Source organism: Rhizobium sp. IY2 (assembly GCF_047532935.1).
In the GTDB taxonomy this organism is placed as follows: domain Bacteria; phylum Pseudomonadota; class Alphaproteobacteria; order Rhizobiales; family Rhizobiaceae; genus Rhizobium; species Rhizobium anhuiense.
Window position 1 is genome coordinate 511,315 of the sequence record NZ_JBLKNU010000001.1, and the last position, 443,050, is coordinate 954,364.

Sequence of the window (443,050 nt, forward strand, 5' to 3'; positions counted from 1 at the left end):
GGCTTTTCCCGATGCCGCGGCAGCGCGAGCGAGATTGCGCAGCCGGATCTGGATCCAGACGACCGGCAGCCAGAACAGGCCGGTGACGACGTAGAGCAGCAGCGACAGCGCAATCCAGCCCTCCGACAGGTCCCAGCCGATCGATCGCGCCAGCAGAGTGCCGGTCACCGGCTGGAGGATGGCCGCGGTGGCGGTGAAGACCGTATCGGCGATGACGACGGTTGCTGAGACATGGGCGACCAGTGCGGGATCGCGCGTGCGATGCGCCATCACCATGAAGAAGGCGATACCGGCGCCGGTACCGAAGAGCACGGTCGCGCCAATGACATGGGCGAGCAGCAGCCATTCTTCAAACATCAGCGTTCATCCAGGATGGCAAGGGCTACCAGCGTCAACAGGATCGACGGCAGCACCTTGACGAGAACCCCGAGCGGATCGAGCCAGAGCGCGGGTTCGAGCAGGCTGGCGCCGGCGAGATAGGCGAGCGACACACCAAGCATGCCGAGAAGGGCGCGTTTTGCCAGCGGGCGGACAAGGACGGCGGCACCGAGTGCCACGTCGATCAGGCAGGTTGCAAGCGTCAGCGCTACGGCGGCGCCTGCGGGCATGAAGGGCAGGAAGTGGGCGCTTGCCTGCGTCGGCGCCAGAAGCGGGATGAGACCGGACAACAGCCAGAAGAGCGACAAGCCGGCGATGACGGGCGCCTTTAAGAGATAGAGGCGGGCAAACCACAGGTCCTGAACGCCGGAGGGATTGGCCGAGAGCGTCGCAGCCGCTGATGTCGCGACGAGGCCGCTTCCTGCTTTCGAGCTTTGCACGCCTTCCGTCATGACGGTCATCGCTGTCGAACGCAGCGGCGAACGCCAACCGAGCAGGCCCGACAGATCGGCGAGCCACGTCACCGGCCGGGCAAGCCAGGGGGCAAGAGAAAACACCCGGGCGGGCCGCAGGCCGAGCCATTGCCGGTGCAGGCGGACGAGATCGGCGAGCGTCAGGGTCTCGGCCGCGGCAAGATCGACATCGCCGGAGATGACGCCGGAAACCGCCCGCGACACGGCTTCCGCCACATCGTCGACAGAGAGTGTTTCGACGAGGCTTTCGGCATGGACCAGGGGCAGCACCAATGGAAAGGCTGCGAGTGCGCGCAGCAGCGCCGAACCGCCATGGGCATTGCGGCCGAGAACCAGGGCAGGGCGCAGGATGAAATATGGCAGGCCGCTGGCAGCAAGCGCCTCGTCGGCCCGCCGTTTGGTGGCGAGGAAGGGAAGATCGCCGGCCGCTCCCGCCGTCCTTGCCGATATCTGCACGATCAGCGGGCACGACCAGGCTTTTGCGGCGGAATAGAGCGCCAGCATCGCCTCTGCCTGGGTGGCCGACAGATCGTCCGAAAGGCCGTCCTGCAGGGCGCCGGCGCAATTGATGACGGCATGCTGGTCCTTGAGGATGTCGTCCCAATCCGCCGGTTTCGTCATGCGCGAGAGATCGGCGCGCCGCCAGTCGACCTTCGACTGTTTCAGGCGGGCACGCGCGGGATTGCGGCCAAGCCCGGTCACGGCGTGGCCATCGGCAACGAGCCGGGCCGCGACCACGGAGCCTATGAAGCCGGTTGCGCCGAGAATCAGAATGTTCATGGCGGGAGATTAGCGGAAAAGCTGAGGGCGCATAGAAGGGCTTGGCGGACCTGCGGCATATGGTAAAAATAGGAGAAAGTTTCGGGAGGACAGTGTCTTGCACGACGATCATGACGCGCATAGCCATGACCACGATCATGCCCACGGGCATGATCACGACAATCACTATTCCGACATGCAGGCACGTGTGAAGGCGCTGGAAACGTTGCTGACGGAGAAGGGGCTTATCGATCCGGCGGCGATCGATGCGATCGTCGAGACCTATGAGACGAAGGTGGGGCCGAGAAACGGCGCCCATGTCGTCGCCAAAGCCTGGAGCGATGCCGATTTCGCCGACTGGCTGAAGCGTGATGCGACGGCGGCGATCGCCAGTCTCGGCTACACTGGCCGGCAGGGCGAGCACATGCGTGCCGTCTTCAACACGACGGAGACTCATAACCTTGTCGTCTGCACGCTCTGCTCCTGTTATCCTTGGTCGGTGCTCGGCCTGCCGCCGGTCTGGTACAAGGCGCCGGCCTATCGCTCGCGCGCCGTCATCGATCCGCGCGGCGTGCTTGCGGAATTCGGGCTGACGCTGCCGGAGGACAAGAAGATCCGCGTCTGGGATTCGACGGCAGAGCTGCGTTACCTCGTCATTCCCGAGCGGCCGGAAGGCACGGAAGGAATGGACGAACAGGCGCTTGCCGGTCTCGTCAGCCGCGATGCGATGATCGGCACCGCGGTTGCCGCCAGCCCGGAGAGCACACCATGAACGGACCGCACGATCTCGGCGGGCAGATGGGCTTCGGGCCGGTCGCGCCCGAAAAGAATGAGCCCTATTTTCATGCAGCATGGGAAAAGCGGGCGCTCGGCATCACCATCTCCTGCGGCGCTTTCGGCGCGTGGACGATCGATGAAAGCCGGCATGCGCGCGAGAATATTCCGCCGGCCGATTACCTCGCCGTCAGCTACTACGAGATCTGGATCCGCGGCATCGACAAGCTGCTGGAGCGGCACGGCTTTGCGACGCGCGAGGAGTTGCTGTCCGGCCATGCATTGCAGGACGGCGCGGTGCCGAAGCGCGTGCTGAAAGCGGACATCGTGCCCGCCGTTTTGGCAAAGGGTGGGCCTTGCGATCGTCCTGTTAAGACCGCGCCGCTCTTTGTGGTCGGCGCGACGGTGAGGACGAAGAACTTCAACCCGCCGACGCATACGCGCCTTCCGCGTTACGCGCGCGCCAGGACCGGTGTGGTCGAAGCAGTACAAGGTTCGTTCGTCTTCCCTGACGACAATGCGCATGGCAAGGGCGAAAACCCGCAATGGCTCTATACGGTCGTTTTCGACGGTGCGGAGATCTGGGGCGCGGATGCCGATCCCACGCTGACCGTGTCGATCGATGCCTGGGAGAGCTATCTTGAGCCGGCATGAGACATCGCCGTTGAGGCAATCGCCCAGCCTGCCGAGATCGCCGGAGGGAGAGCCGGTCTTTCCCGAGCCATGGGCGGCCGAAGCCTTTGCCATGACCGTGCACCTGCACGCAAAAGGCCTGTTCAGCTGGAGCCAATGGGCTGAAACGCTGTCCGCGCAATTGCACAAGCCTGGGCGGGCCGAAGATGGCAGCGACTATTTCGACTGCTGGGTGGCGGCTCTCTCGGATCTGATCGTCGGCAACGGCATCGCCGATGCGAAAACGATCCTGGCACTTCAGCAGAGTTGGCAGCGGGCGGCGGAAGCGACGCCGCACGGACGGCCGATCGAGCTCAGCAACGATCCCTCGCGCTGATCCTCACGACGGAAACTGCTTATAGCATTCCTCAGCCACCTTCCGTAGCGTCTCGCGGGAGATTTCGCCGGTGACGGCATAGCCGAGTTCGCCGTCGATCCAGTAAAAGGTCTCGACATTGCCCGACGAGGCGAAGCGGAAGCTCGTCGTGCGATTGTCCGTGTTGCGGCCGACCAGGACAGTCAGGCGCTCGCCGGCCTGATTCTCGTACATGAACATGGCGCCCGGCCTTCCGTCGACCGGCAGCAGGCGGCCGCCGACCAGCTTGAAGCCGAGCGGCTGCAGGTTCGGGATCTTGAGATTCTGGATTGCCAGGCGCTTGCCAAGCCAGGTGGCGAGATGGGTTTCCTCGTTAGCGAAGACCTCGACGGGGTGACGAACCTCGGCGGCATAGACCGCGAAGGCGGTTTCAGCCTGTTTCGGCAGAGTTTCGGCGCCGGCAAGCTGCAACTCCGGCTTTTCCAGAAGCGCCGGGCCATAGTGGCCGCTGACGGCGCCGAGCGCGAAGACGACGAGGGCGGCCGCAGCGATCGCCAAGCGTTTCGAGCCTGATGGCGCGGCGCGCGGGGGGACGACCAGCAGGGGGTCGGTATCCTTCGCCTGCTCATAACCTGCAAACATCGAGCGGATCGCCCCATTTTGCGCCTGCCATGCGGCGACCATCGCCGCCTCGTCCGGATTGTCGGCCAGGAAGGCCTCGATGCGGGCACGTGTCGTTTCCGGCAACTGGCCGTCGGCATAGGCGTGGAGATCGGCTTCGGTGACGCTCGGATTGGTGTCGTTCATTTCGGTCTCCGAAGCGTAATGATGTTGTCGGCCTTCAGCCGCTCGCCAATGCGCCGGCGGGCGCGCGACAGGCGGGACATGACGGTGCCGATCGGGATGTCGAGCGCGGCGGCGACCTCGCTATAGGTATATCCCTCGATGACCACGAGCATCAGCACGGCGCGGTGTTCTTCCGAAAGGCTGTTCAGCGCATCGTCGAGCCGGGCGCGCTCCAGCGGATCGGTCGGTGGTTCGGAAGAGGCCATATCCTCAGCCGCGTCGAGTTCGATCAGGCCGTCGCGCGCCTTGCCGCGCCGGCCGTTGCGATAGAGATTGGTCATGATGGTCAGGACCCAGCCGCGCAGGTTGAGGCCGCGCCATTGGCCGCGGCGCGTGAGAACCTTCTCGACGCAATCCTGGAGCAGATCCTCGCCATCGGCATCCGAGCGCGTCAGGCTGCGCGAATAGCGTCTGAGCGAGGGCAGGAGGGCCAGGATCTGGCCCTCGAAGGTTTCGGGTGCGGGTATCTTCACGCCGGCTCTCTGGTGATTTGGGTCTGGGCGATCAGGGCCCCTACAATCAGGGCCCCTACAATCAGGGTTTGGCGAGATCCCAGTTGCCGCCGACGCCATCGCCGGTGATGTCGCCTGCCTTCGTGTCCTTGACCCAGAAATAGAGCGGCATGCCGTCCTTGGCCCATTGTTTCGTGCCATCCTTGCGATCGATGATCGAATATGCACCATCGGCCTTGGCGTCGCCAGCGGCCATCAGCGGCGGCCAGTTCTTGGCACAGTCGTCGTTGCAGTTGGAAACGCCCTTGACGTCCTTCTTGAAGGTGTAGAGCGTCATGCCGTTTTCGCCGGCGAGTACCTTGCCCTTGGCGGAATCGACGGTCTTGACGGGAGCGGCGGCGAAAGCAGCGGTCGCGGCAAGGGCGGCGGCCGCCACGACGGACAGAAATTTCACGGACTTCATGATGTCTCTCCTCAAATTGGGCACGCAATCTTGCGATGCCTGAGATGAGACACGGCACGAGGCAGTTTTATTCCAGGCGCAGGAAAAGTTTTCATGGCGGGCGAGGCGAGCCGAAACCCGCTTCGCCCGCGCAGATCGCATCGGAGCGCCTTGTCGGCTATTGCCCCGTGGCGGACGCCGCCGCCATATCGACCCATACCGCTTCGAATATATGGCCGTCGGGATCTTCGAAGGCGCGGTTATAGAGCCAGCCCATGTCTGTCGGGGCGCGCGGATCGGTCTTGCCGCCGGCGGTTGAGGCCGCCTCGACGATGGCGTCGACGTCTTCGCGACTGTCCATCGTCAGTGCGATCAGCATTTCGCTCGCCTTCTCCGCTTCGGCAACGGGTTTCGGCGTGAAACTCGCGAAGAAATCGCGCGTCAGCAAGTGGAAGATAATCGCCTCGGACCAGACCATATTCGAGGCCTGGTGATCGCTGAACTGTTCGTTCTTGCTGCATCCGATCGCTTCGTAGAAGCGGGTCGCAGCAGCAATGTCTTTTACCGGCAGGTTCACGAAGATCATCTTGGGCATTGCGGTTTCCTCCTCTTTGGGTGTTTTTCGGGGGGACAGTCTCGCCTCACACAAACTCCTGCACGATCGTGTCGCTGGCATGAATGCAGACGATTTCGAGCCGTCCCGTGCCGACATTTTCGAAGCGGTGGGGAATGTTGGCGGCCACGACGACGATATCACCGGGAAAGGCCCGGGTTTTGGCGTCACCAACGGTGAACTCGGCCTCGCCTTTCCGGACGGCCCATGTCTCGGAATAGGGATGGACATGCAGATCGGGGCCTTGGCCGGGCTCGTTGTCGACGAGGAAGAGCGATATCTCGCCGCCGTAATCGTGGCCTTCGAAGCGGACCGTCCTGCTCTGATCCGGCCGTGGTTCCTGGTGTCGAAGAATCCTGAACATCACGTGCCTCCTGCTCGTGCCGTCTGCGAACGCAAACTATCTTTGCGAGAAGATATATTTCTGAAAATTATCTTCCCGTCAAGATATCTTCCGTGAATCGAGTGAAAGGTGTATGTCTCGCCCGTGGTGATATGAGGCAGAGAATGATGGATGGAACTGAAGGGAACGGTGACCGCCCCGAGGATAAGGGCCGCCCGAGCGAGGACCATGTCGACCGGCTGCGCCGGCAATGGACGCTGGAACTGCCCGACCTCGACACGGAGCCGATGGCGATCCTGGGGCGGGCCTTTCGGCTGTCCAACCTGGTGCGCCCCAGCATCGAGGCGACCTTTGCCGATTTTGGCCTCGACCGCGGCGAATTCGACGTGATCGCAACGCTTCGCCGTTCCGGGCCGCCTTACCGGCTGACCCCAACGGACATGTATTCGGCGCTGATGATCTCGTCGGGAGGCCTGACCCACAGGCTAGACCGTCTGGAGAAAGCGGGCTTGATCTGCCGGGAGAAATCGCCACGGGACGGGCGCAGTGTGCTGGTGGCATTGACAGAAGCCGGCGCCGCACTCGCCGAAAAGGCCTTCCGCACCGATATGGCGAGCGAATCCTCGTTTCTGCAGGCTCTTGATGGACAGGAGCGCGAGGCGCTCGCGGCGCTGCTGCGCAAGCTGATTGCCGGGATTGAGAATGATCAGCCGAGGGGAGAGAGCGAGGCCGGCTGAGGTTCACGGCTCAGGCGGCAACACGCTGCTTATGCAGGTCGTTTACATCATACCGGTTTTCGGATATGATATATCCTTAATTCCAATGGCCGAGCCATCCATCACAAGAGTTGCCGAATGATCCTGAAAAGCCAGGTCGAGTGGGCGTTGCATTGCTGCGCCATTCTCGCGGGCCTGCCTGAGGGCAGGTACCTTTCCACCAAGGCGCTCGCCGAGCTTCATGGTCTGCCGAAAGAATATCTCTCCAAGGCGCTGCAGAGCCTTTCGCAGGCATCGCTGGTCAACACCACGCTCGGCCCGAGCGGCGGCTACCGGCTTGCGAGAGCCTCGTCCGAGATCAATTTCCTCGATATCGTCGAGGCGGTCGAGGGAAGTGCGCGCAGTTTCACCTGCACGAATATCCGGGAAAACAATCCATGCCGGGCGGAAGGTTATTGTGACAGCAAGCCTTGCGCGGTCGCCCGCATCATGTGGGAAGCCGACGAGGCCTGGCGCAATACGCTGAGGCGCGTCCGGCTCTCCGATCTCGTCAGCATCCTGTCCGAGGAGGTTCCGGCCGAACTCTGGCAGAGTACCTTCGCTTGGGTGCTGAAGCGCGCAGGCTGAGAGGAAAGGCTCTAAGCCCTGAAGATGGTCCTGATGGTTTTCAGAATGGCGCGCGCGCTGTGGGCCTGTTCCGGGGGCAGGGCGGCGCCGTCGCGAAAGCGCTCGGCGCGGCTGGCAAGGTCTTCGGCGATCTCTTCCGCCAGTGCGGGACGTTCGTTCAGCAGCGGTGCAAAGGCCCCCTGATCGATTTCATAGGCGATCACCGGGGTCAGAGCTTCCAGGGTGCAGACTTCCTGCATACCCGCAAGCAGTCCGGTCTCTCCGAAGAAATCACCTGGTGCCAGCCGCCCGCGCTCCTGATCTCCGTGGCGCGCCGCGATGATGCCCGCCCGCACCATCATCAGCGACGGCAGCATTTCGCCCTCCCGCACGATGACATCGCCCTTGCGGAATTCGCGCACGGCCGTGGTCTCGGCGAGTTTCTGCTTTTCATCACGCGTCAGCGTCGCAAAGATCGGAATGGCCTCGATCAATTCGAGCGGCGTCACGCGGGGCGGCCGTGCGCTCTCTTCGGTCGGCAGTTCGCCGGTCAGGACTGAGGCGGCGGCAGGAACGGCCAAAAGCAGGCCGGCCGATTTGCAATGGCGATAGACGAGATCGAGCACCTCGTTTCGCGCCGGCACACGCTGGCTGGGGCTCGTCACCCGAAACTGCAGCTCGACCTCCAGCGCCGTGGCATCCAGCCCCTTCAGCGCCACGACCGGCGGCGGCTCGCGGACGATCGAATTGCAGCTCGCCAGCGCCGTTGCCATCACGTGCCGGACCGAGGCCGGCATCCGCGTCGGGGCGATACGGATGGTGAGGATCAAGAGATGGGTCTCGTCCGGCCGGCTTACATTCGTCAGGCCGAGCTTTGCCAGAAAACTGTTCGGCAGAACGACGATATTGTTTGCGCTGGTCAGGATATGCGTCGCGCGCCAGTTGCTTTCGACGACACGCCCCTCCGTGCCGTCGCTGAGGAGGATCCAGTCGCCGATGATGTAGGGCCGGCCGAGCGTCAGCGCGATGCCGGAGAAGACGTCGGCGAGGGTGTTCTGGAGCGCCAGGCCGAGAATGATGGCGACGACGCCCGAGGTCGCGACGAGCGTGCCGATCGGCACGCCGAAGACGAAGGCCAGGACCGACAGGGCCATGCCGATATAGACGACGCCGATGACGAGATCCTGGAGCAGGCGGGCCTCTCGCGGGCTGCCCTCCAGCACCAGATACAACCTGATGAAACCGATGACGGCCCATGCCAGATGGATCCACCAGAGCGATTTCGCGACGATGACGAGCAAGGCCTGTGGATCCTCGGACTCATATCCTTGAAACCGGTGAGGTTCGATCCCGCTGCCGACGAGGATCAATGTCATCGCCGCAAAGAAGAGAATCTGCACCACCAGTCGCGTCGTCGGCCGATGGCTGGAGAGCAGATGCCAGACGACGATACCGGCGAAACCTATCGCAATGAGGGATATCAGAGGCTTGCCGAAGAGCACGTCGTAGATCATCTCTCTGTCTCCGGGATAGGGCGGGCCGCACATGATTCAGCATCTCGGCCGCCCGCGCAAGCATCGGGCTTGCACGGGCGGTATCGGCGGATGTCACTTCTTGAGCGGGTAGGTGAGTTCTTTCTGATTGGTGTCGACGACGAAAACGGCGAGCAGACGAGCGGGTTTGGTCTCGCTGTCGTTGGCGCTGACGCCGTGACGATCGCCCGGCATTTCGGAGAAACTCTCTCCGGCATGATAGACCTTGACCGGGCCGTCATTCACCTGGCTGCGGATCGCTCCTTCGAGCACGGTGGCATAGATGAACGCGGTGTCGGGATGGGTGTGGCCTTCGGAGAAGCCGCCCGGACCGTATTCGACCAGCACGCCCTTGATGCTCTTGCCCGGCACGTTGGGTAGCTCGTGCTCATAGACGAGAGTGACCTTCGAGGCCTTGTTTGCATCGTGGCTGCCGGCGCCAGCGCTGGTGGCTGCGATGCAGGCGAGGGCGGCGGCGAGGAATGATGTTCTGATCATCGGAATCTCCATGGGATCGTGGTGCGCAGGGCGCGCATGGCCCCTGGCAAGATCACTTCGGCTGCGCGGTCTTTGCGAACCATTGCTCGAAGGTGATCGAGCCGAGCCGCGGGTTGTTGTCGGAAACGAGCGACTGGTCGTTGAGCCTGGCGCCGAAATATTTTGCTTCGGCATCAGCCTCGACGGTGCGCGGATCCTTCATGGCCTTCAGATATCTGGCGACGAGCTCGCTCAGGCGCGCCCGTTCCGGACCTGATATCTCGATCGTCGCGTTGGCGGGCGGTGAGAGCGCCACATCCGCCATGACATCGGCGACGTCGTCCGATACGATCGGCTGCACATAGGCCGGCGACAGGCGAACCGTCTGGCCGACAGTGCCCGATTGGGCGATGCCGCCGAGGAATTCCATGAACTGCGTCGAATGCACGATGGTGTAGGGAATCCCTGACGCCTTGATCAGCTTTTCCTGGGCGAGCTTGCCGCGGAAATAGCCGCTTTCCTGCAGACGCTCGGTGCCGACGACGGACAGCGCGATATGGTGCTTCACGCCGGCCACCTTTTCGGCGGCGAGAAGTTTGCGGCCAGAGGTCTCGAAAAATTCGAGCACGGCCTTGTCTTCGAAGGATGGCGAATTGGCGAGATCGAGCACGACTTCGGCGCCTACGAGCGCGTCGGCCAGTCCTTCTCCCGTGATCGTGTTGACGCCTGAGTTCGGCGATGCGGCTATCACGTCATGTCCCTGCTTGCGCAGGCGTTCGACAGTCTTCGAACCGATGAGGCCGGTTCCGCCGATGACAACGATTTTCATAACAGATCTCCGTTCACTGCCGAGATGCGGCAGCGTTAAAATTGAATCTTCTCAACGAATTGCGAAGCTTAGTTCAGTCCTGCCTTGTCGAGGCCGTAAGCCTTGTCGGCCGAGCCGGGCACGGTCTTGAAGCCGACATTGACCCGGTTCCAGGCATTGATGGCCATGACGACGAAGGTCAGGTCCGAGATTTCCTTCTCCGAAAGCTGGCCGCGAACCCGTTCGTAGATCTCCTCGGGAACGCCGCCTTCCGGCAGCTTGGTCAGGGCTTCGGTCCAGGCAAGGGCGGCGCGCTCGCGGGGAAGGAACAGGTTCGATTCCCGCCAGATGGCAACGTGGTGGATCCGTAATTCGCTCTCGCCATAGATCTTCGCCTGCTTCACATGCATGTCGAGGCAAAAGCCGCATCCATTGATCTGCGAAGCGCGGATCTCGATGAGAGCCTGCAGCTTTTCGTCGATCACGCTGTTCTTCAGCGCCATGCTGAATTCCATGAATTTCTTGAAAAGCTCGGGGGACTGCTGGGCGTAGTTCAATCGCTGGGTCATTTCGTTTCTCCTCTAATTAAGGATACAAAATATCCTTATAGATATAAGATATCCTTAATTGCTGGACTGTAAAGCCATTCTCGCTTAGTCTGGCTGCATAAAGCCTATGCGCAAAAGTATGAGGGGGCGGGGATGGATATCGTATCGGCATTGCGGACCTTTCTGCGCGTCGTGGAGACGGGCTCGTTCTCGGCGGCGGCGCATGATCTTGACGTGACGCAGCCGGCGGTCTCGCGGCAGGTCGCGGCCCTTGAGGGGCATTTCAACACCCGCCTGCTGCATCGCACGACGAGTGGCCTCTCGCTGACGGCGGAGGGTGAACGGATGCTGCCGATGGCGATGAGGATTCTCGAGGCGGTGGAGGAGCTTGGCGATGCCGCCGGACCGGACGGAGCCATGGCCTCCGGAAAGGTCAGGCTCAGCGTTCCAGCGCCACTCGGCCTCTCTCTCAGCGATCGGCTGGGCGATCTTCTTGCAGCCCATCCGAAACTCTCGGTGGAACTGATGTTCCGGGAACAAAGCTCCGACATGATCGAGGAGCGCCTCGACCTCGAGGTGCGTCTGGGCTTCGTCGCAGACAGCAGCCTCGTTTGCCGGCGGATCGGCTGGACGACGGCCTTCCTCGTCGCCTCGCCCGCCTATCTCGCCCGCAAGGCGCCGCCGCGGACGCCGAAGGACATCAAGGACCATGAATGCCTCTGCTACAGCAGGGCCGGCGATGCCTGTTCATGGTCGTTTTCGAACGGCTCGGAAGACATATCCGTCAGGATCTCGCCGCGGCTGACGGCGTGCAGCGCCGTCGCCATTCACAGGGCGGCCCTTGCCGGCGCGGGCTTGGCGGTGCTCTCCCACATCATCGCCGTGCCGGATATCGCCGCGGGTCGGCTGATCCCCGTCATGAACGACTTTCAACCGACCCGGCTGCCCATTTATGTCGTCTATCCCTCCCGCAGAAACATACCGCTGCGGGTCAAGACGGTTCTGGACTTTCTGACTGATGCCATCGGGCAGGATCCGTCGATGTCAGCAAGCGGAGCGGATCGGCGGTGGGAGGGATGATTGTCGGCCGGGCGGATTTGGCGTCATCGGCCTTGCCGCGTCAGTTTCCGCCTTGCCTAACGCCCGCGAATCCTGCCAAGTCGTGCAATCATGCAATTTGCGCCGCAACAAGACGAAGCCCTCAAGGCTGTTTCGAAATGGCTGAATGAAGGGCGCTCGCCGCTCTTTCGCCTGTTCGGCTATGCCGGAACGGGAAAGACGACGCTTGCCAAGCACTTCGCCGAGAATGTCGACGGCGACGTGTTGTTTGCCGCTTTCACCGGCAAGGCCGCGCAGGTGCTGCGCTCGCGCGGCGCCTCCAACGCCCGGACGATCCATTCGCTGATCTACCGGCCGCGCGGCGAGGAGGCGGTGGAGGACGAGGAAACCGGCAAGACGTCGATCGCGCCGATGTTTTCGATCAACCGGCAAAGCCCGGTCGCCAAGGCTGCACTGATCATCGTTGATGAATGCTCGATGGTCGACGAGGCGCTCGGCAAGGATCTGATGAGCTTCGGCACACCGATCCTGGTGCTCGGCGATCCCGGCCAGCTGCCGCCGGTCAGCGGCGGCGGTTACTTCACCAATCAGGACCCGGATTACCTGCTCACCGACATTCACCGCCAGGCGCGCGACAATCCGATCATCAAGCTTGCCATGCAGGTGCGTGAAGGCAATGAGGTGATGTATGGCGATTACGGCACGGCCAAGGTGATCTCGAAGAACGAGGTGACGCAGGATCTGGTGATGCAGGCCGACCAAGTACTCGTCGGCACCAACCGGACGCGCCGCCGCTACAATCAGCGCCTGCGCGAGCTGAAAGGCTTCAATGCCGATTATCCGCAGACCGGCGACAAGCTTGTCTGCCTGCGGAACGATCCGGCCAAGGGCCTGCTCAACGGCTCGCTCTGGCAGGTGATGACCTCGTCGAAGGAAACGATGAAGCCCGGCATCAATCTGCTGGTCCGCCCCGAGGACGACGACATGGACCGCGGCGCTGCCAAGATCAAGCTGCTGAAGCAGGCCTTCGAAGATGTCGAGGGCGAGATCCCCTGGAACACCCGCAAGCGCTACGACGAGTTCGACTATGGCTATGCGCTCACCGTGCACAAGGCGCAGGGTTCGCAATGGAACGATGTCGTGCTGTTCGATGAGAGCTGGGCGTTTCGCGACACGCGGGAGCGCTGGCTCTATACCGCGATTACGCGCGCGGCGGAGACGCTGACGATCGTCCGTTGACGGTTGGCGGGCAGGAGACGGTGGCGGCCGTCGGGTGTGTTCAGGCCTGCACGATGCCGAGCAGAACCGCCTTGGCGATGGCCTGAAAGCGGTTGTTGGCGCGGAATTTCAGGATGATCCCGGCCTCGAGATCCTTGGTCTCGTCATGTTTCAGGTCGAGCGCCCGGGCGATGCGCTGGGTGGAATAGCCTTCCGCCATCAGTTCCAGGCAACGCCGCTCCTGTGGACTCAGGCTGGCGCTGTCCTGATTGTCGTTCAACGGCGGCTCCTCGATGCTGCCGTCGTAATCCAGGAGGTCGCCGACCTGTTGGAGCTGGCGGTGCAGCGTCGACATCTCGGCGGTCAGCTCGCGCTTGCGTACCTGCAGGGCCTCGCGGAACATTGCCTCGGCCGATTCCTGCGAATCGGCGCTGCGAAGCTCGTCCATCAATTCCTGGATGACGGCGATCGCCATGCCCGTCTCACGGCAAACGGTGATGACGGCCATGCGCATCACGTCGTCCTGCCCGTAGACCCGCATCAGGCCGATGCGATTGGCCGAAATCAAGCCCTTCTCTTCGTAGAAATGCAGTGTCCTGTGTGTCACCCCGAATGCATTGGCCATATCGGCGATGGGCACGGGACCATCAGGTAGATCCGGCGGCAGCGCGGCTGAAGGCAGGAACCGATATTTCGATCGGGCCTCCGAAGCGATACCGGCGGTGGCAAACAGGCGTTTGGAACCGTCTGGCATGAACCCTCCTAGGGCATGTTGTTGCACCTCATGCGGATTTGCCAGTTGCTTCCCATGCGCGGCGAGTGGGGTTTCCTCTAAGCGTTCTTCTCAGTGGGAAAGAAGCAGTACGCGGCGTACTCTACGCGATACGATGTCCACGTTATGCGTGAACGATCTTTTTTATAAGTGCTAAAAATAATCTCTTTTAAATGGGATAGCAACTTTACCGGCATATTTTGCCGGGTTCTTGGGTGTGTCGCACAAAAACATGTGCTGCACTGCGGAATCTCGCGGTCCTCTTCAAGGGTGACGGGATTTACTATCTGCGGTACGCGTGCGGCAAATGCTCAGCGCAATTTCGGTGTCCATCAGCGATTGGCATCGCATCCATTTGTGAATCTCGTTGGCCATCACGGAGCACATGGCTTAAAAGCAGGGCCTCCCATTTTCATGACCGATGGATTTCGCCATGCCCGCCAAGCTCTCCGTGAACCTCAACGCCATCGCCATGCTGCGCAACCGGCGCGATCTGCCGTGGCCAAGCGTCGAAGCGCTCGGGCGGATCGCACTCGCCTCCGGCGCCAGCGGCCTGACGGTGCATCCGCGCCCCGACCAGCGGCACATCCGCTTTTCCGACCTTCCCGTGATCCGCAACCTGATCGACGACGAATTTCCCAAGGCCGAATTCAATATCGAGGGCTATCCCACCGAGGAATTCTTCGAACTTTGCGCCGGGGCCGCCCCCGAGCAGGTGACGCTGGTGCCCGACGATCCCGCGCAGGCGACCTCCGATCACGGCTGGGATTTCCGCAAGCATCAGGCGTTTTTGACCGATGCCGTCGCGCGGCTGAAGAGAATGGGATGCCGGGTGTCGCTGTTTGCCGATGGCGACGGGGATGTGGAAGCGGTCGAGATCGCCAAGGCGGTCGGCGCCGACCGGATCGAACTCTACACCGGCCCCTATGGCGGCTGTTACGGCGCGCCGGAACGGGCGGCCCCGATCCTCGAAGCACTCGGACGGACGGCGGATGCGGCCCTTGCAATCGGCCTTGCCGTCAATGCCGGCCATGATCTGACAGTTGAAAACCTGCCAGCGCTGGTGAAACGCATTCCCGCGCTTGCTGAAGTCTCGATCGGCCACGGGCTGACCGCCGATGCGCTGGAATACGGCATGGCGGAAACGGTACGGCGCTTTTGCCGGGCCTGCGGGCAGGCAGTTTGATCGGGGCGTTGACTTCAACGCTTTGACTGGAAGCGGGTTATTACGCTTCTGACTGTGAGTCACACAGTGCGTTTTGAAGCAAGAGTCTCCCGCGCCCAAGGACCTGGGCGCGCTGGATTCCTGTGCCTGTCACAGGAATCCAGCCACGGAGCGCCCTGGCCGTACGTGACTCATCTGCCCTGATGAGGGATCCAGAATCGGAGTTCGCTCATCCCTGCGACTAGCGCAGGAACACAGCTAAAGGCTTCAATGGCCTCCGGCATTGCCTGACGCCGTCAGGGCCGCCTTGTGTTCCACGAAGAAATCCTTCAGCGGCTGTGGTTGTTTGCCGGTCAGCTTGGTGAAGTCTTCGGTGACGATCGCGAAGTTGCCGGCGCGGATGTTGGCGTCGGCCGAAACCAGCATGTCGGCGACGAAGCCGGGAAGACCCGCGCCGCGGATGCCCTGGCCGAGCTGTTCGTCATTGACGTCGACGACTTCGAGCGGCTTACCGGCGGCTTCGGAGACGATGGCGGCGATCTGCCGGTTGTTCAGCAATTGCGCGCCGGTTAGCGTATAGGTGGCGCTCTCGGCGGTGCCGGAGGCAAGGGCTGCGGCGATGGCCAGCGCGCAGTCGTCACGCGAGATGGTCGAGATCTTGCCGTCGCCGGTGGCGCTGTACCATTTGCCGCCCTGCAGGTTGTGCGGCATGCCGTGCAGGTAATTGTCGTGATACCAGGCGTCGCGGATGATCGTGTAAGCGATGCCGCTTGCCTTGATGGCGTTCTCGCTGCCGAGATGATCGGGCGCGAAGGAAACGAGCGAATTGTCCGGCGCCGGCATCGAGGTGTAGGCGATGTGCTTGACGCCGGCTTTGACGGCCGCTGCAACGGCGCCCTTGTGCTGGGCGAGACGCTTGCCGGGCGTGTCGAGCGCGTCGGTGCTGATGATCAGCAGGCGGTCGATGCCGGCAAAAGCCTCTTCCAGGCCTGCCACATCGTCGAAATCGGCCTTGCGGGTGAGAACGCCATTCTTTTCCAGCTCAGCGAGCTTTTGCGGGCTGCGCGTTGCCGCGACGATGCTGCCGGGCGCGACCCTGTAGGTCTCGATGAGGTGATGGATGACACGCTGGCCGAGCTGCCCGGCAGCGCCGGTGACCAGGATGGTTTCGCTCATAGGTCGTTTCCTTCTATGTTTTGGTGGCGGTCTCAAAAAGAGAGTTACACTAGAATAGGAATTGACTTGGCGGTGTAAAGGAGGCAGTTTTTCGGCTCTACGTTACCAAAAAGGAACCAGCAGATGACCGGCGCGGTCCTCAGTCTGAAGAACAGAATGCCGGGGATGCGGCGCGAGATCGATCTCGCCAGTCTCGATTTTTCGAATTGCCCGGTCAGGGACATGATGCAGCAAATCGGCGGCAAATGGTCGACGCTGCTGCTCGAAGTGCTGGCGGCTCGGCCCTGTCGCTTCGGCGAGCTGCGGCGGATGCTCCCCGATATCTCGCAGCGCATGTTGACGCAGACACTACGTGACCTGCAGAGGGACGGGTATATCCATCGCGAAGTGTTCCCGACCAAGCCGCCGAGCGTCGAATATTCGATGACCGAACTCGGACGCTCGCTCTACCAGCCACTGTCGCAGCTGCTGAACTGGGCGGAGGCAAACCACGATGCCGTTCGCGCCGCCCGTTCGCATTTTGATTCCACCGACAAATAGGCTGGCTTCCTACCGGCCGCGCCCTTCCATCAGGAACAGCAGGAAGGCCAGCGCCGGGAAGCAGAAGCCGATCCAGGCTGTCATCGTCCAGCCGCCGGTCGCATAGGCCCAGCCGCCGAGCGCCGAGCCGAGCGCGCCGCCGGCAAAGAAGGTCGCCATGAACAGGCCGTTGAGCCGGCTGCGGTGTTCCGGGTTCAGGGCATAAATGGCGCGCTGGCCGCAGACCAGATTGGTCGTCACGCCGAAATCGAGAAGGATCGCCGCGGCCGTCAAAAGCAGCAGAGCGGTGAGCGAACCGTCCGTGGCGAAATGGCTGATCAGGAAGGAAGCCATGCCGAGCAGCATGGCAATCGTCGAGGCGATCCTCGTCATGCCGCGGTCGGCAAGCCGGCCGGCGATCGGCGAGGCGATGGCGCCGGCAGCGCCTGCAAGAGCAAAGACAGCGATGCCGTTCTGTGTCAGGCCGAAAACCGGGCTTGCAAGCAGCAGCGGCGTCGTCGTCCAGAACAGGCTGAAGGCGCCGAACATACCGGCCTGGTAGAGTGCCCGGCGCTGCAGCACGCGCGAGGTCAGCGCCAGATGACCCATGGAGGCGAGCAACTCGCCATAGCGCAGCTTCGTCTTCGGCAGCCGAACCGGCAGGTTGAAGCGCAGCACGACGGCAAGCACGATCATCAGCGCCGCGGTGAGGTAATAGACCACATGCCAGGAGGAAGCTTCGGCGACGAAGCTTGCAAAGGGGCGAGCCAGCATGATGCCGCAGAGCAGGCCGCTCATGACATTGCCGACGACCTGACCGCGCGTTGCATCCGGCGCCATGTTGGCGGCGAAGGGAACCAGGACCTGAACTGCCACCGACGAAAGACCGATGCAGAGCGAGGCGATGAGGAAGGCCGTCGGCGTCGACGACAGCGCCGCGCCGATCAGCGCAACGGCGGAGACGGCGATCAGCAGCAACACCAGACGGCGATTTTCGGTGAGGTCGCCGAGAGGCACGATCAGCAACAGGCCGAGCCCGTAGCCGATCTGCGTCAGCGTGACGATCAGGCCGGTGGCGGCAGGCGTGAAGCCAAGATCGGCGCTGATCGGGCCGGCAAGCGGCTGGCCGTAATAGAGATTGGCGGCCACCAGCCCGCAGGCGGCGGCGAAAAGGAAGGTTAGCCAGGGGGATAGCGCCCTGGGAATGGCCTTATCCGGCGTGGTGGCTGAAATGCTCATCGGGAACTCCGGTATTCAAAGATTGAAAGGAATGATTTCAAATGGTCTTGCCGCCGGCCACCCGCTTCCGGCTGTGCAACAGCTTGCCGCTCCTCCGAGAGAATGGCTTGCCTTTCTCCGGGGGATGTCAGGTCACCAACTTCATCGCGGCTTCGGCGACGGCCGCCATTTCTTCACCGCTGCGCTCCACCTTGCCGATGACGCGCATGCCTTTGGTGAGGCAGAGAAGCGCAAGCGCGGTCGCTGATATATCGAGGTCTGCAGAAATCGAGCCGTCGGACTGGCCGAGGCGGATCAGATCGGCCAGCAGTGTCTCGTCGGTCATGAAGGCGGCGGCGACACGTTCGGCCGCTTCGCTGTCGAAGAGAGCGAGATCGCCGGCGCTGCCGACCACCAGGCAGCCACGCCTGCCGGTTTCGCCGTGGGAGGAGGCCGCAAAGAAGGCGATCAGCGCATGCAGCTTATCCCGGCCGGTCTCTGCCTTGGCGAGTTCGGCATCGAGCATGCCACGGCGCACGGCGCGGTAGCGGTCGAACGTTGCAAGGAAGATGCCACGCTTATCGCCGAACGCCTTGTAGACACTGCCGGCGGCAAGACCCATGGCCTCGGTCAGTTCGCTGATCGAGGCGGCGTGATACCCGCGCTCGGAAAAGACGCGTAGGGCAGCGTCGAGCGCTGCCTCCACGTCGAATTCGCGCGGCCGGCCGCGGCCCCTGGTCTTTTCTTGATGTTCAATGGTCGCCGTATTCATGGCATCTAATTAGGAAATGTTCGTTTCCAAATCAAGCGAAACTTTTGCGACGCAGCAAATCACAGAGCCAGAACCCAGTTCTGGCCGTTCGCCTCGGGGCCGAACATGCGGTGTCTCTCCTCGGAGACAAGCAGGAAGCCGGCCTTGATATAGATGGCGCGGGCGGTCTCCAGCATGTCGTTGGTCCAGAGCGAGAGTTCGCGGTAGCCCTTCTGTCTGGAGAAGCGGATGCATTCGTCGACCAGCATCTTGCCGAGCCCGAGGCCGCGGGCTGATTTGTCGACATAGAGCAGACGGAGCTTGGCGATGCCGTCGCCGCCATTGGTGACGAGGGCCGAGCCGACATTGACGCCGCCGCGCTCGGCGATCCAGCAATATTCCTTGGCCGGATCGAAATTGGCGAGGAATTTCCCGGCAACTTCGGCGACCAGCGCTTCGAAGCGCAGGTCCCAGCCATACTCCTCGGCGTAGAAACGGCCCTGGCTCTGAACGATCCAGCCGATATCGCCGGCGCGATGGGCGCGGATGACGGCCGGTGCGGGTTTGGCCGTAGGGTCGAGGAGGGCGCGGATGGTGTGCATGGCCGAGACTGCCGCCTCCGGCTCGCCGGCCGCGAGATTGTCGAAACGGGCGGCGATCTGCGCATTGGCGCGCCGGCCGAGTTCTTCGAACTGCTCACGTCCCCGGTCGGTGACAATGATGACCTGGCTGCGCAGATCGGCCGGATCCGGACTGGTCTCGATCAGTCCCTCTGCGCGGAAACGCTTGAGGATACGGCTGAGATAGGCCGGGTCGAGATGCAGGTCGCGGACCAGCGCCACGGCGCTGACACCGTCATGCGAGCCGATCTCGAAGAGGATGCGGGCATCCGTCAGCGTGAATGCGGTGTCGAGATAGGCCTTGTTCAGGAGGCCGAGGAAGTTCGTATAGAAGCGGTTGAAATCGCGCGCGGTTTCGATGAGGGCGATATCGGACACGGCAAAGATCTCCAGATGGAAACCTTGTCAGACTGCTGACAAGTCGGCCCACTCATCTTTCGTTTATCCTCGGCACAAGGCCGAGGATAACGCCGAGGAGAGAACGAGCCTTGTCAACAACTCAAGAATCTCCAAATAGAGATCTTGTCCTGTATTTAATGGACTGAGTCAACTAATTTGGCAATCCGAAGCGAGACACTTTCAGGCCGCTTCCTCTTCCGCGATCTCGTCCGCGCCAAGCGCGAAATCGACTGCCGCTCGCGCATGAATCGCCGTGGTGTCGAAGCCGGGCAGCGGCAGATGGTCGGGATCGAGGATCAGGCAGATCTCGGTGCAGCCGAGGATGATGCTGTCGGCGCCGTTGTCGATGGCGCGTGATATGACCGCCATGAGCTTGTCGCGTGAGCTGTCGAGTACCTTGCCGGCGCAGAGTTCATTGAAAATGATGTCGTGCACGGTGGTGCGGTCGCCGGCATCGGGAACCATGATGTCGAGACCGAGGTTTTTCATGCGGTCGCTGTAGAAGCCGTGTTCCATCGTGTAGCGGGTCGCAAGCAGCAACGGGCGCTTCCGGCCGCCGGCATGCAGCGATTTCGCCGTCTCGTCGATGATGTGGATCAGCGGCACGGAGATCTTCTTGGCAACCTCGTCGGCAATCAGATGCATGGTGTTGGTGCAGATGAGGATGCAGCCGGCGCCAGCAATCTGCAGGCGCAAAGCCACGTCGGCAAGGCGACGGGCGGCCATATCCCAGGCGCCGGCCTTCTGAAGGGCGACGATCTCCTCGAAGTTCACCGAATGCAGGATGAGTTCGGCCGAGGCAAGGCCACCCTTGCGGTCTCGCACCATCTCGTTGACGAGACGGTAATAGACCGCCGAACTTTCGAAACTCATGCCGCCGATCAGGCCGATCGTTTCCATGTCTTCACGCTCTCCATGATTCTGAACTTTCGAAAATGATGCCGTAATCCCGGCGCGGTGTGTTTGCGTTATTTGTTTCCATGGTGGGATATGTGCTATAATTTTGCGCCATTTGATGAAATCGTGCAAATATTGGGCGGAGGATACATGCTTGATGATCGCGACAGGCGCATTCTCGACATGCTGCAAAAGGATGCAGGCATATCCGTGACCGATCTTGCGGAGCGCGTGGCGCTTTCGGTGTCGGCCTGTTCGCGGCGTATCCAGCGGCTGGAAGAAAGCGGCCATATCGCCCGGCGCATCTTCGTGCTCGACCGGGAGAAAATGGGCGTGCCGACGACGGTCTTCGCTCTCGTCAAGACGGCTCACCATTCCGACGAATGGACGGAAAGCTTTCGCCGGATCATCGGCGACATTCCCGAGATCGTCGAGGCGCACCGACTGACCGGCAATCACGATTACATTCTGAAGATCGTGCTGCCGCGCGTCGAGCATTACGACGTGATCTACAAGCAGATCGTGCGCAAGCTCGAACTCTTCGACGTCTCGGCGTCGATCTCGATGGAAGAATTGAAACATGGAATGGCAATACCGGTGGGCTACGCCCGGTGAAAAATCATTTGAAGGGGCATGACAGTATGAGCGATAGCGATATTCGTAGCTTTCTCATGCCGGGGGAAAAGCTTCTTTGGTCAGGGCGTCCCGGACAAGGATTTCTTTTGACATCGCGGGATGTCCTCCTCGTTCCGTTCTCGCTTTTGTGGGGCGGCTTTGCGATCTTCTGGGAAATTACTGCCATCAGCACGGAAACGCCGGTATTCACAAAATTATGGGGTATTCCGTTCGTACTCATGGGCCTTTACCTAATGGCCGGACGCTTTTTCGTCGATGCGGCTGCCCGGGCTCGGACGGAATATGTACTGACCAACAGACGTGTGATCATTCGCAGAAGCGGGCTCTTTCGACATTTGTCCACCAACCAGCTCGAACTCCTGCCGTCGATCAGTCTTGAAGAGGGCAGCCGCGGCAAGGGTACGATCAAATTCTGCGTGCCGTCCAACAGGAGGATGAGCGGCTGGACGCCAAGTCTGGCCAACGAACCTCAGCTTCTGGGGATCGAGGATGCGCGACACGTTTACAGCCTCCTGGAAACAGCAAGGTCGGATTGCACCAGCAGCCGATAATTCGCAGTGCCATCGATAGGGATTAATGTGTCTCTATAAGGAACGTTTTTGGACATATTGCGTTCACCTTTGGTTCAGGAGGAGGGGAAGATATTTCCCTCACTTGGAGGAGCAGAGGAGAACAGTCATGAGAAAGCTGACCGTCGCCGCGTTGTGCTTGATCATAGGTGCCCCCGGCATCACGCCGGCTCAAGCGTTTCCGGCTATCAACCCACCCAGGATCGAAGCGCAGCAGCAGATAGAGCATGTGCAATGGCGTGGCCGAGGCGGCCACTGGGGTGGCGGCCATTACCGAGGCGGCTATTACAGAGGTTACCACCATAACCATGGAGCGGACTGGGGCTGGGCCTTGGGTGGCCTAGCCGTCGGCACCATCATTGGCGGCGCATTGGCACAGCCCTATTACGGCTCGTATTACGGTTCACCCTACGGCTATTACGGCTCGCCCTACCGCTATTACGGTTCGCCGTATCGCTATTATGGCCGGCCCTATCGGGCCTATGCGTCGTCTGGCTATTATGGACGGGGTGGCAACCACGAGAGTTGGTGCTATGCGCGTTATCGGTCGTACAGGGCGTTCGACAATACCTTCCAGCCCTATCATGGACCCCGTCGCCAGTGCGTCGGTCCCTATTGATTGCTGCGCCGTGAACTGTTCCGGGCCGACTACCCGTTCGAACGCTATGTCTGTGTCGCACCTCGACCGAGGCTCTGGGCAGTTATAATTCTGCCCGACGTCCGCTTCACAAGCGTCGCCGGGTTGGATTGCAGGAGTTGCCGATAATCTCGGCGCTAAAGCGCGCCGCGATCGGACTCGTTTGTCGCGCTTTGGTCTAGGCCTTTCAATTCCAGCATGTCGTTCTCGCAAAACCGCTGCACACTTTTGCGCGACATGCTCTTTCGACTGCGGGTGACGCAGGGGAGACATGCCGAAACGGCGGTTGCAACCTTTGCGGCGAGGGCCACATTGGCTTTCAGCGAAATGGCGCAGAAGGGGCAGGTCATGGGCGATCATCATGTCGTCGTTGTCGGCGGCGGTTTTGGCGGGTTGCAACTCGTCAACGGTTTGAAAGGCGCTGGCGTCAAGATCACGCTCGTTGACCGGCGCAACCATCATCTCTTCCAGCCGCTGCTCTATCAGGTGGCGACGACCATTCTCTCCACCTCGGAAATCGCCTGGCCAATCCGCCGGCTCTATGCCGACCGGCCTGACGTGACGGTTCTGCTCGGCGAGGTCACAGGCGTCGACAGCGGCACAAAGACTGTTTCCCTCCGTAACGGCATGACTCTTGGTTACGATACGCTGGTGCTGGCGACCGGGGCGACGCATGCCTATTTCGGCCATGATGAATGGGAGCCGGTGGCGCCGGGCCTGAAGACGTTGGAGGATGCGACGACGATCCGCCGGCGCGTGCTGCTTGCCTTCGAGAGGGCGGAGATGGAGGCCGATCCAACCGTGCGCGATGCGCTTCTGACCTTCACCATCGTCGGGGCCGGGCCGACCGGTGTCGAGCTGGCCGGCATCATTGCCGAACTCGCGCATTTCACGCTGCCCAAGGAATTCCGCAACATCGATACGCGCAAGACCCGCGTCGTGCTGGTCGAGGCTGGTCCGCGGGTGCTGCCAACCTTCGCCGAAGAGCTTTCGGCCTATGCCCAGAAGGCGCTGGAGAAACTCGGGGTCGAGATCCATCTCGGCAGGCCGGTGACGGAATGCAATGCCGACGGCGTGAAGATCGGCGACACCTTCGTTGCCAGCCGGACGATCGTCTGGGCAGCCGGCGTCACCGCCTCGCCGGCGGCACGGTGGCTCGGCGTTGCGGCCGACCGGGCAGGGCGCGTCGTGGTCGAGAAGGATCTGAGCGCGCCGGGGCTACCCGACGTCTTCGTCGTCGGCGATACCGCATCGGTGATGCGCGAGGACGGGAAGCCGGTGCCGGGCATCGCGCCTGCCGCCAAGCAGCAGGGCGGCTACGTCGCCAAGGTGATCCGTGCCCGTCTGTCCGGCAAGCCGGCACCGGCGCCCTTCCGCTACTGGCACCAGGGCAGCCTCGCCACGATCGGCAAGAGTGCGGCCATCATCGATTTCGGCCGGATCAAGCTGAAGGGCTGGATCGCCTGGTGGATCTGGGGTCTTGCCCATATCTACTTCCTGATCGGCACCCGCTCGCGCTTCTCCGTCGCCTGGAGTTGGTTGTGGATCTATCTGAGTGGCCAGCACAGCGCCCGGCTGATCACCCAGAAAGAAACGATGCGAGAGGAGGAGTAGGCCTCCTTTGCCCGTGAAAGCTGTCCGGGAATGCGTCGTCTCTCCTGCCTCATTCTGAGGTGCACCCGGAGGGCCTCGAAGGATCGGGGACGGCCACCGGCGCTTCACCCAGCGACATCTGCATGCAGCATGCACCGCTTAGCCACCCGCCCTCGTGGTTCGAGACGGCCCTGCGTTTGTCGCTGCAATCGATCACTGGATCGATTGCTTCGCTCCTCACCCTCACCATGAGGGCTGATTGTCGTGCCCTGCGGCACACATGTCGGAGCCTTTAGACAACGCGATACGCCCAAGCTTGACACATCTCCCCGCACACCCTTAGCATTCCATCCGCGTCTCCCAACCACCGGGAGGTGCGCATCCAGCCGTAGCAACGGGTAGAGGTTCCAATGCGCCGATTCACTTCTCACGAAAATCACATTCGAAATTCTGAGAAGTTGGTGGTTCATGCGCACTTTGAATCTGGGCATTCTCGCCCATGTAGATGCAGGCAAGACTAGCCTTACCGAAAGACTGCTTTTTGACGCCGGCGTCATCGACAAGCTCGGCAGCGTCGATACCGGCAATACACAGACGGACACTCTCGAACTCGAACGACTACGCGGCATCACGATCAGGGCGGCGGTGGTGTCGTTTGCGATCGGCGACAGGATCGTCAATCTCATCGACACGCCCGGCCACCCGGATTTCATCGCCGAGGTCGAGCGGGTGCTGGGATTGCTGGATGCCGCGGTCGTCGTCGTTTCGGCGGTCGAAGGCGTGCAGGCCCAGACACGGGTGTTGGTGCGAGCGCTGCGGCGGCTTGGCGTTCCCTTCATCTTCTTCGTCAACAAGGTCGATCGTCTTGGGGCCCGATATCAGGAGGTGGTGGAGGCCCTAGCCGCGCAGCTGGCGGTCCGCCCCATCGCCATGTCGTCGGTCATCGATGCCGGAGCCAAGCTTGCCCGGGTGGAGACGCTCGCGCCGGGAGACGAGCCGCTTTTCACGCCGCTCTGCGAGGCACTGGCAGAAAACGACGAGGCCCTGCTTGCCGATTATATCCTTGCTCCCGGTCGCCTGAGCGAGGAAAGGCTTGGGCGCTGCCTGGCAGAGCAGGTGGCGAGCGGCCTCGTCCATCCGGTCTTCGCGGGCGCAGCGATGACCGGTGTCGGCATCCCCGCCCTGGCATCGGCCATTGCGACGATCTTGCCCGGCCGGTGCTCCAATCCGGATGGCCCGGTCGCGGGCAAGATCTTCAAGATCGAACGCGGCTGGGGTGGGGAAAAGCTCGCCTATATCTACCTCGCCTCAGGCACGGTGCGGCTTCGGCAATATCTGGACCTGCCCAGAGGCCCGGAACGGGTGACTGCGATCCACCTGTTTGAGGCCGGCCGGATCGAAGGCGCCGAGAGACTTCGCGCAGGGCAGATTGCCCGCGTCGCCGGCCTTGCCGGCGCCCGGATCGGGGATGCGGTGGGCGGAGATCCCGCGGGCGGGCGGGCTCACTTTGCGCCGCCGACGCTCGAAACCCGGGTTCTTGCGCGGCGGCCTTCCGACAAGGCGGCGCTCTGGCTGGCGCTGAACCAGATGGCCGAACAGGATCCCTTGATCAATTTGCGCCGCAACGAGGAGACGGACGAAGTCTTCGTTTCACTCTACGGCGAGGTGCAGAAGGACGTTATCCAATCGACCCTGCTGACGGATTTCGGACTTGAGGCAAAGTTCGAGGAAAGCACCGTCATCCTGGTCGAGAGGCCAGTCGGGACCGGGGCCGGCCTGCAGATCCTCTTCAAGGAGCCCAATCCCTTCCTGGCAACCGTCGGCCTGCGCGTCGAACCATGCCCTCCCGGGGCGGGCAACAGCTTTGCGCTCGAAGTGGATGTCGGCCAGATGCCCATCGCCTTTTATCGAGCGGTCGAGGAGACCGTGTTCGAAGCGCTGAAACAGGGGATTTTCGGCTGGCAGGTCATCGATTGCCACGTGGCGATGACGGCGGCCCGGCACAGTTCGCCTGCAAGCACCGCCGCCGATTTCCGGCAGTTGACGCCATGGGTGCTGGCAACGGCGCTATCGGCCGCGCGGACCGTGCTCTGCGAGCCAATCGACCGCTTTTATCTCGAAACGCCCGCGGAAAATTTGAGCGGCGTGGTCACCCTGCTTGCAAAATCGGCAGCAACGACGACGGATTCGGTCATTGCCGATGGCGTCGCCCGGCTCGAGGGTACCATGGCGTCTCAGATGGTCCGCGGTGTCCAGCAGCACTTGCCGGGCCTGACGAGCGGGGCGGGGACCATGGAAAGCAGCTTCGATCATTATGCCCCAGTGGCTGGCCCGCCGCGCTCGCGCCCGCGATCAGGTCCTGATCCGTTCAACGGCGTCGAATATCTGCTGCGCCTGCATCGACTTGCCGGAGGCATATCGTGACATCCGAGTGTCGCATTTGATCGTGGGTGGCAGACGGTGCGGCTGCGCCCAAGGGCGGAGATCTTGACAGCACCGCCACAGTTGAAATCGCCCGACATTGAAAAAGGCGGCCCCCGAAGGAGCCGCCTCTCGTTTTCTTATGCTGCCAGCGAGGCGATGTCGATGACGAAGCGGTAGCGGACGTCGCTCTTCAGGACGCGTTCATAAGCTTCGTTGACCTGCTGGATGTTGATCTTCTCGATCTCGGAGACGATGTTGTGCTTGCCACAGAAGTCGAGCATTTCCTGGGTTTCCTTGATCGAGCCGATCATCGAGCCGGAAATACTCTTGCGGCCGGGGATGATCGAGAAGGCGTGCACGGGGATCGGATTCTCAGGCGCGCCGACCACCACGAAGGAACCATCCACCTTCAGAAGGCCGAGATAGGCATTCCAGTCGATTTCGGCGCTGACGGTGCAGATGACCAGGTCGAAAGTGCCGGCGAGCTTCTTGAAGGTTTCCGGGTCGTTGGTGGCATAATATTCCTTGGCGCCGAGCTTCAGCCCATCTTCCTTCTTGGAAAGGCTCTGGGAAAGAACGGTGATATCGGCGCCCATGGCCGCACCCAGCTTGACGCCCATATGGCCGAGGCCGCCCATGCCGACGATCGCGACCTTCTTGCCGGGGCCGGCATTCCAGTGGCGCAGCGGCGAATAAAGCGTGATGCCGGCGCAGAGCAGCGGCGCGGAGGCATCGAGCGGAAGGTTGTCCGGGATGGACATGACATAGCCTTCCTTGACGACGATCGAGTCGGAATAGCCGCCCTGGGTGCGTGTCTTGCCGTCGGCTTCGAAATCATTGTAGGTGCCGCTGAGACCCGGCATATACTGTTCGCGATCGAGGTCGCGCTCGGCGCAGCCGATACAGGAATCGACGAAGCAGCCGACGCCGACGCGGTCGCCGACCTTGAACTTGGTCACGGCGGAACCGACGGCCGAGACGATGCCGGCGATCTCATGGCCCGGCACGATCGGATAGACGGCGTTCTTCCATTCGTTGCGGACAGTGTGGATGTCCGAATGGCAGATGCCGGCAAACTTGATGTCGATCACGACGTCATCGGGGTTGGGGTTGCGGCGTTCGAAGGTGAAAGGGGTCAGCGGTTTGGAAGCGTCGGTTGCGGCGTAGCCTCTTGCAATAGGCATGGGAACCTTCCTTTTCGATTGTGGTAGGGGTTGAACGGGATGGCGGACTATTGCCCGTAACTGCGTGAGAGGGTTAGAGCGATCCTCTCAGCTTTTTGCACGATCCTGCAAAAGTGAGGCGCCGGCCTGTTTGCGAAATGGCGAAGGCACTCTAGATAAGGGCGGTATCACCGGCGTCAGCCAGTTGACAGAAAGAGTTGCCGCATGACTTTGCCCTTCAGCCCCTATCAGGAAATTGTCGACATCGCGATGCGCTTCGCGCCTGGCGACGGCGAGTTCTCAACTGATATCGGCAATCTTCACGTCAGCCGTCGGTCCAAGCCAAGCGATCCGCTTCACAGCAGCTACCGGCCCTGTTTTGCCTTTGTGCTGCAGGGGGCCAAGAGCCTGCGCCTCGGCACCGAACTTATCAGCTACGGGACAGGAGACTATCTGCTGACCTCGCTCGACCTGCCGGTCGCCTGGCAGGTCACCGAGGCAAGCCCTGAAGTGCCGCATCTCTGCCTGGGGCTGGCAATCGATTCCGAAAAGCTGCTTGAGCTTTTGAGCCGTATCGATATTCCGCGTCCGGCGGCCCATACCGACGGGCAGCGCGGGATGGCGGTGAACGTCGCTCCGCCGGAGCTCCTGGATGCCGCCGTCCGCCTGCTGCGCTTGCTCGATCGTCCAGGCGACATTCCTGCCATGGCGCCGCTGATCGAGCAGGAAATCCTCTACCGGGTGCTGACCGGGCCGGATGGCGCGCGGCTGATCAACATCGCCACAGCAGACAGCCACAGCAACAGGATCGCCCGCGCCGTCGCATGGCTGAAGGAGAATTTCGCGCGGCCGCTGCGCATCGAAGATCTTGCCGTCCGCGTCAGCATGAGCGTGTCGTCCTTCCATCATCACTTCAAATCGGTCACGGCGATGACGCCGGTGCAATATCAGAAGCAGCTTCGCCTGCACGAGGCGCGTCGCCTGATGCTGGTGGAGCGCCTCGATGCCGGTACGGCCGGCCACCGCGTGGGCTATCAAAGCCCGTCGCAGTTCAGCCGCGAATACAGTCGCCTCTACGGCGCTTCGCCGGCGCGCGATATCGATGGCGCGCGCGAGGTCATGGCGGCGGAGTAGTCTGTCGCGCATCCCGGGCATCCGATCATTAAAGGAAGTTTGACATTTCGTGGCTAGTCTGGCGCCAACCATCCAGCAGGCCCGAAGTCCGTATGACGCAAGAACCATTTCTGTCCATCGTCGCGCCTTGTCATAACGAGGAAGAGGGCCTCCGCGAATTCTGCCGCCGAGCCGTCGCAGCTGCTCGGAGCGTTGCTGGGGATGCCTTCGAGCTCATTCTCGTCGATGACGGCTCGTCCGACCGCACCTGGGAGATCATTTCCGAATTGGCGGCTGATGTGCCGCAAGTGCTCGGCGTTCGTCTTCTTCGCAATCACGGCCACCAATTGGCATCGACGGCGGGTCTCTCCGCGTCGCGGGGCGAGCGTGTGCTACTGATCGACGCTGATCTTCAGGATCCGCCCGAACTGCTTTTGATGATGATGCCGATCATGGAGCGTGGCGCCGACGTCGTTTATGGTCAGCGCACGCGCCGCGAGGGTGAAACCTGGTTCAAGCTTGCCTCGGCTTCGCTTTTCTATCGTGCGCTGTCCAGGCTCGCCTCGGTGACCATTCCGCGCGATACCGGCGATTTCCGGCTGATGAGCCGGCGCGTCGTCGATATCCTGCTGGCGATGCCGGAGCGCGATCGCTTTATCCGTGGCATGGTCAGCTGGATCGGCGGCAGGCAGGTTGCTCTCCCTTACGAGCGTGACGCCCGTTTTGCCGGCGCGACGAAATATCCGCTGCGCAAGATGATCAATTTTGCGCTCGATGCGATCACCAGCTTTTCGACGACGCCGCTGCGTATAGCCACATGGCTTGGCATGATCAGCGCCTGCGTCGCGATCTCGTTGCTCGTCTACACCTTCGTTCGCTGGCTGGAAGGCGAAACGGTTACCGGCTGGTCGTCGATCATGGCCGCCGTCAGCGCCTTCAGCGCCATCCAGCTGATCTGTATCGGCATCATCGGCGAATATCTCGGCCGTCTCGTGCAGGAGAGCAAGAAGCGGCCGATGTTCATGATCGAGACGATCCTGCGCGGCGGCGAACACGCCGAGCTGCCGACTGCTTTTCCGGAGATGAACGCCAGCGATAAGCGCGCCGCACTCGATGTCGCCTTTACATCCGGGGAGTTTCCGCGAGCGCAAAAGAGCAGTCGGATCGGATAATGGACCAGATCGACACGCCTGCTGTGGTCGCAGGCGAGCCTCAGGGATTGGCCGCCAGACAGGATTCCACCATTGCGGTCGCCGCTTTCGTCGCGCTTGCCGCGGCGCTGGTGGTGCTGTTTCGTTTTCCGCCGGTTCTCGATTACCCCAATCACTACGCCCGGATATGGCTCCTTTCGGGCGGCATCGGCGAGCAGCCGTTTCCTGAGATTTATGCGGTCGATTGGAGCCGCACCTTCACCAATGTCGGGATCGACATTCTCGCCACCTGGCTGGGACCGCTTGTCGGCGCCGACAGGCTTGCGCGGACTTTGCTTTTCCTGGCGATCGTGCTGCCGCCGCTCGGCGCGATCGGCTTGCATCGCGCGCTTTTCGGCGGCCGGCACCACTGGCAGACCGCCATGCTGTCGCTCGGCTGGTGCGCCACCATGATCGGCGGCTTCATCAATTTCCAGATCGGCCTCGGCATGGCGCTCTTCTTCGCCTGCGTCGACCTCCGGCTGCAGGGCAAAAATCCCGCGCTGGTTTTTGCCTGCCGGCTCGCCGCTTCGCTGCTGCTGACGGTGATGCACATCTTCTCGCTCGGCTTCTATATGGCGATCGTCTGCGGCCTCGAATTTTCGTGGCGCATCGACATACTGCGATCGAAGGCGGGTCTCACGAGGCTCGTCGGCCGGTTGGCGTTGGCGATTGGCGCCTGCGTCTTGCCACCGCTCGCGCTCTACCTTCACACGGCATCTTTGCCCAACGCCGGTGGCAACGGCCTTGGGCTTGCATGGAACGACAGCGTCGTCCTGATCGTCCTCAATCTGCTCTCCGCCATCACGACCTATGTCCCGGTGGTGGATGTCTTACTGGTTCTGCCGCTGATCCTCATCTGCACACGTGCCGCACGAGCGGGCGACATCCGCATGCATGCGGGGCTTGCCGTCGCCGCTGGCGGTCTGCTGCTGCTCTCCTGTATTTCGCCTCGCCACATGCTCGGCACCGGATGGATCAGTTGGCGCTTTCCGATCATGACGGCGCTCGTCGCCATGGCGATGGTATGCCCCTTCGCCAATCTCCCGCGCCGGCAGGCGCTGTTGCTTTCGCTCGTCATCAATCTTGCGGTCTTCGGCCGTACCGGCTGGATCGGCTGGAACTGGTGGCTGGCGCAAAAGGATGTTGCCGCTGTCGAGAGCGTGCTGAAAAGGGTGCCGGCCGGTGCAGCCGTGCTACCACTTGGGCATGAACCTGAGACAGTGAGCTACCTTGCCCACTCCAACCGGCATTTTTTCTGGGGACTGGATACTTTCCGGCATCTGCCGACGCTTGCCGTGCCCGTCTCGCATGCTTTCGTGCCGACGCTCTTCACCGCAAAAGGCAAGCAGCCACTTTCCGTTCTGTCGCCCTGGTCTGAGATCGCGGTTCCAGAGGGCAATCTGCTGTCGGTGGGTGTGCTTTCATGCCCGACAATGTTGCAGCAATATCGAGACTTCACGCCCTATCTGTCGGATTGGCGCAGTCGTTTCGATTTCGTCCTGGTCGCCAATGCCGATATTCTCGATCGCTATGTCGGCACCTTCATGCCGTCGGGCCTGACGGTCATCGAGGATGCCGGTTTCGCGAAGCTTTACGCGATCGATAAGACGATGCCGGCAGAGCCTTTGGCTATCCCGGCGGGTTGCGCCACGGCGTTATAAGCCGCGGCTCATCAGCCGGGGAATTTCAGCGCCTTGTCGGCACGGCATTTGGCGAGCTTGAGCTGGCGGAAGGAGAGGATTTTCGTGATGCGCTCCTTGCCATCCGTCTCCACACTCATGCAGGCGCAGGCATAGCCGTAATTGCCGTTGGTTCTGACATACTCACGTTCGGAGATGTCGGAGATCAGCTCCATGCCTTCCACCTCGCCGGCATCGTCGCCCTGGGTCATGATCGTCCAGGTGTTTTCCGCATCTTCCAGCCACCAGTTGGCGGGCGTCGGATTTTCAATCCAGCCGCAGCGCGTTTCGGCCGCCTGTGCATTTGCGGCGATGGCAAGGGCTGCGGTGATGACTGCGGCAGCGATCCGGTATTTCATCGGCTTTTCCTCATCGCCAGATTTCAGTTGTTGATCGCGATGATCGCCCAATGGCTTTCCTCGCAGGCGTCGTCATCGCAGACCGCGCCCATCCAGAGGGCGCCACCCGCGAGCATGACGCCGTCGCTATTGACGAAGAGATCCCCGTATTGCTGGCGCCCGACGGCGCGGCGCGTTTCCGGCGTCACCAGATCGTCGAAATTGTCGATGAAATCTTCGGCGCTCTCGACGTCGTAAGTCTCGCCCCTGGCCTCGACCGTCAGCGGGTATTCGGCAAGCCCGGCAATGGTTTCGGCGTCGCCCGAGCGCATCGCCCGAACGAGTTGGCGCAGCGGCCGGTCGAAGCCTGCGGCGTCGCCGTGCAGTTCTTCGATGCGGTTATAGACGTCGCTGTCGGACTGCGCGAGAGCGCTTGAGCCGCCCAGGAAAATTGCTCCGAGCAGGAGAAGAGCTGCAGACAGGCGTGACATCGAAGCCTCCAGGCGCAAACGGGTACCGCGACAATATGCGATCACCAAGGATTCGCGCCTATCCAATTCTGGTGTTTCATCGCGGTTTCCCGTATTAAAAAAATTGATCCGGGCTTCTTGACGATCTGATCGGTTTATCGCATAAACCTCACGAACCGTACCGTACGGTACGTATATGGGAGCTACGACCGTGTCTGTCGATACCGCAGAGCCGAGCGAATTTTCGCCGCGCCAGAACGCCGTTCTGGAGCAGGCGTTGCGGTTGCTCGTCGATGGCGGCGAGAAGGCGCTGACGACCTCGGGTGTGGCGCGTGCCGCCAATTGCTCGAAGGAGAGCCTCTACAAGTGGTTCGGCGATCGCGATGGGTTGTTGTCGGCGATGATCGCCTATCAGGCGAGCAAAGTGCGCACCTTCGAGCGCAACGGCGAGCGACTGACGGCGGCAAGTCTGCACGACCATGTGGTCATTTTCGCGCGTGATCTGCTGGAGGTGCTCGCCGGCGACGTCTCGCTGGCGCTGAACCGGTTGGCGATCGGCCAGTCGAACCGCGACGGCTCGAAGCTCGGCAAGCTGCTGCTCGAGCGCGGCCGCCGCCAGATCGACCGGCGCGCCATGGCGTTGATCGATGCCGGAAAGAGGGCAGGGCTCCTGCGTTTTTCCGATGCCGACGAGGCTTATCACACGCTTTACGGCCTTGTTGTTTCCGATCTGCATGTGCGCATGCTGCTCGGCGAGCCGGGCCTCAAGGATACCGCGCGCCAGGCGGAGAGGGCGGTTACCGCCTTCCTCCGGCTCTACGGCACGGACAAGGTTCTGGTGGAGATGCCGGTTCTCGGTTGATTCCGCTTTAATGACAGTCAACAAGACAAGCAAAGGGAAGGAACTTCAAATGCGCGTCTATTACGATCGTGATGCCGATCTCAACCTCATCAAGGCCAAGAAGGTCGCCATCATCGGCTACGGTTCGCAGGGCCGTGCCCATGCGCTGAACCTCAAGGACAGCGGCGCCCAGAACGTCGTCATCGCGCTCAAGGCCGGTTCGCCGACCGTCAAGAAGGCTGAAGCCGACGGCTTCAAGGTCATGACGGTTGCCGAAGCCGCCGGCTGGGCCGACCTGATGATGATGGCAACGCCCGACGAACTGCAGGCCGACATCTACAAGTCGGAAATCGCTGCAAATATCCGCGACGGCGCGGCGATCGCCTTCGCCCACGGCCTCAACGTGCACTTCGGCCTGATCGAGCCGAAGGCCACGGTCGACGTCGTCATGATCGCGCCGAAGGGCCCGGGCCACACGGTTCGCGGCGAATACCAGAAGGGCGGCGGCGTTCCCTGCCTCGTTGCCGTTCACCAGAACGCTTCCGGCAATGCGCTTGAACTCGCTCTCTCCTACGCCTGCGGCGTCGGCGGCGGCCGCTCGGGCATCATCGAAACCAACTTCCGCGAAGAGTGCGAAACCGACCTCTTCGGCGAACAGGTCGTTCTCTGCGGCGGTCTGGTCGAACTCATCCGCGCCGGTTTCGAAACGCTTGTTGAAGCCGGCTACGCGCCTGAAATGGCCTATTTCGAATGCCTGCACGAAGTGAAGCTGATCGTCGACCTGATCTATGAAGGCGGCATCGCCAACATGAACTACTCGATCTCGAACACGGCCGAGTGGGGCGAATATGTCTCCGGTCCGCGCATCATCACCGCTGAGACCAAGGCCGAGATGAAGCGCGTCCTCAAGGACATCCAGACCGGCAAGTTCACTTCCGACTGGATGCAGGAATACCGCGCTGGCGGCTCGCGCTTCAAAGGCATCCGCCGCCTGAACGACAGCCACCAGATCGAGGAAGTCGGCGCCAAGCTGCGCGGCATGATGCCCTGGATCGGCAAGAACAAGCTGGTCGACAAGAGCGTGAACTAAGCGGTTTTCAGACTGTAGGAATCGAGGGCCGGGGCGAAAGCTCCGGCCTTTATCGTTGTGCGCTGACGGTCAGCCAGCGCGTCGGCTTGCCGTCATATCCGCCGCCGTCGTATTCGCTTAGGGCGATATTCCTCCAACCGCCTTTCGTCAGAAGCTCCGAGAGCCATTCGGCGGAGGGATAGTTGTAATAACGCCCGAAGCCGTCATGGCCTTCTGCTTCCCCGGCCTTGAAGCTTGCGTGAAGGAGGCCGCCGGGCCTCAGGGCGCGGCGGATGCGGGCGAAGACGTCGGGCAGTTCGGATCGGGGGACATGAAGAAGGCTCGCATGCGCCCAGACGCCGTCGAAGGCGCTGTCGGCGTCGAGTTCCTGGAACAGCATGACCCTGACCGGCCTGCCGATCAGCGCTTCGGCCTGTGTTGCAAGCTCGGCAGAGCCATCCGTCGGCGTCACGTCGAAACCCTGCGACAGCATGTAGACGCTGTCCTGTCCGCCACCGCAGCCGAGTTCGAGGATTGCCGCACCCCGCGCAAGCCCGGCGAGGAAGGCATCGAGCTGCTGCTTCGGCAGGCTGCGCGCCCGGTTGGCGTAGGTCTCGGCGTTTTGCCTGTAGAAGTCAGAGGTATTGTCACGAGGCATGCGGATCGGCCGTTCGGGAGCGTCGGTTGGATTGAAGGTGCCTTTCGGGGAGCCGATCGGCGCCGATGATGTCGATGACGAGGATGCCGTCCGGTATTTCACGATAGAAGGCGACGTGGCGCATGTGAAGAAGGCGGCGAAGGCCGACGCCAAGCTCTTCGCATTCGTCTCCCATGGAGGGCGCGCGCGAAAGAAGCACGAAAATTCTGTCCCAGTCGAGAAGATAGGCATCCGCCTGTGCCTCGCCGAAGTGCAAGCTGGCATATTCGTCGATGCCCGACAGCACGGCATCTGCGGTTCGGGTCAGCCTATAGGTTGATGTCACGCAGCTTTGCCTTCGTTTCCAACAGGATATCGGCAATGCGCCGGTCGCTGATGCCGCTCTCTTCGGCCAGCATCAGAATCTCACGCAATTCTTCGTCATCGAGCTTGCGATGGTCCTGGTCCCTCAGGACGAGTTCCGCCAGATATGTGCTGGCATTGGCGTATCTGCCGCTTGCGACACGGCGTGCGACGTAATCCGCCAGATTATCCGGAAGAGAGATCGTCATTTTCGCCATTGAATTCGGTGCAGTCCGTCCATGCCGGTTGATGCCAGATTACCATTTCCCACGTTGTGATAGAAGCGTTGCGCTCCGCCGTCGAGCACTTGGGTCACATCCAGGTCAGTCTTTTTTATCGACATAGATGACGCGTTCGAGATCCTTGAAATGGGCGTCGCAGGTCAGGATGTCGGCATCATGGCGCTCCGCGGTCGCATAAATGATCGCATCGGCGGTGGCGAGTTTGTGGATCGTCGAGATTTCGGCAGCACGGCGGGCAAGCGTCGTGTCGAGAGAGACAACCATGCATGTCGCGGTATAAGCGATGAAGCTGTCGACGGCTTCCTCGTCCTTCTCGCGTGCCAGCCATTTGGAGAGCTCGAGCTGCACGATCGTTGGAACGATGCATTGATCGCGCACCGGGATATTGGCCTGCAACCGGGTTCCGGCGGCACTTTTCGTCAGCCATTCTATCCATGCGGAGCTGTCGACCACGCGCATCAGAAACGGTCGTTCCGGTCGCGGTAGTTTTCCTTGTCAGCGCCTTCGGCAATGCCGCGAAGATCGGCAAGCGTCGGGACCGGCATCAGCAGCACGCCTTTCCCTTTGGGGATGAACACGAATTCCTGCCCCGCCGACCAGTGCTGCTGTTCGCGCACTTCCTTGGGAATGGAGATCTGGAATTTTGTGGAGAGGGTTGCGGTTGTCATTCTTACCTTTCCTCCATCGATAGATGAATGGTAAGAATTCATCTGACATCCGTCAATGACGAAGTGTTTTCGGCGTTAGTGCTATTTTGGTCGCCAAAGGAGAAGTAGCGATGATTCTTCCCGCTGACTCGGCCACAAAAGACCGGGCGGCGCGCGGTTTCGAAAGAGATCCGCGGATTGCTTGGTGGCCGTCCGCTCGAAGAGCATCGTAGCGTATCGTGCAGCTCGACACGAACTCCGGCGAGGGCGGAATAGGGTCGACAGCCCGGCGGCTTTGCGCGCGAGGCGGAGAGCGGCGCCCACCATGTCGGTGTTGACGCCGCCGTTTGCGTGGAACGTCGGGAATTCAGGCCGGGATAAGGCGGGTCCAGCCGCGCTCATCGTTCGTTACGCCCTTCTGCAGACTGACGAGCTGCTGGCGCAGTTCGCTGGTCAATTTGCCGGTCTGTCCGTCTCCGACCAGAAACTCGCCGCCGGCATGTCGAACCAGGCCAATGCCCGCCAGGACTGCGGCAGTGCCGCAAGCGAAGGCTTCGACGAGCTTGCCGCTGGCAGCGTCGTCTTGCCATTCCGCGAAGGAGTAGGGACGCTGCTCGACGCGCAAGCCTCTTTCTTCGGCGAGTACGATCACGGAGGCCCGGGTGATGCCCGGCAGGATCGTGCCGCCAAGGGGCGGGGTCACCACCGATCCGTCATTCATCAAGAAGAAGACGTTCATGCCGCCGAGTTCTTCGACCCAACGATGCTCTGTTGCGTCGAGGAAGACGACCTGATCGCAATTCTTCTTCGCCGCCTCGGCTTGCGCCACGAGGCTGGCTGCGTAGTTTCCGCCGCATTTTGCAGCGCCGGTGCCGCCGGCAGCCGCACGGGTGTATTCGGTCTCGACCCACAGGGAGACGGCCTTCGCGCCGCCCTTGAAGTAGGCGCCGACCGGAGAGGCGATGATGCAGAAGATATATTCCTGAGCCGGACGAACACCGAGAAACGCCTCGTTGGCGAACATGAAGGGGCGAAGGTAGAGGCTGGCGTCGCCGGACGGAATCCAAGCCTTGTCAATGCGGACCAGTTCTTCGACGGCCTTCAGGAAGAGTTCTTCGGGCACAGGAGGCATCGCCATGCGGGCTGCAGACTGCGCGAAGCGGCGGGCATTCTCTTCAGGCCGAAAGAGCAGAATCCGGCCATCGTCTGCCTTGTAGGCTTTCATGCCCTCGAAGATTTCCTGAGCATAATGCAGCACGGCGCTCGCGGGATCGAGCTCCAGCGGCCGCCTGGGCGTAACCTTCGCATCGTGCCAGCCCTTGTCGGCAGTCCATCGTGCCAGGACCATATGATCGGTGAACACCTTGCCGAAGCCGGGTGTCTCCAGTGCCTGGATGCGATCGGCGTCGGAGACGGGAGACTGGTGGAGTTCGATTTTGATTTCAGGAGAGGCCGACGTCACGGTCATTGCTGGCACCTTGATAGTAATTTGAATAGTGGCGGCGACACTACTGCCGCCGAGCTGGTCTTGGAAAGGTCTGAATCAGCCGGTTTCGACTTTGATCAGAGGAATAATCGCTTGGAGTGGCTGACGTCGAGCAGCAAATTCGGGATCGAGCGTCTTCGATATCGGATGGCGTCTACGCTTGTCACCATGACAAGAAAATAGGTCAGTATTATTGACATAATTTCCCTGGCATGGTTTGTCGGCGGTATAGAAAATATGAGGAAACCCCATGCTGAACTGGGACACCATGTTTGCGTCGCGCTCGTCGCGCATGCGCGCATCCGAGATCCGCGAGTTGCTGAAGCTTCTCGACCGGCCCGACATCATCTCCTTTGCCGGCGGCATCCCTGATCCGGCGCTGTTTCCGGATCGGGAATTCAAGCAGGCCTATGCCGATATCTTCGACGGCGCCGCCGTCAACTCGGCGCTGCAATATTCAGTGAGCGAAGGCTACAAGCCGCTGCGCGAATGGCTGGTCAAGCAGATGGCAGCTCTCGGCATCCCCTGCGAACTCGACAACGTCTTCATTGTATCAGGCTCGCAGCAGGGCCTGGATTATCTCGGCAAGCTCTTCCTGTCGCCTGGTGATACCGCGCTGGTGACATGGCCCACCTATCTCGGCGCGCTGCAGGCCTTCAACGCCTATGAACCGGCCTATGACCAGTTGACGCCGAACGGCAACCGGACGCCGGAATCCTATCGGGCGGCCGCAGCGGCTGCCGGCGGCAAGGTGAAGTTCGCCTATCTCTCCGCCGATTTCTCCAACCCGACCGGCGAGACCGTCGATCTCGATGGCCGCAAGAAGGTATTGGCATTAGCCGAAGACCTCGACATCGCCGTCATCGAGGATGCGGCCTACCAGTCGTTGCGTTACGACGGCGATCCGATCCCACCGATCCTGGCGCTCGAGATTGCCGAAAAGGGCCATATCAACGATACGCGCACCATCTATTGCGGCAGCTTCTCGAAGACGCTGGCGCCTGGCCTTCGCGTCGGCTTCATCGTCGCCAATGCGCCTGTCATCCGCAAGCTGGTGCTGATGAAGCAGGCGGCCGACCTGCATTCCTCGACGATCAACCAGATGGCGATATCAGATGTCGCCGAGCGCGGCTTCGACGCGCAGGTCGCCAAGATCAAGGCCGCCTACAGCAAGCGCCGTGACTGCATGCTGACGGCACTCGAGAAATATATGCCCAAAGGCACGAGCTGGACGAAGCCGGAGGGCGGCATGTTTATCTGGATCACGCTGCCGGAGGGGATGGATGGCGCCAAGCTCTTGGCGAAATCGCTGGAGACCGCCAAGGTCGCCTTCGTACCCGGCAAGGCATTCTTCGCCGATGGTTCCGGCGCCAACACCTTCCGCGTCAGCTTCTCCTGCGCCAACGAGCAGATGATCGAGGACGGCATCGGCCGCTTGGGCGCGCTGATCTCGGCCGAAATCGGCGGCTGATCCAGGCTGGCGAGGGCGTCGATCAGAAGATCGTCGTCCAGCCTTCGTTCGCCGTCTCGCTCTTGCCGTAGCCGACCCGGTCGGCCACGGCGCCGTCGGCGTTGCGCAGGATGATGTCGCCGCCCCTGTTGGCAAGCTGCGGGCCGCCGGCCGCGGCATCGAGTGCCACGGTGCGCAACTCGCCTGCGCCAAGCGACCCCGACAGTGTCTGGGTCCTGCCGTTTTCGTCTTCCAGCTTCCAGCCGTCGAGCGATGCGGTCATGTCGGAGCGGTTGATGATCGTGACCGTTTCGGCCTCGGTGCCGCCTTCGCCGTTCACCGGGTTGATCAGCGCGGCGACGATGCGCAGCGACGAGGCGACGATCGGCTGCGGTCGGCGCGTGCCTTCGCCGCGGCCCTGGCCGCCACGGCTGTCGGAAACCGGATGGCCGGTCGCCGCATCGGTGTTCCAATTCTGCGACTGGAAGCAGAGGAAGATCGCCGCCCATTCGTCGGTATCGTTGAAGTGGACGAGAAGGGCGCCGTCCTGGTTGGGGCCGTTGGTCGCCTTGAAGCTGCCGCCGTCGCCCTGGTTCATGTGAATGTCGTGGATGCCGTTGCCCGGCTCGAAACGGAAATATTGGTCCGGCTTGTTGTGCTCAGGACCCCAGGCCTCGCCGAAGGCGTAGAAATGCACGTCGGAATCGGCAATGCCTTCCTGGACGATCGGCTCGATGAAGTCGCGCAGGTCGTTCTTCGGGCCGGATAGCTGGAAGGGTGCGACATTCATATCCTCGCGTTCGATCAGCCCGCCGCGAACATAGTCTATCGCAAGCTCCGGACGGTCCTTGCGGATGTCGATCAGCCCCATCGGCAGCGCTTCGAGCGCCTCCGTCAGCGCTGAGTGCTTGAAATCGACGATATTGGCGTAGAGCAGATCGTGCGGCGTTTCCTTGGAGCGGACATTGAGCGCGATGCGATAACTGACGCCGTTTGCCTCGATGCGGATCTCGATATGAGGATCGTTGTCGTCGTCGAGGGCAAGTGCGCTCGCCGTGCCCTTCAGGACCTTGTAATTCTTCAGCATGGAGAACCTCGCGGGAGTGGCGGGGTCTGACGATAACACGGCGAAAGTGCATCTTTTGTGACGACTAAAGTATGGCGCGATCCTTCAGATTCGCCTGCCACGCTTTAGGTCTTTGATTTACCCATGTCGTGGTCGCAAAACCGCTGCACACTTTTGCGGACTTATGTAGCAATTGCCATAAAGGTCACGCAGTGCAATCAGAGCGGTTGTTAAGCAGATAAACGGCCAGAAATGACCGGCGCACGGATAGCTTGTTCGTGGGCAAGAGGTGCCAATCGCCGTAACGCAGTGATCGCTATTCGTCGGCCCTATTCGGTGCATCGCCGACCCCGAACTGATCGTCAGAGGCCGGCAAGATAGTGAGCCATGGCAGCGATGTCGTCGGCCGAAAAATTGCGCACCAAGGCCGTCATGCTGGGCATGTTCGGGCGCTTGTTATCGCGAAAGTCGGAGAGGGTTTTGATCAGGTAGTCCAGCTTCTGATTTGCGACGCGCGGAGTGTTGGCGTATCCGACGAAACCCTCCCGGTGGCACGAGGTGCACTTCTTCCCGGCGTCGAGCGCTCGGACGCGGGTAATGCTCGCTGCGTCGGCCGGCTCGCGGTATGCGGGCCAGGGCAGTGCGGAGAAGTAGGCCGCAAGCGCCTTCATGTCGTCGTCGGAAAGATTCTTCGCGATCCGGCCCATGAGGTCGTCGGTGCGCTCTCCATTGCGATATTCCTGCAAAGCTATCAGCAAAGAGGACTCGTGCTGGCCGGCGATGATTGGCGTGTTCTTAACAGTCGGCATACCTTTCATACCGTGACACATCCCGCAAAGCTTGGCCCTGTGGGAGATTGCCGCCGGCGGTGGCGCAGCATTGTTCTGCGCTCTAGCCGGCAGCGGACCGAGGGCCACGAGAGCGGCGATGACGAACGGAGCGAGCGCGCTGCTGCAAGGCATGCGAGGCCTCCAGATCGGGGCTTAATTTAAGCTGAAGTGTGATGCTGAGCTTATCAGGAGATGCAACCATTGGCGAGCGGACCCCCGTCGCCTCCATGCGACTATGGCTGCGTTTTTATGAGTTCACGCCCTAGTTGACTTGGAGTTTTGTGGCGGCCGTGCAGTGCTTGATCCGCTGCCTATTGTTGCAGATGCGGGGCGAAAAGCTCGAGATCGGCCTCGCCAAGCCTGTCGCTGACCGTGTTCAGTTGGTGCCAGTAGGGATAGATCACCAGTGGCAGGCTGACCGCGTCGAGGCGCTTGCGCTCCTCGTCCGTCAGCTTCAGCTCGGCGGCGGCGATGTTGTCGCGGAACTGGGCTTCGGTGCGGCCGCCGATGATGACCGAGGTCACGGCTTTGCGGCCGATTAGCCAGGCGAGCGCCACCTGAGCCGCCGAAACGCCGCGTTCCTGGCCGATCGCGACCAGTGTCTCGACGATGTTCCATAGACGGTTTTCGTCACGGATCGGCGGCTCGGTCCAGCCGGCGAATTGGCGCGTGCCTTCAGGGGCTGCCTGGTTGCGGCGATGCTTGCCGGAGAGCAGGCCGCCGGCGAGCGGGCTCCAGACCAGCACGCCGAGGCCCTGGTCGATCGAGATCGGTAGCAGCTCATATTCGGCATCACGGGCTTCCAGCGTATAGTGGATCTGCTGGCTGACGAAACGCTGGTACCTGTGCTCGTTGGCAATGCCAAGCGCCTTCATGATGTGCCAGCCGGAATAGTTGGAGCAACCGACGTAACGCACCTTGCCCTGTTTGATCAGGGTATCGAGGGCTTCCATCGTCTCTTCGAGCGGCGTCTGGCCGTCCCATTCATGCACCTGGTAGAGGTCGATGACATCGGTCTTCAGGCGCTTGAGGCTCGCCTCGCATTCGCGGACCAGGTGGTAGCGCGACAGGCCTTGGTCGTTCGGGCCGTCGCCCATGCTGAAGCGGGCCTTGGTGGCGAGCAGCACACCCTGCGGCCGCTTGCCGGAAAGCACCTCGCCGATGATGTTTTCGCATTCGCCTGATGAATAGGCATTGGCGGTATCGATCAGGTTGATGCCGGCATCGATGCACATATCGATCATCTTGCGAGCCTCGGAAACGCCGAGGTCCCCGACGGTCTTCGCCCAGCCGACGCCGCCGAAGGTCATCGTGCCCATGGTCAAAGTCGAAATCTTCAGGCCGGAACGGCCGAGCAGACGATATTCCATAGAAATTCCTCCTTCATTGAAACGTGAGTGACGTAGCGCAAAGCCCGGCAATGGCAATCTCCGAGTGTTCACGCCTGGGTGAGATTGCTTGGCGCCAGGATACCAGATGATCGGATGTTTCACAGGGTTGAAGACGACGCCTGCGAGATTGCGCCACAGCTATCGCCCCGATTGTCGGCAAAGCCGGGGGAGGTCAAGGAAGGTTGTGAAGCCTGGGCCTGGCGGCTGCGGCGTGCTGTCACATCGCTGTCAACGACCCCTAATAAGGGAGGGGTATCGAAATCGAGGATCCTTCCCATGAAAACGATCGTTTCTGCCGCAGCACTTGTCGCCGCGAGCCTCTTTGCCCTTCCGGCTTCGGCCGCAAACCTCGTTCTCTACACCAGCCAGCCGAACGAAGATGCGCAGGCAACGGTCGATGGGTTCATGGCCGCCAATCCTGATATCAAGGTCGACTGGGTGCGCGACGGCACGCCGAAGATCATGGCGAAGCTCCAGGCCGAGATCCAGGCCGGCAACCCGCTCGCCGACGTTCTGCTGATCGCCGATGTCGTGACGCTGGAGCGCCTCAAGGAAGACGGCAGGCTCCTGGCCTACAAGTCGCCGGAAGCCGCAGGGTACGATGCTGCCCTCTATGATGCCGACGGTTACTACTACTCCACCAAGCTGATCACGACAGGCATCATGTACAACACGTCGGCTTCGATGAAGCCTGCGAGCTGGAAGGATCTGACCAAGCCGGAAGCCAAGGGCCTCGTCACCATGCCGAGCCCGCTTGCTTCGGGTGCGGCACTCATCCACGCCCAGACGCTTGCCGCCGTTCCCGGCCTCGGCTGGGATTTCTACAAGTCGCTCGCGGAAAACGGCGCGATCGCGGCCGGCGGCAACGGCGCCGTGCTGAAGTCGGTCGCCTCGGGCGAGAAGGCCTATGGCGTGGTCGTTGACTATCTGCCGATCCGCGAGAAGGCCAAGGGCGCTCCGGTCGATTTCGTGTTCCCGAGCGAAGGCGTTTCTGTTGTCACCGAGCCGGTCGGCATCCTCGCCAGCACTGAGAATGCCGACGCCGCCAAGAAGTTCGTCGACTATGTGCTCTCCGAAAAGGGCCAGGAAGGCTTTCAGAAGCTCGGCTACATCCCGGCCCGCAACGGCATGAAGGTGCCGGAAGGCTTCCCGGCGCGCGACACCATCAAGGTCCTGCCTATCAAGGCGGCCGAAGCGTTGAAGAATACCGACCAGGACCTGAAGACCTTCTCGGGCATCTACGGTTCGAACTGATACTTTCATGCACGGATATGTCAAAACAGGAAACAGCCAGCCCGCCTGGCTGTTTCCTTTTGTCGTCATCGTCGTCCTGATCCTCAGCGTGCTGCCGCTCGCTCGTCTTGCCATGGTCGGGATCTCGGCCTTCGCCGATGGCGGCGTGATGACTGTTTTGAGCGAGGCGTCGCTGTGGTCGGCAACCTATTACACGGTTGTCACCGCCATCCTCGGCACGATCATCTCGCTCGTCATCGGCTGCCTCTTCGCCTTTCTGCTGACGCTGACCGATATCCGCGCCAAGGGGCCACTCAGCTTCTTCTTCGTGCTGCCGATGATGATCCCGCCGCAAGTGACGGCATTGGCCTGGGTGCAGATGTCCGGCCCCTCCAGCCCGATGTTGAAGGCGCTTTCCATTGCCCCGCCGCTCGGCTCGCCGCAGCCGCTCTATTCGGTGGGTGGTATCGCGCTGCTTTACGGCGTCCAGCATGCGCCGCTGGTCTATCTGGCGCTTCGGGCCGGCTTGATGACGCTGCCGCGCGACGGTGTCGAGGCCGCACGGCTTTCCGGCGCCTCCAGCCTGCGGGTGTTCCGCGACATCATCCTGCCCCTGTCGCTGCCCGGCATCATCGCCGGGGCGGCAATTTCCTTCGTCTCCTGCACCGGCAATTTCGGCATTCCCGCCATTCTCGGCATTCCGGCCTCGATCTTCACGCTGCCGACGCTCATCTTCACCAAGTTTTCCGCCTTCACCAGCCGGACCTTCGGCGATGTCGCCGTGCTCTCGGCGATCATCGCCATCATCTCGGTCGTCGGCCTGATGATCCAGGACCGGGCACTGCGTGGCCGCGACTACCGTGTCATCGGTCTATCCGGAGCGAGCGCCGCCTTCGAACTCGGTGCCTGGCGATTTGCCTTGGCGCCACTCGTCTGGGTGATCCTGTTCTTCATGCTGGCGGCGCCCTTCTTCGCGCTCCTTGCCGGCGCGCTGGTGCCGGCCTATGGCGTGCCGCTCACCTTCAAGACCATGTCGCTGCATGCTTTTGAGGAGATCCTGTTCCGGCAGGCGGTGACGCGCACGGCCTTTGTCAATTCGCTGTCGCTTGCCGGCGCCACCGCGCTTGGTCTCCTGGTGGTGACAATGCTTGCAGCCTATGCGCTGACGCGGCGCAAGGATGCGGCTTCCCGCATCGTTTCCGGCCTCATCGAAATACCCTATTCGCTGCCCGGCATCGTCATGGCTGTTTCCTTCATCCTGGTGTTCGCTGCACCCATCCCATTCCTGCGCGTCTCGCTCTACGGCACGATCTGGATCATCCTGATTGCCTATTTCTCCTCCTTCTTCGCCGTCAGCCTGAAACCGGTGGTCAATGCCTTTCATCAGCTCGATCCGGCGCTCGAAGAGGCGGCACGGCTTTCCGGGGCCGGCTTCTTCCGCCGGCTTGCCGATATCATCGTGCCGCTGATCGCGCCGGCCGCTGGCGCCTCCGTCATCCTCGTCTTCCTGATCGCCTGCAACGAGCTGACGATCTCCGCACTTCTCTGGTCGGCCGGCACGCAGACGCTCGGTGTCGCCATTTATAATCTCGATGACAGCGGCAGTTCCGACCTTGCTTCGGCGCTTTCGGTGCTCGTCGTCGTCATGGTCGTCATGCTGATGCTGCTGCTTGAGCTTCTGGCCAAACAGCTGCCGAAAGGAGTGGTCCCATGGCGAGGCTGATCCTCAATCAGCTCGGCAAGGATTTCGGCACCGGACGGGCTGTCGTCAGCGGGTTTTCGCTCGATGTGCGTGAGGGTGGCTTCCTGGCGCTGCTCGGGCCTTCCGGCTGCGGCAAGACGACGGTGCTGCGCATGATCGCCGGTTTCGAGACGCCGACCGACGGGTCGGTCCATCTCGGCGAGCGGCTGCTTGCCGATGCCGCGCAATCGCTGCCGCCGGAAAAGCGAAACATGGCGATGGTGTTCCAGTCCTATGCGCTCTGGCCGCATATGAGCGTCGCCGACAATGTCGGTTATCCCCTCAAGGTGCGCGGCATTTCGGGCGAGACCTATCGGACGAAGGTGCGCGATGCGCTCGGCATCGTGCGGCTTGCCGAATATGCCGAACGGCGGCCGGCCGATCTTTCCGGCGGCCAGCGCCAGCGCGTGGCGCTTGCCCGCTGCCTGGTCACATCGCCCGACGTCGTGCTGCTCGACGAGCCGCTCGCCAATCTCGACCGCCACCTGAAACAGGAGATGGAGGAAACGTTCCGCGATTTCCATCAACGCTCGGGCGCGACGATGATCTATGTCACCCACGACCAGAGCGAGGCGATGGCGCTCGCGACCGACGTTGCCGTCATGTCGGAAGGGCGACTGCTGCAGGTGGCGTCACCGGCCGAGATCTACGCCCGGCCGGAAGGCCGCGTCGTCGGCGGGCTGATCGGGCGAGGGGCGATCGTGACGCTGCCGCGGATTGCCGGAAATTGCAGGGCGTTTGACCGGCCTGTGCTGGAGCCGTTGTTTGCCGGTGCTGTCGCCGGGACCGCCAGCGGCGACCGGATGGATGTCCTCGTCCGGCCGGAGGATGTGATGGTCTCCGGCGAGAATACCGCCGCCGGCGAGGGGATCGCGGCGGCGGTCGAATCCGTTCTCTTCGAGGGCGAGCGCTATGCATTGAAGCTCACCCTCGCCGACGGGCAGGCGCTGCGGGCCTATTCCCGCTTTCCAGTCCGGACGGGTGACAGTCTCAGGTTATCGGTGCGCGCGGCATGGCGGCTTTGAGACGCCCGCGCCCTTTCGGGATCACTCGCTGCCGGAACATTGCCAGCGGATGACACGGCAGGTTCCGGTCTGACGTCCACAGCTGCCGATCGCCTGACGCTGGGCCTCACGGTTGTCGTAACCCCAGCCGCCGCGATGGCCGACGGCCACCGCGCTGCAGCCATTGCGGAACCAGATGGCGATGCGGCAGTCATCGGCGCTGCTGTCGCAATTGCGCCGGGCGACGGTTTCGGCGTCGCCGCGATTGTCATTGGCATTGGACTAACCCAGAGCGCCCGTTGATGGCGAATAGGTGATGGCACCGTAGCTGTCTGCAAGTGCCGGGCCGGTGCCGGCGAGGGCAGTCAAAACCGCAATCGATGCAGAAATCCGTTTCATGAAATGCTCCCGCCCCGGAACCGGTGAATGTCGTCCGGGACGAATTATTCGGAGCCTGCGGGAGCATGTCAGCGGCCTAAGTCACTGGCAATCGCCTCCGGGGCCGCAAGAGGGGTGGTTGTCCGCATATTTCTTGGCCGGCCATCTTTTCCTGCGGCTTCTGCTGGTTAAGGTACTCCCCGCAACCGGATCCTTCCCATGTCGCTTCGCCTCGCCACCTTCAATGTCGAAAATCTCCTGACCCGTTTCGATTTCACCGGCTTCCGCAATCAGCTGCGCCAGGACCGCGTCATCAAGCTTTTCCAAGTGTCGAGCGAGGGCGTCTACCAGCAACTCGAGCAGGCTCGGGTGATCGCTGCGACCGACGATACGCGGCAGATGACGGCGCTCGCGATCGCCGATGCGGATGCCGACATCCTCTGCCTGCAGGAAATCGACAACATGGCGGCTCTTCAGGCCTTTGAATACGGCTATCTCTTCCGCATGGTCGGAAACGGCTACCGGCAGAAATATCTGGTCGAGGGCAATGACAGCCGCGGCATCGATGTCGCGGTGCTGATGCGCGAGGAAACGCGCGACGGCCAGAAGATCGAGCTCAGGGACATCCGCAGCCATGCAATGACGACCTATCGCGATCTCGATCTGTTCGACGAGGAACTGGGGCTCACCAACCGCATCGACGACAAGATCTTCAAGCGCGATTGCCTGGAGCTCGACCTTCTGATCGGCGGCCGGCCGTTTTCGCTCTATGTCGTGCATTTCAAGTCGATGGGCAATCCGCGCGACGGGCTGGACGGGCGGCAATCGACCATGCCGATCCGCCGTGCCGAGGCGCGCGCGGTGCGCCGTATCATCGAGGATCGTTTCGGTGCGGATCACGCGGGCACCAAGAGCTTCGCCATCTGCGGCGACATGAATGATTATCAGGAGCGCGTCGACGTCATCGGCCGGCGGGGCGCCGGCTATCGTTTCGAGCATCAGGACGAGGCCGAAAGCGCGCTCGACGTTTTCAGCCGCGACGGCTTTGCCGAAAACGTCGTACGCCGCCGCGCGGCGCTGGACCGCTGGACGCTCTATCATGCGCGCGGGCCGCAGGAGCAGTGGCTCTGCCAGCTCGACTATCTCTGGCTTTCACCAGCGCTCGCCGCCCATAATGCCGGTCGCCTGCCCGAAATCATCCGCAGCGGCCAGCCCTACCGCACCATCTTCCCGCCAGGGCAGGAGGTGGAGCGTTATCCGCGCACCGGTTGGGACAGGCCGAAGGCGTCCGATCATTGCCCCGTCGTCATGACACTGGATCTCCCCTGAAAGCGAACATGAAAACGAATTTGAACATGAATTTCACCAACGCCAATTTCTCCGATGATTTCGCCGGCTGGCCGCCGTCGGCGACGGTCTTCCCGATTGCCGGCGTGGATCTGCGCGTCCTGCCCGGCCCCCATCCCCTCGTCGCCACCGAAGAAGCGGCGATTCGAGAGAACTGGGCACGAGAGACCGCTGCCAACCCGGCGCTATTCGACGGGCGCATGGTGTTCCAGCGACTGATATCGCTCAGCGAAGACGGGATTGTGGGCGAGGGCCATGTTATTCCCTTTTCCGCGTTCATGTGGTGGCGCCGGCAGCCGCAGCGTCAGGGCGGCATTCACGTCTTCGCCTATCCGGTGCTGGAAAGCTCCGACGGCGCGCTGGTGGCGATCCGCATGGGCGCCCATACCGCCAATCCCGGCCAGGTCTATTTCGCCGCCGGTTCGCTCGAACCGGAGGATATCGTCGACAACAGCTGCGACATCGAGGCAAACATGCGCCGCGAGGTCCACGAAGAGACCGGGCTCGATCTTGCCGATGCCGTCGCGGGGCAGGGACTGTTCGCCACCCATAACAAGCGCACGGTAACGCTGCTGCGGCTCTTCCGCTTCGAGATGACGGCGGACGAGATGATCGAGCAGATCGAGCGCCACATGCTGGTCGCCGACGACCAGGAGATCGCGGGCGCCGTGGCCATCCGCTCGGCTGATCCCTCGGCCTATCCCTATAACATCGCCATGCTGCCGGTGATCGACTGGTATTTCGGCAAGGCCGGCGCATAGGCGATCAGTTCGTCCGCGTCACGCCACACCAATCAGCCCTCATCCAGAGGTGCTCCGGAAGGGGCCTCGAAGGAAGAGGGCGGTGGTTCGTGCCTCCCATGAGATTCGAAGCCGATGCCTGGAACCGTATTGGGCGACGCTTCAGGATATTATTTGGGGATCCTGTTATAGAAGGACTGGGGATCGTAGACGCATTCGTAGTCGAGAAGGCAAAGCTTGCCGTTGGCATCCCTTACCCTGGCGGTGTCGTACTTGTCGCCCAGATTGCACCTGGCCGGCGGATAACGGAAGCTGCGGCCGCCAAAGCCCATGCGCACAAAAACAGCCTTGTCCTTCCTGATGATCTGCGCAAGCTCCTCGCAGCTGTGATCGCGGGCATTGACCTCCACCGCCTCGACGGCAAGGGCTGCGGACGGAAACAGCAATGCGACGGCTAGAACAGTGCTTTTCATGGAAACTCCTGCATGTGAGAAAGAGGCGGCTGGCGCAATCAGAGTGTTAGAGCGTCCTTTGTGCGTCCGAAAGGACGAACGGCGCTCTAGGGGAAATTATAGGGCGATGCCGGGTCGAAGACGCAGGCATAGTCGAGAATGCACTGTTTCCCCTTAGCATCGCGAAAACTGGTGGTGGTGCGTTTGTCGCCCATGCTGCATTGGGCGGGCGGATAGCGGAAGCTGCGGCCGCCAAAGCCGACGCGGACAAAGACCTTTTTATTCTGACGGATGATCTGCGCAAGCTCGCCGCAGCTGTGATCGCCCGCATTGACCTCCGTTGCACCGGCGGCAAAGGCCGGCAAGGGCAGAGACAAGGCGACGGCCAAAATAACGCTTCTCATGCACCCCTCCCGTCTGTGAGAGGGAGATAGGGCGCGCGGATCGCGGCGGCCAGCCTTGAGGGCAAGACGAACCATGCCGCCGGCGTCCAGAACGGTTCCCGGCAGGCCGGAAAATCCGGCCTGAATTCAGAAACATCAATCTTTTCAAGAGATTTGGTGGGTGATGTAGGGCTCGAACCTACGACCCGCTGATTAAGAGTCAGCTGCTCTACCAACTGAGCTAATCACCCGTTCGCGCTTGGCTGCGCGGTGTGACGGGGCGTATAAACAGGATCGGCAGGCTTGTCCAGCGCATAGGCGAAATTTCTTTGGTTAATCGCGAAGATTTTTCGGCATGGCTGAAATGCAGCGCATAACCCCGAAAATCGGAAGCGATTTTCGGAAAGGATTATGCGCCGATTCAAAGTGATAGGGCGCGTCCTGGCGGACGCGCGGCGCTCCGGTGAAATCAGAGGTCGAGCGTGCCGCTGGCCAGCCGCACCGCCTGGCCGCCGATGCGCGCGTTGGAGATCGTCCCGCCGTCGACATCGATATGAAGGTGGATAAAGGATGGACGATCCATCTCGACGCCCTGCTCGATCATGATTGGATGATGTCCGTCCGTCAGCCGGTCGAAATGGTGGATCGCTCCGGAGAGCGCCGCCGCTGCCGCCCCGGTAGCCGGGTCTTCGACGATGCCCATGCCGCTTGCAAACATGCGCGCATGGAACTTCGCCACGTGGTTGACGCCGCCGCGACAATAGACATAGGCCGAGGCGAGCGCACCGTCGACGAAAGGCACGATCTTTTCCCAGAGCTGCGGATCGAATTCCACCCGCTGCGCGGCTCCGACATCGTGCACCGGAATGAGCAGGAAGGGGACACCGGCGCTCCAGACCGATGGGACATGATTTTCGAAGCCGATTTCGGTCACCTTCAGCGACAGCGCATCGGCAATGCCGAGCTTGTCGAGCGGCATGATGGCCGGCTGCGACTTACGCGGCAGGTCAAATTCGGCAAAGCTCGCTTCGCCCTCCCTCAGTCGCACCGCACAGCGCACTGGCCCGACATTTTCCTCGAGTACCGAGACGAGATCGCGGGTCGTCGCGCCATGAGCCCGCTCGGCCAGCGCCACCGCCGTGCCGACCGTCGGATGGCCGGCAAAGGGCAGCTCGCGCCCCGGCGTGAATATCCTCAGCCGCGCTGCATAGGCGGGGTTGCTCGAAGGCTGCACGAACACCGTCTCGGAGAGATTAAGCTCCCGGGTGATCGCCTGCATCGCCTCGTCGCTGAGATCGTCTCCGTCGAAGATCACCGCCAGCGGGTTGCCCGCAAGCTTTCGATCGGTGAACACGTCATAGACGCTGTAGCTTCGCGCCACATCAGCCTCCTTGAATCGTCATCGCGCCGCCAACCTGCCCGACCAAGCGGTCGAGTGCAAGGCGCTAGCGCATCGGCCCGAAAATCGGAATCGATTTTCGGAAAGCACGATGCGTAAATTCAAGGTGTTAGAGCGTCCATTGTGCGTTCGAAAGCACGCATGGCGCTTTAGGTCGGCCTGGAGCGCCGCGACAATCGCTTTCGATTTTCGGGTAGCGCTTTGGCAGGAGCAGGCATGACTGCCCCATTCGGCATCGATGACGAGGTCAAGAAAAAGGCCGGGCGAAACTCGCACCGACCTTCCTCGATCAGTCTCGATAACGGCTGCCAGTACATCCGTGGTCAGCCGTTAGAGACAGATATGATATCCCTTAAGTAGGGTTTGCTTACTAATCTTCAAGAGCCCACAGCGGTCAGGAAGCCGGCATCCGGCCGGCTTCCTTTGGCCGAGCAGCGGTTACTGCTGGGCAGGGGCAGCCGGCGGAGTGGCCGGTGCCGGTGCCGGTGCGGGCGTTGCGCTGTTGTCGGTCGGAGCGATCGGCTTGGCCGGCGCCGGCTCGGATTGGGTCGTGGAGGCTGTCGTATCCGGCGATGTGCCGGGGGTGCTCCACTGCGAATAGGCGAATGCAGCGACAGCGATCACGGCCAATGCAGCGACCCAGACAACCCACGTATTATTGTTGCGCGCGCTCGGCGTGGTGCGCAGATCCAAATTTGGGTTCAGGGGGCGGTTGGGGTCGTTGGCATTATTGGGGTCGTACGTCATGGTACTTTCTCCTCTTTCGGTGACAGAAGAATGCCGAAGTGGGCATTTTGTTCCGTTCTGGGCCGAAGCGCCTATGTTGATTGAGTTTTCGTCCTCTTCATTCTTGTCCCGGAGGACGAGATGCCGGCCGATCGGGTGCCCTGCGGACAGCAGCCGCCGCGACCCAATGCCCTTGACATGGCGGGGGCACTTTTGCATGGTTTTCCCATGGGGTCGCGATCACCCCACGAGGCGTCATGCTGAAGAATCGCGTCCAACAGAACCGATCAACGGAGGGACGCGTCATGCCGTCATTTCTCGAAATTTCTCCCGACAAGCTCAGCCGCCTCATCGGAACTCCCGGTGCGCCTTGCATTATCGACGTTCGCACGAAGGAGGACTTCGGGCTCGATCCGCGCCTGGTGCCGGGCTCGATCCGGCGCGACCATACCGAGGTAGCGTCCTGGGCCGGCAGCGTCGATGCCGATTCCGTCGTCGTGGTCTGCCAGAAGGGCAGCAAGCTCAGCCATGGCGTTGCAGCCTACCTGCGCCATGCCGGTATCGATGCCGAGAGCCTCGAGGGCGGCTTCGAAGCCTGGATCGCAGGCGGACCGGCGGTCCCCTGGGAAAAGCTGCCGCGCCGCGACGCGGAGGGACGGACTGTCTGGGTAACGCGGGCGCGGCCGAAGATCGACCGCATCGCCTGCCCCTGGCTGATCCGGCGCTTCGTCGATCCGAGCGCTGTCTTCCTGTTCGTGCCGGCGCCGGAGGTTGTCACAGTCGGAGAACGCTTTGGGGCGGCGCCCTTCGATATCGAAGATGTGTTCTGGAGCCACCGCGGCGAATTCTGCACTTTTGACGTCATGGTCGAGGAGTTCGGACTGGCGTCGGAACCGCTTCTGCGTCTGGCGCGGATCGTCAGGGCGGCGGATACCGCAAGGCCCGACCTCGCGCCCGAGGCGCCTGGCCTGCTTGCCGCATCACTCGGCCTCTCCAGGATGTATTCCGACGATCTGGAGCAGTTGGAAGCCGGGATGCTGCTCTACGACGCCTTCTTCCGCTGGTGCCGCGATGCGACCGAGGAAACCCACAACTGGCCAGCGCCGAAGAAGAGGGCATGAGATGGCCGAGATGACGGATGCTGCATCCGGCGGCAAAATGGCGGGGGAGGACGCGAATGGGGCGCATCATCACGGCGTCTCGTTTGGTGACGCCTTCAGGGTGTGGCTGCGCGTCGCCGCCTTGAGCTTCGGCGGTCCCGCCGGCCAGATCGCCGTCATGCACCGGATCATTGTCGACGAGAAGCGATGGATCGGCGAGCATCGTTTTCTGCATGCGCTGAATTATTGCATGCTGCTTCCCGGACCCGAGGCGCAGCAGCTCGCCGTCTATATCGGCTGGCTGATGCACCGGACAGCGGGTGGTCTCGTCGCCGGCTTGCTGTTCGTGCTGCCGGGGTTTCTATCGATCCTCTGTCTCAGCTATATCTATGCCGCTTACGGTAACGTCGCCATCGTCGCCGGTCTGTTTTTCGGGCTGAAGGCGGCGGTGCTCGCCGTCGTCGTGCAGGCGGTCATCCGCATCGGCAGCCGCGCGCTGAGGAATAACGTCATGGTCGCTATTGCGGCCGCGGCCTTTATCGCCATCTTCTTTCTCCATATGCCATTCCCGCTGATCGTGCTCGCGGCCGGCATCGCCGGCTTTGTCGGCGGCAGGTTCGGGCTTGCCGCCTTCCGGACGGGCGGTGGCCACAAGGCCGGAAGCGGTCCGGTGCTGTCGGATGCCGAGTCGGCGCTCGGCGAGGGCATACCGGCGCATGCGCGCCCTAATCTTGCCTGGTCGCTGCGCATGTCGGCCGCGCTGCTCGCCCTCTGGCTCGCTCCGCTCGCCGTGCTCTACGCAACCTTCGGTGCCGACAGTGTCTTTACCCAAATCGGCCTGTTCTTCAGCAAGATGGCGGTCGTCACCTTCGGCGGCGCCTATGCCGTGTTGGCCTATGTCGCGCAGGAGGCCGTGCAGCATTTCGGCTGGCTGAAACCCGGCGAGATGCTGGATGGTCTCGGCATGGCCGAGACGACCCCGGGGCCGCTGATCATGGTCGTGCAGTTCGTCGGTTTCATGGGCGCCTACCGCGATCCAGGAGCACTGAACCCGATGCTTGCTGCCACGCTTGCGGCGATGCTGACGACGTGGGTCACCTTCGTGCCCTGTTTCCTCTGGATCTTCCTCGGCGCGCCCTTCATCGAGAAACTGCGCGGCAACATCGCGCTTGCCGGCGCGATGTCGGCCATAACGGCGGCGGTCGTCGGGGTCATTCTCAACCTCGCCATCTGGTTTGCCCTGCACACGCTGTTTGCCGAGGTCGCGACCGTCGGCCTTGGCGGCTTGCGGCTCGATATCCCCGTGCTGCAATCGGCTGTGCCGGCGGCTATGGCGCTGTCGGCCGCTGCTGCCGTCGCCATCTTCCGCTTCAAGGCTTCCGTGATCGCGACGCTGCTCGCCTGTGCTGTTGCAGGGATGATCTGGACGCTGGCGGTGAACTAGAGCCGTGCGTCCTTTCGGACGCACAAAGGACGCTCTAATACTTCAGACCTCCGCATCGTGCGGGACGATCCGCTAGACTAGGCTTCCGCCCCATCCGCGGGAATGCGCGTGGCGAGCATCTTGTCGATGCGCATGCCGTCCATGTCGAGCACTTCGAAGCGCCAGCCGTCGAAGAGAAAGGTTTCGCCGGCTTCGGGGATGTGCTGGAGCTGATGCAGCGCGAAGCCCGCAAGCGTATGGAAATCGGCATCCGGACGATCGCGCAGGCCCAGCCGTTCGAAGGCGTCGAAGGCCGGCATCATCGCATCGATCAAGAGCGAGCCGTCTTCCCTGACGACGATGTCGGGCTCTTCATCGGATCCCGGCAGGTCGCCGGCGATGGCTTCGAGCAGATCGGTCTGGGTGACGATGCCTTCGAGGCTGCCATATTCGTCGATGACGATGGCGAGGCGAACGGGCGAGGCCTTGAAACTGTCGAGCACGCGGACGACCGAGGTGCCCTCATGCAGCACCAGCGGCTGCTTGATCACCTCCATCGGCCGGACCTTGCCGCCGTCCAGAACCTGGTCGAGAAGGTCCTTTTTCAACACCATGCCGATCGGTTCGTCGATCGAGCCACGCGCGACCAGCAACTGCTCATGGCCGCATTCGCGGATGGTCTTCAGGATCTCGGCGTCGCTGTCGTCGGCGTCGAACCATTCGATATCGAGACGCGGGGTCATGATGTCGGAGATCGGTCTGTCGCCGATGTTGAACACCCGCTCGACCAGTTGCTGCTGCACCTGGTTGAGAAGGCCGGCCTCCTGGCTCTCGGCGACCAGCAGCTTGAGCTCCTGCGGCGAATGGAACGACGATTCGCCGGTTCCGGCGCGAAGACCCACACCGCGCAGCACGAGGTTGCCCATGCCGTTCAGGGCAAAAATCGCCGGCTTGAACAGCAAGAGGAAGAACCCGAGCGGACGCACCACAGCAAGCGAGGTGGCCTCGCTGCGCTGAAGCGCCAGGCTTTTCGGCGCGAGCTCGCCGAGCACGATGTGCAGCGCCGTGATGATGACGAAGGCAATGACGATGGCGACGGTATGCGCGCCTGTCGCCGCCCATTGCCCGGGCAGCCAGGACAGCAGAGGCTCGATCAGGTGCGCAAGCGCCGGCTCGCCGACCCAGCCAAGGGCGAGCGACGAAATGGTGATGCCGAGCTGAGTGGCTGCGAGGTTGGCATCGAGATTGTCGACGGCGCGCTGAAGTGCGGAGGCATTCATGCGGCCTGCCGCGGCAAGTTCCGTGACACGGCTGCGCCGCACCGACACCAAGGCGAATTCGGCGGCGACGAAGAAGCCATTGGCGGCCACGAGAAGCAACACGGCTAGTATCCCGACATAGTCGAAGAGCCCGCCCGCGGATTCGGACATGTTTCCCTACCTCTGAATTGATGCGAGTCCGAAACTACACGCTCGGACAGAGGTAGCAAGGCGCAGCCGCATTCTTGCTGCACGCGATGTGGATGTCGGGTTGCCGTCATCGGGTGACCGCTGCCGCGTCATCTCTTCGGTGCTTCGAAGAGTTCGATCGGGTTTCCGGCCGGGTCTTCGAGGAGGATTTGCTTGCCGCCCATGCCCTGCACGATCTCGTTGCGAAAACGCGCGCCGGCCTGGCGCAGCGTGGCGACTTCGGCTTCCAGATCCGCGACTTCGATCTGGATGCGATTCCATCCGCCGGGCTCGGGCTTTCGTCCGTCTGGCATCGCCTGAGACGCTCCGCCCGGTCCCGTCACGCCGCTGACGAGCAGACGAAAGCCGTCCCTGGTGAGGATGGCGAAGCTGGGCGCGGGATGAAGCGCGATCGAGAAGCCGAGATGTCTCGTGTAAAATTCCAACGCGACGTCGACGTCGTCGACGATATAGCGCACGCTGATGCCGGGCATGATTTCCTCCACTGTCTCTAGAGCGATCCCGCACGACAGTCCCGACGGCGCCAAGCGCTCGTTCGGAGGCAGGGACACGCTGCATTATTTGAATCTGCGCCCAATTCTTCCGAAAATCGAATCCGATCTTTTGGGGCTATGCAGCGATTGTGCCGTGTCGGGTAAAACGGCTCTTCGTCATAGTGTATAAGACTAACCTAAAATATTAGCCGCAACCCACAGCCATCGGATTCTATTACGAAAATTTAATTTATATTTCAGTTTCGGTTCATCTTTTCAGCCCTAGTTTGTTCCCGTGCCAACACGAGGAACCCGACATGAAAAAGATTTTTGCAGCTCTTCTTTCCGCCTCCTTTCTTCTGTCTCCGATGATTGTCTCCCAGGCCAGTGCTGACGATTATCGCCGTCCGCCTGTCGTGCAGAAGCGGGTGATCGTTGAGAAGAAGGTCATCCGGCCGCATTGGAAAAAGGGATACCGCGTCAATGCCAGCGAGCGTCGCCGGTTCTCCGATGTCAACGACTACCGCCGCTATCGGCTGGCGCCTCCGCCGCGCGGTTATCGCTGGGTCCGCGCTGACAATGACTACCTGTTGATCAGCGTCACCAGCGGCATCATCTCCAGCATCATTACCGTCCGTTGATCGCAGATGGATGAGGAAAGAGGACGGATTTGGCTGCCCTCCTTCCAACTGAGGGCAATGAGTATCGATAGGTATCCTCGCTCTCTCCGTCAGTCCTGCGACAGGCGCAGGTGAGGGAGGGGTTGCTCTCGCCGGTGATCGGTTAATCCTGCCGGCGCAAAGGCATTACCCGGTCAGCGATGATGCCGAGAAATCCCTTCGGTTTGCGGGTTTCAGTCTCAGGGTCCGGTGGATACGTCAGCGGATGAAGTCCTTCGATTGTTGGCAAGGGATCGCATTCCTGGCAGATGCAGCGGTAGGATTTGATCGCCGTCGCTTTCATGCTGCCTGCCGGCTCCAACTGGCGAAGGGATCAGGCAGTTTGCGCCAGCGTTCCGGTGCAAACACCGTGGTGTCGACCAGACAGGCGTCGAGTTCCTTCCTAATCCAGGCTTCGTCCATCGGATCGGCGCCGATGAAAACGATTTCCTGGCGGCGGTCGCCCCAGACCGGGTCGAGATAGGGGCCGATGGCGCGCATGAAGCCTGGCTCTTCGGGCCATTGTTCGCGGGGTACGGCCGCCCACCACAGACCCATTTTGCCGGTACGAACGATCGCGCCCGCCTGGCTGATCTCGCCGACATGATGCGGCCGGGTCGCCAGCCAGAAGAAGCCCTTGGCGCGCACCACGCCCGGCCAGCTTCTGTCGAGGAAGGCTTGCAGCTTTGCCGGATGGAAGGGCCGTTTTTCGCGATAGACGAAGGAGCGGATGCCGTATTCCTCGGTCTCCGGCACGTGATCGCGGAAGCCGTGCAGCTCCTTGTACCAGAGTGGATGGGTCTCGGCCTTGTCGATGTCGAAGCGGCCGGTGCCGAGCATTTCGTTCAGCTCCACCCTGCCGAAATCCGCCTCGATCAGCTTGGCATCGGGGTTGAGGCCGGTGACGATCTTGCGGGCGGCGTCGCGCTCTTCCTCGCTGGCCGTGCCGACCTTGTTCAGCACCACGACATCGGCGAATTCGATCTGCTCGACCAGCAGGTCGACGATGGTCCTGTTGTCGCCGTCACCCGCCGTTTCGCCGCGGTCGGCGAGGAAATCGGCTGAGGCATAATCGGCAAGCAGGTTGGCGGCGTCGACGACGGTCACCATGGTGTCGAGCCTTGCGACGTCGGAAAGGCTTTGGCCGTTCTCATCTCGAAATTCGAAGGTGGTGGCGACGGGCAGGGGCTCGGCAATGCCGGTGGATTCAATCAGGAGGTAATCGAAGCGGCCCTGGTCGGCGAGCTGGCGCACCTCGTTCAACAGGTCGTCGCGCAGTGTGCAGCAGATGCAGCCGTTGGTCATTTCGACAAGCTGCTCCTCGGTGCGGGAGAGATTGGCGCCGCCGTCGCGCACCAGCGCCGCGTCGATATTCACCTCGCTCATGTCGTTGACGATGACGGCGACGCGCAAACCTTCGCGATTGGCGAGCACATGGTTGAGCAGCGTCGTCTTGCCGGCGCCGAGGAAGCCTGAAAGCACGGTGACGGGAAGTCTATTGTCCATAGGAACCTCATCGAATTATTAATGTTATATCATTACATAGATTGCGCTGAAAAAAGGCGGAACGGGGGTGTCCGCCTTTTTCCGCTTCAGCTTTCTCCAAAACGTCGCGTGTCCGGCAGGACGCGCAGTGCGGCGCATGACAATCATGCGCCGGAGAGGCAGCCCTTCATGCTGTTGGCGATGCCGCGCATGAGGGTGAAGTAGAGATCGGGGCCGGCCTTCAGCGTCGCCGCTTCGGGGTCGAGCACGCCTGATTTGGCGTGCGTGCCTTCGATGACCACATCGACGAGGCGCGGTTCGAACTGCGGCTCGGCAAAGACGCAGGTGGCGCCGAGTTGCCCGACCTTGCTGTGGATTTCCGAAACACGCTCGGCGCCGGGAATGGTTTCCGGGCTGACGGTGATCGAGCCGGCGACCCGGATGCCGTAGCGATGCTCGAAATACTGGTAGGCATCGTGGAAGACGATGAAGGGCTTGTCCTTGACGGGAGCGACAATGCCCTTGATCTCGGTATCCAACGCATCCAGCTTGTCGTCGAGAGCCTTGGCGTTGCCCTGATAGGTCAGCGCATTGGCGGGATCGGCGGCGACCAGCGTCGTGGTGATCATGGCGGCCATCGCCTTGGCATTCATCGGGTCGAGCCAGAGATGGGTGTCGAAGGCGCCGTGGTCGTGGTGATCGTCGGCAGCATGCGCGGCTTCGGCATCGTGATGTTCGTGACCGGAGGCAGTGTCGTGCTCGTCGCCGTCATCGTGCGCTTCAAAGGCGCCGCCCTCGCGGAAGGGGAGTTTGACGAGGCCGGGCGCTTCATCGAGTGCAGCGATGCTGGCATCCCGGCCAAGCGCCTGCAGTGGCTTTTCGAGAAAGGCCTCGAGGCCGGGACCGACCCAGAAAATCACCTTGGCGTCCTGCAAAGCGCGGGCATTCGACGGCTTCAGACTGTAGGTGTGCGGCGAGGCGGCGCCGTCGACGATCAGTTCCGGTTCGCCGACGCCCTGCATGATCGCCGAAACCAGCGAATGGATCGGCTTGATCGAGGTGACGACGACAGGCGCATCGGCGGCCCGCATCGTTCCGGCAAAGAGCAAGGCGGGGATTGCGACGCCCATGATTGCGAGAGCCGGTATTTTGAAGGCCAAGACTTTGAGAAATGGCCCCAGGGCACGTTGCATCAGTGTGCTTCCCTTGAATTACAATTGTTATGTTATTACATCAATTGCGTTATGCTATAACGTGTGCAATAGCAGGACGCAACAGCACTTTCGGAAAATTTGATGCTCTCTCCCGCAAAGACCCTCGGTAGTGTCAGGGCCGAACCGCTGGTTTCGCTTGAAAATGTCGGCGTTCTCCGCAATGGCCGCTGGCTGGTGCGCGGCGTCGATTTTTCCGTCTCGCGCGGCGAGATCGTTACCCTGATCGGGCCGAACGGCTCCGGCAAATCGACGAGCGCCAAAGCGGCAATCGGCGTGCTGAAGCCCGACGAGGGCAGGGTGGAGCGCAAGGCCGGCCTCAAGGTCGGCTATGTCCCGCAGAAGCTGTCGATCGACTGGACCCTGCCGCTTTCGGTGCGCCGGCTGATGACGCTGACCGGCCCGCTTCCCGAGCGCGACATGCTCTCGGCGCTCGAATCCGCCGGCATCGCCCATATGCTCGATGCCGAAGTGCAGCATCTTTCCGGCGGCGAATTCCAGCGGGCGCTGATGGCGCGCGCCATTGCCCGCAAGCCGGATCTGCTGGTGCTTGACGAGCCGGTGCAGGGGGTCGATTTCTCCGGCGAGATCGCCCTCTACGATCTCATCAAATCGATCCGCAACGCCAGCGGCTGCGGCATCCTGCTGATCTCGCACGATCTCCACGTCGTCATGGCCGAGACCGACACCGTCATCTGCCTCAATGGTCATGTGTGCTGCCGCGGCACGCCCGAATCCGTCAGCCGCAGCCCGGAATATGTGCGCCTGTTCGGCAGCCGGGCGGCGCAGACGCTGGCCGTCTACAGCCATCATCACGATCATACGCATCTGCCGGATGGGCGCGTGCAGCATGCGGACGGCACGGTCACCGATCATTGCCACGCCGATGACGGGCATCACGCGCATGACGGCAGCCATGCGCACGCGGATGACGGCAGCCATGCGCACACGCATGACCACAGTCATGAGCACGACCACGGGCATGCCGGGCATGACCATGGGCATGCCGGTGATGGCCAAACGCATCCGCACGCCCATGAGCATGCGGCGGGAGATCGCCATGCTTGACGATTTCTTCGTGCGCGCCATCCTTGCCGGCGTCGGGCTGGCGCTGACGACGGGGCCGCTCGGCTGCTTCATCATCTGGCGGCGCATGGCCTATTTCGGCGATACGATCGCCCATTCGGCGCTGCTGGGCGTCGCATTGTCGCTGCTCTTCGAACTCAATCTGACACTGGCCGTGTTTGCCGTCGCCGCCCTCGTATCGGTGCTGCTGCTCTTCCTGCAGAAGCGCCAGGCGCTGTCGGCCGATGCGCTGCTCGGCATCCTCTCGCATGCGACCCTTGCGATCGGCCTCGTCATGGTCGCCTTCATGAGCTGGGTGCGGATCGATCTCATCGCTTTCCTGTTCGGCGATATCCTTGCCGTTTCCACGACCGACATCGCGCTGATCTGGGGCGGTGGGCTCTTCGTTCTCGTGGCAATGGCCTGGCTGTGGCGGCCGCTGCTGGCGGCGACCGTCAATGCCGAGCTCGCCGAGGCCGAGGGGCTGAAGCCGGAGCGGGCGCGGCTGTTCTTCATGCTGCTGATGGCCGTCGTCATCGCGATTGCCATGAAGATCGTCGGCATCATGCTGATCACCTCGCTGCTGATCATTCCGGCGGCTGCGGCGCGGCGCTTCTCGTCGACGCCTGAGGTCATGGCGGTGCTCGCCTCGCTGATCGGGGCCATCGCCGTCGTCGGCGGGCTGTTCGGTTCGCTCACCTACGACACGCCCTCCGGCCCCTCGATCGTGGTTGCGGCGCTGATCCTCTTCATGCTCAGCCTGCTTCCCCTCAGGCGCCATCGCGCGGTCATGCAAGGACAAGGCTCATGACGACACCGCAATTGACCAAGAACCAGTCGCTTGTTTTCGATGTGCTCGAAAAGGCCGATGGGCCGCTCAGCGCCTACACCATTCTCGACAAGCTGCGCGATCACGGTTTTCGCGCGCCGCTGCAGGTCTACCGGGCGCTGGAGAAGCTGCTCGAATATGGCGTCGTGCACCGGCTTGAAAGCATCAACTCCTTCGTCGCCTGCGCCCATCCCGGCGACGACTGCCACAGCCACGGCATCGTCGCCTTCGCGATCTGCGAAAGCTGCGGCCAGGTGATGGAGTTCCACGACCATGAAGTCGACCATCGGCTGATGGCCTGGGTGCGCGGCCAGAAGTTCAAGCCGGAAAAGACGACGATCGAGATCCGCGGATTGTGCGAGGCCTGTGCGGCCTGATTGGAGCGGGTAGCGGCCGTTTCCCGATGCGCCACGTCTGGTGAGAACGCCACCCACCTCATTCCTGCAACACAGGAGCAATCGCGTGACGAAAACCGACCTCTCCGACCGCTACCGCGATTACATTGCCTGCCTGAACAGCCAGGACTGGCAGAAGCTAGGGCAATTCGTCGACGACGGCGCGATCCATAACGGCCGGCGGCTTGGGCTGTCGGGTTACGTCGCCATGCTCGAGCGGGATTTCGATGAGATTCCCGATCTCCATTTCAATGTCCTGATGCTGATCGCCGACCCGCCTTACGTCGCTTGCCGGTTGGGCTTCGACTGCACGCCGAAGGGAAAATTCCTCGACCTCGAGGTCAACGGTAGGCGCGTTGCCTTCAGCGAGAACGTGATCTACGAATTTCGCCACGGAAAGATCGTCGAGGTCTGGTCGGTGATCGACAAGGTGGCAATCGAAGCTCAGCTTCGAGGCGAGAGGTGATTGCACGGTCTTGCGGTTTGCCGACCTTGGTGGGTTCTGACGGAACGGTGGCGGAGATGGGTTGATCGCGTCGACCATAAAATTCTTCTGCAGGTGGCAAATTGGCGAAACGAACCGGCCGTTTCCCGGGATGAAAACGGCGCGGTCTTCGGGCCAGTCAGAAAGAGATATCGAGCCCTGACCGAGAAACACCAGGGGACATTGACGTCGCCGCCAGCTCGAGCAAGGGCAAAATCGGTGGCAGGTTGCGGCAAATTCGACGAAGAATTGTGTGCCCGACGGGCAGCTCCGCGAGCGTTTGGTGTAAGAATCGGAAACACTTTGTGACTAAGTGTCTCCAAAAGCAGCGTTTTTCGACTTGCTGCGCGCGACGACATGACGGATATTGTTTAAACGTTGAGGAAGCCGTCATGATCAGAATGATTGAAAACCCTGCCGAGCTGGCGGGCGAAGATATCACCGGCAAATATATTCTCCGGAAGCTGAACTATCATTGGTTCGCTTACGGCAAGGCAGCTATCGTGACCGCTTGCAAGGGAACGATCCTGCATCTCGAACGGGAAGAGACGGTCTATTCCGAGCGCTGGGGTCGCCGCGCCTATACGGGCAGCGGCAAACGTTATCCCGGCGGCATCTGTCCCATTTCGGCGGTCGCTTGCGTCTGCGATACACCTGACGACGTCAATGCCGTCATCCAACTGGATGTCGAAGCGCAGGACGAATTCTATCAATTGATCGCCAAGGCCGAAGCCAGGGTTCAGGCTCTTGCCTCTTCCTCACGGAACAGCCAGTTTCTCGAAGCCGCCGAATAAGGCACTCTTCCGCGAAATCGGCCTGGGCCGTCATTTCGAGGCGTCGGGGATCGATGCGAGGTCTCCACTGGAGTGGCTGCGGCAGCTATTGGCCCGGCTGCGATTAGTCGATGCCGGCAATACCCGACCAGACTCTATATAGTACTTCGGAATCCCGAAATTGGTTGCGGCATTGAAATCATTGGATATTTCTCCGCGTCCACACCTCACGAAACGCCGCGAATTTCGGGATTCCGAAGCGGCGTTTTTCTTAATTCAATTGCCAATGGCAACAAAGTCAGCAGCGCGTCACCCGATCTGTTTGAGATCGCGGGCGAAGCGTTGCCAGTTGGCGACGTAGTTTTCCGCCGAGCGGCGGATGGCTCCGATTGCCGCTTCGTCGAGCGTGCGCAGGACGCGGGCGGGTGCTCCGACGATCAGGGAGTTGTCTGGGAATTCCTTGCCTTCGGTGACCAGTGCATTGGCGCCGACGAGGCAGTTGTTGCCGATTTTCGCACCGTTGAGGATGGTGGCGCCCATGCCGACCAGCGCGTTGTCGCCGATGGTGCAGCCGTGGAGAATGGCGTGATGGCCGATGGTGCAGCCTTTGCCGATCGTCAGCGGGAAGCCCATGTCCGTATGGGCCATCACCCCCTCCTGGATGTTGCTGCCTTCGCCGACGGTGATCTTCTCGTTGTCGCCGCGCAGCACGGCGCCGAACCAGATGCCGACATTCTCGCCGAGCTCGATTCGGCCGATGATGTTGGCATCCGGTGCGATCCAATAGAGGCCGGCGGCAGGCAGTTTCGGCGTCGATCCGCCGAGCGCATAGACGGGCATGACTCTCTCCTCAGACGACCTCGACCGATAGGGTGGCGATACCGTCGATGCCGCAATAGATATGATCGCCCCTGGCGACTGCGCCGACGCCAGCCGGCGTGCCGGTCATGATGATATCGCCGGGCGCCAGGGTGAAAAGCTTCGACAATTCGGCGATGATCTCCGGCACCTTCCAGATCATCTGGTTGAGGTCGCCGTCCTGAACGCGCTTGCCGTTCTGTTCCAGCCAGATCTTTGCCTGCGTGGGGTGGCCGAGGCGGCTTGCCGGAACGATCGACGAAACGGGGGCGGAATGTTCGAAGGCCTTGCCGACTTCCCAGGGGCGGCCGAGCTTCTTTGCTTCGCCCTGCAGATCGCGGCGGGTGAAATCGATGCCGACGGCATAGCCGTAGATGCAGCCGAGCGCATCGGCGGCCTGAATGTTTGCCCCGCCGGATTTCAGCGCCAGCACGCATTCGACCTCGTAATGCACATCTGATGACAGTGGCGGATAAGGAAAGGCATGGCCTGCCCGCAGCAGGTTGTCGGCATTCTTCTGGAAGAAGAAGGGTGGCTCGCGGCTGGGATCATGGCCCATCTCGATCGCATGGTCGGCATAGTTGCGCCCGACGCAATAGACGCGGCGCACCGGAAAACGCTCGGCGCTGCCTTCCACCGGCAGCAGTACCGGTGCGGGACGCGGAATGACGGTGGCGGGATGGGGCATGGGCGGGCTCTTCCTGTTTTCGACTCTTGCGCCATCTTAGACGGAAAACGTCGCGCCGGGAAAGCATCCCTGGCGCCCGGATCGGGTGCATTGACGCCGTCACGGTCGCGGGTTAACCTTGGCCATGAGCAGGATTTTTGCAGTTTCGACCAAGTCTACGACCACCGCGCCGCGGTGGGTGGTGGACGCGTGAACTGAATTCCGTTCATCGCTGCTGAGACCAACCCGCCGGAAACGAGCGGGTTTTTTGTTCCCGCCCGTGTCCCGCATTCGAGGACGAGATCGTGGACGATATCCAGAAACATATTCTCGCGGAGCGGGCGCTGGCCGCTGCCCGCCGCTGTGTCGCCAGCCGCTTTGCCGGGGCTGCTTTCACCTATGTGGCGGGTTCCATCATGCGCGGCGAAGGGACTGCATTTTCCGATATCGATCTGGTCGTCGTCTTCCCGTCGCTGGAAAGAGCCTGGCGGGAATCGTTCACTGAGGACGGCTTCCCGGTCGAGGCCTTCGTCCACGATGCGCAGACGCTAGCGCATTATCTTCATCGGGATGCTGACAGCGGCTATCCGATCATGGTCAACATGGTGATGACAGGCTGCATTTTGGGACCGGATATCGACAGCGCCCGCCTCATCCAGGCAAAGGCGGCGGATATTCTGGCGGCAGGGCCCAAGCCTCTTGCCGGGGCAGACTATGACATGCTGCGCTATCAGGTCACCGATCTGGCCGATGACCTGCGCGGCGCCCGCCCGCCCGAAGAGGTCGCCGCTATCGCCGCACTGCTCTACCAGAAGCTCGCCGATCTGATCCTGCTCGGGCGCGGCGCATGGAGCGGCCGCGGCAAGTGGGCGCCGCGTGTCCTGAAGACGCTCGATGCGCAACTGGCGGCCGAATTCGACGCGGCGTTCAGGCTGGCGGGGCAGGGCGACGGCGCCCGGTTGCTGGCCCTTGCCGACCGCGAGCTCGCCCTGCATGGCGGCCGCTATTTCGACGGGTACCGGCAGAACGCGCCGCTGGAAGCGCGCCGCCTGGAATAATTTGGTATCGGTCACGTTGCCGCATTTTGAAAATTGGATGAAAGATGTTTGAGAATGAGTTCAAAGGTGTCTTGCAGTCTGCCGTGAGGCGCACCGCCAGATTGCTTCTCAGACCTCCGGTGGAAGGGGATGCCGATTTCCTGATCCGGCTTTTTTCGCGGCCGGAACTGGTCGCACACCGACCGGTGCCCCGGCCTGATACGCCGGAGGAAAGTGCTGCGCGGCTCGCGCGCGATATCGGGCATTGGAAAGATCACGGGTTCGGGCGTTGGGCTGTTGAGTCAGACGGCGCGCTGATAGGGTTCGGCGGCGTCACTGTTTCCACGGAATTCGATGGCCTCAACCTTTCATATCATCTGCAACCTGAAAGCTGGGGCCATGGCTATGCCACGGAATTGGTCAGGGAATCCCTGACATTTGCATTCGACGATCTGCAGGCCGATCGCGTGATCGGATTGGTTCGCACCGCCAACACCACGTCAAGACGCATTCTCGAAAAATGTGGCTTCGCCTTCGAGTGCGAGGTGATGTTGCACGGCGCGCCGACCAACATGTACGCCTTCGGCAGTTTCCGGACTTAAGCGGCAAGCGCCGATCGCATCCGCACAAGCGTTCACGCTCGCGAGGTCATCCAGACACCCACCATTGTCACCGCCAATCCGACGAACATCGTTGCCGTCAGCGGCTCGGAAAACAGGGCCCAGGCCCATAACATGGTGACGGGTGGGCTGAGGTAGATTGCGGCGCTGACCTGCGCCACCGGGAAAAGTCGAAGACTGGTGTAATAGACCGAATAGGCGGTAAAGGTTGCGATCAGCACGAGCCATGTCATGCTGATGGCGAAATCGATGGTCATCGGCGGGATCATATTGCCCTGCATGAAGGCGCAGAACGAAAACAAGGCCGAGCCGGTCAGGGTCTGGATGCAAAGGCTCTGATGGACAGGCATGTGCTCGTCGCGCCGCCGTCTGTAGAGAACCGAGGCGAGGGCGAAAATCAGCATCGAGCCGGCCGTCAGCCCATAGGCCCAGAGCGGGGCCTGGCCGAAGCTCAGGCTTTCGAGCGAAACGAGCAGAACGCCCACCACGGCGATCGTCGTCCCCAGCCATTGCCGCAATGTCAGCCGTTCGCCCAGGAGCGGTTGCGACAGGCACGCAATCGCCAGCGGCAAGAGGTCGGAAATCAGTGCGACCAGTCCCGTCGGCACGCGCTGCTCGATGGCGAGAGCGAATCCACCGAGATAGAGGAAGACCGACATCACGCCGAACTGCATTTGCCCCAGCACACTGCGCAGATGCATCCTTGGCCCGATCGTCAGCGCGAAGGGCAGCAGTATCAGTCCCGACAGAAGGGTGCGCCAGAACAAGACCAGAATGACGCTTGCCCCCTCGCTGGCGTAGCGGATACCGACGAAACCGGAACTCCAACTGATCACCAGAAGTGCCGCCAGCACGGGCCAGAGGAGAGGGTGTCGTCGCGGCTCGGGCCGGACGATTGATTGATCTGTCATGGCATACTCATTTCGATAACGCTCTGCTCTGAAATAGGCCAGGAAATGCGCCATCGCACATGACAAATATCGATCGCGACATGACAATGCGCTCGCTTTATCGATGTCGACTTGTCAGGCCGGCCAGCTCTATGCATAGATTTTGCGACACAGTGACCAGAGAGCGCCTCCATGACCGAACTCAACAGCCGACGATTGGAAATAGACGCGTTGCGGGTCCTGTGGTCCGTTCGCCGTCATGGTGGAGTCACTCGCGCCGCCGAGGCGCTCGGTCTGTCGCAATCGGCCGTCAGCCATAAGATCAAGCGGCTCGAGGTCAGCCTCGATTGCGATTTGCTCAGCCGCAAATCAGGCTCGGCCATGTTCACCGCCGCCGGAGAGGACTTGCTGGATTATGCCGAACGTATCCTTGGCCTTCATGACGAAGCGCTTCTCAGCCTGACGAAAACGCCGCTCGCCGGGCGCATCGCGCTGGGGCTGACCGAGGACACGACCTGCACGGACCTTGCCCGCATATTGGGCAGGTTTCGTCGTCTCCATCCTGATGTCGCGGTGCGCACCAAGGTCAGAATGAGTCTGGTTCTCAGGGGGATGCTGGAGCGGGGCGAGCTCGATGCTGCGATCGTGCAGATCTTTGCCCACGAGGTTCGCCCGACCGATATCGTCCTTTTCCGGGAGCAGCTCTACTGGGTGAAGCATGCGGACTTGCCTCTGCCGCCGAGTGGTCCCATTCCATTCCTGTCTTTTGACGACGAATGCTTCTATCGCCAATGGGCGCTTGATATCGGGCAGGACGGTGACACGCTGCTCGAGACGGTGTTCGAATGCGCCAGCGCCGCCGGAATCGTCTCGGCAGTCACATCCGCGCTGGGCGTGGCGCTTCTGAATGGGCGCCATCTGCGCCCCGAGATGAGTATCATCACCAACCGCCTGCCCGCACCTCCCGCCCTGGCCTATGTGGTGCGCCGAGCCCGAAAGGCGCGAAACCCGGCGCTCGATACGCTGGTCGCCGAAATCGAGAATGAGGTCAGCCGCTACGGCGGACTGACCCTGGCGAGCTGACGGGCCGGGACATGCCCAGCGCATCGGCCCGAAAATCGGAATCGATTTTCGGAAAGCACGATGCGAGGATTGAAAGTGCTAGAGCGTCCTTTCTGCGTCCGAAAGGGCACGCGGCGCGCTAGCCGAGAGCGCTTTGCGCGGCGCATATCCTGTCGATCAGGGCATCAAGTTCACCTTTTGGCGGACGGCTTTTGGCCAGGCGCTGCTTGAGGTGCATGATCGGCTCAGCCAGGATTTCATCCAGGCTCTCGGCACAGGTGAAGTCACCCGCCACGCGCTTGACCTTCGAATTGTCGAAGATGGCCGTCCAGGCCTTGTCGCCGACCAGCGGGCCTCTCCAATCCGGATTGTACCTGATCAGGGTGTCGGTCGGTACGTGGACGATCTTGGCTTCTACGCCCAGCAATCTTGCAATCGTCTTCTGGATATCGTCCCAGATGTGGGCGCGATCGGAGGTGATGTGGAAAATCTCGCCGAGCGCTGCTTTCTTGCCGAAAAGCCCGACGAAAGGCACTGCGAAATCGACGGAGCGGGTCAGTGTCCAGGGCGTGTGGCCATCGCCCGCCACGATGGTGGGTTCGCCGTCCAGCATGCGTCTCGCCATGACGTCGCTATCGCCCATCATGATCGGCAGGCCGGTGCGAACGGTGTGGCTGGGGCGGATGATCGTCCAGGCCAGATTGCTGGACTTCTTGAGCAATTCCTCGGAGGCGATCTTGGCCTGGCTGTAGGGCCAGTAGGGATTGATCGCCGGCGTCTCCTCGGTGATCACGTAGTGACGCGGCGGCTTTTCATAGACCGAGGCCGAAGAGATGAAAATATACTGACCGCAATTGCCCGCAAACAGCTCGATGTCGCGCGCCACCTGATCGGGCGTGAAGGCGATGAATTGGCAGACGACATCATAATTGGCCCTGGCGAGATCCGCATAGGCGGTCGACCCAAGTTCACCGACGATCGAGGTCACCCCCGCAGGCAATGGGTCGCTTCTCAAGCCGCGATTAAAGACGCTGACATGATGGCCCTCAGCAACGGCGCGGTCGACGCAGGGATAGGAAATCTGGCCGGTGCCGCCAATGAAAAGAACTTTCAAAGCCATGAGTGACCTCGGGGTCTATGGGCGGGATCTGGTGATCACCCTTCATAGCGCGAAAGAACGTGATCGTCTCCCGCAAATCTCGTGCACCGAAGATTGCGCCGCGAGCGGGGCCGCGTTGAGCCGAAAGCCGTCACTGATCGCCTGCCGTACAAGTGGCCATCATTCCCCACCATCGCCCACCAGCGCATCCCGCACGATCGCGTAGTAGGCGGCAAGCTCGGGGATATCAGCGGCCAGCCTGTCGAAGGCGGGGTCGGCTGGCGCAAGTGTGCCGGCATATTTCGTCTCGATGAAAGCCTGGTGGGCGGCAAGCGCTTCAGCATCGGCTTTGTGCACGACGGTATAGACCGGTGAGGGCACGGTGCGGCCCTTGACGATGATGCGGTCGAGTTCGACGACGGTGTAGGTATCGGCGACCAGTCTGGCGGTTTCCTCGCCGAGCAACAGGGCGACGCCATAATTCTTCGAGGCGCCTTCGAGGCGGGAGGCGAGGTTGACGCTGTCGCCGAGGCAGGAGTAGTCGAAGCGGCGGGTCGAGCCCATATTGCCGACGATGCATTCGCCGGTGTTGATGCCGACGCCCATCTTCAGCACATGCGGCTTGTCGCCGCGTATCGCCGCCTCCCGCTCCAGCTGGCTGTTCAGCCTCGATATCGCCGCCTGCATGGCAAGCGAGGCGCGCACCGCATGGAGCGCGTGGTCGGGATCGTCGAGCGGTGCGTTCCAGAAGGCCATGATGCAATCGCCCATATATTTGTCGATCGTGCCGCCGTGATCCATCACCACGTCGGAGAGCGGCGTCAGCAGCCGGTTGATCAGGCCGGTCAGCTGCTCCGGATCGTCCTTCAGCGTCTCGGCGATGGTGGTGAACCCCCGCACATCGGAAAACAGCACCGAGAGCGTGCGCCGCTCGCCGCCGAGCTTCAGCTGCGAGGGATCGTTCGACAGGCGGCGCACCAGATCGGGCGAGATATATTGGGCGAAGGCGCGAATGATCTGCCGCTTGTTGCGGCGCTCCTCGGCATAATCGAAGGCCGCCTGGCCGAAGGCGACCGAGACATAGGCGACGACTGGGCCGAGCGGCGAGACGAAGACATGGGCAAAGCGCATGCCGGCAAAACTCGCTGCCGCGAAGGCGATGAGTGCGGCGGCGCTGGCGACGATCGTCAGCAATCCCGTCGAACGCCAGACGGTGGCGGCGGCCAGCAGCACCGAGATCAGAATGCAGGCGGCGACCAGCGGCAGACGAGCCTCCGCGATCGACAGGCCACGGCGGATATTGTCGTAGATCGTCGCCTGGATCTCGACGCCGGAGACGAGCTTGCCGGTATGAACGGTATAGGGCGAGGCAAAGGCATCGACGCCGCCCTTTTCGATCTCGGGCGCATTCTGCAGGCTGAGGCCGACGAGCACGACGCGGTCCTTGAAATAACCCGGCGGCAGCAGATTCTCGGGGTCGAGCGCCTGGTAGTAGGAGACCGTCGGATAGGAGCGGGCCGGGCCAAAGGACTGGATGAGCCGGCCGGAGGGCAAGGCTATGTTTGCTGCTCCCGCCGCCTTCATCAGCATGGCTGCAAAACCGTCCTCATAGCCTGGAATGCGCCGGAACGTGCCGTCACCGCTGAGATCGATGGAGGCGATGCCGGTCACCGCACCTGCTTCGGTCAGCTGCGGCAGCGGCGTGGCGCGGATCAGCTGCGAGGCCTGCGGCGTTTCGATCAGCGTTTCATCGCCGGCGAGCACGACATCGGGACCGACGGCCCCGGTGATTGCCGCATCATTGTCGGGGTTCGACGGTTCGGCCATGATGATGTCGAGGCCGATGACACGGGCGCCGGCCGCGCGCAGCTGCCTGATGAGTTCGGCATGCAGGCTGCGCGGCCAGGGCCACTGCGCATTGATATCGGCAAGCGATGGCTCGTCGATGGCGACGATCACGGGTCCGCCTTGCGGCGGGCGCGGATCGTCGACGGTCGAGAGATAGTCGAAGCTTCTGAGCTCGAGCAGCGACCAGGCGGGCAGGCGCGACAAGAGCGAGATGGCGACCAGCGTTGCAAGCGCCAGCACCAGCAGCCTGAGATGACGGCTTTCGGCTTGCCGGCTGGCGGGTCCGACCTGCCGAGGCTTGTCCTGCGCCTGCATCAGAAGCGGACTTTGAGCGTGCCCTTGAAGGCGCGGCCCCAGCAGGGTACGCCGGGCGTCAGCTCGAAATCCTCGTCGAGCAGGTTGTAGGCGGCCGCCTCCAGCGCGATGCGCTTGTCCAGGGGTTCCCAGATCAGATGGGCGTCGAGGCTCCAATAGTCGTCGAGCTTGGTGCCGAGATCGTCGCCGTCGCGTTCGCCGATATAGTTGGCCGCCACCGTCGCCTTGACCTTGGCCTCATTGACCCAGGTCAGGGCGATCTGGCCGGAATTTTTCGGAATGAATGGAAGCGAGCCGCCGTAATTCGGCTCCAGCGGGTCCTTGTTCTCCGACTCCATGTAGGCATAGGTGGCGGACAGGCCGAAGCCATAGCCGAGGGCGACGTTGGCGGTGACGGCGGCGCGGTCGATGCTGCCGCGCGACAGCGGCAGGCTGTCGGCTGCCGGAAGCGAGATCAACGGAAAATCGATCGAGAAATCATGCAGTTCCTGGTGCTGGTATTCGACCGAGGTGAAGAAGCGGTCGGTCCACTCTGCATCCCATTGCAGCGCCACCGTATCGCTATAACCTTCGATGCCGACCGAAAACTGGTTCGGCTGCAGGCCGAGGATGCCGACCGGGGCAAGGGTCGGAACGCCGGTGTCGACGCTCTGGCGCATGAAGGCGGCGCGCAGCCAATGGTTCTGGACGGGCGCCCAGGCAAGGCCGAAGCGCGGCTCCAGCCGGCTGACATCGACGCCGTCACCCGACATGCGGGTGCCGAACAGCGCATATTCGCCCTTCAGATCAGGCGTGATCTCGTGCAGCACGTCGACATAGGCGCGGGCAATGTCGACGCGGTTGTCGGCCTCCGTGGGGCCGAGCGTCGTGCCGTCGAGGAAGCCCGGAACGATATCCTCGATGTGGAGGAAGCTGCTGTTGTGGGCATCGATCCGGCCGCCCTCGATGCCATAGCGGAAGGTCATGGGTCCCGCGCCGATATCGTGGTTGAGGGCGGCGACATAGGTCTTCGAGCTCTGGTCCTGGCTGATCTGTCCGAAAGGGTGGATATCGGTGCCGGGACCGCCAAGGAACGGCACCGTCTCCCAATCGAACGCTAGTTCGTCGGTGGTCTTCGTTCGCGTGCCGGAATAGAGCAGCGCTGCATTCAGCACGTTTTCATAGCCAAATGTGTGGCTCCAGCCGATGCCGGCATTGGTCGTCGTGATGATGTCGCGCCGGGTCTGATAAAGCGGCAATTCGTCGGGTGCCAGAGGGAAGCCGAGCAGGGGAATGAACAGGCCGTCGTTCAGAATGGTCGACAGCTGGGAATTGCTGCTCAATGTGTCGAGGTCGAAATCGCGTTTGGCGCCATTGAAGTAGGCGACGACGCGGTCATCCGGGGTGATCGTCGCTGTGAGATAACCGTTGCCGCTGAGGATCTTGTTGTCGGTGGAGAAGCCGCCGAAATCCGTATAGTCACTGTCGCGGGCGATCTCCTCCCAGTTCAGGTTGCCGTAGAAGCTGAGCGGGATGGTTTCGTTGGAGAAGCCCTGGATTTCGGCCTCGCCGATGCGTCTGGTATGGCCGTCGACGCTGTTGATGCCGCCGCCGAGCGAACCTTCGATGAAAGGAGTGCGCAGAAGCGTGGCCGAGCGCGAACGGCCCGACAGCATATGCGGATCGAGCAGCAGGCCCTGGAAGAGCGAGGAGAAGCTCGACGTGTTGAGGCGGTACTGGCTGATATTGTCGTCGCCGAAATCAGTCGCATTGCTGAAGGGAAAGATGCTGCCCTTGATCGACTGGTCGGTATAGCCGCTGCCTTCGAAGGGACTGAAGACCGCATCGCCATAATAGCGGCCCCAAGCGTCCAGGCCCTGGAGGCGGAAGGCGTTGTTCAGGGTCGAGCCGGCGTCCTGGTTGGCGCCGAGCGCGCTGTAATCGCCGCCGCGCGCCCTTGAGCGGCGGAGAAACTCCTGGGCGTTGCGGATCGCGCCGTCGGCGTCGTAATCGTCGATATCGACGGCAGTGCGGAAGGAAGAGATGACGGGATCGTTCTTGTCGAGCCTGTCGGCATTGTCGACCGCTTGCTCGGAGGGGAGACGGTCGCCCTTTTCGTAGTGGGCGGCGGCAAGCATCAGCTGCGACTGCGAATGCGCCGGATTGGCGGTGCTGGCCGCCAGCAAGTCCGCCAGCGCCTTGTCGCGCTCGCCGGTCTGCAGGTAGTAGCGGCCGCGGGCGAGGAGAGCGATGTCGTAGGACGGATCGACGGCGAGCGCTGTGTCGATCTCGCGCTTGGCATCCTTCATCCTGGATTGGTCCAGGTACAGGATGGCAAGATTGCCGTGGGGAACCGGGTCCTGCGGATCGAGCGCGATCGCCTTCAGGAAGGCCGCCTCGGCCTCGCCATTGGCATCGCGGGCGCTCTGCAGCAGGCCCAGCGAGTTCAACGATCCCGATGCCCCGGGCGCAAGCTCGATGGCGCGGTTCAGATCGGCGAGGGCGCCGTCGATATCGCTTTCATAGCTCGCCTTGTAGGAGGCGCGCGCGGCAAGGGCGATCGGATGGTTGGGATCGAGCGAGAGGGCGCGGTTCACGGCCTCCTGCATCTGGGCGCGGTCATCGATCAGCTGCGCCAGTTGGGCGCGGATTGCGGGTAGGGTGGGATCGTCGGGAAAACGCTTCTCTGCTTGGCTGATCACATCGAGAGCGGCGCGCGGGTTTTCCAGAAAGCCGGCGGTGTAGGCCTTCATGATCGCGCCATAGGGACCGACGGCAGCCGACGGCGGTTTTTCGACATGAGCGGGATCGGCAAGCGAGCGGGCGAAGTAAGCGCCATACTGCGCCATGTTCCGGCGGTTGGCGTCGAGATGCGGCAGTGCCGTCGCAAACAGCCTTGCGGCTTCGTCGTAACGTTTTTCGGAGCCGGCGATCGTGGCATCGATCAGGTCGACGCGCGCCTTCTGGGCGGTCGTCAGCTTGCGGCCCCGAACCTGCTGAAGCGTCTCTGCGGCGACCTGCCGGCCGTCGAAGGCGCTCTGCACTTCGGCAAGCTCCAGCCAGTCCTCGGTTGTGCGACGCTCCGGCGGCAATGCCAGCAGCCGGCGGCGCTCGTCGGCCATGCGGCCTGCCGGCAGCGGCGAGGTCGGCATCAGGCCGAAGCCGTCTCGCAGGTTCAGGTAAAACAGCATCTGCTCGCGATCGTCGGGCGTGACGATAACGAGCTTACGCGGCGCCTGACCGATGGTGGCGACGGCGCCTTCACCTTCGCTCACTTCGACGCTGCCCTGTGGGTTGCTGAGCGCGACGCGGCCTTCGAGCACGATCATCGAGGTCTTGTCGCCCTCGACCGTCATGGTCCAATCGGTGCCGCGGATGGCGGCTGCGGCCGCCGGCGTTTCCACCGTCAGGCCTTGGCCGCCGCGCTCGGCGCGCGCCCAGATCGTTCCTGATTGCAGCTCCAGCGTCGTGTCGCCGCTTGCGGCCATCTTCTTGACCTGTAGCGAGGAATTGCGGCCGAGGCGAACCTGGGTGTGATCGGAAAAGACGATGGCGAGCTGGCCGTTGGCATTGGTGCGCAGCACGTCGCCAGTCAGCAGATCCTGATGGATGTCGACGACGCGCCAGTTCGACACGTCGATGAAGCGGACCTCCTCGCCGGTCTTGCGGGCGATGACGGATCCGGCGACCGGTGTTGCACGTTGCACCGGGTCGGCCGCCGCCGGGGAAAAGCCCGGCACGACAAGCGCAAGCGCCACCCCGGCGCGACAGATGTTTTTCCAGCGACCCAGCATGACCCCAACCCCAAACCCCACTTCCCCTTTGTCCATGTAGAAAAGAAAAGTCAAGCGCGTTGCACACGTGTTCTTGAATTCGCTGTGAAGTGTAATATCAGGGAAACACTTTTGGGGTGGAGTATTCAGGTGAGCGAATTCGAGAGTGCAACTGAACTTATGCCAAGTGAGCCGTCGACAGGTGACATTGGCGCCGGTTATTTCGACCACATCAAGAAAATCAATGATATATTCTATGATCAGATCAAGATCTCCGATCAGAAGGCTGCCTATATCTTTACTTTCATGCTGGCCTTCCTGGTGAGCTCTAGCGAGGTGAGGGCAGTCTTCAGCCCGGCCCGCTACGCGAACGGGGCGCCAGGGAGCATGGTGTTCTCGGGTCTGCTTGCTGCCGCTTCGGTCTTTTCCATCCTGTCGGCGATCCTCGTCGTGCTGCCGCGCCGTTTGGACAGCTCGACCTCGCTGTTCTGGGGCGCATGGCACAACCACCGCGATCTGTTCTTCGAGGCGGCGCTGCGGCGAGACGAACGCTATCTTTTCGACCAATATCTCGAAAACGCCAACATCCTCTCGGCCATCGCCCGCAGCAAATACCGCTGCGTTACCTTCGCGTTCCGCGGGCTGATGGTGAGTGTGATCGCCTATGTGCTGCTGTTGGTGGCGGTGTGAGCGCATCAAGTCTGATGCGGACGCTTTGGCCGGGCATGCCGCAACATGCCCGGCTGCTTTCAGCCATCAACTTCGAGGACGAGCTCCAGTTCGATCGGCAGGCCGAGGGGCAGGCTGGCGACACCGAGCACGACGCGGCCTGAGAGCTTTTCCTCGCCGAAGACAGCAAGCAGCATTTCGGATGCTCCGTCGGCCACCTTCGGATGGTCGCGGAAATCACCTTCGGTCGCGATGTAGACGCCGAGCTTGACGACTCTGACGACCCTTTCCAGCGAGCCCAGATAGTCTCTGGCGGCCGCAAGCGCGCTCAGCGTTGCCGTTTCGGCCGCTTTGCTGCCGTCTTCGACCGTCAGGGCACCGCCGACGCGGCCGATATAGCGGGGCTCATGACCGACGACGGGCAGCATCCCGCTGAAGAAGACCAGATTGCCGGTCCTTGTCGCTTCGACATAGGCGCCGAAGGGTGTCGGCGGCGGGGGAAGGGTGATGCCGAGTTCCTGCAGCCGTCGTTCCGCGCCGGCTGCCTGCGCTTTCGCATGGTTTACCATTTGCCCAGATGTGCGCCGCCGTCGACGTGCAGCACCTCCCCGGTTACGCGCGGCGCTTCGGTCAGGAAGATGACAGCGTCGACGATCTCCTCGACGTTGGATATGCCTGTTATCGGCGACAGCGTCTTCAGGAAATCCTTCGGATTGTCCTTGTGCAGCGGCGTGTCCACCACGCCGGGAGCCACAATGTTGAAGCGAATTTTCTCGTTTGCATATTCCATCGCCAGGTTCTTGGAGATGGCGTTGATGCCGCCCTTGGTCATCATCGACACCGAGGCGGAGAAGCCGGCGATCGGATGATCGGTCAATGGCGTGGTGATGCTGACGACGCTGCCGCCGGTTTTCTGCGCGAGCATCTGCCTGACGACCAGTTGGGTCAGGTGGATGAAGCCTTCGAGATTGGTCGAGGACAATTTATTGAAGTCGGCCATTGTGAAATCGACGAACGGCTTGGCTAGGAAAATGCCGGCATTGTTGACGAGGCCGTCGATCGAGCCGAACCGGTCGATTGCGGTTCTTGCTACCCGCGCTGCGGTTTCGGCATCGCCGATGTCGCCGTCAACGAGCGCCAGCTTGTCGGAGGCTTGGAACGCCTCTGAGGCGCTGACCTGGCGCGAGGTGGCAACGACATTGTAACCGCGCAAGATGAAGGCGTTGACGAGCCCGGCTCCGATACCCTGGGAGGCGCCCGTGACGATGACTGTTTTTCCCGTAGTCATGCTGATCTCCATAAACTGGTTCGGGCAACGCGGGCCTTGGCTTTGCGAAGGCGGGGTCGCTCGAGATGGGGCTACTGCGAATGCGCCTCCATCGGGTTGTGATTGTTTTCGCAGGGTGAATATGGCGAAAACTCCATTACTCGATTAGATGGAAATATCTGGATTCTCTTTTGCACATATGCAAAAATCCCGGCATGGCCGATCTGAACGACATCGCCGTTTTCGTGAAGGTGGCGCAGTATGGCAGCTTCAGCCGTGCGGCCCATTCACTTGGCATGCCGGTGTCGACCGTCAGCAGGAAGGTGACGTCGCTGGAGGAGCAACTCGGCGTGACGCTGCTGCAGCGGACGACCCGCAAGCTGAGCCTCACGGCGCAGGGCAGGGCCTATTTCGATCAGTGCAGTGAACCGCTTGCCCATCTCCTCGACGCCGAGGAGGTGCTGACCGAGACCCAGAAAAAGCCTGAAGGTCTGCTGAAGATCTCCGTGCCCGTCATTTTTGGACAGGAGGCCTTCTACGAATTCGTCTCGGCCTTCCTGAAGACATATCCGAAGATTCAGGTCGATCTCTTCGTCACCAACCTGTTCCTTGATCTGATCGCGGAGAACATTGATCTCGGCATCCGCTTCGGCGATCTCAAGGATTCGACCATCGTTGCGCAGCGGCTCGGGAAGAGCGTACGCTATCTGGTCGCCGCGCCGGACTACCTGAAGGGCAGGGTGCTTCCCTTAAAGCCCGAAGACCTGAAGGACCATCAGTGCGTTCTGCTGAACGGTCGCAACGGCGAAGCGGAATGGCATCTCGTCAGCGGGCGCAAATCGATCGACGTGCATGTATCGGGGCTGGTATCGAGCCGGGATTTCGATGCGGTGAGCGCCTTCACCTATCGCGGACACGGGATCGGGTTGTTGCCTTCGACCTATTGCGACGAGCAGATCAAAAGCGGCGAGCTTATCCGCCTGCTGCCGGACTGGTCGTCCGAAGAAATTTTCGTGCATGCCGTCTATCCCACGCGCCGCTTCCTGCCCTCCCGGTTGCAGGTCTTTCTCGAGGCGCTGAAAACATGGAAGAGCCCCTTGTGGCTTCCCTTGCATTGACGGCTTTCGATTCCATCACCGAAAATTGAAGCTGGGCGCACGGCCGGGCATCCTGCGTCGGCCAAGCTGTGTTAGAGTTCGCTGGCCTGGATGGTGCGGGGATTGGATTGCCAATGCTGACGACACTTGCGGTGCTTATGGGTCTTTCCGGCCTCGTCCCGGCCGCGCAGGCGGGGGGAAGCGAGGTCGACGTGACGCTGGTGCTCGCCGTCGACACCTCGCGGTCGATGGATTTCGAGGAGATCGGCATCCAGCGCGAGGGTTATGTCGAAGCGCTCAAGCACAAGGAATTCATCGACGCGGTGAAGGGCGGGCTGACCGGCCGCATCGCCATCAGCTATTTCGAATGGGCCGGTTATGTCGTCCAGGATTCGGTGATCGACTGGCAGGTGATCGAGACGGAAGAGGATGCGATCGCTTTTGCCGACAAGCTCGAAGCCCGGCCGATTGCCACGCAGCGGCGCACATCGATCTCCACCGCGATCGCCCAGGGCGCCAGCATGATCGTTTCCAGTCCCTTTCAGTCCAGACGACAGGTGATCGATGTCTCCGGCGACGGGCCGAACAATTCGGGCAATCCCGTCAGCCCCGCCCGCGACAAGGCGGTGGAAGCAGGCATGATCATCAACGGCCTGGCCATCATGCTGCGACCTTCCGATGCGCCCAACGGGCTCGACAAATATTATGCGGACTGCGTGATCGGCGGGCCCGGCGCCTTCGTGCTGCCGGTCCGCAAGATCGAGGATTTTGCCGTTGCCGTGCGCCGCAAGTTGGTGCTGGAGATCAGCGGCCTTTCCCCGCCGGCGACGGTGCAGAAAACCGCCGGCGGCGAGACGGGTGCCGACTGCCTGATCGGTGAGAAGCAATGGCGGGACATGTTCGACCGCTGATGCCAGAACCGGATGTCGTCCGAAAACCGCGCACACTTTTCGGCATCATGCTCTACCGGGTCAGGGCGCCGAAATTATATCAGTCAGTATTCGGTAAGCGGCAGAGACGCGATCCTCGTTGGGATAGTTTTTGTTGGCCAGGATGACGATGCCAATCCGCTCTTTCGGGATGAAGGCCACATAGGCGCCGAAACCATTCGTCGAGCCGGTTTTGTTGATCCATTGATCGTCGCGCGGCTCCGCTGCAGGCGTCAGTTGCTTGACGGGAATGGTCTTCAGCATCGCGCTGGAATTGTTGTCCATCAACGTCGTCAGCGTGGTGGGATAGGAATACTGCTCCCAAATAAGGTCTTGGGTCATCGCGCCGACATCGAAGTATTCCCGATGCGTATTCGTGATCGCCCGCTGGAACGTCTCGTCCAGCTTGACCAGGCCCATGTTCGCGTCGACGAACCGGATCATGTCGCTCGCTGTCGATTTGACACCATAGGCTTCCGATGAAAGAGATGCCGACGTCATCCGGGCGGGATCGCCGCTCCGCTTGTAGCCTTGGGCATAGTCCGCCATTCGCGATTTCGGCACATCGATGAACGTGCTTTTCAATCCAAGGGAGGGAAACAATTTGCCTTCCATCAAAGCGACGAAACCCTCATCCATGCTTTTCGCCGTTATATATCCAAGCATTCCAATGCTTGGATTGGCGTAAGTTCGATGGGTCCCAGCCTCGTATGAGGGGCGCCAGGTTTTAAAATAGTCGATCAGTTGTTTTTCGGTTTTGATGTCATCGGGAACCTGCAGCGGAAACCCACCAGCCGTATGCGTGGCCAAATTCATCAGCGCGACTTCGCCGAAAGGCTTTCCCTTCATCGACGGAAGATATTTGCTGACCTGATCCGACAGTGAAAGTCGGCCGATCGCTTCCGCGTAGGATGTCAGGGTCACCGTAAATGTTTTGCTGATCGATCCCAGTTCGAACATGGTGGTCGCAGTGACCGGCCTGCCGGTGTCCTTCGAGACGACACCGTAATTGAAGATGTGGTTCTCGCCGTCGACGGTGATGGCAACGGCCATGCCGGGGATGCCGTATTTGTCCATGACCGGTTTGATCGCAGCGTCCGAGATGGCTTTGAGCTTCATCTCGTCGGCCGCAAAGCCACTTGTAGAAACGCATGTCGAGACCAATGCGGCCGATAGAATTCCTAGCCAGTCACACTTCATTTTTTCATCCTCTGGAAGCAGCTTTCTCAGCGCCAAAGGGCGCATGAGCATGGCATTTAGCGGCACTGTTTTGTGGCGGCAAACGATGATATCTCGGAGGAAACACAAGAAAATCTATGGCTAAAATGGTTCGGCAATTCCTTCCTTTGAATGGCTTGAGGGCCTTTGAAGCTTCGGCGAGACATCTCAGCTTCACCCGCGCCGCGATCGAGCTTTGTGTTACCCAGGCCGCTGTCAGCCAGCAGGTCAAAAGCCTGGAGAAGCGATTGGGCGTTGCCCTTTTCCAGCGCCTTCCAAGGGGCCTGAAAATCACCGCAGAAGGTGAAGCTCTTTTGCCGACGTTGACCACTTCCTTCGATCAAATGGCAATCACGCTGGACAGGATTGAAGCCGGTCAGGTTCGGGAATTGCTGTTTTTGGGCGTCGTCGGAACCTTTGCTGTCGGCTGGTTATTGCCAAGGCTTCCGGATTTTCAACAGCGTCATCCCTTCATCGACGTGCGCATTTCGACAAACAATAATCGCGTCGACATGGCCGCTGAAGGACTGGATCTCGCCATTCGCTTTGGCAGCGGCTCCTGGCACGGCACGGAAGCCTCGCGTCTGTTCGACGCTCCGCTCTCTCCACTCTGCACCCCCAAATTGGCGGAGCGTTTAAGGTCGCCCGCAGACCTACTCGAGGCGACGCTTTTGCGCAGTTACAGGGCCGACGAGTGGAGCACCTGGTTTGCGGCAGCGGATGTTCCTCCGGCGGCGCAGGTCAACGCAGGCATCGTTTTCGACTCTTCCGTCGCCATGACGGAGGCGGCGCTGCAAGGATTGGGAATCGCTCTGGCGCCGCCGTCGATGTTTTCCAGGCACCTGTCGTCAGGGGCTCTAAACCAACCCTTTCCCACGACGATATCATTGGGGAGCTATTGGCTGACCCGACTTCAATCAAGGCCGCCAACGGCAGCCATGCTCGCATTTTCCGATTGGATAATGTCGCAGATGTCTTCCACATCTCAATGAGACCTTCTGGCGCGGAGTCGAGGGACCGGACCGCGAAGATCCATGTGCCGGCTCTCAGGGAACGGGCTTCCTAGGCGACGCAGATGCCCGGCACGGCGACCTTCTGGAAGAGGTGCGGGGAGGCAACGGCCGAGGACGGGTAGGAGGAGAGCTTTGCCCTGAACTCCGGATGCGAGAATGCCGCCCTGAAGTCGGCGGTCGATTCCCAGACGGCATAGTTGAGATAGGCAGGACTTTCGCCGATAGCCCGGTGAAGCTGGGTCGAGATGAAGCCCGGCTGGCGTTTCATGAAGGCCGCATCGGCCTGCCAGGCTTCAAGGAAGGCCTGCTCGTCTGCCTTGTCGAGCGTGAAGATATTGATGAGGACGATCGCGGAAGCATCGAGCGCGATTTGACGATCGATCGGGAAGGCGGGGTCCATCGGACGCATGAGCGACATGGTCGACTCCATCTGAATTGGTTACATGATGTCAATCTGGTGATAAGGATACATATTTTCTTTGACATCATAATGTCAATATAGGTACATGGTGACAAATGCGAAAACCTCAGCGAAGCCCGACCGGAACGGCCTTGACCGACCTCATTCTGGATCTCTTCCGGCTCAACAACCGGATGATCAACGCGGGCGACAAGCTCGTCGAGGGGCTCGGTCTGACGAGCGCCCGCTGGCATGTCCTCGGCACTGTGGCCACGGCAGGCCGGCCGCAGCCGGTCGCGTGGCTGGCGCGCGACATGGGGGCCAACCGCCAGAACGTCCAGCGCATCGTCAACGATCTGGACAAGGAAGGGCTTCTGGCGTTCCAGCCCAATCCGCATCACCGGCGGGCACAGCTCGTCGTGCTGACGGACAAGGGAAAACAGGCATATGAAACCGCCATGCACCTGCAGGCGCCGTGGGTCGACATGCTCTCGGAAGGGCTTCAGGTCGAGGATCTCAAAACCACGCATGCCGTCATGAAGGCGCTGCGCAGCAAACTGGAAGGGAATGGAGATGTTGAAGAGCAGGCCTGATCGCTATGGCGCAATAGCGGTCTCGATCCACTGGCTGAGCGCAGTTCTGATCCTGGCGTTGCTTGGTTCCGGTTTTCGGGCCGCCAACGCCGAGGACGCGGCGACCAAGGCTGGGCTGTTGCGCTTCCACATTCCGGTGGCGATCATCGTCCTGCTTCTCACGGCTCTTCGCCTTGTCTGGTGGTGGCGTTTCGATCGCAAGCCTGCGCCGGTTAAGGCATCGCCTCGGTGGCAGGCGCGCCTCGCGCGCTTTGTCCACGTCGCCTTTTACGTCTTCATTCTCGGCATGGTCGCCAGCGGCATCGGGATGATGATCCTCAGCGGTGCCGCCCCCGCCGTCTTCGGGACACCCGGCGCCATGCTGCCTGATTTCACTGCCTATCCGCCGCGTGGCCCGCATGGGTTAGGCGCCTTGCTGCTTGTCGGCCTGCTGGTCTTCCATGCCGGCGCTGCGCTCTTTCACCAACTCGTCCGCGGCGATCACCTGCGGCGGATGTGGTATGGCGGCTGAGGTCGGCTGACGAGGCGGCGAGGGTGTCTGAACCGAGAGCCGCTACGAGGAAGGCAGACACGATAAAACGTCTCGGCGCGATGCGTGCCGAGACGCTTGTCAAACGATGTTGCCGTCTGCGATGACGCTGGAGCCCGTGCCTATAGCGGCAACTGCTTGCCGGCCTGTTCGCTGACCATGTATTCGGCGTACCAGTCCGGCCAGCCTTCGTCGTGCTTGCCGCCGTTTCGCTTCTCGTGTTCGCCGTGGGCGGTTGCCGCGCGGCGCAGTGCTGCCGCAAGCTCGGTGGAAGTCGTGAATTTCGTTTCGTCGGCGTCGATGCGTCCGGGCAGCCGCGTGGTGACTTCCTGGAACAGCCAGCCGTTGCCGTCCGGATCCTTGAACGAGGCGAAGGAGCGGTAGCTGCGATGTTCGGGATCGCGGCCGGCGATGCGCAGCCGCCCGAACAGATAGGGCTCGTCCCTGCCGGCATAGACGCCGGCAGCGTCATGAAACACGTCGCTGACCTCGACGCCGCGGGCGATCAGATCGCGACGGGCAGCCTCGATATCGGAGACGACCAGGTAGAGTCCCTGGGCGGAACCCGGGGCTGCGGCAGTGACATTCTTGCCGAAGATGATCGCGCAGCCGGAGCCGGGCGGGGTAAACTGGATCACACGGAAATCGGCGTCATTTGCAAAGTCGGCGTCGAGCCGCCAACCCAAGCCGTCGTAAAAACGTTTGGCGCGGTCGACATCGGAAACGGGGATGACGACCACCTCGAGCTTGGTGTCGACCGGCTGTGATTTTGGGGTTTGCATGGGGGTTTCGCTGCGCAGTGCATTGCTCATCTTCAGCTCCATGGGGTTTGGGATGCGTTAAGAATGGCGATACATGTCAGCGGTCAGTGGACCACAGCGCGGTCGGGCCGTCGAATCAATTATTCTGTCGGATTTGGCCGGTATTGGCGGATTCCGCTGCGACACAAGGCCTGTTGCTCCGATCCGCGGACGTGTCGTTCCCCACCCTTGGGCGTGTCGTTTCCGACCCGCGGGCGTGTCGTTTCCGACCCGCGGGGTGGCAAGGTCAGTCGATCCAGTGAGGCGGCGGGTTAGTTCCCGCCGTCTTCGCTCTTGTGTTGCGGCTCATCGAGCCGCGTTCGGGAAGATGGATCCTACTACGCGGCGAGAGCGGCGCGGGTTTTGCCGATCGTCAGGGCTGCCTTTGCTGCCTCGCGCCCTTTTTCGATGAAGTGCGCACGGTAGATCTGCTTGTGGTGTTCGGTTTCCTGATACTGATGCGGCGTCAGCGAAACCGACAGCACCGGCACGCCGGTATCCATGCCGGCGCGCATCAGCCCATCGACGACGGCCTGCGCGACGAATTCGTGGCGGTAAATGCCGCCGTCGACGACGAAGGCGGCGGCAATGACGGCGCCATAGCGCCCGGTTGCGGCGAGATCGCGCGACAGCAGCGGCATCTCGAATGCGCCGGGAACATCGAACACATCGACCTGCTCGGGCGGAACGAGCTGATAGAAGCCATCAAGGGCGCGGTCGACGATGTCGGCGTGCCAGCTGGCTTTGACGAAGGCGTAGCGGGTGGGTGTCATGGTAATCTCCTTTGGCGAACAGACACATCACCCAAGGCGATCACGAACGTTCCCGACAGCCGCAAGGGCGGCAGGAACGCACGTTCTCTTTCATCCGGACTATGACCGTCGGCTCAGGCATCTCACCTGATCTGCTGACCCTTCCTTAAGAAGGCGCTCGCGGGCTCGCAATCGAAACTGCATACCGCCGGTAGGGACTTTCACCCCGCCCTGAGAACGGCGGCGACAATAGGGGGAAGGCGGCGGGCTGGCAATAGGTCGGAAATGCTTTCGTGATCGATGAATCTGTCGATGCGGATCAAGGCTCGCAAAGTGGCGGTTTCGTTTCTCCGTCGATGGCGAACAGCCGATGCCTCTTGCTGAGGATGGGCTTGCCCCTACATGCTCGGGTGAGGACATCCACGTCGGAACAACATAACGGAACAGGATACGCCGTCTTCGCCCGAGGCGGGGCAGGCGACAGCCACCATGGGAGGGAGTGATGCCAGAATCTTTCGTCGTTCACCGCGAGGCGCATATCGCGGCGCCGCCGGCTGCGGTGTTTGCGCTGATGACCGATCCGGAGAAGATCCTGCGCTGGATGGGAACGGAAGCGCAGGTAGAGCCGCAACCGGGCGGGCTCTATCTCGTCAATGTCACCGGCGCCCGCTTTGCGCGCGGCTCGTTTCGCGAGGTGGTGCCGGTTCATCGCCTTGCCTACAGTTTCGGCTGGGACGGCAGCGAAGTGGTACCGCCGGGATCGAGCCTGGTCGAGATCGACCTGATCGAGCAGGGCGGCGGAACGCTGCTGCGGCTCACCCATAGCGGCCTGCCCAGCGCCGATCAATGCGCCGGCCATGCGGAAGGCTGGGCCCATTATCTCGGGCGGCTGACCGAGGTCGCCGCCGGGCGTGATCCGGGTCCCGATCCTTTTTACGGCAGGACATGAACGGTTTTGCGCCGGCAGCAGGGTGCCCGGAAGCGTTTGCCGCAGCGGGGAATACTGCCGGCCGGCGCTGCGATCGGCTGTCCGAAAGCGCTTCTTTTGCTCCCGCAAACATGAACGCGCAGTTCATCTCCAGTTCAATTTGGCGCTCCTAAAGTGATTGCGGCTGGATTGAAATGGAGTTCTCGATGAAGGCACTTTCTATCGCGGCTGCCTTGCTTGCCGGCAGCCTCTCGATCGGTACAGCTGAGGCGATGCCGATTGGAACAATCAATGTGCAGAGCAATGTGACGAAGGTCGACTATGCCTGCGGTCGCGGCTGGCACCTGACCCGCTGGGGCGAATGCCGGCGAAACTGGCGCCGCCCGCCGCCGGTCGCTTTCTACGGTGGTCCGCCCCGCTGGGGCTGGGAACGGCGTCACCGGGATTGGGATGGCCCGCGCTGGCGCCATGAGAGGCGCTGGGATCGCGACCGTCGTTGGCGGGATGATGACTAAACGTCTCGCTTAAAGCGCGTCGCGTCAAACCGGAATCATGCGACGCGCTTTAAGTCTTTGATTTATGCATGTCGTTGTCCCAAAACCGCTGCGCACTTTTGGGCGACATGCATGAGATCGAGATGGACGAAGGCCGGAGCGATTTTCGCCCGGCCTTTTCTGATGAAACGGCTTCGCCGACGCTGACAGGCAGCGTTCTCTGCATTTGTCCGATATGGTCAAATACTGCTGACGAGCCAGTACTTGCCGTCGATCAGTTCTTCAAGCTCGACAGGATCCTTGACGCCGAATTCGAACCATTCGACGAGTTCCTTCGCCTTACGGCTGCTCTCCTCCGCCGTCAGCTCGACCTGATATCTTTCGCACCATCGCCGGAGGATCGACGTCAGCAGCGTCATGTCATCCCCATCCAGTGGATCTTTCGGCCAGAATATCGTGCCCATCGTACCCCTCAATCACACGATGACGAACGATCCTATAATGGAATCAAAGTCGCGCAAGTTTAAAGTGTTTATTTTTTGTTTTCCACCGCGCTGGACGGTTTTCGACAGGCGATGCGGACGCCTTTTACAGGCTTCAGACTGGGTCGCTGAAAAACGTCTCCACGGTCACCCGGGATATCCTTGCGGACGTCCACGTCGGCATGCGATGTTGAGCGATGGATCTGCCGTCTCCCCTTGCCTGGCTGGTTGACGAGGCCGGGGCCTCGCCTGGTCCCGAACGGTTTCTGGCCGAGCTCGGGCGCCGGTTGCTGGCCGATGGCCTGCCGCTTTCCGGCGGGGCGCTGACGCTTTCGGTGCCGCATCCGATCATCGCGCGGCGCACCTGGCTGTGGCGGGCCGAGACCGGCGCCGTCATCGAGGCATTGGCCTTCGCCGCGGCTCCGCAAAGTGAGGCCGGACGCGAGTGGCTCACCGGGTTGGGGCCGGTATGGGAGGCAAGGATCGGGCCGCCGCGCGACAATCAGGCATCGGACAGCCCGCTACTCGGCTGGGCGGGGGTTGCCGACGGGGCAGGGGGCGGTGCATTCGCTCCGGCCGAGGCCAGCCTGCTCTGCGAGGTCGCGCGTTTTGCCGCAGCGCCGCTCGCCGCTTTGGCGGCGCGGGAGGCGCGGGCCGCGCTGCTCGAAGCCTATCTCGGCCGGCGCAGTGCCGCCCGGGTGCAGGCCGGCGCGCTTGCCCGCGGCACCGGCGAGACCATCCGCGCGGCGCTTCTCTGCGCCGATCTGCGCGACTTCACCGCGCTCTCCGAGGTAACCGAACCTCACATGATGATATCAGCGCTGGATGCCTGGTTCGACCGCGTCGCCGGCGCAGTGCATGCCTTCGGCGGCGAGGTGCTGAAGTTCATCGGCGACGGCGTGCTGGCGATCTTTCCGGTCACTGTTGTGTCGGGCGAAGGCGATGCAGCCCAAGGGGATCGCGAAGCCTGCGAGGCCGCTCTTCGCGCGGTCGCCGCCAGCCGGGCGGGCATGGCCCATCTCGACCAACTGCGCCAGGCGCAGGGGCTGGCGCCGCTGCCCTTCGGCGCGGCGCTGCATTTCGGCGAGATCCTGTGGGGCAATATCGGCGCGGCCGACCGGCTGGACTTCACCGCTATCGGCCCCGCCGTCAATCTGGTCAGCCGATTGGAAGGGTTGTGCAAGCCGATCGGCCGAAGCGTGCTGATCTCGGGTGCCGTGGCAGCGAATACGACGACCGCGCTGATGCCGCTGGGAGAGCATACCTTGCGGGGCATTGCCGACCCTTGTGCGGTGTTCACGCTGCCGACGGATTGAGCCACGCGCAAGACATCTTTGCAAAGAAAGCTTTGCAAAGATGTCTTTGCAATAGTAGGCTTCGCGCATGAAAAAACCGCGCCCACAGCCTGCTCAATCCGTCACCGCACCGCGCACCGTCAGTCGCGTCGTGCCGGATCCGACCGCCTTAAAGGCGCTGGCGCATCCGGTTCGGCTGCGGATGCTCGGCATGCTGCGGATCGACGGGCCTGCCACGGCGACACAGCTTGCAGCGCGGCTTGGGCTGAACAGCGGCGCGACCAGCTATCACCTGCGCCAGCTCGCCCAATACGGCTTCATCGAGGAGGCGCCGCATGCTTCGCGGCGCGACCGCTGGTGGCGCGCCAGCCACGAACTCACCTCGGTGCCGTCAAGCGAGGCCGAGGGCGAAGCGCTCGACCTCGACCTCGCCTTCAACCAGGCGGTACTCTCCCTGCAGGTCGGCCAGATGCAGCAGGCGCTGGAGGAGTATGCCGAACTGCCGGCGGAATGGCGCAAGGCGAGCGCTGCCAACGACGTCATCATCCCGATGACGGCGGAACAGGCCGAGGCCCTGACCAGGCAGCTGACCGACATCATCCTCGAAGCAATGCGGGTGGCTCCGCCTTTGGGCGAGGCGACCGCTCCGGGCATGGTGCCTTTCTCGATCATGCTGCACGCCTTTCCCTATCCGGGCCGGCTCCCGCATAGCGAGGAGGATGGCGGGTCATGAGAAGGGGTGGGCCTTTCCTGGCGCTTGCCGCCGCCGAGACGCTTTCGCTGTCCGGCACACGGCTGTCGACCATCGCCATTCCCTGGCTGGTGCTGGTCGCTACGGGCAACCCGGTTCTAACGGGGCTGACGGCGATGATGGAAATGCTGCCCTATGTCGCTGCCAAGGCGCTCAGTGGGCCGCTGATCGACCGCGTCGGCGCGAAGCGCATCGCTGTCGTCTGCGACGCCGCCTCGGTGGCCGTGGTGATGCTGGTGCCGCTGCTCGACCGGCTCGGGCTGCTTGGTATGCCGGTACTGCTACCGATCGTTTTTGCCATGGGTGTGCTACGCGGTCCGTCCGATGCCGCCAAGCAGGCGATGGTGCCTGATATCGCCGAATTGGCGGCCGTGCCGCTCGAGCGGGTGACCGGTGTCGTTGGCGCCATCGAGCGGCTGGCCTCAACGGTAGGTGCGGCCGGCGCCGGTGCGTTGATCAGCCTGATCGGCCCGGGCCAGGCGCTGGTCGTCAATGCCGTCACCTTCGCCGCCGCCGCGCTGATTGTGGGGGTAGGCATCCCCGGGCTGAAAAGCATGCCAAGGCTGCAATGCATGCCCGGGCTGCAATGCATGCCCGCGCCGCGCGGCACGCCCGAGGCTCGGCCGGGCGGAATGTCCTCCTATCTCGGCGATCTCAGGGAAGGCTGGTGCTTTCTGCGCGGCGATGCGGTGCTCGTCAGCATCGTCATCATGGTGGCGACCACCAATCTGCTGGACCAGGCCTATGGGGCGGTGCTGCTGCCCGTCTGGACGCAGAGTTCGGGCCATGGCCCGGAATTGCTGGGGGCGATGTTTGCGGCCTTCACCGGCGCTTCGATCGCCGGCGCGGCGATTGCCGCTGCGATCGGCGAGCGGATGCCGCGCCTGATGATCTATACGGTGGCCTTCCTGCTGACCGGATTTCCGCGTTTTCTCGTTCTTGCGCTGGACGCGCCGCTCCCCATTATTTTTCTCACTTTGGCAATCGCTGGATTTGCCTCGGGCTTCCTCAATCCGATCCTGTCGGCGGTGATCTTCGAGCGCATCCCCAAGCCGCTGATCGGCCGCGTCACCGCAATGAACGCCGCCCTTTGCTTTGCCCTCATCCCGTTCGGCGGCCTCTTCGGCGGCGCCCTGATCAGCATGATCGGCCTTGCCGCAGCGCTCTCGCTCACCGGCTTCGCCTATCTCGCCGCAACCCTCTTTCCTCTGGCGCTGAAAAGTTTCCGCGGCTTCGACAAGCCTCTCACCGAGAGCTAGCGTCATGGTCGCGTACCTGGCCCCCAAGCTCCTCGACCATCAGATCGATGAAGCGGCGGACACGCGGTTCCAGCAGGCGTTTGTCGGGATAGAGCGTAACGATTTTTGCGTCGTCGGTTTCGAGGTCGGGCAGGATCTGCCGGAGGCGACCGGCGGTAAGATCGTCGGCGACGAGAAAATCGGGAAGCAGCGCGATGCCCAGCCCCGCGAGCGCGGCGTCGCGGATCGCCTCTCCGCTGTCGAGCCTCAGGCGACTGCGGCCCTGCGCCTTGACCCAGGAGCCGCCTTCGCCGCGAAAGCGCCAGCCCTGCCTTTGATGGCGGCTGGCGAAGATCAGGCAATCGTGGGCCGCGAGGTCGTCGATATTGCGCGGTTCCCCGCGCTCAGTCAGGTAGGATGGCGACGCGCAGAGCCGCGCCTTATAGGTGGCGATCACACGCGAGACCAGGCGGGTATCCGACGCCGTCGCGTCGATCCGGATCGCCAGATCGGAGCCTTCTTCGACGATGTCGGCCGGGCGATCGGTGAAGCTCACTTCGACCTGGATGTCGGGCCAGGCCCGAAGATATTTTTCAAGCAGGGGCAGCACGACGAGCCGCCCCAGGGTATCGGGAACGGTGAGCCTGAGAACGCCTTGCGGCGTGCCGCTCTGCCCCGCCACGCTCGCCTCCGCCTCGTCGACCGATGCGAGGATCTGCAGCCCGCGCTGGTAAAACATCCGGCCTTCATCGGTCAGGCCCAGCGTTCTCGTCGTACGGTTGAGCAGGCGCGCGCCAAGCCGGTCTTCCAGGCGGATGACGGCCTTTCCTGCCGCCGAACGGGAGAGGCCCATGGCCTGGCCGCCGGCGATAAAGCTTCCGGCATCGACGACTGCCATGAAGATCAGGATATCGTTCAGGTTCGTACGTGGCATCAGGGCACTCGAGCGGTTCGGCTACAGCATACCTCGGTCAGTCATGCGACAGATTCAAGGTTCGCAGCATCAACGTCCGACGCGGCAGTAAGGTCCGGGCGCTTCGCTTCTGTGTCGACGTCCGTTCGTCAATCAACCTGCCATAGCGGCCATCACACCGGATTGCCGGTCAACAACGGCCGCCGCGACCACGCTGACGGGCGTTTTTGGCCTCGCCTTTCCGCAGCAGCGCCGTCGCCTATACCGGATGATGCGCCGGCAGAGCCGGGGCTGTGCCCAATGAGGCCGTCGAACCGCGCTACAGCATGTCGCCGAGACTCCAATGGTTGTTCCATCGGACGTCGATCTCGTCGTCGACATTCTGATATCTTATGTCGGTGGAGAGGCGCAGCCGTCGGCTGCAGTCCTGGTTGGTGGTCGAGGCATGGATCATGTAGGGCGAGTGGAGCACCACATCACCGGCCTCATAATCGGCGGCGAGCCAGCGAGTATCGAAGCGCTCCGCCATATCAGGGAGATCCTTCGAGACCCAGCCGCCTTCGGCCATGTGGCGGTTATAGGCGCTGATCCGCTCTTCCGGAGAAAGATCGCCGCTTGCGGCCTGGAACTCGGCCTCCATCCTGACACCAACCGCGTGCGAGCGCTCGAGGTAGACCAGCCCCCCCATCTCGGCGGGGATATCGCCGATCGGAATCCAGGCCGTCACCAGGCGTCTGGTGCCGCCGCGGAGATAGACGAGATCATAGTGAGCCGGTGTGGCCGTTGGCGATCCCGGCTGAACGAAACGCATGATCTTGCGCTTGTGCAGATAAGAGATGCCCTGCAGGAAATCGTCCATGAAACGGGCAAGCGGCGGCTGCGCGCAGAAGCCTTCATAGGCGGCAGAGCGGACCAGCGACATCAAGCGCCGGTCCGCCAGGCTCCTGTCGAAGCCGGCGGCAGACGCGATGCCCAGCGAAAAATCGCTGCCGGGCTCGACCAGCCCGGTTTCGGCAAGGCGTTCGAAGACCCAGCGGCGAAAATCGAGAACATCGGTCCGCGGCAGAAGGCGTTTCAGCCAGACATAACCATCGTCCTGGTAGCGGCGGCGGATGGCGTCGACGCCGATGGCGGGATCGGTCGGCGCGAGCCAGCCCGTCCGCTCCGCAGGCAAGGTCTTGCCGTGGGCGGCAAGGGGAAATTCCGGCTTTCGGGCTTGCATCGTTTTGGCGGTAATTGACATTTCAGCCTTCCATCGCTTGAGTTGGCTCGCCATTCGTTAGCTGATCTGTTGGGACAACCGACATAGAGGAAAATCATAGCTGGACTTTTCGCTCACCATGAAAGACGTCGAGGCCATCTATCGGTCACCGCTCGGCGCGGCCGGCGGACTTGCGGTCACCGGCAGTGGCCGGCAGCATGCCCATCATGCGGTGAGGGATCGGAAACTGCCGAGTTTCGCCGTCGTGCTGGTGGAGCGCGGGCAGGGCTGGCTGGAAACCGCCGCCAGCGGCCGCTTGAGCTTGGCGGGACCGGCCCTCTTCTGGCTGTTTCCCAACCGCGCCCATTCCTATGGCCCCGATGAAGCAGGCTGGGACGAGCGCTGGGCGCTTTTCGAAGGGTCCTTCACGCGGGACTTCGTGCGGCTGAGGCTCATCGCCGAGCGGCACCCGGTCGTCGCCTTGCATCATCTCGATGACGTCGCGCGGCTCTTCGCCAAGCTTCATACCGATCTGCTTGACGATACCAACCTCGGACAGGCGTCGGCGGCAGTGATGCTGCATCGCATCGTCATCTCAGCCGCCAGACAGGCGGCAAGTGTCGCGGGCGATCGACGACAGGAAAGGCCCGACATGGCCGCAATCGTGGAAACGCTGCGGCAGCGAGCGATGCAGCCGTTGGATCTCGCTGCCTTCGCCGCCGAGCACGGCATCTCGCCGGCCACCCTGCGCCGGCGGTTCACGCTCGAGACGGGGCTGCCTCCCAAGGCATTTCAGCTTCGGGCGCGCATGGATCACGCCAAACAGCTACTGGCAACTACCGACGAGAAGATCGAAACGGTTGCTGCCATGATCGGCCTGGATGACCCGTTTTATTTTTCGCGTGTCTTTCACGAACGCGAGGGCTGCAGTCCTCGTGAATTCCGCACGAGATACAGGCGGGTTTGAACGTCAGCGCCAGCCGAGCGCCGGGGCAACATGGGTGAGGATCGCTTCGATGACATGGGTGTTGTAGGCGACGCCGAGCTGGTTGGGGACGGTCAGCAGCAGCGTGTCGGCTTCGGCGATTGCCTCGTCCTCGGCGAGCTGCTTGATCAGGGCGTCAGGCTCGGCAGCATAGCTGCGGCCGAAGATCGCCCGGGTCTTCTCGTCGATGAAGCCGATCTTGTCACCCTCGTCGTTGCCGTAGCCGAAATAGGCGCGGTCGCGGTCATCGACCAGCGCGAAGATGCTGCGGCTGACCGAGACGCGCGGCTGGCGTGTGTGGCCGGCTTCTTTCCAGGCCGCGCGATAGGCGCGGATCTGGTCGGCCTGCTGGACGTGGAACGGCTCTCCCGTTTCGTCGTCCTTCAGCGTCGAGCTCTGCAGGTTCATGCCGAGCTTGGCTGCCCAGACGGCAGTGGCGTTGGAACTCGCGCCCCACCAGATGCGTTCGCGCAGGCCCTCGGAATGCGGCTCGAGGCGCAGCTGGCCGGGCGGGTTCGGAAACATCGGCCGCGGATTCGGTTTGGCAAAACCTTCGCCGCGCAGCACTTCGAGGAAGACTTCGGCATGGTGCCGGGCCATGTCGGCCTCGCTCTGGCCTTCCGGCGGGGCATAGCCGAAATGGCGCCAGCCATCGATCACCTGCTCGGGCGAACCGCGGCTGATGCCGAGCTGCAGACGGCCGCCGGCAATGAGGTCGGCCGCACCGGCATCTTCGGCCATATAGAGCGGGTTCTCGTAGCGCATGTCGATGACGGCGGTGCCAATCTCGATCCGGTTGGTTCTGGCGCCGACGGCCGATAGCAGCGGGAAGGGCGCGGCCAGCTGGCGGGCGAAATGATGCACGCGAAAATACGCCCCGTCCGCCCCGAGCTCTTCGGCCGCTACGGCAAGATCGATCGACTGCAGCAGCGCGTCGCCTGCCGAGCGCGTCTGCGATTGGGGCGAGGGCGTCCAGTGCCCGAACGAGAGGAAACCGATCTTCTTCATGCCGCGCCTTTTCCGTTGCATCTCATGGTGGATGGGTCATGGCATAGTTTCGGGCCGGAAGACAATCGGAAGCGGGGGGATGTGGCGTATCACTTATCCGGCATTTGACGCGCTATCTTCCGCTATCTCTGGAGAGTGTCGCGTGCCCTTTCCTCCGTCATTCCTGTGGCGAGCACAGGAATGGGGGAGAGGAGATGCTCGTGTGCTAAAATTTCCATTGAATCTCCACAGGCTTTCACACCGCGCCGACATCCTCCAGCTGCGTGTGCACGGCGTTGAACACCTGCGATGGCACGCGCAGGCTGGCATCGTCTTGATAGAGCGCCCGCACTTCGCCGGCAAAGGTCGGGAATCGCCGGATTCGCGAGAGTTTTTCTGGAATCATTCAAATGAAATTAAGGAGATAGTGGTTTTATCAGTTGGTATTTGGGAGATTATATGTTTCGCGCTTTTTCGTTTTTTCTGGTGCTTTTCTTTTTTTCGATAGTGTCCGCGAATGCCGCTGAGGGTGACTGGCAAGTGGCCAAGGCCAGCCAGCAGGTGAATTTCACCGTCGACAAGCGGAACTGGGTAGCGGTTCGAGCGGGAGACATCATCCCCAACACCGCCTGGATCGCGACCGGGCCGAGGGGACGCGTTCAGCTGGTGCGCGGCGTCGAAAGCATTTCGTTTCAACCCAACACCGTCGCCGGCATCTTCACATCGGGCTTTGGCGAGAGGAAGACGGAGGTCGTCGAGCAGGCGGGTGTGCTCGATCTGGAGATCGAGAAACGCAGCAAGCCGCATACAACAGTCCAGACGCCTTTCCTGGCGGCCGTTGTGAAGGGGACGAATTTCCGCGTTTCCGTCTCGAAATCCGCGGCTGAGGTTACGGTCAACCGCGGCCTGGTGCAGGTGACATCGTTTGCGAGCGGTCAAAGGGCGAATGTCGGGCCGGGGCAGGGCGCATCCGTCGACGGTGTGAAAGGGATGACGGTTTCCGGCGACGTTTCGACGCCTGTGGTGACCGCGGTCTCCCCGTCGGTGGCGCGAGTGCCTGCCGTCGGCGCGACGACCCTCAACGGGCAGGCGGAGACAGAGAGTTCGAAGGCATCTGGCGCATCTTCATCCGTTTCCAATAGCGCCGGCTCTGGCGACCGAGATAGCGCTTCCCACTCCTTCGGCAATGAAGGCCGCAATGGCAATCGCTACGGCGCCGATAATGGCTCCAGCAATGGCAATGAGAATGCAGCCGGCAACGATGACGGCCAAGGAAACGCTGTCGGGAATGACAGCGACAACGGCGACAACAATGGAATCGGGAGCGGCAAGGATAAGGACAAGAAAGATAAGAAAGACAAAAGCGACAAAAAGGACAAGAACAAAGGCAAGGGAAACGATGACGACTGAAGTTTCCCCGTCGGCCGGTGTGAGAGGTTTCCATCGTTGATGAAGGGCGGTCGTGGCTTTCGGCTGTCGCGCTTGCGCCCAGTCAGGCTGTTATTCATCCTGATGATGATCGGCCTGCCGCTCTCGGGGCAAGTCCTGCCCTTTGTGAATTATCTCGACAATGCCCTGGTGAGCTGGCGCTTCAGCGCGGCACCACGGGCGGCGTCCGGAAATATTGTTTATGTCGCGATCGATAAGCGCAGCATCGATGCGGTCGGCACCTGGCCGTGGCCCCGCAGCCTCTATGCCGAGCTCATTGACAAGCTGATTGCGGTAGGCGCAGGCGACATCTTTATCGACGTCGATTTCAGCACGCCGTCGAACTCTGCCGAGGATGACCGGCTGGCCAAGGCTCTGACTGAAGCCGGAGGCGGCGTGATCCTGCCGGTCTTCAAGCAATATCTCGGCGCCGAGGCCGGATCGCAGACGGTGGTGACGCGGCCGATTCCGGATCTCGCCGACAATGCCTGGCTTTCCCTCGCCAATGTCGGCCTCGACGGCGACGGCACGGTCAGGCGGTTCGCACTTGGCGATACTCTCGACAATCAGCCGACGCAAAGCGTTGCCGCAGTGCTGGCGAAATTCGACAGGGCGGCAGGCTCCTATCCGATCGACTATTCGATCGCCCCGGCGAGCGTCCCGACATTCTCGCTGTCGGATGTTCTTGCCGGGAAGGTCGGCAGGCCCGATCTGGAAGGGCGTTCGGTGGTTGTCGGCGCCTATGCGACCGAGCTGAAGGATATCTTCCCCGTCCCGGTCTATGGCGCACTGCCCGGCGCAATGCTGCATATTCTCGCTTCCGAAACGATCCTGCAGAAGCGGCTGCTCGAGGACATCGACCAGATGCCGCTGGAGCTTCTCTTTGCCGCAGCCATTATTGCGCTCGCCCTTGGCATGCGCAGCCGGTCCGCAGCCCATGCCGTCGCGTTTGCTCTTGCCATTGCCGCCGCCGGTGAAGTGACGGCCTTCTTTCTCCAGAAGGATCACGCTCTCATCCTTCACACGGTGCGGCCGTGGATCATTCTTCTTGCCGGTCTCGTGCTGTTGTTGAACGAGAAGGTCGATTTCGGCCGGTTTCTGGTCGAGCTTGCCAAGGCCGAGCAGCGCAACACGCGCCGGCTGCTCGAGAGGATCGTGGCTGACAGCGCCGACGCCGTCATCGCCTTCGACGATCAGTTCCGCATTCTGAACGAAAGCGCCTCGGCTGCGGCGATGCTGGCTTTGGAGCCACAGGCGGACAGGCGCAGAACGCTTGATGCGATGATCCCGCCCCCTCTCGTTCATCGCATCATCAAGCTTGCTTCGGATTATATGGCGCAGCCGGGCACGATCCACGCCTGCAACGCGCGTTTTTCGCTTCAAACCGAGAGAGGGACAAAGCATCTCGAGGCAGCGATCACCATTTCGCCTGTCGAACGGCCTGGCGAATCCGGCATCGTCGCCGCGAAATCCTTCATCGGCAGCCTGATCGTCAGGGACATGACGGCCCGCCGGCGGTACGAAGACAAACTTCAGCGCCTGTCCGAATTCGACGAGTTGACCGGTCTGATGAACAGGCGCGAATTCCGCCGTCGCCTCGATCGGCTCGAGGGTGAATGCCATGTGATCGCGCTGGGGCTACACCGTTTCTCCGTCCTGAATACGGCGATGGGACGGGATGTCGGGGATGAGCTTTTGAGGGCCGTCGCCGTGCGGATGGAGGCGGAGGGTGCAATCAGCCTCGTCGGGCGGTTGGGGGGCGATGTCTTCACGGCCGTCATCCCGGCGTCCGAGGAGTGCGGTCAGGAGCGGTGCGCGCAGCTCATCCTTGATCTTTTCAGAGAGCCGTTCGCGCTTGGCGGTTCGATGATCCATGTCGCCGCCCGGCTCGGGATCTGCACCAGCGAGGCGCGCAACGGTGACGCCGACATTTGGATTCAGAATGCCGAGATTGCGCTCGACGACGCCAAGCGGGTGGCTGGCAGCGGATGGCGCGCTCATGATCCGGTGACCGCCCTGCGGCAGCATCAATCGCGATTGCTCGAGCGGCAGATGCGCGCTGCTCTCGATCGTCGCGAATTCTTCCTGTTGTATCAGCCGCAGGTGGACCTCAAGACGGGCAAACTGGTCGGTGCTGAGGCCCTTTTGCGGTGGAAGCATCCGGAGTTCGGGCTGGTTTCGCCGGCAGATTTCATTCCGGTCGCCGAAGCCAGCGGTTTCATCTGCGATCTCGGCTGCTGGGCGCTTGCCGAAGCATGCCGGGCGGCGACCGAATGGCCGGATCGACTCAATCTCGCCGTCAACGTATCGCCGATCCAGTTTTCCCGGCCGGAGCTGGTTGCAGAGGTCAAGGCTGCATTGGCGACAAGCGGCCTGGCGGCCTCGCGCCTGCATCTCGAAATTACCGAATCCGCCTTTGTCGACGGCAGCGAGCAGATCATGTCGGTCATCTCGGAGCTCAGAGCGCTCGGCATTGCCGTCGCGCTCGACGATTTCGGAACCGGCTATTCGTCGCTGAGCTATATGGCCGGCTTTCCCCTCGACAAGCTCAAGATCGACCAGTCCTTCGTCAGGAAGATCGCGGACGATCCCAAGATCCTGGCGATCGTCGCGACGGTCGGCTCGCTTGCCCACGGGCTGGGGCTCAAGGTCGTGGCAGAGGGGATAGAGACCGAGACGGAATGGCAGATGCTGGCGCAGATGGGCTGTGAGGAGGGCCAGGGCTACTTCTTCGGTAAGCCGCAATCGTCCGCCGCTCTGATGACGCTTTCGCGCCAGCCGGGCTGGACGCGTGCTGCATGACCGATCTCGCCGGCCGCTTTCTTCAAGCGGAAGCAGAAGGAATTGCGGTAAGCGGCTGAGAGGGAGTCGGATTTTCTGTCGGCATCGGTGGTGCGGACTTCACCTGGCTCTCGACAGGCGTTAAGAATGCGACATGCGCTACACATTCGCCATAGGCGATATCCATGGCTGCATCGATCCGCTGAACAGGATGATCGATCGGGTCGAAACCTATGCGCCTGAAGGGACAGTCGTCTTCCTTGGCGACTATATCGATCGCGGGTTTGACAGCAAAAACGTCCTCGACCGCATCATTGCCGGCACGGCCGACCCATGGCGATGGATATGCCTGAAAGGCAATCATGAGGACATGATGGTCGCTGCCTATGCCGACAGCGGCAGCCGAGCCGTATGGCTCGGCAATGGCGGGCTCGAGACCGAAATATCCTATGGCGGCAGAGTTCCGCCCCAGCATCTGCAATGGGCGGCTGATCGTCCGCTCATGCATGTCGACCGGCATCGCATCTTCGTCCATGCCGGCGTCGATCCGGCGTTTCCGCTGGAACGGCAGAGCGAGGACGATCTTCTGTGGTTGCGGTTCCCTCCCGGTGAATCCAGCGACTATTGGGGCAAGCACCTGGTCCACGGCCATACGCCGTCACTGTCCAACCCGGTGACGACAGGAAACCGCACCAACATCGACAGCGGCTGTGTCTTCGGCGGCAAGCTTTCCTGCGCGGTCTTCGACGACGAGGTTGCCGGCGGGCCGATCGACTTTATCGAGGTGAGGGCATGAACTTGGGCGCGTCGGTAAGGGTGTAAAGCTGGAGACGGCGGAATGGGAGCCGCGCGGAGCGAGGAAGCCTTTCGCTCCGCCGCGCTCCGTCAGCAGAAGTTTGACGAGGGCGCTACCCCATCTCTCTTTTCCCAGCGGCGAGAAGAGAGATGGGGTGCGGCAGAATCCTCACTTCCGGCCCTGCCGGCCGGCGAAGAGCCGCAGCCAGGGCGCTAGATGGAAACCGCCCATCAGCAGGTACATCGGCACCATTCCCCCGATCGGGAAGGCATCAGGCGTTGTCATACACATCATGTCGGTGCTGCCGGTTGCTGCCGTCAGCAGCGCCATGATCGCGAATGTTGGGGCGGCGGCGAATGCCAGCCAGTCGGCGGCGTGGGCGGCGAGCCGGCCGCCGGCGCTAGCCACACTGCTGCTCGGCTTATCAGTTGATCCGACTGCGGCGGCGGCCAGCGAGAGCCATTCGGCGTTGCCGTCGCCTCTCTCCGGGGTGGGGGTGGAAAGCAGCATCGCAGTCACTCCTTGCCGTAGCGGTCGTGATGGCGCCACCAGATGCCGGTTTCGTTGCGGCCCTTGGGCGCGCGGTCGAGCCATTGGTACATGCCCCAGAGCCCATCCAGCCCGCGGGCATAGCTGGAATAGCTGTGGTAGACCGTGCCATCGATGAGTTCGAAGGCGCTGACACCCGGCCGGTCGCGGGTGTAGGTCGCGACATCGGTGCCGGTCATGGCGGCAATCTGCGCGACCGGGCCCTCGCTGCCGGGCGACTGCCATTCTTGCACGGTCTTGCCGGCGAGCGGTTCGGGAGCGGGGAACTCGCGGCGGTAGTTGTATTCTATGCCGCCCTGGTGCTGCTGCTCGGCAGAGAACCAGACGCTGAAATCGCCGTTGAAATCGCTGCCGAAGGAGGAGGCCCAGGGAAAACTCCAGTCCATGCGTTGCTTGAAGGCCTGAAGTTTGGGCAGTCGCGCACGCGAAACCGCCCAGAAGGCGAGGTCGTGGTTTTCGAGGTGGACGAAGAAGCCGTTGAAACCGTCGGCGATCGAGGAGCAGGAGGGGCATCCCGCGCTATAATCGGGCCCGAACATGAAGTGATAGACGAGAAGCTGCGAGCGGCCGCCGAAGAGGTCCTTCAGTGAGACGTTGCCGTCGTCCGTATCGAAGCGGTATTCCTTATCGATTCTCACACGCGGCAATTGCTGGCGCTTGAGCGCCAGCGCGTCGCTTTGCCGGGTCAGCGCCTTTTCCTCTTCGAGCAGGTCGAGCCTTGCCGCCAGCCATTGCTGCCGTGTTGCGTTCAGCTCTGTCGTCATGGGTCTTCTCCTTTGCCTGTCTGTCGTCGTAGCATCCGGCGCGGATTGGTTGCCGGGTCCAGAGCAGATTACGGCCGGGCGGAAGGAGGCGGGAGTGACAAGTGTGACGGGATTTGAATGGACTCGCTGATCACAGCCGCGGCGCAGGCGCTGGCATCGGGCGATGCGCTCGGCGCACTGAAGCGGGTGGCGCTGCGTGACGACGCGCCGGCGCTGGCGTTGCGCGGCATCGCGATGGCGCAGCTCGGCGATCTCGTCCGCGCCAAGGCGCTGCTGAAGAGTGCTGCGCGCGCCTTCGGCCCGCGCGAGGCGGTGGCGCGGGCGCGTTGCGTGGTTGCCGAGGCCGAGATCGCGCTCGTCTCGCGTGATCTTCTCTGGCCGCCGAAGGCGCTGGAAGCGGCGCGCAAAGTGCTGGAAGCGCATGGCGACAGGGTCAATGCCGCGCATGCGGGCAATGTCGCCATTCGCAGGCTGGTGTTGATCGGGCGTCTCGACGAGGCCGAACGCGCGCTTGCAGCACTCGATCCGACGCCGCTGCCGCCGGCTCTGCGGACTGCCCACGAGCTGGTGGCCGCCGGCATCGCCGTCCGGCGCCTGCAGACGCAGGCGGCGCGTGCGGCGCTCGCCCGGGCAAGGGTTGCGGCGCGCGCGGCCGATATTCAGGCTTTGACGGCGGAGGTCGAAACTGCGGCCCTCGTGCTCGACACGCCAGCGGCGCGGCTGATGTCGCGCGGCCAGGAGCGCTTGCTGCTGCTCGGCGAGGTGGAAGCGCTGCTCGGTTCGGGCACGCTCGTCGTCGATGCCTGCCGCCATGTGGTGTGGAATGCGGGCGCCGCCGTCTCGCTGGCGACGCGGCCGGTGCTGTTTGCGCTTGCCCGTACGCTGGCCGAAGCCTGGCCGGGCGATGTGACACGGGGAGCGCTCATCGCGCGCGCCTTCCGCGGCAAACACGCCGATGAATCGCATCGCGCCAGGCTGCGGGTCGAGATTGGCCGGCTGCGGGCCGAACTGCGAGGACTGGCGGAGGTGTCAGCGACGAAGCGCGGCTTTGCGCTTTCGCCGCGTGGCGCCCGGGATATCGCGGTGCTGGCGCCGCTCGTCGAAGGTCAGCATGGGGCAGTGCTCGTATTCCTCTCCGATGGCGAGGCGTGGTCGAGCTCGGCCTTGGCGATCGCGCTCGCCGCCAGCCCCCGCACCGTGCAGCGGGCGCTGGATTCCCTTGCGGGCGAAGGCAAGGTGCAATCGCTGGGGCGCGGGCGGGCGCGGCGCTGGATGAGCCCGCCGCTGCCGGGTTTCCCGACGATCTTGTTACTCCCCGGACCGCTGCCCAGCGATTAGTGTGGGCTGACTGATTGTGATGCCCGAACCATAGGGATGGAAGAGATGAAGAAATCGGCTGCGAATATCCTGCGTGAATATGGACCTTTTCCCGGCGCTGAGCGCGTCAATGGCGTCACCTTCGACGGCGAGCACGTCTGGTTTGCCTCGGGCGACCGCCTGAACGCGCTCGATCCCGAAAGCGGCGAGGTGGTGCGCTCGATCGAGGTTGCATCCCATGCCGGGACGGCCTTCGACGGCGAGTTCCTCTATCAGATCGCCGAGGATGTCATTCACAAGATCGAGCCGAAGACTGGCCGTATCCTCGCCACCATCCCGGCGCCTGGCAATGGCGGCGATTCCGGCCTTGCCTGGGCCGAGGGCACGCTCTGGGTCGGCCAGCATCGCGGCCGCAGGATCCACCAGATCGATCCCGAGACCGGCAAGATCCTCCGCACCATCGAATCCAACCGCGTCGTGACAGGCGTCACCTGGGTCGACGGCCAGCTCTGGCACGGCACCTGGGAGGGCGACGACAGCGACGTCAGGCGCATCGACCCGGAAACGGGAGAGGTGCTGGAACGGCTCGACATGCCCGAAGGCACCGGCGTCTCCGGCCTCGAATCCGACGGTGCCGACCGCTTCTTCTGTGGCGGAGGCGGCAGTGGCAAGATCCGCGCGGTGCGCCGGCCGGCGTGAAGCCCGGAAGAATTTCGGTCGAGTGAGCGATTGATTTCGTCATGGGACGATCTACTTTCGCGGCAGTGTCGAAGCTTCGGGGGCGGTCGAGGGCTCGACGCAAGCGGCATGACCGCGGGGAGAGACTTTGAAATATCTGCGCACGACACTTGGGCCTAAGAGCAAATCCGAACTTGGGATGATCCTCCCGCACGAGCACGTCTTCGTCGACCTCAGGACGCCGGACCAGCCCGGTTATGCCGAAGCAGACATTGAAGACGTCGTTCGGCTGATGGCCCCCGAAATCGAACGGATCAAGAAACTCGGGGTGACGGCACTGGTCGAATGCTCGACGGGCGGCGTCGGACGCCGTGCGGATATCGATCTTGCCGTGTCGCTCGCGACGGATTTTCCGATTGTCGTTCCCACCGGCAATTACCGTGAACCCTGGATTCCCGAATGGGTCCGCCATGCTTCCGAGAAGGAACTGGAGGTATGGATGCTTCGCGAGCTGACAGAGCAGATCGACGAGACCGGGTTCCAGGCAGGCTGGATCAAGCTCAGTGCCGGCGATGACGGCATGACGGCGCTCGAGACAAAAATCCTGCGGGCGGCCGCGCGCGCCGCGGCGCAGACAGACGCCGTCATCGGCAGTCATACGATCAGGGGACGGGTCGTCATGGATCAACTCGATGTCATCGAGGCGGAGGGCTACAGGGCCGACAGATTCATCTCGATCCATACGCAGGAAGAAAAGGACTTCGCCTATAACGTCGCCGTGGCCGAGCGAGGCGCCTGGATCGAGTATGACCATGTCGGCCGGGCCGAAGATAACGAGGTGGCGGATCTGGTCATCAAGGCGCTGGAGGCCGGCTGCGGCGACCGCCTGTTGTTGAGCCATGACCGGGGCTGGTTCGATCCGGCACTGCCGATGGGCGGGACACCCAAGCCGTACACCCATCTTTCCACGGTCTTGCTGCCCGAGTTGAAACGGCGCGGCATAGACGACGGGACGCTGATGCGCCTGACTCACGACAATCCGTTCGAGGCTTTCGCCCGATAGGGGATGGCTGGGCTCATTGCGTGCAAGGGCATTTGTTCCAAGTTCAGGCCGAAATGATGATCAGCCGGACTCGCCCCGTTCAAAAATCGACGCGATACCAGGATCTATGAGAAGCCGCGCTCGTCGAACAAAAGCGCCATGCTGATCGCATCGATGAACCGGCCGTCGATGCGTGCCGCCCGTCGGACGATGCCTTCGCGGGCAAATCCGACCTTTTCGTAGAGAGCGATCGCACGGGCATTGTCCTCGTAAACATCGAGTTCAACCCTGGCAAAACCGCTTTTCTGTGCGGCGCTCAATGTCGTCTCGATAAGCCTTCGTCCCAGACCCTTGCCCCGATAGGCAGGAAGGATACCCATTCCCAGGTTTCCACGATGGGCATGCGACGGGAAAAAATGACGGCTGATGTCGCACCAACCGATGACTTGGGTTTGAGCGGTGGCAACGAATTGAGGATTGCCTTTTGCAATCATGCCGATCACGAACTCCCGCGTCTGCGGCAGAGGAGTCGCTTCCAGCATAGACAGGTATCTTTTCTCCCGCGCGACCAGGTCGAGTGCGTGATGAAAACTATCGATGTGGGCGGCAGCGATCGGTTCGATCCTGATATCCGACGTTTCCGGCGATGCGGGAGCATCCATACGCTTCTCCTTCGGAGATTGTGAAATGCCTATAGGAGACAAGTTGTGGACCTGCACGGGAGCGCATAATTCACGGTCCGTCAACCTTTGCGTGTCAATTTCTCGGTGGCAGTCGCCATCAAAAGGTTGCAGGTATTGAAGGTCAGACTCACATCCCACATTACGTTTGTCCTGGTAACGCTCACCTGTGCTGCGGCCGTGTTGCTGTGCGGTTTTGCGTGGCTCGCCGCAATCAAGGTCGATGATCTCTATTTGCGCCGACAGGCCGATTTCGTCCGACAGGGACTGGAAGAGCAGATCGCAGCACTTCCCCGTGAGCAGGAAAGCGTCACCAAATGGGACGATGCCTTCCTCTATGCCAAGCAGCGGAACCATGAATGGCTGCTCGACAATGTCGGGCGGTGGACGAGCCAGTATTTCGCGCACGACAGAACCTATATCTTCGACGATGCCAATCGCCTGATGTTTGCGTTCCGTGACGGCGCGGATGCGATGCCGCCGCGGCTCGATGACGACGACGGCAAAGAAATGACCGCTCTTGCCGGAGAGATGCGTGCCGCTCTCGTCGAGCGGGCTGCAGAGCCCGGCGCCGAACCGATTGGTCAACTGGCCACGGTTCGGACGATCATGATCGGCAAAAGGCCGGCGATAGCAAGCGCGCGTCCCATTCTGCCGAGTTCGACCAGGATGCAGATCGAGGCGGGCCAGGAGTTCATCGCCATCTCGGTCAAGTTCATCGATGGAAAAACTGCCGAAAGCATCGCCCATCATGCGCTGCTCGAAGGATTGCATTTCGCGTCTTCGAAAGGTGAGGACGAGCGGGCGCAAGTGCCTGTGTCATCGCATGACGGCGGCACGATCGGCTATTTCGTGTGGCCTCCCATCCGGCCCGGATACATGCTGCTTCAGCAGATCGCGCCGGCGGGGCTCGGTTGTCTGGCGCTGCTGATCACCGTCGTGTTCTGGCTGGGACGAGGTCTGCATCGCACCTCGCTGACCCTGCTGGACAGCCAGGCGCAACTCACCCATCACCGCAACCATCTGGAAGAGATGGTGGCCGATCGAACGGCCGAGATCGAAAGGCAGAGAGAGGAACTGGATCGCCTGCTGGTGCACGAACGCCAGGTGAATGCGCTCCAGCGCCAGTTCGTCGCCATGGCCTCGCACGAGTTTCGCACACCGCTCGCAATCATCGACGCCGCTGCCCAGCGGCTCTGCCGCTCGACGACCAACGTCAGTGGCGATTACGTTCACGAAAAAGCAGGCGTGATCCGCAGCGCGGTGGTGCGCATGGTCGATCTGATGGAGAGCATTCTCGCCAGCGGCCGGCTCGAAACCGGACAGATCACGCTGAAGCGCAGCGAAGGCGATCTGAAAGCCCTGCTCGTCACCTGCTGCGACAGGCAGCGCCATCTCAGCCGCTCGCATGTGTTTCATCTCGATCTCCAGCCGATACCCGATGTATTGACATTCGACCGCAGCGCCATGGAACAGGTCTTCACCAACCTGATTTCGAACGCCGTCAAATATTCGCCCAACGCGCCCGACATTCATGTCCGCGCCCGGGCTGACGAGAAGACGGTGGAGATCGCCATCTCCGACAGCGGCATCGGCATGGATGCGGAGGATCTGCCGAAGCTGTTCCAGCCCTATTACCGCGCCCGCAGCGCCACGGGCATTGCCGGAACCGGCATCGGCCTCAACGTCGTCAAGCAGGTCGTCGAACTGCATGGCGGCACCGTCGAGGTAAGCAGCGAGCTCGGCAAGGGCACAACATTCACCATTCTTCTGCCAATAGCGTTCCTATTGTCGGATCAACAAGTCGCAGCTTAAGGAAGAGCTCATGGTTACAGTCCTGTGCATAGAAGACGAAGTCGAGATCCGGAACCTCCTCGTCGAAGAGTTGAGCGAAGCCGGCTACAAGACGCTCGAGGCTTCGAACGGCGCCGAGGGGCTGGAAATGATCCTGTCGAAATGGCCCGACATCGTCATCAGCGACATTTCGATGCCTGTCATGGATGGGCACCAGCTACTGGCGGAAATTCAGATCAACCACCCCGAGCTCTCCAACATCCCCTTCATCCTGCTGACGGCGCTGACCGACCGGGAAAACACGCTTGCCGGCTTACGCGGCGGAGCGGCGGACTATCTGACGAAGCCGCTCGACTTCGATCTGCTGCTCGCCAAGCTCGAAGGCTGCGTGACGCGTCTTGCCAATGACAAGGCGGTTCACCGGTCGTTTTGATCGTTGCGGGCGGAGACCGAGACAGCCTCACTCAGAGGTGCTGCGCAGGAGGCTCCGCCCTGCGGGCTGCGCGCCTCAATGATGAGGGCGTTGGTGAATGCCACTCCGGAAGCGTTGGGGGTGCCGCCCTCATGAGAGGGCCTGGACGCAGTGAGAAGAAGGCGCTTGAGCCTGTGCCTCCGACCTCCATTGTCCTCGTCCTGCCAGTGCATCGCCCAACACCTCGAACACCCGCGCATCGAGTGTTTGAGACACGTTGAAGCGCATGAAATTGGTCGCCGATTGCGACAGGCTGAATGCGTTTCCGGGAGCCAAAACGATCCTCCTTTCCAGTGCAGCGCGCGCCACATCGGCCGCATCGATGCCCTCGGGCAGCTGGCACCAGAGGAACATCCCGGCCTGTGGCTCCAGCCACGGCGTTATCCCTAAGCCCTTCAGTCTGGCCGAGACCTCGCTCATCGCCCGAGAGAGCCGGTGTCTCAGCGTCTCCATGTGTTTGCGATAGCTGCCGTCGCTCAGGACGTTCAGCACCAGTTCCGCCGTCAGCCGGCCGCCGCCGAAGGAGGTGGCGATCTTGAGATCTGTCAGTCCGTCGATCCATTCCGGTTTTGCCACGACGAAACCGCAGCGGGCCGAGGCCGACAGGGTCTTCGAGAAGCTGCCGATGTGAATGACCCGCTCGAGCCCGTCGAAGGCGGCAAGGCGGGGCGCCGGCGAATATTCGAAATCGGCGAAGATATCGTCCTCGATGATGGTCAGATCGAACTGCTCGGCGAGTTTTAGAAGCCGGTGGGCCGTCACGGGGGAAAGCGTTGCGCCTGTGGGATTGTGGATGGCGGAGTTGGTGATGTAGAGCCGCGGCCGCTTTTCGGCGACGACTTGCGCGAACAGTTCGATATCGGGACCGGACGGGGTATAGGGGACGCCGACGATCTTTGCCCTATGGGCGCGCAGCAGCGCATGGAAGTTGAAATAGCAGGGATCGTCGACCAGCACCGTGTCGCCGGGTTCCAGCAGGAAACGGCAGAGCAGATCGATTGCCTGCGTGCCGGAATCTGCCAGCATGATTTGCTCAGGGGAGGCTTCGATCCCCCGTTCACCCATGCGCCGCGAAATCAGCTGGCGCAGTTGCGGCAAGCCGAGCGGCGAGCCGTAGTCGGCGAGGGCCGGCCCGTCGGCGCGGGCAAGCGTCCTCAGCCCGCGGCGCATCCCTTCCCCCGGCAGCCAGGAGGGTGGCAGCCAGCCGCAGCCGGGCTTCAGGTCTGTTTCATCAGCCTCCAGCGATTGCCGCGATATCCAGAACGGATCGACGGCGCGGTCGAGCTTCGGTCCGCTCTGCGCAAGCGCAAACGGGGCTGCCTGGTTGGCGACATAGAACCCCGAACCCGGTCTTGCCAGGATCGCGCCTTCGGCGACCAACCGCTCATAGGCGTCGACGACCGTCGATGTCGACAGCTTCAACGTCGCCGCCAGCCCCCGGACGGACGGCAGTCTTGCGCCCGGCGTCAGGCTGCGCCCGGCAATGCGTTGCCTGATCGTCGCGACGACCATCTCTACGCGTGTGCGTCCTTCATTCATCTGTATTGCTTTCTGCATCATTACAGTTTCACGAAATCGTATCAGACTGTTACTGTCATGACCATCGCCGTTGGCCGATAAGAGCTGGGAAAAGAAGGAGTGCAGCGCATCATGGACCGCATGGCATCGGGATGGATCAATGGTTTTATCGGGGTGGTGATCTTCAGCGGATCGCTGCCGGCGACGCGCGTGGCGGTGATGCAGTTCGATCCCGTCTTTCTCACCGTGGCGCGCGCGGCGATCGCCGGCATTCTCGCCCTCGGCCTGCTGATCGCTTTCAGAGAGAAACGGCCGAGCGGGCGCGATACCCTCTCCCTTGCTGTCGTCGCGCTCGGCGTCGTGGTCGGCTTTCCCTTGCTGACGGCGCTGGCGCTGCAGCACGTCACATCAGCTCATTCGATCGTTTTCGTCGGCCTGCTGCCGCTGGCGACGGCGATCTTCGGCGTGATCCGCGGCGGAGAACGCCCGAAGCCGGCATTCTGGCTGTTTTCCATCCTGGGCAGCGCGCTGGTGGCGGGCTTCGCGCTGGCGCAAGGGCTGACTGCGTCACCGATCGGTGACCTATTGATGCTGGCGGCGATCATCGTCTGCGGCCTCGGCTATGCCGAAGGCGGCAGGCTTTCGCGCACGCTCGGCGGCTGGCAGGTGATTTCCTGGGCGCTGGTGCTGTCGCTGCCGGTGATGGTCGCGGTCGCGCTTTTGCATCGGCCGGCAAGCTTTTCCGGCATTGAAACGCCGGCGCTGCTGGGTCTTGCCTATGTCTCGCTGTTTTCCATGCTGATCGGCTTCATCTTCTGGTATCGCGGCCTGTCGCAGGGCGGCATTGCCGCCGTCGGCCAGCTGCAGCTGCTCCAGCCGTTTTTCGGCCTGGCGCTTGCTGCCACCCTGCTGCACGAGCCCGTGACCTGGGCCATGCTCGCCGTCACGGTCGCCGTCATTCTGTGCGTGGCCGGCGCCCGCAGGTTTGCGCGGTAGCGGTTGCTCCGGTCACGGCAAGTGGTTGGAAGTGACGGTGCGGTGACCACCAGCCGACATGTCGACGGTCACAAAGCCGCCGCTCAATCGTCAGCAAATCGCCCCGTTGCCGCCGCACCGTGCCCTCTTAAAGGTTCCATCGTCGCGACCTCGCCAGCCCCAACGGCTGAGCGATCGACCGAGCCGGTTCTGCTGCCGCTCAAATCATGCACGTGAAAAGGAACGAATATGATCACTCGTTACACACCCGTCGCAACGATGACCGCTGCGGTCTTCAGCCTGCTTGCTTTCAGCCCGGCATTCGCTGTTGATATGGCCCAGGCGCAACAGCAGCCGCCGGCACAAGGCCAGGCGCCGATGCAGGGACAGACCGGTGGCAACGGCGCGGCCGCACCCGTCAGCGATAAGAAAATCGAGGCCTTTGCCGTTGCTTATCTGCAGGTCGACAAGGTCCGCCAGGAATATTCGGCCAAGATCGGCGCGACGAAGGACGAGGCTGCCAAGCAAAAGCTACAGGATGAAGCCAAGAAGCAGATGGTCGATACCGTCGAAGCCTCCAACGGCATCTCCGTCGAGGAATATTCCTCGATCCTGACCGCCGCGCAGAGCGACCCGGCCCTGGCCAAGAAGGTTCTGGAAAAGATCGGTACGCCGCCGCCGGCAGCGCCAGCGCAACAGCAGCAATAAGCTGCCCGCCCTAAGAAAGCAGTGCCCGCCGTTTGGCCGGGCGCTGCTTCAAGCCCTTGGTGTCTCGTGCCTTCAGAGCCGATCGAAAACCTCGGGCTGCAATTTCCGGATCTTCATCAGATGCTGCAGCGTGTACGATAGCGACAGAGCGTCGTCGAGCCCGTCATGCGCCTGCAAGGCAGGATGGTCGACGTTGTAGTAGTCGGCCAGCTTGTTGCTGGGCGTCTTTGCCAAATCCTCGATCGGCATGCCCGCTGCGATGAGAAGCTTGACGGCGTTGTCGAACCGGCGGGCCGGGATGGAAGGCTGGATGCCTGCGACATAGCAGCTGATGGCCACCATGTTCATCTCATCCTTACCCCAGGACCAGAACCGGGCGCCGCCCGAGAAGCTGTCGACACCGGAAAGCGCATCCTCCAGCGCCACGCCATGGGCGTCGATATCCTCTTCGGTGATGCCGGTCAGATGGGTGAAGTATGGATCGAGCGGATACCGCTTGCCGAAGCGGTCGACGGGCCGGACGTAGGACTTGTACGTGCCAAGGATCGGAAACTCGCCTTCGAGTCCGAGCTTGACGGCTCCGATCTGCGCAATGACAGGATCGGGATCGTGGGCCGCGCACCAAAATCTGCGCTGCGAGCCTTCGAGGCAAAGAAATTCACAGTCGAATATGATGGCGGTCTTCATGGCCGACGTTCCCCTCGTAGTTGGAGCTTCGGACTGAATACCCTCCGTCGTGGCCCGACAAGTTCTCGATAACAGGCATCAGCGATCCGTTCGTCCTATGCGTGTTTCGACAATTTCGCTCACCTGTTTTCGTCCACCGTGGCCGAGGTGGAGGTCGGTGCCATCCTGGCCTGGCTTCCCGTGATTGCCGCTGCCCGCCTGACGGAAGGCGTCGCAGACGAAAATGACGCGCTGCTGCGGCTGGCCGAGGCGAACGGGTATCATTGAAAGGCTTGGCATCCACAGTCTGTGCGGACCGTCGGTCCCCGTTCCTCTCGATAATGCCGGCTTTGCGCAAGAACATCCAAAATCCGCGCGTGTATCCAAAGGGCGTTGAATAATTGTGTTTTATCAAGGGAATTTACTCTTTGCAAACCATGCCGGCCGTCAATTCGCGGTTGTCCGATGGGCGGGGTCTGCACGACAAGCTGCTATGAATACGGGTTTCGGAGACGGATTCCCGCGCCACATCGGTTACCGAAGTTCTGTCTCTAAGAGGTGCCAATGTCGAACTATTCCCATGCCCCCACTGGTCATCAGGCTCATGGGCACCCGACACCCGGACAGGTCGATGCCGGGTCGCAAAACCGGAATATCGAACGTCGCCTCGAATTCATGGGGCTCGACCAGCAAGGGCGTGCCGGGATCCGTTCGCTGAAAGCGCTGATCGAGCGGGAATTGCCGCATGGTCTCGACAAATTCTATGCGCAGTTGCGCAACAGCCCCGAGGTCAAGCGCTTCTTTTCGTCGGATGAGCATATTGCCAGAGCCAAGGGCGCCCAGGTGGGGCATTGGGCGAATATATCCGATGGCAACTTCAATGAGGACTACGTCGCCAAGGTCCGTACCATCGGCACCGTTCACGCGCGTATCGGCTTGGAACCCAGATGGTATATCGGCGGCTACGCCATCCTTGTCGACCACCTGATCAAGAGCGCTGTCGAGGAGATGTTTCCAAAAGGCGGAATGTTTTCCAAGAAAACCATGAAGCCGGCGGACTTCGCAAAGGCGTTGGCAAGTCTGGTCAAGGCCGTGATGCTCGATATGGATCTGGCCATTTCGGTCTATATCGACGAAGCGGAAATCGCCAAGCAGAAGGCTCAGGCGGAAGCGATTGCGAGCGAGCAGAAGCTTGTGAGTGACTGTTTCGGCAAGGCGATGTCCGCCATCGTCGCCAAGGATGTCAGCTATCGCATCACCGATGACCTGCCCGCCGCCTATCACCAACTGCGTGACGATTTCAACCACGCGCTGGATCAATTGACGAGCACGATCAGCGAGATCGATTCCGCCGCGTCGCAGATCCATGCCGGATCGCAGGAGATTCGCTCCGCCGCCGACGCGCTTGCCAAGCGCACCGAGCAACAGGCCGCTTCCATCGAGGAGACTGCGGCTGCGCTCGAAGAGATCACCACGACCGTCAAGGATTCCAGCAGGCGCGCGGAAGAGGCGGGGCAGCTGGTTTCAAAGGCGCGCGCCGGTGCGGAAAAATCCGGCCAGATCGTCCAACGGGCGGTTACCGCGATGGGCGCGATTGACAGTTCATCGCGTGAGATTTCCAGCATCATCGGCGTGATCGACGAGATTGCTTTCCAGACGAACCTGCTGGCGCTGAACGCCGGCGTCGAGGCCGCGCGCGCCGGTGAGGCCGGCAAGGGATTTGCCGTCGTCGCCCAGGAAGTCCGCGAGCTGGCCCAGCGTTCGGCCAAGGCGGCAAAAGAGATCAAGGAATTGATCAATACCTCCGGCGAGCAGGTCAAGACAGGCGTTTCGCTGGTCGGGGAAACGGGAGAAGCGCTGGCTGTCATCGTCGATGAGGTCAAGGAGATCGACCATCATATCGGCTCGATCGTCGAGGCGGCGCGCGAACAGGCGACCGCGCTTGCCGAGATCAACATGGCCGTCAATGCCATGGATCAGGGCACGCAGCAAAATGCCGCCATGGTGGAGGAATCCACGGCCGCAAGCCATGCTCTTGTCCGGGAGATCGGACGGATCGCGGAAATGCTCAGCCAATTCCATATCGGCAAGAGGTCCGCATCTGCCGCTCCCCCAAGGCCGGCGCCGGCGAAGCCGACGGATGCGGGGTCTCCCGCGCGCGAACTCAAGGCCAGGGTCGCCAAGGCGTATCAGACACAGGGCAACGCGGCGCTGGCGAGCGGCCAGTGGGACGAGTTCTGAGATCGTCACCTAGCGGGCGCTCGGACCAAAGGTCCGAGCGTGAGCGCTTTACGTGCCGGCGGTTCAATGCTGATGTGGTCTCACTTCGCAGGCACGACGAGGGTCTCTCCCTTGCGCACGACGTAGGTCGCCAATTCCGACGCCTTGCCGCTGCCGATGTTCTTCGCCGAGTGAACGACGCCTGATGGAATGAACAAGGATTGGCCGGCTTTCAGGGTCACCGGCTCTGCGCCTTCGAGCTGGTATTCCAATGTTCCTTCGATGACGAATGCGATCTCTTCGCCGGGATGCGAGTGCTTGGGGGCGAGAACGCCGGGAGCAAAATCGACGCGGACCTGAATAGCCTCGTGGCCGGGCACGTCAATATCGTTCCTGATGAGATCAGTGCGCTGCAGCGGCTGTTCTGCCTGTGCTGCTGCTGCGCCGCCGAGAACAAGGGCGAGTGCGATAGCCTGGATCATTTTCATCGTTGCATCCTTCTGAATTGACCATTTTCGGCTCATCGGCCGCATCGGTATTTCAGTCGATGATTGAACCAGGGATGTGTCTGGAAACCCCCATTTTTGTAAGACAGTGTATCTGCAGGCCTACGCTCCTGCGAGGACGGGATTTTTCTTACGCGAAGCGGATCGCGGTTCTCGCGCGCGCCTTCGCCGCTACTTCCTCGCGGTCGCGAGGCGGTTGAGACGTCTCCAGTGAATCGAGCAGTTCGCGGGCGCAAGCAGCGATCGAACCGACCGCGCGTTCGAACGCAACCTCGTTGCGCTTCGACGGCTTGGTCGCTCCGCTCAGCTTGCGTACGAACTGCAGCGCGGCATCATGAATCTCCTCGTCCGTCGCTGGCGGATCGAAATTGAACAGTGGTTTTATATTTCGGCACATGGCTTGCTCACGGTCATTTCTCTTTGCCACCGAGGGAGCGTGGCGCGGTATAAAAACTAATCGCGCGAGCGCGAATTGCAACCGACCACGGGAACTTCCCACCCAGTGATCCCTTCGCGGTGCTCGCAAGCTGCCGAAACCACACGTCCGCCAGCAGCAATGAGCTCATCGCTCAAGCCGCCGACGAAGACCCCGGCGCTTTCAACCTAACCCCTCCCAGCGTCGCAATATCAGTCACCCCACCCGACGATTCAAAGTCGAAGATCTTCTGCGTCACCAGGGCGGCGGCACCCCTTGCCCAGGAATTGTCTTCCCAGTCGGGCAAAAGCGGTGGCGCGGTCCTGAAGGTTCGGGCGGCCAGCGCCTCGCGCAGCGGCACCAGGAAAGGATCGCCGAGGGAGACGGCTTCGCCGCCGGCGACGATGACTTCGGGATCGGTGATATTGACGAGATTGGCAAGGGCGGTGCCGATGCCGCGGCCGGAATCGGCGACGAGGGCGAGGGCGGTGGGGTCGCCTGATGTGAGCGCCTTGCAGAGTTCTGGCAGATCGAGCTCGTCTCGGCCAGTTGCTTCCCGCCAGCGCCTTAGCATCGAAGCTTCGGAGTGATAGGCCATCAGGCAGCCGCGCTTGCCGCATTCGCAGAGCCGGCCGTTCTCTTCGAAGAGGGTATGGCCGAACTTGCCGGCCGCTCCATTTGCGCCGCGATAGAGCTTGCCGTCGATGACGAGCGCGCAGCTGATGCCGACGCCGACGGCGAGGACAGCCATGTTGCGATGTTGGCGGCCGAGCCCGAAGAGTTGCTGGGCGATGGCATAGGCGTTGGTATCGTCTTCCAGCCAGACCGGGACATGCACGCGGTTTGCGACCAGCGAGGCGAGGGGGACGTTGTCCCAGCTGAAGCGGTGGCTGCGCACGCAGGCGGTCTGTTCGTGGTTGAAGACGCCCGGCATGGAGATGCCGATGCCGGCGAGCTTGGCGTTGGGACGGCCGGCGAGCTTCACCAGTTCCGGCACGGTACCCGCCAACAGGTCGGCGACCTTCTCGGGCTCATGGCCGTCGAGGTTTACCCGCATGGCGGCGATGGGGTTGGTGGCGAGGTCGGTCGCCACGCATTCCACCGAATCCACCATCAGCTTGAAGCCGACGGCAAGCGCGTGTTCGTAGTTGATATCCACGGGGATCGGTCGGCGGCCGGTGAGGCCGGGCACGGTCTTGCCTTCGACGACGATGCCTTCCTCCAGCAGGTCTGAAACAACGAAGGTCACGGCCGCCGGGCTCAAGCCGATGACGGTGGCGATGTCGGCGCGACTCCTCGGTCCCTCGCGCCTGAGGAGGTTGAGGATGAGGCGTCGGTTCATGGCTCTCGCCGTGGTCTGGTCGCCTTTGAGCTTCACTTTGCATTCCTTAATTTTGTAAATTAATTATTGCGGGCTGCCAAGATCTATGCATAAGTTCGGCCGCGGATCAACTCAGCCAGGCGGATTATCGCTGGAATCGGGGTGGATCGCAGCGTTGAAAGCCTGGTCGGTCGTTTCATGGAGGAGGCGGCGGTCGGGAGATGTCGATCGATCAACTGGGAGGAATTCAATGGCATTTTCGAAGCAATTTCCGTCAGCCACCCGCAGGAGCTTCCTGAAGGGTGCGGGCATCGTGTCTGCCGCTGCGGTCACCGGCAGTTTTCCAATTCCCGCGATCGCGCAGGCCCAAGAGGTCACGATGATCTCGGCCGAAAACAATGGGGCCGCGCTCGATGCGCTGAAGGCAATCGCCGCGGGCTTCAGCAAGGAAGCCGGCGTCAACGTCGTCATCAACAATATGGATCACGAGGCCCACAAAACGGCCATCCGCAACTATCTCGTCGCCGGCGCGCCTGATGTCTGCTCCTGGTTTTCGGGCAACCGCATGCGCGCCTTCGTCAAGCGCGGCCTGTTCGACGACATCTCCGATCTTTTCGAGAAAGAGAAGTACAGGGACGTGCTCGGCGCGACGGCGGGGGCCGTTACCGAAGACGGCAAGCAGTACGGCCTTCCCACAGGCGGCACGCTCTGGGGCATGTTCTACCGGAAGGATGTGTTCGAGCAGCATGGGCTGACCGTGCCGAAGACCGCCGAGGAATTCATGGCCTATGGCGACAAGTGCAAGGCGGTGGGCATTACGCCGGTTGCGATCGGTACCAAGGAATTGTGGCCGGCTGCCGGCTGGTTCGATCAGATGAACCTGCGCATCAACGGCCTCGACAAGCACATGGCGCTGATGAATGGCGAGATGAGCTATCTCGATCCGTCGCTGACGGCCGTGTTCGACCAGTGGGAAGCGATGATATCAAAGGACTTCTTCACGGCCAACCACACGTCCTTCGGCTGGCAGGAGGCCGCGGCGCTGCTGGCGCAGAAGAAGGCCGGCATGATGAACTTGGGCGCCTTCCTGCGCTCGGCCTTCACCGCCGAGGATCTGCCGCAGCTCTCCTATGCGACCTTCCCGGTGCTCGATTCCAAGGTCGGCCACTTCGAAGAGTTTTCGGTCAATTCGATCCATATTCCGGCGAAGGCCAAGAACAAGCAGGGCGCGCGCGAATTCCTAGCCTATTTCTACAAGCCTGAGAATCTGGCGGCCTATCTGGAGCCGGGCGGCAACGTGCCGCCGCGCCACGACCTGCCGCCCAGCAAGGACCAGCTGGTCAACATTGCCGTCGAGACGATGAAAACGGTAGAGGGCACGTCGCAATATTACGACCGTGACAGCGACCCCGACATGGCGCAGGCCGGCCTCGTCGGCTTCCAGGAATTCATGGCCAAACCCGAACGGCGCAAGGCGATCCTGACGCGCCTCGAGGGCACGCGTAAGCGGATTTACAAGATCTGACGTCGGCCGCTCGTCCTGGCGTTCATGGTTGCCCCTCACCCTAACCCTCTCCCCGTTTTGACGGGGAGAGGGGACGTGCCCTGAGAGACGTGCGGGGGGCGGAGAGGTTGCGGCTTCGTCTCTTCGCCCCGCGAGCGTGGGTCCGAAGGACGGGTCGAGACCCGTGGCTCGACCCCGGTCGGTGGCGGCAGCCGGATGAGGGGCAGCCCGACCAGCGCAGCCCGATGAGGGGCAGTTCGCCGCTTGCTTTTGTCGTAAACGAGGCTCCTGAAATGCAGACATTATGGCGCCGCCAGCGTTGGTGGCTTACCCCGACTTTGCTCATCGCGCCGGCGATATTGCTGTTTTTCACCGTCATCCTGCTGTCGGCCGTCCGGAGCCTTTGGATCAGCCTGCACGACTGGGACGGCTTCGGCCCGATGGTGTGGATCGGCTTTGGCAATTACGTCGAGCTCTACGACGATCCGCAATTCTACGTGTCGCTGAAAAACAACCTGATCTGGCTTGTCATGTTCATGGCGGCACCGCCGCTCGGCCTCGCCATCGCGCTGCTGATCAATCAGAAAATCCGCGGCATGCGCTTTCTGAAATCGCTGTTCTTCATCCCGCTGGTGCTCGCCTCGGTCACCGTCGGCGTCGTCTTCACCTGGGTCTATACGCCGGAATTCGGGCTGCTCGCGCTGATCTTCAAGGCCTTTGGAGCGACGGCGCCGGCGGTTCTCTCCGACGAGCATTTCGTCACCTTCGCCATCGTGATTGCAGCACTCTGGCCGCAGATCACCTTCTGCATGGTGCTTTATCTCGCAGGTCTCAACAATCTCAGCGAAGAGCTGATCGGGGCCGGCCGTGTCGACGGGGCGAGGGGCGGGAACATGCTGTGGCACATCGTGCTGCCGCAACTGACCCAGGTCACCTTCATCGCCATTGCTGTCACCGTCGTCGGCGCGCTCAGATCCTTCGACATGGTGTCGGTGATGACAAACGGTGGTCCGTTCGGCTCGTCCTCGGTTCTCGCCTACCAGATGTTCGAGCAGTCGATCTTCTCCTATCGTTTCGGCTACGGCGCCGCGATCGCCTCCGTGCTCTTCGTGATCATGGCCGCCTTCATCGCCTGGTACCTCAGCCGCATCATCCGCACCGAAGAAAGGGGAGGCTGATGTATCCTCGTCCTATTCCCGAAGCCGCAGTCTGGCAGCGACGCTTTTATGTGCTCGCCGTCGTCATCGTGCTGCTGCTCTGGCTCTGCCCGCTGTTTGCGATCATCCTCACCTCCTTCCGCTCGACCGAGGATGTCATGGGCGGCAATCTGTGGGGATGGCCGACCGGCATCGGCGTGATCGACAATTATACTGATGTCTTCACGCAGACGCCGATGGCCCGCTACTTCCTCAACAGCCTGATCATCACCGTTCCCTCGGTGATCGGCGTCCTGGCGCTCAGCACACTCGCCGGCTATGTGCTGTCGCGGTACCGCTTTCCCGGCAACATGCTGATCTTTGCGCTGTTCGTCGGCGGCAATTTCCTGCCGCATCAGATCATGATGATCCCGGTGCGCGACCTGATGGTGCAGCTCGACCTGATCGACACGACGGCGGCGCTGATCATCTTCCACGTCGCCTTCCAGACGGGTTTTGCGACACTCTTCATGCGCAATTTCATCGCCGCACTGCCCGACGAACTGTTCCAGGCGGCCCGCGCCGAAGGCGCCTCTCCCTTCCAGACGCTCGTGCACGTGGCGATCCCGCTGGTGCGGCCGGCACTGGCAGCCCTTGCCATCCTGATCTTCACCTTCATCTGGAACGACTATTTCTGGGCCGTGGTGCTGACCGTCAGCGACAGCGTCAAGCCGGTCACGGCAGGCCTTGCCAATCTGCGCGGCGAATGGGTCTCGGCCTGGAACCTCATCTCCGCCGGCACGATCGTCGTCGCCGTGCCGCCGGTCATCATGTTCTTCCTGATGCAGCGGCACTTCATCGCCGGCCTGACCATGGGAGCGGTGAAGGGATGATCCAGCACTTCGATTTTCCAGTTTCAACAGCAGAGAGCCAGGACGCATGACCAGTCTCGAACTCCGTGAGATCAACAAGAATTACGGCGCTTATCATGCGTTGCGCGGCATCGATTTTTCCGTCGCGCAAGGCGAGTTCATCGTCATGGTCGGCCCCTCCGGCTGCGGCAAATCCACGCTTTTGAAATCGATCGCCGGCCTGGAGGCGATTTCCTCCGGCCAGATCCTGATCAACGGCCGCGACGTCACCAAGCAGGAACCGGGCGACCGCGGCATCGCCATGGTCTTCCAGTCCTACGCGCTATATCCGCACATGACGGTAGCGGAGAACATGGGCTTCGGCCTGCGGATGGCCAAACGGCCGAAGGCCGAGATCGAGGCGGCCGTGGCACGCGCCGCCCGGATCCTGAGGATCACCGACCAGCTGGAGAAGCGGCCGAAGCAGCTCTCCGGCGGCCAGCGGCAGCGCGTAGCGATCGGCCGGGCGATCACCCGTTCGCCCGACGTTTTCCTCTTCGACGAGCCGCTGTCGAACCTCGACGCCGCGCTCAGAACCCAGATGCGTGTCGAGCTCAGCAGCCTGCATGCGGAACTCGGCGCCACCATGGTCTATGTCACCCACGACCAGGTGGAGGCCATGACCATGGCAAGCCGGATCGTCGTCTTGAACCAGGGGGTGATCGAGCAGGTCGGCTCGCCGCTGCAGCTCTACCGCAACCCCGACAACCTCTTCGTCGCGGGCTTCCTAGGCGCGCCCAGAATGAACTTCCTCGGCGTCACCGTCGATGAGGTGTCCGGCCGCAATGTCACGGTTTCGGCGCCCGGCCTTGTGCCGGTGACGGTGGAACTGGCGGAGGCGACAGCGCTGGCGAAAGGCGCCAACCTGACGCTGGGTGTGCGGCCGGAGAACATCTCGGTGGTCGCCGACGGCAGCCAAAGCGGGGCGATCAACGGTCAGGTCCGGCTCGTCGAGCATCTCGGCCGCGAGACCATTCTCTATATCGACGCCGGCAATCTCAGGACCGTCGCCTCGGAGAGCGGCACCGGCAACATCACGGTGCAGCTCAGCTATGTCGCGCCTTTTGCCGCCGATCAGAACGTCGCGCTGAAGCTCGACGCCAGCGAACTCTATCTCTTCTCGCCCGACGGCGGACGCACGATCAGCGCCCGCAAGACCATCCTCGACCGATAAACACAGGAAAGACCACCGTGTCCGACAAGACCCTCTCCGTATGGAACCCCGTCCAGACTGACCGCTTCCTAGTCGGCGCTCCGCATTATCCCGAGCATGTCGATGAAAGCTATTGGGAGCGCGACGCCGAGCGCATGGCGAAAGCCGGCTTCAACGTGGTCAGAATGGCCGAATTCGCCTGGCACATTCTCGAACCGAAGCTCGGCACCTTCGACTTCGATCTGTTCGACCGCGCGATCGCCATGCTCGGGCGCTACGGCATCGACACGATCATGTGCACGCCGACGGCGACCCCTCCGCGCTGGCTGACGGCGGCACACCCTGAAATTCTAAGGGTCGACGGCAAGGGCCGGCCGATGAGCCATGGCTCGCGCCAGCACTGCGACACGGCAAGCCCGGTTTTCCGCGAACACAGCAAGCGCATCACCAGGGCGATGGCCGAGCACTATCGCGACAATCCCTTTGTTGTCGGCTGGCAGACCGATAACGAGCTGAACACCAGCATGCCGGAGAGCTTTTCCCAAGCGACGCTCACCGAATTCCAGGCCTTCCTCGCTGGCAAATACCGCGAGATATCAAAGCTCAACGCGGCCTGGGGCGGCGACTTCTGGGCGACGGCCTATGACAGTTTCGACCAGGTGGTGCTGCCGATCGAGTTCGGCCCGACCTTCCCGAGCCCCGGCCACCTGCAGGATTATCACCGCTTCCTCGCCTTCTCGACGGCGCGCTTCCAGCATGATCAGGTGGAGATCCTGCGTGCCGTCAAACCATCCTGGTTCGTCTTCCACAATCTTGGCGGCTTGCGGGATATCGACTTTCGCGGCCAGTTCTCGACCGATCTCGATTTCGTCGGCTACGACATCTATCCGATGCTCTATGACGAGTTCCAGCGGCTCGGCAATCACGCCAAGGTTCAGGCGCTGCACCTCGATATCTGCCGAGGCTTCTCCGGCAATTACATCGTGCCCGAGCAGCAGTCGGGTTTCGGCAGCCAGCCGGGCTTCTGCACGCTGACGCCGGAGCCGGGCGAACTGCGCCGCATGGCGCTTTCCTCGGTTGCTCATGGTGCTGACGGCCTGATGTTTTTCCGCTGGCGGCCCGCGCATTTCGGCGCCGAGATCTATTGGATGGGCATCATCGACCATGACGATATCGGCCGCCATCGTTATGAGGAGGCCACGCGCTTCGCCACCGAGATGACGGCGCTAGCGCCCAAGGTCCTCGGTACCTGTGTTCGCATGGATGTCGGCATCGCCGGCTCCGATTTCGACAATCAGGAAGCCCACAAGACCTATCCGATCGGCCTGCCGAGCCCGCAGGACGATGCGATCCTGCTGCACCAATACTGCTATGACCGCGGCATTGCCTGCGGCTTCATTCATCCGGAGGACGACCTTTCCAGGCTGAAGCTCTTCTATGTTCCGCATTGGGTGATGTGGAAGGACGAATGGACGGCCAGGCTCGAAGCCTTCGCCGAAGCAGGCGGCACCGTCGTCATCGGCGCGCGCACCGGCACCCGCAACGAGGACAACCACGTCATCCGCGAAACGGCGCCCGGCACTGCGCTTTCCAGACTGACGGGCGTGCGCGTCGAAGATTTCGGCCGTCTCACAGCCCCCGGCGCCAATGGCCTCTTCGACGTGATGGAGCGCTCGGGCGGCCTTGTCATTCCCCCAAACAAACCGGCCGAAAGCAACCGCCGCCAGCGCCGCTTCAAGATCGGCAATCGCGAAATGACGGCCGGCCATTTCTACGAAAACCTCACCATCGACCCCGACGTCGAGGTGATCGCTGCCTGGTCCAACCGCTACGCCGAGGGCCAGCCGATGGCGACCTCCCGCAAGCTCGGCAAGGGGCAGGTCGTCTATCTCGGCACCTATCTCACGCCTGATCTGACCGAAGCGCTGACCGAACGCCTGTTCGCCCCCGCCGGCATCGAACCGCTGGTCGGCGGCCTGCCCGAGGGCGTGGAGGTGACGATGCGGATGAACGAGGAGCGGCGGCTGCTGTTTGTGCAGAATTATACGGATCAGGCGGTGACGGTGGGTGGCGTGCCGGCCGGGCGGGATCTGCTGGATGGGGAGAAGAGGGTGACGGGGGGGCTGGAGCTTGACGGGTATGGGTGTGCGATTGTGGAGTTGGAGGGGTGAGGTTGCGGCATATTGAATGGCGGTGACGGAAAGTGGACCCGCGTGTTCAACAGGCGGTGTACCTGACCGCACCTGGGCACAAGTGCAGAATCTCGTTCGAAAGACCAGTTGCCTTGAAAACTAAGGCAACTGACCATCGATCGTGGTCAATCCCCAAAATTACAGGCTATCTATAAAGGCGCGTTGGATAGCTACCCAATCGTCAGGATATGGTTCTTGATCTTGCTGATGCTCCGCCTGGTACTCACTTCAGCCCTGAAGTTTCCAGTATTTCGTCATCACCTCAACCCAGGCATGCGGGGTGCTGGCAGCTTGACCTCACGATCAATCAGTTGCCCCAGCCAATTTGGAACCGATCAAATCGAACCTCGCTCAGCGGCTGGTTGGAGGGGCCTAGCCTTACTGAACGAAGAACGAGATGAAGCTCGGGGGAATAGTATTGTTCGAAAATAATCGGAGGCAATCCCGTCAGTTCCAGACGGCTGTTGGTGGCCCAAACTTTGTAGGAGCAAGATGCAATAGTTTCCTCTCCCAAGCCGTCGAACCTAATAAAAGTAGTGCCCGAAACGGATTTTTTGCCGTTGATGAAAAGCGTAGTGTCGGATTGCCAGTTCTTCTTCTGTGGTAGATCGTCCAACGCAACCGCATTCGCGTATTTCAGCTCATGCGTCCCATTGGGACCAACTCTCTTTTCGACGAGCAGGGGGTGTAAATATACGGCCGACACCGGCTGCAGTGAACGGTTACGCTCCACCAGCTTTTGTTCGGTGAGACCTGGACCGTTCGGCTTGTAGAATACGGAAAGGAAAGGCACTTCTCTGGTTAGCAGTACGCCCTGTTTGGTCTGATTGGCGGTTAAGCAATTGCCAAAGGCTGGTGCCGCCAATATTATTCCAACCAGTAGCGACAAACTTCTTAGCAAGATCGACATCCCAGATTCCAACTCATCCAAGTCCGCTACCATGGTGCTTGGGTGAAATTGGGGAGATCGAAGTCGCCGGCCCGGACCTTGCCCACAACCTGACCGAACTTGGCCTGATCGACGAATATCATCTACCTGCACCCGGTCGTGGTGGGGCAGGGCAAGACCTATTTCGCGGGGCCTCGCCCTCCGCGCCAGTCGAAAATCCATTCACCATACCAAGACACCCGCGATAAACCCTAATCCCACAACCCCACCTCCAACCCGCCCAAACACCCGCCTTTCCCGCCAGCCGCCCACTCCACTTCAACCTTCCTTAAGCGCCCGCCCCATAGCGTGCCCCTCAAATCGAGGGCCTATTCCATGTTCACCGTTCTGACGTGCGTCACCGAGCAGCATAATCTCACGCTGGTCGGTCTCGCGGGTTTGATCTGCTTTCTCGCCAGCCTTTGCGCGATGGTTCTGCTCGATCGGGCGATGTCTTCCGATGGCGCTGCCCGGTGGGTGTGGATCGGGACGGCGGGGGCGGCTGGGGGTTTTGGGATCTGGGCGACGCATTTTGTTGCGATGCTGGCTTATGACCCCGGTGTCGTCGTCGGTTATCATGCCGGCTTGACGCTGGTTTCGCTGCTGGTCGCGATCGTCGCGACCACCGCTGCTGTTGCCGCCAAGATCGCCTATACCAGGTGGACGGCGAATATTCTGGCGGGCGTGCTCTTCGGCGCCGGCATCGGGTCGATGCATTTTTCCGGAATGCTCGCCATCGAATTCCCGGGAGCGATCTCATGGGATAGCGGGTTCGTGACGGCCTCGTTCGCTCTCGGCATCGTCTTCTCGGTCGCGGCCTTTCGATTTGCGGTCAGGGGCGAGCGGTCGCTTCTCGGCGGGCTCGCGCCGACGCTTTTGTTGACATCAGGTGTCGTCGCGCTGCATTTCACCGCGATGGCGGGTGTCACCGTCACGCCTGGCATTGTGGCGCTCGATCCCGCGACGCTGCTTTCGCCTGCGATCATGGTGGTGACGATCGCCGCCGTCACCTTTTCGCTGCTGGCGGCGGGTTTTGCGGCGGCCATTTTCGCCGTGCGCTCGGAGGCCAAGACCGCCAAGGCGGAGCGCAATTTCAAGCTGCTGGTGCAGGGCGTCACCGACTACGCCATCTATATGCTCGATCCCGACGGCAAGGTCAGCAACTGGAATGCCGGGGCCGAGCGCGCCAAGGGCTATCGCGCCGAGGAGATAGTCGGCAAGGATTTCTCGCTGTTCTATTCGGCGGAAGATCGCCGGAACGGCCTGCCGCAGCGGGCGCTCGCGACCGCCCGCACCGAGGGCAAGTTCGAGGCGCAGGGCTGGCGCTATCGCAAGGACGGCTCCTCCTTCTGGGCCTATGTCGTCATCGACCCGATCTACGACGAGATCGGAGCGCTGATCGGCTATGCGAAGATCACCAAGGACAACAGCAAGCAGAAGACGGATGCCGACCGGATCGAGGAGGTCAGCCGCAATCTCGATGTCGCGCTCGAAAACATGGGGCAGGGCATCTGCATGTTCGATGCGGATGAGCGCCTGGTGCTGTGCAACAAGCGCTATCTCGAAATCTTCAAATTTCCCGAAGGGTCGGTGCGTCCGGGAATGTACTACAGGGAGATCGTCGAGGTCGGTTATGCCGCCCACGCCGAGACCCCTGCGGAAGCGGCGGCGCGGGCCGAGGCCCATTACATCAGGAACATGGCGCTGATCCGGGGCGGGGCCGGCAGTGCGGTTCACAAATATGCAAGCGGCATCTCTATCCAGCAGAATGTCAACATCCTGCCAAACGGCGGCTGGGTCGTGACCTTCGAGGATATCAGCGATCGCGTAAAGTCCGAGGAGCAGGTCGCCTTCCTGGCCAAGCACGACGCGCTGACGGGCCTGCCGAACCGGCTGGAGTTCGGCGAGCGCGTCTCCGAGGAAATGATGGTCGCCGACCGGCTGAGGGGCAGGGTTGCGGTCATCGGTATCGATCTCGACAAGTTCAAGGAGGTCAACGACCAGCATGGGCACGGCACCGGCGACTTGGTGCTTGTCGAATTGACGCGCCGTCTCGGCGAGGCACAGCAGGAGGGCGAATTCATCGCCCGCTTCGGCGGCGACGAGTTCGCCGCGACCAAGCGCTTCGACGATCTGAGCGCGCTCCACGATTTCATCGGCCGCCTGGAAGGCGCGCTGACCGGAATGGTTTCCGTCGACGGCTTCGAGATCAAGACCGGCGCCAGCCTCGGCCTCGCCATCTATCCCGGCGATGCGGAGAGCGTGGACGGGCTTCTCGCCAATGCCGACCTAGCCATGTACCGGGCCAAGCAATCGCTGCTGCAGAAAGTCTGCTTCTACGAGGCTGCCATGGACGAGACCGCGCGCCGCCGTCGCGCGCTCGCCAACGATCTCTGGGCCTGCATCGACCGCGACGAGCTTCATCTGCATTATCAGGTGCAGAAATCGGTGCGGACGGGAGAGATCACCGGCTATGAAGTGCTGCTGCGCTGGCGCCATCACGAACGCGGCAACATCCCGCCCATGGATTTCATTGGCCTTGCCGAGGAATGCGGCGCGATCCTGCCGATCGGCGAATGGGTGCTGCGGGAAGCCTGCCGGGCGGCCGCGGGCTGGAACAGCGGCCACAAGATCGCCGTCAACCTCTCGCCGATCCAGCTCGGCCATGCCGACATGGCGGCCGTCATCTCAAGCATCCTCCTGGAGACCGGCCTCGATCCGCGACGCCTCGAAATCGAGATCACCGAAAGCTCTATCATCATCGACAAGGACAAGGCCCTGCGCACCATGCGGGAGATCAAGGCGCTCGGCGTCTCGATCGCGATCGACGATTTTGGCACCGGCTACTCGTCGTTGGAGACGCTGCGCGCCTTCCCCTTCGACAAGATCAAGCTTGATAAGAGCTTTATGGCCGAGGTCGAGAGCAACGCGCAATCCAAGGCGATTGTCCGGGCCATCCTGGCGCTCGGCCGCAGCCTGGAGGTTCCGGTGCTCGCCGAAGGCGTGGAAACGCAGGCGCAGCTCGATACGCTTTTCGAAGAGCAATGCGACGAGGCGCAGGGTTACCTGCTCGGAAGGCCGCAGGCGATGCGCGAGGCGGTGGCTGAGAAGGCGGCTTGAGGCATCGCCACGGCGTAGTGTTTCATGAGAAAAAAAGAGCATCTCCGTACTGAAACAAAACGGAAATGCTCTCTCGTAGTTTAGTGCGGAGCCATACTTGTCAGCTCCACACTGCTCGCACCTGTTTATAGGCTATTCCTCGGATGTCTCCGGCGCGGCGTTCTCCAGCGAAACGCGGATTTGATCGATCTTCCCGTTCGCCTCGCCAACCCCGAGGATGGACTTGGCTTCGGCCAAAACCGCCGGGCTGACCTGGCCGGTTTTCGTTGCGGAAGCCAATGCGTCCTCCAGCGCCTCGTCCCCCAATAGAGGGTCATCGGCGGCGGGCTCGATGCCATTGTCGAGTTCATACTGGGCATAAGCCATGGCATAGGCCGCGATGGCGGTCATGCGCGGGTCTGACGTATGCATCAGCGCCCTGTAATTTCGCTTCAGGGAGTTCAGGCCTGCCATCTGCGCCGACAGGTTCTTTTCTTTCGTGACGGTTTTGGTCCCATCAGCCTTCGTGGATTTGGACTTGCTTCCTGCGTCGGTGGATTTGCCTTTCACGCCTGAGGATTTAGAGCTGCCATGGGTTGAACCGCTACCCTGGTTGCCGTTGCCGTGACTGCCGCTATTTCCGTTGCCGCCGCCATGACCGCCCCCGTTGCCACCACCATTGCCCCCGCCGTTCCCACCGTCTTTTGCCAGCGCGGCAATGTCGATCCCGGCAATCGTAGCCGGGCTTGCTGCAAGAGCCAGCGAGAGCACGGCCAAGGACGCTAAGGTTGCTATCCGCATCATTTTCCTCCGAGTCAGATCATCAAGTGCGGTGCAACTGCACTGCATAGGGAGATGTGAGAGGTTAGACGCTGATTGCGTATCGCACATCGGCACGAGGTCCGACGTCGGTCGGGACTATGGTCCTAAACAAGTTGAAATATTTGATAAATCCACATCGTCAGCCAGGTTGGGCTGATGTGGCGACACGCCGTGAAAAGGGAGTAGGTGCTCTGCGTGGCTGAAGCAGCTGAACACCGGACGATCTTTTACCGGAACCTTGGAGCCGGCGATCCGCCGCCGGTCGATTTTTCGCAGTCGGCCGGAAGCTGAGACATCGCAGATTGTCAGAACCAAGGATTGCGTACGCAGCGTCCTTTGGATGGAGGGTCTTCAAACGTGTCCGCGCCGTCGAAATGATCGACAGGCAGATCCCGAACGAGAGGCGGCGGCGCAATCACCCCAGGCGTAAATCAATAAGCGGATGTAACTTCTTCAGGTTCGGCAGAGACTTAGCTTGCCAGGGATATTGATTGGTGCCTTTGATGACGAGCAGGAGATCGCCCATCTTTCTGGCTTCGATCGTCAGCTTGGCCAACAGATTTATGCCGGAGGAATTGAGGAACTCGAGACCCGTCAGGTTGAACGTCACCTGTTTGTGCCCCTCATGGAGCAGACCCGAAATCAATGAATAAATGGGCGCATAGGCGTCCGGTCCGGCCAGCCGGAATACGCCGTCGAAATATACCTGGTTTCTTTCCGCCCATACGCGGAAGTTTTCGTCGCTGATTTCCATTCTTCGCTCACAGATTGGAGGAGGGCGGCATCGCCACAGCTGCAGTCGTCGTCAGTATGATACGCTGGTCATTGTTCTCTTCGAATGCCCAAGCCATTTTTGCGTCGTAGTCGCTCAGCAGGGTGAGCAATCCCAAGCCCGAACCGCTCGTTGCCGATATGGCGTTGGTTTCGATTTGCTCAAGAAGAAGTTCCCCGGGATCTTTCGATTGGAGGCGATGCAGCAATTGCTGGAAGCGGGACGATGTCACGCCATCGATCGTGTTCTTCACCCTTATCAAAAAGGCTCCGTCGAATATGCCGGCTTCAATGAGGATCTCCCCAGGTTGTCGAAACTTGACGGCATTTTCAATCAGCTCATTGCTGAGATATCCGATGTCATGATGCGCCTGCGTGTAATCTTTCCTTGAACGTGAATAGGGCAGAGCCATGACTTCCGCTATGAAGTCCGCCGTCATTCCCGAGTGCTTCCATCCAAGCTGAAGAGGTCCATCGCTTAACGTGAGGCGAGTGGCCGAACCTAAGCTTATGCCCGCCAGAGATTCCTTGCCGTATACCGTTGGCGTCATTGTCTCACCTATGCCGCACTGCGAGAAGCGTGATGTCGTCGTAAATCTTCTGCGATCCGACAAAGCGCATCAATGCCGCTACAATTCCGGAAACGACTTTCTCAGCACTCTGATCCTTCAAGCGACGTGCTTCGCGGCAGAGACGTTCAATGCCAAAGAGTTCTCCCCCGTCGTTTGCTGCTTCTGTTACGCCGTCCGTATGCAAGAGTATGAGATCCCCCGTCGCGAACGCTATCTCACGGGTTTTGATGAACGCAGAAATATCGGCTTCCAGCCCGATCGGCATGCCCAGATCCATGGTGTCTATGCGCTCGACATCGCCATTCGCCCGCACAATCACAACTTCCTCGTGTTGTCCTGATAGAATCATCTCTTTACCGTCGTAGTCAAGAAACGCCAGAGTGAGATGCTTGTCGATTTTGGTCCTGACGATATTTTTAAACAGGGCGCTGTTCAGGTCTGTGAGAAATTTGACGGCATCGGTGTTTCCGGCTTCCTGCAGGGCGCGGGCAACGGACTGAACCATCAGCATCAGCACGCCGCTTTCGAGCCCGTGTCCGGTGACGTCGCCGATGCCGATCTTCAACCGATTTCCGTTCTTCAATACGTCGTAATAATCGCCGCCGACTTCTTCGGCCGGCCTCATATAGGCGGCGATCTCGAGGGCTTGAAACTCCTCGAGCTCCTGATGCAGCGGAAGGACCATGAGCTGGATTCTCTCGGCGACGGCGAGCTCGGTTCCAAGACGTCGATTTTCTCGCTCGAGCTGTGCGTTCAGCGTCGAAATCTCTTCCTTTGCATCTTCGATTTGAGCAGTTCGCTCTTCGACGAGTTGCTCGAGATTTTCGGTGTGATAGCTGATTTGCTCAGCCATCCGATTGAATGCTTCGCCAGCCTCGCCGACCTCGTCTTTGCTCGATATGGCCACCCTGACCGAATAGTCTTTCGCCTGAATCCGCTTGGCGGCATCTGCAAGTGCACTGATCCCGCCCGTTATTCGTTTCGAAGCCGCAAATACCGCGATCGTCACAACCAGCAGCGACAGTAAGATCGCGAGAATTTGGTAGAGCACGATCCGGTTCGTAGCCTCTGAAATCTTGGCCTGGGCCGCATAGAGCGAGGCTTCGATTTCTCGTTCGGGCACAACGACTCCAAGAGACATCGCCTCTTGCCGCACCGGGCCGCTGACCCAGAGATTGGTCGCAGGGAGTCTTTTGACGATAACGATATAGGGGACCTCGTTACCGTCCTGCTGCAACATCAAATGTTGGATGCCCTGTTCGCGGTCAAGGGCCAGTTTTGCGATCGCAGGCTGGGCGCTTCCCTTCAGGGAGCGCTCCAGTCCGGTCACTCCGGCTCCGCTCGCATCGCTCGCAGAACGCAGACCGAGAGTTTTTTCGCCCGTGCTGTTGATCGCCACAACATTTCCGTCGGACATTGCGAGAAATCCAAAGCCGGACTGGGCCACTTTCACATTTTCAACAGTCTGCGCGAGCTGGTCGAGTGTGATGTCCGCACCGGCCGTCCCGGCGACATCCTTCCTGTCGGCGGTCCACAGTGGCTGAAAGAAAGAAACGATCAGTTTCCCGGTAATGGCGTCCGTATATGGCGCCGTCTGTGTTATATCGTCCGCGACCGGCCGCGTTTTCATGTCCTTGGCCCAGCCCTGCCAGGACTCGTAAAGTCCGGGAAAAAAGAAGTCCCAGAAATTGGCCTCGTTGTGTCCGGGATAAAGGCGGTCGAAGGTCTGAGCCTGGTCGGTGTAGGGCGCCGTCCTGAAGATTGGGCGTTCTTTCGAGCCGATGAAATACATCTGCAGCTTCGAAGCGCCGCGCTGCAGCAGGCTCGGCGCAACAAGGTCGAGAACCGCGCTGGTCTGGATATCGCTCTGGACGTCGGGCCTTGGCTGATGGTCTTGTCCGAGCAAGTAACCCCAGACGCTCACAACCGAGGCGGAGCCCGGAGCGTTCTGAGACCAGTTCGTCTTCTGATCGTAGGACAGGCTGACGCTGCCGGGAGATGTGCGAGCGATCGCCGCGCCGACGTCGGAATTGCGCGCGGGATCGTCGATCTGCGCCTGGAGCACCCCTGCCAAGGTGCCGACGTCGTTATGAACCTGCCGCAGGAGCAAACTTACCTGCGCCGCGGTCGAATCAGCATATGTGCGAATGTATTCCTGGCTTGCCGCTTCAAGACCTTGGCCGACTTCGAGGGTTGCGTCGCGCGACAGTCTCTGAACGTTCCAAAGCGCCAGTCCACCGCTGACCAGCAAGTCGAAGAGAACGGCTCCACCGACGACCAGGATGAACTTTGCCCGAAATGAGCCCAGTCTTGCCGGTCTTTTCGATGAGCGTGCGTCCATCACAGCGGCTTTCGCCCGGAGGCCGCCCAGATGGGCCAGCCCGCATAACCCTTGGGGTGAAGAGCGGCAAAGACATGATCCTTGAATCCCTGCCGGAACCGGCGAATGAAATCTATTGAGTCGCCCCGCCGGACGGCCATCTCACCGGCGTAGACATTTTCCCAAGCTTCGATGACGTCTGCGAAGTCTTGGGGATCGCCGTCGAGGTTCGTCACCATAAAACAATCCACCTTGATGTTGTCGAAGCCTGCATCGGCAAGGAGATGGCGGCTTTTCGGCCCCATCTCGACATCCATGTCGAAGTGGCTGAACAGTTTGGCGACCTCCTCGTAAGTCCATTTTATCGTGTCAGCATGTGGCTCCCCAAGGCAATGAGAATTTTTTTCGTTGGTGATGTAGACGCGGCCGCCAGGCTTGCAGATGCGGTAAAGCTCCCGCAGGAGCATCTCGGGACGGTTGAAAATCTGCAGCGAATGACGGCAGGTCACAAAGTCGAATTGATTGTCTCGCAGCAACATTTGCGAGGCGTCGCCATAGGTGTACTCGATTCCCTGTAGATCGAAGTCGGTAGCGACCCTGCGCGCATATTCGAGGCTGCGCACCGAATGATCCAGCGCGACAAGGCGTGCCGGTTTGAATTCCCGTTGAACCAAGGCCGCGAAATCACCTATTCCACAACAGATATCGGCGATGGCAAGACCGTTACGCAGGCCGTGGCGCGGCAGCAGTTCGCGTTCATGTCGCCATGTCATTTTCGTCTGGGTGCGGAGGATGGGAATGAAAGTCTCATCCTCGACAAAGCTCTGGCCCGGATAGAATGCCGAATCGTAGACCTCGACCGACAAGTTTGGCTGTGACGCCGCAAGCGTTTGGAATAACGAGGTCGACCATGCCACCACGCTTGACGTGATGATGACGATCTTCCGTTCCGGCCTGGCCCGGCAGGTTGCCGCGAGGACATCCGACAGGGCAGAGAAGGCAGTCATGTTGATATGCGTCAGACGTTTGACGTTGAGGTAAACGACCCCGCCGTATTTTTCCAAACTTTGCTGCACCAGTTCGAGAGCATCGCCAATCTCAGCGGCACTTTCGGGCCGCATCTTGCCAGACAGCACCAGCTCCTGATTTGTCGGATCAAAATAAACCGTGAAAGGTCGCAGCAGCAGGTTCATCGGAAGTCCTCGGCCGAGGGGAAATCCGCAATGATTTGAATCCCTTGTCCGCCGTCTTTCTCAATTCGGATAGCGGCGCGGAATATTGTTGCCAAATCGCTGAGCAAAACCGTCCCATCGGATTTCATGACCAAGTATCCAGACTCGGTATCGGGGACAGGCAGATATTCGCCTGATCTCGCACTCGTTTGTTTGCGGCCAAATGCTTCCTCGCCGGGAAACGCAATTCTCAGCCGATTGAATGCTGCGCTCCGATAGAGACTGAAACGTATCCTTCCCAGCTCACCCGTTGAACGGAAAGCGAGTTCAATGAGCTCGTTGGCTGCGACGGAAAGAAAGTTCGAATATCGAGCGGGATCGTTGTGACCCTGGCCGAGAATGTCGGAGAGATATTCCGTGATCCTGTCGCAAAACTGCCATCGCGATTTGAACATGGCGGTATTCATTTCCAGCGATACCATCGGCGCAAATGCATGGTCATCGAAGCGAGATGCTTCCTTTTCCACTACACCCTCCATTCGTTTGTCCGGGGCGTCAGGTTGATTCCGAAAATCGATTGTTCACTATGATAGCGCGGGGCTCAGGGATGTTTCGGCTCTGGCGAGGAACTCGCCAATTGCCTCGATCGGAAGCGGCCTGCTGACCAAGTAGCCTTGAAGCCTGTCGCAGCCCACGCCGCGCAACCATTCCGCCTGACCTGGCGTCTCGACTCCTTCCGCTGTCACCTGCATGTCGAGGTCATGGGCGAGGTTCACGATGCAGCGGACGATTGCCTGGCTTTTCAGATCGCTTTCGAGATCGGTGATGAAGTATTTGTCGATTTTGATCGTGTCGAAAGGGAATGTCTTCAGATAGCTGAGCGAAGAATATTCGGTGCCGAAGTCATCAAGCGAGATTCGTATCCCCAGCACGTTGAGCGTATTCAGGGTGTCGATGTTGTTGACGGTCCGCTCGAGCAGCACGCTTTCGGTTATCTCAAGCTCCAGACGGTCGGGCGGCAAGCCGACCAGGTCGAGCGTCTGGGAGACCCGATCGGTGAGGCCACTGGTCAGGAATTCGGCCGCCGATAAATTGACGGCAACGATGTAGTTCTGCGGCCACTTCATCGCCTCGCGGCATGCCTGCTCTAAAACCCACGCTCCTATTTCCGGCATCATTCCATCGGCCTCGGCCATCGGAATAAATGCCGCCGGTGAAATTTTTCCAAGCAGGGGATGGTGCCATCTCAGCAATGCTTCGAAGCCGACAACGCAGCCGCCCTCTGAGATGGGTTGGTATTCGACAGAGAACTGCTGCTGGGCCAAGGCCATGCGAAGGCTGCGGCGCAGCAGTTCGCGTTGCTCCAGCGATTCAAGCATCGAGGGATCAAATGCTTTTGCCCGGCCGCGCCCGTCTTTCTTCGCGGCATAGAGCGCGAGATCGGACGCCTTCATCAGTTGCTCCGGACTTGCACCGTCCGATGGCGCGGTGGAAATGCCGATGCTGGTACCAACAAATACGGCAATGCCATCTATCGTGAAGGGCTTTTTGAATTCGGCAACCAGAATTTCTGCTAGCCACTGCCCCTTGGCCGGATGTCCCGAGCCCATGGAAATAACGGTGAATTCGTCACCCGCCAGTCGATAGGCTCTGTCATCGCTGGTCAGGCAGCCTTGAATACGCCTTGCCGCAAATTGAAGAACCTTGTCGCCGGCCGGATGCCCAAGCGTGTCGTTCACGGGCTTGAAATCGTCGAGGTCGAGCTGCATCAAAGACAGGGTCTCGTTCGCGCCTGCGGCCTCCTGCAGCAATACTGTGAGGTCCTCGCTGAACTGTCGTCGGTTCGGCAGTCCGGTCAGGGGATCATGGGTCGCCAGGTGCAGAAGGGTTGCACGCTCATCATCGAGACTTTCCTCGGAGCGCACCACGGCAAACAGATCTCCGATCCGATAGATCGTCAGTCCGCGCGATCCAGGCTCGCCAAGGTCGCCCGATATTCGCAAAGGCTGGGCACTGTCACCCAGTGAACGTAGCGCAAGCGTAATCGCCGATTGGTCCAGTTCTGGAAAATGCTCCCAAAAGGACGCTGCTGGTTTGACAGAAGCAGGCAGCTCATTGCCCAGCAAATTCTCGACGGGATTGAGATCGCGGTCAAAGAACAAAAGTCGGTCGATCGAACTCGAAGCCTCTGCCTCTGTTTTTCCGAGGGCCGAGTGGGCCGCACGAATTTTCCGCATGTCCGAGGCTCTCCCTTGCTGAATGTCCTAACCAGATATTGTAGCAGTTTGACTCCCACACAACTTGTGCACGCTAAGATTTACATTAGGCATTTCTGATTAACAATCCCCAACCGCAGCATTGAGATACACTTATGTCACGGATAAAAAGAAGCAATCGATCACCTGTCTTGCCCGCGCCTGCACTGGGATAGGCAGGACCACAGGAGGCCGTCAGGCGGTGATCCGATTTCGGAGCCTGCCTTCATCGAGCAATATTCTGACCGTCCGCGCTGCGTTTTGGCGCATCTCGACCGCGGCGTGATCGGAGTAAAAGGCATTGTGCGGGGTTATCACCAACCGTCCCGCGAGCCAGTCTTCACGTTTGCGCCAGGCGGAAAGCAGCGGATGGTCGCCCGGCGGTTCCTGCATCAGCGTGTCAATCGCGGCCGCTGCCAGGTGGCCGCTTCTGAGGGACGCTTCAAGCGCATCGAGATCGTCAATAAGTTCGCCGCGCGCCGTATTGACCAAAATGGCTCCGGGTTTCATCCGGGCAAGTCCGTTGGCGTCGAGCATGCCGCGTGTCTCCTCCGTGGCTGGACAGTGGAGCGTGAGGATATCCGAGCGCGCGAAAAGATCGCCCGCATTGTCGACACGCTCGTATCCCACCGCCTTTTCGTGACCAGGCGGTTGGCCGGGATCATAGCCGAGGATGCGAAAGCCGAAGGGCTTCAGGCGGTTGACGACCGCCGTTCCGATCCGTCCGACACCGACGACGCCCACAGTGGCCCGGTTTGAACGGGAAAGCGGCTTGAGGCTGTGGACTTGCCATCCGGACCGATAGCCACGGGCGCGGGCATCATGTTCCCAGAGCCGTCTTTGCAGGGACAGGATCATCGCGACCGCGTGGTCGGCAACTTCCTCGGTGCCATAATCCGGGTTGTTGGCGAAGGGGATGCCGGCGGCCGCCAAGGCCTCGATATCGATCTTCTCGTAACCGACGCCGTAACGCACGACGCCCCGGCAGCGGGTCAAATGCGCGATGCTTCGCGGCCCGAGCCGTGCGCCCCAGACCATCAGGGCATCGAGCCGGGCGAGGCGATCGGCAGCGAAAAGCGTTTCATCCGTGGTGGCGAAGAAGTCGATCTCGACCTCCCGGCCGAGCACCTCGACCTCGAGGTCCGGAGAGCCGATCATGTGGTCGGTGATTCCGACCACATATTTTCTCTGTTCTGTCATTCGGAGGAAGAGCCGCCTTGAATTGTTGGTCCCTCGGTCACGCCAACCGTCCTACCTCTTCAATGCCCAGCGAACCCGGCTTGCCTCCATCGCGTGCAAGCTTTGCCGCCGCTCGTTGGAAGGCCGCGTTGAGGGGTGCGGCTACGCCATGAAGACGTCCGAGCCGCACGATCTCACCGTTCAGGTAGTCAACTTCGCTTGACGTGCCGCGCACGAAGCTCTGCCATGTCGATTGCTGGCCGCGTTCGATGCCGCTGTCTTCGGCGACGCGCCAGCCTGATATGTCGATCGCCCGTTCCGAAGGGGCCGCCAGATCGTATCCCGCCGCCTTCAGGACGGTGCGGGCTTCTTCTGCCAATTCGGCGGCGGCTTTTGCGCGCACCTCCGGTGTGCCGGCGAAAAGCTCGACTGCGTTAGTCGCATTGTGCTGCAGTTTGGCGGCCTTCCAGCGGCGGATGTCTGCACGCGCTTCGGCCAGATATCCCGCCTTCGTCAGGTCGGAGACAACAGCCGATGCGGTATCGTCCAATCCGTGCGGATAGCGTCCGAGCGTGACGATGCCGAGATTCGGTTCACCGCCGACGACGACCTCACCGGTCACGGTATAGCGCGCGGGAATGAGAATACTGGCCGCATAAACACGATGGAAGCGTCGCAGCGCGATATCCTCGGCCGCCAGCCCGTTTTGAAGCGTGACCAGCGGCAGATCGGATGCAAGACCTGCGCCATCCACATCGCGCCAAGCCCAGAAATCGGTTGCCGCCTCGACATCCTGCGCCTTGACCGTGAGGATCAGGATATCGTCCGGCTTCAGAACGGGCGGCGTTGCGGTGTCGACCGCATTGAGCTGAACCACCCGGGTTTCCCTCGGGCGGCGATAGGAAAGGCCATGGGCGGCGATATGAGCGATCTGAGCGCCGCGTCCCACCAGAACGTAAGGAATGTCGTGGGTTTCGAACTCGGCGGCAAGGCTTGCGCCGACCGCGCCGGCGCCGATGATGATGTAGCGTGTCATGTTCGTCCACTGCGAGTTGGCCGGAGGGCCGAAGGGGAAGGTGGGAAGGTCATGAGGTGAGGTCCGTCCCCGTCGCGTCAGGCTGTTTTAAGGACGGGGACGCCTGTCGAATAGCTCGATAGGGCGGTCTCATCCCGGTTCCACCGGTCGAAGGCGGCGCGCCCCAGAATGGAAATCGATACGTCTTCCTGCGGAGCATGGACGAGCACGGACTGGATGTCCCGGAAATGCCGTTCAAGCCCCAGGTCGGCGCTCAGGCCCGGATTGCCGATGCCGCGCACCGCGATCTGGACTGCCTCGCGCAACTGCCGGCCGGCAATGAGCCGGGCTCTTATGAATTTTTCCGCGTCACTTTGGCCGGCTTCGAGCGCGCCAAAAATGATCTGGCGGGCGCCGGAGACAAGCAGGTCGATTTCGCCCGAAAGCGTCACGAAACGCTCCGTGCGGGCAATGGGATGGCCGAGATTGGTCGGCACCCGCTCATGCGCGAAGCGGATGAAGGCGGCCTGCGCGGCTTCCGCCACGCCGACATAGAGCGCGGTCAGCGCCAGCGTGAGCGCCGCATGGGCGCGATTGTCCTGTTGGGCAACTGTGGCGTCGTTGAGATCAAGCACGTCCTCTGCCGGGATCTCGACGTCGGTATATTCGACGTCGTGCGAACCTGTGGCGCGCATGCCGAGGCTGCTCCAGTTTTCGATCACGCGAATGCCAGGCAGTCCATTCGGCACGACGAAGGTTCCAACCCGCGTTGGGGTTTCATCGGTATGCGCCCAGACGAGGAAATGCGTGAGACCATGCGCGCCGGTGACGAAGCGCTTGCGACCGGTGATCGACCAGCCGTTGGCCGTGCGGCGGGCGCGCGTTGCCGGCAGACCGCCGCGCGCCGGCGACCCCAGTTCCGGCTCGACGCGGGCGGCGTTGAGCAGCAGCGGACGCTGCTTTCCCTCCGCCAGCAGCCTGATGTAGAGATCTTCCGGCCAATGGTTTTTTCCGGCCTGGCCGAGATGGTTGAAAATTGTCATGGCGCTGATGAGCGCGACCGACGGATCGCCTCGCCCGAGGGCGGCTAGGATGTGAGCCGTGTCGGCAAGGTTGGCACCTCCTCCGCCGTAGCGGACGGCGACAGTGCTTTCCAGAAGGCCGCTTTCATGAACGGCACGAATGCCCGTCCATGGAAACTGACCGGTACGATCCGCTTCCGGAGCGGCCTCGGCTAGAACCCGCGCGGTTGCGTTCAGGACGGTTGTGTCATGGGGCATGTCGTTGAAGCCTTCTGATGGAAGCCCGAGCGATATCCTCCGACGCGATGAAGACAGCGTCGCCTGCTCGTTCTGGGATTGAATGCATGGTCCAACCGTACCGGACCGTGATCATCAGGCGGCCGTCTTCTTTTTGGCCTCTTCTCGCTCGCGGATGCCGTCACGCACCAGCGGCAGGATGTAGCGGCCATAATCGACGGCATCGTTGTAATTGTCGTAGCCGCGGATCGAGATCAGGTCGGCACCAAGATCGATATAATCGAGGATGGAATCAGCGATGGTGCGTGGCGAACCCACCAGCGCGGTGGTGGCGCCGCTGGCATTGGTGGCGGTTACTGTCGGATACCACAGTGCGCGGTCCTGCACATGGCCGCGTGCAGCAATGTCCAGCAGCCGCTGAGAGCCAACATTGGCCGGACGCGGAGCCGAAAGCGGCGCACGGCTCAAACCTTTCTCGCGGTTCTCGTTCAGCCGGTCCAGAACCTTATGTGCCTTCGCCCAGGCCAATTCGTCGGTCTCGGCCACGATCGGCCGGAAGGTGACCCAGATGCGCGGGCGATCCGTGCGGCCAGCCTTGGCGGCTTCGTCGTAAATCCGGTCGATCTGCTGCTTGGTTTCAGCAAGCGGCTCACCCCATAGGCCGAAGATATCGCACAGCGAACCGCCGATCCGGTAAGCCGCATCCGACGAGCCGCCGAGCGAGATGGGGATGAGGCCCCTGGTGGGACGCACGGCGCTGCGGAACTGCTTGAACTGGTAATACTTCCCATCGAAATCAAAGGGTTCGGTCGACGTCCAGGCCAGACGCAAGATGCGAATATATTCCTCCTGCCGCTCGTAACGCTCTTCCTTATTGAGGAAGTCGCCTTCACGCGCCTGCTCCTCGTCGCTGCCGCCTGCAATGAAGTGAACGACGACGCGCCCGCCGCTCAACTGATCGAGCGTCGCCAGCGATTTCGCCGCAACCGTCGGATAGACCGTGTTCGGACGTAGGGCGACGATGATGCTGAGCTTTTTCGTATGTGCGAGGATCGTCGCTCCAAGCGTGAACGGATCGAAGGAGGACGAGGAATAGGGGATCAGCGTGTAGTTGAAGCCGTAATCGTCGAGCGCCCGTGCGTATCGCTCCAGAAAACGCGCATCGGCCGGCGCGTCGGGAATAGGGTTGAGGTCATTGGAGGCATTGGCGAAGCTTGCGCTGATGAATTCCGTGGCCATGTGAGCATTTCTCCCGGGGGTTGCCGAACATGCCTTCACGTTATGGCGTGACAAATCCCATAGGAAGACAGGTCTTTCTTTTTCTACTAAAACTGTAGAAAATATTCGCGCGTCGCAGCCTGGTGGGGAAGAGTTGGTCACCTTCTCCATTGAAAACCCTGATGGCTGCTCCAGCCGCAATGGCGACGCCCGCCGCTAGCATCAGTGTGGTTCAAATGGTAGGCGACCAGCCGAGGTTGGTGGCCACCGTGTCTGCCAGGTCCGTCAGCAGCCGCACGTTTTCGGCAAGGTCGAAGGCGGGGGGAAGGAAGAGCACAAGCTCATCGGCGGAGGCAAGGCCTGGGTCGTCAAGCACGGCCTCAAGCACCTGGTCGGGCGTGCCTTGGAAGACCGGGGAGATCTGGATGCCGGGCGGCTGACTGGCTGGCGCGGCCGGCGTCAGCGCCCCCTTGGGACGGGACGCGGCAATTCCCTGGGTGCGGCGCTCGAGGTCGTAGGCGGCATACTTCTCCCGAAGCTCGGCCGTGGTGCCGACCAGGATTGAGGCGGCAACGGCGACTGGCGGCGGTTGGGTGTTCCACGTCTCGCGCCAGGTCGCACGGAAAGCCGCGATGCAGCGAGCCTGATACTCCCCGAAGGTTTCGCCCTCGTCGTGGTCGTGCTGCACTGTGCCTGAGATGAGCCCGATTCCGAGCTTGGCAGCCTGCACCGCCGAATCCAGACTAGCCGAGCCCTGCCTGATCCTCGAGCGCAGGGTCGGGCTGTGCGGCGTCACCCGTAGTTCAGTACCCTCCGGGGCGCCTTGGCCTTGCCCGGCGACGGTGTGGAGAACCTCACCCGAGATCGCGGCGAGGAAGCGCGCCTGACGGCGTTTGGCTTCCGTCCGGGCATCGGTGTCTGCCTTACCGAAGACGGCGTCGAACGCCGCATTGGCGCCGGTGGAGACCGCCAGCTCCAAGCGGCCGCCGATCAGAAGGTCGGTCGTGCCGGCCGCCTCGGCGAGCAGGATGGGGTCCTGGTAGCGCATCGGGATAACAGCCGAGCCGAGGGTGATATGCCTGGTATGCTGGCCGGCCGCGGCGAAGAACGGAAGCGGTGACGACAGGTAGTGGTCGAAGTGCCGTTGGTAGGCCCAGCCCGACTGATAACCCAGTCGCTCGGCGGCCTTGAACAGCTCGATCCCGTCGCGTAGCCCCTGCGCCGGCCCGGCGTCGTCGTTGAAGGACACCCGGGTGTTGAAGCCGAGCCGCTGCTTCGGACGAAACGGTGCGGGCAGGGAGATGGCAGGCGCGGCGATGGTCATGCGATCTTTTCCTCGTTGACGAACCACTGCGGTCTGGGGGGTGGCGCGCGGGCGATAGCAGCGGCGCCTGATGGGATCGATTCCAGCAGCGAGCGTGTGTACGGCTCCCTGGGGCGTTCGAAGATGTCGGTGACGGTCCCATGCTCGACGATGCGCCCGCGCTGCATCACCGAAACCGTGTGGGCGAGCTGGCGCACCAGAGCCAGATCGTGGGAGACGAAAACATAGGTGAGGCCAAGCTTGGCTTGCAGCGAGAGCAGCACCTCGACGATATCGGCCTGGACGCTGACGTCGAGCGCGGAGGTGGGCTCATCGAGCACGATGACGTCAGGCTTGAGCACCAGCGACCGGGCGATGGCCACGCGCTGGCGCTGGCCACCTGACAAGGCTTCCGGCTTGCGGGAAAGCAGGTGTTCGCCGAGCCCGACATTGGCCAGCGCTTCGCGGACCTGCTCGGCCCGCTCCTCGCGGGTGCCGATCTTGAACCGGTCGAGCGGTTCGCGCACCAGCTGCTCGACTTTCCAGGTCGGGTCCAGCGAGGTGAACGGGTTCTGATAAACGAGCTGAAGGTGGCGCCATACCGCGCGCAGTGAGCCGTGCGAGCGACCGGTGAGTTGCTCGCCGGCGACGGCAATATTGCCGACGTCAGGTTGTTCGAGCCCGAGCAGCAGCCGGATTGCCGTCGTCTTGCCCGAACCGGATTCGCCGACCAGCGCGTGTGTGGTGCCAGCCGGGACGGCAAACGACACCTCATTGACGGCCGTCAGAACCTTGCCGTCGACCGTGAAGGTCTTCGTGACGCCGCTGACTTCGATCTTCGGTGCCTTGTCGGCTTTGGTTCCGAGGAAACGGAAGCCGGGATCGCGCAGCGCACGGTAGCGATCGGGGTTGAGGGCCGGGACGTCGGCATGCAGCTTCCTGGCGTATGTCGAGGAGGGCGCGGAGAAGACGGAAGCGGTGCTGCCGGCTTCCTGGACGACGCCGTCCTTGAGTACCACCAGCGAGTCCGCCCGCTCGGCGGCGATCGCCAGGTCGTGGGTGATGAGAAGCAGGCTGATCTCAAGCTCGTGCTGCAACTTGGAAAGCAGGTCGAGGATACGCTTCTGGATCGTGACGTCGAGCGCCGACGTCGGCTCGTCCGCGACCAGCAGCGACGGCCGTGGCAGGACTGCAAGGCCGATCAGCACGCGCTGCAGCATGCCGCCGGAGAGCTGGTGCGGGTAGGAGTCGTAGACCCGTTGGAGATTGTCGAGCCCGACCTGGGCGAAGGTCTCCAGGATGAGCGCCTTGCGGATTGCCTTATTGGGCTCGTCGACGAGTGCTGCCGCCTCCATCGCCTGGGCGCCGATCGTCCGCACCGGGTTGAGCGAGTTGCCGGGATCCTGCGGGACGAACCCGATCGCCCGTCCTCTGAGCGGCCGGAAACGGCGCTCCGGGAGTCCCAGTATCTCCTGGCCGTCGAACTCGACGCGGCCGGCAGCGCGTCCACCGCTGGGGAGCAGCCGCAACACCGCCCGGGCGATGGTCGACTTGCCCGAGCCCGACTCGCCGATGAGGGCGAGGCTCTTGCCACGGCCGAGTTGAAACCCGATGTTGCTGACGACTTCGTGCGGCCCGTAGGAAACCGACAACCCGTCAACCCGGAGCAGAGGGGCTGATCGCTTGAGCGGCAGCCCGGCGGCGTCGGTGTGGGCGAAAAGCTCAGTCAGTCTGTTTTGCGAAGCCATCGGCTGATCCTGTTCACGGAGAGGACGGTTGCGATCGTGACGAAGGCGGGGGCGTAAACCAGCCACGGCCATTTGAGGTAGTCCTTGCCGATCGAGATCAGCAGGCCCCAGTCGGAGGCCGGCGGCGGGTCGCCGTAGCCGAGGAAAGCGAGACTGGCGATCACCAGGATCGAGTCACCGAACTGCAGCACGGCAAGCGGCAACACCGAGCGCGAGGCGTTCGGCAGCACATGGCGCCACAGGATGTGCCAGCGCGACCCGCCGAGCAGAAAGGAAGATTCGACAAATGTCGCTTGCCGGGTCTTGATCACCTCCGAGCGCATCACCCGGGCGAAGAGGGCGACCGCCGAAACGCCGGTTGCGATGGCGGCGTTGGTGGTGTCGAAGCCGATCGCGGTGACGACGATGACGGCCAGCAGGAATTTCGGAATGGCCAGCAGAACGTCGACCAGGCGGGCGAACAGGGTGTCCACCCAGCCGCCGAAGAAGCCGGCCAGGAGGCCGATGAGGCCGCCGGCGACAACGCCGATGACGACGGCGATCAGCGCGCTCGCCACGGAGGAGGCCGTGCCGTAGACGACGCGGGTGTAGAGATCGCGGCCGAGGTGATCGGTGCCGAACCAGTGCGCCGCGCTGGGGCCGAGCAGCTTTTGAGCAGGAACGCCGTTGACCGGGTCATAGATCGTGAACAGGCCAGGGGCGAGAGACCAGGCGATGGCAAGCGCGACGATAGCGAAGGACAGCGCGACGACCGGCGGTACGCGCAGCGCCGTCAGCCGGCTGATCGCCGTGACATACGAGGCAGAGGAAGCGGAGGCGAGGGTCATAGCGTCACCGCCTTGGAAATGCCGGCGGAGCCTTCGTCAGCCGTGGTTGGACGGCGCTCGGGAGCGCCAAGAAGCTTTACGCGCGGGTCGAGCAGTGGGTAGGTCAGATCGGCGATCAGGTTGACGATCACGAAGACCACCGCTGCCAGCGAGACGACCGCCTGCAGGACGGGCAGATCCTGCGTGCTCACCGACCGTTGCACCAGGCTGCCGAGACCGGTGCGCCCGAACACCGTCTCGGTGATCAGCGAGCCGCCGAGCAGTTCGCCGATGGTGAGCGCGATGACGGTGATAACCGGCAGCGACGACGGCTTGAGCAGGTGCTTGGCGAACAGGCGCATTTGCCCGAGGCCGCGGCCCCGTGCGACGGCGGCGTATTCCTGCCCGGACTCATGATCGAGATTGGCGATGAGCACTTCGGCGATTTGTGCCGAGATGGGGATGCCGAGCGCGATGGCCGCGAAAAGCGTCGCCCAGAAGCTGTCGGGCTCGATCACGCGAAAGACGCCGAGCTGGAAACCGAAGAGATGGATCAGCACCAGGCCGATCACGAAGTTCGGCACCGACAGGAACAAGGACGGGAAGCCCCGCAGCAGGCCCTGACCGAGCCGTTTTGGCAGAAACTGCGTGCCATAGGCGATCACTGCCGACAGCAGCAGCGCGACGACGAGACCTGCGGAAGCAAGGACCAAGGTCGACGGAAGCACCTCGGCGATCAGGGTCGAGACGGGCCGGTTGGTCCGCATCGACAGGCCGAGATCCCCGGTCACGAATCCGGAAAAAGATGTCCACAGCTGGACCGGGATCGGCCTATCCAGGCCCTGGGCGGCGATGATCTCCTTGATCTCATCCGGTGTGAAGCCATTCTGAGGATTGTTCAGGACATTGGTGATCGGGTCGCCGGGCAGGATGCTGACGACGACGAAGGTCAAGACATAAGCCAGCAGGATCACGACGATCGCCTGCACGAGGCGTTTTGCGGCGTAGTTGAGGTAGGCTTTGCTCATGCCGTCACCTTCTTACGTTGCTCGGTTTAATTGCGGGTTATTCGCTTTTCGTGGCCGTGTAGTAGCTGGCATAGGCGACGCCGTTGTAGACTTCGCCCTTGAGCTTCGGAGACTGCACGTAGATCCGCTGGACGATCTGTGTGCGGGGGATGAAGTAACCCTGATCGAGGATGTATTTCTGCAGTTCGTCGAGGAGCGGTTTGCGGCTTTCGATGGAACCGGCGCTGGCGATCTTGTCCCGGAGTTCGTTGAGCGTCTTGTCGCTCTCGTCGAGGGCGAACCAGTTCTCGCCGTTGTTGGCATTTGTCAGGATACTGGCGACGGTGCCGGCGTCGATGAAGCTGCGCGTCACCTCATAGGCCGGCACGGCCGGGCTGCCGTATTTGACCTTCTGGCCGTAGGTGACGACGTCGTAGGAACGGATAGCGACTTTCCAGCCGATTTTGCCGAGCTGCTGGGCGATAAGCTCATCGACCGATTTCGAGGTTGCGAGGTAGGGGTTGGAATGCAGCGTCAGCACCAGCGGCTGGCCGTTCTTGGTGCGGATGCCGTCCGCGCCCTTTGTCCAACCCGCTTCGTCGAGGAGCTTCTCGGCCTTTTCGGGGTTGTAGACCAGCAGGGCGCTTTGGTCGGTCGCTCCCGGCACGTTGCTCTGGATGAAGGAGGTCGCCAGTTTCCAGTCGGGTGTATAGACGGTGTCGATGATCTCCTGGCGATTGATGCCGGCCTGGAGGGCCTGGCGTACTTTTACGTCATCGTATGGCGCAAGCTTGGTGTTGACTGCCCAGCCGTTCACGAAGCCGAGATAACGTGGTGTCACGGTGGTGAAGCCCTCTGCCTTGAGAGACTCCAGCTCCTGCGGTGAGGCGTTGTAGGCGACGTCGGCCTGGCCGGACTGAACCGCAGCCACGCGTAGCGACGGCTCGGACACCAGCTTATAGGTGATCGTGTCGAGATAGGCCGGGCCGGTATGGCCGACCGCGGCGGGACCCCAGTTGTAGTCCTTGCGCTTGACCAGCTTGACGAAGTCGCCTTCCTTCCAGGAATCGACCACATAGGGGCCGCTGCCGGCGGTTTTGCTGAGGTCGGCCTGCTGGGCGGCAGGCTGCGCGAGGGTCTTCGGGGAGATCAGGATCGAGCCGTGGTAGCCGAGTGTCGGGATGAAGCCGAGCGTCGGCGCCTTGAAGAAGACCTTCACTGTGCTCGCGTCCACCGCCTCGGCGTGGTCGTAAGTCTTCGGGAAGAGGCCGATCGGGTTGATGCCCTCGCTCTTGCGGCCGGCGTACCAGATATCGAGGTTGGCGACGACGGCGGGTGCGTCGAGCGGGGTGCCGTCGGAGAAGGTTACGCCGCTCTTCAGGTGCAGGGTGAACTCGGTGGCCTTGTCGTTCTGTTCCCAGCGCTCGGCAATCCAGGGGCTGACCTTGCCGTCAGCGTCGACGTAAAGGAGCTTATCGGTCACATGGCCCCAGATGTGGCCCTGGAAACTGGAGATGGCGCTGTTGTTCGGGATCCAGGTATCGCCCAGCGAGTCGATGAGGAAGGTGATGTCACCGCCGTTGTGTGGGCTATCGGCACTCAGAGCCGGATTGAACTCCGCCGTTACCACCAAGGCGGCGATTGCCAGTGCAGAGGTGGCGATCAGCAGACGACGCCGGGGAAGGGAGAACGGGGAAAAGCGTTCGATCATAATGCGGTCCTGTATTGTTTGCCAAGGAGATCACGACGCATAGCCTAGCAGGGCAACAGGAGGGAGAAAGACCAGTTGTTCTTTTTCTACTAAATTTATGGATTATTTTGTTCGGTTTCTGCGTGTGTGTGGATCAGCTTTTCCGGGCTTGTCGCGATATGTCTGCGAACTTCATTCCCTCGAAGATCCGCACGGGAGGCAGTTCGCCGGCGAACCGCTCCGCCTCCACCCTGGTAAGCTGTCCGGTCGAGCCCTGGGCCAATTGCGAGGTTCCGATGTCGCGGGTGAGGATATTCGGGTTGCCGTGGATGCACATGGACTTCTCGGTTGCTGGGTCGTTGGGCTCGAACCACGCACCCGTCGCAAGCTGCATCACGCCCTGTCGCACGTCCTCGCTTATCACCGCCGCCGCAAGGCAGCTGCCGCGGGCGTTGAACAGCCTCAGAATGTCGCCATCGGCGATGCCGCGCTCGGCCGCGTCGGCCGGGTTGATGCGGACCGGTTCCCGGCCCTTGATCTTGGTGGAACGGCTGAAGTCGCCATAGTCCAACTGGCTGTGCAGCCGTTGATGCGGCTGATTGCAGACCAGATGGAGCGGGTAGTTGCTTGCATCGCCCTCTGCCTCCATCTTGGGGGGATACCATCGCGGATGGGCGCGGCAATCGTCGTAACCGTAGCTCTCGATCGTCTCGGAAAAGATCTCGATCTTTCCGGAAGGCGTCTGCAGCGGAGATCCGGACGGATCATCTCGGAAGGCGCGCGCCGGTCCGCCGTCGTCGGGCTTCAGCGGCAGGCGGATCTCTCCGCGCTCCCAGAACGTCTCGAAGGCGGGGGCCTCGTGTCCGGCGGTAGCAAGCGCCTTTTGCGTCGTCTCGAAAAGAAAGGCGAGCCATTCCTTGCTGGTGCGGTTTTCGGTGAACTCTTCGGCTCTGCCGAGGCGGCGGGCTATCTCGGAAAAGATGTCATAGTCGTCCCGCGCTTCGCCGACCGGCTCGATCAACTTTTTCATGGCGATCATCAGCGGATCGCGGTCCGCCGCGCCGATGTCGTCCCGCTCGAGCGTGGTGGTCGCCGGCAGCACGATGTCGGCATGACGGGCCGACGACGTCCAGGCCGTCTCATGCACGATGATGGTTTCCGGCCTCCTGAACGCCGCCCGCAGCCTGTTGAGATCCTGATGGTGATGGAATGGGTTGCCGCCCGCCCAATAGACGAGGCGGATGTCGGGATAACGCATCGCCTGACCATTATAGTTGAACGCGCTGCCCGGATTGAGGAGCATGTCGGCGATGCGCGCGACGGGAATGAAATCCGGCACGGCGTTCTTGAATTGACTGAGCGTGGGCAGTGGGACGGCAAGCTGGTGTTTGCCGATATTGCCCAATGCGCCAAGCGAATAGGAATAGCCGCCGCCATCCAGTCCGATCTGCCCGAGCATTGCGGCGAGCACGATGCCCATCCAGACCGGTTGCTCGCCATGCTCGGCACGCTGCAGGGAATGGCTGACGGTGATCAGCGTCCTGGCGCGCGCCATGGAAAGCGCGAGCTTCCTGATGGTGTCTTTGCCGATGCCGCAGATATGGGACGCCCATTCCGGGCTCTTTTCGACACCATCGGTCCGGCCAAGCAGGTAGTCCTCGAAGCGCTCGTAGCCGACCGTATAGCGGTCGAGAAATTGGCGGTCGTGCAATCCCTCGCTGGCAAGCACATGCGCGAGGCCGAGCATCAGCGCTATGTCGGTGCCGGGCAAGATGGGCAGCCATTCGGCGTTCACCTCAGCAGGAAAATCGTCTTTCAGGGGGCTGATGAGGACAAAACGCGCACCGCGCGCGTGCGCGCCATTCAGCGTCCGGGGCACGATATGCGCACTGATGCCGCCGCCATGCACATCCGTGTTCTTGATCGCCATTCCGCCGAAGGCGACGACCAGTTCGCTGCTCCGCTCGATGGCATCCCAGGTGACGCTCTTGCGCTCGAAATGATCGTAGGGTCCCAAGACATGCGGGATGATGACCATGGCCGCACCCGAGCTGTAGGTGTTGACGGATCTGATATATCCGCCCAGCACATTCAGAAACCGATGGATCTGGCTCTGCGCATGATGGAAGCGTCCGGCGCTCGACCAACCATAGGACCCACCGAACACGGCCTGCGCGCCGAAGTCTGCATAAACGCGCCGAAGTTCCTTCGAAACAAGGTCCAGCGCCTGCGGCCAGCTGACTTCGACATAATCGTCTGCCCCGCGATTTTGCGCGTTGCCGGTGCTGCCTTCGAGCCAGCCGCGCCGGACAGCCGGACGTCTGATGCGCGCCGGACTATGGGCGATCGCGGCGAGATTGCCCAGCAGGGGCGATGGATGCGGGTCGGCCGGATGGGGACGGATTTCAAGCTTTCCATCTTCGTAGCGGCCGGAAAAGGCGCCCCAGTGGGAGCTATGGGGCTGAAACGAACTCATTTGTAAAGCTCCAGGCAAACAAGGGTTTATCAACGGACTGCGGACGTCTATCCGGGCAAGACTTTGCCTGGGTTCATGATGCCTGTCGGATCGATGGCATGCTTGATGACGGCCATGAGATCGACGGCATCGCCATGTTCCCCGCGCAGATAGCCAATCTTGCCGGTACCGACGCCGTGTTCGCCGGTAGAGGTGCCGCCCACCGAGATTGCATGTTGCACCATCTTCTTGTTGATGGCTGCAACCTCATTGAGTTCCGCCTGATTTCCCGGGTCGACAGCGAAGACGACGTGATAATTGCCGTCGCCGACATGGCCGAGAATGGCGGCGGGAACGCTGCAGCCGCGCAGAAGATCACGCGTCTTGAGGATGCAGCTGCTGAGCTGTGAGACAGGGACGCAGACGTCGGATGACCAGCCTTTGGCATGCGGGCGCTGGGAGACGACCGCGTAGAACGCGTTGTGACGCGCCTTCCACAGCCGGTTGCGCTCTTCAGGTGCGTTTGCCCATTCGAAATCCTTGCCGCCATTCTCCTCGACGATCGCCTTGACCATTTCGACCTGCTCCTGAACCCCAGCCGGAAAGCCATGAAATTCGAAGGCGAGCGTGTCCTCGATCTTCAGCGACAGATTGGAATAGGCGTTGACGGCCGCGATCAGGCCGCGGTCCATCAACTCCATGCGGGCAACCGGAATGCCGAGCTGCACGACCGCAATCGCCGCATTGACCGCCTGCTCGACGCTTTCGAACGAGCAGAGCGCTGCGGAAATCGTCTCCGGGATGCCGTAGAGCCTGAGCGTCACCTCGGTAATGATGCCGAGCGTACCCTCGGAACCGACGAACAGTCGGGTCAGATCGTAGCCGGCTGACGACTTGCGCGCCCGGCCGCCGGTGCGGATGACCTGGCCGCTCGGCAGCACGACGGTCAGTGACAGGACGTTTTCGCGCATGGTACCGTAGCGCACGGCGTTCGTCCCCGATGCCCGCGTCGAGGCCATGCCGCCGATCGAGGCGTTGGCGCCGGGATCGATCGGGAAAAACAGGCCCATATCGCGCAGATGCGTGTTCAATTGCTCGCGGCTCACACCGGCCTCGACGGTGCAATCGAGGTCCTCGGCGCTGACGCGGACGATCTGCGACATGCGTGAAAGATCGATCGAGACACCGCCGCGCACCGCCGTCAGATGGCCTTCGAGCGAGGTGCCTGCGCCAAACGCGATCACCGGCACGTCTTCAGCCGCGCAGAGCCGGACGATCTCGGCCACGTCCTCGGTGCTTTCCGCAAACACGACAGCATCCGGGATGGCGGGCGTGTGGTGGGATTCACCGCGGCCGTGCTGTTCGCGCAAGGCCTGCGAGATGGAGAAGCGATCGCCGAAACGGATGCGAAGCGTTTGCGAAAGAGCGGGAGAAAGAACACTCATTTGCCGCCTCGACGCTCTTCAGGAATGACGCGGCTAGGGTTATCCGGATGCGCCGCCAGCCATTCGGTGGGGGTGATGGACATGGAGTGCTCCGGATGATGCTCTGGCGGGGGACGAACGGGCCGATGCTGTTGGCGCCGGCCTGCTCGATGATCCATCAGGCGGCGATCTTGTCGCCGTTGAGATGGCGCTCGAGGAATGGCAGGCTGTCCTGTCCTCAGTACAACTCGTCTTCGTATCGGAAGGTTGGAAGCCCGAAGACACCGGCAGCCTTGGCGGTCTCGGCGTTCGATTTCCAGATCGCCTGCACGTCCTCGGCCTGAGCGCGCTGCTCCAGAACTGCACCGTCGAACCCTGCCTTATCCGCAATTGCGCGACGAACCTCGGCTCGGCCGATGTCCTCGCCACATGTCCAGAAGGCCTCCTGAAGCGCCTTTGTCAGTCTGAGCCAGTCTTGCCCCGCATCGATGGCGGCAATGACCATGAAACCGGCGGGGGTCGGGTCAGAAAGGGCGGCGCGGTTTTCGAAGTTCAGCGTTTTACCCCGCAGCGCGGCCCAACGTTTCAGGTCCTTGACCCAATAGGCGCGGCGCGCTTCCGGCCGGTTGCGGGAATAGATCGCGCCATTGTCCTCGATCAACGGGATCACATAGGGGCGGATCGATGCCCCATGCTCGGAGGCGAGCGCCGCAAATGGCTCGAGGCCGATAAAAGCCCAGGGAGAGCCAATGCCGAAGAAGTAATCGATGGTCTTTGTCATGTTCCGTTCTTCTCAAGAGATGTGGTCGAGTAGATTGCCGCGTCGAATACCGATAGCGCGCAGTCCCGGGCGACGAGAACGGCCTGGGGATCGCGTCCGACCGCCACCGTGGCAAGGGCGCCTTCATAGAGAAGGGAAAGGTGAGCAGCCGCCTGGTCGGGCTTGACATCGGCCCTCGACAGGATGGTGCGAAATATGTCCCTCACGACCTTCTTGTGCGTTCGCGCGACGGTGAGGACACGTTCTGAATCGCCGTGCTCGGCGACGGCAAGTGCAAAGGCGCAGCCCCGAAACTCCGGGCTGTCGGCCTTTTCGTACAAGCGCTCGAAAATCAGTTTGATCTGATCCCTCGGCATGCTTGCCGCATCCAAAACCTCCTGTAGCGAACGAATGACGCGGTCGTGGCGATCCTGGAGATAGGCTGCCACGAGGTGGTCCTTGGATGGGAAGTGTCGATAGAGGGTCGCCTTGGCAACGTTTGCTTCTTCGATGATTCGATCTATGCCGACGGCGCGAATACCTTCGCTATAAAAAAGCGCGCTGGCGGCGGTAAGGATCTGATCTGATATAGGCTCTTTCATTGGATCGCTTCGGGTTGGGAATGTATCATGGGATCAGCAAGCCCATATCATCAGGTCATTGCAAGGGTTCTGCCGAGGTTGGCTGCATTGTTTCGCGATCGGTGGTGTCGAGCGGACCAGAAACCGAGGGGGCGAAGGCTTGGCCATGCTGCGTCCGACCGGTAGGCTCCTAAGGTGCAAGCCATTTTTGTTTTTCGTCTTCCTTTCAAGCGGGACTCCCCATCGACCGTCGACAGATGATTCCGCTCGATTTGCAATGTGGAAGCTAGAGGCTTGAGGGATTATGAGAAAGACAGGTCGTTCTTTTTCTACTGAATTTGTGGAAAATGTTTCGTCCACGGCTCTCGCAGACAGCTGACTTTTTCGTGGCGATAGGTGGTAACCTCATGTGTCCATCTATCTCTCAGGTCGGACAGTTTGGGCGTGGCCGCGGCTGCAATCTTGTCTGCCTCTGCTATGGGGAATAGGCTGACGGGATGATCAAACAGGTTCTCTTTGTCCAAGGCGCCGGCGAAGGCGTTCATGACCACTGGGACAACAAGCTCGTGGCGAGCCTCGAGCGCGAGCTCGGTGGAAATTATGTTGTCCGCTATCCCCGAATGCCCGGCGAAGACAATCCCAGCTTCTCTGCGTGGAAGTCTGCGCTGATCGGGGAATTCGCCTTGTTGGAAGATGGCGCAATGCTCGTCGGCCATTCGTTCGGCGGCACCATCTTGATGCATGCGCTTGCCGAGCAGCCGCCGACACCGAGGTTGGGCGGGCTATTTCTCATCGCCGCACCCTTCATCGGCGAAGGCGGATGGCCGAGCGATGACATCGGCGGTGCCGAGGATTTCTCGGGGTCCCTTCCGCCCGGCCTTCCCGTCCATCTCTATCATGGGATTGATGACGACGAGGTGCCGACGGCTCACGTCCATTTCTACGCGAAAGCGATTCCGCACGCCGTGGTGCGCACGCTCGAGGGCAGGGATCACCAGTTCAATGATGACATGAGCGAGGTCGCCCGGGACATCCGTTCGTTGGGTTAGGCTTCTGCTCAGACAATTCTAGCAAAACACCACGCGGGAAAGCTTGTTTCCCAGCGCAGCCGCTCTATGTCCTCTCCCGTTTCAGCATGAGATCTGCAGGCAGTATTCACCGTAAAACCGGGCGCCGACGGCGTTGTCCGCCGGCCGGCTTTGAAGGAGCTGAGCAATGAAAATTCTCATGGTTCTCACATCGCATGATCAACTGGGAAACACCGGCAGGAAGACGGGCTTCTGGCTCGAGGAGCTCGCCGCCCCTTACTTTGTTTTCCGTGGCGCCGGAGCCGACATCACGCTCGCTTCGCCGAAGGGCGGCCAGCCTCCACTCGATCCGAAGAGCAACGAGCCGGCCTTCCAGACGGAAGACACGCGGCGGTTCGAGCGCGACCAGGCGGCAACGGCTGCGCTCGCCAACACCTTGAGATTGTCCGACATCAACCAGGCGGACTATGACAGCGTGTTCTTCCCCGGCGGGCACGGTCCGCTTTGGGATCTGACGAACGACCGCAACGCTCTGTCGCTCATCGAGGATATGCTCGCGGCGGGAAAACCCGTGGCGCTCGTTTGCCACGCACCAGGTATCCTGACGAATGTGAAGGCGCCGGATGGAAAGCCCATCGCCAAGGGCCGGACGGTCACGGGTTTCACCGATTCCGAAGAAGAGGCGATGCACCTGGTCGAGGTCGTTCCCTACCTGCTCGAGGATGTATTGAAGGAGCAGGGCGCAAAGTTTTCGAAGACGGCGGATTGGGGCGTGCATGTCGTCCAGGACGGCCTGCTGATCACCGGTCAAAACCCGGCTTCGTCAAAACAGGGCGCCCGGAGGCTTCTTGAGGCCTTGAGAAAGCAGGACGCGGCTTAAGGGCTTAAACCCTGGGCACGACGGCTGCCCTGAAGGTCGAGATCTCCTCATTCGGCTTGTGCTGACGCCGGCCGCAGGTGCGTCTCGACGACGTCTGCAGCACGGCGGCGGCGAGCCAACGTTCAAACACGGGATGAAAGGCGCCTGACATGACGGGGAAATATACGGGACAATGCGCTTGCGGCGCGGTGAGATTTGCCTTCGACACCGACCCGAACTTTGTCGCCAACTGCCATTGCCTGGACTGCAAGAGGGCAACGGGCGGTGAGGCCGCCACGTTCTTCGCCGTACCGCAGGATGATTTCACCGTGATCAGCGGTAGCCCGAAGGCGTTTCACTATGTCGCCGATTCAGGCAAGGGGCTCGACCGCAATTTTTGCCCGGATTGCGGCGCCAGATTGTTCAGCAGCAACCTGGAGAGCTTTCCTGGCCTCGTCTTCGTGACGCTAGGCAGTCTGGATCGGCCCGAGCTCATCAAGCCGGGAGTCGAAATGTTCACCAAGCGGCGGCTCGCCTGGGCAAGGCCGCTCGATCTTCCACAGTTCGACGGCATGCCCGGCTGAGCCGCGACGCAAACCGCTGCATAGTTTTGCGCGACATGCTTTGAGCAATTTTTCTTGAAGAAAAGTTCCATCCGGTGTCGGATCGATCAGCCCACGCCCGTCCTAGGTTCGTCCATTCCGTCCATTCAAAAAGGATCACGACCATGCCGAGTACCATACGCCTGCACCGCGTTCTGGCGACCAGCCCGGAGAAAGTCTACCGCGCATTCCTGGAGGCGGACGCGCTTGCCAAGTGGCTTCCGCCGAACGGCTTCCTCTGCACCGTGCATCATTCGGAGCCGGTTGTCGGCGGCACGTTCAGAATGTCTTTCCGTAACTTCACGACGGGCAACAGCCACGCCTTCGGCGGCGAATATCTGGAGCTCGTCCCAGGTGAACGCCTGCGTTACACCGACAGGTTCGACGACCCCAACCTGCCTGGCGAAATGGAAGTCACCGTGACACTGAAAAAGGTCTCGGTCGGCACCGAGGTGGACATCGTGCAGGCCGGCGTGCCTGACGTCATTCCGCCCGAGGCTTGTTATCTCGGCTGGCAGGAGTCGCTGCGAAACCTCGCCAGGGTCGTCGAGCCCGACATCCAGGAATAGTCCAAGATCGCGCTGGCCGGGCGGCAACCGCCCGGCACCAGCCGACATCAATGACTGCCGATGCCGCGTTTCGCGAGCGCGTTGCGGGCGGCCGCAGCGCCCCAGTCGTCGGAAAGATCCTGCCCTTCGATCTCGGCTTCGGCGATCGGCGTTGCCCGGATCAGCGGCACGGAGCCGAAAGGCAGGCCGTCGATCCGCCCGGGGGCCTGGCTCAGCATGATCCGGCTCATCGGGCTATAATCCTCGGTCAGCCGGCAGAACAGGATGGCGCCGTGTTTCTCGACATCGCGGGCGACGCGATAGCCGTCTGCCACGAGGTCGCCGATGTTGATCAGCAGGTTTGCCCAGTTTTTGATCCCCTCCGCATTCAGGGTCGCGGGGCCGAATTCCATGAAGAGTTCGCATTCCACGCCGTTCTCCGGCTCGGATATGCCGGCCCAAGGGGTCGACAGCCCGTCGGTGGCAAGCGTCAGCCTTTCCGGCGCCTGGACGGCGAGGATGCGGCGATGCGGGCCGAACCATTTCGTCTGGGCGTGAATGTTGGCCGTTCCGCGCTCGGCCGCAAAGTTCTGAAGCACTGTACCGCGGCTCTGCCAGAAGACGCGCCGCGCAGCGGCTGCGGTTTCGTAGATCGGGTCGTCGGGGGCGCGCGGCACGATCGTCCCATCATAACTGGTTTGGAGCGTGATCTCTCCCCGCATGAAGGGAAACTTCGGCTTCTTCCAGCGTATTAGCACCTTGTTGAAGCGAGGCACCCCTGATGCACCGAGCTTTTCGACGACTTCGGAGATGATATCGAGCGGATGCCTGGAGGCCTCCGGGACATAGTTTCCTTCGGCATCGCGGTAACCGCCCGTCCGGGACGAGTGCCCCGCCTGCATCGTGGTGGCAGTCCATTCGCCACTGACCGCGCCCGCCGGCGCCTTGCCGAGAGCCGGCGCAAGTTCCCGGATCGCATCGTCAATCGAATAGGATGCCACGTCGCCCCTCAGCCTTCGCCCAAAGATTGTATCCCTCGCGGCCGCTCTGCCCGCGAGCAGAAGCTAGAGCGGAGGCGTCGCCGATCAATAGCGAGGTGGAGTGGCGCGAGCAGAGGAGGCGCCCAGGTCCCTGGGCGCAGGAGAAATTCTTTTACTGGGTGAGGTAGGGTCCGCGGCGCCTATTTGCTTCCGTCGTTCGGCCGCGCCTTGGCGCTGTCGTTGCTGGTCGACGAGGCGGTCTTTCCATCCGGTTGCTGCCCGAAATATGTGCCGCCGAGATGGCCGCCGGCGCTGGTGTTCTTTACCTGCCGTTCGGCGCGTTTCTGGAGTTCACGAACGTTGGTCTTGCTCATTTTCGGCTCCATGTTTGAGGTAGACCTCTGGTCAACCAATGGCGGACAACACGGTTCCATATTTTTTGCGGAGGGCGGGGCCGGGTAGCGGGTTGGGCCTGCTCACCTCTGCTGCGCCAAGCTTGCTTTCGAACGACAGGGCGGCTCACCGGGGAAGAATTCCCGCGGGAACACTTCCTGATCTTTTCGGTTTCCCCTGTTCAACAAGGAGAAACGAAGATGGGCATGACGACACCGAAAGACGGCGCCCCCGGCACCACCGATCAGTCTCCCCGCTGGGAAGGGCCGAAGGGAAATAAACCTCGCGGCTACATGAAGGCCAAGGACGATCCGGATCGCGATCGCGACGCGCATGGCGAAAACAACCGCGATCCCGAGACGAAGACTCTCAGCGATGCGCTGAAGCAGAAGGGCCAATGACATGGCTGATCCCAAAAAAGACGCAGCCGGCCAGTTCGCCAGATCCCAGGCCGACCGGAAAAGCAGCGGTGTGGCCAGCGCCAAACCGACCGTGATCACCGGCTCGGAAGATGCCACGGTGAACAAGAACCCGCCCGGCAAGAAGAAGTCCGGGAAGGATTGGGATATCAACTACGATCCGGCCGCTAGGAACGAGAGCCGGTCGCACTAGCTCCGGCTGTCGCTGCTTCTCCTCACGAGCCAAGCCGCGAGGCATTTCCGTTTTCTCCAGTCAGGGAAATGCTCCAGTTTCATATGTGGACACTGTTCCTACCCACCGAAATAGGCCGGATGGTCGATATCGGCGAGGAGGCCGGGCTGCTTTGGCTCCCAGCTGAGCAGCGCGCGGGTATGCTCGCTCGATGTCGGGACGTCGAAGCCGGCGAACATGCCAAACCAGCCAAAATGCTCGGCCGCTTCTTCCCGTGAGAGCGAGACAGCGGGCACATCGAGCCGCCGGCCGATGACCTCGGCAATCTGCCTGAAGGGAACTCCCTCTTCTGCGACTGACAGGAACGGGCCACCGACAGCGCCGCGCTCCAGCGCCAGCCGATAGAGCCGGGCGGCATCGAGCCGGTGCACGGCGGGCCAGCGGTTCTGCCCTTCGCCGATATAGGCCGAGACTCCCGTCCGCCGGGCCAAATCGATCAGGATCGGCACGAAACCATGATCGCCATGGCCATGTACTGACGGCGGCAGCCGGACGGTGGCGGCCCGCACGCCACGCGCGACAAGCGATATCGCGGTGATTTCGGAGGCGCGAGGGTAGGTCTGCGACGTTGGCATGGGCGGGTCCTTCTCGGTGCCGGTGCGCCCCGGCGCATGGCCGAGGCCCGCCGTCACCAGCAGCGGCCGGCCGGAACCTTGGAGGGCTTCGCCCAGCGCCTCGATGGCGCGCCGGTCGGCGGCGCAGTTCTCGGCAAATTTCGAGAAATCATGATTGAAGGCCGTGTGGACGACGCCATCCACCTCTGCCGCGCCGCTCTTCAGGCTGTCCAGGTCGTCGAGCGTGCCGCGATGGACCTCGGCACCGGCGGCGGCCAGTTGATCCGCTCCCTTGTCCGAGCGGGTGAGGCCGAGCACCTTGTGGCCGGCGGCGATCAGTTCATCGACGACGGCCGAGCCGACCCAGCCGGTGGCTCCAGTGACGAATACGCGCATGTGATATCTCCAGTTTTTGCCGGAGACACATATCGGCCCTGCCTATATCATGGTAAAGTAGTGACATTATCATGGTATAAAGGCTAACAGGATGGGCGAATTCGTCACCTCGGACAATCGGCTCGGTGCCTATTTGAAGGGGCGCCGCGTCAGGCTCGATCCCGCTGCCTTCGGCTTTGCGGGGGAGCGGCGGCGCACGCCGGGTCTGCGGCGCGAGGAGGTCGCGAGCCGCGCCAATATCAGCCCGACCTGGTACACCTGGCTGGAGCAGGGGCGTGGCGGGGCGCCGTCTGCCGACGTGCTCGACCGGATCTCTCGCGCGCTGATGCTGACTGATGTCGAGCGCGAGCATCTCTTCCTCATCGGCCTCGGTCGACCGCCCGAGGTGCGTTACCACAGACAAGAGGGCGTGACGCCGAGGTTGCAGGGCGTGCTTGATGCGCTGGACCCGAGCCCGGCGCTGATCCGCAACGCCATCTGGGACGTGATTGCCTGGAACAGGGCGGCGACGGTGCTTCTAACCGATTACGGCGCGCTGCCGCCGGAAGAGCGCAACGTGCTGCGCTTCATCTTCCTCGATCCGCGCGTACGCGCCGCTCAATACGACTGGGAAAGTGTCGCTCGCTTCGTCGTCGCCGCTTTCCGCGTGGATGCGGCCCGCGCGGGTGCCGCGGCCGAGGTCGAGCCCCTCGTCGACGAACTCTGCCGCAAGAGCCCCGAATTCCTGGCGATGTGGCGCGACAACGACGTGCGCAGCCACGGCGAGGGCGCCAAGCATATCCGCCACCCCATCCTCGGCCCGCTCGCCTTCGAATATTCCGCCTTCCAGGTGGACGGGCGGCCGGATCTCAGCATGGTCGTGTACAACCCGGCGACGGCGGAGGATGCGGCGAAGATCAAGGGATTGGTGGGGTGAGGCTAGGGCAATTCCGTGACGCCTTTAGGCGCGGCATCTTCCGTCGTCCCTAGTGGTTTGGTGTGCAACCCATAAAGCGAAGCATTCATGGCAAAGCTGTGAAAATCTAAAATACTACCTTTGCTAGAAAATTCGTTGACCGTCCCAGTCTCTGCTGCTTTCTTTCCGATAGGCCAAGGCGAATGGGTCTTGAAGGAGATATCCATGACAGAGCTTGCAAAACCTGTGACGGTCGACGATGTCAGCAGCGCTTCCGAGAATGACGTGATCTCAGGCAATCTGCTGGAGAATGATCTGGCCGGGGGCTCCGGCAACATGTTTCTCAACTTCTTCGACGGCGAGAGAGTTCTTGCCAAGAGGGACGGGCAGGTCACCGATATCGAGGGTGAATACGGCACGTTCCACGTCAAGGCCGACGGCTCTTACACCTATACGCTGAACGAGACCGCCAAGGCGGGTTTCCTCCAGGGAATGACGCTGACGGAGACGATCGGCTACAAGATCTCCGACGGTGCCGGCAACACCGATGTCGGCCATTTCACGCTCGACATTCACGGGGTCACGAGCCCGCCGGTCGCGGTCGACGACGCCTTTTCCTTCCGCGAAGGAAGCGAGATGGCCGGCAACGTGCTCGCCAATGATCACGCGGGAGAGGCCGGCACGCTCTTTCTGCGCTCGGTCGAGGGCACCAGCATTCCTGCCGGTCAGGGGCAGGGGCAGACGACCGACGTGGCGGGTGAATTCGGTATCTTCCATTTCGCGGGCGATGGAAGCTTCACCTACGATCTCAATCCGGCCGTCAAGGCGGGCCTCGACGATGGCGAGCATGTCACGGAGAAACTCCAATATTACAAGGTCTCCGACGGCGCCGGTCACGCGGATGCCGGCGTGATCACCCTGACCGTCGACGGCGCGACGGACGGGAAGTCGTTGAACACCAATCATGTCGAGGTCCAGGCGGATGTGGTGCGCCCCTTCCTGGATCATTACGAACTCCAGGGAGTCGCGGTCGATCCGCTAACGGGCAAGTATTACGTCAGTTCCGGCCACGGTTTCCCGGATGATTCCATGGTGAGCGTTTACGACAACGCCTCGGCATTTGAAGCCGGCAACGCCAGCGGCGCCATCTCCCTCGGCGACTATGACAAGGGCGAATATGACATCGGCGGAACCTATTTTTCGGTCCGTGGAGGCGAGATCATCGGAAGAACCAACGAGGCGAGAAGCGAGGAGGACCCTTTCCCCGATCAGACCTATCTTGCAAAATGGGATGCCGCCGACGGATCTCTCGATCAGAAGGGTGCTTCGATTCCCGGCCTTATCGGCAAGAATGGCGCGGGTACGTTCGACTGGGGTGGATTCACGACCGTCAATACGATGCAGGATTCGACCGGCATTTACGTCGTCGGCCGCATCAATGATTCCACCTGGCAGGTCTCGAAGATCGACCCCGAAACGTTGAGCCCGATCGAATCCAAGACCTTCGCGGCGGGCGGGCTCGGATACGGCTTTGCCGTCGACGGCACGTTCTTCTTCGGCGATTCCTCCAGCAGCGAGCATATCGGCACGGCCTTCGACTTCGAAACCGGGGTCAAGACAACGGTTGACGTCAACATCGCCATACCGGGAGACGACTTGATCACCAACGTGGTCTATGACTCAGCGGCGGATAATCTCTACCTCACCAACACCGGGACCGACGAAATCGCCGTGGTGCACAATATCTCGGACGTTCTGTTCGCCTAGCGCATCGGCCCGAAAATCGGAATCGATTTTCGGAAAGCACAATGCGAGGATTGAAAGTGTTAGAGCGTCCCTTGTGCGTCCGAAAGGACGCACGGCGCTCTAATGGAGCCTTACCGCTCGAATGCCGACGCCGCCCCGCGCGTTCTGTTGACGGCAGGGCGTTTAACCGGCCGGAGCCTTCGTAAACACAAATCAATAGAATTGCAGCCACGCTACTGCAGCGTGCGCGTCTGGATCTGCTCGGCGGCGTGAGGCGCGGATGCGGGCAGGGGGCTGCCTTCGAGGCCGGTCGCTACCACTGAAACGCGGAACTTGCCGTCGAGGCTGCGGTCGGAAATCGCCCCGACGTATGCAGTCTTGCCGTTCCGGACAAGGCCGCTTTCCAGCAAGTACGAGGCGTCTCCGGCTGTCCTGGCAGCAAGAGCGGCGGGGCGTGCGGAACATGGATGGCGGCCGACGCCTTCAGCCGGCCGCGTGGACCGGTTTCGGCCGATGATTTGGAACCATGATCCCGCAGTACTGTTTAACTGGAAGGCGCGGAAGCGCCGATAACGGGGATGCCGATTGCCGGCCAACCCGGTAATGACGATCGGCCTTTCGGTTCGCCTATGGAGGAATACAACATGCAAACGACCCGATCGAAAGAACTGGCGGACGAATACCTGCGGCTTGGCGGCAAACGGCTGGCCAAGATCGATGACAATATCGTTAAAATCCGCCACTGGGAGGATGACACGCCGGAGGCCGAGGCCTTCTGGCAGGAGCACATCGAGCCGCTGGATGACAAGCGCCGCGTAGAGGTCGAAACGCACCTTCCCACGATCAACGACAGGTGATCGCGAATCAACGATCGGTGATCGCAGCGATTTCCCCGGAGCGCATGACATTGAAGCGCGACAGCGCCGCGCGTCTGAAAGGACGCGGCAGGCTGTCGTGCTCGGATATGTCGCGCCGCTGCGCTTACTGCAGCGTGCGCGTCTGGATCTGCTCGGCGGCGTGAGGCGCGGATGCGGGCAGGGGGCTGCCTTCGAGGCCGGTCGCCACCACTGAGACGCGGAACTTGCCGTCGAGGCTGCGGTCGAAGATCGCGCCGACGACGATATCGGCGTCTTCCTGCACTTCGTCACGAATGCGGCTTGCCGCCTCGTCCACTTCGAACAGCGTCATATCCGAACCGCCGGAGATCGAGATCAGCACGCCCCTGGCGCCCCGCATCGAGATATCGTCGAGAAGCGGATTGGCAATTGCCGCTTCCGCCGCCTTCATCGCGCGGCTCTCACCGGAGGCTTCGCCGGTACCCATCATCGCACGGCCCATGCCTGACATGACCGACTTCACGTCGGCAAAATCGAGGTTGATCAGGCCTTCCTTGACGATCAGATCGGTAATGCAGCCAACGCCCGCATAGAGCACGCGGTCGGCCGTCATAAAGGCATCGGCGAAGGTCGTTTTCGCATCGGCGATGCGGAAGAGGTTCTGATTGGGAATGACGATGACCGTATCGGCCGCCTGGCGAAGCGCCTCGATGCCGATTTCCGCCATCCGCATGCGGCGGTTGCCTTCGAAGGTAAAGGGCTTGGTGACGACGCCGACCGTCAGGATGCCGGCGGCACGCGCAGCGCGGGCGATGACGGGTGCAGCACCCGTGCCGGTGCCGCCGCCCATGCCGGCGGTGACGAAGCACATGTGCGAGCCGGCCAGGTGATCCATGATCTCATCGAGCGACTCTTCGGCAGCCGCATGGCCGACCTCGGGCAGCGAACCGGCGCCGAGACCCTCCGTCACATTCGCGCCAAGCTGGATGCGGCGCGTCGCCTTGGAGGTGGCCAGCACCTGGGCATCCGTGTTTGCGGCGACGAATTCGACACCTGCCAGCTTTTCCGCGATCATATTGTTGATCGCATTGCCACCGCCGCCGCCGACGCCGATGACTGTAATATGCGGCCGTAGTCCAGAAATGCCGCTCTTGGCGTCCGACATCGCGCTCTCCTTTGATGTTTCGTTCATGCCCACCCTCGTTTGCGGACGGCGAATCGTGCCTCACGATACGCGAGCAACAAGGCAGAGGCGAGGCGAAAGACGTCTCGGATGGAGCGGAGATGGTCGGGAAAGGCCCCCGGCCGGTGCCTTTCAGGGAGGGAGCATCATGCCGAGAGCTGACAATTATGCTTCAAGGACAGGCCGTGAAGGTAGCTTGCGGCGATATTGTTGAAAAAATCGCCGCGTAGGGTTTTGTTTTACGCCTCTCGGAATGAAATTGCGCTGTGACTCCATTTCTGCATCGACGCAGAAGAAACCTACAGCCTCGATCCCACAGTCACCGGCAAACACAATACACACCGCAACCCCGCCGCCCCATTCGCATCCAGCATCAGCGAGCCGCCGTAAAGCCCCGCGAGTTCATTGACGATGCTGAGCCCGAACCCGTTGCCCGGGACATGTTCGTCCTCGCGCACACCCGGCAGCAGCACAGCGGCGAGGCGGTCCGGGGGGATGCCGGGGCCGTCGTCTTCGATGGTGATGCGGGCGATCGGGCCGTCGCGGCGGGCGCGGACGATGACGTGCGCGGAGGCCCATTTGAAAGCGTTGTCGATCAGGTTGCCGAGCATTTCCTCGACATCGCTTTCGTCGCAGGCGACTCGAAGGCCCTCTGATATATCGGTCTCGAAGGCGATCTTACGCTCGGCGTGGATCTGGCCGATCGCCCGATGCAGATCGGTGATCGCTGCCGCCACGTCGGTGCTGGCGACATTGTCCGAGGAGGCCATCACCCGGCGGGCGGCGGCGAGATGATGTTTGATCCTGTTGTCTATCCGGGCTGCGAGGCCGCGTAATGCGCCTTTGGGGTCGTTTTGCTCGTCGAGCGCCAGCAGCAGGCTCGCCACCGGAGTCTTGAGGCCGTGGGCGAGGTTGGCAAACTGCATGCGCGTTGCCGCAAGCCTCTCTTCGTTGGCCTCCAGCAGCGCATTGGTTTTCAGTGAGAGCGGCGCAAGTTCGACTGTCGCCTCATCGGGTAGGCGGCCGCGCTCTCCCCGGTTGATGGCATCGATATTAGCCGCCATGGATATCAGCGGGCGCAGGCCGAAGCGGATCTGCCAGAGCGTGCCGGCCATCAGCACGAGGCCGAGCAGCAGCATGCAGGGCACCAGCCAGAAGAGGGCGCGCAGTGCCGGGCCGACGAGGGCGATCATCGGCGCCGTCGCGGTGATCGTCAGCGTCATTCCGTCGATGCTGCGGATGGCCTGCCGAAGATAGAGCGGTCCTCTTCCGCGATCACCGCCCATGCCTGATGTCGGCATGCCCATCAGCACATGGCGCAGATCCTGCCGGGGTGGCGGCGCGTCTATCGTGCCGTTCATCAGGGAGCGTGAGGTCAGGCGCTGCTGTCCGTCATCGATCTGCCAGTACCAGCCGGATGAGAGGCGATCAAATGGGGGCGCATCGAGCGGTGCGGAGAGGGCGAGCCTTCCCCCAGCGTCACGCGTCACCGCGCTGGCGAGGGCGCCGATCTGAATGTCCAAACGCTGGTCGACCTGCTCGCGCACCACAGTCTTCAGCGCCAGCCAGAGTACGATGGCGGCGACGACAAGCGCCAGCGTCACGAAGATGCCGGAAAACATCAGCAGCCGGCCGGCGATCGATCTCGGCTTGACGGACGGGGCCTTCATGATGCCGCTGCTGCCGTCAGCATATAGCCGCGGCCGCGCACCGTTTCGATGCTGTTGGCCCCGAGCTTCTTGCGCAAGCGGGCGATGATGACCTCGATGGAATTGGAGTCGACTTCGGCATCACCGTCATAGACGCGCTCGGTGAGTTCGCGCCGGTCGACGATCATCCCCTTACGCAGCATCAAGCAGGAGAGCACCCGCCATTCCAGCGCCGTCAGCTTCAGCGGCAGGCCGTCGAGCTCGAAGGTGCCGAGTTGGGCATCGAAGACCAGCGCGCCGCAGACAAGGCGCGAGGCGGCGTGACCGGACGCCCGGCGCACCAGGGCGCGCAGACGCAGCACCAATTCCTCCACCTTGAAAGGTTTGGCAAGGAAATCGTCGGCGCCGGCCTTGAAGCTCGAGACCTTGTCCGGCCAACCGTCGCGCGCCGTCAGCACCAGAACCGGCAGATTGCGATCACCCTCGCGCCATCCCTTCAGCACGCTGACGCCATCGATCTTCGGCAGGCCGAGATCGAGGATTGCGACATCAAAGAGTTCGGTCAGTCCCGCATGGAGAGCGTCCTCGCCGTTGCGCGCAATATCGACGACGAAGTTTTCCGATCGGAGCACCGCGGCGATCCGGCCGCTCAGGTCTTCGTCATCTTCGACGAGCAGTACGCGCATGGGCAGGGCTTTCATAGGGTATCGCCGTGGACGGACCAAAGCTATCGGGCCGAGCTTAACTCAATCTGAACGGAGAGGTTCAGGCAGGCGAGGGGGTGTCGCGGTTAGATTGCGGCCATTACTGAAGCAAGGAGCAGATATATGCCTGATGAAAACCAGGACAACGGACATCCCGAAGGTGCCGCCGCGCCGATGCCGCCAGGACACCGCCGGCGCCGGCTGGCGATCCCTGTCATATCAGCCGCAGTGGCGCTTGTTATCGGTGCTGCCGGTGGTGCCGGCGCCGTGAAGATGATGCGTCCCACGCCCGAAATGGCGCCGATGACGCCGGTGGCGATTTCGACCATGCCGGTATCGAGCCTCGTCACCATCAAGGGCAAGGTCGCCGAGATCTACGGCAACAAGTTCGTGCTGCAGGACGACAGCGGCAAGGCGCTTGTTGAGACCGGTCGGGCCGGCGAGGGTGGCGCACTCGTCACCCAGGATGAGGCCGTCACCGTCCAGGGCCGCTTCGACGACGGCTTTGTGCATGCGAGTTACCTCGTTCGCCAGGACGGACGAACCGAAGCGCTGCGTCCGCCGAAAGGTCCTCCGCACAGACGGTTTGCAGATTTCGATCACAGGCCGTGACGGGCGTGAACCAAAGCCGCGCTGCGGTGTTAACAGACACGCCTCATAACTCCGAAAGGAACGTTTCCATGCAACGACTTCTGCTATCAGGCCTTGCCCTTGCCGCACTGGCCGGCACCGCCTTCGCCCAGCAGCCGCCGGCTCCGCCATCCGCCGCGACTCCGCCCGCAGCGGCTGAACCCGGCTCGCCGCCTCCGCCGCCGTCTCCGTCCGCTCCTGATGACGATGAGCAGATGACGGACCGGCCGGACGCGAGGCCGGGAGATCGCCCGGATTTCCGCTGGCATGGTCGGAGAGGCGATATGGGCTTCCGTGGCTTCCGCGGTCATCGCCCGCCACCGCTACCGCCATCGAAGGCAGCGCATTTCCGGATCGAGGATGGAAACACCCGGATCGATCTGAAATGCGCCGAGGACGAACCGATGAAGGCCTGCGCGGATCTGCTGCTGCAGGTGATGGACCGCCTGCAGGGGCAGGACTGATCATCCGCACTTGAGGCGGATGCCGCACGATAATGCAACCGTCCGCGTTTTCTCGCGGGCGGTTTAAGTTTGACGCGAACGCCGCCCCGCTCTTCGTCATGTCAGGCCTTGTGCCGAGGATCTGCGGCGCCGGATGCAGATGCTCGGGACAAGCCCAAGCATGACGGAAGAGCGGTTGGCGCGTCCTGTCGCAGGTGGTTTTGTGACTTTCTCGGAGGTGATGGCTCGATGTGGCAGACCGCCACCCCCATCTCAACAGCCTGCTATTGCATGACGCTCACGTTCAACACCATCTCCTTGATCTCCCCGTCTCCAACAGGGAACCTGACAACGAACCTGTCACTGCCGATGTAGCCTGGCTTTGATGTATAATAACCAGCAACGCCTCCCACCTTGACCGTCCGGCATTTTGCCAGTTTTCCCTTTGCTTCGTGGGGAAATATCGGTTCATGGACAATCTGGAGACGCCCATGCTTGGGCTGCTCGATGATATGCGTAGGCGGGTAATCGGCGAGGCTGCAATCGCTGTGGATACGCCAGACTTGGCCCGCTCTCGTCCTTTCACCACTGCGTACCGTTAATGATGCGGACTCGCGTCTGAAGCTGTCGGAGGTTGTCGTGCAGCTCGAAAGCGAAATCACCGCCGCTGCCAATATCGAATATGCAAAGATGCTTTTCACTTATAAACCCTCAACTTTTGCTTGAATGAATATTGGATTTTTCTTGAGAGTCAATCAGAGTGCAAAGCTTTGATTTGGCAGTTGTTCTGCTTGTAGACATTGGCGAGGTGCAATCTTGAAAAGACGGGTCGTGGCGTGGGTCTTCTTACTCGCGGGCGGCGCTGGGGTGCTTCCGGCCGGCACCAGTGATGCCGGCGGGGTCCCATTTTCCGCCAGCGGAAATGTTCCGGACTACAGGGCGTCGATGACCGTTCGAGAGGCCTATCATGAGCCGAAGGAATATTGGCGTTCGGTCGTCCATCACGATGGCTGGACCCGGGTCGAGGAGGTCATAAGCAATAGGACACGCATTGCCTATGGAAGCGCCCGCGATAACGTTTTGTTGTGGGCAACAAAGACCGGTGACGAGGACTTTACGGGGATCTTCATCGACAAGACCACGCCGCGGGAAGCGAGGGACACCGGGGACGCGGACAATCAGGCTGGTGAAGCTTGCAAATGGTCGGAGATCACCCGCAAGGCCTCGCAAAGTAGCACGTCCGAACCGCTCTGGCTCAGTTGCCTGTCAGGTGACGGCATTGAAATTGGCACAAGGGTATTGCTCAGTAGCAAGGAGCTCAAGGAGCCTATGACCGAAACGCAATTGGTCAAGCTCGAGCGAACACCTGTTGCCGATTCCGAAGTCCTGCCCCGAAGAGGCTTTTCGACCCCGGGTTCTGGCTGAAGCCGCTCAGGTACTATCCGGACAGACCCGCCGCGCTCGTCGATTTTGAAGCCAGAATGGCGGGGATAGACTCAGACCTCAGAATATTCAGACATTATCCCTGGCAAGCTGAAGAGCGTCGCGGCAAGGACGGATCGGTGCGGTTCAAGGTTTGGAACGACCTCGAAAATCAGGGAATCAATGTCATTTACTCCAAGCGCGAATATAGTCTTCAAGCCTTCCGTTCACCGCTTGATCCCGCACGACCGTTCAATCAATTCGACGCTGAAACAGGCCATGCGGACATGAAACGTAGGGATAGTCACCTTGGTGAATCCTGCGCCTGGTTCAACATGACGCCCGACGCGGCAGACGCGATCAGAATGGAATGTTTGACGCCGGATGGCGTGCCCCTGAAAGTGGAACTGCATTTCGGTATGGGGGACGGTGAATTCTACACCGCCGTCGAGGTCAAACGCCGTCCCGTCGACATCAACGAAATGCTCCCGCCGCGCGAATTGATAGAGCCGTCGGCATGGGGATTTACGGTTGACGACTGAAGGCGCCACTCCCTGCATCCATCGGACGCCGGCGCATTGAGGGACAAGGATGTTCGTGCTGTCGCATCGAACTCGGTGTCGTCGGCTCACCGCGTGACGCGGGCTGCCGACGTTGCGGAGTAGCGGTCGCCGTGGATCTCGATGCCTGAGAACACCGCGTCGATCTCAGCCAGTTCTTCCGATGTGAAGGTGATGTCGGCGGCGGCGATATTTTCTTCCAGCCGGTGCAGCTTGGTGGTGCCGGGAATAGGGACGATCCAGGGCTTGCGGGCCATCAGCCAGGCGATGGCGACCTGGGCTGCGGTCACCTTCCTGCGGCCGGCAATCGCCTCGATTGCATCGACCACCGGCTGGTTTGCCTTGCGATTTTCGGCCGAAAGGCGCGGATTGGTCTTGCGGTGGTCGTTGCCGCCTTCGAAACTGGTGTTCTCATCCATCTTGCCGGTGAGGAAGCCACGGCCGAGCGGGCTATAGGGCACGAAGCCGATTCCGAGTTCTTCGAGGACGGGCAGGATTTCCGCTTCGGGGTTGCGCCACCATAACGAATATTCGCTTTGCAACACGGAGACCGGCTGCACGGCATGGGCGCGGCGGATAGAGCCGGCATCGGCTTCGGATAGGCCGAAATGCAGCACTTTACCGGCGCCGATCAGATCCTTCACCGTGCCTGCCACCTCTTCGATCGGTACTGCAGGGTCGACCCGATGCTGGTAGAAGATATCGATGCGATCGGTGCGAAGCCGCTTGAGGGCTTCTTCTGCGACCACACGGATGCGTTCCGGCCGGCTATCCAGGCCGACTTCCGGCCGGCCATCCTTGAAGCCGAATTTCGTCGCGATCACCACCTCATCACGGATCGGCGCCAGCGCCTCGCCGACGAGATCCTCGTTGGTGAACGGCCCGTAGGCCTCTGCCGTGTCGAAGAAACTCACGCCCCGCTCGTGCGCCGCCCGCAACAGCGCAATGGCATCGCCACGCTCCACCGCCGGCCCGCGATGGTAGTTCAGCCCCATGCAGCCGAAACCGATCGCCGATACATCAGGGCCTCTTTGGCCGAGCCTACGTTTGATCATGCGGATGTCCTCCTCAGGTTCGGTCGTAAGCTAAGGGCAAAGGCTGGTATCGATTAGCCGGTGATATCGGCATGGGCTTATGAGTTGGGTTCATAAATGCATCTCCGTTGGATCAGAGACGATCCTCGGAGGACGGCGCTACGCCGGCAGTCCCGCCATCCTGAGAGCCTCGATATAGCGTGCACGATCGTCGGGCCGCCGGAACGGTGGGAGCACGTCGGCGAGGTTGGAAAGCCGGAGCGCGGGATCCATCAGGCACAGGCGAGCGACCGTTTCCTGGGCTTGGCCAATCCGCCCGGCCATGGCCTGGCCCGCCGCCATCACGCGCATGGCGCTCGGGTAGTTCGGCTGGTGGCGTAGCGATTTTCCTGCCCAGGCTGTAGCGTCGTCATAGCGGCCGGCGCAAAAATGCGCGAGCCCGGTGTTGAACTGCCAGGCAAACAGGCGTGGATCCAAAGGGCTCAAGCGCATGGCAAGGGCGGCGTGTTCGACGGCCATATCAGGCTCGCCCAGGCACGCCTTCACCCAGCTGCTGACGCCGAGTGCTGCGGCGAGGTTCGGGTTGAGAAAGACCGCGCGATCGATACAGGCCGCGCTGCCGTCGAGGTCCCCGCCGACATAACCGATGACATATCCACCGTAGGAGAGCGTAACTGCATCGTCCCAGCCGAGTTCGACAGCTCTCCTCGCCAGTCGGGTGGCTTCGGCAGTTTCCTCTGCGGGATTGACCATCCAGCCGTTGCTCTTTCGTGTGGCGTAACACCGCGCCGCCCGGGCATGGGCTATGGCGAATTCCGGGTCGCGCTCGATCGCCTTCATGAACAGCCGCAAGGCTTCGTCGACGACCGATCTGCTGGTGATGGTCCGGTCGAAGGCCGCCAGGCCGCGGAGATAGTAGTCGTAGGCGTCGAGGCTCTCGGTCGGCTTGCGTTTGGCACGCTCGATCTCAGCCTCCTCCACTTTCGGCGTTATGGTGCCGACGATGCTCGAGGCGACCTGATCCTGAAGATCGAAGACATTCGCCAGGGTTCCATCAAAACGATCGGCCCAAAGGTGCGCACCGGTCGAGGTGTCGATGAGCTGGCCTGCGATGCGCAGGCGGTCACCCGTCCGGCGCACACTTCCTTCGACCACGTAGCGGACGTCTAACTCGCGCCCGACCTGCTTTATATCGACCGCCTGACCTTTGTAGGTGAAGCTCGAATTCCGCGCGATGACGTAGAGGTGGCGGAATTGAGCAAGCGCGATGGTGATGTCCTCGACGATGCCGTCGGCGAAATATTCCTGCTCCGCGTCGCCGCTCAGATTCTGAAACGGCAATACGGCAACCGATGGCCGATCGTGATGTTTCGCCGGCGCTGAGATGGCCTGCGGCTGCGGTACGAGGTCGGGGCCAGGTGCGCTCCGCTGATATTCGGATCCCTGCCGCGATTGCAGCGAAGCAGCCAAGGAGGAGGTTTCTGCCTCGGGTTCTGCCTGAAGATGCTTCCTCAACAATGCCCGGCAGGCTTCGAACTGGCGCAGGGCGGCGTTTTCGTGACCCCTGAGAGTGTGTATCCGTATCAGTGCCCGATGGGCGCCCTCGATGGTCGGGTCCGCAGCCAATAGCCTTTCGGCGAGCCTTTCGCAGGCCGATTCTTCCCCGGAACCCGGCTCGGAGAATGCGAGGCTCAGTCGCTCCACGAGCTGCAGCGCCTTCCGTTGATATGTGCTCCGGTAGGGTCGAAACCACTCATCCAGCCCGTCCGGAATGGCTTCGCCTGCCAACACCTCGCCGCGATAGAGATCGGCGGCGAAGGCGAGATCGGCCGTCCGGCCCGCCTCGAGTTTACGGTCGAAGATCGAAATGTCGGTCTCTTCAGGACCTGTTATCAGCGCGATGGTCTCTTGATCCCCATCGATGTAGATGGTGGCATCCCCGCCGGCTGGAAACGATCGCCTGATATCGACGAGCGCTTGCCGGAGACTATTGCGAGCTTGATCACTGCCTCGTCCCGGCCAAAAGGCTTCGGAAAGCGGTTCCCTGCGATGACCGCGGTGGCCGGCGAGCACCAGGGCAGCAAAGAGAAGCGACGTTTTGCGCGTGGTGAAGCGGACCTGCCGGTGCTCCCGGGACGTCACTTCGAGGCCACCCAGCAACCTGATGCGCACAGACCGTCTCCCAGATTTCGACCGCCACCGCAGATTAACATCTCGGCAGACAGATTTAACACCGATTTAGCGGCGGCTTGTCGAAGTTTTCCCGCCCGTTCACGCTCAGCCGAACGGCGCGAAAACACCGGCGTGGCAGGCTCCCACTTGCAAATCTGAAAAATGGGAGACGGAAAAATGGCTCACATGGAAACGCATGCCGGCATCAGCGCGCCGAAAGGACAGTTGTTCGGGGCCAAGCCGAACGCCGTAGCAATCATCGTCGCCGCCCTGAGGACGTGGCGGCTGAGCGTCGTAAGACGGAAGGCAATGGCGGACCTGACGCCGGATCAACTGAGGGACATCGGCTATCCCCGGGATAAACTCGGCCATCCCCAGATCAATCGCCCTGTGATCGAGATCAAGGCAGGGCTGATGACGAAGTTGATGTCGATGCGCTAGTCGGAAAATTCCGCTGCGCGGATGCGTCGGCTGCAGGTCGATGGCATAAGGATCCAAAACGCAAGCGCGGATTCGATTTGCAGAAGGCGATCATTGATTCTTCCCAGGATGTAATGCAGGCCGATTTTCAACATGCACAGCCCCGTCAATGATTGGCGGGGCTTTTGCTGTCCGGCGGGCAGGTGGCAGACGAGGTATGGGCGAGCCCGCGCCGTTGGGGCAAGGGCCGCTGATCTGGCATCCATCCTTCGCCAGCAGTCGTCTGTTTTTCCGCCGCGGCGATTTCGCCTATGATGGGATGATGGAACGATAGGGATGCACGGCATGATTGATCATATCACCATCGCAGTGAGTGACCTCGAGAAGAGCAAGCTGTTTTATGAACGTGCTCTCGCCCCCCTCGGCTATCGCCGTACCTTCGGGAAGGAGGGCGTGTTCTGGGCCTTCGATGTCGGCGGCAGTCTGTTCGAGATCCAGCACACCGACGACAAGCCGCCTCTGACGCGTGTGCACGTTGCCTTCCGGGTCCAAAGCAGGGCGGAGGTCGAGGCGTTTTATCGAGCCGCGCTTGAAGCCGGTGCGAGGGACAACGGCGCGCCCGGTCCGCGGCCGGAATATGAAGAGAACTATTATGCCTGCTTCGTTCTCGATCCCGACGGATACAATATCGAAGCGATGCTCAATCAGCCGGCGTCGCAAGGGTGAGGGGCAGGCTCCGCCCAAAGATTGCAATCGAGGGGAGGTGGGTATGTCAAGTTTCAGGAACGCCGTCGTCTCTTTACCCGGCAAGGAGCGCCTGGCGAGGACGCCCTTTGGCGCGAGGATCATCATTCATGCGACGGCCGCCGAGACCGGCGGCGCGTTCGGCATGTGGGAAACCTTCACACCGCCGGGTCATGGTCCGGCTCCCCACACGCATACGCGGGAGACGGAAGTCTTTCGGGTCATCCGGGGGCTCTATCGATTCCAATGCGGCGACGAAGCGTTCGACGCGCCTGTGGGAACCGTCGTCGTTCTGCCGCCACATGTCCCGCACAGCTGGCGAAACATAGGCGACGAACCCGGCCAGATGTTCGGCACGGTGACGCCAGGCGGCTGCGAGCAAATGTTCATCGATATCGAGGCTTGCAGTGCCGATACGCCTGAGAAAATCGCGGTGATCGAAGCGCGACTGGGGATCATCAACGACATTACGCTGGCGCTCGGATTGACAGGCCCGCAACCGCGCTGATCGATCATCTGGGTGTCGATCGAATCCAGTTCGGCCCTCGCCATCGCCCGCCACAACATGTCTCATTGGGGCGGCTCTTGGACTTGGGCGTCGGCCCTCTTGGGTCTCAGCTGACGGTTTCGATGACGGCGGCGAGATCGGCTGATGTGAATGGCTTGGTCAGCACCGGCCGGCCGGCAAAGGCGGGATCGATACCCGCTGGCCCATATCCGGTTGCGAAGGCGAAGGGGATACCGCGCTGCTGAAGGACCGCCGCCACCGGAAATGACTTATGGCCGGCGAGGTTTACATCGAGAATGACGAAATCAAGATTGCTATCGGCGGCAACCTCCAGCGCCGAGGGCAAACGCGCGGCGGTCGCCACGACCTCGTGACCGAGGTCCATCAGCATGTCCTCGATCATCATGGCGATGGTCATTTCATCTTCAACGACAAGTACACGCTTGGCCATGTCATTCGTTCCGGAGACGGTCTGCCGGAGCGTCGAGACGGAAGGAAAAACCCGTTTCGGCAAACGAAATCTCCACATTGCCTCCCGTCTCCGCGGCAAGGCCGCGCTGGATGAGGACCGTGCCGAAACCCTTCCGCTTCGGCTGCTCGACCGGCGGTCCGCCATGTTCGTCCCAGTCTATGCGGTAGCGTTGCGTTCCTTCGTCGATGATTTGAAGGGAGCATCTGACGCGGACGGCGCCGCCATCATTCGACCATGCGCCGTGGCGCACAGCATTTGTGCCGAGTTCGTGAAAGGCCATGGTCAGCGCCAGCGCCGTCTTTGCCGAAACCCGGATATCGTCTCCGGCGAGCTCCCATCGCCCGCCATCCGGCCGATGCGGAATGGTCGCCTGGTCGAGCGTCTGTTTCAACGAAGCGCTGCTCCACAGTTCCCCCGTCAACAGATCATTGGCACGGCCGAGCGACACCAGCCGCGCCGTGAAACTGTCCAGTGCACGAGGAATGTCTTCGGAATCCCGGAAGGTGCGAAACGCAAAAGCCTGCACCATCGCCAGATTGTTCTTGACGCGATGATTGAGCTCATGAACGACAAGTTCCAGCTGTTGCTGCTTGCGTCGCCGCTCGGTGATATCGGTCGCGGCCCCAAACCATTCGACGATAGAGCCTGCGTCGTTCAAGAGTGGAACGGCCCGCGACAGCACCCACCCGGTACTGCCGTCGGCCCGCCGGACGCGATGCTCGCATTCGAAAACACCCTTGCTTGATATCGCCTCGTCGATCACCGCCTGGATCGCCGGAATGTCCTCGGGAAACAAATAGGCCTCCTGCCAGGCGACAGTCGGATTGGCGGTGTCGGCAAGAACGTTGCGACCGTCGAGCTGCTGCATCTCCTTCCAGTCGGCGCTCATGCGATAGACGATATCGGTCGTGGCCGTGGTGAACGCCCTGAACCGCTCTTCGCTCTCGCGCAGCCGGCGCTGGGCAAGGACGCTTTTCGTCGTTTCGACGACGATCGCGATGACGCCCGCGGGTTTGCCGCTTTCGTCGAGGACGGGTGAATAGTCGAGGTTCATCCAGGCAGGAGCCGGGCTGCCGTGGCGCAACAGCGTCAGTTCCTGGTTTTCGTAGGCAAGTGTCTTCCCGGACAGCCCGACTTTCATGACATTGTCGTTGAAGTCGGCAATTTCGCTCCAGCCCTCGCGGACCTTCGAACCGAGAAGATCCGGATGGCGGCTGCCGGCGAAGACGGAATAGGCGTCGTTATAGATCATCACGCCGTCCTCGCCCCAGAGAAGAACGATGGGCACGGGTGAAAGCAGGAGCATATTGGTGGCCGTCTTCAGACTTTGCGGCCAGAGGTCGAGAGGACCGAGCGGCGTCTTGCTCCAGTCGCGGGTCTGGATCAGTCGGCCAGTTTCCCCGCCACCGACAGGAAAGCGAGTTGTGAGTGGCTGAGGGGATTCGGAATCCAAGGCGCGCTCCCGATTTTGATGGTGCTTCTAATTAGCGCATCCTTTGATTTTTTCCACCCATGAGTGTTGCGGCTTCCTCATGCCAACCTTGTCCGAGCCGATCCCACTCTAGGCCCGCGCCATCGCCCGCCACGTCGCCGGCGGGGTGGCGAAGGCGCGAGAGAAGGCGCGATTGAAGGCGGCTTCGGTGGCGTAGCCGGCGTCGTAGGCGATTGTTGCGATAGGCTGACCTGAGGTGGCGAGGGCGACACTTGCGAGGTAGAGCCGCCAGTCCCTGATATAGCGGATGGGCGAGGTCGAGAGCATCGCCTGGAAGCGGTCGGCGAGGGCGCTGCGCGACAGGCCGGAGGCTGAGGCGAGGTCCTCCAGCGACCAGTCGTGTCTGGGATCGTCGTGAATGAGGGAGAGACAGCGCGACAGCGCGGGGTCGGCAAGGGCTGCCAGCCAGCCGACCGAGCGCGGTTCGGCCATCATGATCTGATGGCGCAGGATCTCGATGAACACGATTTCAGTCAGCCGCGGCAGCATGGAAACTCCGCCGGCGCGCGGCCTGTCGACCTCCTCGATCATCTGGCGGATTGTGGCGCGCAACCAGTCGCCGTCATTGACGGCCCGTGTCCTGACATGGATCATTTTCGGCAGCGCCTGGCGCAGCGGCGCAAAGCTCAAGCCGTCCCATTGCAGATAGCCGCAGAGCAGCCGCACCCTTTGCGCCGCCTCGCCATAGCGCAGCACGGGAATCTCACGCCAGGGCTTCTGCGGCAGGTCGCGCGTCGGCAGCACCAGCATGCCGTCCCTTCCCGCGCCGAGCTGATGTCCGGTGCCGAAGGGGAAGACCAGCACGTCTCCGGCCTCCAGATCGGTCTCTTCCCCTTCCGTCTTCAGCCAGCAGCTGCCGGCCACGACGATGTGAAAAGGCATCGTGCCCGAAGCCTTGGCCGAGAGGTTTGCTAAGGCCGGCGCGGCATCCGTCTGCCAGTCGCCCGTCGGCATGAAGCAGAACTGCAGCGATCCCGACAGGCGGATCGTCGAAAGCAGCGCCGACAACACGTCGTCGCGCACGACACCCGCAACGCCTGGATTTTCGGACAAGGCTTCACGCATCCCGGCCAAATACGCGCCCCGCGCACCCTCCTATGGTGTTCTCGCTCACTCGTGGTGAGCGTTCATTTCAATTCACTGGGAGAATACTATGCAAACTCAAAGCGACAAACTGGTCGTGCTCATCACCAAGGGCATCGAATCCGAACTGTCCTCCGTCGCCTTCACCATTGCCAATGGCGGCATCACCGCCGGGCTGAAGGTCTCGGTGTTCCTCACCAGCACCGGGATCGATCTGGTGCGCAAGGGTGGCCAGCGCATGACACAGGTGCCGCCGCTTGATCCGCTGTCGATGCTGATCGAGAATTTCCAGCAGCGCGGCGGCACGATCTGGGCCTGCCCGCCCTGCGTGACCTCGCGCGGTTACACGCAGGAGGACATGCTCGACGGTGTCGTCATCGTCGGCGCCAGCGCCATGCATGCCGAGATCAAGGAGGGCGCTGCGACGCTGTCGTTTTGACCGAAGGAGCCGGGCCGGGCGGAAGTATGAGGAGCCTCTCCCGCCGGTTTCGTCAGGCTTTGCGGGCCGGCGGCAAGCTCGGGGATGCGACAAGTGGTCTATTCTTGCGCTCGGCAATATACTTGTGAGATTGTGTCGATATACATGCGATAATGCCTGATGAGGGCAGCGCGGGGGCTTCGATGACATCCGTGAGGGTCAATGAGCTGATATCGGTGACGGGGCAGCCCGGCGCCGCGGACTTTGGTGCTTTCGCGGCAGACGGCTTTGCCGCCGTCATCAATGATCGGCCGGATGGCGAAGAGCCGGGGCAACCCGGTAATGCAGCGGAGAAGGCTTCAGCCGCCGCCGCCGGGCTCGCCTACAGCTTCGTGCCGGTGAAGGGGGCCGAGATTACCGAGGCCGATATCCGCGCCTTTCAGGCGGCGATAGCTGAGGCGAAGGGGCCGGTCGTCGCCCATTGCAAGAGCGGCACACGGGCGCTGACGCTTTATGCGCTGGGCGAGGCGCTGGACGGGCGGATGAAGTCCGGGGATGTCGAGGCCTTTGGTCAAGGCCTCGGCTTCGATCTTGCCGGCGCGCGGCGCTGGCTGGAGAAGCGGGCAGGGCAGGTACCTCATGTGAAGGCCTTCTTCGAGCCCCGCACCTGCAGTGTGCAATATGTCGTTTCCGACCCGGCGACGAAACGCTGCGCCATCATTGACCCGGTGCTCGATTTCGACGAGATGTCGGGGGCGACGGGCACGGCCAATGCCGACGCCATCCTCGCCCATATCGAGAGCGAAGGGCTGACGGTCGAGTGGATCCTCGACACGCATCCGCATGCCGATCATTTCTCCGCTGCGTATTACCTCAAGGGAAAGACCGGTGCGCCGACGGCGATCGGCGCCCATGTCACCGACGTGCAGGCGCTCTGGAAGGAGATCTACAATTGGCCGGCGCTCGCGACCGACGGCTCGCAATGGGACCGGCTGTTTGCCGATGGCGAGACGTTCGAGATCGGCACGCTCAAGGCCCGCGTGATGTTTTCGCCCGGGCACACCCTCGCCTCGATCACCTATGTGATCGGCGACGCCGCCTTCGTGCACGATACGGTGTTCACGCCGGATTCCGGCACCGCCCGCACGGATTTCCCGGGCGGCAGCGCCAGCGCCCTCTGGCACACGATCCAGGCGATCCTGTCGCTGCCCGAGGAGACCCGGCTGTTTTCCGGTCACGACTATCAGCCGGGTGGCCGCCACCCGCGCTGGGAAAGCACGGTTGCCGCCCAGAAGCGCGCCAATCCGCATATATCGGGCATCGACGAGGCCGGCTTTGTGGCGCTGCGCCAGGCGCGCGACCGCACGCTGCCGAAGCCGAAGCTGATGCTGCACGCGCTGCAGGTCAACATCCGCGGCGGGCGGCTGCCCGAGCCGGAGGAGAACGGCCGGCGATATCTTAAGATCCCGCTGGATGCGTTGTGAGGGGCGGCCGGCGCCGGCAACAGCCGCATCGTTCAAAGCGCGTTTTCTATATCGGTCCTGGTAAAATCATGCCCCACGAATAGCAGCCGGCAGCCATGTTCCTTCGCTACTTCATAGGCAAAGCAGTCGCCGAAGTTCAGGCTTGCGGGGTGGGCGCCTTTGCCCCAGGTGCGGTAGGCTTCGGCGATGCGTCGGGCTGAGGCGGGGGTAACGGCGACAATTTCGAAGCCGAGACCGTCGATCAGCTGTTCCATCTCATCACCGACGTTGCGGCGGGCCGAGACGATCAAGGCTTCGGCGACCGTGCCGGCGGAGATCAGGAGATTTTCTTCGGCTTCGAGGACGCCAATCAGGGCATCGGCTTGCGGTTCGCCAAGCACGATCGCCATCAAGGCGGAGGTGTCGACGACGATCATTCGGGCAGGCCGTCATCGCCATAGAGGAAATCCTGGCTGCGTGCGGCCGGCGGCCCGTCGGCGGCCTTGGCATTGGCGGAGGCCCGCACCGCTTCCATGAGCATCCGGCGGGATTTCCGATCGGGCGCAGCCCTCACTGGAACCAGTTTCACGGCGGCATGACCGTGCCGGGTGAGGATGACCTCGTCCCCGGCTTCGGCACGTCGGACCAACTCGGTCAACTGCCCCTTGGCATCCGTGACAGACACTCGCATCGTTCGCGCTCCCAACCAGTACAACTCGGCTTCATCTGGAAAATTAGACCATTCACTGGACCGTATCAACGGATAATTTTCGGAGGTCACGGACAGCGCGGAGACTTGCCTATCGCGAGGAAGCGCTTTTCGCCGTGATATCCAAGACCGACCGCCACCGGTAGTTCGCGCACCGAACGGCGGCGTGGAGCGTGCGATATATTTATCCGCTGGTGGCGCGGCGCCTTCGCAATAACCATTGACGTCGTGCAGGCAGGCGACGTAACTGGGGGCGACGGTTCCCTGAAGATGACTCCAAGGGGATTAATAGGGAACACGGTGAGGACGACCCAGTAGGGACCGAGACCGTGGCTGCCCCCGCAACTGTAAGCGGATTGTCGATCTCGGGGTTGATCGCGGAGCGATCATGCCCTTGGCCTAAAGGCCACGCCACTGCGGATATCGCGGGAAGGCGGATGAAAGACGGATATCCGCAAGCCAGGAGACCTGCCGTCAATCGCGATCCAATCAACCGGGCGGGGATGCCCGGACAAGGAACAGACATGATTGTCCTTCTGAACCTTCGCCTGATATCGGCATGCATCCGTCTCGATTGGGCCTCCCGCGGCTAGTCTACGCGTCAGCGTGACTTCAGCGTTGCGTATATGCGCGCGGCGCGGCCGTGCCTGTTTTCCCATCATCGAGGTTTTCATGCGTCAATTTCTCGCCATCATGACATTTACCTTCGGGCTGGCCGGCCTTGCGGCACCAAGCTTGGCCGCGACCCAATATCCCCTGACCGTCAGCAATTGCGGCCAGCAGGTGACGTTCCAGAAGGCGCCCGCCAGGATCGTTTCGATCGGCCAGGGCATGACTGAAATTCTGTTCTCGCTCGGCCTTGCCGACAAGATCGCCGGAACCGCCGTCTGGGTTGGCCCTGTCCTGCCGCAATATGCCGAGGCCAACAGCAAGATAAAACGCCTCGCCGACAACGATCCGAGCTTCGAATCCGTCGTCGGGCAGGAGCCCGACCTCGTGGCGGCCGAGTTCGAATGGCATGTCGGCGCGCAGGGCTCCGTCGGCAAGCGGGAGCAGTTCAAGGATCTCGGGATCAATAGTTATCTCGCGCCGGCCGATTGCGTCGCCAAGGTCAACACCGATGGCGGCGACGGTGTGCGTGGGGAGCTGTTCACGATGGACCTGATCTACCGGGAAATCGCTGAACTCTCGGAGATCTTCGACGTCAAGGAGCGCGGCGATGCGCTGATTTCCAAGCTGAGGAAGCGCGAGGCGGATGCCGTGGCGTCGATATCGGGCGCGACGGGCAAGAGCCTGCCGGTCGTCTTCTGGTTTTCCAGCAAGGAGGTCAACGGCGACGCCTTCATTGCCGGCAAGAACAGCGCACCTGCCTATATCCTCAAGACGATCGGCGCGAAGAACGTCGTGACAACCGAAGAGGAATGGCCGCTGGTCGGCTGGGAAACCATCGCCCAGGCGAACCCCGCGGTGATCGTGCTGGCGACCATGGATCGCCGCCGTTATGCGGCCGACGATCCCAAGGTCAAGCTTGACTTTCTCGAGAACGACCCTGTGGCCAGGGAACTCGATGCCGTCAGGAACAGGCACTTCGTGATGATGGATGCGCAGTCGATGAACCCGACGATCCGCACGATCGACGGCATCGAGACAGTGGCGAAGGGCATCAAGTCCTTCGGCCTGGCACAGTGAAGACAGTATCGCTCAGGCGGCAGGGATGGTGGGCGCTCGCGGCGCTCACCATTGCCGCGCTTCTCCTTCTTGGACTGATGATCAGTCTCGCCGTTTCCATCGGCGAGATTGCCATCCCGCTTGCGACGACGGCTGAGGCGGTTTCGAACCGCCTGTTCGGAACCGATTTCGAGCTCAGCCGCATCCACCAGGGCATCGTCTGGGATTATCGGCTGAGCCGCGCCCTCGTCGCGGCCAGCGCCGGCGCGTCGCTCTCGCTCTGCGGCGCCATCCTGCAGGCGCTGCTGCGCAATCCGTTGGCCGAACCCTATGTGCTCGGCATCTCCGCCGGCGCCTCGACGGGAGCCGTCTGCGTGATGATTCTCGGCTTCGGCTACGGTATTCTCGGCCTGTCGAGCGGGGCCTTCATCGGCGCAGTCATGGCCTTTTTGCTGGTCGGCTTCCTGGCGACGGGTGCGGGGGGAACCGGCGAACGCATCATACTGTGTGGCGTCGCCGGTTCGCAGCTCTTCAACGCGCTCACCTCCTACATCGTGACGACATCGGCGAATGCCGAGCAGGCGCGCGGCATCCTGTTCTGGCTTCTGGGGTCGCTCAGCGGCGTACGCTGGCCAGATGTCTACCTTTCGGTGCCGATCGCGCTTGCCGGCTTCATCGTCTGCATGGCCCATGTGCGGGCGCTCGATGCCTTCGCCTTCGGCACGGATGCCGCCGCCTCGCTTGGCATTGCCGTGCGCCGCGTCCAGATCGTGCTGTTCGCCCTGACGGCGGCGATGACGGCAAGCGTCGTCAGCATGGTGGGCTCGATCGGTTTCGTCGGCCTCGTCATACCCCATGCCGCCCGCTTCCTTGTCGGGCCGGCCCATGGGCGGCTGCTGCCGGCAACGGCGCTCGGCGGCGCCATCTACATGGTCGGCGCCGATATCCTTTCGCGCATCATCATACCGCAGCAGATCCTGCCGATCGGTGTCGTCACCGCGCTCTTCGGCGCGCCGGCCTTCGCCGTCATCCTCTATCGCGTACGAGGGAATGCATGAGCATCAACGTCGACGAGGTGAGCTTTGCCGCCGGCGACACCGTCATTGTCAACGGCGTCAGCCTGACGGTGAAAAGGGGCAAGGTGCTCGGGTTGCTCGGGCCGAACGGTTCCGGAAAGTCGAGCCTTCTCAGATTGATCTGCCGGCTGCGCAAGGTTCGCAGCGGTGTCATCAGGCTCGGCGAGGACGACATTTCCTCGCTGTCGCGCGCAGCCCTTGCGCGTCGCGTCGCCTTCGTCGAGCAGCAGTCGACGACCGATACGCAGTTGACAGTGCGCGATGTGGTGCGGCTTGGCCGCACCCCGCATCGCGGGCTGTTGTCGTCCTGGGGCGCCGAAGACGACGCTGCCGTCGACCAGGCGCTGTCGCGGACGGGCATGCGGGAGAGGGCAGGCCAGCTCTGGCAGACACTGTCGGGCGGCGAGCGCCAGCGCGTCCATATTGCGAGATCGCTGGCGCAGGCGCCGAGCGAACTGCTGCTCGACGAGCCGACCAACCATCTCGATATCCAGCACCAACTCGACATTCTCTCGCTGATCTCGAAGCTCGGTATCACCTGTATCGTCGCGCTGCACGATCTCAACCTGGCGGCAATGTTCTGCGACAGCCTGGCGGTACTTCAAAAGGGCAAGGTCATCGCCTCGGGCGCGCCGGAGGATGTGCTGACGGAGGAGATGATCGGCCGGGTCTTCGGCGTTCGCGCCCATGTCCAGAAATCGGCCGTGCATGGCCGGCATCATATCCAATACGTCATGGATTAAGGAACGGCGGGGAATTTCGATCTTAAGGAGGGGTATGACCTCACTGGCCTTCTTCCGGGCCTGGCGCCGTGCGCTCGTCGCAAGACAGCCGGGACCGGCGCTGTCTTAGGCTTCAGGCGCCGAAAACCGCATTGCCTCCCGCAACAGCTTGATGACCTCTGAGACCGATGGCCCGCTGATGGGCGGCGGCTCTGTGCGTTCGCAGAATTCGCGCCAGACAAACAGCGTCAGTTCCGCGCCATCCGTTGCGGTTTCCCCCGGACCCTCTGCAAAACTCTGGAGCAGGCGATATCGAGCGTCCTTCCAGAACAACTCCTCCACCCAGTCATATATCGGGATCACATGGAAATGGATCGGATAACCGGGCGTGTGCCCGTATCGGCCGATATAGACGCGCTGGGCATTCAATTTCCGTTTCAGGGCGCTCTGAACCCTTGCGAGCAAGGGGCCGAATTCGGCCAGGGCGTCTTCAGACAAATCCGACAGATCGTTGGTATCGGTCTTGGAACTGAGCATGAGGTAGCCGGGAAGGGCGGAGTTCATGCGGTGGTTCACAAGCCATCCTGATGTTTCGGCAACATGAAAGTGCGGAGGAATCTCCAAACGCTGCCTCTTTCCACCCAAAGTGATCGTTCAATCCTGATGCGGCCGGTTTCGGTGACGTTCGATTTCCTCATGGAGAAAGTCCACGGGCCTGGTCAGGTCGGGAATGTCGTCGCCCTCATGCAGCGGCACGCCGACCTGGCGGAAGAAGGTCTCCAGACCGCCATTGCCACCGGGGGCCAGCATGCCGAGAATTTTGCCGGGGACATCAGTATGGTTCCAGTAGGCATGGCGTACATACGGTGGCACGCTTAGAAAGGCGCCTTTCCCTGAGGTCGTTGCTTCCTCCTCGTCGCCGATCCAGAAGGTGAATTCACCGTCCAGTATGAAGAAGACCTCCGCTTCTGGATGCTGATGCGGCTCGACGCGCGCGCCCGGCGGCAAAATCGTTTCGATGAAGGCAAATTGGCCATTGGTTTCGGCCGAGGTTGCTTTGAAGGTCATCAGTCCGACCTTGAACAATATCTGCTCACCTTCGCCGTCTGCGCGAATGACGGGTTTCCATCCCACGGGTGTCTTCCTTCATGGTGCTGCCGCCGGATTGTTGACGGAAAGCGATGGTTTGCGCCTGATGTTTGCGACGGCGCAAGATAGACAACTTCGCGATGGCTGCAAATAGCGCATTCTAGACATTGCCAAGGCTCAATCTCCGGGAGGCTGACCCTCAGATGTCGGGCCAAAGGCTTGTCGTCATATCCGCCAACCGCTATCTGGTGCTGACCCCAGGCGAACCCGCCGAGAACGACAAGGCCTTTTATGACCCCCGATTTCCTCGTCACCCATTCCGGTGGCTTCCATGCCGACGAATTGCTGTCGAGCGTCATCCTGACCCGGCTTTTCCCGCAGGCGCGTATCGTCCGCAGCCGGGCGCCGGAATGGATCACGCCGGGCGAAGACCGCATCATCTACGATGTCGGCGGCGCCTATGACCCTGCCGCCGGGATATTCGACCACCACCAGCGCGGCGCGCCGTTGCGCGACGATGGCCAGCCCTACAGTTCCTTCGGCTTGATCTGGAAGCATTACGGCCTTGATTATCTCGCAGCCTCCGGTCTTCCCGAAGTACATGTCGAGACGCTGCATGGTTCTTTCGACGCCAGTTTCGTGCTGCCGGTCGACCTGACGGACAATGGCGCGCTCAGCCCCTCCGGGCCGCTGGCCGGGTTGACGCTGCCGGCTCTGCTGGAAACGCTGAAACCGGTCTTCGACGATGCCGACCCCGCTGCCGACGACCGTGCCTTCCACGCGGCCCTTGCCATCGCCCGCAGTTTCGTCGAGGCCAGGATTGCGCAGAGTGCTGCGAAATTGCGGGCCGAGGCGGTCGTGCATCAGGCAATCGAGGCTACCGGGCAGGGGCGTGTTTTGGAATTGCCGAGGGGAATGCCCTTCCGGCCTGCTATCGTGAAAGCAGGCGCCGATCACCTGCTGTTCGTCGTCCATCCGCGCGAAAAGGACTGGTGCATAACCGGCATCCGCCGCGCCGAGGATGGTTTCGAGCTCAGGGCCGATCTGCCGGCGGCCTGGGCCGGGCTCACCAATGGCGCGTTGGAGGCGGCGTGCGGCATAGAGGGCGCGAGCTTCTGCCACAACGGCCGATTCATCGCCGCCGCCAGGACCCGAGAGGCGGCGCTTGCCATGGCCGAACTGGCGGTAGAGGAGGCGCTTTCGATCGGGCAATAGGTCAAATAGCGGTAGCTCAGGCAGCTTATCCGCGCCGGGTTCACCTCGTATCAGATTACGTTCAGATGGCTCCAATTGTAGGGCCGATTGACTTGCTGCCGCGAAGGACTAAGCTTTAAGCCATACAACCACTACCCATACGCGAGAGATTGCTGAGGGTGCAAGTGGCTGGCAACCTTGAGGAGGATGAGGTTTGCCATGGACTATCGTGTTATTCTGCTGATTGCCACATCCGTGATTGCCCTTTCCCCCGGTCGCGCCGGGGCGCAGGAGGGCGATGCGACCGCGGGTGCCGCCGTTTTCAAGAAATGCGCAACCTGTCATGTCGCCGATTCTGATACGAACAAGGTCGGTCCGTCGCTGAACAAGTTGTTCGGCCGACAGGCCGGCACGCATCCTGATTTCGCCTATTCGGCCGGAATGAAAGCGGCCGGCGAAGGCGGTCTCGTCTGGGACGAGACAGTGCTGCGCGACTATCTGCATAATCCGAAAGCGAAGGTGAAGGGCACGAAGATGGCCTTCGTCGGCGTGAAGGACGACCAGGAGATCACCGATCTCATCGCCTATCTCAAGCAATATTCCAAATGATGGGCCATACTCCAAAATGACGGGTGGAAGTGGCGCGGCAGGTGCCTAAATTGCCGTAATTGCCGATATTTTCTATCTGTGCGATAATAAAGACGGACTTTTTGCGGAATGCGGTTTCACGGGTCAACCTGCTCGAGGAGGAGCGGAAATGGCTGTCGTGCTGATCCTCGTCCTGATTGTCGTCGGCTCCGTGCTGTTCCATGTGCTGAGCCCGTGGTGGTGGACGCCGATCGCGTCCAACTGGACCTATATCGACAGCACTCTCGTCGTCACCTTCTGGATCACCGGCATCGTCTTCGTGGCAGTGGTCTTGTTCATGGCCTATTGCGTCTTTCGCTTCCGGCATAAGCCGGGCAACAAGGCGCATTACGAGCCTGAAAACCGCAGGCTGGAGGTGATGCTCGCCTCGGGAACGGCGGTCGGCGTCGCCGCCATGCTGGCGCCCGGCCTCATCGTCTGGAACCAGTTCATCACGGTGCCCGCCGATGCCGCATCGGTGGAGGTCGTCAGCCAGCAGTGGCTGTGGAGCTTCCGCCTGCCGGGGGCGGACGGAAAGCTCGGCCGCGCCGAAACGCGCGACGTTACGCCCGAAAACCCGCTCGGCCTCGACAAGAACGATGCAAGCGGCCTCGATGACATCATCATCGAAGGCGGCGAACTGCATCTGCCGATCGGCAAGCCGGTGCACATGTTGCTGCGCTCGGTCGATGTGCTCCATGATTTCTACGTGCCTGAGTTTCGCGCCAAGATGGACATGATCCCCGGCATGGTCACCTACTTCTGGCTCACGCCGACGCGGACGGGGACCTTCGAGATCCTCTGCGCCGAACTCTGCGGCGTCGGTCATCCGCAAATGCGCGGCACCGTCGTCGTCGACAACGACGCGGACTATCAGACCTGGCTCGGGCAGCAGCAGACATTCACCCAGTTGACGGCGTCATCGGGAGAGCTGCCGCCGGCAAACTGAACCGTGCAGTGGTCGCAGACCGCAGGCCGGTTCGGTGAACCGGCGGGGGAAGGAAGAGAGATCATGGTCGAGATTCCATCCGGCAGCATCCCATCCGCCGAAGTCGAGGATGTGGAGCTTTATCATCCACACAGCTGGTGGACGAAATATGTGTTCAGCCAGGATGCCAAGATCATCGCCGTGCAATATTCGATTACCGCCATCGCGATCGGCCTGGTGGCGCTGGTACTCTCCTGGCTGATGCGGATTCAGCTCGCTTTCCCCGGCTATTTCACCTTCATCGATGCCGATCACTATTACCAGTTCATCACCATGCACGGGATGATCATGGTGATCTATCTCCTGACTGCGCTCTTCCTCGGCGGCTTCGGCAATTACCTCATTCCGCTGATGGTCGGCGCCCGCGACATGGTTTTCCCTTACGCCAACATGCTGAGCTACTGGATCTACCTGCTCGCGGTGCTGATCCTCGCCGCCGGCTTCTTCGCCCCCGGCGGCCCGACGGGGGCCGGCTGGACGCTTTATCCGCCGCAATCCGTTCTGTCAGGCACACCAGGCGGCAAGGACTGGGGCATCCTGCTGATGCTGACCTCGCTGATCGTCTTCATCATCGGCTTCACGATGGGCGGGCTGAACTATGTGGTAACCGTGCTGCAGGGTCGGGCGCGCGGGATGACGCTGATGCGGATGCCGCTCACCGTCTGGGGCATTTTCACCGCAACCGTGATGGCGCTGCTCGCTTTTCCCGCACTCTTCGTCGCCTGCGTCATGATGCTCTTCGACCGCGTGCTCGGCACCAGCTTCTTCATGCCCGCCATCGTCGAGATGGGCACGCAGCTCCAGCATGGCGGCGGCAGCCCGATCCTGTTCCAGCACCTCTTCTGGTTCTTCGGCCATCCCGAGGTCTATATCGTGGCGCTGCCGGCCTTCGGCATCGTCTCGGACCTGATCAGCACGCATGCGCGCAAGAATATCTTCGGCTACCGCATGATGGTCTGGGCGATCGTCATCATCGGGGCGTTGAGCTTCGTCGTCTGGGCGCACCACATGTATGTCAGCGGCATGCACCCGGCCTTCGGCTTCTTCTTCGCCACGACGACGCTGATCATCGCCATCCCGACGGCGATCAAGGTCTACAACTGGGTGCTGACGCTGTGGCGCGGCGATATCCACCTGACGCTGCCGATGCTCTTTGCGCTCGCCTTCATCGTCACCTTCGTCAATGGCGGCCTGACCGGCCTGTTCCTCGGCAATGTCGTCGTCGACGTGCCGCTGTCGGATACGATGTTCGTCGTGGCCCACTTCCACATGGTCATGGGAGTGGCGCCGATCCTCGTCATCTTCGGGGCGATCTACCACTGGTATCCGAAGGTGACGGGGCGCATGCTGAACGACCTGCTCGGCCATATCCACTTCTGGATCACCTTCCTCGGCACCTATGCGATCTTCTTTCCGATGCACTATCTCGGCCTGCTCGGCGTGCCGCGCCGCTATTTCGAGATGGGGGAGACGGCCTTCGTTCCGCCTTCGGCCCACACGCTGAACATCTTCATCACAGTCATGGCGCTGGTCGTGGGCGCCGGGCAGATGGTCTTCCTGTTCAATCTCGCCTGGAGCCTCTTCCGGGGCAGGGAGGCCGGCGGCAATCCCTGGCGGGCAACGACGCTGGAATGGCAGACGCCTGAGACGCCGCCGGCGCACGGCAACTGGGGCAAAGACCTGCCTGTGGTCTATCGCTGGGCCTATGATTACAGCGTGCCGGGGGCGGCCGAGGATTTCATTCCGCAGAATGTGCCGGCAACGGCTGGCGTCACCCGGGAGACGCCGGCATGAGCGTCGTTCTGATCTTTCTGGCCGCCATCGCCGCCATCATGATCTGGTGGCTCTCCGGGCAGCGGCTGACCTCGAAGCCCTGGCTGGAGACCGGCTCCGTGCAGATGCCGGTTCATGACGGCACCGACCGGCCGCCGGTGCCGGCGGTGAAGATCGGTCTCTTCGTCTTTCTCGGCGTCGTCGGCGCGCTCTTCAGCCTTGCCGTCAGCGCCTATTTCATGCGCGCGGCCTCGGCCGACTGGTGGGGGATGCCGGTTCCGCGCCTGCTCTGGGTGAACACCGCGGCGCTGACCTTGAGCAGTGCGGCGCTGCAATGGGCTAAGCGCGAAGTGCGGCATGGCCGCATGGAAAGCCTGCGGCCTGCGCTCGTTACGGCACTTCTGCTTGCGGTCTTCTTCCTCGCCGGGCAGATCCAGGTATGGCGGGAGTTGGTCGCGGCAGGCTACGTGCTTGATGATAACCCCGCCAACAGCTTCTTCTACATGCTGACCGGGCTGCATGGCCTGCATATTCTCGGCGGGCTGGCGGTGCTGGCGCACACGACGGTCAAGGCCTTCGCAGCCGATATCGCGGCGGAGAGGCTGAGCCTCAGCGTCGATCTCTCAGCTATCTATTCGCATTTCATGCTTGCGGTCTGGCTGCTGCTCTTCGCGCTTTTTGCCGGCTGGGCCAGCGATTTCGTCGATCTCTGCCGCACGTTGATTAGCTAGGGGGTGCAGATGGCACAGACTATCGAGACACATGGTGGGGCTGACCTCAGGCCATCAGGCCTTCGCGGTGTCGCCGCCGATTTCAGCTCGGATCAGCGCGCCTTCAAGACCGCCTCCTGGGGCAAGGCGATGATGTGGATCTTTCTCTTGAGCGACACCTTCGTCTTCGGTTGTTTCCTGATCGCCTATATGACCGCCCGCATATCGACGCCCGTACCATGGCCCAATCCGAGCGAGGTCTTCGCGCTGCATATCGGCGGCCAGGATGTGCCGTTGATCCTGATCGCGATCATGACCTTCGTGCTGATCTCGAGCAGCGGCACCATGGCGATGGCGGTCAATTTCGGCTATCGCCGCGACCGCCGCACGACGGCGGTGCTGATGCTGCTGACAGCACTTCTCGGCGCATGCTTCGTCGGCATGCAGGCCTTCGAATGGACGAAGCTGATCACCGAGGGCGTGCGCCCCTGGGAAAACCCGTGGGGGGCGGCGCAGTTCGGCTCGACCTTCTTCATGATAACAGGCTTTCACGGCACCCATGTCACGATCGGCGTCATCTTCCTCCTCATCGTCGCCCGCAAGGTCTGGCGCGGCGATTTCGACGCGGAACGGCGTGGCTTCTTCACCAGCCGGAAAGGCCGCTACGAGGCCGTTGAGATCATGGGCCTCTACTGGCACTTCGTCGACCTGGTCTGGGTCTTCATCTTTGCATTCTTTTATCTGTGGTGAGGTCGTCATGAGCGAGACAACGGCGCATGCACAAGTCCAAACGGCGCATGCACAGGCACACAGCGGACAGCAGCACCCGATCGGGCTCTATTTCTTCGTCTGGGGCCTGCTCTTCGTGCTCAGCGCGGCGTCCTACATGGTCGATTATCTTGGCGTCCAGAGCTACCTCAGGTGGACCCTGATCCTGGTGTTCATGATGCTGAAGGCCGGATTGATCGTCGCCGTCTTCATGCACATGGCCTGGGAACGGCTGGCGCTGGTCTACGCCATCCTGCTGCCGCCGCTGCTGGTGCTGGTTTTTGTCGCGTTGATGGTTTCGGAAGCGGACTATACGATCTTCACGCGGCTGGCGTTTTTTGGGGCGGGGCCGTAGGGTCTGCTGGACAAGATCGTTAGATCAGAGGCGGAGTTCTGATATGACTCGGGAAGTCCGTCTTTTTGGCGCTATTGCGGTTCGACCCGCCGTCCTTGCTCTCATATCCCGGTACGAAACGGCCACAGCGCACAGAGTTGCGCTCAAGTGGGAGCTCAATCCTGTCGTCAAGAAGCAGATCGAAGCTGGCGAACCCTTCGACCTCGTCATCACCAATCCGAATCTGGTTCAGGATCTGGCAGCCCTGGGAAAAGTCAAGGCGGGGAGTGAGGTCGCGTTCGGCCGGATCGCAATGGGTATGGCGACCAAGGCAGGCAGCCGGCCGCTCGACATCGGGTCCGTGGAAGCGTTCAAACACGCGTTGAAGAGCGCCGGATCGATCGCCTACGCCAGTGACGGAACCAGTGGCGGCTATTTCTCCGGTCTGTTGGAACGCCTGGGAATAGCCGATGAGGTGAAGCCCAAGCTGGTGACCATATCCGGAGGGCAGACGGCGGCGGCCGTCGGTCGTGGGGAAGCCGAGCTGGGCGTCGTTCCCGTGACGTCGATCCTCGCCGCCGCTCCCGAGGTCATGCTTGTCGGCCCGTTTCCGGCAGAACTCCAAAGTTATATCGACTTCGCCATCGGCATCAGCGCCGATGCAACGGACGCGGAAGCCACGAGGCAATTGTCGGAATTTCTGACGTCGACAGCCGTTGACGACCTCCTGGCGGCAAAGGGCGTTGAGCGCTGCTGAAAACTCCTTGATAAGCAGCGGTGAGGCGAACAGGCAATCTCCGTTGCCGTACATCCTCGTTTAACCGATCGAAGGTGGGTGGTTCCCTTTCTTCTCCCAGGACCGCAGCGCACGCCAGAGCACCGTATTGTCTGCATAACCCAGCACACGCGCCACCTCGGACATCGGTGCGGCATGTCGGTCGCCGAGATAATGGGCGGCGAGTGTCTGGCGGTGTTGGCGAACGAGATCGCGAAGTGACACGCCTTCCTCCGACAGCCGGCGCTGCAGGCTTCGCGGCGACATCTTCAGTTCGGCGGCGAGGATTGCGACCGTGATCGGTTTGCGGCCAAGATAGATGCCGATCAGGGCCTGGACCTTTTCCTTGACAGCTTCGCCGGCCGCCGGCTCGTTGACCAGATCGCCGATGTGCCGCTCCAGGATTTCGATCAGGCTTTTGTCTTCCGAGCGGTGGACACGATCGGCATCCGCCTTGTTCATGACGATGCGGTTGCCGGATTGGCCGAACAGGATGGGCGCGCCATAGATGCGTTCCAGCACGCCGGCATCGCGTGGGGCGTGATGTTCGAGCTGGATTTCGATCGGTCGCCAGCCTCGGCGGAAGCACGAACGGACGAGCTGACAGGAGGCGGCAATCGTGAATTCGCTGTCCTGCCGGCGCGGCCACATGCTGGGGTCGACGATCCGGTAGCTCCAGACAAAATCGCCATTCTCCTCGAATACGCCGGAACTGGTCGCGCCCTGCAACGCGTTCACATATTTGGACAGCCGTTCGAAAGCGCTGCGAATGTTCGGCGAGAGCGCGAAGAGCATGCCGATGGGGCCGAGATCGGCGGGCCTGAAACCGGTGGCCATGCGGGCTCCGAGTGCCGGTTCGCCTGTTATCGTCGCGGCATCCTCGAACAGCGCGACATAACGCGCCATGGGCAGGACAGCGTAGGGATCTTCCAGTTGCGAGCGCAGAATGCCGTGCGAAGCCAGAAGAAGGTCGGTTTTCCCGGATCTTTTATCGATTTGTTGCACCAGCGGGATCAAGACAGAGGCTCGAATTGAAGCAACTGCGGGCATCCGGCTGATCAAATGCGGTGCAACTGCCATTTTCAGCGTCTCCGGTGACCGTCGTGGCGCGAATTATCGATTCATTGGCATAAACTGCAATTTCGAGGCCAGATCGCCGCGCTTACCCTCTTGGCAACAAACAGGCAAAGAGGGGTTTCTCCATGACATTGGAAGCAAGCATGCCCGCACCATCATCGCCGGAGCGTCGTCTGGCCAAGGACTCGGTGGGGCTTGCCCATATCGTGTTCTTCGTCGTTGCCGCGGCCGCGCCGCTCACGGCCGTCGTCGGCGCTTCACCGGCCGCCTTTGCCTTTGGCAATGGCGCAGGTGTTCCCGGCGCTTTCGTGCTCGCCGGCCTGCTTTACCTGCTCTTCTCGGTCGGCTTCACCGCCATGAGCCGGCATGTGGGCGGCGCGGGGGCCTTCTACACCTATATCACCCATGGCATCGGCAAGCCGGCTGGCGTGGGTGGCGCCTTCATGGCGCTGGTCACCTATAGCGCGGTTCAGATCGCCATCTATGGCCTGTTCGGCTTCTTCGTGGCCAACGCCATAGCGCCGCTTGGGCTGGTCCTGCCGTGGTGGGCCTGGGCCTTCGCGGCACTCGTCGTCGTGCTGGTCTGCGGTCAACGCAACATCGCCTTCTCAGGCGCGATCCTTGGCGTCTGCATGATCGCCGAAATCGCCATATTGCTGGTTCTCGATCTTGCCATCGTCTTTTCAGGCGGCGGACCAGAAGGCATCACCTTTTCCTCCTTCGCGCCATCGTCGGTCTTTACATCAGGTCTTGGTGTGGCGCTGGTCTTCGTCATCGGTTCCTTCATCGGCTTCGAAGCGACGGCCATTTTCGGCGAGGAAGCCGAAAATCCGGAGAAGACCATCCCCCGCGCCACCTATGTTGCGGTGCTGCTCATCACCCTGTTCTACGCCTTCTCCACCTGGGCCATCGTGCAATTCTACGGTCCGGGCAATGTGCAGGCCTCCGCTGCTGCCGGCCTCGACAGTTTCTACTTCGCTGCCGCCAATTCCGTGCTCGGCGCATGGTCGAGCCAGGTTATGAACGTGCTGCTGATCACCAGCCTGTTTGCCTGCATCCTTTCCTTCCACAATACGCTCAACCGCTATTTCTTCGCCCTTGGCCGGGAAGGGCTGGCCGTCAAGGTGCTTGGCAAGGTTCACGCCAAGCATGGCTCACCCTATGCCGCAGGCCTGTTGCAAAGTCTGATCGCGGCCGTCGTTCTTGCCCTGTTCGTCATCTTCGGCGCCGATCCCTACACCGTCGTGTTCTCGTGGATGGCGGCGCTTGCAGGGATCGGTATCCTGCTGGTGCAGGTGCTGGTCTCCGTCGCAATCGTCATGTTCTTCCGCAAGACGCCGAACAGCTACAGCGCCTGGACCACGATGATCGCTCCGGCGCTGGCGCTGCTCGGCCTGATGGGTTCGCTGGTGCTGGTCAGTTCCAATCTTTCCCTGCTTTCCGGCAGCGAAAGCCCGATCGTCAAGGCTTTCCCCTATGCGATGGTACTGGTGGGCATTCTCGGTGCGCTTTTTGCGATCCAGGTCAAGAAGTCCAAGCCCGCTCTCTACGCCTCACTCGGAAAGGTCTTCGAATGAGTGCCATTGCCGAACTTGCACCCGTCGATCGCTTTCTGGCTCTCGCGAGCGCGATCCTTACCGGCGCGACTTTGCTGGTTGCCTTTGAGGCGCATGTCTTCTGCTCGGTGTTTTGCATTCACGCAGAGGCAATGACGATCGAGACGCAGATCTGCTCCGGTCGATCCTGATCACCGCACAGCTTGCGACGCGCGATGGTGCGTCGTCTTTCCGGAAGCCAAGAGGCCCAAAATCAAAGAGGCCCAAATCAAAGAGGTATGTCCATGGACGCCGTTGTCGCAGTCACCCATCCGCTCGATCCCCTGAGCCTGGCCGAGATCGCTTCTGCCGTTGCCATCCTCAAGGATACGCAGAAACTCGCGGCCACCTTCCGCTTTCCGATAACCCGGCTGGAGGAGCCGACCAAGACGGATCTTGCCACTTATCGCTTGGGCAACAGTCTGCCGCGTCTCGCCTTCATTCTGGCCATGGATATCAGCAACGGCGAGACCTTCGAGGGTATCGTCGATCTGACCGCCGGCAAAGTGTCCTCCTATTCAAGACTGCCCCTTGACGAACTGCCCTATGGCCAGCCGCCGGTCATGCTGTGCGAATTCGAAACCGTTGAGGGCACCGTCAAATCCGATCCGCGCTGGATCGCTGCCGTCAAGAAGCGCGGCATTACCGACGAGGATATTCCGCTCATCCAGATCGATCCTTTTTCCTCGGGTTATTTTGGCCGCGAATTCGAGAAGGGAAAGCGCATCGTCCGCGCCGTGTCCTATTGGCGCGAGGATATCCGCGACAACGGCTATGCGCATCCGATCGAGGGTGTGGTGGCGGTGGTCGACCTGGTCACCAACCGAGTGGTCGATCTCGTCGACGATGAAAAGATCATTCCGGTTCCACGGAAGAAGCGCAATTATGGCCGCGAAACCTTCCCGGAACTCCGGCCCGATCTCAAGCCGCTGCATATCGTTCAGCCGCACGGGGCGAGCTTTGCTGTCGACGGCTGGAAAGTCGAATGGCAGAACTGGAGTTTCCGTGTCGGTTTCACCCCGCGCGAAGGCCTCGTTCTGCATGAACTCGGCATCAAGGATCAGGGCAGGCTGCGGCCCGTCGTCTTTCGCGCCAGCGTCACCGAAATGGTCGTTCCCTATGCCGATCCGACCGCGAACCATTATTGGAAGAGCGCTTTCGATGCCGGCGAATATGGCCTCGGGCGCCTGGCCAATTGCCTCGAACTCGGCTGCGACTGCCTCGGCCATATTCACTATTTCGACGTGCCGGCGGCCGATGATTTCGGCCAGCCTTTCATCATGAAGAACGCCATCTGCATGCATGAGGAGGATTACGGAATCCTCTGGAAGCATTACGAATTTCGCAACGGTATTTTCGAAGTGCGCCGCTCCCGCCGCCTCGTCATCTCGTTCTTCGCAACCGTCGGCAATTATGATTACGGCTTCTACTGGTATCTCTACCAGGACGGCACGATCCAGCTCGAAGCCAAGCTTACCGGCATCATCCAGACGGCGGCAGTCGCGACCGGCGAAACCTATCCGTGGGGCGGCATGGTCGATGACAATCTCGGCGGTCCGACCCACCAGCATTTCTTCAATGCGCGCCTGCATATGGATGTCGATGGCGGTGGTAATACTGTGACCGAGCATGAGTTCGTGCCGCGTCCCTGGGGTGAGGACAATCCCTATGGCAATGTCTTCGATACCAGGACTCGCGTGTTGAAGCGCGAACTCGATTCGCCTGCACTCGCCAATGGCGAGACCGGCCGCTACTGGAAAGTCTCCAACCCCAACATGCAGAACAGCGTCGGCAAAACGCCGGGCTACAAGATCATCGTCATGCCGTCACCGGTCATGCTTGCCCAGCCGGATTCGACCGTTGCCCAGCGCGGCGGCTTCGCCAAGAAACACATCTGGATCACGGCCTTCGATGCCAGGGAGAAATATGCGAGCGGCGATTATCCGAACGTGCATGCCGGCGGCGACGGCCTGCCGGGTTATGTCAAGCAGAACCGCGAAATCGAGAATGCCGATATCGTGCTCTGGCATTCCTTCGGTCATACCCATGTCTGCAAGCCCGAGGATTTTCCGATCATGCCGGTGGAATATGCAGGCTTCACACTGAAACCGAACGGCTTTTTCGCATCCAACATCGCCATGGACCTGCCGCCTGGTGGAAACGAGGAGAGTGTCGACAATCGCCTGCAGCCTTCACCCGATGACAGCGGGAACGATTCCTGCTGCCACACCTAGAGTATGGGACTGGCCTGCGACTGACGCCTTCCCGACGAGGCGATGACCCGGTAGAGTTGCCGAATGTGCGCCCGATCATCCCATCCGGAGGCTTCGTATGGCTGAGGTCTTGTTATTCCACCACGCACAGGGGCTGACCCCGGGTGTGCATGCGTTCGCCGACGCTTTGAGGGCAGCCGGCCACATCGTGCATACGCCTGATCTGTTCGACGGGCGTACCTTCCCCAGCATCGAAGAAGGCCTCGCCTATATCGGTGAAATCGGATTCGACGCTGTCAGGGAGCGTGGCGTCCGCCTCGCCGACGAACTGCCGGTCGAGCTCGTCTATGGCGGGTTCTCATTCGGTGTGCTGCCGGCGCAGAAGCTGGCGCAGACGCGGCCTGGGGCCTGTGGGGCGCTCCTCTTCTACTCCTGCCTGCCGATCAGCGGCGAGTGGGCCTTCGGACCATGGCCGGATGGCGTCGCGGTGCAGATCCACGGTATGGACAACGACCCGATTTTCGCAGGCGAGGGCGATATCGACGCCGCCCGCGAGATTGTGGAAAAGGTCGAGAAGGCGGAGCTTTTCCTCTACCCCGGCGATCAGCACTACTTCGCCGACAGCTCGCTTCCATCCTACGACGCGGATGCGACCGCGCTCCTCACCAGCCGAGTGCTCGCGTTCCTGGACTCCTTGGACGACACGTCTGGATGAGGCTGGAGGGCAGGGATGCGGCTGAGCGCAGCAGTTCGGCACAGCCATCGTCGCCACTTGCCATCGAAGCAAAATCTGCCTTATAAAAATTCCGTCGAAAGAGTGCTGGTCGGATGGTAGCCCGGCCGTCGCCCATCGGGCGGCAACTCCTCCTTTCAGGGTAACCGCGACACCGCAGCCGGCTTGCCGGTCTCGCAGGTGTGTCCGCCGGGAACTCTGAAACCTTTGTCGGCGCACCTTCATGTCAACATAGAAGGACGTTCGACTTGAAACTGACGGACAACACCATTCTCATCACCGGCGGCGCAAGCGGCATCGGGCTGGCGCTTGCCAAGCAACTTTCCGAACGGAAAAATCGCGTCATCATCTGCGGCAGGAGCAGGGAGGCGCTGGACAGGGCGCAGGCGGCCGTGCCTGCTCTGATAACGCGGGTCTGCGACGTCACCGATCTCGACAATCGTGACAGCCTGTCGGGCTGGCTGGAAAACAACCATCCCGACCTCAACATGCTGATCAACAATGCCGGGGTGCAGTACGTCAGGCATTTCGACGATGATCAGGCCGTGGCCGATCTCGACCAGGAGATAGCCATCAACCTTGCCGCGCCGATCCAACTGATCGGCGAGCTGCTGCCGATGCTGAAGCGGCAACCCAGCGCCGTCATCGTCAACGTCACCTCGGGACTGGCGTTTACGCCGAAGGCCGACATTCCCGTCTATTGTGCGACCAAGGCCGCCCTCCATTCCTTCACGCTGTCGCTTCGTCACCAGTTGAAGGCGACGGGCGTGCGGGTGGTCGAGATGGTCCCACCGATGGTCGACACCAATCTCGGCGGTGGCGTGCGGGCAGCGAGTGCGGAGCGGCAATACATGATGTCGCCGGAGGAATTCGCCACGGACGCACTTGCCCAGTTGGAGAATGACCAGCACGAACTGCTGGTCGGCACCGCCGTCCACACGCGCAAGCATGGCGAAGCGATGTTCGAGCGGTTGAACGGCGGCTAACCTAAGACCGCTTATATTCCAGGGAGCAGATCAATCCGAAACGCCGCGGTCACTGGATGCTCTCGACATATAAGGATAGCAGGACAGTGGCGATGAGGTCCCTCTCGCCACTGAAATATTCTGAGTTTCGAAGTGCGAATGGCAGCCCTTTTAGCTCCAGGCGTGCAGCGGCGGCTTCTCTCCATTGAGGAAATACTTGCCGAGGATCGAGTATTTCCATCGTACCGGATCGTGCAGCGTATGCGTCCGGGCATTGCGCCAATGGCGGTCGAGATTGTGCTCGGCAAGCGTCGAGCGGGTGCCCGCCAGTTCGAACAGCTTGTTGGTCGCCTCGATAGCGATCTCGGTGGAGAGGATCTTGGCCTCGGCCGTGAAGACCTGGGCTTCCGCCACGGTATCGGCATTGGGATTGGCGACCGCCCGGTCGATTGCAAGTCCGGCTTTATCGAGCAGCGCCTGAGCCGCATGCAGCCTGAGCTGGAGTCCTCCGATCGCCTGGATCGTGTAAGGATCATCCCAGGCATGCTCGAGGCCGCTATCGACCCAGGCGCGGGATTTGGTGCGGACGAAATCGATCGTCTCCTTAATCGCTGCCGATGCGATGCCGGTATCGACGGCAACCTGGATGATTTGGAAGATGGCGCCGTCGGCCGTCGGTTTGTCATAGCCCTTGTAGCCGGGCACCAGCCACGCCTTGTCGACTTTGACATTGTCGAGGATGACGGTACCCGACAGCGTGGTTCGCTGGCCAAAGCTCGACCAGTCGTCGATGACAGTCAAACCCAGCGCATCGCGATCGGCGATCGCGTACCAGGCGCGGCCCTCGTCATCGAGCGCCACGATCGGCACCTTATGGGCAAGCAAGGCGCCGGACGAATAGAATTTCCGACCGTTCACGACGACGTGGTCGCCATGGTCGACAAACCTGGTTTCAAAATCGACCGCGCGTTTGGAGCCGAATTCCGAAAAGGCATTGCCGAAGCGGGTGCCCTTGAGGATTTCGCCGAACAACAGTTCCTGCTGCGCTTTGTCCGAAACCGTACGGATTGCCGCCACGACGCCGAGATGGTTCTGCGAGATCTGGCCGATCGATGAATCCGCCTCGGAGATGATCTCGACCACCTTTGCGAGCGTGACGTAGGAGACCTCCGGTCCGCCGAACGCCTTGGGCACATTGATCGACCAGAGCCCGCTCTGCGAGAAGGCATCCAGCTCTTCCGCCGGCCAGATCCGCTCGCGGTCACGATCTGCGGAACCCTTGACGAACTCTGCGGCGAGCCGGTGGGCGACCGCGACCGCTTCTGCATCGTCCTTGATGATATGCGCAGGTTTTTCCGGTCGTTTGACGCCGGGTACGGCAACCCTGTCTGTTTTGGCGATGACGTTCATTTCGGTCTCCCTTCTGAATGATGGATATGAGGATGGATCAGGCCGCCGGCCTGCCGTGGGCGAAGGCCGCGCCTTCCCCGAGATAAAAAGCTTTGATGTCGTCACGACTGCGCAATTCGGCGGCGGAACCCGACAGCACGGCGACACCGTTTTCGATGACGGTGGCGTGGTCGGCGTACTGAAGCGCCACCGTCGAATTCTGTTCGGCAACCAGGATGGAAAGCCCATCCTCCCGGTTCAGCGCCTTGAGCGAACGGAAGATGTCCTTGATTACCAGCGGCGCCAGACCCATCGACGGCTCGTCGAGAACAAGCAGCCGCGGTCGCGACATCAGCGCGCGGCCGATCGCCGTCATCTGCTGCTCGCCGCCTGAAGTAAGCCCTGCCGACGTACGGCGCTTCTCCTTGAGCCTGGGGAAAATGCCATAGATGCGATCGAGGTCGGCCGTGATCTCGCGCCTGGACGACGAGCGACCAAGGCCGCCGGAGATGAGATTTTCCTCGACCGACAGGCTCTTGAAGCAATGTCGCCCTTCGAGCACCTGTACCAGACCTGATCGAACCAGATTGGCGGGCTTCTCGCTGAGCACGTCGCGGCCTTCGAAACGGATCGTGCCTGACGTCACCTGGCCTCGTTCGGCCGGCAACAGGTTCGAGATGGCCTTCAGCGCCGTCGTCTTGCCCGCACCGTTCGATCCGAGAAGGGCAAGGATTTCTCCGCGCCGTAGCTGAAAGCTCACGCCGTTCAGGGCTTTGATCGTCTTGTTGTAGACGGCGTGCACGGAGTTGATATCAAGAAGGATCGTTTCGTCGGACATGTCGTTCGTTCCAAAACCAATCAGCGAGAGAGGCCCGGCGCAGGCAAACCGATCTGCCGCACCGGGTTATGGGATGAGGGATGGCGGCTTGCGCCATCCCTCACATCGTCAGTTCGTGGTCACGGTGCCTTCGGCATCGGCCGCTGTGCGCAGCTTGATGCCCTTTTCCTTGGCGTAGGCTTCCGAGGATTTTTCGATGATCGGACGCAGCAGCTTCCAGTCCGGCGCGATCCAGTCGGAGACGACGTTCCACTTCTTGCCGTCCCATTGCTGGAAGGTCACATAGCCATCGCCTTCGTGGTTGTCCCAGGAGACGTTGATGGAGTGGAACAGGTCCTTGGCGCCCAGTGCTGCGACCTTGGCCTCATCGAGCTTCAGGTGCTCGAAGCCCCAGCGCACTTCGTCGCCGGTCAGCGTACGCTTGCCGAATTTTTCCTGTGCGGTGCGGATCGCTTCGACATTCAGGATGCCATTGACGATGCCGAGGTTGTGGTAGACCGAGCCGATGCGCTTCTTATCTTCGAGATTACCCTTGCCTTGATCGTAGAGCGTCTTCACGATCTCCTGCAGGACAGGATACTGCTGGCCTGAAGCCTGGGTGGTGATCGCGGTATAGCCGACCGCCGCCTCGCCTGCGGGGATCACGTCTTCTTCCGAATTCGACCAGACATTGCCGACGATCTTGGAGGCGGGGAAGCCGACCTTGGCCGCGGTCTTCAACGCCACCGGGTTCATCACGCCCCAGCCGCGCAGGACGACGTAATCCGGCTTGGCACGACGGATCGTCAACCACTGCGACTGCTGCTCGTTGCCGGGATGCGGCACCTCGATTTGCTGAACCGTGAAGCCATACTTCTCGGCCAACAAGTCATAGATCGGAATGGTTTCCTTGCCATAGGGCGAGCCGTGATAGAGCACGACGATTTTCTTGCCCTTGAGCTTGTCGAGACCACCTTCCCTAGAGGCAAGGTAGTTCACGATACCCGACGTTTCCGAATAGGGGTTGAGAAGCAGCGGGAAGACGTAGGGGAAGACGCGCCCGTCGGTGGAGTCGGTACGGCCATGGTTCACGGTGATCAGCGGCACCTTGTCATTGGTGATGCGGTCGATCATGGCATAGGCGATGCCGACCGAAAGCGGGTTCCAGGCTGCCGCGTTCGGATGGCTTTTCTGGCGCTCGTAGCATTCGACGCCGCGCTCGACCTCATACTGGGTTTCGCATTCGTCCCATGTGAGCTTGACGCCGTTCACGCCGCCGTCGCGGGTGTTGATCAGATTCAGGTAGTCGATGAAGCCACCAAAGAAACCGGTGCCGCCGGCGGCATAAGGCCCGACGCGATAGCTCTGCAGCGGGAAATATTGTTCATCGGCATGGGCCGGCGCCAAGCCGACCCCACCGATGATGGCGAGCGCTGCGACCGCCGCCTTGACTGTGGTTTTCAGATTTTTCATTGGACATACTCCCTCTGTTGACCGGCTATGCCGGTGTTCCAATGCGTTCAAAGATGATGATGTGGCAGCTCAGCCGACGGGTTCTGGCGTGCTGGGCCTGAACCGTCCGGTCAGCCGCCTTCCGAGCGCCGCGAGCCCATCGGGTTCGAGTATCAGGAAGACGATGATGAGTGTGCCGATGACGATGCGCTGGCTCATGTCGAGCACGCCTGAATCGAACAGATCGCCGAGGAGGAACGATCCGACCCGCGACAGTACGACAGGAAAGACCACCATCAACGCCGCGCCCAGGAAGGCGCCGCGGATCGTCGCCAGCCCGCCGATGATGATGATGAACAGGATCTGGAACGAACGGTCGAGATTGAAGCCGGCCGGCTCCACTGTGCGCAGATAGGCAAAGGCCCAGAGCGCGCCAGCGATCCCGATGATGAAGGAGGAAAGCGCGAAGGCGAGCAGCTTGGTGCGCAGCACCGGCACGCCGATGATCCTGGCCGCCGTCTCATTGTCGCGAATGGCGATGAAGTTGCGTCCGGTCTGGGAGGATGCGATACGCCAGGCGAAGAAAGTCAGCACCGTGACGACGATCAGCGAGAAATAGTAGCGCCCAGTCGAACTGTCGAAATCGATGCCGGCAATAGTGAGTTTCGGCGCGTCGATCACGCCCGACGGATTGTCGTTTGAGAACCAGCCGAACTTGGTCAGTGCCCACTGCACGAAGAACTGTGCTGCAAGCGTGGAAACCGCGAGATAGAAGCCGCGCAGCCGCAGGCTTGGCAGGCCGAAGACGATGCCGACCGCAGCCGTAATACCGCCGGCGAGCGCGATGGAGACGAGAAGCGGCAGGCCTTCGACACGCAGATTGAAATTGAAGGCGGCAAAGGCGCCGACGGCCATGAAGGCAGCACTGCCGAGCGATACCTGCCCGGCATAGCCGGTGAGCAGGTTGAGGCCGACGCCGGCCAGCGACAATGCCAGGAACGGCAGCAGCAGCGCTTCGATGAGATAGCTCGAGCCGATGAAGGGCACGACGGCGAAGGCGATGATGAGGATGGCAAGCGGCGCGATCCAGCCTGGAAGTTTTGCCGAAACGACGGGTTGGGAGGTGATGGCAGCCATGGCTCAGACCCTTTCCACAAGCTTCTGGCCGAACAGGCCGGAGGGGCGGATGAGCAGGAAGACCAGCGCGATCGCATAGGCGAACCAGCCCTCGATGCCGCCGCCAAAATATTCGCCGATATAGACTTCGGCGAGCTTTTCCGAGGCGCCGATCAGCAGGCCGCCGATGATGGCGCCGGCGATAGAATCGAAACCGCCGAGCACCAGCACTGGCAGAGCCTTCAGCACCACGAGCGAGAGTGAGAATTGTACCCCGCTGCGCGCGCCCCAGAGAAGGCCTGCGACCAGTGCGACGAGGCCCGAGGTTGCCCAGACGGTGGCCCAGATGCGCGGCAGGCGAAGTCCGACGGCGAGTGCCGCAAACTGGTCGTCCGCCACCGCGCGGAAGGTCAGGCCGACCCGGGTATAGCGAAAGAAGAGCGTCAGTCCGATGACCATCAAGGCTGCGACGGCCGAGGCGAAGAGATCGAACTGCGAGATGAAGACTCCGTAAAATTCGAAAGGCACATCCTCGATACCAAGCTCCAGGGCATGGACCTGCGTGCCCCAGAGAAGCTGGGCAGCACCCTCGATGATGTAGGAAAGCCCGAGCGTCGCCATGAACAGCGTGATCGGCGGCTTGTTGACGAGCGGTCGGAGCACCGCGCGTTCGATGCCGATGCCCAGCAGCACCATGATGGCGAAGGTAAGGGCAAGCGCCAGATAGAAAGGCACTCCGCGCTCGACCAGCGAGACGAAGGTGAGGGCGGCAAACAGGAGCAGCGCCCCTTGCGCGAAATTCAAGACGCCCGAGGTCTTGTAGATCAGCACGAAACCGATCGCGACGAGCGAGTACATGACGCCGGAGAGCAGTCCGCCAGTCAGCACCTCGAGGAAGAAGAGATAGTCGAAGCTTTCCATTACGCGTCCGCCTCTTCCTGGTCCTCGCGGGTAACGCCAAGATAGGCGTCGATGACGGCTTGGTCGGCGAGCACTTCGGCCGGGGTGCCGTCGGCGATCTTGCGGCCGTAGTCGAGCACGGCGATCCGGTCTGAAAGCCCCATGACCACGCCGATATCGTGTTCGATGAGGATAATCGTCGTGCCGTAACCCTCCCGCGCGGCGCGGACGAAGCCTGCCATTTCCTGCTTTTCGGTGGCGGTCATGCCGGCCATCGGCTCGTCGAGCAGCAGGATCTGCGGATCGGGCACTAGCGCCCGGGCAAGTTCGACGCGCTTCTGCAGGCCATAGGGGAGCGAGCCGGCAAGCCGGTCATGCACATGGCCGAGATGCAGGAAGTCGATGACTTGCCGTGCCCGTTCACGCGCCTCGCGCTCCTCGCGGCGCGCGCGGGGCGAGCCGAGCGCCTGGCCGATGAAGGTCGAGCGGCGCTGGAATGTCAGGCCGGTCATGACGTTTTCGAGAACCGTCAGCCCTTTGAATAGTGCAAGATTCTGGAAGGTGCGGGCGATGCCGAGCCGCGCGGCTTTCTGCGCCGGCACCTGCGCATAGGTCTTGCCATTGAGGCTGACATGGCCGACATCCGGCCGGTATTGCCCTGAAATCACGTTGATCAGCGAACTCTTGCCGGCGCCGTTAGGGCCGATGATCGCGCGGATCTCGCCCGGCTGGACCGCAAGATCGACATTCGAGATCGCCGTGACGCCGCCGAAGGAGAGCGTGATGCCCGCGAGCGCCAATATGGGCGGGTGGCTCAGCGCATTGCTGTCGGCAGTCGCCACGCTACGGCTCGATTGACCGGACACCGGCAGCGGGGAATATTCCCTCACCGTAGAAGTCTCATCGAGTGCCGTGTAATGCGCATTCACCATCGTCTGCTCCGTTATGCGCAGAAATCCGCAGGCCCAGCCTGAAGACGCGCGCCACCATCCGGCTCCCCTGGAATGGGGAGCCGTTCGCTTTTTCAGTTTGTGAAGGAAGCCGTTATTCGGCGGCTTCCAGCCGCTGGTCTTCGATCGCTTCCAGTTCGCGGACGATCGGCAGGACGTGCTTGCCGAAATATTCCACCTCTTCCTGGAAATGCAGGAAGCCGAGCAGAATGAGGTCCGCGCCGGCCCGCTTGTGACCGATGATGCGTTCGGCCACCTGCTCCGGCGTGCCGATCAGGTTCGAACGGAAACCGTCGTTGTATTGCACCAGATCCTGGAAGGTTGATTTCGCCCAGTTGCCTTCGCGCTCCGGCGAGGAATTCCCGGCATTCTGAACCTCGTGGTGGAAACCCTTGACCGCCTCGGGAATGGCCTTGTCGAGGATCTCCTGGAGGACCTCCTGCGCTTCCTTCTCCGAGGAGCGGACGATGCCGAAAGCATTCATGCCGATCTTCGTGCGCCAGGTCTTGCCGAAAGCCTTTTCCTTGGTGCGGATGTCATCCACCTGGGCCTTCAGACCTTCCGGCGTGTTGCCGTTGGTGAAGTACCAGTCGGACACGCGGGCCGCCATGTCACGAGCCGCGCGCGAGGAACCGCCCTGGAATACCTGCGGAACGCCGCCGATCGGCTTCGGCTTCATCGAATAATCCGTGAAGCGATAGAAATCGCCGCGCAGGTTATAGACGTCTTCCGTCCAGATGCCGCGGATCGCACGGATGAACTCCTCGGAGCGACGATAGCGTTCGTCATGGTCCAGCCAGGGCTCGCCGATGGCGGCGAACTCGCCGCGGAACCAGCCGGAGACGATGTTGACGTCGACGCGGCCGTTGGTGAGGTGGCTGATGGTGGCGATCTGCTTGGCAAGCAGCGCCGGGTTCCACGGTCCGGGCAAGACGGCGGCAATGACGCGAAGCTTCTCGGTGGCTGCAAGAAGTGCGTGGGAAAAGGAGACCGACTCGTGCTGGTTGTCGGCGCCATATCCGGCCGTGAAGCGAATCTGGCTCAGGGCAAACTCAAAACCCGACTGTTCGGCGATCTGGGCGAGCTTGCGGTTGTAGTCGATACCCCAATCGGTGCGTTGTTCGACCGAACTGATAACCAGGCCGCCCGACACGTTCGGCACCCAGTAGGCAAATTTCAAGGGTTCTTTCTTCGATTGTGACATCGGTCTCTCCGTGCTTATTCGTAATTTGTCAGGCGCTTAGCCGCGATTGTTCTTCGGCGCGGGCTAAGGCGAGCATCCTGGCGTGCGGAACGATCAGTTCCAGTTCCCGCACGGCCGCTCTGATCCGTTTCTGGATGTCTGAACTTGCAATGGCGTATGAGTCGAATTCGCTCTCAAGCGCGTAGACCGATGTTGGCAGCGGCAGCGCTTTGAAGAAGCTGAACAGGGGCCGGAGCTGATGGTCGATCATCAGGCCGTGCAACGGCGTTCCGCCCGTTGCGGCGAGGATCACCGGTTTGCCGACCAGCGCCTCATAGTGAACTAGGTCGAACAGGTGCTTGAACGCCCCGCTATATGAAGCGCGATAAACCGGGGAGCCGACGATGAGGACATCCGCGCGCTCAACCGTGCGCACGATCTCCGCGCCTTCCTCACCCAGTTGGTCAGCCCGCAAGGCTCGAAACAGCACCGGTGCAGACACAGCCAGGTCAATGTGCCGTCCAGGGATGCCAAGTTCAGACTCGATGCGCCGAAGGATGGACGCGACCAGCGCCGATGTGCGGGATGGCGCCTTTACATTTCCTGATATTCCGACGATGCGCAGTTCTTGCATGGGGATCCTCCAATGCACAAAACCTATAAATTAACTAGACTATTGGCAACGAGTGGGACATCCGATTTGACCGGCGATCGGAATATCAAATTCCAAAGAACATCCATTTTTAGAAATATTTTCATCTGCCTTCGCAGGCGCTGGCACGCGGAAAGCGGTCGCCGCAACACCCGCCGGGCGAATTCGGGCCTTCGGCCAGCTGTCCTTGCCTCGGTCCCTCACGAATCTCCCGTGGAGATTTTCGCGCGGAAGGAGTTAGTCGGAGAAGGTGCGCCTCAGAGCCTGATGGGCCGGTAATACATGCCGGTCATCAAAAATCCCACGCGAAAACAGGTTCTAAAACATGATGGAGGTCGCGCCTAGTGAGGATCTCGGCAATGATGGCATCTATTCGTCACTCCGATCCCACCAGGCCATGCTGTTCATTCCGCTTCCCTTCGTCGTTGCTCTTCTGCTGCTCGTCCTCTTCGTTACCGTGCTCAAGCGCGACGAGGAGGCGGCGCCGAACCGGCCATTTCTGGCACTGATCCTCCTGAGCGTCTTGCTGTCCATCCTCTCCGGCTTGCGCTGGGGCTACGGAGTGAAGGCGGTGGGTATGATCGCGCCTGTCATTGCGGCGATGGTGCCGCCGCTTGCCTATGCCGGAGTATCCAGGCTGGTGCGGACGAGCCGCCGGTCGCTGCCGCAGCGGATTGCGCTGCATGCCGCGCCGGCCGCCGTCATCCTCTTGTTGATCACCTTCCGGCGGGAGGCGATCGATATCGCGCTGGTGCTTGTTTTCATCGGGTATGCCTTGGCCATCCTGCTTCTGATGCGGCCGGGCGCGGATGCGCTTCGGCTTGCGCCCTTTGAGGGGGCGGTGCCGGCCTATCGGGCGATCATCTTCGCGGCGGTGGCGCTGTGCCTGTCGGCGGCAGTCGATATTTTCGTGTTTCTCGACTTCACTTGGGCACATGGCGAGCATGCGGTGACGCTAATCAGCGTCAGCAATCTCGCCGTCCTCGTCATCCTCGGCATTGCGGCGGCGGCGGCCAGCCGAAGCCGGGCGCCGGCCGAGACGGTGGAGACGGCATCGAAGTCCGAAACGACCGAGGACAAGGAGACCATCGCCACGGTCGATGCGCTGATGGAAGCAAGAAAACTCTATCGCGACGCCAATCTCAATCTCGACCGGCTGGCTCGCAAGGCGGGCATTCCCGCGCGCCAGATCTCGGCGGCGATCAACCGGGCGATGGACAAGAACGTTTCGCAATATGTCAATGATTACAGGATCGGCGATGCCTGCCGGCTGCTTGCCGGCACCGAGAAATCGGTGACCGAGGTGATGTTCGAGGTGGGCTTCCAGACGAAGTCCAACTTCAACCGCGAATTCCGCCGGGTTACGGATATGACACCGCTTGCCTGGCGGCAGAGGAAGGGTGGGGTGGGAGGCTCTCCGGCCTCGTCCTGAGATACGCCACGTACACAATCGCGATCGAGGACTGCCGGAAACGTGTTCGAGGTCGCGGTTTTGCAGCCTGCGACCATTCTGTCGGCATGAACACGACATCAGAACATGACCGAAACCTTGCCGCCAAGCTGAGATCGCTTTCGATCGAACCCGCGGCCTTCAAGACAGAGCCGCCGGAGCGTGAAGCCCGGCGGCGCGTGATGCCACTTGCTATGCTTGCGCTTGCCGCGACGGCATCGCTCGCGGTGGTTCTTTTCTCTCGGCCCGAGATGCTGCAGCGCATCGAAACGGTGCTTGCAGGCCTCGCGGTTCAGCGCGGGGCGACGACACCAATAGGCGGAACGCAAGGGCCTGCCGAGGGTGCCGCTGCCGAGCGGATGCGGGCTGTTGCTGATGCACCGGCGGTTCGGGCCTTGCCGGCCCGGGAGGTCACCGGCTCCGGCTATGTCGTGGCGCCCGATGCCGCGACCGTCTTTTCCAAATATGAAGGCCGGATCGTCACCGTCGAGGTCGAGGCGGGTGACAGGGTTGCCGCGGGGCAGGTGCTGGTGCGGCTCGACGATGCGGGCGCCCGCTTTGCGCTTCGGGGGGCCGAGATCGCCCGGCAGGCGGCGGCACTGGCGCTTGATGCAAAGAATATCGATCTCGCGCAGGCGCGGTCTTCCCTGACGCGCATCGAGCGGCTGGCCGGGCGCGATGCCATGTCGGCGCAGACGCTGGAGGAGGCGAGGACTGCTTTCGACACTGCCGAGAATGCTGCCCTGCAGGCACGGCAGAATGTGGCCAAGGCGGATCTCGATATCGACAGGGCGCGCGAGCAGGTGGAGGCGCTGACCGTCCGGGCGCCGATATCGGGCACCGTCACGCGGCTTACCGCGCATGCCGGCGACACCGTGCTGTCGCGCGAGGACAGCGTGCGGGAGAATGAAAGCCTGCTTGTGATTACCGACACGGCAAACATGGCCATTGATGCCGATGTGGCGGAGACCAACATCGCGCAGATGCGACCGGGCCTATCCGGTGAGGCGGTCCTCGACGGCTTTCCCGATCGGCCCTTTGCGGTCGTAGTGTCGAAGATCGCGCCCATGATTTCGCGGGAGAAGGGAACGGTGACGCTTCGCCTGTCGCTGTCTTCGTCGCCGCCGGGCATGCGCCCTGCGATGGCCGCGCGCATCCGCCTTGTGGTGGATGAGACAACAGCTTCCGGCTCACAGGCGGGCGGAGCTGCGACCGTTCGGCCACAGGCCGCGGATATCACAGATCATCAGCAAGGAGCAGAGCGATGAACGATACGCAAGAGCCCTATATCGCGCTTCGCGGCGTCCAGAAGGCATTCAGGATCGGTGCGGAGACGATCCCGATCTTTTCCGGGCTCGACCTTTCCATTGCGCGCGGCGATTTCGTCGCCGTCATGGGACCATCGGGCTCGGGGAAATCGACGCTGCTCAACATGTTGGGCGGCCTCGACAGCCCTGATGCCGGGGAGATCAGGATCGGCCGCAGTCATCTCGAACAGATGGGCGAGGGCGCCAGAGCCGCATGGCGGGCGCATGGCATGGGCATCGTCTTCCAGTTCTACAATCTGCTGCCGATGCTGAATGCGAGCGAGAATATCGAGCTGCCGCTGCTTTTGAAGCCGCTCGGGCGAAAGGAGCGGCGCGCCCGCGTCGAGACCGTCATGGATCTCGTCGGGCTTGCGGGCCGGCAGCGGCAGTTTCCGTCGAGCATGTCCGGCGGGCAGCAGCAGCGCGTCGGCATTGCGCGCGCCATCGTCGGTGATCCCGACCTTCTGCTCTGCGATGAACCGACCGGCGATCTCGACCGGAAATCGGCCAACGATATCCTGGAGATGCTGGGCTTTCTCAATCGTGAGCTTCAGAAGACGATCATCATGGTCACGCATGATCCCGAGGCCGCCGCCTTTGCCCGGCGCACGTTGCATCTCAACAAGGGCGAATTCGTCGAGCAGCAAGGGAGGGGCCAATGACTTTCTTCCAGCTCATGCGGCGCAATGCCTGGCGCAAGCGGCTGAGGGCGACACTGCTGATGTTCTCGGTCGGCGTCGCCTTCCTGATTTACGCCCTGACCGCCAGCTTCCTCGGCGGCAGCCAAGGGGCGGCGGGCGCCAGCGACAACCTGCTCGGCGTCTTCAACAAGTCGGGCCGCGGGTTGCCGCTGCCGCTCGCCTATCTCAACCGGATCGCTGCGGACGATGATGTCGCCGCCGTTGCCTATACCGCGCGGATGCGCGGGTTCGTCGAGGTCGAGAAGAATATCGTGATGACCAGCGCGGTCGATCCGCGCGCGATCGCCGCTGCCAATGGCGATGAGCTTGGACTGACGCCTGATCTGATCGCAGCACTCGAAGAGGGCCGTGACCGAGTGCTCGTCGGCAAAGCGTTGGCGGAGGCTCAGGGTTGGTCGGTCGGCCAGCGCATCGGCGTCACCAGCCAGCTGATGAAGACCGATGGCAGCCGCGACTGGCGCTTCGTGATATCAGGCATCTTCGAGGGGGCTAATGCCAGCACCGACACTTATTTCATGCTCGCACGTTACGACACGATTAATGAGGCCCGGGCGCGAGACAAGGATACGGTCGACACTTTCGTGGTGCGCCCGAGCGAGGGCGTATCATCCGGCGTGCTGGCGGCGCGGATCGATGCGCTGTTTGCCAATTCGGCGGCACAGACGCGGACACAATCGGAAAAGCAGTTCCTCGAAGCCTTCCTGCGGCAGTTCGCTGACGTCGGCCTGATTGTCGGCCTCGTTGTCGGCGCGGCTTTCGTGACCATCCTGATGATCACGGTGAACACCATGCTCTTTGCAGTGAGGGAACGCAGCTTCGAGATCGGCGTCATGAAGGTGCTGGGCTTTTCCCAAGGCCGGATCATGATGCTGATCCTTGGCGAGACGCTGTTCATATTTGCCGTCGGCGGCACGGGCGGGCTCCTTCTTGCCAAGCTTGCGATGCTGTTGATCGGGCCTGAATTCGGCCTCGTCTTCAGTCTGTCGGTGCTGTCGAAGTCCCTCGCCATCATTGCGGGTCTCGGCGTCCTGACTGGGCTGCTGCCCGCCTGGAACGCCGTGCGCCTGCCCATCGTCAATGCCTTCAGATCGAGATAGTTCAATGTCATCAGTGCTCAAGCAGACCTTTCTCATGATCAGAGTCAACCTCGGCAGCCTGACACGGCGGCTCTGGATCTCACTGTCGATGGTGCTCTCGGTCGCTCTTGTAGTGGCGGTGCTCGCAGGGTTTCTCGCCATGGCGCGGGGATTTGAAGCCGCGCTTGCCGGCGCCGGCTCGCCTGGCATCGCCGTCATTCTCGGCGGCGGCACCAACCAGGAGATCGGCTCTGATGTACCTGCCGAGGCGATCCGCAGCCTTGCCGCCATGACTGGTGATATCGGCGTGGTGCGGGATGGCGCGGGCGGGCTGGCGCTGTCGCGCGAGATCGTCGTTCCCGTCGATGTCGTCAGGCAAGTCGACGGCGCGGAGCAGACGCTGTCGCTGAGAGGCATGGACCCGCTGGGGCCCGGCTTGCGCGATCGTGCGGCGCTTTCGCAGGGGCGGCTGTTTTCCCAGGGCGCCCGCGAAATCGTCGTCGGCGCCCGTATCGCCGACGAATTCTCCGGCTTTGCGGTCGGCGACAGGGTGCGGCTCGGCCCGGTCGAATGGACTGTCGTGGGGCATTTCACCTCCGGCGGCAGCGCCTTCGAATCCGAGATCTGGGCGGATCTGGAGGCGGTGCAATCGGCTTTCGACCGGCTGGGGCAGGTGCAGAGCCTGCGCGTGCGCCTCGACGGGCGGGGCGATCCCGCTCTTCCGCTGACGACGCTGCGCGCGCGCCTTTCTGCGGTTCCCGGCGCCCCACTTACCTCAGTCTCCGAAGCCGATCTCTATGCCGGGCAGGCGGAGCGCACGGAGAGCCTCATTCGGCTGTTCGGCTGGCCGATTGCGCTATTGATGGCGGTCGGTGCCACGGCTGGGGCGCTGAACACGATGATGAGTTCGGTTTCCGACCGCACCGTCGAGATCGCCACGCTGCGCATGATCGGCTTCGCCCGCGTGCCGGCCTTCGCTGCGACCTGGGTCGAGGCGGTACTGCTGTCGTCGGTGGGCGCGGTCGTCGGCATCCTCGCCTCGCGGCTCGCCTTCGACGGCTGGCGGGCAAGCACGATGGGCGCCAACAATACCAAGATGGCCTTCCAGCTCGACGTTACCAGCGACGTCGTCCTCACCGCGGGCCTGCTGGGACTTGCGATCGGGATTGTCGGCGGAGCCTTGCCGGCGCTGGCGGCGACGCGGCTGCCGTTGAGGGCGGCTTTGCAGGCGAGGGGGTGAGGAGCGAATACGCTGCGCGTAAGCGAAGCCACGAATCGCATGTTAAACAGCTTGAGCTAACATAAGTCCCGCGCAGCAGGTCCCCGATTTATTCGCCTCGAAGTCGTTGTTTTCCAGGCCGAAGTTGCAGCTTTCTGCCATCTATGCGGCGCCCAGGCCATTGCCTGTGGAATACGGCCCGTGAACCGGCCAGTTGCCCCATTGACAACATCTTATCGCCTTCTTGCCGTGGACGGTTGCCCCCGCCGCGCTCGATCGGCCGATCTCGGTCGATCTTCGTGGCGACTTAGCGATCCGACGAACAGGGCAACATTGGCGATATGACAATCTACTATGTGAACTCAGCGACTGGCTCCGACCGCAACAACGGAACGGGCCAGAACTCGGCTTTTGCGACTTTGTCCAAAGTGGAATCCTTGAAACTGAAACCGGGCGACAGCGTGCTTCTTGCCAAGGGGAGCGTGTTCAACGAGCAGTTTGATATCAAATATTCTGGCACCGAAAGCGCGCCGATCAAGATCGGCAGTTACGGGACGGGGGCAGCGCCCGTCATCCACAGCGGCGGCGACGGCATTCACAGTCTCTATGCCTCGAACATCGTCATCGAGAACCTCAAAATATCGAATACCGGGACCGCCGGCATTTATGGCGGCAGTGTCACGAACTGGACGGTCCGCAATGTCGAGATCGCCAAGACAGGCATGTCGGAAAATGCCGGCGCCGTCACCTTCCGGAGCAGCACGAACGTCACGGTCGAAGACAGCAAGATAACGGCCGTCAAGGGCGACGGCTTCTGGATCGAAAAGGTCGCCGGCGTCAAGCTTCTCGACAACACCGTGACCAGCGCGAACGGCTCGACCGCCGATGCCGTGCAGGTGAACGACAGCAGCAATATTCTGATCAAGGGCAACCATCTTGATCAGACGAACGCCGATAGCCCCAAGGGCGTGATCGCGCTGGTGCGGGCCACCGATGCCGTGGTCGAGGACAATGTGCTCACCGGCGGCGGCTTCGGCATCAGCGCGCCGGCCGGCAAGAATGTCGCAATTCGCGACAACGACATATCGGGATTTCACGGTTACAGTTGGTCCTTCGGCGTCGGCCTCGGCGATCAGGGCAATGCGCGGGATTATGATATTTCAGGCAACCACATTCATGACGGCGCATGGGGCGTTGCCATCAGCGACGCCAGCGGCACCAGCTATACCCGCACGAATATCAAGGTGCACGACAATGTCTTCGACGACCTCTCGCAGGCGGCGCTGAAGGTCGACAGGCCGGCTTCCGGCTCCTTCACCAACAATACGATCGAGACCGGCACCACGGCCACCGCCATATCGCCGTCCATCGTCGACGCGCACACCTTCACCGTCAGCAACAACCATACGGTCGCCAATGTCGAAACGGTGCTGGCGAGCCCGGTTGCCAAGACTGCCGCAGTCACGGAGGCGTCCGCGGATCCGGCGGTTGCCGCCGTCCATGACAATTTGAAGATCTTCAGCGATACGGGCGAGGCCCATCGCGGCAATCTTCTCGAAAACGACAGCTCTGACAACGACACCTTGGTTCTGCGCCGCTTCGGCGACGAAAGCGTCGGCAAACACGGCCTCACGCTGACCGGCGACTACGGCGTCATCCACGTGGACCGGGAAGGCAACTATGCCTACACGCTCGATGAAACGAAGCTTCCCGACCATGACGGCCATGTGAGCGAGTCCTTCAGCTACGGGATCAACGACGGAAACTCGCACCATACCGACGGCGATACGCTGACCGTCTACATCCATATGGATAACTTGCTGGGCTGAGGGTGCGAGGCTGCAATGACACAAGGAGAAATCCCGGAAAGTTTCCGGGATTTCATAAGCAGCCGTCAGCCCCCGTGCGGGGCGCGGACGCGTTTTTTCAAGCTCAACCGTAAGTTTTTGCCGGCTGTTCGTTGCCACGGGATCGGATTCAGGCAACGACGGAACGGGCACAACCTTCGCCGCAGCTGCAACCCGGTCGTGCATCGGCGGAGGCAGCGCCTTCCAGGATGCGGACCTCGTCCTTGCCCGCGGAACGTCGCGGTGTCTCATAATGAACCGCAGCTGCATTCAAATGCACCGGAAAGCCTGCAAAAGGGTGTTCACTGTCAGCGCCGGTGACCATTGGTCGCGAGCTGCGATACGGTTCATTCACCTTTCGGTCGTTGTTCTGTAGATTATTTTCTTATAAGTTGTAGTCTTTAATATACCGCCACCGCCAGGCGTTTCTCGGGACCAAGGCAGGCCGCCCACAGGGTCTGCCAACCGCCGTGAAGGCAATATCGAAGGCCCTCTTGATGGCCTTTAACCCCGACCGCATCCGATCCACGCGTTGCAGCCGATGCAGACGGCTGCGCGGCAATTCGAGAACAAGGCGATATGGCAATCTATTATGTGAATCCAGCGATAGGCTCCAACGGCAACAATGGAACGAGCGTGGACACGCCGTTTGCATCGTTCTGGGCGGTGGAAAACTTGAAGCTGCAGCCGGGCGACAGCGTGCTGCTCGCCGCCGGAAGCGTGTTCAACGACCAACTCGACCTGAAATATTCCGGCACCGCTAGCGCCCCGATCACCATCGGCAGCTATGGGGTCGGCGACGCGCCGGTTATCCATAGCCCCGGCGACGGCATTCACAGCCTCTATGCGTCGAATATCGTCATCGAGAACCTCAAGATCTCCGAGACAGCAGGCGCGGCCATCTATGGCGGCTATGTTTCGAACTGGACCGTCCGCAATGTCGAGGTGGAAAATACCGGAAGCTCCACCAAGACCGGCTCCGTCACGTTCAGGACCGGCTCGAACATCACCATCGAAAACAGCACGATCACCGGCGTGAACGGTGACGGCGTCTGGATCGAGAAGGTCAACGGCGTCAATTTTCTCAACAACACCGTCACCAACGCCCACGGCACCGCGGCAGATGCCGTACAGATGAACGACAGCAGCAATATCGTGATCAGCGGCAATTACCTCGACCAGACGGGCGCTGCGACGCCGAAGGGCGTCATTGCGCTCATCCGGCCGGTGAATGCCGTGGTCGAGGATAATACGCTGATTGGTGGCGGCTTCGGGATCAGCGCCCAAGCGGGCACGAATATCGCCATCCACGACAATGATATTTCAGGCTATGGCGGGTACAGCTGGTCCTATGCCATCGGTCTCGGGGACCAGGGCAATACGCGGGACTACGATATCTCAGGCAACTATATCCATGACGGCGTATGGGGCGTGGCGGTCAGCTCTGCCGGCACCACCAGTTACGTTCGCGAAGGTATCGAGATCTACGGCAATGTCTTCGACGACCTGTCGCAGGCGGCGCTGAAGGTCGACAGGCCTGCATCCGGCTCTTTTCATGACAATGTCATCGCCAGCGATGTCACGCCCTACAGCATATCCCCGGCCATCATCGCCGCGAACACCTTTCCGGTCAGCAACAACACGACGCTCGAAGAGGCCCAGCTTGCGATTCTTGATAGTCACGTTGCGGGAGATGCAACGCATGCGGACGCAACCCCGACGATCGTCGCAACCCATGACAGCCTGAAAATCTCGGCCGACGCGGACGCCCATCATGGCAATCTCCTCGAAAATGACAGCTCGGCCAATGGGATCCTGCTGCTTCGCCGCTTTGACGGCGAGTTGGTCAACAAGAACGGTCTGACGCTGACCGGCCAATACGGCACCATCCATGTCGACGATCATGGTGACTATAGCTACACGGTCGACGCGACGAAGCTTGCCGGGCTTAGCGGTGAGGTGAGCGAGACTTTTTACTATAAGATCTCCGACGGGGCCGCGCACCATTTCGACACGGATACGCTGAGCATCTCCATCCATGTGGATGACTTGCTGAGCTGAGAGGAATGTGGGCAGCAAACGGCGCCTTGCCCGGTCCGAGGCGCGGCGATGGAGGAGGAGAGCGCATGTCTCAGCGGTCGCTGAACAGGATCCTGGTGACGTCGATTTCGATTTCCGCGCAGATGATCTCGTATTCGGTGACGATTGCGGGATCGGCGGAGATTTCCCTGCGCATGCGGTCAAGGACGGCGCAGGCCTCGCCATAGGCGCCGCACAATTCATAAAGATGGGGGCGGCTCGCCGCGGCTGCTCTGATGGTTGCCCGCGTCGCGGGCAGCCTCATCATCAGCCTGGCCAGCCCTTGTTCGGCGGCTTGCCGGGGAATGTGTGCTATGCCTTCTTTCCTGACCATGCCATCACCCCTCGCTGCCTTCGTTTGCCTGTCCTGAGGGGTAGTACGCAGGAATGCTGCATCTGGTTTCATGCCGGATGCAGGATTAGTGCGCGCCGCTCCGATTCCTTCACGGAAAAATTGGTTATTGCATCGTGGTATCGGGGCGCAAGAATCCGACAGCCGGTCCTACCAGCGCAGAAGGCGACGACTGAAGAGGGCGCCGATTGCGCCTGTTAACAGGATGCCGAGCGAATACCAGAGGACGACGAAGGGCAGGCCGTTTTCGGTGCAGAACCAGGAATAGACCCAGGCGCCGGATGCGCCTGCTGCAATGCCGGCGACGAAGCCTGTCATCCCAAGCTTGCTTGGTGCGGCGCCGCGTAGCACCCATGTATTGGCGATCAGGATGGGCATGGCAAAGGCAAGGATCAGCAGCGGGCAATGCAGGGCGGAGGAGCCGAGCACCAGCACGGGATAGCTTGATGCCGGCGACAAAGCGAGCTGGATGACCGCCATGGCGGCCAGAGCCAGCACGATTGCAGCGCCAATGCCGAAAAAGCGGCCTTCCGAGCCATCCGGCCGGGAGAGGCGGTAAACGGCGGCGAAGGCGGCGATTGCGAGCAGGGCATTATAGCCGGATTTGATCCAGAAAACCGGCAGCGTCAGCGCCTGCGTCATGTCTGTGCGAAGGCCGACGACAACAAGCATCAGCAGCAGCGAGACTGCCAAAGCAGGCAGGACGGCGAGCACGAAACGGCGTTCCAGCGCATGTCTCGGTACCGGCTTCAGATCTCTGACAAGGATGTCGATCACGTCCTCAGTTTCTCTCACGTCCCACCTCGCAATCTTGCCGCCAGCGCCTTGATGCCTCTGTGAACACCGACCTTGACCGCCGATTCCGACTGTCCGGTGCGGCTTGCCGTATCGGCCACCGACTGCCCTTCGAGCTTGACCTGACGGATCAGTTCCTGCTGGTGCTGCGGCAGGCCGTTCAACAGCCGCTCGACATCCATGCGCGCTGCAATCGCATCCTCCCTGAAGTCGCCTTCGATCTCCTCGTTAAGCTCCATTTCCGACTTGTAGCGACCGCCATGTTTTCGGTGATGGTCGATCAGCTTGTAGCGGGCAATCGAGAAGAACCACGCGGTAAACGGCCGCTCCCTGTCATAGGTCGCCCGGCGCGCATGCAGCGCCAGCAACGTCTCCTGCACGAGATCTTCCGTGTCGGACTTCGCCGCGGTGCCGATACGCCCGCCGTAGTAGCCGACGAGCAGGGTTCGCAACGTGCCGAGCAGACGCCGATAGGCAGCCTCGTCCCCGTCGAGGGACAGAAGCATCAGCATCTTCAGGGCGTGTTCCGAATGGGCGTTCGTCATGTCGTCTGCAATGTCATTCGCGTGGATGACGCTTTGGTTACAGGCGGATTCGAAAATCTCCTGACGGGCCAGCGCTATCACATAAGCGTGAGGCTGTAACTGCCTTCGCAAGAAGATCGAATTCAGCACTGTGAGCCGTCGGCGGGTGCCGCGGACACATCAATCGATCCGAGGAGACCCTCATGACCAAGATCCTTTCCACCCTTGCCGCCTGCACCTTCGTTATCGGCCTGTCGCTTGCCGGCGCCGCCAGCGCTCAAAGCAGCGATGCCATGAAGAAAGACAGCATGAAGACCGACGCGATGTCTAAGGATGCCATGTCGAAGGACGCGATGAAGCAGGACAACATGGCGACCGGCAGCACCAAGGCCGACTGCATGCACAATGCCGGCATGGAGAAGGACTCTATGAAGAAGGACACGATGATGAAGGCCTGCGACGCGATGAAGTAATAGTGGATCGCGGCCGCTGAAACTATTTTGCCCGCGGCCGCGTCTTTTCGAGAAGACCTTTCAAGTCGATCCGGAGGACCTACGATGGCCACGACCGATGCCGGCATGGCGAGCGGACGAACGCTCTTCTACCGCCATGGCCTGCTGGTGCGCCTGTCGCACTGGGTAAACGTGCTGTGCATGACGGTGCTGCTGTTCAGCGGCCTGCAGATATTCAACGCCCACCCGGCGCTCTATTGGGGCCAGTATGGCGCTGATGACGATCCGTCCTTCATTTCCATGGAAGCGGAGCAGGAAGGCGATGCGTTGAAAGGGGTGACACGCCTGGGCGGATTGACCTTCGACACGACGGGCGTTCTCGGGGTTTCGAATGTCGACGGCGAGGCTTCTGTGCAAGGTTTTCCGAGCTGGCTGACCATGCCGAGCTACCGGGACCTGGCGACGGGCCGGCGCTGGCATTTCTTTTTTGCCTGGCTGTTCGTCATCAACGGCTTCATCTACCTCGCCTATGGTTTTATCAGCCGGCATTTCCGCCGCGATTTGTTGCCGGCGCCCCAGGAGCTGAAGCCTTCGCATCTCGGCCATGAGATCGTCAATCACGCCCGGCTGCGCTTTCCCAAGGGGCCTGAGGCACGCCACTACAACACGCTGCAGAAACTCGCCTATATCGCGGTGATCTTCGTGCTGCTGCCGCTGATGGTTGGAACCGGTCTCACCATGTCGCCGGGCTTCAATGCGGTCGCGCCCTGGCTGCTCGACCTGTTCGGTGGCCGGCAATCGGCGCGGACGCTGCATTTTCTGACTGCTTTCTCGCTTGTCGCCTTCGTCGCGGTGCATGTGGCGATGGTGCTGGTCTCGCGCGTGTTCAACAATCTGCGCTCGATGATCACCGGCTATTACGACGCCGGCCAGGGAGGGAAATCATGAGCCGCATCATTACCAGACGCCGCTTCCTGATCGGCGCGACCATGACGGCGTCGGCGCTGGGGCTTGCCGGCTGCGATGCGCTCGGCGAAAGCGATCGGACGAAATCGGTGCTCAAGATCGCCGAAGGCCTCAGCATGAAGACCCAGCGCTTCCTGCTCGGCGACGACGCACTCGCCCGCGAGTTCACGGAAGCCGATATCTCACCGACCTTCCGCGCCAACGGCACGAGCATGCCCGACAATGCCCGCTATATCGACTGGATGAACCAGCGGTTTTCAAGCTGGCGGCTCGAGGTCGGCGGGCTGGTCGACAAGCCGATGCAACTGTCGCTGGCGGAGTTGAAAGCCCTGCCGGCCCGTACACAGATCACTCGGCACGACTGCGTCGAGGGCTGGAGCGCCATCGGCAAATGGACCGGCGTGCCGCTCGGCGCGCTGCTACAGGCAGCCGGTCTGAAACCCGAAGCCCGCTACATTGTGTTCCACTGCGCCGACGAATACGAAAAGACGCTCGACGGCAGCGGCTGGTATTACGAAAGCATCGATCTCGTCGACGCGTTTCATCCCCAGACCATCCTCGCCCACACCATGAACGGCAGCGATCTCGAAGTCGCCCACGGCGCGCCGCTCCGGCTCCGGGTCGAGCGCCAGCTCGGCTACAAGCAGGCAAAATACCTGACCGGCATCGAAGCCGTCGCCGATCTCGGCCAGCTTTACGGCGGCAATGGCGGCTTCTGGGAAGATCGCGGTTATGAATGGTATGCGGGCATATAGGCGCGAGCCCACCGACGAGGATGTGGGAAGCCCCGCCGCTGCCTCGCTCAGGCAGAGAGGCCGATCGTGATGGTGGCGGAGAGCACGCCGCCATCGAGCTTCTCGAAATCGAATATGTGATCGGCGGCGTCCTCAGGGATGATGCCGTCGTCGTCATTGCGCGTATCGCGGGCCGGGCGTCCAATATAGTCCGGATGCTCGCCATAGATGATGTCGCTCAGCGCATCGTCGAAATAGATCTGGCTGACGAGAAGCTCCTTGCCGTCGACGAGGATTCGGCAATGAACATGGGGTGTGCGGCCCTGGTACCATCCGGGATAGGCCGTCAGGAAGCCTGCCTGCCCCTGTGCATCCGTCAGCTGGCGACCGCGAAAGGCGAGCCCGCTGATCGCCTCGGCATCGCCAAGTGTACACATCTTCGCAGCCTCGCGGCCGGAATAGATGCCGCGGTGATCCGTATGCCAGATTTCGATATCGGCATTCTCGACCGGCCGGCAATCGGCTGCATGGACGATCCGGACGGCCAACCGCAAGGGCAGTCCAGCCTTTCCTTCCGAGACGTCCTGACGGGCGGGAATATTGTTGACGTGGCAGGGGCCAAGAGTCTGAGCGACGGTGACGACGCAATTCGGACGGCTGCGGAAGAGCGGGACGGGCAGCTTTTCCAAGGCGACCGATTTGGTGCCGCCGCTCAGGAAATCCGTCCCCTTCCAGTCGAATGTCCTGGCGGCGACCGTGATATGCCGCCGGGGCCAGATCGCTACCGCCGCGACGGACGATGCAACGATCGCCGCACCTCCAAGCACAAGGGTCCGTCTCTTCATATATCGTCCTTTGCCTCAAGACTCAGGGTGTAAGGAGGATGCGCAGGAAATTCCAATTAAATCCCGGCAATGATCGACGGCAAGCGATCATCGACATCAAATGCCTGCCGTGCAGGGCAAACCTTGCCAATGTGGCCGTCAACTCCGGTGACGCCAGGGGTCACGTCTATGTCTCGATCGCGTGGTTGACCGGCTCGGGCTATGCCGACAAGCTTTATGGCAGTACCGACTCCAACCAGCTATGGCACAAGGTGGACATTATCGCCGGTCGCCTCTGGGGCGAAGCGGTTTTCCCGGTTCGGCGGCTTTACAGCGCGGTGCGTCTTTTCAGACGCGCGAGGTCGCTGTAACTCTTTGCGGCAGGCATGCGACATCCGTTGCTGAGCAGGGGCAGAGGCAGATGGAACCAACCCACTTATTCGAGCTCGTTATCGTGATGTTTCTCGCGATCATCGCGCTGCATTATGCCGCCCACAGGCTCGGGCTGCCGCCGTCCGTCGCGCTGTTGACCGGTGGCGCCTTGTTGGCCTTTGCGCCGGGACTGCCGGCGATATCAGTCGACCCCGGACTGGTTCTGGTCATCTTCCTGCCGCCGCTGTTGATGGACGGCGCCTGGTCGATCGCGCTCGCGCGCTTGCGGCGTCATGTGATCGGCATCGCTTCACTTGCCGTCGGTGCGGTGCTCTTCACCTGCGCCGTCGTCGCCGTTGTCGCCCATCTCCTCTTTCCCTCACTTCCCTGGGCTGCATGCGCAGCACTCGGCGCGATCGTCGCGCCGCCGGACGCGGTTTCGGCGCGCGCCGTACTGGAGCGCGTCAGGCTGCCGCGGCGGCTTCAGATTCTGCTCGAAGGCGAGAGCTTGCTCAACGATGCGAGTGGCCTGGTTCTTTTCCGTTTTGCCGTTGCCGCCGCTGCAACCGGAGCCTTCAGCACGGGGGAGGTGATCGGCAATTTCTTCGTGCTGGCGCTCGGCGGCGCCATCGTCGGCATCGTTGTGGGAACGGCGTGGTTCAAACTCGTCCGGCGTCTCGGCGACGAATATCTCATCATTGCAGCCTCGGTGCTGCTCGGCTGGATTGCCTATCTGCTCGGAGAGCAGCTGCATGTTTCCGGCGTCATCGCCACCGTTACCACGGGGCTGATCATGAGCTGGCACCAGCACACAGTGCTTTCAGCCGCAATGCGCATGCGCGGCACCTCGTTCTGGACGGTGATGATCTTCCTGATGGAAGCTGCGGTGTTCATCTTGATCGGGCTGTCGCTCAGGGATGTCGTCGAACGCGGCGGCGGTTTTACCACTGTGATCGCGACAATGGGACTGCCGATGCTGGCGATCCTCGTCACGCTCGTGATCGCGCGTTTTGCCTGGGTCTTCGCCTCCGATTTCGTTCTCAGGTTCTGTGCTGTCCTGGGGTTCACGCGCGCCCGACCGCTCGGCGCCGGTGGTGCGACGGTTCTGAGCTGGGCGGGCGTGCGCGGGGTGGTCACGCTTGCCCTGGCGCTGAGCCTGCCCGAAGGGTTCGCAGGTCGTGACTTCATCCTCGTCACATCGTTCGCCGTCATTCTCGGAACCGTGCTCATACAGGGCACGACATTGGGGCGGGTGATCGCCTGGGCGCGGCTGGTGGAGCCGGATTCGGAAAGAGCGCGCCTGACGATGAGCCAGGCCGAAGCCGCCATGGCCCAGGCGCAGTTCGGGACCGTCCAGAGTCTGGCGTATGACGCCGAGGGGAAACTCATCCATCCGCAATTGCTGGAGCGCTACCAGCGCCGGGCGACGTCGATCGTCGACTATGCCGAGAGAACCGAGCACTACATACCGGTGCTGCATGCGCATTTCGACGTCATTCTCGAAGCGGTTGCAACGGGACGCCGGGAACTCATCCGCCTCCATCGCGCCGGCGAGATCGATGACGAGACGTTGCGGGAGCTGGAACGGGATCTCGATCTTGAGGAGTTGAGCGCGATCTCGGCCAAGGCATGATTTCGCGCCTCATGCCGTGACGCTTGCGACGGGAGCCACTCTTGCCCCACTTCCATCTCTCCTATCCCAGCTGCGACTCCCCCGCCTCGGCATCATGCTCTAAATGGCAATCTGCTCACCGAGTTCGACGACACGGTTGGACGGCAGGTTGAAATAGTCGGAAGGATCGATCGCCAAGCCCTCCAGCGCCATGAATATGCGCTCCTGCCAACCGGGCAGCCCGGTGTTCGGCGTTCTGACGAGGTTCCTGCGGCCGAGATAGAAGGAGGTCTTCATGATTTCGAACTTGAAGCCGCCCTCGCGGCAGAGCGCCAGTGCCCGGGTAACGTCGGGGTCGTCCATGAAGCCGAAGGTGATATCGAGACGCACGAAGCGTGGCGAGAGCTGGCTGAGCTTGATGCGCCTGTTGTCGGGGACGTAAGGTTCGTCTTCGGTCCAGACGGTCAGGATAACGTTCTGTTCATGGAGCACGTGGTTGTGCTTGAGATTGTGGAGCAGAACATTCGGCGTGCGATCCGGGACGCTGGTCAGGAAGACGGCCGTTCCTGGAACGGTGACCGGCGAATGGTCCGACTTTCGCTCGATCGACCGGATGAAGGAATCGAGCGGGATCTCGTTGTTGGCCCGCAGTCGCTTCAGATAGGCCTGTCCTCGGGTCCATGTCCACATCAGGATCATGATCGCCAGCGCAAGGGCGACCGGAACCCAGCCGCCATCATGGATCTTAAGCAGGTTGGCCGCCAGGAACATGACTTCGATGAAGAAGAGCGGCAGCAGCAGGAGGGCGGCAACCACGAGGGAGTAACCCCAGACGGCCCGAAGGAACTGGAAGACCAGCATGGTCGAGATGACCATGGTTCCGGTCACCGAGATGCCATAGGCCGTCGCCAGCGACTCGGAATCGCCGAAGGAAAAGATCAGCATCAAGACGCCGACCAGCAGCAGAAGATTGACGCTCGGCACGTAGATCTGGCCGGTGTTGGTCTCCGATGTGAACTTGATGCGCAGCCTCGGCAGGAAGCCGAGGTGAACCGCCGAGCGGGCCAGCGAAAATGCGCCTGTTATCACCGCCTGGCTGGCGATGATCGTTGCCATCGTTGCCAGAAGAACCACCGGCAGCAAGGCCCAATCAGGATACATCAGAAAGAACGGATTGGTGGCTGCGTGGGGATGGGCGAGAACCAGCGCGCCCTGGCCGAGATAATTCAAGAGCAATGCCGGAAAGACGAGCACGAACCACGCCATCTGGATCGGGCGGCGCCCGAAATGCCCGAGATCAGCATAGAGCGCCTCGGCGCCCGTCACCGTCAGAAAGACGGCGCCAAGCACAATGAGGCCGACGGTGCCGGCATGGGCGAGGAACGACAGCGCGTTGATCGGATTGAGCGCTTCGAGAATCCTCCAGTCGTCGCCGATATGGATCAGGCCGCCCGCTGCCATGGCCAGAAACCACAAGACCGTGATCGGCCCGAAAAACATCGAGACGGCGGCCGTTCCCCGGGACTGGACGGCAAAGAGGATGATCATGATCGCAGCCGACGCGAGCGGGACGTATTCGGCAAAGGCCGGCGTGACCAGCTTCAGGCCTTCGAGCGCCGACATCACCGACAGGGCCGGCGTAATCATCGCATCGCCGATGAAGAGCGCCGCTCCGATCAGGCCTGCGAAGAAGAGCACCGGCACGTTTCGCCCCATCTTCTTCATCAGCAGGGCGAGAAGCGAAAGCGTGCCGCCTTCACCGTCATTGTCCGCCCTGAGAAGGAAGAGCACATATTTGAAGGTCACGATGACCGTCAGCGTCCAGATCATCAGCGAAATGAGACCGATGACCTCGGCCTCGTGTACGCCATCGGCGGCAAAAGGCCTCAGCGCCTCACGAAGGGCATAGAGCGGGCTGGTACCGATATCGCCATAGACGACGCCGATCGCGCCGACGACCAGTCCGGCAAAGCCCTTCCGGCCGGCACCTTCACCCGTATTGTCTATATGCGTCGACGCCATGGTTCCCCGCTTATGCCCCTTGCCTATGAACACAAACATATGCCGCATTGCAGAACGGCAAGTAAATTGATGCGTGTGCGAATTTTTTGTGAGGGGCGGCGGCGTGAGCGGGAGAGGGGTGGGGCGCACGATCGGCTTGGACTTCGGCGGTCGCCTCTTGCGATTGCGCAGTCGCATGGTAATGAGGATCCATGACCTGCACCCTGAACCTTTCGAGCTTCTATTATACGCTGCTCCCATAGAGAGCGGCGCAAGGTCATATTCCTGACACCCGAGACGCCGCATGGTCGGCGGCACGCGTGTCAACAGAAGGTCTCCGGCCTCATCGGCCCCAATGGAGACCCCGTGACACGATCCTCTCAGCCCACCGGACCCCGATCCGACTTTCTCCGCACCCTGACCGAGCGCGGTTTCCTGCATCAATGTACCGACTTGGAAGCACTCGACAGCTGGCTTTGTTCGGGAGCCGGCACAGCCTATAACGGCTTCGATCTCACCGCCGACAGCCTGCATGTCGGGCATCTCATTCCGATCATGATGCTCCGCTGGTTCCAGAAGACTGGTAACAAACCCATCGCGTTGCTGGGTGGTGCGACAAGTCGGCTGGGCGATCCGAGTTTGCGCGACACGTCACGCCCCCTTCTCAGTGAAGAGCAGATCATGAAAAACCTGCTCGGCATCCGGCGTGTCTTCGAGCGGTTCCTCGCTTTCGGGGATGGCCCGGCCGATGCGGTGATGGTCAACAATGCCGATTGGTTGGGCAGGCTCAACTACCTCGACTTCCTGCGCGATGTTGGACCGCATTTTTCAGTCAACCGGATGCTGACATCGGAGAGCGTGCGCCAACGGTTGGAGCGGGAGCAATCGCTGTCATTGCTGGAATTCAACTACATGGTCATGCAGGCCTACGACTTTCATGTGCTCGCAGAAAGCCGCGGCTGCCTGCTTCAGCTTGGTGGTTCCGACCAATGGGGCAACATCGTCAGCGGCGTCGAATTTGGGCGGCGGATCGGTGGACGCGCCTTGTTTGGATTGACCGCTCCGCTGCTGACGACATCGTCGGGCGCGAAGATGGGCAAAAGCGTTTCGGGGGCGGTCTGGCTCAACGCCGACCGGTTGTCGCCCTATGAATTCTGGCAATTCTGGAGAAACACCGGAGATGCCGATGTGGGTCGTTTTCTCAGGCTGTTCACCGAGTTGCCGTTAAGTGAAATTGCCCGCCTTGACGTGCTTCGGGATTCCGAGATCAACGAAGCGAAAAAGATACTTGCCGACGAGATCACCAGCCTGTGCCACGGGACGGATGCGGCAGCGCAAGCTTCCGAAACCTCCCGGCGTACCTTCGAAGAAGGTGAGGTGCCGGTCGGCCTCCCGACCGTCAGGTTCCCGGATAGCCTTCGCAGCACCTTTCCGCTCGCTGATGCGATGGTCATTGCCGGGCTCGCCAAGTCGAAAAGCGAAGCACGTCGATTGATCGCCGGCGGCGGTGTGCGGGTGAACGGCGGCAGCGTAAACGACGAGGCAATGCAGCTTGGTCACTCCGATGTCCAGGACGGCGTCATCCGGCTGTCCGTCGGCAAGAAGCGACACGTCCTCCTTCAATCGGCGGTGGCGCCGCCATGCTGACAGGGGCTGTCAGCATGGTGGTCGACAATGCTGAAGCCGCGGGTTTCCGAGCCAGTCGCCATTTCGTCGGAATGTCCGGCTATCCCACGGGGGATAGTTGGACTTCAATCCCGCCAATCGGAGCAGAGCCCCGAGATGAAGCCGCACCATCGTATTTTCTTCATTCAGTTTGCCGTGGCCCTTTCCGTGGGGGCGTTTCTTTCGCGGCTGCCCGACATTCAGCTCAAGTTTAGCCTGAGCGAAGGAGAGCTGGGCCTTTTGCTCGCCATCATGTCCCTCGGGGTTCTCTGCGGGTTGACGTTCTCGGCGAGGCTCATCGAGAGGCTTGGTGCGCGCACAACGGCCTTCGTCACCGTCTTCGGTGTGACGTTGTTTTATGCGCTGATCCCCTGGATGCCTGCAGTTTCCCTGGCGATGCCATTATTCTTTGTTGCCGGCATTTTCGCCGGCGCATTCGAGATCAACGCCAATCTCGAAACCGATCGCCATGAGGCGCTGCTCGGCTACCGCATCATGAGCCGGGCTCACGGCATGTGGAGCCTCGGATTCTGCATCACCGCCCTTGTTGCCGCCGGTATGCGGCAGGCCGCAGTCTCCATCGAACTGCATAGCTTCATCGTCCTCGTGACGGTCTTGATTGCCGGGTCGATCGTTTTCTCCGGGATCGAGAATGCGCCCCGGCGGCATGACGCTCACCCCGGCGATGCTCCGCTCGTCGCTTTTCCCACGATCGGGCTGCTTCCCCTTTGCCTCATAGGCGCTGCTCCGCTTCTCGCCGAGGGCGCGAGCGTCGATTGGTCGGCGATCTATATGCGCGACGTATTTGCGGTCGAACCATTTGTCGGCGGGCTCAGCGTGGCCATTTTCTCCTCGTTCATCGCCATCGGACGGCTCGGCATGGACTCTGTGATTGACCGCTTCAATCCACGCCCCGTCGCAATAACCCTCCTCGGGATCGCGGCCATCGGCCTTGTCTTGGTTGCGACGGCGGCACAGCCTGTCGTCGCCCTCGCGGGCTTTGGCCTGACGGGGATCGGCTGCTCGTCGGTCTATCCGCTTGCCATCTCGGCCGCGGCCCGGCGCACGGACCGACCCGCATCGGTCAGCGTTGCAGCGCTCGGGCAGACGACCTTTCTCGTGTTTTTCGCTGGGCCGCCATTGCTCGGTTTCGTTGCCGAACACTTCGGTATCCGCTTTTCGTACTGGGTGGTCGTCCCTGTGATCGCCGCTGCGCTCCTCGTCACCAAGGCGCTCATCGCTGCTCCTGCCCCGATCACAGGGCAGCCCGAACCGGTACAACCACACGGTTGATACGCCGCGCCGCCGTTCCGTTATCCCAAGGTCGCGCATGTTCGCAATCGGCGGGGGCTGACCACCGATTTTCGCTGTTGAATAGGGCGGGCGCAATGTATTGCCGGTGACGTCTAAGTATTACTGATGGCCGTCTCAAATATAGCTCGTATAGGTGATGGCCCAAGGCCGTGCAGGATCGTCAACTCTTGGTGAATGGTCTTGCCGCTCAAGCACTTGCGGGCGCGGTCCACCTTCTCTGCATACACCTGGCCCGGACGGCCTATGTCAGCCTTTCGAGCCTGCAAAATAAGGGTTCTACGAGTTCTTCGATCGTCGCGTTCGGCCGCAACGAGAGGCTGGTCAGCGCCGATCCGTGCCTCTCTTCGGACAAATTCCCGCCGCCAAAATGCCAGTATTAGTTGTTTCTAATTCACGCCATAATTCGCATCTACGTTGCCGCGCCTGTTTTATTCTTCGCCACATTTTGGAATTTCAGCATAATACAAACAATGGTGGGTAACTATGAAGGTTATTCTCGTCATCGTCCTCACGGCGCTTGCCGTGCCCTGTGAGGCGGATATGCTCGGCACGGCGTCCAAGTACAAAAGCATGCATGAACGCTCCATCTCCTTCCTTAGCATCAATCCGCGCAGGGTATCGTGGTGCGGGGCGTTCCTGGCCTTTGTCGCCAAACGATCTTCAAGGGAGCCGCCGCCCAACCCCAACATGGCGGCGTCCTGGAAGAAGTTCGGCAAGCCGGTCGGCGTCCGCTCCGCCAGGCGTGGGGATGTCGTGGTGATCCGCACCGGCCGGCGCTTTCATGTCAGCCTGTTCGATCACATCGACCAGCGCCGGCAATATGTCTATCTCTTCGGCGGCAACCAATCCAACCGGGTGCAGCTGTCGCGCTATCGCGCCAGTTCGGTCGTTGCCGTGCGACGATAAGCCGGTTCCAAACCTCAATGCCGGCGGGAAAACAGGTCCTATGCCTTGCGTGCCCTGATATGCAGGAAGATCGGCGCGACGCGGGTGTCGGCGACGACGGGTTCGGCCTGCGCCACCACGGCTGAGGCCATCGGCTCGCCAAAGGCCTCGATCGTAAGCCCCGCTTCGACGATCATCGACACCCAGGTCGACAGCGTGCGGTGAAAGCGCGGAACGGAAAACGGCGTCAGCGCCGCCCGTTCCGCTTGCGGTATCGAGGAAAAGATCCAACGGTCGATCCGGCCGTCGCTCTCGTCGAAATAGTCGGCGATCTCTACCGCGACGGGCTCGCCGGCCTCATTGCGGATGTTACGGCGCGTCGGCGGCACGAAGCAGGGATGCAGGATCGAAAACTGCAGGAAGCCGCCGGGCTTCAGAATGCGGTGGATGCCCTTCAGCACCTCGCGCTGATCAGCCATGTCCATCATCGACATGAAGGCGGTGACGAAATCGAAGCTCGCTTCCGGGAAATCGATGCTCTGACCGTCGCCGAGCACATAGTCGATGCCGAGCGGCGCGTCTGCCTCGCTCTCGCGGGCAAACGAATGAAGGTCGGGGCGATGTCGAGGCCGGTCACGCGGGCGCCGAGCCGGGCGACCGCGCGGGTATTGGAGCCTTCGCCGCAGCCGAGGTCGAGACCTCTCAGGCCGCCGACCGACGGCAGCATCTCCAGAAAGGTCGGCGTGTTCAGCGCATCGCGATACTTGTCGTAGCCCGCCCTGGAATAGATCGTCCACGTCTCGGCATTGCTCTCCCAATGGGCGGCGACATCATTGGCTTTCATGGCTCTTCCTCCTTGCGCGATCGGAACGGGCGGGGAGCTATAAGCGCAGCCTGTGACAATGAGAAGACGAGCTGTCGCGCCTCAATCTGGAAGAGAAGAAGTGTGCCAATAACTGATGCGTCGTAGCATCAGTGCGTCAGGGATTGGATCCTGTCGTAGCGGACCGTGTACTCGTCGGCCGTGCCCTCGTCATAGACCTTCGCCAACGTGGCCTGGAGGTCAGGCGAATAGAGCACGCTCAAGATGTCGACCTGCTCGTCGCCTCTCTTGGTCACTTGCTTGATCCTGAACACCTTGTATTTGCATTCGCCGAGACTGAAGCTCTCCTGTCCGGCGACGGTCAATTCCAGGCTCCAGCGCGTATCCGCCCGCTCGTCCGGGCCAAGCGCTAAGAAAGCAACGTTGGTTCGAGCGCCTTTCTTCAGCGGAACGATGCGGCTCAGATCGGAGAGCGGGTGGATCGCATATTGTTCGTTTTTGCTGAAGCGGGCCAGATCGAAGAGACCTGCAAAGGAAAACACCGTCTGCTGCTGTGAGCCGCCGAAATGATTGACAGTCTTGACGATCTGCCCTTCCGCCTTGTGGAATTCGCTCCGTGCGCCGGTATTTTCCAGCACAAAACCCTTGGCGGCGGTGTCAGCAGACGGACAATCGGCTGCATGAACCGAAACAGGCAGAAGGGCGGCAATGAATAATGAAGCAAGGCGATTCTTAAACATGGTTCTCGTTTCCGATAAGACTGGACCGATCTCGTTTGATCGCCTGGAAATACTGGAACCCGCGGGGCCTGTCATGAGCTTCATTCTTGCGACAGGAACTATTCCACATTTGCGTTAATGGCCGGGGCTTCTCGCGGAAAGTTTCATTTGGGATGCGCGGCCGGCGACAGCACCATTCTGTGCGCGGGCGAACCAGGGGAGCTGATGCATCATTCTCAGCTGACACTCTTGAAGGCGGCGATGATGCTTTCTGCGGCGAGTTGCGCCTGATCTGATGTCGTCTGGAAATTGGTGACGGAGAGACGCAGGATGTCGCGGCCGCGCCATTTGGCGCCGCCTGCGAAGATCATGCCGTCCGCCTTGATCTTTTCGATGGTCTTTCGCGTCAGCGCGTCGCCTTCTTCGGAGGGCAGGTCGGTACCGAAGCGGATGACGAGCTGGTTCAGGGCCACCTCGTTCAGAATGGCGATGCCGGGCTCGCGTGCGAGCCGATCGGCGATCAGCTGCGCCGAGGCGCAGCACTGGTCGATGAGGGCGGTTACACCCTCGCGGCCGAGATGTTTCAGCATCGCCCAAGTGGCAAAGCCGCGCGCCCTTCGCGAAAGCTCGGGCACGTAATGGGAAGGATCGCGCTCGCCTTCGCCAGCGAGCGGCAGATAGCTTGCGGCGATCGTCATGGCGCGGCGATGGGCGAGTTCGTCGCGGACGATCGCATAGCCGCAATCATAGGGCGTCTGCAGCCATTTGTGGCCGTCGGTCGCCCAGCTGTCGGCCGCTTCGATGCCGCGGCTGAGGTGGCTGGTTTTCACCGACGTCTGCGCCCAGAGGCCGAAGGCGCCGTCGACATGCACCCAGGCGCCTTTCGCCTTCAACAGCGGGATGATGGCGGCGAAATCGTCGAAGGCGCCAGTATTGATCTGCCCCGCCTGGAGGATGGCGATGAGGGGACCGGAGACGGTATCGAGTGTGCCGGTCAGCGCGACCGGGTCTATCCGGCCTACTGGATCGGTGCGCACGCGCAACACGCGATCGTGCCCGAGGCCGAGAAATTGCAGTGCGGAGAAGACCGTCGTATGGGCGTCGTCGCCGATCAGCACGGTGATCTCAGGCGCGCCGAACAGGCCACTCGCATCGGCATCCCAGCCCGCCCGGCGCAGCACTTCGCCGCGGGCGGCGGCAAGGCAGGTGAAGTTCGCCACTGTCGCCCCGGTGACGAAGCCGACCGAGCTTTCGGCCGGCAGCTTCAGGAGATCGAGGAGCCATCTCGCCGCGATGGTCTCGACTGCGGCTGCGGCCGGGGCGGCGGCATGGTTTCCGGCGTTCTGGCCCCAGGCGCTGGTGAGGAAATCGGCCGCGACGCCGACCGGATGGGAGCCGCCGATGACCCAGCCGAAGAAGCGCGGGCCCGTGGTTGCGTGCAGCCCGGGTTCGGCGTCACTCGCCAACTGCCTGACGACATTGAGCATATCGCAACCGGCTGCCGGCAGCGGTTCGTCGAAGCAGGCAAGCGAGGCTGCGTAATCGTGGGCAGGCACATGGCGGGCGGGCCCTGCCTGCCGGAACCCCGCAGCAAGCCGGGCGGCTTCCTGAAACAGAGATGCAATTGCCGACATAAGTTCCCCCTGCCGCCGCCGATCCTGGAGGGACCGCCCCCGAAGGCAGGCTGCCGGCGCTATGCAATTTAGCCCATATCGCCAGCTCTGTCTTCGCCCAGGAGACCCGGGCTTGGGATCCAGAGTACTTTCTCGTCCTTGCCGAGGCTCAAGATAAATTGAGCATCCAGAGAGGGCTTCCTAAATATCTACAATACTTACTCTATTCCGTTCTGTCCATTTTTGAAATTTCATAGCTATGCTTGAAAATGATTGCCTTCGTCTCAAGTATCGTTCAATAATGCGGAAATATCGTTTGCACCATTGTCAAGTTGGTGCTGCCAACTAGCGAGGGATATGCACTGAAATATTTCCTTCTCTACGCGCTGACATGCACGTTGGTCGGGATAGTTCTTCTCGTCATCATCCATGAAGTTGTATCGTTCAAGATCGACAAGCCAACTGATGAAGCAGCGGGCGAACCAACCGAACAATCGGCCGCCGGGCCAACCGGGGAACCGGTGAACGGGCCGACAACCGATCAATCCGCCGTCCAGCCAGCCGATCCGTTGATCGTCCGGTCGACGAGGCAGCCTGTCGACGGGCCAACCGATAAACCAGCGGTCGGCCCAACCGGCGAACCGGCCGCGCCCCCAACCGATCAAACAGTGGTCGACCCACCCCGTGAACCGGCCGTCCGGAAGGGCGGCCGGCTGAGGAGTCCGGCGCAGTGATCGGCGCTTGAGACGATCGCCACAGGCTGGGGCATGAAGCTTTCAACGCCGGTTGCATCGGCTGAGCCCATCTGTATTGACTGTACCTCTCATCTCGAAGGAGGTTCCGATGGATGGAAGCGGTACAGCGATCAGGCATATCAGGGCAGACGAGGTGGAGGCTTTCCGGCGCATCCGTCTGGAAGCGCTTCGCACCGAACCGTCCCTCTTTGCAAGCCGCTACGAAGACTGGGAGGTTCTTTCTCTCGAGGAATGGCGCAATCGCCTGAACGAGCCGGTTTTCATCGCGTTTCAGGGCGATGAACCCGTCGGCATAACCGGCCTGCTTCGCCAGCGGTCGAGCAAGATGGCCCATCGCGCAACGATCATCATGGTCTATGTCAGAAGGAGCCTGCGCGGAACGGGCCTTGCCAGCAGGCTGCTCAGTGCGGTTGCCGATCACGCCCGCGATATCGGCATCCTGCAGCTGGAACTCTTCGTCAGCGCTGAGAACCCGGCGGCAATACGGTTCTACCAGCGGGAAGGCTTCTCCGAAATCGGCAGGATTCCCGGCGGGGTTCTGGAGGAGGGCAGGGAGATCGACGACGTCATGATGGCGCGCCGTCTGGTCGATTAAGTCTCCCGCGCATATCGGTTTGCTGACCTATTGACCTCAAGCGGGGTTGGGGTTGCAGGGTGCCGGCATGAACCGGAGGTTTGGGGATGGCGAAAGTCCTGAGAGACGAAGATCTGGTCGATGGCGCGTTGATGACGGTCGCGATCGATGCGCTCGAGACCGCTTTTCTCGCGAGAGCCGGCAATCGGCTGATCTCTCCGCCCCGGCATCATGTCTCGTTTGCCGATCGCGGCGATCTCGTCTTCACCGTCGGCGGCATCCTCGGCGACAAACCGCTCGCGGGCTTTCGGGCCTATGAAACATTCGAGGGGGTGGAGCATTCGCAGATCGTGGCGGTATGGTCGGCCGACGACGCCAGGCTCAAAGGTATCGTTCTCGGAGAGCGTCTCGGCAATCTCAGGACCGGTGCGATCGGAGGTCTCGCCATCCGTCACCTCAGCGCGCCGGATGCCAGGACCGTGGGGATACTCGGCAGCGGAGCGCAAGCGCGAACCCAGCTTGCCGCAGCCGCCGCGGTTCGAAAACTGGATCGCGCCCGCGTCTATAGCCGCGACGAGGAAAAGCGTACGGCTTTCGCAAGCGAGATGCAGCACGCCTTGGATATTGAGGTGGAGGTTGCCGGCAGCGCCATCGAAGCCGTCGATGATGCCGATATCGTCATCTGCGCGACAACGAGCCAAACGCCTGTCGTTCATGCTGGAGATTTGAAGCCCGGTGCGCACGTCAACACCGTCGGCCCGAAAACGTATCGGGGATACGAACTCGGCCTGGATATCGCCGATGCGGCAGCCGTGATCGCGACGGATTCTCCGGAGCAGACGCGCGCCTATGCGTCGCCGTTTTTCCTTGCCGGCTCGGGCAACGACAGTCGCATGGTCGACCTTGCCGATATCATTGCCGGGAAAGCGACGGGGCGGAGATCACCTGAGGATACGACGCTGTTTTGCTCAGTGGGACTGGCCGGAACCGAAGTGGTCGTCGCTTCGGCAATCCTCGATATGCTGTGAGCTTGTTTCCCTTATTCACGCCAGCCCCAGCGCATCCCTCATGCCGTATTCGCCGGGTGCGCGTCCCGCGATCCAGCGGGCGGCGGCAAGCGCGCCGCGGGCGAACATGCCGCGATCGAGAGCCGAATGCGAGAGCGTCACGACTTCCTCGGCGGCGGCAAACATCACGCTGTGTTCTCCGACGATCCCGCCGGCGCGCAACACGGCGAAACCGATCTCGCCGGGCGGCCGCTCGCCGGTGATGCCGTCACGGCCGCGCCGCTCGACGGATGCGAGAGAAACGCCGCGGCCCTCGGCGGCTGCTTCACCAAGCATCAGCGCCGTGCCGGAGGGCGCGTCGATCTTCCTGTTGTGATGGGCTTCGAGGATTTCGATATCCCACTCATGCGCAGGAAGGGCGCGGGCGGTTTGGGCGACCAGACCGATCAGCATGTTGACGCCGATGGAGAAATTGCCGGAGCGCAGGATCGGAATCGTGCGGGCGGCCTCGGCGATCCGTTCCAGTTCATCTGGCTCGAAACCTGTCGCCCCGATTACCAAGGCCGGTCCACCGGCCGAAGCACACAAGCCGGCAAGTTCGGCCGCAGCGCTTCCCGTCGTGAAATCCAGGATCACGTCGGCCGCTCCGATCGCGGCCGAACGATCGATCAGCCCGGCACCCATAGAGCCCTCACGGCCAATGCCGCCGACGAACGCAAAAGCCGGATCGGCCGCCAGCAGTGGCAGGATGGCACGACCCATGCGGCCCCTCGCGCCGGCGACGGCTATTTTGATTGGTGAGATCACGGTCTTTCCTTGGCTCTCGATATTCCGGCCGAACGGCTATTTACAGCCAGCATTCGCGCCGGAGAAGGGGACCCGCAACTACCGCACTTGCGCTCGCGGCGCAAAGCCGGATCTCTGGCAGGTCATGTGATGCTTACCAATTGCCTGGGTCGGCGGTGTGATCGATGCTGGCGAATTCATCGGCCTTTTCGCGGTCCAGCTTCACCTCCGTGGTGGCGTTCGTCTCGTCGGTGACCGCGTAGCGATCGGGGACCGGTCCCCTCGACAGTTCCTGATAGAGGAGCAGGGCGGCCTCCTCGGCGGTGTCAGCCTCGATCTCCCGCGTAATAGTGACAGTGAACTTGTGCATGGCTTCGAGCCTTTCGATCGTCGTGCAGGCGTATGCGTAGATAGCCCAGTCTGACACGAGTTTTGTGTCGAAGACAGAAAAAGCGCGTCGTTTAGAATTTGATTCATGCGACGGTCGCAGGTCTTTGTTTTTATGAATGTCGTGGTGCTAAGTATCGGCCGACGCGCTTACCAGACTGAACTCACCGTCGCAAAGACGATAAAACCCATCTTGGGGAACGGGCAATTCCAGCATTTCCCGCTTCGAAAGGCCGGAATATACGCCACGTACCAATCGGCCAAACAGCCCGTGAGAAATCGCAATTGTCGGTTCATATATGCCTGAGATCCAGTTCTTTGCTCGCGCACAGGCGGCATCGAAGCTCTCCCCGTCTGGAGATCTGAAATACCAATCAAAAGCGTCGGACCTGTCCAGCATTCCTGGAAACTCGTTGTCGATCTCGAACTTGGTCATGCCGTCCCAAGAACCGACGGTCACCTCCATGAGCCGCGATTCCGGACGAGCGGCCAGCGGCAATACCCGTTCGATGCGAGCCGCGGTCTCCTGCGTTCTGCCGAGAGGGCTGACGTGAAGCTGGAACGATCGCTCACTGCCTGCAATTTCCTTCTTCAAAAGCTTCGCCATTTGTTCGGCCTGTTCGATACCGCGCGCTGTAAGTGGTGAATCTTTTTGGCCCTGGAACCGACCCAAGGTGTTCCAAATGGTCTCGCCGTGGCGAAGCAGGTAAATCACTTGTGTTGTCCTAAAAGAATGCCAAAAGGCTGGTTCAGCGGCCAAGTGATGCGACAGATCAATAATGACCGCAACTGCTCCGATCCATATGTGCCACGTCTTCTGCTGTCGGCCGAAGCGGGTACTTCGACCATTTTAGCAGCGCTCGGCAGTTGCCCGCGGGAAATCGCTGCCGTGGGCTGGAGAAAGACGGCTTGCCTCTTATTTCAGTTGGAAATGCGAAACGAGGAGCGAGAGAGCACACAATGGCAAAGAACACGATCTGCGTATGGTACGACAAGGATGCTGAGGCTGCCGCCCGCTTCTATGCTGCGACTTTTCCCGACAGTACCGTGGACGCCGTTATTCGTGCACCGGGAGATTATCCCGAGGGTAAGCAGGGAGATGTGCTGGTTGTCGAGTTCACCGTTGCGGGGATTCCCTGCATCGGGTTGAACGGCGGTCCCGCGATCAAACACAACGAGGCCTTCTCCTTTCAGATCGCGACCGACGATCAGGAGGAAACCGATCGCTACTGGAACGCCATCGTCGGCAATGGCGGCCAGGAAAGTGCGTGCGGCTGGTGCAAAGACAAATGGGGGGTGTCCTGGCAGATCACGCCGCGCGTCCTCTCCGAAGCGCTCTCGGCAGGCGGTGGCCAGGCAAAGCGTGCTTTTGACGCGATGATGACCATGAGGAAGATCGACATCGCAGCGATCGAGGCGGCGCGGCGCGGCTGAGAAGCCTATCGCGGAACGATCTTTCGTCAGAGCGCTGCGTCTGGTGCGACCCGGCCGGGTAGCGATTTTCGCAATCGGCCGGTCGACACGAGACAGGCTGTCAGAACCAGAGGTCGCGCACGCAGCGCCCTTTGGAAGGAAGGTCTTCAAACGTATCAAGGCCGTCGAAATGATCGATCGGCAGGTCCTGAACGAGATCGGCCGGCGCAAGCCGCATGTTGACGGCCATGCGCCGGCGGCCATCCTTTCGAAGCCGCAGGCCGCGCCAGCTCAAGACACAGGCGCAGGATGGGCAGAATAATATTTCTAGAGACGGCTCGTCCCTGTCGGCGCGGGTGTAGGAGGCGGTCTCTCCAGTGAGAGCGATACGCTCTCCTTCGTAATCATAGGCCCACAACGTGCCGTAGCGCCGGCAGAGCGTACAGTTGCACGCGGTGATCGAGCCGGGATCACCTTCGAGTGTCCAGCTCGCCTTGCCGCAATGACATGAGCCCGTCAGCATGATCGCCGGTTCAATCCTGCCCCCTGTTTACGGACGACATCCTGCCGCAATTACGCGATGACCGCAATTGGCGCTTTCAGGCGCCACGTGCTCCTGAAACGGCTTTCACGACACCTTTTGTATCGGGCGTTTTCTGAAATTTCTAATTGAGATCGCGGCCGGAAGATGATTTTCTGCGACCCAGCGTAGCTGAGTCCACGCCTCCTCCCGATTTTTTGATCCGAGTGGCCCATGTCGATTTCAGATGCGATCTATCGTCCCTTCGAAACCTTGATCCGGCCGCTCGATATCCCCTACCGGCCGCTGCCCACGAAGGGACCTGTGGCGGTTCTTTTGCACTTCATCGCGATGTTTCGAGGCGTCATCATCGCTATGGCGGCGAGCTCGATGGCCATCGAAGCAATCAATCTTACGATCATCTGGGGGCTTTCGGTCATTGTCGACGGAGTGACGACGCAGGGTGTCGAACTCTTCGTCGACAGCAAGTTCGGGCTGCTGGCAGTCCTTGCCTTTCTGCTTTTTCCGGTGATGCCCGTTCTTTTCTATATCACCAATATTCTCAACTCGCACACGATCGGCATCAGCCTGCCCGTTGCAATTCAATGGCAGGGGCACAAGGCCGTCGAGCGGCAGGATCTCGCCTTCTTCCATGATCTTTTCGCCGGTCAGGTCGCATCAAGGCTCGGTCAGGTCGCCAATGCCGTTCAGCAACAGATCGTGATCGCGTTCCAGACGGCCCCCCGCTTTCTGCTTCAGATCATCGGGTCGGTGGTTCTTCTGCTCGCGCTCTCCTGGCAGCTTGCGCTGCCGGTCGTCGTCTGGGTTGCCTTCAACGTGCTCTTCACGATCAAGGTCGTTCCGGATTTTACGGAGCGCGCGCGCCGCTCGGCAAAGCAGAACAGCCTCATCTCCGGTGCCCTGACGGACATCTACGGCAACATCCAGATGGTCAAGCAGTTCGCAGCAGAAGATAGCGAGGCGGGTGCGCTGAGAAAGACCATGTCCAAGGGGGTCGACACGCTTCACCACGAACAGCGCATCTACCGGACAACGGAACTCGTCGTCATCAGCCTCAACATGGTGCTCTGGCTCGTCATGCTCAGCATTGGTTTCTGGGGTCTGTTTGACCGATTCCTGACCGTGGGCGATTTCGTTGCAACGGTGTACATCCTCCAGCGCCTTTCGGCCGGGTCTTTCACCTTCCTGCAAATGGGACAGCAGATCTTCCGCGCACTTGGCACGATCAAGGATGCCATGCCGGTCATGACGACACCACCCACCATCACCGACCGGCCGGATGCGACCGAATTGACGGTCAGCCGTGGGGAAATCTGTTTCGAGAATGTCCGATTCGCCTACACCTCCGGCAAGCCTGTTATCGATGACCTGTCGCTGACGGTTCGTGCCGGCGAAAAGGTGGGGCTCGTCGGCCTCTCCGGGGCCGGCAAGACGACGCTGGTGAGCTTGCTCTTACGCTTCTACGACATCGCCGACGGCGCGATCCTGATCGACGGGCAGGACATCCGCACGGTCACGCAGGCAAGCCTTCGCCGCGCCATCGGCGTCATCGCGCAGGACGTCGCGCTGCTGCATCGTTCGGTCGGCGACAATATCCGTTACGGCCGGCCGGAGGCGACGACGGACGAGATCGAAAGGGTGGCGAAGATGGCCAGCGCCGATGCCTTCATAGCCGATCTTTCCGATGGCGAAGGCCGCAGGGGCTATGATGCCTTCGTCGGCGACCGCGGCATCAAACTTTCCGGCGGCCAGCGCCAGCGCGTGGCCATCGCCCGCGTTCTCCTGAAGGACGCGCCGATCCTGGTGCTCGACGAGGCGACTTCCGCCCTCGACAGCGAATCCGAAGCCGCCATCCAGGAAAAGCTGAACCTCGTCATGGAGGGAAAGACGGTGATCGCTATCGCCCACCGCCTGTCGACCATTGCCAGGATGGACCGGATCGTCGTGCTCGATCACGGGCGCATCGTGGAGGAGGGCAGGCCGGATGAACTGGTCGAACGGGACGGCCTGTTTGCCCGCCTATGGAAACGCCAGACCGGCGGCTTCATTCCCGAAGAGATCGACGAACCCTTGGCGGCCTCGCCTGCTGCCTGACCGAGTGGCCGGCCCTCCCGCATGCCGGAATGACATCAGCGAGCCCAGAGCAGGCGGCCGCCGATGAGGATGAGGGCGGCGCCCATCACGCGCTCGATGCCGGCCTTGAACCGCAGGAAGCTGGCGGAAACGCGCGGGTTCGAGAAGAAAAAGGCCAGGCCGCAATACCAGAGAGCCGAGAGCAGGAAGCAGGTCAGGGCAATGACGCAATAGAGCCAGACAGGCGCATGTGCCGGGATGACAAGCGCAAAGATGCTTCCGAAGAAAGCCACTGATTTCGGATTGGTCATGCTGACGACGTAAGCACGGCGCATGGCGGAGCGCCATGTGACCTCAGTCGGTCCGGTCGTCTTCAAGGGCTTGGCCGCGCCGCGGATCATCTTCAGGCCCAGCCAGATCAGATACAGCGCGCCGACCACCTGCAACGTCATATGCAGCCAATCGAAATGGGTCAGCAGAAAGCCGAGGCCTGCCATCGCCATGACGGCCCAGGTCAGGGATGCGATCGCAAGTCCGAGACCCGCAAAGAGGCCGGCCGCGCGCGACACCGTCATGCTGGTGTTGGTGACGATGATGAAATTCGGTCCGGGGCTGACGAGGGAGACGACATAGACGCTGATGAGCAATGCGAGTGAATCGATATATTCCATCCGGCCCTTCCAACTTTGAAATTTGGGAGCCTATGCGAAGCAGGCGGTTTTTGAAAGGCGCGTCATCCTGGACATCATCCATCAGGCATCGGACTGGCAGTGAAAGGTCGACTGAAAGGATCCTCGGCCTGGTAGAAGCCGGCTTTTCCTTGCGCTACTCGACAAGCCCGAAGATAGGGCCGTAGCCGCCGTGCCAGGACCAGTCGTTGTAGCCCATGTCCGGATTGTAAAGTCCGACCCCTCGTCCGCCATCGAGAAACAAGGCGTCCCGGCATTTCAGATGGTCGCGGAAGAGCCGTGCGAAATCGTGGAAATTCACCCCGTCTTTGCTGATCGCGAAACGAACCGTGCCGCGCTCGCAGGCTCCGACACCGCTGCGGCGGGTTCGGTCCGTCGAGCCGACGATGAAGATTGGGTTCAGCTTGTCGGCGATAACAAGCATCGGGCCGGACTGGGTGGCGAACCGCACCTTGGGCCGACGCTTCAGAAATTCAGCGGTCGGGAGTATCCCGGCGCCTGCTTCACTCAGAAAGAACACGCCGTTCGGCTTCTTGTAGAAATTCGGCACCTGACCGGCGGAGCTTTCGGCTGGCGTCGTATTGGCGGGGTTCAATTCCCTGCTGTTCTCGACATAAAGTCCCATCGGCGAAAAATCGGCCCGATACATCCCGGCATTGACGGCGAAAACCAGGGTTCGCCCCTCGGCGCGAACAGCTTCGGCAAGGCTTGAAAAAGCGCGGTATGGCGCGCCATCGTCATCCTTCCAGAACAATCGCAGATCGGCTTTGCCCGGTTCCAGCGTGCAGACGACATATTTCGCCTCTTCGAAGGTTTGCTGCTCGCATGGTTGCGCATACGCCTGATGGAGGGATGTCATCGTTGCCGCCAGCGTCACGACCGCGGCGAGCACGCCATGTTTGACGTAGGTCATCGGTGCTAACGTCCTCGAGCTGCTTACCATGTGCCTGAAAACGTCGTGCAAGCGAGCAGCACTCCCGTCAGGATATTCGCCAGGAACAAGCGAAAATTCACGTCCGGGCGGGCAAGGTCGATCCGCCGGGTCTGCCAGCCAAGATGGACAGCGATCACCAGCATTCCGATCGCATAAGGCGGTGACATTTCCAACAGCCAGCCCCCGAGCGACCACGCGCCGACCGCCAAGGCATAGAACAGGCCGATCAAGATCTTGCCATGCCGGCCGAACAGGATTGCCGTCGATTTCAGGCCGAGACGGGTGTCGTCCTTCAGATCGACATAGGCATAGACGGTATCATAGCCAATCTGCCAGGCGATGGCGCCGGCCCACATGAGCATGGCACCAACCGGGATGTGGCCTGCAGCCTCGGCCCATGCCATTAGCATCCCCCAATTGAACGCTGCGCCCAGGACGGCCTGCGGCCAGTGGGTGAAGCGCTTGCAGAGCGGATAGACGAAGACGAGCGGCAGTACACATATCGCAATGAGGCGTGTGTAGGGCGTCAGGAAGAACAGAAGCAAAGCCGCCAGTGCGAGTTCAACGGCAAGGAAGACAAAGGCCGGCAGCGTGGAAATCTCTCCGCTTGCCAAGGGCCGAAAGCGGGTCCGTTCCACATGGCCGTCAAACTTCCGGTCGGCGATGTCGTTGATTGTGGAACCGGCGCTTCTCATCAGAAGAGCGCCGAGGGAAAAGATCGCCAATTGCCTGAGGTCCGGGAGGCCGTTCGATGCCTGAATAAGGGCGGCCCAGCATGGGAAAAGTGTCAGCCATATCCCGACCGGGCGATCCAGCCGCGCCAACCGCGTATATGGCCGCCATGCGGCCGGCAAACGGCGATCCACCCAGTCGCCACGGTGGATATCGCTGAGATCAGGGCGGTCCAAAGTCATCATGATGTGATCCAAATTTCCCGTCGCAGTCATGGGGGTACACCGAGGTTTCATCGCCATCGGCAATGCGCAGAATAGGAATTTTTGCAGACACGGCAATCACCGTCTGCTGCGAGGATCCTTCGCAAAACTGCCCGTAATTGTTCTTGTTATGTTCGTGTGTGCGCGATATGAATTCTGCGTGATCCTGCAGCAGGGAAGGGAAGGTGATGAACGTTTACGCAACCCTCGGCGCAATCGATTTCGCCAAATCGAACGCCTTTTACGATGCCGCTCTGGCAACGATCGGATGGAGCAAACATAAGGAATTTCCTGGATGGCGAGCCTATTCCGAACGTGGAAAAGGCGAAGGTTTCATTCTGTGGATCTGCAAGCCTTTCGACGGCGAGCAGGCAAGCGCCGGAAACGGCTCGATGGTCGGTTTCATGGCCCAGTCCCGCGCCGAGGTAGACGCTTTCTACGAAGCTGCGATGAGCAATGGGGGAACGGATGAGGGCGCACCTGGTCTACGTCCGCATTACGGGCCGAACTGGTATTCCGCTTACATGCGTGACCCGGCTGGGAACAAGATTGCTGTCGTTTACGACGGTTGAGGTCAGCTCGATTGCCGCTTCCGATGCTCGGGGAATGTTCCTATTTCCCCTGACATGGGGTTGGCGCCGCAGGCGTCCGACATGCGAGAAGCAGCGTTGCGCGTGTCCTTCGAGGAGATCCTACGGATCCGCACCTCAAGGATGAGGGAGCTAGAGAATACCCCCCGATCCCCTACCAAGCCGTACGGGCGGTGCCGAGCGCGGTCGTATGGGAGGATGAGACGTGGGCGACGTTGGCCTTGAGCGACACGACGCAGTTTCCCGGAACGCTTAGCTTGTGCAACGTCAGGTGTTTCAGCAATGTCTCTGGGTCGCGCTTTTCGGTCAGCGGAAATGTCACAGTCATGCGAGTTCTCCAACGAATAAACTGAGCATCCACAAAAAATAATGTCTAAATTCTTTTGCGATGCAACAAGAAAATTTTAACGATAAAATTAAAATCGATTAATTTTCGAGCTGCTGTTTTTAGATCGTTTGAAATTGGGTTCCTCGCTTCTCCGTGGTTTTGACTGCTTCGGCCCCGCCGCGGGGAAAGGTGCCGTAATGTGGGCATTGACCTATCGGCCCATCTGACTGACCTAAGATCGAGCGGTCATCTGCCGTTGCGGGCTGCCCAGCTCCTGAGCCGCAATCCGTTGAGCTTGATGAAGCCTTCGGCATCATGGTGATCGTAGGCGACGGCGCTTTCCTCGAAGGTGACGAGGTCGGCGGAATAGAGTGAGCAAGGGGAGGTGCGAGAGATAACCGAGGCGCTTCCCTTGTAAAGCCTTACCGCCACTTCGCCGCTGACGAAGGCCTGGCTCCGGTCGATCAGGGCCTGCAGCATTTCCCGCTCGGGCGCGAACCAGAAGCCGTTATAGATCAGCTCGGCGTAGCGGGGCATGATCTCATCCTTCAGATGCGCGGCGGCGCGATCGAGCGTGATCGATTCAATGCCGCGATGCGCCGAAAGCAGGATCGTACCTCCCGGCGTCTCGTATATTCCTCTCGACTTCATGCCGATGAAGCGGTTTTCGACCAGATCGAGCCGCCCGACGCCATGCCGGCCGCCCAGTCCGTTGAGTTCGGTCAGCAATGCGGCCGGTGTCATCGCCGTGCCGTTCAGGGAAACCGGATCCCCTGCCTCGAAACCGATGGTGATGATCTCGGGGGCATCGGGAGCATCGACGGGGTCGACCGTGCGCTGATAGATATAATCGGGCGCGACTTGCGCCGGATCTTCGAGAATCTTGCCTTCGGTCGAGGTGTGCAGCAGATTGGCATCGGTCGAGAATGGCGCCTCGCCGCGTTTGTCGCTTGGCACCGGGATCTGATGATTCTCGGCATATTCGAGAAGCTGGGTGCGGGAGCGGATGTTCCATTGGCGCCAGGGAGCAATGACCTTAAGCGACGGATCGAGCGCATTGACGGCCAGTTCGAACCGGATCTGGTCGTTGCCCTTGCCTGTTGCACCGTGGGCAACGGCATCCGCGCCGACTTCCCGGGCTATGCCGACCAGATGCTTGGCGATCAGTGGCCGGGCGATGGAACTGCCGAGCAGATACTGCCCCTCATAGAGCGTGTTGGCCCGCAGCATCGGAAAGACGAAATCGCGGACGAACTCTTCACGCAGATCGAGGATGCGGATGTCCTTGACCCCCGACATCGCAGCCTTGGCTCGCGCCGGCTCGAGCTCCTCGCCCTGGCCGAGATCGGCCGTGAACGTCACGACCTCGCACTCATAGACCTCCTGCAACCATTTGAGAATGATCGATGTATCCAGCCCGCCCGAATAAGCGAGCACGATTTTCTCTATCTTTTTCACCATCAGTCCATCTCCGATTTAATGAGAAGAACGATAGGCCAGTTCGCACGCAATGAGCTTTCAAAGCTTCTTCAAAATTGCAAAAGTTTGGCATATTCTGCCATTCAGAGAATAGCTGGAGCTATGAAATGCCAGGAACGTTGGACCCGATCGATCGCCATATCCTGCGCGTGCTTCAGCGTGACGGGCGTATTTCGAACGTCGATCTGGCGAGGGAGGTCGGGCTGTCGCCTTCGCCGTGCCTGCGACGGGTGCGGCTGCTGGAAGAGGCCGGGATCATCGATCGCTACGTCGCCGTGCTGGACCCTGCCAAGATCGGGGCTGGGCTGACGGTTTTTGCCCGCGTGTGGTTCAAGACCCAGGACGCCGAGGTGACGCTCCGCTTCGGAGAAGCTGTGAGGCGCTTTCCCGAGGTGATGGAATGCTACCTGACCACAGGGGAATGCGATGCCGTGCTTCGGATCGTCACCGCCGATCTGCACAGCTACTGGCGTTTTCAGGCCGACCACCTGACTCGTATTCCGAGCGTGCTCAGCGTCAAGACCGACGTGCCGATGGAAACGCTGAAGCGGAGCTACGAACTGCCGTTGCGATAGGCGTCGTGGCTCGATCCTTATCTCGGGGCGTTCCGCTTCCTTGTCAGCCAGATGAGGCCTGTGACCAGGAGCAGGATCATTACGGCATGGGTGACGTAATCGAGCCTGGTTTGCGGGCCGACGCCGACGGCGATGGTGAAGGCGCCGACGAGAGTGCCGAGGAGGGCGAAGGACTGGGCCGAGATCGCAGCCGCGCGGCTCCACGGTCGGTCAAGGCTGAGCGCGGTCAGGCCGAGAAGGAGGACGGCTGATATCACTGCTTCGGCAATCATCGCCTGCCGGTGTTCATGGCCTTCGAGGACGAGCCCGGCGTGGGTGAGCGAGGCAACGGCATAAAGACAGGTTTCAACCAGGAAGAGGATCGCGATGGCTGGACGCATGGCATGGCTCCCTGGGGAATGTCGTCTGGGGCGGCTGCGGCGGCGATTGCCGGACTTCCTTTTATCATTGCATGGAGGGCAGACGGCGGACACCGCCGTCTGCGACTTTGTTTGCACTTATGCCTTCAGTGCCGCGGCATAATCTGCCGCGTAAGTCTTCAGCGAACGCGGCGCCTTGCCCGTCAGCGTCTCGACATCGCCGGTCACGGCGGCGGTCCAGCCCTGGCGAACCGGATAGAAGATCGAAGCGAGGAAGCTCGCATAGTCGGCCGGCACGCCAGCGCCGGTGAGAATGCCGACGAAGGCTTCGTCCGTGATGGCGTTGTAAGCAACGGGCTTGCCGATGACATCGGAAAGAATGACGGCGGCCTCTGTATAGGACAGGGCTTCCGGACCGGTCAGGTTGAACGCCTTGCCGTCGAAGGCTGAGGAGGTGAGGGCGGCCACCGCGCTTGCCGCGATGTCGCGGGCGTCGATGAAGCTCGACTTGCCTTCGGCGGCCGGAAGCGCGATCTGGCCATGGTCGATGCCGGCCTTCCAGAAGGTATGAAAATTGTCGGCGAACCAGTTCGGACGCAGGATGACGTAGGGTGTTCCTGATTTCTCCAGGGCGATCTCGACTTGGCGATAGGGGATGGAGTCGTCGGCGTCGACGCCGAAAACGCTCTGGAACACGACCTTTACCTTGCGGCTGGCCGCCGCTTCGATGATGGGCAGCAGCAGACCCTTGGCATCGACATAGCCGGAAGGCAGAAGCACATGGGCGCGGTCGACGCCCTCGAAGGCCGGGCCATGGGTTTCCGGCTTGCCATGGTCGAAGACGACGCCCTCGGCGCCCGCCACGGGCTTGCCCGTGCGGGAAGCGGCCTTGACAGCCTCGCCCTTCGCCAGAAGCCCATCCACCACATGCTTGCCGACGGTACCCGTCGCGCCGAGAACGAGAATCTTGTTGCTCATGTCACTCTCCTTGGTATCTATTGGAAACTATCTTACTATTGGATAGATACAGGTAAATACGGATTGGAAAAGAGAGCACTTTTTTGTCACCTGGTTTCCTCCGGGAAACCGCTTCGGGAAGGGAAAAGCAGATGACGGCGATGCAACAGGCCTACAACGTCTATGAGGACCGCTGCCCGACGCGGCTGGTGCTGGACCGGCTGGCGGACAAATGGGCGCTGCTCATTCTCGACCGGCTGGAAGGCGGGCCGGTGCGTTTCAACCACATCCGCCGCGATATCAAGGGTATATCGCAGAAGGTTCTGGCCCAGACGCTGCGGAAGCTGGAGCGCAACGGGCTGATCTCTCGCACCATCTTTCCGACCGTGCCGGTGACCGTCGAATATGCGCTGACGCCGCTGGGGCGCACCCTGACGGATACCGTTTCCGCTCTTGCCCACTGGGCCGAGAAGAATATGGATGCCATTTTTGCGGCACAACGCGCCTATGACGAAACCCACCCCGTTTGATAGCCTGGCTGCCGCATAATTCAAAGGACGCTGTAGATGGAGTCCGCGATGGAAACGGTAAAGCTCGACCGTCGGTTTGGCCGCGAAGCGTTTGGGAATGATCCTGCCAATTATCACCGCGGGCGGCCGCCTTATCCGCAAGCGACATGGATGGCCTTGCGCGAGCGCGCCGGTCTCAAGGCCGGCATCGACATATTGGAGATCGGCGCCGGTTCAGGGTTGGCGACCAGGACGTTGCTCGGCCACCGGCCGCGCAGGCTCGTTGCCGTCGAGCCTGATGGCCGGCTTGCGGACTACCTTCGCGCCTCGATCGACGACGCGCGTCTTGATATCGTGACGGCTCCTTTCGAGACCGCGGATCTCGAGCCTGCCTCCTTCGATCTCGTCGCCGCTGCGACGGCCTTCCATTGGCTTGACCCGATCAATTCGCTGAAAAAGATCCATGATCTGCTCCGGCCGGGCGGAGCCATCGCCCTGTGGTGGAATGTCTTTGGCGATGCCGGCCGGCCGGATGCCTTCCACGACGAAACCCTTCATCTCTTCGCGAATAGCCCGTCCAGCCCGTCGAGCGGCGATGCCGAACGGCTGCCTCACGGGCTGGACGCCGAGGCCCGTGTCGGGGAACTGGCCGCCACTGGCTTCACTGCCGACGCACCGCAATTTCTCCCGTGGACGCTGACGCTCGATCCGCCAGCCGTTCGCAGGCTTTACGCGACTTTTTCCAACGTGACTGCACTGCCGTCGGTGGAGCGTGGCGCACTGCTCGATGCCCTGGAAGACATCGCCGCATCCAGGTTCGGCGGACACGTCGAACGCAATATGACGACGGCGATCTATACGGCGCGCCGGCATTCTTGACGGGTCGGCGAGAGGATCATTCGACCTGGATGTGAATATGGTCGTCGTGGCGGGCGGCGCGGCAGCCTTGAAAGCGGATATGGCTGTCGGTGAACCCAAGCGTGTTCTTGAGATGCGGCTCGATGAAGATCTTCTGCAGGCCGAAGCGCGCCACGCCTTCGCTGGTCAGCCAGGCGATCGCGGCCGATGTGCGCTGTTCCTCGATGCGATAGGCCGGAAACAGAGGCTGCAGCGCATTGAAGTCCCAACGGGTGGTGAGCCAGTCATGACGCCCTTCGCATGGCAGTTCGTCACCGGGATTCGGTTGCTCGAAGGCGAAATAGCCGATCGGCGAGCGGGTGACGCCATTCAGGAAGGCGCCGTCCGCATCCTTGTAATAATATGCGAAGTCGAGTTTTTTCCCGTCGGAATGCGACAGATGCGGAAGCAGCGGAAAGCCATTCATGAAGGGAAAATTCGCATCTAGCGCGACGGTGACGGTGCCTGGGAATTGCTTGTCCATATGGACGGCAAGCGCCTTTGCCAGATCGCGCACGTCTGGGGTGACGTAGTTGCGGTTCAGCAGACAATAGATCGGAGAGCGGACCACGAGCCGGTCCGCGGCACTGGCGACACAGGAGAGGGGAACCCGTCCGAACATCGGTGCGGCAAGGTTCGCGGCGAATGTCGCGCCGGCATAACAAATCAGGAAAATCGCAAGCTTCGCCGGAAATCGCCGTATGTCGAAGATGTGGGATGCGGCGAGAGCGATAAGATAGGCGATGCCGCCGATCTCAGTCAGCAACGTCAGGATGAGGGCGATCAGGAGATGAAGGGCAAAACGGAACACTGAGAGGCCTTGCGGAATGTTGCATTTCCATAGGTGAGGGGATGGTGTTGCGCAAGGTGGCCGTCGGCCGGCGACCGGCCGGAAAATCTGCTTTTTGAGTGCGCAGAATTGACATGATCAATTACCTGACCTAAGTCAGATAATATGGCTTTCGATCCTGTCTCTCGTGTCCGTCGCTTCAACCGTGCCGTCACCTCCGAAGTCGGCGCTCTCGATACCTCTTTCCTCGGACGTGGCCGCCCTTTGGGCGCAGCTCGCGTTCTCAATGCGATCGGCAAGGGCCAATCGGACGTTGCGATGATCCGCGATTATCTCGGTCTCGACTCGGGTCTGATGAGCCGACTGCTGCGCAGTCTGGAAGAGGAGGGGCTCATCGAGACGGTCGCGAACTCGGAGGATGCGCGCCGCCGTATTGTCCGGCTGACCGAAAGCGGCCGTTCCGAGTTTCGGGCTTATGAAGCGCTTTCCAACGCGCAGGCTCAATCTTTTCTGGCACGCCATCGCCGCCCGGAAGAGCTCCTGCGCGCCATGGATATCGTCGCTTCCTCGCTCAGGCGTGACCACATCATTCTCGAGGAGCAAGATCCTCAACACGAGGACGCCAGATATTGTCTGAGTGAATATTATGGCGAACTTGCACGCCGCTTCGAGAAGGGTTTCGATGTCTCGCTTTCTCGCGATCCCGACGCCAAGGATATGATCCGTCCGCGCGGGGCATTCCTGGTGGCCCTGTCAGATCGTCTGCCGATCGGCTGCGTCGGATTGAAGGGCAGTGATGGCGAGGTGGCGGAGATCAAAAGACTGTGGGTCGCGCCCTCCGCGCGCGGCCTCGGGTTGGCAAAACGCCTGATGACGGCTGCCGAGACCATCGCCCGCGAGTTGTCCGTCAAGATCCTGCGTTTGGATACGAATAGTGCGCTGCCCGAGGCAACACAGCTTTATCGCGGAACCGGCTGGAACGAGATCGACCGTTTCAACGACGACCCGTACCCTGACACGTTCTTTGAAAAACGTCTTTAGCTAAGCAAATTCGATCGAGCTGTGCGCCCGCCTCGCGCTTCGAGACCCGTCGCAGCGTTGCTCCTTGCATCTCTCCGGGACGGGTTCGATGGATCGATAATCCTACCGGTGATCCAGCTGCTTCGACAGCTCGGTAAAAAGCCTGTTGCGGTCGCTGTTCATCTGGATGAGATCGACGGCGACGGTGATGGCGCGGTGTCCTTCGATGCTGTCGATGTCTAGTTTCCTCTCGCAGCACCATTGCCGAACAGCATCGGTGACAGTGATGATTTCATCATCGTTAAGGGAAATGAGTGACAGGAGCATTTCCGTGCCCTCCATGAAATGGCAAGAGCACGTATGATCTCTCAAGCGGTCTCGCCGATGTCCGATGGGCCGATGCCCTTTATTTTACGCTCATTCGGGAGCAATGCCACAGCTTTCTTAACACGGTTTGGTCTCGGACCTGGGAACGATTCAGGCAGGCGACCGTCAGAGCGGCGCCTGCCAGGATGGTTTCGGCTCGTTTATTTTGCCATCACGATATGGGTGGCGTGTTCGGTCGTCACATGCTCGACGACGCGGAAGCCCAGCGCCGGGAGGTCGATGCCGGTGAACATCGCTTCGCCCTTGCCGAGCACGACCGGCGAGATGGCGAAATGCAATTCGTCGATCAGGCCGGCCTGCAGATATTGGCGGACTGTGCTGACGCCGCCGCCGATTTTCACATCCTTGCCGCCAGCCGCGGCCTTCGCCTTGGCAAGCGCTTCCTCGATGCCGCCGGTGACGAAGTGAAACGTCGTCCCGCCTTCCATGACGATGGGTTCGCGGGGGTGATGTGTCAGGATAAAGGTCGGTGCGTGATAAGGCGGGTTCGGCCCCCACCAGCCTTTCCAGGCGTCATCCGGCCAATCGCCGCGGATGGGGCCGAACATGTTGCGCCCGAGAATGAAGGCGCCGAAATCGGCCATGCCGCGGGCGGCATAATTTTCATCGACGCCTTCAGAACCGCCGTCCTTTCCGATCATCGCGCGGAAGGTGCGGGTGCGGAAAAACCATTCAAACAGTTCCGTTCCCCGCTTGCCCAGCGGATCGCTCAGGCTCTGCTCCGGCCCGGCGCCGAAACCATCCACGGAAAGGGAAAACGCTGCGACACGCACTTTGGTCATGCTTTCCTCCATCTGATTGCTGTTTGAAACTGGTTGCTTTGTTGCATAAGTGATCCTATATTGCAACCAGTTTTTCGAAGGAGAGAATTGGTGGATATCGAACTGCGGTCGGGCTGCCCGATCAACCTGACGATGGAAGTGCTGGGCGATCGGTGGAGCCTCATCATCATCAGGGACATCATGTTTGGCAACCGCCGTCATTTCCGCGAGCTTCTGACCCATTCGGAGGAGGGGATCGCCTCCAACATACTGGCCGCCAGGTTGAAGCGTCTGCTCTCGCTAGGATTCATCAGCAAGCGGGACGATCCGAGCCACAGCCAGAAAGCAATCTACAGCCTGACGGAGCCGGCGATCCAGCTCGTGCCCGTCTTCGCGATGATCGGCGCCTGGGGACGCCGCCATCTGCCGGTGAGCGAGGAACTGAGCATCCGCGCGCAGCTTCTTGAAGAAGGCGGACCGCCGCTTTGGGACGCGTTCATGGAGGATCTCCGGCAGATCCATATCGTCGATCCGATCGGCGGCGCCAATGGCACCTGCACCTCACCGGTGCTGGCGAAGCTGACCGCGGCATTCCTCGAGGTCCGCGCGAGATCGTCGGCGCAGGCGTCCTGACGCCGGCTGGCCCGATCAGCCGCCGGCACCCTGATATTTGCCGGTGGCGTACCGCCAGTGAGCGATTGCCATCAAGACCCAGATCGGCCCGGCCACAAGCGACACCGGCTCGGCCCAGCCCCCGAGGATCGGGATGGGCTTGCCGAGCAGGGCGCCGACGGGAACGGAACTGGTGAGGGCCAGCGGGACTGCGGTTATGAGGATGAGCTGTATGCCGCCAGGAAAAATATTGAGCGGGTAGCGGGTCAACTCCCAAAAGCCGAAGAAGATCGAGAACAAATGGTTGGACCGCACCCAGATCAGCGCGGTGGCGCCGATCATGGTGATGAGCGCACCCGTCAGCAGCGTTGCGCTGACAAGCGCAGCAATGAAGAATGACGCGGACCAGACCGACCAAACGAAGTCGACCGACAGAACTGCCCAGGCCATCAGCGCCGCTGCGAGGATGATGTGACCGGCGTAGCCGATATTGAGGCCGGAAAAGACCAGATAGGCCCAAGGGCTGAAAGGTTTTACCAGCAGCGTGTCGTAAGTGCCGAGCCGCACCAGTTCTTCGAGCTCGCGCAACTGCACGAAGCTCATCGCAGCGCCGAGCGAATAGGCCAGCAGTTGGAAGCTGAACAACAGTGCAAGCTCCGGCCAGGTCCAGCCGCCGAGCGTGTCGAAGCGGGCAAGCAGGATTCCGATGGTGGCGAAGACGCTGCCATAGGAGAGTATCTGCGCAAGACGGTCGAGCCAGAAAGCGCCGCGATATTCCATCTTGGAGCGGACGTGCATCCGCACCAGCAGCGGCAGGACGCGCAGGTGATGCATCAGCATGATCAACCTCCCTGCACGGTGATACGGCTGGAAGCGCGGCGCCACAGCCAAAGGACGCCGGCGAGGAACAAGGCGGCCCAGCCGAGCCCCAGGCCGAGATGAAGCCAGATCTCGGGCGTGGAAAGCCTGCCGAGATAGACGGCATTGGGGTAATAGACGATCCAGGCAAAGGGCAGGTGGCGGGCAATCATGGCCAGAGGTTCGGGGAAGAACCAGAAGGGCACCAGCACGCCTGAGAACAGTTGCAGCAGGGCGCCCAGGATCCAGTCCAGCGAGAAGCTGGTCATCAGCCAGAAAGCGACGAGGCCGAAAAGCGCTGATATCAGGAACAGCAGCGCAAAGGACAGCGCCCAGAAGGCGATGAACATCACGGCATGGAACGGGCTTACGGGCGGCAGCATGCCGTAAAACAAGGCGGTGAAGGCGACGGTCGGGATGACCTGCGTTGCCAGGCGGTAGAGAAAGCTGCCGCATTCGTTGGCGAAGAGATAGAGAGGATAGGACAAGGGCTTGAGTAACCAGATCGCGACATCGCCTGTTTTGAGCGACCGGCCGATCTCGCCGATGATCCTTTCTGGGCGGGTTGCGCCCATCACGGCGCCGCCGAGCAGGGCATAGGTCACCATCTGCTGCAGGGAGACCCCCTCGACCACGATTGCGCCGACGCCGGCATAGGCCGCCTGCCAGATGGCGACACGAGCAAAGACCTGCACGAGTTTGCCGAAGATGTTGGCCCATACTTCGTTGCGGTAGGCGAGTTGCGAATGGAACGAACTGCGCGCAAAGGCGAAATAGGCGCTCATGATGCCCGGGCCTTGGCATTGCTACGCTGGTCGGCGTTGCGGCGCTGGTAGAAGGTGCGGATGACCTCTTCGATGTCGGGCTCGTGCAGCGCCACGTCCTTGAGACCGCGCCCGCTGCCGACCTCCGACAGGATTGCGACCAGCGAGATGTCTTCATGCTCGATGAGATAGTTCTTGCGCAAGCCCTCGTCGCTGACGAGGGCCGCGGTGCGCAACGGCAGCGGTCCAGGGTCGCTGGCAAATTCAAGCGTCAGCCGCCGGGCAGAGCCCAATGCCGCACGCAGGCTCCTCAACTCGCCGTCGAAGATGAGCCTGCTATGATCGACCATGATCAGCCGCGGGCAGATGGTTTCGATGTCCTGAAGGTCATGGGTGGTGAGAATGATGGTGACGCCGCGCTCGCGGTTGATCTCGGCGAGGAAGCGCCGCACCGCATCCTTGGCGACCACATCAAGCCCGATTGTGGGTTCGTCGAGAAAGAGGATCTTGGGATCATGCAGCAGCGACATCACGATCTCGGCGCGCATGCGTTGGCCGAGGCTGAGCTGGCGCACCGCGCGGTCGAGAAAGGGCGTGAGATCGAGCAATTCGCTGAATCGCCGGAGATTGTCCGCGTAGCGGGCGGCTGGGATATCATAGATGCGCTGGTGCAAGGTAAAACTGTCGACCAGCGGCAGATCCCACCACAGCTGGCTGCGCTGGCCAAAAACAACTCCGATCTCGCGCGCATTGTCCATCCGCTTGAGATGCGGCGTGCGTCCGAGCACCGAGAGCGTGCCGGCACTCGGCACCAGAATGCCGGTCATCATTTTGATCATCGTGGATTTGCCGGCGCCATTGGGGCCGAGATAACCAACGGCCTCGCCTGCCGTGATGTCGAAACCAATGTCGGAAACGGCCAGAACTTCGGTATATTCGTTGGTCACCAACGTCTTCAGGGCGCCCAGCAGGCCCGGAAATCTCTTGTGCTGCCGGAAGCGTTTGCTGACGCCCCGTGCCTCGATCAAAGCCGTCATGTGTATTTCCTCGAGGGTAATTCCCGCCGATTCGGCAGCAGTACTCAGGCTAACGCGAGGCTTGGCTAGTTCAAGCAAAAGTCGCTTTTTTGGCGTTACTCAATCGATCCTAGCCTTTTGCGTTGACAGCCATGATCGATCGATTCCTGTTAGGGGCCATGAAGATTCTCGCCATATCCGGCAGCGCCCGGCGCAATTCCACCAATACATCGATGCTGCGGGCGGTGCGCGCCGTTGCGCCAGATGAGACCGAAATTGCGATCTTCGATGGCGTGGGAGGTTTGCCGGTATTTTCGCCCGATCTCGAGGGGGAATTTCTGCCGGCGGCGGTGCGGGATTTCATCGAGGCGATCGCTCAGAGCGACGGGGTGATCATTGCCAGCCCGGAATATGTGCGATCCATCCCCGGCGGGCTGAAGAATGCGATCGACTGGCTGGTATCGGGAGATGAGATCGTCCATAAGCCGATCGCGCTGCTGCACGCATCGCATCGCGGCGACGACATGCTGGCCGGTCTTCGCACGATCCTTGCGACCATCACCGACCGGTTCGCCGGCGATATTTTCCTCCGGCTTCCTCTGATGAAACTGGAGCCGGCCGATGTGCTCAGGACCGTCGAAACCGCGGAGAACCGTTCCAGGGTGCAAGCCTATCTTCAGGCGTTCTCGGCCTATTGCATGGCAGGCAGCGAGACCGCCTGAGGTTCGCTCGCTCGCTCGCACGCTCATCGCACCTCCATCAGGAGACCGCTCTCGAAGGCTGCCTTTTCGTGAAGCGTGTGCAGTATCACGAGGGGCGCTGCGAGCAGCGCGGCGAGGAGGAAGGCGGAAAGGAAGTGTCTCGTCAGGAGACGTAGGATAGGTCGGATCATCTTGATCTCCAGCTGCCGCGAATATTCTTTGTGCTGGACTTCAACAATTGCAGCAGCATGACCGGCTGCCTTGCAAGCTCCGCAATGCTGCCGCAACCCTTGTGGCGGAGAGAGGGGTGAGCGAGACAATGGACGAGCGATGCGGATACTGTTGATAGAAGACGAGAGGGAGCTGGCCGAGGCGCTGTCGGCGGCGCTCGGCAAACACGGGATCGTCACCGACCACACGATGCATCTGGCCGACGCGGTCGAGCTGACGCGGCAGAACCTCTACGATGCGATCCTGCTCGACCGGCGCCTGCCGGATGGCGAAGGGTTGCGCTTCATTCCGGAGTTGAGGCGGACGGGGAAGGAGACGCCGATCATCGTGCTGACGGCGCTGAACGAGCCGAAGGAACGGGTGGAAGGCCTCGATCTCGGTGCCGACGACTACCTCGGCAAGCCGTTTCTGGTCGAGGAGCTGATGGCGCGGCTGCGCGCCGTGCTGCGCCGGCCGCCGAACCTGTCCGATCTCAAGATCGCGGCTGGGCGCATGGTGATCGATCCGCTGCATCTGAGCGTCACGGTCGGCGATACGCCGCTCGATCTGCCCCGGCGAGAACTTCTGGTGCTGGCCGCACTCGCAAGGCGCAAGGAGAAGACCGTGCTCCGCTCGACGCTGGAGGCGGCGGTCTACAATTATGAAGAGGAAATTCAGTCGAACGCCCTCGATGCCCACATATCGCGGCTTCGCAAACGGCTTTCCGACGCAGGAGCCGAGGTTTCGATCCACAATATCCGCGGTGTCGGATATCTGATGAAGGAAGAATGATGGGAGGGGCGGGAAACACCAATCCGTCGCTCTGGTGGCGGCTCAGCTGGCAGCTCAGCCTCGTCTTCGTCGGCGTAGTGACGGCTGTGGTTATCGGGCTCTGCTTCTACGGCGCGACGATCCTTTCTCCGAACGTTGCGCTGGAGGACCATATCACCGCCGCGTTGGCCCCGGCCGTTGCGCTCGATGCCGAAGGGCGGCTTGAAATAAGAGATACACCGGAGTTGGACGCGCTCAAGCAGCAGTATGACGGGCTTTGGTATGTTGCGGCGACGACGAACGGTTCTTTCGTGTCCTACGGAACCATCCCTGCAGCCTACGGTGAGCTTGCGCACCTGACCTATCTGTTTGAAGGGGCTGATATCAGGGGGTCGGCCGGCACGGACGAGATCGCCTCGGTCGAAAGCGTGGGGACCGCGATCGGCGAGCTACGGGTGCTGTTTGGCGGCGTCGCCGACAAGGGCTGGCCCGTTCTTACCCTTATGGGCGCTGTTTATCCGATCTACGTGCCGCTATTCGCCGTCGCCTTGCCCGCGGTTTTTCTCGCCGTTCCCAGAATCGTCAGGCGCGGCCTGGCCAGTGTCAGCGAGGTTGCCCGCAAGGCGTCGGAGATCGAGCCTCGCCGCTACGATGCTCGCCTGCCTCTGGACGGCATCCCGAGGGAGGTCGCTCCGTTGGTGATCGCCTTCAACGAGGCGCTCGACCGACTGGAAAACGAGTTCCGCAAACGGCAACACTTCCTGATCGATGCGGCGCATGAACTGAGGACGCCGATCGCGATCATGCAGACCCGGATCGATGGAACGGCCGAGGGGCAGGACCGCAGGCGGTTGCTCGACGACGTCGCGCGTTTGGCCGAGACGGCGGAACAGTTACTCGATTTCGAGCGCAACGACCAGGCGACCGATCTCCATGAGATCGTCGATCTGGTCGAAATCAGCCGCGGCGTCGTGGCCGATCTTGCGCCGCTGGCGATCGGCGCCGGCTATCAGATATCGTTTCAGAGCGAGGTCGAGAGCCTGAAATGCAAAGGGAGTCCCTCGGCGCTGCCGCGGGCCGTCAGCAACCTCGTGCGCAACGCCATCGACCATGGCGGCGGGAGCGGCATGATCACCGTTTCGGTCTCGGCTACCGGCCGTGGACGGATCAGCGTCGCCGACGAGGGGCCCGGCATCCCGGCCGAGCACCGCGAGCTGGTGTTCGAACCTTTCTACCGCGTCACCCCGAAGAGCAGGGGGGCAGGGCTCGGCCTCAGCCTCGTCAAGCAGATCTGCTTGAACCATGGCGGCGAGGTCAGCATCGAAAGCAGTTCCGCCGGCACCGAGGTGACGATCCAGCTCGGATAGACCGGCTCTTCCGGCAGCCCATGTTGCCGGAGACGATGTAATGTTGCGGCAATTCTTGGACGCCACTTTCCCCTGAGTTCATCGGTGACGGAGGCCAGGCAGCGTGCGCAGCAATCCATTCCTATTTTTCTTCCCGCAGGCCTCGAGAGGCTTGTCCCTCGCTCTGCCGATGGCGCTCGTCATGGCCGCGACCGGGTGCAGCTCGGTGCCACTGAAAGAGGCAGGCACGCTCTCCTCCTACGGCAATCTCGGCGCGCCGAAGGGCAAGCTGTCGAAATCGCGCGTCTATGTCGATGGAACGCGCCTTGCCCCGGCAAAGACGGTGAGCATCGTGCCGACGACCTTCGCCTTCAGCGCTGCGACCCGCGTCAAATCGGACGCCGACCGGACGATGGTGGCGAATGCGCTGGACCGGGCGCTCTGCATTTCGCTCAGCGACAAATATCAGCTGGTCTCTGCCGGCCAGCCGGCGGATCTGACGATCCGCTCTGTCGTCACCGACATCGTGCCGACCAACAAGGCGATGGCGGGTGTTTCGACGGTCGTGACCGTCGGCACCGGTTTCGTGCTGCCCGTCGGCGTGCCGCGGCTGCCGGCGGGCCTCGGCGGACTGGCGGTAGAGGCGGAAGCTGTCGACAGCGGTGGCGTGCAGCGGGCCGCGATCGTCTGGTCGCGCGGGGCAAACTCGCTGCAGAACAACCCTCGCGTTTCCGAGGTCGGCGACGCCTATAGCCTGGCTTCGAAATTCAGCGGCGAGTTTTCCCGGATGCTGATCAAAGGCAAGGAGCCGAAGGGATTGGATATCTCGCTGCCATCGGGGCAACGGATGAAATCCTGGCTCGGCGGCAAACCAAAATACGCCGCCTGCGACGCCTTCGGCCGGCCGCCCGGATTGATGGGGGCGGTCGCCGCCAAATACGGCGCCCCGCCGCAATGGACCGAGAAGAAGCCGAAACCGGCCGCGACCTACTGAGACAATGCGCGGCGGCACCGACAGCCGCGGCGACCAGCACTCAGCCCGCCCCAGGCTGATGGGACGGACGGAGCAAAGGCGGGCAAGGCTTGTGCTCCGTCCGTCTGGAAATCCGTTGCGCATTTCATGTCAGCTGGCGGTTCCGGGCTTCAGCCAGAAATACAGTTTGATCTGATCGGCCCTGTCGGAGGAATGGGGGCCGCGCGTGAACAATTCGCCGCCATTGCGCTCGATCACGCGCCGCGAGGCGTCATTGTCCTCGTTGCAGAGGATGGTGAGGCGGTCGAGGCCTTCCTTTGCTGCGACGGCCAGCAGAAGGGTGAGGGCGGTCGTCGCGTGGCCGTTGCGCTGTTTCCACGGCACGACGGAATATCCGACATGGCCCGATACGTCGGGCGGCAGTTCCTCGGTGCCGGCATGAAAGCGCAGGCTGATGCTGCCGCAGAATTCGCCGTCCCAGATCCAGAACGGACGGATGATCAGCGGCCGCAGTCCGGATTCGGCGCGCCGGCTGCCATCAGCAATGAGATCGTCGAGAAAGCTTGATCTGTCGTGGCGCAGCCGCTGAAGCTCGCCGCGAACATAGGCTTCGTCGCCCGTGCGGCGCGGATTGGGAGACCAGCCGGCGGCGAGCGCCGCTTCGAAGCCCGACAGGTTTTCCAGATCCGGCGGTAGCAGGACGACGGCGTGCTTTGCTGTATCTCCAGATGGCATTTCGCACCTAAAGCGCGCCGCGATCTTTCAGATTCGCTCCTGACGCTTTAGCCTTTTATTCCGACGCATGTCGTTGTCGCAAAACCACACTTTTGCGCGACATGCTTTAGGTTCCTATCGCCTAACCAATCAAGCTTGGCCGCGCAGGCAAGCACGACCGACCGGCAATTGGAAGCCGTACAACGGGATTTCGGCCATCAAAAAGCCCCGCATCTTCATGCGAGGCTTGTTCTGATGGATAGACCGGACTAGCGGCACTGGCGGCGCGGGCCGTAATTCGGCTGGTAGGTATTGTCATAGGCGCGGTAGGACCGGTAGCGGCTATAGCAATACTCGGCATGCGAACTATAGCCGCTCGTGCGCGGTTGCGAAGCGATGATGCCGCCGAGGAGGGCGCCGGCTGCCAGGCCGCCGATGATGGCGCCGCTGTTGTCGTGGCGGCGATACCGGCGATCATAGCGGCGATCCCAGCGATCATCGCGGCGATTCCAGCCATAACGGTCATCACGGTCGTAGCGGCGGTCGCGGTAGCTGCGCCGGTCGCGGTCGCCATCGTTATCGCGGTCACGGTTGCGGTAGGATCTGCGGTTATCGCCGTCGCCCGAGCAGACGATGGAGTATGGGTTGCAGGCGATGGTCATGATCCGGGCATCGGTATTTTGAGGCGCCGGCTGCGCCGATTGCACCAAGCTCGGCACAAAAGCCGGGCCTGCCGAGGCCGGCATTCCGGAGAAAGCCGTCGCTATCGACAGAGCAATGATGCCGAATTTGTTCATTTCACTCACCTTGGGTCAATGGATGTATCGAGGGGATAACGCAGGGGAAGGGATTAAGTTTCATTTTGGCATGAGGAGGGATTATGTATGTGCGTATCTGCTAACCTATCGTGCTTTTCACATATATATAGAGTGTGGGCGATAGGGAGCAAGGCGATTTGCTGGCCGGCGTGAGGTGAGAGTGGAGAGGTCAGCGAGGGAGTCGGTGTTGGAGGACCGTCGCGCTGGACATTGCCATTAGACTGCGACGATTATCAGAACAGCCTAACGATGTCCCTGGCAAGCCGCGCAACGGGCTTTCGGCCATCAATAAAGCCCCGCATCTTCATTGCGAGGCTTGTTCTGATAGATGGACCGGACTAGCGGCACTGGCGGCGCGGGCCGTAATTCGGCTGGTAGGTGTTGTCATAGGCGCGGTAGGACCGGTAGCGGCTATAGCAATAGTCGGCATGCGAACTATAGCCACTCGTGCGCGGCTGCGAAGCGATGATGCCGCCGAGGAGGGCGCCGGCTGCCAGGCCGCCGATGATGGCGCCGGTATTGTCATATCGATTGTCATATCGGCGATACCGGCGATCGTAGCGGCGATCCCAGCCATAGCGGTCGTCGCGGTAGTAGCGCCCGTCGCGATAGTGGTGGCGGTTGCGATACCACTTGCGACCATTGTTGAACTGACCCGGGCAGTTCGTGAAGTTGTTACAGCCGATGGTCATGACGCGGGCGTCAGTGTTTTGAGGCGCCGACTGCGCCGACTGCACCGGGCTCGGCACGAAAACCGGACCTGCTGAGGCCGGCGTTCCGGAGAAGGCCGTCGCTATCGACAGGACAATGATGGCGAATCTGTTCATTTCACTCACCTTGGGTCAACGGATGTATCGAAGGGATAACGTGGGGGAAGGGATTAAGTTTCATTTGGGGATGGACGGGAGGACATGTGTGCGTCGGCGCTAACGCAGCAGGGCTGTTCGGCCAAGGCCCGACAGGCGGGTAGGTTCTGGAGCGGTTCAGCTTTCCATGGAACGCAGAACTGTTCTAACATCTTATTTTTGCACAATTCCTGACAACCGCTTCGCGCTTTGCCCGAGAAAACCGCTTCGCACTTTTCCTGGAATTGCTCTAAGCCGCCGTGTGGCGCTCCTGAGCAGCCGGAGGCCGAGCGCGCCCTCGATCCAGATTTTCATGCCGATCGAGAATGCCCGGATAGGATCCGACCTGAACAGCATCGCGCGCTGTCAGGCTCCCCTTCCGCCGGCCAGCAATCGAAGCTGGCTTTCGTCATGCACCCCTTGGCGATAGAGTTCGATGATGAGCGCGCCAAGACGGTCGGCTGCCTCGCCTGATCTGTCGATATTGAGCCCGCTACAGAGGGCTTCGTGGACACGCCTGCACACATCCAGATCTTCGGAGGCGAGCGGTTCGTCACGCGTGCTGAACAGCTTGTCTGACATCGCAATCTGCCCTTTTTGGATGCCGTGAATCGCTATCGAGTAAAAAAAAGATAATTTCGCGATCTTTGCTCCGCAAGATGGGCGAAGGTCCGAAATTCAAAACAATTCGGGGCGCACGCCGTAAGACGCAGGCGAGGGCGTCAGGGCATGGAGACGGACCGATCGGCGCGTCGGCTCAACGGATGGTGCGAGCGCGAGATCTACTCGGTTGCGGGTGCCTTGCCGCTTTGCTGCGACAGGCGCAGCTCTTTCAGCCGCTTGGTTTTCTCCCGGCGAGCCCGCTGCTCCGCCTCGATGGTTTCCTTGGCGGCTCGCTCGGTGTTTTCGAAACGATCCTGCCGGTAAGCCTTTGATGAGGGTTCGCGTTCTCTTTTCATGGCCGCTAAACGCAAATCGGCGAAAACGGTTTCATGGGAAAATGCGTAATTGGCCGTCAATCGATCGGCGTGGCCCGGCGTGAAAGCCATCATGGCAGCCGGGCGCCCTCATGGGCGCCCGGCACCATCAGAGATCAGCCTTTGATGAAGGCCAGGATGTCGGGATTGATGATGTCGGCATGGGTGGTGCACATGCCGTGCGGGAATTTCTCGTAGACCTTCAACGTGGCATTCTGCAGCAGCTTGGCCGAGAGCAGGGCGGAGTCGGCGATCGGCACGATCTGGTCGTCGTCGCCGTGCATGACGAAGGTCGGCACGGTGATGATCTTCAGGTCTTCGGTGAAGTCGGTTTCCGAAAAGGCCTTGATGCCGTCGTAATGCGCCTTGGCGCCGCCGATCATGCCCTGGCGCCACCAATTGTTGATGACCGGCTCCGACACTTTCGCACCCGGCCGGTTGAAGCTGTAGAACGGGCCGGCCGGCAGGTCGTGATAGAATTGCGAACGATTGGCGGCGAGCTGCCTGCGCAGATCGTCGAAGACCTCGATCGGCAAGCCGCCGGGATTGGCATCCGTTTTCATCATGATGGGCGGCACGGCGCCGATGATGACGAGCTTGGCGACGCGGCCCTGAGGCTGGCCATGGCGGGCGACATAATGGGTCGCTTCGCCGCCGCCGGTAGAGTGGCCGATATGGACGGCATTCCTGAGATCGAGATGTTCGACGACGGCTGCGGCATCGGCGGCGTAGTGATCCATGTCGTGACCGTCGCCGACCTGGGTGGAGCGGCCGTGGCCTCGACGGTCATGGGCAACGACGCGATAGCCCTTCTCAAGGAAGAACAGCATCTGGGAATCCCAATCGTCGGAGCACAGCGGCCAGCCATGATGGAACATGATCGGCTGGGCGGCCTTCGGCCCCCAATCCTTGTAGAAGATCTCGACGCCGTCCTTGGTGGTGACTGTGCTCATCTTTGGCTCCGTTGGTTGGGTTGGATTGGATGAATGCGGGCAGAAATTTGCGCCGTTGCCGGCGGAATTGACAAGGCCATAGGCAAGACTACCCGGGACCAGGTTGGAATATGTTGATCTCGTCATCAAGCTGTTCTTTGTATTCAATTGACATAACAGAATTTTATATTGGAGGAGGCTTCTTCGCGCAGCGGCCTGCGCGTCCCAGGATGAGGACCTTGGAGGATGCCGTAGCACCCGACGATGAGGGCACACCGGTCGCCCGACGATCAGGGCACACCGGTCGCACGACGGCACGTCCCCCGACGCCCAATGGCTGCCCCGCGGCTGGCGCTTACTTGAACGCGGATCGAGGCCCAACCATCTAATCCTCATACAACAGCACAATGGCGAACCGTCGCAACCGCGACCGCATCGCCGGCGGCGGGACGATCGTTACCGCCGCTTGAGGATCACATCATGGGTTATATGGACAAGAACATAGCGCCTCAGAATGACGGGGCGCTGATCGATGCCTATTCGCAATCGATCGCAGCAGCAGTCGACATCGTCGGGCCAGCCGTCAGCCGGATCGAGAGGGTGGGTGGCCGGCAGGGGCACGGGTCGGGCTTCGCCGTCTCGCCCGACGGCCTGATCATCACCAACAGTCATGTCGTCGACGATGCCAAGGTCGTTCGCATCACCACGCCCGATGGCTTCGTCACCGAGGGCCGGGTGCTCGGCCGCGATGTCGATACGGATATCGCCCTCATTCGTGCCAATACGAGTACCGGCGCCTGGGCGAAGCTCGGAGATTCCCAGCGCCTGCGCCGGGGCCACATCGCCATCGCGATCGGAAACCCGCTCGGCTTCGAATGGACGGTTACTGCCGGTATCGTCTCGGCGCTCGGGCGGTCGATGCGGGCAGCCAGCGGCCGGCCGATGGAAGACGTCATCCAGACCGATGCCGCCCTCAATCCCGGCAACTCCGGCGGGCCGCTGGTGTCTTCGGGCGGGGAGGTCATCGGCGTCAATACCGCGGTGATCCAGGGCGCGCAGAGCATCGCCTTTGCCGTGGCATCGAATACGGCCAATTTCGTCGTTTCGGAGATTCTCCGCTACGGCCAGGTCAGGCGTGCCTTCATCGGCATTTCAGGTGACACGATCGTACTGCCGCGCCGGGTGGCGCTTGCGGCGGGCACGGTGCAGACGACCTCGGTTCGCATCCGCCGCGTCGAGCCGGAGGGCCCGGCGGCAAAAGGCGGACTGCAGGAGGGCGATTATATCCTCGCCATCGACGGCAGTCCGGTCGGCGGCGTCGACGATATCGTCCGATTGATGGACGGCAGCAGGATCGGCAGGGAAACTTACATCCTGGTGTTTTCGGTGACGGGACGGATCGAAAAGAAGATGCTGCTGCCGATGGCCCGATCGTGACACTACTGCGTCAGGCGCTGACCGCCTCCTGATCCGTCCCCGAAAAATCCACCGCCGCAAAGGCGGCCGCCAGCACCTCCGGCCCGGCGCCGCTTTTGGCCGCGTCGGTGGACAGGATCTGGCGGTAGCGCCTTGCGCCGGGCAGGCCGGTAAAGAGGCCGACCATGTGGCGGGCCACGTGCTGCAGCCGGCCGCCGCTGGCGACGTGGCGTTCGGCATAGGCCATCATCCGGCCGCAAAGCGCCTCCCAGTCGGGCTCGACCGCCGGCGCGCCGAAGAAGCGCTGGTCGATATCGGCAAGGATCGCGGCATTCTGATAGGCGGCGCGGCCGAGCATGACGCCGTCGACATATTCGAGGTGGGCGGCGGCTTCATCAAGCGTGCGGATGCCGCCATTGATGCCGATGAAGACATCGGGCCAGCGCTGTTTCATCCGGTAGACGATCTCATAATCGAGCGGCGGGATCTCGCGATTTTCCTTCGGGCTCAGGCCCTTCAGCCAGGCCTTGCGGGCATGGATCCAGATCGCGTCGGCGCCGGCATCGAGAACGCGGGTGATCAGCTCCGGCAGCGCCTGTTCCGGCTCCTGCTCGTCGACGCCGATCCGGCATTTCACCGTCACCGGCACGGTCGCAACCCTCTTCATCGCCGCGATGCATTCGGCCACCGTTTCCGGCGTCAGCATCAGGCAGGCGCCGAAGGTGCCGGACTGCACGCGGTCGGAGGGGCAGCCGACATTGAGGTTGATCTCGTCATAGCCATAGGGTTCGGCGATCTTCACCGCGTCGGCAAGCTTGACCGGGTCCGATCCGCCAAGCTGCAGCGCCAGCGGATGCTCGGCGGCGTCATGACCGAGCAGCCGGTCGCGCGGGCCGTGGATGATCGCATCGGCCACCACCATCTCGGTATAGAGCAGCGCTTCGCGACTGATCTGGCGGTGGAAATAACGGCAATGCCGATCCGTCCAGTCGATCATCGGGGCGACCGCAAAAATGGGCCTCTTCTGCGTCATCGACGTTCCATTGTTCGTTGTTCTCTGGGTGCCGCAATGCGGCATCGCACCGCCGCAGGGGCGGGATCATCCATAAGCGCGCATATAACACTTGCCGATGCGATCGACAAACGGCGGCCGCGCTGCAAACAAAAACGGCGCCCCCTGCGGAGCGCCGTTCATCCCGCGTGAGCGGAAGTCTGACTTACGAAGCCGAGATGTTGACAGCCTTCGGGCCCTTGCCCATGCGGTCCGGCTCGGTGTCGAAGGTAACCTGCTGGCCTTCGCGCAGCGACTGAATGCCAGAAGCCTGCAGCGCAGAGATATGGACGAAAACGTCCTTAGCGCCGCCGTCCGGCGTGATGAAACCAAAACCCTTGTCCTGGTTGAAGAATTTTACGGTGCCCTTGGTGGCCATTGGGATCGTCCTTTTCCCTTAGTCTGTGTAGTATCCGCGCCCCCGAGAGGAAGCGGACGGCTTTAGCTTTCGCCCCGATCGATTGGGACGAAGGGTCAGTCGGAGAAGTCACGTACGGGGAAAGAACGTCTACGTAGGCGGGTAGTCCCGCGCCGCCTTCCATAACGGAAGGGATTACCACATCAGTCCAGTCACCGGCATGCAAATGCCCGAGTAGGTGAATTGGTGCCAGCTTTTCGGGCAAAAAGCAAGCGGGATTATTGTGGCATGTCCCTTATCGTGACGGGAAATGCCGAAGATTCAGATACTTGACCGTGGGTTAACGGATCCTTGCACGGCTGTGCCATATCGGGATTCTGTGCCGAAACGAGATGAGCGGCGGATTCGATAGCCGGGCATGGATTTTATCAGCAAATCGTTCTGGGCGGCTAGGCATGGCGGCGAACAGGATCTGGCGGATGCGAAGGTGATATGGTGGCCTGATGCTGGTGGCGGTGGAGCCGAATTTGGTGGAGCCGGCGGTCCCAACTCACCTTCACCATGAGGGCTCTCTTTGGCGTCTGCCGCCTTCCACTGCCGTTGGTGCCGTCGACCTCCCTCGTCTCCTTCATTCCTGTGCTCGTCACATGAATCCAGTGCGCCCACGTCCTTGGGCGCGGGCGAACGACTTCATCGCATGAGAGTCATTCACGGCGCCGACGCGCCGTGGCTGGATTCCTGTGACGAGCACAGGAATGAAGGAGAGGGTGGGATTGCCGGCGTGCGCCTCGTTGGCTTTATCCTGCCCGCCTACTGCGCCTCCCTCAGCAACGCACCGAGACTCCACGGATTATCCCCCTTCTGGTTGGCGATGTCGTCGACCTTCCAGCCGCCGTGTTCGCGTACCAGGGTGTAGAAAAGCGTCACCTCTTCGCCGTTTTCGAATTGCACCTCCACCTTGGCCTTATCATCCAGCAGGATCGGTTGGCCGATCCTGACGTCGCTGGCTGCGCCATCCTGACCTGATATGACGGGATCGAAGTCGACCGCGCCGACATCGCCTTCCGGCGTATTGTCGAGATCAGCCTGGAGGAGCTCGTTCAGATGGTCGGAGAAGAAGGCGGAATAGGGCGAGGGCGCTTCGGCGTCGCTCTTGTCGGTGTCATAGCTGTAAAGCGCCTTGAGCAGCGCCTTCGGCGTCTTGTAGGTCTGCGCTAACGCCGGCAAAGCTGCGAGCGCCGAGAAGGTGAGGGCGAGGATCAATGTGGGCAGACGCATGCGGCTCTCCTCGGATCGGCAGGAATTATAGCCGAATCGGGCGCGAAGGGGAGCGGCAATTTGGACCGGGCGGCCAACCCGAACTCGCTCTTCTTCCCAGCCGGGAGAAGAGATTGGGCGCGGCGCCCTGTTCCGCCTGATCGACACTGAGGGGCTTGCTGGCCGCAAGCCCCTCTATTTTGAAAACCATCGGCGACGCATCGCTGCGTCGCCTGCAATCCAGTCGCAACTAAATCAACGCCTCATGCGACAAGATCGAAAACGACGACTCGAAGACGTCCTTCACGGCCACCGTGAAATCGTGGCTGGTGACGTTTCCAGCCGCGTCGTAGGCTTCGGCGGTAAAGGTCAGGCTGTGTGTGCTTTCGTAGTCGATCGCCGCTTTCGTCTGGATCTTGTTGCCAACGAGCTTCAAGACGCCGTCGGCATCATCCGTCAGCCGCCACTTCACCGTGCCGCCCTCCGGATCGACCGCCGAGAGAAGGCCGACCGAAGTGCCAATCGCGACGTTCTCGGAGATCGAGCTGCGCGAGAAGGAAAGCTTGATCGGCGCCTGGTTAACCGGGGCTTCGTTGACGTCGAGGACGTTGATCGTGATGTCCTTTTCGACCGTGACCTTGCCGTCGGAGACCGCGACCTTGATCGTGTGCGACTTGGCCGTCTCGTAGTCCAGGGCCTTGGAGGTGACGATGCGGTTGCCGTTGATCCGGAAATGGTCGTTCGCCCCGTCGAGCAGCTTGTAGGTGAGGACGTCACCATCGGCGTCCTTGGCGCTGAGCAGGCCAACCGTGGTCCAGATCGGGGTGTCCTCGGAGAGGGCGGTCTTGGAGAGCTGGATATTGGTCGGAGCGCTATTGCTGCCGTCAAGCGTGAACTTTTCCGTGGCGAAATCGTAGACGCCATCGGCAAAGCGCGCGAATTCGACGTCATGCAGCGTATCCGACCCCTCCGCGGCGCTCGTCAGGATGTGATCGCCGTTGTTCAATGCGAAGGAATAATTGGCGAAATTACCTGAGAAGATCGCTGTATCGATGCCGTCGCCGCCATTGATAGTGTCGTTGCCGGCACCTCCGGTCAATTTGTCATTGCCGGCCTTGCCGTTGATGATGTCATTGCCGCCGCTGCCGTCGAAAATGTCGTTGCCGTTGGTGCCGGTAAACTCGTCGCTACCACCGCCGGTCTTGACGTCAACGCCGGAGACATAGCCGGTAATGAAAGCCCCGCGATCTCCGAGTTCGTCGGAAAGATCGAGGTGGGCGCTGTCCGTCACTGCCAATGAAGCGGGATAATTGTAGGCGGGGTTGTTCGAGTAGACGATCTTATCAAAGCTTTCGAACTGTGCGCTTGAACCCGAAACCAAATATCCCGCCGTTTCAAGGATTTCGATGTTCTTGATCGTCAAGCCCCTTAGTTCAAGGGCTTGCAGAGTATCGATCCCGGCGCCGCCGTCGATCGTTCCGGAGCCCTGACCGTTCACGCTTATGGCATCGTCACCGTCGCCTGCATTGATGTCGAAGATCTCAGGGTTACGGCCGCCGGCGTCACCATCGGAGATCATATCGTTGCCCGCGCCGCCTCTGATGACGTCATTTCCGACGTTATCTATAAGCTGGTCATTGCCGTCACCGCCATTCAGAATATCATTGCCATCTCTGCCCGCGAGCCAGTCATCGCCATCACCGCCGTTAAGCGTGTCATTGCCATCGCCGCCACGAAGCAGATCGTTTCCGGCGCCCCCATTTAGCGTGTCTGCGCCGTCGCCGCCATCGATGGTATCATTGCCTGAGCCCGTCGTGATCACATTGTCGCCGCTTGAGCCCGTCACATTTGCAGAGCCCGAGCCCAGTTCGTCGGCAAGGTTTACCGTCCCGGAATCCGAGATGACCAGGTTCACGGGGACGAGAGGATTGAAAGCTGAGTTGCGGATCAAGTCGTAAGCTTCGAACTCAGCGCCGGTCTTGGTAATCGTGGCACCGTTCGTGTCCAGGATATTCAGCGGAGTGCCCGGCCCGGGGCTGTTGACGGTGAAAGTCTGTGTGCCGAATTCGTAGGTACCATCGGCAAATCGCGCGAATTCAACGTCTGTCAGCTTGTCCGTACCCTCAAGCGCGCTCGTCACGACACGGCTGCCATTATCGATCGCGAGGGAATAATTGGCAAAGTTGCCGGAGAAGACCGCCGTGTCGGTGCCGTCGCCGCCATTGATGATGTCGTTGCCGGTGCCGCCGGTCAATTTGTCATTGCCGGCATTGCCATCGATGGTGTCGTTGCCGCCGCTGCCGTCGAAAATGTCGTTGACGTCGGTGCCCCAAAACTCGTCGTCGCCGCTGCCGGTCTTGGCGTCAACGCCCTCATAGCCGGTAATGAAAGCCCCGCGGGCTCCCAATTCGTCGGAAAGGTCGAGATGGGCGCTGTCCGTCACCGTCAATGAGGGGCGAGAGTCGAATGGAAAGGTCGATCCCAGAATCTTATCAAAGCTTTCGAACTGGGCGCTCGAACCGCTAACCTGTGAGAACCCCGTTTCAAGGATTTCGACATTCTTGATCGTCAGGCCCTGTAGTGACGAGGCTTGCAGCGTGTCGATCCCGGTACCGCCATCGATTGTTCCTGAAATCTGTGACGCGAGTCTGTCTATGGTTATGGAATCGTCGCCAGCGCCGGCGTCAATGTCGATGAGCTCCGGCTGCGGGCCGCCAGGTCCCGGCAGAAAGACGGGAAAGCCACCATCAGTGATCCTATCGTTGCCGTCGCCGCCGATCAATTTGTCATTACCGGCATTACCAATGATCGTGTCGTTTCCCGCGCCGCCGTTCAGCGTGTCCGCGCCGTCACCACCCAATAGCGTGTCGTTGCCTGCGCCAGTCGTGATCGTGCTGCCGTTGCTCGAGCCAGTCACCTGCGCGGAGACCGAACCCAACTCGGCGGCCAGGTCGGCCACGCCGGAATCCGAGACAACCAGAGTGACAGGCGAGGAAGGATTTGCGGCGGAGTCCCGGATAACGTCGTAAGCTTCGAATGCGGCGCCTGTCTTGGTAATCGTTGCGCCGTTCGTGTCCAAAATATTCAAGGCCATATTGAAACTTTCCAAAAAGATGCGTTGCATTCTATGAAAATGAGACATCCTCAGTAGAACTGTTCTTGCAGCTTCAACGGACGACAACCCCCTGGGGATCTATGCCAATCCCCGATAAAGTTTTCAATGCAAAATTGTGTCTTTTCATTGCTTTTTTAATGAAAAACTAAGGATAAAATACTGAGAGAACGAATTTTAATTTGAGAACTCAAAGCCATACTTTGGTTTTCATAATAGTATTATGTTTCATTTTCAGCCGGGATGCTCTCGGGAAAATTGTGTTTTCAGCGGGTTTTTCGGTGGTGTCGCGCCGTGCGACGGTCCTCCTGACTATCGCAGGTTGGTGCTGGCTTTGACTTGTTCCGGTTTCCCACGCGGGAGGCCTCACGCGAGCTTGATCAGTCCTGCCTTCGTCGGCCTGAAACCGCAGGCGCGGTAGAAGCCGGTCAGGTGCGGTTCGAAATCGACATGCAGCCATTCGGCGCCGCGCTCGCGGGCGAGGCTCGTCGCTTGCCGAACCATGCGCGTCGCGATGCCCTGCCTTTGCATGTCGGGATGGACCGATGTGTCGAGGATGAAGGCATGGATGCCGCCGTCCCAGGCGACGTTGACGAAGCCGACGAGCCTGTCGTCGCGGTAGGCGCCGATATGGGCGAGGCTGCGGGACAGGATGGGAGTGAAATCGCGGGTTTCAGAGGTGCCCCAGACGGCTGACCAGAGGGCGTTCAGTTCGGCGGCGGAGGGGAACGGGTCGATGCGCAGTTCTGGCATTGGCGGTTCCCTTCATTCAGCCGGCATGGAGGCAACTCTTGATGAACGGCGATGGGGTGTTGGGGGCTCATTCCGTCACGGCGACGAGCTGGCCGTCGCGTCGCTCGAAAATCCTGTCGGAGAGAAAATCGACCCCGCGCTGGGCTGGAGCCCATGGAGGGCCATATCCGTCTTGTCGTAGGCCGGTGGCGAACGTCTCTGCCGCTGCGAAGCTGCTCCTTACAATGCGCTGCGTACCGACCGATACGATGAACGATTTGATCGACGACCAGCTGTGTGGCAGACGTTTGGCAGCCTCACCGCCCCGGCCGCCCCGTCTTCCCCTTTGTCCGCCCCTTGCGCTTCTGCTCACCCGGGTCCTCATAACTCCCAACACCGGTCTTCCCGCGGACGACCGGCCGCACGTCATCGCGCTCCGGCTGGCCTTCCAGCAACGGCGAAAACCGCTTGGTGCCCTTGGCGGCTTCCGGCTTTTCCGGAACCTGGCCGATGACCGGCTTTTCCGTTCGGCCGACGGTCATTTCGTCGAGGTCGTTCTTGCGGAACAAGCTCTTCTTTGCGGGTTCGGCGATGTCCCGGCCCATCTCATCCAAATCCGGTTTCCGGAAGAGCGGGGTGGTCATGTCGGTACCCGGGCCCATATCGTCGAGGCTGGGCCTGGTGAAGTAGGAGGCGGTGGCTGCCTCATCCGCTCTGCCGGGCACCTTCTCTCCCGCGGGAAGAAGGGACTCGCGGGTCGCTTTGGCGTTCCGTCTGACGCCTTCCATCGCCTTTGACTCCTCGCGTGCCATCGGATCGTCCATGACGGCCAGTTCGGCAGCCTTGAGGCGTTTGATTTCGTCGCGGAGGCGGGCGGCTTTTTCGAAGTCGAGGTCGGCGGCGGCGTCGCGCATGCTCTTTTCGAGCGCGTTGAGATGGGTCTGCAGGTTGTTGCCGACGAGGTTGCCGCCATCGGCGAAGCCTTTGCCCGAGACGCCCGAGATATCGGCGCGGACGTGGTCGCGTTCGTAGACGCTGTCGAGGATGTCGGAGATCCTGGCCTTGACCGATTCCGGCGTGATGCCGTGTTCGGCGTTATAGGCCATCTGCTTTTCGCGGCGGCGGCCGGTTTCTTCCATCGCCCGCTTCATCGAACCGGTGACCTGGTCGGCATAGAGGATGACCTTTCCGTCGACGTTACGCGCCGCACGGCCAATGGTCTGGATCAGCGATGTCTCCGAGCGCAGGAAGCCTTCCTTGTCGGCGTCGAGAATGGCGACGAAGCCGCATTCGGGAATGTCGAGGCCTTCGCGCAACAGGTTGATGCCGACGAGCACGTCGAAGGCGCCGAGGCGGAGATCGCGGAGAATCTCGATACGCTCCAGTGTGTCGATGTCGGAGTGCATGTAGCGCACGCGCACGCCCTGCTCATGCAGATATTCGGTCAGGTCCTCGGCCATGCGCTTGGTCAGCACGGTGCAGAGCGTGCGGTAACCCTTGGCGGATGTTTCGCGGATCTCGCCGAGCACGTCGTCGACCTGGCTGCGGGCCGAGCGGACCTCGACCGGCGGGTCGATCAGGCCGGTCGGGCGGATCACCTGTTCGGCGAAGACGCCGCCCGACTGCTCCATCTCCCAACTGCCCGGCGTGGCAGAGACGGCGATGGTGTCGGGGCGCATGGCGTCCCATTCCTCAAAACGCAGCGGTCGGTTGTCCATGCAGGAGGGCAGGCGGAAGCCGTATTCGGCCAGCGTCGCCTTGCGCCTGAAGTCGCCCCGATACATGCCGCCGATCTGCGGCACGGTAACATGGCTTTCGTCGATGAAGACGAGGGCGTTGTCGGGAATGTATTCGAAGAGGGTGGGCGGCGGATCGCCGGGGTCGCGGCCGGTGAGATAACGTGAATAGTTCTCGATGCCCTGGCAGGAGCCTGTGGCTTCGAGCATTTCGATATCGTAGCGCGTGCGCTGCTCCAGGCGCTGGGCTTCCAGCAGGCGGCCGGCCTTTTCCAGTTCGGCCAGGCGAAGCCTCAGCTCTTCCTTGATCGACTTAATGGCGCCGTTCAGCGTCGGGCGCGGGGTGACATAGTGCGAATTGGCGTAGATCTTCACCGATTTCAGGTCGCCGACCTTCTGGCCGGTGAGCGGGTCGAACTCGGTGATGGCGTCGATCTCGTCGCCGAACATCGAAATGCGCCAGGCGGCATCTTCCAAGTGGGCGGGGAAGAGTTCGATCGTATCGCCGCGCACCCGGAAGGAGCCACGGGTGAAATCCATGTCGCGGCGCTTATATTGCTGGGCGACGAGGTCGGCCAATAGCTGACGCTGGTCGAGCCGGTCGCCGACCGACATCTGGAAGGTCATCGCCGTATAGGTCTCGACTGAGCCGATACCGTAGATGCAGGAGACCGAGGCGACGATGATGCAGTCGTCGCGTTCGAGCAGCGAGCGCGTCGCCGAGTGGCGCATGCGGTCGATCTGCTCGTTGATCGAGGATTCCTTCTCGATATAGGTGTCGGAGCGCGGCACATAGGCTTCCGGCTGGTAATAATCATAGTAGGAAACGAAATATTCCACCGCATTGTCGGGGAAGAAGTTCTTGAATTCGGAATAGAGCTGGGCGGCCAGCGTCTTGTTCGGCGCCAGGATGACGGCCGGGCGCTGCGTCGCCTCGATCACCTTGGCCATGGTGAAGGTCTTGCCGGAGCCGGTGACGCCGAGCAGCACCTGGCTGCGGTCGCCATTCTCCAGGCCTTCGACGAGATCGCGGATGGCCGTGGGCTGGTCGCCGGCCGGCTCGTAATCCGACTGCATGCGGATGGCGATGCCGCCTTCAGATTTGTCGGGCCGGGCAGGGCGGTGCGGCGTCCAGATCTTACCGTTCTTGTGCAGCGGATTGCCGCTCTCGATCAGCGCCGACAGCGCTTCGACCGTGGCGGTGACGCCACCCGGCGAGATGTTGCCGGCATCCTCCAACGAAATGTCGAGACCCGCCACAGGGTTCAGGCCGGCGGCGGCGCGCGTCTTCGGGTCGGTCGAACCGCCGATCGAGACGCCCCGGGCAGTCTTGCTCGCCGTCGCCTTCTTGTTGACGCTGACGGTCTCCGAATGTTTGCGCGCCGCGTTTTCCACCGTCTTGCGATGCTTGCCCGCCTTGGAGGCGATGTCACGCTGTGACTCGACCCCCGATGCCTCGGCATCGGCTTCGAGCTGCTTCACCCAGTCGGCGACAGAGCCGGAAAGCGGGGCTCCCTCAAAGGACGATTGGGCGGCTTCCTCGAAGCCATTCGGGGCGGGGGATTTCTTCGGAGATTTGGCCATGGCCGGAATATGGAGAGAGTCAGCGCGAAAGGGAAGAGGGAAGAGTACAAAAGGGAAACGAATGAATCGTTCAGATTCCGCCAACAGTGCGGTGGCTCAAGGGTGGAAGCGCGCGACGGGACTCCCTTACGCGAACCGCATCGCCGTTCTCGCGCGTGCCTTCGCCGCTTCTTCGTCGCGATCGCGAGGCGGTTGAGACGTCTCGAGCGAATCGAGCAGCTCGCGGGCGCATGCCGCGATCGAAGGGACCGCGCGCTCGAAGGCGGCCTCGTTGCGTTTCGACGGTTTGGTCGTTCCGCTCACCTTGCGCACGAATTGCAGCGCGGCATCATGGATTTCTTCGTCCATCGCTGGCGGATCGAAATTGAACAGGGGTTTTATATTTCGGCACATGCCTTGCTCCCGGTCATTTTTTCTCCACGCATGAGCGGAGGGTCGCCAACATGGAAAATAGTCGCGTCAGCGCTGATTGCAACCGGCTCCAGCCAGCCCGTGGCGGAAAGCTGCGCACCGCAATGCCGCCTCCCGCACAGCGCGCGGCAATGTTACAGCTGGCAAGCCGCGGCATCACTTCGCCGCGAGCTTGCTCAGTTCGCCACGTGCTCCATGATACTCGATGAATGTGGCCGGGCAGGACGCCAAGGCCGTCTCGAACCTGCGGCGTGCCTCCTGCGTGGCTCCAGCAAAGAGATACCATTCGCCAACGTAGAAGGTGGCCTCGCAAATCTGGTTGCTGCCGGCCGCCTTCGCTGTCAACTCCTCCGGCTTCAGCTCGTGGAGGAAAAGACGATAGATGGGATAGGGCCACGCCGCTTGGTCGATCTCGCCGGCTGCAGCCCTGAGATCGGCGGGCGCATTTAGATCGCCGTCCCGGGTCTGAGCCATGAAATGCCAAAGACGATAATAGGGGGCGGTGCGTGGATCCTGGCTTGCCAAGGCGGCAAATCCCGTCGCGGCCTGCTCATACCTTCCCCCGAAATAGTTGGTCATCGGGTCGTTGACATAGACTTGGCGCATATTGGTAATGGGCCAAAGCGACCCGGTCGCGATGAGGACGAATGCAGCGCTGAAGGCGATCGCGGCCGCGCCGAAACGCGGCGTCGGCCGTTCCCGCGGCCAGAGGGCCAACAGCAGGAGCGAGAGCGCCGCGCCGGTCACCGCGCCGCCGAAATGGCCGGCATAGTCGATGGCCTGCCCATCCTTCGCCGCAGAGAGGAACGGCAGCAGCGAGGGAACCAGAATCTGGATGGCGCCCATCTGCAGGGAAGGTGCGATCGGCGTCGACCGGAAGCGAATGCTGCCGGCGATCACGGCCGCGAAAAGCCCGACGATGCCGCCGGAAGCGCCGACGCCAACCGCAGTGATGTCATTGATCCAAACCGACGCAATGGAGCCGCCAAGGGCGCTTGCGAAGAAGATTGCCGCAAACCATCGCCAGCCGATTAGCCGTTCGAACAGCATTCCCGCCATCCACAAGCAGAAGCAATTGGAGGTGAGATGGACGATGCCTCCGTGCATGAAGGGTGCGGTGAACAGCCGCCACCACTCGCCGCTCTCGACGATACTCGGGCGAAACGTGCCGCCGAGTACCAGCAATGTCCGAATACTGGGGGAGCCGGCCTTGGACGCTTCGACGCCGAAGGCAAGTTCGCCCGTATAGACGGCGACGAGAACGGTAAGAAGAGCGTAAGTGAAGACTGGATAACGGGCGCCATCGAAACCCGGCTCGGGCACTTCGTCTTCTTCCTCCTCGGCGATCGAACCGGCTTCCTGCAAGGCTTGCCATTGGGCTTCGAACGCTTCGGTCGCCACTCCCGCGAATTCGTTGAATATGGCGTTCGAACGGCCTCGCAACATATGCAGAGGGATGCCAACCTTGAGGCGCGAACCAACGAACCATTCCGGCAGCCTGGCTGCAAGCCCCCGTCTGATCAACGCCTTGGCGGCGGCGGGATCAAGGTGGAGTACTATGGAATCTGCGCCTTTGCTCTGGAATCTTTCGAAGCTCCGGATGTCTGACCAGCGTATAATCTGGTCGGGGAAATTCGGCAGCCGGACGCCGGCCGTCGATATCACCAATCCGGGCTTCCTGGAAAAGAGCTTTGGCACGAGCAGTAGCGCGAGGGGGCCAAAGAACACTGCGCCCAGCACCGAGAAGAACCAGACGGCATGAGGGTCCTTGTTCTTCGGCGGATGGAAGCCCAACAGGATGGCCCCGGCCGCGATGGCGATCAAAATCAGGATGATGAGCAGCAATTTGTATTTATTGTAGGCGTATTCCGATCTGCGCAATTCTTCCGGCTTCATTCAAAATTCTCACTGAAAAGGCATAATGGCACCGCGCTTACCCGAGATCGCAAGCGAGTGGTTTCCGTATCAAGAAGATTTCTCCGAGAGAGACTATCTACTTGCAATAGAATTTTGCAAGCCGGCTTCGAAGATCTCGAACGCGGATGCGGATGACGGCCGGCCTGTGGACGCGCAGCGTCAGCATTGCTTGATTTCATGTATTGCAAATATTATTCCCGCTGTGTTTGTAAGAATACGCAGCGTTTATCACGCTCCGATTCTTTGGAGATTTAATTGAATGAGAATAAAAATTCTTGCCTGCGCTGCCCTGCTGATGCTGGCCGGCTGCAACGCCCCCGTGTCGCAATCCGTTGCGGATTCGCAGCGTCCTCCCTCGAATGACGTCCGGCAGAACTTCGTCAACATCGTGTTCAAGAGAACCTACAGGCACGAAGCGGGAGAAGTCGTATGGGCTCGCATTTCCAGCGTGGTTCTGCTCGATCCTGAAAAAAAGATCTATGCTTACTGTGTGCGGGTGGTGCCCAAGCGCAGTTGGGGAGACTGGGCCTATCTCGGCGTCTCCTTCACGGACGGCAAAATATTAGGCGCGACGGTGAATGACGATCGCTGCCGCGACAAGCGGCTGCGCTACTACCCGTTTCCTGAGATGAACGGCATGAAAACCTGATGAAGGAGCGAGGGGCGCGCCACCGTTCGAGGCTTTGATGAGCGGCAGCGCGGCATGCCCGTCATGGGCGCGCGGCATCCTCCAACCTTCCTCATGCTGAGGTGCGTAGCCCGCAGGCGGAGCCTCGAAGCACAGGGTGCGGCGCTGCTGCTTGCAGCCTCGGGAAACCCGATCCATCAATTTTGATTGAGAGAGCTTCAACGGAATGAAAATCAAGTTCCTTGCTTACGCTGCCCTGCTGGTATTGGCCGGCTGCCAAACCGCGGTGCCGCAATCCGTTACAGACTCCCAACGGCCGCCTTCCAGCGCAGTGCGACACGAGTACGTCGACGCTCTGCGGGGAACCATTAAACCGGGGAACTTCGTAAAGGCGGAGATTTCCAGCGTGGTTCTGCTTAATCCGGAAAAGCAGATATATGCTTATTGCACGCGCACGACGGAGCGCGGCAACCCAAACTGGTCCTATATCGGCCTGGGCTTGCAACACAACATGATATTGTACCTGAAAAGGAACGACTATCGCTGCCACGACGAACGGCTGCGTTACCATGATTTTCCGGAACTCCGGAACATGAAGTACTGAGCCAGAGGCGGGGTCTTTGCCAGCCTCGCCGGCACCCCTTTCGGACGCCATCAAAACCAGAGATCTCTTCACTCAGCGCTTGACCAGCACGCTTGCCTGCACCGGCTGCTCGATACCCTTCAGGGCAAGCATGCGCGTTTCGGCGTCTGCGGTGAGAGCGGGCGCCTTCGCAGTCGTTTCGGCAGAGATCAGGATCTCGCCGGCGGCGGCCTGGGATTCGAGCCTTGCGGCCTGATTGACGACTCCGCCGATCGCGGTGAAATCGCTGCGGAAGCTTGAGAATTCGCCGATCTGGACCTCGCCGGAGTGGATGCCGACGCCGACGCCGAGGGTGCGGCCGGGTAATGCCTCGAGCGTCAGGCCGTTCAGCGCTGTGGCGCAATTTCGCTGTATTTCTAGGGCGGCCAGGATCGCAGCGCCGGCGTGATCATTCCGAACGATTGGGAAATTGAAGATCGCCATCAGTCCGTCGCCCATCTGTTTGTTGACGATGCCGTCATGCGCCCAGATCGCCTGCGCGCAGCGATCCTGGAACAGGCTGACGATCTCGCTCAGTTGCACCGCCTCGATACGCTCCGACAGATCCGTGAAACCCCGGATATCGGCAAACAGGATGGTGGCGTCGACGGTGATCTGGCGCTGCTTCTTGACATATTGGAAGGAGCGCTCGCAGATCGTGCAGATATCGGGGTTCATCTTGCTGCGAGTGATGCCGAAGGCGCGGAAGGGCAAAGCGAGGAGGCCGCCGATCGGGATCGGCATATGCATCTGGTCCCAGCAGCCGCGGCAGATCCTGGCGCTGCCGTGCCTGGCCGGCTCCATGGAAGAGGTTGTCGTCATGTTTCCAAATCCGTCGCCTGATAGTCAAAAAAACAAGCTTCCAATACTTGGTTGCTTTTGACAACTCTCCCAATCATCGAAGACAATGATGGCTTGAAGTATTTCGTTCGGCGCCATCCTGATCAGACACATCGCCGCCAAGTCGAATATCGTGTGGTGCGGCGATAGCATCGCGATAGGACCTCCTGTAGGATATTGTTCATAATACATTCGCTCTCCAGGAAAGACCGGGGATGGAGCGCCGTCTTGCAGCAATCCTGATCGCTGATGTCGTCGGTTACAGTCGATTGAGCCAGATCGACGAAGAGGGCACGCGTGCGCGTTTCCAGGCGGATCAGGACAATGTCTTCGAGCCGGCGATCGAGCGTCATCACGGCCGGCTTGTCAAAACCATGGGCGATGGTCTGCTGGTCGAATTCCAGAGTGTCGTCGATGCCTTGCGCTGCGCGGTGGAGGTTCAACAGCTGAAAGCCACGCATAATGCCGCTGTTGTCCCGGAGCATCGGCTCGAGTTCCGGATCGGCATCAATCTCGGCGATATTATCGTCGAGGGCGAGGACATCCAAGGCGACGGCGTCAATATCGCCGATCGAATGCAGGCGCTGGGGGAGCCGGGCGGCATCGCCATATCGGGCACGACATACGACCAGGTGAAATCGAAAGTCCCGGTCGGTTTCGCGTCGCTCGGCGAGCAGCGGCTGAAGAGCATCACCGAACCGGTCCGGGTCTATCGCGTCCTGCTCGACCCGACTGCTGCCGGCAAAACCGTCAAGACCCGCAGGCGCCCGCCGATGCGCCGCCTCATTGCGGGCATCGCAGCCGCCGTCATCCTCGCTCTTGCCGGTGCGGCGCTCTGGTGGTGGCAGCCGTGGATGCCGGCAAAACCCCCGGGGCTCGGCGAACGTTTTGCCTATCCGCTGCCGGACAGGCCCTCGGTTGCAGTTCTGCCCTTCATCAATGTCAGCGGCGATACCGAGCACGACCATCTCGCGGAGGGGTTGACCGACGACCTGATCACCGAACTGTCGAAAGTATCGGGTCTCTTCGTCATCGCCCGCCATTCGGTCTTCGCCATCCAGGACTCCGCCGGCAAGATCCAGGACGTGGCTGCCGAACTCGGTGTTCACTACGTGCTCGAAGGCACCTTGCAGCGCGCCGGGCCGCGGCTGCGGATCAATGTCAAACTGATCGACGCGGTCACCGGCCTGTCGCTCTGGGCCGAGCGCTACGACCGCCAGTATACCGATCTCTTCGCGGTTCAGGACGATGTGATCGGCAAGATCATTGCGGCCCTGTCGGTCAAGCTCAGCGCGCGCGAGCGCGACCAACTGGCCCGAATCCCGACCGAAAATCTCGAAGCCTATGATTATTACATGAGAGCCGAGCAGGAGGGCTTCATCTTCAGGGATGTCGATACCTACCGCCGGACGCTCTCCTTCTACCAGAAAGCGATCGATCTCGATCCGGGCTTTGCCAATGCCCATGCGGGCATTGCGCGCGTCGCCGTCGATGTCTGGCGCAACGACTACAATTATCTCTGGTCGGCTGCCGTTGCCCGCAAGATCGCCTATGACGCCGCCGGGCAGGCGCTCAAGCTCGATCCCAACAATGCCAGGGCGCACACCGTCCTTGCCCTGCTGCAATGGGTGGACGGGCGCGAGACGGAGGCCAGGAATTCCGCCAATATGGCCGTCGCGATGCAGCCGAACGATGCGGAGGCCGCCGCCAATCTCGCGCTCATCCTCGTTCACACCGGAAGCGCGGGCCAGGCCGTCGCCGAGATGGAGAAGGCCTTGCGGCTCGACCCATCGCCGGCGCCGAGCTTTCAACTGCTGGCGGGGATCGTCTTTTATACCGCCGGCGACGACCAGCGGGCGATCTCGCTGATAGAGCCGACGCTCGACAGCCTGCCGAAGGTCGAGCCGGCGCGCGAATATCTGGCGGCTGCCTATGCGGATCAGGGCAATCAAACCAGGGCCGCAGCGGAGACGGCAAAGCTGCTGGAGCTCTTCCCGGAGAGCAATCTGACCTATTACGGCTATCTCTATGATTATTGGCAGGACGGTGATCTGCAGCGCCATCTGGCCGGATTGCGAAAGGCCGGCATTCCCGAATGGCCCTTCGGTTTTACAGGCAATCAAGGCGACAGGCTCGGCGAGGCAGAGCTGCGCAATCTCGTCGACGGCAAAAGCTGGAGCGGCAAGCACAAGAACGGCACGGATTTCATGCAGTATTTCGACAAGGCCGGAAATACGGCCTATCGCAGCGCCAATACCAACATCACCGGCACGGTCGAGGTGCGAGGCGACAGAATCTGCGAAAAATTCGCCGGCTACTTCCTCGACCGGATGGTATGCGGATATGTCTACCGCAACACCACAGGCGAGCAGGGCGACCGGCCATATGTACACGTGACGCCGCGCGCCCTGACGTTCTTTTCACTTACGCCCTGACGTGCCGGCGATGGGCTTCATTTTGTCGCCGGTTGCTGCCAGACGGTGTGCATCTTCTCCGAAATCAGTGTCTGCTGAACTTCGGACCAATGCTTCTTGGAGTCGGTCACCTTGGTCGGATTCTTCTCCATGCCTTCCGCCGCCCCAGGATCATAGCTGAGATACAGTTTGCCATCGATGATCCGCCAGGCTTTCGGATCGATATTGGTGGTCACCGTCCCGAAGGACACGCCATCGGCGCAATAGCCGCCATATTGCGGCGCATATCTGGACGGATCGCCCTTGAAGAGGTCGCGATTTTCAGCGCTGGAAAAATACCAGGTCGCACCAAGCCAGTGGTAGGAATATGTCTCGGATCCTTCGACGGCCTGATTTTCCGTGAAATAGGCGACCGGGTCGTAACCCTTGATCGCAACATTTCCGAAATAGCCGGTATTGACGAGTTCCTCGGCCCCCGCAGGCTGAAGGAAGGAGAGCAGCATGACCGTAGCGCCAACGGTTACGCCCACCCGCTTTCCGCATTTTTGCACATGATAAGACATAACAAGCTCCGTTCCCGGACGCGGTCTGTTACCTCAAGCGAAATGCTATTGCCGTTTGGTGCATTCCTTGTAGAGCGGTTCGCCTACAAGCTCGGCTTTCTGGCAAACAGCACCGGCTTCTATGAGTAATTTGGCCGTATCCCAATGCGCCCGCCACCCGGCTTGAGTGAGAGGCGTGTACCCATTTCTTTCCGTCGCTTCGACATCCGCATTCTTCGTCAACAGAAAAGCGACCACCTCAGTGCGGCCCTCTTCGGCGGCGCCGTGCAGCGGCGACATCTGATAGAAATTCTTCCTGTCGTTGACGACAGCTCCCTCTGCGACAAGCAGTTTCACCACCTCCAGATTTCCTCCATAGGCTGCCGCATGCAGTGCCGTCAGCCCACCCTTGTTGCGAATTTCGATGTCGGCGCCGCGATCCAGCAAAAGAGCGACGACATCGGCATGGCCCGCCAATGACGCAACAATCAGCGCCGGCTCGCCCGCCTCGTCGACCTCCGACAGATCGGAGCCCTGATCCAGCAACTGTTTGACGCGTGCGACATCGCCATCCCCAGCCGCCTGGTGCAAAGGACCAGCCCATGATGGCAGCACGCCCATGAGAAGCGCAGCAACAGTCGCGATAAAAACATTCACGGGCACGATCTCGGCTTGATTGGGGTTCGCATGCGCCGTTTTGTCGCGTTTTAGCACGCGTCCCGGCCGTAAACAAGATTACGCTAATGGACGCGCTCGTGGTCAACACCACGCATGCGCTGCGGCTGCGACCAACGGTTCCGGGGAATACGGTCACACTTGTTACTCCCCCTGTCCGATTTCCGATGCGAAACTATCTCAGACCAATGCGCGATGAACCGGGCTTCCAAACCCGGGAATTCGTCCTGATGAGGAGATTGAACCATGACTGCTTCAGCCGAGAATGGAAAAAGCGGACAAGCCATGCACAAGCCGCCAGTCGTGTCGCCGCAGGCCTGGGAGGCGGCCCGCGAACAGCTGCTGGTCAAGGAAAAGGCCGAGACCCGGGCTCGCGATGCGCTCGCCGCCGAGCGCCGGCGCATGCCATGGGTGGCGGTCGAGAAGGCCTATGCGTTCGAAGGTCCCGGGGGCAAAGTCAGCTTGCTCGATCTGTTCGAAGGCAGACACCAACTCATCCTCTACCGCGCCTTTTACGAGCCCGGCGTGTTCGGCTGGCCCGAGCATGCCTGCCGCGGCTGCTCGATGGTGGCCGATCAGGTCGCCCATGTCGCCCATCTCAACGCCCGCGACACGACACTGGTCTTTGCCTCGCGGGCGCCGCAGGCCGACATCACCCGGCTGAAGGCGCGCATGGGCTGGACGATGCCGTGGGTTACCATCACCGACAGCTTCGACAAGGATTTCGGCGTCGACGAGTGGCACGGCACCAACGTGTTCTACCGCGACGGCGAGCGCATCTTCCGCACCTATTTCATCAACAACCGTGGCGACGAGCAGATGGGCGGCACCTGGAACTACCTCGACATCACCCCGCTCGGCCGCCAGGAAGTCTGGGAAGACTCGCCCAAGGGCTACCCCCAGACCCCGACCTACAAGTGGTGGAACTGGCACGACAGTTATGTGCCGGACGCCGAGCCCGACAAGAGGTGGGTCGAGGTGTCTGATGCAGGGGAGGCGGCGTTTCGGGCCGAGAGCGCAAACGAGAAACCGTGAGGGAGGCAGGCGGCTGCGGATCAGCGGCCTGCAGGCGCCGGTCCGTCGGGCCGCGCCGTCAAATCTTCGGCCGCCCGCCATAGAGCCGTTGCCTTGCCGGCCGCGGCCCGTGCTTTCCCGATGCCGGAGCGACCGCGCCATCGGTTGGTTTCTCCACAGGACCAGTAGCGGGGCCGGTAACGCTGCCCGCTGATCGCCAACTTATTCTTCTCAAAGTGGAAACTTTTCGGGGGCGGTTGCGTTGTAGCCGCTACCGGCAGTGCGCCTGACAGGGCCGTCTATGGGGAGGCTTATGCATGAAGGTCATGATCGTTGAAGACGAGAATTTTATCGCTCTGGAACTCGAGCGCATCGCGCAAGAGGCCGGACACCAGACCATTGGGCCGGTCTCGACGGTGGAGCAGGCTCTCGCCCACGCTCAAAGAAGCGATGTCGCGCTCGTCGATCTCAGTCTCTCCGACGGGCTGAGCGGCGCCCAGCTCGCGCGCCGGCTGATCGATCGCCATAGAGTTGACGTCATCTTCGTGACTGGCAGTCCCGAGAGCGTCGGTCACGGTATCGACGGTGCACTTGATGTGATCGCCAAGCCCTTTACCGACGAGAGGGTCGCCAGCGCGCTCTCGCGGGCGGCGGCGCGACGCAAAGACTTCGACAGCAGCAAGGCTGCGTTCTGAACAGCAAGGCTATGTTGTGATAAGAAGAAGATCGGCGTCATTCAGACCGTTGGCGCCCACCTGAGGAGACAGTCCGGATGAAGCACGCGCTCATTGCCGTTCTCTTCATTCTCAGCGCTTGCGCCAGCGCAGGGGATCCGCAGCCTCTTCCGGGCAGCCTGACGTATGGCGGAAAGGTCCTCCATTCGCCCTATCGTCCGGGAACGGTGGTCAAGAATACCTTTCTCGGCGATTTCGGTTACCGCGTCTTCGAAACCTATGTCGTTCAACCGGATGGGACGCTCAAGCTGACGTCCCAAAGCACAGGGCCGGACTTCCTTTGGCAGTGAAGGCTCCTCAATCCAGAGGGCGCAAGGTGCGCGCACCTCGAGCATTTGAGGCTGCTCGTTGACTTTTGCATTTTTCATTTCAGTGCAGTTGAATGTTGCGCTGCGGTAAAAATTTCGTCTATACCGCAGGCATTCACAACGGACCCGGTGAGACCCCGGGTGGCTCTTCTGGCCGCCGATCCGCCAGACAACGCAAAACCTGCATGCCGTCACGCGACCGCTCGCCAGAGCGGGTCTGGCCATGCTTTGCGAGAATCTATCCCATGCTGCTTTCCTCCATCCGTCGTGATTGGTCCGCCAATCCTATGCGCGAAATGCTCGCCGGAGCGGTGGCGACCTTCGCCCTGATCCCCGAGGTGATCGCCTTTTCCTTCGTGGCGGGAGTCGATCCCGAAGTCGGTCTGTTTGCCTCTTTCGTGATCAGCATCGTCATTGCCTTTACCGGTGGACGCCCGGCGATGATTTCGGCCGCCGCCGGGTCGGTGGCGCTGGTCGCAGCGCCGCTGGTGCATGCCCATGGTTTGCCCTATCTCTTTGCGGCCGGGCTGCTGGCGGGGTTAATCCAGATCGGCTTCGGCCTGCTGCGCCTTGGCGTGTTGATGCGCTTCGTGTCGAAATCCGTCCGCACCGGCTTCGTCAATGCGCTAGCTATTCTGATCTTTGCCGCGCAAATGCCGCATATTGTCGGTGCCGGCTGGATGGAATATGCCGTGCTGATCGCCGGGCTTGTTATCATTTACCTGACGCCGCGGATCACCACCGCGATCCCGTCGCCGCTGATCTGCATCCTGATCCTGACCGTCGCGTCGATGGTGCTCGGGCTTCCCGTGCTCACCGTCGCTGACCTCGGCAAGCTGCCGGAATCGCTTCCGGTGTTCGGCTGGCCGGCTGTGCCGCTGACGCTGGAAACGCTTAGCATAATCGCCGGACCCGCACTTGCCATCGCCATGGTCGGGCTGTTGGAATCGATGATGACGGCGAGTGTCGTCGACGATCTCACGGATACGCCGAGTTCGAAGAACCGCGAATGTACCGGTCTCGGTCTCGCCAATGCGGCCGCGAGCCTGTTCGGCGGCATTGCCGGCTGCGGCATGATCGGCCAGACAGTCAGCAACGTGAAATATGGCGGGCGCGGCCGGCTTTCCACGCTGTTTGCCGGCGCGTTCCTGCTGATCCTGATGGTGCTCCTGAAGCCGTGGGTGTCCGAGGTTCCCGTCGCCGCACTGGTGGCGATCATGGTCATGGTATCGATCGACACGTTCGACTGGTCGTCGCTCCGAGCCGTGGTGGTCCATCCCAGGATGTCGAGCGCCGTGATGGTGGCGACCGTCATCGTCACCGTCTTCACCGCGAACCTGGCGCTCGGGGTGACGGTCGGGGTGCTGCTCAGCGGCGTGTTCTTCACCTTCAAGGTTGCTAGCCTGCTGCGGGTGGACGTCGCGCCCGACGCAACGACCGGGCGGCTGACCTACCGCGTGTCCGGCCAGGTGTTTTTTGCCTCCGCCGATGTCTTCGTCGAGGCTTTCGACGTTCAGGACGCGATCGGCAAGACCGTGCTGATCGACGTGTCCGAAGCGCATTTCTGGGACATCACGGCCGTTGCTGCGCTCGACAAGGTCGTCCATCGTTTTAGGGCGCACGACATCGCCGTGGAGGTCGCGGGCCTTAACCAAGCCAGCGCGACTTTGATCGGAAGTCTCGACGGCAAGGTGGAGTTGAAGGAGGTCTAACGGCGAAGGTCGGATTTCATCCTAAGGCGATATGATGGCGAATTCCTCGCTCCCGCCAGTTCCTGTGGCGTTCAGCCGTGTGACGGCCAGTTCAATGAATGCTTTGACCAAAGGCGGCAGGTGTCGGCTGCTGGGATAGACGACATGGAAGCCGCCGGCCGGGGTCGTATAGCCGTCGAGAACGCGGCGAAGCCGCCCATCCTTGATGCAGGCTTCGGCAAATCGGTGTGGCAGTTGGGCGATGCCGTGGCCGGCGATTGCGGCGGCCATCACCGCCTGCATCTCGTTGGCGGCGAAGCGGCCCGAAACCGCGATCGTTTCCTGACCGCGCGGACCTTCCAGCAACCATTGCGCATGGACAGACTGGCCGGCGATGACGCAGTCGTGGCGGACTAGATCTTCAGGCGCGGCGGGCGGGCCGCAGCGGGCGAGATAATCCGGGCTTGCGCAGAGAAGGCGGTGCATCGAGCCGAGTTTGCGGGCGACCAAGGTAGAATCCTCGAGGATACCGGTGCGGAAGGCCAAGTCTATGCCGTTTTCGACGAGGTTCAGCCTGTCGTCGGTCAGGCGCAGTTCGACCCTCGTCTTCGGGTAGGTCGAAAGAAATCCAAAGATCGCATCCTGGAGGAAATGGCCACCGAAGCCGACCGGCGCCGATATGCGGATCGTGCCGGCAGGCTCCGCACGCGCTTCCGCAAGCCGCAGGTTGGCGCCTTCGATGGTGCGTAGCGCCTGGCTGCTTTCTTCGTAGTAGAGACGCCCTGAAGCCGTCAGGTTGAGGCTGCGGGTCGTGCGCTGCAGCAGCCGCACGCCGAGTTCGCGTTCCAGCTCGGCGATGCGGCGGCTGACCGTCGTCTTCGGCATGCCGAGCAAGCGCGCGGCGGCGGTGAAGCTGCCCGCTTCGACGACGCGGGCGAAGATCATGATATCGTTTAGATCGAGCATTGTAGCTCCGCATGGTACGATGTTTCTCAATTATAGGCCATTATGGTTCAATGCGACAGACCCTAACTTTGCTGTATCCGTCACAACAAGGAGTAGACAGATGAGCAACACACGAAGCGTTCTGGTCACAGGCGCCACCGGCCAGCAGGGCGGCGCGGTCGTGCGCGCCCTGATCGCGCGGGGACATCGCGTCAAGGCGATTAGCCGCCGGCCGGACAGCGAAGGCGCAAAACGGCTGACCGCGGCGGGAGTCGAGGTCGTCGCCGGCGATCTTGACGACGCGGCATCCGTGGCGGCGGCGGCAGAGGGCGTCGACACGATGTTTCTGATGGGCAACAGCTACGAGGCCGGAACGGACGCGGAAACCCGTCAGGGCATTGCCGTCGCCAATGCGGCAAAGGCCGCCGGCGTCGGCCACCTGATCTATTCCTCCGTCGCCGATGCCGACAAGAAGACCGGCATTCCGCATTTCGACAGCAAGTATCTGGTCGAGAAGCATATCGCCGGTCTCGGCATACCCTATACGATCAGCGCGCCCGTCGCCTTCATGGAAAACACCGTGGCACCCTGGGCGATCGACGGCCTGCGCCAGGGCGTCTACGCCGCCGCGCTGCCGCCGACGCGCGTGCTGCAACAGATCACCATTGATGACATTGGTGCTTTTGTCTCGGCATTGGCCGAGCGGCGCGAACAGGTGTTCGGCAAGCGTTTCGATATTGCCGGCGACGAGTTGTCGGGCGAGCAGCAGGTGAAGATCTTGTCCGAGGTGCTCGGCCGCCCGATTCGCTTCCAGGAATTGCCGATCGCGGCGATACGGCAGCAGAGCGAGGATACGGCGCTGATGTTCGAATGGTTCGACCGCACCGGCTACGACGCCGGTATCGCCGCCCTGCGCCGCGATTTTCCTGAGGTCGGCTGGCACAGCTACGCCGACTGGGCGCGGGGCTTCGATTGGAGTGTGCTCGGTAGGGCGGGCGGCTGAGTTGATGCGGTATCACCGGCCGGTGATATCGCCGGCTGATGAAATCTGACGGAGGTGGATCGGCCGGCAATCGCCTTACGGCCACGTCGAAAGAGGGGCAACGATAGCCCAACTTCTCGGCATCCTCGGCCTCGAGCCGAGGATGCAGGCGATCGTGCCCGCTTGCACAGTCGCCGGTGAATCCTAGTATTCAATCGAAGACTTGTGTCCTTGAGAAGGAGGCTTCGATGCCGTCGAGTTTCAACGTCGAAAGTGCCGATGGTTATGAACGGCTGATGGGGCGCTGGAGCAGAAGGCTGGCGCCGATGCTGATCGATTTCACCGGTCTCGCGAATGGTAATCGCGTGCTCGATGTCGGTTGCGGGACCGGCAGCCTGGCGTTCACTTTGGCGGAAACGCCAGGCCTGCGGGAGATCGTCGCCGTCGACTATTCGCCGGTCTTCGTCGAGGCCGCAACCCGGCGGAACACCGATCCGCGAATAACGATCCAGCAGGCCGATGCCTGCGCTCTTCCTTTCGAGGACAACCGCTTCGACCGGGCGATGTCGCTGCTCGTCCTGCATTTCGTGCCGGAGGCGGGAAAGGCGGTGTCCGAGATGGTTCGCGTTGTGCGCCCGGGCGGCGTGGTCGCGGCGGCCGTCTGGGACCATTATGGCGGCATGTCCTGCATGCGAATGATGTGGGATACCGTGGTGATGCTCGACGAGAATGCGCTGCCCTTGCGCCGCAAATATTGTTTTCAGCCGATGATGCGGCCGGGGGAAATGAAGGAGAGCTTCATCGCGCAGGGCCTTGTCGATGTCGAGGAGACGTCGCTGCTGATCCGGATGGAGTATTCTTCCTTCGAGGACTACTGGGATCCAATCGCTGCCGGTGAGGGGCCGCTCGGTAAATATGTCGCAGGGCTGGATCCGGCGAAGCGAAGGGCCGTCGATGCCGCCGTCAGGGCGGCATACGAGGCGGGTGAGCCCGATGGGCCGCGGTCTTTCGCGTCGGTGGCGTGGGCGTGCCGGGGGCAGGTGCCAGCGGAAGGCTAGGCACAGCTTGCTGCGTATGGCGCAAGTCCAAGAGAGCCTCCTCCTGAGGCACCGCGCAGAGACCCCCAAGGATGGGGCGGATGCGGGGCGGCATCAAATGGACGCAGGGAGCGGCGTTGCGGCGTGTTCTTCGAGGCTTCGCCCTTCGGGCTCGGCGCATCAGGATGAGGGATGTTGGAGAATGTCGCGCCCAAAGGGCAGGGCGCTGGCCAGTCGCATGCCTGCGACAAGGAGCCGCGTGTGACCCGATCACGCCAATCGTGATGGAACAGCGGCAGGATTGATGACGTTATTGCCCGCTGTCGCCCACAGCGAACGCAATTGTCGACAGCATCACCCGCCCGTTTCGGGCACCCCTTCCGACGGCATCCGGAATTGCCCGCCTCGCCGCCGCTTTCGGACGGAGGAATTCATATGTCCGCTTTGGAAAGCCTGCGCCGGCTGACGCCGCAGCAGCGCAACACCGTCATCGCCAGTTATCTCGGCTGGACGCTCGACGCCTTCGATTTCTTCATTCTCGTCTTCGTTCTCAAATATATCGCCGAGGAATTCCACACAGACGTCCCCGCCGTCTCGGTGGCGATCTTCCTGACACTTGCCATGCGGGCGCTCGGCGCGCTGATCTTCGGGCTTGCGGCCGACCGCTACGGTCGGCGCATCACACTGATGGCCGACGTGCTGCTTTATTCGCTGTTTGAATTCCTGACCGGCTTCTCCACGGGGCTCACCATGTTTCTGGTCCTCAGGGCGCTCTATGGGATCGCCATGGGCGGCGAATGGGGCGTCGGCGCTTCGCTTGTCATGGAGACGGTGCCGGAGGAGAGCCGCGGCATCGTCTCGGGCATTCTGCAGGCGGGTTATCCCTCGGGCTATCTGATCGCCTCGATCGTATTCTTCCTGCTCTTTCCGGTCATCGGCTGGCGCGGCATGTTCTTCGTCGGCGCGGTGCCGGCGCTGCTGGTGCTCTACATCAGGCGCAATGTCGAAGAGAGCCCGGCCTTCCTGAAGCGGCAGGCCGAGGGGCGGCGGCCATTCCTGACGGTCTTGCGCGAAAACATTCCGCTGTTCATCTGGGCGGTGTTTTTGATGACGGCGTTCAACTTCTTCAGCCATGGCACGCAGGACATCTATCCGACCTTCCTCGAGACCCAACGCAACTATTCGAGCTACACGGTCGGCGCCATCGCCATCGTCTACAACATCGGGGCGATCTGCGGCGGGTTATTCTTTGGCGCGCTGTCGCAGCGGATCGGCCGCAGACGCGCAATCGTCATCGCCGCGCTGATCGCCGTGCCCGTGGCACCGCTCTGGGCCTATGCGCCGGGGCCGGTGCTGCTCGCCATCGGCGCCTTCCTGATGCAGTTCTTCGTCCAGGGCGCCTGGGGCATCGTGCCGGTGCATCTGAACGAGCTGTCGCCGGATGAGGTGCGCGGCACCTTTCCGGGCTTTGCCTACCAGCTCGGCAACCTGCTCGCCTCAGGCAATGCGACGCTGCAGGCGGGGTTGGCTGCCCGCTGGGACGGCGACTATGCGTACGCGCTATTAATCGTCGCCGCCGTAGTGGCGCTGGTCGTCGCGGCTCTCGCCGGCTTCGGCTACGAGAAGAAGGATGTCCGCTTCGGCACGGAGGAGGCCGAGGAGCCGCATGGCGCGATGCGAATCTAGCGCTGCCTGCGGTACGAGGGCCGGCGGCTGATGTCGCCGGCCTTTAACTCGGCGATCCGCATCGCCTCGATGGCGTGAGACGATCGGTCCATGCCCTGGGACTTGCGGCGGAACGCCAGCATGCTAGGTAAGGCCCGCCGGTATCTCGCCGGTCAACTTTCCCTTAACAGCCCCCCGAGTTTCTTCATGTCCTTTTCTCCCGCCGCCATCTGGCCCGTCGTCATGCTGTTTGCCTCGAATATCTTCATGACCTTTGCCTGGTACGGGCATCTCAAGCACAAGAGCAGCGCGATCTTCCTCGCCATTATCGTCAGCTGGGGGATCGCCTTCTTCGAATATTGCCTGGCGGTACCGGCGAACCGTATCGGCTCGGCGGTCTATACGACGGCGCAGTTGAAGACGATGCAGGAGGTGATCACGCTGATCGTCTTTTCCGGCTTCTCGATCTTCTGGCTCGGCGAGAACCTGACCTGGAACCATGCGATCGGCTTCGCCCTGATCGCAATTGGTGCATCCTTCATCTTCCGTGCATAAACTTTAGCCTTTTCAACAGATTACAAATCGTCCATGTCTCGATATCGCCGCATTTCCTACAGATTGCGGTCGCATTCGGCTGGCAGCCTGTCACCTCAAGCTTTTTGTTTTGCGCAATTCCGGGCGCAAACCGCTGTGCATTTTTGCTGGAATCGCTTCAGCATTGATCAGGAGGTGATCTGCCATGAGCCTGTCTTTCCCGACGATGGCGGCGATCCGGTTCGGCTATGGCTTGCGGCCGGGCGAGGCGCCACCTGACAGCAAGGACGAGCTCATCGGCCAGCTGCGCAATGGGGCGGCGGCGATGCCGGATTTTCCCATGGGCGGCCCGGACATGCGCCACCGGGCGATTCTCAGCCTGCAGTCGCAGCTGACGCAAATTCGGCAGGACGCCAAGACGGTGACTGACGATACGGTGCAGCGCGAGATGCGCAAGGGGGTGCAGCGCCAGGCGCAGCAGCAGTTCCAGCACGATTCGAACCTGCGGCTGATGCAGGCGGTGCTGTCGCCCTACGGTTTCTACGAGCGGCTGGCGACCTTCTGGACTGATCATTTCTCCACCAGCGCCAACAAGAGCCTGCCGATGCGCCTCATCGTGCCGCTCTACGAGGCCGAGGCGATCCGGCCGTTCATATCGGGCAGGTTCGGCGATCTGCTGCGCAGCGCCACTGCCCATCCGGCCATGCTGATCTATCTCGACCAGGCGGATTCGCTCGGGCCGGACTCGGCCGGCGGCATCAAGCGCAACAAGGGGCTGAACGAGAATCTCGGCCGCGAACTGCTGGAGCTGCACACACTCGGCGCCGGCAGCGGCTATAGTCAGGCGGATGTCACGGCGGCAGCCATGGTGCTGACGGGGCTCACCGTCGACCGCAAGGAGATGGATATCGTCTTCCGGCCGAATATATCGGAGCCCGGCGCGCATCAGGTGCTCGGCGTCAGCTATGGTGGTAACAGGCGCTCGCGCGACGATTATCTCGATTTGCTCGATGATCTCGCTGTCCATCCGAAGACGGCGGCGCATATCAGCCGCAAACTCGCAGTGCATTTCGTCTCCGACCAGCCCGACGAGGGCATGGTGTCCGACATGGTTGAAGCCTGGAAGAAGACGGATGGCGATCTGACGGCCGTCTATACCGCCATGCTCGACCATCCCGCCGCCTGGCGCGACGAGGGCACCAAGGCGCGCCAGCCCTTCGATTATGTCGTTGCGGGTCTCAGGGCGTTGAATGCGGGGCCGGTCAACGGCGTCGTCGGCAGCTTCCTGGCGGCCAACCAGCAGGGCACTGAAGAGGGCGACATGGCCGCCAATACGCCTGGCATGGCGGGATCACCGGTGACGACGGATCCCGCCGGCGAGGCAAGAGACAAGCGTCTCAAGGCCTTCCGGACGGCGCGGGCACTGGGGCAGGGCGCGTTGAAGCGCATGGGCCAGCCGATCTGGCTGCCGCCAAGCCCGGCCGGTTTCGAAGAAGGCTTCTCCGCCTGGATCACCGGCAGCCAGATTGCCGAACGGCTGGCCTGGGCAAGACGGGCCGCAGCGCAGTTCGGCCGAGACGAGGATCCGCGCGAATTCCTGAAATCGACGCTTGCCGATGCAGCCCGCGACGAGACGATCCGCGTAGTCTCCCAAGCGCCGAACAAGATCAGCGGGCTGACGTTGGTGCTGGCTTCCCCCGAATTCAATCGCCGATAGGAGCGTCTGCCCATGAGCCAGATCCTGCTTTCCCGCCGTGGCTTTCTGACGTCGGCCTGCTGTCTCGCCGCCGCCCCCGCCTTCATCCCGGTCACCTTCGCGGCGATGCCGGGTGACAACCGTTTCATCACCATCGTGCTGCGCGGCGCGATGGACGGCCTGGACCTGGTGCAGCCCTATGGCGATGCCGGTTTTGCGGCGCTCAGGCCGACCCTGGCGCTGACGCCCGACACCGGGCTTCTCGATCTCGATGGGCGTTTCGGCCTCCATCCTGCCGCCGCTGAACTGATGCCGCTCTGGAAGAGCCGGGAGCTCGCCTTCGTGCATGCGGTGTCGACGCCCTATCGCGACCAGCGCAGCCATTTCGACGGGCAGGATATGCTGGAATCCGGCGGCGAGCACGTCGCCGAGGAAAAGACCGGTTGGCTGAACCGGGCGCTCGCCATCATCCCGCGCTCGGATGCGCGCAGGGCGATCGACGTCAACACCTCGACGGAGCTGATCCTCTCCGGGCCGAACAATGTCGATGTCTGGGCGTCGGATTCCAATCTGTCGCCGGCGCGTGACGAGATGCAGTTTCTGGCGCGGCTCTATGCCGGCGATCCACCGTTTGCCGCAGCACTCGCCGAGGCGACGCGGGCTGACACCGCCGCGATGATGGTCGAGCCGGATGGCCAGCGCGGTGAAAAGACCGCCGATGTGGCCGCGCTCGCGGCCAATATGCTGAAGGGCGATTACCGCATCGCCAGCTTCTCCATCACCGGCTGGGACACGCATATCGGCCAGGCCGGCCAGTTCAAGCGGCCGGTGCAGGACCTTTCGCAGGCGATCAACACGCTGAAGACCACGCTCGGGCCTGAGATCTGGGCAAAGACGGTGGTGCTCGCCATGACCGAATTCGGCCGCACCGTCCGCCAGAACGGCTCGGCCGGCACCGACCACGGCACCGGCGGCTGCGCGGTGCTATCAGGCGGCGCCATCAACGGCGGCCGCATCCTCGGCCGCTGGCCCGGTGTCAGCGACGGCCAACTGCTCGACGACCGCGACTTGATGCCGACCGCGGACGTGCGCGAACTGGCCGCAGCGATGCTCCACCGGCAGTTCGATGTGAGTGCGGATGATCTGACGGGGAAGATCTTTCCGGGGCTGGGGTTTGATAAGGGGTCGCAGTTTCTCAAGGCGTAAGGCCTGGCGACCAGCCTTATCCTGAGGTGCCCGCAGGGGTCTCGAAGGACGAGGCTGGAGAGAGGGCCTTTAGTGACCGGTCATCTTCAGTGCTGCTTCGGGAAGCCGCTCGCCTTGAACCTGGATGCCGGAGAGGGCCGCGTCGATTTCGGCGAGATCGTCGGCCAGAAGGTCGATGTCGACAGCCCCGAGATTCTCTTCCAGTCGATGCTGCTTCGTCGTTCCCGGGATCGGGACGATCCAGGGCCTTTGGGCGAGCAACCAGGAGAGGGCGATCTGTGCGGGTGTTGCGCCCTTGCGGTCGCCGATCCCGCGGATCAGGTCAACGAGCGCAAAATTGGCCTTGCGCGCCTCAGGTGAAAAGCGCGGCACGCTGTTGCGGAAATCACTCGCATCGAATTTGGTGTTCTCGTCGATCTTGCCTGTGAGGAAGCCGGCGCCGAGCGGGCTGAAGGGCACGAAACCGATGCCGAGTTCCTGAAGGGCGGGCAGCAGTTCCGCCTCGGGGCCGCGCCAGAAGAGCGAATATTCGCTCTGGACGGCAGTCACCTTCTGGACGGCATGGGCGCGGCGGATCGTCTGAACGCCGGCTTCGGAAAGGCCGAAATGTTTGACCTTGCCGGCTGCGATCAAGTCCTTGACGGCGCCGGCCACATCTTCGATCGGCACGTCGGGATCGACGCGGTGCTGGTAGAACAGGTCGATATGATCCGTCTTCAGGCGGCGCAGACAAGCGTCGGCAACCGCCTTGACATGTTCGGGACGGCTGTTCGTGCCGCCGCGGCGTTCGCCGGTCTGCTGATCGATATCGAAACCGAATTTTGTGGCGATGACCACCTGGTCGCGGATAGGTGCGAGCGCCTTGCCGACAAGCTCTTCATTGACGAAAGGTCCATAGGCTTCGGCCGTGTCGAACAAGGTCACGCCTTGCTGATGGGCGGTGCGCATCAATCTGATCATCTCGCCTTCGTCGGCAGGCGGGCCGTAAGCAGCGCTCATGCTCATGCAGCCGAGACCGAGTGCGGAGACTTCGAGATCGCCGATATTGCGTATTTTCATGGTCGTGTCCGTTCGTGGCTTTGTGTGGGCTCGAGGGGAAGGAGCGGGTTCAGGATTGCCGGCCGGTCGAGTTGACGTGAACTTAGTCCCCATGTCAGCTTTCGATTAGATGCCGTAATGCGCATGGACCTATAAGGCGGACTAATGAATGCCCCAGGACAACAACTTCAACGACCTCGTCGCCTTTCTGACAGTCGCCAGGGAACGCAGCTTCACCCGGGCGGCTGCCAAGCTCGGCGTGTCGCAATCGGCGTTGAGCCAGACGGTGCGTGGTCTCGAAGAGAAGCTCGGGCTTCGGCTTTTGACCCGCACGACCAGAAGCGTGTCGCCGACACAGGCAGGAGAACGCCTGCTGGAACGGGTCGGGCCGCGATTTGAAGAAATCCAGTTCGAGATCGCCGCCTTGAGCGAAATGCGCGAGCGGCCGGCCGGCACCATTCGCATCACGGCGGGCGAGCATCCGGCGATTTCCGTTCTCGCTCCTGTATTGGCGCGGTTTCTTCCAGATCATCCCGATATCAACGTCGAGGTAATCGTCGACTACGGCCTGACGGATATCGTCGCCGAGCGCTACGACGCCGGCATCCGGCTCGGCGAGCATTTGGCAAAGGACATGATCGCGGTTCGGATCGGCCCCGAGATGCGCATGGCGGTCGTTGGAGCGCCCTGCTATTTCGAGCATTATCCACGCCCTGATGTTCCTCAGGACCTGACGGCGCACAACTGCGTCAATATGCGGCTGCCGACGCATGGGACGATATATCCCTGGGAGTTCGAGAAGGACGGCCGCGAACTGCGCGTCCGTGTCGAGGGGCAGGCCGTGTTCAACAACATCGCCATGCGGATCGGCGCCGTACTGGACGGGCTGGGACTGGCCTACATGCCCGAGGACCAGGTTCAGTCCTATATCGAAGACGGGCGGCTGATCCGGGTTTTGGAGGACTGGTGCCAGCCTTTCCCAGGATACCATCTCTACTATCCGAACAGGCGGCATGCGTCTCCTGCGTTCACCCTGTTCGTCGATGCGCTCCGCTATAGAGGAAAGTAAATCCGATTTTATTCCATCACGACTTATCAACAGCTTGTGATTAATTAGCAGACCTAATAGACCCTAGCTGTTCGAGCCGTCTAATCCTTTCTCTGCGATGCCGCTACCTTCTCGCCATCTGAAACGGGAGAAGCCGACATGCGATATGGATTGTCCAGCACCCTGGCCGCATTGCTGCTTGCCTCCGCGCAGCTTGCCGCGACAGTGGCGACGGCTGCCGATGCGGCAAAGTCCCAGCCATTGGTCATCCAGGAGCAGGGCAGTTTTGCCGTCGGGGGAACCAGTACCACAGGTCGGGGAAACTTCGATCCGCTGAAACCTCTCGATCCCGAAGGCCAGACCTATCACGGCGATCATGCCTTTGCCTTTTACCAGGTGCCGGTCAACCCGCGTCAATACCCGATCGTGATGTGGCACGGTGCCGGACAATTCTCCAAGACCTGGGAGACGACGCCCGACGGCCGCGAAGGCTTCCAGAACATCTTCCTGCGTCGAGGCTTCTCCACCTATCTCGTCGACCAGCCGCGCCGGGGCGGGGCCGGGCGGACCATGGTCGAGACAACAGTGAAGCCGACGCCGGATGAGCAGCTCTGGTTCAACCAGTTTCGCGTCGGCATCTGGCCGAACTATTTCGACGGCGTGCAATTCTCCCGTGATCCGGAAGCGCTGAACCAGTATTTTCGCGCGATGACGCCGAACACCGGCCCGTTCGACATGGAGGTCGTGTCGAATGCGGTGGCAAAGCTGTTCGAGAAAATCGGTCCTGGCGTTCTTTTTACTCACTCGCAGGGCGGCGGATCCGGCTGGCTGACGGCCATCAAGAGCGACAAGGTTAAAGCCATGGTCGCCTTCGAACCCGGCAGCAGCTTCGTGTTTCCGGCAGGCGAGGTCCCCGCTGATATGCCGAGCGCCTTCGACACGCTGAAGGGCGTGCCGGTGCCGATAGACGATTTTCTCAAGCTGACGAAGATCCCGATCGTCATCTATTACGGCGACAATATTCCCGACCAGCCGACGACGATGCCGGCGCAGGACAGCTGGCGGGTGCGCCTGGCAATGGCTCGCCTGTGGCGGGACACGGTGAACAGGCATGGCGGCGATGTCACCGTCGTGCATCTTCCGGAGATCGGCATCCGCGGCAACACTCACTTTCCGTTCTCCGACCTGAACAATGTCGAGATCGCCGACCTGGTCTCGACATTCCTTCGCGAGAAAAAGCTCGACTGATCGTGCTCGCGGGGAAGCTGAGACATCTTCGCGCAGCTTCTCGCCTGATCCTGGAAACAGAGGTGAAACTCATGAAACAATTGTTGGGAAACCTGATGCTGTCGGCCAGCATGATGCTGGCCGTTCTGCCGGGCGTCGTCAGCGCTCAAACACCAACCGAAGGCGACGACAAGTCCCGGCGGTCGCGCGCCCAGCAACTGATGGGCGCGACCGCGCCGAAGCTGGCTGAACTGACTGACGACGTCCTCTATGGCGACATATGGGAACGCCCGCAGCTGTCGAAGCGGGATCGCAGCCTCATCACCGTTGCGGCGCTGATCGCCATGAATCGGCCCGACCAGTTGAGATCCCATCTGGCCAGGGCCCGCCAGAACGGCGTGACCGAGGACGAGCTGATCGAAACGATCACCCACCTTGCCTTCTATGCCGGCTGGCCGAGTGCTGTCTCGGCCGTTGCCATCGCGAAAGACGTCTTCGGGCGTGAATGAGGCGAGCGGCCTTCCGCTTTTGCCGGAGCCGGTCGCCCAAACGCCTTCCGCACAAAACCAGGAAAGACATCCATGCGTCATTTCATCAAACGCATTGCAATTCTCTTTGCCGTGGCCGGCGCCGTCACTCTCGTCGGCTGGAAGGTCGACGCTGAGCCGAACCGGACGACGATGCCCGAATTGGCCGGTCTCGTTCACTACACCACCGTCAGACGCGGCAACGTGACCGAGCACATCATGACGACGAAGGAAGCCATCCAGGCGGTGAAGAACGGGCAGCCTGTTCCGCCGGGCACGCATTTCGTGCTGGTCGATTACCGCGACGGGCAAGTCTATCGCACTTTCGTTATGGAAAAGGGCTCCGGCTGGGGCGGCGACTATGACGAAGACCGTCGCACCGGCGACTGGCAGTTCCAATGGTTCAAGCCTGACGGCAGCGTCAACATGGCCGAGAACACGGCGCGGTGCCAATCCTGCCATTCCTCCCGGGCCGACGAAGACTTCCTCTACACGCTTGATGATCTCAAGGCTTTCGACGGAGCTGTCATTGACTAGAGGAGATCGAAGCAGCTGCGAGAGCGCCGCGTCATGAGCCCGCTATTCCTGATACGCTTGGTGTTGGACTTCACGGCCGCCGGGCTGCTTCTGGTCGCGCTCGCCTATTGGTGGCTCGACAACACGTCACATGAACTGATCGGAAGCGGTATGTTCGTCCTTCTCCTATCGCACAATGTCTTCAACAGGCGGTGGTGGGCGAGGCTTCCAAGGGCGGCGCGGGGCAGGCCTGGGCTCGTGACAATCGCCTCGAATATATCGATTGCCCTGGTAATGGCCGCATTGCTGGTCACCAGTCTGCTGATGTCGCGCAGTGTGTTTGCTTTCCTTCCCGTCAGCGGTGGACCGACGGCGCGTGAAATTCACATCCTTGCTGCCTACTGGGCGTTCATCCTCGCAGCTGTCCATCTCGGCCTTCACTGGTCGATGATCACGGCGGTCGCGGGCAGGCTATTGCGGGCCGGGTCGCCAAACGCGATCCGGACTGCAGCCATTCGTGCCGTTGCGGGCGCAATTGCGGCTTACGGCATTCACAGCATGGTGGTCATGGGCATCGGAGACAGGCTCTTGGCCAGGCCATCGATCGATTTCTGGGACTTTCAGGAGTCGACCGCGGGCTTCTTTTTGCATCACGTCGCGATCCTGGGGGCGTGTGCTTGTGCTGCGCATTATGCAGCAGGATGGCTGCGATGGGCGGGTGGGGTGCGGCAGGTGACGGATGCCGGCGAGTGATGTTTGCGACGACTGTGGGGATGGAGTTTGCGGCTGCGCCTCTCCCGGCCCTTCGCTTGGGCTCAGGGCGTTCGACGTTGCAATCGATTCACTGGATCGATTGCTCCCGCTTCGCGGGACCACGTCTCACCCCAGCACATCATAGAGCCGGAAGATGAAGCTGATCTGGTAGAGCAGGTTGGCGGTGATGAAGGCGGTGTGGAAGCGGCGGTTGGGGGTCCAGGCGGCGATGGCGCAGAGGATGATGTAAATGATGTTGCGGGCGGGATATTCCCAGCCGAGCGAGAGGATGCGCTCGTGGCCTTTGATCGCCGTGTCGAGGATATCGATGGCGTAGGTGAGGCCGAGAATGCCGAAGAACCATTTCCGCCGGGAAATAAAATATTCCTCGTAGCCGCCATATTCGTCGAGTGAAGCAGGAAAGAGCAGGGCGCAAAGCAGGAAGAACAGGCTGCAGAAGCAGACGAGGAAGAGATAGATGCCGAAGCCGATCGCAGGCACGGCCTGCAGGCGATATTCCCACCACCAGATGTGGATGATGAACAGGAACATCGACAGCGCCCAGCCGAGATGGATGGGATAGACTTTGGCCTTACCAGGATGCTGGACGATGCCGGCAACGCCGGTCAGCACCCTGGCGAGCGACAGGCTGATGACCATGCCCATCACCACCTTGATGTGAAGGAAGACCTCCGGCGAGCTGACCGTTTCCATGCTTTCGATCCCGGCCTGTCACTCCACAGGGACTTGCTTCGGTTTGCCCTCTTCGTCGAGCGCGACCATGATGAAGGTGCCGGCCGTGACCTTTTCCTGCTGGTTGTAACGCGAACGATGCGCCCAGGCTTCGACGATCAGTGTGATCGAGGTACGCCCGACACGCTCGATATCGGTATAGACCGACAGCGTGTCGCCGATCTTGACCGGCAGTTCGAAGGCCATCTCCTTGACCGCGGCGGTAACGACGCGGCCTTTGGCGCGCTCGGCCGCACGGATGCCGGATGCAAGGTCCATCTGCGCCATGACCCAGCCGCCGAAGATATCGCCGGCCGGATTGGCATCGCCGGGCATGGCAAGCGTCCTGAGCGTCAGTTCGCCTCTCGGCTTGGCGGCATCGGTCATCACGTCTTCTCCATCTGGTATGGGCCATGGGCCGGCGATTCACTGCGGATCACCCTAGTGCAAAGGCCGTGGGCTGTAAAAGACGGTACGGCCGGGCGCTAAAGGCAGCCGACGGGAAAAATGTTGCAGCCTTCGCAGATCGAAATCTCATTCGATTTCAAACGGTTGATTTCGGGTGTTTCGGCCTGACCTTACGTTATTTAATCGTCTTCTAATTAAGCTTTACGCTCCAGTAATTCCGGCAATTCAGAATGCGATCGATCTCACCTAAAAGAATCGCCGGGAACCTCATGCGCAACGTCAAGATTTCCACCCGCCTTTACTGCCTCGTCGGCTTCACGCTTGCCGTGCTTGCAGCGGCGATGATCTTCTTTCTGAACTACTCCTATTCCGAGCTGCAAGCGGAGCGGAAGGCGGGGCTGGAGAAGATGGAGGCGACGGCGCTCGGTATCTTCGACAAATATTACAAGATGGAACAGGCGGGCACGATGACCCGCGAACAGGCGCAGGCGGCGGCCAAGGAGGTGATCGGCGCGATGCGCTACGGCGCCGACGGTTATTTCTGGATCAACGACATGCGTCCCGCCATGGTGATGCACCCGATCAAGCCGCAGCTTGACGGTACCGATATCTCGCAGATGAAGGATCCCACGGGCAAGTTCCTCTTCGTTGAATTCGTCAACAAGGTGAAGAAGGACGGCAAGGGCTTCGTCGATTATTACTGGCCGAAGCCGGGCGCCGAAGAGCCGGTGCTGAAATATTCCTATGTCGCCGGTTTCGAGCCCTGGGGCTGGATCGTCGGCACTGGTGTTTATGCGGATGACCTTGCCGCGCTTTATCGCCAGAACGCGATCTGGGCGGCGGTGCTCTGCCTGCTCGGGGCTGCCGCCACGATGGCCATCGCCTATGCCATCGTGCGCAGCGTGACAGTGCCGATCGCCCGGCTGAAGGCGGCGATGAACGCGATCGCAGCCGAAGAGGCATCGGTGGAGATTGCCGGCAGCGACCGCCGCGACGAGATCGGCCAGATGGCCAAGGTGCTGCTGGTGCTGCGTGATTCCGTTGACGAGCGTAGCGCGCTGCGCGGCCGGGAAGACGAAAGGCAGCGGCAGATCGAGGAAGAGCGCCGCGGCAACGAGGCAAGCCTGCGTTCGGCCTCCGAACGACAGACCCAAGCGATGCAGGCGCTCGGCGTTGGCCTGGAGAAGCTCGCCGGCGGCGACCTGACGGTTTCGATCGGTGACATCGGCGAGGATTACGCCAAGCTCAGGAGCGATTTCAACGCTGCCGTCGATGCGCTGAACGGCGTCATCCATGCGATCGCCGAATCGAGCCGCGTCGTCAACGACAGCGCCTCCGACATCAGCGAGGCGACCGGCAACCTGTCGAAGCGTACCGAACAGCAGGCAGCCGCGCTCGAAGAGACGGCGGCAGCGCTCGACGAGATCACCGCGACCGTGAAGACGGCATCCGAGCGCGCGAACGAGGCGCGCGAGATGGTGGCCGAGACCAAGGCAAGCGCCGGACGCTCCGGCGATATCGTTCGCAATGCAGTGACGGCGATGGGCCGGATCGAGGAATCGTCGAGCCGTATCAACCAGATCATCTCGGTCATCGACGAAATCGCCTTCCAGACGAACCTTCTGGCATTGAATGCTGGTGTGGAGGCCGCGCGGGCAGGCGAGGCGGGTCGCGGCTTTGCCGTCGTCGCGCAGGAAGTGCGCGAGCTCGCCCAGCGTTCTGCCAATGCAGCCAAGGAAATCAAGGAACTGATCAGCCGGTCGGCAACGGAAGTCGAGGGCGGTGTGGCGCTGGTGCGCTCGACGGGCGAGGCGCTGCTGGAGATCGAGGCGTTGGTCAACCAAGTCAACGATCATGTCGCCTCGATCGCGACGGCGGCGCGCGAGCAGTCGACCGGGCTGAACGAGATCAACGGTTCCGTCAACCATATGGACCAGATGACCCAGCAAAATGCCGCGATGGTCGAGGAGACGACGGCGGCAAGCCGTACGCTCGCTGACGAGAGCACCCAGTTGAAGACGCTGCTCGCGAATTTCCGGCTGCGCGCGGAGCCATCGGCGGTGGCCCGATACACACGGGCAGCGTGAGGAAGCGGAGAGATTAAAGGCCGGGAAACCGGCCTTTTTCAATTGCGTCGCGTTCAGATTGTGCCGGTAAGTTTTCATTCACCGTTTTTAACTAAAATTGAAGTGAGTTTTTTCGGTCACTGCCCAGCCAGCCTGCGGAAGCGATAAGAGTATGGCGTTTGTTTCCTTTCCTCGGCGAACCCTTTTGCCCGTTATCCTCTCGGCGGCGCTGACGACCTGTTCGATCAGTGACGGGCTGGTGCCGCCGGCCAATGTCGACAACGGCACCAGGGTCAGCTCAATCTCTCCGTCGAGAGGGGCAGCGCGCATGGCGCCTGCCGTGCGCATGGCGCCGGTGGAGAGCCAGTCCTCCTATCCGGTTTCCAGCGCGGCCGTCGGCAATACGCAAGGCTCCCTCGATTATCTTGATACGCCAAACCTCGCCGGCACCGGCCAAGCGGCACGAGCCGCACCGGCGCAGACCGCACCGGGGTCCCGGCGGCTGCCAATGATCGACAGCGACGAGGCGCTGGCGGCGGGCCAGCCGAGCGGCAATTGGGGCGGCACGCAGAACCTTGCGATCCCTTCCGGCGGCGTCAACATGGATGATGAGCTCGGCGCCCAGCCGGTCGTCGGGCTGGCGCAGGAACAACAGCAGCAGATCGCCGAAGGCAATGCTACCGAGCCGGTTGTCGACGGCATCGGCACCGACAATCCTACGCAGCTCAACCAGCCCATGCGCCAGCCCCCGCAGCAGCCAATGCCGCAGCCGGCGGCCGAGGCACAGATGAGCCGGGCGCCCGCTTGGAGCGACGGCAGCCCTGTCGTGGCGCCGACCCGCGTTCCCGAAGAGGACGAGAGCGAAGAGGTCGCGATGCTGCGGCCGAACAATCCGATGATGAGCGAACCGGCGGCACCCGTCGATCCCAGCGTCATGCCGTCCTCTGAGCTTGCCTGCCGGCGCGAGCTGAAGCGCATGGGCGTGCTCTTCGATGAAAAGCCGCCAATCTCGAACGGGCCGGCCTGTCAGGTGCCTTATCCGGTATCGCTGAAGGGGCTTTCCGGCAATATCGGCGTGAAGCCGGCCGTGACGTTGAACTGCCAGGTGACGCTCGCCTTCGCCAAATGGGTGAAGAACGAGCTGGCGCCGTCGGCGCGCTTCCGCTACTGGACCGGCATCAAGACGATCCAACCGCTCGGCGGCTATTCCTGCCGCCGCATGAACAACAGCCGGCAGAGATACAATCCGATGTCGGAACACGCCCGCGGCAATGCCATCGACGTCGGCAAGTTCGTGCTGAAGAACGGCCACGAGATCGACGTGCGCAAGAAGGGCCTGTTTTCGTTGCGCGAGGGCCGGCTGCTGAAGGCGGTGCGCACCGATAGCTGCCGCTATTTCAACACCGTGCTCGGGCCGGGCAGCAACCCGGAACACTGGAACCACTTCCACTTCGACCTGCGCTCCCGCAAGAGCGGCAAGGCCTATTGCGATTGATGTATGTCGCCGTAAGGCGTGCGGCGCGGGTGCAATTGATATCGTAGCAATCGGCCCGGCTGGCAGAAAATGGTTCATCCCCGCCGCGGCGCGCGCTATAGATCGGTCAGGCGGATTGCCTTTCGAGAGTTTGATCCATGAGCTATGATTTCCATGTCGGCCAGAAGGTCGTCTGCATCAACGATACTTTCAAGCATGTCAGCATCGACCAACTTATCCGCAAGGGCGAGATTTATACGATCCGCTGGGTGGGTGAATATACCCACTATGTCGACGGCACGTTCATCGGGGTGAAGCTCGCGGAAATCCATCGCGGCAATGATGACGGGCCGGAAGGTTACGGTGCGGCCGACATGCCTTACCGCGCAACGCGCTTCCGGCCGCTGGTCAAGGACAAGATCGCATCGCTGCGCAAGCTTCTGGCGCCGACACCGGATGCGCCGGTGGAACCGAAGGAAAAGATCAAGAAGAAAGAGAAGGTCTGAGCGCCCCGGCGACACCAGCATTTTCCTGACTTCGTGCGCGGGACATCAACACCGTTATGACGCGCTTGTGCCTCTGGTCTAGTTTGCCTGTGCGACAGTCCGCGAGGGGCAGGTTTGAGGGTGCGCCATGAGACTGATTTCGAAAATCCTGGGGCTCTGCGCCGCCATCGCCATCATGATCGCGGCAACGGGAACGGCGGCCGCCGATCCGCTGGTTTTCACCTATCGCGGATGGCAGGTGGATCTCACCAATGCCAGGGACGCGGAGCCCGACCGGGAGATGGTCGCGGCCGTCAAACGGCAGCTCGATATTGTCGAGCATGTCGATCTAAAACCCGATGTCCTCACCTTTATGCGGTCGATCAGGATCTGGGCCAATCCGGCCGCCGCAAAGGCCGGGCCCGGCCACTACAGCAGCAAGACCGGCATCGACCTGCGCGTCAAGAGTCTTGCGTCCGACAAGCCGATCATCCTGCATGAACTTCTGCATGCCTATCACGACCGGATGCTTCCGGGCGGATTCGGCAATGCCGATGTCAAGCAATTCTTTGATATCGGCCGGCGGGTCTGGCCGGGCGATTCCTATATGATGAGCAATGATCACGAATTTTTCGCGGTCACGGCCAGCGTCTACCTGTTCGGCGACATCGACCGGCCGCCTTATTCACGCAGCCAGCTGCGGGAGAAACAGCCGCGATACTACCAGTGGCTGGCCACGCTGTTCGATGACGGCCGGCCGCCGCGGTCGTAGGGCCAGCAGCCCGCGATCCTGATCAGGCCGTCTTCCTGCTCAGGAACAGCGCGGTCTCTTTACGAACCTCAAGGACGCCGTCGGATTGCCTGAACGCATCGGCAATGGCTTGACGGAGCTTGGTGAGCTCGAGTTCGCCGGCGCTGTCGCCGGGCGGGTAGGAGGTCAGCGCCAGGAATACATCCTCGGGCTCGGTGATCCGCAGCTTTGCCGGATGCTGCGACATGGAGACGTTTCCAAACTGTGACCGCATCGATTGCTCGGCAGTGTCATATCCGAAGGCTTCGGCAGCCGGATCGGATGGCGCGCTGCCGAAGATGGTCGTCAGCGCGTAGATCTCGCCCATATTGCCGGCGCCGTTGGTTGTGACCGCAAGAGACCCGCCCGGCCTCAGCACTCTTGACATGTCGGCGATGCCGGCGTCCGGGTCGGGCAGGTGATAGAGCATATGCATCGCGACCACGGCATCGAAGGCGCCGTCTTCGAAGGGAAGCGCGGCGGCATCGGCTTGGCGGCCTCGAACGGAGCCAAATGGCAATGCGCTGCAGCGCGCCACCGCCTCGTCGACCATGCCAGGCGAAAGGTCGGCGAGCGTCAGGTCAAGATTCTCCGGCAGCAGACCTGCCGTTGCCGCCCAGAACCAGGCAGGCCCGCAGCCGATGTCGAGGATACGATCGCCCGGCTTCACCGGCAGCTGCGCCGCAACCCATGGAAACCATGCCGTCTCGGCGATGGTGTATTGGCTATGTAGTCGAGCCCGCGCGGCGAGCTTCCGGCTGTCGCCGTATTGGCCTGCATTGTCTTCTGTTATGGAGGACATCCCATCTCTCTGGCTCTTCACGGGGGCATCGCCTCGAGCTTGTGAGCAGAGCGTATAGAGGGCTCGGTCGCCCGACAAGACATGACTTGCAGGTCGGGCCTCTCGCATATCGCTGTTGAGGATTGTCCGGGTACGGCGAGTTTGATTATCAAAATAATCGTATCCGATTAAATCGTAATGGTGTTGACATCGATTTTGGTGAAGCGTATTAGAACGCATCCGATTTAATCGGATGCGTACAAACCCCAAACCGAAAGGATATCATCATGACCGAGAAGCTTCTCTTTACCGGCAAGACCCACATCTCCGGCGGCCGCAACGGCTCTGCGCGCAGTAGCGACGGCACGATCGACACCAAGCTGCCGCAACCGCATCCAGCTGCCGAAAACCTGTTCGGCATCGCCTGGTCGGCCTGCTATATCGGCGCCATCGAGCTTGCCGCATCACAGCGAAGGATCACCCTGCCGGCCGGTCCCGAGGTCGATGCGGAGATCGATCTGAACGGCGATAACGGCTCCTTCTTCCTCAGGGCGCGCCTCAATGTCAGCCTGCCCGGGATCGATCGCGAGGTTGCGCAGGAATTGATCGAGGCAGCCCATGGCATCTGCCCTTATTCCAAGGCGACACACGGCAATATCGACGTCGAGACCACGCTTCTCTGAGCGGGGGAAGGGAGGACCTCACTGTCAGAGGATTTGATGCGAAGGGCCCGCCGATCGGCCGGCAGACCCTTCCTGATGTAGCAGCACCGGAAATCTTACCGATCTGGAGAACATGCCATGATCAATAGCCGCGCCCGGCCGCACAAGGCCTATGACGAGTTTTCACGCGTGCTCGATCCTGATGTCTACGAGCCGTTGCCCGATGATTGGCTGATCGGCATCACCGACGTCGTCAACTCGACCTCGGCGATCCGCTCGGGGCGCTATGAAGACGTAAACTTCGCGGGCGCATCTGTGATCGCTGCGCTCGGCAATGCCTGGGGATCGTTCGATTTTCCCTTCGTATTTCGCGGAGACGGGGCGGCTTTCGCTCTGCCGCCGCAGGGCATTATGGCCGCGACATCGGCATTGCGGCAGGTGGCAGGCTTTGCCGCAACCGATCTCGGTCTTACCCTGCGTATCGGGCTCGTCACCGTGCGGGAAATCCGTACCAGTGGGCGCGACGTGCGCGTTGCGCGCTACGCGGCTTCGGAAAGTGCGACCTATGCGATGTTTGCAGGGGGCGGCCTCAAATGGGCGGAGCAGCAGATCAAGAACGGCCGGTATCTGGTCAAGCCGGGACGCTATGCGACGAAGCCTGATCTGACCGGCCTCAGCTGTGACTGGACCCCGTTTCCGAGTCGGCAGGGCGAGATCCTGTCGCTACTGGTCGAGCCGAATGACCATACCAGTCCCGAGGCCTTTGCAGCGCTGGCAAAACGGGTGCTTGCGGTTTTCGATACCGCGCGGCGCCGGTCTCATCCGCTGTCGGAGGATATGGCTATTCCCAAGGACAGTGGGCGACAGGTCGATGCGAAAGGCTGGTCTGAGGTCGCCGCCAATTCGGATTTCCGCAAGTTCGACGACGGTTTGCGCCTGACGTTGGATTGTACGCCCGAACAGATCGACAGGGTCGAAGCCATACTCGTTGCGGCGAGGACGCGCGGCGAGATCAACTTCGGACTGCATCGGCAGTCGCATGCGCTGATGACCTGTCTCGTGCCATCGGACAGGCCGGATTCCCATCTACATTTCCTCGACGGAATGGGCGGCGGTTATGCCAGGGCGGCCGAGATGATGGAGCAAGGAGCGCTTGGCGACGCTCAGCATCATGCTCGCTGAAGACCGGTTCAGCCGGCGAGACGTCGTGACCGCCAAGAAACCTAAGCGGGCGGGCGTGTTTCCCGGCCAGCCAGGTTCGCCAGCATTTCAGTGAGCTGAGGCAACGCCAATTCGGCTTCTGTTTCTATCGCGGCGGCGGTGAACCATCTGAGTTCGGTATGTTCATCACCGATCAGTCGCGGCTGGCCGTGCCATTTATCGACGTGATAGACATGGAAAGTGGTGAATGCTTCGGGCGGGCCTTCCGATGCGAACCGTCCTGCAAACCGCCAGCGCTCCGGCGCCACGCCTATTTCTTCGATCAATTCCCGGCACATTGCCGTCTCGGCGTCTTCGCCCTCTTCGATATGGCCGCCCGGAAGGCTCCAGCGATCCGGGTGCACCTTGCGCTTTGAACTGCATCTTGCCAGAAGAACGGTTCCGTTCCGGCTCAAAACGCCCATCGCGATGTCGGGCATGCATTCTCCTCTCCCCAATCGATCTCGCACATGCTGCCCGCAGCTACGGCTTCTTGCAATGACCGGTCGTTCATCGAGACAGTCGAGACATAGCCTGACAGGGTAAGTTGACCCCTCTATTGCCCGGGAGCATAGTCCCCGGACAGACGCGAATGACCTGCTGCTGCGAACGAGGTCGGTCAGTCGATCTTCGTCCGTTTCCTGACAGACCAAACGGAGAGGAAAGCGTCATGCCACCCACATCTCTATCAACGCCCACGCGGCGCGAGCTGCTTGCCGCCACGGCCGCCGCCGGAGCCATGAGCATGCTTGCCGGGACGCGCAGCGCTGAGGCGAACGGCGACGGGCTTAGCCCCTTCAACGTCAACTTCCCCGAGGAGGCGCTGGATGATCTGCGCCGGCGCGTGGCAGCGACCCGCTGGCCTGATAAGGAGACCGTCACGGGCGATACGCAGGGCGTGCGGCTCGCGACGATCCAGAAACTCGCGAACCATTGGGCGACGGATTACGACTGGCGCAAGATGGAGGCGCGGCTCAATGCTTTGCCGCAGTTCATCACCGAGATCGACGGGTTGGATATCCACTTCATTCATGTCCGCTCCCAGCATAAAAATGCGTTGCCGTTGATCGTCACACATGGATGGCCTGGCTCCATCATTGAGCAGTTGAAGATTATCGAACCGCTCACCGATCCGACAGCGCATGGCGGGAGCGCAGAGGACGCATTTGATGTGGTGATCCCGTCTTTGCCGGGCTACGGCTTTTCCGGGAAACCGACGGGGTCGGGGAGCTGGAACCCGCCGCGCATCGCGCACGCCTGGGCGGCGCTGATGCAGCGTCTCGGCTACACCAAGTTCGTGGCGCAGGGCGGAGACTGGGGCAATGCGGTCACCGAACTGATGGCGATACAGGAACCGCCGGGATTGCTCGGCATCCACACCAACATGGCCGCCACGGTTCCGGCTGACATCGCTAAGGCTCTGGCTGCCGGCGGTCCGCCACCCGCCGACCTGCAGCCGGAGGAAAGACAGGCCTGGGGGCAGCTCGACGATTTCTACAAGAATGGGCTGGGCTATGCCATCGAGATGAACAACCGGCCGCAGACGCTCTACGCGATCGTCGACTCGCCGGTCGGCCTCGCGGCGTGGATGCTCGACCACGACATCCGCAGTTACCGGATGATCGCGCGCGTTTTCGACGGAGAGCCCGAGGGGCTGACGAAGGACGATATTCTCGACAACGTCACGCTCTACTGGCTGACGAATACCGCAATCTCCTCGGCACGCCTCTATTGGGAAAACGCGCACCATCCCACAGGAGGATTCTTCGACCCCAGGGGTATCAAGATCCCGGTTGCCGTGAGTGTGTTTCCCGACGAGATCTATGCCGCGCCGCGGAGCTGGGCAGAGCGGGCCTACCCGAAGCTGATCCACTACAACAGGCTGGAAAAGGGCGGCCACTTCGCCGCCTGGGAGCAGCCGACGGCTTTCACTGCCGAGCTCAGGACTGCGTTCCGGCCGCTGCGGCAGTAGACCCAGGCGGAATCAGGCGACTGATTCAAGATTTCCCCGGTTCGCCCTGCATTGATCGCAGCAGGTTGTCGCGCAGCGTCGTCACCGATTTCTGAACGACGGGAAAGTCGTCGCCGAGGCCGGTGGCGCCAAGCAGCGCGTTGGCGGGATCAGATTCGACGAGTTGGCGTCCCGCCGGCGTCAGGCTGACCCGCACCTGCCGTTCGTCGGCGGGATCGCGGTGACGGGTGATATAACCATTCGATTCCAGCTTCTTGAGGATGGGCGTCAACGTGTTGGATTCGAGGAACATCTTTTCCCCCAACACGCCGACGGTTTGGTCGTCCTGTTCGGAGAGAGCCACCATGGCGATATATTGGGTGTAGGTCAGGCCAAGCTCATCCAGGATCGGCTTATAGGCGCGGCCGAAGGCGAGATTTGCCGAATAGACCGCGAAACACAGGAAATTCGAAAGTTTCCTGCCATCTGCGCCTGCCTGAGGCGAGGTGGGCGCAAGCATATCCGGCCCCTTAGCTGCTTTAGACGTCGGCATCGGTTCATCCTGTCCAGGCTTTCTAACGATGAGACCTATATAAATCGTATCCGATTAAATCGCAATGGTGTTGAAGTCGGTTTTCAATCCTGCCGCTTGTGGTCACTCGACAAAGATCAGCGGAAACTCCTGGGAGGCTTCCCATACTTCTTGCGAAAAGCGGTCGCGAAATGGGCGGAGTCGGAGAATCCGATTTCAAAGGCGATGGCAGTCATCGGAAGCGTGCTATTTTCGACCAGAAAACGGCCATAGCGCAATCTCGTCTCGACGATAAAGCGCTTCGGGGCCATGCCGATATTGTCCTGGAAGAGACGCGCGAATTGGCGTGGTGACAGACCGACGAGAGAGGCCACCTGTTCCGGTGAGACGTCGCGGCCTTTCCGACTCTCGATGAGAACGACGGCTCGCTGTATGCGCGAATCTTCTGTGCGGCGAAATGTTGAGGCGCGGCCGTGATCGAAGGCGCTCATGTGCTTCTGCTCGGTGAGCGAAAGCTGGTGCACGGCCTTGGCCGCCCGATCCGGTCCGCAATGCGTTCGGATCAGCTCCGTCATCAGCGACAGGATCGATACGCCGCCAGGCACGGTAATGCGGCCGTTTTCGATCAGGAAGTCGTCGCGCGTGGAGAAGGCAAGACGCGGGAAGGCAATCCGGAAATCCTCTGCGTGAAAGGGGTGGACGCACGCCTTGCGTCCGGTAAGCAGTCCCTCCTGAGCCAATACGAAGGCGCCCGTGCAAACACCAATTACCGGCACACCCGCCGATGCCGCCACCCTGAGATAGTCGCGATGCTTGCCGGGTGCGGCGCGCAGATGTGGCAGCAGGCCGCCGATGACCACGACGTAGTCGAAGTCGGTCGGGTTGATGTAGGGCGCGTCGGCGTGAACCCGGATGCCGCAGCTGGCCACCGCTGCATGGCCCGGAGCCCCCATGATCGACCAGCGACAATGTAATGGACGGGAATTGTCGGCAAAGTCCGCCGCATGCCTCAGAGGCTCGACGATACCCGTCAGCGACATCATCGGGAAGGTCGGCCAGAGGAGAATGCCGATGGAAAGATCGGCCTTTCGGTCGCGTGCGGCCAGAAGCCGCTCGGCCCAAAGATCGTCGAGCCAGCGCACATAGTCCGGCTCGTTGGCTGATACTTCGGAAGGTTTCTCGGATGTGATCATGGCGCATGGCAATGATAGGGAAGTCATGTCCTTTTTTCAAAGAAAATGTCCGATTTGTAAAATTCAAGGGCGACCTTCGGTGTCAAGTTTGCTCTCGTCGAACGCGACATCCGGGGAACGGAAACCACCGGACAGGGGAACCAACAAATCAAGGATCAGAACAATGGCACTTTCTCTTTCGAGAAGGATGGTGACGTGCGCTCTGCTGGCAGGGAGCTTCATGTCCCTTTCATCTATCGCCAGTGCTTTCGAGCTTGCCGAGCAGGGTAAGCTGACGGTTGCCTTTACCGGCGACATGCCCGGCTCCGGCTGGCAGGACGGGAAGCTGGTCGGCTATGACGGTGAAATCATGCAACGCATTGCCGACAAGCTCGGCCTCAAGATCCAGCCTGCGCTCATGGAATGGTCGGGTACGATCGCGTCGGTTCAGTCAGGCCGGGTCGACGTCATGCTCGGCACCATGGGCTGGACTGAAAAGCGTACGAAGATCATGACCCTGTCCGAACCGATCCACTACTTCAAGAACGGCATCATGCAATCGACGAAGACCAGCTGGGACAAGCTTTCCGATCTGGAAGGCAAGAAGATCGGCACGATCACCGGCTTTTCGTTCATTCCGGAATTGAAGAGCATCAAAGATCTCCAGCTCTCGCTCTACGACACTTCCGATGCGGCCGTCCGCGATCTTATCGCCGGGCGCATCGACGCTGTCATCGGCGATCCGCCGGTGATCTCCTACGCCATCAAGCAGAACCCTGATTGGAATATGCACTTCCTTGCCTTCACCGATAACAGTCCGGATTTCCCGCTGCTGACCGGTCTCGGTCAGGTCGTCTATGGCCTCAATCAGAAGAACGACGATCTGCGCCAGAAGATGGACGCCATCATCGCCGACATGTGGAAGACCTGCGAGATGAAGGAAATCGGCGCCCGCTACGGATTGTCGTCGGATGTCTGGTTCAAGCCTGTGGGCCAAAACTTCCGCGCCGGCGTCGATCGCCCCGCAGATTACAAGCTGCCGTCCTGCGCAGCTGGCGGCTGAACGGCCGTGCGGACGGAAGCTGCAATCGGCGGCTTTGGTCCCTCTCCGCCTACTGAATAATTCCTGAAATCGGAATCGATTTCAGGAGAAAATTATGCAGCAATTCAAAGTGCTACAGCGTCCTTGGCGTGTCTGAAAAGACGCGCGGCGCTGTCGATATGATCGCATAAGGAAACGGCGATGAATGCGCTTCTCAGCGTTGCAGGCCTGCGCAAGAGCTATGGTCCTATCGAAGTTCTCAAAGGCATCGATTTCGATGTCGCGCCAGGTGAGAAGATTGCCCTGATCGGTCCGTCCGGTTCCGGGAAATCCACCTGTCTGCGCTGCATGAATTTTCTGGAAAAGCCCAGTGCCGGCGAGATCCGCCTCGATGGCGAGCGGATCGGTGTGCGCAACGGCCATGTCATGAGTGATCGGCAACTGGCACCGCAGCGCGCCGAGATGGGCATGGTCTTCCAGCTCTTCAATCTCTGGCCGCATCTGTCGGTGATTGAAAACGTGGCGATCGCAGCGCGCAAGGTGCGCGGTCTGCCTGCTGCCGAGGCACGCGAACTGGCTTTGGAGATGTTGGCCAAAGTCCATATGACACACCGCGCCGACGCCTCACCGCTCGAACTGTCCGGCGGCCAGCAGCAGCGTGTCGCGATCGCGCGGGCGCTTGCTCAGAAGCCGAAGCTGATGCTGTTCGACGAGCCGACATCCGCACTCGATCCCGAACTGGTCCAGGAGGTTCTGAAAGTAATGGAGGAACTGGCGGCCGAGGGGCGCACGATGCTGATCGTCACGCACGAGATCGCGTTTGCGCGCGACATTGCCGATCGCGTCCTGTTTCTTGACGGCGGCACCATCGTCGAAGCCGGGCCGGCACGCCAGGTCATCACCGCTCCCCGCGAAGCGCGCACGCAAGCGTTTCTCAACAAGATCCGGCATTAGGCGCGCCATGACCGGATTTTCCATATTCTTCTCGGTCGTCGAAGGGCTCGTTGCCGGGCTTGGCGTAACCGCTTTCGTCACGATCGCCTCACTGGCGCTCGCAACCGCCTTCGGGTTTTTTCTCGCCCTGCTCAGGCAATTTGCCGGGATCAAGCTTATCAATCTGGCGATCGATGCCTGCTGCGAGATCCTCTGCAATGTGCCGGCCTTGACGCATCTGTTCATCCTCTATTTCGGGCTTGCCAGCATCGGCGTGAAATTGACGTCGATCACGGCGGCCGTCCTGGGCCTCGGGCTCATCGGAGCGGCGATTACCTGCGCAATCTTTCGCGCCGGTTTCGCCGCGTTGCCGGGCGGGCAGGCGGAGGCGGCGCTTGCCGCAGGGCTGACCCCGCTCCAGACGATCTTTGAGATCCTGACGCCGCAGGCCATGCGGATAGCGCTTCCAGGGCTCGGGAACTACGCGGTGCAGCTTCTCAAGGATACGTCCGTCGTCTCGGCCATCGCGGCGCCGGAAATCATGTTCTTTGCCCGTTCCATGGTGACGTCGTCCTTCCAGACAACAATGATCTACGCGACGGCGGCGGCACTCTACCTGTTGCTGAGCTTGCCGCTGATGCAGGCAACGCGGTTCCTCGAAAGACGTTACGGGAGATTGAAAGGATGAGCGGCTTCTTCGCGCCCTATGGCGATTATGGTGTCGAATGGCTGCCTCTGCTGTTGCCGGCGATGGTGAATACGGCCTTGCTTTCCGTTTGTGCCTTTGCCCTGGCATTCGTTTTTGGTTTGCTGCTGTCGCTCTGCCAGAAATCCAGTTTTGCAGCGCTAAGGTATTTTGCGGCCCTTTATGTGACGATCGTGCGTGGCGTGCCGCTGCTGGCGGTTTTGTTTCTGCTTTATTTCGGCTTGCCGGGTATCGGGATCGTCTTCGATGCTTTCGGCGCGGCGATTGCGGGCCTGGCATTGTGTTTCGCGGCCCAGGTCGCAGAGCTTTTCCGCGCCGGCCTGAAGGCTATACCGGCCGGCCAGAGCGAGGCAGCGCTGGCTGCGGGCTTCACCCCGGCCCAGAGTTTTGTCCTGATCATCCTGCCGCAGGTCGCGCGTGTCATTCTGGCGCCGATGATCATCACCTTCGTTTCGCTGCTCAAGGATTCTTCGCTCGCTTCGCTGATTACCGTCAACGAACTGGTCCTCACCGGGCGGTCGATGGCGACGGAGTATTTCCTGCCCTTGCAGATCTACATTGCCGTCGGCCTCTGCTATTTCGCGATAGCGTGGCCTTTCTCGGTCCTCTCGCGCCGGCTAGCCCTTCCGGCCGCCCGCTAACTCGTCATCACAAGGCCAAGACCATGACCATTGAAACGACCGTTGCCACGGGCGACGACCGTCGGCATGCAACGCAATCGCATGAACCTCGTTCGCCGGTGATCCTCATGACGCCCGACATCAGCGAGGCGCCTGGTGTACCGACCGAGACGGAGTATGTGGTGCGCGCCAACTATGCGGACGCCATAGCCGAGGCTGGGGGAATTCCGTTGATCCTGCCTTACAATACCGAGAACCTGACATCGGCGTTGGCTCTTGCGGATGGAATCTTCCTTACCGGTGCGCGGCCGGGGACCGAGGTGACAGGCGCACGCAGGCGGTTCGAAATTCAGCTGATCGAGCAGGCCTTGAAAACGGGCAAGCCGCTTCTCGGCATCTGCCACGGCATGCAACTGATCGGGGAATGCCTTGGAGGCAAATTTCGTACCGAGCTGCCGGCCGCCGCGATTTCCCACATCCCGCAAGGGATTCCCGATGTGTTGGCGCACGAGATCACGGTCGAGCCGGACAGCGTGCTCAACAATTGGGTCGGGAAAGGTCCAGCGCGCGTCAATAGCCTGCACCGCCATGCTTTGGCCGGCCACGGACGCTTCCGTGTCGCTGCGCGGGCGCCGGACGGCACCATCGAAGCGTTCGAAGGAGAAACGGACGGCTTTTGTCTGGGCATCCAATGGCACCCAGAATACCGGCTGACTGAACTCGACAGGAATATCATGAGAGCCTTCGTCGGCCGCAGCGCAGATGCGGCAGCCCGCAAGGCGCGCAATGTTTCATCGGCTGGAAGCAATCGCGTGCGCGAACGGCTGGCACAGCTCGAGCTTGCTCTGCCGGAAGCATCCTCGCCGCCAGGCGCGTTTTCCGGGGCTGTGCGGACCGGCAATATCATCACCGTTTCCGGTCAGGTGCCGCTGAAGGATGGCACCGTGCTGCAGACGGGACATCTCGGAGGGGAGGTCTCGATCGAAAAGGGGCGGGAATGCGCGCGCTGGGCGCTTCTCAATGGGCTTGCGCAGCTGGAGGCGGCTGCTGGCGGCTTCGGCAACATCCTGGGCTTCGTCCGGCTGGCGGGCTATGTCGCGGCAGATGCTGCTTTCGAGCGCCACGGCGCCGTCGTCGATGGGGCTTCGGAACTGCTCCGAGAGCTTTTCCCGGATCGATGGGCGCATGCCCGCATCGCGATCGGCGTAACATCCCTGCCGCGCGGGGTTCCTGTTGAAGTCGAGCTGACAGCCGTCGTCGGCGATGAGGCTTGAGATGGCGCGCGTTGCGGTGATCGGCGCCGGCGTCATCGGCGTATCGTCGGCCTATCTGATGGCCCGGGCGGGGCATGATGTGACACTTATCGATGCGGCAAGCGAGCCGGGCATGGGGGCGAGTGCCGGCAACGCCGCGCAGCTGTCCTGGGCCTATGGTGACGCAATGGCGTCGCCAGCCTTGCTGAAGCATCTGCCAGCCATTGCAATGAGCCGCGATCCGGCCTTTCGGATCCAGTGGCAACTCGATCGGGACTTTCTGTGCTGGGGTTTGAAATTTCTTGCCAATACATCGCTCAGGCGTTGGTGGAACAATACGCAGGACATCCTGCGCCTTGCCGAGCAATCCCGTCACGAACTCGCCATCCTGCTTAAGGAAACCGATGTCGAATTCGATTACCGTGTCGCCGGAAAGCTGCATCTCTATGCCGATCGGCAAAGTTTTGCTGCCGCCGACTCCAGTGTGGCGCGCAAGAATGCCCTTGGCTTCGAACAGTGCCTGCTGACGCGGGTGGAGGCGGAAAACATCGAACCTGCACTCGCCGCGTATCAGGGAGAGATTGCCGGCGCCGTTTACACTCCCGGTGATGCCCTCGGCGATGCGGCTGGATTTTGCCGCCAGCTCACCATCTGGATGATCGAGCGCGGGCAGGTGTCGGCGCTTTTCGGCAGGAGGGTCTCGAGCTTCGTCCAAACGGGAGGCGTGCTAACAGGCTTGAGGTTCGAGGACCGCGACGAGCTTCGCGTCGATGCGGCCATCGTTGCGGCAGGACCGCAGATCGGTTCCCTCATATCTGATTTGCCTGAGGCCCGGGACATACGCCCCGTCAGAGGCTATTCGCTCACCATTCCAAGAACTAGCCTTGCACCCAGTATCAGCCTGACAGACGTCAAGCGAAAGCTTGCCTTTGCTGCCATCGGCGACCGTTTTCGTGTCGCCGGACTGGCAGACATCGAGCGTCCCGGGGCCGGTTTTGATGCCAGACGTTTCGACACGCTCAAGCTGGCCGCGTCGGCGGTGCTGCCCGACCTTTTCGAGCGATCGGATGAACTGATGAGATGGTCGGGCGAGCGGCCCATGACTCCGACCTCCAAGCCCATTATCGCCGCCTCCCGACGCATCAAAGGTCTCTACATCAATGCCGGTCACGGCATGTTGGGATGGACGCTTGCATTAGGTTCTGCCCGCCGCGTGGTTGATCTCTTTCAATAAGTCGGTGGCTGGCACCCGGTGCGTTCGGGCAGAGGCTGCCGAGACTTCGCTCAATTCATAGCTCTTCACATCCATCGGATCGTTCCGGATCATAAAATCCGGAACGAAGGGAGTGAGAACTCATCACCAAATGGAATCCGGAATGCGGGGTTGGTCCTAGCCGAATTTCTCGGTCGTATCGGCCTTGCCGAATACCCAGTAGCCGGATGCCTTGATCCAGCCGAGCGGGCAGCCTCGTTCGAGCAGATGGGCGCGGATATCGCGTGTTACCGAGGCTTCCGCCGCGACCCAGATGAAGGTCTCCGGCTGGATGTCGACCGTGCTCAGGAGCTTCAGCAGGGCAGTGGCATCGGTTGCCTGCGAGAGAGGCCGATGCGCCCAGCGGACGTGCAGTTCGGCTGATGTCTCGAAGACCTGTTCTTCCAGCGGGCCGGTGACGGCTGCGACTGTGGTGATGACGGTTCCGGCGCTGCTCTCCTCGATCCGGCGGCCGATCGCGGGCAGTGCCGTTTCGTCGCCGATCAGCAGCCATCGTTTTACCGTCCTGGAGACCACGGCAGAGCCCCTTGGTCCGCCGATCTCGAGCCTGTCGCCGACGCGTGCGTCGATCGCCCATCGGGTCACCGGGCCTGCCTCGTGCAAGGCGAAGTCGATGGTCAGTGTCCGCTCAGCATTGTCGTAGCGGCGCGGCGTGTAGTCCCGGCGCTCTTCGCCATCGGCGGCCGGTACGAAAATCTTGATGTGGTCGTCGGGAGCAAGGCTGATGAAATCGGCAAGATCATCGCCGGTCAAAGTGATGCGGCGCATGCGCGGGGTGATATCGACGACGCTTTCGACGGCGAGGGTGCGCCGCCGCGTGTCGTGGCGGACCCGTTCGATGCCGGGGGCAGGTGAAGTCTGATCTTTGAGTTGATTGTTATCCATGTGTCCTCAGAAGCTTTCTTGAGCTCGATCCGCAGGACACAGTCGCGCAGATCGAAGCCGCAAAGCCGTTCGATCATACGCGTTGAGTGACGTTAACGCTTACGTGGCCGGGTGACCCGACCATTGACGGCATGATGTAGCCGACGACGGCGGCATGTGCAACCGCAAGGGAGCCGACAACGGCGATGATTGCCAAAGTTTAACTTTCCGGTGCCGTTCCGGGCCGGGCAATGATCGGCCGATCAGCGGGCAGGAGTTCCGTCCGATGGAGGACGGATTTGGCGCCCAGCCACGATAACCTCCCAAGCGCCATCTGCCCTGGTTGCTACTTTTGAATGCAGCATAAAAGATGACACGTTTGAAGCTAATTTCCGACACTTTCCCGATCGAAGCTCTGCGCTATTGCGAGCTTTGGAGATACGATGTCGGGCATTCTTATCGCCACCCTTTTGGCAACGGTTTCAGCAAAGATTCCCGCCGGATTTGCCAGCGGTGATCTCCTTTATTCTGATTGCGGCGGCTCACGGCAGTTTGTCGTCGGATATGTCGCGGGTTGGTTGGACAAGTGGAGCCGGGACGAGTATCTGGCCCGCCGTATCTTCACCGAAGCCGTTCCTGCACCGAAGGCGATGGTGAACTCGGCTTATTTTGCCAATTCCGTCGGCGTAAACCTGTGCGTCCCGGTTGGAACCACCGCTGAGGCGATCGGCAATACGTTGTGTACATTCCTGGATGAGAACCCCGGCATACGTGAGGCCACCGGCGACGAGCTGATGACGACCTTGATGGCCTATAAATACCGTTGCCCCGTGCCGTAGGACGTCAAGCTCATATCAGCTTGCCGGCCTCGATAAACCGGCTGAGCGAGGTGGCGGCGTTCAGCATGTGGGCGCGCATGCGCCGTGATGCCATCTCGCCGTCGGCGATCGCCTGCATGGTAGCTTCATGTTTGTCCTGAGATCGGCGCAGCCGTTCGCCCTGGCGCAGTGTGTGCGCCGGAAGGGGCATGCGGTTGCGCATGGCGACGCCTGCCGGCAAGGACGCCATTGTGCGCGGTGGGATGGATGGCTTCATGGACCGGATGGGAATACATAAGTCTCCAGCAAGCAGGCTTCTGCATAGATGAAGCCGCTTCAAATGCCGAGTTTGAATATGCGGGAGCGCAACGGGGCGAAGGTTGACGCCTTGCGCCGGGCAGGGCGAATCATCCCGACATCGCATTGTAGATCAGCCGATTTCGACTGGGCTTCGGTTCTTCAGGCTTGAGCCGACATGCTTTCGATCTTTCAATTTCTTGACCCACAAGGAACCAGATCATGATGATGAACAGACGGACTTTCTCGGCCGCCCTTGTTGCCGGCGCCGCCGCTTCTCTGCTCGCCACCCGCGGCATGGCCGCGACATCCGCTCCGGTGAAGGCGCGCAACGTCGTGCTGGCGCACGGGCTGTTTGCCGACGGCTCGTGCTGGACCGAGGTGATCGCGCGCCTGCAGGCGGCCGGGCTCAATGCCACCGCTGTGCAGAACCCGCTGACGACGCTGCCCGAGGCCGTCGCTGCCGTGAAGCGAGTGCTCGACCGGCAGGACGGCCCGACAGTTCTGGTCGGGCATTCGTTTTCCGGCATGCTCGTGACCGAGGCCGGCGTGCACCCTGATGTTTCGGCGCTCGTTTATGTCGCAGCCCGGGCGCCGGATGCGGGCGAGGATTATACCGCTCTCGCCAAGACCTTCCCGACTCCACCGGCTTCGGCCGGCATCGTCTTCGACGGCGATGAGGGCCGGCTCAGCGAGGAAGCCTTCCTGCGCGATTTTGCCGGCGACCTGCCGGAGGCGAAGGCGAAAGTGCTCTATGCCGTGCAGCAGCCGTTCCAGAAAGAGCTGCTGACCGGCAAGACGACGCAGGCCGCCTGGCATTCGAAGCCGAGCTGGTATGCCGTCTCGACCGAGGACCGGACGATCAATCCCGATCTCGAACGCTTCATGGCCAAGCGCATGGGCGCGAAGACGATCGAGCTGAAGGCCAGCCACCTTTCACTGATCTCCCATCCCGACGAGATCACCCGGCTGATCCTCGAGGCGGCGGGGCAGAATGCGGACTGAGCCAAGCCCGCGGCTGGTGGAGGCGGGCGTGGATCCCAGGCTTGCGCAGCCCGCTGTTTCACGGGACAAAGCCCGGATGAGCATTCCGAAGACACACCCCTTTGATTTCGATCCCACCTACGGCATGCGGCTCAAAGAGCTTCTCGCGGTTAAGCCGCCGGAGCCGCCCGAGGGTTTCGACGATTTCTGGGAGGCGCGGTATCACAAGGCGCTGGCGGTCGATCCGCAGCCGGTGCTTTCGCGCAGTCGGATCACCCATCCCGACTGGCATGTGCTCGATCTCGTCTATCTCTCCACAGACGCATTCCGGATCGGCGGCTGGCTCATCCTGCCGCGTGAAGGGGAGGTCCGGCGCGGTCTGGTCGTCGGCCATGGTTACGGCGGGCGGGATCGTCCTGATTTCGAGCTGCCGATCAAGGAAACGGCGATCCTCTTTCCCTGTTGCCGCGGGCTGTCGCTCAGCGCCCATCCGCCAATCTCCCAGAATCCGTCCTGGCATGTGCTGCACGATATCGACAAGCCGGACTCCTATATTATCGGCGGCTGTGTCGAGGATATCTGGCTTGCGGTCTCGACGCTTACGGCGTTCTATCCTTGGCTCTGTGGCCATATCGGCTATAGCGGCATCAGCTTCGGCGGCGGTGTCGGAGCGATGGCGATCGCCTATGATGAGCGCATCGATCGCGGCCATCTGGCACTGCCGAGCTTCGGGCACCAGCCACTACGGCTGAAGCTTCCAACTGTCGGCAGCGCCCAATCGGTGCAGGAATATCAGGCAGAACACGGAAATGCGCTCGAGACGCTGCGCTTCTACGATGCGGCGACCGCCGCCAGACGGATCAACGTGCCGATGCTGACGGCCGTCGCCCTTTTCGATCCCGCGGTGGCACCGCCCTGCCAGTTCGCTGTCGCCAATGCGATACCGAAACCAAATGAGATCTTCATCCTGGATGCGGGGCATTTCGACTATCCTGGCAGCGCTGAGCAAGAGGCCGCTCTCCGCGACAGGGTCGGTCAATTCTTCGGAGTGCCGTAAACCGCAATTCGGCATCGATTTAAGAATAAAGTCATCTCCTGGAGAGACGCACGGCAGGATGCGGTTACGGCCAATGCAGCGCCGCCGTTGCCACCGGCGCGTCCCAGAGCGCGAGTTCCTCCTCGGTCAGCAAGGCGAGGGTGACGGACAGTCCCTGCATGTCGAGCGAGGTGACATAGGTTCCAACAAGCGAGCGCTCGATCGGCATGGCTTTTTCCTCGATGAAACGGCGAGCACTGTTATAGGCGAGGTAGAGTTCGGCCGGCGGCGTGCCGCCGAGGCCGTTGACGAAGAGCAGGGCGCTGGTGCCCGGCGCCACCGTGATATCGTCGGCGATGGTCTCGCAGAGATGGTTGATGATGGTGTCGGCGGTGGTGAAGGGCTGCCTGGCATGGCCAGGTTCGCCATGGATGCCGACGCCCATTTCCATTTCGCCGGGTCCGAGCGAAAACGTGGTGCGTTCGGTCTGCGGCACCGTCACGCCGTTCAGGGCCACACCCATCGAGCGGATCCGCGTGTTCAATCCCTCGCCAAGCTGTTTCAGCCCGGCAAGCGGCATGCCGCGTTCGGCCGCGGCACCGAGGATCTTTTCGACGATCAGCGTGCCGGCGACGCCGCGCCGGCCGCGGCCTTCGCCTGTTCTCGACGTTTCGATATCGTCGCTGACGACGACCATGTCGAGGCTGTGGCGGTCGCCGGCCATCTCGATCGCCATTTCGAAATTCATCAGGTCGCCGTCGTAATTCTTGACCACGAGCAGGCAGCCGGCGCCGGTATCGGTCTCTTCGATGGCGGCGATGATCTGGCTTGGCGTCGGCGAGGTGAAGATATGGCCGACGCAGGCGGCATCCAGCATGCCCTGGCCGACGAAGCCGATATGCATCGGTTCATGGCCGGCGCCGCCGCCTGAAATCAGCGCCACCTTGCCTGACGTGAGATGGCGGCGGCGGATGCATTTGCGCTCAGCCCCGAACACCACGAAAGCCTCATGGGCGCGCACGAAGCCTTCGACGCTTTCGGCGACCATGGTTTCCGCAGTGTTCATGAACTTCTTCATCAAGCCTCTCCCAAGGCTAAAGACATTACGTTACGTCAATCAGCTCACTCGTCATTCCGCACCCGATATCGCGACGATTTTCTGCACCAGATCCGAGATCGCCTCTTCCAGCAGGCGGTTTTTCCTGTCGTCACCGAAATCTGGCACCATCAGCGACAGGTGCCGCAACTTCTCGGAATGGCCGAGATCCGGCAGCTTGCCGGGATGGGCGGCCTGATAGGCTTCGAGAAAACGCTCCTGTTCGGCACCGCTGAAATGGCAGACGCGAACGATGGTCGCGAGATGGCGCGCCGGCAGCGGCGTCGCATAGGTCGGGCTGGTGATCTGGGTGACGAAGCTTCGATGTTTTCCAAGCGCCGTCGCCAGGCGCTGGCGTGTGCCCGATGGCCTGTTGTCGATGATCTGCGCCAGAATGGACTTGTAGGCGATAATGGCGTCTTCGGTGTCTTCGCGCGCCATCCTATTCTCCGGCTGCCCTTGTGCCATCGGCGTTGAGGCCGATGATCGCCGATCTTATCGCGGGACGCCGGGCCGGCGCCACGGAAAAATGCCGGAGGCCGGCGGCGAGCAGCCCGGGCAGATAGTGCGGATTGCCGGCCATGTCGCCGCAGATGCTGACGGGCTTGCCGGCGGCAAGCTTGACCGCTTGGGCAATCAGCCGGAGCACGGCGGGTGCGGCCTTGCCGGTATCGGCTTCGCTGCTGTCGCGGGTCGAGGCGGCGAGATATTGGGTGAGATCGTTGGTGCCGAACGAGAAGAATGCTGCCGAGCCGAAGGTGTCGAGCATCAATGCGGCTGATGGTACCTCGACCATCATGCCAATCGGCGGCATCCCGTGGGGCACGGCGCGGCGGCCGAGCTTTTCGGCTTCTTCGCGAAATATGTCCCGTATCCTGTCGATTTCGTCGGGAAATGTCACCATCGGCAGCATCACCGACAGCCTGCCGAAGACGGCAGCGCGCAGCAGGGCGCGGGTCTGCACGCGGGCGATTTCCGGCTGAGCGAGCAACAGCCGAATGCCACGCAAGCCCGAGGCGAGAGCCGGCAGGTCTTCGAGGCCGGCGAGCGGCTTGTCGCCGCCGATATCGAGCATTCTTATGATCACCGGCTTATCGCCCGCCCGCTCCAGCACCTGGCGATAGATCGCCAGCTGGCGTTCCTCATTGGCGGCATCGGCGACCGAGGCAACTGAAAATTCCGAGCGCATCAGGCCGACGCCTACCGTTGCCGGATCGAGTGCATCGATCTCGGCGGGATCGTTGATGTTGATGGACAGCTGGATCGGCACACCGTCGGCGGTGCGCAGCTCGCCGCTTTCAGTCTGGGTGTCGGTAGCAGGTGCTTGTGCCGGTGTCGGGATCAGCATGCCGCCCGCCTGCAGGATGACCGCGCCGGCGTCGCCGTCCACTCTGACGGGATCTCCGTCGGCGGCCGAAAAGCGACCCGTGCCGACCACCATCGGCACCGATTTCGCCCGGGCGAGCAAGGCGACGTGGCCGGCGGCGCTGCCGGCAAACAGCGCAATGCCGCCGCCCTTCGACCAATCATGGGCGAGAAAGCGGCTGGGCTCCATGTCCTTGCCGACGAAGACCGAGCCGGGCGGAAAATCGGCGATCGGGGTGCCGGCGAGCGCGCCGAGCACGCGGTTCTTGATGTCGAGAATGTCGACGGCGCGCGCGCGCATCTGCTCCTCGTCGGCCGCTTCGAGTTCGCCGATATAGGCGTCGAGCGTGGTGACCCAGGCAAAGACGACGTTCTCATCGGCTTGCATGCGCGCGCCGGTCGCTTCCGCAATCGTCGGATCGCGCAGCACCTCGATCTGGAAATCGATGATATCGCGGCTTTCGGCGTCAGTGCCCTCGGCAAGGCGCTCGAGTTCGCCGATCGAGATGTCGATCGCCTTCTCCAGCGCGCCGTATCCGCCGGCCGCGTTGGGCACAGGGGGGACGTCCGGCCGCTCCGCGGAAGGAGCCTTCGGCTCTTCCGCGAGAAAGGCCGGGCCGGATGCGATGCCCGGGGATGCGCTCTTCGCTTTCAATCTAAGCGGTTCGGCCATGTTTCTTTTCCTCATCGAAGTTGCGCTCGATGAGTTCCTTGAGGGCGCGGATCGCCTCCTCGGCGAGGATACCGTCGGCGCGGATCCTGAGGATCGACCCCTTGCGAATTCTCGCGCCCATGATCTTGATGATGCTCTTGCCGTTCAGCCAGACATCGCTGCCGTTGACGGCGACCTCGATCGAGCAGGGGAAGGACTTGGCAAGCCGCGTGAAGGTGACGGAGGGACGGGCATGCAGCCCGACGCCGTGCTTGACTTCCACTTCCGTCTGGCAGTTCAGGTGCAATGGCTCGGGCTCCTGCTTTTCACTACGCAATCCGCTCGTCATCAAGGGGACAGTTCCTCGGCTGTGGCGACGACCTTGGCCAGCGATGCGCCCCCCGACGCCTCGGCAGCGGCGATGACGGCGCCTTCGACCAAAGGCGCGTTGCAGATGGAGACGAGCGCCGCGCGGGGAAGCCCCAGCATTTCGATCGCCATCTCGCTGTTGGTCTCGGCGCCGCCGAGATCGACGAAGACGGCGACGCCGGCATCGGACCAGGCCGTCTCGATCGCCTTGAGGATGCCGCCGGCATCGGTGCCGAGCTCGCCGTGGACGTTGCCGCCCGACCAGGCGAGCGGCACGCAGTCGCCGACCATCTGCCGCACCATGTCGGCGATGCCCCTTGCCACCAGCGGCGAGTGGGAGACGATCACGATGCCTACGTTTGTGGTCTTTCCATTCATTGCTGACAGTGCTCCCCGAGATAGCGGCAGATCGCCGTGGTCAGCAGCGCGCAGCTCGACGCGCCGGGGTCGACATGGCCGATCGAACGGTCGCCGAGATAGGCGGCGCGCCCGCGCATCGCCTTCATCGCTGCCGTCCTGTCGGCGGAGCGCTCGGCTTTGCGGGCGATGTCACCGAGCGGGGACCGCTTCGCCAGCGCGGCATGCACGGGATAGAGCACGTCGAGCAGGGTCTTGTCGCCGGCATGCGCCCGCCCGCGTCTGGCGACGGCGTCGATCGCCTGTTTCAGCACCTGCGAAAAATCGGCCTTTTCCTCGCTTTTGCGAAGCTCGCGGCCGATCTCCATCAGCAGCGTGCCGTAGAGCGGCCCGGCCGCGCCGCCGACATTCATTACCAGCGTCAGTCCGATTTTTTCCACGGCTTCGGGAAAGGGCAGGCTGGACAGGCTTTCGCCTTCGGCGCTCACCGCCTCGCAGCCGCGCCGCATATTGGTTCCGTGATCGCCATCGCCGATGGCGCGGTCGAGCGCGCAGAGGTGATCTGTATTATCAGCGATCGTCGCGCGGCACACCTCGATCAATCCCGCCACAAGCACCGGTTCCGCCTGCACTGCCATCCTCCCTGTCGCCGCGCCTCCCGCGGGCTTTCAAACGTCTCTTTGGTCAGGCGAGGCTTGCCGCCACGCCGAAGGCGCCGGCAACCGCGACGGCTCCCGGATCGGCGACGCCCGCCAGATCTCTTTCGCCGACATAGGAGGCGCGTCCGGCTCTCGCCTTCATCATCGTCTTTGTCGACTCCGCACCCGCTGCCGCTGCCCTTGCCGCCGCGGTGATATCGCCGGATTCGAGCGCCTGCAGGGCGGGCGACAGCGCATCGACCATCGTCCGGTCGCCGACTCCGGCTCCGCCATAGAACGTCATCCTGTCGAGCCCGGCAAGCAGGGCGGCTGATATATCGGCTTTATCGGCCATCGCCTTTGCCGCCGCGGTGAAGAAGATCGACAGCAGCACGCCGCTCGACCCGCCCATGCTGGTGCCAAGGATGTCGCCGAGCGAGGCAAGCGTTGCGGCCGGTCGGTCGAGCGGCAGCATGTCCAAGCGGGCAAGCACGCTGCGGGCGCCTGAGGCCACCGTCGAGCCGGTATCGCCGTCGCCGACGCGGCTGTCCAGCCGGTTGAGCTCGCTTTCCTGCGAGATCAGATGCTCGCAGAGCGCCGTGATCAAGCGCCGGTTGCGGGTGTTTTCCCCGGCCACGGCCGCGCCGTTCAAGCCGGCTGATGTTCTCGGTGCGGCGATGATCCGGATCTCATGGCGCTCGACGGCCGGCATCCAGGCATGCGGCTCGACCGCCGCCGTCAGCGCCACCTCGCGAACGGCGTCCAGCCGGATCAGCGACAGCGAGAAGCCGTTCATGTTGAGCGCGGTCATCATCGGCGCCGGGCCTATGATCAGCCGGACACGGCGGCCAAGCGGCGAGGACAATACCGCATTGGCGATGACGGTCATTTCGAGCGGCGGCACGGCGCCGAGATTGTTGATGAGGAGGGCATGGCTTGCCCCTTCGCGCAGCGTGGGCGAAAGGCGCGCCACCATGGTGGCGACGATATCGGCGACCGGCTGCAGGGTAATGCGCTCGACACCGGGCTCGCCATGGATGCCGAGGCCGAGTTCACCTTCGTCCGCGCCGAGACGATCCTCATGGACCTGGCCAGGCACGCTGCAGGTGGACAGCGACATGCCGAGCGAAACGATGTCGCCAGCGGCGGCTGCGGCATGGGCGGCGACCGTCGTCAGATCGTCGCCTTTTTCGGCGTGATAACCTGCGATCTTGTGGACGAACAGCGTGCCGGCGACGCCGCGCGGCTGGTTGATGCCGGGGATGGCGATATCATCGGCGACGATGACCATCTCGACGTCGAAGCCTTCGGCGCGCGCTTTTTCGGCGGCGAGGCCGAAATTCAGGCGGTCGCCGGTATAGTTCTTGACGATCAGCAGGGAGCCCTTCGGGCCGGTCACGGCACGGATTGCCGTCAGCACGGCATCGACGCTCGGCGAGGCGAAGATTTCGCCGGAGACGGCTGCCGTCAGCATGCCCTTGCCGACGAAGCCGGCATGGGAGGGTTCGTGGCCAGCGCCGCCGCCGGAGATGATCGCCACCTTCGATTTGTCCCAGTCGGCGCGCAGGATCACCTTGATGTCGGGAAAGCTGTCGAGGCGGGCGAGACGACCATTGCTGCTCGTCAGAAGCAGACCGTCCAAGGCTTCGGTGACGATGTTTTCCCTGCGATTGAAGAAATGTTTCATCGATTGAGACCCGTCTGTTTGTTTTTCATGCCATCATCGTGTCTGTTTGCCGGTCAGGACAGGCGCTGTCCAGCCGCATCGAAATAAAGCGGATCGCGCAGCGTCAAGCTGATCCGGTCACCCGGTGCGATCGCCAGATAAGGATCCGCAAGTGTGACGAGCTTGTGATCCCGCGCCGGCTGCTTGGGATCGGCAACCCTGATGTGCAGATGGTTCTGGTCGCCGAGATGCTCAATCCAGTCGATCTCCGCATTGGCGTCCTTGCCGACGATGATATCGAGATGTTCGGTGCGGGCGCCGACGGTCTTCGTACCGGCCGGCGGCTGGCCGCCCGGCAGCAGGTCGGCCGGTAGAAGGTTGATATGCGGCTGGCCGAGGCGGGCGGCGACGTGCAGGTTGGCGGGATTGCCGTAGATCTCGCGCGGCGTTCCCACCTGCATCAGCCTTCCCTCGGCGACGATGCCGATGCGGTCCGCCATGGTCATGGCTTCCACCTGGTCATGGGTGACATAGAGCAGCGTCGAGCCCAGTTCTTTCTGGATACGCTTCAGTTCCAGGCGCAGTTCGGCGCGCAGCTTGGCGTCGAGCGAGGACAGCGGCTCGTCCATCAGATAGATCGCCGGCCGGCGCACCAGCGCCCGGCCGATCGCGACACGCTGCATCTCGCCGCCGGAAAGCCTGGTCGAGCGGTTCTCCAGCTTGTGGTCGATCCTGACCATACGTGCGACTTCGCGCACGCGACGGTCTATCTCCTCCGCACTCAGCTTGCGCACAGGCGCCTTCAGCGGGAAGGCGAGATTCTCGTAGACCGTCATGTGCGGATAGAGCGAATATTGCTGGAAGACGAAGGCGACGTCGCGTTCGGCGGGGGCCTCAGCGGCGACATTGCGGCCGCCGATCTCGATGCGGCCGCTATCTGGCTTTTCCAAGCCGGCGATCAGCCGCAGCGTCGTGGTCTTGCCGGCGCCTGTGGGACCGAGCAGCACGACGAATTCGCCATCGCGGATCGAAAGATCGAGATCGGCGAGAGCCTGGGTATCACCGAAGCGCTTGGCAAGGTTCCTGAGGACGACATCAGCCATGCCGGGTCTCCTGATAGAGTGAGGATGGCACTGCGCGGCCCGACCTGCAGTCGAAGAGTGCGAGTTTCGCCGGATTGAATTCCAGGCCGACCCTCTCGCCGATCTGGAAGCTGCGATTGGCGGGAACGCGGGCCCTGATCAAGCCGCCCGGGGTTTCCACGGCGACGACCTGGTTGGTGCCGAGATATTCGCTGCCATAGACGGCGCCGCGGAGCGCCGAGGCATCGCTGAAGCGGATATGCTCCGGCCGGACGCCGAGCGCCAGCTCGCTCTCGGCCATGTCCTGGTGGATCTCGGGAACGGCGACATCGACGCCGTCGAGCAGGATGGAGCGGTCGCCGCTTTTCAGACCCGAGGTGAAGCGCATGAAGTTCATCGGCGGCGAGCCGATGAAATCGGCCACATACATGGTCGCCGGCTTGGCATAGATCTCCTGCGGCGTGCCGAACTGCTCGATGACGCCATGGTTCATCACGGCGATCTTGTCGGCCATCGCCATCGCTTCGTGCTGGTCATGGGTGACGTAGACGGTGGTGGCGTGGATGCGGTTGTGCAGTTCGCGCAGCTCATGAACCATGACCTCGCGGAATTCGGCATCGAGCGTGCCGAGCGGCTCGTCCATCAGGAAACATTTCGGGCGCCGGACGATGGCGCGGCCGAGCGCCACGCGCTGGCGGTCGCCGCCGGCAAGGCCGGAGACCGAGCGGTCGAGAATATGGTCGATCTGCAGCAGGCGCGCCGTCTCCTCGACGCGGGCTCGGATTTCGGCCTTAGCCATGCCCTGCGACAGCAGCGGGAAGCCGATATTCTTACGCACGTTCATATGCGGGTAGAGCGCGAAGAGCTGGAAGACGAAGGCGATGTCGCGGGCGCTGGCGCGGTTGAAGGTGACGTCCTCGCCGTCGAGATAAATCTTGCCGCTGCTGGGCAGCTCGAGGCCGGCGATCATGCGCAGCGTCGTCGTCTTGCCGCAGCCGGAAGGTCCGAGAAGCGCCAGGAACTCGCCGTCATGGACGGTGAAGCTCGAATCCTGAACGGCGACGAAACTTCCGAATTCCTTGCGGAGATTTTCGATCCGGATATCCGCCATGGTTCACTCCGGGAATTTCGAAACGATGATGAACATGACGGTGCCTGCAAGCAGGGTGACCAGCGAATAGGTATAGAGCACCAGCAGGAAGGGCTGGAACAGCATCAGGAAACCGAGCCCGATCAGCACGGTGGCGATGGTCTCCATCGGGCCACGACGCAGGAAGAACGGTCGCTTCGGACGCGCGGGAGTGCGTGTTTCGATCAGATGGCTCATTTGCGGACGGCTCCGAAGGTGATGCCGCGCAGCAACTGCTTGCGCAGAAGAATGGTGAAGACGAGGATGGGGATCAGGAAGATCGTCGTGCCGGCGGCGACCGCCGGCCAGTCCTGTCCGCCTTCGCCGATGATCGTCGGGATGAAGGGCGGCGCGGTCTGGGCCTCGCCCGAGGTCAGAAGGGCGGCGAAGGCATATTCGTTCCAGGCGAAGATCAGGCAGAAGATCGCCGTCGCGGCAATGCCGGTGGTCGCCTGCGGCAGCACGACCTTTCGGAAGGCCTGCAGCCTGGTATAGCCGTCGATCATCGCTGCTTCCTCGTATTCGCGCGGGATCTCGTCGATGAAGCCCTTGAGCAGCCAGACGGCAAGCGAGACGTTGACGGCGGTGTAGAGCAGGATCATGCCGAGCGCCGTGTCCGACAGGCCGAGCTCGCGGTACATCAGGTAGATCGGGATGGCGACGGCGATCGGCGGCATCATGCGTGTCGACAGGATGAAGAACAGCAGGTCGTCGGCGAGCGGCACCTTGAAGCGTGAGAAGCCATAGGCGGCAAGCGTGCCGAGGAAGACCGCCAGGAAAGTGGAGCCGAAGGCGATGACAAGCGAATTGACGAAGCGCGGCAGGAAGTTCGACGGGCCGGCGATCACCATGTTGCGCTTGCGCGTCACCTCATCGCAGGCTCCGACCGGCGCCGGCAGCGAGGCGATATAATCAGGCGTTTGCCGGGTGCGCGTCGTGAACAGGTTGCAATAGCCTTCGAGCGACGGCGTGAAGACGATCTTCGGGGGATAGCTGATCGAATCCGGCGGCGACTTGATGCTGGTCAGGAAGATCCAGACGAGTGGGATGAGGGTGATCAGCGCATATAGGACGACGATGGTGCCGGCGATGCGCTTGCTGGAAAGGCTCGGTTCGACGACCGAATGGGCGGAGTTGGCGGCGCTCATCGTTGCTTCACCTTGTTCAATGCCTTGACGTAGATGTTGGCGAGGCCAAACACCGCGACGAAGAGGATGATGGCGAAGGCCGAGGCCCGGCCGGTCGCCCAGCTTTCGAAGGCCGCGCGTTTCAGCGTGATCGAAGCGACTTCGGTGACCGAGCCGGGCCCGCCGCCGGTGAGCAGCGTCACCATGTCGAACATCTTGAAATTCTCGATGCCGCGGAAGAGCACGGCGAGCATGATGAAGGGCAGGGCCATCGGCACGGTGATCGACCAGAACTGGCGCCAGGGCGAAGCGCGGTCGACCTCGGCCGCCTCATAGATATAATCGGGGATGGAGCGCAGGCCGGCGAGGCAGATCAGCATCACATAGGGCGTCCACATCCAGGTATCGACGATGATGATCGCCCAGGGCGCCAGAGTGACGTTGCCGAGCATCTGGATCTCCGATGTCGGAATGCCTGATATCAGCGACACGGCATAGGCAAAGAGGCCGATCTGCGGCTCGTAGAGAAAGCGCCAGAAATTGCCGACGACGGCAGGCGACAGCATCATCGGAATCAGGATGATCGTCGTCCAGAAGGCATGGCCGCGAAACTTGCGGTCGATCAGATAGGCCAGCGTGAAACCGATCACCGTCTGCAGCACGATCGTCCAGAAGACGAAATGCGCGGTGGTCTGCATCGCCAACCAGATGTCGGGATCGTTGAGGACGCGCTGGTAATTTCCAAGGCCGACGCCCTGGACCGGCGCATTCGGCCGGTTGGCGCGGTAATTGGTGAAGGAGAGATAGACCGCCCAAAGCAGCGGGAAGATGTTGATCGCCAGCAGCAAGGTGATGGCCGGTGCAATGAACAGCCAGGCGATCGCCCTGTCGGAGAGCCCGCGGACGCGCCGGGCGACTGAGACCGGCGTTGCCCTTGCTGTTGCGTCGGCTGCCTTCTCGACGATGGAGGAATGGGACATAGTCAAGTTTTCACCTGGTCTTATTGGGGTACGGGGTCTTTTGGCATATGGCAGATCTGGCGGCCCGGCTCGTCTGCCGATCCGGGCCGCCATCCTGGCGAGGATGACACGCAACAGTGATGCCACGCGCTAGATCTTGCCGTCGTCCTTGAAGACGTCGCCCCAATCCTTCACCAGACCGTCCAGCGCTTCCTTGGCGGTGCCGTTGCCGGCGACCACGTAGTTGTGGACGCGTTTCTGCATGGCCTGCAGCAGTGAGGCGTAGCTCGGCTCAGCCCAGAAGTCCTTGACGATCGCCATCGAGTCCAGGAAGGCCTGGGCATAGGGCTGGCTCTTGGCAAAGCTTGGCGCGTTGACGACGGAGTTCAGGCAGGAAAAGCCGCCGAGTTCCCACCATTTGGCCTGCACATCAGGCTGGGCGAACCACTTGATATACTGCAGGGCGGCGTCGCGCTTGTCGGAGTAGGAGACCACCGAGATGCCCTGGCCGCCGAGCTGGGCGAAATGCTCCTTTTCAGCTGGATTTGGGAAGAAGCCGATCCTGTCGCCGCCGACCTTTTCGTCCTTATAGAGGCCGGGCCAGGTGAAGGCGAAGTTCATCTGCATGGCGACCTGGCCGGATTTGAAGGCATCGGCGGATTCGACCATGTAGACGTTCGAGCTGCCGGGCGGGGTGCAGCAATCATAGAGGGACTTGTAGAATTCGAGGCCCTTGACCGCGTCGTCCGAGTTGACGAAGCCTTCCATGTCATAGGGTTTCTTCGGATTGTCGTACTGGAAGCCCCAGTCATAGAGGACGTTGGTCACGCCCATGGTAATGCCTTCGGAGCCGCGTTCGGTATAAATCGAGGCGCCATAGACGGTCTTGCCGTCGATTTCACGCTTCTGGAAGAATTCGGCGATCTGCTTCAGCTGATCGTAGGTCTTCGGCGCTGCGAGATCCCAACCGTATTTTGCCTTGAATTCCTTCTGCAGTTCCGGCTTCTCGAACCAGTCCTTGCGGTAGGTCCAACCGACGACGTCGCCCATGGCGGGCAGTGCCCAGTAGTTCGGGGTGTTCTTCGGCCATTCCGAGTAGCCGACGACCGTCGCCGGCACGAAGTCATCCATCTTGATGCCTTCCTTGTCGAAGAAGTCGTTGAGCTTGACGTAGTGGCCGTTCTCGGCCGATCCGCCGATCCACTGGCTGTCACCGATGATGAGATCGCAGAGCTTGCCATGGGAGTTCAGTTCGTTGAGGAAGCGGTCGGCATAACTCGTCCACGGAACGAATTCGAACTTCATCTGCGTGCCGGTTTTGGCGGTGAAATCCTTCGACAGCTCGACGAGCGCATTGGCGGGGTCCCAGGCGGCCCAGCACAGCGTCAGTTCATCGGCTTTGGCGAGATTGGGCAATGCCGACGACATGACGAATGCCGTGGCCAGCCCCAAAAGGGCTTTCGATGTTTTCTGCATAAGTTCCTCCCAGAACCAAGGGCCGGCTCCCCGCCGGCGTCGCATGTTCACCCGTTTCAGAAAATGCTCACATGAACTCCTCAATCATCATGTTTAGCAATATGTTTAGTGAAAACTATTTTTATAAACATTGCAAGCGGCAATCGTTGCTGCAGTGCACAGCTGTCGCGCCCACCCGACAGCGACTTTCTGGGCGCAATCTTTTCCGCGAAATCGGGAAATTTCTCCGCAAGCGTACCAAAGCAGCGACATCTGGCCTCGCTGCGACATCGATCGCCCGATATGGATTGTGCGCCGCTCCTGTTTTTCCCCGGAGCGGATCAGGCTTGGCCTCGCTTCGGCGGGGCCTTTTTCTTGAATCCTTTCTGGGGATCGATGTCGGCCGCCGTCCGGCCCTATCGGGAATATTCCTGCGCAGTGCGAGATTTAGCCTTTCCGGCCGGCTGCAACGGGCGTATTCAGCCAGTGCGCGGCTTTCCATGTCCGCGCGCCTCCGCGCGACAGCTCTCCGATCGGCTTCCTTCCCGTTTCCCTGCCGCGTCATCCGGAATTTTCATTGGCAGATCGATGACCACGGCAGAGACGAGCGAGAACGGGCAAGAGGCGGCGAGCAGCCGCCAGGCGAAAATCGTGGCGCTGGTCGTTGCCGTTTCCTTCTTCATGCAGATCCTCGACGGCACGATCGTCACCACCTCGCTGCCGCAGATGGCGGCAAGCTTCGGCGTGCAGCCGGTGTCGATGAGCATCGGCATCACCGTCTACATGCTGACGATGGCCGCTTTCATTCCGCTGTCGGGCTGGCTCGGCGATCGGTTCGGCGCGCGCCGTATCTTCCTGATGTCGATTGCCGTTTTTACCGGCGCCTCGCTGTTCTGCGGGCTCTCCGGCAGCCTTGCGGAATTCGTGCTGTGGCGCGCCGTCCAGGGGGCGGGCAGTGCGCTGATGACGCCGGTCGGGCGCATCATCGTGCTCAAGAATGCCCGCAAGTCGGAACTGGTGCAGGCGATCGCGCTGATCACCTGGCCGGCGCTGACGGCGCCGGTGATCGGCCCGGTGCTCGGCGGCTTCATCACCACCTATGCCAGTTGGCACTGGAACTTCCTCATCAACATCCCGATCGGCATTCTCGGCATGGCGCTGGTGCTACGCTTCGTGCCGGAGCAGCGCGAGAGCAATCCCGGCCGGCTGGATCTGGTGGGCTTCGTCCTCAGCGCTGCGGGACTGACCTTCCTGCTTGCCGCGTTGGAGCTTTCGGTCAAACGGGACGGCGGTCTCTTGCCGATCATTTCAATGCTGGCGGCGGGCATCGTGCTTTCGGTCATGGCGACTCGGCATTTTCTCGCCGTCGACAATCCACTGCTCGACCTTTCGGCCTTCCGCATCCAGACCTTTTCGATGTCGACGCTGTCGGCGGGCACGGCCTGCCGGATGGCCATCAACGCGACGCCGTTCCTACTGCCTCTGCTGTTCCAGCTCGGCTTCGGACTGAGCTCGATTGCCGCCGGCACCTATCTGCTCGTCTATTTCCTCGGCAATTTCAGCATGAAGGCGGTGACGACGCCGCTGCTGCGGTTCTTCGGCTTCCGCACCGTGCTCGGGGTCAATGGGTTGATCGCGGCGCTTTCGATTGTCGGCTGCGGCTTCCTTTCGCCGGCGACGCCGCCGTTTTTCATCCATGCGCTACTTTTTCTCGCCGGCCTGTCGCGGTCGATGGAATTCACCGCGCTGAACACGCTGGCTTTTGCCGATATCGGCCCGGCGCAGCGAAGCTCGGCCTCGACGCTGTCGAGCATGCTGCAGCAGGTGTCGATGCTGCTCGGCGTGGCGGTGGCGGCGGCCGTGCTCAATATCGCCTCGGCGCTCAGGGGCGCCGACAATCCCGTTCTTGCCGATTTTCGCTGGGCTTTCGTCGTGGTCGGCGCGATCGGCATCGTCTCGTCGCTACGCTTCCTGCAATTGCCGGTGGAGGCGGGGGCCGAAGTATCCGGCCATCGGAAATTCCAGAAAAATTAGCTTGGCCTGCGGAACCAATCGGGCCACTCGGCGTTTATGGATCTTACTTCAGGGTTCTCGTTTCCCAACCTCTTTCATCGGCTTCCATGGGATCTTCCCCAGGCCAGGGTCATGATCTGAAAATGCCGGCTGCCCGACATCCTTCTTCCGCGTCGCCTGCGACAAGAGCGAGGGATAACCGCTGTTTACCCCAGGCGGTCAATGCAATACGACATTGCCATGCGGACGACTCGGACGCTTGCGGGCGTTCGTCGCTCAGAGAGAACGCCGGGAGACGGAATGAGCAATTCTAGCGGCGATGCGGATGCCCTGATCCACATCCTCTATATCGACGACGACGAGGAGCTTGCCCTGCTGATGCAGAAGAACCTGCTCCGGCGCGGCTTTTCGGTGGAGTGGGCTGAGAATGGCGCTGCCGGCCTTGCGAGACTCGGCGAAGGCGGTATCGATGCCGTCGTGCTCGATCATGTCCTGGCTGACGAGACCGGCCTCGACATTTTGCCCTGCATTACGGCGATGCCGGATCATCCGCCGGTCATCTATGCGACGGGTTCGGACGATACCAGCATCGCGGTTGCGGCGCTGAAGGCCGGCGCCGATGACTACATGCTCAAGGAGATCTCAGCCGATTATTTCGACCTGCTGGCCGCTGCCCTCGAACAGGCGCTGGAGCGGGCGCGTTTTCGCCGCGAAACAGCGCAGGCTCAGGAGGTGATCCGCCAGCAGCGCGACCTTGCCGAGATGCTGCTTACCGAAGTCAACCACCGGATCGCCAACAGCCTCGGCCTGGTCGGCGCGCTAATCCGCATGCAGTCTTCGATGACCAAGGACCAGGTGGCGATCGATGCGCTGCATGAAACGCAGATGCGCATCAACGCCATCGCCAGCGTGCACCGCCGGCTCTACACCAACCGGCAGGTCGGCTCGGTGCAGGTCGACGAATATCTGAACAGCCTGCTCACCGAACTCGAAGCCTCGATGCGCGACGACAAGCGGCCACACCGCATCGTGCTCACTGCTGAGCCGGTCAACCTGGCGACCGACAAGGTGATCACGCTCGGGCTGATCGTCAGCGAGCTTGTCACCAATGCCTTCAAATATGCCTATCCGGATAGCGTGCCGGGCGAGATCCGCGTCCTCGTCGACCAAACGGACGAGACATTGCGCGTCATCGTCGAGGATGACGGCGCCGGTTTCGACCCGTCGAGCCCGGCCAGAGGAACCGGCCTCGGCACGCGCATTCTGACGGCCATGGCCGCGAGTTTGAAATCGGATTTCGCTTATGATCCCGGGCATGACGGCACCAAGGCGACATTGGTGTTTTCGTTGCATGAGGGGAAGTAGGGTTTGTGCAGCCTAAAGGCTTGCCGGCCGATCTTTTCTTGAAATGTTGTGCGCCCTGAAGCAGCTCCAGAGCTCCAGAGCGCGATGATCTGTTTACGGTCGACCCGCGGCGGGCTCGGGAAGAAGTCTGCCCCGCAGCAGCCAGATCGTGCCGGACACGATCTTCCGGTCGGATAGCCGTAAGCTATGCTATATCCGACACCTGTCGCCAAAGCCTGCTTTCTTTCGCTGCGCTCGGACGGCCTGTGCGGGACGTGACTCCTATCCATGCCTGCGCAACGATCGCTTTCAAAGCATACAGATATTACGTGATGCTACAGGCGCCGCTGCGACCCAGCTGCTAGTATTCCGGCTCCGAAGCCTCCTCCTGGGCGATTGCTGGATGCGTGAATGGCAAAGCGTAGCGTGGCTCTTTTTCTTCTTCTAACGAGTTGCGGGCATCCGGGCGGCGTGATGACACCCGTTTCAATTTCATCGACGCCGCCAACATCAAGGGTCGACATGCTGGTTGCGACCACGCGCGAGCCTTCCGGAAGCCCGGCCACACTCTTCAACGGCGAGCGCAGTTCCAAGCCACATCTGACCCAGATCTCCATTTCAATCCCGGCAAAGCGTGAAGCCGGCACGGTTCAGTGGCCTAAACGCCTTCCCCCCGATCCCGCCACCGACTTTGCCGTGACGAACGTTCAGCAGATCGACACCGTCGCGCAAGGCCGCGTCTGGTTCCGACAGCACGTGAACGGCGGGCATGCACTCGTCTTCATTCATGGCTTCAACAACACCTATGAGGATTCCGTCTTCCGGCTGGCGCAGATCGTGCACGACAGCAAGATGCAGGCGACGCCCGTCCTGTTCACCTGGCCGTCACGAGCGGAAATCACTGCCTACCAGTACGACAAGGAAAGTACGAACTATTCGCGCACGGCGCTGGAGCAGGCGCTTCGCACGCTGGCGGCCGATCCCAACGTCAAGGACATCACCGTCATGGCCCACTCTATGGGGACCTGGCTTGCCATGGAATCCCTGCGGCAGATGGGGATACGTGACGGTCACGTCAATTCGAAAATCCACAATGTCATCCTGGCCTCGCCCGACATCGACATTCAGGTCTTCGCCAAACAATATGTGGAGATGGGCGAACCGCGCCCGAAATTCACGATCTTCGTCTCCCAGGATGACAAGGCTCTTGCAGTCTCCAGCTTTCTCACCGGACGTGTATCCCGTCTCGGTGCGATCAACCCTGCTGAAGAGCCCTACCGCTCGAAACTGGAAAAGGCCGGCATCACCGCCATCGATCTGACGAAGGTGAAGACCAACGACAAGCTCAATCACGGCAAATTTGCGGAAAGTCCCGAGATTGTCCAACTCATCGGCCAGCGCCTTATGACCGGCCAGACCCTTACCGATTCCAAGATCACGCTGGGCCAGGGCATTACAGCTGTCGTCGGCGGCACGGTGGCAAATATCGGCACTGTAGCGGCCACCGCCGTCGCGGCGCCGGTTGCGATCATCGAGCAGCCCGTCACGCGGAGGAGGCCGCCACGATCCGCCAACGAGACGCTCGACGGTGACCTGAAACAACAGACGCTGACGCAATGAGGAGTCTCAGGTTGAAATGGCTGCTTTCCTTCACCGCCGCCTTTTTCTTCGCATTGAGCGCTTTGGCGCAAACGCCACCGGTAAGCCCTCAGCAGAAGATCGACGAACTCGTGCGCCTGCTGCAGGATCCCGAGGTGAAAGTCTGGCTCGATAGCCGCAAGCAGGAGAGCGGATCCGCGCCATCCGTTTCACCGGCCGGCCATTCGGCCTTGGCCAGGTGGGAGGCCGGCGTGCGGGGGCGTGTGAACGCGATTCTGGCGGCGATCCCGGCGATTCCGGCAGAGGTGACGGCGGCGGCAACGAGAGCAAGGCGCGAAGCTGCCGACAGAGGCTATGCGCCGGTATTCGTCATATTCGGCGGTCTGGTCGCCTTTGGTCTCGCCGCCGAGGCGGTGTATCGCAGGTTCGCCGCACGTCGCGAGGCATTGTTTGGCCGGCTTATCCCAGTCGGCATATTCGCCGGCGCGATGGGCATCGTCTTTTTCGCGGTCGAATGGCCGCCGCTCGCGCGAGTGACGCTCCTTGCCTATCTCTCGGCTTTCATCCTGTTTCGATTGGCGGCTGCACTCCTGTCCGCGGTAGCGATGGGCTCGTCGCTGCGGATGAGGCTATTGATCCTGTTCGGGCTCATCAGCTTTGCGAGCGCGACAGCAGCCGTCGGCGAGCCGCTCGGCGTTTCCCCTGAAGCCAGCGACGCAATCAGCTACTGCTTCTCCGTGATTGGGCTGCTTTTTGCCATCGAGGCCGTGTGGTCGATCTGGGAAGGAAGCCGCGCCTGGAAGGCGGCGCTAACGGCTTTCCTCGTCGTCCTGTGGCTCGTCTGGTGCCTCAATATGAAGGGCCTGTTCTGGATCGGCATCTACGCGCTGATATTGCCGGCGGTCCTGAATGCCGTCGGCCGCATGGCGCTGTCCTTCACCAGCGATCCCGGCAGCCTGCGCGGTATCCTGGTCGCCCGCGGTGCGCGCGCCGCAGTTATCGCGCTCGCCGTGGGATGGCTGGCGCTTGTCTGGCGTCTCAATCCAGACACGCTGGGTCGGCGCGACCCGATGATCGCGGCTCTGTTTTACGGCGGCCTGAAGAGCGTCCTGATCCTCGTGGTCGCCGACCTTCTTTGGCAAGTGGCGCGGGGCTGGATCGATCGAACGCTGCGTGTATCGACCAGCACGACATCGCTTGCGCCGGCCGACGCAGCCCGACGCGCGCGGTTTCGGACACTTCTCCCGATACTTCGCAATGCATTGGCCGTTGCTGTCGCGGTCATGGCGGGGCTGATCGTGCTGGCGCAATTGGGTGTGCAGATCGGACCGCTGATCGCCGGAGCGGGCATCTTCGGGGTCGCCATCGGTTTCGGCTCGCAGACTTTGGTCAAAGACGTGATCAACGGTGTCTTCTACATGCTCGACGACGCCTTCCGTGTGGGTGAATACATCCAGGCCAAGGACTACAAGGGGACGGTGGAGAGCTTCAGCCTGCGCTCGGTGCGTTTGCGCCATCATCGCGGCCCGGTGTTCACGGTGCCGTTCAGCGAATTGGGTGCCGTCGAGAACATGAGCCGGGACTGGGTGATCGACAAGTTCAGGATCACCGTCGGATTCGATACCGACATAGACAAGGCGCGCAAGCTGACCAAGAAGGTCGGAGCCGATCTGATGGAAGATCCGGAACTCTGCCAACACTTCATCGAGCCGCTGAAAATGAAGGGCGTCGAGCAGTTCGGTGACTACGGCATCGTGTTGAGCTTCGCCATGACCACGGTTCCGGGCATGCAGACCTATATCCGCCGCAAGGCCTATGCCAAGATTCGCGAGCTGTTCCTGGCAAACGGCATCGCATTCGCGCAGCCAACGGTGCAAGTCGGAGGCGACGACAAGGGCGGCGGCGCGGCGGCCGCTCAAGCGATCCTTGCGAAGCAGGCGGCAAACGCGGCGACGCCGGCAAAGTGACCTCGCCGGCCAAGGCAAGTGCAAGGCTCTAAGGTTTCAGATCATAGGCCTGCTGCGACGCACGAAGCTCCACCAGCGTCTTGCCGACACAGCTGCCGCCGCCGGCACCGCCGATCGCCTTTGCCTGTCCATCGAGCGTGATCGTGCCGGCGATCCGGTCGGATGCGACATAGGTCGCCACGCCGTCTTGCGAGACACGCGATATGTAAAAGGCATGGTAGGTCTCGTTGTACTTGCAATGGATGACCAACGGAAACTGAGAGAAGGGATCATCCTCGGCATGGACGGCGTGCAGTGGAAAAACTGCCGCCAGAGCCGGGGCGGCGATCAGGCCGGCAAGGACTCTTTTGGTCAATGTGTTCGATTTTCGGCGGGACGCATGTGTCATGGTTCAATCCCTCTATCGTGGCCTGCAGCGCCGCGCGTGTCGTCAGATCCGCAAAGGACGCTGTCACACTCTGCATTGCTAAATCGTCAAGGCGACGAGCGCATCGCGATCGAGAAGCCGTACAATCCGTTGTGATTTGCCGGCAAGACGAAGGATGCGTTTCTCCCGGAGCTTCGTAAAAGAGCGGGCAACCGTTTCGACCGTCAGCCCGAGATAGTCGGCAATATCGCTGCGAGACATCATCATATCGAATTCCGGATCCTCGGGATGGCGGTCGGCCATCTCCTGAACGAAGGCTGCAAGGCGCTTCAAGGCGCTTTGCTCGCTGATGATGAGTTGTTTGCATTGCGCCTTTGCCAGGTTCGTCAGGGCAATGTGCAAAAGATCGATGGGGACGACCGCGTCCTGATTGGTGCGAAACGGCCTTACGCGCGTTTCGCAAATGGCCTCTGCAAAATCGGTCCGGACATTCCCGTTTTCGAGCCCGAACCATTCGCCCTTGCCGCAGAAGGATAGGATATGCCGCTGGCCGCTCGACGTCAGGCGGTAAATCCGCACGGCGCCTGCTTCGACCTGGTAGATGGCAAGGGCATATTCGCCTTCGCTGTAGATCGTTTCGTCGGCGCTGAGTTTGATCGACTGATCTTTGGCTGTCGCGGAAACCGTTCCATGGTGGTGGCCGGGAACCGTTGTGTATTTTCCGATCGCGTGACCCTGGAACATGTGCGTCGTCCCCCATCCGCGTTCAGCATAAGCAATCGCTGCGTGCCTCGGTATTCGAGATACCCCTTACGTATTGCTACGGAAGCACGCGACCGCCGATGGGTGTATAATGCTTCCACCCCTTGAGAGTGATACGGCGGTATCGCGGGAGGTCTAGATGGCACCGGAAGAGGGAGGGGGCAGCCAGGCACGTCAAGATACCGAAAGCGTTCGCGCGCAGCTTGATCGTATACTCGCAAGCCCGGAATTTCTTGCGCCTGAACGCGGGCGCCGCTTCCTGCAATATATTGTGGAAGAGACGCTTGAAGGCCACGCCGGACAGCTCAAGGCTTTTACGATTGCACAGGCCGTGTTCGGCCGCGATGCCTCCTTCGATGCACAGAACGATCCGGTTGTCCGTATCGAAGCCGGGCGGATCCGTCGCGCCCTTGAACGATACTATCTCGTCTGCGGAAGCAGCGACCCGATACAAATCACCATTCCCAAAGGGGGCTATGCTCCACATTTTTCAAGCGATGAAGACACCTCGAACGTCGAGGCCGCCGATGCGCCAAATCGGGAGAACAGGCACCGCCATCCCGGGCATCAGCGATCGATGCGATATCGCGATCTTCTCCTGCCGATCGGCATTCCCGCGCTCTTCGGCGCAATGGCGGTACTCGCCCTCATCCGCCCGCTCGAATCCTACCTGTCGCCGCCGAAAACGCCGCCGGCTGCCGTCTCGACGTTGAAAAGCAAAACCAGGATTGTTGTCGAACCCTTCGCAGCCCTCGGCGGTACTGCGCGCGGCGCGGATTTTGCCAAGGGGCTGGCCGATCAGCTGATCGCCAAGCTCATGAAAGTGGACAACCTCGTCGTGCTTGCTCCCGATCGATCCGGGATGGAGACGACCGGCTCGCTGTTCAATCTGCAGGGAAGCATCCTTGTCGAGGGCACAGTCCTGCATCTGCATGTCCGCCTGATCAACGGCGCCGACGGCACGGTCGTCTGGGCAAATCAATATGATCGCGAGTTGCGCGATCAAACCATTCTCGATGTCGAGGACGAAATTGCCGCTCAAATCGTTATGGAAATTTCAAGCAACCAGAAACTGAGCGGCGCAGATCCGATTCCATAGCCGCATAGCAAGCGACCGCCTTCCCATCGCCGGCGGGACCGTCCACCCGGATCGTTCGTGCCATTATCCTCCCGATGGCAGGTCGACGGCCACCCCTGCGGCGCGCAGGCCGGCAAAGAACCTTTCCTGATCCGCCGGGCGCTGCAAGCGCAGCGAAACCTCCTGGCGGATGTTCGTCATCAATGCCGGCGCGTGGGACTGGAGCCAATCCTGCTCCAACTTGGCGTCCTCCATCTTCCCCGCGGCTCCGAGAATGGACAGCAAGGCAAGGCGGCGCATGGGGTTGCCGTCGAGATCCGATATTCGCGACCATTGTTCTGCCGCTTCGATATCGCCTCTCATAAATGCGCACATCGCCATACCCGCCTCGTAATAGCCACTGGGGCCGGCATTTTTGTCAAGCGCGATCGATATCAACTCGCAACCCGATTGCCATTTGCCCGACATCGCCAATCGCAAGCCGTACTCGCCCGCAACTTCCACATCGTCGGGATCTGCGCCATAGGCCGCCGTCCCGGCCGCCAGCGCCTTGTCGATATCTCCACGGAAGAAGTTCACCAGCATAACGGCGCGAAGCACGCGGGGATTATCCGGCGCCAGCGATTCCGCCCGCTGCGCCGAAGCCGTTGCCAATTCGAGGGGCTTGGCCGAAGATGGTGTGCCGAGCCTGTAGCGAAATCTGATTTCGTCAAGATAGACCAGGGACAAGAGCGCCCATGACGTCGCATTATCGGGGGTGCGCCGGATAGCCTGTTGCAGGCACTCGCGCACCGCGCCATGACTTTGCGAAGTCATCGCCTGGAGATAGCTATAGTAGGCCGGGATACAGGCACGGGCATCCTGGTCTGCCTTCTGCGCCGCCTGCGCGATCATGGCTGTTTCGGCCTGAAAGATGGCGCCGTGGGGCTGCGCTATCGCACCGGCGATTTGCCGGGCAACATTTGTTTGAATCCAGAGCTTGTTCTGAGCGCGAAGATCGGCATCGAAATTATTGGCCCAGATGACGGCCCCGTCTGCCCGACGCACCAGCCTGGCAACGGAGCGCAACCGGCTTCCATCCGTCTGGACGTTGCCCTGAAGCGCGTAGTCGGCAGCAGCGGCATGATCACCCGGCGGCGGATCGGCGACCACGACGATGTCTTCGAGCTGGGCAAGCTGGCCGATAACATCGTCTCTCAGGCCGCGGGCGATATCCGAATTGGAATCGACGGAGTTGCTCTCTGCAAAAACCTCGACAGCTACCGTCGGCGGGGAGGTATGTTTATGCGTCGGTAATGGTCTGATCGGGGCACTTCCCGCCACAAGAAATGCCGATGCAAGGGCGAGAAGAAGAAGAATGGCCAGCAGACCGGTTCCGAGGCCACGAGCAATCGGCGGCGGACGGCGCGCCTCATGAGGTGAATGATCTTGATCAGCAAATTCTCCGATCCGCGGATTTTCCGGGTCTTTTTCGGGCCGAGCCGGCATTGGCGCGTCGCGGGTATATTCGAAATGCGGCACGTATCCGCCTTTCGGCACCGTAATAATGACGTCATCCGCCTGGCCTGCGACGAGATAATAACGTTCCAGGGCCTTTCGTATTCGGCCCGCCTCGATCCTGACGACTGGATCATTCTGCGGGTCGAATGACGCTTCCCGACCAAAAACCATATTTGCGATGGTAAATGCCTTCAGGAAACCTGATCGACCAGCGAGCGTCTCGCTGACAACAAATTCCAAAAAATTTCGCCCGCGCTTCGGCGCGTGAAATTCTTCACTTGCGAGAATTCGCTCGACTTGCCGGCAGATTTCCTCAGCCGTCGGTCCAAGACTGCTGAATACATCGATCTTTGTTGCGTTTCTCATGATCGCCCCTACGACAAGATCACGCAATTATATAAGCGTCTTCTAAAGCATCATATCTGAGGAGCGTCCAGTTGCAAGCACCGCTTTTCGAATTATCGCGCGCAGGCTGGCCAGGTGTTGGCCGGTGAGATCCGTCCGGTTTCGGTCGACTGCTCGACCGCGTCGATGGCGATGGCCATGCGCATGAGCTCTGCAAGATTGCGAGCTCCCATCTTGGCCATGACATTGGCGCGGTGGACCTCCACCGTGCGCGAGCTGATGCCGAGATGATAGGCGATCATCTTGTTCTGCAGACCATCGAGCACGCCGATCAGAACCTGATGTTCGCGGTCCGTGAGCTGACGAACTCGTGCCGCGACGCTTTCGGAATCGGCGATTGCGCTGCCTGGACGCCTTTGTCCCATAGCCAGATTGATCGCCGCGATCAGTGCTTCCTCCCTGAGAGGCTTTTCGAGGAAATCCGACGCTCCCGCCTTCATCGCCTGAACGGCTGCAGCGATATCGCCCTGGCCGGTAATGACGATCGCCGGAACGTCTACGCCGAACCGGCGCAGACGTTGGAGCAATTCGATGCCGTTGACATCAGGCATGCGCAGATCCGTCACAAGGCAGTTTCGGCCCGAAAGCGGCAGAATATCCAGAAATGCTTTTGCGCAACTATGTGCTCGCACGGCAAACCCTGCCGATACCAGCAAGAATGTCAAAGATCGTCTCAATACCTCCTCGTCATCGACGAGATGGATCGTAAGGTCGTTCGTCATCGATTTCTGTCTCCACCAGCGGAAGCGAGAACGAGAAGACTGAACCATTCTCTGTTCTTCTACGCGCGCCTATTCGGCCTCCATGCGCCTCGACAATGCGCTTGGACAATGCCAAGCCCATGCCAAGGCCATGCGGCTTGCCGGTCACGAAAGGACGAAACAACGACTCTTCCATTTCGGCTGCAATCCCGCAGCCATTGTCGGACACGTCGACAATGACATACGAGGAATTGTCTTTTGTCCGGATCGTAATCAAGGGCTGCTCGACACACTCGGTCGCCTCCAAGGCGTTGCGAACGAGGTTCGTGAGCACTTGCACGATCTGAACGCGGTTTCCAAGGATGGTGTTCTTCACTGCTTCGAGCCGAAAGTCGGTGTGAAGGTCTTTTCGCCGCGACCCAATGAGTGCGATCCTTGTCGCCCTATGGATCAGTTCGTGCATCGCCTCCGGTTTCCTCTCGGAAGCGCCACGCTCGACGAATTCTCTCACGTTCTGGACGATACTTCCTGCCCAGAGCGCTTGCTGCGTAATTTCCAGCAGCGCTTCGTGAAGCTCTTCACCGCGCCGGCGACGCTTGCCCATGACAAGGCGCCCGCACCCCTCTGAATAGGCCGCGATAGACGACAGCGGCTGGGAAAGCTCATGGGCAAGAGTGGACGCCATCTCCCCCAGCTCAGTCATTCTTGCAAGCCGGGCAATCTCTTGCTGCAGCTCCTGAACTTGCTGCAAGGTCTCGCGTTCGGTTCGAAAGTCCTCAAAAATCGCCGCAGTGAAGACGCCTTTTTCATCATCCTTCCTGATAATGGTAAGTGCGGTCGGAAATTGAACTCCGCTCTTGGTGATCGCCAGACCGGCACGCACCGCCCCGTGGTCTGCCCAGCGCCCATTCAATCGAACATTCGGCGTCGGATGCCAGACGAGGCCGATCTTTCGGCCCATCAATTCACGCTCTTCATAACCGAACATGGCAACCGCAGCCTTGTTGCAGCCGGAAATTCTATGGCGGCCATCGATAAAAAACACGGCGTCCGGCATGTGTTCGTGGAGTTGCCGGATCCAGTCCATCCGCAGCCCGTCGTTTCCTTCGCGCAAGGCGCGCACCGGCTCGTGAGACACCACCTGCGACGTCCCGGATCGGACTTGTCCTGCGACGACTGCGACGGTGGAACTGGCTTCGGCGACGACGCGCGGCGGCGCCATCTTGATGGACATGATGGTCTCCTCCGTCCATTGAGAAGTCTTGGCCCATGGACCGTCTTTCCTCCAGAATGAGGTCACAATACCACCATTGGGCGGGTAATCCGTGTAGTATCGCGTAGCCTCTATTGGTCTTGCTCCGCGAACCTTCGGCGCAAACCCATAGCGCGTCGTCCGACTTCGTCACCATTGATCCGGCTCAATGCCTCCGTCTCATTGTTCCACTATGGTGAGAAACAGCGGGCAAGTGGCCGGGCCGCCCGTGGGCGGGCGAGCCGCAAGGAATATCGGCGATCGAGCGATGGCCAAAGCTCGTCGGATCTATTTCCGCAGACAAGACCCACACTTGCCGGCTGATCGCCGGTCAGGCCAAAACCTGCCGGTTGGATGATTGGTGTGCCGGAATGACAACCTCGTGTCCGGTTGACCCGGTGGATCGTCGGGAGGGTTTGGTAATGTGGCGATTGCCAGTCGAAGCTCCATTCGAACAAGATATAGAGCTCGCCGTCATCGACGACGAAGGCGTGCATGCCCTGGTTTTCCCCTGCCAGCGTCTCCCCGACGGCTGGATCAATGCGGTGACCGGCGACGCGCTCGACATTCATCCCACCCATTGGCGCCTATGGCAAATCCATCGCTGCGATGTTCCGGGTCTTCAATGACCTCTCGCCCCAAAGCAGCGGAAGGACCGCAACATACTGTGCCGTGGATTGTCTGCGATCAATGACACGACCGATCGGGCCGAAATAGTCTGCTTTTCGAAGGACGGCCGACGCGGCCGCGATCTGGAAAGCCGGAAGGAGGACCACATGCGTGGTTTCGGGGTTCACTCGGAGGTCGGGAAATTGAGAACCGTCATGGTTTGCAGACCGTCGTTGGCTCATCAGCGACTGACACCTGCTAACTGCCATGATCTGCTTTTTGACGATGTCCTATGGGTACATGAGGCTCAGAAAGATCATTTTGATTTTGTGCTGAAGATGCAGGAACGGGGCGTTGAAGTTCTCGAGCTCCACGACTTGCTCGGCCAGGCGCTTGCCAACAAACAGGCGCGCGATTTCGTATTGGACCGGCGCATTACTCCGAATGTGCTCGGCTCGCAGATCGCCGAGGCAATGCGACCGTGGCTTGACGAAATGCCCCCCACGCAGCTTGCCGCATTCATGATCGGCGGCATCGCAATCTCCGACCTGCCTGAGGTCAAGGCGAAGTCGCTGATGCTCAGCGCCTTGCCGGAGACGGATTTCGTCATCCCGCCGATTCCGAACACCCTGTTCCAGCGCGACCCCTCTTGCTGGATCTACGGCGGCGTGACCTGCAACCCGATGTTCTGGCCGGCAAGACGCGCCGAAACGCTGATCCAGCGTGCGATCTACAAGTTTCATCCGATCTTCCTCGGCGGTGATTTCCAGATCTGGTGGGGCGATTCAGACAATCAGTTCGCCAACGCCTCGATGGAGGGAGGCGACGTCATGCCGATCGGCAACGGCACCGTCCTGATCGGCATGGGCGAGCGTACGACCTATCAGGCCGTCGGTCAGGTGGCGCAGGCGCTGTTCAGGAGCAAGGCCGCGAAGAGGGTGATCGGCTGCCTGATGCCGAAGAGCCGTGCGGCAATGCACCTGGATACCGTTTTCAGCTTTTGCGATCGCGATGTCGTCACGCTGTTTGCCGAGGTCGTCGACCAGGTCCGCTGCTACAGCATGTATCCGAAAGACGACGACGGCACATTCGAGATTCATCCTGAAACTCGACCAATGCTCGATGTCGTCAGCGAGGCGCTCGACTTGCCGCGATTGCGCACCGTCGAAACCGGCGGCAATTCCTACCAGGCCGAGCGCGAACAATGGGATGACGGCAACAATGTCGTCGCGCTCGAGCCCGGCGTCGTCATCGCCTACGACCGCAACACCTACACGAATACGCTTCTGCGGAAGGCGGGGATCGAGGTCGTCACCATTCGCGGCGCCGAACTCGGCCGTGGCCGCGGTGGCGGGCACTGCATGACATGTCCCATCTGGCGCGACCCCGCTTACTGACGTTTCCATCCACGAAACAGGCTGACGGAGCAAGACCATGAGCTTCAATCTGCGCAATCGATCGCTTCTGACCGTGCAGGACTATACACCGCGGGAATTCCGTTACCTCCTCGATCTCGCCCGCGATCTGAAGCGGGCCAAATATGCCCGCACCGAGCAGGAACACCTGAAAGGCAAGGAGATCTGCCTGATTTTCGAGAAAACCTCGACGCGAACGAGGTGCGCCTTCGAAGTCGCCTGCTCGGATCAGGGCGCCAACGTCACCTATCTCGATCCGTCCGGCTCGCAGATCGGGCATAAGGAATCCTTCAAGGATACGGCGCGAGTGCTCGGCCGCATGTATGATGCCATCGAATATCGCGGCTCGGCGCAGAAGGGCGTTGAGACGCTGGCACGTTACGCCGGCGTGCCCGTCTATAACGGCCTGACGGACGAATATCATCCGACGCAGATGATTGCCGACGTCATGACCATGCGCGAACATAGCGACAAACCGGTCGCCCAGATCAAATATGCCTATGTCGGCGACACCCGCTCGAACATGGGGCATTCGCTGTTGATCGTCGGCTGCCTGCTCGGCATGGACGTGCGTATCTGCGGCCCGAGATCGCTGTGGCCTTCGGAAGAATATATGAAGATCGCCAGGGATCTTCAGCAGGCCTCGGGCGCGCGCCTGCTGGTCACCGAAGATCCGAAGGAGGCGGTCAAAGACGTCGATTTCATTCATACGGACGTCTGGGTCTCGATGGGCGAGCCGAAGGAGGTCTGGCGCGAACGCATCAAGCTGCTCACGCCCTATCAGGTCAATCAGGAACTGATGAAGGCGACCGGCAATCCGCAGACCAAGTTCATGCATTGCCTGCCGGCATTCCACGACACCGAAACCACGCTCGGCAAACAGATCGCCGAAGATTACGGCATGGACAATGGACTTGAAGTTACCAACGACGTCTTCGAGTCCGAGGCCAATGTCGCCTTCGAGCAGGCGGAGAACCGTCTGCACACGATCAAGGCCCTGCTTGTCGCGACCCTGGGAGATTGACATGCGTGTGGTGATTGCGCTTGGCGGCAATGCGCTTCTGCGGCGTGGGGAAGCCATGACCGCCGATACCCAGAGACGGAACGCGCGCGTCGCGGCTGAGGCGATCGCGCCATTGGCGGCCGAACATGAGATCGTCGTCACCCACGGCAACGGGCCGCAGGTGGGGCTGCTTGCGCTGCAGGGGGCGGCCTACAAACCCGAGGAAGCCTATCCGCTCGATGTTCTCGGCGCCGAGACCGAGGGCATGATCGGTTACATGCTGGAACAGGAACTCGGCAATCTCTTGCCGTTCGAGCAACCTTTGGCCACGCTGCTGACCATGGTGGAGGTCGATGCCGCCGATCCGGGCTTCCAGAACCCCACGAAGTTCGTCGGCCCCGTCTATGAGAAAGCCGAGGCTGACCGGATCGCCAAGGAAAAGGGCTGGGTTTTCAAGCAGGATGGCGAAAAATGGCGGCGTGTCGTCGCCTCGCCGGCGCCCAAACGCATCTTCGAGATCCGCCCGGTCCGATGGCTGCTGGAACAGCGCACCATCGTCATCTGTGCGGGTGGCGGCGGCATTCCGACAATGTACGAAAAGGGCCACGACCGGAAGCTGATCGGTGTCGAAGCGGTGATCGACAAGGATCTGTGCTCGGAGCTGCTGGCGCGCGAGCTCCGAGCCGATCTCCTGATCATGGCGACGGATGCCGAGGCCGTCTACACCGATTGGGGCAAGCCGTCCCAGAAGGCGATCCATCAGGCCCGTCCCGACGATTTCAAGCAGTTTTCCTTCCCGGCCGGGTCGATGGGCCCGAAAATCGATGCCGCCTGCCATTTTGCGCGGGCCGGTGGCAAGACCGCGGCCATCGGATCGCTTGCCGACATTGCGGGAATGGTGCGCGGCGAACGCGGAACGATCATCAATGAAAATTTTGCCGGCCTGAGCTGGCACAGCTGACCGCCCGATCTTTCAAGCAAACTTATCCTGAGAGGGCAGGGGGCGCGGTATCGCGCCCCCTGCTGCCGTCTCCTTGTCTGTGGCGCCAGTCGCATTTCGTTTTTGCCAGACATAGACCGGGATGCCGAGCATCAACAGCACGAGGCCGTATAGCACCGGTTCGGCGCCGGAGCCGTAGAGGGTGAAGATTGCAAAGACGAAGGCGATGATCTCGATTGCGCTCACCCGTGGCATTCGCCCATGGGCGGCACCAGCAACGAGGGTTCCGGCAAGCGAGCAGAAGGCATAGGGAATGACGGCGGCCATGGTGCTCAGACCGACCATGAGCCGGTAGGCCGCCGCGAAACCTTCGGAGCCGATCGCCTGGACAAGCACCAAAAGCGTTGCGAACGAGGCTGAGATGATCATGCCCCATGCCGGCACGCCGCGCGCGGAGAGCCGCGCAAAAAGCGGCGGAAACAGCCCGTCCCGGGCAGCAGCCATCGGGACTTGCCCCATCAGCAGAGTCCAGCCGTTGAGAGCGCCGATCGAGGAGAGCAGCACGGCAATCGAGATCGCCAGCTCGCCGGGCCGTCCCCACATGATCCCCGCGGCCTGGGAGAATGGCGCAACCGAGCGAACGAGCTGTTCGCGCGGCAGGAGGCCCATCACGACAATGGTGCCCAGGACATAGAGGGCGGCGGCGATCGAGATCCCAAGCACGGTCGAACGGGGGATGGTGCGCTCGGCATTCTCGACATCGCCTGCAGGCACGGTCGCCGATTCCAGCCCCAGATAGGCAAACATCGTCAGCGGCGCCAGCGTTGCGACCGACTGCAGCAGCGATTGTCCGCTCGGATTGAATTCGGAGAAATGCGAGGTGTCGATGAAGAGAAGGCCGATGATGGCGACGGCGCCGAAGGGAAGCAGCTTGGCATAGGTGGTGACCTGCGCGAAGACACCCGCCGCATGGACGCCGCGAAGATTGACGAGCACGATCGCCCAGATCACGCCAAGCGTCAGCACGGTCGCGGCGAAGCGGTTGCCGAGAGCAGGGAAGAGATCGACCATGACGCCGGCAAAGGCAATGGCGATGACCGGCAGCGACGTCCAGATGGAAATCCAGTAGCCCCAGGCAATCAGGAAGCCGGCGAAATCGCCATAGGCGAGCCTCGTATATGCATAGGGGCCGCCGACAGCGGGCACGAGGCGCGCCAGGCGCGCAAAGGTGAGGCCGAGGCAGATCGCGCCGGCGCCCATGACGATCCAGACGATAATCGCAAGGTTGCCATAGGGCGCGACTGCGGCCGGCGAAAGATAAAAGCCCGACCCCACCATGTTTCCCACCACGATGGCGGTGCAGGCAGCAAGTCCGAGGCTCTTGCCATTTGGCGACGTTGTCATGGTCCCCTCCCGATAAACATCCTTTCCGACGCCGATATCGCCTCGGACATCTGTTCCCGGACGCAATCTTCCTCCCAAAGAACAGATGCCGCAATCCGGTTCAATGCGTAGTGGGCGACGGTCTGAAAGCATCAGAAAATATGCGGGCCATCGGCAATGTACCTGCTTGAACAGCATTGATCGTACTCAATGCTTGGCGTCGGTGCATGAGCTATCTTCGACACCGAACGTCATTTAGTTCTCGGGAGTAAGAGCGATGAAGATGGCCATGATCATTGGACTTGCCGTATTCACTGCCGCCGCCGGAATTGCTCCGGTCGAGGCCCAGCAGAATCGACGCGAATATCGGAGAATGAACTGGAGCGAAAATCTGCCCGAGGCGGTGAGAACCTATCACGACAGACGATTCACGATCGTTAGCTACAGGATGGCGGATTTTTCGGAGACAGGTTCTCACCCTAAGCAGGGAAGTGAAGAACATGTCAAAGCCATCAGAGACGCAATTCGCGCGAACAAATGGCTTGCGGCCCAGCTCAAGGCCAAGAAGCTTACCGCGAACGACATCGAATGGGTCTCGCGGGCGCGCAACGGCAATATGACCTTCTATACAAAATGAGCGGCATTTGTGCCGGGTAAATTTCAGGCTGGGGCAGCCGCGCGGCCTTCCCTGCGCGCCCACCGCATGATTGGCTGGTTGCCATGGCGCGGCTGCGGCCGGCAATGAAAAAAGCGGGCCCATTCCGTCTCACACCTCGTCTCACCTTCACGACCAGCATAAAACGATTGGAACGAAAGGTGTCGGAGGCGGGGACAATGATGTTAGGCGAGCAGGGATTTCTCAGGATCTCGATCGCGGCGACGGTTGTGGTCGCTACGCTCGGCGTGGTTTTCGGCATCCTTTCCGGATCGTTCTCCATCGCCTTCGACGGCGTTTATTCGCTGGCCGATGCGGCGATGACCGGACTTGCGCTCTGGGTTTCCAGCCTCATCATACAATCGACCCAGAGCGACGCGCAGTCGGGCAGAATCCGAAACCGCTTTACCATGGGCTTCTGGCATCTGGAGCCCATCGTGCTGATGCTCAATGGCTGCCTGCTGATGACGGTCGCCGTCTATGCACTGATCAGCGCGATCATCAGCATCCTGAACGGCGGCCACGAACTGCAATTCGGCATGGCGGTCGCCTATTCCGCGGCGACCCTATTTGTCTGCGCTGCCATGGCTTTCCTAGGCATCAGGCTGAATGCCGGCATCAAATCCGATTTCATCTCGCTCGACATCAAGGCGTGGATCATGTCCGGCGGCATCGCGTTAGCGCTGCTGATTGCATTTCTGATCGGCATGGCTGTGCAGGCGACGCCCGTCGCATGGGTCGCCAGCTATATGGATCCCGCGGTTCTGGCGCTGGTCTGCCTAGTCATGATCCCGCTTCCGATCGGCACTGTCCGGAAGGCGTTGAGCGAGATCCTGCTGATCGCCCCTGTCGATCTCCAGGAGCATGTCGACCGCGTCGCCTCGGAAACGGTTCGCCGCCTCGGCTTCCTTTCGCACCGCGCCTATGTCGCCCGGGTCGGCCGCGCAATGCAGATCGAACTCTACTTCATCGTACCGGAAGGGCTTCCGGCAAAGACGGTAGAGGAATGGGACGCACTCCGCGACGAGATAGGGGCCTCGATCGGAGACGAGAGCGCCAATCGCTGGCTGACGATCGCCTTCACGGCCGACGCGGAATGGGCGGAATAGGCGGAATAGGCGACGTCAGCGTTCCCATCGATATCGAAATCCTTTGCCTCAGGTTGATTGCAATCAACGACGGTGCATCACCCGTCATGTACGATCCCTCCAGCTGAGATACGCGTCGCTGCAGAGCGGCCACGGCCTTTGACCCTCGGTTTCCGGAGGAACGCATGGAATTCCAGATGGCATTTCCGATAGCCGTTATCGACGAAGACTTTGATGGCAAGAGCGCCGCAGGACGCGGCATGCGCGATCTGGCGGCCGCAATCGAAAAGGAAGGCTTCCGGATCGTCTCCGGCGTTTCCTACGAGGATGCGCGGCGCCTCGTGCATATCTTCAACACCGAATCCTGCTGGCTGGTATCCGTCGACGGGAGCGAGGACAAGACCACGCGCTGGCAGCTGTTGGGAGAGGTATTGGCCGCCAAGCGGCAGAGGAACGACCGCCTGCCGATTTTCCTCTTCGGCGACGAAACGACCGCGGAAGACGTCCCGGCCGGGGTGCTTCGCCACGCCAACGCCTTCTTCCGGCTGTTCGAGGATACGGCGGAATTCATGGCGCGCGCCATAGCGCAGGCTGCGCGCAACTATCTCGACCGGCTGCCGCCGCCGATGTTCAAGGCGCTGATGGACTACACCCTCGAGGGCGCCTATTCCTGGCATACGCCCGGCCATGGGGGTGGTGTCGCTTTCCGCAAGAGCCCCGTCGGCCAGCTCTTCTATACTTTCTTCGGTGAAAACACGCTGCGATCCGATATCTCCGTATCGGTCGGCAGCGTTGGTTCGCTGCTGGATCACGTCGGGCCGATCGCCGAGGGCGAGCGCAATGCCGCACGCATCTTCGGCACCGACGAGACCCTATTTGTGGTCGGCGGCACGTCGACGGCAAACAAGATCGTATGGCATGGCATGGTGGGGCGCGGCGATCTGGTGCTGTGCGACCGCAACTGCCACAAGTCGATCCTGCACTCGCTAATCATGACGGGCGCAACTCCCATCTATCTCACGCCGTCGCGCAACGGGCTCGGCATCATCGGCCCGATCTCGAAGGATCAGTTCACCCCGGAATCGATTGCTCGCAAGATTGCCGCAAGCCCCTTTGCCGGGCAGACGAGCGGCAAGGTCCGGTTGATGGTTATCACCAACTCGACCTATGACGGGCTGTGCTACAATGTCGATGCGATCAAGGCATCGCTCGGCGACGCAGTCGAAGTGCTGCATTTCGACGAGGCCTGGTACGCCTATGCCAATTTCCACGAATTCTACGATGGCTTCCACGGGATTTCGTCTACGAAGCCGGCGCGTTCGAAAACCGCCATCACTTTTGCCACGCAATCGACGCACAAGCTTCTGGCCGCGTTCTCGCAGGCCTCGATGATCCACATCCAGCATGCCGAGACCACGCGGCTCGACGTCACCCGCTTCAACGAAGCCTTCATGATGCACACCTCCACCTCGCCGCAATACGGCATCATCGCCTCCTGCGATGTCGCCGCAGCGATGATGGAGCAACCGGCGGGACGCGCGCTCGTCCAGGAGATGATCGACGAGGCGATCAGCTTCCGCCGGGCGATGAACACGATGAGGCAACAGACGGAAGGCAGCTGGTGGTTTGACGTCTGGGAGCCGACGGTCGCCGAGCAGACGCCGACCGATATCCATGCCGACTGGGTTCTGAAGCCGGATGATGCCTGGCATGGGTTTACCGGCCTTGCCGAAAACCACGTCATGGTCGACCCGATCAAAGTCACCATTCTGTCGCCGGGCCTGTCGGCAAGCGGAGCGATGGACGAGCATGGGATACCGGCGGCCGTCATCACCAAGTTCCTGTCCTCCCGACGCATAGAAATCGAAAAGACCGGCCTCTATTCCTTCCTGGTGCTTTTCTCGATGGGCATCACGCGCGGCAAGTGGAGCACGCTCGTCACCGAGCTCCTGAATTTCAAGGATCTCTATGACGCCAATGCGCCATTGACCCGCGCGCTGCCGGCACTCGCTGCATCCCATCCGGAAGCCTATGGCGGCATGGGGCTCAAAGACCTCTGCGAACAGATCCATGCGATCTACCGCAAGGACGATGTGCCGAAGGCGCAGCGCGAGATGTACACCGTCTTGCCCGAAATGGCGTTGCGTCCCGCCGACGCCTATGACCGGCTGGTCAAGGGGCGGATCGAGAGCGTCGAGATCGACAATCTCATGAACCGCATCCTCGCCGTGATGATCGTACCCTATCCGCCGGGTATCCCGCTGATCATGCCGGGCGAGCGGATCACCCAGTCGACGAAATCCATTCAGGACTATCTGCTTTACGCCCGTGATTTCGACCGGAAGTTCCCCGGTTTCGAGACGGATATCCACGGCCTTCGATTCTTGCCCGGTGACGGCGGTCGCCGCTATCTTGTCGATTGCATTGCAGAGGAGGGGCAGGAATGATCCCGCGCGATGTGAAGTCTCCGACGGTCGCCATACCGTTTCACAAGATGCTGAAGATCGTGGCCGTCATCGACCGCGACAATTCTCAGGCCCAGGAACTGGTGGCGCAGATCACCGCCCAGGGTTTCCAGGTGGAGCTGCGCCACGACTATTCCGCTGATGTATCTGAGGATGCTGACGTCGGCGCCTATATCGGCTCGGTCGAGGGCGGCAAGCTGCCGGCGGCACGTAACTTTCTTCGCTCGGTCAGGGATATCGGTTTTCGCACGCCGATCTGGGCAATGGCGGATACGCTGACGATTGCGGATATGGATGTCATCGAGATGGCCGGCGAGGTGGATGGCTTCGTCTATCTCGGCCAGCAGACGCCGACCTTCTATGCCAAGCAGATCGTTTCCAGCGCGGTCAATTACGGCAAGTCGCTGCTGCCGCCGTTTTTCGGCGGCATGATGGCCTATGACGGCGAGGCCAATATCGCCTTCGATTGCCCTGGACATCAGGGCGGCCAGTTCTATCGAAAATCACCGGCCGGCCAGCTCTTCTTCAAATATTTCGGCGAAAGCATTTTCCGCAACGATCTCTGCAATGCGGACGTCGATCTCGGCGACCTCCTGATCCATGAAGGCCCCGCCGTCGAAGCACAGAAGCAGGCTGCGCGCATCTTCGGCGCGGACCGCACCTACTTCATCCTGAACGGAACAAGCACCTCCAACAAGGTGGTCGCCAACGCGGTGCTGCGCAGCGGCGATCTCGTGCTCTTCGACCGCAACAATCACAAATCCCTGCATCAGGGCGCGCTGGTTCAGGCGGGCGCCATCCCGATCTATCTGCCGACCGCCCGCAATTCCTTCGGCATGATCGGCGCGGTCGACTGGGCGGCCTGGGACGAGAGCTGGCTGCGGCGAAAGATCGAGGAACATCCGCTTGTCACCGACAAGAGCCGCGCGCAGGCGGAGAGGCCTTTCCGCCTGGCCTGCATCCAGCTCGCGACTTATGACGGCACGATTTACAATGTCCGGCAGGTCATGGAGAAGATCGGTCATCTCTGCGACTACGTGCTCTGGGACGAGGCTTGGATCGGCTACAACGCCTTTCATCCGCTCTTCGAGGGCCACAGCCCGATGCGCCTGAAAGACCTGCGGGCGGACATGCCTGGCCTGTTCTCCACCCAATCCGTGCACAAGCAGGGCGCCGGCTTCTCGCAGGCATCGCAGATCCACAAGCGGGACGAACATATCAGCGGCCAGCGCCGGTTCGTCGAACACAAGCGTTTCAACGAATCGCTGCTGATGCATGTTTCGACCTCTCCCTTCTATCCGCTCTTCGCCTCGCTTGACGTCAACGCCAAGGTGCATGAGGGCAAGGCGGGCGAGATGCTCTGGGACCGCTGCATCGAACTGGGGATCGAGGTGCGCAAGAAGCTGCGCGGTTTCGTCGAGCACTACGAGTCCAAAGCCGCAGGCACGGAAGAGCAATGGTTCTTCGATCCCTTCGTGCCGGACAAGGTCACCATTTCGGGCTCAAAACATACCACCGACCTCGAAGCCGTACGGTGGGAAGATGTGTCCACGGATGTGCTCAAGCGCGAGCAGCAATGCTGGCGTTTCGATCCACAGGCGAAGTGGCACGGTTATGCCGGATATGCGCCTGATTACACGATGGTCGATCCGAACAAGCTTACGCTGCTGACGCCCGGCATCGACCGCAAGACCGGTGAATATCGCGAGTTCGGTATCCCGGCGACCGTCGTCGCCAACTATCTGCGCGAGCAGCGGGTCGTCGCCGAAAAATGCGACCTCAACAGCCTGCTTTTCCTGCTCACTCCAGCCGAAGACGAGAGCAAGCTGAACACGCTCGTCGCCAAACTCGTCAAGTTCAAGAATCTCTGGGATCGCGACGCGCCGCTGCAGGAGGTGCTGCCGACGGTCTTTGCGGCCAATCGCGAGCGTTATGCCGGCTATACGGTCCGCCAGGTCTGCCGCGAAATGCATACCTTTTATCGCGATGCCGGCGTCAAGGAATTGCAGCGTCTCTGCTTCCGCTCGGAGAGCTTCCCGGAGCCGGCCATCGCTCCCAAGCAGGCCTATGAAGCGCTGGTCGCCAACAATGTCGACTATGTGTCGTTGACGGAAGCCGCCGGCCGCATTTCGGCAACGCTGGCGCTGATCTATCCGCCCGGCATCGGCGTGATCGTGCCGGGAGAGCGCTGGGACGACCGAGCACGACCCATGCGCGACTATTTCCTCGCCTTCGAGGAATCCTTCAACCGGTTTCCGGGTTTCAACTACGAGGTCCAAGGCGTGTTCCAGGAGCGGGTCGAGGGGCGGATCAAATTCCACACATATGTCGTGCGCGAGTAGCGGCAGGAGGATTTCATCATGACCGACAACACGATGCATCTCGCGGCCGAGACCACCGCGAAGAAAAAGATGAATCTGGTGCAGCTCACCTTCATCGTCGCCGTGAACATGATGGGGTCGGGCATCATTATGCTTCCCGCCAACATGGCGCAGGTCGGTGCAATCTCGCTCCTTTCCTGGCTGGTGACCGCCGTCGGCTCAATGGCGATCGCCTATGGCTTTGCTCAGGCCGGATTGTTCAATCAGCGCCCCGGGGGCATGTCCGCCTATGCGGAAGATGCCTACGGAAAAGACGGCTATTTCCTGGTGTTCTTCCTGTATTTCCTGTCGCTCGCCATCGGCAATGTGGCGATTGGTATTTCGGCCGTCGGTTATCTCGCCGGCTTCTTTCCGGTGCTGACATCCACGCCCATCATGACCTGCCTGGCGCTGATCGTGCTTCTGTGGCTGACGACGGCCGCCAATTTCGGCGGTCCGCGCATTACCGGGCGTATCGGTTCGATCACAGTCTGGGGCGTCATCCTTCCGGTCGGGCTGCTGTCGATCATCGGCTGGCTCTGGTTCAGTTCAAGCACATTCGGCGCTGCCTGGAATCCGAAAGGGCTGACACTGGCCCAGGGCATGGGATCGAGCATTTCGCTGACGCTCTGGGCCTTCCTCGGCATGGAGTCGGCGGCGCAGAATTCGGATGCCGTCGAAAACCCAAAGCGTGACGTGCCGCTCGCCTGCATGTTCGGCACGCTCGGGGCAGCCGTCATCTATATCCTGTCGACGACAGTCATTCAGGGCATCGTGCCGAATGCCGAGCTCGCCACTTCAACAGGTCCGTTCGCACTGGCCTATGCCACGATGTTCAATCCGACGATCGGTTCGATCATCATGGCGCTGGCGGTCCTTGCCTGCCTCGGCTCTTTGCTGGGCTGGCAGTTCACGATCGCCCAGACGGCGAAAACCGCTGCCGATGAGCGGATGTTCCCGTCCATATTTTCCCGGGTGAACGAGATGGGCGCGCCGGTCAGCGGCATGATCATTCTAGGCATCGTGCAGACAGGTCTTGCCCTGATGACCATATCGCCGACTTTGAGCGAGCAGTTCTCCGCGCTCGTCAACCTCGCTGTCGTCACCAATGTGCTGCCTTACATCATCGCGCTGTCTGCCCTGTTCGTCATGATGAAGGCCGCTCGCGTGCCGCCGGCGAAATACCGGCTGAATGCCACGATCGCCTTGGTCGGCATGGCTTACAGCGTTTTCGCCATCTATGCCTCCGGCAAGGATGCGGTACTCGGCGGCATGATCGTTACAGGGATCGCTTTCATCATTTACGGGCTTATCGCCCCGCGTTTCGCCAACGGCGTGAACCGGGCGCCGGCCGAGTAACACAGGGAGGACCAAACATGTCAGGTAGAAATGGTCGCTGGGCGGCAATTGCCGCCTCTGTCCTCGCCGTGATGGCCGTCGCACCGCCCGCGCCCGCCCAGACGCTCGACCGCGTTAGGACGTCCAGCGCGCTGAAATTCGGCTACGACCCCGACGCGAGACCTTTTTCATTCGATGCCCAGCAGGGCAAACCCGATGGCTATGCGGTTGCCCTCTGCAACCGGATAGCCGACAGCCTGAGGGCTCAGCTGAACCTGCCGAAGCTCGACGTGGAATGGGTTTCCCTTGCAGGCGACGCCAAGCTGCGTGCCATACAGGATGGCACGGTGGACCTTGTCTGCGGGGCGGAGCCGGTGACGCTCAGCCGCAGGCAGCAGGTATCATTCTCACTCCCGATCTTCCCGAGCGGTACCGGGGCGCTGCTCAATGCGAGTGCTCCGCTGGCGCTGCGCGAGGTTCTGCAATATGGCGAGCCATCGAGTCGGCCCGTCTGGCGCGGCGCGCCGGCCCGCACGATCCTCGAGCACAAGACATTCTCCTCCATAGCCGGCACGACAAGCGAAGGCTGGCTGTCCGACAGGATCAAGACCTTTCAGCTCGCGGCAACGGCGACGCCCGTGAACAGCTATCAACAGGGGATCGAGCGTGTCCTGGACGGCAGTTCGGCGGTGCTCTTCGGCGACATGCCGCTTCTGATGGATGCCGCCGCCCGCAGCGACAGCTCCGGCAATCTCATCATCCTCGAGCGTCATTTCACCTACGAACCGCTCGGCCTCGAGCTGGCGCGCGGGGACGAGGATTTTCGCTTGGCCGTCGATCGCGCCCTGAGCCAGGCCTATGCGGCGCAGAATTTCCAGGTGTTTTTTACAACATGGTTTGGCCAGCCTGACGACGCAGTCGTGACCTTCTTCCAGCAGACGGCTCTTCCGGAATGAGGCCGCGAGCAGATCAGGGAAGACGAGCAAGACAGGGATCATTGGCGTCGGCCGGGAGCTAGCGGCAACAGATCATCGCGATCCAGGTAATCGGGGGCCAGGTTATCGGGGGCCATGTAATCAGGGGCTAGGTGATCAGAGGGAGTGAAGGTTGAGCCTTCTTTTCAAAGAGATTCGCGATAGCCCCATGCTCTGGCTGCTGGCCGCCGTGCCGGTGGTGTTCGCAGCTGCGGCGCTCTTCCCCGAGGCCCACACGGCGCTTTTCGTCCTGTCGGTGCTGGCCATCGTCCCGTTGGCCGGACTGCTCAGCCATGCGACCGAATCCGTTGCCGCCAAGACGGGTGACGCCGCGGGCGGGCTGCTGAATGCGACCCTCGGCAATCTCACCGAACTGGTCATCGCGCTGGCTGCCCTGCAGGCAGGCGAATATACGCTGGTCAAGGCATCCATCGCCGGAGCGATCGTCACCAACACGCTGTTCATGCTGGGCGCTTCGTTTCTTCTCGGCGGGCTCAAATACCACATTCAGGAGTTCAACCGAGCCAGCGCGCGACTTCAAGCCGGCCTGCTTTTCCTGGCCACAATCGCCCTGCTGATGCCTTCGGCGCTTGGTGGATTGGACTCGGCATCGGTCGCACCAGTCACTCAAACGCTCAGTCTCAGCCTGGCTGCCTTGCTGATCGTCGGGTACGGGCTTGGGCTGTTGTTCACGCTTCGGACGCATCGGGAATTTTTTTCTTCAACGGAACATGCCGAGGCCGGCGAAGCGCCGTGGCCGATCGGCCTTGCTCTGGGCACGCTTGCCGGCGTCACCGTAATCGTGGCCCTGGTGAGCGAGATTTTCGTCGAGTCCGTGCAGGAAGCGGCCGAGGCCTTCGGAATGACCCCCGCCTTTGTCGGTTTCATCGTCGTCGCATTGGTCGGCGGTGCGGCCGAAATGGCCTCGGCATTTTCCGGCGCTCGCAAGAACCGGCTGGATCTGAGCGTGGGCATCGCGCTCGGGAGTGCTTCCCAGATTGCCTTGTTCGTTGCGCCCGTTCTGGTCTTGATGAGTTATTTCATCGGTCCGTCGCCGATGGATCTGCAATTCTGGCCGGGTGCCGTGACGATGATGTTCCTTGCGACGGTGACTGCGATGTTCGTCACCAACAGCGGGCGATCGGCATGGTTTGTCGGCGTCCTGGTGCTGATGGTGTACATGATTTTCGCCATAACGCTGTACGTCCTGCCGCCGGCAGTGCGATGAGGTCCCGCGTTCCCAAACAGGAGCGATCGGGCGGCGGACCGCATACCCGGCAGGTGAGAAGGCTGTTCTTCATCGCACTCGCACAGCAGCTGCGTGTCATCTGGCCGATCCTTTCCGGCATCGTGTCGATCATGGTCGCATCCGGACTGGCAATTTGGCGGATCGAAAATTGGCGGATCGATGAAGCGCTTTATTTTACCTTCGTGACGGGACTTACCATCGGCTACGGCGACTTTACGCCCAAACATGTTTCGGCACGGATACTCGCTTTGGTCATCGGGTTTGCAGGGATCGTGCTGACCGGCGTCATTGCAGCCATCACAGTAAAAGCCTTGAGCGTGACGGACCGAGACGGCAGCTAGGTTTGATGAGATTGCGCCGCCGTACATTTTATTCGTGATCTCGGGGAACGATCCGATACCTTGGTGACTTCGTATCCATTGCAGGGATACGTTGAATGCGGAGCTGATCCATGAGCAAAGAGCGTGGCCGCAGAAAACTGATGTTGCGGCTCCCCGATATCCGGCATCTCCTGGAGAGCATGACCAGTGAAGCGCTCGCGGAGATGTTTGAATCCTACGATCTTGCTGTCGATGCGCTGGAGCGGTTCCGAAGTAAGAGCCCGAGGGAAGAGAAGCTCATCATCGAGTATGAACAGCTCTGCCGCGAAATCGAGCAGGAGGTTGTCGTCTACTGCAAGAACAGGTGAGTCCCGCCAGGCCGCCGCTGGCGCCTCGACGATCGTCATTGCGGGTGTTCGATGCGTTCCGGTTGAGCATCGAATCTCGCGGAGCGGCTATTTTCCGATCCGGTCGAAACCGAAGGCCAGGCCCAGGCTTTCAGCAGTTCGTAGAAGACACCGAGAACGACCGGCCCCAAAAACAGCCCCAGCAGGCCTTGTGACAAGGTGCCGCCGATGACGCCGATCAGTATCACCGGCATTGGAGTGGAGAGGCCGCGCGCCATCAAGATCGGTTTCAGTATGTTATCGATGATCATGATGGGGATCGTCACGACGGTGAAAGCCAAGGCGATCGACATGGGCCAGGAGAACCACGCCCAAATGATGACCGGCAAAAGAATGAGCGCAGGCCCGAGCTGCATCAGGCACAGGACGAGCACAAGAAAGGTCAAGGGGCCGCTCCCCGGAACGTCAAAAAGGGCAAAACACAGTCCGCACAACAGCGCTTGCAGGAAGGCAACGCCAATGACGCCCCGCGATACATTGCGCACCGTAGCTCCCGCCAGCCGGGCAAAGCCGACACCCTTTTCACCGGCGATCCGGCTTGCCAGCACCTGTATGGCTGCAGCCAGGCGTGCTGATCGCGTCAGCAATAGGCCCGAAAGCATGATCGAAACGACAAAGCTCAAAACGCCGCCGCCGATCGAGGCGAGCTTCGTGACGATAACGGCCGTGACTTCACGAATGGGCGCTTGAAACTTGATGATGGTAGCGGCCAGATCGCTTGCAATCCGATTCCAGGCGTCGTGAATCCGCTCGCCGACGACGGGCCATTCCCGAATAGCGACCGGTGCCGAGGGGAGCGTGAAGTTCCCCGTCCGCAGTTTGCCGATCAACGCCTGCGTGGTGTCGGCAAAATTGACCGCAACGAGGGCCAGGGGCGCAATGATCAGGACGAGGCAAAAGACGACGATGATGGCGGCCGCGATGACGGGCCTGTTTCCGATCAGCCTCGAAAGTGCCTCGAATATCGGGAAAAGGGCGACCGCAAGGATGGCCGACCAGATGACGATCAGCGCAAAGGGAGCAATCAGAACGATGGTCCAATAGGCAAAAAGCCCGATGATGCCCAATCGGACAAGATCGCTTATTCTCGCCTCTATCGAAATCTGCCCTGACCCGGCTCCCTGCGCCGCCGTATCGCCTGTGGTCTCCATCGTTGCGTCCCGTCCGCCATGTTCTAGAGCGGTTCAGCTTTTCGCGGAAACGCAGAACTGCTCTAACCTTTTGTTCTGACGCGATTCCCGGCAAAAGCGCTTCGCGCTTTGCCTGGAATTGCTTCAGGCTGAGGTCGTCTTATGACGTCGCGTCCGGCACGACATGGCGGATGCTGTGGTCCTCCATGAAATCCGACGGCCGCTTCTGACGTTTGCCGAGATCGGGTGCTTCGAACTTCACCCGCTCATAAGGGATGGATTGCAGGATGTGCGAGATGCAGTTGACCCGGGCACGTTTCTTGTCATCCGAGGGCACCACCCACCACGGTGCATGGTTGCTGTCGGTCATCCGCAGCATCTCGTCATAGACACGCGTGTAGTCCCACCAGCGCTGATAGGATTCAACATCCATCGGACTGAGTTTCCACTGTCGCAGAGGATCGTCGATCCGGCGTCTGAAACGGCGTTCCTGCTCTTCCTCGCTGACCGTCAGGAAGTATTTCAGTAGAACGACGCCGCTTTCGACGATCGCGGCCTCGAAGCGAGGCGCCAATTCAAGAAAGCGCTGCGCTTTTTTTTCGCTGCAAAATCCCATGACCCGATCGACGCCGGCGCGGTTGTACCAACTGCGGTCGAATATGACGATTTCGCCGGCGGCCGGCATATGAGCGATATAGCGCTGCATGTAGATCTGAGATTTCTCGCGGTCGGTGGGCGCCGGCAGTGCCACGACGCGAAAGACCCGCGGACTGACCTTTTCTGTTATACGCTTGATCATGCCGCCTTTGCCGGCGGCATCCCGTCCCTCGAAGACGATGACGACTCTCGCACCGGATTTCTTGATCCAGGCTTGCAAATGGGCCAACTCCACCTGCAGTCGCTCGATTTCCTTGTCATAGTCCCATGATTTCTTTTTCTTTTTATCCTTTCCGACGCGGCCTGCCCCTCCATCCGTCTTTGCGGGCTCGTAATTCTCGTCCATTTCTCTACCTCCCTTGCGCGAACATATTCTAAAGCGCGTCGCGATCTTTCAGATTCGCTCCTTGCGCTTTAGCTCTTTGTTTTTACGCATGTCGTTGCCGCAAAACCGCTGCACACTTTTGCGCGACATGCTTTAGCCTGCCGACGCGGTGCTGCCGGTCTCGCCGACACTTCCTATCAGCGCTCGCAACGCCTCTTCCCTGCCGTTGAAAAGATTGTGAACACCGATCGCTTCGACGACCCCCGCGCGCTCGAGGATGCCGCGGCTTTCCTCGCTGAGGTCGGTCATTGCGAAAACGATATTCCGCTTTGCCAGGATCTCGGCCACGGCATCGAGCGCGGCTGCGCCGGTGCTGTCGATATGCGTGACGGCGCTGGCATCGAGCACGAGGCATCTGGTTTCGGCAGGGAGTTCCTTCGCTACGGACGCCAGCCGCAGGCGCACGTAATCGGCGTTGTAAAACAGAATGCTGCCTTGGATGGCGAAGACGGCGGCCCCCTCGACAGGGCGCGCTTCCGGAAAGCGGGCAAGATCGAAAAAGCCGTGCCGTCCCTCGATACGTCCAAGAAGACCGTCGCGGGGAAACATCGTCTGACGCAAGAGATAGACGAGCGTTGCCGCAACCGCGACGATGACGCCGTTGAGAACACCGAAGCTGATTGCGCCCCACATGGCGATCAGCGCAAAAATGAATTCCATGCGGCTGATGCGCCAGATCTTTTTCAATTCGTGAATATCGATGAGGCTGATTGCCGCCGTTGCGAGGATTGCGGCGAGCGCGGGAATGGGGAGTATCCGCAGCGCACTGTGAAGGAAAACAAGCGCGGCGATCAGCGTCGCGGCCGATACCAGTCCAGCGACCTGAGAGACGCCGCCTGTCGACAGGTTTATCGCGGTTCGGGAATCCGAGACGCTGACGGGAAACGAGCCGAACAAGCCGGGCGCGATGTTGGCGGCGCCAAGTCCGATCAATTCCTGATTGGCGTCGACCTCCTCTCCGGTTCGTGAGCCGAAGCTTCTTGCCGCGACGATGCCTGCGCCGAAGCTGACGAGAAAGATCGCGGCCGAACCGAGCACGATCTTATCGAGAGGCATCTGATGCAATGCAGGCAGAGATAGGCTCGGCATTCCGCTTGGGATATCGCCGACAACTGCAATGCCCCGGCCTTGGAAGTCGAAGATCGCCGAAAGGACGACCGAGAGGACAACCACCAGAACAGGGCCTGGAACTCGGAACCGAAAGGCCCGGACGATCCATAACAGGGCGAACATGATCAGGCCGAGAATGAGCGAAGGCCAGTGGATCAGGCTGCTCTTGGCGAGCATTTCGACGAGCGGCGGGATCAGTCCATCCGATGAGATCTTTACCCCCGTGAAACGACCGATTTGTCCGACAAGGATCGAGAGCGATACGCCGGCGAAGAAACCCACCAGAATGGGACGGGACAGAAAGCTCGCGAGAACGCCGAGCCTCAGCAGTTTCGCCGCGATGCAGAAGACGCCGACACCAAGCGCAAGGGCCGACGCGATGGCGACCCTGTCGATACCTGCCGTCGTGGGTTCGGCTGCGATGATGGCGCCCATGGCGGCGGCCAGTACGGTCATGGTCGCGGCGTCAGGCCCGACGACCAAAAGCCGGGAAGGACCAAAGATCGCATAGGCGATCGGAGCAACGATGCTGGCATAGATGCCGGTTTCCGGCGGCAGGCCGGCGATGGCGGGATAGGCGATGGCGCTCGGCAAGCCGACTGCGGCAATCGACAGCCCGGCCGGAATGTCACTGCGGAGCCAGTCTCTGTTGAAGCCAGCCAAGCCCCGCAACATCGGAAGACTTCCTATCACCCGCTGGCTCCTTATTCTTTGCCGCTGGCATGATGTATCAATGTTCGAGGAACACGTAGTTCATCCAGCTGCTCATGCGCAGCAGCACCTTGCGCAGAACGGCGACATGGTGCCAATGGTGGGTGTAGACCGCGACCTCCGCGACCACGCCGCCCGGCAGTTGATAATCATCGGTGTTTTCGAGCAACTCGATCCGAGCCAGCGTTTGTCCGGGCGATAGGCGCTCGGGCGATTGCGGGTCGATCAGCGCGCCGCTCGGCTGCAGCTGGCCCTGAGCCATCACATCGATGACCTCTTGCACCCGCGCCTTGAATATCTTGCCGGGTACGGCTTTGAAGGCAACCTCGGCCTCGTCGCCGACGTGGACGCGCTGCAGCGAATTCTGGATGAAGGCTGCCCCCAGCATGCGGTCCTGACTGTCGATGAAGACCATGACCGGCCGCAGCGGAAGGGGATTAGCCATCATTCCGGGGCGGAGGAAGACCTGCGTGACGTAGCCGTCGCTCGGCGCCCGCACCACCGTCTGATCAAGCTCGTATTCGGCATTGTTCAGCTCCGCCTGCAGCCTTGCAACCGTCGGGTTCGTTCCGTTGATGTCAGACTCGTAGGCGAGCCTTGCCTGCGCGGCTTGTGCGCGGGCAGTGTCGACCGTAGCTTCCGACGTCAGATAGATGCCTCGCCGGTTTTCGACCTCGAGTTCGGAAAAGACGGCGCCCCTGCCGCTCGACTTTGCATTCTCGTTCGACTGCTGGAATTTCTCGAAAGCCTGCCGGGACCGGTCCCTTGAGGCCTCGGCGCCCGTGACCGCTGCATTGGCTGCATCCACGGCCGCTTTCAATTGCAGAACGGACTGCTCGGCTTCGGCGAGCGCGGCTTTCTTCTGATCAACCGTGAACTGATAGGGTCGGGGATCGATGCGAAAAAGGATGTCGCCCTTCTTTAGAGGTGCATTCGGTGTCACCGGCACCTCGACGACTTGCCCCCCCACGACGGGAATAACGGGAGCCGAAGTGAAATAGATGCGCCCGTCGCTCGAATAGGGATGATTGTAGCTCATCAAAAGCAGCAGGGTGGAGATGAGGAAGATCCCGCCGAGAACGGCCGTCGCGAGCGTCCACTGGTTTACCGGAATCCTGAATACTTTGAAGATCGTCCAGCAAATCGCGGCATAGGTCAGTATCAGGAGCAGATCCATCAGGCGGTCTCCTTCTCCGGCGCTTGTGCCTCAAGCTCGGCGATCCGGGCATGGAGACGAGCAATTTCCGCATTCGCTTCGGCTTCCGCCGATAGTTTGCCGTCCTGCCGGATGCCCCAGCCGCGGTCTTCACGGTAAAGCGTCGCCCAGATGAACAGGAACGGCCAGATCGCATGAAGCGTGAAGAGGCTGACCCATCCAGCGACATGGATGGCATCCTGATGGGGGTGATTGCGCGCCTTGGCGATCAGATGCGGAATGTCGTGAATGGCAATCACGGCATAGAAAAGGGTGACCACGACAAAGGCCAATACGCCCAAGGCAAAATAGTCGAGAAACACGACCCCTCCCTTCCGGCTTGGTCTACCCGAGCCGTCGATCGCAAGCGAAGGTGGAATTGTAGGCCCGTTTCGGCGCAAAGGCCCGTAGCATCGCGTAATCTCTATCGGGGCGTTCGCGGGCGACCCGTCTGAGGGAATTGCCTGCGCTCGAAGGAAAGGAGCGAGATCGGCGAGACGAATCCCGTTCGCCGTCTCGTATCGGGCATGGGATGCGTCCTTCTGAAGCCAGCCACCGTAGGATCGCGTATTTTACGTCTCCAGACGGGTCCGCCTGTTATATAGTTTCCACACTGCTTAGCGCAGTTTCGTCGGCGGGGGCGGAGATGGCGTCGGGAGAAAGTGGTTCGACATATCTGTCCGCTCTGGAAACGGCAGAGGCTTATTTTCCCGACCAGGCAAGGCTGGTGCAGCGGCTTTTCTACGTCGATGAGGCTTTTCATAGCATGTGCGAGGATCTCGCTGCCGCGGCGCAGGCTTTGGCGCATGTCGAACAGTTGCCCGACACGTTGAGAGAAGCGCGGCGGCTGGAATATGCAGGCTTGGTCGATGCCTTGTTGAAAGAGATGAGGGAGGCGATTTCACAGTCGAAAATTGTAGTGCTCCGGCGGTCACCCGCCATCGGCCCGAAATCTCCGTGAACGCATCCGTCATTCAACTGAATCTAGGGAGGTCAATGTGCGATGAAAGCAATTTCCCGCAAACTGCTTGGTGGGTTGTCAGCTCTGGCGATCATTGCACTGCAGCCAGCCTTCCCCGTGCGAGCACAGGCCCCTGCGCCGGCTACGGCGCCCACCCAGTCGAGCGCAGAACAACCCGCGGCTGCCCTTCTTTCGGAGGATGAACTCGAGGTGCTGGTGGCGCGGATCGCGCTTTATCCGGACGAACTGGTCGCGGCGATTTCGGCCGCCTCCCTCTTTCCCCTACAGATCATCGAAGCGCAGCGTTTCCTGGAAGCGAAAAAGAAAAATGCCGATCTCAAGCCCAAAAGCGATCGGGACGGCAGCGTCGTTTCGCTGCTCAACTACCCTGACATTATCAAGATGATGAGCGAGGATCTCGATTGGACTCAATCACTCGCCGATGCGCTTGCCAATCAGCAGAAGGACGTGCTGATTGCCATCCAGCAGCTTCGCGACGAGGCGGTGGCAAAGAACATCATTAAGACGGATGACAAGGTGACGGTCGTCACTGAAAACGACAACATCATTATCCGTCCGACCGATCCCGAGAAGATCTATATCCCGCAGTATCCGCCGGAAATGCTTTATGAACCGGACTATGCCGCGGCGCCGATCTCCTATTATCCCGATTATTACGACAGCTATTACTATCCGGGTGCCGCGTTCTTTGCCGGAGCGGTCACCGGGCTTGCCTGGGCCGCCGTCGTCAATTGGGACGACTGGGGCGTATGGGGTGGTCGCTGGGACGGCGATATCGACATCGATTGCAATAATTGTCTGAATAATCGCAACTTCAACGGAAAAATGAAGTGGAACGACGTCGACTGGGCGAATGTCGACCGCAGCAAGCTGAGCATCGGCAAAGACCAGCTTGCCAAGCTGGATCGGTCGTCGATCAAATCGGGACTTCAGGCCGACAATCGCAATCAACTGCGAAACAAAGCCGCAGATATCCAGGCAGGCCAGAGGCCGGGCAATCGCGGGACGGCCGCTCGCGCGGAAGATATCCGAAAAAACACGGCGCAAGGACTGAAGGCCAAACCGCAGGCGAACAGGCCGACGGCCGCCAATCGTCAGAACGTATCCCGGCCCGAAACCCGTCCTCAAAAATCGGCCAATCGCCCCTCCAAGCCCGCCCAGAAATCCGTCAAGAAACCCAACAAACCACAGATGGCTGCCCGGCCCGATAATCGCGGGCGCCAGTCGAGCGCACTCGGCAACGTGCAGTCCGGCCGCCAGCAGACCGTCGCCTCGAAACGAGGCGCGCAAAGCATGGGCGCTCATCGTCAGGCAGCCCGTCCCCAGCATCACTCGCGCCCGATGCCGTCTCGCGGCGGCGGCGGCCGCGGTGGCGGTGGCGGCCGCGGTGGCGGCGGGCGGCGATGACACCCCTTACGAGCCCATGGAGTTACATCATGAGACGTCAATCGATGGTAATCCCGCTCATGCTTGCGACAGCGCTTTGCACGATGCCGACGAAGCCGGCGTTTTCGCAGGGGCAGACGGATCTCGCCGAATACAAGGCGGCAACGCCCTCACCGAAATTCGACAGCCCCTCTCTTGCACTCGATCGGCTGAAATCGGTGCTCGGCTCCAACAATATCGGGGATCTTGGGGATCTGCTCGGTCTGAACGCAGACAAGCTGCGCTCGAGCAACGAGGCAATGATCGCTTATGGATTGATCCGGGAAGGCGCCGAGCGACAGATGAGCTTGAAAGACGTCGAAGGTGCCAAGATCGTCGTGATCGGTAATCGACTCTGGCCTCTGCCGTTTCCGCTGACTGAGGACAAGGACGGGAGGTGGTCCTTCGACACGCAGCGCGGCTTCGAGGAGATCATCAATCGGCGCATCGGCGAAAACGAACTCGCGACGATCGACACGATGCATGAATATGTCGCCGCGCAGTATCAATATGTGTCCGACGATCGCGACGGTGACGGTATTTACGAGTTCGCCAAAAAATTGATCAGCAGCCCGGGCAAGCTGGACGGTCTCTACTGGGACCCCAGCGTCTCTGCGGAGGAAAGCCCGGCAAGCGCGCTGGTCGAGACGGCCGCTTTCGGCGCCGCCAAACGCGGGGAAGGTTATTTCGGATACCGCTATCGCATCCTGACCGCCCAGGGCGACAACGTACTGGGCGGCAAACAAAGCTACGTCATCAATGGTTATATGACCGGTGGCTTTGCGCTCGTCGCCTGGCCGGTCACATATCGGGTGACCGGCGTGCAGACCTTTGTCGTCAACGGGATGAGCGTCATCTATCAACGCGATTTGGGGCCGCAAACGGAGCAGCGCGCCGCCGCGATCAAGGAATTCAATCCGGACGCCAATTGGACCATTGTAAGCGAATAGGGTCTTACAGCGCGGCGCGATCGTCAACCGCCCCATGCATCCGGGGGCGGCTGCATGATGCAACCGCCATGGCGCGATTGGAATAGCGTTTGTTGCCCGTGACTTCCCGCCCAAGCCATTTCGGCAGGGCCGGAAGATCATCTTCGCTCGCTATCTCGATCTCGGCGAGCGTCAATCCTTCATAGACTCCGGCAAAGACGTCTACATCCCAGTTTCTGCCCTCGTACAGGACCCGGTAGCGGGTCTTTTCAATGACGCGGCCGGTCGCATGGAGAAGCAGGTCCCGTGCCTCCTCGACAGGAATCTCGTATTCATATTCGTCCTTGGCGAGCCCTGCAGTGTGGAATTTGATTGTCAGGCAAGCAGAACGGCCGTCGATCAAGCGAACACGTACCGAGTTCTTGTCTCGAGACAGATAAGCCTGCTGCAGGACATGCGACATCCCGGCGCAATCGCGCCAGCTATCGTTACGCACGAGGAACTTGCGCTCGATCTCGATTGCTTTCAAGTTGATCGCCTCTATCTGCTGCCGGTCACTCGACGGGCGGCTCCCAAGTGAGGAAGAAGCCGACGTCTCCCGGCATGCCGTCCGGGAAGTTGATGACCATGGCCTTCAACCCGTAACCCTGCGGTCTGGCAACTTCCTCGAAGAGTTCGAGGAGTTCCTTTGCCTTTCCCTGCAGCGTCTTCTGCCATCCGGACAGGTTGTTGTTGATGGCCCGGCCGCTGTCCGTGCAGAAGGTCGACGGAAAGCTGTAAATCAGCGCCTCATATTTGCCGTCTGCGGCCGCTTTCATGACCAGCCGCTTGATGACGGCGCGTTCCGCTTCGCCAATCTGCTTGCGGAAAAAATCCTCGACGAACTCCGCGTGTTTCTTTGCTTCACGCGCCTTGATCTTTTCGCTGCGCTCCATCTCGACAAGCTGAAGCTCCAGAGCGCGTTTGCGCAGTTCCTCTGCGCTTGTCATGGGATGAGGTGTAGAGGTCTCAGGTGATGTCATCGCAGGCTCCTCCAGAGAATACATGGCGATGATAGAGCGCGCCTGGAGCCTAAGGCAGTAAAATACATGTCGGTGCCGGTAGAATACGGTATCCTACGCGGGCATTTCGTAAACTGTGACTTACGTCCGTCATTTGGCTATTCATGGGATTCGGTCAGCATTGGTTAGGTTATTCGGCTGGGCGGCATTGCCGTCACGTCTGACGGGGACTATTGTTTAGGACTGCGTGCTGCTGGTTGTTCGCAATCGGAGTCTGGGGGAACCGATGACGAGTGCAGGCATAAACAGGGTCACCGCCTCACAGGAGGAGGTGCAGCAGCAACTTGAGCGCATTCTTTCCAGCCGGGAATTCCGCCTTCCCGAACGGGCAAGGCGTTTCCTTGAATTCGTGGTCACGGAAACGCTTGCAGGCCGTCGCGACTACCTGAAGGCCTTTACCATCGCACAGGCCGTTTTTGGCAGAGACGCGAACTTCGATGCCCAACAGGATCCCTGCGTTCGCATCGAAGCCGGTCGGCTGAGACGGGAACTGGAACACTACTACCTGACGGCCGGCGACGCGGACCGGATCATCATCACCATCCCCAAGGGCGGCTACGCGCCGGTCTTCGATGTCGTCAGCAGCGCTGAACCCAATGATATCTCGCCGCTCGAGCGGTCCGATCGGCCAAGCTCGTCAGGCGGCGATAACGGCCAGATCATTGCGGCCACGGATACGATCAGCCGGGACCAGGCGGACCGGCGCTTATCGCCGGGCCGATATTGGCTTCTTGCGGCGGGCGCGGTGATTGTCCTGGCCTCGGCGGCGGCTCTCCTTCGGCAGGTCGGGTCGCCGAGCACGGAACGTGAAACGATATCAGGAGCTGATAATCGCCCTACCATTATCGTCGAGCGTTTCGAAAGCGCGTCCGACGGGAGCCTTGCCTCCGACATCTCTCGCGGCATCACCGACGACATCATCGAGAAGCTGGTCCGCTTCAATGATATCGTTGTCGTCACCGCCATGCCGCGGAATAGAACCGGCGAAGTTTTGTCGCAGCCGCTTTATGCCCTCCAAGGAAGTGTGCGGCTCGAAGGCAGCAAGCTGCGCTCGACAGCCAGACTCGTGCGGCGGACGGATGCCGCCGTCATCTGGGCAAGTAATTATGATGCCGACATGAAGGTGCAAGGCATCCCGCAAACGCAAGCGAGCCTTGCCGGGGATATCGCGACGGCGGTCGCGCGTCCGTTCGGCGTCATGTTCCAGACCGATACCGCGACCATCGCCGGAAGCACGGACGTTTTTTCATGCGTTCTATCCTACTATAGCTATCGCAGCGAAATGACCGTGCAGGCGCACGAGTTGGCAAAATCCTGCCTGCAGCAGGCCGTGGAAAAAGTGCCGTCCGATTCCAATATCTTCGCCCTTCTTTCGTTGATTCATCTCGACGAGTTCCGCTTTTCATACCAACTTCACACGAAATCGACGGCTGCCACGCTCGACCTCGCGAAGGAACTTGCCGAGCAGGCCGTGCGGCTGGACCCAAAGAATGCACGCGCTCTTCAGGCACTGATGCTTGCCAACTTTTTCGGCAATGATCCGGCCGGAGCCCTCAGCGCCGGCGCTGCCGCCTATGCCAGCAATCCGAACGATACCGAGGTGGCAGGTGAATACGGCCTGCGCCTGTCGATGTCGGGGGAATGGGATAGAGGCTGCACGCTGATTTCGGAGGCAGTCGGCAAGAATGCCGGACCACGCGGATATTACGAGGTCGGAATGGCGCTCTGTGCCTTCATGCGGGGCGATACGCAGGCTGCGGAACTATGGTCGCGTATGTCGGACCTCAATTACAATCCGATGCATCGTCTCGTATTGCTCTCCATTCTCGGCACGCTTGGAAAAAAACAGCAAGCAGAGGAACAGCTTGAGTGGATCAGGCGCGAGTCACCCGCATTGATCCCGAACATCAGGCAGGAGGTCGCCAGGCGGCTGGCGCGGACCGAAGATCAAAAGCGTTTTATTTCGGGAATTGAAGCCGCTGGCCTGTCTGTGCAATAGGGCGAAGCTTGGATCATCGCCAAGCTCTGAGGCTGGAGCGGCTGCCTCCTCCAAGCTGCCGGCCCCCATCACCTTCTTCAATGGCCTACAATACTTCAAAGCATGTGCCGCAGGTTGGGCCTTGCGAGATGTGTAATCCCTTAGTGTTCTGACGGGACGAGGGACGAGCCAAACGAGACGGGGCGGGGATGGAGAGGTCGCGGCATATCCTCTTCACCCCGTTTACGGGGAGAGGTGCCGGAAGCCGAATAAGAGGTTGATTTTATAAAAATTTCTAATATTTACAATAATTTAATTGATTGAATTGAATCCATTCACGCTAGGGAAGGAAGCATGACGACGATCCGCAGGCCTGGGGAAGTCTATGATTTCTGGTTCGTCAGATGCGGCCGGGAGCTGTGGTTCCGTGCGACGCCGGAGCTTGACGCCGAGATCCGCGAAGGCTTCCGCGATACCCATCTGGCGCTTGCCGCGGGCGTCCGGGACGAATGGCGGGCCGACCCGGAAAGCCGGCTGGCGGCCGTCATCGTGCTCGACCAGTTTCCCCGCAATATCTATCGCGGCACCCCGCTTGCCGTCGCGACCGACGGGCTGGCGCTTCGGGAAGCCAAGCTCGCGCTCGCAGCAGGCGCCGACCAGGCGGTTGAAGCGGCATGCCGCACCTTTTTCTACATGCCCTTCGAACATGCCGAAGACCTTGACGAGCAGGAACGTTCGGTGGCGTTGTTCACCGCGCTTGGCGATGAGGAATATCGCGATTATGCGATCCGCCACCGCGACGTGATCGCCGCCTATGGCCGTTTTCCGCACCGCAATGCCATGCTCGGGCGGGAGTCGACGGCGGCGGAGCGCGACTATCTCTCCAGGCCCGATGCCGGTTTCTGAGGCTTTCCTGGGATATTCCGCCTTTCTGTCGCCTTTCTTTGCTATGACAAGCAGGCATTCTATCCTGACGACAACCCTTCCGGAGGCGCTTTTGCGGCTGAGACCGATCCTGCTTCGCACCATTCTTCTGCTGACGCTGGCGGTCGCGGGCGCGCATTTCAAGGGTGCTGCGGCCTTCGCCCAGGAGCCGCAGGCACCGGCTGCCGCGCAGGAGGCACCGCTTACCGATACGCCACTCGACCAGGCGGCGAAGGAGATCGAAAAGGCGAAGGTCCAGCTGACGGCACTGCAGGACGGCGCCAAGCAGAATGCCGACAATGACGATGCCCTGGTCGGGCTCGCCACCAAGGCCGACGAGCTCAGCCGCGCCGTCATTACCATATCGGTCAATCTCCGGCCGCGTTTCGACCAGATCAAGAACCGGCTTGCCGAGATCGGCGATCCGCCGAAGGACGGGCAGCCGCCCGAGGCGAAGATTGTCACGGACGAGCGCAATGCGCTGACTGCCGAGCGTGCGCAGATCAACGCGGTGACCGGTGACGCCGAAAACCTGTCGATCGCGGTGACGAAGCTCCTCAACGAAATCATCGAAATGCGGCGGCGGCTTTTCGCCGACACGCTTTTCAGGCGCACCGAGATCTCCGTCTCGGTGCTCGACGATGCCGTGAGCGCCTTCGTGCACGAGGCCAGCGAATTCTCGCAGGCTTTGTCGAGCTGGGCCTCTTTCGTCTGGAAGTTCAAGCGGTTCCCGCTGTTTGCCGCGATCTTCCTGTCGCTTGCTTCGGCGCTCATTCTGCTATCCGGCAGCTATCGGCTGTTCGGCTCGTATCTGCGCCGGGACGAGGCGATCGAGAACCCGTCCTATATCGGCCGGCTGTCGATCGCCTTCTGGTCGACGCTGATCCGCACCCTGGCGCTTTCGGTACTGCTCGTCACCTCGTTCTTCTTCCTCAATAGTTTCAATGTTCTGCGGCCCGACATCGCACCTGTCATCGGCGCCCTGTTTGCGGCGATCGGGCTCGTCTATTTCGTCGGCCGTTTCGTCAACGCCATCTTCGCACCGGACGAACCTCGCTGGCGGCTCGTCCGGCTTTCCAATCTCGGCGCACGCTCGATCGGCTATTGCCTGCTGGCGATGGCGATCGTCAACGCGCTCGATTATCTGTTCGGGACGATCGGCGAGGCGATGGGCTCGCCGCTGGTGCTGACCGTGGTCAGGAGCCTGATTGCCGCGCTGATCATCGGGCTGATCCTGATCGCGGCCTCGTTCGGCAAACCGATGCTGGCGAAGAACGGCGATCCCGATGCGCCGGGCCGGCATTGGCCGCGCGGCATGGGGATCATCCTGCGCGTCGTTGGCGCCGGTCTCATCCTCACCGCGCTGACCGGTTATGTCGGGCTGGCGCGCTTCGTCGCCACGCAGCTCATCATCACCGGCGCGGTCGTTGCCACCATGTATGTCGGCCTGCTCTCCGGCAAGGCGATATCAAAGCAGGAAAGCTTCGGCGACACCTTCTTTGCAAGCTTCCTGACGCGCCGCTTCAAGCTTGGGCCGGTGGCGATCGACCAGGCCGGCTTGCTCGTCGGCCTTGCCATCTATGCCGTGGCGCTTCTCGTCGGCATCCCGCTGATCCTGCTGCTCTGGGGCTTCCATGTGCAGGATCTGCAGTTGATCGCCTACCGGCTGTTCACCGAGGTCAGGCTCGGCGGCATCAGCATCTCGCTGCTCGGCATCTGCACCGGCATTCTGCTGTTTGCCGGCGTCTACCTGCTGACACGCTGGCTGCAGCGCTGGCTCGACGGCAATGTGATGGCAAGAAGCCATGTCGATCTCGGCGTGCGCAATTCGGTCAAAACCGGCATCGGCTATCTCGGCGTCGGCATCGCGGCGATCATCGGCGTTTCGGCGGCCGGCATCGATCTGTCGAGCTTCGCGCTGGTCGCCTCAGCACTTTCGGTCGGCATCGGTTTCGGCTTGCAGAACATCGTTTCCAACTTCGTCTCCGGCTTGATCCTGCTCGTCGAGCGGCCGTTCAAGGTCGGAGACCATGTTGTATCAGGCACGGCCGAAGGCATCGTCAAGCGTATCTCGGTGCGCGCCACCGAGATCGAGACCTTCCGCAAGCAGTCGATCATTGTGCCGAATTCGGAGTTGATCAACGGGCTCGTCGGCAACTGGACGCATCGCAACAAGATCGGCCGTTCGGAAATCCCCGTATCCGTCAGCTACAACGCCGATCCGCAGAAGGTGATGGATATCCTGCTGGAACTGACCGCCAAGATTCCGCTCGTCATGCGCAACCCCGAGCCGCATGTCGAATTTTTGCGTTTCGGTCCCTATTCGCTGGATTTCGAGCTGCGCTTCTTCCTCGCCGACATGGGCGACGGCATGACGGTGCGCAACAATTTGAGGATCGAGATCCTCCAGCGCTTCAAGGCCGAGGGGATCGAGATCCCGTTGCCGCAGAGCGATCTCACCATCCATCGAGAGGCTCCTCCCGTCCTTGTCGATGCGGGCAGGGATCGGAAGGGCGACCAAGAAAATCCAGGGGATAAGCCCATGGAGGAGGAAGAGCGGCCGGTGCGGCAATTGCGCAGCCGGACGGCGGACGGCAATCTCAAGAGCTGAACGGGTCATTCAGCCATCATTCACGGGTGTGCGTGCATGATCCCTTCCATCGGGATCGCTGCCGGGGGCAGCACCGATCGTTCGAGGGGAGGGCGCGCCAGCGCCGCCGCACATGATGGCAAGATTTGCCGCCGTTCTGCTTGTCCCGCTGCTTGCCGCGCCCGCGGCTTATGCGGCATCCGTTACCAACACCGATCCGGCGGCCGTCGTGCTCGTCATCACCGAGAGCGGCCAGCGCGTCGAGGTTGTGGTCGATGCCGGCGCTTCGGAAAGCCTCTGCCCCTCCGGTTGCTTCATGACGACGCCCGACGGCGACCGCATCGGACTCGACGGCGGCGAGACGATCGACATCGTCAAGGGCTCGGCCGTCGTCAAGTAGCGGCTGCACTGATTGTTGCGCTCAAGCTTCTCCGGGATTGGGAACCGCTTCCGACCGGGCAATCGGGCGCGTCAGCCGCAGAATGGCGAAGAATGCGGCGACGGCGACGGTGCTGAGCAATGCTGCGATAGACAGTGACCATGATACGCCGAGACTGCCCATCAGGAAGGCGAGTGCGAACGGCGCCATCGAGGCGACGACGAGACGGACCGACATGATTTGTCCTTGCCGCCGGCCGTAGCCATCGCTTCCGAAGAGCGCGAGCGGCAAGGTTCCGTAGACGATGCTGTTAAGGCCCGAACCGAGGCCGAAGACGACTGCAAAGACCAGCGCGCCGGGCACCGAGGGTGCGGTGGCGATGAGGATGACAAGGGCTGCCGGCAGCAGGACGGCGCAGATGATCGCCAGCATCACTTGCGACAAGCTCTCACCAAAGACCATGTTGATGAGGCGACTGAGCACCTGTGACGGGCCGAAGAGCGTTCCGACCACCACTGCCATGGCGCCGAGGCCAAGTGCCGACATCACAGGCACCATGTGAACCAGAAGTGCCGCGTTCACGAAGCTCTCCAAAGCAAAGCCCGTCACCATCAGGATAAAGGCCGGCCGGCGCACCGACGGCTGAAGGCTCGGCTCGACGTGTTTTGCGGCCGCCTCTCCGTTCCGTTTCCTGGTCTCGCTGACGCCACGGGAGAGCCAGGCGTGAAGGGGAAGGCAGATGGCGAGATGAAGCGCGGCGAAGATCAGATAGACATTCTGCCATGACAGATGCGCGTGCAGCGCCGTGGTGATCGGCCAGAAGATGGTCGAGGCAAAGCCGGCGATCAGCGTCAGGTAGGTGATGCTGCGCTGAGCAACCCGTGGCCTGATCTGCACGAGCAAGGCGAAGGCGGCGCCATATTGCACCAGGTTCGAGGCGACCTCGATGCCGATCAATGCTGCGATAAAAGCGATCTTTCCCGGTGCGAAGGCGCAGGCGATAAGGGCGGCTGCGGCAATCGCCGAGCCTGATGTCATGATCCTGCCCGCGCCGAAGCGATCGATCCATGTGCCCATAAGCGGTGCGGCCAGGCCGCCGATCAGAAGCGCCGCGGAGAGGGCGCCGAAGATCCATTCCGATGACCAGTTGAGATCACGGGCCATGTCAGGGGCGAGGATGCTGAAGCTGTAATAGAGGCTGCCATAGCCGATGATCTGCGTGAGCCCGAGTGCGGCGATGGCGGCTAACGGCGGTCGTTCGGCGCTGATTGTCATAGGGACCTGAGGCTGACGCGCTGTTCGAGCTTTTCGGCTTCCTCTTTCCGTTCGCTGTAGCGGTCGGTCAGATAGTTCGAGGCATCACGGGTCAGCAGTGTGAACTTCACCAGTTCCTCGCAGACGTCGACGACGCGGTCGTAATAGGATGAGGGTTTCATACGGCCGTTCGCGTCGAATTCCTGGAAAGCCTTGGCGACGGAGGACTGATTGGGGATCGTGATCATCCGCATCCAGCGGCCAAGGATGCGCAGTTGGCCGACCGCGTTGAAGGACTGGGAACCGCCGGAGACCTGCATCACCGCCAGCGTCTTGCCTTGTGTCGGCCGCACCGAGCCAACCGACAACGGAATCCAGTCGATCTGCGCTTTCATGATACCGCTCATTGCGCCATGACGTTCAGGACTGACCCAGACCTGGCCTTCCGACCATGCCGACAATTCGCGCAGTTCCTGAACTTTTGGGTGGCTCGCCGGTTCCTCGTCAGGCAGCGGCAGACCTTCGGGATTGAAGATCCGTACCTCGCAGCCGAAATATTCGAGCAGCCGTGCGGCCTCCTGTGCGAGGAGGCGGCTGTAGGACACTGTTCGCAGGGAGCCATAAAGGATCAGGATGCGAGGCTTGTGCGTCGAGAACGTCGGCCTGAGTGCATCCATATTCGGCTGATGCAGATGCATCCGAGATGCTGCGGGCAGATCAGACAATGCGCTTGCCTTCGGCATCGAGCACCTTCTCGCCGTCCTCTTTGGTGAAGGCGCCCTTATGCGTTTCCGGGAGGATTTCGAGGACAAGTTCCGACGGCCGCGACAGGCGTGTGCCGAGCGGCGTGACGACGAAGGGGCGGTTAATCAGGATCGGATCTTTCAGCATGGCGTCGAGAAGCTGGTCGTCGGTAAGGTCGGGGTTGTCGAGGCCGAGCTCCGCAAAGGGCGTGCCCTTTTCGCGGATCGCCTCGCGAACACTCAATCCTGCATCCGCAATCATCTTGATCAGTTGTTCGCGCGACGGCGGGTTTTTCAGATATTCGATCACATTGGGCTCAATGCCGGTGTTCTGGATCATCGCCAGCGTGTTGCGCGAGGTGCCGCATTCCGGGTTGTGATAGATCGTCACATCGATAGTCATCAGGCAGATTCCGTCTTGGTCAGGGTTTCAGGATTGCGGGATTCCATCAACAGCCATCCCGCGAACATCAGCGCCAGCAATGCGCCGAGGATTTCAGCAACGAGAAAACCCGGTAGATCGATCGGGCGGATGCCGGAAAATGTGTGCGTCAGTGATCGGGCAATCGCGACCGCGGGATTGGCAAACGACGTGGAAGCGGTAAACCAGTAGGCGGCGGTGATATAAAGGCCAACCAGCCATGCCACGGCATCGGCGCGAAAGCGAACACCGGCGAAGATGACGAAGACGAGGCCGAAGGTTGCCGTCAATTCGGAGAGCCATTGTGCGCCGCCGGTGCGCACGGTTTCCGAGGCCTGCAGCAGGGGAAGAGCGAACATGGCATGGGCGAGCATCGTTCCGGCAATGCCGCCGACGATCTGCGCGGCGATGTAGGCCGGAAGGGTAGAGGCGGGCAGCTCGCGCCGGAGCGCAAAAACCAGCGACACCACCGGATTGAAATGTGCGCCGGAAATCGGGCCCAGGATGGTGACGAGGACGACAAGCACCGCCCCTGTTGCCAGCGTGTTGCCGAGCAGCGCAAGCGCCGTATCGTTCGTCAGGCTGTCCGCCATGATTCCCGATCCGACGACGGTTGCCACCAGCAACAGCGTGCCCAGGGCTTCGGCGGCAAGTCGTCGAGACAGCGGAAACACTGGCGCGCTCATGCCGGCAGGCTCCGGACCATCAAGGCGGCGGATGCCGGGCACAGGCTTGCGGCCTGCCGCGTCGTCAGGATGGCGGCGGGCGCATCATCGCGGGCGATCGGAAGAAAACCGAGCGATTGAAAGAAGGGGGCGGCCGTTTCAGTCAGCACATAGGCAGCAGCCGCACCTTTCTTATGGGCCTGATCGAGCAAGGCAAGGGTAATAGCATGGCCGAAGCCAAAGCCTTGCTGATCGGGCAGCACGACAATGGAACGCAGGAGTGCGGCCTCGCCATAGAGTTCCAGCCCGCCGAAGCCGACCGTCTGGCCGCCACGCGAAAACCGGTAGAAGCTTCGGCCAGGCTCTGTGAGGTCATCGACCGGAAGCCCGGCGGCTGCGAGGACGGCACGAAGTTTGTCATCGGGCCCTTCCAAGGCCTGCTGGTTCAAATCGAAACCCATCAGCCGGCCTTGGACGGTTTTGCTGTCGTGCCTTCCATGGCGCCGATCTGATGCAGGTGCGATTGAAGCGCGAGCTTGTCGATCGAGGAAAGAGGCAGGCTCAAAAAGGCGCTGATCCGGTTTTTGAGGAAGCCGGCGGCCTGCACGAAGGCGCGGCCCTTGTCGACTTCGCTGCCCTCGACGGCAGCGGGATCCTCGACGCCCCAATGGGCGGTCATCGGGTGGCCGATCCAAACCGGGCAGGCTTCGCCGTGGGCGTTGTCGCAGACTGTAAAGATGAAGTCCATCTCCGGAGCGCCAGGCCCGGCGAACTCGTCCCAGCTCTTCGAGCGGAAGCCGGTCGTGGGGTAACCCTGCGCCGCAAGCTCCTTCAGCGCATGGGGATTGACCTCACCCTTCGGCTGGCTGCCGGCCGAATAGGCCTTGAATCGACCCTTGCCTTCGGTCTGCAGGATCGATTCCGCCAGGATCGAGCGGGCAGAATTGCCCGTGCAGAGAAAGAGCACATTGTAAACGCGATCAGTGGTCATTGCAGTTTCTCCTTCCCTTTTGGCGCACAGCAGGCCGCGACCTCCGCGGCAGGGGCACAGATTTCCGGATGCCCGGAGCAGCAATCTTCCATCAAGAAGCGAACCAGGCCACCTAGCGCCTCGTAGTTCGCGGTATAAATGATCGACCGGGATTCACGCTGCTGCGCGATCAGCCCGGACCGTTCGAGTTCCTTCAGATGGAAGGAGATATTGGACGGCGAGACCTCCGCCTTCTCCGCGATCGCGCCCGCCGCCATACCGCCGGGACCCGAAACCACGAGCATACGGACGATGTGCAGGCGGGTTTCCTGCGACAGCGCGCCGAACGCTATGAGGGCTTGACGTTGATCCATATTTCAATAATCCTTGAACTGTTGAAGCAAGGATTAACTGATATGAAGATCATCGACAACAGCAAAATTCAAGAGAACGACATCGATCTCGGCCTGCTGCTCGAGATGCTTGGCGGCGCCAAGGATTCTCCGCTGATTTTTTATTACGACGGCAAGCCGGTAAAGCCCGGCTATCATGTCACCGAGGTCAAGGCGGGCCAATTCTCAGGCCTCGACTGCGGCGCCAATCCCGAGGCATGGGCGGAGATCTTCATCCAGCTCTGGGACATCGAGGAAGGCGACCGCGCACATATGCCGGCCGGCAAGTTCCATTCCATCATCCGCAAGGTGACGGAGCATGTGCAGCTCGACGGTTCGGCCAAGCTCACCTTCGAGGTCAGTGACGGCGTGCGGCCGATGCAGCTCTATTGCGCCGCGAGACCGATTCTCAGCGCCGGCGCCATGCATGTCGAGCTATCGCCGCGGCCGGCAAGCTGCAAGCCGCGCGACCGCTGGCTGGCGGAGGAAAGCAGCAGGGCAGCCGCCTGCTGCGGTCCGGCCGCGGCAAAGAGCGGCTGCTGCGCGTAAAACTCATGAGATCGCGGCAGAGCAGAGGTAGCAGTGAAATTGAAAAAATATTGACTGACCACCAGTCAGTCATATAAATCGAGACTGTCGGCTACTACAGGCGGCATCCATTTCACGCCCGGAGATCGCAATGAGCGCGCAGACCCTGTTGAACTCTCTGTTCCAATACAAAGCCAGCGTCGACGATGAGCTTCTCGATGCTTTGAACGCGCTCGAAGCTGACGCGCCTTCCGACGCGTTTCGGTCGGCGCTTCGCGTGCTCAACCACGCTCATCTCGTCGATCGCATCTTCGTTGCCAATCTTCAGGGGCTGGGTCATACCTACGCGGCGAGCTGGAGCAGCGAAACGCCGCCTTTGGCGCAGCTGTCGGCCGATATCCGGGATACCGACCGTTGGTATATCGATTACACCTCGCGGATCAGCCTTCAGGAAATGGAGGAGGTCGTCGACTTCACCTTCACCGATGGCGGACGCGGGCGCATGTCCCGCGAAGAGATGCTCGCCCATGTGGTGACGCATGGCGGTTGTCATCGCGGTGAAGTCGGTCGCCTGCTGCCTGATATCGAGAGCACCGCAATGCGCGACGTGTTTACCGGCTACCTGCACAGGACCGATCCCGCGCGCCGTCAATGAGAGTGGAGCAGTCCCGTCGATGCCGGCCGATCCTGTTTCAAAACCGAGAACCAAGCCCGCCGAAGAGCGGCGCGACGAGTTGATGATCGCGGCCGAGCGGCTTTTTCTGGAAAAGGGCCTGGAGCAGACGACGATCGAGGAGATCACGACGGGGGCCGGGGTCGCCAAGGGCACGTTCTACCTGCACTTCTCCTCGAAGGCCGATGTTCTCCAGGCGCTGCGCGCCCGTTTCGTGCAAAGCGTGCTGGATGGCATCGTCGCGGCGATCGAAGGACGAGGGCAGGAGGATTGGCACGGCAAGCTGGCGGCCTGGTCGACGGCATGCGCCACCGGTTATCTCGACGCGGCCGGGCTGCATCATCTCGCCTTCGTGGCGGCACCCCCCGCAACGAAGGAAGGACTTTCGCGCAACATCCTGATCGACCATCTGAACGAACTGCTTGCCGCTGGCGCTGGCGAGAATGCCTGGTCGGTCGACGATCCCGGCTTCACGGCGGTGTTCCTGTTCAATGCCCTGCACGGTGTGGTCAATCAGCCCGGCATCGGCGAGACGCCGGCTGCCCGCGCCCAATTGCTGCGCGCGATCGAGGCGCATTTCCTGCGCTCGCTTGGCTTGCCGTCAGGTATGGATTAAGCGCTGGGCATCCAGGGATGACCCCGGAGGGCCCTTGCCAGATCAGGCGTCCACCCGGTCAGGTCGTGTTGAATAGCCTGGGCTCCATTGCTGAGATCTGCACGAGGCAACGAAGACGCTTTGGAAAGCAAGGCGGAAATCCTGTCGCAAGTCCGTCCAGCCCCTCTAAGGCTATATTATGAGGGGAACAAGCTGCGGCATGGCGATCCTCGTAATGTGACGTTGTCGGCAAAGCCCGTTCGATGCCGAGAGTGCGGTGCTTCGCGCCTGATTTCTTAAGCATATCTGCAGGAAATCGGGGGCGATCCCATCGGGCCGCTTCTTCGCTTCATATCCCGGCGCGCTGATTAATAATTATTCAAATCAATTGATGTATCGATTTGATCCGGGGACAGATTTTACATCAAAGGTTTGCTATGGCGTTTCTAGGTATTTCGGGGATGCAATATTCCGGGGAAATGTTTGCTGGCGCGCGCATTATTGTCGCGGAAGATTCTAACGTATTCACCTCGATGATCAGCAAACGCCTCAAGGAGCTGTTCGACATTGATGTCGAGATTTGCCGCAGCTTCGAGGATCTGCAGTTTTCCTACGACAAGTCTTCCGATCCGATCACGCTGGCGATCTCGAACATCAACCTGCCCGGCGCCGAAAACGGCGAAGCGCTCGAGTATCTGGTCGATCTTTCCATCCCGACCATCGTCTTTACCGGCACCTTCCACGAAGGCATGCGCGACAAGCTGATGGCCAAGGACATCGTCGATTATATCCTCAAGGACAATATCTTCGCCGTCGACCTTCTGGCGGAATCGATCTGCCGGTTCCTGACCAATCATCGCCACCATGTGCTGATCGTCGACGATAGTGCGACGGCGCGCGCCCTGCTGTCGAGCCGGCTGAAGCGTTACAATTTCCGTGTGAGCGTCGCCGAGAACGGCGGCAAGGCGCTGGAGATCCTGAAGGCCAATCGCGATATCGGCCTGATGATTACCGATTACAACATGCCCGACATCGACGGCTTCGAGCTGACGCGGCGCATCCGCTCCAATATCGGCTCGCATGAGTTGCGCATCATCGGCGTTTCCTCTTCGTCGAACCGGCTGCTTTCGGCACGATTCCTGAAGGCCGGCGGCAATGATTTCATGTTGCGCCCCTTCATCGACGAGGAGTTCTACTGCCGCGTCAACCAGAACCTCGATACGCTGCTGCAAATTCAATCGATGCGCAAGGAGCGGGCGGTTGCCTGACGGCTCTTCCGGCATCGGTATCGGCAGGGGGGCGGAGGCGACTGTCGGGGACAGTCGTCGAATTTTTGCAATTAGAGGTAATGTCGCTTTCATTTGTCCCCTTCACGCGCATAAGCCTCTCGGCTATCGTCCGCCCCGGGGAGAGGGCCGAGTCGAGCCCGTCGGACGTATGGGGGAATAGCGGCTGTGGCGTTTCAAGCGGATTTTCAGCGAGATGGCATTGGGCTCCGCTCCGGCGGGCTAAAAATACTTCTGGTTGAAGATTCCCGGATGTTTTCTGCCGTGCTCTGTCACCGGTTCCAGACCGAGCTCGGCCTTGCCGTCAAATCCTGCCCGTCACTGAAGGCTCTTCGCAAAGAACTTGCCGAGGACGGTCACGGCTACACCATGGCCGTCGTCGATCTCAACCTGCCGGATTCGCCCTATGGCGAGGCGCTCGACTGCACGATCGAGCACGATATCCCGGCGATCGTCTTTACCGCGACATTCGATCTCAACACGCGCAACAAGATCATGGAGCGCAATGTCATCGATTACGTGCTGAAGGACAATGAATTCGCGCTCGACAATCTGGTCGCCACCGTCCGGCGGGCGATCTCCAACCGCAAGACGCGGGTGCTTGTCGTCGACGATGTCGCCTCGGCGCGCCAGGTGCTCGTCGACCTGCTGAAGGCGCAGCAATATCTCGTCGTCGAGGCAAGTTCGGGGCTCGAGGCGCTGGCAGCGCTCGAGGCCTACAGCGATATCGAACTCGTCGTCACCGACCACCACATGCCCGATATGAGCGGCTACGAGCTGACGCGGCGCATCCGCCATCGCTTCGGTTCGGACAGGCTGCGTGTCATCGGCGTTTCCGCCTCCAACGACCGCATGCTTTCGGCGAGTTTCCTCAAGGCCGGCGCCAGCGATTTCGTCTACCGGCCCTTTGTCGCCGAGGAACTGCAATGCCGCATCGCCAACAATGCCGAGACGCTGGCGCAGATGCGGCAGCTGCGGGCGGCGGCGGCCTGCGACTATCTCACAGGCCTCTATAACCGCCGCTATTTCTACGACAACGGCCCGAAGCTGGTGAACGAGTGCCTGCGGCTGAAGGTGCCGAGTTCCGTGGCCATTCTCGATATCGACCATTTCAAGCGGCTGAACGATACCTATGGCCACGAGATCGGCGACAAGGTGCTGAAGGCTGTCGCAAACAGGCTGTTTACGATCTTCGAAGGCAGCGAAAATCTTCTCTCGCGCCTCGGGGGCGAGGAATTCGCCATCCTCTTTCCGCAGATGGATTCCGCTGCTGCGACCAAGCTCTGCGACGAGATCCGCTCGGACATTTCGCGGCTGAAGGTTACGGCCGACGACGAGGAACTCGGTGTTACGATTTCGATCGGCATTGCCGAAATCGGCGGTTACGAGACTTTCGAGAATTACCTCAACGCCGCCGACCAGTTCCTCTACATGGCCAAACACCGCGGCCGAAACCAGGTCTATTCCGACGCCAGAATGACGGAAGAGGCGGCGCAATAACGCCATCCCAGCGCGGGGGTGAAGCCGCCGCCTTTCACATCAGACGGCGACAGGCCTTTCCCAACGTCTCAAGCGGCGACGGCCTTCTTATAGCCTCAGGCGGCAACTGCCTGCCGTGCGGTCGCCATGGTCATCTTGCGCTCGGCGCGCTCCTGCTGCGGCGAGCGATGGTAGAGTTCGCGATAACACTTGGAGAAATGCGAGGCCGAGACGAAGCCGCAGGCGACGGCGACCTCGACGACCGGCATCGAGGACTGCACCAGCAGGTGGCGGGCGCGGTCAAGGCGGATTTCCAGATAGTAGCGGGCCGGCGAGCGGCCCATCTCCTGGCGGAACAGCCGCTCGATCTGGCGGCGGGAGAGGCCGGCACCATCGGCGATCTCGATCAGCGACAGCGGCTCGGCGAGATTGCCTTCCATCAGCTCGATGATCGACAGCACCTTGGCGTTCTGCACGCCGAGGCGGGCGCGCAGCGGCAGTCGCTGGCGATCGTGCGGGTTGCGCACGCGGTCGGTCAGGTGCTGCTCGCAGATGCGGTTGACGAGGCTTTCGCCGAAATCCTCGCCGACAAGGTTCAGCATCATGTCGAGCGAGGCGGTGCCGCCGGCGCAAGTATAGAGATTGCCGTCGATCTCGTAGAGATCGGCATAGACCTCCGCCTGCGGGAAGGCTTCCGAAAAGCCCGGCAGGTTTTCCCAGTGGATGGCACAGCGCTTGCCGTTCAGGAGACCGGCCTGGGCAAGCACATGCGCGCCCGTACAGAGGCTGCCGACGGCAACGCCGCGATTGTAGCATTCACGCAGCCAGGCATTGACCGACTTGTTGTTGAACTGCTCGACATCGATGCCGGAACAGACGAGCACCATGCCCGGCCGGTTTTCGCCGCCGAGATGGCGACGTTCCTCGGCAAGCGAGGAATTGGCCTCGACGCCGATGCCGCAGGAAGAATAGACCTTTTCCCCGTCGACAGAGGTCAGCCGCCAGGTATAGGCCTGATAGCCGAGCATGCGATTGGCGATGCGCAACGTGTCCACGGCCGCCGAAAAGGGCAGCATGGTGAATTGCGGTACCATAAAGAAGACCAGTGAACGCTTCTTGATCTGCATCCTATTCATAGCGAAATCCATGCTCGAGGGGCGATGACACATTCGTTGCGCGGAATGCGTCGCGCCGATGTCCTGAAAGCGACACTGGCATGGAAAAATGCGGCCGGGAAGAGCAAATATGCGACATAGCCCACGTTTGGGCCGGTCAAACTATCGGGATGGCCGGGGACAGCGCAGATGACAGATTCACGGGAGACTGAAACTCAAGACTGAAAAGGGCTTGGGAATGGACAGTCAGGCCGCGAAAAAGGCGGCGTTGCGCAAAGCAGACGCCGACCCTATCTTGGGAAGAATGTCGCATTCATTACAGCCAGCTGATGTCATTGCGCTGTCGTTGAAATTTAGCCAAAAGGCATGCGGGAAGCATAACTGGCGCTGCATGACCCACGCCAAGATGGTGCTGTGTTTCCCGAAGAGTATTTTAGTCGCAGGTTCCACAACGACTCGTCGCATTTAATCCAAAAGGCAGCATTAAATGAAGGACCTCGCTTTTCAGGGCACGTGGCGAGCATATCAGCAGAAGATACTTGATGATCTTGCAAATCTCTTAGGCGATGACGGATTGCATATTGTCGCGGCACCCGGCTCCGGTAAAACGGTTTTAGGTCTTGAAGTGATGTGCAGGCTCGGTGAGGCGACTTTGATTCTGGCTCCGAGCAAGACCATCCGGGACCAATGGGCGCATCGGCTGCGCACGATGTTCCTGCCCGCCGACCTTGCCGAACCGGAATGGATTTCCCACGATGTGAGAGCGCCCGGAACCGTCACGATCATCACCTATCAAGCTCTGCATGCGGCGTTCTCGGGCCATCCGTCCGAAGAAGAAATTCCCGACGGTGAAGAGGAGGGCAGCGACGGGGCGCAAGTCGGTGAACCAGGCAAGCAGGAAACGGAGAAGGCGAGTAAGAAAATCATCGCGAAGCTGCGCGAGGAGAAGGTTCGCACCCTTGTGCTCGATGAAGCGCACCATCTTAGAAACGAGTGGTGGAAGGCCCTGACGATGCTCAAGGAAGCACTAGGTCAGCCCACAGTCGTCGCGCTGACAGCGACGCCTCCTTATGATGTAGATCCTCAGGAATGGGACCGCTATCAGGCGCTTTGCGGGCCGATCGACGGTGAAATTTCCGTGCCGGAACTTGTGTTGCAAGGCGATCTTTGCCCGCATCAGGATTATGTCCACTTCAGCCTGCCGAGTGCGCTGGAAGCACAGAAGCTGGCCGAGTTTCGTGCGCAGATCGGAGACTTCATCGAAACGCTGCTTGAGAGTGCAGAATTCAAGGAGGCAATTCTGCGCCATCCATGGATTACGCAGCCGATCGAGAATGTGGAGCATATACTGGACGATGCACGCTTTTTCTCCAGCATGCTGATCTTCCTGAAATCACAATATGTCGACATGCCGCAGTCGACTCTCGACATTCTCGGCGTCAAGGCGCGTGAAGTACCGGATTTGACGCTTGAATGGATAGAGGTATTGCTGAACGGCGCTATCTACACCTATCGCAGTGATTTCGAAGAAGCTGAACAGGCAATCCGCTGCCAGCAAGACAGGCTGAGGGAAATTAGGGCAGTGGAGCACGCCAGAGTGCGACTGACTGATCCACGATCGGTTCAGAAGCTGCTGGTATCAAGCGTGAGCAAGCTCAACGCGATCGTCGATATTGCCCGGCTCGAAAGCGCGTCGATGCGTGACGAACTCCGTATGGTTATCCTCTCCGACTATATAAGGAAGGATGCGCTGCCCACTGCCCCCACGGACCTTCAGCCCATCGAGAGAATGGGCGTCGTGCCAATCTTCGAGACGCTGCGGCGGTCAGAACTTGATCTCAAGGTAGGAATTCTGACGGGGAGCCTGGTTGTCATTCCGGCGGAATCAAAAGGGATTCTTGACGAGATCGCAGACCGTCTTGGCATCGCTGCCGAACACATCCGTTATCAGCAGGCGGCATTCGATGCTGGCTTTCTGAGCGTTGAACTCTGCGGCGAGCCGAGCCGCAATATCGTCCATATAATCACCGAACTGTTCAGTCGCGGCGGGATCACGGCCCTGGTCGGCACCCAGGCTTTGCTGGGTGAAGGATGGGACGCACCGTCCGTAAACACTTTGATCCTGGCAAGTACGGTGGGATCATACGTACTCTCCAATCAGATGCGCGGTCGTGCCATTCGCATTGATCCTCGAAGCCCTCAGAAGGCTGCGAACGTCTGGCATCTGGCGGTCATCGACCCTGAAAAGCTCGAGCAGAGAATACCGCTGCGCTTCGGGAGGAAATCGACCGATAGAAAAGCGCCCGATCCCTATGACACGATGACAATAGACTTGGGCAGCGACGTCGATGCGCTGAAACGCCGATTTTACGCGTTTGAGGCTTTGTCCTTTGGCGAGCCTCCGGTGATCCAAAGCGGTTTTCAACGATTGATGCTGGGTACTGCCAAATGGAATGCGCGCGGTGTTGATGACATCAACAAAATGATGGAACGGAGGGCTGCAGACCGCAAATCACTGAGATCCCGCTGGCATAGTGCGCTGCACAGCAAACGCGCCGTTGCGAGGATGCAAGAAACATTGGAGAGCAACTATGCCCCCAAGGGGCTAGTTAACTGGAATACGACAAAGTTTCTGTTTGCGCACAGCGCCGCACTCGCCGGCATGATCTTGAACGGATTCTTGCACAGCTTTCGCGTCACGCACATCCGATCGCTCCAACAACTGGAGTTGGTCCTGTTCGTTATGTTCGCATTACTGGCCATCTTCTGCTTGCCGGGCGCACTCAAAGCCAGTCTGTTGTTGCTGCGGAACGGCTCCCTGGAAGGGAGCATGAAGCAAGTGGGAATAACCGTTCTGGAGACGCTGCATCATATGGGCGTCATAACGACAGAGTTGGGAAATGTGAGTGTCGAGGCGACGCTCGACCAAAACGGCATAATTTACTGCCGGCTTGAGGGCGCCACGACAATTGAGCGGTCCCGCTTTCTCGACGCTCTACGGGAAGTCCTCGTTCCCCCACAGAATCCCCGCTACATTCTCGTCAGGTCGTCAAAATTCTGGCGGCTGAACCGGGTGGATTATCATGCAGTCCCGTCGATCATCGGTCGGAAAAGGGAGGATGCCATATATTTCGCCCAGCACTGGAATCGTTACGTCGGTTATTCGGAACTTGTTTACACGCGCAGTGTCCAGGGTCGCCTGAAACTGCTCCAATTCCGCGCGAAGTCATTCGCTTCCGCGTTTACAAGGAAAACCGATAGAATTAGCCGGTGGGAGTAATTGGGAAAGTATGATGCGGGCTCCCAGCTGCCTCAGCGCGTTTGCGCCTGATATGCAGTTGCGGGGCCATCCAATGCCGGCAAGGCGAACGACAATCGACAAGCAGATTCGGGAATTCGGAAGACGAAAAAGGCGGCGTTGCGCGAAGCAGACGCCGCCCCTATCTTGGGAAGAATGTCGCATTCATTAAATGGTCCGGTGTTTGCTGTCGTCCGTGCTCGGCCAGCCGATGTCCTTGCGGATGTCGAAAGGCATAGCTTCGATTTCGCGGGCCGTCTGCCAGCGTGTCCAGGCGAGCACGAGCTTGCGGGCATAATGTGCCAGATCGAAGCGGCTGTCGCTGGAGGTGAGGGTCTTGCCACCACCCCGATAGGTGAGCGTGGTCATTTTCCGGTTCCTTTCTTAGGTCAAGGACATGGGGATCGATGGGAGGTTCGTCCATGTCCGTAATGCCAATATGGCCCCAGACAACTCATCATTCAAACGAATAGGGCTTATGGATAACATCAGAGATATTGAATGATCGGAGCGTGCCCGGCGGCCCTAGGCTGGCCTCGACATCGGGGCTGACGCGCATAATTCGGTGCGCGGCCGGATGCCTCGGAACCAAGTTTGCTCCACCTCGTTGCCAGTTCGTAGCTGACAATGATGCAAAGGAGGAAACGATGATTTCCGCAGATCAGATCCGTGAGCATATGGAAGTGCGGGCTGCCGACGGCACCCATGTCGGCACAGTCGATCACCTCGACGGCCCGACACGCATCAAGCTGACGAAGCTCGATTCGGAAGACGGCAAGCACCACCTGATCCCGATCGATTGGGTCGATCACGTCGATGCACACGTCCATCTGTCGAAGAACGCCTGGGATGTCCGGATGCAATGGGCCACCATCAACTGAGAGCCCATCGGCTGCGGCTTGCGGGCCGCAGCCTCTTTGAAACAGGAGCCGCCATGCCGAAGCAATTGAAGAAGGGCGACGAGGTAAGCTGGAATACCAGCCAGGGAAAGACCGAGGGCAGGGTGGTCAGAAAGCAGAGCGGTCCGACGACGATCAAAGGCCACAGGGTGAAGGCATCGAAGGCCGAACCGCAATATATCGTCGAGAGCGACAAGTCGGGAAAACGCGCCGCACACAAGCCTGACGAACTCCGGAAGCTTTGAACCGGCGGTCGCTCGTTTGAGCAAGAGGAGATCGATATGCCAGCCAAATCGAAGGCCCAGCAGAAGGCGGCAGGCGCCGCACTCTCGGCCAAGCGTGGCGAGACGCCGAAGAGCGAACTCAAAGGCGCCTCGAAACAGATGGTCGAATCCATGAGCGAAAAACAGCTGGAGGAGTTCGCCTCAACCAAGAGGAAGGGCAAACCCGCGCACGTGTCGAAATGAAGGGAATGGAGGTTTAGTTCGTCGTCGACTGCATCGAGAAATCCGCGACGTCATGCGCCTTTGACAGGGCATTCACGATCTCGCGGGCGGATGTGTCATGGTCTTTTGCCATCCATCTTAGTTCGAATGTCACGCCGGCGCGTCCATCGGTGGTCCGTGCAAAGGAAACGAACAGAGCACGGCATGCGAGAGGTTTCAGCGCTTCCGACAGTTCGGGAATATCGGCATCGGCGCTGCGGATGAGAAGCGTTGCCTTGCGTTCGCAGCGCAGCCACGTATCCAGACGCTTCAATGGCGACAGGACGATGAAGGCAAGCGCGGTCGCCACCATCCCGGTCAGGATCTGGCCGCCGCCGAAACAGAGGCCGACCACCGTCATGAACCACAAGGTCGCCGCCGTGGTGACGCCGGTCATCATATCGCCGCGCCTGAGGATCGCTCCGCCGCCGATAAAGCCCACGCCCGTCAGCACGCCGAGGGGAAAGCGCAGCACGTCCATCTGGGTGAAGGAGCCAGGCGTTTTTCCGTATACCGAGAGAAGAAGGTTTGCCTGGACCATCGCCAGGCATGCGGCAAGCGCCACCAGGATAGTGGTCCTGAAGCCCGCCGCGTGACCGCCGCGCTCTCGGTCGAGACCGATCAGGCCGCCGGCAACCACCGTCAGCGCGATACGCGTGGCGATATCCCACCAGCTCGGCGTCAGCGGCATGGCATCCGTCAGGAACGCAGGCATGTGTTGGTCCAGACTTTGTCGTGGCGCTCTGGCTGCTCGCGGGGCTTTTGCCCTTCCTCAGCCGTGCACCGGTCTAAACGCCATGCGGGGCAGGACGTTCCCAAGGCTCCCAAGCTAGTGGCGGCTGATGAGCCAAGATTGGCGGTTCGTCTGCAGTCGGTGTATGTAGGGTGCCGACAAACAGATGGGGCATTCGCCCCGCCAGCGATAAAGCGCGCGCACTGCGCCTAAAACGGAGTTCGAGATTGGCCGTCGCCTTCACCAAGGAAGAGAGTTTCGAAACCGCTTCGGAAACCCTGCTGCCCGACCGTCCGATTTCGCCGCACCCCAACCTTGTCACGGAGGCGGGGCTGAAGGCTTTGGAGCTGCAATTCCAGCAGGCCCGCGAAGCTTATGATGCTGCGAGCACGATCGAAGACGTGAACGAGCGGCGGCGGCAGACGGCCAATCCCTTGCGTGATCTTCGCTACTTAGCGGCAAGACTTCGCACCGCCCAGATCATGCCTAACCCCACGTCAATCGACGCCGTCGCCTTCGGCACCACGGTGACTTTCCGCCGTGATGACGGGCGCGTGCAGACCTATCGGATCGTCGGGGAGGATGAAGCCGATCCCAAGGCCGGATCGATTTCCTACGTCTCGCCGGTGGCGTGGCTTTTGATGGGCAAGGCTGTCGGCGATGCGGCGGAGGCGGGCGGCCAGGAATTGGAGATCATCGCCATCGCATAAGAGCGCGATATTTATTTTGGTACTATTCGGTACTTTATTTATCGAACCTTTACTCTCCCTGGCTAGAACGGTGACATTCCATCATCGAAGGTCATGCTCATGGTCAGCGCAATTTCCAGTTCCGCATCCACAATTTTGAGTTCCGTCGCTTCAACCTCGACTTCGAGTTCGTCGGATCAGCTTGCCACTCTCGAGGCCCAGCTTGCCGAAAAGAAGGCAGACCTGGAGCAGACGCAGGACGAGCAAGAGAAGGCCACGATCCAAAAATCCATCGATACGCTGGAAGCCAAGATCGCCAAGCTCGAAGCGAGCGAAAGCAGCCAATCTCAGTCGTCTGCCGCATCGAAGCCCACCGATGAAGCTTCTGGAGAATTCTCCGGCGAAAGCGAGCGCATCGGCACGAAGAATTTTGACGAGACCAGCGAGTTCGGCAGCCGCACGGCTTACGTCTGACAAAGCGCACTCGGTCCTGCTGTATCTTTAAGTGATGCATCAAAGACGGCGCTTGGCCACCGTGACGACTTCACGCGTCAGATCCGCCAAGCGGTCGGCGGCGAGGCGGTTTATCTGCCAGTAGAGCGGGACATCGAGGGGCGTGTCGGGCACCAGTTCGACCAGCCGTCCGGATGCGAGATGCTCGTGGGTCAGCTGGGTCGGGTTCATTCCCCAGCACATGCCCGAAAGACTCGCCTCGACGAAGCTCTGCGGCGACGGCAGCCAGTGGGTGGGATAATCGAGATCGCGTCCGAACGTTCGCCTGATCCAGCTGCTTTGGAGCCTGTCCTTCTGATTGAAGGTCAGCGCCGGAGCGTTGCGTATCGCCTCCGATGTCACGCCCTGCGGAAAGTGGCGCGCGACGAATTCGGGGGTTGCCGTGGCGTGGTAGCGCAGAAACCCAAGGGCAAAACGCCGGCATCCGCGAACCGGCTTTTCCAGGCTGGTGACGGCGGCGATCACCCGCCCGCGCTGCAGCCATTCGGCGGTATGATCCTGATCGTCGACGGCGATGTTCAGCAGATAGGAAGAGCTTTTGGCGAAATTCGACATGGCCTCGACGAACCATGTCCCGAGACTGTCGGCATTCGTGGCGATTTGAAGCGTGACCCTTTGGCTGGGCTCGTCGGGATCGACGAGAGCCGGCAGCTGCCCGAAGAGTTCGGCTTCGAGCATGCCGACATTCTCCACATGGCGACAGAGCCATTCCCCCTTTTCCGTCGCCGTGCACGGCGTGCCTCTGACGATGAGAACGGCGCCGAGACGCTCTTCCAGCTGTTTCACGCGCTGAGAAACGGCCGAAGGCGTCACGTTCAGGACGGCCGCCGCTCTTTCGAAGCTGCCTGTCTGGACAATGGTTGCGACGGCGCGCAGCGCGGGATAGTCGAGCATGGATTAGTTTCGCTTAATCGGAGTTAGTTGGATTAATTAGCCTAATTCTCGTAATCGCGGTAGCGCAACCCTAGCGAATTAAGGGGCGTTGGCCGAAGCGATGAATTTTTCGATCTATATAACCGGCCTGATGATGGGCCTCAGCCTGATTGTCGCCATCGGCGCGCAGAACGCCTTCATCCTCCGCCAGGGCTTGCGCAACGAACATGTCTTTGCCGTCTGCCTCGCATGCGCTGTCTCAGATGCGGCGCTGATCGTGCTTGGGGTGACCAGCCTGCAGCAAATCGCCAGGTTCATGCCCTGGCTCGATCCCGTCATGCGCTACGGCGGAGCCGCATTTCTGGTTTGGTACGGGGCGAGAAGCCTCTATTCGGCCTTGCGGTCGTCCGCTACCCTCACGGCGGCGGAGGCCAGAACGGCGAGTTTCCGGCAGACGCTCATGACCTGCCTCGCGCTCACCTGGCTCAATCCGCATGTCTATCTCGATACGGTCGTGCTGCTCGGCACGATATCGACACGTTACCCCGGGCAGCAGACTTCGTTTGCTGCCGGCGCGGTGACGGGTTCCTTCCTGTTCTTCTTTTCGCTCGGATATGGCGCAACATGGTTGCGGCCGATCTTCTCGAAACCCTCGTCCTGGCGGATGCTGGAAACGCTCGTCGCTTTCACGATGTGGGCGATCGCCTTCAAGCTGCTGGGCGGCATGTGACCGCCGTTCGATCGTCGATCATCCACTTCGGCGGCCGAGGCAAGGGTGCTCAATTCCATTTCGCGCTGACAATCCGCCAGCAGATGCGACGGAAAACGCTTTAACTGCCGGATCGCATATTCATGGTTTGCATCCCTGCGCCTCTGCGACTTGAATGCGGAAAGGGCCTGTACGATATTCCAGGTGCTTGATTGCGTCATGTCCGGCCTCCTTTGCTGGCATCATTGCTGCCGACACTGAAGATATCCGGTCGATTGACATTCAATCAAACAAAATGATATGCGGTTATAAATCAGAAAAATTGAAAGATGTGACGATGAGCATTCCCTTTCGCCGTCCCATTCCGCTGCTTGACAACGATGTGCTGCGGACCTTCGTGGCCATCGCCGAGACAGGCAATTTTTCGACCGCCGCGGAAGCGGTCTTCCGCACGCCATCGGCAGTGTCGATGCAAATCAAGAAGCTCGAGGAACAGCTTGGTGCGACGCTATTTTTGCGCGACGCCCGCTCGGTATCCCTGACGCGCCACGGCGAGATGTTGCTGTCCTACGCCCGCAACATCCTGGCGCTGTCGAACGAGGCGGTGTCGCGCTTCATCATGCCGGAGCTCAGCGGCGTCGTGCGGCTCGGCGCGCCGGAAGATATCGGCGAACGGCTGCTGCCGAGCATCCTGAAGAGTTTCGCCGAGAGCTATCCCGGCATCATGGTCGACGTGACGATCGACATGAGCATCGGGCTGAAGAAGCGCATGGAGGAGCAACGGCTCGACCTGGCGTTGATCAACTGTGCGACGCGGCCGTTCCCGACCGGTGGCGAGGTGGTCTACCGCGAGAGGCTGGTCTGGGCCGGCGCCAGGTGTGGTTCGGCCCATCGCCGCGATCCCCTGCCGATCTCGATCTGGGAGGACGGTTGCATCTGGCGCCAGGAGGCACTGACCCAGCTCGAACGCAACAAGCGGCCCTATCGCGTCGCCTATCTCAGCGGCCATACCATGGCGCAGCGCGCCGCCGTGCTCTCCGATCTTGCCATCGCGCCGCTGCCGCTTTCCTATGTCAACGAGGACATGGCGCTCCTCGGCCCGAATGAAGGTCTGCCGGAACTTGGCGCCTTCGATATCCGTCTGCTGACCGCCTCACAGATGTCGGGGCCGATCGAGACGGTGGCCGACAGCATTCGCAGCGCCTTTGCCGAACGGGCAAAGGCAGTCGCCGCCTGAGGGGCCTTTCAGCCAGTGAACCTTTTGGTTTGTCGCGCGTTATTGGCGCGGACGGCATTTTGTCGCCGTTCGGGGTTGATTTCAAACAAGGATATCCGAGATGACGACAACGGCCAAAATTGCCGCAGCTTTTATGGTTCTTCTTGCCCTTTCCTCCTGCGGCAACACGATCCGCGGCATAGGGAAAGATACGGCAAACACCGTGAACGCCACCCAGGATGCCGGCCGCTCGGTCGACCGCGCCGCGAAGAAGTAACGACCATTCAGATTACTGCTGGGATCGCCAGATCAGGTGCTGACCGGGGAATCAAGTGTTGACCGGGGGATAAACCTTTTCCAGCCCGCCGGATCGGCTAAGGCCGGTCCGGAACGCCTGGTAGGCGGGATGCTGGCTGGAGCGGGCGGTTTCCGTCAGCCGGATCTGCAACCGGCCGGGCGCCTGAGTCCCGAGCCACATCCCAAGACTTTCGAGTTTCAAAGAGTTCAGGAAACGCGATCCGGCGGCAAGATCGAGATGGCGGCGCAGCCCGTCGAGCAGATTGTCGTCCTGGGCAGCGTTTTCCATGAGCAGCGCCAGGTATGACTTGTCGGCCTCCGACAGGGCGGCGAGCTTTTCCGCAACGGTATCGCGGTCGGGAAAGGGAATCATCGAATCGCCCGTGGTAATGGTGTTCTTACCGTTATAAACTTGCCTTGACCTTCTCGGCTACATCGGCCGGCACCCATTTCGTCCACAGACCCTCGTAATTGCGAAGGAAATAGATCGCGGCATCCTCGTTGCTTTCGCGGTTTTCGTCCTGCCAGGCAAGCACCTGATTGATCGTCTCATTGTCCCATTTGCGGGTCTTGAGATAGGTCGCGACGGGCCCCGCCCGGCTGGCGAAGGACCTGGTCATCAGCGTGAAGGCGCGTGAGACCGGGTAGGAATTGACTTCAGGTCTGGCGCAGCCGGCAACGGCGGTGCAGCGGTCCCATTCGTTTTTGTTGTGGCCGACACCGAAGCTCAGGCGCGTCATGTCGTATTTGCCGAGGATGGCAGTCGGCGCCCAGTAATAGCCTAGCCAGCCGGCCTTGTTTTCGAAGGCATGCGCAATCGAGGCGTCGAGCCGCTCGGGGCTGCCGGTTTCGACGAGCTCGAAACCCTTCTTATCGGCGGCAAGCGCCTTAAACAGGTTGGCGGTGGATATCTGGCAACTCCAGTCGGCGGGGCAGTTGTAGACTGCGCCCTTCGACGGATCGTCCTCGGCGGGAAACAGTTCGGGATGTTTCAGCGCGTCCTCGACCGAGCGGATATCGGGGTGGGCGTCGGCGATGAATTTCGGGATCCACCAGCCCTCGACGGCACCGTCGGCCAGGATCTCGGCTCCCTGCACCAGCCGGCCGCTGTTGACCGCCTGATCGTGCAGGGACCTCACCGAATTGATCCAGTATTCCGAGGCAATGTCGGGGGTGCTTTTTTCATTCATCGAGGCGAAGGTCGGCAGGGTGTCGCCGTCGACGATGGTGACGGAGCAGCCATATCCGTTTTCCAGGATGATCTTGTCGAAGCTTGCGGCAATGCCTGCCGAAGCCCATTTCATTTCGGCGATCGAAACGCTGCCGCATTCGGCGGCTTCGGCCGGCGCAACGGTGGAAAGAGCCGCGGCAAAGACGGCCGGAATCAGAAACGTCTTCATCGTCATTCCCCGAATTCTTCTCAGGCGGACGCGCAGCAGGCTCTGAAATCCACCGACAAATCTCTCCGGCACCCGAAGCGAAAATGTCTGCCGGGCGATGCCGTGCAGGCTTTTCCGGTTCATCGGCACCGTCCGTCCTTGCGGCTCCGGCAGCTCGTCGCAGGCCATGTTCAACAATGGCGTATTTGGATGAAGCCTACGCGTTCGCTCGGAGAAATCAACCGTCTTCTGCTCATGGTTGCGTGACTAAATGATTGAATTCGAAGAATTTATGACATCATCCCGAAAATAGCGCCCTCGGGCGAAATGCACGCTGTTCGCGATCGGCGGCGGATCTCCGGCAGAAATTTCGACGAGGATGTCAAAAAAGATCAAAATTAACATTTGCGTAAGCCTTCAATAACTCTCCGGTAAGAATGTGCCGTTATCAGTTGGGTCGTGGCGGCAGTGACCGCCACTTCTCTGGTTCAGGTAGTGCGTACCGGAGAAAGCGAGCTTCGCCGTGTAAGGGTGAAGACGCCTGAGTTTTCGGCAAACCGCGCAGAGCCAAGGCCATGCGCGGTTTTCGCGTTTGCGGGCGGAGCTTGACCCGGGCCAAATCTTGACCCGGGATTGCCGTCCATTGTAGGCCTCGCTGAACAGAAGACGGATGCGAGCCACCATGGCAAGAGCGATCATGCTGCAGGGAACCGGCTCGGATGTCGGCAAGACGGTGCTGGTCGCCGGCCTTTGCCGGCTGGCGGCCAATCGCGGTCTGGCCGTCCGGCCGTTCAAGCCGCAGAACATGTCGAACAATGCAGCAGTCGCCGATGATGGCGGCGAGATCGGCCGGGCGCAGTGGCTGCAATCGCTGGCGGCGCGAACGCCATCCTCGGTGCACATGAACCCGGTGCTGCTCAAGCCGCAATCGGAAAACGGCAGCCAGATCATCGTGCAGGGCAGGGTGTTCGGACAGGCGAAGGGGCGCGATTACCAGCGACTGAAGCCGCAGCTGCTCGGCGCCGTGCTCGAGAGTTTCGAAAAAGTGGCTGCGGGCGCCGACCTCGTTATCGTCGAGGGAGCGGGGTCGCCGGCTGAGATCAATCTCAGGTCCGGTGATATCGCCAATATGGGCTTTGCGACACGGGCCGGCGTGCCTGTCGTCCTCGTCGGCGATATCGACCGCGGCGGCGTCATCGCCTCGCTGGTCGGTACGCATGCGATCCTCGACGATGGCGACCGGGCGATGATTGCGGGCTATATCATCAACAAGTTCCGCGGCGACGTCTCGCTGTTTGACGACGGCATTCGCGCCATCGAAGGCTTCACCGGCTGGCCGTGTTTCGGCGTGGTGCCGTGGCTGCCGGGCGCGGCGCGCCTGCCGGCCGAGGATTCGGTCGTGCTCGAACGTCTGGCGCGGGGCGAGGCGGGTGCGCTGAAGATCGCCGTGCCGGTGCTGCCGCGCATCGCCAATTTCGACGATCTCGACCCGCTGAGAACCGAGCCGGATGTCGAACTGGTCTTCGTGCGATCAGGCGAACGGCTGCCTGCCGATGCAGGCCTGGTCGTCCTTCCCGGCTCGAAATCGACGATATCGGATCTCGCCGACTTCAGGGCTCAAGGCTGGGACCGCGATCTCCAGGCGCATGTCAGGCGCGGCGGCCGGGTGATCGGCATTTGCGGCGGCTACCAGATGCTCGGCCGGACGGTGCACGATCCGCTTGGGCTCGAGGGCGGGAGGCTGGAGACACCGGGGCTTGGGCTTCTCGACGTCGAGACCGAAATGGCGCCGGAGAAAACTGTGCGCAACAGCCATGCCCGCTCGACCGAATACGACGCACCGCTGGCCGGCTACCAGATCCATCTCGGCATCACCCGCGGCCCGGATTGTGACCGGCCTTCGGCGATTATCGACGGCACGCCTGACGGGGCGCTTTCGGCTGACGGCCGGATCATGGGCACCTATCTGCACGGGCTGTTCGGCAGCGACGCCTACCGCGCCCGGCTGCTTCAAAGCTTTGGGCTCTCGGGCGAGCGGCGAAACTACCGCGAGAGTGTCGACCAGGCGCTCGACGAGGTCGCCGGAGATTTGGAACGTCACCTCGACGCGCGTTGGCTGGCCGGGCTGCTCGGTTAGGCCAGGATGTGTCCCGGATGGGGCGGTCACACTGCCATCCGGTGTCACCGTTCTGCTCTTGCCAAATTAGTTGACTGAGTCCATTAATTGTCGCGACGGACCCTTTGAGAGCGACGAAAACCATGAGCATATTGGATAGATTTTCACTGGCAGGTCAGGTGGCGCTGGTGACTGGCGGCGGTCGTGGGCTGGGCTTCGAGATGGCACGCGCCCTGGCCGAGGCCGGGGCGCATGTCATCGTCAACGGACGTACGGCGGCGACGTTGGAAGAGGCCGTCAGGACCATCCGGGCTGCGGGCGGCACGGCGGAGGCCGCCGCATTCGATATCGCCGACCGCGAGGCACAGCGTGCTGCGATCGCCGATATCGACAAGATCCATGGTCGTCTCGACATTTTGATCAACAATGTCGGCGCCCGCGACAGGCGGCCTCTGGCTGAATTCGACGATGATGCCATCATCGAGCTGCTTCGCACCGACCTGGCGGCGGCCATGACGCTTTCGCGCGACGCTGCCGTATTGATGAAGCGACGCAATCACGGCCGCCTGATCGCGGTGACCTCGATCAGCGGCCATGTCGTCATGCCCGGTGATTGCGTCTATCCGGCAGCCAAGCAGGGATTGACCGGCCTGATGCGCGGCATGGCGGTCGAATTCGGCCCGCACGGCATCACCAGCAACGCAATTGCGCCCGGTTGGTTTGCCACCGAGACGAACGCGGCGATGGCTGCGAACGAGGAATTGATGCCCTTTGTGCGCCAGCGTATCCCGGTCCAGCGCTGGGGACGGCCGGACGAGATCGCCGGCGCGGCGCTTTTTCTGGCAAGCGCCGCCGCTTCCTTCGTCAACGGCCACGTACTGACGGTGGACGGCGGCATGACAGTCAGGATGTGAGATATCCGTAGGCGCTGCGGCACCATCTTTCACTTCTGCGGCACTCTCACAGCTCCTCGTCGGCAGGCGAATGACTGATTGTCGTTGCCGGAGACCACGGCTAGAAATATCCGCCTGACTCGACTATTGGTTGATGTGGCAACCCCGGTGGTCATCGCCGTCCATTTGCCCGATTTCCGACCATAATCTGCGTCGGTCATTTGGAGGTTCGGAAATTAACAATCATATTCAGTGGCTTATAGAACATGGAATCACAGCTGAGCATATTGGCGAGCTGATAGCCGGATTGTGCGATCGGCTGATCGCGGATGGCTTTCCGATCTGGCGGGGAAGCATCTCGATGCCGTCTATTCATCCCATGTATGGCGGCGTCTCGGCCAATTTCGTGCGCGGCGGTGCGACCACGATCGAGAATGCCGAATATGGCAGTGCGGCAGTGCTGAATTTCGAGAAGACGCCGATCTATTTTCTTTTGGGCCGCGGCGAAACATCAGGTCGATGGAACATCGCAAGGGGTGAGGGTGTCGATGACTACCCGCAGCTTGGGGAATTCGCGCATGCCGGCGGCACGGATCACCTGGTCAGCCTGCTGGAATTCCCGAAGGAGGCTGCGCTGCGTGGCGTCAGTCTGTCTCTCACAAGCGACAGGCCGGGCGGATTTTCTGATGATCAACTGGCGATCGTCGCGAAGCTCTTCCCAGCGCTGGGGCTGGCTTGCTATCGCATTGCGGCATCGAAAACCGCATCGGATATCCTTGCCGTCTATACAGGCGCCAAGACAAGTGCACGCATCCTTGCAGGCGATATTCAGAGGGGAAAGGGAGGGGCGATCAATGCTGCAATCCTCCTTGCGGACCTGAGAAACTTCACGGCGCTGACCGAGATCTATCAGCCGGGCGAAATCGCCGGGTTTCTGAATGAACATTTCGAGCTGATCGGCTGGCATGTCGAGGAAAATTCGGGCGAGATCCTCAAGTTCATGGGCGATAGCGTGCTGGCGATCTTTCCGACAGATGCTGAAGATCCGCAAAAGGCCTGCATGGCCGCACTGGCTTCCGCAAGGAATATTCTAGAAGCCAACAAGGTGCTGAATGGTCAGCGGAGGAATGATGGAGGTCCTGACATCGGCGTCGATGTCGTACTGCATCTCGGCGAGGTCTTCTACGGAAATATCGGCGCACGCGGCAGGCTTGATTTCACGGTTATCGGCAGCGCCGTCAACGAGGCTTCGCGGCTTGAAAAACTCTGCGGCACGCTCGGACATCACCTTCTGATGTCGGAAAGCTTCGCCGTCACCTGTGCCGTCGCCAACGACTGTCTGGGATCTTTCGAATTGCGCGGGGTTTCGAAAGCGGTAAACGTGTTCAAGCTCGCCGACATGGTATCCTGAGATGACGATCCAGTCGTCGCGACGACGCTTAAATCTCGCCTGAGACCTCGCGGCGGCGGCGGTCGAGTTCCTCGCTGTAGCGGCGTAGCGTATAGCTTTCGCTGAGCTGGCCGATCACCTTGCGTTCGATCAGGTTGTTGACGACGGCGAGAGCTTCGCTTTCGCTCTTGTCGAAGATTGCCGCCGCCTGCCTGGCATTCATCTGCGGCTGCAGGAAATCGTTGCGGTAGTGGATGAAATCGGCAAGCGTCTTGCCCTCGTCCTGTGCGTCGGTCGGATTGGCGTAAATCTCCGGCACCAGCACGAGGCCCGCATATTTGTCGCTCTCCTCGACGAGGACGACGCGCTGGACCGAGCCGATCGGGAAGGCTTGCTTGAATTCTTCCAGGGAGATGCTCGCTTTTGCCGTCTTGACGTCGGCGCGCATCAGCTTGTCCACCGTCAGGTTGCGAATCCAGCCGACATCGTGGGCGCTGCGGATGCTTTCGCCGCGCAGGTGGAAACGCCATGTGGCGAAGGAATAGCCGAAGGTCGAGCGTACGACGAGGGACGAGGTGATGACGGCGGCGAGCACCAGCGCGGTGATCGGGAAATCGCCGGTGATTTCGAGCGCCAGGAACGTCATGGTCAGCGGTCCGCCGATAACGGCGACGGCAAGCGAGCTCATGCCGACCACGGCATAGATGACGGGGGTCAGCGTCGCATCGGCGAAATAGGGTCCGCAATAGGCAAAGAGCTTGCCGAGCAGGGCGCCCATGAACAACGAGGCGAAGAACAGGCCGCCCCTGAAGCCGGAGCCGATCGAGATCGCCGAGGCCAGGGATTTCAACAGGAAGAGACCGATCAGTGTCGGGATCGCCACCTCGCGGGAGAGGTTGAGATGCAGCGCGCCGTGGCCGGCCGAGAGCACCTGCGGCGAGATCATCGCCAAGAGCCCGACGATGACGCCACCGAGCGCCGGGCAGAAGGGTGGGGCGATCGAACTCTTGCGCGCCAGTTCCTCGACGAAGGAGACGCCCTGCATGATCAGGATACCGATGCCGGCGCAGAAGGCGCCGAGCAGCAGCGCCGGGATATAATCGGCCGGCACGACCGAGCCGAAGCTGCCGATATCGATGGTGAAATCACCATCGGCAAGCAGCCTTGCGACAAGGGTGGAAATGAGAGCTGAGACGACGACGGGTGTCAGCGACACGATCGTATAGGTGCCGATGATCAGCTCGAAGGCATAGAAGGCGCCGGTCAGCGGCGCGTTGAAGGCGGCGGCGATGGCGCCCGCCGCGCCGCAGCCGACGAGGATGCGCAGGTCGGAGCGGCGAAGCTGCAGCTTCAGGCCGAATTTCGAGGCAAGGCCGGCGGCAAGCTGGGTATAGCCGGCCTCCAGTCCGACCGAGGCGCCGAACCCGTTGGAGATCAGGTTCTGGACGGCAACGATGATGCTGTCGGTCAAGGATAGACGGCCGCCATGCAGCGCATTGGCTTCGATCGGGTCGACCATCGGCTTCTTGCGCCGTTTCGCCAGCACCAGGAGCAACAGGCCGAGCAGAGCGCCGCCGATTACGGGCGCGGTGAGCAGCAGCATCTTGTTCTCGATCTCGGATGAGCTCAGCCGCTCGCTATCGGCGATGCCGAAGACCAGCTGATGCAGCTCACTGGAGACGTAGCTCATACCGGTGACGGCGAGACCCGAGATGATGCCGACGACGGCGCCCGCCAGTGACAGGCCGACCTCGCTGCGGCGGGTCAGCGCCCGCAGGCGGCCCGGATCGAAGAAAACACGCAGCGCCCGGAAACGGCGCCGATCCAATTTCATAAGCATGGCTAGACAACTAGGCGGGGAGAGGCCCGGTCAAGGGCGGAGATGGTCGCGCAGTCCGCTTGCGACGCAATTGCGGCGAAAAGCCGGCGCCCGGGACAAATATTTATGACGTAAGCCTCTGATAAATGACGATATTTTAGGTAGACTAAGTCGTGTTGATAGGGTTGGGCCATCTGCTCGGAAGCTGACCGGCCGTCAAGGCCGGTTGACTTCACACCCCGGCTTGCCTAACCATCCCTCAACGGATGGTCGCCCGACCATCCTGACATAACGGATGGTTCCGGATCGGTGTTGCGCCCTTCCGGATGAAAAGGGAATGTGAAGGGGCGGACCCAAACCGGGCGCCTTCATCACAGCCGACCCCGCGACTGTAGAGCGGTCAGGGTCTTCCATCCGGCACCGAGCCCCTCCGGCCGGCGGCTTGCAATCATGCAAGCGGGCGGGGTGGGCAACATGCCGGAAAAGCCACTGGAGATGCATGGTGATCAACCGGGGTCGGACGCCTCTAAATCTACGAATCGTCCACCTTTTCACCAATGCAGCCGGGAAGGCGAGGATGATCCGCCGGCACGATCAGGGCGACCGGTTTCCGGTCTGCCCCGATCGCGGCCGATAACCGCGAGCCAGGAGACCTGCCATTACGTGCCGGGCCAGAAGCCCACACCTGGGCACTACGCCCGTTGCCAGCACGGAGGTTGTCTTGGCTGAACGATTGAATTCAGCGCGGCCTGGTGCGGCGCTCGCGACGCCTCCAAGCAGCCCTGCAAGAGGAGTGCTTTCGGCCGGTTATGTCGAATACTCGGTCCCCCCAGCAGTCGAAAAAGGTGCACTCGGAACAAGCCACGGCTACGCACCCTCCCTGAGGAGCGTCTGAGCATGACCACCATCTTCATCCTCGGCGGCGCGCGCTCCGGCAAATCCCGCTTCGCCGAAGCTCTCGTCACCGCGACCGGCCTCGACCGCCACTACCTTGCCACCGGCCGGGCCTGGGACGAGGAGATGCAGGCGCGTATCACTCAGCACAAGGCCGACCGCGGTCCGTCCTGGACGACGCATGAGGAGCCGCTCGATCTCGTCGGCAAGCTTGGCGCCATCGACGGCGAGGGACGCATCGTGCTGATCGACTGCCTGACGCTCTGGGTCACCAATCTGATGATGGAGGAGCGCGACATGGCGGCGGAATTTGCAGCGCTCGCCGATTTCCTGGCCGCCGCGAAGGCGCGGCTCGTTTTCGTTTCCAACGAGGTCGGCCTCGGCATCGTGCCTAACAATCGCATGGCGCGGGATTTCCGCGATCATGCCGGCCGGCTGCACCAATCGATCGCGGCGAAGGCCGCCGAAGTCTATTTCATCGCGGCAGGCCTGCCGCTGAAAATGAAGGGTTAAGTTCATGAACCAGCAGAAAATTCCTGCAACCGTCATCACCGGCTTCCTCGGCGCCGGCAAGACCACGATGATCCGCAACCTGCTCACCAATGCCGGCGGCAAGAAGATCGCGCTCATCATCAACGAATTCGGCGATCTCGGTGTCGACGGTGACGTGCTGAAGGGCTGCGGCGCGGAGAATTGCACCGAGGACGACATCATCGAACTCACCAATGGTTGCATCTGCTGCACTGTCGCCGACGATTTCATTCCGACGATGACGAAGCTGCTCGAGCGCGAACAGCGGCCCGACCACATCGTCATCGAAACCTCGGGCCTCGCCCTGCCGCAGCCGCTGGTCGCCGCTTTCAACTGGCCCGATATCCGCACGCAAGTGACCGTCGACGGCGTCATCACGGTGGTCGATAGCGCCGCCGTTGCCGCCGGCCGGTTCGCCGACGACCATGATGCCGTCGATGCGCGCCGCGCCGAGGATGAATCGCTCGATCACGAAAGCCCGATCGAGGAGCTGTTCGAGGATCAGCTCACCTGCGCCGATCTCATCGTGCTCAACAAGACCGACCTGATCGACGCGGCAGGTCTTATCAGGGTGCGCGACGAGGTTGCCTCCCGCACGGTGCGCAAACCCGCGATCATCGAGGCGAAGAACGGCGAAGTCTCGGCCGGCATCCTGCTCGGCCTTGGTATCGGCACCGAGGACGATGTCGCCAATCGCAAGTCGCATCATGAGCTGGAGCATGAAGACGGCGCGCCGCACGACCACGACGAGTTCGACAGCTTCGTCGTCGATCTCGGACCCGTTGCCGATCCCGCCGGCTTCGTCGAGAAGCTGAAGGCGATCATATCAACCCATGACGTGCTGCGCCTCAAGGGCTTCGTCGATATCGCCGGCAAGCCGATGCGCCTGCAGCTCCAGGCCGTCGGCAGCCGCATCGATCATTATTTCGACCGCGCCTGGGCTCCAGGCGAAAAGCGCACGACGCGCCTCGTCGTCATCGGCCTGCACGAGATGGATCAGGACGCGGTGAGGGCGGCAATCGAAGAGCTGGCATAAACCAATGCATCTGCTTCTGGCCCAGCAGGGAACGATCAGCGACGGCGAGGAGGCGATCGACCTCGGGCAGACGCCGGGCGAGATCCTGTTCCTGTCGGCTGCCGACAGCGAGCTTGCCGCGATCGCAGCCGCCCACCGCGACCGCGGTGGGCAGCATTCGCTGCGGCTCGCCAGCCTGATGAGCCTCAAGCATCCGATGTCGGTCGATACCTATGTCGAGCGCACGGCGCGGCATGCCAAGCTGATTGTCGTGCGGGCGCTCGGCGGCGCCAGCTATTTCCATTATGCGCTGGAAGCGCTGCATGCCGCAGCGTCCCGCGCCGGTGCGCTGATCGCGGTGCTTCCGGGTGATGCGAAGCCGGATGCCGGGCTCGTCCCTTTCTCCAATGTTGATCTCGACGATCTCAATGCGCTGTGGGCCTATCTGATCGAGGGTGGCGATGCCAATGCGCGGGCCTTCCTCGACTATGCCGCGGCGATGCTGGCAGGCATGGAGAAGCCGGCGCCGGCGGTGCCACTGATGAAGGCCGGCATCTGGTGGCCGGGGCGAGGGTTGATCGGGGTTGAGGAGTGGCGGCGGGTTGTTGCGGAGGAGTCTTGGCGCGTGGCTGCCTCTTTGTCCGGCAGGACAGAGGGGGGTACCTCAAACTCGACGGAGAAGATGGGAATCGAACCCGCACCCTCCCCCGTCGTCGCTATCAGCTTCTATCGCGCCCTCGTCCAAAGCGGCGAGACCGGGCCGATCGAGGCGCTGGTCGAGGCGCTGGTCGCACTTGGCCTCCGGCCGTTGCCGGTCTTTGCCTATAGCCTCAAGGATCCCGTTTCGACAGGCATTCTCGAAAGCGTGTTTTCGGCACTGAAGCCCGATGTCGTCATCAACACGACTGGCTTTGCCGTCTCGGCACCGGGTGCGGATCGGCAGCCAACGGTGCTGGAGGCGAATGAGGCGATCGTACTGCAGGCTATCCTGTCGGCTTCTTCGAGGGAGGCGTGGGCGGCTTCCTCGCAGGGCCTGTCGGCGCGCGATCTCGGCATGAATGTGGCGCTGCCGGAGGTGGACGGCCGGGTGCTGGCGCGGGCTGTCTCCTTCAAGACGGCGGCGCGCTACGATGCGGCTGTCGAGACGAATATCGTCGCCAGCGAACCAGATGCCGGCCGGGTGGGCTATACGGCGGAGCTTGCCGCCAACTGGGCGCGGCTGCGGAGAGCTTGCGCCGGCGACCGGCGCATCGCGCTCGTCATGGCGAATTATCCGAATCGCGACGGTCGGCTCGGCAACGGCGTCGGCCTCGATACGCCGGCCGGCACCATCGAAGTGCTGAAGGCTATGCGGGCGGCGGGTTATCCGGTCGCCGACATTCCGGCCGACGGCGATGCGCTGATCCGCCATCTGATGGAAGGACCGACCAATTCCGGTCATGACGGCAAGATCATCCGAGAGACGCTTTCCCTGAGTCTCTACAACGGCTTCCTGGGATCTCTTCCCAATCAGATTCAGGACGAGGTGAGAGCCCGTTGGGGCGATCCCGAAGACGATCCGTATTTTCGCGGGGGCGCTTTCGCTCTGCCGTTTGCCCGGTTCGGCGGTGTGCTCGTCGGTATCCAGCCGGCGCGCGGCTACAATATCGATCCGAAGGAAAGCTATCATTCGCCGGATCTCGTGCCGCCGCACGGCTACCTCGCCTTCTACGCTTTCCTGCGCCGCGAATTCGCTGCCCATGCCGTCATCCACATGGGCAAACACGGCAATCTCGAATGGTTGCCGGGCAAGGCGCTGGCGCTGTCGGAAAGCTGCTATCCCGAGGCGATCCTCGGGCCGCTGCCGCATCTCTATCCCTTCATCGTCAACGATCCCGGCGAGGGCACGCAGGCCAAGCGCCGCAGCGCTGCCGTCATCATCGATCATCTGACGCCGCCTTTGACGCGGGCCGAGAGTTACGGGCCGCTGAAAGACCTGGAAGCGCTGGTCGACGAATATTATGAGGCCTCCGGCGGCGATCCCCGCCGCATCCGCCTGCTCAGCCGGCAGATTCTCGATCTCGTCGCCGATATCGGCCTCGACCGCGACGCCGGCATAACGAAGGGCGAAAGCGAGGGCGAGGCGCTGAAGAAGCTCGACGCCTATCTCTGCGACCTCAAGGAAATGCAGATCCGCGACGGGCTGCATGTGTTCGGCGTGTCGCCCGAGGGGCGGCTCTTGACGGACCTGACCGTGGCGCTGGCGCGGGTGCCGCGCGGACTGGGTGAGGGCGGGGATGCGAGCCTGCAGCGGGCGATCGCGGCGGATGCTGGATTGAGCGGCGTCGTGCGGGGTGCCTCTATCTTCGACCCTCTCGATTGCGACATGGCCACTGCCTGGACCCGCCCGAAGCCCGCAATCGTCGCCGATATTCTCGACGCCGCCTGGCGGACCAATGGAGACACCGTCGAGCGCATCGAACTGCTGGCCGCAAAATTCGTCTCCGGCGAGATGGACTGCCCGTCCCTCTGGTCTCAAACCAGATCGGTGCTCTCCGAAATCGACACCCGCCTCAAGCCCTCCATCCTTGCCTGCGGCCCCGCCGAGATCGACGGGCTGCTTAAAGGCCTCGACGGCCGGTTCGTCGCGCCCGGGCCTTCCGGCGCGCCGACGCGCGGGCGGCCCGACGTGCTGCCGACCGGCCGCAATTTCTATTCGGTCGACAGTCGCGCCGTGCCGACGCCGGCGGCCTACGAGCTCGGCAAGAAGTCCGCAGAACTGCTGGTGCGCCGCTATGTGCAGGATCACGGCGAATGGCCTGTCTCCTTCGGGCTGACGGCCTGGGGCACGTCGAATATGCGCACCGGCGGTGACGACATCGCCCAGGCTTTGGCGCTGATAGGCGTCAAGCCGCTCTGGGACATGAGCTCGCGCCGTATCACCGGCTATGAGATCATCCCGCCGGCGATGCTCGGACGGCCGCGTGTCGATGTGACGCTCCGCATCTCCGGCTTTTTCCGCGATGCCTTCCCCGAGCAGATCGCGCTGTTCGACAAGGCGATCCGCGCCGTCGGCGCGCTTGACGAGGACGAGGCCGACAATCCGATCGCAGCGCGCATGCGCGGCGAGGCCGCAAGGCTTGCCGCCGCCGGTCTGGACGAGGTCTCGGCAAGGCGCCGGGCGGGCTACCGGGTCTTCGGTTCGAAGCCTGGTGCCTATGGCGCCGGCCTGCAGGCGCTGATCGACGAAAAGGGCTGGGAGCGGCGCGCCGATCTCGCCGAAGCCTATCTCGTCTGGGGCAGCTATGCCTATGGCGCCGGCGAGGAAGGCAAGGCCGAACGCGGCCTGTTCGAGGAGCGGCTGCGCTCGGTGCAGGCCGTCATTCAGAACCAGGACAATCGCGAGCACGACCTGCTCGACAGCGACGATTACTACCAGTTCGAGGGCGGCATGGCGGCGGCGGCCGAACAGCTCGCCGGCGCGCGTCCCTCGATCTATCATAACGACCATTCCAGGCCGGAAAAGCCGGTGATCCGTTCGCTCGAGGAGGAGATCGGCCGCGTCGTGCGCGGACGTGTCGTCAATCCGAAATGGATCGCAGGCGTCATGCGCCACGGCTATAAGGGGGCGGCCGAGATTGCCGCCACAGTCGATTATCTCTTCGCCTTTTCGGCGACGACGGGGGCGGTCGGCGCTCATCATTTCGAGGCGGTCTACCAGGCCTTCGTCGCCGATCCCGCCGTGCGCGATTTCATGATCGAGAAGAACCCGGCTGCATTCGACGAGATGAGGGAGCGGCTGCGCGAAGCCGTCGACCGCAGTCTTTGGACGCCGCGCAGCAATTCGGCCCAGTTCGACCTGGCCGCCAGACAACAGAATGAGGTGAACCAATGAGTGACGAGACTCCTGACAGCGAGATCGCAGAAGCCGGGACCGGCAAGGACGATGCGCGCCACGCCGAGAAGATGGCGAAGAAGAAGGCGGCGCGCGACAAGATCATGGCGACTAAGACCGACGGCAAGGGCCTGATCATCGTCCATACCGGCAAGGGCAAGGGAAAATCGTCGGCCGCCTTTGGCATGATCTTCCGCCACATCGCCCACGGTAAGCCCTCGGCCGTTGTGCAGTTCATCAAGGGTGCGATGTGGACCGGCGAGCGCGACCTGATCGAGAAGCATTTCTCCGATCTCTGCCAGTTCCACACGATGGGCGAGGGTTTCACTTGGGAAACGCAGGACCGCGCCCGCGATGTCGCGGCCGCCTCGGCCGCCTGGGAAAAGGCCAAGGAACTGATCCGCGACGAAAACAATTCCATGGTGCTGCTCGACGAGATCAACATCGCGCTGCGCTACGACTATCTCGACATCAACGACGTCGTCGCCTTTCTGAAGACCGAGAAGCCCGCGATGACGCATGTCGTGCTGACGGGGCGCAACGCCAAGGAGGAACTGATCGAGATCGCCGATCTGGTGACCGAGATGGAACTCGTCAAACATCCCTTCCGCTCCGGCATCAAGGGCCAGCCCGGCGTGGAGTTCTGAGACGGTCAGCTGAGCGCGAGGCTGCGCAGGATGGCCGCCGTTTCGTCATCCGCCGGAAAGAAAGATTCGACCGCGAGTTCCGACAACGTGATGTCGACGGGTGTGCCGAAGACCGTCGTTGTCGAAATCAGGGAAAGCAGGCCGGCCTTGGTCGAAAGTTGAAGGGGAACGGCGATGCCGGCATAGTCGGTATGGACCTCGCCGGCAGTTTTAGGCGCTGGATAGGATAGCAACTCCTTCAAAAGCTTGTCCAACATTAGATCGCCCGAAGCCGAGAACTGTTGGCGCAGCCTGCTGATAAGGTGGGCGCGCCATTCGGAGAGGTTTTTGACATGGGGCGCCAATCCTTGTGGATGCAGGCTGAGGCGCAGTACGTTGACGGGTGGCGAGAGCAAGGACTGGTCGGCAACGCCTGAGAGCAACGGCGCAATGGCCGCATTGGCTGCGATGAGTGTCCAGTGGCGGTCGATGGCGATTGCTGGGAAGGGCTCGTGCCCTTTCAGCACCATGTCGATGGCGCGACGGGCCGGTTCCAGTGCGGGATCATCCAGCTTGCGTTCGGCAAAAACAGGAGCGAAACCCGCCGCGAGCAGCAGCGGGTTTCGATCGCGAAGGGGCACGTCGAGCCGTTCGGCAAGATGCAGCAGCATGTCGCGGCTTGGTGTCGAGCGCCCGCTCTCGATGAAGCTCAGATGCCGCTGCGAGATCTCCGCCTCCAGCGCGAGGTCGAGCTGACTCATGCGGCGGCGCTGGCGCCATTCGCGCAGATGGTCTCCAAGCGAGCGGGCGGTCGGCGACATCAGGCGGCTTCCGGCAGCAAATCTATGAAACCGCGCACGGATTTCAGCTTGCCGCCTTCGAGCTCGGCGAAATCTGTGCCCTTGATCAGCGCTTCGCCATTTTCCGGGCCGAGCCCCCAGGAGAAGCGCAGGTTATCGCCGTAGCCGTCGGCCGCGCCGATCAGGGCGAAGCGGAAACCGGGGAAGCGGCTTTGCACCGCCTCGACCAGCGAATTGATCTGCTCATGGCCTTCACCGCGCATCAGTGGGTCAATATAGGTCGCGGCTTCGCTCCAGCTCTCGGCGATGAGGGCGCGGCGGCGAGCGGCATCCGTCTCATTCCAGACGGCGAGATAGCGCTCTGCGTTGTTGTTTGCGTCATTCATCAGGTCATCTCCTCTTGATCGCCCGTCAATTCCAGGCAGCCCGATCATGCGGGAAGGCGATGTACCGTATCAATTACGCCAGAGGTAATGAAGATGGTCGAGGGTGCGTGTCAGGCGCCGAGCCAGATGCGCAGCGGATTTGCCGGGTTGGCGAGCAGCTTCACCGCAAGGGCGATGCAGACGAAGACGAGCAGCGGCTTGATGAGCTTTGCGCCGATGCGCATGGCCAGCCGGGAACCCAGCTGCGCGCCGAGGAACTGGCAGATGCCCATCAACAGGCCGATCTTCCAGAGGATCGCGCCGAAGCTTGCGAAGACGATGAGCGCGCCGAAATTCGATCCGAGATTGAGAAGCTTGGTGTGGGCCGTCGCCTTCAGCACGCCGAAGCCGGCGAGTGTGACGAAGGCCAGCATGAAGAAGGAACCGGTGCCGGGGCCGAAGACGCCGTCATAGAGGCCAATGACCGGAACAAGCGTCAAGCCAAAGGCGAAGGGTGTGATGAGACGGTGTTTGTCGAGGTCGTTGAGGTTCGGCTTGACGGCAAAGAAGATCGCGATCGCCACCAGCAGCACCGGCATGATCGCCTCCAGCACCTCACCGGGCACGATCGTGGCGAGTGCGGCGCCGAATGCGCCGCCCATGATGGCCATCAGCGCCATCGGCAATTGCTCACGCAGCTCCACATGGCCCTTGCGAGCATAAGCGATCGTGGCCGAGGCGGCGCCGAAGAGGGACTGCACCTTGTTGGTACCGAGGGTCTGGAGCGGCGGAATGCCGGCGATCAGCATGACGGGAACGGTGACGAGGCCGCCGCCGCCGGCAATGGAATCGACGAAACCGGCAAAAAAGGCAGCGATGCAGAGCAGTAGAAGCAGATGGAAGGCGATATCGGGCAAGGTGGTATTCCAGGCAGGGATTTCGGACGGCCTTGTTGCATTTGCCGCACCAAGCTGCAATGGCTGCGAGGACACGGGCAGGGCGCATTCGGCGGTTTTCCATGAGCGATATCTCTTTCGATAGGGCGAGGCGCCACGTGCTCGGCCTCGGTTGCGAGCGGGGGACGCTACCTGCCGAGATGCTGGCGCTTGCGATCGCAGCGCTCGACGCAGCCGGTATTGCTGCTGCGGAACTCGCAGCCATTGCCTCGATCGACAGCCGGAGACATGAGCCGGCAATCCTTGCCGTTGCCGCGCATTTTTCCGTGCCCGCCGTGTTTTTCGACGCGCCGCGGCTGGAAGAGGAGACGCCGCGGCTCAAGAATCCCTCCGCGAAGGTCTTTGCCCGCGTCGGCTGCCATGGGGTTGCCGAGGCAGCTGCGCTGGCGGCTGCGGGGCCGGATGCCGAGCTTGCCGTCGCCAAAATCAAATCTGCGCATGCGACGGCGGCAGTTGCCCGCAGCGGGTTGCAGAAAGCCTAGCCGACGTTATGGTGGCGCCAATTCGCGGCGCCGTCCGGCAGCTTCACGGGTTCACATCTAGAGGATATCTCATGCACAAGGTCATCTATGACACCGACCCTGGCGTTGACGACGCCATGGCGCTTCTTTTCCTGCACCGTCATGCCGAGATCGACCTTCTCGGCATTACCACGGTCTTCGGCAACGCTTCAGTCGAGACGACGACACGCAATGCGCTCTTCCTCAAGCGCGAATGGAATATTGCGGCACCGGTTGCCAAGGGCGCCAGCGTCACCATCGATTCCTCGCGTGCGGAGCGGCCGTGGCCGGCCATGGTGCATGGCGACAACGGTCTCGGCGATATCGACGTGCCGGAAACGATCGACCTGCCGCTCGATGCGCGCCCGGCGCATCGCTTCATCATCGACACGGTGCGCGCCAACCCGGGTGAGGTCCGCCTCGTCGCCGTCGGCCGGATGACCAACCTGGCGCTGGCGCTGAAGGAAGACCCCGAGATTGCGACGCTGGTCAAGGACGTCGTTATCATGGGCGGCAATTTCTATGTGCCGGGCAATGTCTCGCCGGTCGCCGAGGCCAATATTCACGGTGATCCCGAGGCTGCCGACATCGTCATGACCGCGCCGTGGAAAGTGGCCGTCATCGGCCTCGACGTCACCGCGATCACCACGATGAGCCGCAGCTATCTCGGCGAGATGGCGGCGAGGGGTGATAAGGCTCTCAAGCAGCTCGACGCGCTCTCGCAGTCCTATATCGATTTTTATAAGCACGCGGTCGAAGACGGCATGATGGTGCATGACAGCTGCGCCGGCGTCTATGTCGTGGCGCCCGAGCTGTTCTCGTCGATATCGGGTGCTGTGCGCGTCGTCTGTGGCGGCATCGCCGATGGCCAGACGATCGTCAAGCGGGACGGCCGGCATTTTCCGCCTAATGGAGACTGGGACGGCCTGCCGAGCCAGATCGTCTGCACCGGCATCGAATCGGAGAAGGTCATCGACCTCATCCGCAACACGCTGCTTGCCGCCTGACGGTCGGGAAGGCCGGCTGCGCCGCGGCTGGCCTTCTTGATGATATTATAATCTATTCATATTGTTGAGCGGGTTTGTTGTGAAATCGAATCCGCCTCTTTGCGAAGTGAGTCATAGCAATCTCAGCAACTTCCAGTGAGGTGACGGGCGCGGCGTTGACCTTGCCCTTTGCGGGGCCTAGATCAACATGATGATCGATGCCGCATTCTCCCATCTTCCGGCGCTGGAGCCGGGCAGCGTCTGGCTCGTCGGCGCCGGTCCCGGCGATCCCGGGCTTTTGACGCTGCTTGCCGCCAAGGGGCTTTTCGAGGCCGACGTCATCGTGCACGACGCGCTGGTGAACGAGGAATGCCTGGCACTGGCGCGGCCGGAAACGCTGGTGGAATATGCCGGCAAACGCGGCGGCAAGCCTTCGGCGAAACAGCGCGACATTTCGCTGCGGCTGGTGGATCTGGCGCGCGCCGGCAAGCGCGTGTTGCGGCTGAAGGGCGGCGATCCCTTCGTCTTCGGCCGCGGCGGCGAGGAGGCATTGACGCTGGTCGAGCACAATATTCCCTTCCGCATCGTGCCCGGCGTCACCGCCGGTATCGGCGGGCTTGCCTATGCCGGCATTCCGGTGACACATCGCGATATCAACCATGCCGTGACCTTCCTCACCGGCCATGATTCCTCCGGTATCGTGCCTGACAGGATCGACTGGGAGGCGATCGGCCGGGGCTCGCCCGTCATCGTCATGTATATGGCGATGAAGCATATCGCCGAGATCAGCGCCAATCTCATCGCCGCCGGCCGGCTGCCGTCGGAACCCGTCGCCTTCGTCTGCAATGCCGCCACCGGCCGGCAGCAGGTGCTGGAAACGACGCTCGGAGAGGCGACCGAGGCTGTTGCCGCCTCCGGGCTGGAGCCGCCGGCGGTGGTCGTCGTCGGCGAGGTGGTGCGGCTCAGAGCCTCGCTCGATTGGCTCGGCGCGCTCGGCGGACGGCGCCTGCAACCCGATCCGTTCCGCCGGTCCGGCAAGGTGCAGGCATGAGCGGCCTCCTGATCGCAGCCCCTTCCTCCGGCGCCGGCAAGACGACGGTGACGCTCGGGCTGCTCAGAGCGCTTCGCCGCCGCGGCATCGCGGTCGCGCCCGGCAAGGCAGGTCCTGACTATATCGACCCCGCCTTCCATGCGGCGGCAAGCGGCACGCTCTGCCTGAATTTCGATCCCTGGGCGATGCGCCCTGAACTGATCTCGGCCAATGCGGCCCTGCATCGCTCCGGCGACCGCATCCTCGTCATCGAGGCAATGATGGGGCTTTTCGACGGAGCGGCCGACGGAAAGGGCACGGCGGCCGATCTTGCCGCCCAGCTCGGTCTTTCGGTGGTGCTCGTCGTCGATGCCTCGCGCATGTCGCAGTCGGTGGCGCCGCTGGTCGCCGGTTTTGCCGGTTTCCGCGCCGATGTCCGCGTTGCCGGCGTCATCCTCAACAAGGTCGGCAGCGAACGGCACGAGGCGATGCTGCGCCAGGCGCTTGAGGCTATCCGCATGCCCGTCATCGCCGTGATCGGCAGCGACAAGGCGCTTTCGCTGCCGGAGCGCCATCTCGGCCTCGTCCAGGCCGGCGAACATGCGAGCCTCGAAGATTTCATCGATCACGCGGCGGATGCGGTCTCCGAGGAATGCAATTTTGAATTCCTGCTGCGCATCGCCAGGCAGGGGCTCAACCGGCCGTCGGCCGCCAATATCGAGCGGCTGATGCCGCTGGGCGCCCGTATCGCGGTGGCACGCGATGTCGCCTTTGCCTTTTCTTATGAGCACATGCTGCTCGGCTGGCGGCGCCGGGGTGCTGCGATCTCCTTCTTCTCGCCGCTTGCCGACGAGGCGCCGGCTGGCGATGCCGATGCGATTTATCTGCCGGGCGGTTATCCCGAGCTGCATGCCGGGCGGCTGGCCGCGGCGCAGAATTTTCGCGCCGGCATGCTCGATGCGGCGGCACGAGACACCAGGATCTACGGCGAGTGCGGCGGCTACATGGTGCTCGGCGACGGGCTGATTGACGCGGAAGGGCGCCGCCACGAAATGCTCGGCCTGCTGCCCGTCGTCACCAGCTATGCCAAGCGGCAACGCCATCTCGGCTATCGCCGCGTCATGCCGCTCGACGGCGCCTTTTTCGCGCGGACGATGACGGCGCATGAATTCCACTATTCCACCGTCGTCTCCGAGGGCGAGGGGAATCGGCTGTTTGCAACGCAGGATGCCCTCGGAACCGATCTGGGTGCTGCCGGCCTCCGGCGCGACCAGGTGGCGGGCTCCTACATGCATCTGATCGATCTGGCCGGAGCTGCCGCATGAGCGCACCGATCGCCCATGGCGGCGGCATCACCGCCGTTGCCGCCACCTTCGGCGGCAGGCCGGAAGACTGGCTCGATCTTTCCACCGGCATCAATCCATGCCCTGTCGCCTTGCCCGACATTCCGGCAAGGGCCTGGCATCGGCTGCCGGACCGGCATCTCGTCGATGAGGCAAGGCGCGCGGCGCGCGATCATTATGGCAGCGGCGAGATCCTGCCGCTGCCGGTGCCCGGCACGCAATCGGTGATCCAGTTGCTGCCGCGCCTCATCGCGGCGGGTAAGCCGGTTGGCGCCATGGACGACACGGTTGCCGTGGTATCGCCGACCTATGGGGAATATGCGCGCGCCTTCGCTTCGGCCGGCTTTGCCGTCGACGCGGTCGATAATGTTGCCGCAATCGGGATCGAGCATCGGCTCGCGGTTGTGGTCAATCCGAACAATCCGGATGGGCGCATATGGTCGACGGAAACGCTGGTCGCACTGCACGACAGGATGAAAGCGGCAAATGGGCTGCTCGTCGTCGATGAGGCTTTCGGGGATACCGATCCGGCGCTGAGCCTGGCGGCTCGCGTGCAAGAACTTTCCAACCTCATCATCTTCCGCTCTTTTGGCAAGTTCTTCGGACTTGCCGGCCTGCGGCTCGGCTTTGCGATTGCGCGTAGCGATATTCTCGCGCGCTTCGAGGATTGGCTCGGCCCCTGGGCGGTTTCCGGCCCGGCGCTTTCGATTGCAGCGTCGCTGCTGCGCTCGGATGTTACTTCGATCCGTAGCCGTATCGATGAACGTTGCGCCGGTCTGCATGCGGCGCTGATGGGAGCGGGATTACGGACGGCGGGGGGAACGGCGCTGTTTACCCTTGTCGCCGATGCGAGAGCCGGCGACATTTACACGCATCTCTGCCGCCATCATATTCTCGTCCGCAAGTTCGATTATGCGCCGGAGTGGCTGCGTTTCGGGCTGACGCCCGATGGGGCGGCGGACAGGCGGCTTATCGAAGCCCTTCAGAGATTTGAGCGATGACGATCGACGAAAACCTTCTCGTGCTGCTTCTGGCGCTGCTGCTCGACCGGATCCTCGGCGATCCGCAATGGCTGTGGTCGCGGGTGCCGCATCCCGTCGCCATCTTCGGCGCGGTGATTTCCTATGCCGACCAGCAGCTCAACCCATCAAGCCTGACAGGCTCGCAACGCCGGATGAACGGCGTCGCCGCCATCCTGGCGCTGCTTCTTCTGGCAGTGGCCGCAGGCTTGGTGTTCGACCGGTTCTTCGCGCTGTTCGGCCTTGCCGGCATCCTGCTGGAGACCGGGCTGGTGGCGATCTTCCTGGCGCAGAAGAGCCTTGCCGATCACGTCGCGGCCGTCGCTATTGCGCTGCGCGACGAAGGGCTTGCCGGTGGGCGGGCCGCCGTTTCCCGCATCGTCGGGCGCGATCCCGAGACTTTGGACGAGCCGGCCGTCTGCCGCGCGGCGATCGAAAGCCTTGCCGAGAATTTCTCCGATGGCGTGGTGGCGCCGGCGCTCTGGTATGCCGTCTTCGGCCTGCCGGGACTGCTTGCCTACAAGATGCTGAACACCGCGGATTCGATGATCGGCCACAGGTCGGAAAAATACATCGATTTCGGCTGGGCGGCCGCCCGGCTCGACGATGTCGCCAACTGGCCGGCCGCCCGCCTCTCGATCCTGCTGATCGCCGCCGGCGCCTGGATCAGGCGCGGCACCAGTGCCAGCCGAGAAGCGGTTCGGGTGGCGATGCGCGATGGCGGCCTCCACCGCTCGCCGAATTCCGGCCGGCCGGAAGCGGCAATGGCAGGTGCGCTCAATGTCCAACTCGCCGGCCCTCGGGTCTATGGCGGCGTCATCGTGGCCGAGCCGATGATCAACAATCCCGGGCGCGATATGGCCACTGCGGCCGATATCGAGGACGGCGTTTCGGTGTTCTATGCCAGCTGCATGGTGCTTACGGGCATCATCTTCGGGCTGTTCTTGTGTTTTCTCTAGGGTACATCACGCCCGGTGGACATGGCCGCCGCAAAGGTTTATTCGAACCGCCTCATATCTTATCAGACCGGAAGCAGAGCGATGACAGTTCAGGTTGAGTTACCGTGCCCGAAGTGCAAGAGCACGAAGATGAAGTTCGAACGTCCCGAGATCCGGGAGACCGACATCATCACCTGTGCGGCCTGCGGGCATAATCTCGGCACAATGGCCTCGATCCGCGAGAAGATGAACAAGGCCTACCAACAGCTCAAGCAGCCTTCGGCGGCGCGCAAGCTCCAGTGAAGCAGAGGCCGGTGTCTTACTCCGGTAACTCCCGCCTTGGCTCGTTAGAGTTGTGATTACCATTCGGATTAAAGCAATATAATAAGTATTGCCGTAGTCTCTCTTCCGTGAGGGCGCAATGAAGCTGCGCGGGCCGAAGAGGGGTTATCATGAAGACGATTTTGGCGGCTGCTGCCGCAAGTTTATTGCTGCAGTTTTCTCCGGTTGCCGCTCAGGCCGCAACGCTGGTCGCCAATATCAGCATCGGCAAGCAGACGATGACCGTTACCGAGAACGGCTTCGTCAAATATCGCTGGAAGGTTTCGACCGCGCGCAACGGTTATGTCACGCCGACCGGTTCGTGGAGCGCCAAATGGCTGTCGCGCGATCACCGCTCCAGGAAATACGACAATGCGCCGATGCCCTTCGCCGTGTTTTTCAACGGCGGTTACGCCGTTCACGCCACCTTCGACCTGAAGCGGCTGGGCCGGCCGGCCTCGCATGGTTGCGTTCGCTTACATCCGGACAATGCTGCCCAGTTCTTCTCGCTGGCACGACAGGCCGGCCTTGCCAATACCCGTGTCATAATCACGCGCTGATCCCGGACCGGAAAGCCGAATGCGGCATTTGATCCCTTTTTTACGCGCTGGTCATGCTCTGCAGCTCATCCATATCGGGGACGACGATATGTCGAAAGTTCTCGATGTGAATGACGCCCCGCTTGCGCAGCTTGGTCATCTGGCGGCTGACGGTTTCGATCGTCATCCCGAGGAAATCGGCGATCTCGGCGCGCGATAGCGGCAGATCGAAGGCGGTGCTCGTGGCGGTCTGCGGTTCGGCATGTGTGGCGATAAGGTAAAGCAGGCTTGCGACTTTCTCGCCTGCGGTGCGCCGGCCGAGCGTCAGCATCCACTCGCGCGCGGCATCGAGCTCCTTCAGCGCCTGATCGTGCAAGCTGCGCTGCAGCTCTGGTGTCTCGGATATCATGCGGTCGAGCAGGTTACGGGGAAAGACGCAGATTTCGGCGTCGGTCGCAGCCTCAGCCGATAGCGTGCTTTCACGCACGAAAGGTCTGCCGACAAAATCGGGGGCGAATTGCAGCCCGACGATCTGCTGGCGCCCGTCCTGCATCACCTTGCAGAGCTTCACCACCCCGCGCATGATGTTCGAATAGAAAGAGCTTTCCGCCCCTTGGGCGATGATTTCGCAGCCGGCCTCGATCTTGCGGCGCAGAGAGTGGCGGTTGAGCTCTCTCAATTGACCACTCGACAGGGCGCCGCAGACGACGCCGTGCCGCGCCTGGCAGGAAGCGCAAGCGACAGGAGTGCTGGTCTCGAAAAGCTCACTGCGTGCAACATCCATGTCCTGATCCCTTTTGAAATCTTCGTATGGCCGGCAGGATTGGCGCGTCCGGCATGGCCCATGCCCGCGCATGCCCCCAGCGCGCCTTGAGGATTATCAATTTCGCCGGGATCGCTGTTTGATTTAGATCAAAGCATCCCCGCCCGCCGGTTTTGCCGGAAGTTGCGTTTGCCGCGATGCGAGGGCCGTTCGCGGGTTTGATTCGGACGGCTTTTTCGCCTTCCGGCTGGGCGGGCTTTCGGGTGCGGCATCGCCGCGCGCCTCGGCGCCCGTCCCGGGGACGGCAAAGACCGGCATTCCATTGCTGTTTAGGCAACACCCAACCGGCAAATTGCCGCAACGCCGGGACGAAAGCATTGGCTTTTGAAATGGATTTGCCTATGAGGAGGTTTAAATCGTCATTTCATGAGGTACAGCGCGTGACCGCTACATTCGATAAAGTTGCCGACATTATTGCAGAAACCAGCGAGATCGACCGCGCGACGATCACGCCGGAGAGCCATACGATCGACGACCTCGGTATCGACAGCCTCGATTTCCTCGACATCGTCTTTGCGATCGACAAGGAATTCGGCATCAAGATTCCGCTCGAAAAGTGGACGCAGGAAGTCAACGAAGGCAAGGTTTCCACCGAAGAATATTTCGTGCTGAAGAACCTCTGCGCCAAGATCGACGAGCTCAAAGCAGCCAAGGCCTGAGCGACATAAAAGTCTTTTTTGAACGCCCTGCCGCCGTGAATATGGCGGCCGGGCGGTTTCGTTCCTAACTAGTGCATGTCGCCCAAAAGCGTGCAGCGGTTTTGGGGCGACGACATGCACAAAACAAAGACCTAAAGTGCGACCAGCTTCTATGCGACGCGCTTCAGGCGTCACCGGCGGGCGGATCTGGCCTGTCGGGCCGGAGGATCCGAATGCTGCTGGAATATTTCCAGATGATTGACCGCGTCGAAGCGGTGGACCTGAAGAAGGGCACGCTTAAGGCGCGATCCGTCGTGCCGGCCAAGAGCCCCGTTTTCGAAGGCCATTTTCCCGGAATGCCGCTGGTCCCCGGCGTGCTTCTGATCGAGACCATGGCGCAGGCCTCCGGCATGCTGGTGCTTGCCGTCACCGATTTTGCCGCCATGCCTTTCCTGATGACTGTCGACGGCGCCAAGATGCGCACCTTCGTCGAGCCGGAAGCGGTGCTCGACATCGAGGCGGTTCTGGAGCATGACGGTTCGGGTTTTGCGGTCACCAAGGCTAAAATCACCAGCGCCGGCAAGAAGGTCTGCGATGCGCAGCTGAAGCTTCGCACCATGCCGTTTTCCGAGGTGCCGCTCGGCGATATCGTGAAGAAACGTGCCGGCGAGATCGGGCTTCTCGAAGCGATCGCGGCGCAGGGAGTGATTGGATGAGCAAGGCTGCAAACGACGTCGTCATCACAGGCATCGGCATCGTCACCTGTCAGGGCGTCGGCAAGGATGCGCATATCGCGCTGCTTTCGGCCGGCACTACCCCGAAGGCGATCGTCGAGACCGAGAAGTTCAAGCCCTATCCGGTGCATCCGCTGCCCGAGATCGACTGGTCGCAGCAGATCGCCAAGCGCGGCGACCAGCGCCAGATGGAGAACTGGCAGCGCATCGGCGTTTTCGCTGCCGGCCTTGCGCTCGACGATGCCGGCTTCAAGGATGATATCGAGGCCTGCGGCGCCATGGACATGATTGTGGCGGCCGGCGGCGGCGAGCGTGACATCAATGTCGATACGCTGATCGTCGACGAAGCGCTGAAGCGCAACGACCGTGAGCTGCTGCTCAACGAAAAGCTGACGACGGAGCTCCGGCCGACGCTGTTCCTTGCCCAGCTTTCCAACCTGCTCGCCGGCAATATCTCGATCGTGCACAAGGTCACCGGCTCCTCGCGCACCTTCATGGGCGAGGAAGCGGCCGGCATATCAGCCGTCGAGACCGCCTTCTACCGCATCAAGTCAGGCGAATCCTCGCATGCGCTGGTTGGCGGCGCCTTCGCGGCCGAACGGCCCGATATGATCCTGCTCACCGAAGCGATCGGCGCGCATGCGCGCGGCGACTGGGTGCCGCTCTGGTCGCGGAGACCCAGCGACGGCGGCGGCATGATCACCGGTTCGGCCGGCGCCTTCCTGGTGCTCGAATCGCGCAAGCATGCCGAAGCCCGCGGTGCCCATATCTACGCCGTCATCGACGCGGTCGAGGGTGACCGCGGCAACCGCAATGCCGGCAATCTCGAGGTCCGGCTGGAGCGGCTCCTGGCACCGGCCGTCGGACTTGCCGCCGAGAGCACGGCGGTCTTTTCCGGCTCGACCGGTATGCACGATCTTGCCGCCCGTGAACGGGCGGTGCTCGAACATCATTTGCCCGACGTTGCGATCCGCGGCTTCGGCGGCGTCACCGGCCATACGATCGAGACGCAGTTCACGCTGGGGCTGGCGCTTGCAGCCCTTGCCGTCGATGGCAAGGCCAAGGTTCCGCCCTTCGATGTCGCTCATGAGGCGCCGATGCGGGCAGGCGCCACCGCCGCCGTCGTAACCACGGTCGGACATCAGCGCGGCGAAGGTGTTGCCGTTCTTTCCGCAGATGCGTGAGGAGTAAGGACATGACAGCTTCCGCTTACAGGGATCATCTCGGCCGTCCGATCGTGGCGGTGACCGGCATGGGCATCATCACCTCGCTTGGTCAGGGCCTCAGCGACAACTGGGCAGCGCTCTCGTCTGGCACGTCGGGTATCCACGAGATCAACCGTTTCCCGACCGAGGGCCTGTCGACTCGGATCGCCGGCACTGTCGATTTCATCGGCATCCCAGTGCCGAATGCTGTCGAGCGCTCCTATGCTTTTGCCCGCGAAACGACGATCGAGGCGCTTGCTAATGCCGGCCTTTCCGGCGATTTCAACGGCCCGCTGTTCCTCGCCGCCCCGCCGATCGAGCCGGAATGGAGCGCGCGTTTCGAGCTTGCCGACCGTTCACCGGCCTCCGACCATCCGGGCGATGCCTATGAGCGCTTCCTGACGGCGCTGCGCCAGCGCCCGGACCCGGCCTTCCACGAGGCGGCACTGTTCGGCGCGATTTCCGAACGCCTGGCAGACCGGTTCGGCACGCGCGGCCTTCCCGTGACGCTGTCGACCGCATGCGCTTCCGGCGTCACGGCCATCCAACTCGGCATCGAGGCGATCCGCCAGGGCCGCACGACCCGGGCGCTGACGGTTGCGACCGACGGATCGCTGAGCGCCGAAGCGCTGATCCGCTTCTCGCTGCTGTCTGCCCTTTCGACGCAGAACGATCCGCCGACCAAGGCCTCCAAGCCATTCAGCAAGGATCGCGACGGCTTCGTCATCGCCGAAGGTGCCGCGACGCTGGTGCTGGAATCGCTGGAAGCGGCGGTCGCCCGCGGCGCCAAGGTGCTCGGCATCATGAAGGGCGCCGGCGACAAGGCCGACAGCTTTCATCGCACCCGGTCGTCGCCGGATGGCGGCCCGGCAATCGCGACGATTCGCGCGGCGCTTGCCGATGCCGGCATCGACGAGAGCGGCATCGGCTACATCAATGCCCACGGCACCTCGACGCCGGAGAACGACAAGATGGAATATGGGGCGATGTCGGCCGTCTTCGGCGAGCGGCTCGTCGGCATCCCGGTCTCGTCGAACAAGTCGATGATCGGCCATACGCTGACGGCAGCGGGTGCCGTCGAGGCGGTGTTCTCGCTGCAGACGATGCTGACCGGAACGCTGCCGCCGACGATCAACTACACCAACCCCGATCCGTCGATCGTTCTCGATGTCGTGCCGAACAAGAAGCGCGAAGCCCAGGTTTCAGCCGTGCTTTCCAACTCCTTCGGCTTCGGCGGGCAGAATGCCAGCCTTGTCATGGCGCTCGAACCGGCTTAAGCGGTTCCCGACAAATTTTTGAGAGAGATGACGCCTTCAGGCGAGGGATTTTGCCATGCGCGCTTTGCAACTGATCGACGACCGCAAGCTTGAGATCACCGATCTGCCGGAACCGGACGCACCTGGCGCCGGAGAGGTGACGTTGCGGGTCAAGGCGGTGGCGCTCAATCACATCGACGTCTGGGGCTGGCGCGGCATGGCCTTCGCCAAGCGCAAGATGCCGCTGGTCATCGGCGCGGAAGCTTCGGGCGTCGTGGAATCGATCGGGCCGGGCGTCGCCAACGTGCTGCCGGGCCAGCTCGTCTCGATCTACGGCGCGCGCACCTGCGGTCTCTGCCGCCCCTGCCGCGAGGGCCGCGACAATCTCTGCGAACATGTCTCGGGCGTGCACGGCTTTCATCTCGACGGCTTTGCGCAGGAGAAGGTCAACCTGCCGGCGCGCCTGCTGGTGCCGGCTCCTCCCGGTGTCGATGCGATCGGTGCAGCACTCGCGCCCGTCACCTTCGGCACGGTCGAGCACATGCTGTTCGACAATGCCAAGCTCGAGCCGGGCGAGACGATTCTCGTCCACGCCGGCGGTTCCGGCATCGGCACGGCGGCGATCCAGCTTGCCAAGAAGATCGGCTGCACCGTCATCACCACGGTCGGTTCCGACGACAAGATCGAGAAGGCCAAGGCGCTCGGCGCCGATCACGTCATCAACTATCGCACCGACCGCTTCGAGGGCGTGGTGCGCAAGCTCACCAAGAAGAAGGGCGTCGACGTCGTCTTCGAACATGTCGGCAAGGACACCTGGGCGGGCTCGATGCTCTGCATGAAGCGCGGCGGGCGGCTCGTCACCTGCGGCTCGACCTCGGGTGTTTCCACAGAGATGAACCTGATGATGCTGTTCCAGCAGCAGCTGAAGCTTTTCGGCTCCTTCGGCTGCCGCATGGAGAACATGGCGGATGCGATGCAGAAGATGGGCCGCGGGCTCGTGCATCCGGTCATCGACACCGAAGTCAGCTTTAGCGATATCGACCGGGCGCTGGAGCGGATGGAATCGCGCCAGATCTTCGGCAAGATCATCCTGAAGATGGATTGACCGCGTGAAGCTCTTCATCACCCGGATCGTGCTGGCGCTCAGAAATTTCCAGCAATGGCTGGTGGCGCAGGTGATGTTCGGCTTCCTGAATTTCCTGAAGCTGTTTCCGGCCGATGGCGCGATCCGCTTCGCCGACAGGATGATGCGTCGCCTCGGCCGGCGCACCCGCCGCCACAGGCTGATGCTGACCAATCTTCGCAACGCCTTCCCCGAGAAGAGCGAGGCCGAGATCGAGGTGATCGCGCTCGACAGCTGGGGCAATATGGGCCGGCTGGCGGCCGAATACGTCTTCCTCGACCAACTGTTCGACTACGATCCCGAAAAGTCGGAGCCGGGCAGGGTAGAGGTGTCTGGCGTCCCGATCTTCCTCGACCTGCGTGACAATCCACGCCCCTTCATCGTCTTTACCGGCCACACCGCCAATTTCGAACTGCTGCCGGTGGCAGGGGCCGCCTTCGGGCTCACCGTGACCGTGCTTTTTCGGCCGCCGAACAATCCCTATGTCGCCAAGAAGGTGTTCGACTTCAGGAGTGCGCGCATGGGCAAGCTGGTGCCTTCGCATGCCGGTTCCTCCTTTGCGCTCGCCCGCCAGCTGGAAGCAGGCCAGGGGGTCGGCGTGCTCGTCGACCAGAAATTCCGTAAGGGGCTGAAAGGCACCTTCTTCGGGCGCGAGGTCAAGACCAATCCGCTGCTGCCGAAGCTGGTGCGCCAGTTCGACTGCGAGGTCTATCCGGCGCGCTGCATCCGGCTGCCGGGAAATCGCTACCGGCTGGAGATCGAGCCGCGGCTGGACATGCCGCGCGACGCCAAGGGCAATCTCGACCTGCCGGCAGCCGCCCAGCTGCTCAACGACAAGGTGGAAAGCTGGGTACGGGAATACCCGGAACAGTGGCTCTGGTATCACGACCGCTGGCAGATCAAGCAGACGCTCGCGCCTTAAGACAGATTGATTTTAGGTGGGCCGGTCTAAAAAACGCTTACACTTTCGGCATCGTGCTGCAAAAAGGTCCACCCTCAATTATCAGCGGTGAAAAGCGGCAGGTGCCCTCGGATTGAAACTGAGGGCACTTCATGTTACCCGTCACCCCCAAGACGCGAATAATGTCTACTGCAGGGCGCATTTTTGGGAGGTGCAGCCTTAGCCGGTTTCGGACTCGTTCTTGGGACAATGGGAGTTGGAGCGTCTTGCTGGAGCTTTTTCGGGCCTTTTCCTTGCGTTGCGTGCAAATCGAGGAAGCCATCCGCTTGGGCGACGACCAGCGCGTCACGGCGCTCGACCGTCATGTCGAGCCGCTGGTCGAAGCGATCCTTGCCCACAAGGCGGTGAACCTGCTCGAAGTCTACATGCAACTGCAGTTTGTGACCCATCTGATCAGCCAGGATGCCGACGACAGCGCCAGTGTCACCGAACACACGACGGTGCTTTCCTATCTGCTCGACCGCTATTTCGGGGCGCATGGGCCGGACTGGCGAACGCCTTCGCCGCAGGACGTGCGCATCGAACCGCCAGCGGCCTATGTGCCGGATACCGACAACGGCCAGTTCCTCAATGCCGTGATCCTCGAAAGCCTGCCGGACCGCGTGGCTGTGCTGACGAGGGACTATCGCTACCTCTATTCCAATCCCGCCAACAGCGCCCATCTCAACAGAAAGCCGATGGAACTCATTGGCCGCCACCTTTCCGAATTCATCGGTGAGGAGCGGTTTGCCGAATGCGCCAAGCACAAGCTCGACGCCTGTTTTGCCGGGGACCAGATCGACTATACCTATGAGCGCCCGGCCGGCAGTGTCGGATCGCGGCAGGTGCGCTGTCGCATGTCGCCGCTGCGCGATGCGGGCGGTACTGTCATCGGTGCGCTGATCGTCATGGAAGATCACGATCGGCGGCGGCAGGCTGCCTGACCCCGGCCGGCTGATTCAGGCGCGCCCTGACCAATCAAGTTACCGTCAGGCAGTCGCCCAGACGGCGAGTTCGTAACCGTCGCGGTCGAGGAAGTGGAAGCGGCGGCCGCCGGGAAAATCGGTGATCGGCCGGCAGATCGTGCCGCCGGCTCTTTCCACTGAGGTCAGCACTTCTTCCAGGTCCTTGGCATAGACGACAACAAGCGGGCCGCCGGGCCGCACGGGGCCGAAATCGGTGAAGCCGCCCTTCAGCCGGCCATCGTCGAATTCGCAGTAGTTCGGGCCGTAGTCGGTGAAACGCCAGCCGAAGGCCGAGCCGTAAAAGGCTTTGGCGGCGGCGATGTCGGCGACGTTGAATTCGACATAATCGATACGGCGGTCGTGGTTTTCTGCTTTATCGGCCATCTATCTCTCCATCAGGGCTTTCAGCATGGCGAGATCCTTCTCGACATGGGCGGCATCGGCGGAAAACTGCGCGTCGGTCATGCCGGGCAGGCGCAGCATCGTGAACATGACCTCGCAGCCATCGCCGTTCGGCACGATGCGCAGGGCATTATAGACCCTGAGACCGGATTCGATCGTCACAGTATGGTCGATCACGCCGAATTCATTGGCGGGAACGAAGCTCACCTTGACCGTGCCGAGAGGACCGTGGGCGATCCAGTCGGCGCCGTCGGGCTCGAAACCGGTCGCAAGGCCGGAGGCCCAGAGCGGCATGTTCTCCGGCTTGCCGGCAAAATCGTAGACGTCGCGCCAGTCGCGCTCGATCGACAGGTGGATGATTTTCGCGGGCATTGTCGACATGGCTTGCAGGTCCTTGGCATTTGGTTTCGTCAGAATAACAAACCAGCCGGCAGCGTCTTGAACAAAACGGTCAGTCAGCTCTTTTGCGCATGCTGAACTGGTCGAGAATGACGGCAGGCGTCAGAGTCGAAAGCTCGCCGACCTCGCGCGTCATGTGGGGCTGGTCGGCAAAGCCCGCTTCGAACGCCAGGCGGGCAAGCGGCATCGTGCCCGACCTGCGGCAGAGGTCGAGGAAACGCTGGAACCGGCGGATCCGTTCCAGTGTCTTTGCGCCATAGCCGAAATGATGGTGGCAGCGACGGCGCAGCTGCCTTTCGCTCATGCCGAGCCGGTCGAGCAGGCCGGATGCCGGGCGAGCGCTGTCGGCGGCGGCGAAGATCACGGCGGCGTCCCGGGCGGGTTCTTCCTCATGGCGTGCGGCTTCTTCGAGCAGGCGGCTGAAGAGCGCCATAGCGGCCGAGGGATTGGGACAATCCCCAAGCCGCGCCTCGAATTCGGCCGTGTCCTCCCGGCCAATGTCACTCAGGGGCACCGAGCAGCCGACCAGGGCCGAGAGCGGTGTCCTCAGCCAGGGTGCCGCGGCGCCCGGTGCAAAACGTGCGCCGATGACGGTTGCGCCCGGCCGGATGATGGGAAAGGCTGCCGTCCTGTCGGGGCCGGCGACAATCAGCCGGCCGTCGATCCAGAGAAGGTCGCAATAGCCGTCCGGCACGATTGCCACCATTGCCGGCGGTCCGTCATGGAGCGTATGCGACCAGAGGCGGCTGAAATGGCGCCGCAGCGCCGGCGGCGAGGCATGTTCGCGGTAGCGGCCGGCGCGGGCCGCCAGGAGAGCCGTATCTTTTCGTCTTCCTGATGCCAATGCGATATCTCCCGAGGCAATGATGATAACATGAGATAGGGCATTACGGGCAGGCCGCGCGAAAACTCGTCGCTTGCCGATCGGCCGGCCGCCGTCTGGGGTTGTCGGACAAGTCAGCAGTGCAAGCTTCATTTCATTGGCTTTTGCGAACCGATTAGACCCTTGCGAGACTTGCCGTTTGGCTGAGACAGTGCCACAACACCGGTCCAAATGACACATCGGAGGTTTGTCGTGGAAAAGGCAGAAATCGGACTGATCGGCCTTGCGGTCATGGGCTCCAACCTGGCGCTCAACATCGCGGAGAAAGGCAATAAAATCGCGGTCTTCAACCGCACGCCGGAGAAAACCGACGAATTCTACGAGAGCGCCGGCGATCTGAAGAAGCAGATCATTCCCTGCAAGACCATCGAAGAATTCGTCGAGGCGATCCGGCCGCCGCGCCCGATCATCATCATGATCAAGGCGGGTGATGCCGTCGACCAGCAGATGGAAGCGCTGCGCCCGCATCTTTCCAAGGGCGACATCATGATCGATGCCGGCAACGCCAATTTCCGCGACACCGTCGCCCGCTTCGACCGCCTCAAGGATACCGATCTCACCTTCATCGGCATGGGTGTATCAGGCGGTGAAGAAGGTGCGCGTCACGGCCCGTCGATCATGGTCGGCGGCACTGAGGAATCCTGGAAGCGTGTCGAGAAGGTGCTGACCTCGATCGCCGCCCGCTACAATGACGAGCCCTGCGTCGCCTGGCTCGGCAATGACGGCGCCGGCCATTTCGTCAAGACCATCCATAACGGCATCGAATATGCCGACATGCAGATGATCGCTGAAATCTACGGCATCCTGCGCGACGGCCTCGGCAAGAGCGCCTCCGATATTTCCGGCATCTTCGGCGAATGGAACAAGGGCCGGCTGAACTCCTACCTGATCGAGATCTCCGAAAAGGTGCTTGCCGCCAACGACCCCGTCTCCGGCGGGCCGATGGTCGACATGATCCTCGACAAGGCCGGCCAGAAGGGCACCGGCAAGTGGTCGGCGATCGAGGCGCAGAACATGGGCATTCCGGCAACGGCGATCGAAGCCGCGGTCGCCGCCCGCAGTCTCTCCTCGATGAAATCGCAGCGCGAAGCCGCCGAAAAGATCTTCGGCACGCAGGCCGTATCCTTCCCGATCGCCTACGGCCCCGAGCTCAACAAGGATCTGGAACTGGCGCTGTTTGCCGCCAAGATCGGCGCCTATGCGCAGGGCTTCGCGGTGATGGCGGAAGCCTCGCGCGAGTTCAACTGGTCGCTGCCGATGCCGACGATCGCCCGTATTTGGCGCGCCGGCTGCATCATCCGCTCGCAGTTCCTCGACGAGATCACCTCGGCCTTCACCAAGGCGCCTGATGCCGCCAACCTCATCGTAACGCCCGCCTTCTCGGACATGGTCAAGGAATCGATCCCGGCGCTTCGCCGCGTCGTTGCCGCTGCGATTTCCGCCGGCCTGCCGGTGCCGGCGCTGACCTCGGCACTCACCTATTTCGATGCTTACCGCCAGGGCAGGGGAACGGCAAACCTCATCCAGGCCCAGCGCGACTTCTTCGGCGCCCACGGCTTCGACCGCCTCGATGGCAAGGATTTCCACCACGGCCCCTGGGGCAGTGGTGCGGCAACCTTCTAAGGTCTGCCGAGAAGAGATCGAGAAGAAGCCCGGCCGTCGCGCCGGGCTTTTTCGTGAGGTGTGTCGCGCTGCTCCATTTTGCAGGATGCCAAATGGTGGACTTTCGGAAAGTGTAGGATTTAATCGTGCTCTGTGGGATAAGGGTTGAAAGCGGGAGGTAATTCCATGCGGACAACTCAATCGTTAAGCATCACCTTGCCGATCGAAATGGCTGAAATGGTCAAGGCTAAGGTCGCCTCGGGAGAATACGCCACCGAAAGTGAAGTCATCCGCGACGGGCTGCGAACCCTTGCCGCGCGTGATGCCGCGGTCGAGCGTTGGCTCCGCGAAGAGGTCGCACCTGTTTATGATGAACTCAAAACGCATCCCGAAAGATCGGTATCTCTCGAAGATGGTTTCGAGGGTTTCGGCAAACGCATCAAATCCATTGCGGCCAACAGCAAGGAATGAGATACGCGGTCCGGCTGAGTGTCGCCGCCCGACAGGTGTCGATGCGTTGTTGACTTACCTTGTGCCGCGCGCCAGAGAGGCTGCTGCTCAAAACTATATCGATTGCCTTCAAGCCTTTCTGGAAAGTTTTCAAAGCTTTCCAAAGCGAGGAACGGTTCGGAGCGAGATTCGGGATGGCCTGAGGATCGTCGGCTTCGAACGAAGCCTGAGCATTGCTTTCACCGTTGAGGGTGAAACCGTCTATATCCTCAGGATCATGTCCGGTGGGCAGGAGCTGCGCCTTTACGAAGAATGATGCCATCGATGTCGCCGAGTGGTGCTTAATCGATGCCAACCTTGAATAGCGCTGGGGGAGTTGACAGTGTTCTCAATCCTCTTCCTGGAACACTGCCTCGCGCTTCGCCTTGATGCTCGGTAGGAAAACGACGACGAGAACGGCTAATGCGAGCAACAGCAGGATGGCGCTGATCGGCCTGGTGACGAAGGTCGTCGGATCGCCGCGCGACAAGATCATCGCCCGTCGCAGGTTTTCCTCCAGCAACGGCCCGAGCACGAATCCGAGCAGAAGCGGCGCCGGCTCGCAACGCAGCTTGACCAGCGCGTAACCGGCAAGGCCGAAGAAGGCGACCGCGTAGAGATCGTAGACATTGGAGTTGACGCTGTAGACCCCAATTGCGCAGAAGGCCATGATGATCGGGAAGAGCACATAGTAGGGGATGGTGAGTAGTTTCACCCAGAGCCCGATCAGGGGCAGGTTGAGCACCACCAGCATTAAGTTGCCGATCCACATTGAGGCGATGATGCCCCAGAACAGTGCCGGCTGCTCCACGGCGACGTTCGGACCGGGAACGATGCCCTGAATGATCATTGCGCCGACCATCAACGCCATCACAGGATTGGCCGGGATACCCAGCGTCAAAAGCGGGATGAACGAGGTCTGCGCGCCGGCATTGTTGGCCGATTCCGGACCGGCGACGCCGGCAATCGCACCGTGGCCGAATTCTTCTGGCGTTTTCGACAAGCGCTTCTCGACGGTATAGGAGGCGAAAGCCGCCAGGATTGCGCCGCCGCCCGGCAGGATGCCGAGCGCCGAGCCGATGCCGGTGCCGCGAATGACCGGCCACATCATCTCCTTGAAGTCCTGTCGTGTAGGCAACAGGCCGCTGACCTTTGCCATCAGCACCGTGCGGGTCTTCTCGCCCTCGAGATTGCGCAAGATTTCCGCCACGCCGAAGACACCGACGGCGACAGCGACGAAGTTCAGCCCGTCGGCATATTCGCGGATGCCGAGTGTGAAGCGCGGCGTGCCGGTATAGATGTCGGTGCCGACGAGGCCGAGCAGCAGCCCGAGCGCCACCATCGCCAGCGCCTTGACGATCGAGCCGTGCGCCAGCGCGATCGAGGAGACGAGGCCGACGATCATCAGCGAGAAATATTCCGCCGCGCCGAACTGGAGGGCAATCGCGGTCAGCGGCGGTGCGAAGATTGCGACGAGGAAGGTCGAGACCGTGCCGGCAAAGAACGAACCCAGGGCTGCGATCGCGAGCGCTACGCCGGCCCGGCCTTTGCGCGCCATCTGGTAGCCGTCGATTGCGGTCACCGCAGACGAGGATTCGCCCGGCATGTTGATGAGGATCGCCGTCGTCGAACCGCCGTACTGCGCGCCGTAATAGATGCCGGCGAGCATGATCAGCGAGGAGACCGGCTCGAGCTGGAAGGTGATCGGCAAGAGCATGGCGATCGTCGCCGTGGCGCCGATGCCGGGCAGCACGCCGATCAACGTGCCGAGCAGCACGCCGATCAGGCAGAAGAGCAGATTTTCCGGAGTGCCGGCTGTCGCAAAACCGAGCGCGAGATTGCTGAAAAGATCCATCATCGCCTCCTAGAACCGGACCCAGGGGCCGAAGCGCTCGAACGGCAGGCCGAGTCCATAGCTGAACACGGCGACGGAGAAGACGGTGATGCCGAACGACAGAGCCACCGCCATGGGCGGGCGCATCTTCTGCGAGGCAAAGGAGGCGATCAACGCGGCGAAGAATAACGCCACAACGAAACCGAGCCCACGAACGGTGAGACCGAAGAAGATCGGCGCCGGCAGGATGAACAGCAGGCCTCGCCAGGCAATCGGCCCGATCGGCTCACCCTCGACCCGTGCCGACTGGATCACGATAATGGTCCCCAGGAGCGTCAGGATGATCGCCAGGACCAACGGAAAATAGCCCGGACCCATGCGGAACGCCGTGCCGAGGTCAAGATTGAAGGACTGATAGGCGAAGAATACCCCGAGCGCGACGAAGATCGCTCCGCAGGTGGCGTTCGTGGAATCGAAGGAAACGGATTTCATGATAGCTCCGAAAATTGAAGGCGGTGCGATCAATATTCTCCGCTTCCCTGATAATAGGAACGGGATACATTCGATCGCCGCCGATACTTGTTATCGCGGGCCGTTCCGAAAGCTTCCCCCCTCAGAGAAGGGAGAAGGATGCAAAATGGAAGGCGAATGGAGCATCCGGCGTCCTGGTCGAATCTCAACTCGGAAAGGTGAGGCCCTCGGCGGACGTCAAACCAGTTTGGCCGGATGGCCGGTTCATCCCTGTTCTAAGGCATTGGAAAATAGGCCGAACATCGGTGTCGCTGTGTTGCCGCCTATTGCCGCACGATGCCCGAATCCTCGATGACTTTTGACCACTTCTCGATATCCGCTTTTAGACGATCTCCGATCTCCTGTGGCGTGCTGGAACGGGCTTCGACGCCGAGCTCGGCAAACCGCTTCTTCACGTCGGGATCGGCAAGCACCTCGACGAGCGTTGCGTTGAGCTTGTCCACTACGGCCTGCGGCGTGCCAGCGGGCGCGAAAATGCCGTTCCAGGACGTGACGTCGAACCCCTTCACACCTTCTTCCTCGGCCGTCGCCACATCCGGCAGGAGGATCGAGCGGGTAGGGCCAGAGGATGCAATCGCAACCGCCTGGTTTTGCTGGAGGGCAGCCTTCAGCGCGGTCTGGCTGTCGATGATCATGTCGAGTTCCCCACCGAGCAGGGCAACCTGAAGATCCGGCGTACCCTTATAGGGGACGATGGTAAAATCGACTCCGGCGGTCGACTTGAAGAGTTCGGCCGCAAGGTTCTGGCTGCTCCCCACATTGATCGTCCCGACGTTGAGCGCGGCTGGATTGGCGCGGGCAGCTTCGAGAATATCCTTGAGGGATTTGAATTTACTATCTGCCTTGGTGACGAATACAAAGTCGAAGTAAGCCAGGCTGGATACCGGCACGAAATCGGCGACGGGGTCGAACTGCAGGTTCTTGAACAGCGGGACACTGATTGCGGTGCCGTTTGAAAGCAATGCCAGCGTATATCCGTCGGGTTCACCATTCAGCGCAACCCGAGCGGCGACTGATCCGCCGGCACCTGGCTGGTTCATGATAACGATCTGTTTCCCGAGCTTTTTGCCAAGCGAATCGCCGACGATGCGCGCGGTAATGTCGGCAATTCCGCCGGGACCGAAGGGAATGACGAGACTGATCTCGCGGGTCGGATAGTCGTCCTCCTGCGCCGCGGCGGCCCCTGTCATCGCAAGTGTCAGAAGGCACGCGGGGATCAGTGATTTCATCAATGTTGGCATCCGCCGCGATAGCATATTCCGTTGGTGTTGTATGTTCATAGTCTCCTCCCCTAGATTGATGTCAGTCATGCAAGGCGAGCACGCACAGCCAAGGCATGAATGCCCAGTGCGTCTGGATTGATGTTTTCCTCGTGTTCGAGATGCGTCGCCCAGCGATCCACGATGTCCGGCTATCGCCAGTAGAGCCGCATCGGATTGTCCACGAGCAGCTTTTGCCGAAGCTCTTCGGTCGGCGCGATGCGTGGAATGATGTTCACCAGTGCTCCGTCGTCAGGCATATGGTTCGTCATGTTGGGGTGCGGCCAGTCGGTGCCCCACAGAACGCGATCGGGGAAGCGCTCGACCAGTGTGCGCGCGAAGGGGATGACATCGTCGTAGTTCGGCGGACCCGATCGCGATAGCCGTTCCGGGCAACTCACCTTGCTGACCACATTCTCGTGCTCGGTCATGAGCCGGATAAACCTACCGAACTCCGGACCGTCGACCGGTTTCGCAACGTCGGGCCGGCCCATATGATCTACCACCACGGTTGTCGGCAGCGAGGTGAAGAAATCCCAACGCTCCTCCAGATCGGCCGCTTCGAAGTAGATCACCACCTGCCAGCCGAGCGGCGCGATGCGCTCGATGATCGTGCGGTAATAGGCGTCGGGCTTGGGATCGACGAGGCGGCGCACGAAGTTGAAGCGGACGCCGCGCACGCCGGCGTCATGCAGGTCCGTGAGTTCCTCGTCCGTCACCGTATCGCGCACTGTCGCGATGCCGCGGGCACGATCGCCGGCCGCCCGCAGCGCATCGACCAGTGCGCGGTTGTCAGCGCCGTGACAGGTCGCCTGGACGATGACATTGCGTTGGAAGCCGAGAAAGTCGCGCAGCGCGAACAATTGCTCCTTGCCGACATCGCACGGCGTGTATTTCCGCTCGGATGCATAGGGAAAGACATCACCGGGGCCGAAGACGTGGCAATGGGCGTCCACAGCGCCCGGAGGCGGTGCATAGGTCGGCTTGCTGGGCGCGGGATCGTAGCAGAGCCAGTCGGCATCCATCCGGAAATCGGCCATTACAGCCCCCTTGCGTTGAGCTGTGCATCGAGACGCGGATAGACGCGGCGGGCGTTGAGCTCGAAGACTTTTCGCTTGTCTTCGTCCGGAATCTGCAGCGCATCGACATAGCGCTTGGTGTCGTCGAAATAGTGGCCGGTCTGCGGATCGATCCCGCGCACGGCACCGACCATTTCCGAACCGAACAGGATATTCTCCACGTCGATCACCTCAAACAACAGGTCGATGCCGGGCTGGTGGTAGACGCAGGTATCGAAATAGACGTTCTTCATCACATGCTCGCTGAGGGGAGGGCGTTTCAGCATGTCGGAGAGGCCGCGATAACGACCCCAGTGATAGGGGACTGCACCGCCGCCATGCGGGATGATGAAACGCAGTGTCGGAAAGTCGCGGAACAGGTCGCCCTCGATGAATTGCATGAAGGCGATGGTGTCGGCGGCAATGTAGTAGGCACCGGTCGCGTGCATCGCGCAATTGCAACTGCCCGAAACGTGGATCATCGCCGGAACATCGAGTTCCACCATCTTCTCGAAGAAGGGGTACCAGGCCCGGTCCGTCAGCGGCGGCGAATCGAACTTGCCGCCGGAGGGATCGGGGTTGAGATTGCAGCCGATGAAGCCGAGCTCGCTCACGCAGCGCTCCAGTTCGTCGATGGCGGTGGCAATCGAGATGCCCGGCGTTTGTGGTAGCTGGCAGACACCGGCAAAGCTCTCTGGATAAAGATCGACCACGCGTTTGATCAAGTCATTCGAGCGGCGCGCCCAGACCTTCGCCACCGCCTCGCCGCCGATATGCGGCGCCATGGCCGAGGCGCGAGGCGAGAAGATGGTCATATCGGCGCCGCGCTCACGCAGCAGGCGCAACTGGTTCGCCTCGATCGTCTCACGGATCTCGTCGTCGGAAATGTCCGGATAGGCAGGATCGATATCGCCTCCCGATTGGATGGCAGCCTCCTGGCGCGCTCGCCATTCGCCATGGGGCGCGGGAGCGGTGGTATAATGGCCGTGGCAGTCGATAATCATGGCTTCGAGGTTCCTGTGGCAGCAAGGATGGCGTCGGCCTTGGCGGTGAAGCCATCGGGCAGAGGGGAAAGATGAAGGGCGCCGAGCCGTTGCTGCCAGTCCGCGGTGGCGCTCGCCATCGTTCCCGCCAGGCCTAAATCGGCAGCTGTGACGGCGGACTCGCGCATTTCGGCAGCGCGGCGAAGTCCGTGCACAAGCATGCGGTCGAGATTGTAGTCGGCGCGGGTACGCCAGGGCCAGCCGGGGAAGCTGGCATCGAGTGACGCGAGAACCTCCTCTTCGACGCCTGCTGCGCGTGCCGACAGCAGGCACTCGGCGGTCAGAGCCTCGATCCCCTTGATCATGATGGAGCGGATCATCTTGATTGCGCTCGCTACGCCGACCCCACCATCGATAACCCGCCCCTTAAAGCCGAGCGCTGCGAGCAACCTCTCGCCCTCTTCGGCAAACGGACCGGATAGCAGCAAGGGGACGGCGAGCAATGCCGGGCGGACAGGTGCCATGACCGCGACATCCACATAGCGTCCACCGGCCGTCGAAATTACATCTGCTGCAGCCTGCTTGGTGGCCGGTGCGACGCTGTTGCAATCAAAGAAGAACGTGCCGGGCGAAATCCACCTTGCCACGTCCCTTGCGGCAGCAAGCGCCTGATCGGCGGTCACAACGCTGATGACCGCATCCGCTCCGTCAACGGCGTCGCTGGTTGCTTCGCAACCCACCACACCGAAGCGGCGGTAATCCTCGCGCTTGGGGTCAGCGGAAGACACGTCATCCGTCTTGATGTCGTAAGCGCGCAAGCCAAAAGATGGTGTGTCGCCCCAACCTTCGCAGAAGGCCTGTGCGGCCTCGCCGAAACCGATGAATGCGACTGTCTGGTGTTTGTTCATGCCCCCGTTCTAATGGACAATAGGCCGATCAGGCATATCGGAACGGTTGACGCTCCATTGCTTTTCCTGAAGTCCAGTCCGCACACACGGCGCGGAAAGTGTCCATGAAAGCCGTCTGAAGCTGCGTCGGGCGCCAGTCATCGCGTGTCGTAAGGCCGATTTGGCGACGCAATGACGGCCCTGTGCCAGCGATCTCGTGGAGCAGCCCAGCCCGTCGCTCGAACAGGAACTGGTCGCGCGACATCAGCGTCAGCCAGTCGTCCTCCAGCATCAGTCCGCGGACCACCAGAACAGAACCGCATTCGATCCGCAGCCGGGGCGGCTCCAGCCCCTGATCCGTGAACATTTCTTCCCACCTATGGCGCACCGGGGCGCCCGTCGTGGCAATGACCCACGGAAAATCCAATAGCCGTGAGAAGGGAAATCCCGGCTCCGTCAGCAGGGGATGGCCCGCACGACCGACGATCACCGGGTCATCGATGAACAAGGGCTCCTGAGCGATATCCTTTACCGGCGGTGGGTCGCGCATTGCCCCGATTAGGAGATCCATCTCGCCTTCACGCAGTCTCGCCAGCAATTCCGTATAGGGGCCTTCGATGACGTTGACCGATGCCACCGGATAGGTGCGGGCAAATCGGGCCAATGTCTGTGGCAGCAGGATTGCACGCGCCAGTGGCATGGTGCCGACGGTGACACGTCCGGCGCCTTCTGACCGAAGTGCATCCAGTTCGTCGAAGCCGGAATTCAGCTCCGATTGTGCCAAGTGCGCGAAACGCAGCAACAGAACGGCCGCCGGGGTCGGCTGAACGGTACGTCCCTGGCGGGTGAGAAGCGGCACGCCCAGCAACTGCTCCAGATCGCGGCTCGCCCGGTGCAAAGCGGGTTCCGAGAGGCCTGTTCGTTTGGAGGCAAGTGCAAAACTGCCCGCCTTGTCGACCGCGATCAGCGCCCGCAACTGTCCAAAGGTGATGCGCCGTTCGATATGGGGTAGCGGCGGCAAGCGGGCGCCGCGTCGCACGCTTTGCCCGCCGCGCGCCACGTAGGCAAGCGCGCGTTCAATGCGGGCTGTTATCAATCGCCCCGCCTCGGTGGCAATCACACCGCTTGGTTGGCGGTCGAACAGCAGATGGCCAAGTTGGGCCTCCACTTTGGCGACGGCCTGGGTTAGCGCCGGTTGCGACAGGTTCATAACCTGGGACGCGCTGCTGATGCTTCCCAGTCGTCCGGCAACGGCAACGGCTTCGAGGTGCCGCAGGTTGAGTTCTCTGTGCATAATCATGGCCACACTTCAGCATAGCTTATGGGGCGTGCGCAAATCCAGTTTGCTTTGCCGGCCAAAATTCCCCTTCCATAGATGCAATAGAATATGGATTGAGGATCAAACATGCCCGCAGTTATCACGCAAATCGATCGCGCCGATACCGCCGTCATTGACGGCTTGGCAAAGGCCGGTGTTGCCACGGTCCACGAGGCGCAAGGACGCATTGGATTGCTAGGCAGCCGCTTGCGGCCGATCTACGCCGGTGCCCGTATCGCCGGTTCCGCGGTCACCGTCTCCGTGCCGCCCGGAGACAATTGGATGATGCACGTTGCCATTGAACAATTGAAAGATGGCGATATCCTGGTGGTCGCCCCTACCTCACTCTGCGAGGACGGTTATTTCGGTGATCTGCTCGCCACATCGGCGATGGCCCGAGGGTGCCGCGGCCTAATCATTGATGCCGGCGTGCGCGACGTGCGCGATCTCACCGCCATGGGATTCCCGGTCTGGTCAAAGGCAATCTCTGCACAGGGAACCGTCAAGGAGACACTCGGATCTGTCAACGTGCCGATTGTCTGTGCTGGAGAATTGGTCCAGGCTGGCGATGTCATTATTGCCGACGATGACGGCGTCTGCGTCGTCCGCCGCGCGGATGCCGCAGACGTCCTCGAACAGTCGCAGGCGCGCGAAGCCAAGGAAGCCGAGAAGCGCGAACGGCTGGCAAAGGGTGAACTCGGTCTTGATATTTACGCCATGCGCGAGCGCCTGACGGACAAGGGGCTGCGTTATGTCTAAAGCCGTGCGCGCCATGTGGATGCGGGGCGGAACGTCAAAGGGCGGTTTCTTCCTTGCCGATGACCTTCCCGCCGACATCGCCAAGCGGGATACCTTCTTGCTGCGTGCCTTCGGCTCTCCCGATCCACGCCAGATCGACGGCATGGGCGGAGCCGATCCGCTGGCTTCCAAGGTCGCTGTGGTCTCCCGCTCCTCACGGGAGGGCGTGGACGTCGATTATCTGTTTCTGCAGGTCTTCGTCGATCAGGCAATCGTCAGCGATGCGCAGAACTGCGGCAACATGCTGGCCGGCGTCGGTCCGTTTGCGATCGAGCGCGGGCTGGTCGCGGCGAAGAACGGCGAGACCCCGGTCGCGATCTTCATGGTCAATACCGGCAAGATGGCCATCGCGACGGTGTCGACGCCGGGCGGTGAGGTTACCTACGAGGGCGACACGCGGATCGACGGTGTTCCGGGAACGGCGGCTCCAATCCCGCTCGCCTTTGCAGACATCGCCGGGTCGAGCTGCGGCGCTCTGCTTCCCACGGGCAACCCGGTGGACGTGATCGAAGGTGTCGAGACGACACTGATCGACAACGGCATGCCCTGTGTGATCTTGCGGGCCAGCGATGTCGGGATCACCGGCTATGAGGATCGGGCGACGCTTGATGCCAATGCCGAACTGAAAGCGCGGATCGAGGCGATCCGTCTCAAGGCCGGGCCGTTGATGAACCTCGGCGATGTCGCCGAACAATCAGTCCCCAAGATGATGCTGCTCTCCGCCCCGAGGACCGGTGGAGCGATCAGTGTCCGCTCCTTCATTCCGCATCGCTGCCATGCGTCCATCGGCGTGCTTGGCGCGGTCAGCGTCGCCACTGCCTGCCTTATAAACGGCTCGCCGGCACAGGTGTTGGCCGCGATCCCCGACGGAGAATCCAAGATGCTCGAAGTCGAGCATCCGAGCGGCATGACCGGCTGCGTCATCGAGATGAACTGTCAGGGCGTGATCAAAGGAGCGGGCATGCTGCGTACTGCCCGGAAACTGTTCGACGGCACTTTGTTTGGCTGAGCAGCCGGGCAACAGGTCATTGGAAGCGTGACGTTTTTTGGGAGGGAATGGACATGACGTATATGGGAGTGACCAAGACGATGACGTATTCAGGAGAGACGAAAAGACCAGCAAGTCGGTTCGGCATCTTGGGCCAGCTATGGTTTCAGGTGCTGGCAGGAACCTTGATCGGCATTCTGCTTGGACACTTCGCACCCGCCGCAGCGGTGGCAATGAAACCGTTCGGCGATGCCTTCATCAAAATGATCCGCATGATGATCGGGCCGATCATCTTCGTCACCGTTGTGCATGGTATCGCCGGCATGAACGACATGAAGAGCGTCGGGCGTGTCGCGCTGAAATCCCTCATCTATTTCGAGGCGATCACGATCTTGGCGCTGATCTTCGGACTGATCGCAGTCGATCTGTGGCGTCCGGGCGAGGGCATGAACATCGACGCTGCCGCAATCGATACCGCATCGATCAAGACCTATCTTGCGACTGCGCACGACCAGTCCATTTCCGGCTATTTCCTCGACATCATCCCGGACACCTTCGCCAGTGCACTGACGGAAGGACACGTTTTGCAGGTGCTCTTTATCTCTGTCCTGTTCGGTATCGCCGTCGCCGCCATCGGAGAGCGCGGACGCCCAGTGTTCCAGGTGATCGAAAGCGCCTCGCAAGGGTTCTTCAAGATCATTGGCTATATCATGTACTTCGCGCCGCTCGGCGCCTTCGGCGCAATTGCCTTTACCGTCGGTCAGTTCGGCACCGCCTCGCTCTGGTCGCTGGGCGAGTTGATCATCGAGTTCTTCGTCGTCTGCGCATTGTTCACAACAATCGTCCTCGGCAGCGTCGCCCATTGGTGCGGTGTCAGTCTGTGGCGGCTGCTAGGCTATCTCTGGGATGAAATCGTGATCGTCGCTGCGACCACGTCGACTGAAACGGTGCTGCCGCGCCTCATCCAGAAGATGCGCAAGGCCGGCTGTGAGGAAAGCGTGGTGGGCTTCGTCATCCCGGCCGGCTATTCGTTCAATCTCGACGGCACATGCCTCTATCTGACCACCGTTGCGGTCTTCCTGGCACAGGCGACGAACACACATCTGACCTTCTGGCATGAACTCGGCCTGATCGCGGTGCTGCTGCTCACCTCGAAGGGAGCGGCGGGCATCGCCGGAGCGGCGTTCGTTGTGCTGGCGGCAACCCTGAATACCACCGGAACCATCCCGGTCGCCAGCATCGCGCTGATCCTCGGAATTCACCGCATCCTCGCCGAGGGACTGACTTTTGTTAATCTGATCGGTAATGCGCTTGCCACCGTCGTGGTCGCAAAGTGGGAAGGCCAGCTCGACGAGAAGATGCTGGCTGAGACGATTGGCAATGCACGCGTCCGCGCCGAGCAGGGTATCGTGGTGGCTTGAGCCATCAACAGGGTGATATAAGAAGACGCACGGCCGACTGCGTTTCGAGAGATCGTGAGAATTCATCCGTAGGGAACGCCCTCATGAATTTTCACGGTTTACGCGAATCTCGCGACCGGCGTTTCAAAGCTCCATGTTAAAGTGTTCGTCCATTCGACGTCGCAGCAAGCGCGGTGCAGCAAATGAGAGTCATCCGCTATTGAGGCTTTCGGCTCTCGTGTACAGCTAGCAGCACCGGAAAGAGTAGGCGTGCTGCAATTCCACAACCCGCCGACGTGACAACGGAATTCGAGGAGGAACCCCTCGGCCTCAGTGCCATACCGACGGCGATCCGACTTGAAACCATAACATGCGAATGTTGAAGACGAGATTTCGAACTCCCAGCCTCCTCCCGGGGCACCTCGGCTGCCGTCGCACAGGTCTCGGCGGCAGCCACTTTTCTCAGGGGCATCGCAGTCTTGGCTTCTCCGAGACTTCAATGCTGGCGTCCGGTACCACACCTGCCGCCGACCTCGGCGCAACTCAGCGCGGTTTTTGTCATGAAGGAATGGATACTTTCGCCACTAACGAAGGCCGCCATGTCGACCCAGGGCAGGAGTTGCGCCTCTACGAAGAATAATGCCATCGATCTCGCGGAGTGGTGTTTAATCGATGCCAACCTTGAATAGCGCTGGGGGAAAATGACAGAGATGCTGATCCGATACGAAGCGCCTGATGATTTCGACGCGATCCACGATCTGACCTCGACCGCATTCAAGCCGATGCCATACAGCAACGGTACGGAAGCAGAGATCATCCGGAGACTTCGCGCGGCGGGCGATCTGACGATATCGTTGGTCGTCGAAGAGGGTGGCGAGATTCTAGGGCATGTCGCCTTTTCACCGGTGACGATTGACGGCGCGCATGGCGGTTGGTTCGGTCTCGGGCCGATATCGGTGAAGCCGGAGCGGCAACGGCAGGGCATCGGCATGGCGCTGATTACCAAGGGGCTCGAACTGCTGAACGCGATGGGTGCCAGCGGATGCGCGTTGATCGGCAATCCCGACATCTATAGCCGTGTCGGTTTCAGCAGCGATGGGCAACTGAAATATCTCGACCTCGATACGCGGCTCGTGCAGCGAATTGTTTTTCGCGGATCCCCGCCAGGCGGTACGTTGCAATTCGCCCCGGCATTTGAAGGCTAGAATAGTCCGTTCAACGGCCAAAGCTCCAAAGCCAATCTGACAGAGAAGGCGACGACATGTCCGAAACGGGCGCGCTGACTATTCGAACCGAGCGTCTTAGGCTCCGCATGCCCGAGATCGACGATTTCGCCGCCTATGCGCAGCTGATGGCGTCGCCGCGATCGGTTGGAATGGGCGGGCCGTTCGGTCTGCGGGCGGCCTGGGGGATGTTCTGTCACGACGTCGCCCTGTGGCAGCTTTTCGGGCATGGAGCGCTGATGATCGAGCTTGGCGAAACCGGCGAATGCATCGGTCAGGTGGGGATCAATCACGGACCGCTCTTTCCCGAGAAGGAACTCGGCTGGTTCGTCTATGAGGAATATGAGGGCAAGGGCTATGCCACCGAAGCAGCCTCGGCGCTGCGCGACTGGGCCTTTGCGGCACTCAAGCTACTGTCGCTCGTCAGTTATATCGCTCCCGGCAATGCTGCTTCCGCTGCCGTTGCGGAGCGGCTGGGCGCGCGCCTCGATCTCACAGCACCCCGGGATGACCCTAAGGATCTGGTCTATCGTCACTTGGCGCCCTGAACGGAGAACATTGAGGCGCACTGCGACTGGTTGCCGACGTCTCAGTCCCTACATGTCGATCAGTTAGGATGTCGAGTTCCGCAAGAGATGGGGATATCGGATGACAAGCGCGAAACGGGAACACTGGGACGAGGTCTACCGCACGAAATCTGCCGACAGTGTCAGCTGGTATCAGTCGACGCCCGGGCCTTCCTTGCAGGCGCTTGACGAGCTGCAACTGCCGGTCACGGCCTCGCTGATCGATGTGGGCGGCGGCGCATCAAATCTTGTCGACCGTCTTATTGAGCGCGGCTGGTCTGATCTCACCGTTCTCGACATCGCCGCCCCGGCGCTCGAGGTCGCCAAGGTGCGGCTGCAGGATAAAGCCGCCCGGATCGCCTGGGTGGTTGCCGACGTGACGGCATGGCAACCCGACCGCCATTACGATGTGTGGCATGACCGCGCCGTCTTTCACTTCCTGAGCGAGCCCGAGCAGCGGCTGGCCTATCGACGCGCGCTCGAAACCGGCACGGCGCCGGACAGTATCGTGATCATCGCGACCTTCGCGCCGGACGGGCCCGAACGATGCAGCGGCTTGCCGGTCCGGCGTTACGATGCGGCCGCGCTGGCGGCAGAATTCTCGCACACCTTCACGCTGGAGCGCGACTGGCGCGAAGAGCATACGACGCCCGGCGGCGGCCGGCAGTCTTTCCAGTGGTGTGTCCTGCGCAGGCGTTGAGATGCCGGCGGGAGGCCGCTACTTCGTTTCCCGGGACAAGCGGTCGAGGACGAAATCAGCGCGGTCGGCGACGGCGACTTTCGGCAACATGACGACCTCGTAGCCAAGCATCGGATAGATCGCGGCGAGCCTGTCGTATTCGGCGACCGCCTCATCGAAGCCATGGCGCCGCTCGGGGTCGTTGACATAGATTTCCGGCCATGGCGGGGTCAGAAAAACGCTGCTGTTATAGCGGTGAACAGCGCTCATTTTTTTGAGGACCGGTTCGCCGGTCAGGTGCTGAAGCGCTGCCGCCGCATCGATCAGCCCACGATCGAAAAACACCCAGCCGGTCTGTGCGCTCGCCGCCGCGTGGTCGGCCGTTGCCGTGTCGATCGCGCGGCGGGCGAAGGCCGCCATGTCGATCCAGGGCAGGGCTGTACCGTTTTCCTCGAGCTCCTGCCTGACGATCCGCCGCCCGGGCTCTTCGACGATTGCATGACCGCGACGGCCAAGCTCCGCCAGCAGCGTCGATTTTCCGCCGCCGGAACATCCGGAAATCAACACCAACCTGTTCATGTTCGGGCTGTCGTCGTCCGGCCGGCGCGCGCCAGTCCATGATCCACCAGCCGGTCGATGATCTCGGCATAGCCGACGCCGCTTGCCGCCATCGCCTTGGAATACATGCTGATATCAGTGAAACCGGGGATGGTGTTGATTTCATTGACGAGGAATCGCATGTCATCAGTCAGGAAGAAGTCGACGCGGGCCATGCCGTCGCAGCCGACGGCCCGGAAGGCTCGGGCGGCCACGTCGCGCATGGCCGCCTCGACCTCTTGCGGCAGCTCGGCCGGGACTTTCAGCGCCGCGCCCTTCTCGTCGATATATTTGGCATCATAACTGTAGAAGCCGTGGCTTTCCGCCGGCACGATCTCTCCCGGCCGTGAGACGAAGAGTTCTCCTGCCGTATCCTCCAGCACGCTGAATTCGATCTCGCGGCCGCGCACGAATTCTTCGGCAAGCAGCGTACGATCATGACGGAAGCCTTCGGCAAGGGCGGGCGCGAATTCCTGGCTGGCATGGACCTTGGCGACGCCGACCGACGATCCTTGCCGCGCCGGCTTGATGAAGAGCGGCAGGCCGAGCTCGCCTTCGAGGGCTGCCAGCGATGGTGCTGCGCCCTCATGGATCGTCACCGCGCGCGCCACCGGCAGGCCCGCGGCTCTCAGCAGACGTTTGGCGATGTCCTTGTCGAGCGCCGCGGCGGAGCCGAGGATGCCGCAGCCGACAAGCGGAACGCGGGCCACCTCCGCTACGCCCTGGACTGAGCCGT

454 protein-coding genes, 1 tRNA gene, 5 pseudogenes, 3 riboswitches and 1 other annotated feature (2 of these 464 running past the window's edge) are annotated in these 443,050 nt (G+C 61.4%); of the genes and pseudogenes, 236 read left to right on the top strand and 224 right to left on the bottom strand.

Annotated elements, in window-relative coordinates; all coding sequences use genetic code 11:
* On the bottom strand, positions 1-357 hold the 5' portion of the coding sequence (locus ACMUVN_RS02380; protein ID WP_132572529.1) for a DUF2269 domain-containing protein. 120 nt of this gene lie to the left of the window's left edge; only the first 357 of its 477 coding nucleotides appear in the window; it begins with the start codon at positions 355-357; the stop codon falls past the left edge of the window.
* Positions 357-1,631: an SDR family oxidoreductase gene (locus tag ACMUVN_RS02385; protein WP_132572526.1), complete on the bottom strand. Its 1,275-nt coding sequence runs from the start codon at positions 1,629-1,631 to the stop codon at positions 357-359. Before ACMUVN_RS02385 ends, ACMUVN_RS02380 begins: the two co-directional genes overlap by 1 nt.
* Positions 1,632-1,728: 97 nt before the next feature.
* On the opposite strand from ACMUVN_RS02385, the gene nthA reads away from it, so the two are divergent.
* Genes nthA through ACMUVN_RS02400 form a run of 3 tightly spaced genes read left to right on the top strand, consistent with a single transcriptional unit; the run spans position 1,729 to position 3,393 of the window.
* Positions 1,729-2,382 carry a nitrile hydratase subunit alpha gene (gene nthA / locus ACMUVN_RS02390; protein WP_097542177.1) on the top strand — a complete coding sequence of 218 codons (654 nt, stop codon included), beginning with the start codon at positions 1,729-1,731 and terminating at the stop codon, positions 2,380-2,382.
* Positions 2,379-3,038 carry a nitrile hydratase subunit beta gene (gene nthB / locus ACMUVN_RS02395; RefSeq protein ID WP_132572523.1) on the top strand — a complete coding sequence of 220 codons (660 nt, stop codon included), beginning with the start codon at positions 2,379-2,381 and terminating at the stop codon, positions 3,036-3,038. The genes nthA and nthB overlap by 4 nt, the downstream gene beginning before the upstream one ends.
* A complete protein-coding gene (locus ACMUVN_RS02400) occupies positions 3,025-3,393 on the top strand; it encodes a nitrile hydratase accessory protein (protein WP_097542178.1) in 369 nt (122 codons plus the stop codon). Before nthB ends, ACMUVN_RS02400 begins: the two co-directional genes overlap by 14 nt.
* A 3-nt stretch (positions 3,394-3,396) precedes the next feature.
* Here the strand turns inward: ACMUVN_RS02400 and ACMUVN_RS02405 are convergent, their stop codons facing one another.
* The 5 genes from ACMUVN_RS02405 to ACMUVN_RS02425 all read right to left on the bottom strand — a co-directional run bounded on the left by ACMUVN_RS02405 (position 3,397) and on the right by ACMUVN_RS02425 (position 6,089).
* Complete coding sequence (locus ACMUVN_RS02405; RefSeq protein WP_097542179.1) at positions 3,397-4,179, bottom strand: anti-sigma factor family protein; 783 nt, start codon at positions 4,177-4,179, stop codon at positions 3,397-3,399.
* Complete coding sequence (locus tag ACMUVN_RS02410) at positions 4,176-4,691, bottom strand: RNA polymerase sigma factor (RefSeq protein WP_132572520.1); 516 nt, start codon at positions 4,689-4,691, stop codon at positions 4,176-4,178. Before ACMUVN_RS02410 ends, ACMUVN_RS02405 begins: the two co-directional genes overlap by 4 nt.
* 61 nt (positions 4,692-4,752) lie before the next feature.
* Positions 4,753-5,133 (bottom strand): lipoprotein, encoded by a 381-nt coding sequence (locus ACMUVN_RS02415; protein WP_047610815.1) that lies wholly within the window; start codon positions 5,131-5,133, stop codon positions 4,753-4,755.
* 157 nt (positions 5,134-5,290) lie between these two features.
* Positions 5,291-5,707 carry a VOC family protein gene (locus ACMUVN_RS02420; protein ID WP_097542180.1) on the bottom strand — a complete coding sequence of 139 codons (417 nt, stop codon included), beginning with the start codon at positions 5,705-5,707 and terminating at the stop codon, positions 5,291-5,293.
* A gap of 46 nt (positions 5,708-5,753) precedes the next feature.
* Positions 5,754-6,089, bottom strand: coding sequence for a cupin domain-containing protein (locus ACMUVN_RS02425; RefSeq protein ID WP_047610811.1), 336 nt, complete (start codon positions 6,087-6,089; stop codon positions 5,754-5,756).
* Between the two features lie 143 nt (positions 6,090-6,232).
* Here ACMUVN_RS02425 and ACMUVN_RS02430 point away from each other — a divergent pair, with 143 nt between their 5' ends.
* Together ACMUVN_RS02430 and ACMUVN_RS02435 are read left to right on the top strand one after the other, a co-directional pair.
* On the top strand, positions 6,233-6,805 hold the full coding sequence (locus ACMUVN_RS02430) for a MarR family winged helix-turn-helix transcriptional regulator (RefSeq protein ID WP_047610809.1): 573 nt from the start codon (positions 6,233-6,235) through the stop codon (positions 6,803-6,805).
* A 117-nt stretch (positions 6,806-6,922) separates the two neighbouring features.
* The gene (locus tag ACMUVN_RS02435) at positions 6,923-7,411 is read left to right on the top strand and encodes an RrF2 family transcriptional regulator (protein ID WP_047610807.1); all 489 of its coding nucleotides are present in this window, start codon (positions 6,923-6,925) and stop codon (positions 7,409-7,411) included.
* 11 nt (positions 7,412-7,422) lie between these two features.
* Here ACMUVN_RS02435 and ACMUVN_RS02440 read toward each other — a convergent pair whose 3' ends face one another.
* The 4 genes from ACMUVN_RS02440 to ACMUVN_RS02455 all read right to left on the bottom strand — a co-directional run bounded on the left by ACMUVN_RS02440 (position 7,423) and on the right by ACMUVN_RS02455 (position 10,776).
* Positions 7,423-8,904 carry a mechanosensitive ion channel family protein gene (locus ACMUVN_RS02440; RefSeq protein ID WP_047610804.1) on the bottom strand — a complete coding sequence of 494 codons (1,482 nt, stop codon included), beginning with the start codon at positions 8,902-8,904 and terminating at the stop codon, positions 7,423-7,425.
* 93 nt (positions 8,905-8,997) lie between these two features.
* Positions 8,998-9,420, bottom strand: a complete 423-nt coding sequence (locus ACMUVN_RS02445; RefSeq protein WP_132572514.1) for a cupin domain-containing protein — start codon at positions 9,418-9,420, stop codon at positions 8,998-9,000.
* Between the two features lie 52 nt (positions 9,421-9,472).
* Positions 9,473-10,228 (bottom strand): SDR family oxidoreductase, encoded by a 756-nt coding sequence (locus ACMUVN_RS02450; protein WP_132572511.1) that lies wholly within the window; start codon positions 10,226-10,228, stop codon positions 9,473-9,475.
* Between the two features lie 68 nt (positions 10,229-10,296).
* Positions 10,297-10,776 carry a carboxymuconolactone decarboxylase family protein gene (locus ACMUVN_RS02455; RefSeq protein ID WP_047610801.1) on the bottom strand — a complete coding sequence of 160 codons (480 nt, stop codon included), beginning with the start codon at positions 10,774-10,776 and terminating at the stop codon, positions 10,297-10,299.
* A 132-nt stretch (positions 10,777-10,908) separates the two neighbouring features.
* Between ACMUVN_RS02455 and ACMUVN_RS02460 the strand changes: the two genes are divergently transcribed.
* Together ACMUVN_RS02460 and ACMUVN_RS02465 are read left to right on the top strand one after the other, a co-directional pair.
* Positions 10,909-11,835, top strand: a complete 927-nt coding sequence (locus tag ACMUVN_RS02460; protein WP_132572508.1) for a LysR family transcriptional regulator — start codon at positions 10,909-10,911, stop codon at positions 11,833-11,835.
* Between the two features lie 90 nt (positions 11,836-11,925).
* The gene (locus ACMUVN_RS02465; RefSeq protein WP_132572505.1) at positions 11,926-13,053 is read left to right on the top strand and encodes an ATP-dependent DNA helicase; all 1,128 of its coding nucleotides are present in this window, start codon (positions 11,926-11,928) and stop codon (positions 13,051-13,053) included.
* 40 nt (positions 13,054-13,093) lie between these two features.
* Here ACMUVN_RS02465 and ACMUVN_RS02470 read toward each other — a convergent pair whose 3' ends face one another.
* On the bottom strand, positions 13,094-13,786 hold the full coding sequence (locus tag ACMUVN_RS02470; RefSeq protein ID WP_047610796.1) for a MerR family transcriptional regulator: 693 nt from the start codon (positions 13,784-13,786) through the stop codon (positions 13,094-13,096).
* A gap of 451 nt (positions 13,787-14,237) precedes the next feature.
* Between ACMUVN_RS02470 and ACMUVN_RS02475 the strand changes: the two genes are divergently transcribed.
* The gene (locus ACMUVN_RS02475) at positions 14,238-14,990 is read left to right on the top strand and encodes a pyridoxine 5'-phosphate synthase (protein WP_132572502.1); all 753 of its coding nucleotides are present in this window, start codon (positions 14,238-14,240) and stop codon (positions 14,988-14,990) included.
* Between the two features lie 246 nt (positions 14,991-15,236).
* Here the strand turns inward: ACMUVN_RS02475 and ACMUVN_RS02480 are convergent, their stop codons facing one another.
* Complete coding sequence (locus ACMUVN_RS02480) at positions 15,237-16,145, bottom strand: SDR family oxidoreductase (RefSeq protein ID WP_132572499.1); 909 nt, start codon at positions 16,143-16,145, stop codon at positions 15,237-15,239.
* A 123-nt stretch (positions 16,146-16,268) separates the two neighbouring features.
* Between ACMUVN_RS02480 and ACMUVN_RS02485 the strand changes: the two genes are divergently transcribed.
* Positions 16,269-16,685, top strand: coding sequence for a winged helix-turn-helix transcriptional regulator (locus ACMUVN_RS02485; protein ID WP_028757540.1), 417 nt, complete (start codon positions 16,269-16,271; stop codon positions 16,683-16,685).
* A 9-nt stretch (positions 16,686-16,694) separates the two neighbouring features.
* Here the strand turns inward: ACMUVN_RS02485 and ACMUVN_RS02490 are convergent, their stop codons facing one another.
* From ACMUVN_RS02490 to ACMUVN_RS02505, 4 genes are all read right to left on the bottom strand, one after another.
* A complete protein-coding gene (locus tag ACMUVN_RS02490; RefSeq protein ID WP_132572496.1) occupies positions 16,695-17,903 on the bottom strand; it encodes an MFS transporter in 1,209 nt (402 codons plus the stop codon).
* 127 nt (positions 17,904-18,030) lie between these two features.
* On the bottom strand, positions 18,031-18,654 hold the full coding sequence (locus ACMUVN_RS02495; RefSeq protein ID WP_028757542.1) for a TetR/AcrR family transcriptional regulator: 624 nt from the start codon (positions 18,652-18,654) through the stop codon (positions 18,031-18,033).
* Positions 18,655-18,713: 59 nt separating this feature from the next.
* Positions 18,714-19,631, bottom strand: coding sequence for a helix-turn-helix domain-containing GNAT family N-acetyltransferase (locus tag ACMUVN_RS02500; protein WP_028757543.1), 918 nt, complete (start codon positions 19,629-19,631; stop codon positions 18,714-18,716).
* A gap of 201 nt (positions 19,632-19,832) precedes the next feature.
* Positions 19,833-20,552 (bottom strand): aspartate/glutamate racemase family protein, encoded by a 720-nt coding sequence (locus ACMUVN_RS02505; protein ID WP_028757544.1) that lies wholly within the window; start codon positions 20,550-20,552, stop codon positions 19,833-19,835.
* A gap of 147 nt (positions 20,553-20,699) precedes the next feature.
* Between ACMUVN_RS02505 and ACMUVN_RS02510 the strand changes: the two genes are divergently transcribed.
* The 5 genes from ACMUVN_RS02510 to ACMUVN_RS02530 all read left to right on the top strand — a co-directional run bounded on the left by ACMUVN_RS02510 (position 20,700) and on the right by ACMUVN_RS02530 (position 26,408).
* Positions 20,700-21,164 carry an Lrp/AsnC family transcriptional regulator gene (locus tag ACMUVN_RS02510; RefSeq protein ID WP_047610791.1) on the top strand — a complete coding sequence of 155 codons (465 nt, stop codon included), beginning with the start codon at positions 20,700-20,702 and terminating at the stop codon, positions 21,162-21,164.
* Positions 21,165-21,190: 26 nt separating this feature from the next.
* Positions 21,191-21,736 (top strand): PH domain-containing protein, encoded by a 546-nt coding sequence (locus ACMUVN_RS02515; RefSeq protein WP_132572493.1) that lies wholly within the window; start codon positions 21,191-21,193, stop codon positions 21,734-21,736.
* A 127-nt stretch (positions 21,737-21,863) separates the two neighbouring features.
* Positions 21,864-22,373: a BA14K family protein gene (locus tag ACMUVN_RS02520; protein ID WP_080759837.1), complete on the top strand. Its 510-nt coding sequence runs from the start codon at positions 21,864-21,866 to the stop codon at positions 22,371-22,373.
* Positions 22,374-22,739: 366 nt separating this feature from the next.
* The gene (locus ACMUVN_RS02525; RefSeq protein WP_028757546.1) at positions 22,740-24,005 is read left to right on the top strand and encodes an NAD(P)/FAD-dependent oxidoreductase; all 1,266 of its coding nucleotides are present in this window, start codon (positions 22,740-22,742) and stop codon (positions 24,003-24,005) included.
* 447 nt (positions 24,006-24,452) lie between these two features.
* Positions 24,453-26,408 carry an elongation factor G gene (locus ACMUVN_RS02530; RefSeq protein ID WP_132572490.1) on the top strand — a complete coding sequence of 652 codons (1,956 nt, stop codon included), beginning with the start codon at positions 24,453-24,455 and terminating at the stop codon, positions 26,406-26,408.
* Between the two features lie 137 nt (positions 26,409-26,545).
* Here ACMUVN_RS02530 and ACMUVN_RS02535 read toward each other — a convergent pair whose 3' ends face one another.
* On the bottom strand, positions 26,546-27,592 hold the full coding sequence (locus tag ACMUVN_RS02535; protein WP_028757485.1) for an NAD(P)-dependent alcohol dehydrogenase: 1,047 nt from the start codon (positions 27,590-27,592) through the stop codon (positions 26,546-26,548).
* Positions 27,593-27,796: 204 nt separating this feature from the next.
* On the opposite strand from ACMUVN_RS02535, the gene ACMUVN_RS02540 reads away from it, so the two are divergent.
* The 3 genes from ACMUVN_RS02540 (at position 27,797) to ACMUVN_RS02550 (ending at position 31,538) form a co-directional block, all read left to right on the top strand.
* Complete coding sequence (locus ACMUVN_RS02540; protein WP_028757486.1) at positions 27,797-28,705, top strand: AraC family transcriptional regulator; 909 nt, start codon at positions 27,797-27,799, stop codon at positions 28,703-28,705.
* 92 nt (positions 28,706-28,797) lie between these two features.
* A complete protein-coding gene (locus ACMUVN_RS02545; protein ID WP_097542188.1) occupies positions 28,798-29,856 on the top strand; it encodes a glycosyltransferase family 2 protein in 1,059 nt (352 codons plus the stop codon).
* Complete coding sequence (locus tag ACMUVN_RS02550; protein ID WP_414814863.1) at positions 29,856-31,538, top strand: hypothetical protein; 1,683 nt, start codon at positions 29,856-29,858, stop codon at positions 31,536-31,538. The genes ACMUVN_RS02545 and ACMUVN_RS02550 overlap by 1 nt, the downstream gene beginning before the upstream one ends.
* Positions 31,539-31,549: 11 nt before the next feature.
* Here the strand turns inward: ACMUVN_RS02550 and ACMUVN_RS02555 are convergent, their stop codons facing one another.
* Positions 31,550-31,915 (bottom strand): DUF4087 domain-containing protein, encoded by a 366-nt coding sequence (locus ACMUVN_RS02555; RefSeq protein ID WP_063474704.1) that lies wholly within the window; start codon positions 31,913-31,915, stop codon positions 31,550-31,552.
* Between the two features lie 23 nt (positions 31,916-31,938).
* A complete protein-coding gene (locus tag ACMUVN_RS02560) occupies positions 31,939-32,385 on the bottom strand; it encodes a hypothetical protein (RefSeq protein WP_028757490.1) in 447 nt (148 codons plus the stop codon).
* 175 nt (positions 32,386-32,560) lie between these two features.
* Here ACMUVN_RS02560 and ACMUVN_RS02565 point away from each other — a divergent pair, with 175 nt between their 5' ends.
* Together ACMUVN_RS02565 and ilvC are read left to right on the top strand one after the other, a co-directional pair.
* The gene (locus tag ACMUVN_RS02565) at positions 32,561-33,226 is read left to right on the top strand and encodes a TetR/AcrR family transcriptional regulator (protein WP_047614124.1); all 666 of its coding nucleotides are present in this window, start codon (positions 32,561-32,563) and stop codon (positions 33,224-33,226) included.
* 49 nt (positions 33,227-33,275) lie between these two features.
* A complete protein-coding gene (gene ilvC / locus ACMUVN_RS02570) occupies positions 33,276-34,295 on the top strand; it encodes a ketol-acid reductoisomerase (protein ID WP_047611747.1) in 1,020 nt (339 codons plus the stop codon).
* A gap of 49 nt (positions 34,296-34,344) precedes the next feature.
* Here the strand turns inward: ilvC and ACMUVN_RS02575 are convergent, their stop codons facing one another.
* The 6 genes from ACMUVN_RS02575 to ACMUVN_RS02600 form a co-directional block, all read right to left on the bottom strand.
* Positions 34,345-34,932 carry a class I SAM-dependent methyltransferase gene (locus ACMUVN_RS02575; RefSeq protein WP_047610778.1) on the bottom strand — a complete coding sequence of 196 codons (588 nt, stop codon included), beginning with the start codon at positions 34,930-34,932 and terminating at the stop codon, positions 34,345-34,347.
* Complete coding sequence (locus tag ACMUVN_RS02580; protein ID WP_047610777.1) at positions 34,922-35,257, bottom strand: type II toxin-antitoxin system RelE/ParE family toxin; 336 nt, start codon at positions 35,255-35,257, stop codon at positions 34,922-34,924. Before ACMUVN_RS02580 ends, ACMUVN_RS02575 begins: the two co-directional genes overlap by 11 nt.
* Entirely contained in the window at positions 35,241-35,492 is a 252-nt protein-coding gene (locus ACMUVN_RS02585) for a ribbon-helix-helix domain-containing protein (protein ID WP_414814864.1), read from the bottom strand. Before ACMUVN_RS02585 ends, ACMUVN_RS02580 begins: the two co-directional genes overlap by 17 nt.
* A 105-nt stretch (positions 35,493-35,597) precedes the next feature.
* Complete coding sequence (locus tag ACMUVN_RS02590) at positions 35,598-35,975, bottom strand: type II toxin-antitoxin system VapC family toxin (RefSeq protein ID WP_047610774.1); 378 nt, start codon at positions 35,973-35,975, stop codon at positions 35,598-35,600.
* Positions 35,975-36,184, bottom strand: a complete 210-nt coding sequence (locus ACMUVN_RS02595; RefSeq protein ID WP_047610772.1) for an AbrB/MazE/SpoVT family DNA-binding domain-containing protein — start codon at positions 36,182-36,184, stop codon at positions 35,975-35,977. The genes ACMUVN_RS02590 and ACMUVN_RS02595 overlap by 1 nt, the downstream gene beginning before the upstream one ends.
* 346 nt (positions 36,185-36,530) lie before the next feature.
* Entirely contained in the window at positions 36,531-37,631 is a 1,101-nt protein-coding gene (locus ACMUVN_RS02600; protein ID WP_063474646.1) for a branched-chain amino acid aminotransferase, read from the bottom strand.
* Positions 37,632-37,899: 268 nt separating this feature from the next.
* On the opposite strand from ACMUVN_RS02600, the gene ACMUVN_RS02605 reads away from it, so the two are divergent.
* On the top strand, positions 37,900-39,120 hold the full coding sequence (locus tag ACMUVN_RS02605; RefSeq protein ID WP_047610768.1) for a PLP-dependent aminotransferase family protein: 1,221 nt from the start codon (positions 37,900-37,902) through the stop codon (positions 39,118-39,120).
* A gap of 22 nt (positions 39,121-39,142) precedes the next feature.
* Here ACMUVN_RS02605 and ACMUVN_RS02610 read toward each other — a convergent pair whose 3' ends face one another.
* From ACMUVN_RS02610 to ACMUVN_RS02620, 3 genes are all read right to left on the bottom strand, one after another.
* The gene (locus ACMUVN_RS02610) at positions 39,143-40,186 is read right to left on the bottom strand and encodes a DUF2278 family protein (protein WP_063474647.1); all 1,044 of its coding nucleotides are present in this window, start codon (positions 40,184-40,186) and stop codon (positions 39,143-39,145) included.
* Positions 40,187-40,527: 341 nt separating this feature from the next.
* Positions 40,528-41,127, bottom strand: coding sequence for a c-type cytochrome (locus ACMUVN_RS02615; protein ID WP_063474648.1), 600 nt, complete (start codon positions 41,125-41,127; stop codon positions 40,528-40,530).
* Between the two features lie 179 nt (positions 41,128-41,306).
* Positions 41,307-42,365: an aldo/keto reductase gene (locus tag ACMUVN_RS02620; RefSeq protein ID WP_063474649.1), complete on the bottom strand. Its 1,059-nt coding sequence runs from the start codon at positions 42,363-42,365 to the stop codon at positions 41,307-41,309.
* A 297-nt stretch (positions 42,366-42,662) separates the two neighbouring features.
* Here ACMUVN_RS02620 and ACMUVN_RS02625 point away from each other — a divergent pair, with 297 nt between their 5' ends.
* The 3 genes from ACMUVN_RS02625 to ACMUVN_RS02635 are packed head-to-tail and all read left to right on the top strand — an operon-like array spanning position 42,663 to position 46,385.
* Positions 42,663-43,640 carry an ABC transporter substrate-binding protein gene (locus ACMUVN_RS02625; RefSeq protein WP_063474650.1) on the top strand — a complete coding sequence of 326 codons (978 nt, stop codon included), beginning with the start codon at positions 42,663-42,665 and terminating at the stop codon, positions 43,638-43,640.
* A 7-nt stretch (positions 43,641-43,647) separates the two neighbouring features.
* Entirely contained in the window at positions 43,648-45,342 is a 1,695-nt protein-coding gene (locus ACMUVN_RS02630; RefSeq protein WP_414814865.1) for an ABC transporter permease, read from the top strand.
* Complete coding sequence (locus ACMUVN_RS02635) at positions 45,330-46,385, top strand: ABC transporter ATP-binding protein (protein ID WP_047610757.1); 1,056 nt, start codon at positions 45,330-45,332, stop codon at positions 46,383-46,385. Before ACMUVN_RS02630 ends, ACMUVN_RS02635 begins: the two co-directional genes overlap by 13 nt.
* A gap of 21 nt (positions 46,386-46,406) precedes the next feature.
* Here the strand turns inward: ACMUVN_RS02635 and ACMUVN_RS02640 are convergent.
* A pseudogene (locus ACMUVN_RS02640) lies at positions 46,407-46,622 on the bottom strand (DUF4189 domain-containing protein); the annotation flags it as partial.
* A 339-nt stretch (positions 46,623-46,961) separates the two neighbouring features.
* Here ACMUVN_RS02640 and ACMUVN_RS02645 point away from each other — a divergent pair.
* Entirely contained in the window at positions 46,962-48,071 is a 1,110-nt protein-coding gene (locus ACMUVN_RS02645; RefSeq protein WP_063474652.1) for an endonuclease/exonuclease/phosphatase family protein, read from the top strand.
* 8 nt (positions 48,072-48,079) lie between these two features.
* Positions 48,080-48,850, top strand: coding sequence for an NUDIX hydrolase (locus tag ACMUVN_RS02650; RefSeq protein ID WP_063474653.1), 771 nt, complete (start codon positions 48,080-48,082; stop codon positions 48,848-48,850).
* A gap of 149 nt (positions 48,851-48,999) precedes the next feature.
* Here ACMUVN_RS02650 and ACMUVN_RS02655 read toward each other — a convergent pair whose 3' ends face one another.
* From ACMUVN_RS02655 to ACMUVN_RS02675, 5 genes are all read right to left on the bottom strand, one after another.
* Positions 49,000-49,302, bottom strand: a complete 303-nt coding sequence (locus ACMUVN_RS02655; protein WP_097594224.1) for a hypothetical protein — start codon at positions 49,300-49,302, stop codon at positions 49,000-49,002.
* An 86-nt stretch (positions 49,303-49,388) separates the two neighbouring features.
* Complete coding sequence (locus ACMUVN_RS02660) at positions 49,389-49,685, bottom strand: hypothetical protein (protein WP_047610748.1); 297 nt, start codon at positions 49,683-49,685, stop codon at positions 49,389-49,391.
* A gap of 154 nt (positions 49,686-49,839) precedes the next feature.
* Positions 49,840-49,915: transfer RNA gene (locus tag ACMUVN_RS02665), tRNA-Lys, on the bottom strand.
* Between the two features lie 218 nt (positions 49,916-50,133).
* Positions 50,134-51,045, bottom strand: coding sequence for a PhzF family phenazine biosynthesis protein (locus ACMUVN_RS02670; protein ID WP_047610746.1), 912 nt, complete (start codon positions 51,043-51,045; stop codon positions 50,134-50,136).
* Positions 51,046-51,501: 456 nt separating this feature from the next.
* Positions 51,502-51,810 (bottom strand): hypothetical protein, encoded by a 309-nt coding sequence (locus ACMUVN_RS02675; RefSeq protein ID WP_047610744.1) that lies wholly within the window; start codon positions 51,808-51,810, stop codon positions 51,502-51,504.
* A gap of 284 nt (positions 51,811-52,094) precedes the next feature.
* Between ACMUVN_RS02675 and ACMUVN_RS02680 the strand changes: the two genes are divergently transcribed.
* Positions 52,095-52,910, top strand: a complete 816-nt coding sequence (locus ACMUVN_RS02680) for a sulfurtransferase/chromate resistance protein (protein ID WP_132572487.1) — start codon at positions 52,095-52,097, stop codon at positions 52,908-52,910.
* Position 52,911: 1 nt separating this feature from the next.
* Complete coding sequence (gene chrA / locus ACMUVN_RS02685) at positions 52,912-54,333, top strand: chromate efflux transporter (protein WP_132572484.1); 1,422 nt, start codon at positions 52,912-52,914, stop codon at positions 54,331-54,333.
* A gap of 77 nt (positions 54,334-54,410) precedes the next feature.
* On the opposite strand, the gene ACMUVN_RS02690 is transcribed toward chrA, so the two are convergent.
* Positions 54,411-55,742 carry a hemolysin family protein gene (locus tag ACMUVN_RS02690; RefSeq protein ID WP_063474657.1) on the bottom strand — a complete coding sequence of 444 codons (1,332 nt, stop codon included), beginning with the start codon at positions 55,740-55,742 and terminating at the stop codon, positions 54,411-54,413.
* A 128-nt stretch (positions 55,743-55,870) separates the two neighbouring features.
* Positions 55,871-56,254 (bottom strand): VOC family protein, encoded by a 384-nt coding sequence (locus ACMUVN_RS02695; protein ID WP_047611743.1) that lies wholly within the window; start codon positions 56,252-56,254, stop codon positions 55,871-55,873.
* A 317-nt stretch (positions 56,255-56,571) separates the two neighbouring features.
* Here ACMUVN_RS02695 and ACMUVN_RS02700 point away from each other — a divergent pair, with 317 nt between their 5' ends.
* Positions 56,572-56,895 carry an RcnB family protein gene (locus tag ACMUVN_RS02700; protein WP_097542201.1) on the top strand — a complete coding sequence of 108 codons (324 nt, stop codon included), beginning with the start codon at positions 56,572-56,574 and terminating at the stop codon, positions 56,893-56,895.
* Between the two features lie 142 nt (positions 56,896-57,037).
* Here ACMUVN_RS02700 and ACMUVN_RS02705 read toward each other — a convergent pair whose 3' ends face one another.
* From ACMUVN_RS02705 to ACMUVN_RS02715, 3 genes are all read right to left on the bottom strand, one after another.
* Entirely contained in the window at positions 57,038-57,217 is a 180-nt protein-coding gene (locus tag ACMUVN_RS02705) for a hypothetical protein (RefSeq protein WP_063474659.1), read from the bottom strand.
* Positions 57,214-58,419: a zinc metallochaperone GTPase ZigA gene (gene zigA / locus ACMUVN_RS02710; protein WP_132572481.1), complete on the bottom strand. Its 1,206-nt coding sequence runs from the start codon at positions 58,417-58,419 to the stop codon at positions 57,214-57,216. Before zigA ends, ACMUVN_RS02705 begins: the two co-directional genes overlap by 4 nt.
* A 143-nt stretch (positions 58,420-58,562) precedes the next feature.
* Positions 58,563-59,591, bottom strand: coding sequence for a zinc ABC transporter substrate-binding protein (locus ACMUVN_RS02715; protein WP_097542203.1), 1,029 nt, complete (start codon positions 59,589-59,591; stop codon positions 58,563-58,565).
* Between the two features lie 102 nt (positions 59,592-59,693).
* On the opposite strand from ACMUVN_RS02715, the gene ACMUVN_RS02720 reads away from it, so the two are divergent.
* The 5 genes from ACMUVN_RS02720 to ACMUVN_RS02740 all read left to right on the top strand — a co-directional run bounded on the left by ACMUVN_RS02720 (position 59,694) and on the right by ACMUVN_RS02740 (position 63,176).
* Complete coding sequence (locus ACMUVN_RS02720) at positions 59,694-60,677, top strand: metal ABC transporter ATP-binding protein (RefSeq protein ID WP_132572478.1); 984 nt, start codon at positions 59,694-59,696, stop codon at positions 60,675-60,677.
* Positions 60,670-61,485 (top strand): zinc ABC transporter permease subunit ZnuB, encoded by an 816-nt coding sequence (gene znuB / locus ACMUVN_RS02725; protein WP_063474663.1) that lies wholly within the window; start codon positions 60,670-60,672, stop codon positions 61,483-61,485. Before ACMUVN_RS02720 ends, znuB begins: the two co-directional genes overlap by 8 nt.
* Positions 61,482-61,880, top strand: a complete 399-nt coding sequence (locus ACMUVN_RS02730) for a Fur family transcriptional regulator (RefSeq protein ID WP_047610731.1) — start codon at positions 61,482-61,484, stop codon at positions 61,878-61,880. Before znuB ends, ACMUVN_RS02730 begins: the two co-directional genes overlap by 4 nt.
* Positions 61,881-61,965: 85 nt before the next feature.
* Positions 61,966-62,364 (top strand): ester cyclase, encoded by a 399-nt coding sequence (locus tag ACMUVN_RS02735; RefSeq protein ID WP_047610729.1) that lies wholly within the window; start codon positions 61,966-61,968, stop codon positions 62,362-62,364.
* 410 nt (positions 62,365-62,774) lie between these two features.
* Positions 62,775-63,176, top strand: coding sequence for a hypothetical protein (locus tag ACMUVN_RS02740; protein ID WP_047610727.1), 402 nt, complete (start codon positions 62,775-62,777; stop codon positions 63,174-63,176).
* Between the two features lie 288 nt (positions 63,177-63,464).
* Here ACMUVN_RS02740 and ACMUVN_RS02745 read toward each other — a convergent pair whose 3' ends face one another.
* Positions 63,465-63,995, bottom strand: a complete 531-nt coding sequence (locus tag ACMUVN_RS02745; protein WP_097542206.1) for a gamma carbonic anhydrase family protein — start codon at positions 63,993-63,995, stop codon at positions 63,465-63,467.
* 10 nt (positions 63,996-64,005) lie between these two features.
* Positions 64,006-64,701: a fumarylacetoacetate hydrolase family protein gene (locus tag ACMUVN_RS02750; RefSeq protein ID WP_132572475.1), complete on the bottom strand. Its 696-nt coding sequence runs from the start codon at positions 64,699-64,701 to the stop codon at positions 64,006-64,008.
* 284 nt (positions 64,702-64,985) lie between these two features.
* Here ACMUVN_RS02750 and ACMUVN_RS02755 point away from each other — a divergent pair, with 284 nt between their 5' ends.
* Positions 64,986-65,738: a nucleotidyltransferase domain-containing protein gene (locus ACMUVN_RS02755; protein ID WP_063474666.1), complete on the top strand. Its 753-nt coding sequence runs from the start codon at positions 64,986-64,988 to the stop codon at positions 65,736-65,738.
* 44 nt (positions 65,739-65,782) lie between these two features.
* Positions 65,783-66,319, top strand: a complete 537-nt coding sequence (locus tag ACMUVN_RS02760) for a GNAT family N-acetyltransferase (protein WP_097542208.1) — start codon at positions 65,783-65,785, stop codon at positions 66,317-66,319.
* Positions 66,320-66,351: 32 nt separating this feature from the next.
* Here the strand turns inward: ACMUVN_RS02760 and ACMUVN_RS02765 are convergent, their stop codons facing one another.
* A complete protein-coding gene (locus ACMUVN_RS02765; RefSeq protein ID WP_132572472.1) occupies positions 66,352-67,248 on the bottom strand; it encodes a DMT family transporter in 897 nt (298 codons plus the stop codon).
* A gap of 171 nt (positions 67,249-67,419) precedes the next feature.
* On the opposite strand from ACMUVN_RS02765, the gene ACMUVN_RS02770 reads away from it, so the two are divergent.
* Positions 67,420-68,310 (top strand): LysR family transcriptional regulator, encoded by an 891-nt coding sequence (locus tag ACMUVN_RS02770; protein ID WP_132572469.1) that lies wholly within the window; start codon positions 67,420-67,422, stop codon positions 68,308-68,310.
* Between the two features lie 118 nt (positions 68,311-68,428).
* Here the strand turns inward: ACMUVN_RS02770 and ACMUVN_RS02775 are convergent, their stop codons facing one another.
* The 3 genes from ACMUVN_RS02775 to ACMUVN_RS02785 all read right to left on the bottom strand — a co-directional run bounded on the left by ACMUVN_RS02775 (position 68,429) and on the right by ACMUVN_RS02785 (position 75,324).
* Complete coding sequence (locus tag ACMUVN_RS02775) at positions 68,429-69,409, bottom strand: SDR family oxidoreductase (RefSeq protein ID WP_132572466.1); 981 nt, start codon at positions 69,407-69,409, stop codon at positions 68,429-68,431.
* Positions 69,410-69,568: 159 nt separating this feature from the next.
* Complete coding sequence (locus ACMUVN_RS02780) at positions 69,569-71,551, bottom strand: adenylate/guanylate cyclase domain-containing protein (RefSeq protein WP_132572463.1); 1,983 nt, start codon at positions 71,549-71,551, stop codon at positions 69,569-69,571.
* The gene (locus ACMUVN_RS02785; RefSeq protein WP_414814866.1) at positions 71,551-75,324 is read right to left on the bottom strand and encodes a FecR domain-containing protein; all 3,774 of its coding nucleotides are present in this window, start codon (positions 75,322-75,324) and stop codon (positions 71,551-71,553) included. Before ACMUVN_RS02785 ends, ACMUVN_RS02780 begins: the two co-directional genes overlap by 1 nt.
* 129 nt (positions 75,325-75,453) lie before the next feature.
* Here ACMUVN_RS02785 and ACMUVN_RS02790 point away from each other — a divergent pair, with 129 nt between their 5' ends.
* Entirely contained in the window at positions 75,454-75,993 is a 540-nt protein-coding gene (locus ACMUVN_RS02790; RefSeq protein ID WP_132572457.1) for a Pycsar system effector family protein, read from the top strand.
* Positions 75,994-76,052: 59 nt separating this feature from the next.
* Here ACMUVN_RS02790 and ACMUVN_RS02795 read toward each other — a convergent pair whose 3' ends face one another.
* Entirely contained in the window at positions 76,053-76,541 is a 489-nt protein-coding gene (locus ACMUVN_RS02795) for a RidA family protein (protein ID WP_132572454.1), read from the bottom strand.
* Complete coding sequence (locus ACMUVN_RS02800; RefSeq protein WP_132572451.1) at positions 76,535-77,260, bottom strand: SDR family NAD(P)-dependent oxidoreductase; 726 nt, start codon at positions 77,258-77,260, stop codon at positions 76,535-76,537. Before ACMUVN_RS02800 ends, ACMUVN_RS02795 begins: the two co-directional genes overlap by 7 nt.
* Positions 77,261-77,454: 194 nt before the next feature.
* Here ACMUVN_RS02800 and ACMUVN_RS02805 point away from each other — a divergent pair, with 194 nt between their 5' ends.
* Entirely contained in the window at positions 77,455-78,357 is a 903-nt protein-coding gene (locus ACMUVN_RS02805; RefSeq protein WP_047610706.1) for a LysR family transcriptional regulator, read from the top strand.
* Between the two features lie 113 nt (positions 78,358-78,470).
* Complete coding sequence (locus ACMUVN_RS02810; protein ID WP_063474675.1) at positions 78,471-79,247, top strand: DUF1194 domain-containing protein; 777 nt, start codon at positions 78,471-78,473, stop codon at positions 79,245-79,247.
* 60 nt (positions 79,248-79,307) lie between these two features.
* On the opposite strand, the gene ampC is transcribed toward ACMUVN_RS02810, so the two are convergent.
* A complete protein-coding gene (gene ampC, locus ACMUVN_RS02815; protein WP_063474676.1) occupies positions 79,308-80,465 on the bottom strand; it encodes a class C beta-lactamase in 1,158 nt (385 codons plus the stop codon).
* Between the two features lie 125 nt (positions 80,466-80,590).
* Between ampC and ACMUVN_RS02820 the strand changes: the two genes are divergently transcribed.
* Positions 80,591-81,475 (top strand): LysR family transcriptional regulator, encoded by an 885-nt coding sequence (locus tag ACMUVN_RS02820; RefSeq protein ID WP_063474677.1) that lies wholly within the window; start codon positions 80,591-80,593, stop codon positions 81,473-81,475.
* 70 nt (positions 81,476-81,545) lie between these two features.
* On the opposite strand, the gene ACMUVN_RS02825 is transcribed toward ACMUVN_RS02820, so the two are convergent.
* Entirely contained in the window at positions 81,546-81,914 is a 369-nt protein-coding gene (locus ACMUVN_RS02825; protein WP_183903087.1) for an antibiotic biosynthesis monooxygenase family protein, read from the bottom strand.
* Between the two features lie 98 nt (positions 81,915-82,012).
* Between ACMUVN_RS02825 and ACMUVN_RS02830 the strand changes: the two genes are divergently transcribed.
* Together ACMUVN_RS02830 and ACMUVN_RS02835 are read left to right on the top strand one after the other, a co-directional pair.
* Positions 82,013-82,489 (top strand): MarR family winged helix-turn-helix transcriptional regulator, encoded by a 477-nt coding sequence (locus tag ACMUVN_RS02830; RefSeq protein WP_132572445.1) that lies wholly within the window; start codon positions 82,013-82,015, stop codon positions 82,487-82,489.
* On the top strand, positions 82,470-83,000 hold the full coding sequence (locus tag ACMUVN_RS02835; RefSeq protein ID WP_414814867.1) for a cytochrome b: 531 nt from the start codon (positions 82,470-82,472) through the stop codon (positions 82,998-83,000). Before ACMUVN_RS02830 ends, ACMUVN_RS02835 begins: the two co-directional genes overlap by 20 nt.
* A 140-nt stretch (positions 83,001-83,140) precedes the next feature.
* On the opposite strand, the gene ACMUVN_RS02840 is transcribed toward ACMUVN_RS02835, so the two are convergent.
* Together ACMUVN_RS02840 and ACMUVN_RS02845 are read right to left on the bottom strand one after the other, a co-directional pair.
* Positions 83,141-83,830: a VOC family protein gene (locus tag ACMUVN_RS02840; RefSeq protein ID WP_063474706.1), complete on the bottom strand. Its 690-nt coding sequence runs from the start codon at positions 83,828-83,830 to the stop codon at positions 83,141-83,143.
* A 326-nt stretch (positions 83,831-84,156) separates the two neighbouring features.
* A complete protein-coding gene (locus tag ACMUVN_RS02845; RefSeq protein WP_047610695.1) occupies positions 84,157-84,591 on the bottom strand; it encodes a 6,7-dimethyl-8-ribityllumazine synthase in 435 nt (144 codons plus the stop codon).
* Between the two features lie 78 nt (positions 84,592-84,669).
* Positions 84,670-84,813, bottom strand: a riboswitch (FMN riboswitch).
* A gap of 259 nt (positions 84,814-85,072) precedes the next feature.
* Here ACMUVN_RS02845 and ACMUVN_RS02850 point away from each other — a divergent pair.
* Together ACMUVN_RS02850 and ACMUVN_RS02855 are read left to right on the top strand one after the other, a co-directional pair.
* Positions 85,073-85,519 carry an SRPBCC family protein gene (locus ACMUVN_RS02850; protein ID WP_018242718.1) on the top strand — a complete coding sequence of 149 codons (447 nt, stop codon included), beginning with the start codon at positions 85,073-85,075 and terminating at the stop codon, positions 85,517-85,519.
* Between the two features lie 185 nt (positions 85,520-85,704).
* The gene (locus ACMUVN_RS02855; RefSeq protein ID WP_018485640.1) at positions 85,705-86,013 is read left to right on the top strand and encodes a GCG_CRPN prefix-to-repeats domain-containing protein; all 309 of its coding nucleotides are present in this window, start codon (positions 85,705-85,707) and stop codon (positions 86,011-86,013) included.
* A 218-nt stretch (positions 86,014-86,231) separates the two neighbouring features.
* Here the strand turns inward: ACMUVN_RS02855 and ACMUVN_RS02860 are convergent, their stop codons facing one another.
* Positions 86,232-86,456 (bottom strand): hypothetical protein, encoded by a 225-nt coding sequence (locus ACMUVN_RS02860; RefSeq protein ID WP_047610691.1) that lies wholly within the window; start codon positions 86,454-86,456, stop codon positions 86,232-86,234.
* 215 nt (positions 86,457-86,671) lie between these two features.
* On the opposite strand from ACMUVN_RS02860, the gene ACMUVN_RS02865 reads away from it, so the two are divergent.
* From ACMUVN_RS02865 to ACMUVN_RS02875, 3 genes are all read left to right on the top strand, one after another.
* Positions 86,672-87,790 (top strand): adenylate/guanylate cyclase domain-containing protein, encoded by a 1,119-nt coding sequence (locus ACMUVN_RS02865; protein WP_132572441.1) that lies wholly within the window; start codon positions 86,672-86,674, stop codon positions 87,788-87,790.
* Positions 87,791-87,857: 67 nt separating this feature from the next.
* On the top strand, positions 87,858-88,502 hold the full coding sequence (locus ACMUVN_RS02870) for a winged helix-turn-helix domain-containing protein (protein ID WP_132572438.1): 645 nt from the start codon (positions 87,858-87,860) through the stop codon (positions 88,500-88,502).
* Positions 88,499-89,779, top strand: a complete 1,281-nt coding sequence (locus ACMUVN_RS02875) for an MFS transporter (RefSeq protein WP_132572435.1) — start codon at positions 88,499-88,501, stop codon at positions 89,777-89,779. Before ACMUVN_RS02870 ends, ACMUVN_RS02875 begins: the two co-directional genes overlap by 4 nt.
* Here the strand turns inward: ACMUVN_RS02875 and ACMUVN_RS02880 are convergent.
* Entirely contained in the window at positions 89,766-90,692 is a 927-nt protein-coding gene (locus ACMUVN_RS02880; protein ID WP_063473340.1) for a LysR family transcriptional regulator, read from the bottom strand. The genes ACMUVN_RS02875 and ACMUVN_RS02880 overlap by 14 nt on opposite strands.
* 298 nt (positions 90,693-90,990) lie before the next feature.
* Positions 90,991-91,914: a phytanoyl-CoA dioxygenase family protein gene (locus ACMUVN_RS02885; RefSeq protein ID WP_063473339.1), complete on the bottom strand. Its 924-nt coding sequence runs from the start codon at positions 91,912-91,914 to the stop codon at positions 90,991-90,993.
* 97 nt (positions 91,915-92,011) lie between these two features.
* On the opposite strand from ACMUVN_RS02885, the gene ACMUVN_RS02890 reads away from it, so the two are divergent.
* Positions 92,012-92,839, top strand: coding sequence for a helix-turn-helix transcriptional regulator (locus ACMUVN_RS02890; protein WP_047610678.1), 828 nt, complete (start codon positions 92,012-92,014; stop codon positions 92,837-92,839).
* A 3-nt stretch (positions 92,840-92,842) separates the two neighbouring features.
* Here the strand turns inward: ACMUVN_RS02890 and ACMUVN_RS02895 are convergent, their stop codons facing one another.
* Both ACMUVN_RS02895 and ACMUVN_RS02900 read right to left on the bottom strand, forming a co-directional pair.
* Positions 92,843-93,865, bottom strand: coding sequence for an LLM class flavin-dependent oxidoreductase (locus tag ACMUVN_RS02895; RefSeq protein WP_063473338.1), 1,023 nt, complete (start codon positions 93,863-93,865; stop codon positions 92,843-92,845).
* Between the two features lie 235 nt (positions 93,866-94,100).
* The gene (locus ACMUVN_RS02900; RefSeq protein ID WP_245294514.1) at positions 94,101-94,250 is read right to left on the bottom strand and encodes a hypothetical protein; all 150 of its coding nucleotides are present in this window, start codon (positions 94,248-94,250) and stop codon (positions 94,101-94,103) included.
* 134 nt (positions 94,251-94,384) lie between these two features.
* Here ACMUVN_RS02900 and ACMUVN_RS02905 point away from each other — a divergent pair, with 134 nt between their 5' ends.
* The 3 genes from ACMUVN_RS02905 to ACMUVN_RS02915 all read left to right on the top strand — a co-directional run bounded on the left by ACMUVN_RS02905 (position 94,385) and on the right by ACMUVN_RS02915 (position 98,849).
* On the top strand, positions 94,385-95,254 hold the full coding sequence (locus tag ACMUVN_RS02905; protein WP_245294513.1) for a FecR domain-containing protein: 870 nt from the start codon (positions 94,385-94,387) through the stop codon (positions 95,252-95,254).
* Between the two features lie 72 nt (positions 95,255-95,326).
* The gene (locus ACMUVN_RS02910) at positions 95,327-98,074 is read left to right on the top strand and encodes an EAL domain-containing protein (RefSeq protein ID WP_245294512.1); all 2,748 of its coding nucleotides are present in this window, start codon (positions 95,327-95,329) and stop codon (positions 98,072-98,074) included.
* A 133-nt stretch (positions 98,075-98,207) separates the two neighbouring features.
* Positions 98,208-98,849, top strand: coding sequence for a metallophosphoesterase family protein (locus ACMUVN_RS02915; RefSeq protein WP_063473335.1), 642 nt, complete (start codon positions 98,208-98,210; stop codon positions 98,847-98,849).
* 168 nt (positions 98,850-99,017) lie between these two features.
* Here the strand turns inward: ACMUVN_RS02915 and ACMUVN_RS02920 are convergent, their stop codons facing one another.
* Together ACMUVN_RS02920 and ACMUVN_RS02925 are read right to left on the bottom strand one after the other, a co-directional pair.
* Complete coding sequence (locus ACMUVN_RS02920) at positions 99,018-99,359, bottom strand: hypothetical protein (RefSeq protein ID WP_063473334.1); 342 nt, start codon at positions 99,357-99,359, stop codon at positions 99,018-99,020.
* A gap of 5 nt (positions 99,360-99,364) precedes the next feature.
* Positions 99,365-100,162 carry a DUF899 domain-containing protein gene (locus ACMUVN_RS02925; protein ID WP_063473333.1) on the bottom strand — a complete coding sequence of 266 codons (798 nt, stop codon included), beginning with the start codon at positions 100,160-100,162 and terminating at the stop codon, positions 99,365-99,367.
* 117 nt (positions 100,163-100,279) lie between these two features.
* On the opposite strand from ACMUVN_RS02925, the gene ACMUVN_RS02930 reads away from it, so the two are divergent.
* From ACMUVN_RS02930 to ACMUVN_RS02940, 3 genes are all read left to right on the top strand, one after another.
* Positions 100,280-101,500 (top strand): helix-turn-helix domain-containing protein, encoded by a 1,221-nt coding sequence (locus ACMUVN_RS02930; protein WP_414814868.1) that lies wholly within the window; start codon positions 100,280-100,282, stop codon positions 101,498-101,500.
* A gap of 45 nt (positions 101,501-101,545) precedes the next feature.
* Entirely contained in the window at positions 101,546-102,178 is a 633-nt protein-coding gene (locus tag ACMUVN_RS02935) for a PQQ-binding-like beta-propeller repeat protein (protein WP_028758212.1), read from the top strand.
* Positions 102,179-102,305: 127 nt separating this feature from the next.
* On the top strand, positions 102,306-103,220 hold the full coding sequence (locus ACMUVN_RS02940; RefSeq protein WP_063475196.1) for a phosphotriesterase: 915 nt from the start codon (positions 102,306-102,308) through the stop codon (positions 103,218-103,220).
* A gap of 104 nt (positions 103,221-103,324) precedes the next feature.
* On the opposite strand, the gene ACMUVN_RS02945 is transcribed toward ACMUVN_RS02940, so the two are convergent.
* Positions 103,325-103,861, bottom strand: coding sequence for a GNAT family N-acetyltransferase (locus tag ACMUVN_RS02945; RefSeq protein WP_063475195.1), 537 nt, complete (start codon positions 103,859-103,861; stop codon positions 103,325-103,327).
* An 87-nt stretch (positions 103,862-103,948) separates the two neighbouring features.
* On the opposite strand from ACMUVN_RS02945, the gene ACMUVN_RS02950 reads away from it, so the two are divergent.
* Both ACMUVN_RS02950 and ACMUVN_RS02955 read left to right on the top strand, forming a co-directional pair.
* Positions 103,949-105,694, top strand: coding sequence for a sensor histidine kinase (locus ACMUVN_RS02950; protein ID WP_063475194.1), 1,746 nt, complete (start codon positions 103,949-103,951; stop codon positions 105,692-105,694).
* Between the two features lie 10 nt (positions 105,695-105,704).
* Positions 105,705-106,106 (top strand): response regulator, encoded by a 402-nt coding sequence (locus ACMUVN_RS02955; protein WP_003560657.1) that lies wholly within the window; start codon positions 105,705-105,707, stop codon positions 106,104-106,106.
* A gap of 129 nt (positions 106,107-106,235) precedes the next feature.
* On the opposite strand, the gene ACMUVN_RS02960 is transcribed toward ACMUVN_RS02955, so the two are convergent.
* The gene (locus ACMUVN_RS02960; RefSeq protein ID WP_245294582.1) at positions 106,236-107,705 is read right to left on the bottom strand and encodes a PLP-dependent aminotransferase family protein; all 1,470 of its coding nucleotides are present in this window, start codon (positions 107,703-107,705) and stop codon (positions 106,236-106,238) included.
* 90 nt (positions 107,706-107,795) lie between these two features.
* Between ACMUVN_RS02960 and ACMUVN_RS02965 the strand changes: the two genes are divergently transcribed.
* Both ACMUVN_RS02965 and ACMUVN_RS02970 read left to right on the top strand, forming a co-directional pair.
* The gene (locus tag ACMUVN_RS02965) at positions 107,796-108,659 is read left to right on the top strand and encodes a DMT family transporter (RefSeq protein ID WP_028758216.1); all 864 of its coding nucleotides are present in this window, start codon (positions 107,796-107,798) and stop codon (positions 108,657-108,659) included.
* A gap of 228 nt (positions 108,660-108,887) precedes the next feature.
* On the top strand, positions 108,888-109,346 hold the full coding sequence (locus tag ACMUVN_RS02970) for a DUF4168 domain-containing protein (protein WP_063475193.1): 459 nt from the start codon (positions 108,888-108,890) through the stop codon (positions 109,344-109,346).
* A gap of 72 nt (positions 109,347-109,418) precedes the next feature.
* Here the strand turns inward: ACMUVN_RS02970 and ACMUVN_RS02975 are convergent, their stop codons facing one another.
* Positions 109,419-110,033 (bottom strand): 3'-5' exonuclease, encoded by a 615-nt coding sequence (locus ACMUVN_RS02975; protein WP_028756802.1) that lies wholly within the window; start codon positions 110,031-110,033, stop codon positions 109,419-109,421.
* 543 nt (positions 110,034-110,576) lie between these two features.
* Between ACMUVN_RS02975 and ACMUVN_RS02980 the strand changes: the two genes are divergently transcribed.
* The gene (locus tag ACMUVN_RS02980) at positions 110,577-112,253 is read left to right on the top strand and encodes a globin-coupled sensor protein (RefSeq protein WP_082849724.1); all 1,677 of its coding nucleotides are present in this window, start codon (positions 110,577-110,579) and stop codon (positions 112,251-112,253) included.
* Positions 112,254-112,333: 80 nt separating this feature from the next.
* On the opposite strand, the gene ACMUVN_RS02985 is transcribed toward ACMUVN_RS02980, so the two are convergent.
* The 3 genes from ACMUVN_RS02985 to ACMUVN_RS02995 all read right to left on the bottom strand — a co-directional run bounded on the left by ACMUVN_RS02985 (position 112,334) and on the right by ACMUVN_RS02995 (position 114,531).
* The gene (locus ACMUVN_RS02985) at positions 112,334-112,720 is read right to left on the bottom strand and encodes a cupin domain-containing protein (RefSeq protein WP_063475218.1); all 387 of its coding nucleotides are present in this window, start codon (positions 112,718-112,720) and stop codon (positions 112,334-112,336) included.
* A 148-nt stretch (positions 112,721-112,868) separates the two neighbouring features.
* Entirely contained in the window at positions 112,869-113,135 is a 267-nt protein-coding gene (locus ACMUVN_RS02990) for a DUF2277 domain-containing protein (protein ID WP_028756799.1), read from the bottom strand.
* A 172-nt stretch (positions 113,136-113,307) separates the two neighbouring features.
* Positions 113,308-114,531, bottom strand: coding sequence for an ROK family transcriptional regulator (locus ACMUVN_RS02995; RefSeq protein WP_028758222.1), 1,224 nt, complete (start codon positions 114,529-114,531; stop codon positions 113,308-113,310).
* A gap of 193 nt (positions 114,532-114,724) precedes the next feature.
* Between ACMUVN_RS02995 and ACMUVN_RS03000 the strand changes: the two genes are divergently transcribed.
* The 5 genes from ACMUVN_RS03000 to ACMUVN_RS03020 all read left to right on the top strand — a co-directional run bounded on the left by ACMUVN_RS03000 (position 114,725) and on the right by ACMUVN_RS03020 (position 121,349).
* Positions 114,725-115,999, top strand: a complete 1,275-nt coding sequence (locus ACMUVN_RS03000; RefSeq protein WP_414814869.1) for an ABC transporter substrate-binding protein — start codon at positions 114,725-114,727, stop codon at positions 115,997-115,999.
* 272 nt (positions 116,000-116,271) lie between these two features.
* Complete coding sequence (locus tag ACMUVN_RS03005; protein ID WP_097542235.1) at positions 116,272-117,156, top strand: carbohydrate ABC transporter permease; 885 nt, start codon at positions 116,272-116,274, stop codon at positions 117,154-117,156.
* Positions 117,156-118,007, top strand: a complete 852-nt coding sequence (locus ACMUVN_RS03010) for a carbohydrate ABC transporter permease (RefSeq protein ID WP_097661086.1) — start codon at positions 117,156-117,158, stop codon at positions 118,005-118,007. Before ACMUVN_RS03005 ends, ACMUVN_RS03010 begins: the two co-directional genes overlap by 1 nt.
* Positions 118,008-118,053: 46 nt before the next feature.
* Positions 118,054-119,199 (top strand): ABC transporter ATP-binding protein, encoded by a 1,146-nt coding sequence (locus ACMUVN_RS03015; RefSeq protein WP_097542237.1) that lies wholly within the window; start codon positions 118,054-118,056, stop codon positions 119,197-119,199.
* Positions 119,200-119,216: 17 nt separating this feature from the next.
* A complete protein-coding gene (locus ACMUVN_RS03020) occupies positions 119,217-121,349 on the top strand; it encodes a beta-galactosidase (RefSeq protein WP_097542238.1) in 2,133 nt (710 codons plus the stop codon).
* 328 nt (positions 121,350-121,677) lie between these two features.
* On the opposite strand, the gene ACMUVN_RS03025 is transcribed toward ACMUVN_RS03020, so the two are convergent.
* Complete coding sequence (locus ACMUVN_RS03025) at positions 121,678-122,280, bottom strand: hypothetical protein (RefSeq protein ID WP_063475217.1); 603 nt, start codon at positions 122,278-122,280, stop codon at positions 121,678-121,680.
* A 50-nt stretch (positions 122,281-122,330) separates the two neighbouring features.
* Between ACMUVN_RS03025 and ACMUVN_RS03030 the strand changes: the two are divergent.
* Both ACMUVN_RS03030 and ACMUVN_RS03035 read left to right on the top strand, forming a co-directional pair.
* A pseudogene (locus ACMUVN_RS03030) lies at positions 122,331-122,514 on the top strand (dihydrofolate reductase family protein); the annotation flags it as partial.
* Positions 122,515-122,634: 120 nt separating this feature from the next.
* Positions 122,635-125,418: an EAL domain-containing protein gene (locus ACMUVN_RS03035; protein ID WP_097542239.1), complete on the top strand. Its 2,784-nt coding sequence runs from the start codon at positions 122,635-122,637 to the stop codon at positions 125,416-125,418.
* A 132-nt stretch (positions 125,419-125,550) separates the two neighbouring features.
* On the opposite strand, the gene ACMUVN_RS03040 is transcribed toward ACMUVN_RS03035, so the two are convergent.
* From ACMUVN_RS03040 to ACMUVN_RS03140, 21 genes and pseudogenes are all read right to left on the bottom strand, one after another.
* A complete protein-coding gene (locus tag ACMUVN_RS03040; RefSeq protein ID WP_097542240.1) occupies positions 125,551-126,198 on the bottom strand; it encodes a hypothetical protein in 648 nt (215 codons plus the stop codon).
* Positions 126,199-126,524: 326 nt separating this feature from the next.
* Positions 126,525-126,635: pseudogene (locus ACMUVN_RS03045) on the bottom strand (GFA family protein); the annotation flags it as partial.
* Entirely contained in the window at positions 126,635-126,973 is a 339-nt protein-coding gene (locus ACMUVN_RS03050; RefSeq protein ID WP_028756789.1) for a slr1659 superfamily regulator, read from the bottom strand. The pseudogene ACMUVN_RS03045 and the gene ACMUVN_RS03050, both read right to left, overlap by 1 nt.
* Positions 126,974-126,980: 7 nt before the next feature.
* Positions 126,981-127,541, bottom strand: coding sequence for a slr1658 superfamily regulator (locus ACMUVN_RS03055; protein ID WP_028758184.1), 561 nt, complete (start codon positions 127,539-127,541; stop codon positions 126,981-126,983).
* 4 nt (positions 127,542-127,545) lie between these two features.
* Positions 127,546-129,903 carry a SpoIIE family protein phosphatase gene (locus ACMUVN_RS03060; protein ID WP_049816516.1) on the bottom strand — a complete coding sequence of 786 codons (2,358 nt, stop codon included), beginning with the start codon at positions 129,901-129,903 and terminating at the stop codon, positions 127,546-127,548.
* The gene (locus tag ACMUVN_RS03065; RefSeq protein WP_047610642.1) at positions 129,903-131,075 is read right to left on the bottom strand and encodes a class I SAM-dependent methyltransferase; all 1,173 of its coding nucleotides are present in this window, start codon (positions 131,073-131,075) and stop codon (positions 129,903-129,905) included. Before ACMUVN_RS03065 ends, ACMUVN_RS03060 begins: the two co-directional genes overlap by 1 nt.
* Entirely contained in the window at positions 131,072-131,581 is a 510-nt protein-coding gene (locus tag ACMUVN_RS03070) for a hypothetical protein (protein ID WP_028758187.1), read from the bottom strand. Before ACMUVN_RS03070 ends, ACMUVN_RS03065 begins: the two co-directional genes overlap by 4 nt.
* 57 nt (positions 131,582-131,638) lie before the next feature.
* Complete coding sequence (locus ACMUVN_RS03075; RefSeq protein ID WP_028758188.1) at positions 131,639-133,291, bottom strand: putative bifunctional diguanylate cyclase/phosphodiesterase; 1,653 nt, start codon at positions 133,289-133,291, stop codon at positions 131,639-131,641.
* A 213-nt stretch (positions 133,292-133,504) separates the two neighbouring features.
* Complete coding sequence (locus ACMUVN_RS03080; RefSeq protein ID WP_097542241.1) at positions 133,505-134,509, bottom strand: C-terminal binding protein; 1,005 nt, start codon at positions 134,507-134,509, stop codon at positions 133,505-133,507.
* A 37-nt stretch (positions 134,510-134,546) separates the two neighbouring features.
* A complete protein-coding gene (locus ACMUVN_RS03085; RefSeq protein ID WP_028758190.1) occupies positions 134,547-135,524 on the bottom strand; it encodes a ketopantoate reductase family protein in 978 nt (325 codons plus the stop codon).
* A gap of 77 nt (positions 135,525-135,601) precedes the next feature.
* On the bottom strand, positions 135,602-136,783 hold the full coding sequence (locus ACMUVN_RS03090; protein WP_132572407.1) for an acyl-CoA dehydrogenase family protein: 1,182 nt from the start codon (positions 136,781-136,783) through the stop codon (positions 135,602-135,604).
* Positions 136,784-136,897: 114 nt separating this feature from the next.
* Complete coding sequence (locus ACMUVN_RS03095) at positions 136,898-138,001, bottom strand: LLM class flavin-dependent oxidoreductase (protein ID WP_132572404.1); 1,104 nt, start codon at positions 137,999-138,001, stop codon at positions 136,898-136,900.
* Positions 138,002-138,212: 211 nt separating this feature from the next.
* Positions 138,213-139,304: an LLM class flavin-dependent oxidoreductase gene (locus ACMUVN_RS03100; protein ID WP_132572401.1), complete on the bottom strand. Its 1,092-nt coding sequence runs from the start codon at positions 139,302-139,304 to the stop codon at positions 138,213-138,215.
* On the bottom strand, positions 139,301-141,031 hold the full coding sequence (locus tag ACMUVN_RS03105; RefSeq protein WP_132572398.1) for an ABC transporter ATP-binding protein: 1,731 nt from the start codon (positions 141,029-141,031) through the stop codon (positions 139,301-139,303). Before ACMUVN_RS03105 ends, ACMUVN_RS03100 begins: the two co-directional genes overlap by 4 nt.
* A complete protein-coding gene (locus ACMUVN_RS03110) occupies positions 141,010-141,858 on the bottom strand; it encodes an ABC transporter permease (RefSeq protein WP_132572395.1) in 849 nt (282 codons plus the stop codon). The genes ACMUVN_RS03105 and ACMUVN_RS03110 overlap by 22 nt, the downstream gene beginning before the upstream one ends.
* On the bottom strand, positions 141,855-142,865 hold the full coding sequence (locus ACMUVN_RS03115; protein ID WP_132572392.1) for an ABC transporter permease: 1,011 nt from the start codon (positions 142,863-142,865) through the stop codon (positions 141,855-141,857). Before ACMUVN_RS03115 ends, ACMUVN_RS03110 begins: the two co-directional genes overlap by 4 nt.
* A 37-nt stretch (positions 142,866-142,902) precedes the next feature.
* Positions 142,903-144,555, bottom strand: a complete 1,653-nt coding sequence (locus tag ACMUVN_RS03120) for an ABC transporter substrate-binding protein (protein WP_132572389.1) — start codon at positions 144,553-144,555, stop codon at positions 142,903-142,905.
* A 133-nt stretch (positions 144,556-144,688) separates the two neighbouring features.
* Complete coding sequence (locus ACMUVN_RS03125; RefSeq protein ID WP_132572386.1) at positions 144,689-147,010, bottom strand: molybdopterin guanine dinucleotide-containing S/N-oxide reductase; 2,322 nt, start codon at positions 147,008-147,010, stop codon at positions 144,689-144,691.
* Between the two features lie 47 nt (positions 147,011-147,057).
* Positions 147,058-148,434 carry an FAD-binding oxidoreductase gene (locus ACMUVN_RS03130; protein ID WP_028758199.1) on the bottom strand — a complete coding sequence of 459 codons (1,377 nt, stop codon included), beginning with the start codon at positions 148,432-148,434 and terminating at the stop codon, positions 147,058-147,060.
* 217 nt (positions 148,435-148,651) lie between these two features.
* A complete protein-coding gene (locus ACMUVN_RS03135) occupies positions 148,652-149,194 on the bottom strand; it encodes a 2-hydroxychromene-2-carboxylate isomerase (protein WP_414814870.1) in 543 nt (180 codons plus the stop codon).
* Positions 149,191-149,775, bottom strand: a complete 585-nt coding sequence (locus ACMUVN_RS03140; RefSeq protein WP_063475177.1) for a TetR/AcrR family transcriptional regulator — start codon at positions 149,773-149,775, stop codon at positions 149,191-149,193. The genes ACMUVN_RS03135 and ACMUVN_RS03140 overlap by 4 nt, the downstream gene beginning before the upstream one ends.
* A gap of 476 nt (positions 149,776-150,251) precedes the next feature.
* On the opposite strand from ACMUVN_RS03140, the gene ACMUVN_RS03145 reads away from it, so the two are divergent.
* Together ACMUVN_RS03145 and ACMUVN_RS03150 are read left to right on the top strand one after the other, a co-directional pair.
* Positions 150,252-150,803: an alpha/beta hydrolase gene (locus ACMUVN_RS03145; RefSeq protein WP_028757123.1), complete on the top strand. Its 552-nt coding sequence runs from the start codon at positions 150,252-150,254 to the stop codon at positions 150,801-150,803.
* Between the two features lie 166 nt (positions 150,804-150,969).
* A complete protein-coding gene (locus tag ACMUVN_RS03150; RefSeq protein ID WP_028757268.1) occupies positions 150,970-151,662 on the top strand; it encodes a type 1 glutamine amidotransferase domain-containing protein in 693 nt (230 codons plus the stop codon).
* A 4-nt stretch (positions 151,663-151,666) separates the two neighbouring features.
* Here ACMUVN_RS03150 and ACMUVN_RS03155 read toward each other — a convergent pair whose 3' ends face one another.
* Positions 151,667-151,792: a hypothetical protein gene (locus tag ACMUVN_RS03155; protein ID WP_414814871.1), complete on the bottom strand. Its 126-nt coding sequence runs from the start codon at positions 151,790-151,792 to the stop codon at positions 151,667-151,669.
* A 19-nt stretch (positions 151,793-151,811) separates the two neighbouring features.
* Between ACMUVN_RS03155 and ACMUVN_RS03160 the strand changes: the two genes are divergently transcribed.
* The gene (locus tag ACMUVN_RS03160) at positions 151,812-152,225 is read left to right on the top strand and encodes a GFA family protein (protein ID WP_132572384.1); all 414 of its coding nucleotides are present in this window, start codon (positions 151,812-151,814) and stop codon (positions 152,223-152,225) included.
* A gap of 143 nt (positions 152,226-152,368) precedes the next feature.
* Complete coding sequence (locus tag ACMUVN_RS03165) at positions 152,369-152,812, top strand: SRPBCC family protein (RefSeq protein WP_003560606.1); 444 nt, start codon at positions 152,369-152,371, stop codon at positions 152,810-152,812.
* A 47-nt stretch (positions 152,813-152,859) separates the two neighbouring features.
* Here ACMUVN_RS03165 and ACMUVN_RS03170 read toward each other — a convergent pair whose 3' ends face one another.
* Together ACMUVN_RS03170 and ACMUVN_RS03175 are read right to left on the bottom strand one after the other, a co-directional pair.
* The gene (locus tag ACMUVN_RS03170) at positions 152,860-153,792 is read right to left on the bottom strand and encodes a hypothetical protein (RefSeq protein WP_132572381.1); all 933 of its coding nucleotides are present in this window, start codon (positions 153,790-153,792) and stop codon (positions 152,860-152,862) included.
* A 179-nt stretch (positions 153,793-153,971) separates the two neighbouring features.
* Positions 153,972-154,145 carry a hypothetical protein gene (locus ACMUVN_RS03175; RefSeq protein WP_088930348.1) on the bottom strand — a complete coding sequence of 58 codons (174 nt, stop codon included), beginning with the start codon at positions 154,143-154,145 and terminating at the stop codon, positions 153,972-153,974.
* Between the two features lie 219 nt (positions 154,146-154,364).
* On the opposite strand from ACMUVN_RS03175, the gene ACMUVN_RS03180 reads away from it, so the two are divergent.
* Together ACMUVN_RS03180 and ACMUVN_RS03185 are read left to right on the top strand one after the other, a co-directional pair.
* Positions 154,365-154,565: a hypothetical protein gene (locus tag ACMUVN_RS03180; protein ID WP_028757271.1), complete on the top strand. Its 201-nt coding sequence runs from the start codon at positions 154,365-154,367 to the stop codon at positions 154,563-154,565.
* Between the two features lies 1 nt (position 154,566).
* Positions 154,567-154,776: a hypothetical protein gene (locus tag ACMUVN_RS03185; protein ID WP_028757272.1), complete on the top strand. Its 210-nt coding sequence runs from the start codon at positions 154,567-154,569 to the stop codon at positions 154,774-154,776.
* 98 nt (positions 154,777-154,874) lie between these two features.
* On the opposite strand, the gene ACMUVN_RS03190 is transcribed toward ACMUVN_RS03185, so the two are convergent.
* A complete protein-coding gene (locus ACMUVN_RS03190; RefSeq protein ID WP_063475174.1) occupies positions 154,875-155,765 on the bottom strand; it encodes an SDR family oxidoreductase in 891 nt (296 codons plus the stop codon).
* Positions 155,766-155,856: 91 nt separating this feature from the next.
* On the opposite strand from ACMUVN_RS03190, the gene ACMUVN_RS03195 reads away from it, so the two are divergent.
* Positions 155,857-156,681, top strand: a complete 825-nt coding sequence (locus tag ACMUVN_RS03195) for a helix-turn-helix transcriptional regulator (RefSeq protein WP_028757274.1) — start codon at positions 155,857-155,859, stop codon at positions 156,679-156,681.
* Between the two features lie 2 nt (positions 156,682-156,683).
* On the opposite strand, the gene ACMUVN_RS03200 is transcribed toward ACMUVN_RS03195, so the two are convergent.
* A complete protein-coding gene (locus ACMUVN_RS03200; RefSeq protein ID WP_125853736.1) occupies positions 156,684-156,887 on the bottom strand; it encodes a hypothetical protein in 204 nt (67 codons plus the stop codon).
* Between ACMUVN_RS03200 and ACMUVN_RS03205 the strand changes: the two genes are divergently transcribed.
* Entirely contained in the window at positions 156,886-158,427 is a 1,542-nt protein-coding gene (locus ACMUVN_RS03205) for an Ig-like domain-containing protein (protein WP_132572378.1), read from the top strand. The two genes, ACMUVN_RS03200 and ACMUVN_RS03205, sit on opposite strands and share 2 nt — an antisense overlap.
* A gap of 212 nt (positions 158,428-158,639) precedes the next feature.
* Here the strand turns inward: ACMUVN_RS03205 and ACMUVN_RS03210 are convergent.
* A pseudogene (locus ACMUVN_RS03210) lies at positions 158,640-158,774 on the bottom strand (cell division protein FtsZ); the annotation flags it as partial.
* Between the two features lie 276 nt (positions 158,775-159,050).
* Between ACMUVN_RS03210 and ACMUVN_RS03215 the strand changes: the two are divergent.
* Positions 159,051-159,263: a hypothetical protein gene (locus ACMUVN_RS03215; RefSeq protein ID WP_047611710.1), complete on the top strand. Its 213-nt coding sequence runs from the start codon at positions 159,051-159,053 to the stop codon at positions 159,261-159,263.
* Between the two features lie 124 nt (positions 159,264-159,387).
* On the opposite strand, the gene ftsZ is transcribed toward ACMUVN_RS03215, so the two are convergent.
* The 3 genes from ftsZ to ACMUVN_RS03230 form a co-directional block, all read right to left on the bottom strand.
* Positions 159,388-160,407 (bottom strand): cell division protein FtsZ, encoded by a 1,020-nt coding sequence (gene ftsZ / locus ACMUVN_RS03220; protein WP_017964879.1) that lies wholly within the window; start codon positions 160,405-160,407, stop codon positions 159,388-159,390.
* Positions 160,408-160,724: 317 nt separating this feature from the next.
* Positions 160,725-162,095 carry a sensor histidine kinase gene (locus ACMUVN_RS03225; RefSeq protein WP_132572375.1) on the bottom strand — a complete coding sequence of 457 codons (1,371 nt, stop codon included), beginning with the start codon at positions 162,093-162,095 and terminating at the stop codon, positions 160,725-160,727.
* A complete protein-coding gene (locus tag ACMUVN_RS03230; protein ID WP_063475171.1) occupies positions 162,092-162,760 on the bottom strand; it encodes a response regulator transcription factor in 669 nt (222 codons plus the stop codon). The genes ACMUVN_RS03225 and ACMUVN_RS03230 overlap by 4 nt, the downstream gene beginning before the upstream one ends.
* Positions 162,761-162,901: 141 nt before the next feature.
* Here ACMUVN_RS03230 and ACMUVN_RS03235 point away from each other — a divergent pair, with 141 nt between their 5' ends.
* The 4 genes from ACMUVN_RS03235 to ACMUVN_RS03250 all read left to right on the top strand — a co-directional run bounded on the left by ACMUVN_RS03235 (position 162,902) and on the right by ACMUVN_RS03250 (position 165,815).
* The gene (locus tag ACMUVN_RS03235; RefSeq protein ID WP_097542254.1) at positions 162,902-163,390 is read left to right on the top strand and encodes a hypothetical protein; all 489 of its coding nucleotides are present in this window, start codon (positions 162,902-162,904) and stop codon (positions 163,388-163,390) included.
* A gap of 68 nt (positions 163,391-163,458) precedes the next feature.
* A complete protein-coding gene (locus ACMUVN_RS03240; RefSeq protein WP_047610598.1) occupies positions 163,459-163,872 on the top strand; it encodes a hypothetical protein in 414 nt (137 codons plus the stop codon).
* Positions 163,873-164,667: 795 nt separating this feature from the next.
* Positions 164,668-165,276 (top strand): hypothetical protein, encoded by a 609-nt coding sequence (locus ACMUVN_RS03245; protein WP_414814872.1) that lies wholly within the window; start codon positions 164,668-164,670, stop codon positions 165,274-165,276.
* Positions 165,277-165,332: 56 nt separating this feature from the next.
* On the top strand, positions 165,333-165,815 hold the full coding sequence (locus tag ACMUVN_RS03250) for a hypothetical protein (RefSeq protein ID WP_414814873.1): 483 nt from the start codon (positions 165,333-165,335) through the stop codon (positions 165,813-165,815).
* A gap of 86 nt (positions 165,816-165,901) precedes the next feature.
* On the opposite strand, the gene ACMUVN_RS03255 is transcribed toward ACMUVN_RS03250, so the two are convergent.
* Together ACMUVN_RS03255 and ACMUVN_RS03260 are read right to left on the bottom strand one after the other, a co-directional pair.
* Positions 165,902-166,888 (bottom strand): aldo/keto reductase, encoded by a 987-nt coding sequence (locus ACMUVN_RS03255; RefSeq protein ID WP_097542257.1) that lies wholly within the window; start codon positions 166,886-166,888, stop codon positions 165,902-165,904.
* 138 nt (positions 166,889-167,026) lie between these two features.
* Positions 167,027-169,039 (bottom strand): BTAD domain-containing putative transcriptional regulator, encoded by a 2,013-nt coding sequence (locus ACMUVN_RS03260; RefSeq protein WP_132572369.1) that lies wholly within the window; start codon positions 169,037-169,039, stop codon positions 167,027-167,029.
* A 177-nt stretch (positions 169,040-169,216) separates the two neighbouring features.
* Here ACMUVN_RS03260 and ACMUVN_RS03265 point away from each other — a divergent pair, with 177 nt between their 5' ends.
* The 3 genes from ACMUVN_RS03265 to ACMUVN_RS03275 all read left to right on the top strand — a co-directional run bounded on the left by ACMUVN_RS03265 (position 169,217) and on the right by ACMUVN_RS03275 (position 170,711).
* Positions 169,217-169,480: a hypothetical protein gene (locus tag ACMUVN_RS03265; RefSeq protein ID WP_047610594.1), complete on the top strand. Its 264-nt coding sequence runs from the start codon at positions 169,217-169,219 to the stop codon at positions 169,478-169,480.
* A gap of 324 nt (positions 169,481-169,804) precedes the next feature.
* Complete coding sequence (locus ACMUVN_RS03270) at positions 169,805-170,185, top strand: VOC family protein (RefSeq protein WP_047611701.1); 381 nt, start codon at positions 169,805-169,807, stop codon at positions 170,183-170,185.
* A 43-nt stretch (positions 170,186-170,228) separates the two neighbouring features.
* Complete coding sequence (locus ACMUVN_RS03275) at positions 170,229-170,711, top strand: cupin domain-containing protein (protein ID WP_063475166.1); 483 nt, start codon at positions 170,229-170,231, stop codon at positions 170,709-170,711.
* 106 nt (positions 170,712-170,817) lie between these two features.
* On the opposite strand, the gene ACMUVN_RS03280 is transcribed toward ACMUVN_RS03275, so the two are convergent.
* The 3 genes from ACMUVN_RS03280 to ACMUVN_RS03290 form a co-directional block, all read right to left on the bottom strand.
* Entirely contained in the window at positions 170,818-171,162 is a 345-nt protein-coding gene (locus tag ACMUVN_RS03280; RefSeq protein WP_132572366.1) for a response regulator, read from the bottom strand.
* Between the two features lies 1 nt (position 171,163).
* Positions 171,164-172,636: an HWE histidine kinase domain-containing protein gene (locus tag ACMUVN_RS03285; RefSeq protein WP_132572363.1), complete on the bottom strand. Its 1,473-nt coding sequence runs from the start codon at positions 172,634-172,636 to the stop codon at positions 171,164-171,166.
* A gap of 108 nt (positions 172,637-172,744) precedes the next feature.
* Complete coding sequence (locus tag ACMUVN_RS03290) at positions 172,745-173,740, bottom strand: AraC family transcriptional regulator (protein WP_127430363.1); 996 nt, start codon at positions 173,738-173,740, stop codon at positions 172,745-172,747.
* Positions 173,741-173,828: 88 nt separating this feature from the next.
* On the opposite strand from ACMUVN_RS03290, the gene ACMUVN_RS03295 reads away from it, so the two are divergent.
* On the top strand, positions 173,829-174,197 hold the full coding sequence (locus ACMUVN_RS03295) for a DsrE family protein (protein ID WP_132572360.1): 369 nt from the start codon (positions 173,829-173,831) through the stop codon (positions 174,195-174,197).
* 182 nt (positions 174,198-174,379) lie between these two features.
* Positions 174,380-175,660 (top strand): bifunctional sulfur transferase/dioxygenase Blh, encoded by a 1,281-nt coding sequence (blh, locus tag ACMUVN_RS03300; protein ID WP_132572357.1) that lies wholly within the window; start codon positions 174,380-174,382, stop codon positions 175,658-175,660.
* A 32-nt stretch (positions 175,661-175,692) separates the two neighbouring features.
* Here blh and ACMUVN_RS03305 read toward each other — a convergent pair whose 3' ends face one another.
* Positions 175,693-176,076 carry a type II toxin-antitoxin system VapC family toxin gene (locus ACMUVN_RS03305; protein WP_132572355.1) on the bottom strand — a complete coding sequence of 128 codons (384 nt, stop codon included), beginning with the start codon at positions 176,074-176,076 and terminating at the stop codon, positions 175,693-175,695.
* Positions 176,073-176,330 carry a type II toxin-antitoxin system Phd/YefM family antitoxin gene (locus tag ACMUVN_RS03310; protein WP_132572352.1) on the bottom strand — a complete coding sequence of 86 codons (258 nt, stop codon included), beginning with the start codon at positions 176,328-176,330 and terminating at the stop codon, positions 176,073-176,075. The genes ACMUVN_RS03305 and ACMUVN_RS03310 overlap by 4 nt, the downstream gene beginning before the upstream one ends.
* A 258-nt stretch (positions 176,331-176,588) precedes the next feature.
* Positions 176,589-176,839, top strand: a riboswitch (cobalamin riboswitch).
* Positions 176,840-177,020: 181 nt separating this feature from the next.
* Between ACMUVN_RS03310 and ACMUVN_RS03315 the strand changes: the two genes are divergently transcribed.
* Genes ACMUVN_RS03315 through ACMUVN_RS03325 form a run of 3 tightly spaced genes read left to right on the top strand, consistent with a single transcriptional unit; the run spans position 177,021 to position 179,835 of the window.
* On the top strand, positions 177,021-178,037 hold the full coding sequence (locus tag ACMUVN_RS03315) for an ABC transporter substrate-binding protein (protein ID WP_132572349.1): 1,017 nt from the start codon (positions 177,021-177,023) through the stop codon (positions 178,035-178,037).
* Positions 178,034-179,074: a FecCD family ABC transporter permease gene (locus ACMUVN_RS03320; RefSeq protein ID WP_047610579.1), complete on the top strand. Its 1,041-nt coding sequence runs from the start codon at positions 178,034-178,036 to the stop codon at positions 179,072-179,074. The genes ACMUVN_RS03315 and ACMUVN_RS03320 overlap by 4 nt, the downstream gene beginning before the upstream one ends.
* Positions 179,071-179,835 (top strand): ABC transporter ATP-binding protein, encoded by a 765-nt coding sequence (locus ACMUVN_RS03325; protein WP_097594242.1) that lies wholly within the window; start codon positions 179,071-179,073, stop codon positions 179,833-179,835. The genes ACMUVN_RS03320 and ACMUVN_RS03325 overlap by 4 nt, the downstream gene beginning before the upstream one ends.
* Before the next feature lie 105 nt (positions 179,836-179,940).
* Here ACMUVN_RS03325 and ACMUVN_RS03330 read toward each other — a convergent pair whose 3' ends face one another.
* Positions 179,941-180,438: an HIT family protein gene (locus ACMUVN_RS03330; RefSeq protein ID WP_097594243.1), complete on the bottom strand. Its 498-nt coding sequence runs from the start codon at positions 180,436-180,438 to the stop codon at positions 179,941-179,943.
* 30 nt (positions 180,439-180,468) lie between these two features.
* On the bottom strand, positions 180,469-180,900 hold the full coding sequence (locus tag ACMUVN_RS03335; RefSeq protein ID WP_132572346.1) for a cupin domain-containing protein: 432 nt from the start codon (positions 180,898-180,900) through the stop codon (positions 180,469-180,471).
* 294 nt (positions 180,901-181,194) lie between these two features.
* Here ACMUVN_RS03335 and ACMUVN_RS03340 point away from each other — a divergent pair, with 294 nt between their 5' ends.
* The 8 genes from ACMUVN_RS03340 (at position 181,195) to ACMUVN_RS03375 (ending at position 188,054) form a co-directional block, all read left to right on the top strand.
* Complete coding sequence (locus ACMUVN_RS03340; RefSeq protein WP_132572343.1) at positions 181,195-182,118, top strand: MYG1 family protein; 924 nt, start codon at positions 181,195-181,197, stop codon at positions 182,116-182,118.
* A 198-nt stretch (positions 182,119-182,316) separates the two neighbouring features.
* Positions 182,317-182,706: a c-type cytochrome gene (locus tag ACMUVN_RS03345; RefSeq protein ID WP_097542266.1), complete on the top strand. Its 390-nt coding sequence runs from the start codon at positions 182,317-182,319 to the stop codon at positions 182,704-182,706.
* Positions 182,707-182,854: 148 nt separating this feature from the next.
* On the top strand, positions 182,855-183,673 hold the full coding sequence (locus ACMUVN_RS03350) for a cytochrome c oxidase subunit II (RefSeq protein ID WP_132572340.1): 819 nt from the start codon (positions 182,855-182,857) through the stop codon (positions 183,671-183,673).
* A 63-nt stretch (positions 183,674-183,736) separates the two neighbouring features.
* Positions 183,737-185,506 (top strand): cytochrome c oxidase subunit I, encoded by a 1,770-nt coding sequence (gene ctaD, locus ACMUVN_RS03355; RefSeq protein WP_097542267.1) that lies wholly within the window; start codon positions 183,737-183,739, stop codon positions 185,504-185,506.
* Positions 185,503-186,216 (top strand): cytochrome c oxidase subunit 3, encoded by a 714-nt coding sequence (locus tag ACMUVN_RS03360; RefSeq protein WP_414814874.1) that lies wholly within the window; start codon positions 185,503-185,505, stop codon positions 186,214-186,216. Before ctaD ends, ACMUVN_RS03360 begins: the two co-directional genes overlap by 4 nt.
* A gap of 9 nt (positions 186,217-186,225) precedes the next feature.
* Entirely contained in the window at positions 186,226-186,945 is a 720-nt protein-coding gene (locus ACMUVN_RS03365; protein WP_132572334.1) for a heme-copper oxidase subunit III family protein, read from the top strand.
* 7 nt (positions 186,946-186,952) lie between these two features.
* Positions 186,953-187,318 carry a cytochrome C oxidase subunit IV family protein gene (locus ACMUVN_RS03370; RefSeq protein ID WP_063475152.1) on the top strand — a complete coding sequence of 122 codons (366 nt, stop codon included), beginning with the start codon at positions 186,953-186,955 and terminating at the stop codon, positions 187,316-187,318.
* Between the two features lie 43 nt (positions 187,319-187,361).
* Entirely contained in the window at positions 187,362-188,054 is a 693-nt protein-coding gene (locus ACMUVN_RS03375) for a substrate-binding domain-containing protein (protein WP_132572331.1), read from the top strand.
* A gap of 60 nt (positions 188,055-188,114) precedes the next feature.
* Here ACMUVN_RS03375 and ACMUVN_RS03380 read toward each other — a convergent pair whose 3' ends face one another.
* On the bottom strand, positions 188,115-189,152 hold the full coding sequence (locus ACMUVN_RS03380) for an AraC family transcriptional regulator (protein WP_132572328.1): 1,038 nt from the start codon (positions 189,150-189,152) through the stop codon (positions 188,115-188,117).
* A gap of 122 nt (positions 189,153-189,274) precedes the next feature.
* On the opposite strand from ACMUVN_RS03380, the gene ACMUVN_RS03385 reads away from it, so the two are divergent.
* From ACMUVN_RS03385 to ACMUVN_RS03405, 5 genes are all read left to right on the top strand, one after another.
* On the top strand, positions 189,275-190,726 hold the full coding sequence (locus ACMUVN_RS03385; protein WP_132572325.1) for an APC family permease: 1,452 nt from the start codon (positions 189,275-189,277) through the stop codon (positions 190,724-190,726).
* A complete protein-coding gene (locus tag ACMUVN_RS03390) occupies positions 190,723-190,896 on the top strand; it encodes a hypothetical protein (RefSeq protein WP_165932204.1) in 174 nt (57 codons plus the stop codon). Before ACMUVN_RS03385 ends, ACMUVN_RS03390 begins: the two co-directional genes overlap by 4 nt.
* A gap of 93 nt (positions 190,897-190,989) precedes the next feature.
* Positions 190,990-192,978, top strand: coding sequence for a primary-amine oxidase (locus ACMUVN_RS03395; RefSeq protein WP_414814875.1), 1,989 nt, complete (start codon positions 190,990-190,992; stop codon positions 192,976-192,978).
* Between the two features lie 97 nt (positions 192,979-193,075).
* Complete coding sequence (locus ACMUVN_RS03400) at positions 193,076-193,672, top strand: dienelactone hydrolase family protein (protein ID WP_063475148.1); 597 nt, start codon at positions 193,076-193,078, stop codon at positions 193,670-193,672.
* 266 nt (positions 193,673-193,938) lie between these two features.
* Complete coding sequence (locus ACMUVN_RS03405; protein ID WP_063475147.1) at positions 193,939-194,676, top strand: SDR family oxidoreductase; 738 nt, start codon at positions 193,939-193,941, stop codon at positions 194,674-194,676.
* A 150-nt stretch (positions 194,677-194,826) separates the two neighbouring features.
* Here the strand turns inward: ACMUVN_RS03405 and ACMUVN_RS03410 are convergent, their stop codons facing one another.
* The 8 genes from ACMUVN_RS03410 to msuE form a co-directional block, all read right to left on the bottom strand.
* Positions 194,827-196,065, bottom strand: coding sequence for an SfnB family sulfur acquisition oxidoreductase (locus ACMUVN_RS03410; RefSeq protein ID WP_132572319.1), 1,239 nt, complete (start codon positions 196,063-196,065; stop codon positions 194,827-194,829).
* A 37-nt stretch (positions 196,066-196,102) separates the two neighbouring features.
* Positions 196,103-196,882, bottom strand: a complete 780-nt coding sequence (locus tag ACMUVN_RS03415) for an ABC transporter ATP-binding protein (RefSeq protein ID WP_132572316.1) — start codon at positions 196,880-196,882, stop codon at positions 196,103-196,105.
* A gap of 108 nt (positions 196,883-196,990) precedes the next feature.
* Entirely contained in the window at positions 196,991-198,334 is a 1,344-nt protein-coding gene (locus ACMUVN_RS03420) for an ABC transporter substrate-binding protein (protein WP_132572313.1), read from the bottom strand.
* Between the two features lie 69 nt (positions 198,335-198,403).
* A complete protein-coding gene (locus ACMUVN_RS03425) occupies positions 198,404-199,450 on the bottom strand; it encodes a branched-chain amino acid ABC transporter permease (protein WP_132572310.1) in 1,047 nt (348 codons plus the stop codon).
* Between the two features lie 3 nt (positions 199,451-199,453).
* Positions 199,454-200,350, bottom strand: a complete 897-nt coding sequence (locus tag ACMUVN_RS03430) for a branched-chain amino acid ABC transporter permease (RefSeq protein ID WP_063475142.1) — start codon at positions 200,348-200,350, stop codon at positions 199,454-199,456.
* Complete coding sequence (locus ACMUVN_RS03435; RefSeq protein ID WP_132572307.1) at positions 200,350-201,261, bottom strand: ABC transporter ATP-binding protein; 912 nt, start codon at positions 201,259-201,261, stop codon at positions 200,350-200,352. The genes ACMUVN_RS03430 and ACMUVN_RS03435 overlap by 1 nt, the downstream gene beginning before the upstream one ends.
* Before the next feature lie 112 nt (positions 201,262-201,373).
* Positions 201,374-202,483 (bottom strand): dimethylsulfone monooxygenase SfnG, encoded by a 1,110-nt coding sequence (sfnG, locus tag ACMUVN_RS03440; RefSeq protein ID WP_063475140.1) that lies wholly within the window; start codon positions 202,481-202,483, stop codon positions 201,374-201,376.
* A gap of 28 nt (positions 202,484-202,511) precedes the next feature.
* Positions 202,512-203,096, bottom strand: a complete 585-nt coding sequence (msuE, locus tag ACMUVN_RS03445; protein ID WP_127430298.1) for an FMN reductase — start codon at positions 203,094-203,096, stop codon at positions 202,512-202,514.
* A gap of 343 nt (positions 203,097-203,439) precedes the next feature.
* Between msuE and ACMUVN_RS03450 the strand changes: the two genes are divergently transcribed.
* The 7 genes from ACMUVN_RS03450 to ACMUVN_RS03480 all read left to right on the top strand — a co-directional run bounded on the left by ACMUVN_RS03450 (position 203,440) and on the right by ACMUVN_RS03480 (position 212,775).
* Complete coding sequence (locus tag ACMUVN_RS03450) at positions 203,440-204,546, top strand: helix-turn-helix domain-containing protein (RefSeq protein WP_063475139.1); 1,107 nt, start codon at positions 203,440-203,442, stop codon at positions 204,544-204,546.
* Positions 204,543-205,832 carry an efflux RND transporter periplasmic adaptor subunit gene (locus tag ACMUVN_RS03455; protein WP_373289055.1) on the top strand — a complete coding sequence of 430 codons (1,290 nt, stop codon included), beginning with the start codon at positions 204,543-204,545 and terminating at the stop codon, positions 205,830-205,832. Before ACMUVN_RS03450 ends, ACMUVN_RS03455 begins: the two co-directional genes overlap by 4 nt.
* Complete coding sequence (locus ACMUVN_RS03460) at positions 205,829-206,533, top strand: ABC transporter ATP-binding protein (RefSeq protein WP_047614052.1); 705 nt, start codon at positions 205,829-205,831, stop codon at positions 206,531-206,533. Before ACMUVN_RS03455 ends, ACMUVN_RS03460 begins: the two co-directional genes overlap by 4 nt.
* Complete coding sequence (locus tag ACMUVN_RS03465) at positions 206,530-207,669, top strand: FtsX-like permease family protein (RefSeq protein ID WP_132572301.1); 1,140 nt, start codon at positions 206,530-206,532, stop codon at positions 207,667-207,669. The genes ACMUVN_RS03460 and ACMUVN_RS03465 overlap by 4 nt, the downstream gene beginning before the upstream one ends.
* A 4-nt stretch (positions 207,670-207,673) precedes the next feature.
* Positions 207,674-208,888, top strand: a complete 1,215-nt coding sequence (locus ACMUVN_RS03470) for an ABC transporter permease (RefSeq protein ID WP_132572298.1) — start codon at positions 207,674-207,676, stop codon at positions 208,886-208,888.
* 320 nt (positions 208,889-209,208) lie between these two features.
* Positions 209,209-210,696 carry a right-handed parallel beta-helix repeat-containing protein gene (locus ACMUVN_RS03475; RefSeq protein ID WP_047610548.1) on the top strand — a complete coding sequence of 496 codons (1,488 nt, stop codon included), beginning with the start codon at positions 209,209-209,211 and terminating at the stop codon, positions 210,694-210,696.
* A gap of 597 nt (positions 210,697-211,293) precedes the next feature.
* Positions 211,294-212,775 carry a right-handed parallel beta-helix repeat-containing protein gene (locus tag ACMUVN_RS03480; protein ID WP_132572295.1) on the top strand — a complete coding sequence of 494 codons (1,482 nt, stop codon included), beginning with the start codon at positions 211,294-211,296 and terminating at the stop codon, positions 212,773-212,775.
* Between the two features lie 70 nt (positions 212,776-212,845).
* Here ACMUVN_RS03480 and ACMUVN_RS03485 read toward each other — a convergent pair whose 3' ends face one another.
* The 3 genes from ACMUVN_RS03485 to ACMUVN_RS03495 form a co-directional block, all read right to left on the bottom strand.
* On the bottom strand, positions 212,846-213,127 hold the full coding sequence (locus ACMUVN_RS03485) for a hypothetical protein (RefSeq protein WP_047610543.1): 282 nt from the start codon (positions 213,125-213,127) through the stop codon (positions 212,846-212,848).
* Between the two features lie 168 nt (positions 213,128-213,295).
* Positions 213,296-213,940 carry an NrsF family protein gene (locus ACMUVN_RS03490; RefSeq protein WP_047610542.1) on the bottom strand — a complete coding sequence of 215 codons (645 nt, stop codon included), beginning with the start codon at positions 213,938-213,940 and terminating at the stop codon, positions 213,296-213,298.
* Positions 213,937-214,485, bottom strand: coding sequence for a sigma-70 family RNA polymerase sigma factor (locus ACMUVN_RS03495; RefSeq protein ID WP_132572292.1), 549 nt, complete (start codon positions 214,483-214,485; stop codon positions 213,937-213,939). The genes ACMUVN_RS03490 and ACMUVN_RS03495 overlap by 4 nt, the downstream gene beginning before the upstream one ends.
* Before the next feature lie 182 nt (positions 214,486-214,667).
* Between ACMUVN_RS03495 and ACMUVN_RS03500 the strand changes: the two genes are divergently transcribed.
* The 3 genes from ACMUVN_RS03500 (at position 214,668) to ACMUVN_RS03510 (ending at position 216,637) form a co-directional block, all read left to right on the top strand.
* Positions 214,668-214,937, top strand: coding sequence for a pentapeptide MXKDX repeat protein (locus tag ACMUVN_RS03500; protein ID WP_132572289.1), 270 nt, complete (start codon positions 214,668-214,670; stop codon positions 214,935-214,937).
* A gap of 84 nt (positions 214,938-215,021) precedes the next feature.
* Positions 215,022-215,864, top strand: a complete 843-nt coding sequence (locus tag ACMUVN_RS03505; RefSeq protein WP_414814876.1) for a cytochrome b/b6 domain-containing protein — start codon at positions 215,022-215,024, stop codon at positions 215,862-215,864.
* Complete coding sequence (locus ACMUVN_RS03510; RefSeq protein ID WP_132572283.1) at positions 215,861-216,637, top strand: molybdopterin-binding protein; 777 nt, start codon at positions 215,861-215,863, stop codon at positions 216,635-216,637. The genes ACMUVN_RS03505 and ACMUVN_RS03510 overlap by 4 nt, the downstream gene beginning before the upstream one ends.
* 47 nt (positions 216,638-216,684) lie before the next feature.
* Here the strand turns inward: ACMUVN_RS03510 and ACMUVN_RS03515 are convergent, their stop codons facing one another.
* Positions 216,685-217,461 carry a protocatechuate 3,4-dioxygenase gene (locus ACMUVN_RS03515; protein WP_132572280.1) on the bottom strand — a complete coding sequence of 259 codons (777 nt, stop codon included), beginning with the start codon at positions 217,459-217,461 and terminating at the stop codon, positions 216,685-216,687.
* Positions 217,462-217,499: 38 nt separating this feature from the next.
* On the opposite strand from ACMUVN_RS03515, the gene ACMUVN_RS03520 reads away from it, so the two are divergent.
* Both ACMUVN_RS03520 and ACMUVN_RS03525 read left to right on the top strand, forming a co-directional pair.
* A complete protein-coding gene (locus ACMUVN_RS03520; RefSeq protein ID WP_132572277.1) occupies positions 217,500-217,811 on the top strand; it encodes a hypothetical protein in 312 nt (103 codons plus the stop codon).
* Between the two features lie 50 nt (positions 217,812-217,861).
* The gene (locus ACMUVN_RS03525) at positions 217,862-219,445 is read left to right on the top strand and encodes a Na+/H+ antiporter (RefSeq protein ID WP_132572274.1); all 1,584 of its coding nucleotides are present in this window, start codon (positions 217,862-217,864) and stop codon (positions 219,443-219,445) included.
* Between the two features lie 99 nt (positions 219,446-219,544).
* On the opposite strand, the gene ACMUVN_RS03530 is transcribed toward ACMUVN_RS03525, so the two are convergent.
* A complete protein-coding gene (locus ACMUVN_RS03530) occupies positions 219,545-221,446 on the bottom strand; it encodes a potassium transporter Kup (protein WP_028827843.1) in 1,902 nt (633 codons plus the stop codon).
* A gap of 345 nt (positions 221,447-221,791) precedes the next feature.
* On the opposite strand from ACMUVN_RS03530, the gene tyrS reads away from it, so the two are divergent.
* The 3 genes from tyrS (at position 221,792) to ACMUVN_RS03545 (ending at position 225,310) form a co-directional block, all read left to right on the top strand.
* A complete protein-coding gene (gene tyrS / locus ACMUVN_RS03535; RefSeq protein ID WP_132572271.1) occupies positions 221,792-223,072 on the top strand; it encodes a tyrosine--tRNA ligase in 1,281 nt (426 codons plus the stop codon).
* 135 nt (positions 223,073-223,207) lie between these two features.
* Positions 223,208-224,383, top strand: a complete 1,176-nt coding sequence (locus ACMUVN_RS03540) for an MFS transporter (RefSeq protein WP_097542287.1) — start codon at positions 223,208-223,210, stop codon at positions 224,381-224,383.
* Positions 224,384-224,887: 504 nt separating this feature from the next.
* Positions 224,888-225,310, top strand: a complete 423-nt coding sequence (locus tag ACMUVN_RS03545; RefSeq protein ID WP_028758913.1) for a TIGR02594 family protein — start codon at positions 224,888-224,890, stop codon at positions 225,308-225,310.
* A gap of 38 nt (positions 225,311-225,348) precedes the next feature.
* Here the strand turns inward: ACMUVN_RS03545 and ACMUVN_RS03550 are convergent.
* The 3 genes and pseudogenes from ACMUVN_RS03550 to ACMUVN_RS03560 all read right to left on the bottom strand — a co-directional run bounded on the left by ACMUVN_RS03550 (position 225,349) and on the right by ACMUVN_RS03560 (position 228,465).
* Positions 225,349-226,133, bottom strand: a pseudogene (locus ACMUVN_RS03550) (class I SAM-dependent methyltransferase).
* Between the two features lie 128 nt (positions 226,134-226,261).
* On the bottom strand, positions 226,262-226,936 hold the full coding sequence (locus ACMUVN_RS03555) for a hypothetical protein (RefSeq protein WP_414814877.1): 675 nt from the start codon (positions 226,934-226,936) through the stop codon (positions 226,262-226,264).
* A gap of 131 nt (positions 226,937-227,067) precedes the next feature.
* The gene (locus tag ACMUVN_RS03560) at positions 227,068-228,465 is read right to left on the bottom strand and encodes a pyridoxal phosphate-dependent decarboxylase family protein (RefSeq protein ID WP_414814878.1); all 1,398 of its coding nucleotides are present in this window, start codon (positions 228,463-228,465) and stop codon (positions 227,068-227,070) included.
* A 311-nt stretch (positions 228,466-228,776) separates the two neighbouring features.
* On the opposite strand from ACMUVN_RS03560, the gene ACMUVN_RS03565 reads away from it, so the two are divergent.
* The 3 genes from ACMUVN_RS03565 (at position 228,777) to ACMUVN_RS03575 (ending at position 230,801) form a co-directional block, all read left to right on the top strand.
* The gene (locus tag ACMUVN_RS03565) at positions 228,777-229,178 is read left to right on the top strand and encodes a hypothetical protein (protein WP_097542290.1); all 402 of its coding nucleotides are present in this window, start codon (positions 228,777-228,779) and stop codon (positions 229,176-229,178) included.
* Between the two features lie 109 nt (positions 229,179-229,287).
* Positions 229,288-229,794, top strand: coding sequence for a GNAT family N-acetyltransferase (locus ACMUVN_RS03570; RefSeq protein ID WP_028759167.1), 507 nt, complete (start codon positions 229,288-229,290; stop codon positions 229,792-229,794).
* Between the two features lie 86 nt (positions 229,795-229,880).
* Positions 229,881-230,801, top strand: coding sequence for an ornithine cyclodeaminase family protein (locus ACMUVN_RS03575; RefSeq protein WP_063475127.1), 921 nt, complete (start codon positions 229,881-229,883; stop codon positions 230,799-230,801).
* A gap of 15 nt (positions 230,802-230,816) precedes the next feature.
* Here the strand turns inward: ACMUVN_RS03575 and dapB are convergent, their stop codons facing one another.
* The 3 genes from dapB to ACMUVN_RS03590 form a co-directional block, all read right to left on the bottom strand.
* Positions 230,817-231,587, bottom strand: a complete 771-nt coding sequence (dapB, locus tag ACMUVN_RS03580) for a 4-hydroxy-tetrahydrodipicolinate reductase (protein WP_028758920.1) — start codon at positions 231,585-231,587, stop codon at positions 230,817-230,819.
* 133 nt (positions 231,588-231,720) lie between these two features.
* Positions 231,721-231,936: a hypothetical protein gene (locus ACMUVN_RS03585; RefSeq protein WP_047611689.1), complete on the bottom strand. Its 216-nt coding sequence runs from the start codon at positions 231,934-231,936 to the stop codon at positions 231,721-231,723.
* A 147-nt stretch (positions 231,937-232,083) separates the two neighbouring features.
* A complete protein-coding gene (locus tag ACMUVN_RS03590; RefSeq protein WP_028758918.1) occupies positions 232,084-232,668 on the bottom strand; it encodes a histidine phosphatase family protein in 585 nt (194 codons plus the stop codon).
* A gap of 245 nt (positions 232,669-232,913) precedes the next feature.
* Between ACMUVN_RS03590 and ACMUVN_RS03595 the strand changes: the two genes are divergently transcribed.
* Positions 232,914-233,387: a VOC family protein gene (locus ACMUVN_RS03595; RefSeq protein WP_018242578.1), complete on the top strand. Its 474-nt coding sequence runs from the start codon at positions 232,914-232,916 to the stop codon at positions 233,385-233,387.
* A gap of 100 nt (positions 233,388-233,487) precedes the next feature.
* On the opposite strand, the gene ACMUVN_RS03600 is transcribed toward ACMUVN_RS03595, so the two are convergent.
* Positions 233,488-233,889 (bottom strand): GFA family protein, encoded by a 402-nt coding sequence (locus ACMUVN_RS03600; RefSeq protein WP_028827839.1) that lies wholly within the window; start codon positions 233,887-233,889, stop codon positions 233,488-233,490.
* A gap of 231 nt (positions 233,890-234,120) precedes the next feature.
* Here ACMUVN_RS03600 and ACMUVN_RS03605 point away from each other — a divergent pair, with 231 nt between their 5' ends.
* A complete protein-coding gene (locus ACMUVN_RS03605) occupies positions 234,121-236,001 on the top strand; it encodes an ABC transporter ATP-binding protein (RefSeq protein WP_132572268.1) in 1,881 nt (626 codons plus the stop codon).
* A gap of 35 nt (positions 236,002-236,036) precedes the next feature.
* On the opposite strand, the gene ACMUVN_RS03610 is transcribed toward ACMUVN_RS03605, so the two are convergent.
* The 3 genes from ACMUVN_RS03610 to ubiA all read right to left on the bottom strand — a co-directional run bounded on the left by ACMUVN_RS03610 (position 236,037) and on the right by ubiA (position 238,520).
* Positions 236,037-236,651, bottom strand: a complete 615-nt coding sequence (locus ACMUVN_RS03610) for a LysE family translocator (protein ID WP_028758944.1) — start codon at positions 236,649-236,651, stop codon at positions 236,037-236,039.
* A gap of 154 nt (positions 236,652-236,805) precedes the next feature.
* On the bottom strand, positions 236,806-237,582 hold the full coding sequence (locus ACMUVN_RS03615) for a phosphodiester glycosidase family protein (protein ID WP_132572265.1): 777 nt from the start codon (positions 237,580-237,582) through the stop codon (positions 236,806-236,808).
* A gap of 23 nt (positions 237,583-237,605) precedes the next feature.
* Positions 237,606-238,520 (bottom strand): 4-hydroxybenzoate octaprenyltransferase, encoded by a 915-nt coding sequence (gene ubiA, locus ACMUVN_RS03620; RefSeq protein ID WP_132573297.1) that lies wholly within the window; start codon positions 238,518-238,520, stop codon positions 237,606-237,608.
* Positions 238,521-238,726: 206 nt separating this feature from the next.
* Here ubiA and ACMUVN_RS03625 point away from each other — a divergent pair, with 206 nt between their 5' ends.
* Entirely contained in the window at positions 238,727-239,110 is a 384-nt protein-coding gene (locus tag ACMUVN_RS03625) for a VOC family protein (protein ID WP_132572262.1), read from the top strand.
* Between the two features lie 172 nt (positions 239,111-239,282).
* Here ACMUVN_RS03625 and ACMUVN_RS03630 read toward each other — a convergent pair whose 3' ends face one another.
* A complete protein-coding gene (locus ACMUVN_RS03630) occupies positions 239,283-239,456 on the bottom strand; it encodes a hypothetical protein (protein WP_164735915.1) in 174 nt (57 codons plus the stop codon).
* A gap of 246 nt (positions 239,457-239,702) precedes the next feature.
* Positions 239,703-240,914, bottom strand: coding sequence for an argininosuccinate synthase (locus ACMUVN_RS03635; protein ID WP_132573295.1), 1,212 nt, complete (start codon positions 240,912-240,914; stop codon positions 239,703-239,705).
* 128 nt (positions 240,915-241,042) lie between these two features.
* Between ACMUVN_RS03635 and ACMUVN_RS03640 the strand changes: the two genes are divergently transcribed.
* A complete protein-coding gene (locus ACMUVN_RS03640; RefSeq protein ID WP_028757501.1) occupies positions 241,043-241,510 on the top strand; it encodes an Lrp/AsnC family transcriptional regulator in 468 nt (155 codons plus the stop codon).
* 17 nt (positions 241,511-241,527) lie between these two features.
* On the opposite strand, the gene ACMUVN_RS03645 is transcribed toward ACMUVN_RS03640, so the two are convergent.
* Together ACMUVN_RS03645 and ACMUVN_RS03650 are read right to left on the bottom strand one after the other, a co-directional pair.
* Complete coding sequence (locus ACMUVN_RS03645; protein WP_132572256.1) at positions 241,528-241,890, bottom strand: hypothetical protein; 363 nt, start codon at positions 241,888-241,890, stop codon at positions 241,528-241,530.
* Positions 241,891-242,007: 117 nt separating this feature from the next.
* Positions 242,008-242,847, bottom strand: a complete 840-nt coding sequence (locus tag ACMUVN_RS03650; RefSeq protein ID WP_132572253.1) for an SDR family oxidoreductase — start codon at positions 242,845-242,847, stop codon at positions 242,008-242,010.
* 131 nt (positions 242,848-242,978) lie between these two features.
* On the opposite strand from ACMUVN_RS03650, the gene ACMUVN_RS03655 reads away from it, so the two are divergent.
* Positions 242,979-243,356, top strand: a complete 378-nt coding sequence (locus ACMUVN_RS03655; RefSeq protein WP_028758907.1) for a winged helix-turn-helix transcriptional regulator — start codon at positions 242,979-242,981, stop codon at positions 243,354-243,356.
* A 36-nt stretch (positions 243,357-243,392) separates the two neighbouring features.
* Complete coding sequence (locus ACMUVN_RS03660; RefSeq protein ID WP_132572250.1) at positions 243,393-244,214, top strand: methyltransferase domain-containing protein; 822 nt, start codon at positions 243,393-243,395, stop codon at positions 244,212-244,214.
* Positions 244,215-244,230: 16 nt separating this feature from the next.
* Here ACMUVN_RS03660 and ACMUVN_RS03665 read toward each other — a convergent pair whose 3' ends face one another.
* A complete protein-coding gene (locus tag ACMUVN_RS03665) occupies positions 244,231-245,043 on the bottom strand; it encodes a hypothetical protein (RefSeq protein ID WP_028758905.1) in 813 nt (270 codons plus the stop codon).
* A 144-nt stretch (positions 245,044-245,187) separates the two neighbouring features.
* Here ACMUVN_RS03665 and ACMUVN_RS03670 point away from each other — a divergent pair, with 144 nt between their 5' ends.
* Positions 245,188-246,063 carry a helix-turn-helix domain-containing GNAT family N-acetyltransferase gene (locus tag ACMUVN_RS03670; protein ID WP_028756390.1) on the top strand — a complete coding sequence of 292 codons (876 nt, stop codon included), beginning with the start codon at positions 245,188-245,190 and terminating at the stop codon, positions 246,061-246,063.
* Positions 246,064-246,165: 102 nt separating this feature from the next.
* Here ACMUVN_RS03670 and ACMUVN_RS03675 read toward each other — a convergent pair whose 3' ends face one another.
* Positions 246,166-246,369, bottom strand: a complete 204-nt coding sequence (locus tag ACMUVN_RS03675; protein ID WP_029868413.1) for a hypothetical protein — start codon at positions 246,367-246,369, stop codon at positions 246,166-246,168.
* Positions 246,370-246,569: 200 nt separating this feature from the next.
* Positions 246,570-247,211 (bottom strand): dihydrofolate reductase family protein, encoded by a 642-nt coding sequence (locus ACMUVN_RS03680; RefSeq protein WP_029868414.1) that lies wholly within the window; start codon positions 247,209-247,211, stop codon positions 246,570-246,572.
* Positions 247,212-247,301: 90 nt separating this feature from the next.
* Here ACMUVN_RS03680 and ACMUVN_RS03685 point away from each other — a divergent pair, with 90 nt between their 5' ends.
* Positions 247,302-247,823, top strand: coding sequence for a winged helix-turn-helix transcriptional regulator (locus ACMUVN_RS03685; protein ID WP_028827836.1), 522 nt, complete (start codon positions 247,302-247,304; stop codon positions 247,821-247,823).
* A gap of 15 nt (positions 247,824-247,838) precedes the next feature.
* On the opposite strand, the gene ACMUVN_RS03690 is transcribed toward ACMUVN_RS03685, so the two are convergent.
* The 3 genes from ACMUVN_RS03690 to ACMUVN_RS03700 are packed head-to-tail and all read right to left on the bottom strand — an operon-like array spanning position 247,839 to position 250,461.
* Entirely contained in the window at positions 247,839-248,642 is an 804-nt protein-coding gene (locus ACMUVN_RS03690) for an ABC transporter permease (protein ID WP_028757566.1), read from the bottom strand.
* A 2-nt stretch (positions 248,643-248,644) separates the two neighbouring features.
* Positions 248,645-249,445, bottom strand: a complete 801-nt coding sequence (locus ACMUVN_RS03695; RefSeq protein ID WP_028757567.1) for an ABC transporter permease — start codon at positions 249,443-249,445, stop codon at positions 248,645-248,647.
* Positions 249,442-250,461 (bottom strand): ATP-binding cassette domain-containing protein, encoded by a 1,020-nt coding sequence (locus ACMUVN_RS03700; RefSeq protein WP_047610489.1) that lies wholly within the window; start codon positions 250,459-250,461, stop codon positions 249,442-249,444. The genes ACMUVN_RS03695 and ACMUVN_RS03700 overlap by 4 nt, the downstream gene beginning before the upstream one ends.
* A gap of 158 nt (positions 250,462-250,619) precedes the next feature.
* Between ACMUVN_RS03700 and ACMUVN_RS03705 the strand changes: the two genes are divergently transcribed.
* Entirely contained in the window at positions 250,620-251,162 is a 543-nt protein-coding gene (locus ACMUVN_RS03705) for an NADPH-dependent FMN reductase (RefSeq protein ID WP_028757569.1), read from the top strand.
* Positions 251,163-251,185: 23 nt separating this feature from the next.
* Here ACMUVN_RS03705 and ACMUVN_RS03710 read toward each other — a convergent pair whose 3' ends face one another.
* Positions 251,186-251,332, bottom strand: coding sequence for a hypothetical protein (locus tag ACMUVN_RS03710; protein WP_164735916.1), 147 nt, complete (start codon positions 251,330-251,332; stop codon positions 251,186-251,188).
* Positions 251,333-251,471: 139 nt separating this feature from the next.
* Here ACMUVN_RS03710 and ACMUVN_RS03715 point away from each other — a divergent pair, with 139 nt between their 5' ends.
* The 3 genes from ACMUVN_RS03715 (at position 251,472) to ACMUVN_RS03725 (ending at position 254,462) form a co-directional block, all read left to right on the top strand.
* Positions 251,472-252,143, top strand: coding sequence for a response regulator transcription factor (locus ACMUVN_RS03715; RefSeq protein ID WP_028756072.1), 672 nt, complete (start codon positions 251,472-251,474; stop codon positions 252,141-252,143).
* Positions 252,140-253,489: a sensor histidine kinase gene (locus ACMUVN_RS03720; protein WP_414814879.1), complete on the top strand. Its 1,350-nt coding sequence runs from the start codon at positions 252,140-252,142 to the stop codon at positions 253,487-253,489. Before ACMUVN_RS03715 ends, ACMUVN_RS03720 begins: the two co-directional genes overlap by 4 nt.
* A gap of 103 nt (positions 253,490-253,592) precedes the next feature.
* Positions 253,593-254,462, top strand: a complete 870-nt coding sequence (locus tag ACMUVN_RS03725; RefSeq protein ID WP_028757553.1) for a DUF3313 domain-containing protein — start codon at positions 253,593-253,595, stop codon at positions 254,460-254,462.
* Between the two features lie 129 nt (positions 254,463-254,591).
* On the opposite strand, the gene ACMUVN_RS03730 is transcribed toward ACMUVN_RS03725, so the two are convergent.
* The 6 genes from ACMUVN_RS03730 to ACMUVN_RS03755 all read right to left on the bottom strand — a co-directional run bounded on the left by ACMUVN_RS03730 (position 254,592) and on the right by ACMUVN_RS03755 (position 258,748).
* Entirely contained in the window at positions 254,592-255,176 is a 585-nt protein-coding gene (locus ACMUVN_RS03730) for a GNAT family N-acetyltransferase (RefSeq protein ID WP_132572244.1), read from the bottom strand.
* 248 nt (positions 255,177-255,424) lie between these two features.
* Entirely contained in the window at positions 255,425-255,952 is a 528-nt protein-coding gene (locus ACMUVN_RS03735; RefSeq protein ID WP_132572241.1) for a BA14K family protein, read from the bottom strand.
* Between the two features lie 359 nt (positions 255,953-256,311).
* A complete protein-coding gene (locus ACMUVN_RS03740) occupies positions 256,312-256,800 on the bottom strand; it encodes a BA14K family protein (protein ID WP_414814880.1) in 489 nt (162 codons plus the stop codon).
* A 384-nt stretch (positions 256,801-257,184) separates the two neighbouring features.
* Positions 257,185-257,400: a hypothetical protein gene (locus ACMUVN_RS03745; protein ID WP_029733165.1), complete on the bottom strand. Its 216-nt coding sequence runs from the start codon at positions 257,398-257,400 to the stop codon at positions 257,185-257,187.
* 200 nt (positions 257,401-257,600) lie between these two features.
* On the bottom strand, positions 257,601-257,870 hold the full coding sequence (locus ACMUVN_RS03750; protein WP_132572238.1) for a hypothetical protein: 270 nt from the start codon (positions 257,868-257,870) through the stop codon (positions 257,601-257,603).
* Between the two features lie 41 nt (positions 257,871-257,911).
* Positions 257,912-258,748 carry an alpha/beta fold hydrolase gene (locus ACMUVN_RS03755; protein ID WP_414814881.1) on the bottom strand — a complete coding sequence of 279 codons (837 nt, stop codon included), beginning with the start codon at positions 258,746-258,748 and terminating at the stop codon, positions 257,912-257,914.
* A 459-nt stretch (positions 258,749-259,207) separates the two neighbouring features.
* Between ACMUVN_RS03755 and ACMUVN_RS03760 the strand changes: the two genes are divergently transcribed.
* Complete coding sequence (locus ACMUVN_RS03760; RefSeq protein ID WP_047614021.1) at positions 259,208-260,164, top strand: trypsin-like peptidase domain-containing protein; 957 nt, start codon at positions 259,208-259,210, stop codon at positions 260,162-260,164.
* A gap of 10 nt (positions 260,165-260,174) precedes the next feature.
* Here the strand turns inward: ACMUVN_RS03760 and dusA are convergent, their stop codons facing one another.
* The 8 genes from dusA to ACMUVN_RS03800 all read right to left on the bottom strand — a co-directional run bounded on the left by dusA (position 260,175) and on the right by ACMUVN_RS03800 (position 272,280).
* Positions 260,175-261,176: a tRNA dihydrouridine(20/20a) synthase DusA gene (gene dusA / locus ACMUVN_RS03765; protein WP_132572235.1), complete on the bottom strand. Its 1,002-nt coding sequence runs from the start codon at positions 261,174-261,176 to the stop codon at positions 260,175-260,177.
* Between the two features lie 184 nt (positions 261,177-261,360).
* Positions 261,361-261,573 carry a cold-shock protein gene (locus tag ACMUVN_RS03770; protein ID WP_003540801.1) on the bottom strand — a complete coding sequence of 71 codons (213 nt, stop codon included), beginning with the start codon at positions 261,571-261,573 and terminating at the stop codon, positions 261,361-261,363.
* A gap of 789 nt (positions 261,574-262,362) precedes the next feature.
* Positions 262,363-262,830, bottom strand: coding sequence for a DUF3828 domain-containing protein (locus tag ACMUVN_RS03775; protein ID WP_029733183.1), 468 nt, complete (start codon positions 262,828-262,830; stop codon positions 262,363-262,365).
* Positions 262,831-263,059: 229 nt separating this feature from the next.
* Positions 263,060-265,903 (bottom strand): cadherin domain-containing protein, encoded by a 2,844-nt coding sequence (locus tag ACMUVN_RS03780; protein ID WP_132572232.1) that lies wholly within the window; start codon positions 265,901-265,903, stop codon positions 263,060-263,062.
* Between the two features lie 384 nt (positions 265,904-266,287).
* A complete protein-coding gene (locus tag ACMUVN_RS03785) occupies positions 266,288-266,674 on the bottom strand; it encodes a GNAT family N-acetyltransferase (RefSeq protein ID WP_132572229.1) in 387 nt (128 codons plus the stop codon).
* Positions 266,675-266,970: 296 nt separating this feature from the next.
* On the bottom strand, positions 266,971-269,973 hold the full coding sequence (uvrB, locus tag ACMUVN_RS03790) for an excinuclease ABC subunit UvrB (RefSeq protein ID WP_132572223.1): 3,003 nt from the start codon (positions 269,971-269,973) through the stop codon (positions 266,971-266,973).
* 126 nt (positions 269,974-270,099) lie between these two features.
* A complete protein-coding gene (locus ACMUVN_RS03795) occupies positions 270,100-270,366 on the bottom strand; it encodes a DUF2277 domain-containing protein (protein WP_132572220.1) in 267 nt (88 codons plus the stop codon).
* Positions 270,367-270,540: 174 nt separating this feature from the next.
* Positions 270,541-272,280, bottom strand: a complete 1,740-nt coding sequence (locus ACMUVN_RS03800) for a rhomboid family intramembrane serine protease (RefSeq protein WP_132572217.1) — start codon at positions 272,278-272,280, stop codon at positions 270,541-270,543.
* A gap of 280 nt (positions 272,281-272,560) precedes the next feature.
* Here ACMUVN_RS03800 and ACMUVN_RS03805 point away from each other — a divergent pair, with 280 nt between their 5' ends.
* Positions 272,561-272,950, top strand: coding sequence for a hypothetical protein (locus ACMUVN_RS03805; protein WP_047610454.1), 390 nt, complete (start codon positions 272,561-272,563; stop codon positions 272,948-272,950).
* A gap of 205 nt (positions 272,951-273,155) precedes the next feature.
* The gene (locus ACMUVN_RS03810) at positions 273,156-273,533 is read left to right on the top strand and encodes a hypothetical protein (RefSeq protein ID WP_025554511.1); all 378 of its coding nucleotides are present in this window, start codon (positions 273,156-273,158) and stop codon (positions 273,531-273,533) included.
* 72 nt (positions 273,534-273,605) lie between these two features.
* Here the strand turns inward: ACMUVN_RS03810 and ACMUVN_RS03815 are convergent, their stop codons facing one another.
* On the bottom strand, positions 273,606-274,373 hold the full coding sequence (locus tag ACMUVN_RS03815) for an adenylate/guanylate cyclase domain-containing protein (RefSeq protein WP_132572214.1): 768 nt from the start codon (positions 274,371-274,373) through the stop codon (positions 273,606-273,608).
* 233 nt (positions 274,374-274,606) lie between these two features.
* Between ACMUVN_RS03815 and ACMUVN_RS03820 the strand changes: the two genes are divergently transcribed.
* Positions 274,607-276,826, top strand: a complete 2,220-nt coding sequence (locus ACMUVN_RS03820) for an adenylate/guanylate cyclase domain-containing protein (RefSeq protein WP_047610452.1) — start codon at positions 274,607-274,609, stop codon at positions 276,824-276,826.
* 17 nt (positions 276,827-276,843) lie between these two features.
* Here ACMUVN_RS03820 and ACMUVN_RS03825 read toward each other — a convergent pair whose 3' ends face one another.
* Together ACMUVN_RS03825 and ACMUVN_RS03830 are read right to left on the bottom strand one after the other, a co-directional pair.
* Positions 276,844-277,368 carry a YHS domain-containing (seleno)protein gene (locus ACMUVN_RS03825; protein ID WP_047610450.1) on the bottom strand — a complete coding sequence of 175 codons (525 nt, stop codon included), beginning with the start codon at positions 277,366-277,368 and terminating at the stop codon, positions 276,844-276,846.
* A gap of 45 nt (positions 277,369-277,413) precedes the next feature.
* Positions 277,414-278,061, bottom strand: a complete 648-nt coding sequence (locus ACMUVN_RS03830) for an ankyrin repeat domain-containing protein (RefSeq protein ID WP_132572211.1) — start codon at positions 278,059-278,061, stop codon at positions 277,414-277,416.
* A 207-nt stretch (positions 278,062-278,268) separates the two neighbouring features.
* On the opposite strand from ACMUVN_RS03830, the gene ACMUVN_RS03835 reads away from it, so the two are divergent.
* The 4 genes from ACMUVN_RS03835 to ACMUVN_RS03850 all read left to right on the top strand — a co-directional run bounded on the left by ACMUVN_RS03835 (position 278,269) and on the right by ACMUVN_RS03850 (position 281,790).
* The gene (locus ACMUVN_RS03835) at positions 278,269-279,057 is read left to right on the top strand and encodes a DUF899 domain-containing protein (protein ID WP_028758741.1); all 789 of its coding nucleotides are present in this window, start codon (positions 278,269-278,271) and stop codon (positions 279,055-279,057) included.
* Positions 279,058-279,353: 296 nt separating this feature from the next.
* Entirely contained in the window at positions 279,354-279,731 is a 378-nt protein-coding gene (locus tag ACMUVN_RS03840; RefSeq protein ID WP_025554521.1) for a response regulator, read from the top strand.
* A 77-nt stretch (positions 279,732-279,808) separates the two neighbouring features.
* The gene (locus ACMUVN_RS03845) at positions 279,809-280,060 is read left to right on the top strand and encodes a hypothetical protein (RefSeq protein ID WP_025554522.1); all 252 of its coding nucleotides are present in this window, start codon (positions 279,809-279,811) and stop codon (positions 280,058-280,060) included.
* Positions 280,061-280,197: 137 nt separating this feature from the next.
* Positions 280,198-280,253: a sequence feature (sul1 is cis-regulatory element that is thought to sense ions involved in sulfur or methionine metabolism; They are found in Alphaproteobacteria), on the top strand.
* A gap of 70 nt (positions 280,254-280,323) precedes the next feature.
* Positions 280,324-281,790 carry a SulP family inorganic anion transporter gene (locus ACMUVN_RS03850; RefSeq protein WP_132572208.1) on the top strand — a complete coding sequence of 489 codons (1,467 nt, stop codon included), beginning with the start codon at positions 280,324-280,326 and terminating at the stop codon, positions 281,788-281,790.
* 21 nt (positions 281,791-281,811) lie between these two features.
* Here the strand turns inward: ACMUVN_RS03850 and ACMUVN_RS03855 are convergent, their stop codons facing one another.
* Positions 281,812-282,735 carry a LysR family transcriptional regulator gene (locus ACMUVN_RS03855; protein WP_132572205.1) on the bottom strand — a complete coding sequence of 308 codons (924 nt, stop codon included), beginning with the start codon at positions 282,733-282,735 and terminating at the stop codon, positions 281,812-281,814.
* Positions 282,736-282,835: 100 nt separating this feature from the next.
* Here ACMUVN_RS03855 and ACMUVN_RS03860 point away from each other — a divergent pair, with 100 nt between their 5' ends.
* From ACMUVN_RS03860 to ACMUVN_RS03885, 6 genes are all read left to right on the top strand, one after another.
* On the top strand, positions 282,836-283,717 hold the full coding sequence (locus ACMUVN_RS03860; RefSeq protein WP_047610442.1) for an NmrA/HSCARG family protein: 882 nt from the start codon (positions 282,836-282,838) through the stop codon (positions 283,715-283,717).
* Between the two features lie 227 nt (positions 283,718-283,944).
* The gene (locus tag ACMUVN_RS03865; RefSeq protein WP_028757582.1) at positions 283,945-284,754 is read left to right on the top strand and encodes a class I SAM-dependent methyltransferase; all 810 of its coding nucleotides are present in this window, start codon (positions 283,945-283,947) and stop codon (positions 284,752-284,754) included.
* A gap of 414 nt (positions 284,755-285,168) precedes the next feature.
* On the top strand, positions 285,169-286,419 hold the full coding sequence (locus ACMUVN_RS03870; RefSeq protein ID WP_029868239.1) for an MFS transporter: 1,251 nt from the start codon (positions 285,169-285,171) through the stop codon (positions 286,417-286,419).
* Positions 286,420-286,605: 186 nt separating this feature from the next.
* A complete protein-coding gene (locus ACMUVN_RS03875; RefSeq protein ID WP_029868240.1) occupies positions 286,606-286,953 on the top strand; it encodes a DMT family protein in 348 nt (115 codons plus the stop codon).
* 184 nt (positions 286,954-287,137) lie between these two features.
* A complete protein-coding gene (locus ACMUVN_RS03880; protein WP_029868406.1) occupies positions 287,138-288,649 on the top strand; it encodes a DUF1800 domain-containing protein in 1,512 nt (503 codons plus the stop codon).
* A 12-nt stretch (positions 288,650-288,661) separates the two neighbouring features.
* Positions 288,662-289,834: a DUF1501 domain-containing protein gene (locus ACMUVN_RS03885; protein ID WP_132572202.1), complete on the top strand. Its 1,173-nt coding sequence runs from the start codon at positions 288,662-288,664 to the stop codon at positions 289,832-289,834.
* Positions 289,835-289,903: 69 nt separating this feature from the next.
* Here the strand turns inward: ACMUVN_RS03885 and ACMUVN_RS03890 are convergent, their stop codons facing one another.
* On the bottom strand, positions 289,904-290,893 hold the full coding sequence (locus ACMUVN_RS03890) for an aldo/keto reductase (RefSeq protein ID WP_132572199.1): 990 nt from the start codon (positions 290,891-290,893) through the stop codon (positions 289,904-289,906).
* A gap of 148 nt (positions 290,894-291,041) precedes the next feature.
* On the opposite strand from ACMUVN_RS03890, the gene ACMUVN_RS03895 reads away from it, so the two are divergent.
* The 5 genes from ACMUVN_RS03895 (at position 291,042) to ACMUVN_RS03915 (ending at position 294,943) form a co-directional block, all read left to right on the top strand.
* Positions 291,042-291,941, top strand: a complete 900-nt coding sequence (locus ACMUVN_RS03895) for a LysR family transcriptional regulator (RefSeq protein WP_132572196.1) — start codon at positions 291,042-291,044, stop codon at positions 291,939-291,941.
* Between the two features lie 138 nt (positions 291,942-292,079).
* Positions 292,080-293,168, top strand: coding sequence for an alpha/beta hydrolase (locus ACMUVN_RS03900; protein WP_132572193.1), 1,089 nt, complete (start codon positions 292,080-292,082; stop codon positions 293,166-293,168).
* A gap of 71 nt (positions 293,169-293,239) precedes the next feature.
* Positions 293,240-293,656 carry a carboxymuconolactone decarboxylase family protein gene (locus ACMUVN_RS03905; RefSeq protein WP_029868459.1) on the top strand — a complete coding sequence of 139 codons (417 nt, stop codon included), beginning with the start codon at positions 293,240-293,242 and terminating at the stop codon, positions 293,654-293,656.
* A gap of 72 nt (positions 293,657-293,728) precedes the next feature.
* Entirely contained in the window at positions 293,729-294,211 is a 483-nt protein-coding gene (locus ACMUVN_RS03910) for a cytochrome P460 family protein (protein WP_132572190.1), read from the top strand.
* A 33-nt stretch (positions 294,212-294,244) separates the two neighbouring features.
* Positions 294,245-294,943, top strand: a complete 699-nt coding sequence (locus ACMUVN_RS03915; protein ID WP_132572187.1) for a DUF4405 domain-containing protein — start codon at positions 294,245-294,247, stop codon at positions 294,941-294,943.
* Positions 294,944-295,069: 126 nt separating this feature from the next.
* On the opposite strand, the gene ACMUVN_RS03920 is transcribed toward ACMUVN_RS03915, so the two are convergent.
* Entirely contained in the window at positions 295,070-295,657 is a 588-nt protein-coding gene (locus ACMUVN_RS03920) for a hypothetical protein (protein ID WP_047610421.1), read from the bottom strand.
* 18 nt (positions 295,658-295,675) lie between these two features.
* Positions 295,676-296,062, bottom strand: coding sequence for an acyl-CoA thioesterase (locus ACMUVN_RS03925; protein ID WP_049813453.1), 387 nt, complete (start codon positions 296,060-296,062; stop codon positions 295,676-295,678).
* A gap of 290 nt (positions 296,063-296,352) precedes the next feature.
* Between ACMUVN_RS03925 and ACMUVN_RS03930 the strand changes: the two genes are divergently transcribed.
* The 4 genes from ACMUVN_RS03930 to ACMUVN_RS03945 all read left to right on the top strand — a co-directional run bounded on the left by ACMUVN_RS03930 (position 296,353) and on the right by ACMUVN_RS03945 (position 300,880).
* Positions 296,353-298,170: a methyl-accepting chemotaxis protein gene (locus ACMUVN_RS03930; protein ID WP_028757226.1), complete on the top strand. Its 1,818-nt coding sequence runs from the start codon at positions 296,353-296,355 to the stop codon at positions 298,168-298,170.
* A gap of 151 nt (positions 298,171-298,321) precedes the next feature.
* Positions 298,322-299,644, top strand: a complete 1,323-nt coding sequence (locus tag ACMUVN_RS03935; protein WP_028757225.1) for an extensin family protein — start codon at positions 298,322-298,324, stop codon at positions 299,642-299,644.
* Positions 299,645-299,781: 137 nt separating this feature from the next.
* Positions 299,782-300,129 carry a hypothetical protein gene (locus tag ACMUVN_RS03940; protein WP_028757224.1) on the top strand — a complete coding sequence of 116 codons (348 nt, stop codon included), beginning with the start codon at positions 299,782-299,784 and terminating at the stop codon, positions 300,127-300,129.
* 127 nt (positions 300,130-300,256) lie between these two features.
* Positions 300,257-300,880, top strand: a complete 624-nt coding sequence (locus ACMUVN_RS03945) for a hypothetical protein (protein ID WP_028757223.1) — start codon at positions 300,257-300,259, stop codon at positions 300,878-300,880.
* A 22-nt stretch (positions 300,881-300,902) separates the two neighbouring features.
* Here ACMUVN_RS03945 and ACMUVN_RS03950 read toward each other — a convergent pair whose 3' ends face one another.
* Entirely contained in the window at positions 300,903-301,700 is a 798-nt protein-coding gene (locus tag ACMUVN_RS03950) for a class I SAM-dependent methyltransferase (RefSeq protein ID WP_028757222.1), read from the bottom strand.
* 266 nt (positions 301,701-301,966) lie between these two features.
* On the opposite strand from ACMUVN_RS03950, the gene ACMUVN_RS03955 reads away from it, so the two are divergent.
* Together ACMUVN_RS03955 and ACMUVN_RS03960 are read left to right on the top strand one after the other, a co-directional pair.
* Positions 301,967-302,362 carry an Ohr family peroxiredoxin gene (locus tag ACMUVN_RS03955; protein ID WP_414814882.1) on the top strand — a complete coding sequence of 132 codons (396 nt, stop codon included), beginning with the start codon at positions 301,967-301,969 and terminating at the stop codon, positions 302,360-302,362.
* 117 nt (positions 302,363-302,479) lie between these two features.
* A complete protein-coding gene (locus ACMUVN_RS03960) occupies positions 302,480-303,523 on the top strand; it encodes a DUF3095 family protein (RefSeq protein WP_028757220.1) in 1,044 nt (347 codons plus the stop codon).
* Positions 303,524-303,564: 41 nt separating this feature from the next.
* Here ACMUVN_RS03960 and ACMUVN_RS03965 read toward each other — a convergent pair whose 3' ends face one another.
* Positions 303,565-303,981, bottom strand: a complete 417-nt coding sequence (locus ACMUVN_RS03965) for an NUDIX domain-containing protein (RefSeq protein ID WP_132572181.1) — start codon at positions 303,979-303,981, stop codon at positions 303,565-303,567.
* 230 nt (positions 303,982-304,211) lie between these two features.
* Between ACMUVN_RS03965 and ACMUVN_RS03970 the strand changes: the two genes are divergently transcribed.
* The gene (locus ACMUVN_RS03970) at positions 304,212-305,513 is read left to right on the top strand and encodes an epoxide hydrolase family protein (RefSeq protein ID WP_063475118.1); all 1,302 of its coding nucleotides are present in this window, start codon (positions 304,212-304,214) and stop codon (positions 305,511-305,513) included.
* Positions 305,514-305,538: 25 nt separating this feature from the next.
* Here the strand turns inward: ACMUVN_RS03970 and ACMUVN_RS03975 are convergent, their stop codons facing one another.
* The 3 genes from ACMUVN_RS03975 to ACMUVN_RS03985 all read right to left on the bottom strand — a co-directional run bounded on the left by ACMUVN_RS03975 (position 305,539) and on the right by ACMUVN_RS03985 (position 307,439).
* Positions 305,539-306,012, bottom strand: coding sequence for a MarR family winged helix-turn-helix transcriptional regulator (locus ACMUVN_RS03975; RefSeq protein WP_082849719.1), 474 nt, complete (start codon positions 306,010-306,012; stop codon positions 305,539-305,541).
* 149 nt (positions 306,013-306,161) lie between these two features.
* On the bottom strand, positions 306,162-307,217 hold the full coding sequence (locus ACMUVN_RS03980; protein ID WP_028757216.1) for a GlxA family transcriptional regulator: 1,056 nt from the start codon (positions 307,215-307,217) through the stop codon (positions 306,162-306,164).
* Between the two features lie 63 nt (positions 307,218-307,280).
* On the bottom strand, positions 307,281-307,439 hold the full coding sequence (locus tag ACMUVN_RS03985; protein ID WP_164735909.1) for a hypothetical protein: 159 nt from the start codon (positions 307,437-307,439) through the stop codon (positions 307,281-307,283).
* On the opposite strand from ACMUVN_RS03985, the gene ACMUVN_RS03990 reads away from it, so the two are divergent.
* From ACMUVN_RS03990 to ACMUVN_RS04015, 6 genes are all read left to right on the top strand, one after another.
* Complete coding sequence (locus ACMUVN_RS03990) at positions 307,381-308,259, top strand: ABC transporter substrate-binding protein (protein WP_028757808.1); 879 nt, start codon at positions 307,381-307,383, stop codon at positions 308,257-308,259. The two genes, ACMUVN_RS03985 and ACMUVN_RS03990, sit on opposite strands and share 59 nt — an antisense overlap.
* Before the next feature lie 180 nt (positions 308,260-308,439).
* Entirely contained in the window at positions 308,440-309,192 is a 753-nt protein-coding gene (locus ACMUVN_RS03995) for an amino acid ABC transporter ATP-binding protein (protein WP_063475116.1), read from the top strand.
* 7 nt (positions 309,193-309,199) lie between these two features.
* Positions 309,200-309,859: an amino acid ABC transporter permease gene (locus ACMUVN_RS04000; RefSeq protein ID WP_132572172.1), complete on the top strand. Its 660-nt coding sequence runs from the start codon at positions 309,200-309,202 to the stop codon at positions 309,857-309,859.
* Complete coding sequence (locus ACMUVN_RS04005; protein ID WP_132572169.1) at positions 309,856-310,518, top strand: amino acid ABC transporter permease; 663 nt, start codon at positions 309,856-309,858, stop codon at positions 310,516-310,518. The genes ACMUVN_RS04000 and ACMUVN_RS04005 overlap by 4 nt, the downstream gene beginning before the upstream one ends.
* Positions 310,519-310,541: 23 nt before the next feature.
* Positions 310,542-311,771, top strand: coding sequence for an Atu1372/SO_1960 family protein (locus ACMUVN_RS04010; RefSeq protein WP_414814883.1), 1,230 nt, complete (start codon positions 310,542-310,544; stop codon positions 311,769-311,771).
* 1 nt (position 311,772) lies between these two features.
* Entirely contained in the window at positions 311,773-312,984 is a 1,212-nt protein-coding gene (locus tag ACMUVN_RS04015) for an FAD-dependent oxidoreductase (RefSeq protein WP_132572163.1), read from the top strand.
* A 156-nt stretch (positions 312,985-313,140) separates the two neighbouring features.
* On the opposite strand, the gene ACMUVN_RS04020 is transcribed toward ACMUVN_RS04015, so the two are convergent.
* A complete protein-coding gene (locus ACMUVN_RS04020; protein WP_414814884.1) occupies positions 313,141-313,908 on the bottom strand; it encodes a siderophore-interacting protein in 768 nt (255 codons plus the stop codon).
* A gap of 422 nt (positions 313,909-314,330) precedes the next feature.
* Here ACMUVN_RS04020 and ACMUVN_RS04025 point away from each other — a divergent pair, with 422 nt between their 5' ends.
* Entirely contained in the window at positions 314,331-314,726 is a 396-nt protein-coding gene (locus ACMUVN_RS04025; RefSeq protein ID WP_132572157.1) for a hypothetical protein, read from the top strand.
* A gap of 10 nt (positions 314,727-314,736) precedes the next feature.
* Here ACMUVN_RS04025 and ACMUVN_RS04030 read toward each other — a convergent pair whose 3' ends face one another.
* The gene (locus ACMUVN_RS04030; protein ID WP_414814885.1) at positions 314,737-314,928 is read right to left on the bottom strand and encodes a hypothetical protein; all 192 of its coding nucleotides are present in this window, start codon (positions 314,926-314,928) and stop codon (positions 314,737-314,739) included.
* A 296-nt stretch (positions 314,929-315,224) separates the two neighbouring features.
* On the opposite strand from ACMUVN_RS04030, the gene ACMUVN_RS04035 reads away from it, so the two are divergent.
* Complete coding sequence (locus ACMUVN_RS04035) at positions 315,225-316,007, top strand: alpha/beta fold hydrolase (protein WP_127430334.1); 783 nt, start codon at positions 315,225-315,227, stop codon at positions 316,005-316,007.
* Positions 316,008-316,083: 76 nt separating this feature from the next.
* A complete protein-coding gene (locus tag ACMUVN_RS04040; RefSeq protein ID WP_414814886.1) occupies positions 316,084-317,043 on the top strand; it encodes an acetylxylan esterase in 960 nt (319 codons plus the stop codon).
* Positions 317,044-317,107: 64 nt separating this feature from the next.
* On the opposite strand, the gene ACMUVN_RS04045 is transcribed toward ACMUVN_RS04040, so the two are convergent.
* The 13 genes from ACMUVN_RS04045 to ACMUVN_RS04105 form a co-directional block, all read right to left on the bottom strand.
* Positions 317,108-318,100: a dihydroxyacetone kinase subunit DhaK gene (locus tag ACMUVN_RS04045; protein ID WP_132572154.1), complete on the bottom strand. Its 993-nt coding sequence runs from the start codon at positions 318,098-318,100 to the stop codon at positions 317,108-317,110.
* A 51-nt stretch (positions 318,101-318,151) separates the two neighbouring features.
* Positions 318,152-318,559: a hypothetical protein gene (locus ACMUVN_RS04050; RefSeq protein WP_028757820.1), complete on the bottom strand. Its 408-nt coding sequence runs from the start codon at positions 318,557-318,559 to the stop codon at positions 318,152-318,154.
* A gap of 1 nt (position 318,560) precedes the next feature.
* Positions 318,561-320,156: a putative PEP-binding protein gene (locus ACMUVN_RS04055; RefSeq protein WP_132572152.1), complete on the bottom strand. Its 1,596-nt coding sequence runs from the start codon at positions 320,154-320,156 to the stop codon at positions 318,561-318,563.
* Positions 320,140-320,484, bottom strand: coding sequence for an HPr family phosphocarrier protein (locus ACMUVN_RS04060; RefSeq protein WP_028757822.1), 345 nt, complete (start codon positions 320,482-320,484; stop codon positions 320,140-320,142). The genes ACMUVN_RS04055 and ACMUVN_RS04060 overlap by 17 nt, the downstream gene beginning before the upstream one ends.
* Positions 320,484-320,882, bottom strand: a complete 399-nt coding sequence (dhaM, locus tag ACMUVN_RS04065; protein ID WP_097542335.1) for a dihydroxyacetone kinase phosphoryl donor subunit DhaM — start codon at positions 320,880-320,882, stop codon at positions 320,484-320,486. The genes ACMUVN_RS04060 and dhaM overlap by 1 nt, the downstream gene beginning before the upstream one ends.
* Positions 320,879-321,499 carry a dihydroxyacetone kinase subunit DhaL gene (dhaL, locus tag ACMUVN_RS04070; protein ID WP_132572149.1) on the bottom strand — a complete coding sequence of 207 codons (621 nt, stop codon included), beginning with the start codon at positions 321,497-321,499 and terminating at the stop codon, positions 320,879-320,881. The genes dhaM and dhaL overlap by 4 nt, the downstream gene beginning before the upstream one ends.
* Positions 321,500-321,545: 46 nt before the next feature.
* Positions 321,546-323,186 carry a dihydroxyacetone kinase subunit DhaK gene (locus ACMUVN_RS04075; protein WP_132572146.1) on the bottom strand — a complete coding sequence of 547 codons (1,641 nt, stop codon included), beginning with the start codon at positions 323,184-323,186 and terminating at the stop codon, positions 321,546-321,548.
* A 53-nt stretch (positions 323,187-323,239) separates the two neighbouring features.
* Positions 323,240-324,268: an ABC transporter ATP-binding protein gene (locus ACMUVN_RS04080; protein ID WP_132572143.1), complete on the bottom strand. Its 1,029-nt coding sequence runs from the start codon at positions 324,266-324,268 to the stop codon at positions 323,240-323,242.
* Positions 324,261-325,358 carry an ABC transporter ATP-binding protein gene (locus ACMUVN_RS04085; RefSeq protein WP_132572140.1) on the bottom strand — a complete coding sequence of 366 codons (1,098 nt, stop codon included), beginning with the start codon at positions 325,356-325,358 and terminating at the stop codon, positions 324,261-324,263. Before ACMUVN_RS04085 ends, ACMUVN_RS04080 begins: the two co-directional genes overlap by 8 nt.
* 3 nt (positions 325,359-325,361) lie before the next feature.
* A complete protein-coding gene (locus tag ACMUVN_RS04090; RefSeq protein WP_003560267.1) occupies positions 325,362-325,574 on the bottom strand; it encodes a hypothetical protein in 213 nt (70 codons plus the stop codon).
* The gene (locus ACMUVN_RS04095) at positions 325,571-326,524 is read right to left on the bottom strand and encodes a carbohydrate ABC transporter permease (protein WP_028757828.1); all 954 of its coding nucleotides are present in this window, start codon (positions 326,522-326,524) and stop codon (positions 325,571-325,573) included. Before ACMUVN_RS04095 ends, ACMUVN_RS04090 begins: the two co-directional genes overlap by 4 nt.
* Entirely contained in the window at positions 326,521-327,489 is a 969-nt protein-coding gene (locus tag ACMUVN_RS04100) for a carbohydrate ABC transporter permease (protein WP_047610372.1), read from the bottom strand. Before ACMUVN_RS04100 ends, ACMUVN_RS04095 begins: the two co-directional genes overlap by 4 nt.
* 123 nt (positions 327,490-327,612) lie before the next feature.
* A complete protein-coding gene (locus ACMUVN_RS04105) occupies positions 327,613-328,938 on the bottom strand; it encodes an ABC transporter substrate-binding protein (protein WP_063475100.1) in 1,326 nt (441 codons plus the stop codon).
* 567 nt (positions 328,939-329,505) lie between these two features.
* On the opposite strand from ACMUVN_RS04105, the gene ACMUVN_RS04110 reads away from it, so the two are divergent.
* The 4 genes from ACMUVN_RS04110 (at position 329,506) to ACMUVN_RS04125 (ending at position 335,840) form a co-directional block, all read left to right on the top strand.
* On the top strand, positions 329,506-330,951 hold the full coding sequence (locus tag ACMUVN_RS04110; RefSeq protein ID WP_132573293.1) for an MFS transporter: 1,446 nt from the start codon (positions 329,506-329,508) through the stop codon (positions 330,949-330,951).
* 279 nt (positions 330,952-331,230) lie between these two features.
* Positions 331,231-332,295 (top strand): sensor histidine kinase, encoded by a 1,065-nt coding sequence (locus ACMUVN_RS04115; protein ID WP_132572137.1) that lies wholly within the window; start codon positions 331,231-331,233, stop codon positions 332,293-332,295.
* 390 nt (positions 332,296-332,685) lie between these two features.
* Positions 332,686-333,894, top strand: a complete 1,209-nt coding sequence (locus tag ACMUVN_RS04120; RefSeq protein ID WP_127430341.1) for an alpha/beta hydrolase — start codon at positions 332,686-332,688, stop codon at positions 333,892-333,894.
* A gap of 11 nt (positions 333,895-333,905) precedes the next feature.
* Positions 333,906-335,840: a mechanosensitive ion channel family protein gene (locus ACMUVN_RS04125; RefSeq protein ID WP_414814887.1), complete on the top strand. Its 1,935-nt coding sequence runs from the start codon at positions 333,906-333,908 to the stop codon at positions 335,838-335,840.
* A gap of 28 nt (positions 335,841-335,868) precedes the next feature.
* Here ACMUVN_RS04125 and ACMUVN_RS04130 read toward each other — a convergent pair whose 3' ends face one another.
* Both ACMUVN_RS04130 and ACMUVN_RS04135 read right to left on the bottom strand, forming a co-directional pair.
* Positions 335,869-336,228 carry a hypothetical protein gene (locus ACMUVN_RS04130; RefSeq protein WP_132572131.1) on the bottom strand — a complete coding sequence of 120 codons (360 nt, stop codon included), beginning with the start codon at positions 336,226-336,228 and terminating at the stop codon, positions 335,869-335,871.
* A 78-nt stretch (positions 336,229-336,306) separates the two neighbouring features.
* Entirely contained in the window at positions 336,307-336,951 is a 645-nt protein-coding gene (locus ACMUVN_RS04135) for a helix-turn-helix domain-containing protein (protein WP_028757836.1), read from the bottom strand.
* Positions 336,952-337,108: 157 nt separating this feature from the next.
* On the opposite strand from ACMUVN_RS04135, the gene ACMUVN_RS04140 reads away from it, so the two are divergent.
* Positions 337,109-338,068 (top strand): membrane protein, encoded by a 960-nt coding sequence (locus ACMUVN_RS04140; protein ID WP_028755965.1) that lies wholly within the window; start codon positions 337,109-337,111, stop codon positions 338,066-338,068.
* Positions 338,069-338,131: 63 nt separating this feature from the next.
* Here ACMUVN_RS04140 and ACMUVN_RS04145 read toward each other — a convergent pair whose 3' ends face one another.
* From ACMUVN_RS04145 to ACMUVN_RS04155, 3 genes are all read right to left on the bottom strand, one after another.
* A complete protein-coding gene (locus ACMUVN_RS04145; RefSeq protein WP_183907443.1) occupies positions 338,132-339,913 on the bottom strand; it encodes a hypothetical protein in 1,782 nt (593 codons plus the stop codon).
* Positions 339,914-340,005: 92 nt separating this feature from the next.
* On the bottom strand, positions 340,006-340,674 hold the full coding sequence (locus ACMUVN_RS04150) for a response regulator (RefSeq protein WP_132572125.1): 669 nt from the start codon (positions 340,672-340,674) through the stop codon (positions 340,006-340,008).
* Positions 340,640-341,887, bottom strand: a complete 1,248-nt coding sequence (locus ACMUVN_RS04155) for a sensor histidine kinase (protein WP_414814888.1) — start codon at positions 341,885-341,887, stop codon at positions 340,640-340,642. The genes ACMUVN_RS04150 and ACMUVN_RS04155 overlap by 35 nt, the downstream gene beginning before the upstream one ends.
* 440 nt (positions 341,888-342,327) lie before the next feature.
* On the opposite strand from ACMUVN_RS04155, the gene ACMUVN_RS04160 reads away from it, so the two are divergent.
* From ACMUVN_RS04160 to arcC, 4 genes are all read left to right on the top strand, one after another.
* Complete coding sequence (locus ACMUVN_RS04160; RefSeq protein WP_028755968.1) at positions 342,328-342,534, top strand: hypothetical protein; 207 nt, start codon at positions 342,328-342,330, stop codon at positions 342,532-342,534.
* Positions 342,535-342,681: 147 nt separating this feature from the next.
* On the top strand, positions 342,682-343,911 hold the full coding sequence (arcA, locus tag ACMUVN_RS04165; RefSeq protein ID WP_047611664.1) for an arginine deiminase: 1,230 nt from the start codon (positions 342,682-342,684) through the stop codon (positions 343,909-343,911).
* A gap of 37 nt (positions 343,912-343,948) precedes the next feature.
* Positions 343,949-344,953: an ornithine carbamoyltransferase gene (locus ACMUVN_RS04170; protein ID WP_028755964.1), complete on the top strand. Its 1,005-nt coding sequence runs from the start codon at positions 343,949-343,951 to the stop codon at positions 344,951-344,953.
* A gap of 1 nt (position 344,954) precedes the next feature.
* Positions 344,955-345,893: a carbamate kinase gene (arcC, locus tag ACMUVN_RS04175; RefSeq protein ID WP_028755963.1), complete on the top strand. Its 939-nt coding sequence runs from the start codon at positions 344,955-344,957 to the stop codon at positions 345,891-345,893.
* Between the two features lie 12 nt (positions 345,894-345,905).
* On the opposite strand, the gene ACMUVN_RS04180 is transcribed toward arcC, so the two are convergent.
* Entirely contained in the window at positions 345,906-347,276 is a 1,371-nt protein-coding gene (locus ACMUVN_RS04180; RefSeq protein ID WP_132572119.1) for an amino acid permease, read from the bottom strand.
* Positions 347,277-347,532: 256 nt separating this feature from the next.
* Here ACMUVN_RS04180 and ACMUVN_RS04185 point away from each other — a divergent pair, with 256 nt between their 5' ends.
* The 9 genes from ACMUVN_RS04185 (at position 347,533) to ACMUVN_RS04225 (ending at position 358,072) form a co-directional block, all read left to right on the top strand.
* Entirely contained in the window at positions 347,533-347,892 is a 360-nt protein-coding gene (locus tag ACMUVN_RS04185) for a hypothetical protein (RefSeq protein ID WP_244604781.1), read from the top strand.
* A 200-nt stretch (positions 347,893-348,092) separates the two neighbouring features.
* Positions 348,093-349,019 carry a cation transporter gene (locus ACMUVN_RS04190; protein ID WP_132573291.1) on the top strand — a complete coding sequence of 309 codons (927 nt, stop codon included), beginning with the start codon at positions 348,093-348,095 and terminating at the stop codon, positions 349,017-349,019.
* A gap of 164 nt (positions 349,020-349,183) precedes the next feature.
* A complete protein-coding gene (locus ACMUVN_RS04195; protein WP_028757845.1) occupies positions 349,184-351,445 on the top strand; it encodes an Orn/Lys/Arg decarboxylase N-terminal domain-containing protein in 2,262 nt (753 codons plus the stop codon).
* Complete coding sequence (gene speC / locus ACMUVN_RS04200) at positions 351,442-353,805, top strand: ornithine decarboxylase (protein WP_132572113.1); 2,364 nt, start codon at positions 351,442-351,444, stop codon at positions 353,803-353,805. The genes ACMUVN_RS04195 and speC overlap by 4 nt, the downstream gene beginning before the upstream one ends.
* 18 nt (positions 353,806-353,823) lie before the next feature.
* A complete protein-coding gene (gene potE / locus ACMUVN_RS04205) occupies positions 353,824-355,182 on the top strand; it encodes a putrescine-ornithine antiporter (protein ID WP_132572110.1) in 1,359 nt (452 codons plus the stop codon).
* 17 nt (positions 355,183-355,199) lie between these two features.
* Positions 355,200-356,117 (top strand): amino acid ABC transporter substrate-binding protein, encoded by a 918-nt coding sequence (locus ACMUVN_RS04210; RefSeq protein ID WP_132572107.1) that lies wholly within the window; start codon positions 355,200-355,202, stop codon positions 356,115-356,117.
* 151 nt (positions 356,118-356,268) lie between these two features.
* Positions 356,269-357,363 carry a calcium/proton exchanger gene (gene cax / locus ACMUVN_RS04215; protein ID WP_132572104.1) on the top strand — a complete coding sequence of 365 codons (1,095 nt, stop codon included), beginning with the start codon at positions 356,269-356,271 and terminating at the stop codon, positions 357,361-357,363.
* Positions 357,360-357,725 carry a potassium channel family protein gene (locus ACMUVN_RS04220; protein ID WP_028757850.1) on the top strand — a complete coding sequence of 122 codons (366 nt, stop codon included), beginning with the start codon at positions 357,360-357,362 and terminating at the stop codon, positions 357,723-357,725. Before cax ends, ACMUVN_RS04220 begins: the two co-directional genes overlap by 4 nt.
* 110 nt (positions 357,726-357,835) lie before the next feature.
* The gene (locus ACMUVN_RS04225) at positions 357,836-358,072 is read left to right on the top strand and encodes a hypothetical protein (protein WP_028756251.1); all 237 of its coding nucleotides are present in this window, start codon (positions 357,836-357,838) and stop codon (positions 358,070-358,072) included.
* 35 nt (positions 358,073-358,107) lie between these two features.
* Here ACMUVN_RS04225 and ACMUVN_RS04230 read toward each other — a convergent pair whose 3' ends face one another.
* From ACMUVN_RS04230 to ACMUVN_RS04250, 5 genes are all read right to left on the bottom strand, one after another.
* Positions 358,108-359,262 carry an AI-2E family transporter gene (locus ACMUVN_RS04230; RefSeq protein WP_028756252.1) on the bottom strand — a complete coding sequence of 385 codons (1,155 nt, stop codon included), beginning with the start codon at positions 359,260-359,262 and terminating at the stop codon, positions 358,108-358,110.
* Between the two features lie 139 nt (positions 359,263-359,401).
* On the bottom strand, positions 359,402-360,244 hold the full coding sequence (gene ppk2, locus ACMUVN_RS04235; protein ID WP_028757192.1) for a polyphosphate kinase 2: 843 nt from the start codon (positions 360,242-360,244) through the stop codon (positions 359,402-359,404).
* Between the two features lie 132 nt (positions 360,245-360,376).
* Positions 360,377-362,068, bottom strand: a complete 1,692-nt coding sequence (locus ACMUVN_RS04240) for a SulP family inorganic anion transporter (protein WP_206114806.1) — start codon at positions 362,066-362,068, stop codon at positions 360,377-360,379.
* A gap of 55 nt (positions 362,069-362,123) precedes the next feature.
* The gene (locus ACMUVN_RS04245; RefSeq protein WP_028756255.1) at positions 362,124-363,281 is read right to left on the bottom strand and encodes an HlyD family secretion protein; all 1,158 of its coding nucleotides are present in this window, start codon (positions 363,279-363,281) and stop codon (positions 362,124-362,126) included.
* A complete protein-coding gene (locus ACMUVN_RS04250) occupies positions 363,281-363,622 on the bottom strand; it encodes a DUF3302 domain-containing protein (RefSeq protein ID WP_028756256.1) in 342 nt (113 codons plus the stop codon). The genes ACMUVN_RS04245 and ACMUVN_RS04250 overlap by 1 nt, the downstream gene beginning before the upstream one ends.
* 323 nt (positions 363,623-363,945) lie before the next feature.
* On the opposite strand from ACMUVN_RS04250, the gene ACMUVN_RS04255 reads away from it, so the two are divergent.
* From ACMUVN_RS04255 to ACMUVN_RS04265, 3 genes are read left to right on the top strand one after another with little or no spacing between them, the layout of a single operon-like run.
* The gene (locus ACMUVN_RS04255; RefSeq protein ID WP_028756257.1) at positions 363,946-364,260 is read left to right on the top strand and encodes a hypothetical protein; all 315 of its coding nucleotides are present in this window, start codon (positions 363,946-363,948) and stop codon (positions 364,258-364,260) included.
* Between the two features lie 42 nt (positions 364,261-364,302).
* A complete protein-coding gene (locus ACMUVN_RS04260; RefSeq protein ID WP_414814889.1) occupies positions 364,303-365,688 on the top strand; it encodes a DUF3300 domain-containing protein in 1,386 nt (461 codons plus the stop codon).
* A gap of 29 nt (positions 365,689-365,717) precedes the next feature.
* On the top strand, positions 365,718-366,656 hold the full coding sequence (locus tag ACMUVN_RS04265) for a DUF2950 family protein (protein WP_414814890.1): 939 nt from the start codon (positions 365,718-365,720) through the stop codon (positions 366,654-366,656).
* Positions 366,657-366,660: 4 nt separating this feature from the next.
* Here ACMUVN_RS04265 and ACMUVN_RS04270 read toward each other — a convergent pair whose 3' ends face one another.
* Both ACMUVN_RS04270 and ACMUVN_RS04275 read right to left on the bottom strand, forming a co-directional pair.
* Positions 366,661-367,164: a CYTH domain-containing protein gene (locus ACMUVN_RS04270; protein ID WP_132572098.1), complete on the bottom strand. Its 504-nt coding sequence runs from the start codon at positions 367,162-367,164 to the stop codon at positions 366,661-366,663.
* A gap of 25 nt (positions 367,165-367,189) precedes the next feature.
* The gene (locus ACMUVN_RS04275) at positions 367,190-367,657 is read right to left on the bottom strand and encodes a hypothetical protein (protein ID WP_028757188.1); all 468 of its coding nucleotides are present in this window, start codon (positions 367,655-367,657) and stop codon (positions 367,190-367,192) included.
* A gap of 265 nt (positions 367,658-367,922) precedes the next feature.
* Between ACMUVN_RS04275 and ACMUVN_RS04280 the strand changes: the two genes are divergently transcribed.
* The 4 genes from ACMUVN_RS04280 (at position 367,923) to ACMUVN_RS04295 (ending at position 373,588) form a co-directional block, all read left to right on the top strand.
* Entirely contained in the window at positions 367,923-369,695 is a 1,773-nt protein-coding gene (locus tag ACMUVN_RS04280; RefSeq protein WP_028757187.1) for a membrane protein, read from the top strand.
* A 333-nt stretch (positions 369,696-370,028) separates the two neighbouring features.
* Entirely contained in the window at positions 370,029-370,580 is a 552-nt protein-coding gene (locus ACMUVN_RS04285) for a DUF924 family protein (RefSeq protein WP_028757186.1), read from the top strand.
* Positions 370,581-370,671: 91 nt separating this feature from the next.
* A complete protein-coding gene (locus ACMUVN_RS04290) occupies positions 370,672-373,209 on the top strand; it encodes a mechanosensitive ion channel family protein (protein ID WP_063475210.1) in 2,538 nt (845 codons plus the stop codon).
* Positions 373,210-373,321: 112 nt separating this feature from the next.
* A complete protein-coding gene (locus tag ACMUVN_RS04295) occupies positions 373,322-373,588 on the top strand; it encodes a hypothetical protein (protein ID WP_028758639.1) in 267 nt (88 codons plus the stop codon).
* Positions 373,589-373,609: 21 nt separating this feature from the next.
* On the opposite strand, the gene arsK is transcribed toward ACMUVN_RS04295, so the two are convergent.
* Genes arsK through ACMUVN_RS04330 form a run of 7 tightly spaced genes read right to left on the bottom strand, consistent with a single transcriptional unit; the run spans position 373,610 to position 377,994 of the window.
* Positions 373,610-374,842: an arsenite efflux MFS transporter ArsK gene (gene arsK, locus ACMUVN_RS04300; RefSeq protein ID WP_414814891.1), complete on the bottom strand. Its 1,233-nt coding sequence runs from the start codon at positions 374,840-374,842 to the stop codon at positions 373,610-373,612.
* Positions 374,839-375,564, bottom strand: coding sequence for an arsenical resistance protein ArsH (gene arsH, locus ACMUVN_RS04305; protein ID WP_165932201.1), 726 nt, complete (start codon positions 375,562-375,564; stop codon positions 374,839-374,841). The genes arsK and arsH overlap by 4 nt, the downstream gene beginning before the upstream one ends.
* Entirely contained in the window at positions 375,539-375,967 is a 429-nt protein-coding gene (gene arsC / locus ACMUVN_RS04310) for an arsenate reductase (glutaredoxin) (RefSeq protein ID WP_028758636.1), read from the bottom strand. Before arsC ends, arsH begins: the two co-directional genes overlap by 26 nt.
* A complete protein-coding gene (locus ACMUVN_RS04315; RefSeq protein ID WP_063475089.1) occupies positions 375,967-376,671 on the bottom strand; it encodes an aquaporin in 705 nt (234 codons plus the stop codon). Before ACMUVN_RS04315 ends, arsC begins: the two co-directional genes overlap by 1 nt.
* A complete protein-coding gene (arsN2, locus tag ACMUVN_RS04320) occupies positions 376,668-377,111 on the bottom strand; it encodes an arsenic resistance N-acetyltransferase ArsN2 (RefSeq protein ID WP_097542349.1) in 444 nt (147 codons plus the stop codon). The genes ACMUVN_RS04315 and arsN2 overlap by 4 nt, the downstream gene beginning before the upstream one ends.
* Positions 377,111-377,641 carry an arsenate reductase ArsC gene (locus tag ACMUVN_RS04325; protein WP_097630404.1) on the bottom strand — a complete coding sequence of 177 codons (531 nt, stop codon included), beginning with the start codon at positions 377,639-377,641 and terminating at the stop codon, positions 377,111-377,113. The genes arsN2 and ACMUVN_RS04325 overlap by 1 nt, the downstream gene beginning before the upstream one ends.
* Positions 377,638-377,994, bottom strand: a complete 357-nt coding sequence (locus tag ACMUVN_RS04330; protein WP_063475086.1) for an ArsR/SmtB family transcription factor — start codon at positions 377,992-377,994, stop codon at positions 377,638-377,640. Before ACMUVN_RS04330 ends, ACMUVN_RS04325 begins: the two co-directional genes overlap by 4 nt.
* Positions 377,995-378,036: 42 nt before the next feature.
* On the opposite strand from ACMUVN_RS04330, the gene ACMUVN_RS04335 reads away from it, so the two are divergent.
* The 5 genes from ACMUVN_RS04335 (at position 378,037) to ACMUVN_RS04355 (ending at position 382,594) form a co-directional block, all read left to right on the top strand.
* Positions 378,037-378,561 carry a DUF6428 family protein gene (locus ACMUVN_RS04335; protein ID WP_097542351.1) on the top strand — a complete coding sequence of 175 codons (525 nt, stop codon included), beginning with the start codon at positions 378,037-378,039 and terminating at the stop codon, positions 378,559-378,561.
* Positions 378,562-378,691: 130 nt separating this feature from the next.
* Positions 378,692-379,195 carry a DinB family protein gene (locus ACMUVN_RS04340; RefSeq protein ID WP_132572095.1) on the top strand — a complete coding sequence of 168 codons (504 nt, stop codon included), beginning with the start codon at positions 378,692-378,694 and terminating at the stop codon, positions 379,193-379,195.
* Between the two features lie 19 nt (positions 379,196-379,214).
* Positions 379,215-379,829 (top strand): TetR/AcrR family transcriptional regulator, encoded by a 615-nt coding sequence (locus tag ACMUVN_RS04345; RefSeq protein WP_063475083.1) that lies wholly within the window; start codon positions 379,215-379,217, stop codon positions 379,827-379,829.
* Between the two features lie 416 nt (positions 379,830-380,245).
* Positions 380,246-381,076 (top strand): response regulator, encoded by an 831-nt coding sequence (locus tag ACMUVN_RS04350; protein ID WP_047610313.1) that lies wholly within the window; start codon positions 380,246-380,248, stop codon positions 381,074-381,076.
* Between the two features lie 186 nt (positions 381,077-381,262).
* Positions 381,263-382,594 carry a diguanylate cyclase gene (locus ACMUVN_RS04355; protein WP_047610311.1) on the top strand — a complete coding sequence of 444 codons (1,332 nt, stop codon included), beginning with the start codon at positions 381,263-381,265 and terminating at the stop codon, positions 382,592-382,594.
* 95 nt (positions 382,595-382,689) lie between these two features.
* On the opposite strand, the gene ACMUVN_RS04360 is transcribed toward ACMUVN_RS04355, so the two are convergent.
* Positions 382,690-383,709, bottom strand: a complete 1,020-nt coding sequence (locus ACMUVN_RS04360) for a GlxA family transcriptional regulator (protein WP_018242426.1) — start codon at positions 383,707-383,709, stop codon at positions 382,690-382,692.
* 217 nt (positions 383,710-383,926) lie between these two features.
* Between ACMUVN_RS04360 and ACMUVN_RS04365 the strand changes: the two genes are divergently transcribed.
* Together ACMUVN_RS04365 and ACMUVN_RS04370 are read left to right on the top strand one after the other, a co-directional pair.
* Positions 383,927-384,157, top strand: coding sequence for a hypothetical protein (locus ACMUVN_RS04365; protein WP_414814892.1), 231 nt, complete (start codon positions 383,927-383,929; stop codon positions 384,155-384,157).
* Positions 384,158-384,175: 18 nt separating this feature from the next.
* Positions 384,176-386,968, top strand: coding sequence for a DEAD/DEAH box helicase family protein (locus tag ACMUVN_RS04370; RefSeq protein ID WP_132572092.1), 2,793 nt, complete (start codon positions 384,176-384,178; stop codon positions 386,966-386,968).
* 186 nt (positions 386,969-387,154) lie between these two features.
* Here the strand turns inward: ACMUVN_RS04370 and ACMUVN_RS04375 are convergent, their stop codons facing one another.
* Entirely contained in the window at positions 387,155-387,355 is a 201-nt protein-coding gene (locus tag ACMUVN_RS04375; protein ID WP_132572089.1) for a hypothetical protein, read from the bottom strand.
* Positions 387,356-387,633: 278 nt separating this feature from the next.
* Here ACMUVN_RS04375 and ACMUVN_RS04380 point away from each other — a divergent pair, with 278 nt between their 5' ends.
* The 3 genes from ACMUVN_RS04380 to ACMUVN_RS04390 are packed head-to-tail and all read left to right on the top strand — an operon-like array spanning position 387,634 to position 388,352.
* Positions 387,634-387,867 (top strand): DUF2171 domain-containing protein, encoded by a 234-nt coding sequence (locus tag ACMUVN_RS04380; protein ID WP_028756543.1) that lies wholly within the window; start codon positions 387,634-387,636, stop codon positions 387,865-387,867.
* A 53-nt stretch (positions 387,868-387,920) separates the two neighbouring features.
* Entirely contained in the window at positions 387,921-388,130 is a 210-nt protein-coding gene (locus tag ACMUVN_RS04385; protein WP_028756544.1) for a DUF2945 domain-containing protein, read from the top strand.
* 36 nt (positions 388,131-388,166) lie between these two features.
* Positions 388,167-388,352 carry a DUF3008 family protein gene (locus ACMUVN_RS04390; RefSeq protein WP_132572086.1) on the top strand — a complete coding sequence of 62 codons (186 nt, stop codon included), beginning with the start codon at positions 388,167-388,169 and terminating at the stop codon, positions 388,350-388,352.
* Between the two features lie 13 nt (positions 388,353-388,365).
* Here ACMUVN_RS04390 and ACMUVN_RS04395 read toward each other — a convergent pair whose 3' ends face one another.
* Positions 388,366-389,085, bottom strand: coding sequence for an MgtC/SapB family protein (locus tag ACMUVN_RS04395; RefSeq protein ID WP_132572083.1), 720 nt, complete (start codon positions 389,083-389,085; stop codon positions 388,366-388,368).
* 245 nt (positions 389,086-389,330) lie between these two features.
* On the opposite strand from ACMUVN_RS04395, the gene greA reads away from it, so the two are divergent.
* Together greA and ACMUVN_RS04405 are read left to right on the top strand one after the other, a co-directional pair.
* Positions 389,331-389,813 carry a transcription elongation factor GreA gene (gene greA, locus ACMUVN_RS04400; RefSeq protein WP_132572080.1) on the top strand — a complete coding sequence of 161 codons (483 nt, stop codon included), beginning with the start codon at positions 389,331-389,333 and terminating at the stop codon, positions 389,811-389,813.
* Between the two features lie 93 nt (positions 389,814-389,906).
* Complete coding sequence (locus tag ACMUVN_RS04405; protein ID WP_028756548.1) at positions 389,907-390,266, top strand: FlxA-like family protein; 360 nt, start codon at positions 389,907-389,909, stop codon at positions 390,264-390,266.
* 39 nt (positions 390,267-390,305) lie between these two features.
* Here the strand turns inward: ACMUVN_RS04405 and ACMUVN_RS04410 are convergent, their stop codons facing one another.
* A complete protein-coding gene (locus tag ACMUVN_RS04410) occupies positions 390,306-391,199 on the bottom strand; it encodes a LysR family transcriptional regulator ArgP (RefSeq protein WP_028756549.1) in 894 nt (297 codons plus the stop codon).
* A 100-nt stretch (positions 391,200-391,299) separates the two neighbouring features.
* On the opposite strand from ACMUVN_RS04410, the gene ACMUVN_RS04415 reads away from it, so the two are divergent.
* The 3 genes from ACMUVN_RS04415 (at position 391,300) to ACMUVN_RS04425 (ending at position 393,380) form a co-directional block, all read left to right on the top strand.
* The gene (locus ACMUVN_RS04415; protein WP_132572077.1) at positions 391,300-391,908 is read left to right on the top strand and encodes a LysE/ArgO family amino acid transporter; all 609 of its coding nucleotides are present in this window, start codon (positions 391,300-391,302) and stop codon (positions 391,906-391,908) included.
* A gap of 274 nt (positions 391,909-392,182) precedes the next feature.
* Complete coding sequence (locus ACMUVN_RS04420) at positions 392,183-393,124, top strand: LysR family transcriptional regulator (protein WP_028756551.1); 942 nt, start codon at positions 392,183-392,185, stop codon at positions 393,122-393,124.
* Between the two features lie 100 nt (positions 393,125-393,224).
* Entirely contained in the window at positions 393,225-393,380 is a 156-nt protein-coding gene (locus ACMUVN_RS04425; protein ID WP_003560194.1) for a hypothetical protein, read from the top strand.
* A gap of 51 nt (positions 393,381-393,431) precedes the next feature.
* Here the strand turns inward: ACMUVN_RS04425 and ACMUVN_RS04430 are convergent, their stop codons facing one another.
* Positions 393,432-393,773 (bottom strand): hypothetical protein, encoded by a 342-nt coding sequence (locus ACMUVN_RS04430; protein ID WP_063475079.1) that lies wholly within the window; start codon positions 393,771-393,773, stop codon positions 393,432-393,434.
* Between the two features lie 31 nt (positions 393,774-393,804).
* Positions 393,805-394,806 carry a glycine betaine ABC transporter substrate-binding protein gene (locus ACMUVN_RS04435; RefSeq protein WP_414814893.1) on the bottom strand — a complete coding sequence of 334 codons (1,002 nt, stop codon included), beginning with the start codon at positions 394,804-394,806 and terminating at the stop codon, positions 393,805-393,807.
* Between the two features lie 655 nt (positions 394,807-395,461).
* Between ACMUVN_RS04435 and ACMUVN_RS04440 the strand changes: the two genes are divergently transcribed.
* The 3 genes from ACMUVN_RS04440 (at position 395,462) to ACMUVN_RS04450 (ending at position 399,199) form a co-directional block, all read left to right on the top strand.
* Entirely contained in the window at positions 395,462-396,916 is a 1,455-nt protein-coding gene (locus ACMUVN_RS04440; RefSeq protein ID WP_132572071.1) for a cobyric acid synthase, read from the top strand.
* A gap of 122 nt (positions 396,917-397,038) precedes the next feature.
* The gene (locus tag ACMUVN_RS04445) at positions 397,039-397,809 is read left to right on the top strand and encodes an SDR family oxidoreductase (RefSeq protein WP_414814894.1); all 771 of its coding nucleotides are present in this window, start codon (positions 397,039-397,041) and stop codon (positions 397,807-397,809) included.
* 133 nt (positions 397,810-397,942) lie between these two features.
* Positions 397,943-399,199, top strand: coding sequence for an adenylate/guanylate cyclase domain-containing protein (locus ACMUVN_RS04450; RefSeq protein WP_132572065.1), 1,257 nt, complete (start codon positions 397,943-397,945; stop codon positions 399,197-399,199).
* Between the two features lie 28 nt (positions 399,200-399,227).
* Here the strand turns inward: ACMUVN_RS04450 and ACMUVN_RS04455 are convergent, their stop codons facing one another.
* Positions 399,228-401,018 (bottom strand): chloride channel protein, encoded by a 1,791-nt coding sequence (locus ACMUVN_RS04455; RefSeq protein WP_132572062.1) that lies wholly within the window; start codon positions 401,016-401,018, stop codon positions 399,228-399,230.
* Positions 401,019-401,276: 258 nt separating this feature from the next.
* Positions 401,277-401,673, top strand: a riboswitch (cobalamin riboswitch).
* A gap of 221 nt (positions 401,674-401,894) precedes the next feature.
* On the opposite strand from ACMUVN_RS04455, the gene cobU reads away from it, so the two are divergent.
* Genes cobU through cobO form a run of 4 tightly spaced genes read left to right on the top strand, consistent with a single transcriptional unit; the run spans position 401,895 to position 407,958 of the window.
* Positions 401,895-402,404 carry a bifunctional adenosylcobinamide kinase/adenosylcobinamide-phosphate guanylyltransferase gene (cobU, locus tag ACMUVN_RS04460; protein WP_132572059.1) on the top strand — a complete coding sequence of 170 codons (510 nt, stop codon included), beginning with the start codon at positions 401,895-401,897 and terminating at the stop codon, positions 402,402-402,404.
* A 4-nt stretch (positions 402,405-402,408) separates the two neighbouring features.
* A complete protein-coding gene (gene cobW, locus ACMUVN_RS04465; protein ID WP_132572056.1) occupies positions 402,409-403,458 on the top strand; it encodes a cobalamin biosynthesis protein CobW in 1,050 nt (349 codons plus the stop codon).
* Between the two features lie 4 nt (positions 403,459-403,462).
* Positions 403,463-407,311: a cobaltochelatase subunit CobN gene (gene cobN / locus ACMUVN_RS04470; protein WP_132572053.1), complete on the top strand. Its 3,849-nt coding sequence runs from the start codon at positions 403,463-403,465 to the stop codon at positions 407,309-407,311.
* Positions 407,308-407,958, top strand: a complete 651-nt coding sequence (gene cobO / locus ACMUVN_RS04475; protein ID WP_028756561.1) for a cob(I)yrinic acid a,c-diamide adenosyltransferase — start codon at positions 407,308-407,310, stop codon at positions 407,956-407,958. The genes cobN and cobO overlap by 4 nt, the downstream gene beginning before the upstream one ends.
* 5 nt (positions 407,959-407,963) lie before the next feature.
* Here cobO and ACMUVN_RS04480 read toward each other — a convergent pair whose 3' ends face one another.
* The 3 genes from ACMUVN_RS04480 to ACMUVN_RS04490 all read right to left on the bottom strand — a co-directional run bounded on the left by ACMUVN_RS04480 (position 407,964) and on the right by ACMUVN_RS04490 (position 410,019).
* Positions 407,964-408,758 carry a helix-turn-helix domain-containing protein gene (locus ACMUVN_RS04480; protein ID WP_414814895.1) on the bottom strand — a complete coding sequence of 265 codons (795 nt, stop codon included), beginning with the start codon at positions 408,756-408,758 and terminating at the stop codon, positions 407,964-407,966.
* Positions 408,758-409,123 carry a nuclear transport factor 2 family protein gene (locus ACMUVN_RS04485; RefSeq protein WP_028756563.1) on the bottom strand — a complete coding sequence of 122 codons (366 nt, stop codon included), beginning with the start codon at positions 409,121-409,123 and terminating at the stop codon, positions 408,758-408,760. Before ACMUVN_RS04485 ends, ACMUVN_RS04480 begins: the two co-directional genes overlap by 1 nt.
* Before the next feature lie 110 nt (positions 409,124-409,233).
* On the bottom strand, positions 409,234-410,019 hold the full coding sequence (locus tag ACMUVN_RS04490) for a TSUP family transporter (protein ID WP_028756564.1): 786 nt from the start codon (positions 410,017-410,019) through the stop codon (positions 409,234-409,236).
* A gap of 101 nt (positions 410,020-410,120) precedes the next feature.
* Between ACMUVN_RS04490 and ACMUVN_RS04495 the strand changes: the two genes are divergently transcribed.
* From ACMUVN_RS04495 to ACMUVN_RS04530, 8 genes are all read left to right on the top strand, one after another.
* Positions 410,121-410,540 carry a cobalamin biosynthesis protein gene (locus ACMUVN_RS04495; RefSeq protein WP_028756565.1) on the top strand — a complete coding sequence of 140 codons (420 nt, stop codon included), beginning with the start codon at positions 410,121-410,123 and terminating at the stop codon, positions 410,538-410,540.
* Between the two features lie 71 nt (positions 410,541-410,611).
* Positions 410,612-411,565 (top strand): nucleoside hydrolase, encoded by a 954-nt coding sequence (locus tag ACMUVN_RS04500; protein ID WP_028756566.1) that lies wholly within the window; start codon positions 410,612-410,614, stop codon positions 411,563-411,565.
* A 190-nt stretch (positions 411,566-411,755) separates the two neighbouring features.
* A complete protein-coding gene (gene cobA, locus ACMUVN_RS04505; protein WP_028756567.1) occupies positions 411,756-412,595 on the top strand; it encodes a uroporphyrinogen-III C-methyltransferase in 840 nt (279 codons plus the stop codon).
* On the top strand, positions 412,592-413,899 hold the full coding sequence (locus tag ACMUVN_RS04510; RefSeq protein ID WP_047610278.1) for a cobyrinate a,c-diamide synthase: 1,308 nt from the start codon (positions 412,592-412,594) through the stop codon (positions 413,897-413,899). Before cobA ends, ACMUVN_RS04510 begins: the two co-directional genes overlap by 4 nt.
* Positions 413,896-414,918 (top strand): threonine-phosphate decarboxylase CobD, encoded by a 1,023-nt coding sequence (cobD, locus tag ACMUVN_RS04515; protein ID WP_047610276.1) that lies wholly within the window; start codon positions 413,896-413,898, stop codon positions 414,916-414,918. The genes ACMUVN_RS04510 and cobD overlap by 4 nt, the downstream gene beginning before the upstream one ends.
* On the top strand, positions 414,915-415,895 hold the full coding sequence (cbiB, locus tag ACMUVN_RS04520) for an adenosylcobinamide-phosphate synthase CbiB (protein ID WP_028756577.1): 981 nt from the start codon (positions 414,915-414,917) through the stop codon (positions 415,893-415,895). Before cobD ends, cbiB begins: the two co-directional genes overlap by 4 nt.
* An 81-nt stretch (positions 415,896-415,976) precedes the next feature.
* Positions 415,977-416,177, top strand: coding sequence for an ECs_2282 family putative zinc-binding protein (locus ACMUVN_RS04525; protein WP_028756576.1), 201 nt, complete (start codon positions 415,977-415,979; stop codon positions 416,175-416,177).
* 149 nt (positions 416,178-416,326) lie between these two features.
* Positions 416,327-416,755 carry a L,D-transpeptidase gene (locus ACMUVN_RS04530; protein WP_028756575.1) on the top strand — a complete coding sequence of 143 codons (429 nt, stop codon included), beginning with the start codon at positions 416,327-416,329 and terminating at the stop codon, positions 416,753-416,755.
* 40 nt (positions 416,756-416,795) lie between these two features.
* Here the strand turns inward: ACMUVN_RS04530 and ACMUVN_RS04535 are convergent, their stop codons facing one another.
* Complete coding sequence (locus ACMUVN_RS04535; RefSeq protein ID WP_028756574.1) at positions 416,796-417,518, bottom strand: Crp/Fnr family transcriptional regulator; 723 nt, start codon at positions 417,516-417,518, stop codon at positions 416,796-416,798.
* 419 nt (positions 417,519-417,937) lie between these two features.
* Here ACMUVN_RS04535 and ACMUVN_RS04540 point away from each other — a divergent pair, with 419 nt between their 5' ends.
* The 7 genes from ACMUVN_RS04540 (at position 417,938) to ACMUVN_RS04570 (ending at position 424,397) form a co-directional block, all read left to right on the top strand.
* Positions 417,938-418,216, top strand: coding sequence for an acyl carrier protein (locus tag ACMUVN_RS04540; RefSeq protein ID WP_003540486.1), 279 nt, complete (start codon positions 417,938-417,940; stop codon positions 418,214-418,216).
* Positions 418,217-418,428: 212 nt separating this feature from the next.
* Entirely contained in the window at positions 418,429-418,911 is a 483-nt protein-coding gene (locus ACMUVN_RS04545; protein ID WP_003564235.1) for a 3-hydroxyacyl-ACP dehydratase FabZ family protein, read from the top strand.
* The gene (locus ACMUVN_RS04550; protein WP_132572046.1) at positions 418,908-420,113 is read left to right on the top strand and encodes a beta-ketoacyl-ACP synthase; all 1,206 of its coding nucleotides are present in this window, start codon (positions 418,908-418,910) and stop codon (positions 420,111-420,113) included. Before ACMUVN_RS04545 ends, ACMUVN_RS04550 begins: the two co-directional genes overlap by 4 nt.
* Positions 420,114-420,124: 11 nt before the next feature.
* Positions 420,125-421,411, top strand: coding sequence for a beta-ketoacyl-ACP synthase (locus tag ACMUVN_RS04555; RefSeq protein ID WP_028756572.1), 1,287 nt, complete (start codon positions 420,125-420,127; stop codon positions 421,409-421,411).
* 55 nt (positions 421,412-421,466) lie between these two features.
* On the top strand, positions 421,467-422,495 hold the full coding sequence (locus tag ACMUVN_RS04560; protein ID WP_018480789.1) for a zinc-binding dehydrogenase: 1,029 nt from the start codon (positions 421,467-421,469) through the stop codon (positions 422,493-422,495).
* A 4-nt stretch (positions 422,496-422,499) separates the two neighbouring features.
* Entirely contained in the window at positions 422,500-423,435 is a 936-nt protein-coding gene (locus ACMUVN_RS04565) for a lipid A biosynthesis lauroyl acyltransferase (protein ID WP_047610269.1), read from the top strand.
* Positions 423,436-423,680: 245 nt separating this feature from the next.
* A complete protein-coding gene (locus ACMUVN_RS04570; RefSeq protein ID WP_132572043.1) occupies positions 423,681-424,397 on the top strand; it encodes a PAS domain-containing protein in 717 nt (238 codons plus the stop codon).
* A 45-nt stretch (positions 424,398-424,442) separates the two neighbouring features.
* On the opposite strand, the gene ACMUVN_RS04575 is transcribed toward ACMUVN_RS04570, so the two are convergent.
* The 3 genes from ACMUVN_RS04575 to ACMUVN_RS04585 form a co-directional block, all read right to left on the bottom strand.
* The gene (locus ACMUVN_RS04575) at positions 424,443-424,802 is read right to left on the bottom strand and encodes a VOC family protein (protein WP_047610265.1); all 360 of its coding nucleotides are present in this window, start codon (positions 424,800-424,802) and stop codon (positions 424,443-424,445) included.
* Positions 424,803-425,201 (bottom strand): polyketide cyclase, encoded by a 399-nt coding sequence (locus tag ACMUVN_RS04580; RefSeq protein ID WP_047610263.1) that lies wholly within the window; start codon positions 425,199-425,201, stop codon positions 424,803-424,805.
* A gap of 70 nt (positions 425,202-425,271) precedes the next feature.
* On the bottom strand, positions 425,272-426,063 hold the full coding sequence (locus ACMUVN_RS04585; protein ID WP_047610261.1) for a helix-turn-helix domain-containing protein: 792 nt from the start codon (positions 426,061-426,063) through the stop codon (positions 425,272-425,274).
* A 210-nt stretch (positions 426,064-426,273) separates the two neighbouring features.
* Between ACMUVN_RS04585 and gndA the strand changes: the two genes are divergently transcribed.
* From gndA to ACMUVN_RS04600, 3 genes are all read left to right on the top strand, one after another.
* The gene (gndA, locus tag ACMUVN_RS04590; RefSeq protein ID WP_174824475.1) at positions 426,274-427,725 is read left to right on the top strand and encodes an NADP-dependent phosphogluconate dehydrogenase; all 1,452 of its coding nucleotides are present in this window, start codon (positions 426,274-426,276) and stop codon (positions 427,723-427,725) included.
* Positions 427,726-427,890: 165 nt separating this feature from the next.
* Positions 427,891-428,175 carry a type II toxin-antitoxin system ParD family antitoxin gene (locus tag ACMUVN_RS04595; protein WP_132573290.1) on the top strand — a complete coding sequence of 95 codons (285 nt, stop codon included), beginning with the start codon at positions 427,891-427,893 and terminating at the stop codon, positions 428,173-428,175.
* Positions 428,117-428,470, top strand: a complete 354-nt coding sequence (locus ACMUVN_RS04600; RefSeq protein WP_414814896.1) for a type II toxin-antitoxin system RelE/ParE family toxin — start codon at positions 428,117-428,119, stop codon at positions 428,468-428,470. Before ACMUVN_RS04595 ends, ACMUVN_RS04600 begins: the two co-directional genes overlap by 59 nt.
* A gap of 72 nt (positions 428,471-428,542) precedes the next feature.
* On the opposite strand, the gene ACMUVN_RS04605 is transcribed toward ACMUVN_RS04600, so the two are convergent.
* From ACMUVN_RS04605 to ACMUVN_RS04635, 7 genes are all read right to left on the bottom strand, one after another.
* On the bottom strand, positions 428,543-430,048 hold the full coding sequence (locus tag ACMUVN_RS04605; protein ID WP_063475068.1) for a tripartite tricarboxylate transporter permease: 1,506 nt from the start codon (positions 430,046-430,048) through the stop codon (positions 428,543-428,545).
* A 9-nt stretch (positions 430,049-430,057) separates the two neighbouring features.
* Positions 430,058-430,519, bottom strand: coding sequence for a tripartite tricarboxylate transporter TctB family protein (locus tag ACMUVN_RS04610; RefSeq protein ID WP_063475067.1), 462 nt, complete (start codon positions 430,517-430,519; stop codon positions 430,058-430,060).
* A gap of 302 nt (positions 430,520-430,821) precedes the next feature.
* Positions 430,822-431,814 (bottom strand): Bug family tripartite tricarboxylate transporter substrate binding protein, encoded by a 993-nt coding sequence (locus ACMUVN_RS04615; RefSeq protein ID WP_373289111.1) that lies wholly within the window; start codon positions 431,812-431,814, stop codon positions 430,822-430,824.
* A gap of 155 nt (positions 431,815-431,969) precedes the next feature.
* Positions 431,970-432,857: an amidohydrolase family protein gene (locus ACMUVN_RS04620; RefSeq protein WP_132572040.1), complete on the bottom strand. Its 888-nt coding sequence runs from the start codon at positions 432,855-432,857 to the stop codon at positions 431,970-431,972.
* On the bottom strand, positions 432,857-433,879 hold the full coding sequence (locus ACMUVN_RS04625) for an amidohydrolase family protein (RefSeq protein ID WP_132572037.1): 1,023 nt from the start codon (positions 433,877-433,879) through the stop codon (positions 432,857-432,859). Before ACMUVN_RS04625 ends, ACMUVN_RS04620 begins: the two co-directional genes overlap by 1 nt.
* Entirely contained in the window at positions 433,876-434,766 is an 891-nt protein-coding gene (locus tag ACMUVN_RS04630; RefSeq protein ID WP_183907886.1) for an NAD(P)-dependent oxidoreductase, read from the bottom strand. Before ACMUVN_RS04630 ends, ACMUVN_RS04625 begins: the two co-directional genes overlap by 4 nt.
* A 28-nt stretch (positions 434,767-434,794) precedes the next feature.
* Positions 434,795-436,045, bottom strand: a complete 1,251-nt coding sequence (locus ACMUVN_RS04635; RefSeq protein WP_127430957.1) for a LysR family transcriptional regulator — start codon at positions 436,043-436,045, stop codon at positions 434,795-434,797.
* Between the two features lie 105 nt (positions 436,046-436,150).
* Here ACMUVN_RS04635 and ACMUVN_RS04640 point away from each other — a divergent pair, with 105 nt between their 5' ends.
* From ACMUVN_RS04640 to ACMUVN_RS04665, 6 genes are all read left to right on the top strand, one after another.
* On the top strand, positions 436,151-436,822 hold the full coding sequence (locus ACMUVN_RS04640; RefSeq protein WP_132572031.1) for a 4-carboxy-4-hydroxy-2-oxoadipate aldolase/oxaloacetate decarboxylase: 672 nt from the start codon (positions 436,151-436,153) through the stop codon (positions 436,820-436,822).
* Positions 436,815-437,870, top strand: coding sequence for a 4-oxalomesaconate tautomerase (locus ACMUVN_RS04645; protein WP_414814897.1), 1,056 nt, complete (start codon positions 436,815-436,817; stop codon positions 437,868-437,870). Before ACMUVN_RS04640 ends, ACMUVN_RS04645 begins: the two co-directional genes overlap by 8 nt.
* An 80-nt stretch (positions 437,871-437,950) precedes the next feature.
* Entirely contained in the window at positions 437,951-439,270 is a 1,320-nt protein-coding gene (dctA, locus tag ACMUVN_RS04650; RefSeq protein ID WP_063475206.1) for a C4-dicarboxylate transporter DctA, read from the top strand.
* A gap of 689 nt (positions 439,271-439,959) precedes the next feature.
* Positions 439,960-440,454 (top strand): GNAT family N-acetyltransferase, encoded by a 495-nt coding sequence (locus tag ACMUVN_RS04655; RefSeq protein ID WP_063475060.1) that lies wholly within the window; start codon positions 439,960-439,962, stop codon positions 440,452-440,454.
* Between the two features lie 56 nt (positions 440,455-440,510).
* Positions 440,511-441,020 carry a GNAT family N-acetyltransferase gene (locus ACMUVN_RS04660; RefSeq protein WP_047610252.1) on the top strand — a complete coding sequence of 170 codons (510 nt, stop codon included), beginning with the start codon at positions 440,511-440,513 and terminating at the stop codon, positions 441,018-441,020.
* Between the two features lie 100 nt (positions 441,021-441,120).
* A complete protein-coding gene (locus ACMUVN_RS04665) occupies positions 441,121-441,738 on the top strand; it encodes a class I SAM-dependent methyltransferase (RefSeq protein WP_132572025.1) in 618 nt (205 codons plus the stop codon).
* 18 nt (positions 441,739-441,756) lie between these two features.
* On the opposite strand, the gene ACMUVN_RS04670 is transcribed toward ACMUVN_RS04665, so the two are convergent.
* The gene (locus ACMUVN_RS04670) at positions 441,757-442,296 is read right to left on the bottom strand and encodes an AAA family ATPase (RefSeq protein WP_063475058.1); all 540 of its coding nucleotides are present in this window, start codon (positions 442,294-442,296) and stop codon (positions 441,757-441,759) included.
* A protein-coding gene (locus ACMUVN_RS04675) for a D-alanine--D-alanine ligase family protein (RefSeq protein ID WP_063475057.1) crosses the window boundary here: on the bottom strand, positions 442,293-443,050 show its 3' portion. 331 nt of this gene lie beyond the right edge of the window; the window shows 758 of its 1,089 coding nt (coding positions 332-1,089); the start codon falls outside the window, past its right edge; it ends in the stop codon at positions 442,293-442,295. The genes ACMUVN_RS04670 and ACMUVN_RS04675 overlap by 4 nt, the downstream gene beginning before the upstream one ends.

Excerpts from the sequence above, each read along its gene's own strand:
- ACMUVN_RS02385 (WP_132572526.1), bottom strand. The coding sequence starts at position 1,631 with ATGAACATTCTGATTCTCGGCGCAACCGGCTTCATAGGCTCCGTGGTC.
- nthB (WP_132572523.1), top strand. The coding sequence starts at position 2,379 with ATGAACGGACCGCACGATCTCGGCGGGCAGATGGGCTTCGGGCCGGTC.
- ACMUVN_RS02405 (WP_097542179.1), bottom strand. The coding sequence starts at position 4,179 with ATGAACGACACCAATCCGAGCGTCACCGAAGCCGATCTCCACGCCTAT.
- ACMUVN_RS02415 (WP_047610815.1), bottom strand. The coding sequence starts at position 5,133 with ATGAAGTCCGTGAAATTTCTGTCCGTCGTGGCGGCCGCCGCCCTTGCC.
- ACMUVN_RS02420 (WP_097542180.1), bottom strand. The coding sequence starts at position 5,707 with ATGCCCAAGATGATCTTCGTGAACCTGCCGGTAAAAGACATTGCTGCT.
- ACMUVN_RS02425 (WP_047610811.1), bottom strand. The coding sequence starts at position 6,089 with ATGTTCAGGATTCTTCGACACCAGGAACCACGGCCGGATCAGAGCAGG.
- ACMUVN_RS02430 (WP_047610809.1), top strand. The coding sequence starts at position 6,233 with ATGATGGATGGAACTGAAGGGAACGGTGACCGCCCCGAGGATAAGGGC.
- ACMUVN_RS02435 (WP_047610807.1), top strand. The coding sequence starts at position 6,923 with ATGATCCTGAAAAGCCAGGTCGAGTGGGCGTTGCATTGCTGCGCCATT.
- ACMUVN_RS02440 (WP_047610804.1), bottom strand. The coding sequence starts at position 8,904 with ATGATCTACGACGTGCTCTTCGGCAAGCCTCTGATATCCCTCATTGCG.
- ACMUVN_RS02445 (WP_132572514.1), bottom strand. The coding sequence starts at position 9,420 with ATGATCAGAACATCATTCCTCGCCGCCGCCCTCGCCTGCATCGCAGCC.
- ACMUVN_RS02450 (WP_132572511.1), bottom strand. The coding sequence starts at position 10,228 with ATGAAAATCGTTGTCATCGGCGGAACCGGCCTCATCGGTTCGAAGACT.
- ACMUVN_RS02455 (WP_047610801.1), bottom strand. The coding sequence starts at position 10,776 with ATGACCCAGCGATTGAACTACGCCCAGCAGTCCCCCGAGCTTTTCAAG.
- ACMUVN_RS02460 (WP_132572508.1), top strand. The coding sequence starts at position 10,909 with ATGGATATCGTATCGGCATTGCGGACCTTTCTGCGCGTCGTGGAGACG.
- ACMUVN_RS02465 (WP_132572505.1), top strand. The coding sequence starts at position 11,926 with ATGCAATTTGCGCCGCAACAAGACGAAGCCCTCAAGGCTGTTTCGAAA.
- ACMUVN_RS02470 (WP_047610796.1), bottom strand. The coding sequence starts at position 13,786 with ATGCCAGACGGTTCCAAACGCCTGTTTGCCACCGCCGGTATCGCTTCG.
- ACMUVN_RS02475 (WP_132572502.1), top strand. The coding sequence starts at position 14,238 with ATGCCCGCCAAGCTCTCCGTGAACCTCAACGCCATCGCCATGCTGCGC.
- ACMUVN_RS02480 (WP_132572499.1), bottom strand. The coding sequence starts at position 16,145 with ATGAGCGAAACCATCCTGGTCACCGGCGCTGCCGGGCAGCTCGGCCAG.
- ACMUVN_RS02485 (WP_028757540.1), top strand. The coding sequence starts at position 16,269 with ATGACCGGCGCGGTCCTCAGTCTGAAGAACAGAATGCCGGGGATGCGG.
- ACMUVN_RS02490 (WP_132572496.1), bottom strand. The coding sequence starts at position 17,903 with ATGAGCATTTCAGCCACCACGCCGGATAAGGCCATTCCCAGGGCGCTA.
- ACMUVN_RS02495 (WP_028757542.1), bottom strand. The coding sequence starts at position 18,654 with ATGAATACGGCGACCATTGAACATCAAGAAAAGACCAGGGGCCGCGGC.
- ACMUVN_RS02505 (WP_028757544.1), bottom strand. The coding sequence starts at position 20,552 with ATGGAAACGATCGGCCTGATCGGCGGCATGAGTTTCGAAAGTTCGGCG.
- ACMUVN_RS02510 (WP_047610791.1), top strand. The coding sequence starts at position 20,700 with ATGCTTGATGATCGCGACAGGCGCATTCTCGACATGCTGCAAAAGGAT.
- ACMUVN_RS02515 (WP_132572493.1), top strand. The coding sequence starts at position 21,191 with ATGAGCGATAGCGATATTCGTAGCTTTCTCATGCCGGGGGAAAAGCTT.
- ACMUVN_RS02520 (WP_080759837.1), top strand. The coding sequence starts at position 21,864 with ATGAGAAAGCTGACCGTCGCCGCGTTGTGCTTGATCATAGGTGCCCCC.
- ACMUVN_RS02525 (WP_028757546.1), top strand. The coding sequence starts at position 22,740 with ATGGGCGATCATCATGTCGTCGTTGTCGGCGGCGGTTTTGGCGGGTTG.
- ACMUVN_RS02530 (WP_132572490.1), top strand. The coding sequence starts at position 24,453 with ATGCGCACTTTGAATCTGGGCATTCTCGCCCATGTAGATGCAGGCAAG.
- ACMUVN_RS02535 (WP_028757485.1), bottom strand. The coding sequence starts at position 27,592 with ATGCCTATTGCAAGAGGCTACGCCGCAACCGACGCTTCCAAACCGCTG.
- ACMUVN_RS02540 (WP_028757486.1), top strand. The coding sequence starts at position 27,797 with ATGACTTTGCCCTTCAGCCCCTATCAGGAAATTGTCGACATCGCGATG.
- ACMUVN_RS02545 (WP_097542188.1), top strand. The coding sequence starts at position 28,798 with ATGACGCAAGAACCATTTCTGTCCATCGTCGCGCCTTGTCATAACGAG.
- ACMUVN_RS02550 (WP_414814863.1), top strand. The coding sequence starts at position 29,856 with ATGGACCAGATCGACACGCCTGCTGTGGTCGCAGGCGAGCCTCAGGGA.
- ACMUVN_RS02555 (WP_063474704.1), bottom strand. The coding sequence starts at position 31,915 with ATGAAATACCGGATCGCTGCCGCAGTCATCACCGCAGCCCTTGCCATC.
- ACMUVN_RS02560 (WP_028757490.1), bottom strand. The coding sequence starts at position 32,385 with ATGTCACGCCTGTCTGCAGCTCTTCTCCTGCTCGGAGCAATTTTCCTG.
- ACMUVN_RS02565 (WP_047614124.1), top strand. The coding sequence starts at position 32,561 with ATGGGAGCTACGACCGTGTCTGTCGATACCGCAGAGCCGAGCGAATTT.
- ilvC (WP_047611747.1), top strand. The coding sequence starts at position 33,276 with ATGCGCGTCTATTACGATCGTGATGCCGATCTCAACCTCATCAAGGCC.
- ACMUVN_RS02575 (WP_047610778.1), bottom strand. The coding sequence starts at position 34,932 with ATGCCTCGTGACAATACCTCTGACTTCTACAGGCAAAACGCCGAGACC.
- ACMUVN_RS02585 (WP_414814864.1), bottom strand. The coding sequence starts at position 35,492 with ATGGCGAAAATGACGATCTCTCTTCCGGATAATCTGGCGGATTACGTC.
- ACMUVN_RS02590 (WP_047610774.1), bottom strand. The coding sequence starts at position 35,975 with ATGCGCGTGGTCGACAGCTCCGCATGGATAGAATGGCTGACGAAAAGT.
- ACMUVN_RS02595 (WP_047610772.1), bottom strand. The coding sequence starts at position 36,184 with ATGACAACCGCAACCCTCTCCACAAAATTCCAGATCTCCATTCCCAAG.
- ACMUVN_RS02600 (WP_063474646.1), bottom strand. The coding sequence starts at position 37,631 with ATGACCGTGACGTCGGCCTCTCCTGAAATCAAAATCGAACTCCACCAG.
- ACMUVN_RS02605 (WP_047610768.1), top strand. The coding sequence starts at position 37,900 with ATGCTGAACTGGGACACCATGTTTGCGTCGCGCTCGTCGCGCATGCGC.
- ACMUVN_RS02610 (WP_063474647.1), bottom strand. The coding sequence starts at position 40,186 with ATGCTGAAGAATTACAAGGTCCTGAAGGGCACGGCGAGCGCACTTGCC.
- ACMUVN_RS02615 (WP_063474648.1), bottom strand. The coding sequence starts at position 41,127 with ATGCCTTGCAGCAGCGCGCTCGCTCCGTTCGTCATCGCCGCTCTCGTG.
- ACMUVN_RS02620 (WP_063474649.1), bottom strand. The coding sequence starts at position 42,365 with ATGGAATATCGTCTGCTCGGCCGTTCCGGCCTGAAGATTTCGACTTTG.
- ACMUVN_RS02625 (WP_063474650.1), top strand. The coding sequence starts at position 42,663 with ATGAAAACGATCGTTTCTGCCGCAGCACTTGTCGCCGCGAGCCTCTTT.
- ACMUVN_RS02630 (WP_414814865.1), top strand. The coding sequence starts at position 43,648 with ATGCACGGATATGTCAAAACAGGAAACAGCCAGCCCGCCTGGCTGTTT.
- ACMUVN_RS02635 (WP_047610757.1), top strand. The coding sequence starts at position 45,330 with ATGGCGAGGCTGATCCTCAATCAGCTCGGCAAGGATTTCGGCACCGGA.
- ACMUVN_RS02645 (WP_063474652.1), top strand. The coding sequence starts at position 46,962 with ATGTCGCTTCGCCTCGCCACCTTCAATGTCGAAAATCTCCTGACCCGT.
- ACMUVN_RS02650 (WP_063474653.1), top strand. The coding sequence starts at position 48,080 with ATGAAAACGAATTTGAACATGAATTTCACCAACGCCAATTTCTCCGAT.
- ACMUVN_RS02655 (WP_097594224.1), bottom strand. The coding sequence starts at position 49,302 with ATGAAAAGCACTGTTCTAGCCGTCGCATTGCTGTTTCCGTCCGCAGCC.
- ACMUVN_RS02660 (WP_047610748.1), bottom strand. The coding sequence starts at position 49,685 with ATGAGAAGCGTTATTTTGGCCGTCGCCTTGTCTCTGCCCTTGCCGGCC.
- ACMUVN_RS02675 (WP_047610744.1), bottom strand. The coding sequence starts at position 51,810 with ATGACGTACGACCCCAATAATGCCAACGACCCCAACCGCCCCCTGAAC.
- ACMUVN_RS02680 (WP_132572487.1), top strand. The coding sequence starts at position 52,095 with ATGCCGTCATTTCTCGAAATTTCTCCCGACAAGCTCAGCCGCCTCATC.
- chrA (WP_132572484.1), top strand. The coding sequence starts at position 52,912 with ATGGCCGAGATGACGGATGCTGCATCCGGCGGCAAAATGGCGGGGGAG.
- ACMUVN_RS02690 (WP_063474657.1), bottom strand. The coding sequence starts at position 55,742 with ATGTCCGAATCCGCGGGCGGGCTCTTCGACTATGTCGGGATACTAGCC.
- ACMUVN_RS02695 (WP_047611743.1), bottom strand. The coding sequence starts at position 56,254 with ATGCCCGGCATCAGCGTGCGCTATATCGTCGACGACGTCGACGTCGCG.
- ACMUVN_RS02700 (WP_097542201.1), top strand. The coding sequence starts at position 56,572 with ATGAAAAAGATTTTTGCAGCTCTTCTTTCCGCCTCCTTTCTTCTGTCT.
- ACMUVN_RS02705 (WP_063474659.1), bottom strand. The coding sequence starts at position 57,217 with ATGAAAGCGACGGCGATCAAATCCTACCGCTGCATCTGCCAGGAATGC.
- zigA (WP_132572481.1), bottom strand. The coding sequence starts at position 58,419 with ATGGACAATAGACTTCCCGTCACCGTGCTTTCAGGCTTCCTCGGCGCC.
- ACMUVN_RS02715 (WP_097542203.1), bottom strand. The coding sequence starts at position 59,591 with ATGCAACGTGCCCTGGGGCCATTTCTCAAAGTCTTGGCCTTCAAAATA.
- ACMUVN_RS02720 (WP_132572478.1), top strand. The coding sequence starts at position 59,694 with ATGCTCTCTCCCGCAAAGACCCTCGGTAGTGTCAGGGCCGAACCGCTG.
- znuB (WP_063474663.1), top strand. The coding sequence starts at position 60,670 with ATGCTTGACGATTTCTTCGTGCGCGCCATCCTTGCCGGCGTCGGGCTG.
- ACMUVN_RS02730 (WP_047610731.1), top strand. The coding sequence starts at position 61,482 with ATGACGACACCGCAATTGACCAAGAACCAGTCGCTTGTTTTCGATGTG.
- ACMUVN_RS02740 (WP_047610727.1), top strand. The coding sequence starts at position 62,775 with ATGATCAGAATGATTGAAAACCCTGCCGAGCTGGCGGGCGAAGATATC.
- ACMUVN_RS02745 (WP_097542206.1), bottom strand. The coding sequence starts at position 63,995 with ATGCCCGTCTATGCGCTCGGCGGATCGACGCCGAAACTGCCTGCCGCC.
- ACMUVN_RS02750 (WP_132572475.1), bottom strand. The coding sequence starts at position 64,701 with ATGCCCCATCCCGCCACCGTCATTCCGCGTCCCGCACCGGTACTGCTG.
- ACMUVN_RS02760 (WP_097542208.1), top strand. The coding sequence starts at position 65,783 with ATGTTTGAGAATGAGTTCAAAGGTGTCTTGCAGTCTGCCGTGAGGCGC.
- ACMUVN_RS02765 (WP_132572472.1), bottom strand. The coding sequence starts at position 67,248 with ATGACAGATCAATCAATCGTCCGGCCCGAGCCGCGACGACACCCTCTC.
- ACMUVN_RS02770 (WP_132572469.1), top strand. The coding sequence starts at position 67,420 with ATGACCGAACTCAACAGCCGACGATTGGAAATAGACGCGTTGCGGGTC.
- ACMUVN_RS02775 (WP_132572466.1), bottom strand. The coding sequence starts at position 69,409 with ATGGCTTTGAAAGTTCTTTTCATTGGCGGCACCGGCCAGATTTCCTAT.
- ACMUVN_RS02780 (WP_132572463.1), bottom strand. The coding sequence starts at position 71,551 with ATGCAGGCGCAGGACAAGCCTCGGCAGGTCGGACCCGCCAGCCGGCAA.
- ACMUVN_RS02785 (WP_414814866.1), bottom strand. The coding sequence starts at position 75,324 with ATGCTGGGTCGCTGGAAAAACATCTGTCGCGCCGGGGTGGCGCTTGCG.
- ACMUVN_RS02795 (WP_132572454.1), bottom strand. The coding sequence starts at position 76,541 with ATGGTAAACCATGCGAAAGCGCAGGCAGCCGGCGCGGAACGACGGCTG.
- ACMUVN_RS02800 (WP_132572451.1), bottom strand. The coding sequence starts at position 77,260 with ATGACTACGGGAAAAACAGTCATCGTCACGGGCGCCTCCCAGGGTATC.
- ACMUVN_RS02805 (WP_047610706.1), top strand. The coding sequence starts at position 77,455 with ATGGCCGATCTGAACGACATCGCCGTTTTCGTGAAGGTGGCGCAGTAT.
- ACMUVN_RS02810 (WP_063474675.1), top strand. The coding sequence starts at position 78,471 with ATGCTGACGACACTTGCGGTGCTTATGGGTCTTTCCGGCCTCGTCCCG.
- ampC (WP_063474676.1), bottom strand. The coding sequence starts at position 80,465 with ATGAAGTGTGACTGGCTAGGAATTCTATCGGCCGCATTGGTCTCGACA.
- ACMUVN_RS02820 (WP_063474677.1), top strand. The coding sequence starts at position 80,591 with ATGGTTCGGCAATTCCTTCCTTTGAATGGCTTGAGGGCCTTTGAAGCT.
- ACMUVN_RS02825 (WP_183903087.1), bottom strand. The coding sequence starts at position 81,914 with ATGTCGCTCATGCGTCCGATGGACCCCGCCTTCCCGATCGATCGTCAA.
- ACMUVN_RS02830 (WP_132572445.1), top strand. The coding sequence starts at position 82,013 with ATGCGAAAACCTCAGCGAAGCCCGACCGGAACGGCCTTGACCGACCTC.
- ACMUVN_RS02835 (WP_414814867.1), top strand. The coding sequence starts at position 82,470 with ATGTTGAAGAGCAGGCCTGATCGCTATGGCGCAATAGCGGTCTCGATC.
- ACMUVN_RS02840 (WP_063474706.1), bottom strand. The coding sequence starts at position 83,830 with ATGAGCAATGCACTGCGCAGCGAAACCCCCATGCAAACCCCAAAATCA.
- ACMUVN_RS02845 (WP_047610695.1), bottom strand. The coding sequence starts at position 84,591 with ATGACACCCACCCGCTACGCCTTCGTCAAAGCCAGCTGGCACGCCGAC.
- ACMUVN_RS02850 (WP_018242718.1), top strand. The coding sequence starts at position 85,073 with ATGCCAGAATCTTTCGTCGTTCACCGCGAGGCGCATATCGCGGCGCCG.
- ACMUVN_RS02855 (WP_018485640.1), top strand. The coding sequence starts at position 85,705 with ATGAAGGCACTTTCTATCGCGGCTGCCTTGCTTGCCGGCAGCCTCTCG.
- ACMUVN_RS02860 (WP_047610691.1), bottom strand. The coding sequence starts at position 86,456 with ATGGGCACGATATTCTGGCCGAAAGATCCACTGGATGGGGATGACATG.
- ACMUVN_RS02865 (WP_132572441.1), top strand. The coding sequence starts at position 86,672 with ATGGATCTGCCGTCTCCCCTTGCCTGGCTGGTTGACGAGGCCGGGGCC.
- ACMUVN_RS02870 (WP_132572438.1), top strand. The coding sequence starts at position 87,858 with ATGAAAAAACCGCGCCCACAGCCTGCTCAATCCGTCACCGCACCGCGC.
- ACMUVN_RS02875 (WP_132572435.1), top strand. The coding sequence starts at position 88,499 with ATGAGAAGGGGTGGGCCTTTCCTGGCGCTTGCCGCCGCCGAGACGCTT.
- ACMUVN_RS02880 (WP_063473340.1), bottom strand. The coding sequence starts at position 90,692 with ATGCCACGTACGAACCTGAACGATATCCTGATCTTCATGGCAGTCGTC.
- ACMUVN_RS02885 (WP_063473339.1), bottom strand. The coding sequence starts at position 91,914 with ATGTCAATTACCGCCAAAACGATGCAAGCCCGAAAGCCGGAATTTCCC.
- ACMUVN_RS02890 (WP_047610678.1), top strand. The coding sequence starts at position 92,012 with ATGAAAGACGTCGAGGCCATCTATCGGTCACCGCTCGGCGCGGCCGGC.
- ACMUVN_RS02895 (WP_063473338.1), bottom strand. The coding sequence starts at position 93,865 with ATGAAGAAGATCGGTTTCCTCTCGTTCGGGCACTGGACGCCCTCGCCC.
- ACMUVN_RS02900 (WP_245294514.1), bottom strand. The coding sequence starts at position 94,250 with ATGATTCCAGAAAAACTCTCGCGAATCCGGCGATTCCCGACCTTTGCC.
- ACMUVN_RS02915 (WP_063473335.1), top strand. The coding sequence starts at position 98,208 with ATGCGCTACACATTCGCCATAGGCGATATCCATGGCTGCATCGATCCG.
- ACMUVN_RS02920 (WP_063473334.1), bottom strand. The coding sequence starts at position 99,359 with ATGCTGCTTTCCACCCCCACCCCGGAGAGAGGCGACGGCAACGCCGAA.
- ACMUVN_RS02925 (WP_063473333.1), bottom strand. The coding sequence starts at position 100,162 with ATGACGACAGAGCTGAACGCAACACGGCAGCAATGGCTGGCGGCAAGG.
- ACMUVN_RS02930 (WP_414814868.1), top strand. The coding sequence starts at position 100,280 with ATGGACTCGCTGATCACAGCCGCGGCGCAGGCGCTGGCATCGGGCGAT.
- ACMUVN_RS02935 (WP_028758212.1), top strand. The coding sequence starts at position 101,546 with ATGAAGAAATCGGCTGCGAATATCCTGCGTGAATATGGACCTTTTCCC.
- ACMUVN_RS02945 (WP_063475195.1), bottom strand. The coding sequence starts at position 103,861 with ATGGATGCTCCCGCATCGCCGGAAACGTCGGATATCAGGATCGAACCG.
- ACMUVN_RS02955 (WP_003560657.1), top strand. The coding sequence starts at position 105,705 with ATGGTTACAGTCCTGTGCATAGAAGACGAAGTCGAGATCCGGAACCTC.
- ACMUVN_RS02960 (WP_245294582.1), bottom strand. The coding sequence starts at position 107,705 with ATGATGCAGAAAGCAATACAGATGAATGAAGGACGCACACGCGTAGAG.
- ACMUVN_RS02965 (WP_028758216.1), top strand. The coding sequence starts at position 107,796 with ATGGACCGCATGGCATCGGGATGGATCAATGGTTTTATCGGGGTGGTG.
- ACMUVN_RS02970 (WP_063475193.1), top strand. The coding sequence starts at position 108,888 with ATGATCACTCGTTACACACCCGTCGCAACGATGACCGCTGCGGTCTTC.
- ACMUVN_RS02975 (WP_028756802.1), bottom strand. The coding sequence starts at position 110,033 with ATGAAGACCGCCATCATATTCGACTGTGAATTTCTTTGCCTCGAAGGC.
- ACMUVN_RS02980 (WP_082849724.1), top strand. The coding sequence starts at position 110,577 with ATGTCGAACTATTCCCATGCCCCCACTGGTCATCAGGCTCATGGGCAC.
- ACMUVN_RS02985 (WP_063475218.1), bottom strand. The coding sequence starts at position 112,720 with ATGAAAATGATCCAGGCTATCGCACTCGCCCTTGTTCTCGGCGGCGCA.
- ACMUVN_RS02990 (WP_028756799.1), bottom strand. The coding sequence starts at position 113,135 with ATGTGCCGAAATATAAAACCACTGTTCAATTTCGATCCGCCAGCGACG.
- ACMUVN_RS03000 (WP_414814869.1), top strand. The coding sequence starts at position 114,725 with ATGGCATTTTCGAAGCAATTTCCGTCAGCCACCCGCAGGAGCTTCCTG.
- ACMUVN_RS03005 (WP_097542235.1), top strand. The coding sequence starts at position 116,272 with ATGCAGACATTATGGCGCCGCCAGCGTTGGTGGCTTACCCCGACTTTG.
- ACMUVN_RS03010 (WP_097661086.1), top strand. The coding sequence starts at position 117,156 with ATGTATCCTCGTCCTATTCCCGAAGCCGCAGTCTGGCAGCGACGCTTT.
- ACMUVN_RS03015 (WP_097542237.1), top strand. The coding sequence starts at position 118,054 with ATGACCAGTCTCGAACTCCGTGAGATCAACAAGAATTACGGCGCTTAT.
- ACMUVN_RS03025 (WP_063475217.1), bottom strand. The coding sequence starts at position 122,280 with ATGTCGATCTTGCTAAGAAGTTTGTCGCTACTGGTTGGAATAATATTG.
- ACMUVN_RS03035 (WP_097542239.1), top strand. The coding sequence starts at position 122,635 with ATGTTCACCGTTCTGACGTGCGTCACCGAGCAGCATAATCTCACGCTG.
- ACMUVN_RS03040 (WP_097542240.1), bottom strand. The coding sequence starts at position 126,198 with ATGCGGATAGCAACCTTAGCGTCCTTGGCCGTGCTCTCGCTGGCTCTT.
- ACMUVN_RS03050 (WP_028756789.1), bottom strand. The coding sequence starts at position 126,973 with ATGGAAATCAGCGACGAAAACTTCCGCGTATGGGCGGAAAGAAACCAG.
- ACMUVN_RS03055 (WP_028758184.1), bottom strand. The coding sequence starts at position 127,541 with ATGACGCCAACGGTATACGGCAAGGAATCTCTGGCGGGCATAAGCTTA.
- ACMUVN_RS03060 (WP_049816516.1), bottom strand. The coding sequence starts at position 129,903 with ATGGACGCACGCTCATCGAAAAGACCGGCAAGACTGGGCTCATTTCGG.
- ACMUVN_RS03065 (WP_047610642.1), bottom strand. The coding sequence starts at position 131,075 with ATGAACCTGCTGCTGCGACCTTTCACGGTTTATTTTGATCCGACAAAT.
- ACMUVN_RS03075 (WP_028758188.1), bottom strand. The coding sequence starts at position 133,291 with ATGCGGAAAATTCGTGCGGCCCACTCGGCCCTCGGAAAAACAGAGGCA.
- ACMUVN_RS03080 (WP_097542241.1), bottom strand. The coding sequence starts at position 134,509 with ATGACAGAACAGAGAAAATATGTGGTCGGAATCACCGACCACATGATC.
- ACMUVN_RS03085 (WP_028758190.1), bottom strand. The coding sequence starts at position 135,524 with ATGACACGCTACATCATCATCGGCGCCGGCGCGGTCGGCGCAAGCCTT.
- ACMUVN_RS03090 (WP_132572407.1), bottom strand. The coding sequence starts at position 136,783 with ATGCCCCATGACACAACCGTCCTGAACGCAACCGCGCGGGTTCTAGCC.
- ACMUVN_RS03095 (WP_132572404.1), bottom strand. The coding sequence starts at position 138,001 with ATGGCCACGGAATTCATCAGCGCAAGCTTCGCCAATGCCTCCAATGAC.
- ACMUVN_RS03100 (WP_132572401.1), bottom strand. The coding sequence starts at position 139,304 with ATGACCATCGCCGCGCCTGCCATCTCCCTGCCCGCACCGTTTCGTCCG.
- ACMUVN_RS03105 (WP_132572398.1), bottom strand. The coding sequence starts at position 141,031 with ATGGCTTCGCAAAACAGACTGACTGAGCTTTTCGCCCACACCGACGCC.
- ACMUVN_RS03110 (WP_132572395.1), bottom strand. The coding sequence starts at position 141,858 with ATGACCCTCGCCTCCGCTTCCTCTGCCTCGTATGTCACGGCGATCAGC.
- ACMUVN_RS03115 (WP_132572392.1), bottom strand. The coding sequence starts at position 142,865 with ATGAGCAAAGCCTACCTCAACTACGCCGCAAAACGCCTCGTGCAGGCG.
- ACMUVN_RS03120 (WP_132572389.1), bottom strand. The coding sequence starts at position 144,555 with ATGATCGAACGCTTTTCCCCGTTCTCCCTTCCCCGGCGTCGTCTGCTG.
- ACMUVN_RS03125 (WP_132572386.1), bottom strand. The coding sequence starts at position 147,010 with ATGAGTTCGTTTCAGCCCCATAGCTCCCACTGGGGCGCCTTTTCCGGC.
- ACMUVN_RS03130 (WP_028758199.1), bottom strand. The coding sequence starts at position 148,434 with ATGAGTGTTCTTTCTCCCGCTCTTTCGCAAACGCTTCGCATCCGTTTC.
- ACMUVN_RS03135 (WP_414814870.1), bottom strand. The coding sequence starts at position 149,194 with ATGACAAAGACCATCGATTACTTCTTCGGCATTGGCTCTCCCTGGGCT.
- ACMUVN_RS03140 (WP_063475177.1), bottom strand. The coding sequence starts at position 149,775 with ATGAAAGAGCCTATATCAGATCAGATCCTTACCGCCGCCAGCGCGCTT.
- ACMUVN_RS03145 (WP_028757123.1), top strand. The coding sequence starts at position 150,252 with ATGATCAAACAGGTTCTCTTTGTCCAAGGCGCCGGCGAAGGCGTTCAT.
- ACMUVN_RS03150 (WP_028757268.1), top strand. The coding sequence starts at position 150,970 with ATGAAAATTCTCATGGTTCTCACATCGCATGATCAACTGGGAAACACC.
- ACMUVN_RS03160 (WP_132572384.1), top strand. The coding sequence starts at position 151,812 with ATGACGGGGAAATATACGGGACAATGCGCTTGCGGCGCGGTGAGATTT.
- ACMUVN_RS03165 (WP_003560606.1), top strand. The coding sequence starts at position 152,369 with ATGCCGAGTACCATACGCCTGCACCGCGTTCTGGCGACCAGCCCGGAG.
- ACMUVN_RS03175 (WP_088930348.1), bottom strand. The coding sequence starts at position 154,145 with ATGAGCAAGACCAACGTTCGTGAACTCCAGAAACGCGCCGAACGGCAG.
- ACMUVN_RS03180 (WP_028757271.1), top strand. The coding sequence starts at position 154,365 with ATGGGCATGACGACACCGAAAGACGGCGCCCCCGGCACCACCGATCAG.
- ACMUVN_RS03185 (WP_028757272.1), top strand. The coding sequence starts at position 154,567 with ATGGCTGATCCCAAAAAAGACGCAGCCGGCCAGTTCGCCAGATCCCAG.
- ACMUVN_RS03190 (WP_063475174.1), bottom strand. The coding sequence starts at position 155,765 with ATGCGCGTATTCGTCACTGGAGCCACCGGCTGGGTCGGCTCGGCCGTC.
- ACMUVN_RS03195 (WP_028757274.1), top strand. The coding sequence starts at position 155,857 with ATGGGCGAATTCGTCACCTCGGACAATCGGCTCGGTGCCTATTTGAAG.
- ACMUVN_RS03205 (WP_132572378.1), top strand. The coding sequence starts at position 156,886 with ATGACAGAGCTTGCAAAACCTGTGACGGTCGACGATGTCAGCAGCGCT.
- ACMUVN_RS03200 (WP_125853736.1), bottom strand. The coding sequence starts at position 156,887 with ATGGATATCTCCTTCAAGACCCATTCGCCTTGGCCTATCGGAAAGAAA.
- ACMUVN_RS03215 (WP_047611710.1), top strand. The coding sequence starts at position 159,051 with ATGCAAACGACCCGATCGAAAGAACTGGCGGACGAATACCTGCGGCTT.
- ftsZ (WP_017964879.1), bottom strand. The coding sequence starts at position 160,407 with ATGTCGGACGCCAAGAGCGGCATTTCTGGACTACGGCCGCATATTACA.
- ACMUVN_RS03225 (WP_132572375.1), bottom strand. The coding sequence starts at position 162,095 with ATGAAGGCCCCGTCCGTCAAGCCGAGATCGATCGCCGGCCGGCTGCTG.
- ACMUVN_RS03230 (WP_063475171.1), bottom strand. The coding sequence starts at position 162,760 with ATGCGCGTACTGCTCGTCGAAGATGACGAAGACCTGAGCGGCCGGATC.
- ACMUVN_RS03235 (WP_097542254.1), top strand. The coding sequence starts at position 162,902 with ATGCCTGATGAAAACCAGGACAACGGACATCCCGAAGGTGCCGCCGCG.
- ACMUVN_RS03240 (WP_047610598.1), top strand. The coding sequence starts at position 163,459 with ATGCAACGACTTCTGCTATCAGGCCTTGCCCTTGCCGCACTGGCCGGC.
- ACMUVN_RS03250 (WP_414814873.1), top strand. The coding sequence starts at position 165,333 with ATGGCGGGGATAGACTCAGACCTCAGAATATTCAGACATTATCCCTGG.
- ACMUVN_RS03255 (WP_097542257.1), bottom strand. The coding sequence starts at position 166,888 with ATGATCAAACGTAGGCTCGGCCAAAGAGGCCCTGATGTATCGGCGATC.
- ACMUVN_RS03265 (WP_047610594.1), top strand. The coding sequence starts at position 169,217 with ATGGCTCACATGGAAACGCATGCCGGCATCAGCGCGCCGAAAGGACAG.
- ACMUVN_RS03270 (WP_047611701.1), top strand. The coding sequence starts at position 169,805 with ATGATTGATCATATCACCATCGCAGTGAGTGACCTCGAGAAGAGCAAG.
- ACMUVN_RS03275 (WP_063475166.1), top strand. The coding sequence starts at position 170,229 with ATGTCAAGTTTCAGGAACGCCGTCGTCTCTTTACCCGGCAAGGAGCGC.
- ACMUVN_RS03280 (WP_132572366.1), bottom strand. The coding sequence starts at position 171,162 with ATGGCCAAGCGTGTACTTGTCGTTGAAGATGAAATGACCATCGCCATG.
- ACMUVN_RS03290 (WP_127430363.1), bottom strand. The coding sequence starts at position 173,740 with ATGCGTGAAGCCTTGTCCGAAAATCCAGGCGTTGCGGGTGTCGTGCGC.
- ACMUVN_RS03295 (WP_132572360.1), top strand. The coding sequence starts at position 173,829 with ATGCAAACTCAAAGCGACAAACTGGTCGTGCTCATCACCAAGGGCATC.
- blh (WP_132572357.1), top strand. The coding sequence starts at position 174,380 with ATGACATCCGTGAGGGTCAATGAGCTGATATCGGTGACGGGGCAGCCC.
- ACMUVN_RS03305 (WP_132572355.1), bottom strand. The coding sequence starts at position 176,076 with ATGATCGTCGTCGACACCTCCGCCTTGATGGCGATCGTGCTTGGCGAA.
- ACMUVN_RS03310 (WP_132572352.1), bottom strand. The coding sequence starts at position 176,330 with ATGCGAGTGTCTGTCACGGATGCCAAGGGGCAGTTGACCGAGTTGGTC.
- ACMUVN_RS03315 (WP_132572349.1), top strand. The coding sequence starts at position 177,021 with ATGCGTCAATTTCTCGCCATCATGACATTTACCTTCGGGCTGGCCGGC.
- ACMUVN_RS03325 (WP_097594242.1), top strand. The coding sequence starts at position 179,071 with ATGAGCATCAACGTCGACGAGGTGAGCTTTGCCGCCGGCGACACCGTC.
- ACMUVN_RS03340 (WP_132572343.1), top strand. The coding sequence starts at position 181,195 with ATGACCCCCGATTTCCTCGTCACCCATTCCGGTGGCTTCCATGCCGAC.
- ACMUVN_RS03345 (WP_097542266.1), top strand. The coding sequence starts at position 182,317 with ATGGACTATCGTGTTATTCTGCTGATTGCCACATCCGTGATTGCCCTT.
- ACMUVN_RS03350 (WP_132572340.1), top strand. The coding sequence starts at position 182,855 with ATGGCTGTCGTGCTGATCCTCGTCCTGATTGTCGTCGGCTCCGTGCTG.
- ctaD (WP_097542267.1), top strand. The coding sequence starts at position 183,737 with ATGGTCGAGATTCCATCCGGCAGCATCCCATCCGCCGAAGTCGAGGAT.
- ACMUVN_RS03360 (WP_414814874.1), top strand. The coding sequence starts at position 185,503 with ATGAGCGTCGTTCTGATCTTTCTGGCCGCCATCGCCGCCATCATGATC.
- ACMUVN_RS03365 (WP_132572334.1), top strand. The coding sequence starts at position 186,226 with ATGGCACAGACTATCGAGACACATGGTGGGGCTGACCTCAGGCCATCA.
- ACMUVN_RS03370 (WP_063475152.1), top strand. The coding sequence starts at position 186,953 with ATGAGCGAGACAACGGCGCATGCACAAGTCCAAACGGCGCATGCACAG.
- ACMUVN_RS03375 (WP_132572331.1), top strand. The coding sequence starts at position 187,362 with ATGACTCGGGAAGTCCGTCTTTTTGGCGCTATTGCGGTTCGACCCGCC.
- ACMUVN_RS03380 (WP_132572328.1), bottom strand. The coding sequence starts at position 189,152 with ATGGCAGTTGCACCGCATTTGATCAGCCGGATGCCCGCAGTTGCTTCA.
- ACMUVN_RS03385 (WP_132572325.1), top strand. The coding sequence starts at position 189,275 with ATGACATTGGAAGCAAGCATGCCCGCACCATCATCGCCGGAGCGTCGT.
- ACMUVN_RS03390 (WP_165932204.1), top strand. The coding sequence starts at position 190,723 with ATGAGTGCCATTGCCGAACTTGCACCCGTCGATCGCTTTCTGGCTCTC.
- ACMUVN_RS03395 (WP_414814875.1), top strand. The coding sequence starts at position 190,990 with ATGGACGCCGTTGTCGCAGTCACCCATCCGCTCGATCCCCTGAGCCTG.
- ACMUVN_RS03400 (WP_063475148.1), top strand. The coding sequence starts at position 193,076 with ATGGCTGAGGTCTTGTTATTCCACCACGCACAGGGGCTGACCCCGGGT.
- ACMUVN_RS03410 (WP_132572319.1), bottom strand. The coding sequence starts at position 196,065 with ATGAACGTCATCGCCAAAACAGACAGGGTTGCCGTACCCGGCGTCAAA.
- ACMUVN_RS03415 (WP_132572316.1), bottom strand. The coding sequence starts at position 196,882 with ATGTCCGACGAAACGATCCTTCTTGATATCAACTCCGTGCACGCCGTC.
- ACMUVN_RS03420 (WP_132572313.1), bottom strand. The coding sequence starts at position 198,334 with ATGAAAAATCTGAAAACCACAGTCAAGGCGGCGGTCGCAGCGCTCGCC.
- ACMUVN_RS03425 (WP_132572310.1), bottom strand. The coding sequence starts at position 199,450 with ATGGCTGCCATCACCTCCCAACCCGTCGTTTCGGCAAAACTTCCAGGC.
- ACMUVN_RS03430 (WP_063475142.1), bottom strand. The coding sequence starts at position 200,350 with ATGGAAAGCTTCGACTATCTCTTCTTCCTCGAGGTGCTGACTGGCGGA.
- ACMUVN_RS03435 (WP_132572307.1), bottom strand. The coding sequence starts at position 201,261 with ATGGTGAATGCGCATTACACGGCACTCGATGAGACTTCTACGGTGAGG.
- sfnG (WP_063475140.1), bottom strand. The coding sequence starts at position 202,483 with ATGTCACAATCGAAGAAAGAACCCTTGAAATTTGCCTACTGGGTGCCG.
- msuE (WP_127430298.1), bottom strand. The coding sequence starts at position 203,096 with ATGCAAGAACTGCGCATCGTCGGAATATCAGGAAATGTAAAGGCGCCA.
- ACMUVN_RS03450 (WP_063475139.1), top strand. The coding sequence starts at position 203,440 with ATGATGGAGGTCGCGCCTAGTGAGGATCTCGGCAATGATGGCATCTAT.
- ACMUVN_RS03460 (WP_047614052.1), top strand. The coding sequence starts at position 205,829 with ATGAACGATACGCAAGAGCCCTATATCGCGCTTCGCGGCGTCCAGAAG.
- ACMUVN_RS03465 (WP_132572301.1), top strand. The coding sequence starts at position 206,530 with ATGACTTTCTTCCAGCTCATGCGGCGCAATGCCTGGCGCAAGCGGCTG.
- ACMUVN_RS03470 (WP_132572298.1), top strand. The coding sequence starts at position 207,674 with ATGTCATCAGTGCTCAAGCAGACCTTTCTCATGATCAGAGTCAACCTC.
- ACMUVN_RS03475 (WP_047610548.1), top strand. The coding sequence starts at position 209,209 with ATGACAATCTACTATGTGAACTCAGCGACTGGCTCCGACCGCAACAAC.
- ACMUVN_RS03480 (WP_132572295.1), top strand. The coding sequence starts at position 211,294 with ATGGCAATCTATTATGTGAATCCAGCGATAGGCTCCAACGGCAACAAT.
- ACMUVN_RS03485 (WP_047610543.1), bottom strand. The coding sequence starts at position 213,127 with ATGGTCAGGAAAGAAGGCATAGCACACATTCCCCGGCAAGCCGCCGAA.
- ACMUVN_RS03495 (WP_132572292.1), bottom strand. The coding sequence starts at position 214,485 with ATGACGAACGCCCATTCGGAACACGCCCTGAAGATGCTGATGCTTCTG.
- ACMUVN_RS03500 (WP_132572289.1), top strand. The coding sequence starts at position 214,668 with ATGACCAAGATCCTTTCCACCCTTGCCGCCTGCACCTTCGTTATCGGC.
- ACMUVN_RS03505 (WP_414814876.1), top strand. The coding sequence starts at position 215,022 with ATGGCCACGACCGATGCCGGCATGGCGAGCGGACGAACGCTCTTCTAC.
- ACMUVN_RS03510 (WP_132572283.1), top strand. The coding sequence starts at position 215,861 with ATGAGCCGCATCATTACCAGACGCCGCTTCCTGATCGGCGCGACCATG.
- ACMUVN_RS03515 (WP_132572280.1), bottom strand. The coding sequence starts at position 217,461 with ATGAAGAGACGGACCCTTGTGCTTGGAGGTGCGGCGATCGTTGCATCG.
- ACMUVN_RS03520 (WP_132572277.1), top strand. The coding sequence starts at position 217,500 with ATGCGCAGGAAATTCCAATTAAATCCCGGCAATGATCGACGGCAAGCG.
- ACMUVN_RS03525 (WP_132572274.1), top strand. The coding sequence starts at position 217,862 with ATGGAACCAACCCACTTATTCGAGCTCGTTATCGTGATGTTTCTCGCG.
- ACMUVN_RS03530 (WP_028827843.1), bottom strand. The coding sequence starts at position 221,446 with ATGGCGTCGACGCATATAGACAATACGGGTGAAGGTGCCGGCCGGAAG.
- ACMUVN_RS03540 (WP_097542287.1), top strand. The coding sequence starts at position 223,208 with ATGAAGCCGCACCATCGTATTTTCTTCATTCAGTTTGCCGTGGCCCTT.
- ACMUVN_RS03545 (WP_028758913.1), top strand. The coding sequence starts at position 224,888 with ATGAAGGTTATTCTCGTCATCGTCCTCACGGCGCTTGCCGTGCCCTGT.
- ACMUVN_RS03555 (WP_414814877.1), bottom strand. The coding sequence starts at position 226,936 with ATGAAGCTCATGACAGGCCCCGCGGGTTCCAGTATTTCCAGGCGATCA.
- ACMUVN_RS03560 (WP_414814878.1), bottom strand. The coding sequence starts at position 228,465 with ATGTCGGCAATTGCATCTCTGTTTCAGGAAGCCGCCCGGCTTGCTGCG.
- ACMUVN_RS03570 (WP_028759167.1), top strand. The coding sequence starts at position 229,288 with ATGGATGGAAGCGGTACAGCGATCAGGCATATCAGGGCAGACGAGGTG.
- ACMUVN_RS03575 (WP_063475127.1), top strand. The coding sequence starts at position 229,881 with ATGGCGAAAGTCCTGAGAGACGAAGATCTGGTCGATGGCGCGTTGATG.
- ACMUVN_RS03585 (WP_047611689.1), bottom strand. The coding sequence starts at position 231,936 with ATGCACAAGTTCACTGTCACTATTACGCGGGAGATCGAGGCTGACACC.
- ACMUVN_RS03595 (WP_018242578.1), top strand. The coding sequence starts at position 232,914 with ATGGCAAAGAACACGATCTGCGTATGGTACGACAAGGATGCTGAGGCT.
- ACMUVN_RS03600 (WP_028827839.1), bottom strand. The coding sequence starts at position 233,889 with ATGCTGACGGGCTCATGTCATTGCGGCAAGGCGAGCTGGACACTCGAA.
- ACMUVN_RS03605 (WP_132572268.1), top strand. The coding sequence starts at position 234,121 with ATGTCGATTTCAGATGCGATCTATCGTCCCTTCGAAACCTTGATCCGG.
- ACMUVN_RS03610 (WP_028758944.1), bottom strand. The coding sequence starts at position 236,651 with ATGGAATATATCGATTCACTCGCATTGCTCATCAGCGTCTATGTCGTC.
- ACMUVN_RS03615 (WP_132572265.1), bottom strand. The coding sequence starts at position 237,582 with ATGACCTACGTCAAACATGGCGTGCTCGCCGCGGTCGTGACGCTGGCG.
- ubiA (WP_132573297.1), bottom strand. The coding sequence starts at position 238,520 with ATGATGACTTTGGACCGCCCTGATCTCAGCGATATCCACCGTGGCGAC.
- ACMUVN_RS03625 (WP_132572262.1), top strand. The coding sequence starts at position 238,727 with ATGAACGTTTACGCAACCCTCGGCGCAATCGATTTCGCCAAATCGAAC.
- ACMUVN_RS03630 (WP_164735915.1), bottom strand. The coding sequence starts at position 239,456 with ATGACTGTGACATTTCCGCTGACCGAAAAGCGCGACCCAGAGACATTG.
- ACMUVN_RS03640 (WP_028757501.1), top strand. The coding sequence starts at position 241,043 with ATGCCAGGAACGTTGGACCCGATCGATCGCCATATCCTGCGCGTGCTT.
- ACMUVN_RS03645 (WP_132572256.1), bottom strand. The coding sequence starts at position 241,890 with ATGCGTCCAGCCATCGCGATCCTCTTCCTGGTTGAAACCTGTCTTTAT.
- ACMUVN_RS03650 (WP_132572253.1), bottom strand. The coding sequence starts at position 242,847 with ATGAGCAACAAGATTCTCGTTCTCGGCGCGACGGGTACCGTCGGCAAG.
- ACMUVN_RS03655 (WP_028758907.1), top strand. The coding sequence starts at position 242,979 with ATGACGGCGATGCAACAGGCCTACAACGTCTATGAGGACCGCTGCCCG.
- ACMUVN_RS03660 (WP_132572250.1), top strand. The coding sequence starts at position 243,393 with ATGGAGTCCGCGATGGAAACGGTAAAGCTCGACCGTCGGTTTGGCCGC.
- ACMUVN_RS03670 (WP_028756390.1), top strand. The coding sequence starts at position 245,188 with ATGGCTTTCGATCCTGTCTCTCGTGTCCGTCGCTTCAACCGTGCCGTC.
- ACMUVN_RS03675 (WP_029868413.1), bottom strand. The coding sequence starts at position 246,369 with ATGCTCCTGTCACTCATTTCCCTTAACGATGATGAAATCATCACTGTC.
- ACMUVN_RS03680 (WP_029868414.1), bottom strand. The coding sequence starts at position 247,211 with ATGACCAAAGTGCGTGTCGCAGCGTTTTCCCTTTCCGTGGATGGTTTC.
- ACMUVN_RS03690 (WP_028757566.1), bottom strand. The coding sequence starts at position 248,642 with ATGCTGATGCATCACCTGCGCGTCCTGCCGCTGCTGGTGCGGATGCAC.
- ACMUVN_RS03695 (WP_028757567.1), bottom strand. The coding sequence starts at position 249,445 with ATGAGCGCCTATTTCGCCTTTGCGCGCAGTTCGTTCCATTCGCAACTC.
- ACMUVN_RS03700 (WP_047610489.1), bottom strand. The coding sequence starts at position 250,461 with ATGACGGCTTTGATCGAGGCACGGGGCGTCAGCAAACGCTTCCGGCAG.
- ACMUVN_RS03705 (WP_028757569.1), top strand. The coding sequence starts at position 250,620 with ATGAAGATTCTCGCCATATCCGGCAGCGCCCGGCGCAATTCCACCAAT.
- ACMUVN_RS03710 (WP_164735916.1), bottom strand. The coding sequence starts at position 251,332 with ATGATCCGACCTATCCTACGTCTCCTGACGAGACACTTCCTTTCCGCC.
- ACMUVN_RS03715 (WP_028756072.1), top strand. The coding sequence starts at position 251,472 with ATGCGGATACTGTTGATAGAAGACGAGAGGGAGCTGGCCGAGGCGCTG.
- ACMUVN_RS03720 (WP_414814879.1), top strand. The coding sequence starts at position 252,140 with ATGATGGGAGGGGCGGGAAACACCAATCCGTCGCTCTGGTGGCGGCTC.
- ACMUVN_RS03730 (WP_132572244.1), bottom strand. The coding sequence starts at position 255,176 with ATGCCATCTGGAGATACAGCAAAGCACGCCGTCGTCCTGCTACCGCCG.
- ACMUVN_RS03735 (WP_132572241.1), bottom strand. The coding sequence starts at position 255,952 with ATGAACAAATTCGGCATCATTGCTCTGTCGATAGCGACGGCTTTCTCC.
- ACMUVN_RS03740 (WP_414814880.1), bottom strand. The coding sequence starts at position 256,800 with ATGAACAGATTCGCCATCATTGTCCTGTCGATAGCGACGGCCTTCTCC.
- ACMUVN_RS03745 (WP_029733165.1), bottom strand. The coding sequence starts at position 257,400 with ATGTCAGACAAGCTGTTCAGCACGCGTGACGAACCGCTCGCCTCCGAA.
- ACMUVN_RS03750 (WP_132572238.1), bottom strand. The coding sequence starts at position 257,870 with ATGATGGCTTTCACGCCGGGCCACGCCGATCGATTGACGGCCAATTAC.
- ACMUVN_RS03755 (WP_414814881.1), bottom strand. The coding sequence starts at position 258,748 with ATGAGCACAGTCACCACCAAGGACGGCGTCGAGATCTTCTACAAGGAT.
- ACMUVN_RS03760 (WP_047614021.1), top strand. The coding sequence starts at position 259,208 with ATGGGTTATATGGACAAGAACATAGCGCCTCAGAATGACGGGGCGCTG.
- dusA (WP_132572235.1), bottom strand. The coding sequence starts at position 261,176 with ATGACGCAGAAGAGGCCCATTTTTGCGGTCGCCCCGATGATCGACTGG.
- ACMUVN_RS03770 (WP_003540801.1), bottom strand. The coding sequence starts at position 261,573 with ATGGCCACCAAGGGCACCGTAAAATTCTTCAACCAGGACAAGGGTTTT.
- ACMUVN_RS03775 (WP_029733183.1), bottom strand. The coding sequence starts at position 262,830 with ATGCGTCTGCCCACATTGATCCTCGCCCTCACCTTCTCGGCGCTCGCA.
- ACMUVN_RS03780 (WP_132572232.1), bottom strand. The coding sequence starts at position 265,903 with ATGGCCTTGAATATTTTGGACACGAACGGCGCAACGATTACCAAGACA.
- ACMUVN_RS03785 (WP_132572229.1), bottom strand. The coding sequence starts at position 266,674 with ATGCCAGAACTGCGCATCGACCCGTTCCCCTCCGCCGCCGAACTGAAC.
- uvrB (WP_132572223.1), bottom strand. The coding sequence starts at position 269,973 with ATGGCCAAATCTCCGAAGAAATCCCCCGCCCCGAATGGCTTCGAGGAA.
- ACMUVN_RS03795 (WP_132572220.1), bottom strand. The coding sequence starts at position 270,366 with ATGTGCCGAAATATAAAACCCCTGTTCAATTTCGATCCGCCAGCGATG.
- ACMUVN_RS03800 (WP_132572217.1), bottom strand. The coding sequence starts at position 272,280 with ATGAAGCCGGAAGAATTGCGCAGATCGGAATACGCCTACAATAAATAC.
- ACMUVN_RS03805 (WP_047610454.1), top strand. The coding sequence starts at position 272,561 with ATGAGAATAAAAATTCTTGCCTGCGCTGCCCTGCTGATGCTGGCCGGC.
- ACMUVN_RS03810 (WP_025554511.1), top strand. The coding sequence starts at position 273,156 with ATGAAAATCAAGTTCCTTGCTTACGCTGCCCTGCTGGTATTGGCCGGC.
- ACMUVN_RS03815 (WP_132572214.1), bottom strand. The coding sequence starts at position 274,373 with ATGACGACAACCTCTTCCATGGAGCCGGCCAGGCACGGCAGCGCCAGG.
- ACMUVN_RS03820 (WP_047610452.1), top strand. The coding sequence starts at position 274,607 with ATGGAGCGCCGTCTTGCAGCAATCCTGATCGCTGATGTCGTCGGTTAC.
- ACMUVN_RS03825 (WP_047610450.1), bottom strand. The coding sequence starts at position 277,368 with ATGTCTTATCATGTGCAAAAATGCGGAAAGCGGGTGGGCGTAACCGTT.
- ACMUVN_RS03835 (WP_028758741.1), top strand. The coding sequence starts at position 278,269 with ATGACTGCTTCAGCCGAGAATGGAAAAAGCGGACAAGCCATGCACAAG.
- ACMUVN_RS03840 (WP_025554521.1), top strand. The coding sequence starts at position 279,354 with ATGAAGGTCATGATCGTTGAAGACGAGAATTTTATCGCTCTGGAACTC.
- ACMUVN_RS03845 (WP_025554522.1), top strand. The coding sequence starts at position 279,809 with ATGAAGCACGCGCTCATTGCCGTTCTCTTCATTCTCAGCGCTTGCGCC.
- ACMUVN_RS03850 (WP_132572208.1), top strand. The coding sequence starts at position 280,324 with ATGCTGCTTTCCTCCATCCGTCGTGATTGGTCCGCCAATCCTATGCGC.
- ACMUVN_RS03855 (WP_132572205.1), bottom strand. The coding sequence starts at position 282,735 with ATGCTCGATCTAAACGATATCATGATCTTCGCCCGCGTCGTCGAAGCG.
- ACMUVN_RS03860 (WP_047610442.1), top strand. The coding sequence starts at position 282,836 with ATGAGCAACACACGAAGCGTTCTGGTCACAGGCGCCACCGGCCAGCAG.
- ACMUVN_RS03865 (WP_028757582.1), top strand. The coding sequence starts at position 283,945 with ATGCCGTCGAGTTTCAACGTCGAAAGTGCCGATGGTTATGAACGGCTG.
- ACMUVN_RS03870 (WP_029868239.1), top strand. The coding sequence starts at position 285,169 with ATGTCCGCTTTGGAAAGCCTGCGCCGGCTGACGCCGCAGCAGCGCAAC.
- ACMUVN_RS03875 (WP_029868240.1), top strand. The coding sequence starts at position 286,606 with ATGTCCTTTTCTCCCGCCGCCATCTGGCCCGTCGTCATGCTGTTTGCC.
- ACMUVN_RS03880 (WP_029868406.1), top strand. The coding sequence starts at position 287,138 with ATGAGCCTGTCTTTCCCGACGATGGCGGCGATCCGGTTCGGCTATGGC.
- ACMUVN_RS03885 (WP_132572202.1), top strand. The coding sequence starts at position 288,662 with ATGAGCCAGATCCTGCTTTCCCGCCGTGGCTTTCTGACGTCGGCCTGC.
- ACMUVN_RS03890 (WP_132572199.1), bottom strand. The coding sequence starts at position 290,893 with ATGAAAATACGCAATATCGGCGATCTCGAAGTCTCCGCACTCGGTCTC.
- ACMUVN_RS03895 (WP_132572196.1), top strand. The coding sequence starts at position 291,042 with ATGCCCCAGGACAACAACTTCAACGACCTCGTCGCCTTTCTGACAGTC.
- ACMUVN_RS03900 (WP_132572193.1), top strand. The coding sequence starts at position 292,080 with ATGCGATATGGATTGTCCAGCACCCTGGCCGCATTGCTGCTTGCCTCC.
- ACMUVN_RS03905 (WP_029868459.1), top strand. The coding sequence starts at position 293,240 with ATGAAACAATTGTTGGGAAACCTGATGCTGTCGGCCAGCATGATGCTG.
- ACMUVN_RS03910 (WP_132572190.1), top strand. The coding sequence starts at position 293,729 with ATGCGTCATTTCATCAAACGCATTGCAATTCTCTTTGCCGTGGCCGGC.
- ACMUVN_RS03915 (WP_132572187.1), top strand. The coding sequence starts at position 294,245 with ATGAGCCCGCTATTCCTGATACGCTTGGTGTTGGACTTCACGGCCGCC.
- ACMUVN_RS03920 (WP_047610421.1), bottom strand. The coding sequence starts at position 295,657 with ATGGAAACGGTCAGCTCGCCGGAGGTCTTCCTTCACATCAAGGTGGTG.
- ACMUVN_RS03925 (WP_049813453.1), bottom strand. The coding sequence starts at position 296,062 with ATGACCGATGCCGCCAAGCCGAGAGGCGAACTGACGCTCAGGACGCTT.
- ACMUVN_RS03930 (WP_028757226.1), top strand. The coding sequence starts at position 296,353 with ATGCGCAACGTCAAGATTTCCACCCGCCTTTACTGCCTCGTCGGCTTC.
- ACMUVN_RS03935 (WP_028757225.1), top strand. The coding sequence starts at position 298,322 with ATGGCGTTTGTTTCCTTTCCTCGGCGAACCCTTTTGCCCGTTATCCTC.
- ACMUVN_RS03940 (WP_028757224.1), top strand. The coding sequence starts at position 299,782 with ATGAGCTATGATTTCCATGTCGGCCAGAAGGTCGTCTGCATCAACGAT.
- ACMUVN_RS03945 (WP_028757223.1), top strand. The coding sequence starts at position 300,257 with ATGAGACTGATTTCGAAAATCCTGGGGCTCTGCGCCGCCATCGCCATC.
- ACMUVN_RS03950 (WP_028757222.1), bottom strand. The coding sequence starts at position 301,700 with ATGTCCTCCATAACAGAAGACAATGCAGGCCAATACGGCGACAGCCGG.
- ACMUVN_RS03955 (WP_414814882.1), top strand. The coding sequence starts at position 301,967 with ATGACCGAGAAGCTTCTCTTTACCGGCAAGACCCACATCTCCGGCGGC.
- ACMUVN_RS03960 (WP_028757220.1), top strand. The coding sequence starts at position 302,480 with ATGATCAATAGCCGCGCCCGGCCGCACAAGGCCTATGACGAGTTTTCA.
- ACMUVN_RS03965 (WP_132572181.1), bottom strand. The coding sequence starts at position 303,981 with ATGCCCGACATCGCGATGGGCGTTTTGAGCCGGAACGGAACCGTTCTT.
- ACMUVN_RS03970 (WP_063475118.1), top strand. The coding sequence starts at position 304,212 with ATGCCACCCACATCTCTATCAACGCCCACGCGGCGCGAGCTGCTTGCC.
- ACMUVN_RS03975 (WP_082849719.1), bottom strand. The coding sequence starts at position 306,012 with ATGCTTGCGCCCACCTCGCCTCAGGCAGGCGCAGATGGCAGGAAACTT.
- ACMUVN_RS03980 (WP_028757216.1), bottom strand. The coding sequence starts at position 307,217 with ATGATCACATCCGAGAAACCTTCCGAAGTATCAGCCAACGAGCCGGAC.
- ACMUVN_RS03990 (WP_028757808.1), top strand. The coding sequence starts at position 307,381 with ATGGCACTTTCTCTTTCGAGAAGGATGGTGACGTGCGCTCTGCTGGCA.
- ACMUVN_RS03985 (WP_164735909.1), bottom strand. The coding sequence starts at position 307,439 with ATGAAGCTCCCTGCCAGCAGAGCGCACGTCACCATCCTTCTCGAAAGA.
- ACMUVN_RS03995 (WP_063475116.1), top strand. The coding sequence starts at position 308,440 with ATGAATGCGCTTCTCAGCGTTGCAGGCCTGCGCAAGAGCTATGGTCCT.
- ACMUVN_RS04000 (WP_132572172.1), top strand. The coding sequence starts at position 309,200 with ATGACCGGATTTTCCATATTCTTCTCGGTCGTCGAAGGGCTCGTTGCC.
- ACMUVN_RS04005 (WP_132572169.1), top strand. The coding sequence starts at position 309,856 with ATGAGCGGCTTCTTCGCGCCCTATGGCGATTATGGTGTCGAATGGCTG.
- ACMUVN_RS04010 (WP_414814883.1), top strand. The coding sequence starts at position 310,542 with ATGACCATTGAAACGACCGTTGCCACGGGCGACGACCGTCGGCATGCA.
- ACMUVN_RS04015 (WP_132572163.1), top strand. The coding sequence starts at position 311,773 with ATGGCGCGCGTTGCGGTGATCGGCGCCGGCGTCATCGGCGTATCGTCG.
- ACMUVN_RS04020 (WP_414814884.1), bottom strand. The coding sequence starts at position 313,908 with ATGGATAACAATCAACTCAAAGATCAGACTTCACCTGCCCCCGGCATC.
- ACMUVN_RS04025 (WP_132572157.1), top strand. The coding sequence starts at position 314,331 with ATGTCGGGCATTCTTATCGCCACCCTTTTGGCAACGGTTTCAGCAAAG.
- ACMUVN_RS04030 (WP_414814885.1), bottom strand. The coding sequence starts at position 314,928 with ATGCGCAACCGCATGCCCCTTCCGGCGCACACACTGCGCCAGGGCGAA.
- ACMUVN_RS04035 (WP_127430334.1), top strand. The coding sequence starts at position 315,225 with ATGATGATGAACAGACGGACTTTCTCGGCCGCCCTTGTTGCCGGCGCC.
- ACMUVN_RS04040 (WP_414814886.1), top strand. The coding sequence starts at position 316,084 with ATGAGCATTCCGAAGACACACCCCTTTGATTTCGATCCCACCTACGGC.
- ACMUVN_RS04045 (WP_132572154.1), bottom strand. The coding sequence starts at position 318,100 with ATGAAGAAGTTCATGAACACTGCGGAAACCATGGTCGCCGAAAGCGTC.
- ACMUVN_RS04050 (WP_028757820.1), bottom strand. The coding sequence starts at position 318,559 with ATGGCGCGCGAAGACACCGAAGACGCCATTATCGCCTACAAGTCCATT.
- ACMUVN_RS04055 (WP_132572152.1), bottom strand. The coding sequence starts at position 320,156 with ATGGCCGAACCGCTTAGATTGAAAGCGAAGAGCGCATCCCCGGGCATC.
- ACMUVN_RS04060 (WP_028757822.1), bottom strand. The coding sequence starts at position 320,484 with ATGACGAGCGGATTGCGTAGTGAAAAGCAGGAGCCCGAGCCATTGCAC.
- dhaM (WP_097542335.1), bottom strand. The coding sequence starts at position 320,882 with ATGAATGGAAAGACCACAAACGTAGGCATCGTGATCGTCTCCCACTCG.
- dhaL (WP_132572149.1), bottom strand. The coding sequence starts at position 321,499 with ATGGCAGTGCAGGCGGAACCGGTGCTTGTGGCGGGATTGATCGAGGTG.
- ACMUVN_RS04075 (WP_132572146.1), bottom strand. The coding sequence starts at position 323,186 with ATGAAACATTTCTTCAATCGCAGGGAAAACATCGTCACCGAAGCCTTG.
- ACMUVN_RS04080 (WP_132572143.1), bottom strand. The coding sequence starts at position 324,268 with ATGGCTGATGTCGTCCTCAGGAACCTTGCCAAGCGCTTCGGTGATACC.
- ACMUVN_RS04085 (WP_132572140.1), bottom strand. The coding sequence starts at position 325,358 with ATGGCGGATATCCGGATCGAAAATCTCCGCAAGGAATTCGGAAGTTTC.
- ACMUVN_RS04090 (WP_003560267.1), bottom strand. The coding sequence starts at position 325,574 with ATGAGCCATCTGATCGAAACACGCACTCCCGCGCGTCCGAAGCGACCG.
- ACMUVN_RS04095 (WP_028757828.1), bottom strand. The coding sequence starts at position 326,524 with ATGAGCGCCGCCAACTCCGCCCATTCGGTCGTCGAACCGAGCCTTTCC.
- ACMUVN_RS04105 (WP_063475100.1), bottom strand. The coding sequence starts at position 328,938 with ATGCAGAAAACATCGAAAGCCCTTTTGGGGCTGGCCACGGCATTCGTC.
- ACMUVN_RS04110 (WP_132573293.1), top strand. The coding sequence starts at position 329,506 with ATGACCACGGCAGAGACGAGCGAGAACGGGCAAGAGGCGGCGAGCAGC.
- ACMUVN_RS04115 (WP_132572137.1), top strand. The coding sequence starts at position 331,231 with ATGAGCAATTCTAGCGGCGATGCGGATGCCCTGATCCACATCCTCTAT.
- ACMUVN_RS04120 (WP_127430341.1), top strand. The coding sequence starts at position 332,686 with ATGGCAAAGCGTAGCGTGGCTCTTTTTCTTCTTCTAACGAGTTGCGGG.
- ACMUVN_RS04130 (WP_132572131.1), bottom strand. The coding sequence starts at position 336,228 with ATGACACATGCGTCCCGCCGAAAATCGAACACATTGACCAAAAGAGTC.
- ACMUVN_RS04135 (WP_028757836.1), bottom strand. The coding sequence starts at position 336,951 with ATGTTCCAGGGTCACGCGATCGGAAAATACACAACGGTTCCCGGCCAC.
- ACMUVN_RS04140 (WP_028755965.1), top strand. The coding sequence starts at position 337,109 with ATGGCACCGGAAGAGGGAGGGGGCAGCCAGGCACGTCAAGATACCGAA.
- ACMUVN_RS04145 (WP_183907443.1), bottom strand. The coding sequence starts at position 339,913 with ATGAGAAACGCAACAAAGATCGATGTATTCAGCAGTCTTGGACCGACG.
- ACMUVN_RS04150 (WP_132572125.1), bottom strand. The coding sequence starts at position 340,674 with ATGACGAACGACCTTACGATCCATCTCGTCGATGACGAGGAGGTATTG.
- ACMUVN_RS04155 (WP_414814888.1), bottom strand. The coding sequence starts at position 341,887 with ATGTCCATCAAGATGGCGCCGCCGCGCGTCGTCGCCGAAGCCAGTTCC.
- ACMUVN_RS04160 (WP_028755968.1), top strand. The coding sequence starts at position 342,328 with ATGTGGCGATTGCCAGTCGAAGCTCCATTCGAACAAGATATAGAGCTC.
- arcA (WP_047611664.1), top strand. The coding sequence starts at position 342,682 with ATGCGTGGTTTCGGGGTTCACTCGGAGGTCGGGAAATTGAGAACCGTC.
- ACMUVN_RS04170 (WP_028755964.1), top strand. The coding sequence starts at position 343,949 with ATGAGCTTCAATCTGCGCAATCGATCGCTTCTGACCGTGCAGGACTAT.
- arcC (WP_028755963.1), top strand. The coding sequence starts at position 344,955 with ATGCGTGTGGTGATTGCGCTTGGCGGCAATGCGCTTCTGCGGCGTGGG.
- ACMUVN_RS04180 (WP_132572119.1), bottom strand. The coding sequence starts at position 347,276 with ATGACAACGTCGCCAAATGGCAAGAGCCTCGGACTTGCTGCCTGCACC.
- ACMUVN_RS04185 (WP_244604781.1), top strand. The coding sequence starts at position 347,533 with ATGAAGATGGCCATGATCATTGGACTTGCCGTATTCACTGCCGCCGCC.
- ACMUVN_RS04190 (WP_132573291.1), top strand. The coding sequence starts at position 348,093 with ATGTTAGGCGAGCAGGGATTTCTCAGGATCTCGATCGCGGCGACGGTT.
- ACMUVN_RS04195 (WP_028757845.1), top strand. The coding sequence starts at position 349,184 with ATGGAATTCCAGATGGCATTTCCGATAGCCGTTATCGACGAAGACTTT.
- speC (WP_132572113.1), top strand. The coding sequence starts at position 351,442 with ATGATCCCGCGCGATGTGAAGTCTCCGACGGTCGCCATACCGTTTCAC.
- potE (WP_132572110.1), top strand. The coding sequence starts at position 353,824 with ATGACCGACAACACGATGCATCTCGCGGCCGAGACCACCGCGAAGAAA.
- ACMUVN_RS04210 (WP_132572107.1), top strand. The coding sequence starts at position 355,200 with ATGTCAGGTAGAAATGGTCGCTGGGCGGCAATTGCCGCCTCTGTCCTC.
- ACMUVN_RS04220 (WP_028757850.1), top strand. The coding sequence starts at position 357,360 with ATGAGGTCCCGCGTTCCCAAACAGGAGCGATCGGGCGGCGGACCGCAT.
- ACMUVN_RS04225 (WP_028756251.1), top strand. The coding sequence starts at position 357,836 with ATGAGCAAAGAGCGTGGCCGCAGAAAACTGATGTTGCGGCTCCCCGAT.
- ACMUVN_RS04230 (WP_028756252.1), bottom strand. The coding sequence starts at position 359,262 with ATGGAGACCACAGGCGATACGGCGGCGCAGGGAGCCGGGTCAGGGCAG.
- ppk2 (WP_028757192.1), bottom strand. The coding sequence starts at position 360,244 with ATGGACGAGAATTACGAGCCCGCAAAGACGGATGGAGGGGCAGGCCGC.
- ACMUVN_RS04240 (WP_206114806.1), bottom strand. The coding sequence starts at position 362,068 with ATGTTGCGGGGCTTGGCTGGCTTCAACAGAGACTGGCTCCGCAGTGAC.
- ACMUVN_RS04245 (WP_028756255.1), bottom strand. The coding sequence starts at position 363,281 with ATGGATCTGCTCCTGATACTGACCTATGCCGCGATTTGCTGGACGATC.
- ACMUVN_RS04255 (WP_028756257.1), top strand. The coding sequence starts at position 363,946 with ATGGCGTCGGGAGAAAGTGGTTCGACATATCTGTCCGCTCTGGAAACG.
- ACMUVN_RS04260 (WP_414814889.1), top strand. The coding sequence starts at position 364,303 with ATGAAAGCAATTTCCCGCAAACTGCTTGGTGGGTTGTCAGCTCTGGCG.
- ACMUVN_RS04265 (WP_414814890.1), top strand. The coding sequence starts at position 365,718 with ATGAGACGTCAATCGATGGTAATCCCGCTCATGCTTGCGACAGCGCTT.
- ACMUVN_RS04275 (WP_028757188.1), bottom strand. The coding sequence starts at position 367,657 with ATGACATCACCTGAGACCTCTACACCTCATCCCATGACAAGCGCAGAG.
- ACMUVN_RS04280 (WP_028757187.1), top strand. The coding sequence starts at position 367,923 with ATGACGAGTGCAGGCATAAACAGGGTCACCGCCTCACAGGAGGAGGTG.
- ACMUVN_RS04285 (WP_028757186.1), top strand. The coding sequence starts at position 370,029 with ATGACGACGATCCGCAGGCCTGGGGAAGTCTATGATTTCTGGTTCGTC.
- ACMUVN_RS04295 (WP_028758639.1), top strand. The coding sequence starts at position 373,322 with ATGATGGCAAGATTTGCCGCCGTTCTGCTTGTCCCGCTGCTTGCCGCG.
- arsK (WP_414814891.1), bottom strand. The coding sequence starts at position 374,842 with ATGACAATCAGCGCCGAACGACCGCCGTTAGCCGCCATCGCCGCACTC.
- arsH (WP_165932201.1), bottom strand. The coding sequence starts at position 375,564 with ATGCCGAAGGCAAGCGCATTGTCTGATCTGCCCGCAGCATCTCGGATG.
- arsC (WP_028758636.1), bottom strand. The coding sequence starts at position 375,967 with ATGACTATCGATGTGACGATCTATCACAACCCGGAATGCGGCACCTCG.
- ACMUVN_RS04315 (WP_063475089.1), bottom strand. The coding sequence starts at position 376,671 with ATGAGCGCGCCAGTGTTTCCGCTGTCTCGACGACTTGCCGCCGAAGCC.
- arsN2 (WP_097542349.1), bottom strand. The coding sequence starts at position 377,111 with ATGGGTTTCGATTTGAACCAGCAGGCCTTGGAAGGGCCCGATGACAAA.
- ACMUVN_RS04325 (WP_097630404.1), bottom strand. The coding sequence starts at position 377,641 with ATGACCACTGATCGCGTTTACAATGTGCTCTTTCTCTGCACGGGCAAT.
- ACMUVN_RS04330 (WP_063475086.1), bottom strand. The coding sequence starts at position 377,994 with ATGGATCAACGTCAAGCCCTCATAGCGTTCGGCGCGCTGTCGCAGGAA.
- ACMUVN_RS04335 (WP_097542351.1), top strand. The coding sequence starts at position 378,037 with ATGAAGATCATCGACAACAGCAAAATTCAAGAGAACGACATCGATCTC.
- ACMUVN_RS04340 (WP_132572095.1), top strand. The coding sequence starts at position 378,692 with ATGAGCGCGCAGACCCTGTTGAACTCTCTGTTCCAATACAAAGCCAGC.
- ACMUVN_RS04345 (WP_063475083.1), top strand. The coding sequence starts at position 379,215 with ATGCCGGCCGATCCTGTTTCAAAACCGAGAACCAAGCCCGCCGAAGAG.
- ACMUVN_RS04350 (WP_047610313.1), top strand. The coding sequence starts at position 380,246 with ATGGCGTTTCTAGGTATTTCGGGGATGCAATATTCCGGGGAAATGTTT.
- ACMUVN_RS04360 (WP_018242426.1), bottom strand. The coding sequence starts at position 383,709 with ATGAATAGGATGCAGATCAAGAAGCGTTCACTGGTCTTCTTTATGGTA.
- ACMUVN_RS04365 (WP_414814892.1), top strand. The coding sequence starts at position 383,927 with ATGGACAGTCAGGCCGCGAAAAAGGCGGCGTTGCGCAAAGCAGACGCC.
- ACMUVN_RS04370 (WP_132572092.1), top strand. The coding sequence starts at position 384,176 with ATGAAGGACCTCGCTTTTCAGGGCACGTGGCGAGCATATCAGCAGAAG.
- ACMUVN_RS04375 (WP_132572089.1), bottom strand. The coding sequence starts at position 387,355 with ATGACCACGCTCACCTATCGGGGTGGTGGCAAGACCCTCACCTCCAGC.
- ACMUVN_RS04380 (WP_028756543.1), top strand. The coding sequence starts at position 387,634 with ATGATTTCCGCAGATCAGATCCGTGAGCATATGGAAGTGCGGGCTGCC.
- ACMUVN_RS04385 (WP_028756544.1), top strand. The coding sequence starts at position 387,921 with ATGCCGAAGCAATTGAAGAAGGGCGACGAGGTAAGCTGGAATACCAGC.
- ACMUVN_RS04390 (WP_132572086.1), top strand. The coding sequence starts at position 388,167 with ATGCCAGCCAAATCGAAGGCCCAGCAGAAGGCGGCAGGCGCCGCACTC.
- ACMUVN_RS04395 (WP_132572083.1), bottom strand. The coding sequence starts at position 389,085 with ATGCCTGCGTTCCTGACGGATGCCATGCCGCTGACGCCGAGCTGGTGG.
- ACMUVN_RS04405 (WP_028756548.1), top strand. The coding sequence starts at position 389,907 with ATGCTCATGGTCAGCGCAATTTCCAGTTCCGCATCCACAATTTTGAGT.
- ACMUVN_RS04410 (WP_028756549.1), bottom strand. The coding sequence starts at position 391,199 with ATGCTCGACTATCCCGCGCTGCGCGCCGTCGCAACCATTGTCCAGACA.
- ACMUVN_RS04415 (WP_132572077.1), top strand. The coding sequence starts at position 391,300 with ATGAATTTTTCGATCTATATAACCGGCCTGATGATGGGCCTCAGCCTG.
- ACMUVN_RS04420 (WP_028756551.1), top strand. The coding sequence starts at position 392,183 with ATGATATGCGGTTATAAATCAGAAAAATTGAAAGATGTGACGATGAGC.
- ACMUVN_RS04425 (WP_003560194.1), top strand. The coding sequence starts at position 393,225 with ATGACGACAACGGCCAAAATTGCCGCAGCTTTTATGGTTCTTCTTGCC.
- ACMUVN_RS04430 (WP_063475079.1), bottom strand. The coding sequence starts at position 393,773 with ATGATTCCCTTTCCCGACCGCGATACCGTTGCGGAAAAGCTCGCCGCC.
- ACMUVN_RS04435 (WP_414814893.1), bottom strand. The coding sequence starts at position 394,806 with ATGACGATGAAGACGTTTCTGATTCCGGCCGTCTTTGCCGCGGCTCTT.
- ACMUVN_RS04440 (WP_132572071.1), top strand. The coding sequence starts at position 395,462 with ATGGCAAGAGCGATCATGCTGCAGGGAACCGGCTCGGATGTCGGCAAG.
- ACMUVN_RS04445 (WP_414814894.1), top strand. The coding sequence starts at position 397,039 with ATGAGCATATTGGATAGATTTTCACTGGCAGGTCAGGTGGCGCTGGTG.
- ACMUVN_RS04450 (WP_132572065.1), top strand. The coding sequence starts at position 397,943 with ATGTGGCAACCCCGGTGGTCATCGCCGTCCATTTGCCCGATTTCCGAC.
- ACMUVN_RS04455 (WP_132572062.1), bottom strand. The coding sequence starts at position 401,018 with ATGCTTATGAAATTGGATCGGCGCCGTTTCCGGGCGCTGCGTGTTTTC.
- cobU (WP_132572059.1), top strand. The coding sequence starts at position 401,895 with ATGACCACCATCTTCATCCTCGGCGGCGCGCGCTCCGGCAAATCCCGC.
- cobW (WP_132572056.1), top strand. The coding sequence starts at position 402,409 with ATGAACCAGCAGAAAATTCCTGCAACCGTCATCACCGGCTTCCTCGGC.
- cobN (WP_132572053.1), top strand. The coding sequence starts at position 403,463 with ATGCATCTGCTTCTGGCCCAGCAGGGAACGATCAGCGACGGCGAGGAG.
- cobO (WP_028756561.1), top strand. The coding sequence starts at position 407,308 with ATGAGTGACGAGACTCCTGACAGCGAGATCGCAGAAGCCGGGACCGGC.
- ACMUVN_RS04480 (WP_414814895.1), bottom strand. The coding sequence starts at position 408,758 with ATGTCGCCGACCGCCCGCTCGCTTGGAGACCATCTGCGCGAATGGCGC.
- ACMUVN_RS04485 (WP_028756563.1), bottom strand. The coding sequence starts at position 409,123 with ATGAATGACGCAAACAACAACGCAGAGCGCTATCTCGCCGTCTGGAAT.
- ACMUVN_RS04495 (WP_028756565.1), top strand. The coding sequence starts at position 410,121 with ATGAGCGATATCTCTTTCGATAGGGCGAGGCGCCACGTGCTCGGCCTC.
- ACMUVN_RS04500 (WP_028756566.1), top strand. The coding sequence starts at position 410,612 with ATGCACAAGGTCATCTATGACACCGACCCTGGCGTTGACGACGCCATG.
- cobA (WP_028756567.1), top strand. The coding sequence starts at position 411,756 with ATGATCGATGCCGCATTCTCCCATCTTCCGGCGCTGGAGCCGGGCAGC.
- ACMUVN_RS04510 (WP_047610278.1), top strand. The coding sequence starts at position 412,592 with ATGAGCGGCCTCCTGATCGCAGCCCCTTCCTCCGGCGCCGGCAAGACG.
- cobD (WP_047610276.1), top strand. The coding sequence starts at position 413,896 with ATGAGCGCACCGATCGCCCATGGCGGCGGCATCACCGCCGTTGCCGCC.
- cbiB (WP_028756577.1), top strand. The coding sequence starts at position 414,915 with ATGACGATCGACGAAAACCTTCTCGTGCTGCTTCTGGCGCTGCTGCTC.
- ACMUVN_RS04525 (WP_028756576.1), top strand. The coding sequence starts at position 415,977 with ATGACAGTTCAGGTTGAGTTACCGTGCCCGAAGTGCAAGAGCACGAAG.
- ACMUVN_RS04530 (WP_028756575.1), top strand. The coding sequence starts at position 416,327 with ATGAAGACGATTTTGGCGGCTGCTGCCGCAAGTTTATTGCTGCAGTTT.
- ACMUVN_RS04535 (WP_028756574.1), bottom strand. The coding sequence starts at position 417,518 with ATGGATGTTGCACGCAGTGAGCTTTTCGAGACCAGCACTCCTGTCGCT.
- ACMUVN_RS04545 (WP_003564235.1), top strand. The coding sequence starts at position 418,429 with ATGCTGCTGGAATATTTCCAGATGATTGACCGCGTCGAAGCGGTGGAC.
- ACMUVN_RS04550 (WP_132572046.1), top strand. The coding sequence starts at position 418,908 with ATGAGCAAGGCTGCAAACGACGTCGTCATCACAGGCATCGGCATCGTC.
- ACMUVN_RS04555 (WP_028756572.1), top strand. The coding sequence starts at position 420,125 with ATGACAGCTTCCGCTTACAGGGATCATCTCGGCCGTCCGATCGTGGCG.
- ACMUVN_RS04560 (WP_018480789.1), top strand. The coding sequence starts at position 421,467 with ATGCGCGCTTTGCAACTGATCGACGACCGCAAGCTTGAGATCACCGAT.
- ACMUVN_RS04575 (WP_047610265.1), bottom strand. The coding sequence starts at position 424,802 with ATGGCCGATAAAGCAGAAAACCACGACCGCCGTATCGATTATGTCGAA.
- ACMUVN_RS04580 (WP_047610263.1), bottom strand. The coding sequence starts at position 425,201 with ATGTCGACAATGCCCGCGAAAATCATCCACCTGTCGATCGAGCGCGAC.
- gndA (WP_174824475.1), top strand. The coding sequence starts at position 426,274 with ATGACACATCGGAGGTTTGTCGTGGAAAAGGCAGAAATCGGACTGATC.
- ACMUVN_RS04595 (WP_132573290.1), top strand. The coding sequence starts at position 427,891 with ATGCGGACAACTCAATCGTTAAGCATCACCTTGCCGATCGAAATGGCT.
- ACMUVN_RS04600 (WP_414814896.1), top strand. The coding sequence starts at position 428,117 with ATGGTTTCGAGGGTTTCGGCAAACGCATCAAATCCATTGCGGCCAACA.
- ACMUVN_RS04605 (WP_063475068.1), bottom strand. The coding sequence starts at position 430,048 with ATGGATCTTTTCAGCAATCTCGCGCTCGGTTTTGCGACAGCCGGCACT.
- ACMUVN_RS04610 (WP_063475067.1), bottom strand. The coding sequence starts at position 430,519 with ATGAAATCCGTTTCCTTCGATTCCACGAACGCCACCTGCGGAGCGATC.
- ACMUVN_RS04615 (WP_373289111.1), bottom strand. The coding sequence starts at position 431,814 with ATGCTATCGCGGCGGATGCCAACATTGATGAAATCACTGATCCCCGCG.
- ACMUVN_RS04620 (WP_132572040.1), bottom strand. The coding sequence starts at position 432,857 with ATGGCCGATTTCCGGATGGATGCCGACTGGCTCTGCTACGATCCCGCG.
- ACMUVN_RS04625 (WP_132572037.1), bottom strand. The coding sequence starts at position 433,879 with ATGATTATCGACTGCCACGGCCATTATACCACCGCTCCCGCGCCCCAT.
- ACMUVN_RS04630 (WP_183907886.1), bottom strand. The coding sequence starts at position 434,766 with ATGAACAAACACCAGACAGTCGCATTCATCGGTTTCGGCGAGGCCGCA.
- ACMUVN_RS04635 (WP_127430957.1), bottom strand. The coding sequence starts at position 436,045 with ATGATTATGCACAGAGAACTCAACCTGCGGCACCTCGAAGCCGTTGCC.
- ACMUVN_RS04640 (WP_132572031.1), top strand. The coding sequence starts at position 436,151 with ATGCCCGCAGTTATCACGCAAATCGATCGCGCCGATACCGCCGTCATT.
- ACMUVN_RS04645 (WP_414814897.1), top strand. The coding sequence starts at position 436,815 with ATGTCTAAAGCCGTGCGCGCCATGTGGATGCGGGGCGGAACGTCAAAG.
- dctA (WP_063475206.1), top strand. The coding sequence starts at position 437,951 with ATGACGTATTCAGGAGAGACGAAAAGACCAGCAAGTCGGTTCGGCATC.
- ACMUVN_RS04655 (WP_063475060.1), top strand. The coding sequence starts at position 439,960 with ATGCTGATCCGATACGAAGCGCCTGATGATTTCGACGCGATCCACGAT.
- ACMUVN_RS04660 (WP_047610252.1), top strand. The coding sequence starts at position 440,511 with ATGTCCGAAACGGGCGCGCTGACTATTCGAACCGAGCGTCTTAGGCTC.
- ACMUVN_RS04665 (WP_132572025.1), top strand. The coding sequence starts at position 441,121 with ATGACAAGCGCGAAACGGGAACACTGGGACGAGGTCTACCGCACGAAA.
- ACMUVN_RS04670 (WP_063475058.1), bottom strand. The coding sequence starts at position 442,296 with ATGAACAGGTTGGTGTTGATTTCCGGATGTTCCGGCGGCGGAAAATCG.